The organism is Chryseobacterium edaphi, assembly GCF_025628985.1.
Lineage (GTDB): Bacteria > Bacteroidota > Bacteroidia > Flavobacteriales > Weeksellaceae > Chryseobacterium > Chryseobacterium edaphi.
Genome location: NZ_JAOTEM010000002.1, coordinates 173,015 through 634,387, shown reverse-complemented (window position 1 = coordinate 634,387; position 461,373 = coordinate 173,015). Strand labels below are relative to the sequence as shown.

Below are 461,373 nucleotides of genomic sequence, written 5' to 3'. Positions count from 1 at the left end.
GCTTTAAAATGAAAAAACCCGGTAATTTTACAATCACCAGGTTGTATTCAATTGAATATAAATATTTTAAATCTGAGAAGGGCTTTCAGGTGCCTGAATTTCTGCTTCTTCTACTTTTTCATGTAAAGGAATAGTATTCGTCACCGGTCTCTCCGTTAATTCCGGATCCCAAGCTCTTTTACCGAATATCTCCTCAAGATCTTCACGGAAAATTACTTCTTTTTCTAAAAGTTTATTCGCTAAAGCATTAAGTTTATCTTTGTTTTCACTCAATATTCTAACTGCTCTTTCGTATTGATGCTCAATAATCGTCTTGATTTCTGTATCAATTTTTGATGCAGTAGCTTCAGAATAAGGTTTTCCGAAATTATATTCTGACTGACCTGAACTATCATAGTAAGAAATATTACCAATATTTGGACTCAATCCGTAGATCGTAACCATCGCCTGAGCTCTCTTGGTAACTGTTTCTAAATCTGAAAGTGCCCCCGTAGAAATATTATTAAATATTACCTGTTCTGCTGCTCTACCTCCTAAAGTTGCACACATTTCGTCCAACATTTGCTCAGTTGTTGTCAACTGTCTTTCTTCGGGAAGATACCAAGCTGCACCCAATGAACGTCCTCTTGGAACAATCGTTACTTTAAGTAATGGTGAAGCGTGCTCTACCAACCAAGAAATCGTTGCGTGACCTGCTTCATGGAAAGCTACTCTTTTCTTTTCAGACGGTTTAATCGCCATATTTTTCTTCTCAAGACCACCGATGATTCTGTCTACGGCATCCAAGAAATCTTGCTTATTTACAGATACATGACTATTTCTTGCTGCGATCAAAGCTGCTTCATTACAAACATTCGCAATATCAGCTCCACTGAAACCAGGAGTTTGTTTCGCCAGGAAATCTCTGTCAACCGTATCATCTAATTTGATTTTCTTTAAATGAACATCAAAAATCTCTCTTCTTTCGTGCAATTCCGGAAGATCTACATAAACCGAACGGTCAAATCGACCCGCTCTCATCAATGCTTTATCCAAAATATCTGCTCTGTTGGTTGCAGCCATTACGATTACATTCACGTCGGTTCCAAAACCGTCCATTTCTGTAAGCAACTGGTTTAATGTATTTTCTCTTTCGTCATTTCCTCCAGAGAAATTGTTTTTACCTCTTGCACGACCAATTGCATCAATCTCATCAATGAAGATGATTGCGGGAGATTTTGCTTTTGCCTGAGCAAAAAGATCTCTCACTCTTGACGCTCCTACTCCAACAAACATTTCAACAAAATCCGAACCTGACAGTGAGAAGAAAGGAACTTTAGCCTCACCTGCAACAGCTTTCGCCAATAACGTTTTACCAGTTCCCGGAGGACCAACTAAAAGTACACCTTTAGGAATTTTACCTCCTAATTTTGTATATTTTTCTGAGTTTTTCAAGAAATCTACAACTTCCTGTACTTCCTCTTTTGCTCCTTCTAATCCTGCAACATCTTTAAATGTTGTCTGAATTTTTTCTTTTTCGTCAAATAATTTAGCTTTAGACTTACCGATAGAGAAAATCTGTCCTCCAGGACCACCGCCACTTCCCATTTTTCTGAAAAGGATAAAGTAGAACAAACCTAAAATCGTGATCCAGATAAGAGCCTGAATAAGAGCGCCCATCAAAGCACTCTCTCCTTCTGCATAATCTTTAGAAGTTTTGATTGCAGGATTCTGGTTCTTTATAGATTCGAATTTCTCTAAGAAAAGTTGTAAATCTCCGTACTTCAGACTATAATCAGCCTTTGCAGAAGACATTCCTAAATTTGAAAAAGGATTTGCTTTGTCATCTTTCTTTACGGTAGCTGTTTTGGCAGCTTTAGTTAAAAACACTTCGGCTTTCTGAGCCTGTTTATCAATCAACACATTCTGAACTTTTCCCATCTGCATTTCTCTGAAGAATGCATCTTCGTCAATAGTTTTTGCATTGTTGTCGCCCAAAAAATTTGAGGCAAAAAATAACAAAAGGGCAATTATTGCGATTGGAAAAAACCAGTTAAATCCTTTATTATTCATTTAATACTTTTAAAATTTTTATACTTCACTTTCAATTTTGGTGATTTTTGCATCACCCCAAAGTTCTTCAATATCGTAATACTGCCGAGTTTCTTTCTGGAAGATATGTACGACAACTGTTACGTAATCTACCAAAACCCACATTGAGTTTTCTGTACCTTCAACATGCCATGGTCTGTCCTGAAGCTCGTTTCTTACCTTTTTTTCTACACTTCCTGCTAATGCTGAAACTTGTGTATTTGAATTACCACTACAAATTATAAATGTCTCAGCTACCGAGTTTTCAATTTTTGAAAGGTCGAAAATCATAATGTCTTCACCCTTTACATCCTGGATAGCTTCTACAATTTTATCTATTAGCGCTTGCTTTTCTACTGTTTTGTTCATTAAAATATACTATAATCTGCAAATTTATTGTTTTTCTTTTACTTTAACCTTACTTTTAGGGCTTTAATGTTCTTAAAGTTTTCTTAAATGAGCCAACTGTTCTATCAAAAAGAGTGTTCTTCTACTAATGACGAAATATCTCAGGTTTTACTTTATCCATATTCAGATTTTGTTGGTCTTTATACTTTTAACCAAACAAAAGGAAGAGGACAGTATGGAAATAGCTGGATTTCCAGACCTGAGCAGAATCTCGCTTACACTTTAGCTGTAAAAACACAGAACATTATGCACGGTGATTTCTTATTCAATTATTATACCGCCATCGCAATCAGGGAATTTATTGCCAAAGTGACTGGAAAGGCGGTGAAAATCAAATGGCCAAATGATATTATTCTTACCAACAAAAAAGTTGTTGGGATTTTAATTGAAAAGAAAAAATTTAATGGTGAAAATTATTTTATTATTGGAGCCGGAATCAATATTCTTCAGGAAAAATTCAATGAAATTTCTAATGCAGGATCTATTTTTACCCAAACCGGAGAAAGATTTGATTTAAAAAAATTTACTGAAGATTTACATCATTTTTTAGTTGAAAAATTCAAAAATTTACCGGTTGGAAATGATATTTTAGAAGAATTTAATTTAAATCTGTTCCGAAAAGATGAGATCTCTGTTTTTGAAATTGACGGAAAGCGACAAAATGGCATCATCAGAAAAGCAGATGAGAAAGGCGAAATCCACATAGAATTTGAAGAAGAAATAAGGTCTTTTTACCACAAAGAAATAAAGCTTCTTTACTGATTGGCTCTTCTGATGTACAGAACAAAAGTTAATGGAAAAAAGATGATATTCGGCATCCACATTGCCAAAGCAGGAGCTAAAACTTTATTTTCTGAAACCACTTTTAAAGCTTCGAAAGAGAATACGAAAACGAAAGCCAAGGAAATACCAATTGCTAAATTAATTCCAAGTCCTCCTCTTTTCTTTTGAGAAGAAAGTGAAAGCGCAAGGAAAGTCAATACAATAATCGAAACAGGCATTGAGGTTCTCTGATACAGCTCATTCAAGTGAGTATTTAAGTTGCTGTTTCCTTTTTCTCTTTCTCTGTCAATGAATTTTAACAGTTCGGGAGTTGTTTTATTTTGTCCCAAAAGTTCGTTTGGAAATAATTCTTCAGGAGCTTGTCCGTAGCTTTTTCTTATCTCAAAACCTTGTCCAAGTTTTTCCGAATCGTCTTTATTGATAGTCTTTTCAAGAAAACTATTGAGTACAAACTGTTTTTTAGCAGGATCCCAAAATGCATCATTTGCTTTCAGTTCGTAGATCATTTTTCTGCTTTTGTCAAACTTCTGATAAACGAAACCATATCCTCTGTTTTCACGCTTATTCCACGAGTTGACAAAGATATATTCCGTTTTGCTTAATTGCGCTGAGACGGGAGCAGTTCCTAGAATTTTATCTTTGTTCGTCTGATTATAGGTATAAGCTTCAAGTTCGTTTTTCTTAATATTTGCCCACGGAAGCACGAAATGATTCACTACGAGCGATATCAAAGCAATCAACAAGGAAGTAAGCAGATAAGGTTTTGCAAATCTGTGGAAACTTGCTCCACTACTTATAATTGCAACAATCTCCGTATTGTTTGCCATTCTCGAAGTAAAATAAATCACCGAAATAAAAACAAGAATAGCTAAGAAAGTAACAACAAGATTGATAATCCAGAAAGGATAAAAATGAATCAGGAAATAAGTAAGATCCAGTTTCGGATCAATATCGGTAGCTTTTTCAATTCTCGGAATTTTCTGCTGTACATCGATCACCAAAACTACAATAGACAACAATATCAGCATGAAACTGAAAGTTCCAAGGTATTTTCTAATGATATATCTGTCTATAATCTTAAACATTCTGAAATTTTAAAGTCTTTGTCTTAAAACAGGAACTACAGAATTTTTCCATTCGTAGAAATCTCCTGCTAAAATATGCTCTCTTGCAACTTTCACCAAATCTAAGTAAAATGAAAGATTATGAATTGATGCAATCTGTTTTGCCAAATATTCTTTTGAAACAAATAAATGGCGAACGTATGCTTTAGAGTATTCCTGATCAACAAAATTCGTCCCAAACTCATCCAAAGGCGAAAAATCTTTCTTCCATTTTTCATTTTTCAGATTCATAACACCTTGCCAGGTGAAAAGCATTGCATTTCTGGCATTTCTTGTAGGCATTACACAATCCATCATATCTATTCCTAGTCCGATTGATTCTAAAATATTCCACGGAGTTCCTACTCCCATCAAATATCTTGGTTTATCCTTTGGTAAAATATCCGTTACTTCGTCGGTAATTCTATATAGTTCTTCTTCTGGCTCGCCCACAGAAAGTCCGCCAATAGCATTTCCTTCTGCTCCTGCTTCAGCAATAACTTCTGCTGAAATTTTTCTTAAATCTGAATAGGTAGAACCCTGAACGATCGGAAAAAATCTTTGCTTATAACCGTATAATTCTGGATTTTTTTCGTTCCAGTCGATGCATCTTTTTAACCAGCGATGCGTCATATCCATAGATTTTTTCACCTGATTGTATTCTGCCGGATAAGCGACACATTCGTCAAATGCCATGAAAATATCTGCTCCGATCTGTCTTTGGATTTCCATAGATTTTTCGGGAGTAAATAGATGAACACTTCCGTCGATATGAGATTTGAATTTCACTCCTTCTTCAGACATTTTTCTTGTCCCTGAAAGTGAAAAAACCTGAAAACCACCGGAATCGGTAAGAATCGGAAGATCCCAATTCATAAATTTATGCAAACCTCCTGCTTCCTGCATTACTTCCATTCCCGGACGAAGGTATAAATGATAGGTATTTCCCAAAATAATCTGGGCTTTAATATCATCTCTTAATTCTCTTTGATGTACCGTTTTTACACTTGCAACAGTTCCTACCGGCATAAAAATCGGAGTTTGCACTACACCGTGATCGGTCACTAATTCTCCTGCTCTGGCTTTTCCCTGCGAAGTTTTTTCTATCTTAAAAAATTGCTGCATATTTTATCTTTCTAATTTGGGAAGATCTGTTTTGGGAGTCGTTTTACTCTTCACAAAATCTTTCGCTTTCGGATCCTTCGTCAAAAGAATCTCTTGCGCATCTTCCACAATCTTATTCATTTTTCCTTTTGCCACATAATATTTATAGCTTTCAACAAAATCGTCAGCTTTTACATTATGATTTTTAAGGATATATCTTGTTCCGCTTTCCAAATTTTTGCCTTGAAATGTATTGCTCACCTGATCGTTAATTGACAGATCTGCCATAATTTCGGACATCGTTTTTGTATCAAGAAGGTTTTTTGGCTGATCAATGTATTCGCTACAAGAAACCAAAAACAGGAACATAAAAAAACAAATCAGTCTTCTCATAATTTATTGATGATTGATTTCCATTTTAAATTTAAAACACCAAAAACAGCTTCATGAATGATTCCGCCATTCATTTTACTTTCACCTAGTTCTCTGTTGGTGAAAATAATGGGAACCTCAACTATTTTAAAACCTTTTTTAAAAGTCCTGAATTTCATTTCGATCTGAAAACCATATCCTTTTAATTTTACATTATCTAAACCGATTTCATCTAAAACTTTTCTCGAAAAGCAAACAAAACCTGCTGTAGTGTCATGAATTGAAAGTCCTAAAATGAATCGAACATATTTCGAAGCAAAATAAGACAGCAAAACTCTTCCCATTGGCCAGTTAACAACATTCACCCCTTTAGAATAACGAGAACCGACTGCCATATCGGCATTAAGGCAAGCTTCAAAAAGTTTAGGTAAATCATTGGGATTGTGAGAAAAATCGGCATCCATCTCAAAAATGTAGTCGTAATTGTTTTGCAACGCCCACTTGAAACCATGAATATAGGCTTTTCCCAATCCATCTTTGATGTGTCTTACTGATAAATGTAACGTGTGAGGATGTTTTTTCTGTAATTCTTTAACGATATCTGCCGTTTTATCGGGCGAAGAATCGTCTACAACCAAAACATGAAACTCTTGTTCCAATGCAAAAACAGCAGAAATTATCTTTTCGATATTCTCCTTTTCGTTGTATGTTGGAATGATGACGAGTTTTTTCATTTCAATTTGCAAAGATAAGTTATTTAAGCTTTTTATTTTATACAAAATAATCTATAATTTTGCAAAAAATTTCCCGTTGCCCATATCACATAGTTTTACCAACCAAATAAGAATACCTGAAAATAATGATTGGGTAGTTTTTATATTGATAGGATGTCTTTTCCTCTATATCTTCATGATGAATGTCATTGAGAGAGAAGCCAATCTCAAAGATTTTCTTCTGCAGAAATATTTTGATTCCAGTAATAATTTGCCAAGCTGGATCATTACTTCGTGTGTAATCACATTAAGTTTGGCGGTTTTAATCTCACAATATGTTCCTGTCGTTCCTGAATATGCTGCAAAATTGCAGATTTTGGGGTATCAGATGAATAAATTTGGTTATTGTCTGACAGCAGTTTCATTATTTTATTTTATCAGAACCGCATTAGGTTTTCTATTTTACCAAAGTATAGGCGACGGAAAAAAATGGAGTATTTTTTATTTTACCTCCACAAAATTCCATTTCGTATTGTCGATTTTAGTGATTATATTGTGTATAACCCACTATTATTTCCCTATTGACAGAAATGAAGCATTCTTATACTACTTCTGGTTTTTCATGTTTGTTTTTATTTTCAAAGTTTTTTTCTACTTATTTCACAGAAACAACATCTTACCTCAAAAATGGTATTATAAATTTTTGTATATTTGCACGCTTCAAATAGCACCTTTATTGATGCTATGGAAGTTATTATTTATTTAATAAAAGTACATGATGAGAATAAAGTCTATATTGGTCTCTCAACCATCACCTAGTGAATCTTCTCCATATTTGGAAATTGCAAAGAAGGAAAAAATAAAGATTGATTTCCGTCCTTTTATCCATGTCGCAGGAGTTGACAACAAAGAGCTAAGAACTCAGAAAATAGATTTGACGCAATATACAGGTATTATTTTTACCAGTAAAAATGCAGTAGATCATTATTTCAGATTAGCAGAAGAACTTAGATTTTCTGTTCCTGATACGATGAGATATATCTGTCAGTCTGAGGCAATTGCCAATTATCTTCAAAAACATATCGTTTACAGAAAGAGAAAGATCAGTTTTGGAGAGAAAAACTTTGCAGATCTTTTGCCGTTGTTTAAAAAATTCCCTTCTGAAAAATATTTACTGCCTTCATCTGATGTTTTGAGTGCAGATATTCCTAAGACGTTGGATTCAGCAAATATTCAGTGGACAAGAGCAATCATGTACAGAACGGTTTGCAGCGACTTGACAGATATCAACATTAACGATTACGATATGTTGATTTTTTTCAGCCCGCAGGGAATCAAATCTTTACAGCAAAATTTCCCGGATTTCAAACAGAACGATACAAAAATCGGAGTTTTTGGCCCTACAACTTCAGCAGCAGCAGAAGAAGCAGGATTAAAAGTAGATTTGATGGCTCCTACAAAGGAAAACCCATCTATGACAATGGCTCTTGAAAAATATATTAAAAGTTTACACAAATAGTTTTTTAAACTATAAATCATACAGCCGTCTTTTCGTTCAAAGGAAAGATGGCTTTTTTTTAATTAAATTTGAACAAAATTAATATTGGATAAATATCATTTAAAAGTGTCCTTTTTGCACTGAATTTTATTCGATTAAAAATTAAAAATTTCTGATGAAAGCTCCACAAGCAAAAAAAATAGAAAATATACTCGAAATTCACGGTGATAAAAGAATTGACAATTATTTCTGGATGAATGATCGTGAAAATCCCGAAGTCATTAAATATCTTGAAGAAGAAAATGCTTACGAAGAGGCGATGATGAAAGAAACGGAAGCTTTTCAGGAAGACCTTTATGAGGAAATGAAAGCCCGTTATAAAAAAGACGATGAATCTCTACCGTATTTTTTCAATGAATATTGGTACATTGTGCGTTATGAAGAGGGAAAAGAATATCCTATTTTCTGCAGAAGATTCCAAAATATGGATAATCCTGAAGAAATCATTTTGGATGTCAACATTTTAGCAGAAGGTCATGAATTTTTTGAAGTAGCGAATGTTGCGGTAAGTCCGAATAACGAATTGGCTTCTTTCTCGGAAGATAATGTAGGTCGAAGAATTTACAGTTTAAATTTTAAAAATTTAAAGACCGGTGAAATTCTTTTAGACAAAATAGAAAACACTACAGGAAAAGCGGTTTGGGCAAATGATAACAAACACATTTTTTACATTAGAAAAGATGAAAGTCTTCGTGCATATAAAGTTTACAGACATGAATTAGGAACAAATCCTTCTGAAGACGTTTTAATTTTCCATGAGGAAGACGAGACTTTTGATGTGAATGTTTTCAAAACAAAATCTTTAGAATATATTTTCCTTGCAAGTTCGAGTACGATTTCTGATGAACATCATTTTATTCCATCAGACAACGTTTTTGCAGATTGGAAAGTGATTCAGCCAAGAATCGATGATCTGGAATATTCTGTAGAACATTATGAGGATGAATTCTACATTATTACAAACGCAGACGACGCTACCAATTTCAAAATTGTAAAAACAAAAATCGAAAACTGCGGAATGGAAAATTGGGTAGATGTTATCCCTCACCGTGCCGAAGTTTTATTGGAAGGCTTTGAGATCTTCAAAGACTATCTCGTTTTGGAGGAAAGAGAAGAAGGACTTTTACAGATAAAAATTATCAACGAGAAAAGCGGAGAAACACATGATTTACCTTTTTCAGATCCGACTTATACGGCATATATTGGTTTAAATTTAGAATTTAATACCGAAATCTTGCGTTACGGTTATACTTCGCTTACAGTTCCGAGTTCTACTTTCGAATATAATATGAAAGATAAAACCACCAAACTTCTGAAACAGCAGGAAGTTTTGGGTGGAAAATTTGTTGCAGAAAATTATATTTCTGAAAGAATCTGGGCTGAATCGAGAGATGGCGAAGTGAAAATTCCTATCTCTTTGGTTTATCATAAAGACACCAAAAAAACTGCAGAAACTCCGGTTCTTTTATATGGATATGGAAGTTACGGACACACAGTTGATGCGAGTTTTTCTAATGTGAGACTTTCTATTCTGGATCGAGGTTTTATCTATGCGATTGCACACATTCGTGGAGGAGAATATCTGGGAAGAGAATGGTACGAAGATGGGAAAATGCTCTTTAAAAAGAATACATTCTTTGATTTCATCGATGCCGGAAAATATTTAATTAAAGAAAATTATACCTCATCAAAACATCTGTATGCAATGGGAGGCAGTGCAGGAGGATTGTTGGTTGGAGCTGTCGTCAATTACGAGCCACAATTATTCAACGGAATTGTTGCGCAAGTTCCTTTTGTAGATGTTGTAACCACGATGTTGGATGAAACGATTCCTTTGACGACCGGAGAATATGATGAATGGGGAAATCCGAACGACGAAGAATACTATCATTATATGAAAGATTATTCGCCCTACGATAATGTTGAAGCGAAAGATTATCCGAATATGCTGATTACAACTGGTTTTCACGATTCTCAGGTACAATATTGGGAGCCAGCAAAATGGGTTGCAAAATTACGTGAATTGAAAACTGACGACAATCTTTTATTATTTAAAACCGATATGAGCTCTGGTCATGGTGGCGCAAGCGGAAGATTTGAATCATTAAAAGAAGACGCACTGGAATATGCGTTTTTGATGAAACTTGAAAATAAAATTTAATTAAAAATCAAATTTGTATGATTTTCGGTACTCAGTTATAATTAAAAATGTTTTTGCGTTCTTTGCTAAGTGAAACGCCTTTGTGAGCTTAAAAAAAGTTAGTAGTTACAAAATCTTTGCGCACTTTGCGTTAAACACAAGCAGTATGACAAGATAACAGATAATCAAATAAATTTTAATTGATTTAAATAAGATAAAGCAAATTCTTAAAATATGACAGAAGCAGAATTATGGGCAAAGGTTGAAGAATTTTTTGAAACCAATTTTGACACAGAAAAACATCCGCAGATTGACACCGTTTTATTTTTAATCGGTGTACAGGAATTGGGAAGCGGACAACAAAAATATACGAAAGATGACAAATTGAACATTCTTCATATTGCAGTTTGCCGACTTCTTGAGCCTTTTGGATATTTCAAATTTACTCATTACGATAAAGACGGATATCCGCATTTTGAGGAAGTAGAAAAACTTCCGGAACTGAAACCAAATGAACAGCAGCTTTTGATGAAAAAAGCAATTATTCATTATTTTCAGGAAGAGGAATTGATTTAAAATAAAAAGGAAAGCAACAATGCTTTCCTTTTTTAAATTCTTATTTTAAAAGTTCTTCGAGTTGATTCAAACCCATTTTAAAACCTTCTTCAAAACCCATTTCCAATTGTTTTTTCATATCTTCTTCAGTTTGAAAATGCATATTTACGGATAGCTTGGTGCCTTCTTCAACTCCTGTAAAACCTAAGAGCCATTTTGTTTGTGGGAAGTTTTCGTCAATTTTCCCTGATTCATCACAAAATGCGTCAATTCCGTCAAAACTTCGGTGATCATTGATCTCACCATATCTTACCTTCGAATACATTTTCTCTCCTTCCGGACCGTTCATTGAATACAGCCAAACTCCACCTTCCTCAAAATTGAGATTTTCGGTTTCGCATTTCCAGGGTTTTGGAGCCCACCACTGATCTAGCAATTCGGGCTTGGTAAAATAATCCCAAACCTTGAGAACTTCGGCATCATATACTTTCATTACGTAGATACTTTTTGCATCGTAATCTTTATTAAAAACAATTTCTGAACTCATTGGATATATTTTTATCTAAAATTAAAAATTTAAACTTAAAAAAATCAATTATCAACCTATAAAAACAAAAGAATTCCCAAAAAAATGTTAAAAAACACGATTTTAAGAAATTGAACACAATTTTTTGGCGCATTTTTTGTTTATATGGTCATAAAATAATTAATTTTAACATTTGTAATTACAAATTATTATTCAATGAATAACAAGTTCATCCCGATAATCTCAGTTTTCATGACAATTTCCTTAATTGTCTTTGTGACACTGCAGTTTTATTGGCTAAAAGGATATTATGGAGCACTGGAACAAGAGTTTTCCAACAAAGTGTACACTGCTCTCGAAAATACCACTAAAACCGTTTCTGAATTGGAGGTCGATAAAATATTAAATGAAAACTATCCAAACTTCAGAGACAATATTAAGGCAAATAGCAAACAACCATCGTTAACAACGATTCAGCAAACGATAGATTCCGGAGCTCAAAGATCAATCGTTTATTCTAAAAATCTTATTGAACAAAAACAACTGCCTCTCAACAAAACAGGAGATTCTTTACGTCTAACAACTTTATATACAGACGAAGCTGCTTATAAAATTAAAAAAGATACCAACCGACGAGAACAGTTAACTTCAGACATTAATCAGGACATACAAACCGGTGACTGGAGCATGAAAGAGTATGTAAAAGTGAACGGAAACAGCCTGCCTATCGCAAAGCGTGTTGAAGCCAAAGTTTTAGATTCAATCCTGCGAAAAGAGCTTAACATGAAAGGTATTACCGCAACTTTCGGATACGGAGTCAGCGATAAAAATAATAAACTCACCAATGTTGTCAACAAGGTTTTTAAAGAGAAAAAAGAAGCGAACACGTATTCTTACCCTTTGTTTACAGATACGAAAGACAGAACATTATATACTTTAGCTTTAGTTTTTCCGAAAAAGGAATATTCTTTGGCAATGAACAATTGGCCGATGCTTTTAGGAACTTTCCTTTCTCTCTTGACGATTCTTGGAATTTATATTATTTCCATCAATTATATGATGAAGCAGAAGAAAATCGCTGAGATCAAGACTGACTTTATCAACAATATGTCTCATGAGTTTAAAACTCCGTTGGCTACAATTTCTGTGGCAACAGATTCTTTGGCTAATGATAAAATTGCAACAAATCCTGAAAAAGTAAGATACTATTCCAGCTTAATTAAACAGGAAAATCTGAGGATGAAAAAGCAGGTTGAGAATGTTCTTAATATGTCAAAATTGGAAAGGAATGAGGTGAGATTATTTCTGAAAGAAACCAACGTGCGAGAGCTGATCAAAAAAACTACAGAATCATTCGGATTGATTGTTACGCAGAGAAACGGAACATTGAGGCAGGAATTTAATGCTGAAAAATACAATTTTAAAATTGATGAATTCCATATCTCAAATATGCTGGTAAATCTTTTGGACAATGCCAATAAATATTCTCCCGAAACACCAGAAATCAGCGTCAAAACAAGAAACGAAGGCAACTGGTATGTAATTGAAATTTCCGATAAAGGAATGGGAATGGAAACAGAAAACAGAACCAAGATATTTGAAAAATTCTTCAGAGAAGAAACAGGAAATATCCACAACGTAAAAGGACAGGGACTTGGACTTTCATATGTAAAAAAAATCATCGAACTTCATAAAGGTCAGGTGATTGTAGATTCAGAAAAAGACAGAGGAAGTACATTTATTATTAAACTTCCGATGGTTTAGATATAAATGAAATTATTTAGCAAACAAATTTTAATTAAACAAATAAACAAAATATGAGCAACAGAATATTATTAGTAGAAGACGATCAAAGTTTCGGGGCGGTATTGAAAGATTACCTTTCCATCAACAATTTTGAAGTAACTCTAGCGGTAGACGGTGAGCAAGGTTTGAAAGAATTTACAGAAAACGAATTCGACATCTGTATCTTCGATGTAATGATGCCAAAAAAGGACGGATTTTCTTTAGCTGAAGACGTAAAAAAAATCGATAAAAATACACCGATCATATTCCTTACTGCAAGAAATATGAGAGAAGATATATTAAAAGGATATCAATTGGGAGCAGATGATTATATCACGAAACCATTTGATACTGAATTACTTTTATACAAAATCAAAGCGATTCTTCAGAGAAGTTCTACTTTGGAAAACGAGGAGCAGGAGCAATTCAAGATCAGCAACATTTTCTTTGATTCGATGTTGAGACAGTTGAGAGTTGGTGACAATGAATACAAACTTTCACCTAAAGAAAACGAACTTTTAAAATTACTTTGTCTTCATAGAAATGACTTTATGCCAAGAGATTTAGCATTAAGAAAAATCTGGAAAAAAGAGAATTATTTTACCGCAAGAAGTATGGATGTTTACATTGCGAAACTTCGTAAATTATTGAAAGATGATGACGGTTTGGAAATCATCAACGTTCACGGAGAAGGTTTCAGACTTTTGGTTAAGAACTAGTCGAACGTTAAAATCGTAACATAATATATAAATTAGCAAAGCATTTGGAAATGTTTTGCTAATTTTGTTTTTTACGACAAGTTATTATGAAAAATATATTTTTAGGAATGCTTACGGCAGGAATCTTAGTAATTTCTTGCAAAAAAGACGAAAGACCTACTTACATAAAAGAAGAAGCAGGAGTTCAGCAATCTGGTCCTCAAGTTAATAATACTCCACAACCTTCATTATTAAATCAGGCCGGAATTCCAGCCGCTGCACCAGCTTCTCAATCAGTTGCTACTGCACCGGGAATGAATCCTCCTCACGGACAACCGGGACACAGATGTGATATTGCTGTAGGACAACCTTTAAACAGCAAACCGGCTGCAACACAACCAACTGCAGCGCAAAATGTAGCCGTGAATGGTAATAATACGATCCAGATTGATCCCAATTCAGTAAGCCCAGGAAAAGTGATGATCGATCAAAACGGGAAACAAGTAAAAACAGCTCCCGGAATGAATCCTCCACACGGACAACCTGGTCATAGATGTGACATTCCTGTTGGACAGCCTTTAAACAGTAAACCTGCACCTCAACCGACCGCACAAAACGCTCAGCCGCAAGTAGTTGCCCAACCAGTTCCGGCTCCTCAAGCTGTTGCCAATAATACAGGACCGAAACCGAAATTAAATCCTGCACACGGTGAACCTTGGCATGATTGCGCTAAAAAAGTGGGTGAGGCATTATAGAAATTTTTATGAGTTTCTGGATTTTTAATATCAATCCTTATTTGAATGATCAAATGACTTATATTTACTCGGGAGGTGGAGGTCAAATTATTTTATGGTTGGGCTACAAACTTCTAAAAAAAACTAAAGTTTATATCATCTGTTTTATTTTAGCCGTTTTATTAGCAGTCTTAGGATATTTAAATATTGATAATAAACTACTAATGATGCCAAATGGAAATGCGGCTTTTTGGTCTTTCCTACCACTCTTATTCTTGATTTATTACTCAATTTTGAGAAAATTATTTTTAGTAATCTATGGCAATGAACCTTTAATGAAAGCTTATATGCAATCAAGTTGGGAACAAGGTGAGTATAGACGTTTACATTATGGAGATGCCTTATTTACTGTTTTAACTTTAATCTTACCCTTTCTTACAACTTTATTATTTTAAAATCATCTAAAGAAATTTTTCGTAGATTTGCAGCGTGAAGTACATTCAGATTTTATTAATTATCTTTTGTTTAGGATTTTTTTTGATTCCTAAAGATAATTTTTATGCTCAGGCTTCACAGGAAAATTGCTGCAAAGCAGATTCAAAGAAACACAGCTGTTGCGATAAAGAGCATAGCAACCATGGGAAAAAAGACAGTAAATCATCTTGCAATGACGATTGCTGTTCGTTCTGTGCAACTTGTAGTAATTTCGTTGAAAACCTTGCTGCTAAAACAGTATTTTTCAATCATACTCCATTTAAAACGGATAAAAAATTAGAATTTCAATATTCTGATCCTCACATTTCAGACAGTTTAAAAGATATTTGGCAACCGCCAAAACTAGGTTAATTATCAATCGGATTATTCATTAAAAATTTTAATGAATCGTTTTTTAATTAATTTAAATTTTAAACAAATGAAATCATATACTACCAAGATATTTCTTGGCCTATTCCTGTTATTCACGCAATTTATCTATGCTCAAACTTTAAATAAAAGTCAGTTTCACGTAAAAGGAAACTGCGAGATGTGCAAAGAAAGAATAGAAACCATGGCATTGAAAGCAGGAGCTTCCGCCGCAAGATATTCTGTAGAAAATCAAACACTTACATTAGAAACCACCGGAAATATTTCTACTGATGACATTCTGAAAAAAGTAGCAGAAGCTGGTCATGACAATGAAAAGTTTAAAACTTCTGACGAAACTTATGAAAAACTTCCCAGCTGTTGTCACTATGAAAGAGATACTCAGACAACTGTTTCTGCAACAGAAAATCACGATCATTCTAAAGCCGAAAACGAATTTTTCGTCAAAGGAAATTGTGAATCTTGTAAAGCAAGAATTGAAAAAGCAGCAAAAGATGCAGGAGTAATCTCTGCAGACTGGAATGCTGAAACACAAATAGTTTCTTTAAATTTTGATGCTTCAAAAACTTCGTCAGATAAAATTCTGAAAAAAATCGCTGATGTAGGTCATGATAACGAAAAGTACAAAGCCTCTGATTCTGTCTATAAAAAACTTCCGGGCTGTTGCCTTTACGACAGAGAAATTCCTTTAGGACAAAAGGGAGCTGAAGTACATTCGGATGAGACTCATAACGAAAATCAAAATCATAATGAAGCGACCGGTGCAGAAAATAATACCGCAAAAAACATTGAAGAAGTAAAAGTAACCGCTTCAAAGGCTGCAACATCAATAAGTAAAAAAGATGCAGGTTTAGTTTTTAATATTGATTCAAAAGAATTATTAAAAGCAGCGTGTTGTAATTTATCTGAAAGTTTTGAAACTAATGCGACTGTGGATGTTTCGTTCAACAATGCTGTTACAGGAACAAAGCAACTGAAAATGTTAGGTTTAGACCAAAAATACACGAGTTTAACCAAAGAACTTTTACCTGAGATCAGAGGAATCGCTTCTGCGTATGGTTTAAATCTTATTCCAGGACGTTGGATTGAAAGTATTCAGTTGACAAAAGGCGGAAGTACAGTCACAAACGGCTACGAAAGCATTACTGGACAGATCAATACAGAATTGATAAAAAGTTCTGACAAAGCAAAAACTTCTTTAAATCTATTTTCAGATTTTAACGGAAGAGCCGAAGCAAATATCACACATGTTGCCCCGATCAATGGTCAATGGACGCAAACATTCTTACTCCATGGAAACGGTACTTTCGGGAACACAGATATGAATGATGACGGTTTTCTCGACAGACCAAAAGGTTCTCAGATTAATGCAGCTTATTTATTGAATTTTAACGACTTAGAAAAGTCAGGTTTCGGTTCGCACTTTGGAATTAATTTCGTAAAAGATGAGAGAACTGCAGGACAAACCGCTTTCAATAAGCAGATAGATCAGGAAGATCAAACTGCTTATGGTGTTGGAATCGACATTTCAAGATTTCAGGTCTGGAACAAAACGGGATACGTTTTCAAAGGAAAGCCTTATCAGAGCTTGGGCTGGATGAATCAATATGTTTATCATCAGCAAAACAGCTTTTTCGGCTTGAGAAATTATTCAGGAAAGCAGCACACCTATTATTCTAATTTAATTTTTGAAAGCATCATCGGAAATACCAATCATAAGTATAAAACCGGAGCGAGCTTTATGTACGATTCTTATGATGAGAATTATTTATTAGACAATTTTAAAAGAAACGAAGTCGTTCCCGGAATTTTTGCCGAATATACCTTGACAGGTTTAAAATACACTTTGGTTGCCGGAGCTAGAGCTGATTTTCATAATTTGGCAGGAACTCAGTTTACACCAAGATTAAATTTTAAATATGATTTTACTCCACAAACGATTTTAAGATTGTCGGCTGGAAGAGGTTTTAGAACAGCTTCTGTTTTTGCTGAAAACCAACAATATTTTGCTTCCAACAGAAATATTCAAATCTTGCAGAACGGTGGAAATATTTATGGCTTGAAACCCGAAATTGCGTGGAATTATGGCGCAAGTTTACAACAGGAATTTAAAGTATTCGGAAGAAAATCGACTTTGATGGCAGATTTTTTCAGAACAGATTTTCAGGATCAGGTTTTGGTAGATCTTGACCGATCACCTCAGCAACTGACTTTTTATAATTTAGAAGGAAAATCTTTTGCAAATAGTTTCCAGACACAGTGGGATTTTACCCCTTTCAAAAATTTTGACGTAAGACTGGCTTACAAATATTACGATGTTCAGGCGGATTATCTGGACGGAAGAAGACAAGTCCCTTTTATGGCGAAGCACAGAGGTTTCGTCAACTTAGCTTACTCCACAAACAAAAGTGAAAAAGGAGCTTTCTGGAGTTTTGATACTACTTTAAACGTTGTCGGAAAGCAAAGGCTTCCAAATACTTCAAGCAATCCTGCAGAATTTCAGATTCCGACTTATTCCGAATCTTATACGGTCTTGAATGCCCAGATTTCAAGAAATTTCAATCAGAAAATCAGAGCTTATTTTGGCGGTGAAAACCTGACTTCTTATAATCAGAAAAATGCGATTGTAGATTTCAAAAATCCTTTCGGAAATTATTTTGACGGAGGAATGGTGTATGCTCCGATTATGAAAGCCAATTTCTATATTGGACTGGATGTAAGTTTCTAGTCAGGTAAATAAATTTTCAAATTATCTTATTTAAAAATTTAAGGCATGATTTCAACAATTTAATACTGTTGTCATCATGCTTTTTCGTATTTTTATATTTAAATTTTAAACATAAAATATCAATATGAAACGTAACGCAACAGCCGTTTGGAACGGTACCGTAAAAGAAGGAAAAGGTCATTTGACGACTCAAAGCACAACTTTAAATCAAACTCAATATTCTTTCAGCAGCCGTTTTGAAGACGGTGTAGGAACAAATCCTGAAGAATTATTGGCTGCAGCTCACGCAGGTTGTTTTACTATGAAACTAAGTGCAGAACTTTCTCAGGCCGGTTTTACTCCTGAAGAACTGACTACAAAATCTGTAATCACTTTAGATCCAAGTATCGGAAAAATCACAAAATCTGAATTGACTTTGACTGCAAAAGTTCCCGGAATTTCAGAAGAAGAATTTCAGAAGTATGCAAAAATCGCTGAAGAAGGTTGCCCGGTAAGTGCAGCTTTCAATTTTGAGATTACTTTGAGCGCTACTTTAGCTTAAATAGAAATTAAAAGTCTGAGTTTAAATTATTCTCAGACTTTATTCTGAAATAAAATATACCGATTGGTATATTTTTGTTATATTTGCAGAACATTTTTACTTAAAATGTCTAAAGCAGAAAAGACAAAACAGTTTATCATCGAAAAAACCGCAGCCTTGTTCAACAGCAAAGGCTACACAAGAACATCATTATCCGACATTTCTGAAGCTACCGGTTTGACAAAAGGTAGCATTTATGGAAATTTCGAGAACAGAGATGAATTGGCAATTGCAGTTTATAAATTCAATTCCGGTCTGCTTGGAAAAAATTTATTAAGATCTTTCGGCGACGAATTCCCCACTTTATTAGATAAACTCTACGCATTTGTTGCATTTTACCGGAAAAACTGGCATTTTGTTTTTGCAAACGGAGGTTGCCCCATCATGAATGCAGCCACGGAATCCGACGATACTTTCCCCGATCTTAAAAAACAGGTTGCCATTTCTTTTGAAAATTGGAAGAAAACAGTATCAAAAATAATTATCAAGGGTCAGGAAAACGGGGAATTTAACAGAAAAATCAATGCAGAAGAATTTTCATCGCTCTTCATCATGCTGATCGAAGGCGGCATTCTTTTATCAAAAACCACGGACAACGAAAAATATCTCAATCTGGCTTTAGACAGGGTTTTATCAATCATCGATCGTGAAATCAAAATTCCATCATAAATATTGCTATGGACAAACTCGCAAAACTACAAGCTTTCATCGGGAAAGAATTTACAGAATCTCCTTCTCCTTTTATGCGCTGGCTCAACCCGATTGTGATTTCAGCAGAAGAAGGGCAGATTGAGTTTCGGTATAAAGTAAGAGCAGAATGGCTTAATCCGATGGGAAATCTTCATGGTGGCGTAACTGCAGCAATTATGGACGATATTATTGGTGCAACGATGTTTTCTTTAAATGAGAAATCATTTATCACAACGATCAATAATGCAATTGATTATTTCTCAACTGCAAAGGAAAACGACGACATTATCGCAGAAACAAAAGTAATCAAACGAGGAAGACAGTTTGTAAATGCACAATGCGAAATCTGGAATTCAGATAAAAGTCGCCTGATCGCAAAAGGAACTTCTAATTTATTTAAAATCAATAATTAAACATAAAAATCACCATTTATTTTTGGCATGATTATGTTAAACTTTAATAAAGAATAAAATCTATATATGAAATCGCTTAAACTTATTTTGATTTATAAATATTAATGAACATAAGCGATACCATATAACCATTAAAAAAAGTATAAAATCTATATGAAAAGAGTTGTCATCACAGGAATGGGTGCAGTAACACCTTTGGGAAACAATGTCGAAGATTTTTGGCAAAACAGCATTAACGGAAAAAGCGGAGCAGATCTAATTACCCACTTTGATACTGAAAAATTTAAGGTTCATTTTGCCTGTGAAGTGAAAAACTTTGATCCGAAAGTTCATCTTACCCACAACGAAATCAAAAGAAGTGACCTTTTCACTCAATATGCATTATACTCATCGGCAGAAGCAATTCAGGATTCAGGATTGGAATTTGACAAAATGGATCCTTTTGATACAGGTGTTATCTGGGGAACCGGACAAGGCGGAATGTGGACTTTCGAGCATGAAGTAATGGAATTTGCAAAAGGTGAAGGCAATCCTCGTTTCAACCCTTTTTTCGTTCCTAAATTTATTGCCAACATGGCTTCGGGAATGATTTCTATGAAGTTTGGTCTTCAGGGAATCAATTATACAACTGTTTCTGCATGCGCTACAGGAAATACAGCAATCATGGATGCTTTTAATTATATCCGATTAGGAAAAGCGAAGGTGATTATCAGTGGTGGTTCTGAAGCAGCCATTACTCCGGCTTCGGTTGGCGGATTTTCTGTCATGAAAGCAATGTCTACAAGAAATGATGACTTTGCAACAGCGAGTCGTCCTTATGATGCAGACAGAGATGGTTTCGTCATGGGAGAAGGTGCAGGATCTTTGGTTCTTGAAGAGTACGAACACGCAAAAGCGCGTGGTGCAAAAATATATGCAGAATTAGTGGGTGCTGCAATGACAGCCGATGCTTATCACATGACAGCACCTCATCCGGACGGAGCAGGAGCAATAAAAGCGATGCAACTTGCTTTGGAAGAAGCCGGTGCAAATGCAGAAGACATCAATTACATCAATCCTCACGCAACCTCTACTCCACTTGGAGATTTAATTGAGCTGAATGCCATCAACAAAATATTTAAAGGAAATACCAATCTTGACATCAGTGCTACCAAATCAATGACCGGACATTTGTTGGGAGCAGCAGGAGCAGCTGAAGCGATTATTTCAATAAAAGCAATTCAGACAGGAATTATTCCACCTACGATTAACAATCATCATGTGGATGAGAGGATTCCGAGAGATATCAATATTGTTTTTAATGAAGCTAAAGAAAAGGAAATCAATTTTGCTTTGAGCAATGCTTTCGGTTTTGGTGGACACAATGCGACTTTGATTTTTAAGAAATTTTCTTGATTTTTAGTACTCTCGAAGATGAAAGATTCAAATAAAATCATCTGCTAAATCAGCTCAATCTGCGAGAGAAATTCAAAGCCTTAAAATTTAAGTAAGAAATTCTTATTAGTCAGAATAACACAAAGAATATTTTAATACAATAAAAAGCAGTCAAATTTGACTGCTTTTGTTTTATGCTTTTAACCATTCCGAAGAAGAAAGATAATTTTCGTCGGGATAATAAATAAAAAGACAATTCTTTCCTTTTATCGTATTGATGATTGGCTCTGTCAAAGCTCTTGGAATTGCAGGGCAACCCCAACTTCTTCCTATTCTTTTGTGAGTTGCTGCGAATTCTTCACTTACATAATCTGCTCCATGCATCACAACCGCTCTTTTGTAAGCAGCATCATTAAAACCTTTGTCCATTCCCAACAATTTTAGAGAATATCCGTTATCACCATTATACGTTGATTCTGTAATATAAAATCCCATGCTGCTTTGAAGCGAACTTTCCGTATTTGAAAAATTGGTGGCAAATTCTTCGCCTGTATTTTTTCCGTGCGCAACCAATGAATTGAATAGAACTTTTTTCTCGTTGGTATCAATTACCCAAAGTCTTTTGGTATTCGAAGACATTGAAAAATCGCAGATGGTCAATAAATGTGCTTCCTGATTTAGTTTTCCGGCTTTTTTAAGATTTTCAAATCCTATTAAAGCTTTAGCAAATACGTCAAATTGAAGTTTGTGATCGCTTTCGAATAGTATGGAATTATAAAGTTCTTCTGAGGAACTCACATTGCTTGTGTTTTTTACAGATTTCGTTTCAACTAAAGTTTCTATTTTTTTTGTGCTTTTGATTTCTTTATTATCTGCACTTTTTGGTGAAAGATAAAATGAAGTTGAAATCACATACACAATGCCTAATAAGCTATAAAATCCTTTCATTAAATATTATGTTAAATTAAATTTGCGGGTACAAACTTATAAAAAACATAGCATACTCTCTGTAAAACTACAGAAAGTTTAACTGAATTTAAGAAAGTTTAACTTAATGATTATCTGATAGTAAGCTTTTATTTTTCTGAATCGGCAACAAACTCTAAACTTACAGAATTCATGCAATAACGCGTTCCTGTCGGAGCAGGACCGTCGTTGAAAACATGTCCTAAATGAGAATCACAACGTTTGCAGACAACTTCAATTCTTTCCATCCCGTGAGAAGAATCTCTGTTGTAAGCAGTACCTTGTTTATCAGCTTCGAAGAAACTTGGCCATCCGCAAGTTGATGAAAATTTAGAATCTGATCTGAACAAATGATTACCGCAAACCGCACAGTAATATTCTCCTAATTCATCAAATTCATTGTATTTTCCGGTGAAAGGTCTTTCTGTAGCCGCTTCTCTTGCAATTGCATACAAATCTGGAGAAAGAATTTTCTTCCATTCAGCATTTGAAACATTCAGTTTTGTACGGTCTGTTCTTGAATAATATGGATTGTTTTTTGCTTCTGTATTTTCCATAGGAGTAGTTTTGACAGGTTTTTTTGTCTGCGAGCACATCTGCAGAAAGGTTAATAAAAATATTGAAATCAAAAATTTCATGATTGTTGTAAAAAAGTGAAAAATGGAATGCAAATTTTAATCCGTTATTGATTTTTAAATAACTTTTATTTCGGTTTCCACGACCAAATTTACTAAATTTGAGAATATGAATGATGAACTCAAAAGAAAACAGCTTAATACATACAAGGCTTTCGCCACAGGACTTTTTGTTTTGATGGCAGTTATTTTTGTCGTTACAACAATTCTTCAGAAAACCCATGAATCTCATTGGATAGGCTATGTTCGGGCTTTCTCTGAGGCTGCAATGGTAGGAGCTTTGGCAGATTGGTTTGCCGTAACTGCATTGTTCCGACATCCGCTTGGACTTCCGATTCCGCATACGAATCTGATTGAAAACAGCAAACAGAAATTGGGTGACAACCTGGGAAGTTTTGTGGTTTCAAATTTTCTTTCGCCTGAAACAATCCGTCCTTATATTCAGAAGATTAAGATCTCAAATTTTGTCGGTGAATGGCTTTCAAAAGAAAGAAATCAGGAAGTTTTAATTAAAAATCTTTCAGATATTGTTTTAGACATTCTTAATAAGCTCGATGATTCTGAAGTCAGCCAGTTTATTAGTAAAAAAGTGAGCGAAATGACGGATGACATCCAACTCAATAAAATTTTAGGAAACGGAATTATTTATCTTTTAGACAAAAATGATCACCAAAAAATCGTCACGAATCTTTCTAAACAAATCAAAGAATATCTCATCGAAAATGATAGCATGATTCAGGAAAGGGTAAAAAAAGGAAGCTATTCTTTTATTCCTTCTTTTGTTGACAATAAAATTGCTGAGAAAATCGCAAGCGGACTTTCAGATTTCTTCCGTGAAGTTGAGGAAGATACCAACCACGAAATCAGAACATTAATTACAAAAAAGATTTATGAATTTTCTAATGATCTAAAAGAAGATCCTAAATGGAATGATGAATTTAAGTCTATAAAAAATGATTTTCTGAAAAACGACAAGCTGGATGAATATTCAAACGACATCTGGCTTTCCATTAAAAAAACACTTGGCGAAGAACTTCAGGAAAATGAATCATCATTAAAGAAATACATTTCCAAAAATCTGAATGAGTTTTCTCAAAATCTTAAAACTGACGAAAAACTTCAGAATAAAATCGACAATTGGGTAAGAGTTACCGCCTACAAATACATCCTGAAAAACACGCATCAAGCGGGAAACCTCATCAGTTCAACTGTCGGGAACTGGCAGGGAAAAGAATTGAGCGAGAAGCTCGAATTAGAGGTTGGTAAAGACTTACAATTCATCCGAGTGAACGGAACTTTGGTTGGTGGTTTGGTTGGATTGATTATTTACACAATATCTCATTTTTTTCTTTAAAAATGAAAGGGACATGAAATCAATGAACCTATTTTTAAGTATCTAAAAACTTAAATTGACATGAATGATTTCGACAATAAACTGGTTTCTTGATTTTTTAGATAATTTAAATTTGTTTTAAGTTCCGAAACTAATTATCAACGATATGATTCAATAAAGCTTTAATCTGTATCTTTTATTTTGTCTTTCTATCATTTTCTCTAATACTTCAGGCAATTTTAAACTATCTCTTTTGATCTTTGAAAATAGATGATCCCAGAATCAGTTCCTCCGCCATTCAGCGCCAATCCTAAATTAATGTTAGATATAGCATCCATGTATCGGGCATTTTCAATTCCCTTTAAAACTAAACCGTCAAAACCCATTTCTTCAGCCAAACTTTTGACCACTTCTGCTGCCTCATCATCAGAGGACGCGATGAACACTGTCATTTTTAGTCCCTTATAATTTATTTTATCTCGTTCCATTGTTTCGGCAAATACTGTACTAAAAGCCTTGACGACTCTACTTTTTGGCAATAATCTTGCGGTTTGTTCGCCACTGCTGTCTTCTCCTAAAAAAATTGGACTCCAGTCTTCATTGACAGGATTTGTAACATCTACAATAATCTTTCCTTGCAACAGATTCTTTTCATTTTCTAAAAATTCTTCAACTGCCAGATACGGAATGGCTAAAAAAACAATTTCTCCAAATCCTGTAGCCTCGATAATAGACACCTTATTTTCTACTGGATTTCTTACTCCATATTTCACAGTGTGTCCGGCACTCTCCAGTAATTCTCCCAATTTTGATGCAACTTTACCTGCACCTATAAAACCTATGTTCATGTCTTAAATTTTGTTTATTCATAAAAATATAGCGGCTCAATCTTTTTTACGAGATTTAATTCGAACCGCTATTAATTTGATTGCTAAGTTCTATTCAAAACTGAGTAACACTTTTTCACCTTTTTCTGTATGTGCTACTGCTTTAGCAATTTGATCTAACCGGTAAATTGAAGCAATTGGAACGTTAAGACTACCATCTGCAATTAATTTTGCTGCTTCTTCTTTTGCTTTGTGCAATTTCGGAAGATATTGTGGCAGAAACATCCAAAATCCGTGCAGTGTAATGCGTTTAAAAATAATGTCAACAGCACTGATTACCATCGGCTGAAGACTCAGAACTGCATAAGTTACAAGATGGCTGTCAAGACCCAAAATTTGGGCAAGTGTTCCGGAAGCTTCTCCACTAACCGCATCTAGGCCTAGACGAATATTTGCATTATCAGTAGCAATTTTTGCTTCTTCCACAACCGTTTCAGATTCTACCAAAACGATATCTGCACCTGCTTTTAAAGCTGTATGAACTGCATCAGTACGTCTGACAATGCCCAATGTTTTTATTCCACGCGATTTAGCAACTGTAATAATCGTATTTGCAACACTAGAATTGGCTGCATTAATGACTATCCAATCTCCTGCTGAAAGTTGTACAAATTCATCCAGTAGTAAAACAGCAGTTGGTGGATTGATGGCAATCATTGCTGCTTGCTGTACATTAAGTTCTTCCGGAATAACAAATAATTCTGAAGCTTTAGCTTTTACTTTTTCTGACCAGGCATAAGTTCCGAATGGCAAACTTACACGATCACCTATTTTTACATTCGTAACTTCAGTGCCAAGTTCTTCCACAATACCAATTCCTTGTCCGCCAATTACGGCTGGTAATTCCGGGCGTATTGCATAAATCCCTTTGGCAAGTAATAAATCACTGGGATCGATCGGGCTGTATTCCATTCGGATAATAACTTCTCCCAGCTCAGGTTTGGAGGGTTCAGGTATGTCTAAAAGTTGTAAATTTTTTAATGGATCGCCATAGGCTGTTAAATGAATTGCTTTCATTTTGATTTTAATTTTTGATTGATGTTACTAATTTTCTTTTTCCTTGGGATTTCTAGACTAAACCAAGAAATCTTATCAACTGATACCCTGCAATATTTTAGCACTGTAGAAATAACTAAAATACTTCAATCTAAAATCTATATTATTATAAAGCGCTTTAAAATAAATATTTCCTAAATTTGTAGTATCAATTTAATACTGCAAATGTAAATAAAAAAGTAGTATTAAATTAATATTACTTAAAATATTTTTTTATGAAAGCGATTGGAAAGCGATCAACGTGTGCGATAAGCTATTCTTTAGATTTATTTGGTGACAAATGGACTTTATTAATACTGAGAGATATGATCTTTAGCAAAAAAAATTCCTGGCTGGAATGGAAAAATGGGTATGAAGGCATTGCGCCAAGCGTATTGACTGACAGAGTAAATCTTCTGACCAACGAAGGGGTGATCATGAAAAAAGTTTCAGAAAAAAATGCGTCAAAGTTTTTGTATTACCTTACAAATAAAGGATTAGATCTCATACCACTGATGGTTGATTTGATGGAATTCGGATCAACTTATCACCTCGAAGGCGGTTCAAAATATTGGCTGGAAAAAATAAAAAAAAATAAAAATAAAACCATTGAAGATCTTCGTGCAGAAATGATTACTGCGAGGAATGAAGCATTTCCAGAAATGATTTAATTTTCTTAATTAAATTAATTCAGACACTGCAAAAAGTTTCCAATTATTGTACAATAAACGGAAAGACTGTGAATCTAAGTCTTTTTCTGTTAAGATTGCCAACAAAAAGCAGTTAGTATATTTATCGACCAAAAAAACTATATGGTGAGAAAATGGACGAAATACTATTCGATTATTTATAAAAAAGGATTAATTTCTAGTGTATATTTTCTAAAATTAGAGATAAATAGTGATTAAAAATGAATAGACTATCAATGAAGAGAACTTCTTCAGATTCAAAATATAAAAAGGAAATTTCAGTACAGCCTTTAGGTTTCTAAAAAAGCAAAACCTTATCAGTTTTGCTTTCCATATTTTTGTAAAAATTTCAATTTACCGCGAAATTCTACTCGCTCTCGTCAGAATTTCCTGATTAATATCGTTAATCAACTGTGGACCTTCATAAATAAATCCCGTATACAACTGAACCAAACTTGCTCCTGCATTCAGCTTTTCAATCGCATCTTTTGCAGAATGAATTCCGCCAACGCCGATGATTGGGAACGCTCTGTTGCTTTTGTCTGAAAGATATTTGATCATTTTTGTGCTTCTTTCACGAATCGGTTTTCCGCTTAAGCCACCATTTCCGATTTGTGTTAAAGTCTCTGCAGAAGTTTTTAAGCCTTCTCTGTTGACTGAGGTATTTGAAACTACAATTCCGTCGATTTTTGTATCTGCAATCAGCTCAATAATTTCGTCTAGTTGCTGATTATTCAAATCCGGAGCAATCTTTAGCAAAATTGGTTTCTGTGTTGTTTTGGTCTGATTGATTTTCTTTACTTCGGTAATCAGTTCTCTCAGATATTCTACATCTTCCAGCTTTGCATGGCTTCCGACGTTGGGACAACTCACATTCAAAACAAAATAATCAACATATGGATGCAGACCTTCGAAACAGTCTAGATAATCTTGGGTGTAATTTTCGGGAGTTGTATTGGTGTTTTTTCCGATGTTGCCACCGATGATGATTTTTCCTTTGTTGCCTTTCAGTTTTTCAATCGCAGCTTCCATACCATCGTTATTGAATCCCATTCTGTTGATGATTCCCCCATCTTCAATTAAACGGAAAAGTCTTTTCTTCGGATTCCCGGCTTGTGCTTTTGGCGTTACTGTTCCAATTTCTACAAACCCAAATCCTAAATCGCCTAGTTCGTTGAACAAAACCGCATTTTTATCGAAACCTGCTGCTAAACCAACCGGATTTTTAAATTTCAGTCCGAAAATTTCTCTTTCAAGACGTTTGTCTTCAATTGGTTTTGGGAGAAATAATTTAGTAAGAAATCCAAAATTTTTCAGCATCGAAAAAGTAAAGTGGTGAACTTCCTCGGGATCAAATTTGAAAAGAATGGGACGGATGAGCGATTTGTACATTGAAAAAAAGTTTTACAAAAATAATCATTTTAAAATTAATGAAATCTTGATGTGTGATAACTTATTTAAATGAGGACGATTGTTCTTTTAATTTAAATTAAACAAAGAAAAAAATTTAAAATCTGCTTAATCACCGAAATTTGCGAGATATATATTTTTACGCAAAGTTTTATATCCCAAATATATCGTTTAAGAAGCAAAGAGTAATCGACAAGTCGATTTGATGAAGCTAATGTTCAAGCTTTGCGAAGCAAATTTATTTGCCTTCGCTTTTCTAAAAATTAAATCTTTGAATAATTAGATCTTTGCGTTAAAATTAATTATCCTTTAATTATCAAGAATACAAACTCAAATCAAATTTCAAAATATCTCCTACCCTTTTGAACTCATCATCAATAGTAGCGTTTACCGTAATTGTTTCGCTAGAAATAGGATGATTAAAAATCAATTGATGAGCATGAAGCGTCATTTTAGTAATACCAAATGTTTGAAGCAATAATTTATTTTGTTTGTTGCAACCATGTTTGCGACAGCCTAAAATCGGATGTAAAATATGTTTAAAATGTTTTCTCAACTGATGAAAACGTCCTGTTTCAGGAATCGCTTCTACCAAACAATATCTCGAAGTTTGATGCTTTAAAAATGGCAAATCAATTTCCGAAGTCTGCAGACGATGATAATAAGTGACTGCATTTTGTTTCACTTCATTTTCATTCATCAAATCATAATCAATTGTTTCTTCTTCCTTTGTCCAGCCGCGAAGGATGGCAATGTATTTCTTTTCTACTTCACGAGAGGCAAATTGATTACTCATTGTTTTCAGAGTTTCTTTATCTAACGTAAACAACAAAACGCCGGAAGTCTTTCTATCTAAACGATGTACAGGAAAAACTTTTTGCCCGATTTGCTTTCTCAGTTCCTGAATCGCATAAGTATCTGCTTCTCCGGAATAAAAAGATTTATGAACTAATAATCCGCTCGGTTTATTGATGGCAATAAGATGTTCGTCCTGATAAAGAATTTCTAACATGGGACAAAAGTAGAGGTTTTCTGATTATTCCTCAAACTTTAGATGTTCATTAAAAAATGGCAACATTTGATTTTCAATTCTTCCGTTTTCCTTGCTGACTTCACTTCCATGAGTTCCGATGTATACTTCCGCTTCATGTTTTATCTTCAACATTTCCAAAGTTTTACTGAAACTCAAGCAACTTGGCGGAATATGTTTTAGTTCGTCATTCCTTCCCCAATCGAATTTGATAGCTTTTAATTTTTTAAGATTTTCATAATGTGAAAATGGTAATTCTGAAGTAGAATTTTTCTTAAGCTCTTCCACAACAGAAGCATTTACAATCAATTGATTATCTTTAAAAGAAAATGGAAAATATGCGTAAAAAGGTGGCTTATTTTCATTTCCATTATAAGCTCTTGCGATGGCAAAAATAATATTTGTTCTTGCATTTTCGGGTTTTGCTAAGTCTTTGACATCTTTTATTTTATCTAAATCTTTATACAAATCGATTTCATTCAGAGCAAAATATTGAGCATCTAAAATTCCTGGTGACAAAGCATAAACTGAAGAAAAAACTTCGGGATGAAGAATTGCATTTCTCAAAGCTCCGTTTCCACCCATTGAATGACCAGAAATTCCTCGACTGTCTTTGTTAGCAATGGTTCTGTAATTTTTGTCAATAAAATTGACGAGTTCAACAGAAGTAAAATCTGACCAGTTTCCGGATGATTTTGAATTGGCATAAAAGCTTCCTTTGAAAACCGTACTTTGATCTGCCATCACAACAATTACAGGTTTTATCTTTTTTAAATAAATCGCACGATCTAAAATATGATTGATTTTATCGCTGCTCACCAACAAACTGTCACTCCAGAAAAAACCATGCAGATAATAAATAACCGGATATTTTTTAGATGATTTTTCATAATCCGGCGGAAGATAAACTGTAACTCTTCTTTTAGGATTTTCTAAGGTTTTATTCTCTAAGGTTTTTGCGGTAATATAAGTTGTGACAACTTTTCCTTCAGGAATATTTTGAGCCAACAAAAATTGACTGAATAAAATAAAAACTAAAATTAGAAAACCTGATTTTTTCATTGTGAAAATTTTAGATATTCAAATTTCGGCAAATTGTCTCAAAATAAGACAATAATGAAAGAATTATTTTAATATAAACTATTGGGCATTTTTCTGCTTCTAAACATTTAACATTTTCATACTCCCAGAGAGGGGAAAATTTCGGAGATTTTCTTTATTTTCGCCTGCAAATTTAAAACATGACAAAATTCTTTTTGACTTTATTTCTATCAGCTTTTTCATTATTAGCTTTTGCTCAAAATTCCGATTCACTTACTTTGGGAAAAAGTAATCGTGAATTTTTTATTAAAGGAGACCAGAAGTACAAATTTTCTGAATTCAAAAAAGTTTTCACCAATCCTGAAGCACTTTCTTACATGAAAAAATCCAATACAAATGGTACTGTTGCTCAGATATTCGGAGCGGTGGGAGGAGCTTTTGTAGGTTACGGATTGGTAAAAGAGATTACAAGAAACAAAACAGTTTATTACAACGGCGTTGCCATCAAGAAAAAAGAAAAAGGAGGATGGGGATTGATCGGAATTGGTTTGGGAGCAGTGGGAATCGGAATTCCTTTCGCTATAAGCAGTGGAAAAAATCTTAAAAAAGCAATGAAAACTCAGAATGAAGTCGATTCTAATGAAACTAAAAAAACAGCTTCATACAGATTAGACATCGGTGGAAGCGGTATTGGGTTGAGTTATAATTTCTAAAAATATATTGAAAAGCAGTTTTTTAACTGCTTTTTTTATGGATTTTCATGGATTTGGAATTCAAATTCATATTTTTGCAGTTCAGACGTAAAAAAAATTATGGCAAAGCAAGAAGATGTTTTCAAGAAAGTGATTTCTCACGCTAAAGAATATGGTTTTATTTTCCCTTCCAGTGAGATCTATGACGGTTTATCCGCTGTTTATGATTATGGACAGAATGGTGCAGAACTGAAAAACAATATCAAACAGTATTGGTGGAAAGCGATGGTACAGCTTAACGAAAATATTGTCGGTATCGATTCAGCAATTCTGATGCACCCTACAACTTGGAAAGCTTCGGGCCACGTTGATGCATTCAACGATCCTTTGATTGACAATAAAGATTCTAAAAAACGTTTCAGAGCAGATGTTTTGGTGGAAGATTATTGCTTAAAAATTGAGGAGAAAGAAAACAAAGAAATCGAAAAAGCAGCGAAAAGATTCGGTGAGTCTTTCGATAAAGATCAATTTGTTGCAACGAATCCGAAAATTTTAGAATACAGAACAAAAAGAGAAACAATACTTTCAAGATTAGCAAAATCTTTGGAAAATGAAGATTTGGCTGATGTAAAAGCTTTAATTGAAGAACTGGAAATTGCTGATCCTGACACCGGTTCAAGAAATTGGACGGAAGTAAGACAATTCAACTTGATGTTCGGAACGAAATTAGGTGCTTCTGCAGATTCTGCGATGGATCTTTATTTAAGACCTGAAACCGCTCAAGGTATCTTCGTGAATTTCTTAAACGTACAGAAAACTTCTCGTCACAAACTTCCATTTGGTATTGCACAAATTGGTAAAGCATTTAGAAATGAGATCGTTGCAAGACAATTCATCTTCAGAATGCGTGAATTTGAACAGATGGAAATGCAGTTTTTCGTAGCTCCGGGAACTGAACTTGAATTCTACGAACAGTGGAAACAAAAACGTCTGAACTGGCATTTGGCTCTTGGTTTAGGAAACGAAAATTACAGATTCCATGATCACGAAAAATTGGCGCATTATGCAAATGCTGCAGCTGATATTGAATTTAATTTTCCTTTTGGATTTAAAGAACTGGAAGGTATTCATTCAAGAACCGATTTCGATTTGAAGGCGCATGAGAAATTCTCAGGAAGAAAATTACAGTTCTTCGATCCTGAAAGAAATGAAAACTATGTTCCTTATGTTGTAGAAACTTCGGTTGGTTTAGACAGATTATTCCTTTCTTTATTCTCTCATTGCTTAAGAGATGAAGTTTTGGAAGACGGTTCGGAAAGAACGATTTTATCTTTACCTCCGGCTTTAGCTCCGATTAAAGCAGCAATTTTACCATTAATGAAGAGAGATGGTTTAGCTGAGTATGCTGAAAATATATTTAATGATTTGAAATATGATTTCAACTTATTTTACGAAGAAAAAGATGCGATCGGGAAACGTTACAGAAGACAGGATGCAATCGGAACGCCATATTGTATCACAGTAGATCACGATTCTCTTACAGATCACACCGTTACGATCAGAGATAGAGACACGATGAAGCAGGAAAGAGTTCCGGTTTCTGAATTGAGACGAATCATCGATGAAAAAACGAACTTCAGAAATTTACTTTCTAAAATATAAATTGAAAGCCTTGAGAAATCAGGGCTTTTTTATTGTTTAAAATTATCCTGTTGTTTTTTCTTGAAACAAAAGAACCAAAAGTTCAAGACTTGAAAACTCAAGCTAAAATTTCAAATAATTTCCTAAAATTTCCAAAACTCTGGCGGAAAGGTTAGTTAGTTTGTGTAACTACGATTTTAGCCGCCACTCAAACAGTGGAAATTTTTTCACGGAAATTCTTTGAAATTTCTTTACGCTCTCGATTTCTATGTCATTAGGATTAATTTTAAACAAAGCGGATTAAACTCGATCTAATTGAATAAATTTCATCAAAATCAATAATTAAAAATATTTTCATCAATATATTTGAAATATCCTTGAATTCACTATTTTTGGTTTTAAATAATAACTATGAAGAAAATATATATATTGCTTTTTGGGTTGACCCAAACTTTTGCTTATTCCCAAACTCAGGATCTGGCTTCTCTGGCTTCCGGTCAGAATATCGGCATGAACGCCCTCTTTGACACCAAAGAAAACCTTTACGGATACGTTTCTATGTACTCTTTGGGCAAAACAGACAAGAAAACTCAGAAATTCGAATACGTTATTTTAGATAAAAACCTCAACCCTGTTGCGAACAAAGAATTTGAAGCCGGGCTTTTGGTTTCCAACTATTTCGGGTATGTAGATTTTAAAGGACAAATTATTCTGCAGCCTTCAGATTTCAATTACCTGCAGGCTTTTTCAAAAGATGCTGCTTTGCCAGTGTCGATGATTATCAATCCTAGAACCAATACCGTCGCTCCAAAAGTGTATTATGATTATCTTGAAAACGGAACTTTTGTAGAAATCAATCAGCCGAAGAGCTTTAAAGAAGAAAGAAAAGAAAACCGCGCGGAAAAAAGAGATAAAGGATATAATTACGTTTCTTCTGTTGCTGAAATTAAAGAAGGTGGATTTATTGCTGTAGAATACAATGATTACGGAAGATACGTCAACAAAAACAGTCTGATCAAATTTGACGACAACAAAAAAGAAATCTGGAGATACAGCTACAATACGAATGGCGATAAAAAAGTTTTTTCTGATCTTACTATCTTAGACAAAGATGAAAAAAGCATCTACGGAATTTTAAGAAAAGTAAATGATGACGATAAAACATTTTCTCTCTTGGTTATTGATATGAAAACCGGCAAAGAACTTTCTAACAAACCTATTACAGGCCTTTCACCGGAAACAATCTACAATATCGACAATCTGTATTCCAGCGGAAGAAGAATGTCAAACGACAAATCTTTTGATGACAGAGTTTTATTGTTAGGCAGAAATTATGTTTCTAAAAAAGACAGAGGTTTTGCAAGATTTATGTTGGATAAAAACAGTTATAATATTGATCTTAAAGAATTAAATTACAAACCGGATCTTTCCAACCAGATTCCAAAACTGGATGCAGATGGCGGAGTAGAAAACGGATATTTTCTTCAGACAAAAGACGTGTATTTCTTAAGTGATGGAAGTGTGGGAATTTTATCTGAGAAATTTAAACCAGAAGGAAACTACAGCGCTCCAAAAACAACAGATTTGGTGTACATCAATACCGACAAAGATTTTAAAGTGAAAGACGTTCAGGTTTTTGAAAAAGAAAAAACAAGATGGGCAAATAACGATTATCTGTTTTCACAATATTTAAATAACGGAAAAGACGTCGTTTTTTTCTATCGTGATTACCAAAAAGATCAGGTGACAAAGGAAAAAAAATGGAATCTTTTCATCAACACCGTGATCAACGGAAAATTCAAACAGGAAATGATTCCTATTTCTGAAAAAGATAATTTTACGGTAACGCCTTATGTTGGGAAAGAGGGTTACATTTTGCTTCGTGAACTCAATGAAAAAGAGAAATATAATAAAATACGTTTAGAGAGACTTAATTACTGATAAAAACTAAAAGAATCCTGATTTGATCAGGATTCTTTGTTTTGGTAATAATCGGCAATGGTTTTGATTTCATCTAAGCTCAGATTCCACATAAAATTAAGGAACTGCTGATAACTTTCGCTCTGATTTTTCGGATCTACCCGATCTAAATATCGGTTTAAATTATAGTTTTTCCGGGCTTCATAAATTTTGACGAAACATTTTCCCAGCCAGCTTTTATAATATTGTTCCTCTTCCCCATCCTGTAAAAACTGCAGACTTGTATAAATTCCCAAACCATACTCTTCAGAATGATAGAAATTTGGAAGTGTTTCCATTCTTGCTATTTTCTCAAGAACTGCATAAGATTCAGATGCTTTTTCATCTGCCACTTCAATTTTTAATTCAGGAAATATCTTTTTTAAATTATTGATTCTCCTCGTCACTTCAGGATGTGATTTTAAGGAATCTTTGTTTAATTTTTCATTAAAATGATCATAATTGTACAAAGAGAAATCTTCTTTTGCGAGCCATTTATCTTTAAATTCCTGTTTTGGGAGATTAAAAAACTTCTTATACGTTTCCACTTTTAATTGTCGTGGCGAAATCGTGTCAAAATCCTCAAGCCTTTTCAGCGCATTGATGAATTCTGTCTTTTTAAAATCGCTGTTTTTAAACACGACATATCCCAACGAATCAGCTTCCATTTCCTGTTTTCGGTTTTTGGCACCTTTCTGGTAAATTCTGTTTTTCAAAACATCAAAAGCTCTTTGATTGCGGTTAATTTTAGTTGATTTAATATCCTGAACCACCAACTTATCCATCTGATCCTGATTGATCATACTCAGGAAAGCTTTCAGCGTGTGTTGTGTGATTTTATGTCCTAATTCGTGTGAAATTACTGAAGCCAATTGATCGTCATTATTCAACCAATTAAAAAGTCCCATATTGATCACAAAAGTTCCGTCTGCAAAACAGTATGCATTCGGAGTATTGTTTTTAGCAATAAGAATTTTCAAATTTTGCGGAATCTGAGGATTGTTTTTGCGCAATCGCTCGATCAGAATTTTCACCTTTACATCAAATATAGAATTGAATGTGAAGTCCTTATTTTTCACCTGATTTTCAAAATCTTTTCCTAATTCTTTATAGATTTTAGACAATTCGCTCCCTGCTTTTCCGGAATATTTTGTTTTTAAATCTTTAATTAAAACTTCATTGTTGGCTGAATAATTTTTTGCAAATTCTTTTCTTTGAGCATAATCTGCAGTATCGAGCGGTTTATACATCTGCGCAAGACAGATCGCAGAAGACATCAACAGCAAAAAGACAGTAAATTTTCTGATCATATATTGTATCACTTAACACAAAAATAATTCATTTCGAAGTACATTTATTACTTTCTCTTCAAAATTATTTTAAATTTGTTACAGATCGTTTATTATGACAGTTTTATTTTATTTCATTGCTTTTATTGTTGCTTTTGCAGCTTTGGTATATATTTTCGGCTATTCTTATCTGTTCAGTGGAATTTCAAAAACCTATCTCAAAGGTAAAATGAGCGCCAATATTGATGACGGAAAGTTTTTTCGGAGTAATGTCATTCATACGACTTCTCCAAAACTTTGGGAAGAACATCCTGATTTTAATCAAAAGGAATTGTCTAAAGAAATATCTGATGACTTATTACATTCTAACACCGCATCATTTTTAGTCATAAAAAACGGACAACTTCTCCACGAACAATATTTTAACGGCTATACTCCGCTCTCAAAGACCAACTCATTTTCTATGGCAAAAGCGGTCACCGTGATGCTTTTGGGGAAAGCCATTGAAGAAGGAAAAATAAAAAGTGCCGATGAAAAATTTTCTGATCTCTTTGATGAATTTAAAACTAAACCTTTCGGCAAAGATTTAACTTTAAAAAATTTAGCTCAAATGGAATCGGGTTTAGATTGGGCTGAAAACTATAAAAATCCTTTTCTACCGAATGCAAGAGCGTATTACGGGAAAAGTCTTGTGAAAGCATCTTTTTCAAGAAGATTCAAAGAGCAACCGGGAGAAAGATTTGAATATCAAAGTGGCTCAACGCAATTGTTAGGTTTTGCTTTAAAGAAATCGCTCAATCAAACTTTGTCAAGTTATTTATCTGAAAAATTCTGGATTCCTTTGGGAATGGAACAAAATGCAGAATGGAGCGTTGACGAAAGCGGAATGGAAAAAACATATTGCTGCATTCATTCTAACTCAAGAGATTTTGCGAAACTCGGACAGTTATTTCTAGATGACGGAAAAGTGGGTGAAGAGCAGATTTTAAATTTAGATTTCATTGAAAAAATGAAAACTCCGACCAAAAAATCAGATGAAATCTACGGAATGGGCTTTTGGATCAATAATGATAATCCTATTAAACATTATTACTTCCTTGGACTTCAAGGTCAATACATTATCATGATTCCAGAGCACAAAATGGTGATTGTGAGAACCGGAAGTTATAATAATTTACCTAAAACAGATCGTGGAAGACCGGATCAGGTGAAATTCTTAGTGAATGAAACAGTTAAGCATTTTGCTTAAAGATTGAGGTTGAAACATTTTTGAATCATTAAGTATCATTAAATGGTTAAGATATTTTGTAAGCGCAGAGCTAAATTCAGATTTATCTGAACCTTAAAAATATTAAAAACTAAAAGATCTTAATGTTACATTTTTAAATTGAGTTATGGAAAAATACAACCCTAAAGTTGATGAATATATTGAGAAATCTCAGGATTTTGCAAAGCCAATTTTAAATTACATCCGAGAAATCGTTCATGAATTTTGTCCCGAAACAGAAGAAGCCATTAAATGGAAGTTTCCGACGTTTATGTACAAAGGGAAAATTCTTTGTTCAATGGTTTCATTTAAACAGTACTGCAGCATGGGATTTTGGTTGCATGATGAAATGAAGACGCTGAAAAATCTTGAAACAGATGTTGAAAAAACCAATATGTTCAGTTTAGGAAAGATTACAAAACTGGAAGATCTTCCTTCAAAACCTCAGCTTAAAAAAATCATTCTTGAAGCGATGGAACTGACGGACATGGGCGTAAAACTCAAAAAAGCAGCTCCTACAAAGACGGAAATTGAAGTTCCTGATTACTTTCAAAATGCTTTAAATCAAAATAAAAAAGCCGCTGAAGTTTTTCAAAAAGCCTCACCATCTTTCAGGAAAGAATATATCAAGTGGACTATTGATGCCAAAACTGAAGTTACCCGAAATAAAAGAATCGAACAGGCTTTGGAATGGATTTCTGAGGGAAAAGGCAGAAACTGGAAGTATGAAAAAAAGTAATGGAGCTGGAAGTTGGGTGATGGAAGAAGGATGTTTACCGGCTTGAAAATGTTTTTTTAACTAAAATTTCTGTCTTGGCAAACCAATCTCATGCGCTTGCGGATAAGGTTTTCTTGAAGTCATGCTTACATCTTCCCGAACCAAACGGAGTGCATCATATTTTTTCTGCTCGTCATAAGCATATCGCGGATCCGGAATCATCGCCATTTTTGCCATTTTATGAATCGTAATCGTCGGAAAATGGTAATCAACTTCCACCGTTCCGAGCAAAAGATAACATCCGCCACCCTGAAAATCATATTCTTTCAAACTGTCCGGAAAGTGGGCTGTATCGAAATAATCTCCGTTGACATCGATCCATGTCCCAAAAAACATCGCTCCTTTTTTGGTAGGAACATGTTTTCTTGAAATCAAATACGCCAACATTTTCACCTGTTTTTTGTGAAATTTCAACAAATCTTTTACGAAAACAGAACCTCTGTACTTAGTCTCCAACAAATCAAACGGGCTGTATGTAGTAGGAAATCCGATGATTTCAAGCTCATCAAAAGCATCCTCGAATTTTTCTCTTTTGAGCTCAGGAAGTTTGTAATCCTGCACAGGTTCTTCTATGAGCATTAAATTTCTATTTTCAGGTTTAAAATTAATCAGCAAAAGTCTGGCTTCTATCAGTAATTCATTTTTCTGTTTTCCGGTAAATCTGAAAGCACCAATGAAAATAAGGATCTGAATGGTTTCAATGCCGATCGGAATACGTCTGATAAAGTCTTCTAAAGATTTATAGTCGCCATTGTTATCACGTTCTTCAGAGATCAATTGAGCAATTTTAGTTTCGAGGGACTGCAAAACCATAAAGCCCAGATAAATTTCTTTTTCTTTTAAAATTGTTTGAAATTCACTCGTATTAACGCAAGGATTCTGCACAATTGCTCCCGACATTCTCGCTTCGTGAATATAAACTTCCGTGCGGTAAAAACCACCCTGATTATTGATCACCGAGACCATAAATTCAAGAGGATAATATACTTTTAAATATAAACTCTGATAACTTTCCACTGCATAAGAAGCCGAGTGCGCTTTACAAAAAGAGTATCCTGCAAAAGATTCAATTTGTCTGAAAGCTTCTGCGGTCATCTGATCCGAATGTCCCTGTTTTTTACAAGATTCGAAAAAATTGGCTTTCACTTCATTCAGCTTTTGAATAGACCTTTCTTTTCCACTCATGGCTCGCCTCAGAATATCACCATCGGCATGAGTAAGTCCGCCAAAATATTGTGCAATCTTGATGACATCCTCCTGATACACCATGATTCCGTATGTTTCTTTCAGGTTTTTCTCAAATACGGGATGAAAATATTCAAACTGATTGGGATGATTGTGACGGAAAATATATTCACGCATCATTCCGCTTTGGGCAACACCGGGTCTGATAATGGAAGAAGCAGCCACCAAAATTCTATAGTTATCACATTTCAGCCTTCTCAACAAACCACGCATAGCGGGAGATTCAATATAAAAACATCCGATTGTTTTTCCTACGGCTAAATATTCATTACATAAAGCTTCATTTTTAGAAATAGAAGTGTTGCGAATATCGACCTCAATTCCTCTATTTTTTTTGATGAGTTGTACAGTGTCATTAATTGTTCCCAGACCACGCTGAGAAAGAATATCAAACTTTTCCAGTCCGATATCTTCAGCGACATTCATATCAAACTGGGCAATCGGAAATCCTTTTGGCGGCATTTCCAATGCAGTGTAGGTTGTAATAGGCTCTTCAGAAATCAAAATTCCACAAGCATGCATACTCCGTTGATTGGGAAATTTTTCCAGGAGTTTGCCGTACTCATAAACCTGCTTTACAATTTTATCTGAATGATGTTCACCAACTGATTTTGTAGCAAGAATATCCAATTCTTCTTTTGGTAAACCAAAAGCTTTTCCTACCTCACGAAATATCGACCGGTATTTAAATTGTACATTGGTTCCGCAGAAAGCCACGTATTCTTTTCCGTATTTATCAAAAATATATTCTAAAATGGCGTCCCTGTTTTGCCAGCTCCAATCCAGATCGAAATCGGGTGGCGAAGTTCGGTTGAGATTCAGGAATCGTTCAAAATAAAGATCCAGCTCTATCGGACAGATATCTGTAATTCCCAAACAGTAACTTACAATAGAATTGGCTCCGCTTCCACGTCCAACATGCATAAAACCCATTCTATTACTGTACTGAACGATATCCCAAGTAATAAGAAAGTATGCCGAAAATTTTAGTTCACCAATAACTTTAAGCTCTTTTTTAACTCTTTTTCTGGCAACCTCATCATGTGAACTATATCGTTTTTCTAACCCCTCATAAGCAAGCTTAGTCAAAAGTTCTATATCTTCTTCCTGAGATCCTAAGTAATATTTCTTGTTTTTATTTTCAGTGCTTCCGCGTTCTTTGTATGTAAATTCAAAACTGCATTCAGAGAGAATTTTTTTTGTGTTTTTAATGATTTCAGGATAATGCTCAAAGGATTTTATTAAATTTATTTCAGATCTTAAATATTCTGATTTTCTGCAAATATCCTCGTCAGAAAGTTTAGAAAGCAATGTATTTTGTTCGATGGCTCTCAAAATCCGGTGAAGATTATATTCTTTTTTGGTGCTGAAAGTTACGGGCTGCAGAATGACCATTTTATGGATCTTATCTTTAAATTCCGGGCGAATCAACAGATTTAATTCTTCTTCACGAATTCCTATAAACTCATTTTGTTTTAATGTTTCCGGAATATTTTCTATCGGATAAATGACAAACACATTTTTAAATTCCGATGCGATTTCAGAAAGCTCGGCTCCGTCACAATTATAAGCTGTGAGAATTTTATTGACTTCGCCTATTCCACTGAATTCTTTAGCAACAGCAATGTATAAAAGTTTATTTTCTTTCCTTACTTCAATACCTGCAATGGGTTTGATTCCTGCATCTTCGCATTCTTTTTTAAAATCATAAATAGCCGTTACTGTATTGATATCTGTGAGTACCAATTCTTTAATTCCCAATTCCTCAGCTTGCCTTACCAGTTCTTTGACTGATAAAGTTCCGTACCGAAGACTGTGAAAAGAATGACAATTAAGAAACATTTCATTAAAATTTAAAAATTATTTACCGAAATCAAATCCTGAAGCTCTGCCGACTGCATCTGCACCAAAACGGTTTTTTAAATAATCCATCGTCTGATAGAGATTCATCTGCTCTTCGGTATCTTCAAATAGATTCATCTGATGATTTCCGTGTACCAGATCGGTAAATCTTAACCCAATCAGACGGATTCGCATTCTTCGGGTATATAATTTATTAAAAAGCTCAAGCGCAACTCTGGATAAAGTGTGATCTGCAGAAGTATAAGCTACCCGGATCTGCTTTGTTTCTGTATCGAAATTGGCATAACGTATCTTTACCACAACGGTTGAAGTAATCCACTTTTCCTGCCTCAACTGATAAGCCAGTTTTTCTGCCATCCCTGTCAGAATTCTTTTCAAATCATGAATATCGATAGTATCTTTAGCAAAAGTTTTTTCTGTAGAAATCGATTTTCTTTCGGAATAAGGAACTACAGGATTCTCGTCAATCCCATTTGCCTTTTTCCAGAGTTCTTTTCCATTTAATCCGATCATTTGCTGAAGTACCAACACGGGCACTTCAGATAAAGTATGAATCGTACGGATGCCTATTCTTGAAAGAAGCTGAAACGTTTTGTCACCCACCATCGGTATTTTTTTTACCGATAACGGATTTAAAAATGGTTGAATCTCCAATTCTTTAATTTCCATTTTCCCTACTGGTTTCGATTCTCCTGTTCCAATTTTTGAAACCGTTTTGTTGGTAGATAACGCAAAGCTTATCGGAAGATGTGTTTCTTTGTAGATTGCGGAAACGATTTCTTGTGTCCATTGATAACAGCCAAAAAACTTATCCATTCCTGATAAATCGAGATAAAATTCGTCAATACTCGCTTTTTCCATGATCGGAACTTTTTCCTGGATGATTTCAGTTACGATGTGAGATAAATTAGAATAAAGTTCATAATCACCTTTAATAATTTTCGCTTCCGGGCAAAGTCTTAAAGCCATTCTGATCGGCATTGCAGAACGGACACCAAATTTTCGTGCTTCGTAGGAACATGAGGCAACAACTCCGCGGTCTCCCCCACCAATAATAAGAGGAATTCCGTTGAGTTCTTTGTTTTGTCGCCTTTCGCACGATACAAAAAAAGTATCCATATCCATATGAACAATTGCACGTTTCATTTTACAAAATTAGATACTATTTGTCCCAAAATGATTATATTTGTTGATACAATTTGTCCCAATGTCAATTTTTTCAGATAACATCAGGTTTTTAAGGGTTAAGAAAGATTTATCCCAACAAGGTTTTGCCGATAAGCTTAACCTAAGTCGTGATCGGTATTCAAAATATGAAAATGGTCGCTCTGAGCCTTCATATGATGTATTGATTAATATATCTAAACACTTTCATATCAGTATTGATCTGCTTTTAACCATAGACATCCGAAAATATCCTTTAGACGAAATTCTTCAGCTTCCGGATAACAGAATTGTACTTCCCATCGTCGTCGATCAATCGGGAAATAACAGCATTGAAATTATTCCCCAGAAAGCATCGATGGGATATTTATCGGGTTACACTGATCCGGAATACATAGAAAATTTACAACGGATATCATTACCTTTTCTGACTCATGGAAAATATCGGGCTTTTCCGGCGCAGGGAGATTCCATGCCTCCATTTAAGGATGGTTCTTATATCATTGGAAAGTATGTTGAGAATATTGAGGATTTAAAACCAAACAAAAGCTATATTTTCATCACACTGGATGATGGTATTACTTACAAAAGATTTAAGGCTAAAAAAGAAAATTTGATCACAGTAAGTGCCGACAATGAATTTTATGAGCCTTATGATATTGATTTAAAAAACATTGTTGAAATCTGGCAGTATGCATCCGGAATTTTTCCTGAAGAATTTGAAGCGGATCATCCTCAGAATTATAATGTGAAAGATCTTTTTTTGGAATTGAGAAAAGACATTAAAGATCTAAATCATAAAATTTTTGGAAATCAATAATATAATTCATTCTTATCATTATCTAATGGGTTAATCATTACATCCGGTGTGATATAATACCGAGTAATTTTTTAACTAAACTTATAGTTTAATTTTAGAAAATAATCGGATTCTCTTATAAAAAATTAATCTACTCTAGTAATCATAATTTTTTTCTGCTTTTAAAAAGATACGTCAGCTTTTGTCGTTATCAGTATTGATATTTGTATTCCTAAAATAAAAATTTAATTATGGATAAAATAACATTACAAAGAATCGAAAAACTGCATCCTTCTGTAAGAGACGAATTGAAAAAAATCATCAAAGAATGTGACGAAGCACTTACGGGAAAAGCAAAAGTAAGAATCACACAGGGGTTGCGGAGTTTTGAAGAACAGGAAAAACTGTACGCCATCGGGAGAATCACAAGCGGAAAGAAAGTCACCAATGCCAAAGCCGGGCAAAGCATTCACAATTATGGTCTTGCTGTAGATATTTGTATGATGATCGACGGAAAAACAGCGAGTTGGGACACGGTAAAAGACTGGGACAATGATCAGGTTGCTGATTGGTACGAATGTGTGAAAATTTTCGCAAAACACGGTTGGGACTGGGGCGGAAACTGGAAAACTTTCAAAGATCTCCCCCACTTTGAAAAGAAAAACATTTTAACGAAAAAAGGTTTAGTTAAGACAAGCTGGAGAACGCTTTTAAAGATGGAAAGAGATAAGGATGGTTATGTTGTCTTTTAAATATTATGTTAAATCAAATTTAAACACGTCAAGTTCTGTCGCACTCCGTTCCTACTTTTGCTTTACCAAAATAAAGTAGAAAAATGAAAAAAACAACCATTTTATCTTTGGACGGTGGCGGAATAAGAGGCATTATTACCTGCATTATTTTACGCTATATAGAAGAGCAATTGCAATATTATGATAAGCCAAATGCAAAGCTTGGAGATTATTTTGATCTGGTTGCCGGAAGCAGCACCGGAGCCTTGATTGCTTCTATTATCCTTTGTCCTGATGAACACCGAAAAGCAAAATATTCGATCCAGAAAGGATTGGAATTGTATGCTGAAAGAGGTGGTGACATATTCCAGGTTTCTTTTTGGGAGAGACTTGTCAATCCTTTCGGATTATTAAATGAAAAAATTTCTCAGGAAGCTCTTGAGAAAAACCTAAACGATTTCTTCGGAAAACTTGAATTAAAAGAATTAATAAAACCATGTCTAATAACAAGTTATGACATTGAAAATAGAAGAGCTAAACTTTTCAATTCCTGGAAAGCCAATTTGAGCACTGATAATTTTTATGTAAAAGACGTTTGTAGAGCGACTTCTGCAGCTCCGACATATTTTAGTCCGGTGCAGATTAAATCGATGTACGGACAGATTTTCAGTTTGATTGATGGCGGAATGTTTGCCAATAATCCCGGACTTTGTGCGTATGCTGAAGCAAGAAAAATTCCATTTGCAGAGGTTCTGAAAAATCATCAGAAGGCCAATCACCCAACAGTAAATGATATGATCGTCATTTCAATCGGAACAGGTATTGAATCAAAAAGTTATTCTTTCAGAAAAATGGAAAAAGCCGGAAAAATTGGCTGGGTCACTCCAATTATCGATATTTTGATGTCTGCAAATGCAGAAACGGTAGATTATCAGCTTTGTCAGATGTTTCAGACTTTAGGTTTAAGAAATCAAAAAAATTATTACCGATTAAACCCATCTTTAAAGAACGCATCTCCGGCAATGGATAATGTTTCAAGAAATAATATCGAAAATCTGATTCAGGCAGGATTGAGCTATATTGATGACAACAGGGAAGTTTTAAATCAGATTGTCCAGAAATTAATTAGGAATAAAATATAAGCGATTTCGCTTATAATCAGCCAACATAAGCTAATTACATTATATTTTAAATTATTAATTAAATATAAAACACGTCAAGTTTTGACGCTTATGAGAATTACTTTTGTCTTATCAATAAGAAAGCTAAAAACACAAAATTTTCAAAAAATAAAATAAAGGAATATTATATTACGACAAGTTTTGTCGCCTACCAAAACTATCTTTGGTAATAACAAAAAAACATCAAAGAACACAAAATTTTCCAAAAATAAAAATGAAAAAAATTTATATTACGACGAGTTTTGTCGCCTACCAAAACTATCTTTGGAGTAACAAAATAATCAAGAAAACATTAGTTAAATAAGCTTTCTTCATCTTTAAAATATCCAAACTAATTTAATTAATCATTAAAAATTTCAGTTAATAAAAAACTGAAACAGGATATCTCTTACCCAATTTTGAATATTAGTCTGCTAGCACTAACTATATATTATTAACCAATTAATTAACCTTAAAATTTTAAATTATGCCAAATTTAGTACAAGAACTAAACAGTTTAGATTTCAGCGTTTACATCGGAGGTCCGTTGCAGGCTGCTGTAAAAGCACAACACGATGCTTCAATTTCTCAAGTTAACTTTATCAAAGAAGTAGGTTTCACACCAGCGGTTGCAGCTTCGGGATCGGGCTCTACAGCGGTTGCTGCTTCTCCGGCTCAATTGAGATACGTGGATTTTAATTATCAAAAATCAATTCCAAATCCTTCATATGATCCGGCTGTAACGGGCTCAAAACCTTTCAATGAATCAAGTGTGAATCTGAAAGTTCCTTTTCTTACGATGCTTACAATTCCTGCTATCAGAATTGATGAAGTAACGATTGATTTTAATGCCAAATTAAATTCAGTAGAAACTCAGAACATTTCAAGTGAATTTGCAGGAAGCGCATCATTAAGCGCAAAGTTTTGGAAAGTTAAACTTAATGCAACTGCTTCATATAAAAAGACTACTTCAAGTACATCTACAACAGAAAAAACTTACACTTTGGGTGTACATGTGAAAGCTGTAAATGATGAATTACCTGCAGGTCTTTCCAGAATTTTAGATATGTTGGAAGACAGTATTGCTGCGATTTAATTTTATCTATTTATCGGATGGTTGTTTCGGCAGCCATCCTTTTCAAATATTTTTTACTAATACTTAAAAACACTTTATTATGCCAAAATTGAATGAATATTTGGGAGGTCTTGTTTCCGAGATCGCTTCTGCCAGAAAAATGGCAGATTTGCAAACCGTACAAATAGCACAAGAATATGCACAAGATGATCTACTAAAGCATTTTTCAATTCCCAGAATGAAAGTCAGCAGCGTAGATCTTACCGTTCCTTTCGCTCATTCAGGACTTGTTCCAAACATGAGTTTTAAAGAATTTGTTTATGATGAAATTACATCTGTCTCAAAAACAGATTATGATCCTTCAGATACAAAAAGTGATCAAAGTTTAAGAGATTTCTTATCCGCTTTAGAAATGGATTATAACAAAACCATATTGAGAAGCAAAATCACTGCAGCAGAAAACAGAGAAAAAGCAGAAGAATTGGGGATAAAGAGATCAGAAATGCAGGCAGCAGCTTATGACTACCCTATCAAAAAAGGAATTTTTGATGATTTTTCAAAAAGGATTATTTCTTTTTATGAATCGTTAGACAATGCAAGTTGGAATCAAACAGATTTTGAACTACTTTCTCTGAGTGTCCAAAACAGAATGATAAAAGAATATCAAAATACCATTAAAGAAGTTGCTACTCAGACAAGTCAAGTAGTTGTAGAAGCCAGCCAGCTAATGAAAATAGATCCTAAATATCTGATCTATGCTAAAATGAACATCACAGAGTCAGGAATGGAATGGTCGAGATATGAAGACATTAACGGAAAACCGGTAGAAACTCTAATCCCTGAATAATATGAAAAAATCACAATTTATTTTAGTAAGCCAATTAAAAGAAAAACTTCAAGAATTTCCGGATATCGTTTCATCTTTAGAAACCAAAGATCCTTATTTTATTGAAAAAACATTTTCCTGGTTAAAATCTGTAGAAGATGTTTTTTCTACAAATAATATCAGTGAAGTATCAGAAATGGCAGGTTTCAGAAGTAAAGTTCTGACTGCAAAATTCAGTGATGAAAGAGGAACAAATATTAAGAAAAATCAGATAAAAATTGCCGCCGGAAGTCTTTATAACATACAAAATACCGTACTGAATGTTTTGATGCCTTATGAACAAAGAATGAATGATTGCAGGGAGATGATCAAGCAACTATTAGTTTTAGCAGCACAAACAAAAAAACTGGAGTATAACAAAGAAATGAATTTTGATGATTTCATAAAAAGAGTATGGCAATATATCCTTTATGATGACAATCTGAGAGCCGGAGCCGTAAGATTGAAATCTGTACTTTCAGACATGGATATCACAATGCTTCTCGCTGATGAAATTGATCTTGAAGATTTTTCTTAAACCTCAAAAAATAACTCAAAAAACTTGAGTTATTTTTTTTTGCGTCAAGTTTTGTCGCTTCTCAATATTACCTTTGAAATATAAACAAAGACACAAAAAAAAATCATTAAAATCTTTTAAAGCTTTTGAATTCATCATTTGCAAATGCTGGACAGCCAAAATTATGTTCAAAATTCACTAAAACCTCAAAACAAAAAAACAATATGGAATCACCAGATCACAACACAGACCTCATCTTAGATAAAGATATCTACACCATCAATTGGAGCGATATTGAAAACATTGAAATCGACTACGATAATTATCTGAATGAAATTGAAAATTTCTTCCGGGAAGATTTTGAAAACGACATTCTTGAGGAAGATATTTTTTAAATAAAACTTTAAAACACGTCAAGTTTTGTCGCTCCTCCCCATTACTTTTGGAATATAAATAAAAACACAAAAAGTCATCACTTAAACTTTCACAAAAGCCTTTGAATTCACCATTCGCAAAATGCTGAACAGCCAGAAATATGTTCAAAAACCAACAACTAAAACCTTAAAATGACTTCTTTAATTAAAAATCATGGTGGATATCCTTTGCCGGAAACCACCTTAAAAAATAAGGCTGAAACTGAAATGATTCTAATAAAAAGAAACTTCGAATTTTAATCTTAAAAAATATATACAAATGAAATCAAAAGAAGAATTAAAAAAATATTTTGAAAATGGCGACAAGCCAACTCAAGAACAGTTTTGGGAATGGCAGGATTCCTATTGGCATAAAGATGAAAAATTAGAAAATACTATCCCATTATCGGGAACGGAGGCAGATAAGCCAGTAATAGGTGATATTGTTATTTTACCTGATTCAAGAAATGATATTTCAATCGGTTCAGAAAAAGGTAAAATAACTTTCAACACTTCAGGATTTATTAATTTAAGGAGTGAAGATAATGGCACAGTAGGTCAGATGCTGATTGCTTCAAGTGCTGCTTATCTTCAATATAACCCTGCTGTCGGTAGTGAAAAATCTATCGTTTTAAATGATGATGGTATTGCTATGAGAGGTTTGCAACAAGCAGGAGAAGGAAATCATAAACAACTAGTAATTGACCCAACAACTTCAACACTCGCTTTTAAAGATTTAGGTTCTATATATAAGGTAAAAGGCTCTGTAGCTGATATGGATACTCTTAATACTTTTACCGGAATGGTTGAAGGTGATGTCTATAATATAATTTCTACAGGAGAAAATTATGTTTATGTGAATAACGTAGAAGCTACAGGAAATGCAGGATGGGATAAATTATCTGGCATACATGATTTATCATCCTATGCAACTCAATTATATGTTGATGAGAAATTGGGTGCAGATGAAGGCGGAGTTTGGATTTTCCCAGTATAAAACACAAAATAATAGATTATGAAATTTAGAGAAATTATAGTAAAAAGTATAAATATCGAAGCTGATAATTATATAAACGTAAATGATGAAGTTAAATCATTTGAACCACTAGATATTTATTTAGTTCCTAAGCAAAACGGCTCTCATGACCGATATGTTACAGATGAAGAAGGTATTGTTTCAAAACAAGATGGTGGCAGTCTCTCAACTGATAACTTAAATGATGTAGTTGTAAGAGGAAACAGCACTACTAAAAACGAAATCATACTTGCATCCAATAAAGGTAGAGCCGCGGCAATTGGATTCAATGAAACCACATATGGTTATCATTTTGGCGATATGAATACCGCTCATACAGGTAGTAATAATGTGGGAATTGGCTACAACACATTAAACAATATCACTTCAGGTGCTAGTAATACAACAGTAGGAAATTTCACTTTATCATCTCTTACAGAAGGCAGTAATAATACTACATTAGGATATGCAGCTGGATATCAATTAACTAAAGCATCTGCAAATGTATTTTTAGGTCATTATAGCGGTTTCAATTTGAAAACTGAAATAAGCGAGTCTGATTTAGCGACTTTCTCTCCGGCAGCTGCAGCTTATATGAAAGAACAACCAGGTCTTTCAGGATATAACGGAACTACATTTAATACCTCATTAAATACATATGTCGGCGGAGCTATTAATGGTAATACCAGTGGACCTACAAGAGCAGCTATGTCTACCATCATAGGAGCTTCTACTTTGAATAATGTAATGTACAGAAACTTTAACAATATCGTTATTGGAGCCGGAAATTATATGAAAACTGCCAACTCAATAATGTATAATTCAATCATTATTGGAAACAGTATCAATTTGCCTAATCAAATTGACGCTCTTGCAATTGGTTTAAACAGATCAAGAAGAATTAATGCCCAAGAAGCAATCATCTACGGAGAATTACCAAACAATAGATTATTAATCAATGCTCCACTTACCATTCCCGCACAATATATGCCTAATGCACAAGGTGACGCTGCATTCACAAAAAATCTTGTTGCAAAACCCGACGGAACTTTTGGCTGGGAAGAAAAGTCTAATTCTGAAGGAATTCCTTTAACCGGAACTCAAATTGGAAAACCCGTTTCTGGTAAAATTGAATTTTCTACGACCGCGTCCATAGAAAGTGGTACAGCAGTAATGAGAGTCGATAATGGATATATTTCATTTAAATCAGGATCAAGCAATAACATTACAGTAAACCCAAATCAAGTTTTCATCAGACAAGGAACAGAAAAATACATCAATATGTCTAATGAACTTGATAAAATAATTATTGGTTCCACAGGTTCAGGTGTAGATGGAGCAAACTATTATGGAGATAGTTACGAAGAAAATTCATTTGTTCAAAAAAAATACATTGACCAAAAATCCTCTTATTCTCATAGTGAAGAAACCACCGGAGGTCAGTGGATTGACGGCAAACCTATTTATAAAAAAACAGTCAAATTCGATACAATTCCTACTAATGGCGAAATTGATCTTACGCCTCATTTTCACGATGTAGAAACAATTGTTTCAAATCAAATGTTTACAGAATGGTATCATATGGATGTAGCATTTGCCGGTAATCAATATAGAAGTAAAGCATTTATCACTTTACAACCAGAAATGGCTAAAATTGAATATGTTCCAAACATCGATTACGATTACTCTTTGATTAATTCGTTTACGCTAACCCTTGAGTACACTAAAAAAACTCTTTAATAAATTTAAAATAAATAAAATGGCAACAGAAAATAAAAAAAACAATACAGAGCAAACTCTTTTCAGATTTGTAAGTTTAAGAAATCCTCAATTAACAGAAACTAAAGCTAAAAACCTTGGATTTATCCACAGACAAGTTGAAGCTAAAGGATTTTTTGACGATAAATTAACTAATATCACAGATCAGTCAGCAAATGCTAAGTTTAGTGAGTTAGAAAAATACGTAGGTGAATTTGTAGAAACATCAAATGTCTTTACCAATGAAAGCGAACTTGAAACTGATTTTCCGAACTTATTAAAAGCTGGGAGAAAAATTTCTAAAAGAGAAGTACTTAATGATGATGATATTCTTGAAATATCTTTAAGGTACAATCTGTTATTTACTAATAATACAGACGGTTATGAGTCATTAAAAATGTTGTGGGACAATTTGATTTATCAGATTCTAACTCAAAAAGATTTCTATATAAAAGAGTCCATTATTCATATTCTCAAAGCTCTTCATTATGGATACGCAAAAACACTATCTGCAACTGAAGAAATGGTGAAAATCAATGGGGATGATCTTCTAAGAAAATCTTTAGAAGGTAAAGTTGTTCTGCCTGTTTCGCTTTTTGGTGACGGAAGCGGTACTGAAAGCTCAACATCAACTACAGCTGGTAATCCTTTTCAGGTAAATGTATCCAACATTGGTGAAGGAATAATTAACGGAACTCAATTATCTGTAGCAACTCAGCAACAATTAAAAGTTGAAGGAGAAAAAATTTCTGAATTATCATTTCTTGAATTAGAAAAAAATGAGTTTGTACAACTTAAATCAGAATTAGAAAAAATTCAGAAAGCATTTTACAAACTAAGAGCAAAACAATATGATGCGGCATACAAAGATTACCAAGATCTTTATCAAGCAACTTTGGACGAATATAATATTGCTCTTGAACGAATTGACGCTCAAATTCATGAGGGCATGAGTCAGGAAGAAATTGATGCTTTATATGCTGAATTAGGCGAACTCAATGTTCCTCCATTCAAATTTGATTATAAAAACGAATTAAATTTTGAAGATCTCAAATCTAAACTTTCACAAGAACTATTTACTCTATTTATTGAAAATTTCACCATTGTAAATAATGGCAGTCCTGTAGAAAAAGACTTAGATTATTCACAAATTGAAATTGTATCGGATAAAGAACTTCTTATAAATGAAATTTCTGTTTCAATTACTGAGGACTATGATACATTTCCAGAAGTATTTGAGAAACTAGATGATGAAATTAAATTTAAAACCCAAAAATTATTTGCAAAATCACCCGCTACAGGACAGGAATTTGCAAAAATTGGAAACGTTCTTGTTCCAGTAAATAAAACTACCTATACAGAAATTTCCGGTACATATTATTTAAAGGTAATTACTAAAAGGGTTCTTATCCTTCCTAACAACTATCTGACATTTTTTTATAACACTGATAATTCTTCCTTAGGATTGCTTTCAGCCTCTTTAGAAATGACAGGAAATGGTCAAGGTATTTATAAAAACATTCCTTCAATCGATGTTGTAGATGGTAAGGTAATCTTCCCTTTAATTATAGGCTATTTAAAAAGTGTTTCTAAAGTAAAAATTACATTATACTTTAAAAATGGTGAATACACTACAATTGAACAAGATAACGTAGTCTCAGATCAAACATATACCGGAAGATTTGCTTTTAGAACAAAAGTTGATGATGATATTGACGAAACCCCCGGTGGTGGAACCGAAAATCCTGGTGAAGGTGGCGGAAGTGGGAATCCCGGAGGAACAACAAATCCACAAACAGGAAGCTTTACTCGTAAAAACTTTGGTATAAAAAGATTGGGTGTTGCAGATTATATGAAAGTGGTGCAAAGTACTCATGCATACGTTCCGGGAGAAGTTACTCATATTGAGAACATCATGGCAAAAGAATTTAAGCAAAAATCTTCCCGAAAACTCAGAAGAAGTGAAATACAAACAACAACTTCAAAATCTACAGAAAGAGAAAACCTAAACGATACTACTTCAACCACAAGAAATGATATGCAATCTGAAGTAGCAAATATTATCCAGCAAGATATTAGTGCTGAAGCACATTTCAGATACGGTGGCGGTAAAACAGTACCCTATGAAATTGGAGGAAGCTTTGCAACAAATAATTCAAAAGAAAACAGTACCCGTCAAGCTATTGCAAAATCTCAGGAAATTACTGAAAAAGCAACAGAAAGACTCCTTACAAAAGTTGCGGAGGAGAGAATTGAAAAAATTATTGAAGAGTTTGAGGAGAATAACGCACATGGCTATGATAACCGAGAAGGAGATAAACATGTTGTAGGAGTTTACAGATGGGTTGACAAAAAAATGAAAAATCAGATTTACAATTATGGTATCCGTACCATGTTTGAGTTTATGATTCCTGAACCGGCAAAGCTTCACCGTTTAGCAACCTTTGCCACAAGAGAAACAATTAAAGAACCTGTAGATCCTAGAAAAGCATCATCTCCTAATACTATGCCAGATGCAAAATCTGCTAATGAAATATTATTAAAATATTGGGCAGATTATTATGGAGTTACCCTAACTCCACTTCCTCAGGCTTCGAAAATGATTGTAGAAAATAAAACAGAAGGAGGAATTGGTAATGGTACCCGAACAGCAAGTTTTGTTATTCCTCAAGATTATTCATGTGAAAGAATTGAAGGACCAGTACATTGTGAAAGCGGAAAGAAATTGCTTAAAAACACAAAGATTTGGATATATCACCCCATAAATGGAGGCGAGATTCACTATTCTAAAAACAAAGACAGTGATTTAAGTCCTGTCACAGGTTTAAATATTACAAATACATTAAATCTAAATATAAAAGGTAATGATTTGGCTAGTGTTACAATTCAACTTAGGATGTACTTGAAACTTTCTAACGATTTTATCAATGCTTGGAAGCAAGAGAATTTCGAAGCCATTATTAAAGCCTATGAAACTGCTTACCAAGATTTCTTAGCAAAACAAAAAGAAGCAGATGAAAAAGCGAAAGAAGAGGAAGCGGAAAATAAAGAAAAAATGTCCAATTTCTATCGTGATATGGAACGTGTAATCATCAAACACAACTGTATTGCCTACTTACTTCAAGATTATCTGAACAATAAAACTCTTGGTAACACTGAACTTACAAATAAGGCTCAAGCTATGAAGGATTTCAGTATCATTCTTGACGAAAACCTTGATCAATACACCGCTTTAGCTAAGTTTCTGGAGCAAGCATTTGAATGGACAATTATGGATTATACATTCTATCCATACTATTGGGCAAGCCGTGACGAATGGCAGAACATGTATTTATCAGAAAGCACAGATCCTTTATTCAGAAGCTTTTTACAGGCAGGGATGGCAAGAGTTGTTGTAACTGTAAATCCGGGATTTGAAGATGCTGTACAATTCTTCATGGCAACCGGAAAAGTTTGGAATGGTGGTGAAATTCCTGTAATCGGAGATCCAATGTATATGAGTATTGTTGATGAAATGCGTGAGCCTTTAGGTAAAAAACAGGGTAAAGCTTGGATTACAACCTTACCAACATCTCTCAATATTTTGCAGAAAGATTCTGTAGGATTAATAACAACTACAGCCTTACCATTTTCTGAAGAAAACCCCGAAGAATTTGAAGTTCCTTCAGATGTCGTAACTGATGATTCAGATTTTCAACCCAACAACAATCTTTTAGGAGTAAAATCTGATGACACTTCTGAAAAAATCATTTCTGGAGATTGGGATTAAATCATTTAACTTAAAAAAACAACAAACATGTCCAATATAGGAAAAATCATAAGGGTAAATGCATTGCCTTCCGTAGGAGAAAGAGAAAACAATGTTATTTATCAAGTAGCTGCACCTGGTGCAGCTACTTACACAGACTATGCTATTGATGAGAATGGTGATATTAAAACTCATTCTGGAAATTTTAATCCACAGGATTTGGTTGACAGTGCTGTAAATATTTCAAATCAGGAATTATTAGATGAAGGAATTAGCACACAAAAAGATTTTAATGCAGCTACGAGAGAAAGGTTAATCCACAAATTAGACAAACCATATATGGATGGTAATCCTCTGGAATATCCGAAAGTTTTAGGTTTAGATAATAATGGAAATACAGCAACATTACCAGTAGGAGATTTAGGTAAAAATATTGCAAACTCTTCATTGACATCAGTTGCAGGGTCAGGATTAACTTTAGGATCTGACTGGGGCGTAGAAACTGCAGGACACCCATACTCAATTTCTGGATTAAGCGATGTCTCAACGAATCCCGCATTTCATACATTTTTGTCACAAGATGATTCCGGAAAGCTGGGAAGAACTAGTGGAGTTCAGCCATTCTTAAGTTTACCTTCCACACTTTCCGAATCAGAAAAAGCAGCCTGGAAAACTGCAATGAATGGAGGATGGACTACAAATACGATGAGTGTAGCAATGGTGAGTCCTTTAGTAATCGACAGAACAAGCAATATTAACACTTGGGTTTCTCTAAAAGGAGCTAACTTAAATTTAAATCCAGCTTCATTTTCAGTTGAAATTATGAACGAGGATGGAGATACTGCAGTAGATCAGATACTTTCTTCACAAGTTCAATTGTATCAAAATGGTATTGATTTAGTTTTTTATTACAATTTTTCAAATTTACCTGTAGGAAAATATAGAATAAGGGTATGGAATGGAGTAGCATATTATATTACAAATTCTAATTTGTCTATTAATTCTGTAAATTCTGTTTCAAATATTGATACTTCAACTTTGACTTGGGAAGTTAGATCCGTTCCTGAGAATAATAATACATATACTGTGGGAAATGGGAATATTGCAAAAATAATGGACGAAACATCTCAATCATCTGGCAGCAATTATCCAGTAGTAAGCATTAAATCTAGCCCATTTCATGATATTACAGATAATTTTTACATCGAAATGAATGTAAATTATACAATAGGAACGCTTGTAGGCAACACTTTATTTGAGCTATTACCCGCAAGAATTGGTTTAACATATTCGGATTTTAATATTAATTCCGATGTATTTAATACTGTTGCATACCTTGCATATAAACCATTCTCAGGTAGAGGAGAAGCAAATATAAATACAATTTCTCCTCCTTTTGTTGCTATAGCCTCATCTGATGGCGTCAGTTCATATTCACAAAAATTAACTTTCATTAAAAATGGAAATATCCTATACTTAATTTGGAGTTTTAATAATCAAATTTATCAGATTGATATAGACAACACTCGAGCATTATCTATTATTATGCAATTACCAAATTGGCAGTATGGTTTAAGTAATATGGCTGATTTAACGATCTCGAAAGCTTATAAATTTTAATATCATAAACAATATGGCAGAGCCTAAAAAACTCTGCCTTTTATTAATCTTAAAAAATATTGAAATGAATTTTAAAGAATATTTAAATGAAATTGATGATTTTGAAAAAATAAGCAGAGGAATTTGGGCAGAAATGAAAGGTGAAGAAATTATTTCTAATTCTATAGAGCCATTCTTCACAAATTTATGGGTTGATGAAGAGAAGCTTTTCAGATCATTAACATCATCTCAGGATTTCAACAATTACATTTTTGATGCACAAAAAAACTTTATCAATTCTTCACAGGAAAAGGAAGAGATAAATCTAAAAGAAATTCCTCCTCCAAAAATTGATAATGTTAGGGTAAAGAAAAAGATGATTGAAAAATTAATCATACAAGAGCCCGATTTAGAAGATCTAAAATTTCAAAATACGTTTTTCGACCGTCTTGATAAAAAAGTATGGGTAAATACAAGTATAGGTTACATTGATCCTCAAAAGTATACTCATAATACATACTTGGGAGTTAAGGAAAAGAAAATTGAATTAACAATCAATATTCCTTATCGTAATTACAACAGAGAACCAACTAAAACAATAATAAATGAGGTTGAAGCAACTATTAATTCTTCCAACATCGCTGATGCAATAAAAATAAAACTAAGTGATGCTGATGATTTTATTGAGGCTATTTCATATCTGTTTCCACATCATAAGGATATGGCACAACTAGCTCTGGTTTCTCATTTTGAAGATGCAGGAAAGGGACTAACCTCGATTGATGATTTAATGTTTTTTTATAACCAGCTCCCTAATTTTGCATTAACAGGTGTAGACTACAAAGGAAAAACAAAAAAACTTTCTGATGAATTATTATGGGATCATTTTATACAGTTTTTAAATTTCGATTCTCAATTACTTCGTGATGTAAATACAGTCGGTAAAATTGCTGCATTAGCTGTAGAACCATTCAGAGATAAGAGCAGATATGCTATTCGCATTCTTACAGCAATCTCAGGCGAATTTGTATATAATAAGGTTAAAAATGATCCCAAGTTAATCCTTCATATTTATCATTCTTTAGATAGCCAGAGTGTTTATATGGGGAAAGGTATTATTTCTGAAACCAATCAGGTAGGTCATGGGCAAATGATCGAAAACAGAGAACTTTTTGTGATATATGTGACTGCCTTTATGCAGACTCAACATGCAATGGATGACGCTCATCAACCAGAACAAAAAGGATGTCTTTTTGCTTTCGGAACCAGTAGAGATTCTGACACTATTGAAAGACATTGCGAACTCACAGGAGATTTTATGGATGGAAATCCTAGAAATATGGTTAAACTGATTAATAAAGTGAAAACCTGGAATTTAAAAACAAAAGAATTTGAACATGAAAGCGAAATAGAGAATGGAGAATTCAGACCTTTAGATATGCTCCATCTCAAAGTTTATGCAAGAGTAAAAAATAGAAATGAATTTGAGAATTTGGAAATTGACACTGAGGTTCCAGCTTTATTTTTATATCATATCGCACAACAAAAAGCAGCAGAAGATGCTTTGCGTATGTTGCGTATTACAGCAGATATAATTATAGTCCTTGCAAGTCTTTCTACAATAGTATCTGGAGTATCAGGACTACCTTTATACGCTGCTTTTGCTGACCTTACATTTGCGATTTCAGACGCTTATATAGAAAAGGGATTGAGAGACAAGTTAAAAATGACTTCGGAAGGCAGGGATATTCTTGATGCATGGGATAAAATCTATATTGTTCAAGGTGCAACAAGTTTTACAGCAACCGCAATGGCAGGCATGCTTCCCAAAGCACAAAGAGCGCTTGATGTAACTGTAGAAGTATTGTACAAATCCCGATTTCCATCTCAAGAGAAAAGTATTACGAAATTAATTGAAAATACATTATATTCGTTTCCTTTAAGGGATTATTCCAAAGTAGGCGTAAAAGTTCTTTTAAAAGAGGGTATCAAAAATGTTACAAAACATTCTTCTGATTTTGAGAAACTGAATGTCCTCTTTGTAGAGAATGCACAGAAAGAAATAGCTGTACTTTATAAAGGTAAAAAATTCTTTCATGCCAATTCTGCCGGAAGAACAGGTAAATTTTTAGATTATTTACATAGAAGAGCTGGAGGCAATACTACAAAGCTAGAAGAAGAGATGAGCCGTCTTGTTGGGATGGCGGAAAACATAATAGTTTCTGATCAGATTATATCAATAGAAAAATTTGAAGAAGGATTAATAGCTCTTCAAGAAACTAAAATTACTGCTGAAAATGCAATAGATTTTATTGATGACGCGCGAATTTATTTTAATCATAAAATAATGCTAAACGATCAGGGGAAAAAATATATTGTTAAAATTGCTGATCATAACTGTGTAGAGGTAGTGAAAGTTATAGATATATTTTTTAAAACAGGAAAAATTAACACTGCTGCTGTTTCAGAAGGTCAAGATATGTGGATAGGTCTTAGTTTATGGTTTCAAAACCAATATGGCATTTCAAGAGGTCTCGAATATTTAGCAAATGTTGGGCTTCTACATTCAAGAATGGCTGATAATGAAAAAGGCATTCTTGTATGTATAGCAAAAAAAGGTGGGGAAAACCACGTAATATATGTTATAAAAAGGCCAGGCAGCAAAACTGTAGATTTTATTGAAGGACAAACTATTAGTGGCTTTATAAACTTACGATTAGAGAATGGTCCCTATAAAGAATTTAAATATATGAAAACTAATTAAAATTAATTAAAATTATGCTAACAGAACAAGAAGTTATACAGATTGCAGAAAACTATGTTATAGAAAGAAGCCAGAAAAGCGGGTTAAATCTCATTATTTTAGAAGACAGATGTATTAAAAAACCCTATGGGATGATATTTCGCTATAATACAAAAAAGTATAATGAAACAAGAAATGATGATGATAATACATTATTAGGAAATGCTCCTTTTATAGTTGAAAATAGTAATGGTAAAATTATTTTATTTGGAACAGGAAGAGAAATTGAATATTATATCAAGGAATATGAAGCAGGAAGATGGCCAGATATGCCAAGACTTAGCGATTTTCAATAATTTATAACCACCTTCGGGTGGTTTATTGCTGTTAACGAAAGCTATTTTTTAAACTTTATATTTCCGCTGAGAATGCTTGAGATTATAAACATTTTGAATATCTAAAAGTAAAATAATATGTTAAATGATAATGAAATGCTAGAAATAGCTAATAAGTACATAAAGCAAATACAACAGAAAATAAATGTTGAACTTGAAATTCCTAATGAATTTATTAAGAAAAGCTATGGAAATATTTACGATTATATTGCGAAAGATTATAAACATCGATTAGCAGGAAACTGACCTTTTCTTGTTAGAAATGATACAGGTATTGTTATTCCATTTGGCACTGTTATGGATGTTGATTACTATATTGAAGGATATGAGGATGGCACTTGGAAACCTGCGTCATATGGTGTTTGGGATCCTAATTAATAGAACTCTTAATAGTTAACAGTAAACTTCAAAGCACAGATTTTCACTCCTTACCGAACATTCTTCGGATTTTGAGAAACTGAATGTGCTTTTTGTAGAGAATGTACAGAAAGAAATCGGTTTAATTTACAAAGGAAAAATGTTTTTTTCTGCGACTGAGGTAGCAACTCGAAATTTTATTAATCGTCTTTTCACAAAGGTGAAAAACGAAAAACAACTTGAAAGATATTTAGATGAAATTATTCGATTAGAAAAATTTGGGAAAAATCTGAATGCTATTTGACTAACTGAGTTAGAACTTCAAGAATGGATACAAGTTGTTCGTAGATTAGGTGCAGAAGTAAAATATTATACTGAAAGTAAAAAATGGTCCGGTATTTCAAGTCAAGACCCCATGCTGCCGCACGATTGTATCGTGTGGCTTTTTCTATTACAAGCTTTCTATTTTTTTCTATCTTTAATTAAAACATAAAGATGAGTAGAAATTACAAATTCCACAATCCCGAAGGATTATATTTCATAAGTTTTGCTGTAGTAGGATGGCTAGATGTATTTATCCGAAATGAATACAAAGAAATTCTTTTAGAAAGCTTGAGATTTTGCCAAAAGAATAATGGTATGGAAATTCACGCATAGTGTATCATGTCAAGCCATGTACATTTAGTTTTCAGAAGTATCGCTGAGCAGAAACCAGAACTTTTGATCGGTGATTTCAAAAGATTTACAAGCAAGGCAATTGTTCAGGCTATTAAAGAAAATCTTAGAGAAAGCAGAAAAGAGTTCTTGCTGAATTTCTTTCTTCAGGAAGGTTCAAAAACTTCCAATGTGAAACAATATCAATTTTGGAGACATGATAATAAACCTATTGAGTTATGGAGCAATCATGTAATCAATCAAAAAATTAATTATGTACATCAAAATCCAGTTGAGGCAGGTTTGGTTTTCCGTGCGGAAGATTATAGATACAGCAGCGCAGTAGATTATTCTGATGAGAAAGGTTTATTGGAAGACATTGTAGTTTTTAAAATGCTTGGTTTGTAAGAAGAACCACACGAAAGGATTCGTGCGGCAGCGGGTGGAACAGCTATGTTATGGAGAATTTTGTACATTTATCTGCAAATTTCAATGCTCCTTTAGCTGATGCATTAGATCATTATAATTTTGCTTATGCCAATATACCCCACTTTACCGATGAAAAAGAATTTAAAAATCCTCCTTACAAAAGAAAATACTGCACGCCTGTTTTGGCTGCTTATGATAAGTCTTAGTTTTTTACAGTCTTGTAATAAAAAAAAGTACAGATGGGAGCCAGGTATTTCGGCTCCCAAATATTATCCTGTTGGAGATATAAGAGTTAGTTTCGGTAATGCAGGAAATGGAAGTACTATCAACATTGATCCAGGTTGGGGGGAAACCTATGGAAGTGTGGTTGGGGAGAAATGGAAAAATGTTCCACGGGAAGTACTTATTCATTATGCTAGTTGTGCAGAGAATTATACTTATGAAGGAAAGGTCTTGCTTCCCCAAGAAAAGATTAGAGATTTGTTTAATGAATATAATCTGGATGACGAAGATAATTTGGGACATTTGGTGGTCGGTATGGCATCTGGAGGCTGGATACGGGTTTGGTTTCAAGCTTTAGATCAAAAAGCAAATGAATATGTAAATATAGAAGTAGTAAAGGCAAAGTTAAATGGAAGCTATGATAATACTGCTAATGAACGTTATAAAGTAAAGAATTTTGAGAATTGGGGTAAATATTACACCTACTGGCAAAACCATGGTATTCCTTACGAAGCATGGGCAAATAATGAAAAGGTGTATGATATGTATTTTGATTTTAATAAACCAAATAAAAGAGAAATAGAATTTAGTTATACTACACAAGACGGTACTTTTGAACAAGGAATAGGAATATGGAAAAAGTTTCATAAAAAATTGCCCGTAGAAATGGAACTGGGATGGCGGGGAAAATCTAAAGAAATATTTTATTGTTCTAAAGTTATCATCCCAAAAGGATTTAAAAACCTTGTGAAACAGAAATCTTTAGAAACAATTATTTTCAGATTAGAAATAGAAAATGATGATGTGCATGCTAATTTATACTTAGTATCCAAAGGTATAAAAGAAAAAATACTAAGATTTAGAAATGTACAACCAACAGAGAAAGAAAAAAAAGATAATGAATATGCTTATGCCACAGAAGTAGAGTACTTCATTCCTTAATTTTATAAACGGGCTGTTATTTTTAACAGCCCGTTTTATTCTAATTTGTCATTTATCTGCGAATTTAGAGTCATCTTTAGCAGAAATGCTGAGACATTATAACTTAGCTTATGCAAACGTGTCACATTTTACCGATGCAAAAGAATACACCCCCCCTATCAAAGAGAGACTAATGCCCTGAAGGTGGCTGCCTATGATGTTTCTTAGTTTGTTATTATCCTCCTGTCAAAAAAAACAAATATCAATGGCAACCCGGGTCTGCTCGCCTCGCTGCAGCATGATTACATCGTGTGGCTTTTTCGTTTTAAAACTTCATTCTCTCAGATTGTATAATTTTTTATCTTTATAAAACATATAATGATGGGTCGCATTACAAATCCAGCTACACAAAGATTCTAACAGGGGGTTAGGTAAGGGGGTATAACTCCTTCCAAAGTGGCTGGAGACCGTTAATGAAGATATACATCCTCTTAATGAAGTGGTTAAAGACACTTATTATAGTATTCGTAGACAGTTACGAAGTACCTTCAGACACTTACATAACCTATTAAAGACACTTCCATAAGTGGTTGCAGACAGTTATGATAATGATTAGAGGCACTTTGCAAAGCAATTTCATATACTTATACAACCTGATAAAGATATTTTTGCAAGTGACTACAGGTGGTTGGAGAATGGGTAGATGAATATAAACAAATTGATCGCTTAAGCTAAGATAGTTTTCACTACACTCTGCTACTAGAATTAACGGAGTTTTAAAAGTTTGTTTTTGGTAGTATGAATGTCTATTAATTTTAAAATATATTCCCAAAAACTTATCCACAAAAATAAAACACGACACCTTTTGTCGCATTAACCGTATATATTTGTAATACAAAATTCAAACATGAAAAAAGATTTTTACCTTACAAGATATGCCCTGATCATCAAAAAATTAGAAAGCGCTCCTGCTAACTATTCACAACTTGAAGAGTATCTGCTCAACTCTTTCGAATTTCAGGATGCAGGAATTAAGAGCTATTCGATCCGTACTTTGCAAAGGGATATCCGTGAGATTTCAAATCTTTTCAATCTTTCCATTCACAACAAAAAGAAAGGTGACAACCGATATTATATCGAAAGCCGACCAATGATGGAAGTCGATGAGTACAACCAAAAACTTCTCGAATCTTTTCAGGTAAGCAACGCATTAAATGTACATCCCGATTTTGCCGATTTCATCTTTTTTGAAAGCAGAAAACCAACCGGAGTTGAGCATTTTTATGATCTTTTCTTTGCGATTCGCAATAAGAGAGTCGTGACTTTTGAGCATTACAATTACAAAAACAAACTGATGACTTCCCGTAAAGTTCATCCTCTGGCTTTGAAAGAATCAAAAGACAGATGGTATCTGATTGCCATTGACACGAAAGATAAAGCCTTAAAGTCATTCGGTTTAGACAGAATTAATTATCTGGATGTCACAAAAAATAAATTCAGAGAAAAATATAAATTCAATTTCAGAGAACATTTCAAAAATGCTTTTGGCGTTATGAATCTTACGGAACAAAACCCTCAAAGAATTGTTTTGAAATGTAGCCGACATCAGGGAGAATACATCAGAAGTTTTGCATTGCACCAATCACAGAAAGAAACCAGAGAAACTCCGGAAGAAATCTATTTTGAGTTCTTCCTCCATCCTACTTACGACTTCATGCAGGAAATTCTCTCGTATGGAAAAGAGGTAACCGTTTTAGAACCTAAAACTTTAGTTGATGAAATTCGTACTCATTTACAAGCTTCTTTAGGCAACTATTCAGAAGAATTGTAAGTCTGTATATTCATTTTTTGACTACATTTACATAAATATACAGGTTTGAAATCACTGTTTCTTTATTTTTTCTTATTCATTTCAGCTTTTTGCTTTTCTCAGCAGACAGAAGAATTCAGGCAGGTAAAAAACTATTATAATCAGCACAGAAGTATGCTGAACACTGAGTTTAAGAAGAAATTTGACGCAGAACCAAACAACATTATCAAGGCTTCCATCAAACAGGATTTCTTATTCTTCATGAAAAAAATGGACAGTATTGAAAACACAGCACTTGTTGGAGCTTTGCTGAAAGTAAGAAATACTGAGGATTTATCTAATTTAAATTTAGAAAAAAAATTAAACTCTTCAACAGATCAAAGTGAAATTTTCCCTTTTACAGATAAAACTGCAGATTATCCCGGTGGAATCAATGCCTTGAGACAGGAAGTTGCCAATCTTTTTTATAGTGATGCCGTATTTTCCGAAACCAATCCTGTAAAAACCAATGTCGCTTTTGTTGTTGAAAAAAACGGCAAAATCAGCAATGTAAAAGCTGAAGGTGATAATTTTACGTTCAACCGACAGGCAGAGATCGCTTTATATTCTCTTTCAGGGAAATTTTCTCCGGCTGTCATTAATGGAGATCCTGTGAGATACCGCTTCAAACTTCCTTTAACATTAAATATTGAGTAGATTTCTAAAATTTCTTTGCTGTTTCGTTTAAATGAGTATTTTTGCCCAAAATACTTATATGAAACAATTTTTATTGGCAATCGCCCTGATTCTAGGAACATTAAGCATTCATGCACAGGAAACCGACAAACAAAGAAAAAACGATATTCTCGCAGATCCGATCTTACTGATCGCAGTTCCAATGGCCAATGTATCTTACGAAAGATTGATTAAAAAAGATATGGGTATCGGGATCAATGCCATGATTACTTTAAGCAGTGAAGTAGATGACTTTAAGCAATTCTCACCTTATTTCAGGTACTATATGGGAAAGAAATATGCTTCAGGTTTTTTCTTTGAAGGTTTTATTCCGGTAACATTTCAAAATGATGCTTATTACAGTTATCGGTACGATGATATCACAAATAGCTATTTCTATATCAATGATGCGAAGAAAAATTCTACAACTGTAGGAATTGGTTTTGGTGTCGGAGGAAAATGGGTAATCAAAAACCGACTGGTAATAGAAGCAAGTGGAGGTATTGCGAGAAGATTTGGTAATTTTGACAAATATGACATCGGAGAACTTACAGGAAAAGTTATGGGCGGTATAGGTTATCGATTCTAATTATTTAAAATATATTTTAATGAAAAGCTTAGTTTTGTACTAAGCTTTTATTTTTATGTTTACCGATGAATATTTTATGAAAATGGCTCTTAACGAGGCCGAAACCGCATTTGAAAAAGATGAGGTTCCAATTGGTTGCGTTATCGTTTCCAACAACCGGGTGATTGCAAGATCGCATAATCTTACAGAAACTTTAAACGACGTCACCGCTCATGCCGAAATGCAGGCCATTACTTCTGCCGCTAATTTTCTGGGTGGAAAATATCTGATCAACTGTACTTTATATGTGACTTTGGAACCTTGTGTAATGTGTTCCGGAGCGCTTTCGTGGTCGCAGATTTCAAAAGTAGTGATTGGTGCAAGAGACGAACAGCGTGGATTTATTAATAAAAATTTAACGCTTCATCCAAAAACAGAGATCGTCACCGGAGTTATGGAAAACGAGTGCTCTTCTATTGTGAAAGAGTTTTTTAAATCGAAAAGGTAGATTGAGGTTGAGGTTAGTTTAAGGCTAAGAATTAACCAGAATTTAAATCTGACCTTCTATATTTTTTTTTAGTTACTACTAGATTGAAGTGATAAATACGCAATTGCAAAGCTATAATACTGCTTTTTATAAATTTCAAATGTTAATTTTTAAAGTTTAATCATTTTGTGTTGAATTAATTTATATATTTGATTACAACAAAATATTTACAACTATGAGAAAATTAACAAGAAAAGAAACTGCAAAAATTAATGGAGGAATTCGTCCTGATCAATGTTTCTACATCGATCAAAACGGAGTAAGAAAAATAGGATGCAGAAATCTGCCTTTCCAGGATGAAAATGGAACATGGGTTTATCCGTTAGTAGAATGTGATGCTTGCGGTGGTCTTTAAAAACAAAAAACAGCCTTTCGAGGCTGTTTTCTTTTATATATCTTTCCCTAAGAAATAAAGTCCTTTTAAGGTATGCAGTCGGTCTGCAATATGTATTTTATCGGTCAATGGTTTGTACACATGAGAAACACCTCCTGTTGCGATGACAAAACAATCATCATTTACCTCATCGTTAATACGGTCGATGAAACCTTCTACCATTCCGAGGAAACCATAAACCATCCCACTCTGCATACAACTGATAGTATCTAAACCTAAAACAGATTTCGGTTTTACCAGTTCAATCTCAGGAAGCTGAGCGGTCTGACTGATCAGAGAATTTAAAGAAGTCACGATTCCCGGGGCAATAATCACCCCCAAAGTTTCACCGTTTTCAGCAACACAACTTGCGGTAAGTGCTGTACCAAAATCAAGCACGATTTTTTTTCTATCGGGATACAGATTATGTGCTGCAACAAGATTAGCATAAATATCTGTTCCCATCTGTTTAGATTTTGCGACCACTTCTGACGGCGTCGTACGATCTACCATAATGGGAACGATCCCGTGAATTTTTCTTATTGCCGAATTGATTTCCCTCGTCAGTTGCGGAACCACGGAACCAATGATTATTTTTTCAATCTTTTTAGGATCTATTTTATAGGTTTGATATAAAATCAACATCTGACCATGAAGTTCATCTGCAGTTCTGTACGGTTTCGTATTGATTACCCAAGAGATATCACAATTGTCATCATCAAAAAGACCAAATCTGATATTGCTGTTTCCAACATTGATTACGATAGAATTCATTGAATAGCTTTTCGATGGTAAATTTAACAATTTTAATAAAGAGAGCCTTTTATTATCTGTAAAAATGGTCTATCATTGTAAAAAGATTTTAATGAGTGCTTTAAAATCGTTCTCAAAACTTTTTTTAACCATTAAGAATTATAAGCATTTGAGAATTATTAAGGATCAATAATATTGATTTAAGCACTATGTTTAATCATTTACTTTAGTAAATCTTAAAAAATCTGATTGCTTTTAGCTTAAAAACTAAATACTCTTAATGATTTAAAAACTAAAATTTCAAACAAAGCTTTAAAAAATGAAAAAACTTTTCATTGTCATATTAATCAGTCAATTCACAATTCTATTCTCTCAGAAAAACGTAAAGATGTACAACGAGAGAAAAGGAGATTCTATTACATTCTACGTAGACAATCAGGAGATTTATCCTGTTTCGTTAGTCTTCAATAGCCAACCTGAAACAGAAAATTTAAAGAAACCTGAATTGTTTAAAACCACTCAGGTCATTCCTGCAAAAACGACAAAACAGAGAGTTACCTATTTTGTAGTCAATGATAAAAAGAAGGGATGGGCAATTAAAAAAATGCCGGGTTATATGATGTACATTGGAGATATAACGATTAAAAATTACGACAACACTTACCAATATGACCTGCCTTTTCGAAAAGGAAAAGCTTTTCTAATGTATCAAGGTTACAACGGAACATTTTCTCATCAGAACGAAAATTCTTTAGATTTCGTGATGCCTGAAGGAACAGAAATCTTGGCTGCGAGAGAAGGCTTGGTAATAGATGTTCTTCAAAGTAATAATAGAAGTTGCCCAACCAGAAGTTGCGCTCCTTTTGGAAATTATGTTTCGATTCTGCATTCTGATGGAACGATTGCGCAATACTTTCATATTCAACAGAACGGTGCAAAAGTCAATATCGGAGATAAAGTTACAAAAGGTCAACTTATCGCATTGAGCGGAAATACAGGCTGGAGCAACGGACCACATCTGCATTTTGTCACATTTCTTCCAAGTTCAACGGGTGACAAGAACAGAATTACAATTAAAACTCTTTTCAGAACCGGAGATGGAAAAAAAGCAGAGTTTTTGGAGGAGAAGAAATCGTATTCGAGGGCGTATTAGATTTAGATCAAATATTATGAAAAAACTTTTTGCTTTAATTTGTATTGTTATCTTTCAGATTGGGTATTCTTGTAGTTGCGAGAGTTCTACAAACATATTTAATGAATATTCCTCATCAGATTTGGTCGCAGATATCACCGTTACAAATGTGAGATTTAGTCCAGAAAAGGAATTACAACAAGCTTATTACGTAATTGATGTAAAGTACAACAAACTATACAAAGGAAAACAAATTGGCAGCTTTCACGTTTATGGCAAAACAATAATTAACGGAAAGCAAAATGGCATTGGTACAAGTTGTTCTTTAAGTCTTTCAAAAGGAGATCGTATGATTTTATTTTATAAAAATGATGAAATAAATAGCATCCACTTTTGTACTCCAAAAATTCGTGAAAAGATTACATCTCGTTTTACTGAATCTAAAAAGATTTTAGAAAAGATTTCAAAAACTTCAATTAAAACAAATTATAAAAACTTTATCATTGACACAAAATATGATTCTGAAACCGGCAAAAACACACTCAGCCACTTTGATGGCATAAATGCTAAAAATTCATTCGCATTGTTTGAAGTAACCATGAATACAAATGGCACGTTTAAAACTGTAGATTATTTGCAAAAATTTAATTCGCAATTTGACGAGGAAATTTTAGAATACTTGCAAAAATCTAATCTTTTGAAAGAGGAAAACTTTGAGATCTCCCAAGATGAAAAGTTTATCTTAGCAATGCATTATTACAAATCAGAGAAGAAGAATAAATCTTTTATATCATTTTATTTTTTATAGATTCTTGATCTTGCGAAATCCATATAATTTAAAACTCATGAAATACAAAAAAATTTTGATTGCATTGTTAGTTGTTATTGCATTCTACTATATTTTGAGTATCATCATTTTTCGTGGAAGTTTTATTACAAATCATTATTATTCTTACAATTCTTTATTGGAGTCCAAGATACAAGGAACTTTGGTTTCAGATAATCTGCACCTCAAAATTGAAGGAGATTCATTAAAAGGCATCAAAAATCTCAATGAAAAATTTTTCTCTACACGGTATACCTACCAAAAATTCTATGGTTTTTTGATTTCACTGCATAAAGAAGATGAAAACTACAGAAGAATTATTTGGGATGAACCCACTCCACTTTCTGCAGGACGAAATTGGATCATCACTGATGATGATAATCATTATTTAGGAGAAGCTTTCTCCGTCGGACATTTTGATGCAAAAGTTTCTGAAAACGTGGTCCTAAACGTTAAAAATCCCAAAACAGATTACAAGATTGGTACAATACAATTTCTGGTTGAATGAATTCGATCTCACGGATTAAAAATCCACAACATTTATAAAATTTTAATTTTCTTTAATTAAAAACAAAATCCCCAAAGAATAACTCTTCGGGGATTATTTATCTTATTTAATCTAATTATTTCACTTCAACAAAATTGTTCTCAGGATTTACATCCGCCATTCTCTGACTGAAATCTATTCCTAACAATGACAGTTGAGATTTTGTATAAGGAATCGTCAATGTATATTCTTTCTGCGTCCAAGGCCAATATTTTTCTGTTGTAAAGTCACCATAACCGTCTTTCTGTTTCCAAGTGTGTGTCATATTCATCGGGATTTGATAAGTAATAATTTTCTTATCGGTTGTCATTACACTGAAATCAATCGGCATCGGAACCTGACCGTTATTCAACAATGTGATTGTTGTCGATTTTTTATCATACTGCACATTTTTAATTCCGTAATCGATGGTTTTTGTCGTGTTGATCCAGTAATGATGAAACCATTTCAGATCCATCCCCGAAACTTTCTGTGCAATATGAAGGAAATCTCTGTCGGTAGGATGTTTCATGTTCCATTGGTTAAAATATTCAGTCATGATTTTTTCTAAATTCTGCTCGCCAACGATGTAACCTAACTGAACTAAATACAACTCTCCTTTCACATAACTTGCAAAACTGTACGCTGTTCCGTTGTCATGATGATCACCGAGCCAAACTGCAGGTTCTTCGATTCCTTTTTGTACAATTCCTCGATAAGCGTTTATTTTATCCACAAAAGGATTTGGTCTTTCATCAGTTGGCGGAAAAAGCTGATGCATGACAATGATTTCGGCATAACTTGTAAAGCCTTCGTCCATCCACGGTCTCAGAGGTTCGTTGGTTGCCAACATTTGCTGATACCAAGAGTGAGAGCCTTCATGAATCATCAGTCCCATTAAATCTTCAAGCTTTTTTGATTCACCCAAAATCATGGTACACATTCCGTATTCCATACCGCCGTCACCACCCTGAATGAAAGAGTAAGAAGGATAGGCATATTTCCCGAAACGGGAATTCATAATCTGGTAATATTTTGTCACATAAGGTTGTGCTTCACCCCAAAATTTAGTCTTATCGTTTTTCTGATAAACGAAAAACACTTTCGGACCTTGCGGAACATCAAAACTTTCTACCGAATAATCTCTGTCTGCAGCCCATGCAAAATCGAGCATATTTTTGGCAGTCCATCTCCATGTTGCTTTGTTTTTAGTTGCTTTAATAGTTGCAGCTGCATCATAACCTTTCACTTCTGTAGGATTCAAAAGCGTTCCTCCCGCACCTATTACATAATCTTTGTCGATTTTAATCGTTACATCAAAATCTGCAAAAGGTGCATGAAATTCTCTTCCCACATAATCGAAGGTTGCCCAACCATCATAATCGTATTCAGCGATTTTCGGATACCATTGTGTCATGGTCATATCGACTCCTTCACGGTTGTTTCTTCCGCTACGTCTGATCTGCTGAGGTATTACCGCGTCCCACTCCATGGTGAAAGTGGTTTTAGAATTGGGTTTGATTGATTCATTTAAATAAACCTTCATCACCGTTTCCTGAATTTCAAACTTCAGATTCTTTCCGTTCTGTTTGATCCAGTGAATATTTTGTGCGCCTTCTTGATCTTTCGGAATCAATGCCAATCTTGAAATTCCGTCTTTTTGTAATCTCGAATCCCCGTTTTTCCCTTGTCCGGCAACTCTTTGATCCATCATTGAATTGGGTTTAAAGGCATTCCAATACAAATGAAAGTATACGACATTCAGTTCGTCCGGCGAATTATTAGAATAATTTAGTGTCTGAGTTCCTTCATAGGTAAATTTTTCTGCATTGACGTCAATATCCATTTTGTATTGGGCAGCCTGCTGATAATAAGCGTTCTGCTGCGCCTGAAATTGTGAAAGGATCAAAGCAAAGAGTATTGCAAACGATTTTTTCATTGAAGATTTATTTTTTTTAAAGGTAAGTAATTTTTGAAAGAGGCTCAAATGGGAGTTAACCGCAAAAGTATCAAAAGAAATTAATTGAAAATAAAATTACAAAAGTCTACAAAAATATTTGCCCGCGGATTTCACGGATTTTCACAGATTATTGCGCGTAATAATGTTTCAAAGCAACAGCATATCTTATGAGTCTAATGAATCTTTTTTGCTCTGTGGTAAAAGTCGGAAAATTTCTTAAAATTCATCAAAATTACACCCTTTAGGGACGGGGACATTAATTTTGATGAATTTTTTGACTAAACTTTCAAACACAAATAATTAATGTTATTAGTAAAAACATTAGTGCTATTCATTTTTAGACAAAATCAATTTTTTAATCAAAGTAATCTGCCCTAGATGATAATAAGCATGTTCTATCATTCCATCAATATTCCTTAAATAAGTTCCGTATTTCTCATCGACAAAAACTTCATTCATTTTAGAATCAGGAAATTGTTCTAATAAAGTTGCAAACTTTTCAGAATCTTTCCAAAGTTTATTTAATAATTCTTCCCATTGTTCCTGAGATTCAATTGCAGGAAGGTCGAAACTGTATTTATCTTTAATTTCAAGTTCGCCACCTTCAAAAACATTGAGAATTCCTGCGATGTAATAATCAATATGAAAGGTGAGCATTGCGATGGTATTTAAATTTGCAATTTTCGTGTTTGCCTGTTCCCAAGTAACATCTTTCAACTGATCTTTAAAATTGGTATTGGCGATCCAAAGTCCGTCAAGCATTACCTCTCCGAATCTTTTTGCCAATTGTGAAACTGAACTCATTTGTTTTAGTTTTAATTATTTTAAAGATAATAATTTTTGCTCTCGATTTTATTTAAACCCAAACAACACTAATGAATTCACAATTTTAAACACAAATGAATTAGTGTCATAGTGAAAAAAATTAGTGCTATTCGTGTTTAGTCAACAAAAAACCTCAACTGCAAAAACACTTGAGGTCAATTATATAATTTAATCTAAATTATTTCTTCTCAGCAACTTTTGCAGCACTGTCAAAAATCTTTTCTAAAATTTTCAAAGTAATCAGATAAGTTGGTTTTACTCCTGTCAGTCCCAAACCTCCGGAAGAAAGTGTACTTCCTGTTTCCAAAGGATTATCTGAAGCATAATAGGCGTAGCAAACAAAAAGATCAGGTGTGATATGATGTCTGATTTTTGAAGCCACCTGAATTGCTTTCTGATAATGCGCTCCTTCCATTTCAAGACCGATTGCCTTCCAAGAAGTGTTCATAAAATAGGACAGAATATCTCTGTTTTGAAGTGAAGTTCCCAAAACGGTAATCATTGTTCCTTCGAAAGCTTTTAATTCATCATCATTAAAATCTTCAAGCTTCAAAGCATTTTCAAAAGGATAATTATCTGCCGTTCCTTCAAAAATATGAGAAGTCGGGATCATGATGTCGCCTTTTCCACCATTCAAAATACCTGCTTTACCCATAATGGAAACAGATTTTACTTTCATCATATAGACTTCACCTTTCTGCTCGAATGGTCTTAATAATTCATCCATTACTTCAAAAGCCTGCTCGCCAAATGCGTAATCAAAGACTAAAACGACATCATCTCCTTTGAACTTTGCATCGCTGAAAGGCGTATTTTTAAGATCAATTTTACCTAAATCGATGATCTGAACGTCGATATTACTTCCGCTTTTATCATCAATATAAATCAAACCTTCATCCAAAGCGTATTTTAAAACTTTGTCACGAAGATCTTTTTTATTTGAAATTTCCTGGTAAAGTTTATAATCTACATCTTTCGTCTGTTTTTTCTTTAATGCATCGTTTGCGTACAACATATTTTTCACAGAATGCATATTTGCAGAAATAATGTGCAGGGGACGCATATGAAGATCATTTGCAAATAAAACTTCTTTCACTTTGTTGGCCCATTTTTCACCAAAATAATGATGCCCTACTCTTTCCTTTAAAATAGCACTGAAATGTATTTCTCTTTCTCTGCTTTGTTTAGCATCTTCAAGACTTGCTTTTCCGAGATTGTAAATGATTTTGAATAAACGATCCGGATTATCATCGTCTCCGAAAGAATTGTATGCATTTAATGTTTCGTCAAAAGTTCTTCCTATTAAAGAAGACAAATGAATCAAGGCAACTTCTTTTTCTCTTCTGCTGTATTTCTTCTCGCCTTTCACTACTTCTTCGATGATTTTAAAGGCGCGTGTCGGCTTCCAGTTCTCATCCTGAATGAAAGCAAGATTTCTGATTTTATCTGCTTCTATAAATAAAAAGGTCAAGTGGGTAAGAATATCATAGATTTCCGAACGCCCCAAAAGAACTTCGATGTTCATCTGGTGTTCGTCGATTCTATAACAGTTTCTTCTTCTTTTCTTGGGAACAATAGGCTCGAAACTTCCTTTATCAAAACCCTCATCCGAAGTAAGATGAATAAAAGCACATTCTTCAATACCTTCAGGAAGCCTGTCTAAAACATACATTAAACCATCAAGCTCCAATTTGCTTGGAACATTCATGGTACCGTAAATTTCGGGATTAATGATTTTTAACAAACTTCTAATGCTTTCTCCAGAAACTCCACCCGGCTTGAAAAAACCTCTATAAAACAGATGTCTCATAGATATGTATAGTCTTTCAATTGCCTCGGTAGTCTCTCTTGCTCTAGAATTTGTCATATATTAAATTTTTTATAAAAAGTCTACTAAGTTACGGAAAATAAATCAAATGCTTTAAAGCATTCAAAACCAACAAATTACAATTTTTAAACTTTAAGACGGTTAGTTTTTCAATTTTGATTTTAAAATTAATATATTCGATAAAAACACAGAAGAATCATAGAATAAGTTTTCGTCATATTAGAAGAAATTTATTATCCTTATATATAATAGCTTTTTTTAAATTAAATCCAAACCATAATTGTCCATTGAAATTCATTCACTCTATTATAATGCTTAATTTTATTTAAAAAAATGATCAAAATAAAAATAACCCCTAAAATTTTAGGGTAAAAATAATTTCAATCTATTTTTTTTGTAAATTTGCCCCATAAAATTCAACACTATATGTCAACTTTAAGATTTAAAGCTTTAGAAACTTTACCATTCAAGGACTTTAGAAAAGATAATTCAGTGGAAATTCCTGCTAAATTATCAGAATTATTTTGTGAAAATGTATTCTCTGAGAACACAATGAGAGAATACTTGACAAAAGAAGCATTCCAATCTATAATGGATGCTATTAAAAAAGGCACAAAAATCCAGAGACTGATTGCAGATCAGGTAGCAGTAGCTATGAAAGATTGGGCAATGAGCAAAGGTGTCACTCATTACACTCACTGGTTTCAGCCACTGACAGGAAGCACTGCAGAAAAACACGATTCGTTCTTCACTCCAATCGAAGGAGGTAGAGCAATCGAAAGATTCAGCGGAAACCTATTGATTCAGCAAGAGCCGGATGCATCATCTTTCCCGAACGGTGGAATCAGAAACACGTTTGAAGCAAGAGGTTATACAGCATGGGATCCTACTTCTCCAGCATTTATTATGGGAACAACTTTATGTATCCCTTCAATCTTTATCTCTTACACAGGAGAAACTTTAGATTACAAAGCACCTTTATTGAGAGCTTTGCATGCTGTAGACGAAGCTGCGACCAACGTAATGCAGTATTTCGACAAAAATGTAACGAAAGTAACTCCTACTTTAGGTTGGGAGCAAGAATATTTCCTGGTTGATTCAGCATTGTATCAATCCCGTCCGGATCTGGTTTTAACAGGTAAAACTTTATTAGGACACTCTCCTGCAAAAGGACAGCAGTTGGATGACCATTATTTTGGCTCGATTCCTACAAGAGTCATGAACTTCATGAAAGAACTGGAAGTTGAATGTATGAAATTGGGTATTCCGGTTACTACAAGACACAACGAAGTGGCTCCAAACCAATTTGAGCTGGCTCCAATGTTTGAAGAAGTAAACGTTGCAGTTGACCACAACTCTTTATTGATGGATGTTATGGCAAGAATTGCTCACAGACACCATTTTCACATTTTATTCCACGAAAAACCTTTCGCAGGTGTAAACGGAAGTGGGAAACACAACAACTGGTCTTTGGCAACTGATACTGGTGAAAACCTTTTGAGCCCGGGAAAAAACCCTAAGAAAAACTTACAATTCTTAACATTCTTCGTGAACACCATCAAAGCTGTTCATGAATATGCAGATCTTTTAAGAGCAAGCATCGCTTCTGCAAGCAATGACCACAGACTGGGTGCAAACGAAGCTCCACCAGCAATTATTTCTGTATTTATCGGAAGTCAACTGTTCAGAGTTTTGGAAGAGCTTGAAAAAGTAACAGAAGGGAAACTTTCACCAGACGAAAAAACAGATTTAAAACTAAATGTTGTTGGAAAAATACCTGAGATTTTGTTGGATAATACTGACAGAAACAGAACTTCTCCATTTGCATTTACAGGAAATAAATTTGAAATCAGAGCAGTAGGTTCTTCTGCAAACTGTGCAGAATCTATGACCGTAATGAACACGATTGCTGCAAAACAATTGGGTGACTTCAAAAAAGAAGTGGATGCCTTAATTGAAACAGGTCTTAAGAAAGATGAAGCGATCTTCAATGTATTGAGAGAATACATCAAGCAGTGTAAAAACATCATGTTTGAAGGAGACGGATATTCTGATGACTGGGCTGTAGAAGCTGAAAAAAGAGGTCTAAACAACTTAAAAACTACTCCTGAAGCATTGAAGCAGGAAATGGATGAGAAATTCGTGAATCTTTACGAAGAGATGGGAATTTTCACTCACAGAGAAGTTGAAGCAAGAAACGAAATCAAACTAGAAAAATATTCAACAGTTATTGATATTGAAGCAAGAGTATTAAGTGATATCGCAAGAAACCACATTATACCTTCAGCTTTAAATTATCAGAACAGATTGATTGAAAACGTAAGAGGTCTTAAAGAAATTTTTGATGATAAAGAATTCAAAACTCTTGCTAAAGAGCAGATGAGTTTAATCACTCAGATTTCCGGGAACATCTCAAAAATCAAGTTGGGTGTTGAAGATCTTATGAAAGCGAGAGAAGATGCGAAAGCAACGTCTGAAAGCCAAGAGCAGGCAGAATTATACTGCACAAACGTAATTCCATTATTTGATCCGATCAGAGAAGCTTCTGACGATCTTGAAATGATGGTAGATGATGAGCTTTGGCCAATGACGAAATATAGAGAAATGTTATTTACAAGATAACATCTGTAAAGTTCCATATTAGTGAAGGTTCCCTGTTTTTCAGGGAACTTTTTTTATGCTTTTTTAACAGCTAATCTTTAGAATTTCAGTTTTAAAGAACATTGATTGATAAAGGAAAACAGATATATTATGTTAAAAAATCTTAATAAAAAAAACCGCATGATCACCAAAATAGGGACGTAGCGGCTTATTTTTCTTTAACATACTTGAGCAGGATGTTAAAATGTGTTAAAACGACAACATGATAATAATCATACCGAGGCTGTCTTATCTGGAATATCTACTTTTGTATTGCTTTAGAGAAATAAATATTCCTTTTTAACACGGATAATAAAAAATATATGAAGAAAAGAGTTTTGTTTTATTTGGTTGCTTTCGTTTCTACAATATCACTACAATCATGCGTTACTAATTACGTAGTTTCAAAACCGGCAACTTACACTAAAGAATACAAAACAGATGCCAAACTTGCTGCAATAGATACCAAGATGGAGAATGATAAAAAGTTGTTAATCAACTCTTTCATCTCTGAAAAAACAGTGGCAATCGCAAACGCAAAAAATTCTTTAAAAAATTCTGAAATCGCAAAAGCGATTAAACATAATAAGACTATTGATAATATTTTAACAGAAGCTCAGACTTACTTGGGAACTCCTTACAGATACGGAGGAACTACAAGAAACGGGATCGACTGTTCAGCATTTGTATTATCAGTATTCGGAGCAGCAGCAGGACTTACATTACCAAGAGTTGCAGCATCTCAATCTCAGGAAGGAGAATCAATCGACAAAGAAAACCTTCAGAAAGGAGACTTAATTTTCTTCTCTCACGGAAAAAGAATTTCTCACGTAGGAATTGTAGAAGATGTAACTGAAGAAGGAGAAGTAAAATTCATTCACGCAGCCACTTCAAAAGGAGTAATGATCTCTTCACTGAATGATTCTTATTGGGGACCAAAATTCAGGTTTGCCAAAAGAGTGATCAATGAGAACGGAGAAAGCTACAACAATTTAGCCTCTACTAGTTTTTAGTTTTAAATAATTGATTTATATAAATGAAGCCATCAAAATTTGATGGCTTTTGTTTTTTGCTTTAATTCAAATACGATTCTAAAAATTACATATCCTCTTTGTCATTTCGTAGGAATCTCAACATCAATTTGCAATTCGACTTTAGATTCCTGCGGAATGACAAACTGAGAGTGAAAAATTTTGAAAGATAACTTTCCAGAAGTTCATTAAAATCAGCTATTCTTATCAATTTCTATATCAAATCTACGAAGTAGTCCATGAATTTCTGAAAGGGAAAATTTGGTCTTCTTTAACCTGTTAGAATCAGGATTGATGGTGTAATTGAAAGATGTTCTCAAATCTGCTTTTTCCAAATTGGTTCTTTCGAATGTAGCACCGCTGAAATCACAGTTTGAAAATATTGAATTCGACAAATCACATTCAGCAAAATCTACTTCAATTAATTTACAATTTTTAAATACAGTTCTTTTGATTGTCGTTTTATAAAAAACAGAATTATTTAAAGCACATCCTTCAAATCTGAAAGACATTCCAAACTCATTACAGTCGTCGAAATGCATCCCGAACATTTTGCAGTCCTTAAAAATTACATCCCGAAAAGCTGTTCCTATCAATTTGGTCATGCTTAAATTACAGTCAACAAACTCGCAATCTGTAAATTTAAACTGGGAAAGATCAGCGTATTCAAAATTGCAGTTCTGAAATGTACAATTTTCGTATTCACCAATCTGCAAATGTGATTCAACAAAATTTAATTGAGTATAATTTTGATCTGAGACGTAAGCTTCACTCATAAAATTTTACGATTGTATTTAGATAAAAATATTAGAAATTTTTCTCTCGCTGATTTGGCAGATTGCGCAGATATTTGCTTAAAAGAATTTAGGAAATTGATAGAATTTAGATGAAAATACTGTAAACTTCCATCACCCAACTTCTAACTTTCAGCTCTTCTACACCAAACTGTTTTTATCAGCATAATTAAGCTTAAAGAAAATAAAAGTCATCATAGAAAAGGCGAGCAATGAACTTCCTCCATAACTGAAATATGGTAACGGAATACCAACGGTCGGAAATAACCCCATAACCATCCCTAAATTGATAGAAAAGTGCATCAAAAGGATAGAAGCAAACGAGTACCCAAAAACCCTGTTAAAAGCTGACTTTTGCTGCTCTGCAAGATAATATATTCTCCCAATGAAAACCATGTAGCACAATACTAAAACTGTACTTCCCACAAAGCCCCATTCTTCACCAACAGTACAGAAAATATAATCGGTCTCCTGCTCAGGAACGAATTTCCCTTGAGTCACTGATCCTTCACGATACCCTTTCCCCCACATTCCTCCTGAACCAATGGCGGTTTTGGAGTAGAGTAAATTATAACCGGAAGTATCTCTAAAAGCTTTTTCACCTTTATATAAAACCTCGATTCTTTCTCTCTGGTGTTTTGGCATTTTTTCAAGAATATAGGGTGTTCCAAAAGAAATCAACGAAAGAAATAAAATTACGGATACCACAGAAACAATTGAAATAATATCTATGGAATCTTTAAAAGCTTTAATTATCAGGAAAATTCCACCCATAATTACAATCCCCATTAAGATAAATGGATTAAAAATCAAGGCAAAATAACTAATTACAAGAACTACAATAATGCCTAAAATAATAAGTAAATCTAACGAAAGTCTAAGCATTGAAATGGCAATTGCAATCTCTGCAATCAATATCATAAATAATATTACATACAAAGGTGGCAAAGCAATTGACGTTAGGAAAACAGCCGCCAATGTAAATCCAATACCAAACAACCATCCGCTTAAACCTTCACGGTATAATGCAATAAAAAATGCCGTAAAAACCAGCAACGATCCCACATCGGGAATTGCCAAAACCACAACGGCAGGAATGCCGACAATTGCAAGAGTTGTTAAAAGTGATTTCCTGTTTTTTAAATTATATTCGGGTCCTGAAACGTAATTGGCAAGCATTAATGCAACACCTATTTTTGCAAACTCTACAGGCTGCATCGTAAAACTTCCAAATTTATACCAGTTTTTTTGTCCTAAAATCTCCTTTCCGAAGGGAAACAGTCCGATTAATAATAAAACCCCACCGATATAAATTATTCCGGACATATTTTCGAAAAACTTACTACGGCTGAAAAAAATAATCAACCCAACAAATATAGAAATCCCGAAAAAGATTAATTGCTTTTTACCTAAACCTTCATCAACACTGTAAATATTGGCAATAGCAAAAATGCAAAGCAAGAAATACAATCCTAAACCTAATTTATCTATTCCTTCTGTCCACTTCATTGCTTCACAGGTTTTTTAGGTTCAACTTTCTTCTTGGCTTCTAATTTTTCTTTTGCTTTTTTAATAAGATTTAAGCTATCCTGTATTCTTTTAAGTTTAATAGAATCTGGTTTTGGCTCTTTATATAATCCTTTTCTTTTCAGATCGGCAACCCACTGTCTTTTATATTCAGGCATAAAACTCGAAGTAATCATCTTTTTATAAAGATGTTCCCTTTTAAGATCTCCCGTAATATATTTTTCGGCAATTACAGTACAGGCAGGACCTGCCCAAGTTGCACCAAATCCGGCATGTTCCATTACAGCAACGACTACAATTTTCGGTTTATCAGCAGGAGCAATTAAAACAAAAATAGAGTTATCTTTTCCTTGAGGAACCTGCGCAGTTCCTGTCTTTGCCAATTGAGTGAAATCTTTAGACATTAATCCTCTTGCTGTTCCTCTCAAAACCACAGCTTCCATTCCCTTTAGAACTGGTCCAAAGTGTTTTGCGTCGACTAAAGTTTGATGTTTGACCTTAAATCTAGGATCAGGATTTGGTTTTCCGTCAATCGACTTTACGATATGTGGTGTGTAATACCACCCTCTGTTGGCAATTGCGCTTACATAATTTGCTAACTGAATTGGTGTTACCAAAACATCACCCTGTCCCATTCCGTTGTAGATGGCTCCGGTTGACATTTCGTCCCAGCTTTTATAATTGTCTTTCTTAGAACCGTTTGCCTTAATAATTGCTTTAAATCTCTTTTCGTAAAAATCACCGGAAGGAATTCTGCCTTTTGCACCAACTGCAAAATCATTATTTAAGAATTCACCAACTCCGAAGCTGCTCATGATTTTTTTCCATTCGTCAACACCTTTCGATGGATTTCCGGGATATTTTTTAATAATAGCAATAAATGCATACGTGAAAAAACAGTTACTAGAAACCTGAATAGAAGGAATCAACGGATCTGCTCCACCATGACCTTTTATTCTTTTTCCTTTGTAATAAAAACCGCCGCCACAAGGGAAAATCGTATTTTCATCCATTACTCCCATTTGCATAGCAGCTAAAGCGGTCAGCAATTTGAAAGTCGAACCAGGAGGATAACCTGCCTGTAAAGACCGGTCAAACGTAGGTTTGTTTTCGTAAATTGTATCTTTTGAAAGTGCATATAAATTTTTAGACTTATTAGGTCCCGTGAAAAGATTGGGATCGATATCCGGTCCGGTTGCAGCAACTAAAACTTCTCCGTTATTCGGATCAATAGCAACAATAGCACCGTGCTTATCGATCATCATTTCTTCGGCCATTCTCTGCAGATCGTAATCAATCGTTAAAGTAATATCTTTTCCTGTAATCACATCACGATCTAAAGTTCCGTTTTTATAAGGACCTACATTTCGGAGTTTAATATCTTTCTGAATATATTTGATTCCTTTTACACCCCGCAGTTCTTTTTCGTAAGACTTTTCAATTCCTGTTTTTCCGATGAGGTCTCCCGGAAGATAATAGGTAGAATCTTTTTTGATCTCTCTGTCGTTGACTTCACTTGTGTAGCCCAAAAGGTTTCCTGATGTGGAAACTTCATACTGCCTCTGCGGACGCTGAACAATACTGAAAGCGGGATATTTAAATATAATTTCCTGAACTCGTGCAATTTCCTCTCTGCTCAAATCTTTGATGAAAGTCATAGGAGTCAGCTTTGAATAGTATTTTTCGCTTTTAATAAGTTTAATTCTTTTAATGAAATCATTTTTTTCAATTTTCATTAAATTACAGAAAGCAACAGTGTCAAAATCAGGTTTCATTAAAGCCTGTGTAAAAGAAATTTCATAGGCAGGCTGGTTTCCCACCATGATTTTTCCGTTGCGGTCAAAAATAACTCCACGTTGCGGAATGACATATTCGGTTTTTATCGAAGTATTGGCTGCATTCAATGCATATCTATCTGTAAATAATTGTAAATAAGAAAGTCTTGCCACAAAAATGATAGCAAGAATGATAAGAACAGATAAGATTTTTATATGGCGTGTGTTCAAACTTTCTGTTTGATTTTAAATATTAATGCGTAAACTATGATAAATATAAAAGAAATTACACTAGTTACCAACACATTAAGTAAGATTTCGAAGATTCTGCTGAATTTGAAAAACTCGATATACTGTACCAAAAGCTGATGTAAAAATATGCTTGAGAATAGGAACAGCAAAAACTGAGTCCACTGCAGTGATTGAAATGAAAAGAAATCTGTAGATGTATCTGTAGATGTTCTGAAGATCAGTGTTCTGAAATAAGCGATTACTGTAGTTGCTAAAGCGTTTATTCCCCAAGAATACAAAAATGCATCAATGGACAAACCTATTAAAAAACTTAAAGCTAAAAACTGAAATTTATTTCTAAAGAATGGATAAAACATGACAAACACCGGATATAAAACCGGAGTATACTTTCCGAAAAGCGTAATTCTGTTCAAAACAAATATCTGTAATGCAACCAGAAAAATCATGATCAAAAGATCTGTAAATAACGTCCTGCTAATCATTTTCTTTTTTTATTACAGCTTGCATCGTATCGCTAATTTTCTGAACCTCAGCTTTTTTAAGATTTTTAACTACAAAAACCTTATTTAGAGCGCCCATTTTTTCGCTTAATTCAACAGAAATATCCCAGAAACCGGTTTGGTTGTCTACAGTGTAACCTGCTACAGTACCGATCATCACACCTTTAGGAAAAATTGCTGACTTCCCGTCTGTTATGATTGTATCACCAATTTTCAAAGAAACATATTTCGGAACATCTGCCAAGTGCATCACTCTGGAATTATCTCCTCTCCAAGTCAGTGTACCAAAGTATCCTGAATTTTTTAATGCAGCATTAATTCTGATTTTATTGACACTAAGAACAGATTGTACCAATGCATAGCTATCTGTCGAGTTGATAACAATTCCGGCAATTCCTCTCGGAGCCATTACACCCATTTGAGGAAGAACACCATCGCGTTTTCCGCGGTTAATGGTAAAGTAATTATTTCTTCGGTTGATGCTGTTAAAGACAATTTCACCGTCTACGAATGTATAGATTTGTCCGCCTCCCAAAGTATCATGCACTTTTCTGAAAACCGGATTTTTAGCGCCTTGCTTACCGTACAATTCAACCATCAAGGCTTTATTCTGGGCAACAAGACCTTCGTTGGTTTGCTTTAATTTTAAATAAGAAACCCCCTCATCAATATATCCTGAAACCCAGGAGTTGAATGCCGCAGTTTGCCCCGCAAGCCAGGACTGTTGCATTGCGTTTTTAGAGAATATCAGAACAAGAGCAATAATTTGCAGGAAAATAAAGAATACAAAAAGCGCATTCTTCGAAAATAATCTCAGCAAAAATCCCATTCAGATAAAGTCGTAAAAAGTTAAAATTATTTAATTAAGAAATTGAATTTATCCATATTCTTAAGTGCGATCCCCGTTCCTCTTACAACAGCTCTCAATGGATCTTCTGCCACGAATACAGGAAGACCTGTTTTCTTGTGCAGTCTGTCTGCAAGACCTCTTAGCAAAGCACCACCACCCGCAAGATAAATACCCGTTTTATAAATATCGGCTGCCAACTCAGGAGGAGTAAGAGAAAGAGTTTCCATTACGGAATCTTCAATTCTGATAATAGATTTATCTAAAGCACGAGCGATCTCTTTATAACCAACCATAATTTCTTTTGGTTTACCGGTAATAAGATCTCTTCCCTGTACCGGAATATCATCGATATCTACATCAAGATCTTCAACCGCAGAACCAACTTCTATTTTCACTCTTTCTGCAGTTCTTTCACCAATGTAAAGATTATGATGCGTTCTTAAAAAATAAGCAATATCATTTGTAAATACATCACCTGCAATTTTCACAGATTTGTCACAAACAATACCTCCCAAAGCAACAACAGCGATCTCAGTAGTTCCACCACCTATGTCGATAATCATGTTACCTTCCGGCTTTTGAACGTCAATACCTACTCCAATTGCAGCAGCCATCGGTTCATAAATCAATCGTACTTCTTTTGCATTCACTTTTTGTGCAGAATCTCTAACCGCTCTTTTTTCAACCTCTGTAATTCCGGAAGGAATACAGATTACAATTCTTAAAGCCGGCTGAATAAACCTTCCTTTGATCCCCGGAATTTTCTTGATAAATTCTTTGATCATATGCTCAGAAGCATGGAAATCTGCGATAACTCCGTCTTTCAAAGGACGGATGGTTTTGATGTCTTCATGGGTTTTACCCTGCATATGTTTTGCTTGTTCCCCTACAGCAATCGGTCTTCCCGTAGAACGCTCAATTGCAACAATTGAAGGCTGATCTATAACAATTTTATTATTATGGATGATAAGCGTGTTGGCGGTTCCAAGGTCTATCGCAATCTCTTGCGTAAACATATCGAATAAACTCATAATTTTCTCCTTGATTTAAGTTTACAAAGATATAAATTTAAGACTACTAATGAATACTATAGTAAATATAATTTGGTTAAAATTTTATTAAATTTTGAAATTTCACTTAACCTTTTGTTTGTGATTTTTCAAGAAATTAACGACAGTAATTTATAGCTTTTCACGATAATTATCATATACAATATCTGAGGATGCTTTATTAAAAAAATTGTAATTTTGCGACTGCTTATGATACAGTATTCCAACATACATCAGACATCAAATTTCGCTGTACTTTCTGTAAGCTTTGAAAAGGCTGATGTAGAAACAAGAGGGAAATTTGCATTCTTTGATGACAATATTAAAAACTTTGTCACCCGAATTCACGATGAAGATTTAGGAGATGCTTTTGTGGTTTCCACGTGTAACAGAACCGAAATTTACACAACCTCAAACAATTACCTTTTGGTGGCGGAAGAATACTGCAAAACGATCGGAGTCAATCTCACGGATTTTTTACCGTTTGCCAATATTTTAACAAAAGAAGAAGCATTAAATCATTTATTCAGAGTTGCAGCAGGATTGGAAAGCCAGATCATCGGTGACTTTGAAATTATCGGGCAAATTAAAAAAGCCTACGCAAGATTCAAAAGAGAAAGACAGAACTCAAATCCTTATCTGGAAAGATCTATCAATTCTGCGATTCAGATTTCAAAAAGAATAAAAAATGAGACCGGAATTTCAAACGGAGCGGCTTCGGTTTCTTATGCGGCAGTTCACTATATTTTAAACAATCAGAAAAGATTGACTGAGAAAAATATTTTGCTTTTGGGAGTTGGTGAAATTGGACAGAATACTGTTGAAAATTTAGTAAAACACATTTATCAGCCTCAGATAAAAATCGCCAATCGAACCCAGGAAACTGCAGCAAAAATTTCGGAAAAATATAAAATTCCACATATTGAGTATTCCGATTTTGAAAAAGAACTGGAGCAAACAGATATTCTCATTGTAGCAACCGGAGCAAAAAATCCGATTGTCGACAAGTCTCATTTTCACAACGGAAGAGAAACTTTGGTGATTGATCTTTCGATTCCGCATAATGTTGACAAAAACGTTTCTGAACTCAGTCATGTGAATCTAATTGACGTTGATGCGCTTTCAAAACAGATCCAGGAAACCATTCAGCAAAGAGAAAAAGAAATTCCAAAAGCCGAAAAAATCATTAAGGAAATGACCAAAGACTTCCTTGAATGGGAAAAAAAGAGAAAGCTCGCGCCGAATATTCACCATTTCAAGGCGGTTCTGAAGAATATGGAACGGAACGAAATGCACAATTTTTACAGAAAAAATAAATACATAAACATCACAGACATGGAGCTTTCTGAGAAAATGATTCAGAAAATCACCAACCGTTTTGCAAAATATATCATCGATAATCCTCTAAAAGCCGAAGAAATTAGTAAATTAATGCACGAAATATTAGTTGAACAACCCAATAATGAATTCAATGAAAAGCATTAGAATAGGAACCAGGAACTCGGCACTCGCACTTTGGCAGGCAAGAGAAGTTGCAAGGCATTTACAGAATAATAATTATCTCACAGAGATTACTCCAATCGTTTCTTCAGGCGACAAAAATCTCAATCAACCACTTTATTCTTTAGGAATTACCGGTGTTTTTACAAGAGATTTGGATGTAGCTCTATTAAATGACGAAATTGATATTGCCGTACATTCGTTGAAAGATGTACCCACTCAACTACCTCACAATATCGAAATAATTGCCCATCTTGAAAGAGATTTTCCGCAAGATGTTCTTATAAGAAGAGAATCTGCGAGAGACAAAGAATTTCACGAATTAAAATTGGCAACAAGCAGTTTGAGAAGACGAGCTTTTTGGTTAAAACATTATCCAGACACTCAGTTTTTCGACATTCGTGGAAATATTCAGACGAGATTACAGAAGCTTGAAGAACAAGACTTCGATGCAACCATCCTATCTTTAGCAGGGATTAAAAGAATGAAAATGGATATCAATTACGAAATGCTTCCCGTAATGATTCCCGCTGCTTCGCAAGGTGTGATTGCTATTGCCGGACATTCTGAAAAGCCGGAAATCAACGAGATCTTACAATCAATCAACCATAAGCAAACCCAAATCTGTGTAGAAATGGAAAGGAATTTCCTAAGTACGCTTGAGGGAGGATGTACCGCTCCAATTGGTGCTTTTGCAGAAAAAATCGGAAACCAAATCCGTTTCAAAGGAGCTCTTTGTTCTCTTGACGGGAAAAACTATATCGCAATCGACGAAAGTTTTGAATATAACGAAGAAGAAAATTTCGGAGAAAAATTTGCAAACATTGTACTAGAAAACGGCGGAAGAGAATTGATGGCAGAGATTAAAACTCAGCTTTAATAATTTGAAGTTTAACGTTGATTTTTTTGAACCATTAAGATCTATTAAGGGTCTAAGTTTGGTTAAGGTAATTTCTAAAGAAATTTTTAGCAAACTTCTTAGTTTGGATTATCTAAATCTTAACATTTCTTTATATCTAAAGATTCTTAATGTTTAAATTAAATTTTTGAACTTTACAAAGCTGTTTTTAATACAAAATTTTCGAGCCGATGAAAAAACTCTTTTCCATAATCTTATTCCTACTTTTTGTTTTTACGACTAATGCACAAGCTCAGTTTGCTCAGAAGCTTTCTGATGCTGCTTTGAGTTTAACCAAAGACAAAGTGACTTACGATCCTGCTTATTACTCAATCAAATATCCCGACGGTGATGTAGCGGCAAATAAAGGTGTCTGCACAGATGTCATTATCAGAGCGTACAGAAAACTCGGAATCGATTTACAAAAAGAAGTGCATAAAGATATGAAGAAGAATTTTTCTAAATATCCTAAAAAGTTTGGCTTGAAAAAACCAGACACGAATATTGATCACAGAAGAGTTCCAAACCTGATGGTTTTCTTTGCCAAATTCGGGAAGTCAAAATCTATTGAGACCAATCCTGCACTTTATTTTCCTGGAGACATTGTTACTTGGCTACTTCCAGGAAATTTAACGCACATCGGGATTGTTGTCAATAAAAAATCTGCTGATGGAAAGAGATATCTGATTGTTCATAACATTGGTGGCGGACAAGTTATCGAAGATTGCTTGTTTAAATTTACTATTACCGGACATTATCAATATCCGAAATAATTACTCATGAAGAATCTTATCTGCATTCTATTTTTATTGATTTTAAATTTTTCTCCTGCGCAGAAAAGTGATTTTAAGATAATAAATAAACCGATCAATTATTCCGAGGAAAGAATTCGTCTCAGTTTAGAATATCTAAAAGACCATCATGGTCTGACTCAAAAAACACCTACAATTATTCCTAAAATGATTGTTCTGCATTATACAGCAGGAGGAACTGTGGAAAGTAATTTTAAATACTTCAATAAAACTTATTTAGAGAGTGCCAGAAACACTTTAAAAAAACAAAGCACACTCAACGTTTCTTCACAATACATCGTCGATCGAGACGGAACAATTTATCAACTGATGGAACCCAATCTATTTGCAAGACACACTATCGGACTCAATTATTGCGCCATCGGAATTGAAAATATCGGAAGTAAAAACCAACCGCTCACAGAAAAACAAGTTGCCGCAAACGCTCAGTTAGTGAGATCTTTAACTCAAAAATATAGAATTGAGTATCTCATCGGACATTCAGAATACGGAGTTTTCAGAAATTCAAAACTCTGGAAAGAATCCGACCCAAAATATTTCACAGGAAAAGAAGATCCAGGAAAAGATTTTATGAATAAAGTAAGATTACAGGTCGCAGATTTAAAATTAAAAGAAAAACCAAGTAATTAATAGGATAAAAACTTTGTGTGCTTTGCTGAGTAGAACGACTTCGCGAACTTAAAAACAGTTAGTAGTAAAAAAAATCTTAGCGTCCTTTGCGTTTAAAAATTTTATTCTTATTTAAAGAAAAATGAAAATTTTATTTACCAAAAACATAGATTCCGAAATACTTTCCAAAGAATTGGGAAATGATATTTCAACCGAATGTGTTGAGGTGATTAAAATAGAAAATATAAAAATTGAAGCATTTGACTTAAAAAACTACTCCTTGATTTTTACAAGCTTAAATGGCGTGAAATCTTTTTTTGAGAATCAATTTAAACCAAACGAAGATTTCGCTGCAAAAAACTACAACAAAATCTACTGCGTAGGAGAAAAAACAAAGAGAGAACTCCGAAAAAATGGTTTTGGAACTTTTAAAGTTTTAAAAAACGCTGCCACGCTTTCAAAATTTATTATTGAAAATTGTTCAGAGGAAAAATTCATCCATTTCTGCGGAAATCTAGCAATCGATGTTTTAGATAAAAAACTTCCTCTTCAAAATATTAGCTACAAAAAAGTCACTGTTTACAATACGGAAGAACTTAATCCTGTGATACATGAAAAATATCATGCAATAGTTTTTTTTAGCCCAAGTGGAGTTCGTAGTTTTGCGAAAAATAATTCTTTGGAAAATACGGTTCTATTTTCGATTGGAGAAACCACTTCGAAAGAGTTAAGAAAATATACAAAAGCAGAGATTTTTACAAGTAAAAAAAATACTTTATCAAACCTGTTGCTGGTTATCAAAGATAATTTAAAGAATATTTAATTTAAATCAATCAACTGAAAACCAACAACTACCAACTAAAAGATATGATTAAAAACGACCTATATTTAAAAGCACTTCGTGGCGAAACCGTAGAAAGACCACCGGTTTGGATGATGAGACAGGCGGGAAGATATTTACCTGAATTCATCGCGTTGCGTGACAAATACGACTTTTTCACAAGATGTCAGACTCCTGAATTAGCTTCTGAAATTACTGTTCAGCCGATCAGAAGATATCCTTTGGATGCTGCGATTTTATTTTCAGACATTTTGGTCGTTCCTCAGGCGATGGGAATTGACTTTAAAATGAAAGAAAATGTAGGTCCGTGGCTGGATAATCCGATCAGAACGATGGAAGACGTACAAAATGTGGTTGTTCCTGATGTTAATGATACTTTAGGCTACGTTTTTGATGCAATAGAACTGACTTTAATTAAATTAGACAACGAAATTCCTTTGATTGGTTTTGCGGGCTCACCTTGGACGCTTCTTTGTTACTGCGTAGAAGGAAAAGGAAGTAAAGCGTTTGATGTTGCAAAATCTTTCTGTTTCCAGCAGCCGGAAGCTGCGCATTTATTGCTTCAGAAAATCACAGATACGACAATTGCCTACTTAAAAAGAAAAGTTGAAAAAGGTGTTTCTGCGGTTCAGGTTTTCGATTCTTGGGGCGGAATGCTTTCTCCACAGGATTATCAGGAATTTTCCTGGCAATACATCAGTCAGATTGTTGAAGCTTTAGCTCCGTTGACTCATGTTATTGTTTTCGGTAAAGGATGCTGGTTTGCATTGGAAGATATGACGATGTCGCCGGTTTCTGCTTTGGGTGTTGACTGGACGATTAAACCGGAATTGGCAAGAACATTGACGAATCATACAATGACTTTGCAGGGAAATTTTGATCCTGCAAGATTGCATTCAACTCCTGAAACCATTAAGAAAATGGTGAACGAAATGATCAATCGTTTCGGTAAAGACCGATATATTGCGAATCTTGGTCATGGAATTTTACCGAATATTCCTTTGGAAAATGCGGAAGCGTTTATCAGAGCGGTGGTAGATTGGAAGCCGAATAATTAATATGTATTCCAATATTGATTTAAGTGATTTCTTTAAAAATTTAGCCTTTAAATATTTTGAAACTTATTCATTGCAGCGTGGAACTGCCTATGAAAAAATATTTAAGGATAAAGAAATTCGTTTTAATCATTTATTAAAAAAATCTACAAAGGAAATTTTAACTATTGTTGATAGTAAAGAATTAGATTTTTTGGATTCTCAACTAAACAGAGTACAGTTTTTAATTAATAAAAATAAAGAAAAACACTATTCTGCTGAAAGAATTAAAAAAAGCAATTCAACAGCTGAAATAATAGAATTACATAAAATATTAAGCATTAAAACTCAAAAAACTCCATCTTGGATGTGCACTCCCATTTATCGTGACGCAATTGTTTTTTATAACGATAAAAGTGAGGTGGTTGATATTTTAAATATTTGTTTTTCTTGTGAATTTATGCAAAATTTAAATCAAGAATTCATTGATGCTGATGAAAGTGTTTACGAAAGCTTGAAAATTCTCTTAATGAAATTTGGACACAAGATAAATTCCGATAAATAACAAAATCCCTTTCAACAAAATTGAAAGGGATTTTTTATTTAAATTAAATTTTCTAAAAATTAAGCCAACATTCTCTGTGCTTTTTTCACACCTTCCACCAACAAATCAATTTCCTGAAAAGTATTATAGACCGCGAAACTGGCTCTTACGGTTCCTGCAATATCAAAGAAATCCATAATTGGTTGGGTACAGTGATGTCCGGTTCTTACGGCAACACCCATTTTATCGAGAATCATTCCGACATCTGAGGAAATTCCCATTCCAATCAGATTAAAAGAAACAACTCCGGTTCTGTTGGCTTTTTCACCATACACTTTTAAACCTTCAATTTCCAAAAGATGTTTTTGAGCATATTCAAGCAATGCGTTTTCGTGTTGTTGAATATTTTCGTGACCTACTTTATTAATGAAATCGATCGCTGCACCTAAAGCAATATTTCCACCTACATTTGGAGTTCCTGCTTCATATTTAAAAGGTAAACCTGCGTAAGTAGTCTGATCAAATGAGCAAACCGCAATCATTTCTCCTCCTCCGTGAAATGGTGGCAAATCTTCTAAAATCGCTTGCTTTCCGTATAAAACACCAGTTCCCATCGGAGCGTACATCTTATGACCAGAAAACACAAAGAAATCACAATCTAAAGCCTGAACATCAATTTTGAAATGCGGTGCAGACTGAGCACCATCAATAACGATATAAGCATCAGAATTGGCCCTTGTCTTTGCAATGATTTCTTCAATCGGATTAACGATTCCCAAAGCATTGGAAACCTGATTTACAGAAACTATTTTTGTTTTCTCACTTAAAAATTCATCTAAATAATCTAGTTGAAGAATTCCTTCCTGATCGATTGGGATTACACGAAGTTTTGCTCCGGTTCTTTCACACAACAATTGCCACGGAACGATATTCGAGTGATGCTCCAGGTAAGAAATGATAATCTCGTCGTCTTTATTAAGCTTTTGAGTTAAAATATAGGCGATCAGGTTGATTCCTTCGGTAGTTCCTTTGGTGAAAATGACCTCAAAATCATGTTCAGCATTAATGAACTTCTGAATTTTTCTTCTGGAAAGTTCCATTTCCTCAGTTGCCAGCTGGCTCAATGTATGAATACCTCTATGGACGTTAGCGTTAAGCTCTGTATAGTATTGATTCCAAACTTCAAGAACTGAATTTGGTTTCTGCGATGTTGCTGCATTATCTAGGTACACCAATGGTTTACCGTTCACCTGCTGGTTTAATATAGAAAACTGACTTCTTATTTCCTGAATGTCAAACATTTATTATATTTTTATTATTAAACGTTCTAATTTAGAACAGGTCAAATTTACGACTTTTATTCAGAAGTCTGCCGGATTAATAGAGTGATAGATTTCATCTAAAAGCAAAAAAACCTGCCAAAATAAATTGACAGGTTTTGTATTGTGATTAAGAAATTTCTTATTCAGCTGCTGCTTCTTCAGTTGCAGGAGTAGCTCCTTCACCTTCAGTTGCAACTTCTTCTTCATCGTCATCATCTGCCATTGCACCACCTTTAGCTGCATTTCTAGACATCTTAACAGCTACTACAACTGCATTGTCTGGATGAACGAAAGAATAACCTTCAGCTTTGATACTTCCTACATAAAGTTTGTTACCAATCTTCAATGAAGTAATATCAACAACGATCTCGTCTGGCAAGTTTGCAGGAATAGCTTTTACTTTCAATTTTCTGAAAGACTGACGTAAAACTCCACCAGCTACAACACCTTTTGAACGACCAGTGATTCTTACAGGAACTTCCATGATAACCGGCTTGTCGTCAGATAATCTGTAGAAGTCTGCGTGAATAATCTTGTCTGTAATCGGGTGGAACTGAATATCCTGAAGAACTGCAGGAATTACCTGTCCGTCAACTTCAATAGATACCGTGTGTGCTTCAGGAGTATACACTAAACCTTTGAATGCTTTCTCTAATGCAGAGAAGTTCAATGGCTCGCCACCTCCGTAAACAACACAAGGAACTAATTCAGCATCACGTAAAGCTTTTGTCGACTTTTTGCCCACGCTTTCTCTTTTTGTACCTTGAATTGTAATAGATTTCATTTATAAAAATTTAAAAAATTGTTTTGATTTTAATTTGCAAACAGCTAATTATCAATTAAATAACAAACTTACTGCTAATCGATTGATGCTCGTGCACCATCTTCATAACATCAGCAAATAATGGGGCGCAAGATAGCACTTTTATTTTAGATGACAAATTAGTTTTGACAGGAATTGAGTCAGTTACAATAACTTCCAGTAATTGTGAGTTCTCAATATTCTCATAAGCCTTACCTGAAAGCACTCCGTGAGTTGCCATTGCTCTTACAGATTTTGCTCCTTTTTCCATCAAAATACCTGCAGCTTTACAAAGCGTTCCAGCAGTATCGATCATATCATCGATAAGGATAACGTTTTTACCTTCCACATCTCCGATAAGGAACATTTCTTCAATTACGTTTGCTTTTTTTCTTTCTTTGTAAGCGATTACAACATCTGCACCTAAGTGACCTGCATAGTTTTTCGCTCTTTTTGCACCACCCATATCCGGAGAAGCAATCGTAAGATTGTCCAGCTTCATATCTCGGATGTAATCTACAAATATCGTAGAAGCATACAGATGATCAACAGGAATTTCAAAGAATCCTTGAATCTGGTCTGCATGCAGATCCATCGTCATGATTCTTGTTGCTCCGGCAGCAGTTAAAAGATTGGCCACCAATTTTGCTCCGATAGGTGCTCTTGGCTTATCTTTTCTGTCTTGTCTTGCCAATCCGAAATATGGAAGCACCACGGTAATACTTTTCGCAGAAGCTCTTTTCGAAGCATCAATCATTAGAAGCAGTTCTAAAAGATTGTCAGCTGGTGGAAATGTAGAAGCAATTAGGAAAACACGTCCTCCTCTTACAGATTCATCTAGCACAGGCTCAAATTCGCCATCGCTGAACTCCTGAATAATGATTTTCCCCAATTCTTTCCCATAGTGATGGGCAATTTTTTCTGCTAGCTCCTTACTAGTTCTTGTCGAAAATAGATAACTTTGTTGCTCGGCCATTTTTACTTTTTAAAAGATTTTGCAAATTTAAAAAAAAACCACAAGAATAAGTCTTGTGGTTTCCTTTTTTTATTTTCTTCCTTTTTATGGGAATGTAACTCCTGAATATTTATTTACATCAACCTGTGGTAATGTAGATTTGTATTTCATATTAATTGCCTTGATAAATTCATTGGCAACAATAGCATAACCTCTACCTGTAAGGTGAACTCCGTCTAATGAGAATGTACCACCAGTTACAAACTTAGCCGTATACTTCACTCCGTCAAATGAAATTCCTGATTGACCGTTTAGTTCAACCATTTTTTTATTTGCATCCACAAAAGCCAATCCGTAAGTATCTGCTAATGTTTTAATCGAGGTATTGTAAGCATCAACTGCAGTTTTTACTGTCGCAGCTTCTGTTTTAGTCAGTACATGCTGATTCTGTAAAGGATATGAAATTCCGTATACATTGATTGAAGCCGGAGCTCCCGGAGCCGTAGTTCCGATAACGCCTCTTGTTGTAAGAAGGATATAATCTTCAGCTGTTGTTTGTCTTGCCTGTCCATAGATCTGACCGAAAGCCGTAGCCGTAGCAAGTCCTAAAGATGGCGTTAATGCAGCAGTTAGTTGCGCACTAAGATCAGTTAGAGAGGCATCTTTAATCAAAACAGGGTTTGAAGTACTAGCCGAAAGTAAATTAATTCTGGTTCCTGCTCCAAAAGCCGTTAAAGCTTGTTTAAGCGGTCCGTATAAACTTGTATTTAAAGTTGTAATATTTGTTCCTAAAGCTGCCGGTGTAAGCGGATTGTAAGGCACAGTTGTAAAATAAGGAATAGAAGTAACATAAGGAATATTTGCAATAACTCCTTTTGTAGTTCCACCAGCTTTCAACTTATCAAGACCAGCTTTGATTGCCGCTGCAACCACATTTGGGTCAGAGATATCATTAGATCCGTAAGTCGCAGGATTTATATTTCCAGTTTGGTTTACACCTACTCCACCGCTTGTCGCATAACTCAAAACATCGTTATTACCAATCCAATAAGAAAAGAACGTCGGTTTTTTTAGTACAGCATCATCAACAACACTTGAGGTCGTGCTTGTAGAAAATCTTACATAATAAGGATTTGCAGTTCCCGTTAAAACTCCTGCAATATTTCCGTAACCTGGTGCCACCAAATGAAATGATTTTGCTCCCGGAACACCAAAGTTATTCAAAGCTCCTGTTATTTTATTGGCGATATTAGTCGTTGGTGCTCCTGCAACATTTGTGATGTTTGGTGAACCATTTACAAAAGACTGAATATACAATTTTGTAGCCTGAATTGGAGTTGTACCCAATAACAATCCCCCTCTGTTATCGGCCATTAAGGGCTGTACGAAATTTCCTCCTCCGGCTAATTTCATTTGTCCAGCAATAATATTCGGGTAAGATTCGTTTTGTCCGTCTATATATAATGCATTATCTCTATATCCTGAAGTCAGTGAATTTCCTAAAGAAACATAGTTAGAAAAATCTGCTTCACCTTTAGTGACAGCAATGTCTTGTACGTCTGTATCAAAATCTGTTTCGCAGCTTGTCGTAAAAAACAATGCAGAAACAGCAAGTGTAGATATTATTATTTTTTTCATATTCTTTTAATTAAAAAGCGTTATAGGATAAACCTAGTCCAACATAGAATGCCTGTGCTTTTGCCTGACCATAGAAACCTAAATATTTATTATTCACATCTCTGCTTTGTGGCATTACATATCCTCCTGCAACGTCAACTCCGAATTGCTTGAATTTAAATCCTAAACCTCCGGTAACTACAAAAGAATCAAAAGAAGGTGTCTCAGGAATGAAATTTTCGTCAGTATATGGAGACTCATCATAGTAAGCTCCCAAACGTCCGAAAATCATATTACTAAACATATATTGAGTTCCTAATCTGAATGTTTTAGAATTTCTAAAGTTTTTTGGAGCAACAAGAATAGTAGGATCTGCCTGATTTCCGATCGGAGCATTGGCAAAATCTAAAGTCAATCTGCTGTATCTTTCCCAACCGTGATAATTAAAATCTGCTGAAATCAACCATTTCGGTGTAACCTTGTACGTCATACCAATCGTATATTCTTCAACTAATGGCAGAGTTGCAGTAAAACCGTCTTGTCCGGCACTGTTTAATCCCAACAATCCGTTAACAGTACTCTGTGCAGGAACCGTAAATGTAGCAGTTCCTTTTTTAGCTTTCATATCAACCGGTGAACGATAAGCGATACTCATATCAAATTTAGGATCTGGTCTGAAGTAAAAACCAAAACCATAACCGTGACCGCTTGCTTTTTCGTCATTAATATTTACAGTACCGCCAAACTGAGTAACTGCTTTATCCCAGTTTACCTGTCCTTTAGCATAAATATAACTAGCCCCGAAAGACAACCAATCAGCCATTTTCACAGAAACCATCGGTTGGAAATAGAAACTTTTTAATTCAAGTTTTTGCACCATTTCTCTACCTTCCCAATCATAAGGATACTGAATTGTACTTCCGAAAGGAGTTGTAAAACTGAAACCGATCGATAATTTATCGATTGGCTTGTACGCAATCGCAGCATAAATTGGTGTACCGATAGGATTATCTGTTTCTGTACTCTGCAAAGTATTTAAATTTTGAAAAGTAACTTTATTACTCGCTCCAAAACCTCCTGCAACAATACTTAATTTAGAAGGTATGAATGACATACCTGCAGGATTAAAGAATGCAACACTCGCATCTTCAGCATGAGCACTGGTATGCGCCATCGCCAATTGTTTTACCCCCTGCAAAGAAACTCTGAAGCCTCCCGCATAAGATAGAACCCCAGCCAACAAAGCAGTTGATACTAATATTTTTTTCATAAACATTTATTATATAATCCAAATATAAAATTATTTTGATTACGACTGTTAATAAATCTTAATATTTTAAACATAACTATAAAAGAAAATTATGTTTAAAATAACACTTTAAATAATTCAATCACTAAAGAGCTATTAATAAACACTTTATCGAACAAATAATCTATTTGAAAAATTATCGTTTAAGATTAAACATTTAACAAATCAAAGATTTATTATTTTTGGAATTGTGTAAAGATAAAAATCAATAAATTTGCAAGATTAAATAAATTATAATATATGAGTTGTGGATGCAAAACATCCGGCGATTCTGCACATTCTTGCGGAACGAAATCCGCGAATGGCTGTGAAAGTGTAAATACCTGTGGTAATAGTTATAAATTAAGTGTTTTCGATTGGTTATCTAACGTACAAAACCCTGCATCTAACCGATGTGATTTTGTGGAAGTTAGGTTTAAAAATGATAGAAAATCGTTTTATAAAAATGTAAACAATATTCCTTTACATATAGGTAGCGTAGTAACAGTAGAATCTAGCCCCGGACACGATGTAGGAGTGGTAAGTCTCTCAGGAGAATTGGTAAAAATTCAGATGAAAAAGAAAAGATTTTCAACTGAAGACCCACTTAAAATATACAGACTGGCTAACCAAAAAGACATCGAAGTCTGGCAGGAAGCAAGAAAAAAAGAAGAAACCGTAAAGGTTGATGCCCGAAAAATATCTCACAGATTAGGTCTTGAAATGAAGATCACTGATGTAGAATATCAAGGCGACGGATCAAAAGTCACTTTCTATTATACGGCAGACAACCGTGTTGATTTTAGAATGCTGATTAAAGAGTTCGCAGGAACTTTCAGAACCAAAATTGATATGAAACAGATCGGTTTCAGACAGGAAGCTGCAAAAATTGGTGGAATTGGTTCTTGTGGAAGAGAATTGTGCTGTTCTACATGGTTGACAGATTTCAGATCGGTAAATACCAATGTAGCAAGATATCAGCAATTAAGCATCAATCCTCAAAAATTGGCAGGACAGTGCGGAAAACTGAAATGTTGTTTAAATTATGAATTAGACAGTTATCTGGATGCATTGAGTCATTTTCCATCGTCTTCAACAATGTTGGATACTGAAAAAGGAAGAGCTTTTTGTATTAAAATCGACGTTTTCAAGAAGAAAATGTGGTTTGCTTATGTTGACAGTTCAATGGCTTGGTATGATTTCGATATCGATTTAGTTAAAAAATTGATTGCTCAAAACAAAAAAGGTGAAAGAATACTTCCGCTTGAAGAGTTGAAAGTTCCGGATATTGCTTTGCCAAGTGTAGATCTTATTCAGGAAAACAGCGTCGACCGATTTGAGAAGAAAAACAGAGGAGGTTTCAATAAAAACAGAAATCAGAATCAAGGTCAAAACCCAAATCAGAACAGACCGAATAACAATCAGGGATCAAGAAAAGACCGTCCGGAAAGGAATGACAGAAATGACAGACCTCAAAAAAACGAGCGACCTGCAACTGAAAGACCAGCAAATTCTGACAGAGCTGAAAGACCAAGAAATACGAATCCTAACGCAAAACCTAATCCGAACCAGAACCCAAATCAAAGACAGCAAAAGCCTCAACAGCCGCAGCAGCCAAAGGTTCAGTTAGAAAAAGAAGAGGCCAATGTAAATGCTGAGCAGAAACCACAACAACCTCCAAAAAAGAAGTTTAAAAAGAAATTTCCGCCCAAAAAAGATGACAATGCATAGAGTTTTAGGGATATTATCGCTTATTATTCTGATAGGATGCGGCACTTCAAATGAAGATGTTATCATGAATCCTATCAACAATAAATGGGGGAAGAAAGCTGAACAAAAATTTAAATTAGAAATTTCAGATCCGCAAAATCCTAAAAATATTATATTTGTTGTAAGGAATAATAATGAATATCCTTATAGCAATATTAGATTTATAGTTAATTTTAAAAACCTAAAAAGCAAAATCGCTCAGGTTGACACTTTAAATTATATCTTGGCAAAACCAAACGGCGAATGGCTGGGAACAGGATTTGGAGAAACGAAAGAAACTTTATTTCAGTACAAAACAAATTATAAATTTCCGGAAAAGGGAACTTATGAAGTAGGCGTGATGCAGGCAATGCGAAATGACAACCTTCCGGGAATTGAAGATTTAGGTATAAAAGTAGAAACGGCTAAACCGTAATTACACATGGAAGACAACAGACAAAATACAGGAAACAAAGGAAAAACATTCCCGCTTCCTCCTAAAAAGAACAGCAGAAATACTACATGGAAAAAATGGGTCAAATTTATTTGGATCGGCTTTTTCGCAGTAGTTTTAGGGATTTCAGGAATTTTCTTTGCCGTATCACAAGGTTTTCTTGGAGATATGCCCGATGTGAAAGAACTTGAAAATCCTGATATTTATGTAGCATCAGAAATTATCTCTTCTGATGGCGTGCTTTTAGGTAAATTTGAAAAAGAAAAAACACAACCAATTGCTTATCAAGACCTTCCTCCTTATATTATTTATGCCTTACAGGCTAAAGAAGATGAGCGTTTCAAGGAACATTCAGGTATTGATTTACAGTCTGTTGTAAGAGCTGTTGTTTTTCGAGGCGGACGTGGTGGTGGATCTACAATCACTCAACAGCTTGCCAAATTATTATTTACCGGAAAAAGATCCGACAATAAAATTAAAGCGGTTATACAGAAGCTTAAAGAATGGGTCGTAGCGGTTAGTCTTGAAAAAAGATATACAAAAGAAGAAATTATCACTCAGTACTTCAATAAATTTGACTTCTTATACAACGCCAACGGTGTTGAAATGGCAGCTAAAATTTATTTTAATAAAACAACTAAAGAACTTACTCTGCCGGAAGCTGCGATGTTTGTAGCAATGTTGGAAAACCCTGTCAAAAATAACCCGATGAGGAATATTGAAAGGGCAAAAACCAGAAGAGATGTAGTTTTGGATCAAATGTTAAAAACAGGATATATTGATCAGGCAACCTTTGATAAAGCGGTATCTACACCAATTGCTTTAGATTATCACCCTATCAAAAACATTAATGACAATCATTCTGCTTACTATAAGTTTTATTTAAAGAAAGAGATTGACAAATATCTTGAGGATTACGAGAAAGAAAAAGGCAAAGAATTAAACCTTTATAAAGACGGATTAAAAATCTATGTAACTCTTGATTCTAAAATGCAAAAATATGCTGAAGAATCCATTAAAGAACATTTAACAGATCTTCAGAAAAGATTCGATGCAGAGCAGAGAGGAAGAAAAAACAGACCTTTTTATTTCTTAAACGATCAACAGGCAAACAGCGTGATGATGCAGGCTGTAAAAAGAACCGGACGTTATAAACAACTTAGCGCAGCCGGAGTTTCTGAGGATTCTATTATGATGGAATTCCGTAAACCAATCAAAACTTCACGTTTTACCTGGGCTGGAGAAGAAGAAGTAGAAATGTCACCATGGGATTCTATCAGATATCACAAACAGATCGCACAGGCGGGATTGATGTCTGTCGTTCCGGGAACCGGCGAAATCAAAGCTTGGGTCGGAGGAATCGACTGGCAACATTTCCAATATGATCACATCAAACAGGGAAAAAGACAGGTAGGATCTACATTTAAGCCTTTTGTATACGCTACTGCTATTATGAAATTAGGCTTAACACCGTGTTCTACTATCTCTAATGCAAGCTTTAACAAAGGAACTTATCATGTTCCGGGAAGAGGCGGAATGCTTACACTTAGAGATGCTTTAGCTCATTCTCAAAACCCTGTAGCATTAAGACTTGCTGAGATGACGGGAACACAAAGTGTAATACAAACGGCAAGAGATTTGGGTGTAACCGAAGAAATTTCTACCAGTTTACCAATGGCTTTAGGTTCTTCAGATATTACGATTTACGAAATGGTAGGAGCATACAGTACTTTCGCCAATTATGGAAACTATAATAAACCCGAAATGATTTGGAGAATTGAAGATGCAAACGGTAGAGTTATAAAAGAAGTAAATGCAGAACCAAAAGAAGTCATGAATCCTAATTACGCTTACACCATGATCGAATTGATGAAAGGTGTCGCACAATTTGGTACAGCTTCTGGTGAGCTTGGAAGAAAAGGAATATCTAAAGACGTAGAAATTGCAGGTAAAACCGGTACAACACAGAATAACTCCGATGGTTGGTTTATGGGAATCACTCCAAAATTAGCGACAGGAGCTTGGGTTGGATGGGAAGACAGAGCAACTCACTTCTACGGAACTGGAGAAGGACAGGGTGCTAAAATGGCATTACCAATCTGGGCAATCTACATGAAAAAAGTGTGGGCAGATAAATCTCTTAACATTTCTATGGAAGACAAGTTTGTAAAACCTGGTGACTGGAAAGACGGCTGCACAAATCTTCAAGGTCTTGGCGGAGGTTATGGCGATGATGGCGGTCTACAAACTATCGATCAGATCAAAAATCCAAAACCGGCAGATCCTACACCGAAAAACAATTCAGGTAAAAAAGATGAAAATGCCAACGACAATCTGAATACCGGAGAAGATATTGATTTTAATAAATAAATTTTTTAATAATTATCATAAGACCTTTCAATCATTGGAAGGTCTTTTTTTGTCTTCGTTTTAATATATTTGAAGCATGAATCTTAAGAACATCAAACAGACTTTCATTGAAACTTTTCCGGGAGATTTTTCTAAAAATCCCATTCAGAGAAACACACCGAAAGTTTTGTTCTCAACTATTGATCCTGTAGGATTTGATCAACCCGAGTTGATAATTTTTAACGAAAAACTTTCCGAAGAGATCGGTTTAGGGAAATTTGAAAATAATGATCTTGATTTTCTTGTGGGAAACAGTTTGCCAGAAAACTTAAAAACTTACGCAACAGCTTACGCCGGTCATCAATTCGGAAACTGGGCAGAACAATTAGGTGACGGAAGAGCTATTATTGCAGGAGAAATCATTAATGAATTGGGGGAGAAAAATGAATTACAATGGAAAGGTGCAGGAGCAACACCGTATTCCAGACATGCAGATGGACGTGCTGTTTTAAGATCATCAGTTAGAGAATATCTAATGAGTGAAGCAATGCATCATCTGGGAATTCCTACAACGAGAGCTTTAAGTTTAAGCTTTACCGGAGAAAATGTAGTACGCGACATGATGTATAGCGGAAATCCACAGGAAGAAAAAGGAGCAGTCGTTGTAAGAACAGCAGAAAGTTTTTTACGTTTCGGACATTTTGAACTGATGTCTGCGCAAAAAGAAATTGACACATTACAAAAGCTTACAGACTTTACTATTAAAAATTATTTCCCTGAAATTACTTCCGAAGGAGAACAAAAATATAAAGACTTTTTTCAGTCAGTTTGCACAAAAACAGCAGATTTAATGGTGGACTGGTTCAGAGTTGGTTTTGTACACGGAGTGATGAATACTGATAATATGTCAATTTTAGGATTGACAATTGACTACGGCCCATTTTCTATGATGGATGAATATGATTTAAATTTCACTCCAAACACAACTGATCTTCCCGGAAGAAGATATGCTTTTGGTAAACAAGGTCAAATTTCCCAATGGAATTTGTGGCAGCTTGCCAACGCGCTGTTTGCTTTAATTAAAGATGAAAAATTTCTGGAAGACACTTTAAATTCTTACGGAACGTATTTTTGGGAAGCGCATGACAAAATGCTTTGCAGAAAATTTGGATTTAATGAACTAAAAGATACTGATGAAGAATTTTTCAGTAATTGGCAAGGCTTAATGCAGGAACTACAATTAGACTATACTTTATTTTTTAATTTATTAGAAAAAATTAATGATATTTCTAATGCAAAAACAGAGTTTCAAAAAATTTCTTATACATTTTTAGATGAGGTTAAATTAAAAAAACTTGAGAATTTTCTTCAGATATATAAGGATCGATTAGAAAAAAATACAATTTCTAAAAACGAATCTTTAGATTTAATGAAAAAGACAAACCCTAAATTTCTTCTAAGAAATTATCTTCTTTTTGAATGTATTGAAGAAATCAACAAAGGAAAAACTGAAATGCTTGAAAAATTAACTAAAGCATTAGAAAATCCTTATGAAGAGATTTTTCCGGAATTTTCGGCAAAAAGACCTACAAATTATGATGATATAAGTGGGTGCTCGATGCTTTCTTGCAGTTCGTAAAATAATAGAAAATAAAGGAATTAAATTCAAACTCACCCTCATCGGTGAGTTTTTTATTTTATTTTTGCAAAAATTTAAATCTGTGTCTATTAAATCAAAATTTATTAATTTTTTCAAGATTCTTTTTCCTGCGTCATTTGCAGAGTTAGGAATTCTCGTCTTTTTTCTTACGGTTTACGGAATTTTAGGATCTTATATCGCTCTCAATTACAGAATTATTTTTGACAGCAGAATTCCTTGGGATGCATATTTCAGTTTTGATAACAAAGCCATTGTAATGACGGGAGGAAGCTTTGAAAGACATCCACTTTCCTACTATTTTTTTAATTGGATTCGTGAAGCCGTCTTGTTTTTCACCAATGGAAAAATGGATGTGAATTTCAGATTGATTTTATCTTGGTTAAGCAATTTCATTATTAGTTTAAGCCTGGTTCAGGTTTATAAATATTTAAAAAACATTATCAGGCTTCCGTTACTTTTAAACCTTCTGATTGTTTTCTTTTTCAGTTTATTTTCAACAAATATTCTTCTTTCATTCACACCGGAAACATATACCTACACTTTGTTTTTATTGGTTTTATTCAATTATTACACAGCGATAAAATTTCAAAAAGATGGTAAAATAGCAGGTTCTGCATTGGTACTTGCCGGGATAACTGTTGGCGGATTGACTGTAACAAATATTGTGAAAATTTTCATTCCGGTTGCTTTCGAAAAAAATCTATTTAAAAGTTGGAAAAAATTTGGAAATGCCGTTTTCAGAGTGATCCTTTCGGTTGGGGTTTTTGTTCTATTATATCTGAACCGAATCGATTTTAAATACCAAAACATTCTCTCAAAATCGGGTGAACAGTATGAAAAGTTCTCAAATGTAAAGTCAACTCCAATTTGGGATATGGTTTATTCTTACTTTTTTGGAGGAAACATTCTTTTTCCGAGCTTTTTCATCCGAGAAAAACACAATATGAAGGGTTTTTATTTTAAAGCCATCTTCATGGAAACCTACTCTACCGCTTTTGCATATATTTTTATCGGAGTGATTTTAGGAATTGTTTTGTGGAGTTATTTTAAGAATTTCAAAAACAAATTGGTTCAGATTCTTATGCTTTCGTTTTTGGTAGATATTGCCATTCACTGCGTCTTCAGATTTGGATTACATACATCTTACATCTACGGTGGGCATTACGTTTTTATATATCCATTACTTTTAGGTTGGCTATTTTTCGCTTACAGCAATTCACCGAAAATAATATCTTTTCTTACTTCGATAACAGGTATTATGACAGTTTATTTATTGCTCAACAATTACCACAGAATGATCGATTTTTTTGAATTTTTAAATCTTTATTACAGATAAAAAAAAGGCTGAGAAAAAAATTCTCAGCCCTTTTTTTATCTTATTTTTCTTAAAATCTATTTTGCCTCTGCACAGAAAATTCTGTATTGCACAGCGATGGCAGATTTGAAATATTCTCTCACTTTAGAAAGGTCAGATGCAGCACTTTGTTTTGTAAAATAACTTCCCGCCAAAATCTTGTAATTTGGTCTCAAAGAAGCGTCTGTCTCTACTTTCAGATTAGGAAATCTCTTTCTGAAATAAGCCTTGATTTCATTAGCTTCATCATTACTTTTCACTGTTGTGATCTGAATTTTATACCCTAAAATTCTCGGGTTTTTTCTACAAACTTCAGCATTGGTAAGTTCTCTGTTGGGTACAAAAATTTTTGTCGGTCTTGTCGGCGCATCATCATTATCGATGGAACTACTTACCGCTACTCTCGCACATTTTTCTTCCAGACTTGTCATTGCATCGTTCACACGGGAATCCATTGTCATTACCAATTCTGTTCCGGACAATGTATCCCTCTTTACAACCTGTTGGGCTTCAACGGTATAAAAACCAAAGAAAGAAAGGATCGAAAATATTTTAATGAAATTTCTCATTTAAACTTGTTTCTGCAAATTTAGAATAATTTAAAAATACAGCAACCATAGTTATTTAGAATAATTACAAATTAAACGTTAATGACATTTTCCCCTTTGCATATACCGTTAAATTCCTGTTAAAAATATTATTTTTGCGGGATTGATTACAGTTTCAATATTTACTAACATAAGATAATTTAAATGATTAGTTGGAGAAAGCATTATAAAAAAGGGCTGATTGCGATAGGTTTATTGCTATCAACAAGTGCTTCAATTTACGGGCAAGACGGCGATCCTAAAAATGGCGAGAAACTTTTTAAGGCAAATTGTACAGCATGTCACGCTTTAGACAAACAAGTTGTAGGACCGGCATTGAAAGGTGTGGTAGAAAGACTTAAGTCTGAGCAGGGACTGGATACAGCTTGGCTTCACAAGTGGATTAAAAACAACAAGGAACTAAGAGCTTCTGGTGACAAATACGCCAATGAAGTATTTGAAAAATTCAACAAGACTGAAATGCAGCTCTTTCCTAATCTTGCAGATAAGGATATTGACGATATTTTAGCTTTTACATCTAATCCTCCGGCTCCAGAACCGGAAAAAACTGCAGAAGCAGCACCCGGTACAGAAACGACAGCCGCACCTGCAAACAACACAACTTCAAGTATTGTAATCATCTCACTTTTGGCAATTGCCGGTTTATTGGTTTGGATCTTAATCAAACTAAGACAGCTTGTAAAAATGGGTCAATCTGAGGATTTGGCTGGGCTTAACGAAAGCAGAGTAAAATCTTTCAGTGAAATCTATGAGAAATACCACTATATCGGTAAAGGTCTTTTGGCCGTTTTGGCTATATTAGCGACTTATGGTGTTTGGAACTGGGTGATGTGGATCGGTGTTTACAAAGGGTACAAGCCTGAACAACCTATCTATTTCTCTCACAAAATTCACGCTGGCGAAAACAAAATCGACTGTCAATTGTGTCACTCAAGTGCTAAGTACGGTAAGGTTTCTGAAATCCCTTCTATGAACGTTTGTATGAACTGTCACAGAACAATTTCTGAATATAACGGTAAATATATTGAGCCAGGAAAAGACAAAGCATTCTATGACGGCGAAATCAAAAAGATTTATGAGCATACTGGTTGGGATTCTGAAAAACAACAGTACACAGGTAAAACATCTCCCGTAGAATGGACAAGAATTCACAACATGCCGGATTTCGTTTACTTCAACCACTCACAACACGTTGTAGCAGGTGAACAGGCGATCATCAATTCTTTCAATAAAAAGAATCCTGACAACAAAATTGATGTTGTATGTAAGGCATGTCACGGAAAAATTGATACAATGAATGTGGTACAAATGGCAAACGACTTCACCATGGGATGGTGTATCGAATGTCACAGAACAACTGAAATTGATATGAACAACGGTTATAATAAAGAATACTTCAAAAATCTACACGAAAAGCTTAAAAAGCAATACCCTCAAGACGGTGGTAAGATTACTGTAGATGCAATTGGAGGTCTTGAGTGTGGTAAATGTCATTATTAATAACTAAAAAATCAGAAGTATAAATGGCTTCAAACAAAATACAATTTAGAAGTATTCACGAACTTAAAGACCCTTCCCTAAACGGTAAGCTGGCTCTTAAAGAGTTCCAAGAAGAAATTCCGGTAGAAGATTTCTTAGGTGATGCTGAAAAAAGCGACGCTAGTACAACAAGAAGAGATTTCTTGAAGTTATTAGGTTTCTCTACTGCAGCAGTTACTTTAGCAGCTTGTGAGGCACCGGTAATCAAAACAATTCCTTATGTGGTAAAGCCGCATGATATTATTCCGGGAGTTCCTAACTATTACGCTTCAACATATTTTGACGGTTTCGATTTCGCAAGCGTTTTAGTGAAAACCAGAGAAGGAAGACCAATCAAAATTGATCCGAACCCGGCAGCAGGTGATTTAGGTAAAACTAACGCAAGAGCTCAGGCAAGTGTACTTTCTCTGTATGATAACGATAAAGTAAAGCAGCCTAAGTTTGAAGGTAAAGACGAAACTTTCGATAAAGTAGATGATTATGTAATCAAAGGTTTAGAAGAAGCTAAAGCTTCAGGTAAAAGAATTGTTTTATTATCTCACTCTTTTGCTTCGCCTACATTCAAAAAATTATTTGCTGAATTTAAAGCTAAATATCCTACCGCTGAACTGGTAACTTATGATGCAATTCCTTACGCTGCTTCTTTGGATGCTGCACAGGAAGTATTCGGACAGAGAGCTTTACCTGTTTATGATCTTACAACTTCTGAGTTGGTGGTTGCTTTTCAGGCAGATTTCTTAGGAGAATACAATGCAGCAAGTTTAGAAACCTCTTACGCTGCAGCAAGAAAGCCGGGAGCAAACATGTTGAGACACATCCAAGTGGAATCAAACATGTCTTTAACTGGTGCTAATGCAGATTCAAGATACAGATTAAAGCCAAGTGCTGTAAACAAAACTTTGGTTGAAGTTTATAACGCAATTGTTGGAGGTGGCTCTTCAGATAAATTAGCTAATGAGCTGGCTAAAGAATTGGCAGCAAAAGGCAGCAAAGCTGTTGTTTTCGCTGACGGTTCTAAAGGTGCTCAGGTTTTAGCTCACTTAATCAACCAAAAATTAGGTTCAATAGCTTTCACTGGTAAAGCAAACTTCCTAAAAGAATTTGACAAAGCAAGATTCCAGGAATTTTTAGGATGGGTGAATGGTGGACAGGTTGGTGTTTTAATCACAAACAATGTTGACCCAATTTATTCTCACCACAAAGGACAGGATTTCAAAAAATCTTTGACTAAAGTTCCTTACGTTATTGCTGTTGCAGACAAGAAAAACGAAATGTATAAGGCAGCGAAAGCTGTAATTCCGGTAGCTAACTGGCTAGAATCTTGGGGCGATATTGAGCCTCAGTCTGGAGTTTATTCATTGATGCAGCCAACGATCCAGAAAATTTACAAATCAAGACAGATCGAAGAATCTCTATTGGTTTGGAAAAACGGAAAGAACAACGCAGCAAACAACTATTACGATTATTTAAAAGCGAATTCAGCTTCTGTTTTAGGTGGAACTTCATTCAACAAAGCTTTATATAACGGTATTGTAGCTTCTGCTAATGCAACTACTTTATCTTACGCTGGCGGAAACGCTGCACAGGCTGTTGCTGAATTAGGAAACTTTAAAGCATCAGATTTAGAATTAGTTTTATATACGAAGACTTCAATAGGTGACGGAACTCAGGCAAACAACCCTTGGTTGCAGGAATTACCAGATCCGTTGACAAGAATGTCTTGGGATAACTACTTGACAATTTCTCCGAAAGATGCTCAAAGATTAGAAATAGAAAACGACCTGAATGCAAGAATGCAGTTAGACGGATCTATTGTTAATCTTACTGTAAACGGAGTAACTATAGAAAACGTTCCTGTATTTATTCAGCCGGGACAGGCAGACGGATCAGTAGGTCTTGCGCTTGGTTACGGTAAAAAGGATTCAGGAGCAACTGCAGATACTGGGGTAAATGCTTATCCTTTATTTGATGGTTCTAATCTTGTAATTTCTAATGTTAAAATAGATAAAACTGGAGAAAGCCACGAATTTGCAGGTATCCAGCTTCAAAACACTCTAATGGGTCGTTATGATATTGCTAAAGAAGTTCCTTTGAAGGAATATTTAAATGTAGCATTTGATGACGAACACCACGGATGGAACAAGCCATTGGAGTATCATACGATCAGCGGTGCGTTACCAGCAGGTAAAATTGACCTTTGGGATGCATTTGATGATACAGACGGTCCTCACTTTAACTTATCTGTTGACTTGAACTCTTGTACTGGTTGTGGAGCATGTATTATTGCTTGTCAGGCAGAAAACAACGTTCCAGTTGTTGGTAAAGAAGAGATCAGAATGTCTAGAGATATGTATTGGTTGAGAATCGACCGTTACTATTCTGCAAAAGAAAAAATCGAGACTAAAGAAGGTGTTGAAAGAGGCTTAAATGTTCCTCAGTTATATGACATTTTAATTGAACCGAATGAAAGTCCAGATGTGATCTTCCAGCCGGTAATGTGTCAGCACTGTAACCACGCTCCTTGTGAAACAGTATGTCCGGTAGCGGCTACTTCTCATGGTAAGCAGGGTCAGAACCACATGGCTTACAACAGATGTATCGGTACGAGATATTGTGCAAACAACTGTCCATACAAAGTAAGACGTTTCAATTGGTTTACATATAACTTAAATGACCGTTTTGATTTTAATCAAAATAACGATTTAGGAAGAATGGTATTGAACCCGGATGTTGTTGTAAGAACAAGAGGGGTGATGGAGAAATGTTCAATGTGTATCCAACAGACTCAGGCTACCATCTTAAATGCTAAGAAGGAAAACAGAAAAGTAACGGATAATGAATTTAAAAATTCAGTAGCTTGTGCTTCGGCTTGTTCAACAGGATCACTGATGTTTGGAGACATGAATGACAAAGAATCTGAAGTAAGAGAATTGTATTCTAGCAACAGAAGATATCATTTACTTGAAGAGATAGGAACAAAACCAAACGTGTTCTATCATGCTAAAGTAAGAAACAGAGTAGAAAATTAAAGTTTAAATAATAAATAGGTATAAAATGTCAGGACATTACGAAGCTCCGATAAGGGAACCTCTGATTATTGGTCACAAAACTTATCACGATATCACAGAAGATATTGCACGACCTATCGAAGAAAGAGCAGGAAAATTATGGTGGGTATCACTATATGCAGCCTTAGTTCTATTCATCTACGGATTCGGCTGTATCGCCTACACTATCGGGACAGGTATTGGAGCATGGGGGCTTAACAGAACTATTAACTGGGGTTGGGATATTACCAACTTCGTCTGGTGGGTAGGTATCGGTCACGCCGGAACTCTTATCTCCGCAGTATTATTATTATTTAGACAACGTTGGAGAATGTCTGTAAACCGTTCTGCGGAAGCGATGACAATCTTCGCAGTTGTACAGGCAGCAATCTTCCCGGTTATCCACATGGGTAGAGTTTGGGTAGGATATTGGGTATTCCCTCTTCCTAACCAGTTTGGTTCTCTTTGGGGGAACTTTAACTCTCCTCTACTTTGGGACGTATTTGCAATCTCTACGTATTTCTCAGTATCAACTGTATTCTGGTTTATGGGATTGATTCCTGACTTTGCAATGATCAGAGACAGAGCAAAAACTCCTTGGACAAGAAAAATTTATACATTCTTAGCCTTCGGTTGGGGAGGTAAAGCAAAACACTGGCAGAGATTCGAAGAATTATCTCTGGTTCTTGCAGGTTTGGCTACTCCACTTGTATTCTCGGTACACACGACGGTATCTTTTGACTTTGCTACGTCAGTAATTAAAGGATGGCACTCTACGATCTATCCTCCTTACTTTGTTGCAGGAGCAATCTTCTCAGGATTTGCAATGGTACAAACACTATTGTTGATCGCTAGAAAAGTTTGTCACTTAGAAGATTACATCACAATGTATCATATCGAAATTATGAACATCGTAATCATCTTAACTGGTGGTATGGTAACAGTAGCTTATGCAACTGAATATTTCATAGGATGGTACTCTGGTTCAAGATATGAAGACTTTACTTATCTTTCTCCAGGTGCTGCTACAGGACCTTACTGGTGGGCTTTCTGGTCATTGATTATCTGTAACCTTGTAATTCCTGCTTCATTCTGGTTCAAGAGACTTAGAACGAATATTATCTGGACGTTCATCGTTGCACTAATCATCAACATCGGTATGTGGTTTGAGCGTTTTGACATTATCGTTATCAACCTTTCAAGAGATTACTTGCCTGGTTCTTGGACGATGTTTAAGCCAACCATTATCGACGTAGGTGTATATTTAGGTACAATCGGATTCTTCTCTGTATTATTCTTATTATACGCAAGAACATTCCCTGTAATTGCACAGGCCGAATTAAAATCGATTTTGAAAATCTCAGGTGAAACTTATAAAGCAAAAGAAGGAGATGAGCACCACTAAAATTGTATACGGACTTTATGCTGATGACGACGATCTAATGAACGGAGTTAAAGCATTCAACGATAAAGGAATCGCAATAAACGAAGTTTATACTCCATTCCCGGTTCACGGGCTAGATAAAGCTTTAGGTTTAAAGAAAACAAGAATTTCTGATGCTGCATTTATCTACGCTTTATATGGTGTGAGTATTGGCGCAACAGTTACTTGGTACGTAATGAATCATGACTGGCCTCAGAATATTGGTGGTAAACCAGCTTTTGACTGGGCTCACAATATGCCTGCATTCGTAGTTCCAATGTTTGAATTAATGGTATTCTGTGCAGCACACATGATGTCTTTAACTTTCTTGGTTAGAAACAAAATGTATCCTGGTGCTCCGGCTCAGAACCCAGACCCAAGAACTACAGATGATAAATTCATGATGGAATTTATTACTGAAGATGTAGAATCTATTAAGCAGCTGCTTGTTGACACGGGAGTTGAAGAAATAACTGTTAAAGATGCTTAAAATGAAAAAGAATGTACTAAAAATTACAGCAGTTTTAGGTTTAGCGTCAGTTTTACTTAATTCTTGCGGACCGAAAGAAAATACACCATTGGTATATTTCCCGGATATGTACTTTCCGGTAGCTTACGATCCTTTGATGAAAGCTGAAATAGCTTATTCAGATCACGAAAATGAGATTCCTGCATTTGCTAATAATAGCTATGCAACAGGTCTTGCTCCCGTAGAAGGTTCTGTAGCTCAAAATAAAGACGGTGTTTTTGAAGAAAGTAAACTTCCAAAAAATCCGGATGAATATAACGCAGGTTATGATGCTTCAAAATCATTAACTTCTTCTCCATTAAATCCAGCTAATGCTGCGAAAGATATCGAAAGAGGTAAAATGTTATTTGACCGTACTTGTTCAGCGTGCCACGGAACTGGTGGTGACGGACAAGGTCCTATCGTTCAAAGCGGCGCATACTCAGGTGTACCAAATTATGCAGACAGAGAAATCACTGTAGGTTCTGTACATTATGTATTAACAAACGGTAGAAATGCAATGGGTTCTTATGCAGGACAATTGAACGCTGGAGACAGATGGAGAGTTGCAATGTATGTGATCAACGCTTTTAAAAAAGGCGCACCAGCAGCAGCCTCAGCTACAGCAGCAGCAAAAACAGATTCTACCGCAACTAAAAAATAAGAAAAGAAATGTATAGTTTTTCACCAAAATTAAAATCAACTTCTATCATACTTCTTGTTGTAGGTTTAGTTCTATTTGGAATCGGTTATTTCCTTAATCACGGATTAACTGCAGAAAAAATAGAGCATATGATGGAGGCAGTTCATTCTTCAGGTCACGACGCACCTACTCACTCTAGTGAGATGATTGGACCTCAGGATCATGCTTCACATCTTGAACATGCTACAATGCAGGTTCACAACCAACCTTTAGCAGCAATTCATTTTGTAGCAGTATTCTTTTTCGGAGTAAGTTGTGCGGTATTGTTTTTCTACTGTATTCAGCACGCAGCTCACGCAGGATGGCCAATTATTATTACAAGAGTAATGGAAGCTATTGCTTCTTATATTCCTTACGGTGGAGCAATTTTAGTAATATTAATGTTATTAAATATCTTTCACCAAGGTCACCTATTCCACTGGATGGATCCGGATTTGACAGATCCAAATTCTGCTCATTTCGATGTGATCTTATTTGAAAAGAAAAGATTCTTAAATATTCCTTTCTATGCAATCAGAACTTTGATCTATGTAATCGGAGCATCTTTCTTCGCTTGGAAATTGAAAGCTCAATCTAAAAAAGTAGATGATACAAAATCTTTGGTTGAGTATCAGTTCCTTTACAGATGGGCAGTAGGATATATTGCATTCTTCGGGTTTGCATCTGCAGCTTGGGCATGGGATTGGTTGATGTCTATTGACCCTCACTGGTATTCTACAATGTACATCTGGTATTCAATGGTTAGTTGTCTTTCAAGTGGTATCGCTGTAATTATTTTACTTAGTGTTTATCTTAAGAAAAACGGATTCTTGCCGCAGTTCAATGACAACCACTTGCATGATTTAGGAGTTTTCCTTTTCGCTACAAGTATGCTTTGGACGTACACATGGTTTGCTCAGTTTATGTTATATTGGTATGCAAACGTACCGGAAGAGGTAAATTACTTCTTCGGAAGATTCCAACACTACGGAGTTACATTCTTACCAATGTTGATCATCAACTTCTTATTACCTTTATTGGTTTTGGTAAGTTCAAGTATCAAGAGAAATTACAAAGTGGTTACTACTATGGCAATTGTTGTAATCTTAGGTCACCTTTTAGATTACTTCAATATGGTAATGCCGGGAACAGTTGGTCCATTCTGGAATACTCCTGAAGTACTTTTATTAGTATTAGGTGCTGTATTATTTGTAGTAGGATTATTTATCTTCACAGTAATGTCTGCATTAGCTAAATTGAAACTAATTCCGACAGGAAACCCTTTCCTTCACGAATCTGAAATTTATGAGTATCCTTTCTAAGGGCTTGTAACAAAATAAAACTTTAAAAGACTGATTTATTATAAATCAGTCTTTTTTTTGTCTTTTAAGGCAACCTTTTCAAAATTAAGTTGTCTTTATAAATAGATTAGACTTTTAACTTAAATTATAAACCATGAAAAAAACTCAATTGCTCTCGCTTTTCTTTGTACTGTTACTAAACTTTTTCAATGCACAATCCACAACTTTTCTTTCTGAAAAAACAAATCAGCCTCTTCCAAAAGTTTCAGTGTTTGGAAAAGATGGGAGCATCGTTGCGTATTCCGATATCGATGGAAAAATAGAAAGAAAAACTTTGACTCCTTCCCAAGAAAAATTTCAACTGGTATATGAAAATTTATCACTCGGAACATTTTCTTATGCAGAATTAGATAAAGATGTTGTTAAATTAAACGACAGAGTAAAAGACATTGAGGCTGTTGTCATCAAAAACAATAAACCGGCAAAATACGCCTTGATAAAAGGAAACTTTAATGCTTACGTAACGGTAAATGGTAAACTAAATTGTTACGTTGACGGCATAGCTACTTATGTTTTCGATAATAAAACTAAAAAGGTAAAAAGTGCAAACATAGAGCAATATAGAATCTTCAGACTTGAAAACCCTTCTACCAACAGAAAACAGACAGGATCTTTAGATTATAATACGTTTTTAGATCTGCCACCTTTGAAAGACGTCGGAAATATCGATGAGTTTAAAAGTAGAAAAGCAACCATAAAAGAGCTTAAAGGAAATACAAAAGACGAAATAGAAATCAGCGGAAGCGCTTTACAGGAAAAAGAAATGGCAATATTTGGTTACAGACTGTATGATATAAAAGCTTTAATTAACCACTCTTATGAAAAAGGCTCAAAAAAAACTTTGAGAGATTTCCTAGAATCAAACGAGATTGGTTACGTTAAATTTAAACATAAGAGCGAACCGGATTATAATCAAATTATCTCTTACAAAAATTTTTATCCTACAGAATTAGATTTCAGTGACGACAATGATGTGGAAGGAAAAGTTAAATTAAACAAAGACATTAGCAACTACAAAACCAACTATTGGCAAGACTCTGCTTTCCCGAATATGCAGACCATTTTCAGTTCGTTCTTCAAAGAAGATTTAAAGGAAAAAGAAAACAAAAAATAAAAAATCAGTATTAATAAAGGTTTTACTAAATTTGCATCAAACCATAAACAAATGAAAAAGCTAAGTTTTCTACTTATTTTTAGTTTACTTCTTTTTACAGCTTGTAAGAAAGATCATGTTGATGCTACAAGTACCCAGACTTTGCAGACGAGCATCAATGATATGGCCTCAAGTCTTACAACTATTGAGCAGATCAAATTTAATGAAGCGTTATATATTTTAAAAACTTTTGGTGTAGAAGCCGAAGGTGACGTCAATGAACTGAAAGCTCTCGGACAGTTAATCAACGGAAAAAAAGTTCCGGAAATTTTATCATTGGCAGATCAGGTTGCACAGAAAAATGGTATTGAATGGGCAAGTACTGCTCCACCATCTTTAGGAGAAATGAATATCTTCGGTGATGAAACTGCAAAAGAAAGCGATCCCAACGATGTACGCGCAAGCTCTTTAAGCATAGCAACACAGTTAACCGGAGATGCAGGATATGGCGCAACTTCGATGCAGATCATTCCGAGATTGGTTGACAATGCAGGAAAACCAATTGCTTTTACGGGTGCAGGTTTAGAAACAACTTTAGAGGTTTTCAGTAATGGTGTAAAACTTTCAACCGCGAAAAATTTGATGCAGGATAATAATTTCAGAGGATTTAACCTTAAATTTTCTTCTTTATTAGCATCAAAAATTGTTGACAACAAAATTGACATCACAGTTTCTGTAAAAACTACAGCAAAAACTTTCAAAATGTCTAAAATTGGTTTGGATGTAAATCCTTCCGCTTTGAAAGTACCTGAAGTTCCTAAAACAGATTCTACAATGGTGGTTCAGGATCCGAATGCGGTAATTGATCCAAATAATCCTACAGGGACAACTACGGGAACTGTCACAGATCCGAATGCTACAACAACTCCGACTCAACCAAAGCAGCCAACGGCTGATCCTAAAAGTACAGTAAGCAAATTTTTAAATAACGTTAGCTCACAAAATTTAAAGGCTGCATTTGATTCTTCTAGCAATCCAAGTTGGGGAAGTTATGAGTCATTTTCAAACCCGACTTCTGGTTTTGGAGCTGTCAAAAATGTAAGTGTTAAAAACATTACGACCAATGCTACAAATCCAAATGCTGCAAGCGTAAATGCAACATACGACGTGACGGATAAGAACGGAAGGACAACTTCTCTAAAAGCGACTTTCGGACTGAAAAGTGTCAACGGTGAATGGAAAATTTCAAGCTATAAGATAAATCCATAATCGATGGCTTCACAGGAACTGATCAGAAAACTCAACGAAACCATAGAAAATATAGCTGACTTTCCGATTCCCGGAATTCAGTTTAAAGATATTTCTCCGATTTTTTTAGATCCAAAACTGTATGTAGAAGTTATTGAAGATCTGGTAAAATTCAGCAAAGGAAAAGTAGATGCGGTTTGTGGAATTGAAAGCCGTGGTTATCTTTTCGGAATTGCTATCGCTGTTGCTTTGGATGTTCCATTTATTTTAATCAGAAAAAAAGGAAAACTTCCACCACCTGTCATTTCAGAAAAATACGATTTGGAATATGGAAGCGCAGAAATTGAAACCCGTGAAGGTCAAATTAAAAAAGGTCAGAAAATCTTAATACATGATGATCTTTTAGCAACAGGCGGAACTACAGAAGCTGCAGCAAAATTGGTTGAAAAACAAGGAGCAGAAATTGTTCAGTTTAGTTTTTTGATTGGTTTAAAAGATTTAAATGGCAAAGAAAAGCTCAAGAAATTTGATGCGGAAATTTATCATACTTTAGAATACTAAGATTTAAAATCATTAATTCTTTTATTTAAATCATAAAAAAATTGATGGAAAAATAAAGAATTTACAATTCATTTAATAATACCTGCAAAGTATTTTGTAAATCACTCAGAAACAATTAAATTTGCAGTTCAATTTTTTAAGAATTTATGGCAAAATTGGGTAAGAATGCTCCAAATGAGCAAGAAGGTAAAGAAACAGTGGAATTTTTTAAAGATCTTGACAGAGAGGCTTTAAACACAGAAAGATTCCTGGAAAAATATCAAAAACCATTAAGCATCGCTTTTGGAGTTTTAGTTTTGGGAGTTTTAGGCTTTTTCGGATACCAGCAATTTGTGGTAGCTCCAAAGAATGCTGAAGCTGTAAAAACATATTTAGCTGCACAAAAAAACCTTACCGAAGGAAAAGATAAAGAAGCTTTAGGTGGAAAATCGGCTGCTAATCCGGGTTACTTAGGAACTTACAACGAATATTCTTCAACTAAAATCGGTAAACTTTCTGCTTACAATGCAGGTTTATTGAAATTTAAAGAAGGAAAATTCCAGGAAGCTTACGATCTTTTAGATAAATTTTCTTCAGACAACAAAACATTGATGGCTATGAAATATGGCGCAATGGCTGATGCAAAATCTGGACTTAACAAAAATGATGAAGCTTTATCGTTATTAGACAAAGCAGCTTCAGCTTCAGACGATCCTTACACGACTTACTATTTCACTAGAAAAGCAGGAATCGTAGCTTTAGGAATGAAGAAAAATGCAGAAGCTAAAAAATATTTTGCAGCAATTGACGAAAAATATCAGGACTACGACAACGGAATGTCTGATTCTTATATTGAAATGACTAAATATTACTAAACACATGGCAACAGTTAATCTTTCAGATTACAAGCCACTTCATATAAATAATGCCGAGGATTTTTCTATCGGCATTGTTTTTTCTGAGTGGAATGACTTTGTAACTTATAATCTACGTGATGCAGCTCTAGAAATTCTTGAAAAAGAAGGCGTAAAATCTGAAAACATCAGATTATTTTCCGTTCCGGGAGCTTTTGAATTGAATTATGCAAGTATGCAGCTTTGCAAAGAGCGTAAATTTGATGCAGTAATCGCAATCGGATGCGTCATCAGAGGCGAAACTCCGCATTTTGATTTTGTGTGTGATGCTGTCGCACAAGGAATTAAGGACTGTAACATATTAACCGACACTCCAACTATTTTCTGTGTTCTGACAGACGATTCTAAAGAGCAATCTATCGCAAGAAGCGGTGGTGATTTAGGAAATAAAGGTGTAGAAGCGGCTGTAACAGCATTAAGCATGATTAATTTCAAAAGAAGCCTTTCTGACAAAAAAGAAAGTATTGGCTTTGGAAATTCTCAAGTCTAATTGATTTCTATATAAAGAATATTTTTAACTTTACCTGTAAAATTATTTATTATGAAATGGACAGACGATAGAAGCGGTAACGTGGATGACAGAAGAGGATCCGGTGGTGGCGGAGCAATTGTAGGTGGTGGATTAGGAACAATTATTATTGCTGCCATTGTATTTTTCCTTGGTGGAGATCCCTCTGCAATTCTTTCTTCAGGCGGAAGTTCTGCACCTCAGACTGAACAAAGAGAGTTAAGTCAAAACGAGCAGCAAGTCGGAGAATTTATTAAAATGATCACCGCTGAAAACGAAGAAACCTGGACAAAAATTTTTGCTGATAACGGTATGAGATTTCAACCTGCAAAAGTTGTGTTATTTACAACCCAAACTCAATCTGGTTGCGGAACTGCACAATCTGCAATGGGGCCTTTTTATTGTCCTGCAGATCAAACTGTTTATATGGATATGAGTTTCTTTGATGAACTTCAAGAGAGATTTGGAGCTAAAGTGACAGAGTTTACAATTGCTTACGTTTTGGCTCACGAAATGGGACATCATGTACAGAATCTTTTAGGAACTTTAGATAAAACTGATCAATTGAGAAGAAGTGGAAGATACTCCGAGGAAGAAATGAACAAAGTATCTGTAGCAACTGAACTTCAGGCTGATTTTTATGCAGGACTTTGGGCAAGATATTCTAATGAAAGAGAGAAATTCCTTGAACCAGGTGATTTAGAGTCTGCGGTTGAAGCAGCAGAAGCTGTGGGAGATGATAACATTCAGAAAAGATCACAAGGCTATGTGAATCAGGAAAGTTTTACACACGGTTCATCGGCACAACGTAAAGAATGGTTTATGAAAGGTTATAACTCCGGAGATATCAAGCAAGGAGATACTTTCAATCAACTTTTAAAATAAATTAAAAAGACCTGAAGAAATTTCTTCAGGTCTTTTTAATTTATTTCAGCTCAATAGGATTGCTGTTTTTCTTTGTCTCTTCTTTTACTCTTTCTTCCATTCGTTTTCTCATGTCTCCGGAATTTTGATTTCCGCCACCGCCACCTCCGATTCTCATTGGAGCAGAAATTCCACCGCCACGCTGACTATTCATAAATGACATAGGATCTGTTTTAAATTTCTCTTGTTGTTTAACGTAATCGGTTCTTTTAACTTTAATGATGTTACCGAATGTCGTCATCTCAGGAAAGTCAGAGATTTTATAATTTTTCATTAAATCAAAAGAATAATCTCCACTACTATCTTCCGCTTTTACAACCAATCCAGGAAGTCCGCTAAATTTATAAGGCCCGTCTTGATAAGGTAAATCTGTTGTAAACCAGGCTGTCCATTTTCTTCCACCAAAATCAGTTTCAGCCTTCTGAACTTTATATTCACCAATCTTAGTAGTTTCAGGTAAAATTTTCCAATCTAATGGACGGTCTTCTTCATAAGAATATTGATCTCTTCCTAAACGATCTTTATAAAGTGTTTTTTGATTTTTTTTATCTTTCTCAATAGAATAGTTGATATTCGTTCTCAAACTTTCCATCTGATCTCTATTAAAACCTCTCGCTCCACCACTTTGGCGATTAGCCTGCATTACAGAATCTCTTTTAATTCTGTTTTCAGAATAGAACATAGATTTCTCTGGTGAAATGTCTAAATAAGCATTCTCAGTTTTAATATCTGATTTATTAGAAGCATCAGGTTTCATTGTCACCTGATAAACAAATCTGTTGGTTTGTGCGAAAGTAACCTGCGCCAAAAGCGCAACAGCTAAAATGCCTAGTTTTTTCATTTTTTAATGGATTTATAGTTTTGATTTTAAATTACCTTCAAAGTTAAACCATCGATGATAAAAATTGATAAAATAAAAACGACGATTTTTATATACTGATTATTGTTCGTATTTTTGCACCATTAAATCATTCTAAATAAATACAATGATAAAAGTTTCAGATCATGCTAAGGAAAAAGCCATTCAACTGATGACAGAAGATGGTTTTAATCCGGCAGAAGATTATATAAGAGTTGGGGTAAAGAGCGGAGGTTGTTCTGGTTTGGAATATGTTTTGGGTTTTGACAACAAAAAAACAGAAACAGATCAGGTTTTTGAAGACAACAACATCAAAATTGTTGTAGAAAAAAAATCTATTCTTTATTTAGCAGGTACCATCCTCGAATACTCAGGTGGATTGAATGGAAAAGGATTTGTTTTTAACAATCCTAATGCAGCCAGAACGTGTGGTTGTGGTGAGAGTTTTAGCTTATAATTAGACATTGGAAGTATTGATTTAGAACAATCTAAATCTTAAATCTAATTTCTAAAATCTATTAAAATGAGTAAATATACTGAAGACGACTTAAGAGTCGATTTAGAAAATAAAAAATACGAATTCGGCTGGGAAACGATACTCGATTACGAAGATTTCCCGACAGGCTTAAACGAAGACATCGTCCGTGCTATTTCTGCTAAAAAAGAAGAGCCGGAATGGATGACAGAATGGCGTTTGGAATCTTTCAGAATCTGGCTGAAAATGACAGAGCCTGAATGGGCAAACATCAAATATCAAAAACCGGATTTTCAGGCAATTAAATATTACGCTGCACCGAAAGCTAAACCGGAACTGGCAAGCTTAGATGAAGTGGATCCTGAATTACTGGCAACTTTTGCCAAATTAGGAATCAACATTGAAGAACAGAAGAGGCTTTCAAATGTTGCTGTTGATATTGTTATCGATTCGATTTCTGTAAAAACAACTTTTCAGGACACTTTAGCAGAAAAAGGAATTATTTTCTGTTCAATTTCCGAAGCGATTAAGAATCATCCGGATTTGGTAAAAAAATATCTTGGAAAAGTGGTTCCAAGAGGAGACAACTTCTATGCAGCATTAAACTCCGCAGTATTTTCTGACGGAAGTTTCTGCTATATTCCAAAAGGCGTAAGATGTCCGATGGAATTATCAACTTATTTCCGAATCAATCAGTCTGGAACAGGTCAGTTTGAAAGAACACTTGTAATTGCAGATGAAGGAAGTTATGTTTCTTATCTTGAAGGCTGTACCGCTCCGTCAAGAGACGAAAACCAGCTTCACGCAGCGGTTGTTGAATTGATTGCTTTGGATAATGCTGAAATTAAATATTCAACTGTTCAGAACTGGTATCCTGGAAATGAAGAAGGTAAAGGTGGAGTTTTCAACTTTGTAACCAAAAGAGGATTGTGCGAAACCAAAGCAAAAATTTCATGGACGCAGGTTGAAACAGGTTCTGCAGTAACATGGAAATATCCTTCTTGCATCTTAAAAGGTGACGGTTCTATCGGTGAGTTTTACTCTATCGCAGTAACCAATAATCATCAATATGCCGATACAGGTACAAAGATGATCCACATCGGAAAGAATACAAAATCAACGATTATCTCTAAAGGAATTTCTGCAGGAAAATCTCAAAACTCATACAGAGGATTGGTAAAAGTAATGCCATCCGCAAAAGGAGCGAGAAACTTCTCACAGTGTGACTCATTATTGATGGGTAACGAATGTGGAGCGCACACTTTCCCTTATATCGAAATTAAAGATCCTTCGGCGCAGCTGGAGCACGAAGCTACCACTTCAAAAATCGGTGAAGATCAGATTTTCTACTGTAACCAGAGAGGTATCGATACCGAAAGAGCAATTGCTTTAATCGTGAATGGCTTTAGTAAAGAAGTTTTAAATAAATTACCAATGGAGTTTGCCATTGAAGCTCAGAAATTACTGGAGATTTCTTTGGAAGGTTCTGTAGGATAGAATTTTGTAATTTTAAATAAAATTTAAATTATGGAAGTTGTTCTGAAAAATTTGAAGAAAAAAGATTTTGAAGTGATTAAATCACTTGCTAAAGCATTAGGTTTTGAAATTGAGCAGAAAGAAGAAAATCCATACAATCCTGAGTTTGTAAAAGAAATTTTAGAAGCTGAAAAGAGTATTAAAGAAGGTAAAGGCGTTAAGATAAAAACAGAGGATTTGTGGAAATAATTTATTCTGAAAAGGCACAGAGAGATATTGCTTTTTGGAAGAAATCCGGCAACAAGTCCATTATGAAAAAAATCACTTCTCTGATTGAGGATATCCTAATTCATCCATATGAAGGTCTAGGAAAACCAGAAGCATTGAAATTTGATCTTACGGGGTTTTGGTCAAGAAGAATTGATAAAGAGCACAGAATTATTTATCAGATTACCGAAGAGAATACAATAGAAATATTAAATATTTTGTCTTTAAAAGGACACTACGAATAAAAAAGTATGTTAAACATTAAAAACTTACATGCCAGAATTGAAGATGGCGCACAAATATTAAAGGGTATCAATCTTGAAATTAAGCCGGGCGAAGTTCATGCGATTATGGGACCCAACGGAGCGGGAAAATCTACGCTTTCTTCTGTAATTGCAGGAAAAGAAGATTACGAAGTGACGGAAGGCGAAATCATTTTTCAAGGTGAAAACATTATTGAAGATGCTCCTGAAGAGAGAGCGCACAAAGGAATTTTCCTTTCTTTTCAATATCCGGTAGAAATTCCGGGAGTTTCTGTGACGAATTTCATTAAAGCTGCTTTGAACGAAAACAGAAAAGCCAACGGATTTGAAGATATGCCTGCAAAAGAAATGCTTGCTATGATTCGTGAAAAATCTGAAAAGCTTGGAATTAAAAAAGATTTCCTTTCAAGATCATTAAACGAAGGTTTTTCTGGAGGTGAAAAGAAAAGAAACGAAATTTTCCAAATGATGATGTTGAATCCTAAATTGGCCATTCTTGACGAAACCGATTCTGGATTAGATATTGATGCATTAAGAATCGTTGCAGACGGTGTAAACCAGTTTAAAAACGAAGGAAATGCAGTGCTTTTAATTACGCATTACCAGAGATTGCTGAATTATATTGAGCCTGATTATGTACACGTTTTAGCAAACGGAAAAATCATTAAAACAGGTGATAAATCTTTAGCTTTAGAATTGGAAAGCAAGGGATACGACTGGTTGCTTAACTAATAAAATATTTTTGGTTAAGTTTTTTATCAATCCTTAGTCAAAAATGCAGTGAGAAACTGCGGTATTGATACAAATTAAATTTATAATAAAGGTGTGATGGCCGAAATATCAGTAATGGCTTTATACGATCAAACAATAGAAAATCACAGTGAATTTTTGGAGAGTCTGCGTCACAGATTTTTAGATGACGACAGAAAAATTGCGCTTCAGAAATTTGCAATCAAAGGTTTTCCTACAAAGAAAGACGAAGAATACAAGTATACCAACATCAAAGAAATCACGGAGAAAGATTATAATTTTTTCCCGAAAGAAAGTCACAACATCACCAAAGAACAGCTTGATGAGCTTCATTTGGGAGAAGAAAATTTTGACTGGATTGTTTTTGTAAACGGTCAGCTTCACAAAGAGCTTTCAAACATTTCTATCGAAAATGCAGAATTTCTGTCTTTCAACTACGCTTTGAATGATGAGAATCACAAAGATGTTTTCGATAAATATTTTAACACAATTGCCGCAAAAGATTTAGCTTTTACAAACTTAAATCAGGCATATTGCAAATACGGATTCTTTTTAAAAGTTCCGAAAAATGTGATCATCGAAAAACCGATTCACGTTTTTTACCTTTCTCAAAATCAGGAAGAAAACACATTCTACAACACTAGAAATTTACTGATTGTAGAAGAAGGAGCGAAAGTTGAAATCATTGAAAGTCACCATAATTTTGATGAAAGTTTTGTGTTTACCAATTCCGTAACTGAAATTTTCACTTATCAGAATGCAAAAGCAGACTGGCACAAAATTCAGAATGACAGCGACACTTCTTATCTGGTAGATCATACGTTTGCAAAACAGGAAAGAGACAGCTTAACGACGGTAAATACATTTACTTTCGGAGGGAAAATCATCAGAAACAATCTTGATTTTATTCATAACGGAGAGAATATCAACTCTTTCATGAATGGAATTACGATTATCGGGAAAGATCAGTTGGTAGATCACCACACGGCAGTTCACCACAATACGCCAAACTGTCAGAGTTACCAGAACTACAAAGGTATTTTCAAAGATAAATCTCACGGGGTTTTCAACGGAAAAGTATTTGTAAATAAAATCGCTCAGAAAACCAACGCTTACCAGCAAAATAACAACGTTTTACTGAGCGAAGGTGCTAAGATTGACACCAAGCCTCAGCTGGAGATTTTCGCAGACGATGTGAAGTGTTCTCACGGTTGTACGGTTGGTCAGTTGAATAAAGATGCTTTATTTTATTTGAGAGCAAGAGGAATTTCTAAAAAAGAAGCTCAGGCATTACTGCTTTACGCTTTTGCCAATGATGCAATGCAGAACATCGACATTGAGCCGTTAAAAGTAAAAATCGAGCAGCTTTTAGCTGAAAAACTTGAAGTTACTATGGAGTTTTAAACTTCCATTAAACATAAATAAAGAAAGCACTTCACTCGAAGTGCTTTTCCCGTTTTATAATGATTTTAAATTTATTTCTTTAACCACCACTGACTGTCTTTTCGGTCAGAACGCTTTACGCCATTATCAATATTGTAGGCAAAGCCAATTCCTAACGTCTGTTTCAACTGGGTTTTCTGAATCTGATTATGATCGTACATCAAATCTAAGGTCACGATTGAAGAAACAAACCTGTTGATTTTCATGTTTAAAAGCATATTGTATGATAATACCATGTGATCAGGATTTTCAAGATAATTGGAGAATATCGAACCTGTGTTGGTCATTTCAATATTTTCCATCAGTTTTACTTTATAAATGGCAGAACCCAAAAAACCGATCTGCATTAGGAAAAAATCTCCATCTGCTTTTAAGCCGTAATTTCCGGCCAACTGCAATTCTTTATCCAAAACAAAAGTAAATCTTCCGTTGGCGGGTCTCAAAGTTACCGTAAGATTATCGTTCGGTCTGTAAGTGATACCCAAACCAGCATTCACATAACCCGGAGCCATAAAGTTCGAAATTTTCTTGGCTTCAGGATTATTTCCATCTTCAAAACCACCTGAGAATTGTGAAAGTACACTCGCTCCTGTGGAAACATACCAGCTTTTTGAAAACTGACGTCCGTAATTTGTTGAAACGTTTAGAACATCCTGAGTTTTTCTCGTTCCCACTCCTTTTGTGGTATTTTGTCCGTAATTCAGGATAATTATATTTTCCCAAAGATGGCGTCCTTTTTCATACACCAAATTATAATTTGCACTTGCCAACCAACCAACATTATTAGCTCCACCGCCGACCCAATTTGAAAACGCGGCCTGATTAAACATCACACTGTTTTTAGCAATTATAGACCAATGTCTTGGCTTTTTTATCGTATCAACTGCAGCAGAATCGCTGATCACCACCTGTGCAAATGAATAAACACTTAAATACATAAAAAGTAAAACGAAAATCTTTCTCATAATCTCAATTTTTCCAGATGCAAAAATAGGGATATAATGTTAAATGGCATTTCTCACATTTTCAAAGGTTTGTAATAAATTCATTTTACGTCATTATTTGAAATACAAAACCTTAAAAAAACTTACCTTTTGTCTTATATATTTTTTAAAAATTAAAATCATCGACAAATTTTCCGAAATTTATTGTTGGCTTTTGATTTGACACATTCCAGGTATGTTTAAAAATGTAATTTACAAAAGTGCTATCATCAATCCCCTACTTATGTTGGGAGCAATGTGGTTGGGATACTTTTTACAGATGCAGGGCTTTTTTGCAAGTTGCTTTGGCGCAATTATTCCTTTGCTGCCGGAAGGTTTGTTAGGAATTATCACGTCACCTCTACTTCACGGAAGTATTGATCATATTATCGGAAATTCTATTCCTATCGTTGTCTTAATGGGACTTTTGTATCAGTTCTATCCATTGGTTGCCAACAAAGTTTTTATTTTGGGTTGGCTTGCAACGGGACTTTTACTATGGATGCTTCCGCCAATCGACATTCTGACAGGCGAATACATGTACACCTGTACCATCGGAGCAAGTGGAATTGTTTATGTACTCGCATTTTTCCTATTTTTCAGCGGAGTTTTCAAATGGAATATGACCTTGCTGACCATTTCACTTTTAGTCGTTTTATACTACGGAAGTCTGATTTGGGGAATGTTTCCTGAAGAACTGTTTTACAATATGCAGGAACCAAGTAAAATTTCGTGGCAGGCTCATTTGTCCGGCGCAGTTGTGGGAAGTATTTTAGCTTTTGTTTTTAAAAATATTGGTGACAAAAAGAAAAGATTTATCTGGGAATTTCCTAATTATTACAGCGAAAAAGATGACAAATTGTGGCAGGAATATAAAGAAAACCATCCTGAAGATTTCCTCGAATTACCTTACAAAAAAAATGAAGATCTTTGGGATCATTTAGAAGAGATAAGAAAAAAATAATTCACAATTTTTATTACATTTGGAGAAAATAAAACACAAATGTATTCTGAAGAACATCTCTATTCCATCGCTTTGCGTGAATGTAATTTTATAGGTGATATCAATTTTTTTAAACTCGTCCGCAGTTTCGGAAGTGCAAAAAACGTTTGGGAAACTTCGAAAAAAGAGCTTAGTAAAACCGACGGAATAGGCACCAAAACAGTTTCTGACATTGGAAATCCTGAACATCTGAAATTTGCTGAAAAAGAGCTTTTATTTTGTGAAAAAAATTCCATAAAAATCAATTTAAGGCATCAAAACGAATTGCCTTTTTTACTGAAAGAATGCGATGACGCCCCTGCAATTCTATATCAAAAGGGAAATTTCGACAAAAAATTAAAACCTATAAGTTTAGTCGGAACGAGAAACATTACAGCTTATGGCAAAAAATTTATTGAAGATTTTTTTGAAGAATCGAAATCACATCAATTCATTTCTGTAAGCGGCTTAGCTTTAGGTGTTGATAAGGAAGTTCATGAATATTCTTTAAAACATCAAATCCCTACCCTCGGAGTTTTGGCTCACGGTTTTCATACGTTATATCCTTCAAAAAACAAAAAACTTTCTGAAAAAATCATTGAAGAAAACGGAGCTTTGTTTACGGAATTTAATTCATCCCGAAAGCCGGACAGAGAAAATTTTATTCAGAGAAACAGAATTGTTGCAGGAATTTCTCCGGCAACGATTGTGGTAGAAACTGCGTTTGGAGGTGGCTCTATAAGCACTGCAACGTTTGCAAATACTTACAATAGAGATGTTTTTGCTTTACCCGGAAAAATTACCGATAAATATAGTCAGGGTTGCAATCATCTAATTTTTCAAAATAAAGCAACGGCAATTTCGACTATAAAAGATTTACTGGATTTGACAGGATTTAATGATGCTAAAGAAAAGATTGCAGAACTTTTTCCACGAAGTGAGATCACAATTCAATTATCTGAAAATCAAGAATTAATATATACAAAAATCGTAGAAAATCCTCACCTTACATTAGATGATTTGGCAGAGAAAATTTCTGTAGCTTCACACAAAATTCTGCCTGTCATTTTAGAATTAGAGCTTTTAGGTAAAGTAAAATCATTTTCCGGGAGACAATTTATAGCTATTTGAGAATTAACGATTTCTTAATATTTCATTATTTCACATATAACATTTAATTTTTAACAAAATTTAATTCATAATTATCAATTTAATAATATTCCTCGACATTATTATTGAATTATCAGCAAATATTAAATAAGCTATTGTGAATCTTGAAAAAAAAATTAAATTTGTTGACATAATATTCAACCCTACCTAATATGGAACAATATAATATTGACCAGAAAATCCAGGAATTTATCGCTAAAATTGAGGCGAAAAACCCTAACGAACCGGAATTCTTACAGGCAGTTAAAGAAGTTGCTGTAACTGTAATTCCGTTTATTTTAACCAGAAAAGAATATACCGGCATGAAGCTTCTTGAGAGAATGGCTGAAGCTGAAAGAATTATTATTTTCAGAGTTCCATGGGTTGATGACAAAGGAGAGATTCAGGTAAACAGAGGTTTCAGAATTCAGATGAACTCTGCAATCGGACCTTACAAAGGAGGAATTCGTTTCCATCCTACGGTGAACCTTTCTGTACTTAAATTCTTAGCTTTTGAGCAGGTATTTAAAAACTCATTGACTACGCTTCCTATGGGAGGAGGAAAAGGAGGTTCAGATTTTGACCCGCAAGGAAAAACGGATATGGAAGTAATGCGTTTTTGCCAGGCTTTCATGACAGAATTGTGTAAGCACATTGGTCCGGAAACTGACGTTCCTGCAGGAGATATCGGTGTTGGAGCAAGAGAAATCGGATATTTATTCGGACAATATAAGAAAATCAGAAACGAATTTACCGGAGTTCTTACAGGAAAAGGTCTTGCTTACGGTGGTTCATTAATCCGTCCTGAAGCTACAGGTTATGGTGTTGTTTACTTCGCTGAGCAAATGCTGAAAACTATCGGACAAACATTTAAAGATAAAACAGTAACAGTTTCAGGTTTCGGTAACGTAGCATGGGGAGTTATCAAAAAAATATCAGAACTTGGCGGAAAAGTGGTTACTCTTTCTGGTCCGGACGGTTATGTTTACGATAAAGACGGTATCGACGGAGAAAAAATCGATTATTTATTAGAATTAAGATCTTCTGGTAATAACAGAGCTGAAGATTATGCTAAAAAATATCCTTCTGCAATATTCTACGCAGGAAAACGTCCTTGGGAAGTGAAGTGTGATGTCGCAATTCCTTCTGCAACTCAAAACGAATTAGACCTAGAAGATGCTAAATTATTGGTAGAAAACGGTTGCCTTTGTGTAACAGAAGCCGCAAATATGCCTTCTACATTAGATGCTATCAATTATTTCCTTGACAACAAAGTATTGTTCTCTCCGGGGAAAGCTTCTAACGCAGGTGGTGTTGCTACTTCAGGTTTGGAAATGACTCAAAACTCAATCAGACTAAACTGGACTTCTGAAGAAGTTGATGCAAGATTGAAAGAGATCATGATCGGAATCCACAAAGCTTGTAGAGACTATGGAAAAGAGGAAGATGGCTATGTGAACTACGTAAAAGGCGCAAACATCGCCGGATTCGTAAAGGTAGCAGAAGCAATGCTTGCTCAAGGTGTAGTATAAAATATAAAGGTCGGGAAGTTTTCCCGGCCTTTTTTCTTACAACCTGTCCCGGGATTATAAATGGGAAAAATAGTAATAGTGAAAGAGGAAAGCGTTGAATTTATTCAGCGCTTTTTTTATCTTTATGAAAAGGATTTAAAATGAAAAACATATTTAAAAATATTGAAGAATATTATCTGCTATTTCCGGAAGATATTCAGGAGAAATTTGAAATTATAAGAAAAATTATTCATTTACAAGATCCCGAAATTGAAGAATACATTGGTTACCAAATGCCTGCTTTCAGGTATAAAAAAAAGCCTTTAATCTATTTTGCGGGATACAAAAAACATATTGGTTTTTATCCTGGAGCTGAAGGAATTAAAGAGTTTCAGAATGATTTTAATGAAAGAAAATATAAGTTTTCCAAAGGTGCAGTTCAATTTCCTCTGACTGAAAATCTGCCTTTAGATTTAATCGAAAAAATAACACAGTTCAGAATGATGGAAATCGATCAGAAAAAATCCTGAAACATTAAATTTCAGGATTCCATTTTACTTATATAAAAAACTACTTCTATGATAAAACCAATTGGGGATTGATTTATTTATAAAACGATCCCTTTTGAAATAAATTATTTGTAAAGAAGGTTTTAACGAAACTTTATAAGATTTTGCAAATATTTAAGATTCAGAATTATTTATTTAGATTCTTCATCATGCTCTCCACAAACTCAAAAGCAGCGGGGCAAATGACCGTATTTTTTATCATCAAATCATTAATTTGATAGATTTTCTTTCGGTCTGTATGAGGATATTCTCTGCACGCTTTCGGACGAACATCATAGATCGAACACGTATTATCCTCATTCAGAAAAAAGCAAGGTAAATTCTGCAGAACTTTATCATTATCTTCATCAACACGCAAAAATTTTGCTTCAAAATCAGCCTGTTTCATACGAAGGTGCTTGGAAATTCGCTCTATATCTTTCTCTGTATACAATGGTCCTGTAGTTCTACAACAGTTTGCGCATTGAAGACAATCAATTTTTTCAAAAACCTCTTCATGAGTTTCCTGAACAATATAATCAAGGTTTTTAGGAGGCTTCTTTTTTAAACCTTCCAGAAATTTTTTATGATCTTTTTGCCTTTGTAAAGCCTGTTTTTTGTATAATTCTAAATCCATTATGATCTTTCCGTTTCAAAAACAGGAAGTTCTGCTTTTTCGTATTCATTAATTTTATCAAGATCCAACACGGTGGAATCTTTCTCCTGATCAGGATAATACATCGGGATAAATTTTGCTCCGTAAATGATTTCCTTCGACACATAAGATGCTCTCTGAACAACTGTATTTGAAAATACTTCGTCAAATGCTCGTACGTGAACAATGATTTCAATATTTGTATTTTTAAAATCATCTGCAGAAAATCCTGAAAATGGAGAATTTTCATCAATTTTATGAACAACCGTCCAGTTTAGAGATAAAGTATTGATTTTACTTAATTGTGTTTCCAATCGGTAAAAATTGCTTTTCGTAGTTCCTTCTTCATTGATTTCAATGGCAGTTGAAAGAGTAACATCAGCATCCGTTAAAGCATTATTTTTATACGGAGCCAATCTGAACATTAAAGCTGTAACACCTTGAAAAGGAGCAATCACCGCAATATCTGAAAACCTGAGATAAGCTCTAGGCCTTGAAAATCTTCCGTAAAACAAACCCGTTGCAATTGCAAAGGTAAGCAATCCCAAAAATGCCTCAAAAGTAGCAACCAAACTTGCCAAAAATCCTACAGGAGCAATTCTACCATAACCAACCGTTGTAAAAGTCTGTGAACTGAAGAAAAATACATCGATAAATTCATCCAACGGATTGCTTTTATCGATTCCCGTAAGATGTTCTACTCCAATCAGATAGTAGATGCACGCAAAAATCAGATTAATGAAAATATACATTAACACCAGATAAGCGATGAATCGAAATGACGACAAATTCAGCATCGTGTGATACCAACTTAATCTGTTGAAAACATTGACACCTCTTCTTCTTACGTTCGGAAGCCCGTCTTTATTGATGAATCTTCCCGAAGCACGACTTCCGAAACCACTGTTTTCGGAGTTTTCCTGACTGATCCTTTTTCTGAAACCTTTTGCCATATTTTCTAAATCACTTGCGATATTCTTTTAAAAAAGATAAAATAATTTACAAAGATAAAATATTGTTTCCATGAAATTTATCAATTTGAAGATTGAATTTTACATTTAATTTTAAGCTAAATTTGACATATGAAATCGCCATGATTTGCAAACATAGACACAAGTCAAGATACAGCGACTGCAATATTTCTCCCGACTATTTGGGATCTTTAAAAACAATAAATATCTACACATGAAAAAGCTGGAATCAAGAGAAGATATCGAACTTCTTGTCAATAGTTTTTATGCGAAAGTAGTTAAAGATGAAACCATTGGTTTTTTCTTTAACGACATTATGAAAGTAGATTGGGATCAACATTTACCGAAAATGTATTCTTTCTGGGAGACAATTCTTTTTGGACAGATGAGCTATAAAGGAAATCCGATGGCAAAACATTTTCCTATCAACCATTTGGAAGCCATGGAGAAACATCATTTTGCCAAATGGTTGGAACTCTGGAAACAGACCATCGAAGAAAATTTCACAGGTGTAAATGCTTCAATGGCAATTACAAAGTCTGAAAACATCGCCAATTTAATGGCTTATAAAATGGAAATGGCAAGAAAACTTTAATTGTTTAAATTTATTTAAAGTTTACGGAACGATAACCGTGAAAATATAAGCAGCTAAATTCACCAACAGAACGGTTCCGTACAGAACATTCGTCTTTCCGCGGCTTAATGACAGCATGACGATGAAAACCGATAAAGTGAGAAGAATAATATCTTTTTTATCCAACCCTAAAACCAACGGAATATCATACATAATACTTACTGCAGAAATCGCCGGAATACTCAGACCAATACTCGCTAAAGCCGATCCTAAAGCTAAATTTAAACTCGACTGTATCTGATTATTTCTCGCTGCACGAATCGCAGCAACTCCTTCTGGAAGCAGCACAACAGCTGCAATAATAACTCCAACCAAAGATTTTGGTGCTCCCATACTTTGTACCATATCTTCAATGGTTTTTGAAAGACCTTTCGCCATTAAAACCACGATAACCAAACACACCACCAAAAATAAAAAGCTCACAATCGCCTGCGTTCTGTTTGGAATAAAATGCTCTTCAGCATTTCCATCTGCCGGTACAAAATAACTTCTGTGTCTTACCGTCTGCACCATCAGAAAAACTCCATAAATCACTAAACAGGCAATCGAAACAAAGATCAATTGTGCATTGTTATAATAAGGTCCGTTGACGCTTGAAGTAAAATTCGGGAGTACCAAAGTAATCACAAGAATGGAAACAATACTTACCAAATAAGTTGTTGCTGAAGTACGGGCAAAAAACTGCTCAAAATATTTGACTCCGCCCACTAAAATACAAATACCAATAATTCCATTTAAAATAATCATTACCGCTGCAAAAACGGTATCTCTCGCTAAAGTAAGAGCCTGCTCACCACCTGCGACCATCAGAGAAACGATGAGTGCAACTTCAATGATTGTGATACAGAGCGCCAAAATGATCGTTCCATATGGTTCACCGACTTTATGCGCGACAACTTCTGCGTGATGAACCGCAGAAAGTACACTTCCAGTCAGTAAAATTCCGGCAATGACATCAAATATAACTCCTGTTCCCATCAAACCCGTGAAGTAATAAATTACTGCAAGGACGGGGAAAATATAAGTGTAGTTTAAAAATTCTTTTGGTTTCATAAGTGTTCCTAAAATACAAAAAATCTATGGGTTTTCAATTATCAAAAGAAAATATTAATCTTATTTTAATGATGCCACAACACAAAATCAAGATAATCTGTCAACATATGAAAGAGCAGACCAATACCGATTACTCTTAAATTTCCTTTGAAAAATAACAGCAAAAAATACACCGCAATGGCATAATAAGAATGTAAGAAATGAAAACCAACACTCATTCTATTGGGATCAAAAATGGGATCGGCGAAGAGATGATCAAGATCTACAAGCATTGTTGCCAAGAGAATCAAATACACTTTCTTCCAGCTATTTCTGTAAAATACCAATGCTATAAGCACCGGAAAAACCAGATGTAAAAAATAATGAGTGAATGTTTTTAGCAATGACAGAACTGAAGAATCCATTTTTTAAATTAAATTTTTAGAGCTACTCAATTTACCATCTCAAAAGTAAGGGAAGCTTATTTTTGGTTAGTTTTATTTTAAATAAATAATCCTGCGATTTATTTCCGTAAAAAATATAATAGATGTTTGAAAGCAACTTTTTCCGGTTAGATTTTAACTGCAGAAAAGATGAAGACAACAACTTGCTATTCTTAATAAAAATATAGTTTTCTTTTTGTTTCTGAGATAGTTGTAACGGATTTCTTGTTGTCTGAACTATAATTTCTTTTTCTTTTTTTACAATACGATTTGGCTGAATCGGAATTGCTGTAAATTGATTCTGACTGTTAATCCATTTTTTATTTTGAAAGAATTTCCATGTCTGCTCAGGATCTGAATTTTGAAGAGAAATGATAAAGTTGGGCTGAATAATTTTCTGATAACTTACCTTTTCAATTTCATTAAAATTATCATCGTAACCGTAACTGATGATGGTGTCATTCACTTCTTCAAGTTCTGCATTGGTTTTAAAATAGCTGATGTGAAGAGAATCTTTTAAATCTTTATTAAAAAACTGAAGACCGCTTTTCACATTTTTTTCATCCAATTCCGCATTCAAAAACTGATTTTCTCGATCAAGTTTCGAGATTAATGATTTAAAATTATCTCTAGCTTCAGAACTTTTCACTTCAATATCATCTGAATTTATGTTGATCAAAAAATTAGTAATTTTTGATTCTGAAATGTAAGAAATGCTTCCAGCAGAATTTTTGATGAATTGATCTGCATTCAGAATATTGGTTTCCTGTTTTGATAAAAACGTATTTCTGATGTTTTCAAAAGCAGCATTTGAAGTTCCGACAATACAGGTTTTATCTTCAACATTGATAAAAATTCCATCTTTATGAAAAAGCTTTTCTCCGTTTTTAATAAATTTATTTTGCTTTAAAAATTGTACAAATTTGGTTTTATCTTCAAGTTCCAAAATCGAGTACCAATCTCCAAACTGCGTATTTTTCAGGTGAAAAATCTGAATAAAATCCGGAATTTTCATCCCGGATTTATGTATAGAAATTCTTTCTTTATTTTTCTCACCACTTTTAAACCATTCTGAAGGATGAGTTATCAAAGCGAAAATATATTGTCTCGTGACTTTTTTCACATCAACTAAAACTACGACATCTGCATTATTCGGGATAAATTTTAGTGCTTTATCCTTGTGAAATAACAAAGCATAAATCGTTGCCGCAATCAGAAAAACGATGACCAGAAAGATATATTTCTTTTTCATTAATTTATCTAAGTTATTTAATATTAAACTTTTCAAAATAAGTTTTGGCTAAAGCCAAATGAAAATTATTTATTTGAAAACGGGCTAAAGCCCGTTCCTATTGATCCTGAGATATTAAGCATATTTGTTTAAAAAGTTTTTTCCTTTTTCGCAGATTCTTTATTTTTAAACATTTCATCAAACAGATCAAAGAAATACATCAAACTGTTTTCAGAATCAGGATTGGTGTTGTAGTTCATTTCGGTTTGAATGCTTCCGCTTTTTGCTTCTGTTTTAAAGTACATTTCGCCAACATTTTTCTTCAGCATCTCCAAAGTTTTTCTTTCAGAAGGTGATTTGAATTCCTGTTCAAGACCAACCAAAAGTTTTTTGACATCCAATCTTCCGGACAAAGGATATTTTGCAGAATCTTTCATCCATTTTTCAGATTCTGAAGATTGATATTTAGTATTTAAATTGTCAACTGAGGTCGTCAAATAAACAATTCCGTCTTTTACGGTGAAAAATAATTGATCAACGTAACTGTTTTTGCCATCTTTAAAAGAGTAAAAATCTCCGTTTTTGGTAAACTTCTTTGCAAATTCTTTGTTAGTAGACAATACATCAAAAATACGTTTCCAATAGCCTTCATTTTCGGTTGCAAAAGCAAAAGTGAAATTGGGAACCATCACATCTTTGGTCTTTTTGATTTCTTTTTCGTTGTAATCTGCGTCGTAATCAAAGTCTGTGTATTCTACTTTTTTAGATTTCAGTTCGTTTAAAACAAAAATTCCGTTTCCGGGTGCGATTTTGGCGATTGCTTCTTCATCAAGAACGATTTTCATGGTTTCCATTACCAACTGGATTTCTTTCTGGTATTCTTCGTCTCCTGAGTCCTGAAGAAAACTGTACATCATATCAAAATACTTCAATCCGTTTACGTTCATTGCGTAATAACCGATGCTTCTGTCATTGATCAAAGCAGTCAGTTTTTTGTTTTTCTTTCCTTTATAAACAGCCGAAATGCTTTTTTGCGTTTCCGGATCTTTATGCTGATAATTGTTGACAAGCCTTACTTTATCTTTATCAAAATACAGATTGTAAGCCGAGTTTGAATTGTAAAGTTTACCTAAAAACTGTGTGAAATCGTAACGGCGGTACATATTTTTGTAAAGTCCTTCATTCAGAATTTTACCGTAATCTGCATACACGAAAACATCAGAATTGGTATCACGGAAATTCAGCATTTCTGCGGGAACTTCAATTTCTAAATTGGAATTGAAATATTTATCGAAATTACTTTCTGCAATTCCTTTGACGATTTTGAATTTTTCAGCATTCAGAGAATCCATTTCTTTCTGATATTGAGAATCTAAAGGATAAGCTTCAGTTTCAACATAATCGTCCTGAGAAATCGGTGGCGGCATCGCTTCAACAGCATCTTCGGAATATGCAGAATCAACCACAGCTTCAGGTTCTTTCTTTACTTCCGGATATTTGTGATGTTTTTCAAGATATTTGATGTCCTTTTGATATTTGGCAATGTCTGCATTGTATGACTTGATATCTGATTTAAGATATTTGATTTCTTCTTTCAGATATTTAATTTCATCTTTATAATTAAATGGCTTTACTTCTTCTGCGTAAGCAGTAGCAGTACTGTCAGCTTCAACATACACACTGTCGACAGTTGCATTAGCAGTACTGTCAATTGCATAAATTGCATCATCCCAACTATCTTTCGAACGTTTGTGATAGTCAATCAATGTGATCATGGCGTGTTGATCGTTCCAGGCAACGAAGAGATCTTCGTCAAGATCAACGTAAGAATAATTATTTTTCTTAGAAACTTCCAGTCCTTTTTTCTTGCTTGAATTGATGAATTGTTGAAATTTTTCTTTGTTATCTAAAACAAAATGAGCCGTGTAAGACTTTACAGAATCGGAAATTCTTGCATAATGCTTTTGAGTTGCATCGTATTTTATTCCGGTTTTTGAATAGTCGTTCCAGGAAGGTTTACCTTTTTCTTTTTTGTCGATCTGCTGTAAAAATGGGTTAAATTTTTCCCAGTTGATTTTTTTATCCAGCAGTTTTCCGTTGATTTCCATGTAGAAAACCGCATCGGAAGGAACTTTCATGCTGTTTTGTGCAAAAGCAAGTGCAAAACCCAAAAGCAGAAAAGCAATTGTTTGTGTTTTTAGTAGAATAGATTTCATATATAAATTGGTGATTTACTGGAATAGAATGGTGTTTTGAGTCTGTTTTTTCTGAAGAATAAAGTCAAGAATATTTCCTTCAAGCTTCATTGCTTTTTTGTTGGGCGAAAGCTGATAAGCGTTATTTGACTGAGATTTCACAACGTTTTCAAATTGCAAAACAGAAACATATTTAGCATTAGTAAAAACTTCTTTATCTGCCGTACTCAGTTTGTCGTAATCACTTTTGAAAGTGTTGATTTTATTTCTTGTAAAAGTTTTTTTAGAAGGATTGTTATTGTAAATCTGTGTCGGAATCATTTTTCCGAGAATATTTTTTGCTTTTAATTGCTCCAATCCGGTGTTGATATTTTCTATTTTTGAGAAATTACAGCTCAGTTTGATGATGTAATTATCAAAATCCATTGAAGTTTTTACATTTGAAATTCCGGGAACGCTTTTGAAAATTCTTGTAGCTTCGTTGATTTTAGCTTCAATCTCAGCTTTTTTCGGAACTTTTTTACCGTTAATTGTTTCCATTTTTGAGATGGAAGCCAATCTTGTTTTGCTTTTGCTGGCATTGAGAATCAGCGAATATTCTCCGCTTCCGTCAGCTTTTACATTGACTTTATCTAAAATATCAAAACAACTTGTGAGAAATAGTAAGGGAAGCACCACCAAAAGGCGCTTGATGAACATTTTCATGATTTAGGTTTAGACTGCTAATTTACTGAAATTTAGTTGTAATAATCACATTGTAAAGATATTCCTCAACTAAATTCTACCTTTAAGATAATCTTGTCTTAACTCTTCATCTAACTTCTCAATGGCATAACGAAGACATGTTCTCGGCATTTTTTGGTAATGTTGATTGAGATAATCGATCAATTCAGCTTCGTTTTTGTTTCCCATTTCTCGCAAAAGCCAGCCGTTTGCTTTGTGCATGAGATCATGTGGATGAAGTAAATTTTGAGTCACAAATTCTTTAGTAAGCTCAAACGAACCTTTTTTTATAAAATGCATCGTTCCAACAACGGCAATTCTTTTGTGCCACATCTGATCAGAACCCGCAAGTTTCTTCAACAGGCTTTCTTCCTGATTTTCAAAAGCATACCGACCCAAAATCTTGTAACAGCTTGTATCAACCAAATCCCAATTGTTGACGTACTGAAGATGATTTAAATAAAATTCTACAATCTCATCTTTTACACTCTGCTCTTTTGCTTTTTCAAATTTTGAAATGAGCATAAACAAAGCAGTTAAATGATGTTCGTGGATTGGTGACGAAAGCAATTTGCTCAATTCTTCCAAAGAAATTTTTGAGAAATATTCTTTTGCTACTTTTCTTTGATCAGGAACTATAACTCCGATAAATTGGTCGCCTTCACCGTATTCTCCTTTTCCTGTTTTGAAAAATCTTGGAAAAAAAGCTGCCTTTTCCGGAATGGATAAAATAGCTAATGATTCTTTAATTTCTTTTATTAAATTATTCATCTATAACCACCAACCAATTTTACATAAATCTGCTTTTTCCCCATTTCGTATTTTGTCAACATACTTCCATCGGGCAAAGTTTTTATATCTTGTTTAAAATCTCTTGCCATTCCGTAACCTCGCAAATTATCAATTTGACTAATGACATCTCCTGCACGAATGACACAAATCGGAGAATCTTCCGAGTTTCCGCTTCCGCTTTTTGTAATGGTTTCCTCAATTAATTTATACTGAGAAATACAAATATCACTTTTTGCAGTTTCTCCAATCGCATCATATATATTTGCCATTGAACTCAATATCTCCATATTCAATGGGGCTTTATTATATGCATTTTCTGCTTTACTAAGAATTTTTTGAGCTTTGCTTTTAGCAATTCTTTTTGACGCAAGTTTCCAAACTTCATCATAATCTTTATTGTACGCAGATAAACTGTAACCCGTATCAACAAACCGACTTCCATAATACAGTTGGTTCATTTCTTCCTGGGACAACTTTGACGGATCTTTTTTAAAAATTTCCAAATAATCAAAGAAATATTTTTGAGGATTTTCGGTGACATTTTTTTTGATTTCCTCAACATTGATTTGGCCGAAACATATTCCAAAAATTATTAAAAGGAAAAAAGACAATATTTTTTTCATCTCTGATATTTTAAAAACTTGAATTACAAACTATTAATGACTCTCTTCTAAAGCTATACTTTCCAGCTTTTTTTCTTCATCAGCAATTTTCTTAGGATTGGCAACTTTAGCAATGGTAAGTCCCTGAACAATAATTGAAAACACAACTACACAATAAGTAATACTTAAAATGGCATTGCTGTACTCATTTTTCGGAATTGACATAGCCAAAGCGATGGAAACTCCACCACGAATTCCGCCCCAAAAAAGAACCTTTATAGTTTGCGGACTAAATCTCGTTCTGAAAGACATAAATTTTGTAGGTCCCCAAATGGAAATAAATCTCGCCACTAAAACCACAACAATCGCCAAAAGTCCAGGAATAAAGTAATGGTTTAAGTCTTTAATCATCAATAATTCAAACCCAATGAAAAGGAATAAAACGGCATTCAGAATTTCATCGATGAGTTCCCAGAATTTAATTAAATAATCCTGAGTGATTGATTTCATTTTAAATTTAACATTGAAGTTACCCATAAATAATCCTGCCGCAACCATCGTCAACGGTCCGGAAACGTGCATCTGTCTTGCAACGAGATAACCACCCATCACAACGGCAAGTGTCACCAAAACGGAGATAATATAATCATCAACTTCACGCATTAATCTTGAAGTAACCCAACCTAAAAGAACTCCTAAAAGCAATCCTCCACCTGCTTCTTTCATTAATAAAATCATAATATTTTCCACACCCAAATCAACTTCCCTCCCAATTGCAAGTTGCAATACAACTGTAAAAACCACAACCGCCATACCATCGTTGAATAATGATTCTCCGGCAATTTTCGTTTCTAATGATTTTGAGATACTAGCTTGTTTTAAAACACTTAAAACCGCAACCGGATCTGTTGGAGAAATCAATGCTCCAAAAACAAGACAATAAATAAACGGAATCTGTAAGCCAACAAAAGGTAAAAGATAAAACATTCCAAATCCTACAATAAATGTCGAAATAATCACACCTGCAGTTGAGAATATGAGAACAGGACGAAACTGTTCTTTCAGATCATTAATATTAATATGAATTCCTCCCGCAAAAAGAAGGAAATTAAGCATAGCTCCCATCAGAACTTCTGTAAAGTCGATACTGTTCATCAAACTACTCAAATGTCCGAATGTTTTTGGAAAAGAATTTTCACCAAATAAAACCAAAATGATAGAGATCACAATGGCAATGACCATAATTCCGATGGTGCTCGGAAGTTTTAAAAATCTGTAGTTGATATATGCAAAAATGGATGCTAATACGATAAGCGCTGAAAATGAATAATATAATTCCAATGAATTGTTTTTTTTAAAAAATTAAGTCTAAATAAAGTACTTTGATATAAATTTTGTCGTCACCTTTCGCCCAAACGTCGATCACGCCGTCCTTCAGAGGCCTTGAACCTCTTGTGTAATCCTGTCCGATATTCATTACATTCAGAAAAATGTATTCGTCTCCAACGTTATTTACCTTAAAAGCAGTTTTTTCAGATTTCCCGTCACCTGAATTTTTGATGGCATCTGTGAGAAGTCTCAACTGGGAGATGTGATGCGAAAAATTGCTGACGTCTTTGGTCTGATCGTAAGCACGAAGCAGAATAAGAATAACATCAAGATTGGTAGGATCTTTATTGTAAAGAATCTTTCCGAGTCTGATGCAGTCTGCAAAATTATTATTTTTGAAAGCTTCAGCCAGACTTTTGAACTCTTCGCCAGTCTGGGAAACTTTATCTTTTATGAAATTTCTGCCATAGTATAAATGCTGTGCTTCTATACTGTCGAGAGATTTTGGTAAACCTTTAAATTTAAAAATAAGCTTTCCATAATTGTATGGCGAGCCCGAATTGCTGAGATTTTTCTCAATACTTTTCAGGTCTAATTTAGTCTTTTGGCTAAGTGCAAAAAACGGAATAAGAAGCAGAAAAATCAATAATCTGTAATTCATTAATCTTCTTTTTCTGATGCATCGTCTTCGTCGTTATCAAAATATTCGAAAAGAAAATCATTGTACGGGAATCTTGAGATATGAATTTTCATCACCTCATCGTAGATCAGCCTTTTCATTTCAGGGAAATTTTCTTTCTTTAAAGCTGAAATGAAAACTGCGGGATGTTTAGATTTATTCATCCACGTTCTTTTCCATTCTTCAAGAGAAACATTTTTGTTTGAGCCTGGTGTAAGATCGTCTTCGTCTTTTTTCTCATAACTGAAATCATCAATTTTGTTGAAAACCATGATCATTGGTTTCTGATGAGCATTGATTTCCATTAAAATCTGATTCACAGATTCGATATGATCTTCAAAACTTTCATGAGAAATATCAACCACATGAATCAAAAGATCCGCTTCTCTTACCTCATCCAAAGTAGATTTGAAAGACTCTACCAACTGAGTTGGCAATTTTCTGATAAAACCAACCGTATCTGTTAAAAGGAAAGGTAAATTTCCGATCACTACTTTTCTTACAGTTGTATCAAGCGTTGCAAAAAGTTTATTTTCGGCAAAAACGTCAGATTTAGAGATCGCATTCATCAATGTAGACTTTCCTACGTTGGTATAGCCTACCAAAGCCACACGAACAACTTTTCCGCGGTTGTTTCGCTGAGTCGCCATTTGTTTGTCAATGACTTTCAGTTTATCTTTTAATAATGAAATTCTGTCACGGATGATCCTTCTGTCGGTTTCAATCTCCGTTTCACCCGGACCACGCATTCCGATTCCCCCCTTCTGTTTATCTAAGTGAGACCACATTTTGCTCAGTCTGGGTAACAAATATTGGTATTGCGCTAATTCTACCTGAGTTCTTGCGTAAGAAGTCTGTGCTCTTTGTGCGAAAATATCAAGGATAAGATTGGTTCTGTCGAGAATTTTTACTTCAATTTCTTTTTCAAGATTTTTTAATTGCGAAGGAGACAATTCATCATCAAAAATGATTGTTCCTATCTCGTTCTCCTTCACATATTCTTTTATTTCCTGAGCTTTTCCGCTTCCTACAAAAGTCTTGGAATCCGGCTGAGTTAAATTCTGAGTAAAACGTCTGTCTATTGTAGCACCCGCCGTTAAAGCCAAAAACTCTAACTCGTCCATATATTCCTGTAACTTATCAGCATCTTGATTTTGGGTAACAACGCCCACCAAAACTGCCTTTTCGTAACTATGTTGTTTCTTTTCTAACATTAAATTCTGTATAATTTATAAGATTTACAAGATAACATTTTTAATTTATAAATGCAACCCCGCTCTTAAAACAGGTGTTTTCCCCTTTTTAATCTAGTTCTTTTCCTCTGGTTTACCTCCTCTGTCTGCAGTTACCTTTACACCGTAAAAATCTCAATAACAGATCATAACATAAAAACATTTATTAACCAGAAATTATCTTAATATGAAAAGAATTTTTATCTACAGTTTCTTTTTGATTTTCTCCTCGCTGTCTGAAGTCAATGCTCAAAAAGCACTTCTTGCAACAGGATCAAACGCAACAGGAGGCAACGGCTCTGTTTCTTATAGTGTAGGACAGATTGATTTTACCAGCAAAGGTACCAACAATCAAATCATGGAAGGCGTACAACAAGCCTACGAAATCATGACTCTCTCCACCACAGAAACTGCAGGCACAGACAAGAAAGACATTTTATTGTATCCGAATCCATTCAAAGATTTTTTGTTTGTGGATTTTACTACAAACGACTACCGAAATTCTGAATTTCAACTCTTCGATTCTTCCGGAAAACTTTTAAAACAAGACAAGATAAAAGAATCAAAATCAGAATTTAATTTTTCAGAGCTTCCATCTGCGATGTACATCTTCAGAATCAATCAGAACGGAAAAAACATTAAAACATTTAAAATCATTAAAAAATAATCATCATGAAAAAAATTTTACTCACCGTAGGAATGTTGCTTGGCTTTCACTTAGTTTCAGCCCAAGCTCCGGAAAAAATGAGTTATCAGGCTGTAATGAGAAATACATCCGGACAATTGCTTGCCAATCAGAATATCGGAGTGAAAGTAAGTGTACTTCAAGGTTCACCTGCCGGAACAGTTGTTTATTCTGAAAGACTAACGGGAATAACTAATGTAAACGGACTCATTAGTCTGGAAATCGGAACCGGAACCGTGCTTTCAGGAACATATGCTACAATCAACTGGCCTTCAGGAAACTTTTATTTGAAAACAGAAACAGATCCTACAGGTGGAACTTCTTATACCATTACAGGAACAAGTCAGTTATTAAGTGTGCCTTATGCAATGTATGCCAAAACTTCGGGCAGTTCGGGAGGCGGATTTACTTTACCTTATACTGCGACAGTAAATAATGCCAATAATCTTTTTTCGATAACAAACGACGGAGACGGAACTTCTCTTGATGGAACCAACAATACCACAACCTCAAGTGTTGCAGCGGTAAGAGGAACAGTATCGAATGTTGCTCCAGGTGGATTTTCGTCTGCCGTTCGCGGAATTAATAACGGAACAGGAGGATTAGGAATAGGAATGTGGGGATCTCAAGCCGGAAGCGGATGGGGAGTTTATGGTGTAACACCTAGTGGATTGGGAGTTTACGGTAATTCATCAGGATCAGGATATGGAGTTTATGCAAACAGTAATACAGGAACAGGATTAAATGCAACAAGTACAAATGGTTCTGCTGCGAACATTTCAATTTCAAATAATGCAAATAACAGTACTGTTCTTACCGCAAACACTTTAGGAAATGGGACGGTGGTAAACGTTTCGAGTACAGGATCGGGAGCAGGTGTGGTAAGTTCTACAGGAGCCGGATTTGCCGTACAAGGAACTACAAACCAACAGACTTCTGCGGGAATTTACGGTGAAAATACAGGAAGCGGAGAAGCTGTAGTCGGAATTGCCAACAGCGGTATTGCCGGAGCCGTTGTAGGAAGAAATAATGGTGCAGGTTATGGCGTAAGAGGTTTTGTTTCGGGAAATACTACAGGAACAAGCATTGGAGTATTCGGTCAGGTGGGTCTTAACTCAGGTAAAGGAAGAGCCGGAAGATTTGAAAATACAAATACTGCAAACGACAAAAATACTTTTGAAGTTGAGTCAAACGGTACAGGAAACATTCCTGATAATACTTTAGGAAATGTTGCATCATTTCTTTCTAATAATACAAACAGCGTAAGTGCAGCAGTGCGAGGTGAAGTGAAAACTATCTTCGGAAACTTCGGAGCAGCCGGGATTTTTGGAGTCTCTTCAGGAACTGGCGGTTCTGGCGGATTATTTTATTCTTCAAACCCAACAGGAAATGGTAATGCATTAGTTGCATTAACAGACGGAAATGGTGATGCAGTCAGAGCCAATGCAGGAAAAGACGGCGACGCAATTGAGGCAAACGTTGACGGAGCAGGACGTGCAATCTATGGTTGGGTTCCCACATTCAGTACAGGAAAAGCAGCAGAATTTAAAAATTTCAACACTGCAAATACATCGACAGCTCTTTCTGCAACGACCTTAGGAAATGGTATTGCAGGAGAATTCTTCGTAGATAATACGAATGGAACTTCACCAGCAGTGAAAGGAAAAGTAAATTCTCAGTTTGCCAACTTCGGCACTGCAGGAGTCTATGGTGAATCTGCCGGAACAGGTGGTTTCGCAGGTTTATTTTATGCAAGTAACGCTACAGGAAACGGACCCGCATTAATGGCTTTAGCTAATGGAAACGGGAACGGGATCACAGCCAATGCAAAAAATTCCGGTGACGGTGTAGAAGCAACGGTTGACGGAACAGGAAGTGCAATCTACGGTTGGGTTCCTAATTTCGGAACGGGTCGTGCAGCTTATTTCAGAAACTTTAATACAGCAAATTCTCAGGCGGTAGTATCTGTAACCAATGTAGGAACAGGAACAGGAATTTTTGTCAATCACACCGGAGCTTCAGGAAATCTTGCAGTTTTTCAAAGCGGATCAACCAATGTTGCCAGAATCAATAAGACAGGAACAGGATTTTTTAATGGAGGAACTCAAAACAGCGGTGCCGATTTAGCAGAAGCATTTGATGTCGAAGGAAATATTTCTGAATACGAAATGGGTGATGTTTTGGTAATTTCCACTTCAAGTGACAGAGCGGTAGAAAAATCATCACAACCATATTCTACTTTAGTTTCCGGAGTTTACGCTACAAAACCCGGAGTTTTATTGACTGAAGAAAATGTAGATGCCGATTTATCAGGAAAAGTTCCGATGGGTGTCATTGGAGTGATCCCTACCAAAGTTTGCCTTGAAGGAGGAAAAATCAAAAGAGGTGATCTTTTGGTAACTTCATCAAAACCCGGAGTTGCCATGAAAGCCAATCCTAAAAAAGTAAAAATCGGACAGGTTCTCGGAAAAGCTCTTCAGGATTACGACCAAAACTCAATTGGAAAAATACAAGTATTTGTTAACATTAAATAAAATTACCATGAAAACATTATATATCATCCCTTTATTACTACTAAGTGTAACTTTTTATGCACAGGAAAAAAAATCTGCAGAACTTCAGGATCAGGAACAGATTCTAAAAGATGCGAAGAAATTTGAAAAGGAAATTCAAAAGCAGACCGAAGCAAAATCGCCTAAAAAAGAAAATGTTTTAGCCTCTGAACAGGGACAAGAAATAAAAAAGGAAGCTCAAACAGTGCAGAAGGAAAATAGTCAGGGAAAATTATTGCCCAATACGGCGAGTTTTGAAGAAGTTTTAGCTTCAATTCCCAACAGAAAAAATTCTCGTAAAGCAATTGTTTCATCGAGTAGCACTAAAGTTCAGGGTTTACCCAATACCGCAACTTTAGAAGAAATAAAAAAAACGATTCCTAAAAATTAAACTGATAACCATTTTTAAAGAAGTCCGCAAATAGTTTTTGCGGACTTCTTGGTTTTATTTTTAAATTTAATCCCAATCGGCTGCGATAAATTTCATTTGATTTCCATTGTCGTCAGAAAGCGTCAAACGATGACCTTCAATCAAATATTTTTTCATATTGCTAAATTTTTTGATGAAAACATTTTCGAGTTCCATGTTTTGGCAAGCCATTTTTGTACTTCCAATTTCTGAAATTTTAACCTTCCCGTTATTTCTTAATTCAGCTAAAAAGAAAATCCGGTTACACCCCATTGTCGCAGAACCTTTTATCCGATTACCTGTTTTTTCTCCAGTCAAATTGATTTTCGCATTATTTTCGATCAGATGTTGTTTAGAAAATTGATCAAACGAAATCATCATCCATTCTCTCTGATAATGTTGGTTATTGACTTTAGTTGCTGAACAATTTAAAACCATTGTTAAAATGAAAACAGAAAAAAGAGCTAAAAAAATGTTTTTCATACCACTCAGTCACCCATTTTCATACCAATTACGGATGGATTATCGTAAAAATTAGTAAATTAGCCCCACAATAATTATTTTAAAAATGAAAAGAATATTTTTACTATTCACTTTCTTGTTAGGTTTTGCTCAAATGAGAGCAGACGAAGGGATGTGGCTCTTGATGCTCATCAAAAGACTTAACGGTGTTGATATGCAGAAAGAAGGTCTGCACCTTACTCCCGAAGAGATCTATTCTGTAAACAACTCAAGTCTGAAAGATGCTATCGTAAGCTTCGGAGGATTTTGTACAGGAGAAATCGTTTCAGACAAAGGGTTGATCTTCACCAATCACCATTGTGGTTACGGTGCTGTTGCAGCAGCTTCTACACCGTCAAAAGATTACCTGAAAAACGGTTTCTGGGCAGCCAAAGAAAAAGATGAGTTTAATGCAAAAGATCTTTATGTAAGATTTTTGGTAAGAATGGATGATGCTACGCAGAGAATCAATTCTAAATTAAACAACAATATGACTGCAGCTGAAAGAAAAGCTGTGATCGATGCCGAGACAAAAGCAATTCAGACAGAAAATTCTGAAAACGGAAAATATACTGTTGTTGTAAGAGATTTCTTCAACGGAAACGAATTTTATTTCTTCGTTTATCAGGATTATAAAGATATCAGATTAGTAGGTGCACCACCATCAGCTTTAGGAAAATACGGTGGAGATACAGACAACTGGGAATGGCCAAGACATACTGCAGACTTTACGGTTTTCAGAGTATATGCAGATGCAGCGGGAAATCCTGCAGAATTTAAGCCAACCAACGTTCCTTTGAAGCCTAAACATTTTTTACCGGTTTCTCTTAAAGGAATTAAGCCTGGAGATTTCTCAATGATCTTAGGTTACCCGGGAAGAACAAACCGTTACCTTACTTCTTATGGAATCAATCAAATGGTTTCTAAAGATTATCCGGCTTGGGTAGAAACGTCTAAAATGGCAATGGATGTGATGAAGAAGTACATGGATAAAGACAAAACTACTCAGTTAAGTTATGCCTCTCAATATGCTTCTGTAGCCAACTATTGGAAAAACAGACAAGGAACAATTGACGCTGTTGAGAAAAACGGAACAATTGCTGACAAACAAAATATCGAAAGAACTTTCAGAACATGGGCTTCACAGCCTGGTAACGAAATGTACGATGGTGTTCTTGAGCAGATCTCCACCTATTACAAGCAGGTTACTGACAGAAATGTAGAAAGAAATTACGCTTCTTTACTGACAAGAAATGCTAAATATATTGCTTTAGCTTATCAATTGGCTCCAACTCTTGATGCTTACGCAAAACAGGATATGGCAGGAAGACTGGCTATGAAACCTAAAGTAGAAGCAGCTATCAAAGATGCTTACGACAACATCAATCCTGAATTAGAAGGTGAAATGCTGAATTCTTTGGTAAACCTTTACAAAACAAGAGTAAAAGCTGATGTTGCTTCACCAACGATTATGGCTTTGGATGCTAACAATTTATCTACGGTTGCATTCTCTTCATTATTTGCAAACAAAACATCTGTAACCAATTATGTTTTAAACCCAGACCGTTTGAAATTAGATGCAGATCCATTATTGAAAATCGCAAAAGGTATTGCAGAAGATCAGAGAGTTTCTGGTGAAAGATTTGTAAAAATCGATGATAATTTTGCTAAAAACAACCGTCTTTTCTTAGCCGGTTTGATGAAAGCTATGCCTGAGAAAAAATTCTATCCGGATGCAAACTCTACAATGAGACTTACTTACGGACAAATCGATACTTTGCCAATTAGAGAAGACAGAAACTATTTCGGTGTTACAGATAACTACTACACAACAATGGAAGGTTTAGTAGGGAAATATAAAGCGGGAGATGAAGAATTTGATCTTCCTCAAAGAGTAATTGCTCTTCAGAATGCGAAAGATTACGGTCAATATGCTGATAAAGCTGGTTACTTGCCTGTAAACTTTCTTTCAAACAACGATATTACAGGTGGAAACTCTGGTTCTCCGGTAATCGATGGTGATGGTAACCTTATCGGTATCGCATTCGACGGAAACAGTGAAGCTCTTAGTGGTGACATCGTTTTCGAAGACAAATGGCAGAAAACAATCAGTGTAGATATTCGTTTCGTTCTTTGGACGATTGATAAATATGCCGGTGCAAGAAGATTGGTAGATGAATTGAAATTAGTAAGAGACGAAAATACTCCGGCTGATACAGGTGCATCAAAAATCAAAACCGCAGCTCCTGCAAAAAAGAAAAAGAAATAATTTTTTCTAAATCATATTTTAAAAACCGTGGAATTTATTTCACGGTTTTTTTATTTTTGATGATTCAATTTTAATTAAAATGAAAACACAAAAGATTAAATTTAAAGCTATCATCCAACAAAACGGAACGATGAATGCTGCCTTTGTAGAATTTCCATTTTCTGTAGAAAAACTTTATGGGAAAAAAGGTCAGGTGAAAATAAAAGCTTTATTCGACGATCAAATTGAATATCGTGGAAGTTTGACTAAAATGAAATCCGATTGTCACATTTTAGGATTAACTCAGGAAATCCGAACCAAGCTTGGGAAAACTTTTGGTGATGAGGTTTTTGTTTCGCTCATAGAAGATAAAGAAGAAAGAACTGTGGAAATTTCAGATGATATTCTTGAAGTTTTTAATGAAAATAAATCGGCCAAAGAGATATTCGACAAAATGAGTTATACGCACAAAAAAGAATATATCCGATGGTTTGAGAAAGCCAAAAAATCTGAAACAAGAGAAAACAGAAAAATAAAAATGATCCAGATGATTCTGGATGTTAAAAAAGGTATTTAAATATTCTATAAACACCTCTGAATTAGATTGTTTCAGAGGTTTTCATTATTAAACATTCCAAAACTCCCGATCTAAACTTCTATACTGTATCGCTTCAGAAATATGGTTTGAAAGAATATTTTCAGATTCTTCAAGATCAGCAATTGTTCTGGCTACTTTTAAAATCCTGTCATAAGCTCTGGCTGAAAGATTTAGTTTTTCCATTGCCATTTTGATGAGGTTAAAAGATGCATCATCTAATTCACAAAACTGTTCCAACTCACGAGAACCAATTTGAGCGTTGTAACTGATTGACAAATCTTTATATCGTTCATTCTGAATTTCACGCGCAATCAAAACACGCTTTCTGATGTCTTCACTTTTCTCGCCTTTTCTTTTTTCAGCCAATTGCTCAAACTCTACTTTTTGTACTTCAACATGAATATCAATCCTGTCTAAAAGCGGTCCCGAAAGTTTATTCATGTATCGTTGCATCTCAAAAACAGAAGAAGTATTATTCGGGTCGTCCGGAAAATATCCGCTCGGACTTGGATTCATTGAAGCAACCAACATAAAGCTCGAAGGATAATTGACGGTAAACCTCGCTCTGGAAATCGTTACTTCACGATCTTCCAAAGGTTGACGCATCACTTCCAGAACCGTTCTTTTAAACTCAGGCATTTCATCCAAAAATAAAACTCCGTTGTGAGCGAGAGAAATTTCTCCCGGTTGAGGATAACTTCCGCCACCGACGAGTGCAACATCAGAAATCGTGTGATGAGGTGAACGAAAAGGACGAACAGTCATCAAAGAAGTTTCCGTTCCCATTTTCCCGGCAACAGAATGTATTTTTGTGGTTTCTAAAGCTTCCTTTAAAGTAAGCGGCGGCAAAATACTGGGAACTCTTTTTGCCAGCATCGTTTTTCCGCTTCCGGGAGGTCCGATGAGAATAATATTATGTCCTCCTGCAGCGGCAACTTCCATTGCTCTTTTTGCCGTTTCCTGACCTTTCACTTCAGAAAAATCAAACGGGAAATTATTTATTTTTTCCTGAAATTCTTTTCGGGTGTCTAAAACTACTTTCTCAAGAGGTTTTCCTTCATTAAAAAAATCAATGACTTCTTTGATGTTTTCAACACCGTATACATCAAGATTATTGACAATAGCCGCTTCTCTTGTATTTTGTTTTGGTAAAATAATTCCTTTAAAACCTTCTTCACGAGCCTGAATTGCAATCGGTAAAACTCCACGGATCGGCTGCAGACTTCCATCTAGGGAAAGTTCTCCCATGATAATATAATCTTTAACGTCTTCTGCAATAATCTGATCCGAAGCGACCAAAATTCCGATAGCAATGCTCAGATCATAAGCGGCTCCTTCTTTACGCAAATCGGCAGGAGCCATATTGATCGTAATTTTCTTTCCGGGGATTTTGTAGCCAACATTTTTGAGCGCGGCAGAAATTCTATAACTGCTTTCTTTAATGGCGTTATCGGGAAGACCAACAAGATGATATCCTACTCCGCCTGTGTCTATATTGACTTCAATAGTAATTGTTTGGGCTGAAACGCCATGAATAGCGCTACCGTAAATTTTTATCAGCATCAGTTGTGTTTTGAGTAAAATTAAAAAAAATTCAGAATTTACTAACCATTTTTGCAGGAATTTTATTTTAAAATTTTAATACTTTTGTTTAAAGCTATTAATTTCTTAAATCAAATCCGTTTTTAATGAATATCAAACCTGAAATATCCTGGGCAGATTTTGAAAAAATTGACATCCGATGCGGGACAATCATTTCCGTAAATGATTTTGAAAAAGCTAGAAACCCATCTTATCAACTCCAAATTGATTTCGGAGATTTAGGAATCAAAAAATCTTCTGCACAAATCACTACACTCTATAAAAAAGAAGAATTAGTCGGCAAACAAATTTTAGCAGTTGTCAATTTTCCTAAAAAGCAAATTGCCAATTTTTTCAGCGAATGTCTTGTTTTGGGAGTTTATGGTGAAAATGAAAAAGACGTAACGCTTTTATCAACATCTTTTCCAACAAAAAACGGTTTACAGGTTGGATAATATTTAATGTCAAGATAATGACTTTCAATTTAAATTAATTAAAAACAAAAATGATACAAAATATTTCTTTAGATAAAGTTTTATTCATTGATATTGAAACAGTTCCTAATTCCGGTTCTTGGGAAGAGTTATCTGAAACCGAACAAAAACTTTGGGATAAAAAAACGAGATTTCAACGAAAAGACGAAATTTCGGCAGAAGATTTTTATGATCGGGCAGGAATCATGGCAGAATTCGGAAAAATCATCTGCATCACCATCGGAATGCTAGAAAAAAATGAAACTTTAAGAATAAAAAGCTATGCCGGTCACGACGAGAAAAAATTGTTGTTGGAATTTGGTGAACTTTTTAACAGTCCGAGATTAAGAGATGTCATCTTATGTGCTCACAACGGAAAAGAATTTGATTTTCCATGGATTGCGAGACGATTCCTCATCAACGGACTGCAGCCTCCTACTTCATTTCAGATGTTTGGGAAAAAACCCTGGGAAATTCCGCATATTGATACCATGGAACTTTGGAAATTCGGAGATTACAAAAGCTATGTTTCACTAGAATTATTGGCTCACGTTTTTGGAATTCCAACCCCGAAAGACGACATCGACGGCTCAATGGTTTCATCAATTTACTACATAGAAAAAGACTTGCAGCGAATTGTTGACTATTGTGAAAAAGATGTCTTAACTTTGGCAAACATTTTCCGACGTATGCGTCAGGAAGATTTATTGCAGAGAAATATCAATTTAGATTAACAAATGAACTTTACAGACGATCAGATTGCCGACATCGGTGAAGAAATTATAAGAGTACTGAAAACCGTTTATGACCCGGAAATCCCGGTAGATATTTACGAATTGGGATTGATTTATGACGTTCAGATTTCGGAAGAAGCCGACGTGAAAATAATCATGACCTTAACAAGTCCAAACTGTCCTGTTGCAGAAAGCCTTCCACAAGAGGTGAAGGACAAAGTAAAAGAAGTAGAAAATGTGAACGAAGTTGAGTTAGAACTTACTTTTGAACCAACTTGGAACAAAGATATGATGAGTGAAGAGGCAAAATTTGAGCTGGGAATGCTTTAAATTTTGATAAAAATAAATGAGGCTGTCAATTTTTTGGCAGCCTTTTTTAATAAATTAATTTTGAACTATTAAGGTAATTAAATTGATAAGAAATATTAAGTTTGATTTTATCCTAAGATTATCGTATGACATTTATTCAGAACTCTTTGGCAATTTCTTTTCCTTCTCTTCTGCTCCAGTCACTCCATGAGCCGACGTATAAATTCGGGATTTCAAAACCTGCAAAGTGAGGAGCTAAAATCGTATGACATGCGGTAACTCCGGAACCGCAGTGAATGATTAGTTTTTCAGGTTTACTTTCTAGTAATTTTGAATACTTCTCTCTTAAAATTTCAGGTTTCAGGAAAAATCCATTTTCATCTAAATTTTCAGAAAAAGGAATGTTGATTGCTCCGGGAATATGCCCCGCAACTAAATCAATTGGTTCAGACTCTCCATTATAACGATAAGAATCTCGCACATCAATCACCGTCGCAGAATTGTTTGTTAATTCATTTTCAACATCTTCTAAATCTGAAACAGGATGAAGCCATTGATGTTTTTTAATTAAATTTTTCTTTTCAAAAAATTCTTCACCCGTAGCAAATTCCAATCCAGCTTTTTCAGCCGCCTGAATTCCTCCATCCAACACTTGTACATATTCCAATCCAGAAGATTTCAACATCCACCAAGCTCTCGCCGCAGCATTTGATCCGTTTTTATCATCGTAAATAATGACATTAGAATCATCTGAAATTCCTAACCGAAAAATTGTTTCAATAAATTTTCTTATTATTGGAAGCGGATGTCTTCCTCCAAATGCAGCATTTTCACCAATTTCAGCTAAATCTTTATCTAAATCAATGAATCGTGCACCTTTGATATGACTTTCGAGATAATTTTGATGAGCATCTTTTCCTGCTCTTGCATCAAGAATGATGAGATTTTCAGAGGTGAGATTTTTTAATTGGTATGATGATATGATGGAAAGCATATTTAAAATAATTTTTTGCAGCAGATGATTCTAATTTACTTAAATCTCTCAAATCCGAAAAATCATTGTAAGGTAAAAATAAAACCGCAGAAATTTCTGCGGTCTGATTTATTGATAAATAAATATCATGGTCTGTACCAATTCCGGATGAAGGCTTCTGGCTACCGGACAGTTATGAGCGGTCTCTTCGATGAACGCTTTTTCTTTATCCGAATAAGTATCAGAAAAAACAAAATTACAAACGATTTCCCCGATCCTTCTTGGCTCCGTTTTCATAATTTTCTGAAGGGTACAATACGCTCCGTCGATATTGATCCCTTTGTCTTTTCCTAAAATGGCAATGGTTGTCAAAGCACATTCTGCTAAAGAAGTCGCACAAAGATCAGTTGGTGAAAACTTTTCTCCTTTTCCGTGGTTGTCGGTTGGTGCATCACTTTCGATAATGGTTCCTGATTGTAAATGTTCTGCTGAACATCTTAGTCCGCCGATGTATGTTACTTTTGATGTCATAATTTTTAAATTAAACTAAAAGAGACGATGTCTCAGAAATGAAAAATATCCTTTGCTCTGTTATAAGAACTTTCGAAATTTAGTAAATTCAATTTGTGTTCCGCTTTTTCTACGCTCATAAAGTTGATGACCTGTTCGGTCGGCATATTTCCCACCAAATCATCTTTTGCCATCGGGCAGCCACCAATTCCTTTGATGGCAGAATCAAATCTTCTACATCCTTTATCATAAGCAGACTTTAATTTAGAATAAGAATCTTCGTAACGGTTATGAAAATGCGCTCCGAAATCAATATTCGGATATTTTGAAGGAATTTTATCTAACAAAATAGAGATCGTTTCCGCTGTTGCAACTCCCGTAGTATCAGACAATAAGATATTTTTAATTCCAATTTCAGAAAAACGGTTTGCCCAAAAATCTACATCTTCCCATTTCCACATTTCGCCGTAAGGATTTCCAAATGCCATCGAGAAATAAAGATTGAATTCTTTGCTTTCACTTTTCGTCAATTCAAGCATTTTAACTACATCATTGAAAGCTTCTTCCTGATTTTTGTTGGTATTTCTGTGCTGAAAAGTCTCAGAAATAGAAAAAGGAAAACCTAAAATATCTACCGACGGATGCGCCAATGCTTTCTCAGCTCCACGATAATTTCCAATGATTGCTGAAACTTTTGTATTAGATAAAGACTTATCAATATTTTCGGCAACCTCAGCAGAATCAGCCATTTGCGGAATTGCTTTTGGAGAAACAAAACTCAGACAATCTAAAACATCAAACCCCACTTCCATCAGTGAGTTGATATAATCGATTTTTTTTGCAGTCGGAATAAATTCTCCCCAACCCTGCATGGCATCTCTAGGACATTCTGTAAGAAACATTTTCACTTTTGATTTTCTCAAATATAATAAAACTAAACTATTTAGCTCTGATTTCAAACAAAGCTAATATTAAATTGATTATCAATAATTTATTTTCGATTTAAAATTTCGATACGATACATTAAGCAACAAATAACCTATTCTAACTTTTAATTTCTCTATTTTCGATTATAAATATTTGAGATAAATCAGTTGTAAATTAGAATTCTATTTTTTTTCAATTAATTTTTCAAGAACCACAACCAACTTATTTAGTTTTTCCGACACTTCAAGTAATATCTCTGTTGCTTCAGTTCCTTTAACTAAATCTGTATTATTTATTTTATCTGCTGAAATCAAATCATTAATATCAATATTATAAAGTTTAGCGATTTTAGATAAGTTTTCAAATTTAGAAAAATGTTTTATCACTTTCCCAATCACAGTAAGTACTTTGTGAAATTTCCAAGAGTTCTGCAATCTTTTGTTGAGAAAAATTATCTTGATAACGATATTCCAGTAATTTTTTACCAATTTTTATTTTCATATTTGTGATTTATTTAAGCAAATTTATAAAAATATCGTAAATCCGATTGATTTCATCGGCAGAATATTATCTCTAAATATAAAATTCTTATCATTTTTATTTTTGTAATTAAAATTAAAATACAATGAAAAAGATTTTTTTAGTAGCTTTATTGGCTACAGCAGGTATTGCAAGCGCAAATGATTTAAAGATGGAAAAAAAATCAGAGACAAAGAAAGAAACTCAAGAAAAAGCAGAAAAAGCTAAAGCACAAAGGTGTACTCAGTATGGGATGGTTGCATGGTGCAAACCCAACGACATGGTTTTAGATACAGTATGTTGGGATGACTCAGTTTCTGGAAGTTACGAACAGTCAAGAGCATGTATTAGAGAAAACGGTCAACTATATAATATTTTCATGTGTGGAAGTAGTGATTACGCAGGTCTTACACAAAGTATTTACTAAAAACCAATTTTTTTAATTTTTATTTTTATTTGAAATGAAATTTCTTTATTTATTATTGCTCTGTTGTTCAGGTTTACTTTCTGCACAAAAAGTAGATAGTTCATTTATTGAATGTAAGTATTTAACTACATTTTTAATTGATACAGCAAATATTAACACGCTTAAAAAAGAGTTAGTCTCTCTTAAGATAGGTAAAAACTATTCTTTATTTCGTAGCGATATTAAAGAAAAAGCTGATTCACTTGCTAATGCAGAAATTGATAAAAGCATTTCTAACCCGACTAATGGAATTGCAGTCATTAATACAGGCAATTTAGTACACGCAAAATATATTCCTGAAGTTTATTATATGAGTGGTATGGCAATTATATATGACAAAATTCTTAATGTTACATACAATTATGAAGCCCAAGAAAAAGCCAAATGGGATTTTGTAAATGAGACCAAAATTATTCAAGGTTATACCTGCAAAAAAGCGGTTGGAAAATATCATCACAAAACCATTATTGCCTGGTACACCAAAGAAATCCCTATTTCTGAAGGACCTTATACTTTTAAAAATTTGCCGGGATTGGTTTTAGAGGCTTATGATTCAAAAGAACATTTTCATTTTACATTAGAAAGTCTGAAAAGAGTTTCAAAACCTATTCTTCCTTTAGAGAGAACTGTAAATACTGACTACGAAAAGTTTGCGAAGAAAAGAGCACAGATTTTTAATGATCCTATAGGAGCCTTTATAGGAATATTTGGCAAAACGCCTTCTAAAGCACACCAGGAAACAATGATTAAAAATATAAGAAGTATTAATAATTATCTGGATTAAAATTAACTTATAAAACCTTCAAATCGAAGGTTTTTTCTTTATTAGGATATAGCATTGTATATTTGTAAAAATATAAAATCAAAAATGAGTACAATCGAATTCAACGAAATGTGGAGAGAAAAACTACTGAACCGTTTTCTCAGCTATGTAAAAATATTTTCAACAAGTGACGCAGAAAGCGAGACGACACCCTCTACAGAAAGACAATGGGATATCGCCAATTACATCGTAGAAGAACTTAAAACAATCGGTTTGGAAGACGTTTCTATTGACGAGCATGGCTACATTATGGCTTATGTTCCTTCAAATTTGGACAATGACAGTCAGCCAACAATCGGATTTATCTCTCATTATGATACTTCACCGGATTTTAGCGGTGAAAATGTAAAACCACAGGTTTGGAAAAATTATCAGGGAGAAGATTTAATACTAAATAAAGAAAGTAATTTCACTTTATCTCCTTCAAAATTTGAAAGTTTAAAAAAGCATATCGGCCAGACTTTAATTACAACAGACGGAAATACGCTTCTCGGAGCTGATGATAAAGCCGGTTGTGCAGAAATTGTAACCGCAGCAGAATACTTAATCGCTCATCCAGAAATCAAACACGGGAGAATGGCGCTCGGTTTCACTCCAGATGAGGAAATCGGACGAGGAGCGCACAAATTTGACGTTGCTAAATTCGGGGCTGAATTTGCTTACACAATGGATGGAAGTGAAGTTGGAGAATTGGAATATGAAAACTTCAACGCAGCAGGAGCTGTCGTAAAAATCCACGGCTTGAGTGTACACCCAGGTTACGCATTCGGAAAAATGATGAATGCAAGTCTTTTGGCAGCAGAATTTATTCAGTCTTTACCTTCGAATGAAACTCCTTCAACCACAAAAGGTTTTGACGGTTTTTATCATTTGATGGATGTAACTTCTGATGTTTCAGAATGTAAACTTCAATACATCATTCGTGATCATGACGAAGAGAAATTTGAGGCTAGAAAAAAATTCTTGCAAGAAAAAGTGGCAGAATTTAATCAGAAACATGGCGAAAAAACCGCTGAAGTTGAGATTAAAGAGCAGTATCGTAACATGAAACAGCAGTTTGAAGGCAAAATGCATATCGTTGATCTTGCAGCAAAAGCGATGAAAGAAGCGAATATTGAACCAAAAATCAAAGCCATAAGAGGTGGAACAGATGGAGCGCAGTTATCGTATATGGGACTACCTTGTCCGAATATTTTTGCAGGCGGAATGAATTTCCACGGACCTTATGAGTATGTTGCTTTGGAAAGCATGGAGAAAGCGCTTGAGGTGATTGTGAATATTGTGAAAGCTTAATAATTTTTCATATAAAATTGAAATCCTGTTCGAAAATTGAGCAGGATTTTTTTATTGAAATTCAGTTTTCTTCTTTACAAATTTTATATTGTCAAAGTCTTCGATTACATATAGCTCAGAAACAAACTTTTTATGATTTTTTGTTTCTTTAAATTCAATTTCATGAGATTTTGAATTCACGCTTATAGTATCATTATAATCAAGACCATCTGATATTGTAGTGTATATCTCTGCAATATCGCCATTAATTCTGTATGGATAAATACCTGTTGTAAGACTATCATTAAATGTATCTACAGAACTCTCTGTTAATTTTAATCTGATAAGCCCAAAAGCATGATTGTTTGAAGTTCTAAAATCAACTACGCAACCTTTAAATTGGACATCATTATTTAAAACGCTGTCTCTTTTTTCAGCATTTTCTGCTTCAATTTTATTGCTATAAATAATCATTACAATAAATAAACAAATTAAAATAGGAAATTTGATCCAATTTTTCATATTCGTTTTTGCTTATTTTTAAAAATTTTCTTTTCTAAATTTAGTTTCAGGATTTTTTACAACATCTTTAATAAATTGTCTTTCACAGGCTCCAAATTTCGAGAAATTTTCTCGTCCTTTTCTTAATGTCATCCGATTTGGATTACTTATTACATCTAAATCAGTTTCTCCATCTTCTTCCCAAAAACAAACAAGACAAATTTCAGCAACTCCCATTTCTTCAAGAGAAAAAAATCCACAACAAACGCATTGGAACTTTTTATCATTATTATTTTCATCCATTAATTTAAAATTAACTAAAAAACCACTACAAAAAATGCAGTGGCTTCACAATATTTAAAATTAAATTTTAGTCATTCTGTTTATTTCCTAAGAAAGCATCCCAACCTTGCGCCGTCAACGTAACCAATTGGTTAGAACCTCTTGCCACCATAAAATTACCTTCTTCTTTTTCAACCGCATGACCGATAATCGTAAAATCCGGATGATTTCTCATTTTTTCAAAATCATTCGGCGAAATCGTGAACAGTAATTCGTAATCTTCACCACCGCTTAAAGCCGTCATGACAGGATTTAAATTCAAATCATCAGCCGTAGTAATCGTCAGATTATCCATCGGGATTTTCTCTTCATACAATCTGAAACCTACTTTTGATTGGTCAGAAAGATGCAGAATTTCCGAAGCCAAACCGTCTGAAATATCAATCATAGACGTTGGTTTGATATCCAACTGCTCTAAAATTCCTTTGACATCAGTTCTTGCTTCCGGTTTCAATTGTCTTTCCAAAATATAGTCAAAACCTTCCATTTCAGGCTGCATATTTGGATCCGCTAAGAAAACGGCATGTTCTCTTTCCAAAATCTGAAGTCCCATATAAGCGCCACCTAAATCTCCTGAAACAACAAGCAAATCGTTTGGCCTTGCGCCGCTTCTTTTGACAATATTTTCTTCGTCTTCAATTCCGACTGCTGTAATACTCATCACCAAACCTGCGTTTGAACTTGTGGTATCTCCGCCAATCAAATCCACTTTATATCTTCCACAAGCTGCCTGAATTCCTGAATATAGTTCCTCCAAAGCTTCTACCGGAAAACGGTTCGAAACCGCCAGCGAAACCAAAATTTGCGTAGGTGTTGCATTCATCGCAGCTATATCACTAAGGTTCACAACAACCGCTTTGTAACCTAAATGCTTCAACGGAACATATCCCAAATTGAAATGAACTCCTTCCGCCAAAACATCAGTCGTTAAAACAACTCTTTTATTTCCTGGATTAATGACCGCGGCATCGTCTCCTACTCCAACCTCCGAAGATTCGTTGGACAGAGGGAAAAATTCCGTTAAGTGTTTTATCAGTCCAAATTCTCCCAATTTAGAGATGGGTGTTAATTCTGGTTCTTTATCTTCAAACATATCTATTTTATAAGTGATGATTGATAAATGATAAATGATGCTGAATTTTAAATCTATCAATCATCTTTTATCTCTTATCATTTATTTATTAAAAATTGCCGGATCAATATTTTCAGGGCGGAAAGGAAGTTTTTTGAAATCTTCTCTTGTCATTAAAATGGTTTCAGCAGTTTTGTATTTATTCATCGCTTCAACAACATCATCCGGCGGTGAAGTCATTTTTCTTAACATCGTATCAATCCAAACACCTGTCGCTTCTGAAGTCGCACAGTGCGAACCGTCAGGAAGATAAAACTTATGCACAAAACGGTAAATCGCTGCATCATCTGCACATCCGTCAATTTCAAGACTTACGATGACTTTTTGGTCAGCAAAAATTTCTTTAAAAAACGAAAATCTCTCATGCATAATCACCGGACCAATTCCCCATCGGCTCATTTGGGTAACTCCCATTTTTTCTTTTTTCATAAAAGCCATTCTCGTTTGCGCGCAATACTGCACGTATGATGAGTTAGCGAGATGTTTATTGGCGTCTAGATCGCTCCAACGCACTTCAAATGTATGATAGAATGTCATTTAATAATAGTTTTAAAATTGAACTTTTGTTTACCACAAAAGTCACAAAAGAAATATCTCAGTTTTTTAAAAGTCTAAATAAATTTAAAGTCCACATAAGCAAAAATCAAAGATTTTTAAAAACTAATGTGTTCTTCTATAAATTGTTGAAAGGCAACTTAAATAACTAATGTGTTTCAAAAGCTTTTGTGACTTTTGTGGTTATAATATTAGGCTAAAAGTTCAAAAATTACAATCCTCAAAATTACTCAAATAAGATGGTTTATAAAAATTGTAGTTTTGTAAAAATAATCTTCAGCATAAGATTACATAGTTATGAAGCAAATTATCATTATCGGAGGAGGCGCAGCAGGATTTTTCTGCGCGGCAAATCTTGACGAAAAGAAATATAAAATCACCATTCTTGAGCAGAATTCAGACGTTCTTCAGAAAGTAAAAATTTCGGGAGGCGGAAGATGCAATGTTTCGCATGCATGTTTTGACCCAAAAGAATTGGTTCAGTTTTATCCTCGTGGAAATAAGGAATTGCTTAGTGTTTTCACCAAATTTCAACCGGGTGACACCATGGATTGGTTTGAAAAACGAAAAGTTTCGTTGAAGATAGAAAATGACAACAGAATTTTCCCGGAAAGCAATTCTTCGCAGACGATTATCAATTCTTTTCAGAACGAAATTCAGCAGAAAAATGTTGAAGTAAAAACAAAATGTTCGGTAAAAGAAATTGAAAAGCTTGATGAAAGTTATATTGTAAAAACAAGTTTGGGAGATTTTGAAGCCGATTTTGTGATTTACACGACAGGAAGTTCTCCGAAATCATTGAAACTGATTGAGAGTTTAGGTCATAAAATCATTGATTTGGTTCCTTCGCTTTTCACATTTAATATAAAAGATGACTTGCTGAAAGATCTTTTGGGAACAAGTTTTGAAATGGCAGAAACATCAATTCCAAAATTAAAAACTGAGGAAAGCGGACCTTTATTGATTACGCATTGGGGACTTTCCGGGCCTGCAATTTTGAAAATTTCGGCTTGGGAAGCGATTAATCTGGCAAAAGTAAAATACAATTTTGAAGTTCAGGTGAATTTTATTTCTAAAGATATGGACGAGGCAGAAGAATTATTTCAGAATTTTAAAATTTCAAATCCGAAAAAATCAATTGGTTCATCAAAGATTTTTGATGTGACCAATCGTTTTTGGCAGAGAATTTTGGAAGTTTCAAAAATTGATTTGAATAAACAGATCGCCAATGTTTCAGGAAAAGAAATGCAGACGATTTTGGAGAATTTATGCAAAAAGAAATTTCAGGTAACCGGAAAATCGACGTATAAAGATGAATTTGTTACCGCGGGAGGTATAGATTTAAAAGAAATTAATTTTAAAAATATGTCTTCGAAAATTTTGCCTAACTTTTACGTGGCTGGAGAAGTTTTAAATATTGATGCAGTGACCGGAGGATTTAATTTCCAAGCTTGCTGGAGTGAGGCTTGGCTGATTGCGCAAGATTTGAATAATTTAAACTAAAACATAAAATGAAAAAGTTATTACTTATTATCTTACTCATTAATTCTATTAACATTTTCTCACAAGTGATTCTTCCAGAAGGAAAAACAATGATTTCTGAGGAAGAACTTAAAGAAAGAGGATTTATAATGGCAATCTATCCTGGAGGAATAGATGCTTTTAGACAAAAATTTACTCAAACTTTTAATTCTAGTAATATAAATTCTAAAGGAGTAATAAAATCTGAAGCTCAGTTTGTTATTTCTGAAGAAGGAACCGTAAGTGATATTATAATTAGTGGTGATAACAAATCAATGAATAAGGCAATGGAGCGTGCCATAAAAACATTATCAAAAGCAAAATGGAAACCCGCTGAACTTGATGGAAAACCTATCAAATTTAGATTTAGACTTCCCATTACAATGGAGTTTCATTAAATATGCTTATATCCAAAAGAAATATTCTGAAAACCTTAAGAACCATTTTACTTATCGGGTTCGGGTATTTCTTTTGGTTAATGCTGAATATCACTTTAGAATACATTCCTTTAAATACCAATGTCAGTTTTTTAATGATTAAACAAACCGAAGTTGTCGAAAGACCAGAATATCTTTGGTTTTTCTACTCTCATGTATACACGAGTATTGTCGTTTTGCTTGCAGGATTTTTAGCCATTCTGAGAAAAGATTTTGGCATTAAAAACTTTCACAAAAATGCAGGGAAAATTTACATCTTTCTTATTCTATTTCTCGCAGCACCATCAGGAATTTACATGGGAATTTTTGCGAATGGCGGTTTTTTATCTAAAATTTCTTTCGTTATTTTAGGCTGCCTTTGGTGGTTTTCAACCTTTAAAGCCTATCAATTAGCGCGGCAAAAGAAATTCAAAGAACACAAACATTGGATGTGGCGAAGTTTTGCATTCACACTTTCTGCCATCACTTTGAGAATGTGGAAAGTTTTTATTGTATATTTATTCCACCCGAATCCGATGGATGTTTATCAGATTATTGCCTGGCTCGGTTGGATTCCGAACATCATTTTAATTGAATATTTAATCACCAAAAAACACTTATAAATATGAAATTTTTAAAATTTACTTTCACTTCTTTGCTGATTATTTCGCTTTCAGCTTGTAAAAAAGATGGAAAAATCACCCAAACATCAAAAGATTCTTTAACTACCAAAAATGATTCTGTGGTTGCCCCAGAAGTTCACAAAGAATTTTATGGAATTTATATGGGAGATTTTGCAGGAAAAGGAATGATCACTTCTGAAGACGGCGAAGAATATGAAGGTAATATTTACAAAAGAATCGCTCTGAAAATCAACAGAATTACAAAAGACAGCGTGTACGGACAAAGCATTGTTGACGGAAACCAAAGGCCTTTTCGCGGAATTTTTAATGAAGCAGGAAAATCATTTATCCTTGATGAACCCGGAAATGATAAAACTGATGGAAGATTTGAGGTTAAATTAAATAGCGACAGTCTTACCGGAAACTGGAATGCATTCAACAAATCAGCAGTAAAAGCTCCTAATAAGACTTTAAAACTGATCAAAAAAGAGTTTGTTTACAACCCGAACTTTATGCTAAATGAAAATAACGATCTGATCGACTGGGAAAATCCTAAAGATTTTGTTGAAAAATACACCGATGAAGAAACCGGAAAAACAGAAACTTATACCACTTCTAAAAACAGAGTTGCTTCTGATGCCGTTTTCAAAATCAATGCATCTAAACAGAAATTAACAGAAAAAGATCTGAAAAACCTTCGAAAACTGGATATGGAAATCATTAAAAATTCGGTTTTTGCAAGACACGGATATTCTTTCAAAAAAGCTACTTACAGACATTTCTTTGAGCAGACCGATTGGTATATTCCTGTTTCCAATAATGTTGATAGTGAGCTTTCTCCAATGGAAAAAGAAAATGTTGCTTTACTCAATCGTTTTATCAAATATGCGGAGGATAAATATGATCAGTTTGGAAGATAATTTGCTGAAATGCTGCTATTTTTGCTTTAGCAACAGCATTTTATAATCTTTGTTTTGAACCTTTATATTTTGTTGTAATTTTCCTTTTTCATAAGAGAAAATTTGTACAGGATTGCAAATTTTTCCTCTTTTGTATTTTTCTAAATGGTTAAAACTATCAATAATAAATCTTTTCTTCTCACAATATAATTCTAATTGATCATTAACAATTTTCCACTTTCCTGATTCTTTTTGAGCACAAGTTGAATATTCATAAGTATAATCCTCTCTTAAATTGAGCTTGAGCTTAATAAAAAAATTCCCATGCTTTAACTTATTCAAATAACTAACTTCAGGAGACGTATAAACGCCAAATATTTGCTCAGTTTTTTCTGGTGAGCAAGATAAAAGCAGAATAAAAATCATAAATAACGACTTCATAAAATGCTATTTTTTAATTTTTACAAAAATATATAATAAGAAACATCCAACTCCATAACACAGAATATCGATCCACGAGAAAGAATTTCCGATTACAATGTACATCAGACTTCCCGGCTTGAAGCCTAATTTTTCTGCAATATTAAAAAACTGTGCAAACTCTATCAAACATGAAAAAGCAAAAATTCCAAGAATAAGTTTTGTGTCATTCATGATCAAAAAGCTTTTCACAAAAGTATACAACAGCATCACAACAATGACGTCTCCGAGATAGGCTCTTACGAAAAATTGATCCTTTAAAACAGTGGCGATTAAAACTTCAATAAGGAAAATAAATATCGTTAAGAGAAGATATTTCAGGCTAAATTTAAATTTCATCTTACTAATTTGGAAAACATCTTTATTTGTGTTAAAAAAAAGGACAAAAATCCGCTTAATTGAGTATTCGAATATATAGAATTTTTACTATTTTTTTACTTTAATTGTACATCCTATTGCTACAGTTTTTGTGGTTTCTATTGGTTCTCCTTTGATTAAAGAATTTACGGCATCTTTTACATAATGCTCAGTTGCTTCAGCAGCATTTTCGTAGTTATTATCGATAGCTCCAATGTATTTTACAATATTTTTATCGCCTTCTTTTTGTAACACAAAAACATGAGGCGTTTTTGTCGCTCCGTATTGAGGATAGATTTTCTGCCCTTCATCAAATAAATAAGGAAATGTAAAGCCTTTCTCTCCAGCTCTTTCAATCATTTCTTTAAAACCATCTTGAGGCTGAATTTTGGGATCATTCGGATTAATCGCGATTACAGGATAACCCTGACTTTTAAAAATCTTATCTAATTCTACAATTCTATCTTCGTAACTTTTTGCGTAAGGACAATGATTGCAGGTAAAAACAACAATAAAACCCTTTGCATCGCCAAAATCTTTCAGCGAAACTATTTTACCGTCAATATTTTTGAGCCGGAAATCCGTTGCAGCATCTCCAACTTTATAACCTTTAGATTCAGCCGAACTTTTTACAGATTCTTGTTGAGATGTATTTTGAGCATTTAAATTAAATATACTGAATCCGATAAGAAGTGCAGTAAATATTGCTTTTAATTTTTTCATATTATAAATTTTTGTTGATTGTATTTTCGAGTTCATCTTTACTCATTTCGCCTTCATTGAAATGTATTTTTTTACCACTTTTATAGAAAATCGTGACCGGAATATTCCCTTCCCAACTTTCATCAAATCTGGGAATCCATGTGTTCATTCTTTTAATATCATCCAGCAACACCACTTCGGCGGTCAGTTTTTTCTTTTTAATAAACTGAATTACCTTTTCTTTATCCTTTGCACGATCCAACGAAACCAGAAGCATTTTATATTTCGGATTATTTTTAAATTTTTCGTTGATTTTCATAAAATCCGGAAGCTCTTTTACACAAGGCGCACAAGTTGTCGACCAGAAATTTACTACTAAAATTTTATCCTTATCATTTTGAATTTGCCTTTCAAGCTCTTCATAATTCACCAGTTTCACTTCTTTTTGTACTTGCCCTTGATACATAGACGATGCAAATATTAAAGCCAAAAATCCTAAAAAATTCTTCATTCTCAAATTTAGCAAAAGCATTGACAACTTAATGAGAAACAATTTGTTAAACTTTGTTAATCATCAATAAGTTTACTTTTTGTTTAAATTAAAACAGTGTTTACCAATATTAATTTGTGGTATCTTATTTGATGATTTTTTATATCAACTATACATCTGAAATCATTTTCAGAATCAGTATTAAAATTAAATTTAATGAAAAAAGCAGTTTTTTTGATTGGTCTGTTTTTCATAACGCTCCTTTCTGCTCAGGATTCAGGAACAAAACCTATGGTTCAAAAACAGGCAACTACCTATCCTGATTATTCAGTTTTGACTACGAAAATGAGTTTAAAAGATGTCGTTACCAACGCAGATACGGTTCCAGAATTTCCCGGCGGACTTAAGGTTTTTAAAAGAAAATACTTTGAAAGCATAGAAACTTTAGATGTAAAAATCATAGAAAAAGTAGATACACGCCTTTATTTTATTGTCGAAAAAAGCGGTTATGTAAGAAATATAACAGCGATCGGAACCAATAAAAAACACGCGGAAGCTGCTGAATTAGGACTAAGAAGAATTTTTGCACGATGGAAACCTGCGACAATCAATGGCGAACCAGTACGTTATCTGATGTATTTTCCTTTGACGAGTAAAGAATTTTGATTATTTCCCGATCATCTTTTTAATTGAATTCAGCTTCATCAAAGCTTCAATCGGTGTCAAAGTATTAATGTCTATTTTCGTCAGTTCTTCTCTTATATTTTCTAAAACAGGATCATCTAATTGGAAAAAAGATAACTGCATATTTTCTTCGGTCACCCTTTTTACGCCTTCTGACGAACCACCTTGAGAACGGCTGGCTTCCAGAGTTTTCAGAATTTCATTAGCTCTGTTCACTACTTTTGAAGGCATTCCCGCCAGTTTTGCCACATGAATACCGAAACTATGCTCACTTCCCCCCGGAATTAATTTTCTTAAGAAAATAATATTTCCTTTGTTCTCCTGAATGGAAACGTGAAAGTTTTTCACCCGCTCAAAATTCACCGTCATTTCATTCAACTCGTGATAATGGGTTGCAAATAAAGTTTTTGCCTGCGAAGGATGCTGATGAAGATATTCCGCAATGGCCCATGCAATGGAAACTCCGTCATAAGTGGAAGTTCCACGACCGATTTCGTCTAATAAAATCAAACTTCGGTCTGAGATATTGTTCAAAATATAAGCTGCCTCATTCATCTCCACCATGAAAGTTGATTCACCGGCAGAAATATTATCTGAAGCTCCAACTCTTGTAAAAATCTTATCTAAAACTCCAATTTCAGCGTGTTTTGCAGGAACAAAACTTCCGATTTGTGCCATCAGACAAACGATTGCCGTCTGACGTAGAATCGCAGATTTACCCGCCATGTTGGGACCGGTCACCATAATGATCTGTTGTGAATCTTTATCTAAAAAAATATCATTCGGAATGTATTTTTCGCCTAATGGAAGTGCGTTTTCAATGATTGGATGTCTCGCTTCCTTTAAATCAATTTTAAAACCGTCATTCAAAACAGGTTTGGTATAACTTTCAGAAACCGCGAGTTCAGACAGACCAACTGCAACATCAAGCTGCGCAATAATATTTGAATTTTCCTGAATTCTGTCCATGTAAATCATCGTATCCGAACATACTTTTCGGTACAGTTGATTTTCCAGAACACTGATCTTTTCTTCAGCGCCCAGAATCTGACTTTCGTATTCTTTCAGTTCTTCTGTGATGTATCTTTCTGCATTTACAAGCGTCTGTTTTCTGATCCAATCACTAGGAACTTTATCTTTGTGGGTGTTTCTTACTTCAATAAAATACCCGAAAACATTATTAAAATCGATTTTCAGACTGGTAATTCCGGTGCGTTCCACTTCACGCTGACACATTTCGTCCAGAAAACCTCTTCCTTTATTTTGCAGACCTCTCAGATGATCGAGTTCTTCGGAAATATTCTGTTTGATCACATTTCCTTTCGCTAAATTGACAGGAAGTTCTTCATTCAAATGATTTTCCAGCAGTTGAATCAAATCATCTAATGAATTTAAAGGCTCCAACCAGGCTAAGACATCGGCGTGAGGATGAAGCAAGCCTTTAATTTTCTGAATATTGATCAGACTCTGACGGAGATAACCTAATTCTTTAGGTGAAATTTTTTCCGCGGCAAGTTTTCCCATCAATCGGTCTAGATCTGAGATCGCTCTCAGTAATTGTGAAATTTCATATTTTAAATGATCATTTTCGTTTAAAAAGTCAATTAACGAAAGCCGTCTTGCAATTTCTTCGACAGATTTTAATGGTAGAATAATTCTTCTTCTCAATAATCTTCCGCCCATTGGTGTAGACGTTTTATCGATAATATCCAACAAAGATTTTCCTTTCGGATGGCTTGGATAAACGATTTCGAGATTTCTCAGCGTAAAATGATCCATCATCAGATAATCTTCCTGCGGAATAATCTGAATTTTGGTGATGTGCGCCAGTAATTTGTGATGCGTATCTTCAACCAGATAAGCGAAGATGGCTCCTGCCGCTGTAATTGCCAAAGGTAAACCTTCGACTCCATAACCTTTTAACGAATTGGTTTTAAACTGATTCGTCAGTTTTTCGTAGGCAAAGTTATATTGATATGCCCAGTCTTCCAGTTTGAAAACGTTTCTGTTTTTCAACTGATCGGGAATCTGTACACTTCGTTGGTAAATAATTTCACTTGGGTCAAACGTGTTGATGATGTGTAAAATTTTATCTAAATTTCCTTCGCTCACCAAAAATTCTCCGGTAGAAACATCCACCATCGCAATTCCGTATTTTTCTTTTTCTTTATGAAGAGAAAGCAGGAAATTGTTCTTTTTGGAAGTTAAAACCTGATCGTTGAAAGTAACTCCGGGCGTAACCAGTTCTGTCACACCACGTTTTACAATTCCTTTGACGGTTTTTGGATCCTCCAGCTGATCGCAAATTGCAACACGAATTCCGGCTCTGACCAATTTAGGCAAATAGGAATCTACCGAATGATGCGGAAATCCCGCCAGTTCGATATGACCGTCACCGTTCGCTCTTTTCGTCAGAACAATCCCCAAAATCTGAGAAGTTCTAACAGCATCCTGACCGAAAGTTTCATAAAAATCGCCCACTCTGAAAAGCAAAAGCGCATCAGGATATTTCGCCTTGATGGTATTGTACTGCGTCATTAACGGGGTTTCTTTCTTCGTCGCCTTTGCCATATAAAAATTAAAGCCCAAATTTATGTATTAAATTTAGGGTTTCAAAGTTTTGAGGAATCTCTTAAAGTTTTATTTCTAAAAGTTGACCGTCTTCCTTGATTTCCACAAACTTACTTTCTCTGTTTGCAGAATCATAGTTGTAGAAAAATGTACTGTAAACTGGTGTAGAATAAATTGCTTGTCCGTAAACGTTATAGCCTGTTTCTGTAGCTGTTTGCTGTCGATAAGAAGAGGTTGCCGTAAAATCAACAATTGCTTCTAAATAATATTTTCCCGGTTTCATTTTTTCAAATTTAAATCTTCCGTAAGCATCGGTTGTTGCTTCTATTCTGTATTTAAAAGCATCTTCAGACATCAAAATCTGTGTTTTTTTATTCTCCTTTTTACTTCTCAGTTTATACCATTCATTAAAATAATCTGTACAGGGGAAAAGCATAACAACAGTACCTTCTTTAGCATATTGTTTTTTAGCTAAAGGTGCCTTAAAACCATATGCGTTTTTTTGTTTGGTGGAAGCTACGCCTTCGATTGTAGATTTTCCGTAAGAAATCATTTCCTGTGCTTGTTTTTTGTCGAAAAAAGCCTGCGGATAAAAAGTATCTTTCTGTGCAAAAGAAAAAATTCCTGTAAATAGCGAAATAATTAAAAAAAGTTGTGTTTTCATCTTGATTAAATTTGTGATTGTAACAAAAATAATACATTTGTCAGTAAAATATAAATTGTGATGAAAAAAATATTATTCTTTCTTCTGTTTTCAAACGTTTTTCTACAGGCACAGAAACAATGTGGCTTTGTGAATGGTCTTCAGGAAGGAAATTGCATTTTCTTTTATGATAATGGTCAGAAAAAATGGGACCAGAATTGGAAAAAGGGAAAGTTGGAAGGAAATTATATTGCTTATTTCGAAAATGGAAAAGAAAAAGCAAAAGGCTTTTATAAAAAAGACAAAAAAGTTGGTGAATGGGTCTATTATGATGAAAGCGGATCAAAAACCGGCATAGAAAAATACAAAGGCTGGAAAGGTGATGTTTATTATGACGAATCTGAAAATACTTATTTTAAAAATGAAAAAATAACTAGCCAAGGAAAATTTGTAAACGGAAAAGAAGAAGGCAAATGGAAATTTTTCTACGAAAACGGAAAACTAAAGTATGAATCTAATTTCGTAAACGGAATCAGAGAAGGAGAACAGTTTTCATATAAAGAAAACGGGAGCTTAGAAGAAACAAATTTATATAAAAATGGAAAACTGATTTCTACAAAATAGCTGATAAGTGAAACAGAAAAATTGCAAATTCAATTATTTTATTGTTTCACTCTTATTTTTTATATGTTTTTCTAAAGCTTCATTTGCTTTCTCATACGCCCATTTCTGCTTGTAATCAACCCATTCAGCTTTAAATAATTTGCGTAAAATCTTATCGGTATAGCGCATAATAAAAACATGATACAGCATATTGGCAAAAACTTTCGGTTTATTCGGTAAAGCTCTAAGCGACATTGAAAAGCCCGGTTCCAAGTATCTGTTGAAATGCCAGAATGCTCCGGGAATAAAAAGTGCATCGCCATGATCCATAAAGATTTCAATGCCTTTGGCGTATTTCAACGCCGGAAATTTCTCGTAATCCGGGTTTTCGTAATCGATTTCGTAAACCGTGTGAACTGAAAGCGGAACTTTATATAAAAATTTCGACTGTTTCTGGTCAAAGAGCAAAATTCTTTTCTTCCCTTCAAAATGAAAATGCATAAAATCTCCCAAATCAACGTCATAATGCATCAGAACATGCGAATCACTTCCTCCAAAAAATAAAGTTGGAAGCCGCTTGAAAAATTTAATTCCCAAATCAGGATACGTAAAGTTTTTCAACAGTTCAGGAAGCCTGTCGGTGATGATGTAAAAGAAAATACGCAGATCAGAAGGTTTAGATTTTATCGTGTCGATATAATCTTTCATTTTCATTTTTGCAACGGGCGCACCTGAACTTTTTTTGGAATCTGCAGGCTTGTTGTCATACAGCGGAACTTCCTGTTCGCCCGCTTTTTCTTTAATGAAATCAAAATTCCATTTATCGAAAGCTTCCCAACGGCTTGCGTAGTTTTTGATCAGAAGAGGCTTCTTTTTTTTGAAATAATTTTCCTGAAAATCTTCTTTGGTTATGTCATTTACAACATCTACGTTTTCGAGAATCATGAGTTTGTAATTTAATGCGAAATAAAAATAGTGTTTTTTTGAAATTTATAAAAATTTATCTTTGCAATACAGACATCAATCATGAGAGTTTACAACACGAAAAATTTCCTGAAGATATTGGTCAGCTTACACAAAAGCGACACCATGAAAATCCTCTTTCCTACGATGGTTTTGATGGCGATTTATTCTTACGGAATTCAATATTTGGAAATTGAATACTTGCATTTAACCGCTAGATCAAAAATCAGCAATGTCGGATTGATACATTCTCTATTAGGTTTTGTTTTGTCTTTGCTTTTGGTTTTCAGAACGAATACAGCTTACGACAGATGGTGGGAAGGAAGAAAACTTTGGGGAAAACTTGTGAATGATACGAGAAATTTCGCAGTAAAAATCAATATTATTCTTAAAGACGACAGAAAATCAGCTGATCAGATTGCAAGATATCTAAAATATTTCCCGCATTTCTTAGCCAAACATCTTTCGCAGGAATCTACAAGATTGGCTTTGGATGAAGATTATTCAGAAATTGAAAAATCTCTGAAGCATCACGGACCAACAGATTTGGTTGTTCTTTTGACACACAAATTATATCAGTTAAAAAAAGAAGGAAAAATTTCTGACGTTGAAATGTTGTACCTCGATACACAGTTAACAGGTTTTCTGGATGTCTGCGGTGGTTGTGAGAGAATCAAAAACACCCCGATTCCTTATTCATACTCCTCATTTATAAAGAAATTCATTATTCTGTATGTTGTAGCACTTCCGATTGCTTACGTTATCAATCTCGGATTATTTATGATCCCGCTGACGGTTTTCGTATATTACGTACTGATGAGTCTGGAATTGATCGCTGAAGAAATCGAAGATCCATTTAATAATGATGAAAACGATATTCCGATGGAGACGATTGCTCAGAATATTGAGAAAAATGTGCATCAGATAATGGGTGCGAAAAATTAATTAGATTTTGTTTGGATTTTAAACAGTAAGAAAATTAAGCTTTTAAGTGAATTGTTGTTCAAAATTAATTTCCTCAGAGTGATAAGGAATAAACAAGTTTATTTTGGTTAAGAAAATTAAGGTGAGAAATAATAAAGTTAAGAATCCATTCGTAAAGAAGAATTCGTAAATTGTAATAAGAAATAAAATTATTTTGGTAAATAAATTAAAACTAGAAGAACTCAACAGAATTGATGTAGAAACTTTTAAAAAGGTTGAGAAAATTCCATTAGTAGTTGTTTTAGATAATATAAGAAGTATGCACAATGTGGGTGCGACATTCAGAACGGCGGATGCGTTTTTGGTTCAGCAAATTATTTTGTGTGGAATCACGCCGCAACCGCCACACCGTGAAATTCACAAAGCAGCGTTAGGAGCAACTGAAAGCGTGGATTGGTCGCATGAAGCAGATATTAATGTCACGATTAATGACTTAAAAAGTCAGGGATTTGAAGTTGTGGGAATTGAGCAGACAACCAACAGCATGATGATTACTGACTTTACCATTGACAAAACAAAAAAATACGCGATGATTTTAGGTAATGAAGTGGAAGGAATCAGCGATGAAGCGCTTCAGAATATCGATTCTTTTATTGAAATTCCGCAACTGGGAACAAAGCATTCTTTAAATGTAAGCGTTTGCGGCGGAATCGTGATGTGGGAATTTGCGAAAGCTTTAGGAATTAAATAATAATTGTTTAAATTAATTTTTTGAAGTCTTCGCTGAGTAGAACGCCTTCGTATATCTTAAAAGCATGGGGAAGTTCAAAAAAATCTTAGCGGACTTTGCGTTTAAATAAAAACAGCAAAATTCAGTTTTCGAAAATCAGAATATGCCCTAAAATAAAAAAACTGCGTCTGTCAAAAGACAGTGCAGTTTGAAATAAATCTAATAAAAAGTAAAAATGAAAGGCGACAAAGATACTTCAAATTTCTTTACGGGCAAATTTTTATTTCACTTTTTTTATTTTTATGAAAAAAAACTGCAATAAAGCAGGAAGGTTTCGTTTTTAATTTTATAAATTAGCACAATGTTTATCAAGGACTATATCTCAAAAGATTTTCCGTGTTTTCATCTGACTGACTCCATCGAATCGGCTAGGGAAACCCTAGAAGCATTTGGATATACGCATATTTTCATCAAAAAATCACACCACTTTTACGGAGCCATCGCCAAAGACTTTCTTTATGAAGAAGAAGGAACTTTGAAGAACCTCGAACATCAGATCGAGCGCTTCGCCATTTTGGAGGATAATAATATCATGGACAGCATCCGTCTTTTTTATACATTCAATGCCAACGTGATTCCTGTGATCAATAAAAACGAAAAATATCTGGGCTACATCTGCTGTGATGATGTTTTCCAGACCTTTTCAAAATACCCTCTGTTTTCGGAAACCGGTGCTACCTTAACGATAGAAACTCCGGCAAGAAAATATTCTATGACAGAAATTGCCAACATCGTTGAGAGCAACAATTCTAAGTTCTACGGCGGATTTATCAGCTTCATGTCAGACGAATTTATTCACATCACCATCAAGATCAGCAACGAAAATTTAGCTTCCATCGACGCTACTTTCGACCGTTATGATTACAGAATTGTTGAAAAATATTATTCTGATGAGAAAACAGATCTTTTCAAAGACCGTTTAGGTTTTTTACAAAAATTTATCGAAATATAATATGAAGGCAGCCATATATTCTCAGAAAAAAGATCTTGATACTTTTTTATATTTAAGCAAATTTATTTCTGAACTGGAAAGCAGAGGCGTAAAATCTGTTTTGTTTGACGAAATGGCTGAAGCGCTTCAATTTTCAAAAATATTTGAGACTTTTGGCAACAAACAGGATCTCATCGACAAAAAAGTTGATCTGTTCTTCACATTTGGTGGCGACGGAACAATTGTAAATTCATTAACTTTCATCGAAGATCTCGAAATTCCTGTTGTGGGTGTAAACACCGGAAGACTTGGATTTTTGGCAAGTTTTACCAAAGAAGAGGCCTTCAAAGAACTGGATTCAATTTTAAAAGGTGATGTGAAAACCAGCCGAAGATCAGTAATCGAAGTAGTTTCGCCAAAATCTGACGAATTTTTTCCGTATGCTTTAAATGATGTGACGATTTCCAGAAAAGAAACCACATCAATGGTCACGGTAGATTCTTATATCAATAACGAATTTCTTAATGTTTTCTGGGGCGACGGAGTTATTGTTTCTACGCCGACTGGTTCTACCGCTTATTCTTTAAGTTGCGGCGGACCGATTATTTCTCCGAACAACGAAAACTTTGTCATTACTCCAATTGCTCCGCATAACTTGAATGTAAGACCTTTGGTTGTCAATGATAAAGTTGAAATTAAATTTAAAGTTGAAAGCCGTGTTCCACAATATTCTCTTTCTTTAGATTCAAGATTAATTCATATTGAAACCGATAAGGAAATTGTGATCAGAAAGGCGAGTTTCCAGCTGTTACTGGTACAGCCGAATAATTTAAGTTTCTATGAAACCATCCGCCAGAAGCTACTTTGGGGACGGGATAAAAGAAATTAATCATTTCTTAAAAATTATTACCTTTACAAGAATTTTTCAAACATACCCTAATTTTATATAAAAAGTAAACATGAGCAGAATTTTTCCGGCAGGAGTTGCCACAGGTCAGTTAGTTACAGATATTTTTCAGTATGCTAAAGAAAACAAATTTGCATTGCCTGCAGTGAACGTAATCGGTTCGAGCAACGTGAACGCAGTAATGGAAACTGCAGCAAAATTAAACTCACCTGTTATCATTCAGTTTTCTAACGGTGGAGCATCTTTCAACGCTGGAAAAGGATTGAGCAATGACGCTCAGAAATCAGCTATTTTAGGTGGTGTCGCTGGAGCAAAACATATTCACACTTTAGCTGAAGCTTACGGAGCAACAGTAATTTTACATACCGATCACGCTGCAAAGAAATTATTGCCTTGGATCGACGGTTTGATGGAAGCTAACGAAGAATTCTTCAAGCAGACTGGAAAATCGCTTTACTCTTCTCACATGCTTGATCTTTCTGAAGAATCTTTGGAAGAAAACCTTGAGATCTCTGCTGAATATTTCGAAAGAATGGCAAAAATGCAGATGACTTTGGAAGTTGAAATCGGTGTAACAGGAGGTGAAGAAGATGGCGTAGACAATTCTGATATCGACAATTCAAAATTATATACGCAGCCTGAAGACGTAGCTTACACTTACGAAAAACTGAAAGCAATTTCTGATAACTTCACGATTGCAGCAGCTTTCGGAAATGTACACGGTGTTTACAAATCAGGAAATGTAGTTTTGACTCCGAAAATCTTAGACAATTCTCAGAAATTCGTTCAGGAGAAATTCGGAACTGCTGAGAAGCCGATTAATTTCGTATTCCACGGTGGTTCAGGTTCTACTTTAGAAGAAATCAGAGAAGCGATTGATTACGGGGTGATTAAGATGAATATTGATACCGATCTTCAGTTCGCTTATACAGAGGGAATCAGAGATTACATGGTAGATAATGTAGAATATCTGAAAACTCAAATTGGTAATCCTGACGGAGACGATAAGCCGAACAAAAAATTCTATGACCCAAGAGTTTGGATCAGAAAAGGCGAAGAAACGTTCTCTAAAAGATTGGTAAGAGCATTTGAAGATTTAAATAACGTAAATACTTTAAAATAAATTAATTTGAGATTTGAGGTTTAAAATTTGAGATTGTCTGAGATGAAAATTTTTATCGGCAAACCTGAATTTCAAACTTCAAATCAATAATTTCAAATCAATAATATGGCATTCGACTGGTTTAAAAGAAAAGCACAAAATATTACCACTTCTACCGACGAGAAAAAAGATGTACCGAAAGGTCTTTGGCATCAGACTCCGTCAGGAAAAGTAGTGGAACACGACGAGTTAAAGAAAAACAATTATGTTTCTCCTGAAGACGGATTTCACGTAAGAATAGGAAGTGCCGAGTTTTTCAGCATTCTTTTTGACGAAGGAAAATTCACTGAGCTGGATGCAAATGTTGAAAGTATTGACATCCTCAGCTTTAAAGATACAAAATCATACACCGATCGTCTGAAAGAAGTAAAAGCGAAAACCAAGCTTACCGACTCTATCAGAAATGGCGTAGGAACCGTAAATGGAACTGAAATGGTAGTTTCATGTATGGATTTCGCGTTCATCGGAGGATCTTTAGGTTCTGTGATGGGTGAAAAAATCAGAAGAGCGATTGATTATTGTATCGAAAAAAGACTTCCGTACATGATTATCTGTCAGTCTGGTGGCGCGAGAATGCAGGAAGCAACGTATTCACTAATGCAGTTGGCGAAGGTTCAGGCGAAACTGGCTCAGCTTTCAGAAGCCGGACTTTTATACATCGCTTACCTTTGTGACCCTACTTTCGGTGGAATTACCGCATCTTTTGCAATGACTGCAGACATCATCATGGCTGAACCAAAAGCATTGATCGGATTTGCCGGACCAAGAGTGATCCGTGAAACCATTGGTAGAGACTTACCGGAAGGTTTCCAGACTTCAGAATTTTTGCAGGAAAAAGGTTTCGTAGATTTCATTGTAAAAAGAACAGAAATCAAAGAAGTAGTTTCAAAAACAGTAAATTTATTAGCGGTAAAAGCTTAATATTTAAACTGAAAATCATACAATCTCTCTCTATTCGGGAGAGATTTTTGTTTAGATAAATAGGATTATTTTAAAATAAATACGGCTTGATTCATAGCCATAAGCAATTAGCCATTTGCCAAAAGCGAACTTATGAGGACTTTCAAAGTAATTTTCAACACGATAAAAAGCATGAGTTTTAAGAAAATTCTTAAGCTCTTGTCTGCCGTTCTACCTCATCCCCTATTTTCTATTTTGAGTTTTTATGCAACGGTAAAAGCTTTTTCTATTGCACAAAAATTATATCCTAAAACGGCATCTAAAAACGGAGAAGGAAATGCTTTCAGACATTCGCTTTGGTGTTGTCTTATCATGATGTATTGCAGCAAAGTTTCTTCGCCCGAAAAAGCATTGGATTTTTGCAAGAAAATTACATATCTTCACGAAGAATTATTTCCCAATAAACCTTTGGAAACAAAAATGGATCTCCACAACAACAAAATCGGCATGGATTATTTCATGGAGCTTTTGCCAGGAATTCACCGTCAGTTTTTTGAGAAAAATTTCTTTATTGAAGAATTAAAAAAGAAAACAGCCAATGCAAAAGTTTTGAAAAATCTGGATGACGATTTTGCGGGAGAGTTGGTTTATTTGGATGATAAATAATTTTATTTTAAACCATTAAGAAGAATGAAGTTATTAAGTTTCATTATGATAAATCATTCTGATTTTTAAGTTCTGTCTTAAAATTTTTAACGCCTTATCCAAACTTAATGGTCTAAAATTAAAAGTTACAGTTTTATCTTATTAATTTTATTATCTTTTCTAAAAATTAAATTTCACATAAATGGTTCTCAGCAGAATTTGGTCGGCCTTCATTATTATTGCCATCGCCATTGCAAGTATAAAATACATTTCGTCAAGCCACTACAAAACTATTTTTAATGATATGGTTGTTGGAAAAGGTGGTGACAGCGTACAAATTGCAACTCAGAAAATGATCACGCTTTCTCCCGTAATAAAAGACAGCCTGATGAAGAAAAATGATTTTGAAGATGGTAGAATTCATTATAAAACCGATTCTTTAAAACAAAATGTAAAAATTTATCGAGTTCAGGAAGCAGATGGAGTGATCAATACTTCTAAAACCGCGGTGGATATTTGCATTGGTTTAGTTGGAATTATGACACTCTTCATGGGATTCATGAGCATTGCCGAAAAAGCTGGCGGAATTAATTTATTGAGTAGATTAATTCAACCTTTTTTCTCAAAATTATTCCCTGAAATTCCCAAAAACCATCCAGCTTTCGGACATATGCTAATGAATTTCAGCGCTAATCTTTTAGGTTTAGATAATGCAGCAACTCCTTTCGGTTTAAAAGCAATGGAAAGTTTGCAGACTTTAAATCCAAATAAAGATACTGCAAGTAATTCTCAGATTATGTTTCTTTGCCTTCATGCAGGTGGAATGACTTTGATCCCCGTTTCTATCATTGCAATAAGAGCTTCGATGAAGTCTGTAACTCCTACGGATATTTTTCTTCCTTGTATGATTGCAACTTTTGCGGCAACTTTAGCAGCTATGATTGTTGTTTCTTTATATCAAAAAATTAATTTACTGAAACCTGTCGTTATAGCGTACGTTGGTGGAATTTCAGCAGTGATTGCGCTTTTAGTTATCTACTTGGTTCAATTAAGCAAAGATGAATTAGATATTTTCAGCAAAGTTTTAAGTAACGGATTGATCTTATTTATTTTCATTGCAATAGTTTTAGGTGCTGTTTATAAAAAAATCAATGTTTTTGATGCCTTTATTGAAGGTGCTAAAGAAGGTTTCTGGACTTGCGTGAAAATCATTCCTTATTTAGTCGGAATGCTGATTGCAATTTCTCTTTTAAGAACTTCTGGAGTTTTTGACGTCATTATTGACGGAATGAAATGGGTTGCTTATTCGGCAAATTTAGACGCAAGATTTGTTGACGGACTTCCAACGGCATTAATTAAACCTTTATCCGGATCCGGAGCTCGCGGAATGATGGTTGACACGATGGCGACTTTTGGAGCAGATAGTTTCCAAGGGAAGTTGGCGGCTGTTCTTCAGGGAAGTTCAGATACGACGTTTTATGTCATTGCTGTGTATTTTGGAGCGGTTGCGGTAAAGAATACAAGATATACGGTAATTGCCATGCTTTTGGCTGATTTAGTAGGGGTGATCACTGCAATTGGATTAGCATATTTGTTTTTTGCTTAAATTTAAAAAATAAAAGAATATGATACACGATAAAGACTACATTCTTCGCATTGTAAAGCAATTTTCTGAATTTCTTACTAAAAGAATCTTAGGTGAAAATGAAGAGACAATTTCCGATCAACAAAGAATTTTTGACACCAATATGAATGACACTTTTAAGATGAGTTTTGATGAACTTTCTTCTAAATCTGCAGAAGAAATTACTCAATCAATTCATGAAAAAGAAAGCAATCATCATGTTCCGTATTTTGAACTTTTAGGTCATCTTTTTTATGCGAAAGCAAAGGAAACTGACAACAAAGATTTTTCAGAAAAAGCAATCGTCTTTTACCAAATATATCTTCAAACCAGCGGAATATTCTCCCTTCCCATTATCAATAGAATCAATGAAATCGCCAAAAAATAACGTTCGAACAAAACCAATAAAGATTAGGCGATTATGTATGGCAAATAAAAAGAATAAATATTTACATATAAAATAAAAAAAGCACTTGAATAAAGTGCTTTTGTATTTTTAGAATGAAATTTTATAACTTCCGGTGGAAGAAACAGTGGCTTTCTCAGCTTTCACGTATTTTTTAACCCAAGAAACCGAAGTTGAAACCACACAAGGATCCGAAACTCCTCCTGACCGTCTTGCAGAAACCACATTTCCGGCTTTATCAACCGTATAAGAAATCGTAATTGATCCCCCTGCAGAACAACTGTGACTTGGTTGCGCTCCACCTCTACCCATCGTTCCTGGAATGTAGCCAACCAATCGTCTGTCGATTCCCACTTTGCTGTCACCGTTTCCGTCTCCACCTAAAGGATCACCGTCATTTCCGATTCCGTCACCCGTTCCCTGACTTCCTGCTTTTGTTCCACGACCTTTAATTAAGTTTCCGATTGCTGCAGTTCCTTTTCCGTCACCATTTCCTGTTTTTGAATTGGCTGTTGTGGCAGAACTTTTAGCTTTAGTTTTTGTAGTCGAACTTGCCGTTGATTTTTTATTTGTTTTTGAATCTTCCGTCTTAGGAGCGGTAACTTTAGAATTAGTTCCAGTTATAATTTTATCTTTTACCTCAGTTTTTTTAGTTTCGGGTTTTGGTTCCGGAGTAATGACTGTTTTCGGTTCAGAAACCACATTTTCTACAGGCTCAGGTACATTTTCTTCAGCTTTTGCGGCCAAACTTCCTTCCTGATTGGCGGGTTCTTCTATTCCTGCTCCGTTTCTGTTATCTCCAAAATTTACGAGCATTGTTGTTACAACCTCTGCTTCTTTCGGGCGCTCTGAAGGTTTCATTTTATAAATGAAAACGAATAATAAGATAGCAGACCAAATCAAGATAGAAAGCACCGCACTTTTTACCTTATCTTTATTTTCTTCGCCTCTATTTATCGTGTAACCTCTCATTTTTTTTATTCTTTTACCGTTGCAATCGCAATATTCAGTTTATGCTTTTCTGCAATTTCCATTAAGAAAACCACGTCTTTGTGCATAGTATTTTCGTCTGCTCTTATCGTAAATGACTTTGCAGATTTACTTGTAAGATCACTCACAATTGTCTGTTCTACTAATTCTCTCGCTATAGGTTTATCGTCTACATAGTACGAGCCGTCCGGTTTTACGCTTACCGTCATCGGATTCGGAATATTATCTTCTACATTTCCCGTTTGAGGAAGTTTTACATCAATCGCACTTTGATTTGCTGCTGAAGAGGTAATCATAAAAAAGATCAACATCAACAAAATAACGTCGGTCATCGCCGCTAAGCTAAATTCCGGATGCGCTTTATTTCTTCTTTGAATTTTCATAATCGAATATTACAAAGGTTTATTAATTAAATCTAAAAATTCTCCTGAAACATTTTGTGTTCTCAAAACGAACTTATCAATTCTTGTTAGCAAAATATTGTAGAAAAAGTTTGCCGGAATTGCCACTGCCAAACCGACAGCTGTTTGTCCCAATGCTGTATAAATACCTTCAGATAATGTTTTCGGAGAAAAAGCTCCTTCAGCATGTGATAAATCAAAGAAAGCAATGATCATCCCGATAACGGTTCCCAAAAGTCCGAGCATCGGTGCAATACTTGGTACAACCGCCAAAAGATTCAGGTTTTTTTCCATATTAGCAACTTCAATCTGAGCCTGAGATTCCATCGCGCTTACAATATCTGAAACCGGTCTTCCCAATCTTGAAATTCCTTTTTCTAAAATTCTTGATTCCGGAGAGTTTTGAGTTTTGCAATAATCTGCTGCTGCCTCTATTTTACCGTCTCTGATGAAGTCTTCGATATTATTCATAAAGTTTGAATCTGTCTTTGTTGTCATTCTTCTGATGTAGAAAAATCTTTCAAAGAAAAGATATATTGATAACACACCAAGAGTCAAAACGATTGCCATTACTATTTTAGCAAAGGCACCACCATGAAAAAGGATGTCCCAAAATGAAAATTCAAGTTTTTCAACAGGCACAGTCGGTACAGCGACCTGTGCAAATAAAATCTGAGTAAGTTCCGTTAGCAGCATTAATTTGTTTATTTATAATGGTTTGAACGACAAAAATAATGGAATATTATCAATACTTATCTTAAAATAAGCTTAAAATATGTGTTTCAGATAAATATTCCGCCTAAAAACAGCAAATTTCTTTCCAAAATATATTTGAAAAGAAATTTACGGTTAATATCTGAACGAAAATTAGTCTTCGTCTACAATAATTTCGTCTGGCGTAAATTCGCACTTCAATCTGAAAGGAAGCGGATTGTCTGATCCTGTGTAGAAGTCGTCGATGTTTCCTTTCCAGATTACCTGAAGTTCGTCGTCTTCATTTTTGTCAAAACAAAGTTCATTGTCATACAGGAAAGCATCTTCATCATCGTACAAATTTACTTCTGTATATATTTCATCATCAGAATCATTAATTTCAAAAGTTTTTCCCTCAATCTCGGAAGATTCTATAGGAAACTCAATGATCTCCAGCGAAAGCTGAGGAAAATTGTATTGCAGTGAATCGTCATCCACATGATCTAAACCGTCATCCGTAATGATTTCTACTTCTAGAAAATGCTTTTGATTACTATAAACAGCCTTGCAGTAAGTGCTTTTTATATTGTACTTCAATGTTTCGTCCGGATGGTAAATTTTTAAAATCCCTTTCATTATCTCTTAAAAAAGAACTGTAATACTATGATTGTTAAACGCTTTAGGCAAAGATAAAAAATTGTGCGAATGTTTAAAATATTTTCAAAATTATTTTTTTATAAATAGCGATTCTTCAAATCTATCATGTAGTAATATTCTCTATTTTTGTGTTTTAAAGATTTCAAAATGAAAAACATCATATCGAAAACCTTATTGGGATTAGGTTTAGTAATAAGTTTGGCTTCATGCCGAAAAACAGATTCACCTTTGACCAAAATTACTCCTACCAATCTGGATTCTATTGCTGCAAATTACTACGAGCAATATTTAAAACTCTACCCTTTGGAAGCCACATCACAGGGAGATTTAAGGTATAACGATCAATTGCCTATCAATATTGATAAAGATTTTATTTCCGGTGAAGTAGCATTTTATCATTCAGTTCAGGATCAGCTGGGTAACGTAGATTACAAAAGTCTTTCCGATGAAGACAAAGTAGTTTATGATGTTTTGGATTATACTTTAAAAGATAAAATCGAAGCTTACGGATATCATCCTGAATATATTCCGTTCACACAATTTGGCGGATTGCCATTGAATTTTCCATTGTATGGAAGTGGAGAAGGAAGTCAGCCCTTCAATACTGAAAAAGATTATGAAGACTGGTTAAAAAGAATGGAGAAATTCCCGGAATGGATGAATGCTGCAACTGAAAATTTCCGTGAGGGAATAACGAATAAGATGGTTCTTCCGAGAAAATTAGTTTTAAAAATGATTCCGCAGATGAAAGCTGAAGAAATTATCACTTCAGATTTTGAAAAGAATATATTCTCAGGTCCTGTAAAGAAATTTCCGAAAAATTTCACCCCCGAACAAAAAGAGAAATACATTAAACTATATCAGGACGCGGTTGCTAAAAATATCATTCCGGCTTATACAAAAATGGGCGATTTTTTAGAGAAAGAATATTTGCCTAAATCAAGAGAAACAGACGGTTACAGCAGCCTTCCTAAAGGAGACAAAATATATAAATTCTACACAAAAAGCTGGACAACCACCAACAAAACTCCAGAAGAAATCAACAAAATCGGTCTGCAGCAAGTTGCAATGCTTCGTGCAGAGATGGAAAAAGTAAAACAGCAGGTTGGTTTTACCGGAACGCTTGAAGAATTTATCACTTCTGTAACAACAGATCAAAAAGCGATGCCCTATAAGACTTCCAAAGAAGTTTTGGATGGTTTTAACGGAATTTTAGCGAAGATTACTCCGAAGCTAAAAACGATGTTTAGTGTAACACCAAAAACGAAATTTGAAATCAGACAGACCGAAAAATTCAGAGAAGCAAGCGCGAGTGCAGAGTATATTCAGGGAACTCCTGACGGAAAAAGACCGGGAATTTTCTATATGCCACTTCCCGACCCTTCGAAATTCAACGTCACTTCAGGAATGGAATCTCTTTTCTTACATGAGGCAATTCCCGGACATCATTATCAGGTTTCTCTGCAGCAGGAAAATGAAAAGCTTCCAAAGTTTATGAGATTTGGCTGGTTCGGAGCTTATGGTGAAGGTTGGGCACATTATTGTGAGACTTTAGGTCCGGAATTCGGTTTATATACTGATCCTTATCAAAAAATGGGATATCTGAGCGATCAAATGTTGCGAGCCGTTCGTCTGGTTGTTGATACAGGAATTCACACCGGTCAAATGAGCAGAGAAGAAGCTATCACTTATTTCCTTAGCAATATCGCTTATGACGAAGCCGGAGCAACTGCCGAAGTTGAAAGATATATGGCAATGCCGGGACAGGCTTTGGGCTACAAAATCGGTTCTTTAAGAATCCGTGAACTGAGGGAGCAGTATCAGAAACAATTGGGTAAGAAATTCAGTTTGGCGAAATTTCATGATGAGCTTTTAAGTCAGGGTTGTCTTCCATTGGATGTTTTGAACAGGAAGATGGAACTTTGGGCGAAGAAGCAGAAATAAATTTCTAGAGTGATTAAAAAATCTTTACTTTTAGCGAAGCAGTTTAATAATTGCTTCGTTTTTTTTATTTTTATAAATATGAAAAAAGTTTTTTCTTTACTCATCGTCTGTTTTCAGCTTTCTTTATTCTACAGCCAGGATAAAAAGGTTTTCAATAAAATCGATTCTCTAAACACAGCAAAAGAGGTTCAGGAATTTCTTGATAACGATAAAAATAAAATAAATTACTACCTAAACGTTGAAGATAGAATAGATTACGATCGTTATTGTACACTGATTGCTGACAGCCTAAATTTAAATCAAAAGTGGCAAAAAGCAGATTTTGACAGTAACGGTTTAACCGATCTTTTGGTTACAGGAAAGACTTCAGACGCAGCGAAAACAATATATATTTTAGATAAAGGAGATCATTTTGAATCTAAAAATCTTAGTAAAGGACAACTTTTTGAGCAATGTTCATTTTCCATCGTGAAAGATCATACAATAGAATACCACAGTGTTAAAATACTTAACCGTTACGGATTTACAAAAAGATTAACTGAAAACCTTGTTTACAGGTTTGGTGAATTTATTGAAGAAAATAAAATTCCTGAAAGACACAATATTTTAGAAATACAATTTGAAACATCAGGCTCACACTGGAATAAGTCCGTTTTAAAAATGGAAATAGTTTCCAACAGAGACGTGACATGGATTAGCCGAAATGATGGATTTTTAACAACTGGAGTTTACACAACAAAACTTTCGAAGGAAAAATTTAAAGAAATTGTAGATCTACTAAATTATATCAATTTTGAAAATTTAGCAGATGAATATGAAGTCGGTTATTCTGACGCCGCAACTATATATTTAAAAGTAACTTATGACAATTTTAAAGTTAAAAACATAAGAGATACTGGCGGAATGGGAACTCGAGGTCTACGAAAGCTTTATGATATTTTAGATGATTTGAAAGGAAATCAACAATGGACAAAATTATAAAAAATGATAACAGAATCTTTAAAATCACTATACACAAGAGATTTAAATAAATTAAAAATAGAAATTGAATCTTACCAAAACGAAGAAGCACTGTGGAAAATTGATAAAGACATTTTAAATTCCGGAGGAAATCTTTGTCTTCATTTAGTGGGAAATCTTAAACATTTCTTCGGAACAATTCTTGGGAATTCGGGATATGTTAGAAATCGTGAAGAGGAATTTTCATTAAAAAACATTCCAAAATCCGAATTGATTCAACAAGTTGAAGAAACTTTAAATGTTGTTATTTCAATACTTGATCAACTTGCTGAAGAAGATTTGGCAAAAGAATATCCTATTGAGCCATTAGGTTACAAAATGACGACAGAATATTTTCTGATTCATTTGTTTGGGCATTTGAGTTATCATTTGGGACAGATTAATTATCATAGAAGATTGTTGGATATTCTCTAACCACCCCGGCAAAAATTCTTTGAATTTTTGCCCACCCCTTCAAAGGAGGGGAATTTTGCGGCTTTTTTATTTCTCAAACAACATTTTCGTTAAAAAATCTTTCTCACCTTTTCCTCTTGCGGGAGAATATTCTCTTCCGTAGAAAATAATCTGAAGGTGAAGTTTGTTCCAAACGCTTTCTTTCCAAATATTTTTTGCGTCTCTTTCTGTTTCTACGACGTTTTTTCCTGATGTAAGCTTCCATTGCGTCATCAGTCTGTGAATGTGCGTATCGACCGGAAAAGCTGGAAAACCGAAACCTTGACTCATCACTACAGAGGCTGTTTTATGACCAACTCCTGGCAAAGCTTCCAGTTCTTCATAGGTTTGAGGGACAATTCCGTTGTGTCTTTCCAAAAGAAGTTCTGCCATTCTTTTCAGATTTTTGGCTTTCGTATTTGAAAGTCCGATTTCTTTAATGAGTTCTTTGATCTGAAACTCTTCAAGTTTTGCCATTCTTTGCGGTGTTCCTGCAACAGCGAAAAGTTCTGGTGTCACCTGATTCACCTTTTTATCTGTAGTCTGTGCTGAAAGCGCAACTGCAACCATTAAAGTAAATGCATCTGTATGTTCCAAAGGAATTGGAACGGTAGGGTATAATTTTTCCAATTCTTCCTGAATAAGCGCTGCTCTTTGCTTTTTTGTCATGTAACCATTAAATTTGAACAAAAATAAATCATTATGCTGAAAGTAGGAGACAAATTACCCGGTTTTGAAGGAATCAATCAAGATGGGGAAACCGTAAATTCGGAAAAATTAATTGGAAAGAAATTGGTTATTTTCTTTTATCCACAAGCAAACACACCGACTTGCACTGTTGAAGCGTGTAATCTAAGCGATAATTATTCGCAGCTGGAAAAAGCGGGATTTCAACTTTTGGGAATCAGCGGAGATTCTGTAAAAAAGCAGAAAAATTTTCACAATAAATTTGCCTTCCCTTACGATCTGATTGCTGATGAAAATCGTGATATTATCGAGAAATTCGGGGTTTGGCAAGAGAAAAAAACGTTCGGAAAAACCTACATGGGAATTGTAAGAACCACTTTTATTTTTGATGAAAAAGGAATCTGCATTCGAGTAATTGAAAAAGTAACTTCGAAAACTGCAGCTGAACAGATTTTGGAAAGTTAATTTAAAATAGAAAAAATTACATACAGCGTGTTCAGATTCCTGCGGAATAAACTAAGCTTATCTGTTTGCCATTCCAGAGGAATCTAAACAAAGAATTTTACATTAAGATATTGGTTAAAATACTAAGTTGAGATGCTTTCAGCATGACAAACTTAATGTTTAAAAGAATTAGAATATATAAAGACAGCCTAAAAATCATTCAGTTTCATAATACATCAATTCCTCAGTTTCATTGGGAAGCGTGACATACTTTTGGAATTTCAATCCTAATCTTTCGATTAATTTCTGAGAAGAAAAATTGTCTTTTACGGTAATCGCTGAAATTTTATTTAAACCAAAATCATTCATTCCGATTGATTTCACTTTCTGTGCAGCTTCAAACATCAAACCTTTTCCTTCAAACCTTTCCAGAACAGAAAAACCGATATCGACAATATCCAAGCCTTCTCTTTCAAAGATTCCAACTCCGCCGATTTTTTGGTTGCCTTCCTTTAAAACAATCAGATAATTTCCGAAACCTGATTTTTCAAACTGTGGAAGAAATTTAGCCTTAATATAATTTTCAGCATCAGAAAGAGATTTTATATTACGATCGCCTATAAACTTAATAAATTTAGGCATATTGTAAAGCTCCAGAATAAGATCCGCATCATCCAGAGACATCGGACGAATGATCAGTCTTTCGGTTTCGTAGCTTTTATTTTCGTTTTTTGACAGGCTTTTTCTTTGGCTCATCTTTCGGTTCTTCTTTCTTTTCGATTTTTAAAAGACGTGGATTGTTCGGACATTTCTTAGTATACAATTCAATGTAAGTTCCGTTTTCTTTCACATTTGAAATCTGCGATGTACCTTTATTTACAGTAAGTGTAAAGTGCTTTTTCTCGTAAGGACATTCTTTTGAAGTGACTTTTCCTAAATCTAAATAGTAGTTGATTTTATCTTCATAGTAATTCCCTGCAACGTTTACAAACTGTTCGTCAATAAGATAGCCATCCAAAACCGCAGAAAGCGCGGCTTCTTCAGCATTGTCAATTTTTCCTATGAAATCCTTAAGTCCTGCAATTTCAGTGATGTAGTTAATCTTTCCACCTTTGGAATAAACAATATAATAAAAGCTGTCTTCTGTTGGAGTAATGTTGAAACCTGAAAACTGAGGAACATAATCTTTTTTTGTACCTGAAATTTTCAGCTCTTCATTTTTACCGTAATTGTTTTGAATGAGTGCCCAAAAATCAATTTTATCGTTAGGAATAATTCTTGTCAGAACATTTTGGGTATTGAAAAACCTCTTTTTTTCCTGTGAAAAAGCAAAAACTCCGATTAAAAAGAATAAAATAAAGCTGATCTTTCCTGTACTTTTTATCATAACCCAAAATGCGGCAGAAATTATGCCAAGATTTTACATGAATTTATCTCCTTTTTTTAAACTTTTCAGGTCCAAAACATATTCCTTGATCAGCTGATCATGCTCTCTTGGACAAATCAGCAGTACCTTTTCGGTATCTACCACGATATAATCTTTTAACCCATCGATAACGATCGCTTTGCTATTATTCTTCACATGAATAATATTCCCCTCAGAATCATAAGTAAGAGCGCTTTTTATATTGATCGAATTATTGTTTTCGTCTTTTTCGCTGTTTTCAAAAACTGACGTCCATGTTCCAAGATCGCTCCAGCCCAAATCTGCAGGAATCACGTAAACATTTTTAGCTTTTTCTAAAATTCCGTTATCAATGGAAATCTTCTGAACTTTAGGATAAATAAGCTCGATACAGCTTTTTTCACTCTCCGCATTGTATTCACACGCTGTGAAGTGCTGCGTCATCTCGGGAAGGTGCATTTCAAATGCATTGTGAATAGATTTGACGCTCCAGATAAAAATTCCGGCATTCCAAAGAAAATCTCCGCTTTCAAGGAAACTTTTTGCCAGTTCAAGGATCGGTTTTTCGGTAAATGTTTTAACTTTAAAATAGTCTGAATCTTTTTTGTCAACAAACTGAATATAACCGTAACCGGTATCGGGGCGAGTTGGCGTAATTCCCAAAGTCACCAGATAATCATGAGTTGAAGCCTGCTGAAATGCTAATTCTAATTTTTCTAAAAAGACATCTTCTTTCAAAATCAAATGATCAGCCGGCAAAACCACCATTGTTGCGTCTGGATTGATCTCAGCAATTTTGTTGGCCATATAAAGATTACATGCGGCCGTATTTTTCATTAAAGGTTCTCCCACAACATTATCTTCAGGGATTTCCGGTAATTGTTGGTGAGAAAGGCTTACGTATTCTGTGTTGGTGATTACAAATATATTTTCATCAGGAATCATTTTACTTATTCTGTCATAAGTCTGCTGAATCATCGTTCTGCCTGTTCCTAATATATCCTGAAACTGTTTTGGGAATTTCTGTGTGCTTAAAGGCCAGAATCTGCTACCGATTCCTCCCGCCATAATCACACAGTATTTATCTGATTTTGACATATTTAACTGCATTTTTTCACTCTAGCCAAAGGTTTAAAAGAGTACTTCCTTCCTGTGACCAGATTAAGACAAAGATAGTTTTTTTTAATAAGACCTTCCAATAAATACTTATCGTTTCTGTAGATGAAATGATCACCTTTGGTGAGGGTCTCAATATAAACTTCGCCATCTTCGTGATTTTCAATATGAAAATACTTCACCAAATCAGGAGACGCCATAAAATTGGCTTTGGGTGATTTTGAAAATTTAATGATAATCGATTTTAAATCATCTTCGTAAACTTCGATACTTTCTAAAAGCATATTTCTGAAAGTTTCTTTCCACTCGTTTCCGTGAGGTGAAATTCTGCGACCGAATTTTTCGAAAGCAATCAGATGAGCCAATTCATGTGTCAATACAAAGAAAAAAAGTTGTGGCTGTAGTGTTGAATTAATCGTTATTTCATGCGAAAGATCCCGAAGTTTTCTGTAATCTCCAAGCTTAGAATTTCTATTTCTTGTAATTTTTATATGAATAGAATGATCCGAGAACCAATTTCTTAAATGATCTAAAGTATTTTTGGGTAAATATTTTTCTAAAGACTGAATAGACATTTTACAAACTTAATGGAATTCCTGCATAGAAATTCAATAATTTCAGACTGAAAAGGTAATTATATTTTGCCTGTTCTACAGAACCTTGCGCGTTTGCGTAATTGTTTCGTGCAATATTCAGATCATATATTGTTCCTCTTCCTGCAGAATAGCTTTTATCTGCAAATTCCATTGCCAGTTTTGTGCTTTTTTCAGCTTGTACAGCGGAAAGATAGATTTCATAATTCGCATCTACATCAAATTGGGCTTTCTGAACATTTTGTCTTACAGCCTGTTTTTGTTGATCTAATGTATTTTTAGCAATGCTTTCATTGATTTTTGACTGCTCCACCTGAAGTTTTGTAATTCCTTTATTGAAAATCGGAATATTTACTGAAACCCCACCTTGCTGACCAAAATTATCTTTATACTGACGGAAAAAATTAGGCTCATTTGTGGCATTTCCAAACTGATCATATCCTGAAAAGCTGGTATTCAATAAATTGTTATAAAAACTTCCGATCCCTACACTTGCTGTGACCGTTGGCCAAAATGCGGTGCGTGTAACTTCCGTTTGTGCTACAGCAGATTTTATTCTGCTTTCCGCTGCTTTTATTTGTGGCTGACTTTCATAAGCAGTATTTAAAACCTCATCAACAGAAATCAATTGCGGACTCAGTTGCTCACCAATTTCTACATTTTCAACATCAAAATCTTTGTAATCCTGTAATTGTAATAGTTGTGCTAATGCAAAAAGACTTCTTCCAACATTGATCTCGGCAGTTTTCAGGTTTTGTTTTTCTCTCGCCCATGCCGCTTCTGCTTCTGCAACGATGGTTTGAGCTGTTGTACCTACTTCTGTGGTGATTTTAGCTCGATCAAACTGTTTTTTGGCATTTTCGGTTGCACTCTGAGAAATTTTTACAATTTCTTTGTTTAGTAAAGTTGTCAGATATTGCTGAGCGATCTGAAGAGAAATATCATTTTTTATGGTTTCAATATCATACTGACTTGCTTCGACATCAAATTGAGTTTTTCTGATCGTTTTTTCGAGCCGCCCATTATTATAAATTAAAATATCTGCTGATAAATTCGCATTATTGCTAAATCTGTCATTTCTGATACTTCCGGTTCCTAAAGAAGCCTGTCCGAAACTTACATTATTCCCCACATTTGCGGAAACAGACGGAAGATAATTATTCTGAGCAATTTTCAGATTAATATCCTGAATTTGTTTTGAATACTGATTTTGAATCACCTGAAGATTGTGCTCAACCGCATAGTCTACGCATTCGCGCAAAGACCACTTTTTCTGGGCACTTAGACCAAGACCAGACAATCCTAAAATAATCATCAAAACTTTTTTCATACGTAGATATTTGTTTGCTTTTTACCATTAGACGAAGAGAAAGTAAAAAAGTTACAATTTTGAAAAATTATTGTTTCATTTTAATGAAAGTTTTGGGAATTTTGCATCATGACAAACCACGAATATCAGGAAGCTGTTGATTGGCTTTTCGTACAGGCTCCGAATTATCAGATTGATGGCGAGAAAGCTTACAAACCTGGTCTTGAAAATATCACAAGACTTTGTGATTTTTTTGGAAATCCACAGGAAAAGATAAAATGTATCCATATTGGCGGAACCAACGGAAAAGGTTCTACTAGCAATATGTTGGCTTCTGTTCTTCAGGAAGCTGGTTATAAAACTGGTTTGTACAACTCACCTCATTTAATTGATTTTACTGAAAGAATTAAAATTAATGGTGAAAATTGTGATAAAGAATTTGTTTTTCAGTTTATTAAAAAGCTCAAAACACTTCCGGAAGATATTTTACCTTCTTTTTTTGAATTTACAACCATTATGGCATTTGAATATTTTTATCAGAAAAAAGTAGACTTTGCCATTATAGAAGTCGGTTTGGGTGGAAGATTAGACTCTACAAATATTATTAAACCATTAATTTCTGCAATTACAAATGTTCAACTTGATCATCAGAATATTTTAGGAAATACCATTGAGGAAATTGCTTTTGAAAAAGCAGGAATTATTAAAAATAACGTTCCTATTATTTCTGGCGATGAGAATGAAGTTGTAAAAAATATTATTAAACTTAAAGCTGAAAAAGAAAATACTGCTTTCATTGACGCTACTCAAATACAATCAGATTTAAAATCAGATTTAAAAGGAAACTATCAGGCAAAGAATATTCGTGTTGTCGTAGCTTTAGTTGAAGAGTTAAAAAAATTAAATTTAAAGATTTCTGATGAAAATTTAGAACAAGGATTATTAAGCGTCCATAAAAATACCGGTTTCATCGGTCGGTGGTTTGAATTTTCACAAAATCCGCTGACAATTTGTGATACAGCCCATAATCAGGCAGGATTAGAACATGTTTTTTCTCAGTTAAATTCAATTCCGAAACATAAGCATATTGTTTTGGGGTTCGTAAATGACAAGAAGATTGATGACGTAATGGCTTTACTTCCTGAAAATTCTAAGTTCTATTTTGCAAAACCATCCATAAATAGAGGTCGTAATCCTGAAGAATATGAAGATTTATTATTAAAAGAAAAAATAATTTATAAAATTTTCGATTCTGTACAAGAAGCCTATGTTTCTGCAAAACAACAAGCTACAGACGAAGATTTGATTTTTATTGGCGGAAGTAACTTTGTAGTGGGAGAATTTTTAGAAAAAAACTTGACTGATAAGGAATAAGTATGTATATTTGCACCACTCAAAACGAGAAATCGTCTAGGGCTCTTAGCTCAGTTGGTTCAGAGCATCTGGTTTACACCCAGAGGGTCGGGGGTTCGAATCCCTCAGGGCCCACAAAGGTTTACTGAAACCTTTCAAAAAAATTCAGGGCTCTTAGCTCAGTTGGTTCAGAGCATCTGGTTTACACCCAGAGGGTCGGGGGTTCGAATCCCTCAGGGCCCACAAAAACTCTCAGATTATTCTGAGAGTTTTTTATTTTATGCCTATTCATGGGAGTTTGTAGAGGTTTTAAATTTTGTGCTAATTCTTGAAAAGAGTGTTTCTTTCAATGATTTTAGGATTTTGAGGCATACTTTTAGGCAATCACAATTTCATTTCATCTTTTTAAGTAGTAAACCTAGTTTGTATAAATCAAGATTTCTCAGATTAGGATGTTCTGAAAGAAGATTTTGCTTTACCCTTTTCTCAAGAAATTTAAAGAGATAAAGAAATAGAGATTCTAAATGTATTTTTTTTAGAAAATTGTAGGCTTTCACTAATTTGATCTCAGAAATTTTGAGCCTTAAAGAATTCGTTTTAAGCATTTTGACCAAGCTTTCGACAGACTCCTCCACTTTGGCTAAATAAACCTCATTGCTTTCCAAATCATTATTGAAAATGGGATTATTTACATGATTGATTCCAATCTGTTCAGATTTCAAATCCATTGCAAAAAGTAAATCTTCATAACCGTAATTTTCAAATTCCTGATTGAATTTTATCTTGCTGAGAATCTCTTTTCTAATGAGGAAATTATTCGTCTGAAATGAAAGATAAGGCTTTTCATTACGCAGCAAAACAGACAGATTTTCTCGTTCTACAGCAAATTTCCATCTCAAGATGTACTTTTTGTCAGAAAGTATTTCTAAGACGGTTCTTCCACCATATAAAACATTACATTTTGTGTTTTGATGAAGAAATTCAATATAAATTTTAAGAAAATTTGGATCAGTTATTTTTCCGTCGCAATCAAGAAAAAGCAAATATTCACCTTCTGCGTATTGCAAAAACAAGTTTCTGATCTTAGATCTACCAATATTTTTTTCGAGAAAAATAAAATTACTTACTTCTTTTTGAAGTTCCTCATTTATTGTTTTAAAATGATCATTCGAACCGTCATCAATCAAAATAAGTTCTGCATATATATTATTCTTCTCTATTTCTTTTTTGAGATCGTAAACAAGTTCCCGAACGTCAAAATTAAAAATGGGAATACATACAGAAAGCTTCATTCATTTATATTTTATCGATGATTTGCTGTACATTGATTTCTTCCAGACAAGCCCAATCACCACGGTAGCACTCTTTGTCCCCAAAAACTGAACAGGGTCTGCAGGTAAGATCATTGATCTGAACAACATCATTTTCACTTTGTCCGAATCCTAAAAATCCGGCATAAGGATGAGTTGAACCCCAAATGGAAACACATCGGGTTCCTACAATACTTGCTAAATGCATATTAGCCGAATCCATCGAAATCATTACTTCAAGCTGCGCAATTCTGTTGAGTTCCTCTGAAAGATTAAGTTTTCCGGCTAAACTTTTAGTATTTGGAATTTGTTTTTCCCAATTTTCAAGAGTTTCAGTCTCATTTTTTCCTCCCCCGAAAAAATAGATAGTGTGTTTTTTTGCTAAAATTTTTACAAGCTCAAACGATTTTTCCAAAGGAAGCATTTTTCCTTTGTGCTGTGCAAATGGCGCAAAACCTATTCCTGACTTTTCATTGCAAATTGGTCTTAATTTGTGTGAAAGATCAACTTTAAAACCCATTTCCCGAAAAACATCTGCGTAGCGTTCTACCGTTTTCTTAAGCTGAACTTTTTCTAAATTCCAGACATCGGTAAGTTCTTCTTTTTCTTCTTTGCCTTTATTAATTTTAAAAACCCTGTACCCTTTTCGTACATAAATTTTATCCAAAATTTTTGTACGTATAACATCATGAAGATCAGCAATATAAGTTGGATAAAATTCATCAAGAAGTTCTTTTGCCAATTTTCTTAATCCTAAAAAACCTTTATAATCATCAAGGTCGATCCCTTTAAATATAACTCTCGGAAGATCAGCAAATAAGTCCTCAAAATTATTACGGGTAACCATTATAATTTCAACATTGGGATTTTGTTCCAAAAACTCACGAAAAACAGGCATTGTCATAGCGACATCACCAAAAGCGGAAAAACGATATGCTAAAATCCTGATCACGCTTACGATTTCAGTTGATACGCAACAGCATAAAATTTGATTTGTTTGGTCATTGCCATCAATCCGTTGGCTCTGGAAGGTGACAGAAATTCCTGCAATCCTATTTCTGAGATAAATTCAAAATCAGAATCCAGAATTTCCTGAGTAGAATGGCCACTATAAATGCTTACCAATAAAGAAACGATTCCTTTTGGAAGAATTCCGTCAGAATCTGCATTGAAAAACAGTTTTCCATCTTTGAATTCAGCATCAATCCAAACTTTACTTTGACAGCCTTTGATCAGATTGTCATCAGTTTTCTTTTCCTCCGGAAGACCTTTAAGATCTTTACCCAAATCTATGATATACTCATATTTTTGTTCCCAGTCTTCAAGAAACGCAAATTCGTCGATTATTTCCTGCTGATTTTCTTTAATGGTCATTTCTATATTTTCTTTTGGCAAAGATAACCAATTTAAAAAAGATAATTTAAAACAGATTTAATATGAAAATCTTTTTTTAAATGATTAAATTTTTATTTTTTAACGCAAGGTTAGATAAAGATTTTTTGAAAGGTTTTGAAATATTTTTAAGATAAACAATGCCGCTTCGCTTATTTTCGAAATACAAGTTGAATTCTTCAAGCAAAGCTATTCTTAACAATTCTTGTACTTTTAATTCTCTTAACGGTTTATTTTGAAGCATTTTCAAAAATCTCCAACAATTTTATTTCTTCGTTTTCCCAACAAAGGATTTTTGATGCTTTTTCCAATTCAAATTGATAGTTTTTTCTTCCTTTATTTAAAAGTAAATTTACAGCTTTAGCGATATTTTCAGGTTGATGATTTTCGATAATTTCTCCAACATCAAATTGATTTTTAATATTTATCATTTCTGGAAGTGGAGATAAAATAAGTGGAACTCTTGCCTGAATACAGTCCAGAACTTTATTCGGAAGTGAAAATTCATAACTTTCACCACCATTTTCCTCAATGCTCATTCCCACATCTGCCGTCAAAGTGATTTTTCTTAAATCGTCTGGAAGTAATTTGCCTAAAAACTGAACTTTATCCTGAAGATTTTCTTGTAAAACTAAATTTTCATACTCCCTTTTTCTCGGTCCGTCTCCGGCAATTTTAAAAATAACATTTTCAAGGTGATGCATTGCCAAAATGGCCTTATCAATTCCACGAAAAGGATTGATTGCGCCTTGATATAAAAGTATTTTCGGATTGTTTTCTGGAATTTCTAATGAAAAATTAATTTTTCTTGGTGCATTTTGAACTACGACAGGTTTGATTCCATATTTATTCTGAAACCATTTTGCATAACTTCCGCTTGCGGTAATCATAAATTTCAGATTCGGAACGATTTTATTTTGCAGATAACGCCACAATTTCTGAGACATTTTTCCCTGGACTGCGGGCATTTCCGAAAAAATTTCGTGACTGTCGAATACAAGAGGAATATTTAATTTTTTAGATATTAGATAATTTGGCAGTAAAGCATCCAGATCATTCGCGTGAAGAATGGTATTTTCGTCAGCTTTTTTCTTTAGCTCATGATACAATTTCCAGTTAAATTCAAAATAAGCAGTTTTTAAAGTTTTAGAAACTATATTTATTCTTGAAAATTGATAAGGACGCTGCATTTGTTCTTCGCCACCCCAATTGTTGCCAATCAATTCGATTTCGTAGCCGTTTTCATGTAAAGTTCTGCAGACTTTTTCAATTCTCTGATCGGTATAAAGGTTGCTGAATGCGGAAGTAAGAACTTTTTTTCGCTTCATTACTTTTTCTTTGCAGTCAGTAAATGATAAATCTGTACAAAACAGATGATTGCGTTCGGAATGATAACCGGCCAAAGCATACCGCTGAAAATTCCATAGATAACAAAACAGATACATCCTACCAAATTGACAATCCTGATTTTGGTTAAATCTTTAAGTATGAAACTCAAAACGATGAATACTGAAGCGGCATAACCGATGTAATTTGTAATTTCGGAACTCATTAGGAAAATTTGAGGATAACAAACTTAGTCATTTTCAGTAAGATAAAAAACTTTTTTCTGCCATAAAGTCATTAATTGGTTTTTGGTAAAATATTTGTAATTTAGATAAAGAATAAACGGTAAATGTTACCGTTATTCCAATTTGAGATACAATATTATGGATTATAAGTTTTCACAAGGTTTGAGCCAAGTGTTCAAACAAAGCAAAAATGAAGCTAAGCGGCTGAAAAGTGAATTTCTTAATACAGAACATCTACTTTTAGGTATTATAAAAACAGAAAACTCTGCAAAAGAAATCCTTCAAGGGCTGAATGCCGATTTAACACAAATCAGAAGAAAAATTGAAACTTTAAATACAGCAAGTCTAAATCCTATTTCTGAGGAGGTTACCAATATTTCTTTCACCAAAATGGCAGATCATTCCATTAAACGTGCGGAGCTGGAATGCAGACAATATAAGAGCAACGAGATCAATACCGTTCACTTGCTTTTGGGCATTTTATATAAATATGAGGATCCTACTTCAAGTATTTTAGGAGCTTACGACATTGATTATGAAGGAGTTTCAAGAGAATATCAGACAATGCTTAAAAATTCTGGTCAAACGCCTCAAAACTCGGCTTACGATGATGATGATGACAGAGAAGAATTTGAGCAGATGAGAAAGCCTACAGGAAATTTAGGTTCTGCAAAAAGTAAAACTCCGACTTTGGATAACTTTGGTAGAGACTTGACTTCTTTGGCAAGAGACGGGAAATTAGATCCAGTGATTGGTCGTGAGAAAGAAATTGAGAGAGTTTCTCAAATTTTATCGAGAAGAAAGAAAAACAATCCGTTGTTGATTGGTGAGCCAGGAGTTGGTAAATCTGCCATCGCTGAAGGTTTGGCTTTAAGAATTCAACAGAAGAAAGTTTCGAGAGTTCTTTTTGGTAAAAGAGTCATCACTCTTGATTTGGCGAGTTTAGTTGCCGGAACGAAATACCGTGGTCAATTTGAAGAAAGAATGAAAGCAATCATGACGGAACTTGAAAAGAACCGTGATGTGATTTTATTCATCGACGAGTTGCACACAATTGTTGGAGCAGGAAGTTCTACAGGAAGTTTAGATGCTTCAAATATGTTCAAACCAGCTTTGGCAAGAGGTGAAATTCAATGTATTGGTGCTACAACTCTTGATGAGTATCGTCAATACATCGAAAAAGATGGTGCTTTAGAAAGAAGATTCCAGAAAGTAATGGTAGAGCCTACCAATATTGAGGAAACGATTCAAATCTTGAATCAAATTAAAGATAAATATGAAGAGCATCACAATGTAGTGTATACAGAGGAAGCAATTCTTGCTTGTGTCAATTTGACATCAAGATATATTACCGACCGATTTTTACCGGACAAAGCGATTGATGCAATGGACGAAGCGGGATCTCGTGTTTATATTAAAAACATGAAAGTTCCTACTGAAATCATTGATTTTGAAAAGAAAATCGAAGACATCAAAGAATTGAAGCAAAAAGCTGTGAAAGCTCAGGATTATCTGGAAGCAAGAAAGCTGAAGGATGAAGAAGAGCGTTTACAGATGGAATTAAATTCTGCTCAGGATCAGTGGGATAAAGATGTCAAAGAGAAAAAAGAAACTGTTTCAGAAGAAAGTGTAGCTGAAGTAGTATCGATGATGAGTGGAGTTCCTGTAACGAAAGTCGGTAAAAATGAGCTGGATAAACTTGCCGGAATGGATAATAATCTAAACGGAAAGGTAATTGGTCAAGAAGACGCTGTAAAAAAGGTTGTAAAAGCTATCCAAAGAAACAGAGCCGGATTGAAAGATCCGAACAGACCGATTGGAACATTCATTTTCTTAGGAACAACGGGTGTTGGTAAAACTGAGCTGGCAAAAGTAATGGCGAGAGAACTCTTCGATTCTGACGAAGCTTTGATCAGAATTGACATGAGTGAATATATGGAAAAATTCGCTGTTTCAAGATTGGTTGGTGCGCCTCCAGGATACGTTGGATACGAAGAAGGTGGACAATTAACTGAAGCAGTTAGAAGAAAACCTTACGCAGTTGTTCTTTTGGATGAAATTGAAAAAGCGCATCCAGATGTGTTCAACATTCTGTTGCAGATCTTAGATGAAGGTCACGTTACCGACAGCTTGGGAAGAAAAATTGATTTTAGAAATACAATTATCATCCTTACTTCAAACATCGGAACCAGAGATATCAAAGACTTTGGAGATGGTGTAGGATTTGGAACTAATGCGAAGAAAACTAACACAGATTCCAGAACAAGAAGTACGATTGAAAACGCTCTTAAAAAAGCATTTGCTCCGGAATTCTTGAACAGAATTGATGATATTGTGATCTTCAACTCTCTTGAAAGAAACGACATTTCAAGAATTATCGATATCGAACTAGGTAAACTGTATTCAAGACTAGAAAAATTAGGATACAAAGTAGAATTAACTACTGAAGCCAAAGATTTCATTTCTGAAAAAGGTTGGGATAAAGATTTCGGTGCAAGACCATTGAAGAGAGCAATCCAGAAGTATATTGAAGATTTATTGGCAGAAATGTTGGTCAACAAACAATTAACTGAAGGCGAAACTGTAGTTTTGGATTTGAATGAAGCTAAAGACGGTTTGGAAGGAAAAACTCAGAAGACGAAAAAGTCGGCTGTTGAGAAATCTTAAGAATAATCAATTTAAAATAAATAACAAAAGCATCGGGAAATTCTCGATGCTTTTTGCTTATATTGCTCCCACAGATAACACGGATTTTCACCGATAATATTTCTAAAATTCTGCGTAATCAGCAAAATCTGCGAGAAGAAAATATTTTTAAGAATAAGCCAATTTTTTTAATTAAATCGTCAACAAATTTCATTCTCAATCATCTGTGAAAATCTGTGTTATCTGTGGGATTAAAAAATTAAAGACCAACAACAAAACCTACGCTCGGAATCAATCCACCCGAAAAAACACTGCTGTTTTCTTTATACAAAACATTGTACATCAAACCGATTTGCATAAAAGAATTATTCCCAATTTGCTGCATATAACCTCCTCCTAAATACAAAGCGGTCTCCTGCTGATTGTTTTTAAAATCATAAAATTTATCTTCATAATTCACAAAATAATGTTGCAAATTTCCACTTACATAGAAAGATCTTGCAAAGTAATAATTGACAAACGGCCCAAAACCAAACATCGTTGACTTATAAAAATCAGAAGTCTGCCAAGAAACACTTCCCATCAAACCGGCTTCCAAATCATTTGTCAGTCGATAACCTACCCTCGGTGAAACCTGAAGATTAAAATAAGAATTGCTTCCGAAACCCACTCCCAGTCCACCTCCGAAAGTCCATTTATTTGTATCAGAAGCTGGAGTTGCTACAGAAAACTGAGAGAATGACAGTCCAGAAATCAGGATGAGTAAAGAAATAAATAGTTTTTTCATATTAAATGTTTTTTGTTTGTTTCTAAGAATGACTCTAATTTATCGTTTTTATCAATGTCTAAAATTATCATTTTTTTTGTGAATAGGATTATTGTATTTTTGCCGCTCAACTAAGAACTCCCGTTAAGAGTTTCGTAAAATTGAATAAATGAAAGTAGTAGTTGGTCTCTCCGGAGGCGTAGATTCGAGTGTTACAGCGTATTTGCTGCAACAACAAGGTCACGAAGTGGTGGCTTTATTTATGAGAAACTGGAATGATGCTTCCGTAACTTTAGAGGACGAGTGTCCCTGGATTGAGGATAGTAATGATGCCTTAATGGTTGCCCAGAAATTGGGAATTCCGTTTCAGGTGATCGATATGAGCGACTTGTATAAGGAACGAATTGTCGATTATATGTTTGATGAATATCAGAAAGGAAGAACTCCGAATCCCGATGTTTTGTGCAACAGAGAGGTAAAATTTGACGTTTTTATGAAGACCGCAATGTCTTTAGGCGCAGATAAAGTGGCTACAGGACATTACGCAAGAGTAGATTCTACTTTTGATGAAAACGGAAAGGAAATCTTCCATCTACTTGCAGGAAAAGATAACAATAAAGATCAATCCTATTTTCTTTGTCAATTAAATCAGGATCAGCTTTCAAAAGCTCTATTTCCGATTGGCGAACTGAAAAAACCACAGGTAAGAGAAATTGCAAAAGAAATCGGTTTGGTAACAGCTGATAAAAAAGATTCTCAGGGATTATGTTTTATCGGAAAAGTAAGTTTGCCTCAGTTTTTGCAACAGCAATTGGTCGCAAAAGAAGGTGAAATTGTAGAAATTTTCAAAGATTCGCCTTTGTTTTCTCAGGAAACACCAATTTTTTCATCCAAAGAAGAAGAATTAGAATATTTAGCCCAAAAAATAGATTATAAAAAGTCTGACGGAAAAGTGATTGGAAAGCACCAAGGCGCTCAATTTTTCACGATCGGTCAAAGTAAAGGTTTAGGAATCGGTGGTCACAAAGAAAGTTGTTTTATTGTCTCAAGAGACATGGAAAACAATATTATTTTCGTTGGGGAAAGTCACAGTTTTCCTGGATTGCACAAGAAAGCTCTGAAAATCGACAATTCTGAACTTCACTGGGTTCGTGAAGATTTAAGACTCAAAAATGGTGAATCGATGGAAGTAATGGCGAGATTCCGTTACAGACAGGATTTGCAGAAAGCGACAATTTATCAGTTTGAAAATTGTTTTTTTGTGGAATTTGAAGAGCCTCAGTCTGCGATTGCTGAAGGGCAGTTTGCAGCTTGGTATATTGATGATGAACTTTTAGGAAGCGGAGTTATTTCGTGATATTATATAGAAAAAGACCTTTTTGAAAGGTCTTTTTTCTTATTAATTCCCATTAAATTATCTCTGCTGTTACAGTTTCAAATTCAGCATTAATGTGTGTTTCAGAAGAATCCCCAATAATTTCTTTTCTATGTTTGATTCCCCAATCTGTCAGATTATTGATGATTGTTTGGAGAGATTTTCCGTGCTTTGTAAGTTCGTACTGAACCGTTATTGGCTGAGTTTCCAAAACCGTTCTTTTAATCAGTTTATTGATTTCCAATTCTTTTAATTCTTTACTCAACATTTTGTTGGAAATTCCGACGACGTCATTTAGAATATCTGAAAATCTTCTTTTATTGTAGTAACAAATCGATGAAATAATCGCTATTTTCCATTTCCCGCTCAACACATCCATTGAGTCCTGAACGGCCATCATTTCTTTTCTATGTTCTTCTTTTTTAAGGGGTTTGCAATTCATATAGGTTACTTTTTGGTTACCGTGTTACTTCGTGGTTACGGTTACTTTTCGTTACAAAGTTACCAAAATAAATTTTAATGTAATAATTTTGTTGCTCAGTTTTAAATAAACAAAACAATGAGTAAATTAAAAAATAAAGTTGCCGTCATTACAGGCGCTTCAAAAGGGATAGGAGCATCAATCGCAAAATATTTTGCAGCAGAAGGTGCTAAAGTTGTGGTTAATTATGCATCAAGTAAAGCAGATGCAGATAAAGTAGTAAAAATTATTACGGATAATGGAGGAACAGCAATCGCTGTACAGGGCGATGTCTCTAAACAGGAAGATGTAATCAGACTGTTTGATGAAACCAAAAATGCTTTCGGAACATTGGATATTTTGGTCAACAATGCAGGAATTTACAACTACGAACCTATCGAACAGGTATCGGCAGAAACATTTCATCAGCAATTCAACATCAATGTTTTAGGATCAATTTTTTCGATTCAGTCGGCATTAAAATTATTTGGTGAAAAAGGCGGAAATATTATCAACGTCAGTTCAGGAGCAAGCAGATCTCCGTTGCCAACAGGTTCTGTATATTCTGCCTCGAAAGCCGCATTAGACGCAATTACCATAGCTCTGTCTAAAGAGTTTTCTGGTAGAAATATTCGTATCAATTCAATTTTACCGGGCGTTGTAGAAACTGAGGGTTCTCATGCTGCAGGATTTATCGGTAGTGAGTTTGAAGCAAAATTAATTTCAACCACACCCCTTGGAAGAACCGGACAACCGGAAGATATTGCAAAAGCAGCTGTATTTCTTGCCTCAGATGATGCAGCTTGGGTTAATGGTGAGCAAATTGCCGTTTCCGGAGGAATTTATGGATTTTAAAAATTAAAAAATGAGCAAGTTAAAAAATAAAGTGGCCGTCATCACAGGCGGAAACAGCGGTATCGGATTTGGTATTGCAGAAGCGTTTAAAAATGAGGGTGCAGTTGGTACCATTACAGGAAGAAACGAAACAACCCTGAACAATTCTTTGAACGAATTGGGAAACGATTTTATTGCCGTCAAAGGTGATGTCACCAATCTTGATGATCTGGAAAACATCTTTAAGAAAACGGCTGACAAATTTGGAAAGATTGATGTATTGGTCGTGAATGCAGGTGGCGTTGTTGATGGCGTTGCGATGGGAACAGTAGATAATACAACGGAAGAAAGCTATGACAAATACATGGATCTTAATCTGAAAAGCGCTTATTTTTCGGTACAAAAATCGCTTCCGTATCTAAACGATGGAGCTTCAATCATCCTTATCGGATCGAGTGCTGCGCATCGTGCTGCACCGGGAATGGCAATTTATGGAGCTGCAAAAGCAGCAATTATTTCGTTGGCAAAAGGTTTGTCGTTGGATTTATTGTCAAGAAAAATAAGAGTCAACGCGCTTTCGCCGGGATCTATTGACACGCCGGTTTTTGGGAAACTTGTGCCACAAGAACAACTGGATCAGGTAAAACAAATGTGGATAGATATCACACCAGTCGGAAGACAGGGACTTCCTTCTGATATTGGTAACGCAGCTGTATTTTTGGCATCCGATGAATCTTCTTTTATCGTAGGTACAGAAATTCTATCTGATGGCGGTCTTACAAATATCAGTTTGATGAATTAATTTTCTAAATATTTAAAATTCAAAGTCTGGAAATATATTTTTCCGGGCTTTTTGTTTTCATGTAACATATTTTGGTTTGTCATACTTACTTTATAAATAACAATAAAATTATTAATTATGAAAACTACCTTAAAAAATCAGTACGTGTACACAAATACCTTTTGATTTCAATCGTTTCCGCAGTGTTCGGATATAATCTTTATCAGGCAATTGTACATTCTGAAAAATCTCACCTTTTTCTGAGTTTTATTTTAATGGCAATTACAATCTATACCTGTAAAAAATATGGTTATAAAACGAAACGTGAAAAAGAAGAAAACAATTAATCAAAAATAATCCCGAAGCATCTTTGTTTCGGGTTTTTGTTTTGTTAAAGACTAAATGATTTAATTAAACTTTTTATTGAATTGAAATGATTTAACAATGATAATTGCAGCAATTTCTATAATTAAAATCATTATTAAATATCCGATAGGTTTTCCTAAATACAGACCTCTGATCAATTTGATTAAACCTAAAATAAATATTGAAATGAGAAAGTAAAAAGTTGTTTTAGAAACAGACTCTTTGAAGAATTTCAGGATAAAAACTGAGAGATAAATTCCCGTTAAAAGAATCAGATAAAATCTTAAAAAATCAGGTCCTTTCAATAAGATCGGGTTGTAAGTTTGGTGTTCTGTCAAAAGCCAAATTAAGCTTATGAAAAACGGAACTGAATGAATGATTATCTTTTTCATAACAATCTTTTTTAGCTTCCGCCACATCCACCACAACCTCCGCCGCATCCACCTCCTCCGCAACTTCCACCACTGCAGCTACTTCCGCCACCACCACAACTTCCACCGTCTGAGCTACCATCACTTTTATTTTTCTTATCCAGATTTGTAGAATCTCCAAACAATGCTCCGGCAATTCCAAATACAAAAAATATAATTACTGCAACTATTCCGAAGGTAATCATCGCAGAACCGGTTTCGTTTGAACACGAATTAAGTAAAGAAAAAGCCAGAATTAAGAGAAAAAATTTAAACCCGAAGTTCCAAAATCTCGATCCGGAGGATTTTTTATTCTGATATTTCCAAATTTCATCAGGAGCTTCTTTCTGGAAAATTTCTTTATAGTTTTCCAAAGTTTCCGAAAACCAGTTTTGATGTTTGCTTTTTTCTTCAAAACCTCCCTTTGAAGGATGATGATGCAAATTCATTTTTAAAACATTCGGGCAAAAATCTTCCCAATAATTCTGAGTGTAGATCAAATGCATATGCCAAACTTTATCTACAATTTCGCTTGGTGAAGCTCCGTTTGGAGAGATACAGCAGAGATAAACGAATTTTTTATATTCTTCAATCGCCTTTTTTGTAAAATCTGCTGTCCAGTTTTCTTCCTGTTCTAATTTTTTTGAGAAAGGAAATGACGCATTTTGAGCATCTAAAGAAAATCCCTGTATTCTTTGCCAAAGATTTTCGTTTCTTAATACAATTTCTGTTTTCATTTTGTTTTGTCTTTTTAATTTTTCTACTCAAATTTCAATTGATTAGAAAATATAAAAGTCCTGTGAAAATCTTTTTTAGAATTAAAAAAATCTTAAATTAGTCTTACAAATCGAAGGAATGAAAAAGGAAGACATTGTACATCTCGAAAAATTAATGAATTTTCTTAGTCTTCATTTTTTGAAGAAAAATAATTGGGAAAATGTTTCAAAAACAGAATGGTCTTATATCGTTGATGAACTCAATGACTTGATTATTAATGATAATGAAGAAAAAAACATTAAGAAAAAAGCAGATATCTTAGGTTCAAATTATCTTTATGAACATTTGATTATCAACAAACTAAAGAAGTTTTACCAAAACGAAAATTCGATTCTGAGCAAACCCAATCTCGCCAAATTGAGTCTCATCGTAAAAGTTTTGGGTTACTCAAATTATATAGATTTTATTAATTCAAATACTGAAACATTCAATTTCAATGATTTGAGAATTGATATGAACAATACGAAGCAAAACACTTTGCTTCTGGATCGGTTAGTCGGTTGTTGGTATTCTTACAACAGAAATTTGCCGGACAATCCGCTTCAGGCAAAAGACGACCGAATCTGGCGTTCTGCCATGGAAATTTATAAATCTGAAACTTCAGGAGAATATTTTATCGAGAGAAGCGGCGGAGATCATCATAAATATTTCGGTAAAGTTACTGCCTATTCAGATTATGTTTTTATCATTATGAATAGTAACACGTTTATCCGCCAGAGACATTTTATCTCAAGAATAAAAGATATCAAGGAGAAGATCAAAAATCCAGAATATAAGCTCTATGAATTGCATTTTATAAGTACTTGTATTAGTTTTAATCAGGAGCCGATTGCTCTTTTCGAAATATTTCAAAAGGTAAGTGACAGAAGAACTTTTGTTCCGGATTCAATCAGTTTTCCCATTGACAGCGACGAAATTCCTTCCTCAATCATTAAACAACTTGAAGATACGGAAGCCAACAGAATTGCTTATAAATAAATAAAAACCTGTTGGTCTATACAATTTAATATTTGGTATATACAATTCTTCCATTCGTCGATAACAGCCTTTTCATCGTACTTTGAGGCATATCTATTGATTCTTTTAAAGCAAGAACAACAATAATTAACCTTAAAATTTGCATTATGAAAAAGTTATTTTTAGTAGCCGGTTTAGTGATCGCATTTACCGCAAACGCACAACAAAGAAGAAACGATGTAAGAAATGATAAAACAGAATTTCGTCAAAACAACAATGATTTCGGTGGCTTAAGACTAAGTCCTGATCAGCAGAGAAAAATTAACGCGCTGTCAAGAGAAAGATTAAGCCAGAGAGAATATGAAATGAGAATCAGAAGAATACTTTCTAAAGATCAATATGCAAAATACACAAGATCTCAGCATAATGATTTTAAAAAAGACAAGAAAGTAGCTTACAATGGCGGTTTCAGAAGATAGAAAATTGATGAACCTTATCATTTAAAAACCTCGTAAATTATTTTCGGGGTTTTTAGTTTCCGACCAGCCAGTCTTTAAAATCTTTTACACGGTCACGACTCACTGTGATTTCTTCAGCAGGCTGAAAATTGAGCTCTACCTTATAATTGGGCGAAGTATGAATGTTTTTTATGTAATCTGAATTGATAATAAACTGTCGGTTGACCCTGAAGAATTTTTTTTCATCTAAAACTTCTTCTAACTCATCTAAAGTAAAATCTGACGGATAACTGCGTTCTGAAGTCTGAAGATAAACGATTTTGTTTTCACTGAAAAAACAGCTGACTTCATGTGTTTGAACGATTTTTAAATTGTATCCAATTTTCACCAGAATTCTTGAAAGTGTCGTTTTATCTTTCTTGATCAACTGCTTAATTTCCTGTACATTACCCGAATTGTCATCCGGCAAAAAAGATTTGAATTTTTCAATAGCTCCGGAGAGATCTTCATCCAAAATCGGTTTTAAAAGATAATCGATGCTGTTCAATTTAAATGCCTTCAAAGTATACTGATCAAAAGCCGTTGTGTAAATAATAAAAGCCTTTGTTGCAATTTTTTCAAAAATATCAAACGACAAACCGTCTCCCAAAACAATATCCGAAAAAATAAGTTGTGGATGATCATTATTTGTAAACCATTCTACGCCTTCTTCCACAGATTCTATCTTTGCAACAAGCTCAATTTCAGGAAATAAACTCAACATTCTTTCAAGTTTTCTTGCTGCTGGTTTTTCGTCTTCGATAATAAGCGTCCTGATCATTGCTTCTTTAGTTTAAATCTGAAATAAAAATAAATAAATCTTTCCGGTTTTAAAAATTAATCGGCTTTTTAGTTTTTTTCAATTCATCTTCATAGATTCTGTTTTCCCACTCGTCATTCAGCACAAATAATTTCACTGCTCTTACGGTAAGAATGATTCCCCAAATTGTCAGAATAACTGATCCGCTGAAAACAGATCTTTCAAAATCTCCTGTTCTGTAATAATTTCTGATTGCAATGATTGCCGCTACAATTCCGAACCATAGAAGGTTTTTGTAGAATTTTTTTAGTTGCTGTACTCTTTCGTATGCCTGATTGTATTTCATGATAAATAGTTTTAAGTGAATAATTTAAATTAAAGTGTCTTTGTATTTTTTCTTTCCTGATCCATCAATTGTTGGATTTTTTTCTCTTCCCAATCTTTTCCGATTCCGAAAACGTTTACAGCATGAGCCGCAATTCCGATTCCCCATCCTAACATTGGCCAATAAAACCATAATTCTCTAGGAGATGTCAAAAGATTGATAACCAATAAAAATGGGATGACAAGGCAGTAAGAAGTTAGATTTCCATAGAATCCTTTAAGATCTTTTACTCTTTTTGCTGCTTTTTCGTACGCTAAATTTTCTTTGTTAAATGATAAATTTTCCATGATATTTAATTTTAAAATTTGATTTTGTTTGTTTTTCTTGAGTCAAATTTATGTCAGAAAGCACATCTGAATCAACTTTATATAACCGAACCGTCAGTTTTGCCGACTGAATAGCAAAAATCCCGACTCAATAGAATCGGGATCATACAATAATTTAATTTTTTCCGCTAAAACACAAATGGAATCAGTCTTTTCGTATTCCTTTTGTATTCCAGATATTCAGTTCCAAATTTCTGGATCAAGGCTTCTTCTTCAATTTTGATGCGATATAAAAACCCTAAAAAAGTCGGTAAAAAAGCTAAAAACAACGAAATCCAATTATTTAAAAATAATCCCAATCCCAGAAAAGTGATAAGTGCAAAAGAATAAGAAGGATGTCTTACAAACCGATAAAAACCACCTTTTTTGATTTGATGATCTTCTTTAATGGAAATGTCTACCGTGAAAAATTTTCCGAGAGATTTGATGATGATCCAGCGGAAGAAAATGCCGGTTAAAATTAAAATTTCACCTAAATACAAAATCCAATATTCATTTCTGATATGAAAAGTGGTAGATCTTGAAATTGCCACCGCCAAAAAAACAGAAGGAAGAATAATTACCCATAAAATATTGAGTGTTGATCGATCTTTCTTCTGGTCTTTCTCTCCCGACTTAAACTTTTGCTTGTAGTAAATTTCACTTAAAAACCATGCAGCAATAGATATATAAAACAAAAGATAAAGTGCATTCATTTTACCTGTTTTTATCCATTAATTCTTTGATTTTCTTCTCCTCCCAATCTTTGCCAAGAATAAAAGTTGGCAGAAAAACACTCAATCCGTGCGCCGCCAAACCAATTCCCCAAAAGAAAGGAAGGCTGATCAAATCCCAGTCCCAGAAAACTTCTCCCGGATCAGGATCAATCGCTTGTGATGCAATGATGAAGATATTTACAAAAAAATATACAATCGCATGAATATAAAATCCTTTAATTTTTTTCATTCGTTTCTCCGCTTCTCTGTAACGGATATCTTGTTCTCTCTTATTTTCCATAGTTATTTTTTTCTAAAATTTCTCTGATTTTCTTTTCTTCCCAACCTTTCCCGATCGTAAAAACACTTACACCATGCGCTACAACACTCATTCCCCAACCCAACATTGGCCAGTAAAACCAATAGTTTCTCGGATTTGTAATTAAATTTAAAATCACCAGAAACGGAATGACAATACAGTAAGAAATCAAATTTCCGTAGAAACCTTTAATTTCTTTTACTCGTTTCTGAGCTCTTTCGTAAGCTTTGTCTTCTGTCTCTACAACGGTATTGACGATATTTGGTTTTTCTGATAAAATGGGCAATTTTACTTTAAAATAATCTTCAGACTTTTCAATAAAAACATTCTTTTTTGTCAGCAGAGAATACCGCTGAACGATATTTGCCAAACCAATTCCTGCACTCTCTTTCATCTGCTCGCGAACCTGTAGATTGTTTTCGATGCAAAGTATATCATTTTCAGAAAAAACTTTTATTAATAATGGTTTTGAGGATGTTGCAAAATTATGTTTGATGCAGTTTTCCAAAAGCAATTGGAGCGAAAGCGGAACTACAAATCTTCGCATGTCTTCTTTTTTCACATTAAATTCAAAATCTACACTGTCTTCAAATCGCGTTTTCAACAATTGACAGTAGGTTTTGGCAAATTCAATCTCATCTTCCACAGTTACCAATTCTTTATCCTTTTGCTCAAGAACGTATCTGTAAATCTTTGACATTGAGGCAGTAAATTTCTGAGCCTGATTGGGATTTTCGTCAATCAACGAACTTAAAACATTTAACGAATTAAAAAGAAAATGCGGATCAAGTTGATTTTTAAGACTTTCAAACTGTGCATTGGCAGATTTCGCAATCAATTTCTGCTCTACGACTTCTTTTCTGGAAGTTTTTTTGAGTTCTTCCATAAAACCTTTTGCATGCAGGAAAGTTGAGATCAGCAACGCAATATTGATTGTAAACCAATTGATGAAATTATATCTTCCTGAAAAATACTCTTCTGTAGAAACCTCTTTCTGAAAAACTACTATATTCATGTAATTACAGAAATATACCAAGATAATATTGGCAATAAGTATAGTAACAATGCTGATTACCGCTCTTTTGGTGGTTGCTTCAGACCAGGGAAATCTTTTGTTGAGAAAATCATTAATTGCACCATTACCAGCGCCAATCAAAAACGAATACATCAAAGAAACAATCAAGCTTAATCCAAAATTCTTCATACTTTTTTCATCTGTAAAAAAAATAAAGAAGAACAAAGCCGTTCCCAAAGAAATCCATAGCAGGATGATAAAACTTTTGCGTTTCATGATTAAGATTTAATGATTCAAAAGTAAATGAAATTATTTTTAGCGAAAATTATTTGTGGTCGAAAGGTCCTTTTTCAAAGCTCAGTCGTTTAAAAAAACCTTCCGAAGAAGGTTGATCAAATAATTTTATTTTGGAGCCTGATTTACAAAATACTCTGCTTCAGATTTCCCCCAATTCGGATCAAAATCAGTTTTGGGTTTATAAGAATTATATTTGTCCAAAGCCATTTTGAAAAGCTCAATCCCTTTAGTCTGGCTACCTCCATATTGTGCAGGTGTGAAATATACATCTTCAGCTTTGATCAAGGCGATTCTTGGGTTATTCGGATCTAGTTTTTCTGCCGCCGCAAATTGCTCAGTAGCTTTTGTTCCAAATGTCATGTATCTTTCCATGGGATTGACCATCATTTTCAGAGAATAAATCATTTTCTGCAACAGTTGAATTTCTGCATTTTTATCCACGCTTTGAGCTTCATCCAGATATTTCTGAGCCTGATCAGCAATCTCGTCCAATCCCTGTACTTTGTTTTCTCTCATCAGAATTCTTCCTTTCTGAATGTAAGAAAATGCTGCATAATAACTCGGCTGCCATTTTCCTTTTTCTTTTTCGGCAATTCTCTGAAAATCGTTGGCTAAAATCTGAAAATCTTCCGGTGTTTTAGACGTCTCGATTTTGGCGATTTTTTCTTTCATTACTTTTTCGTAAGCGCTCTGAGCAAAAGACAGTAAACTGAACAGAACTAAAGTAAAACTTAAAATTTGTTTTCTCATTGTTTTAATATTAAAGGTTTATATTTTTTGAATAAATTTAAAGATTATTATTGATTGCATCCTGAGTTTTATCGACCCCAAAACTGATAAACATTCCTACAAAAACAAAAGTATTGACCGGCGGAACGATGGCTGAACTATTTCCGTTCTGTGAAAAATTATAGCCGTAAATGTTTTTTGTTCCTAAAACATTTGATACACTCAAAACAAATATTGTGAAAGCTTTTGCATCTTTCTTACCTAAATTTGGGAGATAGTTGAAGCTTAAATTCAATGCATTATAATCTTTTAATCTTCCCTGATTTCTAGGATAATTTACCATTTCACCGTTTACTTCTTTGGTAATAATATCGTAATAAGGTCGTCCTTTTGCGTAAGTGTAAGAAAGATTAACTCCGGTTTTCCATTTAGGGATAAATCTTTTGGCAACCACAGAAAGTGTATGTTCGGAAGCAAAATTCGGTTTTAAGCTGAAAGGATAATTCAGGAAATCTCTTTTGGAATCCAGAAATGAATAGCTGATCCAGTAATCAATATTTTCGAATGTTTTTTTGTCTCTCCAGAATAATTCCAGTCCTTTTGCGAAACCATTTCCGTTATTATTAAAGGCTGTTTGTACCTGTTGATTCTGATCTGCGTTTGGAATAATATTTTGAGTTTTTATCAGTTCATCATATTTTTTATAAAATGCTTCAAACCTCAAACTTCTACCTTCTGTTGATCTTTGAACTTGAAAAATAAAGTGCTGCGATTCCTGAAAATCTAATTTTGCAGAAGAGTTAATGTATTTACTTTCAGCATTTTGAAAGAACAATCCGTAGGCGAAAGATGTTGTCCAGTCTTTTGCCAAACGATAAGCCAATGCAAAACGCGGAGCGATGTTGGTTTTATTTAAATAAGAAGAATTTTCTGCTCTCACTCCAATTTTTGCTGACAAATGATTGCTGAAACCCAAATCTGTTTCCATAAAAGCGGAAGAAATTAGATCACGGTAGTTTTTATTAATTTCACCGAAATTCAGTTTTTCATTTGCATTATTTAATTCAAAACCACCACGTAGAGCACTAATTTTATTGATCTTTCTGTCGACAACTGCTTTGAAATTGATATAATTTCCGTCATTCAAAACTTGTGATTCACCACTTTCTGCATTATTTGTTTCTGTTGAAAATTTTAAATCCGATTGATTGTAAGAATAAGAAGTTCCCACATTCAGAAGATATTTTCCGAATTTTTGTTTGAAAGAAAGATTGTGATAGGTATTTTTTCCTTTTAATTTGACCAAAGAGAAATCATAATTGGGTTCTAAACTTTCCGTTTTTACGCCCATTGTATTGGTGTCAAACATTCCGTAATATTTTAAAAAACCACCCGATTTTGTTTTTAATCTAAAATTCATATCTCCGTTAAAACCTTGCGGTGCATCGATAAAATCAGTGTTAAAATTAAAAATTTTCTGCATCAGATTCAGGTTAGAATATCCTGCTGTAGCTCCGTAAGAATAGTTTTTGTTGTCACTCAATTTTTGAAAACCCGCGTTTAAAAATATCGGAGAAACTCCAAAATCGTATGAACTCTGATCAGGGAGATCTACACTTTCAAGCATTAAAGCACCCGACAAAGCCTGGCCGTACAAAGCAGAATATCCTCCACTCGAAAAAATATTTCCTTTAAAAAGTGAAGTATTGAAACGATCCCGTCCCGCAATTCCGGGAACTGAACTGGAGAAATAATTATTGATCAAACTTCCATCCATGAAAATTTTAGACTCGGTTCCGGTTCCGCCACGTACAAACAGACCTTCCGCTTCACCCACTTTCTGTACGCCGGGAAGATAATTTAAGGCAGAAGAAATTTGTCCGTCTGCTCCTGCGGTTGTGTAAATATCGATCGGTGTCAACAAAGCTGTAGCTCTTTTTTTGTCACTTGCTTCAATTGATCCTGCGGAAACTACAACAGCATCGATTTCGTTGATCTGTTCTTTTAATTCTGCATTGATTGTTTGATTTTGGTCATCAATTGTGATTGGTTTTTCAATTTCGTAATATTTTACATGGGTAAATGTTAGCTTTTGAGCACCTTTTTCTGAAGTTTCAAATGAGAAATTACCGCTTGCATCGGTTGTTGCGCCGTCGTAAGTATCTTTTAAAGTCACATTAACCTCAGCAATTCCTTTGTTTTTGAAAGTCACTTTCCCTGAAATTTTTACCTGAGCAAAATTCAGAATAATTGAAAAAAAGAATAAGATGAATATGATTTTATGAATATTCGATTTCATGTCTGTAAGTTTTAAGCAAAATTATACAGGATATTTGAGATCTCTGAATCTTTATTACCGAATGGTCATATTTTTGCTCTGAATGGAATATTATCACTAAAATATGATCATATGAAATTTCAGACATTAACTTTATTGGCAAGTTGTGCTTTATTTGCGGCATCTTGCAGCACAAGCAAGACTTATAACATTATAGCTAAAAGCGGAACACAAACTGGTGGAACGGCTAAATTTACACAGGAAGGAAATGACGTTGTTATGGATCTTGACGTAACCAATCTGACTCCCGGAACTCACGCCGTTCACATTCATGAAAAAGGTGACTGTTCTTCCCCCGATGGCGAATCTGCAGGAGGACACTGGAATCCGGGGAAACACGACCATGGAAAATGGGGAACCGGAAGTTTTCACATGGGAGATATCGGAAATCTTGAAGCCGATAAAGATGGAAAGGCTAAACTGACTTTTAAAACCGATAAATGGTGCTTAGACTGCGTAGAAGAATCGAAAAACATTATGGGCAAAGGAATTATCATTCACGCAGGTAAAGATGATTTTATGACACAGCCGACCGGAAATGCAGGAGGAAGAGTTGGATGTATAGAAATTAAATAACTTTCTTCTTATAAAAACAAAAAGCGGCGCTAATCGAAATTAGCACCGCTTTTATTATATTGAATTTATCCTTTAGCTTTCATTTCTGCGATAATATTCATCGCTTCCTGAAGGTAAGTATCTTTCTTTAGATTTTTGATCCACATTTCAGATTTTTTCTTGAATGCTTCATCTTTTTTCTCTCTTTCGATTTCTGCAGGATACATTGAGAATTTCAGCCCGTTTTCAAATTTCGTTAAAGCCTTGAATTTCTCGATCTGAGCTTTTCTCTGCTTCATCAGATCATTGAATTTATTGATATTCAAAGTGATTGTTTCTTCTTTATCCAACTGCTCTCTCCATTTTGCAGACTCCAGTAATAGCTGATAATTTTTGTTGTTAGCCATTCTGTCGTTGCTAGATTTCTCTAAAGCTTTCACATCAAAATAACTTAGTTTCTGATAATTTGAACTAGGAATTTTATCCCAAGCTAAAGCAAATTCGTCATATCTCTCACCAACTTCTGCATAAGTAAAGAAATCTTCCATTCTGATATCTGAAACAATTCCTTTTCTTTGGTTTGACTCACCACTGATTCTGTAGAATTTCTGAATTGTCAGTTTTAATGATCCGAAATCGTCCTCAGTATTTAAAAATCTGTTCAGATCAACAAAAGTCTGTACGGTACCTTTTCCGAAAGATTGTGGCGAACCAACAATAATTCCTCTTCCGTAATCCTGCATTGCACCGGCTAAAATCTCAGATGCTGAAGCTGAAAGTTCATTTTGCATTATTACCAAAGGTCCTGTCCAAACCGGTGTTTCCTGCTTATTTTTCAAAGTCTGGATTTTTCCGTTTCCGTCTTTTACCTGAACATAAGGTCCTGCATTCATGAATAGTCCCATAATGTCACCAACTTCCGTCAATGAACCACCACCGTTATTTCTAAGGTCTAAAACAATTCCTTCAATTCCCTGAGCTTTCAGTTTTACGATTTCGTTTTTGATGTCATCAGAAGCATTTCTTCCTTTTTCATCTTCAAAATCTGCGTTGAAACTTGGTAAATTAATGAATCCGTATTTTTTTCCGTTTGGAGAATTTACAATAATACTTCTTGCGAAAGTATCTTCAATTGCTACTTCTTCACGAAGCATTGTCACCTCAACAATCGTTTTATCTTTTTTCTGAACCGTCAAAGTTACCGGAGTTCCCTTTTCACCTCTGATCAGTCTTACCGCTTCATCAGAAAGCATTCCAACAACGTTTACAGCATCTTCATTAGGTTTAGATCTTACCTTAAGAATTTTATCTCCTTCTGAAAGCTTTTTCGATTTCCAAGCCGGTGCACCAATCGTCAATGCTCCAAGGAAGAGATTCCCTTTTTTCTCCTGAATGATTGCCCCGATTCCGATCACTTTTCCTTTAAATTGAGTATCGAAATCTTCTTTATCTTTTGGTGAATAGTAATTGGTGTGCGGATCAAAAACTTCTGTATAAGCATTCATATAGACTGTAAACCAGTCCATTTTTTTTCTTTTCTTGAATCTGGTAAAGGTTTCTTTCACCAAATCTTTAACTTCATCCGTTGCTTTTGTCATTTTTTGCTGAGGAGAAAGCATTTCAAGTTTGATCGTGTCTTTCAGCTTAAATTTCTGCACAGAATCTTTCTTTTCTTTCTGAGCTTCTTCTTTGCTGTTCATCGATTCAATCTCCTGAAGGATATTGTATTTGATGAATTTTTTCCACTCATTATACTGCTCCTCTTTGTCTTTAGGAACATTTTTAAGCTTAGCTTCTAAAGTCAAAGTTTCATCTTCTTCTAAATTGATCGGTTTGCTGAAAATCTCCTGCGTGATTTTATCAATTTCATCAACTCTCTGATACAATCTGTCAACGGTAAGTTTGTAGAAAGAAAGATCTCCCACGTTCAGATAATCATCAAGCTTGGTTTCATGCTTTGCAAATTCTGCCATGTCCGACTGCACGAAATATCTTTTTCCGGGATCGATCATCTCAAAATAATGCTTGTAAACATCTTTTGAATACGCATCATTGATAGGTTTTGGGCTGTAATGTAAATATGAAAGAGTGTTTTTAACGCTCACCATTATCGTCTGCATTTTCTCATCGTCATTTTTCGGCGAGTTGAAACAAAACATAAGACTTGTTAATGGAATAAGGAGTAGAAATTTATTTAGTTTAAAATTTTTCCACATAAATCTGTATTGTATATTTTATTAAGTTTAAAAAAATCATTCAATAAGTAGCATTTCTTAAATGACTGTTACAAACTATCAAATTTAATACCTTATTTATAATTATCAATTAGTTTTAAGTATTTTTGTTAAAATTTAAATTTTTTATGGAAAAGCCACTTATTCTGGTAACCAATGATGATGGAATTACTGCTCCCGGTATCAGAAATCTTGTAGAATTTATGAACGAAATCGGTGACGTTATCGTGGTCGCTCCCAACTCGCCTCAAAGCGGAAAAGGTCATGCAATTACCATCAACTCTACTCTAAGTTTTGAAGAAGTACACTTGGAAGGTCCACAAAAAGATTTTTCGTGTAGCGGAACTCCGGTGGATTGTGTCAAAATGGCTTTAGATAAAATTCTTCCGAGAAGACCGGATATTGTGGTTTCTGGGATTAATCATGGTGCGAATTCTTCTATTAATGTAATTTATTCAGGAACGATGTCTGCAGCTGTAGAAGGCGGTGTAGAAGGTCTTCCTTCAATTGGTTTTTCTCTTTTAGATTTCAGTTGGGAAGCAGATTTTACACAGGCAAAAGAATATATTCAGAATATTGTAAGAAAAACTCTGGAAAACCCGATGCCTAAAGGTGTTGTTTTAAATGTGAATATCCCGAAACTTACGAAAGAAGAGATTAAAGGCGTGAAAATCTGTAAGCAGGCCAACGCAAAATGGGAAGAAAGTTTTGACGAAAGAATCAATCCGCACGGTAAAAAATATTACTGGTTAACAGGTTATTTCAACAATATGGATGAGTCTGAAGATGCTGACGAAACCGCTTTGGCTAACGGATATATCTCGATTGTCCCCGTTAAATTTGATATGACGGCTTATGAATATATGAATACGCTCAATGAGGTGATGAAGTTTGATTAAATTGTCTCTCACAGATTTCACAGATCTTCACAGATGATTAAGCGTAAAATCTGTGCAAATCCGTGAAGTCTGTGGGAAATTATTTTTAAAACAATACTTTATCCTCTTTCCTCAGTTCCTCCAGATATTTAATTTTATCATCGCGGTAAAATAAATTCATCGTCTCAAACGGAATCATTTTTAAATCTTTATTCACAATGTGAACGCATGATTTTTTTACCGCTCGAACATCAAAGTCATGAGCATCCATAAAATTCATAATGATGATTCTAAAAAGATTATCATAATCTAGATTCGGAGCCGAAACTTCAGGGAGACAACATAATAATTGATTCACTTTAGGCTGTACTTGATCTACCGAAATTCCTGTACTGAAAATGTCTAAAAGCTGCATTTGCAAACCTTCATCCTGTTCGTAAACTATCGTATTTTTTGTTTCATTATTCAGCAAATCAGCAGGATTGATATATCGTGTTAAAGGAATGGTTTCACCTTCGAGCTTTAAAATATATCCCATCGCCAAAGAATCCGGATTACATGGAACGGGAATAATATCGTCGCCATTCAAAAGAGGGAACTGGTTTAATATTTCCTGACGAACTTCTGTCAGCGTAATTTTTTCGTGCGCTGAATCTTCCCGGTTTCTTCCGGCAACCTCAACGGGCTGAAAAGTGATTCCGCGGATACATTTTTGTTTTAAAGCAAAATCAATAAGTTTTCCGATCTCATCAATATTTTTGCCTTTCTGAAGAACAATAACAAGCGTTGTAGAAAGATTTAATTCATTTAATTTCTCCAAAGCTTTCATACGGATATTCGTGAGATCTTTTCCTCGGAAATCTTCTAAAACTTCAGGTTTAAAAGAATCAAACTGAAGATAAATTTCGAATTCCGGAGCATAAGTCGCCAGTTTTTCAGCAAAACCGGGATCATTCGCAATACGAATTCCATTCGTATTGAGCATTAAATGTTTAATCGGCTTTGTCTTGGCGATATCCATAATTTTGAAAAACTCAGGATGAATGGTTGGTTCACCACCACTGATTTGAACAACATCAGGTTCACCCTCATTTTTTACAATCGTATCAAACATGGCTTCAATCTGTTCCAAACTTCGGTGACTTCCGTAATGTGGTGAAGACATCGCATAGCAAGTCGGACATGTCAGATTGCATCGATCCGTAACTTCTACTATCGATAGACAACTGTGCTGCTCATGATCTACACACAATCCGCAGTCGTAAGGACAGCCATATTCCACGTCCGTTCCGAAATGAACGGGCATTTCTGAGGCTTTATTATAGTTTCTGATATTCTTATAATAATCAACATCCGAAGCGATCATCGTTTTAAAAAAACCGTGATCGGGACATCTTTTGGTCATGAAAACCGCTTCATCTTCAATGATGATCTTCGCTCCTACCCTTTTCAGACATTCCGGACAAAGACTGATGGTATAATCGTAATAAGTATAATTTCTTACTGGCATAATTTCAATTTTTTACATTCCACCACATACAACTCCGCTTATCAATCCGCAGATCAACATTGAAATAAGCATCGTCATCCAAAACTGCTTTCTTGAAAACTTTCGCCCGTCTTTACTTTCGTAAATCAGTTTTACAAAAACGGTAACGACTAATGATACAATGAACGCTACAACTAGAATAATCAGAATGATCATTGCAACTAATCCTTCTAAACCACCAACTTCCAAAAGTGTCAGCATTTTCATAATATAATTGTGTTTTTAGGTTTGATTAAATTTCTTTCGGTTTTTAATACATAAATATAATAAATAATCATTGAAAGACTGACTAATTGAATAGTTCCCAAATTCCCGATAATGTCAATTTTAGGTTTAATAAAATCTAAAAGAAATCTGAATGAAAAATAACTCAGCATGAAAAGTTTAAACAGAAATCCGGAAACATATTTGTTTTTTCTACCAATCATTTTCAATTCGAACCACATGAAGAGTAAAAATGCAATTTCGTACAGTGCGACAGGATGTCTGAGATATTCATCACCTAGATGCATTCCGAAGATCGAGGTTGTCGGCAAGCCATATGTTTCTTCGTGAACTCCCGTTAGAAAACAACCGATTCTACCGATAATCATGGCTAAAATTAAAGGATAAACAATCAAGTCTCCCGTACTTTCTTTATGACCGACGATCTTTTTTGCTAATTCCACTCCAATTAAACCAAACGCTAAACCACCAACGATGGTATTATTTGTCCAGAATCTTTTAAAGTTGAAATCATTAAATAAAATTTGGGGATTTTCAAGATTTCCGATGAGTTTTGAACCGATTAATGCTCCAGCTGTTGCGCCAATCAGAACTGCAGCAGAAGTGTTGAATGATAGTTTCTCAGAAGATTTTCTTTTTAAATAAAAATAATAACGCATAGCTATAAATATCCCCAATGTTTCAAACACTGGATGCGCAAGAATCGTTTTACCGAAAATCTGAAAAGTAACAGGAAAATCCATGATTTCAAATGTAGTATATTTAGGATAAATTATTAATTTTAATTTGTAAATACTAAATCAATAGACAAAATGCGTATAGAAAATGATATTAAGCTGGGTTTTAAAGACGTAATGTTCAGACCAAAACGTTCTACTTTAAAATCACGTTCGGAAGTAGATTTAAATAGAGAATTTACATTTCTTCATACTCAGAAAAAGTGGAAAGGAACGCCAATTATTGCTGCAAATATGGACACGGTAGGAACTTTTGAAATGGCTGTAGAATTGGCAAAAGATAAAATCATCACCGCAGTTCACAAACATTACACCGTTGAAGAATGGAAAGAATTCCTTGCCAATCAGGAAGAAAGCATTCATCAATATATTGCTTTAAGTACAGGAACTGGAAAATCCGATGAAGAAAAAATAAAAACCATTCTTGATCAACATTCCAAAATAGAGTTTCTCTGCATTGATGTTGCAAACGGCTATTCTGAACATTTCGTGCAGTTTGTAAAGAAAGCAAGACAGGATTTTCCCGATAAAATCATCATTGCAGGCAATGTGGTGACGGGAGAAATGGTAGAAGAACTGCTTTTGGTAGGTGCAGACATCATCAAAGTAGGAATCGGTCCCGGTTCTGTTTGTACAACAAGAGTAAAAACAGGAGTCGGATATCCACAGCTTTCTGCCATTATTGAATGTGCCGATGCTGCGCACGGTTTGAAAGGCCATATTATTGCAGATGGAGGTTGTAAAGTTCCGGGAGATGTTGCTAAAGCTTTTGGTGGCGGTGCAGATTTTGTAATGCTCGGTGGAATGTTTGCCGGTCACGACGAAAGCGGAGGCGAAATGCTTGAAGAAAATGGCAAGAAATTTAAACTTTTCTACGGAATGAGTTCAAAGACTGCAATGGATAAACATTCAGGAGGTGTTGCAGAATACAGAGCTTCCGAAGGCAAAACGGTTAAGATAAAATATAAAGGTTCAGTATCGGAAACGGTAAGAGATATTTTGGGTGGCGTAAGATCAACCTGCACTTATGTAGGAGCTCCAACTTTGAAAGAATTGTCAAAAAGAACAACTTTTATTAGAGTTCAGGAGCAGGAAAATCAGGTTTTTAATGATTGATAATCAATGCTTCAAAATTAATCAATAATTTATATCAACTATCACAAACCCTTTATTTATAAGGGTTTTTTAATATAGAGGGTTTGTTGAGGGTCACAATTTTTGCTTATTTTTTTTATTTTCTTTCTATTTGCAACTTCAAAACAAACACAAAAATACGAATGACGGAAGAAGTCATCTCCGAATATTTTCTCCTCTTGGAAAAAGTATTCGGAGTTTTTTTTAAAAGACCTTTTTTTACAATAAAATAATCTTATCGCTAATCATTTATAGGACAATTTGTATGTGAAATTTTGATCACATTTTGTAATTTGTTGAATATTATCTAAGTTTAAACTAAAAAATGAAGAAAACATTCGCAATATCGATCCTTATCCTACTGGTCAATCTTACCAGCGGCCAAATAGCATTAGGTAAAGATTCTGTTTTTGGAAACAGTACTCTATTAGATTTCAACAATGTTTCCGGCAACACAAAAGGAATTATTTTGCCTGCAGTCAACAACGTAAATGATGCTTTGGCTTCTATTCCGTCAAATAATCATGGAACTTTTGTTTTTGATAAATCGGAAAACAAAGTAAAAATGTACGAAAATGGTACTTGGAAAGATCTGAGTAATGCAGGAAGTTCTTCACAAATTATTACAAACTCTTCATCAGAGATTTCTTCGTTGCAGGGAACAATTATTGGCTCAAACACGAGCAATGCAAAAGGTATTTTAGTTTTGGAAAGTACAAATAAAGCAGTAACTCTTCCCCAAATTGCCAATCCACATTTGAATGTGATAAATCCCTATCCCGGAATGATGTGCTATGATACCACAAGTAAAAGTCTTGCTGTGTATGACGGCTCAACATGGAATTATTGGAAGTAACCTATTCATTACAAACAATTTAATTAAAAAATAAATTACCAGAATATTTTTAATTAAATCTAAATTTTATAATAAACTCAATATCCCATATTTATGATTTTTTAAGTTTGCAGAAAAATGAGGGATTTTATAAAATTTAAACTAAATTTAGTCGATAATAAAAGAATCAAAACACAAAAGCCAACACAAATTGATATAAAAATAGATGAGATCAACGAAAGATTATCAAACAGCACTCAATTGATAATAAATGTAAATGAATATTTTTAACCTCCTTTTTCCTTTACAATGGATTTGATAAAGTCCTCTAAAATACATTTTATTAATTTCTTTTTCTGGAGCCTAATCAAACTTGGGCAGAAAACTTTTGTAAAAATGGATGACAAAAACTCCATTTGTAGATTTTTTTTGTTTCTTTTTTTGTTGGGGAATATTTCATTATCAGCACAAAATTCTAATTCTCAGGAATATAGTATCGACCAGCTTATCCGTCATACCAACCGATTGTATATGGATGGAAAGACTGACGAGGTGCTGTCTTCGGCAAAAAAAATAATCAGCTTATCTGAACATTCAAAATATGACAAAGGCCTTTCTTACGGGTATTACTATCTTGCTTCCTATTTTTATGACAATGCAAAATTCCGGGAAAGTGTACAAAATGTAAAGAAAGCCCAGCAATACACAAAATATTTAGCCGGCGATAAAACCCAGTCTGCAAGAATTTCGGCTTTATTGGGAGGAAATTATCTGTTGCTTGAGCTTTATACATTGTCCTCAAAAAACTACAGAGAAACGATCGATATTCTGCAAAGTAAATCTCCGAAAAACACCACAGATTCCTTGACAGAGAGTGCTACGTATTCTAATATGAGTTATCTTTTTCAGAATATCAATATGCCGGATTCGATGTATTATTATCTTAAGAAAGAGAAATCAATCCTAAAAAAAATTAAATTTAAAGATGCTTATGTTGAAAAAGGCTGCTCCTGTCTAGGTTTTGGGAATTATCACCTTAATGAAAATAAAATAGATTCTGCACAATATTATTACAACAGGTCATTAGAATTTTTTAATGACAAAAAACATCCCTGTAAAATTGAATCGCTGATCGGTTTGGGAAATCTTTACACCCACGAAAAAGACTATCAAAAAGCTCATGAATATTACAATTTTGCGCTGAATAGTTTTGAGGAGAATAACTTTCCCGATATTCAGGGAGAGCTGTTTAAAAAAATCTCTGAGCTTTACATTTCGCAAGGCAATGCTTCGGAAGCAAAGAAATATCAGGATCTGTATTTAAAATTACATACGGAGTTAGACGGTCGCAAGAAAAAAGAGCGTGATTTTGTACTGAATGAAGTCATGAAAGAGGAGAAAGCACAACATGATAAGGAAGTAAGAGAAAGTCAGAAATTAACGCTTCTTATCGCCTCATTATTGATTTTAATTACTGCTTTCATTATTTATCTTTTGAAAAAGTCTAAATCTAAAAACCAAAAAGCATTAGAAATTACCAAACAGTTGCAAACTGAAAAAGCTGTACAGGAAAAAGAAAAAGTGATCTTAAAACTTCAGGTCAATGAAGCATTTGAGGATGTACGAAAACTTGCAAAGGAAAACAACTCAGACTTTTTTACAAGATTTCAGGAAGTTTATCCTCACTTTACTTTAAAAATGCTAAACATTAATCCAAAATTCAAAGTTTCTGAACTTACATTTGCGGCTTATATTTATTTAGGATTTAATACCAAAGAAATTGCAGAATACACATTTAAAGCTGTAAAAACCATAGAAAACAATCGTTATAATCTCAGAAAAAAGCTTGAGATTTCGCCTGAAAAAGATCTCCAGATCTGGTTGAGAAATTATATTGATTCCGAATAATAAAAATCCCTTACATTATAAAAATGAAAGGGATTATATTTTGATTTAATTTGATCTTACGTAAGCATTCCTCCGTCAACGTTAAGAACCTGCCCGGAAATGTAAGAAGACATTTCGCTACCGAAGAAAACACATGCATTTGCCACGTCTTCCGGCTGTCCTCCTCTCTTCAAAGGAATTCCGTCTCTCCAGTTCTGAACGGTTTTTTCGTCTAAAGCAGCAGTCATTTCAGTTTCAATAAATCCTGGTGCAATCGCGTTGCAACGGATGTTTCTTGATCCTAATTCAAGTGCTACTGATTTTGTGAATCCAATAACTCCGGCCTTTGAAGCTGCATAGTTTGCCTGTCCTGCGTTACCTTTCACTCCAACAACTGAAGTCATATTGATGATAGAACCTGATTTCGCCTTCATCATCGGCTTAATAACCGCTTTAGTAAGGTTGAATACGGAATCTAAATTAACCTTGATAATAGTATCCCAATCGTCTTTTGACATTCTCATCAATAGATTATCTTTTGTAATTCCGGCGTTATTGACCAAAATATCGATTTTGCCAAACTCTGCCAATACCTCTTCTACCAATTTTTGAGCTGCATCGTAATCTGACGCATCAGATTGATAACCTTTGATCTGAGTTACAGAACTTAAAGCAGTTTCCAATTCTTTCGCTTTTTCAACAGAACCTGCATAAGTAAAAGCCACTTTTGCTCCCTGTTGAGCAAATATTTCGGCAATTCCTCTTCCGATTCCTCTTGTAGCTCCGGTAATGAGTGCTACTTTTCCTTCTAATAGTTTCATATAGATGATAATTATTTTATCTAAAATAGTTTAGTTTGAATGTGCAAAGATATTATTTATCTTAAAATAATTTTCTTCTTAATATTCCAATCAACGATTACTTGCCTGAATTATTTACAATCAGCACAATCTCGCCTTTTAAAGTTTTGCTTTTAGAGAATTCAATTAATTCATTGATTGTTCCTCTTTTAGTTTCTTCGAATTTTTTTGAAATTTCACGACTTAGACTTGCTTTTGTTTCTTCACCAAAGAATTCTTTGATCTGTTCTAAGGTCGTATTGATCTTATGCGGACTTTCATAAAAAACAATTGTTTTTTTCTCCTCAGCAAGCTGTTTCAGCTTCGTTTGTCTTCCTTTTTTCGGTGGAAGAAATCCTGCAAATAAAAACTCGTTATTTGGTAACCCTGAAACGACCAATGCCGGAATTAAAGCTGTTGCTCCCGGAAGACAGATCATTTCAATATTATTATCAGAACCGGCTTTTGCCAATAAATAACCCGGATCTGAAATTCCCGGAGTTCCTGCATCCGTAATAATTGCGATATTTTGTCCGCTTTGTAAATCAGAAATCACTTTTTCTGTTGCAGTATGTTCGTTATGTAAATGATACGATTTTAAAGGTTTTGAAATTTCATAATGCTTTAAAAGCACTCCTGAAGTTCTTGTGTCTTCACACAAAATATAATCGACCTCTTTCAGCACTTTTATCGCTCTGAAAGTCATGTCTTCTAAGTTCCCGACGGGTGTAGGAACAAAATATAGGATTCCACTCAAAATTATAAGAATTTATTTTCTACCAATATCCAAAGTCTCTGTGCATATTCGTCAACTTTATTCCATTTTCTGTCGTAGTATAGCTCGCTCAGATATTCTTTTGCTTCTTCCAGATTTCTGCATCTGTTGAGCTCAGCAACGGCTTGGTTAAGGTCTGTCTGACTTCCTCCGAATAGTAGTTTTGTGAAAGCCATTCTGTCGTTCAGATCTAATCTGAATTCAGGTTTTTGCTTTTCAGCTTCCATATATTCTGTCGGAATATTGGTTTTCAAGATACTTCCTGTATCTTCTTTTACAACCGGGGCAGGTTTTTCCTGAGGAATTTCTCTCGCTAGAGGATCATCATCAAACAATGTCTGAATCGTTTTTAAACCTTTAATATTCGCCAATCTTATTTTTTTCTCCTGTTGATAAGCTTCCAGATTTTCAAAGCTTTCGTCGGATGCAGGTTTTTCTTTTTCGATTTCTGATGAAGGTCTGTCAATATCAACAATCTTTCTTCGGTCAGAATCTTCAGTAATTGTCGAATTTTTGTTAACTTCAGTTTCTGGTTCAGAATCTTTTTTAATTTCTGTCAGAATACTTTCTACATTAGAGTTTTCTGTAATGATTTCATCTTCATCGTATTTAAAATCATCAGAAACAGATTCATCTTCAGTATCTTCAATCAAAATCTCGTTATGAGATTTTTCTAAATCAAACATACTCTCAATTTTCTCCATAGAACCTTCGTTTACTTTTTCAGATTCAAAATTATCCTGAATTTGCTCTTCTTCATCAAATTCGTTCGAAGCACTTTCCTCAGAAATCTCATTTTCAAACTCGTCAATTTCATTTAACTGATTGTTGAAAATAGCTTCTTCTTCCGTTACCTGCTGATCAAAAATCTCTTCATCCATATCGTCCTCTTCTTCAGGAACCGAATTTTCCAAAATTCTTTCTTCATCAACAAAGCTTAAAACGTCATCAGTTTTTTCAGAAACTTGTCCTTCAACTTCATCCAATTGATCATTAAAAACTGATTCTTCCTCAGTAATTCCTGTAATTAAGTTTTCCTGAGGTGTATTTTCTTCTACTAAATCTTCACCGTTTTCATTATTTTGTTCTTCTTCGGCAAGATTAATTAGATTTTCATGGAATTCATTTTCCTCAATTTCATTAAGCTGATTATTAAAGATTGCCTCTTCTTCCATCATATTGTTTGGAAGATGAGTTTCCGATTCACCGATTTCGTTTAGTTCATTATTAAAAATGGCTTCTTCTTCCATAATCTCATGAGAAAAATCCTGAGATTCAGAGATAAATTCGTTTAAAGAATTATTTGAAAAAGGTTGTGAAACCTGTAAATCATCTTTACGGTAATACTCCACTTTTGATTTCAACAGTTTCAAAAAAGAAATTCTTTCGGCTAATTGATCAATAAGATCCTGCTTAGAAAGTAGTTCGTCAACATCGTTTATTTTATCCAGAATACCGATGATATTCTTGGATTCAAAAAAAATCTTTTCCTGTAAATCTTGGATGTTCTGCATAGAAGAATCTTATTAAAATTGCTTACTTTTGGTCTTAAAATATTACGGCTAAAATAACAAATGTTTTTAGAAAATACAATTAATCATTCCAAACAAAGCGGTTGGATGGAAGTTATTTGTGGCTCAATGTTTTCCGGAAAAACCGAAGAGTTGATCAGAAGACTGAGAAGAGCAGAAATGGCGGGGCAAAATGTAGAAATTTTCAAACCCAAAACAGATACAAGATATTCTGATGAAGACGTCGTTTCTCACAATAAAAATAAAATCCGAAGCACCGCAGTTCAAAATCCTGACGAAATTATTCTTCTGGGATCAAACTGTGATGTGGTAGGAATTGATGAAGCACAGTTCTTCGACGAGAGTATCGTTGATGTAGCTAATCAATTGGCAAACAATGGAATAAGAGTAGTAATTGCAGGTTTGGATATGGATTTTCTTGGACGACCTTTCGGACCGATGCCCAATTTGATGGCAACTGCAGAATATGTGACGAAAGTACACGCAATCTGCAAAAGAACAGGAAATCTTGCCAATTATTCAATGAGGATCTCTCAGGGAAATAATCTTGTGGAATTGGGCGAAACAGAAAGTTACGAAGCAGTAAGCCGTCGTGTTTTTATTGATGAAGTTTTAAGCAAAAAGAAGGTTTAATATCAAATTTATTTTTAATTTTGTTTAAATTTTAATAGTAAAAACTATCAAAAAATGATATTAGAAATAAAAAACTATATAAAAATCAGCAATTCTATAGATGAAATTTTGAAAAATTCTCCTTTTAAGATTAAATATATCATTGAAAAAACAGGAATTTCTGAACCTACTTTTTTCCGAAAAATGAAAGAAAAGAAATTTTTACCGGAAGAATTGCTAAAGATTGCAGAGGTGATTGAGCCAGAAACAAACTCAAAAGAAGATATTTTAAAAGCTATTCAGGAAGGATTAGAAGACGTTAAAAACGGTAGAATTCATGAACACAATCAAGTGATGAGTGAAGCAAAAGAAAGAATTGCAAAAAAGAAAAATGAATATTTTTTGGACAAATAGAGCCAAACTAGATTTGGAAATTTTGGAAGACTTTCTTATTGATAATTGGGGCTTCGAAGTTTTAGAAAATTTTTATGAAATTCTAGAAAGAAAAGTTTCACTGCTTGAAAACGGCTATTTGGTACATCAAAAATATGAAGATACTAATTTTCATAAAGTCTTGATTACTAAACATAATTCTATTATTTATGAGATTTCACACAATCAAATAAATCTTTTAAACATGATTAACAATTTCCGAAATCCTGACTCTAATTATAATTTAATTACAGATAAGTAGTTTATGAACTACACTATAAATCAAATTGCAGAAATCACCAATTCAAATATTGTTGGAGATAAAGAATTAATTATCAAAAATATAGCTTTTGACAGCAGGATAATCTATGCAACAAAGAATACTGCTTTTATTGCCATCAATACCAAAAAAAATTCGGGAGAGAAGTTTATAGAATCTGCTGTTGACAGAGGAATAAAAGTCATTATTTCCAAACATCAATATCCACAATTTGAAAATGTTACGTGGATTATTGTAAAAAACTCTGTAGATTTTCTTCAGAAATTAGCAAAATATCATTTTGAACATTCACATTTAAAATCAATTGGAATTACTGGAAGCAATGGTAAAACTATTCTTAAAGAATGGCTGTATCAATGTTTGTGGAATGAATCGCCGACCGTAAAAAGTCCGAAAAGTTTTAATTCTCAGATTGGTCTTCCTCTTTCTTTACTTCAAATTAACCAAAATCACCAATTAGGGATATTTGAAGTTGGGATTTCTATGCCGAATGAAATGCAGGTTCTGGAAAATATTTTTCATCCTCAAATCGGTTTATTAACTCATATAGGAACTGCTCATGCAGCAAATTTTGAGTCTGAAGAAAATTTAATTGATGAGAAAATCAAACTTTTCAAATATTCTGAGGTTGTCATTTATAATGCGGATAATGAACTGGTTGATAATAAAATAAAAGAAATCTACTCAAGCAAAAAATTAATTACATACGGATTTCAAGAAAAGAATGATGTCTTTATTAAAACCAATATCAAAGATGAAAATATCGTTGTCAAATATTTTGGTGAAGAAATATGTTTTCCGGTTCATCAACGGGACGAAGCAACTTTAACGAATGCTTTAGCCTTGATTACGGTTTTAAAAGAGCTCAACATCAGTAATGAGAAGATCATTGAAAAAATCAACGCTCTGAAAGCTGTTGAAATGCGTCTCGAAGCTATTGAAGGAATTAAAAACAATATTATCATTAATGATTCGTTTAATCTCGATCTTGATTCTCTCAAAACAGCTTTGCAATTTTTAAATGAATATAAAAAGTCGAGAAAATCATTGGTTTTAACGGATATTATCGGTGTAAATGCAAATTCTGAGGAATTGTATGAAGAAGTTTCAGAATTGGTGAATGAGCAGAAATTTGATTCTGTTTTCTTAATTGGTGAAGAAATCTCTCAATTCAGGACACTTTTTAAATCTAATACTTTTACTTTTATTAATACTCAGGAATTAATTGACAGTAAACATCTTACAGAAATTGAAAATCAAATTATTCTTCTGAAAGGTGCAAGAAAATTTGAGATTGAAAAACTTAAAGATCTTCTTGAATTAAGAAAACACGATACTGTTCTTGAAATCAATCTTAATGCAATTTTACATAACATCAATTATCATAAGTCTTTACTAAAGCCAACAACCAAAATGATGGCGATGGTAAAAGCAAACGCTTACGGATTAGGAAGTTATGAGATTTCAGAGTTCCTGCAACATCATCATATTGATTATTTAGGAGTTGCTTTTGCTGATGAAGGTGTAGAACTTCGAAAAACGGGAATTACCACACCAATTGTTGTGATGAATCCAGAACAGCACAGTTATGATGCAATCATTCAATACAATCTTGAGCCGGAAATTTACAGTTTCAGGGTTTTAGAATTGTTTTATGAAACGGTTCAAAAATCCGGATATGATAAAGAATATCCAATCCATCTTAAACTTGAGACAGGAATGCATCGTCTTGGTTTTAAGGAACATGAATTGGATCAGTTAATTCAGAGCTTGCAGCATAAAAACCTAAAAGTTCAGAGTATTTTCAGCCATTTATCATCTTCTGATGTTCCTGAAGAAAGAGAATTTACCTTAAAACAATTGAAGACTTTTGATAAAAATTCCAATTATTTAATTGAAAATATTGGCTACAAACCTTTAAGACATATTTTAAACTCATCAGGAATTACAAATTATACTGAATATCAATACGATATGGTGAGAATCGGAATCGGAATGCTTGGAGAATCTCCAAATCCCGAAATTCAGAAACAACTACAATCAAGTGTAAGTTTTAAAACGGTAATCTCACAAATTTCTATGGTAGAAAATGGAGAATCGGTAGGCTATAGCAGAAAATTTAAGACCAATCATTTGACTAAAATTGCTACAATTCCCGTCGGTTATGCAGATGGAATTCCAAGATTGATCGGGAATCAGATCGGAAATGTAGGAATCAATAAAACTTTAGCCCCGATTATCGGAAACATCTGTATGGATATGATGATGATCAATGTAGATGAAGTTCATAATGTAAAAGAAGGCGATAAAGTAACTATTTTTAACGCCAAACCAAGTCTCAAAGAATTTGCAGGATACTGTAAAACCATCACTTATGAAGTTTTAACTTCCATATCTCCTCGTGTGAAACGGATTTATGTAAAAGATTAATTATGAAAAAACTCCTCTTTCTTTTATTCGCATTTCAGTTGATTTTTATCCATTCGCAGGTAAAAGAGGGATTGGTCATACCTAAAAATCCCAAAATCGGGCTTTCTCTTGCAGGAGGTGGTGCAAAAGGTTTCGCCCATGTAGGAGTTTTAAAAGTACTGGATTCTCTAGGAGTTAAGATCGATTATATCTCCGGAACAAGTATGGGAGCTATAATCGGAGGTCTTTACGCTTCAGGATACACAGGAAAAGATATTGAAAAAATCGTAACTGATACCGATTTTTATTCATTGATCCGAGATCCGAAATCCCGTACAGAAAGCACTTTTTTTAATAAATCTGTAGACAAATATCTTTTATCTATTCCTCTAAAAAATGGAAAGATAAATCTTCCCTCCTCCATCAGTTCTGGACAGAAGAATGTTTATCTTTTAAAAGAATTGTTTAAAAATGTCTCCACAATAGAGGATTTTTCAAAATTGCCAATTCCTTTTATGTGTGTTGCTACCAATTTAGAAAGTGGGAATATGCAGATCTTTGAAAAAGGAGATTTGGTACAGTCAATTATGGCGAGTTCGGCTTTCCCTTCTCTCATGGATCCCGTGAAAATTGGAGACAGTATTTACATTGATGGAGCTATGACGGTAAATTATCCTTCAAAACCATTAAAAGATAAAGGAATTGATATTGTAATTGGTGTAGATTTAAATCAGGATCTTTCGAAGAGAGAAGATTTAAATAATATTATTTCGATTTTGAATCAGGTTATTGATTTTGGAATCCAAAAAGATACAAAACGTCAGTATAAATTTACCGACATCAATATAAAACCTAATTTAAAAGGGATGACTGCTACAAGCTACGATGATAAGAAGAAAATTCTTGATAGCGGGTTTGTTGAAGGTTTAAAATATACTGATATCTTGGATGAGCTTCCAAAACGTTCTTTTGACCGTCTCAGACAGCCCGTAAATCCTATTTATTCTAATGTATATAAGATTGACAGTATCGCTTTGATTGGGGGCAGAATTTACGGCAAAAACTACGTTCTCGGGAAAATGGGACTTCGTCTTCCTTCGATGCAAACGTATGGAAGCGTAAACAGAGGCATTGATAAGTTGGTTGCGACAAATAACTACAGCTTTATTAATTATGATATCGTTACAGAAAATAATATCAATTATCTGAAATTATATGTGACAGAGGATGACGCAAGACATTTTCTAAAATTCGGATTGCATTATGATGAGATTTTCAAAACAGGATTGCTTCTGAATTATTCTGCGAAAAGATTACTTTTTAAAAATTCCAATTTATCATTAGATTTTGTTGTTGGTGATAAGCCTAGATATTACCTGAATTATTTTATTGATAACGGATATATTCCTGGTTTTGGAATTTATTCTTCAGGAATGAGTTTTGATCTTAAAGGAAATAATAATGTTAATATTGAAAATTGGAAATGGCTCAGAAATGAAGCATACATACAATCTATCTGGAGAGATAAATTTGCTTTAGGAGCAGGACTGAGTCATGATTATTTTGAGGCGGAAATGAACGGTACGAATGAGAGATCCAGTCGCTTTCTTAATCCTTATGTATTCCTGAAAAGTGATACACAGAATGACAGAGATTTTCCACGCAGAGGTTTTTACTTAAACGCTGAAGGAAAAGTAATTGATCTCTTAAAATCTGAGGTTGAAAAAAGAGTCGTTCAGGTAAAAGCAGATATCAGAGTAAATATTCCACTTTCCAAACAATTCAGTTATCATTTAAATTTATATGGAGGAATTACAATTGGTGATAATCTTCCACAATATTATCAATACAGATTGGGTGGAATATTCGAGCAGAATGTTGTAAATTTTAAAACGTTCAACGGTTTCTATTTTGCTCAATTAAACAGCAATAATGTAGCATTAATTTCAAATGATATTCAGTTTAAATTTTATAAAAACTTTTTTCTGAGCGGGAATTTTTCTTTTGCTAATCTTTCCGACGATATTAGTTTCGAAGATGCGGTAAAAGTTAATTACAGTTCTTTGGGAATTATGGCGGGTTACAAATCTCCATTTGGACAGATTAAATTCAACTTCAGCCATTCACTTAAAAATAATCAAAAAGGTATATTCAGTGTTATTTTAGGACACTGGTTTTAAAAAAAATGATACAGTTCTTTTATGAAAATTTACCGGAAACGGTAAACAACAACTATACAAGCTGGCTGGAAGAAATCATTCTTTCGGAGGGAAAAAAATTGGGTGAAATCAATTATATTTTCTGCGACGATGAATATTTATTGAAAATCAATCAGGATTATCTGCAGCATGATTATTATACAGATATCATCACTTTTGATTCTGTAAAAGGCAAAACAATAAGCGGTGAGATTTTCGTATCTTTGCAGCGCATTTCCGATAACGCTTCTACCCTATCCAGAAATTACGAAGAAGAATTGAGAAGAGTATTAGCTCATGGCATTCTTCATTTATGTGGTTATAAGGATAAATCTGACGAAGAAGAACAGGAAATGCGAAACAAAGAAGATTTTTATATTGAAAAATATAATTAAAAGCTATCCTCGTTATTCGCAATCACTTTTTATCTTATAATAAAAAAGTCAAAAATTGCAATTAACAGAAGCTAAAAACATCGAATTTGAAGCGGTTTTACGCCCGTTTTCGGCACAATGTTTCACGTGAAACATTTATATAAATTTTTAAATTTAAGGCTTAAATAAGCAATTAAAATGATTTCAGAAATATATGATGTAATTGTAGTAGGTGCAGGTCACGCTGGTTGTGAAGCTGCTGCTGCTGCTGCCAATTTAGGATCAAAAACCTTATTGGTTACAATGAATATGCAGACCATCGGACAGATGAGCTGCAACCCCGCAATGGGTGGAATTGCAAAAGGACAGATCGTAAGAGAAATAGACGCAATGGGAGGTTACTCCGGAATTATTGCCGATAAATCTGCTATCCAGTTTAAAATGCTGAACCTTTCAAAAGGTCCTGCAATGTGGTCCCCTAGAACGCAAAATGACAGAATGCTGTTTGCAGAAGAATGGCGTTATGCGTTAGAAAACACTCCAAATCTTGATTTCTTTCAGGACATGGTGAAGAGTTTAATTATAGAAAATAATCAGGCTGTAGGTGTTGTAACTTCTTTAGGAATTGAGATCAGATCAAAATCTGTAGTTCTTACAAACGGAACATTCCTGAATGGTTTGATCCATGTTGGAGACAAACAACTGGGCGGTGGTAGAATGGGTGAACCAAGAGCTTTCGGAATTACAGAACAGTTAGTTTCTTTAGGTTTTGAAGCGGGAAGAATGAAGACCGGTACTCCACCAAGAGTTGACGGAAGAAGTCTTGATTACTCTAGAATGGATGAGCAAAAAGGAGATGAAAATCCTCAGAAATTCAGCTATACTGACACTCCGAAATTGACAAAACAATTGAGCTGTCATATCGTTTATACAAATGAAACAGTCCATGATATTTTACGTGAAGGTTTTGACAGAAGTCCCATGTTCAATGGTACAATTCAAAGTTTGGGACCAAGATATTGCCCAAGTATTGAAGATAAGATCAACCGTTTTGCAGAGCGTACAAGACATCAGCTTTTCGTAGAACCGGAAGGTTGGAAAACTGTGGAAATCTATGTAAACGGATTCAGTTCTTCTCTACCGGAAGATGTTCAGATAAAAGCAATGAAACATATTCCCGGATTTGAAAACGTGAAAGTGTTCCGTCCAGGCTATGCGATTGAATATGATTACTTCCCTCCTACTCAATTAAAGCATACTTTAGAAACGAAATTAGTTGATAATTTATATTTTGCCGGCCAGATTAATGGTACTACAGGTTATGAAGAAGCAGCCGGACAAGGCTTAATGGCGGGTATAAATGCTCATAATAAAGTACGCGAGAAGGATGAATTCATTCTAAACAGAGATGAAGCATATATCGGTGTTTTAATCGACGATTTAATTACAAAAGGTACTGAAGAACCTTATAGAATGTTTACTTCACGAGCTGAATACAGACTTCTTCTAAGACAGGATAATGCAGATATCAGACTAACTGAAAAAGCGCATCAACTAGGTCTAGCAAAGGACGATCGCTTACAAAAAGTAGAAGATAAAATAGCTAAAAGTCAGGAACTTGAGTCTTTCCTTCGAGAAACTTCTTTAAAACCCAGTTTAATTAATCCAATTTTAGAAGGTATTGAAAGTAACCCTGTAGATCAGGCTTATAGAGCATCACAATTTCTTACAAGACCTAATATTACTTTAGATAAATTAGATCAAATTGAGTCAATTAGAGAATTTACTTCAAAATACAATGATGAAGTACGTGAACAAGCTGAAGTTAATATTAAATATAAAGGATACATCGAAAAAGAAAAAGAGAACGTATCTAAATTGAACAGATTGGAAAACGTAAAGATTCCGGAAGATTTTGACTACATAAAATTATCAAGTCTCTCTGCAGAAGCCAAGCAAAAAATGAACAAAGTAAGACCAAAAACATTGGCTCAGGCTGGAAGAATAAGTGGCGTTTCACCAGCAGATATCAACGTTTTAATGGTCTATTTAGGACGTTAAATTAATGATGTTTCACGTGAAACATTTATCTCATCTGAATTAAAATATATGAAATTTGAAGCTGTAATGGTTTCAAATTTCATTTTTTAAAATATCATACATCTTATGAAAATTAAAGATCATTTTCTTTCGCAAGAAATATTTGAAATAAAAGAAACCGATACAAAGGGAGTTTTTAAGACCTCCCCTATTCCTTCAAATATTTCCAAATATTATGAAAGTGAAGACTATATTTCGCATCATCAGGATTCCGGAAGTTTAAAAGAAAAATTGTATAAATTTTTACAATCTTTCAATCTCCAATATAAAAAAACTATCCTTATAGACAGAATAAAAAAGGATTCAAAAGTATTAGATTACGGTTGCGGAGCCGGAGAATTTGTGAAATTTATTGAAAATGATTTTGAAACTTTAGGTTTCGAACCAGATTCTGACGCGAGAAATGTTGCTCAAAGTAAAATAAACAAAGCTAAAATAATTGATAATTTAAATGCTGTAGAGAACGGATCTATTGATGCAATCACATTATGGCACGTCTTTGAGCATATTGAAAATCAGGATGAGATGTTAGAAATTTTCAATTCAAAATTAAAAGAAAAAGGATTACTAATTATCGCTGTTCCCAACCCTACATCTTATGATGCGAAACATTATAAAGAATTCTGGGCGGCATATGACGTACCAAGACATATCTATCATTTTTCAAAATCCGGAATGGAAAATTTGATTTCTAAGAAGCCAAACTGGAAAATGAGAAAGATCAAACCTTTGGTTTTGGATTCGTATTACATCTCAATGTTGAGCGAAAAATATAAAAAATCACCGCTATTTTGGCTAAAAGCAGTCCTCCACGGAACGATTTCTAACGTAAAAGCATTGTTTTCTAACGAATTTTCAAGTTTGATATACATTATCGAAAAAAAATAGAAAATCGATTTTTAAGCCATTTCTTAAAGCCAAATTTCAGCTAATTTGACAAAATTCTATAAAAACTCAGAAAATATTCTGAGTTTTTTATTTTCTAAGAATTTTAGTATTTGAGTCTGTAATAAATTTTCATTCACAAGAGAAGAAAATCAAATATTAAATTAATTTCACAAGTCTAAATTTTAATTTTAATTGAAAAAATGTTTTGACTTTAGTGTCGCAAAAAAAAATCTTTACTGACTAGAATTTAATAGGAAATAAATTTAGATTTTCGATAATGGAACTTAGATAAAACCAAAAACTTAATTTCAAAAAAGTAAATTCTTACAAAAACATAAATTTGAAGTCGCAATTTTAAAATTACCTATCAGAAGCCAAGCAAATAAAGATTTTAATTTTTGAGATAGTTCTTAAAGCAAACTTTTAACAGTTTTTTGAAAAATCAATTTTAAAGTTTAAAATAAAAAAAGTCTGCCGAAAAATTCAACAGACTTAAAATTTATATTTAAAAAAATTATTTATTGATTGCAGCAATTCCTGGAAGTTCTAATCCTTCCAAACTTTCCAACATTGCTCCACCTCCTGTAGAAACATAACTTACTTTGTCAGCGTAACCGAATTGTTTTACAAAAGCGACACTGTCTCCTCCACCAACTAACGAAAAAGCTCCCATTTTAGTTGCTTCAGCAATACTCTCTCCTAAAGCTTCAGTTCCTGCAGAGAAGTTCGACATTTCAAAAACTCCAATTGGTCCGTTCCATAAAATTGTTCTTGAATTTAATAAAACGTCATTGAATTGTTCACGGGATTTTGGTCCAGCATCCATTCCCATCCAACCTTCAGGAATTTCATAAATATTAGCTTCTTTTCTTTCTGCATCATTACTGAAACTTTCAGCAATAATTGTATCAGAAGGGAGATAAACTTTCACTTTATGTTCTTTTGCTTTTCCTAGAATTTCAAGAGCTAATGACAATTTATCTTCCTCCAATAATGAGTTTCCGATCTTGCCTCCAAGAGCTTTAATAAATGTGAAAGCCATACCGCCACCGATAATTAAATTATCAACTGCAGGTAGAATATTTTCTATAATGGTAATTTTAGTTGAAACTTTAGAACCTCCCAGAATAGCTGTAACAGGCTTTTCACCGCTTTTTAGAACTTTATCAATCGCCTTTAATTCATTTGCCATCAATAAACCGAAAAATTTAGTTGATTCAAAATAATTGGCAATTACAGCTGTAGAAGCGTGTGCTCTGTGTGCAGTTCCGAATGCATCATTTACATAAGCATCACCTAATTTTGAAAGCTGTTCTGCAAATGCCTCGTCTCCCTTTTCTTCTTCTTTGTGAAAACGTAGATTCTCAAGTAACAAGATTTCTCCCGGTTTTAGATCAGAAGCAGCTTTTTCAGCCTTCTCTCCTATTGATTCCTCTACAAACTTTACTTCATGTCCGAGAACTTCAGAAACTTCATTAACGATATGCTTTAAGGAAAACTCATCTTTAGCCTCACCTTTTGGCCTTCCAAGATGCGTCATTAAAATTACAGATCCTCCATCTTTTAGAATTTTTTCTACTGTCGGTTTTACAGCAGAGATTCTCGTGTTATCAGTGATTTTCAGCTGGTCATCCTGTGGAACATTGAAGTCTACTCTTACCAAAGCTTTTTTATCCTTAAAATTGAAATCGTTGATTGTTTTCATATACAGATTTATCTTTTTTGATCAGATGAAATTGAAGTGTTTAATAAATAATTTTCTTAAACCGTTCCCATTTCATCAAATTAGTTTGATTTTTTGTTTCACAAATGTAAGATTTTAAACTTTTGGAAAAGATCCAAAGAGATAAAAGTTTTCAAAAAAATTCCCACAAAACCCTTCACTCATTAATCAACATTAATTTCTTTATATATAAAAAAAAAGAATGATAGCTGTTGTTGAGTGTTGTGAGTTTCGGGGATAACTTTTCCGATAAAACTTCATAACATTCAGTTTGAATTCAATTCATATTTAATTCACAATGTAATTTGTTGAAAGCGTGAATAATTTAAGACTTATTAACAAATATGGATAACTTTTAAACATTATCAATTATTAGTTTCTCGCTTATGGAGAAAGTACAGATTTCTCACAGGAAAGATTTTGAAAGTTTTGGTGATAATTTTTGGAGGCAACTTTCGATAATGTTTTATTTGGATTAGAAAATATTTAGTTCAGAAAAGTTTTCCACAGTTATTCACAGTGCTTTTCACATTTTATGAGCGAGTAAATCACATTTTGTGAATAAAAGTCTATTTTTGTTTTTAAATATTTAAAGTATAATGAAAATCAGCGTCTTGTGTTTTTTATTGATTGTTATTAACTGTTTTGGACAGGAAAATTATACCGTCACGACTTCAAAAATAAATGAAGCAAAAATCTATTTTAGTGGAGGTATTCTCAAAAAGTCATTCTCAGCAGATGTTTTACCGGGAAAGAATTTTATCATCATCAAAGAATTTGGGAGAAATTCGGGAATTGACATTTCAACTTTTAAAACTGATAAAAAAGTCAACGTTCTTCGTGTAGAATCGTATTCTGAAAACTCATATTTGTATGCTGATAAAATTGAAAAAGATTTTGATCGAAATATTATTACTGACAGCATCGATTATTATAAGAAAGTGGGTAAAAAGTTTGATCAGGAGTTAGCGTTGGTCAAAAACTCTATTGGAATTATTCAGAAAAATCAGACTTTGGGTAATCCTTCTTCAACGGAAATTCTGAAGATGATAGAATTTAATCAGACTACCCTGAGAAATCTTTATAATGAAGAAAGTTTACTAACTAATAAAATATCAATTAATTATAATAAGGTTTCGGTTTGGGAAAACAAAAAAAACAGAACGTCGGGAAGCGAAGAAACTTCAAAAATCATTATTCTTCATGTAAGAAGCGATAAAAAACAAAGAGTAAATTTTGAGATCAATCAATATTTGCAGGAAGCAAACTGGAGACCGTATTATATTATTCGATCTAATGGTATCAAATCGCCTCTTAAGATTTCATATAAAGCTAAGATTCAGCAAAATTCCGGAAATGAATTAAAAAATATTCCGATAAAATTAATTAACGGAAGCTTTAGTGCTGAAGACAAACCTTATGAACTTGACCGTTGGTTTTTGAGAACAGATAAAGATGGTAATGTATCCAATCAGGCTTTTAGAAGTCCTTACGAACGAAGTAACAGCAACGTTGCAGAATATGCAGTAATGGAAAGACCAAAAGTTTCACAGAAAGCGATTAAAACTGAGATTTCTTTAGATAAAAGTACCGTAATTCCGTCAAATGTTGAAATTACTGAAGACATAGATCAGTTTGAAGTAATGACCACTTACAAATATTTTACAACTCCGAAACTGGAAAACAAAACCTATCTTCTGGCTTACATTAAAGATTATTCAAAATACAATCTCTTGCCAGGAAATGCAGATATTGTCATCGAAGATACTCAGGTCGGAACTGTAACTATCGATCCCAATCAACTGACATCAGAGATGCTGATCAGTCTGGGAAGTGATCCGAATGTTCTTACAAAAAGAGAATTGGTAAAAAAGGAAACTAAAAATATAGGTAACAAACAAAAGCAGGAAAGTTATTTTTACGAAATCACCATTAAAAATAATAAAGATTCTGCGATTAATCTTGAATTAAAGGATCAAATTCCTCTTGCATCCGACGAAAAAGTAAAAATCGAGCTCGTAAACTCTGATCAGGCAAAGTATGAAGCTTCAACAGGATTTCTGGTTTGGAATATTGATATAAAAGCTAACGAAACAAGAACAATTAAATTCGGATTTAACGTAACTTTGCCAGAAGATTTAATAACAATAGATATAAAGTAAAAATGAAAAGAAAAATTGCTATTGCCGCAGACCATGCCGGTTTTGAGTATAAAGAAATTCTTAAAAAATATCTTGAAGAAAATTTTGAAGTTCAGGATTTCGGAACATTTTCTACCGACAGCGTAGATTATCCGGATTTTGTACATCCTGCCGCGACTTCTGTTGAAAACGGTGACAACGAATTGGGAATTCTTCTATGCGGAAGCGGAAACGGAGTACAGATTACAGCAAACAAACACCAGAAAATCCGTTGTGCATTATGTTGGATGCCGGAAATTGCAGTATTGGCGAGACAGCATAATGATGCAAATATGATTTCTATTCCTGCAAGATTTATTTCAAAAGAAGTAGCGATAGAAATTGCCAATAAGTTTTTGTCTACCGATTTTGAAGGCGGAAGACATCAGACAAGAGTTGATAAAATAGCATTCTGCTAAAACATAAAGGCTTGCAATTCAGTTTGCAAGCCTTATTTATTTTTAATTTCCTATATTTGCATTACCAAACAGAAATTACCAATCTGTTTATTCCCATTAACCTAGAAATATTCGAAAGATATTTATTAACAGGTTTTTCTCTCCTCTTCTCCTTTTTTGTATTAAATTTATACAAAACTAAAAATTCAAATTGCTAAAAGCTAAAAGAGATTTGTAATAGTTCAATTCAAAATATTAATTAAAAAAACTAAAGTTATCAGTATTAATGCTAGAAAATTCTCAAATAACATTCATTTCTGAAATTAAAAATAAAGTTAGAAATGCACAATACGAAGCGATGAAGGCGGTGAATATTGCCTTAATTAATCTGTATTGGGAAATTGGGAAATCTATATCTGAAAGCCAAGCAGAGAATTGGGGAAAGTCGATTGTTGCTACACTTTCAAAAGAATTACAAACAGAGTTTCCTGGAGTTGGTGGGTTTTCTACCACAAATCTTTGGCTAATGATGCAGTTTTATTCTGAATATCAATCAGATGTAAATCTCCAGCCATTGGTTGGAGAAATAAGTTGGAGCAAACACATCATAATATTAGGAAGATGTAAGAATCCAAGAGAAAGAGAGTTTTACATCCTTTCTACCAAGAAATTTGGGTGGACGAAAAATATACTCATTCATCAGATTGAAAATAAAACGTTTGAAAAGTATTTGATAAACCAAACCAATTTTGATGAAACTCTACCTGAGAAAATAAAAAATCAAGCAGTTTTAGCTGTGAAAGACGAGTATATTTTTGATTTCCTTGGAATAGAAGAAGAGCATTCTGAAAAAGAATTGGAGATCAAATTAGTCCAAAATATCCGAGGCTTTTTGCTCGAGTTGGGTAGTGATTTTTCTTTTATTGGAAACCAATATAAAGTAGCCATTTCTGAGAAAGAATATTTTATTGATTTATTGCTGTTTCATCGACGATTACAAAGTCTTGTAGCGGTAGAGTTGAAAGTAGGAGAATTTTTGCCAGAGTATAAAGGGAAAATGGAATTTTATCTCAATCTTCTGAACGACAAAGTAAAGTTACCTCACGAAAACGAAGCTATCGGAATTATTATCTGTAAAAGTAAAGACCGAACAATTGTAGAATATTCACTGAAATCAAGTAATCTGCCGATAGGAGTTGCCACTTACTCAACCTCAGAAAAATTGCCCAAAAACTATCAAAAATTATTACCAAATAATAAAGAATTATCAGAAAAATTTGATAATTATATTAAAAATTTAAAAGAATAAAATGCCAAAAAAAAATAAATATATAAGTCAGAAAAATGACTCAAAACTTTTGGAAATAGGAAGAATGATTCTCCGTTTTATGAATCAGAATCAAACCAAAATATACAATTACAAACAGATTTCAGACGGAATCGATTACAAAAATCCCAGACAACGTGAGTTGGTGATTCAGGCTTTGCACAAACTTTTGTCAAACCAGAGAATTAAAGAAAATGAGAAAGGAAAGTACAGCATCAATCTTAATATCGAAGGTACTTTAACTGGAATTATTGATTTCAACCAAAGCGGAAATGCTTATGTAGCTGTTGAGAATCTGAAAGATGACGTTTTCGTTCACGCAAAAAATGTGAAAGATGCTTTACAGGGCGATAAAGTTTTGATTGTTACCTACAATTTTAAAGGGAAAAAAGTGGAAGGCTCTGTGCTGGAAGTTTTAGAACGAAACCGTACAGAATTTGTCGGCACTTTCCAGCTTGTTCCACATAAAGAATTCGGATTTGTAGTTTGCGATAAAAAGACAATTAACACAGATATTTTTATACCAAAAGGTAAAATCAATGGTGCAGAAAACGGCGATAAAGTCGTTGTAAAAATGCTGGAATGGAAAGCCGGCGATAAAAATCCTGATGGTGAAATTATAAAAGTTCTTGGAGCTCCGGGAGAGCACGAAACAGAGATTCACTCCATTTTAGCTGAATATGGTTTGCCTTACAGCTTTCCGGAAGAAGTTGAACAGGATGCCGACAAAATTGACAGAAGAATTACCGATGAAGAAGTTGCAAAACGTAGAGATATGCGTAAGATCTGCACTTTCACCATTGACCCGAAAGATGCAAAAGACTTTGATGATGCTTTATCCATCCAAAAACTAGACAACGGAAACTGGGAAATCGGTGTTCATATTGCCGACGTTTCTCATTATGTAGTTCCGGGAACAATGTTGGATGATGAAGCTTACGAAAGAGCAACTTCTGTATATTTGGTTGACCGAGTTGTACCGATGTTGCCGGAAGTTTTAAGTAATGACGTCTGTTCGCTTCGTCCGAATGAAGACAAATTCACATTTTCAGCGGTTTTTGAGATGAATGACAAAGCTGAAGTCGTGAATGAATGGTTTGGAAGAACTGTGATTCACTCAGACAGAAGATTTACATACGAAGAAGCTCAGGAAAGAATTGAAACTCAGGAAGGCGATTTGACAGAAGAAATTCTGACACTCGACAGACTCGCAAAAATCATGCGTGACCAGAGAATTAAAAACGGTGCCATTACCTTTGACAGAAGCGAAGTTCGATTTAATTTAAATGAAAAAAGCGAACCGATTGGCGTTTATTTTAAAGTCAGCAAAGATTCAAACCATTTGATTGAAGAATTTATGCTTTTGGCCAACAGAAAAGTTTCTGAATTTGTTTCACTTAAAAAAGGAAGACCAAACGGGAATACGTTTATTTATAGGGTTCACGACGATCCGGATCCTGCAAAATTGGAAGCTTTAAGAGATTTCGTTTCTACTTTCGGATATAAAATGGATTTGGCAAATACCAAGAAAGTTGCCGAATCTTTAAATAATTTACTTCATGAAGTTAAAGGAAAGGGCGAAGAAAATATGATTGAAACTTTAGCCATGAGAAGTATGAGCAAAGCGGTCTATTCTACCGAACCAATCGGTCACTACGGACTTGGATTTGACTATTATTCGCACTTCACCTCTCCTATTCGTCGTTATCCGGATTTATTGGCGCATAGATTACTTCAGCATTATCTGGACGGAGGAAAATCTCCAGACAGAAATGAATTGGAAGAAAAATCGAAGCATTGTAGTGCAAGAGAAAGACTAGCTGCAGATGCAGAGAGAGATTCTATCAAATTTATGCAGGTGAAGTTTATGGAAAAGCATTTGGGAGAAACTTTCACCGGTGTTATTTCCGGTGTGGCTGAATTTGGTTTCTGGGTACAAATTCCTGAAAACGGAGCTGAAGGTTTGATCAAATTACGTGATTTGATGGATGATTCTTATACTTATGATAAGTCTACACACGCTGTTTACGGTTCAAGAACAGGTAGAAAGTTTCAGTTGGGTGAAGAAGTTCAGATCAAAGTGGTAAAAGCTAATTTAATTCAGAAGCAATTGGATTTTAAGATTGTTGATTAAATTTTAAAATAAATAATGAAGACTGTCCGAAGTGGCAGTCTTTTTTAGTTTAAAAAAGTTTATATAATACAATTTTCTGGTTAAAAAAATCATTTTTACAGTCAAATAGAAATATAATTTTTAAATTTGGGATAGAAACAAATTTGAATGTTTGAACTTGTATTGTCGGCCGTTGGTCTGGGTTTCATGTTGAGCCTGGTTTTCATAGGTCCTATTTTTTTTCTCTTGATAGAAACCAGTTTTACAAGAGGTCCAAGACATGCTTTAGCACTGGATTTTGGTGTTATTACAGCAGATTTATTATGTATCATTGCGGCTTATTATGCAAGTGCAGATATTGTGAATCTTATTGATAAACATCCCGGTTTTTATAGAATTACCTCTATTTTGATTCTTTCGTATGGTATTGTTATGTTGGTCACCAAAACCAAAATGCATTTGCCGGGAGAAGAAAAAATCATCAGTCAAAATTACTTCAGAACCTTTTTAAATGGTTTTCTATTAAATCTTTTGAATGTAGGAGTTGTCCTTTTTTGGCTGGTAACGGTGATAGGTGTCCGAAACCAATATCCCGATACAGGAAGTATGGTTCTTTACTTAGGTTTAGTGATTTCGACTTATCTGATGATTGATTTTCTTAAAATTTTTCTTGCTAAGCAATTTCATGACAGACTCACTCAAAAGCTGGCCAATAATATCAGAAAAGGAGTTGGTGCGGTTCTCATTTTGTTTAGTTTTTTTATTTTCCTTCAGAGTTTCAAAAAATTTAATCAGTTTGATAAAAAACTGGAAGAGGCAGAAAAGAAAGAAATTATTTACAAAAAGAATCAATAATAATTTGATTTAAATAAAACATCAACTGACTAATGAAAAAAATATTTCCGATATCGCTGAAAAAGGCTGATAAAATTGCCGTTATTTCTCCTGCAGGAGCTGTAGATCCCGCTCAGCTAGAAAAAGGTTTACAATTAATTAAGAGTAAAGGTTTTGAACCTGTTTTAGGTGAAAATCTTTATACTAAATTTTCAAACGGTTACAATTACGCAGGAACTGAAGAGCAAAGAACAAAAGACATCAATTGGGCATTAAACGATCCTGAAATTTCTGCGATATGGGCTTCGAGAGGTGGTTACGGTTGTCAGCATTTAGTTGAAAATTTAAATTTAAAAGGTTTTGCTAAAAATCCAAAATGGTATATTGGTTATTCAGATAATACGGTGATACAGAGTTATTTATTAAAAAAAGGTTTCGCTTCGATTCATGGACAAACCATTAAAACTTCAAGTTTCGGCGTGACGGATGAAAGTTATGATCTTACTTTTGATATTTTACAGGGAAAATCTCTTAAATACAACTTAAATTCAAATCAATTTAATAAAACAGGAAATTGTGAAGGAGAATTGGTTGGAGGGAATTTAGCTCTGATTTATGCGCTTTTAGGAACGAAATATTCTTTTAACTTTAAAGATAAAATTCTATTCATTGAAGATATTGGAGAAAACTTTTATGCTTTGGACAGAATGATTATGAGCTTGGAGTTGGCTGGAGTTTTTAATAAAATAAAAGGTCTCATTGTTGGTGGAATGACCAATATGGGTGACGAAAAAGACAATAAGCAATACGAAGAAAGTTTTGATGAATTTGCTTATAAACTGATCTCAGACAGAATTTCAAAATACGATTTTCCGACAGTTTTTGGTTTTCCGAACGGGCATATTCATGACAACAGACCATTAATAATTGGTTCGGAAGTTTCTCTCAAAGTTGGAAAAACAGTTTCATTAAACTTTAAAAAGTAAATGTTTTACTCAAAATTTGTGCTCGCATTTTTCCTGATCGCAGCAGGGATTTCACATTTTGTAAGACCCTATTTTTTCATGAAAATCATGCCCGACTATATTCCGTTTCATCTCAAAATGGTTTATCTGAGCGGATTGGTAGAAATTTTGTGTGGAATTCTTCTTTTGTTTCCGGAAACTCAAAAACTGGGAGCTTATCTTTGCATTGCTTTACTTATCGCAGTTTTTCCGGCAAATATTGAAATGGCAAGAAAGTTTTATCTGATTCACCATAAATATTTTTGGCTGACTGTTTTGAGACTTCCGTTGCAGTTAGTTTTGATTTGGTGGGCTTATCAATTTAGAAAGTAAAATGAAGAAACAAAACTCTACCACATTCCAACCCTCCAACTCTCTCACCCAGTAATGGCAGATCACAACGACTTAGGAAAGAAAGCAGAAGGTTTAGCAGCCGAATTTTTAATCAAAAACGGCTACAAAATTCTGATCAGAAACTATCGTTTTCAGAAAGCTGAAATTGATATCATTGCCGAAAAAGATAATTTAATTATCATTACAGAAGTGAAAGCACGTTCAACTGATGCTTTCATGTTGCCGCAAGAAGCTGTGAATAAAAGAAAAATATCATTAATTGTTTCTGCAGCCAATCATTATCTGGAAGAATTTAATAAAAATCAGGAAGTAAGATTTGATATTATTTCAGTTCTTCCCGACGAAAAAGGAAAATTAATTATCGAACATATCATAGATGCATTCGAAGCTTTCGATGCCAACTAATTTAATGTAACAATTTACCACATAACAATGTAATAATATTGGTATACTGATATACTGATACATTGTTAGATTAAAATTGAAAATTTTTATGAAAACAATACTCATCACCGGAGCCACATCCGGAATCGGAAAATCAACCGCAGAACTTTTCGCAAAACAGGGAAACAGAATTATAATCTGTGGCAGAAGATCTGAAGTTTTAAAAGCTATAGAAACGGAATTATCAGCTTTCACGGAAGTTTTTAGTTTACAATTTGATGTCAGAAATCTTGAAGAGGTTGAAAACGCTATTAGTTCTCTACCAGAAGAATGGAAAAATATTGATGTTCTCATCAACAATGCAGGAAATGCACATGGTTTGGAGCCGCTTTCAGCAGGAAATACCAGCGATTGGGATTCTATGATCGATGGAAACGTGAAAGGACTTTTATATGTATCTAAAACGCTTATTCCGATGATGAAGGAAAGAAACTCTGGTCACATTATCAATATCAGTTCGGTTGCTGCGAGACAGACCTACGCAAACGGAGTCGTTTACTGCGCAACAAAAAAAGCAGTTGACGTTATTTCGGAAGGAATGCGAATTGAACTTACAGAATTTGGAATCAGAGTTACCAATATTCAGCCTGGAGCAGTAGAAACAGATTTTTCTTTAGTTAGATTCAAAGGAGATCAGGAAAGAGCAGCAACTGTTTACGCAGGTTACGAGGCTTTGAAAGCTGAAGATATTGCGGATGCCATTGCTTATTGTGTGAATGCTCCGAAACACATTACTGTTTCAGATATGACGATTTATCCGAGTGCTCAAAGCGAACCGAGAACGATTTATAGAAAAGGATAATTAAAATGAAATATTTAGTTTTCATTTTTCTGTTCTTCTTTATTTACGGTTTTTCTCAGAATCATTCCAAGCAAGAAAAAGCAGTTTTGTTACAAGCTAAAAAGCTTGATTCTCTGATGCAGAATAACAATGAGAAAATTATCAATATTTTCTGTGCAGATGTTTCCTTTGGACATTCCAACGGATGGATTCAGAATTTGAATGATTTTAAAAAAGATTTCTTATCAAAAAAAGTTAATTATAAAGAAATCAGACAAACTGAAATTTCGGAATTAAAGCAAAATAAAAATGCGGTAAGCATTAGAAGAACTGTAAATGTTTCCGGATCTTATAAAAACAATGATTTTAAAATGAAACTAGCTTTATTGGAAATCTGGATTAAAAACAAGTCTGTCTGGAAATTGTGGAGCCGACAAAGTGTGGAAATAAAGCAATAAATTTGCATAGAATATCAACACAATGAACGAAGAGATTCAAAAATTTTTAATTTATAACACACCTAATGAAAAAGTTAGGGTTGATGTTTTTTTACAGAACGAAACACTTTGGCTTACTCAAAAAGCGATAGCGACTTTGTTTGATGTTGCTAAATCAACAATAAGTGAGCATCTTACCAATATTTTCAAAACAGAAGAATTAAGTAGAGATACAACTGTTCGGGAATTCCGAACAGTTCAAATTGAGGGAGAAAGAAATGTTACCAGAAATCTTGAATATTACAATCTCGATGCAATCATTTCAGTCGGTTATCGTGTAAATTCATCAAAAGCAACTCAATTTAGAATTTGGGCAACACAAACTTTGAAGGAATTTATCATCAAAGGTTTTGTGATGGATGATGAAAGATTAAAGCAAGGTCAGAATGTATTTGGTAAAGATTATTTTAAAGAACTGCTTCAAAGAATCCGCTCTATTCGGGCAAGTGAAAGAAGAGTTTATCAGCAAATCACCGATATTTTTGCTGAATGCAGTATTGATTATGATAGAAATTCAGAGATCACAAAGAATTTTTATGCAATAGTTCAGAATAAATTTCACTTCGCTATAACGGGTAAAACTGCTGCCGAAATTATTTATCTGAAAGCCGATAGTAAAGAAGAAAATATGGGCTTAACGAATTGGAAACATTCACCAGACGGAAGAATTTTAAAATCGGATGTAATTGTTGCCAAGAACTATTTATCTGAGAAAGAAATCCAGCAATTGGAACGTACTGTTGTTGGTTATTTTGATTACATCGAAGGTTTAATTGAGAGAGAAAATACTTTTACAATGGAATCATTAGCAAAAAGTGTCAATAGATTTTTAGATTTTAACGAATATAAAATCTTAGAAGGACAAGGAAATATTGCGAAAATTGTAGCAGATAAAAAAGCCGTTTCTGAATATGAAACTTTCAATAAAACACAAAAAATAATTTCTGATTTTGATAAAGAAATCAAGAAATTAGGAAAAAATCTTTGAGCTTGTAAAAACTTTATATTTTTAAATCGGCAAAAAGAAGGATTAGAGTTTTGCATTTTGTAAACTTTGTAAAACTTTCATTCAATCATTTCTTTTGATATTTTTGTGGTTGAAAAGAATTCTATTCATTATTAAATTTATTTAAATGAAAATCCTATACCTCGAAACCTCTTCCAAAAACTGCTCAGTCGCAATTTCTGATGGCGAAAAATTGCTTTGCGTTACAGAAGAAGTATCAGAAAATTATAAACAGTCGGAAAGTCTTCATTCATTTGTAGAATGGGCTTTGGAAGGAGCTGAACTGTCGATGAAAGATATCGAAGCCATTTCTTTAGGAAAAGGTCCTGGTTCTTATACCGGATTGAGAATCGGTTCTGCTTCTGCAAAAGGCTTCTGTTACGGATTAAAAATTCCTTTGATTGCCGTTAATTCTTTAGAAAGCATGATAGAGCCTTTTTTAAGTCAAAACTACGACTTTATCATACCTTTGATAGATGCAAGAAGAATGGAGGTTTATACTGCCGTTTACGACGGAAATACAGGAATAGAAATTGCTCCAACTGAAGCTAAAGTTTTAGACGAAACTTCTTTTGAAGAATTTAAGGATAAAAAAATCTTATTTGTAGGTGACGGAGCAAAAAAAGCAAGAGAAATTCTACAACTTCCCAATGCTGAATTTAATGAAGATATCTACCCTTCTGCACAATATCTAGTAAAGAAAACTTTAGAGAAAATTAAGAATAAAGATTTTGAAGATATAGCCTACTTCGAACCTTTTTATTTAAAAGAATTTCACGGAGTTAAAAAGAAAAAAAGCGAAGAATAATCTTCGCTTTTTTTTTCTTACTGCTTTTGAGCGGGTACCGTCCCTGGTTTTACAGGTTGACTATTGCTATCTTTATTAAATTCTGTAGGCTTCTTTGGAATGCCACTTTGGATGGCATTATTCATAGGTTGCGAACTGTTCTGTAACGGATTGTTCTGATTTCCGGGAGCCGTTATATTCTGAGACTGTGGAATATTAAGATTCTGCCCAGGTTGACCATAACCGGAAGGATTTTGAGGTTGGTTATTCGAAACCTGAGAAACAGTATTTCCTTTATTATCAGTTGCCTGAAATGCGACATCACTTTTTAGATAATTCAACATTTCTTTAGCCTTTTCACCTTCAGGAGTTTTACCGTAATTCAGAACGATTTGTTCCAATTGCAAAATCATGACCTCTTTCCCACTCGATTTTCCTGCATTGAAGGCGTTAAGAAGAGAAAGTTTAGGAACAAGGGCATCTTTAGGATACTTCTGTATAGACTGATCGATGATATTTTGACTTTCTGCAAATTTCTCAGATTCATATAATGCAAATGCCATTTTATAATCATTTTCAGTTTCCGGTGATGATTTTACAAACGTATTGTTTTTTGGATTTCTTGCAAATTCTGCATAAGAACTGTAAGGATAATCTGTAAGCAAGATCTGTTTTGCTCTTGCAGAAGCTTGCGGATTTTTCTCATAATTCATCGCAAAAATCTCATATAAAGCCTGTAGCATTACCTTTTCTTCGGGTTTCACATCTACTAGATCGTATAACGTTTTCGTAGCTAAAGGTGTATTGGTAAAGTAATTCTGATACATAATTCCCAAACCTAAAGAGGCTGTATCTCGGTCTTTTTTCAGTTGAGATAATTTTGATTCATCATTTGGAATCTGCTCAATATAGTAAGCCGGTTCAAAACGTCTTGGGTTGGGCGCTGTATTTACACCTAAAGCTTCATTTTTCATATCTTCAATGGAAGCCATTTTTTTGGAATAACGCCAGTTGTCAACCAAAGCTCTGTCTCCCCAAACTTGCTTAAAGGTTGAGGTTCCTTTACTCACAGTTCCGGTATTTCCGTAATAAAAACCTTTTGCAGCTGTTCCGAAATCTTCAAAAGAATTTGAACTGTTGGCAAAAAGTGAATTTGCATTGTAATCTCCCGTATCAAAGCCTTTATTTCTCTCTGCACGCAATCTTTCTAATTCATCTTTCGCTTCTTTGGCTTTCAGTTTTTCGATATGTTTGGCAAAATATTCAGTTTTTTGAGCTTCAGGCATTCTGGCAATAGCCAAAATACTGTCATTTTTTCTGATCAGATAATAGTTTTTAGATATTTTCTTAATATTTTCTGACTGATCTTTTAAAAGTATTCTTGAAGGCTCATACGTCATCGTTGCTAATGCAGAATCATAATAAGCACCGGCTCCGATGTAGTCATTTTTATCTAAATATCTTCTTCCGATTTCATAATAAGCCAACCCACGAACCTGTGGATCTGAAACTTTTTCTAAAAGAGATTTTTTGAAATATTCCTGTCCTTCATCAGGTTTTCCGGCCTTGTTTGCCATCAAACCTAAAGCATAGTAAAATTCGTTTTTTCTTGATCCGTAAGTTCCCTTTTTACTGATGTCTTCAAGATATTTTTTAGCACCGTTGTAATCTCCTTTTCCGTTAAAAGTTTTTGCTATTTCGATTTGAGATTTAACTTCAAATTCAAAATCATTGGCATATTTGTAAGCAGCCATAAAGCTTTCACGAGCGGGTTCGTTTCTTCCCAGTTCCGTTAAAACCTGACCTCTTAAAAATGCAATTCTGCTTTTTAGTTTTCTGTTTCCGTTTAGTTCAAAAGCACGGTCCAATTCTTTTACAGCTTCTTCTTTTTTACCGGCATCCAAAAGAGATTCAGAATAATAAATGCTTAGAAGTTTGTCATGGTCTTTACTGATTCCATCGCTTTTCAGTTTAGCAAAAATCTGATCAGATTTGTAATAATCTTTAAGCTGGGCATATGCTAAACCTTCGTAAACTCTGGCTAAAGGAAGTCTTTTATCTTCCTTCATATGAGTGAAAACATAGTTCAAAGCGTCTAGAGCCTGTCTGGATTTGCCTTGATAAATACGGGATTGTGCAAGAATGATGTAAGCATCAAAAATAGTTTTGTTTTGCTCCTCTCCTTTTCTGATAACAGAATATTTTCCGATTGCTTTTAAAGCTTTTGCTTCTGCAATTTCTAGAACTGTTGCGCCTTTCGCCTGTTGATTATTGGGATCTTGAGGCATTCCCGGAACTCCACCTCCCGGATTTGGAGGCATTCCCGGAGCAGTTCTGTTGTTATTAGACGGTGAGGGACGGTTTACTTCTGCCATTTTCATAGAGTTTTCGGCAAATGCAGATGATTGTCCAAGATCACTGCCAATCGGCTGTTCTTCGTAAGTGAGAATGGGAATGTGCGGCGCATAAAAGTTGTCTTTATGAGCTTTGTCTCTGCTTGTAAATTCACTGTTCAATGCGTCTTTTGCATTAAAAAGTGTATTGTAATATGTGTTAAAACCTTTTAGGAATTTAGATCTTGCTTCCGGCTTTTTTACCTTGGTACCACAGGAAACAACGATAATCGCTGCTAAAAGGAATATAATATTCTTTTTCATTATTCAATATAACTCTCTAATCTGCTTTTTATTATCTGATCAGATTGATGATTCTGTAAAAATAATAAAATTTTGTGGGGAATTTATTTATATTTCATTTAAAATTTTGTAAACCAAATGGGTAGGAAGTCCCATAATGGTATAAAAGCTCCCGTTCATTTTCTTGATTTTTGCCATTCCGAGCCATTCCTGAATGCCATAACTTCCTGCTTTATCGAAAGGTTTGTAATTTTTTAAATAAAATTCAATCTCTTCATCGGAAATTTCGTCAAATTCTACATCAGCAACATCAGTTTCTGTAATGGTTTTATCTAAAGTTTTTATAGAAATCCCTGTAAAAACCTGATGTGTTTTTCCCGAAAGTTTCTGCAGCATATTTTTTGCATCTGCTTCATCTTTTGGTTTTCCAAGGATTTGATTATCAATGGCAACAACTGTATCGGCGGTGATCAAAACTTCATCAACATTAAGTTTCCTGAATGCGTCGGCTTTCAATTCGGATAAATAAGCTGCGGCTTTTTCTATCTCAATATTTTCAGGTAAAATTTCTTCGCAATCGATTTTTACGACTTCAAAATCAAATCCTAAGCTTGAAAGCAATTCTTTTCTTCTCGGAGATTGCGATGCTAAAAGTATTTTCATATTTAATTTAAACTGATTGAGTATTGTCATCATGCCATTTTCCCTGAACTTTCATTACCTGCTCGATCACATCACGGACTGCTCCACTTCCACCCTGCTTTTGTGAGATGTAATCTGCAATATTTTTAATTTCTGGAACTGCATTTTCCGGACAGGTTGAAATAGCCGAATTCTGCATCATGTGAATATCAGGAAGATCATCTCCCATCGTAAGAATTTCTTCGTTTTTTAAATTATATTTATTTTTAAAATCTGCATAATCTACCATTTTGTTATGCGATTTTGCGTAATAATCTTCAATTCCGAGATAATTAATTCGGTGTCTTACCATTTCATCATTTCCTCCGGTAATTACTCCGATTAAATAATTGTTTTTCAATGCTTTAACAACTGCATAGCCGTCTAAAACATTCATCACTCTGCTCATATTTCCTCCCGGCATCAGATAAACGCTTCCGTCGGTGAAAACGCCGTCTACATCAAATACAAAGGCTTTTATATCTTTTAATTTTTCTTTATAGCTCATACATTTTTTTAATAGAATGATTCATTGTTTTATAAATTTCAAGGCTTTCATCTTTCAATAGTTGTTCGTGTAATTCCAAAACGCGTGTGTCGTTTCTCACAGCGGGTCCGGTTTGGGCTGATTTTGGTTCAATTTCGTGAATTTTTTTGACGGTCTCATCAATCAATGGTAGAAAATAATCAAAAGGAATTTCCTGAGCATCCGAAATTTCTTTAGCCCGTGAAAAAAGATGATTTACAAAATTACATGCAAAAACCGCCGTCATGTGAATATATTTTCTTTTTTCATGATCACTTTTCATTACATTTTCTGAAATTTTTGAAGCTAAATCGGTCAGAGTTTTCTGATCCTCATCGTTTTCAGTTTCAATAAAAAGAGGAATTTTTGAGTAATGTAAATCTTTAGATTTTGAAAAAGTCTGCAATGGGTAAAAGCTTGATTTTCTGTACTCTCCTATTAGAATTTCTTTAGGTAATGAGCCTGAAGTGTGTGCGACGAGACAATCTTTTTTAGTGATTAATTTTGAAACGGTTTCTACAGATTGATCGCTTACACAAATAATATACAGATCTGCATCTGTGAGATCTTTTGTAGAATAAGGAATATCTAATTCTTCGGAAATCTTTTTTAGCTCTTCTTCATTTCGTCCGAAGATCTGAATCAAAGGAATATTATTCTGCGTGAAAGCTTTTGCAAGGTGATACGCAACATTTCCGGAACCGATAATTACAGTTTGCATCTAACAAAGATAAGATTTTATGATATTTGGACTAAAAATTGAATAAGTAATTTAACTTTTAAATACTTTTGTAATCCAAAACAATGAAAGCATCTTATGAAGATTAAAGACGCGGAGATTATTACGCTGATGCAAGAACCACGAACTCGCGAAAAAGGAGTTCGGGCATTGATGGATGCTTATCAGAGTAGATTATATTGGCACATCAGAAGAATTATTGTAGACGGAGATCTTGCTCAGGACACTTTGCAGGAAACTTTTATAAAAGCATATCAAAATTTTCATCAGTTTAAAAATGACAGTCAGTTGTACACCTGGCTGTACAGAATCGCAACCAATGAAGCGTTGCAACAGATCAATAAACTGAAGAAAATGCAAAAAACGGATGAAGATCCGGAATATTATATGCAGAATCTGGTTGCCGATAATACACACAGCGATGCTGAAGAGATACAGATCTTTTTGCAGAAAGCCATACAAAGCCTGCCCGAAAAGCAGAAACTGGTATTTATGATGCGGTATTATGATGATTTGCCCTACGAAGAAATATCTAAAATTGTAGATATGTCAGTAGGAACTTTGAAAACAAATTATCATTACGCCAAGCAGAAAATAGAAGAATATATTAAAGAAAATTACGAAAGATAATTTTTAGAAACGACGACATGAAAGATTTTGATCTGGAGAAATTAGAACGCAAGAACATTTACGAAGTTCCTGAGAATATGTTTGAAAATATTCAGGGTAGAGTATTGGGTAAGGTGAGTGATTTTGATCTGGATAATTTAGAAAGGAAAAACATTTACAAAATTCCTGAGAATATGTTTGAAGAAATTCAGATGAAAGTTGTGGGTACTGTCACTGATTTTGATCTTGAAAAACTAGAACGTAAAAACATTTATAAAGTATCTGATCATTTGTTTGAAAGTATTCAGGAAAATGTGATGAAGGAATTGAATTCAGACAGAAAAGCTCCGATTTTTAAATTAAACTGGGGGTATGCAGCAGCAGCTTCTTTGGCATTGATTTTTGGGTCTACTTTTTTGTATAATTCTTATTCGGATTCAAATGGAAATCAGACATCTACACAAAGTTTTGCTTCAGATGATACTCCGAAAAAGGAAAGCGAAATTGCTTATGAGACTTTAAAATCTGATTTAACTTCTGTTGAAAATAATAATCAAACAATTGACAATCAGCAGACGAATCAACAAATAAAAACGGTAGCCTATGTTCCTGAAAAAACAGAAGCAAAACCACAAACTGTGAAGCCGGTTTCAAAGAAAACAGAAGCTCAGATGACAGAATATTTGGATTCATTTTCAAATTCTGAGATCGCAGAATTAGCCAATAATTCCACACAGGATGTTTATTTGGATTTATACAATTAAAAGAGAGATGAAAAAAATATTATTTGCACTTCTTGTTATTTATGGTTTTGGGTTAAATGCCCAAAAGACAGACTATGACTGGAAAAAAATGGATCCTAAGCAGAGAAAAGAAGTGATCAATAACCTTTCTCCGGAAGAAAGAAAAACGCTTCTTACACAGTTTAGAAACAATATGGTGCTTGATAATCTTGATATAGACCCGAAAGATAAATCTGAATTTACAGCAATGTATAACGAATATCTGGATAATCAGAAGAAGATAAAAAGTCAGTTTGATTCCAATTTTAATCCGGAAACTTTATCAGAAGAAGAAGCAAAAGTAAAACTGCAGCAGAGTTTTGATGTAGGACAAAAATTATTAGACAATAGAAAAAAATATGCGGAAAAGATGCAGACCGTCATTCCGTGTCAGAAAGTTTTGAAGTTGTTTCAGTCGGAAGGTATGATGAGAGATAAGATGAACGAAAGAAAACCTCACAACGGGAACAATAAGGGCTCAAAACCCAGACAAAACCCATAATAGTTTATTTTTTTAATGTTGGACGACCCTTGCAATTTATTGTGAGGGTCGTTTAATTTTAAACTAATTCTTATTTTTGTGAAAAATTAAATATGAGGAAGTTTCTGCTGTTTATGGTTTTGTCAATTTCGTTATCTGCTCAGAAAACGGAATTGATTGTACTTAAAAATAGTATTAAAGATAGAAAGAGCCTTGCAAAATCATTGACTTTTATCGATAATCGTACTGACAAAGAAATAGGAAATCTGGCTCCTAAAGGAGAAACTTTTGAAGTTAAATTTGCAGATAAAGACCTTAAATTTCGAGTTGAAAAATGGTTTTCTGATGATAATAAGGTTAAAGGGAACAATGATATTGTGTTGATGCTGGAAGAACTTAAAGTATATTCCGAAAAGAATGGTGATGGAAAAGCCTCCTTTGATAAGGCTAAAGTAAAAATTTCGAGTTTTATAAAGCGGAATAATCGTTATTATTTCATCAACCGTTTTGACAATGTGATCTTATCTGATCCGAAAAGAAATTTGAGTGCCCCAAGATATTTGGCTTCACAGATCTCTGAAATTATTACAGAATTTATCAATATTTCTTACGTTTATCCGGTTTCAGGAAATCCCATTCCTGAAACAGACATTACCAATTATGATTCTTATCTTAAGATAAATTATAAAGCATTTAATTCTGAACTAAAAGATGGAGTCTACAAAAGTTTTAAAAATTTTTACAATCAATTGCCTGAATCTGAATATTTTGTTGAAAAAAATAAGAAAGGTGAAATTGCAAGAGTGAAAAACAAAAACGGACAATCTGCTGCACTATCTGAAATTTACTGCATTGTGGACAATGGAAAGGCATACAGAATCACCTCTGCAAAATTTGAAGAGATGCATAAAGATGATAAAGGATTTTACATTATTTCATCACGAAAAAAACTTCTCAGCAACAGCAATGGTTCAGACGGAATTGTAATCGGAGCACTTGCAGCAGGCGGAATTGGTGCTCTGATTGGAGGGTTGATTGAGCATGAAGTAAATAAAGGCTCAGTTAACGGCTTTGGATATCGTTCCGAAACTGAAATGAATGTTTACATTGATTCTTTAACAGGAGCTTATGTTTTTGAAAAATAAATCCATACTGCAAAATTAAGAGAGAGGAATTGTCTCTCTTTTTTTTATCTTTGCAAATTACATAGTTCTTAAATGAAAAACATACGAAATTTTTGCATAATCGCACATATCGACCACGGTAAATCTACTTTGGCAGACCGTCTTTTGGAGTACACTAACACGGTGACTCAGAGAGAATTACAATCTCAGACGCTTGATGATATGGATTTGGAAAAAGAACGTGGGATCACGATAAAATCTCACGCCATCCAGATGGATTATGAGCTTAATGGCGAAAAATATATTTTAAACCTTATCGATACACCTGGACACGTAGATTTTTCTTACGAAGTTTCCCGTTCGATTGCGGCTTGTGAAGGTGCGCTTCTAATTGTAGATGCTGCACAAAGTATTCAGGCACAGACGATTAGTAATTTGTATTTGGCTTTAGAAAATGACCTGGAAATTATTCCGATTCTTAATAAAATTGATCTTCCGTCTGCAAACCCTGAAGAAGTTACTGACGAAATTATGGGATTGATCGGCTGTAAATATGAAGATGTTCTTCGTGTTTCGGGTAAAACCGGTGAAGGGGTTCACGAATTGTTGGAACAGATCGTTGCAAGAATTCCTGCTCCTGTGGGAGATCCGAAAGCGCCGCTTCAGGCACTGATTTTTGACTCAGTTTACAATCCGTTCAGAGGAATTGAAGCATATTTTAAAGTCGTGAACGGAAGTATTTCTAAAAACGAGAAAATTAAATTTTTCGCTACAGGAAAAGAATATGGTGCTGATGAGGTAGGAACCCTTAAACTGAAACAGGTTCCGAAGAAAACAATTGAATGTGGCGATGTAGGATATATTATTTCCGGAATTAAAGATGCCCGTGAGGTAAAAGTGGGAGATACGATCACTTCTTTTGTGAATCCTGCTGAAGCTCCGATTGACGGTTTTGAGGAAGTAAAACCAATGGTTTTTGCTGGAATTTATCCGATTGAATCTGAAGATTTCGAGGAGTTGAGATTTTCACTGGAAAAATTAAGACTGAATGATGCTTCTTTGGTTTTTGAACCTGAAAGTTCTGCAGCACTTGGTTTTGGTTTCCGTTGCGGATTCTTAGGAATGCTTCACATGGAAATCGTTCAGGAAAGGCTGGAGAGAGAGTTTGATATGAACGTGATCACGACGGTTCCCAACGTGTCGTACCACGGATATTCAAAGAAAGATCCTGAAACAACCATTTTAATTAACAACCCGTCTGAAATGATTGATCCCAATCTTTTAGACAGAGTGGAAGAGCCATATATTAAAGCATCAATCATTACAAAATCTGATTTTGTAGGACCTGTAATGACGCTTTGCATCGAGAAAAGAGGAGAGATCGTTAACCAAAGTTATCTGACGGCAGACCGAGTGGAACTGACTTTCAATATGCCTTTGGCTGAGGTTGTTTTCGACTTTTATGACCGTCTGAAATCTATTTCTAAAGGATATGCATCATTCGATTATTCACCAATCGGAATGCGTTCTTCTAAGTTAGTAAAAATGGATATTCTGATCAACGGAGATATGGTAGATGCGTTATCTTCATTGATTCATGACTCGAATGCTTACTACATCGGGAAAAAAATGTGTGAGAAACTGCGCGAACTAATTCCTAGACAGCAGTTTGATATCGCTGTTCAGGCCGCTTTGGGAGCGAAAGTTATCGCAAGGGAAACCATTAAAGCTTTGAGAAAAGACGTTACCGCAAAATGTTACGGTGGTGATATTTCAAGAAAGAGAAAATTATTAGAAAAGCAGAAAGAAGGGAAGAAGAAAATGAAGCAGATTGGTAGAGTAGAAGTGCCACAGTCAGCGTTTATGGCTGTTTTGAAGCTGAATGATTAACCATCATTGATGGTTTTAAATATATAAATCCGCAGATTTTTCTGCGGATTTTTTATTAAAAAACAGTTTCAGCTGAAACTGTTTTTACTATTTATTTTTTAACGAATTTAATTTCCATTGTTTTGAATTCTTTTCCTGTTTTAGAATCCGGACCATACATTTCCATTTTTTGAGTATTATCATCAATAAATGTGAAAACTTCTCTTACATTGCAATCTTTTCCAGGTCTTGAAGGATCTGTCATTTTTCCTTTAAATTCAATTGATTTTGTTGAAGGATTCCAGTCGCCTTCCATATTCATAATTCCCGTTCCCATATTGTCGATCCAGGTGCTTATAAATTTCTTTTTTGAATTGTCGTATGCTAAAATACTCATTCCCTCAAAAGGCATGCCCATCATATTTCCTTTGTGATTACTGATTTGATAACGACCGTCATACATCATTTTGTTGGTAGTTTCTGATTTACTTGTCATAGGTTTTCCGCCATTTTCCATCCACATTGTCGTTTCTCCAGACCAGTTTCCGTCAGATTTTGCCAGCATTTTTTGCATATCTCCAGGAGTTGCGTAATCCATCCATGCTTTCGTTGCAGTGGCAGAATCTACAGGTTTCCATTCTTCGGTGGCTGTAGAATCTGTTTTGTCTGAACCTGTTTTTACATCCATTTTTACTTTATCACAAGCTACAAAAAGAATAGCAACAGATGCTGCGAATAACAATTTTTTCATAATAGTTTAGTTTTAAGTTGATTATAAATTTAGTAAAAAATAGTATTCGAAGAATAATTATTTTTCTTTTGACTTTACAAAGTATTAGTTGTAATTTTGTGTATTGGTAACGCAAATTAAATTATGAGTTCTCCTAAAAAATTACAGGATATAAAAGTTGCAGTGGATGCAGTTGTTTTCGGATATTTTGATAAAAAAGATCTTCAGATTCTTTTAATTAAAAGAAAAATTGATCCGTTCAAAGGAGGTTGGGCACTTCCTGGCGGACTTGTTCTGGATGATGAAAATCTTGATGATGCAGTAAAAAGAGAATTACACGAAGAAGCAGGCATAAAACCCGATTTTCTGGAACAACTTTATACTTTTGGTAATGTGGGGCGAGATCCTAGGAACAGAGTGGTTTCTGTGGCTTATTTGGGGCTTGTTAATCCTTCTTATCACGAAATTTTTGCAGATTCTGATGCGGAAGACGCACAATGGTTTAGCGTGAATAAACTTCCCAAACTTGCTTTTGACCATGATAAAATTATAGATATTGCTTTAAAAAGACTTCGCACAAAGATTCAATATCAGCCGATCGGCTTTAATCTTCTTAATGAAGAATTTCCATTTTCAGATCTTGAAAATCTATACAAAACCATTGTCGGACAAGAAATCGACCGAAGAAATTTCCGTAAGAAAATCATGAGTTACGGACTTTTAAACGAAACCAATAACGTAAAAAAGGAAGGTAGCGGAAGACCCGGAAAATTATTTACTTTCAATGAAGAGAAATATAAAGAACTAGAAGAGCAGGGATTTTATTTCGAGATTAAATGATTCTATTTAATTGATTTTTACAAATAGAACGAAGTTCCAATATTAAAATAATTAGAACTTTTTGATTGATAGGAAAGGACTTTTGTCCGTTTTTTCATTTATTATCTAATTGATTTACCCAAAATTTAGCCGCAAAAGTTTAAAGTTGTAAAATTTGTATTTAAATAAAAATAAATTTTTATAGCTGAAAATCAATTATTTAAATTTATTAGTGTAAAATAAACGCAAATAAATTTGGTTAATAAAATCATAATCTTTTAAATTTGTGTAATAATAACGCAATTATGAGATACACACTAGAAAATATTATTGAAAAGTTTCAAAATAAAGAAAAATTAGAATTCCTGTTTTTCTGGGGACACACCGTGAAAGAAGAAGTTACAAAAGCATGTTTTAGCCAATGGTTTCCTGCTGAATTTGAAGAAGAGGGAAGAATTTACAAAACGGCAGAACATTATATGATGGCCGGAAAAGCTAAATTATTTAATGATCATGAAACTTTAGAAGAGGTTTTAAAATCAGAAACTCCCAGTCAGGCAAAAAGTTTAGGAAGAAAAGTCAAAAACTTTAATCCAAAAATTTGGGATGAGCATAAATATGAAATCGTAAAAGAGGGAAATTGTTTAAAGTTTTCACAAAATGATAAATTAAAAGAGTTCTTATTGTCAACAAATACTAAAACTTTAGTTGAAGCCAGTCCTTACGATACAATTTGGGGAATCGGAATGCTGGAAACCTACCCGAAAGCTGTAAATCCGTCTCTTTGGAATGGTGAGAATTTATTAGGATTTGCTTTAATGGAAGTGAGAGATTTATTAAAAGAATAAAAGTTCAAAAAATTTACTGCAAAACTATGTAGTTTCAAATTAGCGTAAATACAACACAAATCAACTTTAAAATATTAATTTAAAAAAATTAGTTATGGGAAGTACAAGATACGACATGGACGCTCGTTTCGACAGAGCAAGAAGAGCAGGATATGGGTCAAAATCAGCAAGTGAAATTTTCACGCAGAATGCAAAAAGAATGGCTCATGAATCTATGAATCCTAAAGGAGTCCTTTTCAGAGAATCGCGTGATTCTGAGGTTCATCCGAATACGGTTCCGATTATTTTGGGATTAGACGTTACAGGAAGTATGGGACATATTCCTCATGATCTGATTAAAGAAGGTCTACCGAAATTGATGGGCGGAATTATTCAGGGCGGAGTTCCCGATCCTGCGCTTTTATTCTTGGGAATCGGGGATCATGAATGTGATAGTTATCCTTTGCAGGTGGGTCAGTTTGAATCTGGAGATGAAGAGCTTGATATGTGGTTAACAAGAACTTATATTGAATCCGGAGGTGGAGGAAATGCAGGGGAAAGTTATCTTTTAGCTTGGTATTTTGCAGCTTTTCATACGAGAACCGATGCTTTTGAAAAAAGAAATCAAAAAGGATTACTATTCACAGTTGGTGACGAGCCATGTCTGAAAACACTTCCTGCCTCTTCGATTAGAGAAATTATGGGAACAGGACAGCAAACTTTCACACACAGAGAATTATTAGAAGAAGCAAAAAAAAGATATGAAGTATTTCACATCAATGTTTTACATTCCGGACAGGCAATGAATGCAGACCAAGGATGGAAAGATTTATTAAGACAAAACTGTCTGTCGATTACAGATTACAGAGATGTTCCTTATGTCATAAAAGATGTGGTTTGCAACAGGTTTAAAGATGATACTTCAAGGTCAATAGATTTCCGAGGATTTGATAATATTCAAAGGTTTTAAAAATGAAAACTGCACAAATAGTTATAGGCTTAGGTTTTGGTGATGAAGGAAAAGGAATCACTACAGATTTTCTGGCTCAGCAAAATCCTGAGTCTGTGGTTATTCGTTTTTCCGGCGGACAACAAGCAGCGCATACGGTGATGATTGACGAAAAAAAGCATATTCATTCAAGTTTTGCGAGTGGAGCTTTGCGTGGTTTGCCGTCTTATTTTACAGAGCATTGCACAATTCATCCGACTTTTTTATATAATGAAAGAGAAGAATTAATTAAGAAAAGCGGAAATGTTGAACTGCATATTCATCCATTGGCAAAAGTGACAACCCCTTTTGATGTTTTATCTAACAGAAAAAATATCAAAAATTTGGAACATGGAACCTGTGGAAAAGGAGTAGGAGCAACAATGAAGCGAAATGAAAGTCCGTTTAAATTATTTGCCGTTGATTTAATTGCTCCAAGAACAATGCTGATTGAAAAATTTAAAGGAATTGCCAATTATTACGGTTTTGTTGAAGGAGAAGAAATTGAAAATGCTTTGAACGACTTTTTAGAAGCTATCGATAAAATTGATTGGAAAATAGAAGGTTATGAATATTTAAGAACATTCAACAATCTTATTTTTGAAGGAAGTCAGGGAATTTTATTGGATATGGATCACGGCGTTTTTCCGAATGTAACTTTTGCCAACACTACTTCAAAAAATGCTTACGAAGTTTGTAAATTGTTGCAAATTGAAGATATAGAAATGTTTTATGTGACACGAAGCTACTCAACCCGTCACGGAAGTGGATGGATGAGCAATGAAAAAAATTTATCGCTCAAAAACAATGAAGAAGAAACCTGTATTTTTAATGAATATCAAAAGGATCTTAGATTTGGCGATTTAGATTACAACTTATTAAATTATGCATTGAAATTGGATGAAGCTTATGTTTTTGCGAACAAGAAAAATCTGGTGGTAACTTGTCTGGATCAGTTGGATGAAGAATTTAAAATAGAAAATCTTGAGGTGAAATTTGATGCGGTTTTTGGTTCTTATTCTCCATATTCTAAGGATTTTAAAGAATTAATTAATATTAGAAAACACAACGATGAAAAAAATTAAAATCAAATGATCATGAAAACTATAATATATTTAAAAGGAGACGCTACAAATCCACAAACTCAAGGTAACAAAATCATTACTCATATCTGCAATGATACTGGAGGTTGGGGAAGAGGTTTTGTAATGGCAATTTCTAAAAGATGGAAGAAACCAGAAAATGAATATAGGAATTGGTTTCAGAGCGGAGAAAATTTTAATCTTGGAGAAATTCAAACAGTTCAGGTTGAAGAAGATATTTGGATCTGTAATATGATTGGTCAGCATAAAACAATCTCAAATTCAAAAGGAATTGCTCCAATCAGATACGAAGCAGTCGAAAAATGTATTGGAAAACTAGTTGATGAAGCCTTAAAATTAAATGCAAGTGTACATATGCCAAGAATTGGTTGTGGTTTGGCGGGAGGAAAATGGGAAGAAATTGAACCAATTATTGAAAGAACATTGTTGAAAAATAATGTGGAAGTATATGTTTATGATTTTGAATAAATAAAATACTAATTAAAATGACAAATAAAGGAATGGCAAAAGATACATTAGACATCTTAGCCAAAAAATATTATATAAACGAACACAACGAAAAGGTAGATATAGAAAACGAACTGGAAATCTGTAAAAAAGAAACAGGTTTGTTTTCACCGGAAGAACTTTCGGAAATGACAACAAAAGAACTTCCCAAAACAAATTTCGAAACTCAATTTGAGGTTTGGAGATGCAGTTCTTTAAAAGCAATTTTACAATTAGCTGAAGAAGAAAATCAGGAGAAATTGATGTGTCTGAATTTCGCATCAGCCAAAAATCCCGGTGGAGGTTTTATCAACGGAGCTGAAGCTCAGGAAGAAAGTCTTGCAAGAACATCGGGATTGTATGAGAGTTTACTTCAAGGTTGGGAATATTACGAAACACATCGTGCTATGAAATCTTGTTTTTATACAGATACGATGATTTACAGTCCAAAAGTTCCGGTTTTCAGAAAAGATAAAGGTGAATTGCTGCCAAAACCAGTTTTGTGTAATTTCATCACGTCTCCAGCTGTAAATGCAGGTGTTGTAAAACAACAGGAGCCGGAAAGAACTCATGAAATCTTCGGAGCAATTGATCTGAGAATGGATAAAATGTTAGCATTGGCTTTCAATCAAGGAAATGAAACCTTGATTTTAGGAGCTTGGGGATGCGGAGTTTTTAAAAATGATCCGAAAGAAATTGCAGAGCTATTTAAAAAGCATCTTCACGGAAAGTATAAAAATAAATTTAAAAGAGTGGTGTTCGCAGTTTTGACGAAGAAAGAAGAAATGATAAAGCCGTTTGAGGAAATTGTAAATTAGTATAAAGATTCAAAATAATCTTATGAAAGCGTACAAATATAGATCAATAGAAGATGATGTTTTTAAAAGAGATTTTAAAACATTAAGTGAAAACTGTTTTTTTACTCCTAATTATAGTAATTTGAATGATCCATTTGATATCTATTTTAATGAAGAAATATCTCAATTTATAAGTCTTTTGAAAACTTTATTTCCGTATCAAGAATTGGATAATTTCGAAAATCAATTTAGAGAAGTTTTAGATTTCAAAGAAGCAATCGGAGTTTATTGTTTAAGCAAGGATTTTTTAAATGAACAATTATGGGCTTATTATGCAACTTCTTATTCAGGATATTGCATCGAATATGATTTAGAAAAATTGATTGATAAAGGTCAGAACTTTGATTTTCAATATAAATTTGAAATTGACTATAAAGACAATATTCCAACTTTAGGGATTGATGATCTTACAAATTTACAAGATGGCTTTATTAAAAAAATGTTTGCTACTAAAAAATCGACATGGAAGCATGAAGAAGAAATAAGGTTAATTTTTGATAAGTATGGAATAAAAAAATTTCACCCTTCTTCCATTACAGGAATTTATTTTGGAATTAAAACACCAGAAATAATTAAGGAATCTTTTTATGGACTTTATAAAGATATGGATGTGAAATTTTATGAAGTATTTCCATCAAATTTTAAATTGGATTTTAAACTTATTAATGAAACAAAAAGAAAATTGAAATATGATTTAAACAAATTTAATTATAAGATACTCAAAAATAGTAATAATACAATCCATGAATCTTTTCATATCTTCTACAATAGCTCAACAGAAGAGTTACAGCTTCAAGAATTTATTAAAGCGTTTAGAGAGAAATTTTGTATCAAAGAGAACACTTTATATATCTATAATAATAAAGAAGTTAAAGATATTTTAGATATTTATCCAAAAAATGATGAGGAGCACATAAAACTTTGTGAATCTTTAATTACTGATGTTTATAGTGATGATGAAAAAATTATTTATTACCCTTTGAAGGATTCTAAATATGATGAAATATTAAAAAACAAATGAAAAAACTAACCATATTAACGGGCGCAGGAATCAGCGCCGAAAGCGGAATAAAAACATTCAGAGACGGAGATGGTCTTTGGGAAAATCATAATATAAAGGATGTGGCAAGTCCTGAAGGATGGAGAAAAGACAGAGCTTTGGTTTTAGAATTTTACAATCAGAGACGTCGCCAACTTCATGAAGTTGAACCAAATGACGCTCATAAATTAATTGCCGAACTGGAAAAACACTTTGATGTTCAGATTATCACTCAGAACATTGATGATCTTCACGAAAGAGCAGGTTCTACCAATATCATTCATCTTCATGGAGAATTATTCAAATCTTGTTCATGTAACAATAAAAGTTTGATCTATGAACAGAAAGATGATATCAATATCGGTGATAAAGCAGAAGATGGAGCACAATTAAGACCTTTTATTGTTTGGTTCGGAGAAAATGTTCCTTTGATGAAAGAAGCGACGGAAAAAACAAAAGAAGCGGATATTTTCTTAGTAATCGGAACTTCTTTACAGGTTTATCCGGCTGCAGGATTGCTTCATGATATTAAAGATGATTGTTTGTTAATTGTAATCAATCCCAACGAAACAGGTTTCGGATACGGACAAAGAGCAGTGGTCATGAAAGAGACTGCAACAAAAGGAATGAAATTATTGTTTGATAAGCTTGTAAATTTAGCGTAATGGAAAATATTGTTAAAGCTGGAATTTTCGGAGTTTGTATTGGTGATGCTTTGGGTGTTCCAGTGGAATTTAGAAGCCGTGAACAATTGAAACGTTCTCCTGTTACAAAAATGAGAGCCTTGGGAACACATCATCAACCTGTAGGAACGTGGAGTGATGATGGTTCTTTAACATTATGTCTTGCAGATAGTCTTTGCACTGGATATAATCTGGAAGATATAGCTCTAAAATTCTTACAATGGTATAATGCAGAAATTTGGACACCTCATGGAAGAGTTTTCGATATTGGAATAGCAACTTCGCAAGCCATTCATAGAATTGGCAAAGGCGTTTCTCCAACTTTATGTGGCGGTACAAGTGAGTTTGATAACGGAAACGGTTCTTTAATGAGAATTTTACCGTTATTATTTTATATTAAAGATTTCCCAATTGAAAAGCGTTTTGAAATAACGAAAGATGTTTCCAGTATTACACACGGACATATTCGCTCTGCCTTGGCTTGTTTTATTTATTTGGAATTTTTGTTAGAAATTTTGAAAGGAAAAGATAAATGGGAAGTCTATAAAGCAATGCAGAATACAGTTCGGAATTTTTTAGATCAGAATCCTATTTGTTCTCAAAATGAAATAGATAAATTCCATCGAATTTTAGAATTAAAAGTAGGTGAATATGATGTTGCTCCGCTGCATACATTACAAGAAGAGGAAATAAGTTCTTCCGGCTACGTTCTTCATAGTTTGGAAGCTTCATTATGGTGTTTCCTAAACTCCGAAAGTTATTCTGAAGCTGTGTTGAAAGCAGTCAATTTAGGAGAAGATACTGATACAACGGGAGCTATCACGGGTGGAATTGCAGGAATTTATTATGGTTTTGAAAATATTCCTGAAGAATGGATTGCGGAGTTGGTGAGAAAGGATGATATCGAAAACTTATGTATTAAATTAGAAAACAAATTAATGAAATAAAAACACAAACCATGAACGAACAACAAAAGAAAAAAACAAGCAAATTTCTGAGCTATGTTCTCAGGCATCATCCAGAACTCATCAATTTGAATTTGGATGAAAACGGATGGGCAAATGTTGACGAATTGATTACAAAATCAACAAACGATTCTCCGGGTTTTACCTTTGAAGAGTTGGATGAAATTGTACAAACCAATGATAAAAAACGTTTTATTTTTAATGAAGATAAAACCAGAATCAGAGCAAATCAAGGGCATTCGATTTATATCAATCTGGCTTTGATTCCACAGCAACCACCAAAATTTCTCTATCATGGAACAGCTCAAAGTAATATTGAATCCATCTTAAAAAAAGGAATTGAAAAAAGAAACCGACAACACGTTCATTTAAGTCAGGATAAAGACACCGCAACCAAAGTCGGAATGCGTCACGGAAAGCCAGTTATTTTAATTATTGATACAGAAAAAATGTCCGCAGACGGGATTGAATTTTATCTTTCCGAGAATGATGTTTGGCTGACGGATTTTGTGGATGTAAAGTATATTTCTCAAGTTTGATTTAAGCTTTAATCAGTTAAAATTTAAAATATTATAATCAAAATAAATCCAGCCTTTTTCCTTTCCGAATTAAGGTGTTTTTCCTTTAAGTTTTATGTTTTTATAAAGCGAAATTTGTTCTGTTAAACCATTAAAACCAAAAATCATGGCAACTAAAAAACATTTTTTCGTTTCATTAGAAGGAGTAGATCTTAGCGATGAACAATTAAAAAACATCGACAAAGGAATTCAGAATGTAGTACTTTCTGAGCTGTCAAAAGTTGATAACACGCAGTCTTTCGCTGCTCAGAGAGATTTCAGAGCAATTACAAAACCTCTCCGTATCAAAGACTGGTTTCCTTGGGGAATCATCATCTTCAAACCGCAGATTGATATTCAGTCTCAATTGAAAGACATTCAGTCTCAAATCAAAGCTTATGGAGGCTAAAAGCAGCTCATCAAAAAAGATGTGTCCCAGTTACTTAGGGAAAACCGGGGCACAGCTTTTTGGAGTATTGGGAAAAGACGGGAAGGTGAATTTCATAACGCCGCTTACCGTCACAGAAGAGTTTATAGAGCTCAATAAAGGAAAAGACAATCTCGAACAGAGATTCCGTTTTACAGGAAAATGTGTAGAAAAAGGTTGTTCACAATGGAATAACGAAGAATCAAAATGTTCGCTCTCAAAAAGAGTTCAGAATCGTGAAACAAAAAAAGTGCAGGAATTATCATTTTGCCCGATTCGTTCGCATTGCAGATGGTTTTTCCAGGATGGTGAAAATGCCTGTTATTCATGTAACGAAGTAACCCGGAATATGGAAGAGATGCTTTTGAATATTTAGTAACTTCGGTTTTAAGACGACTTAAAAATAAAAAAATACGCTCCAATTCGAAGCGTATTTTTTTATTTTTTAGGCAAACCTTTTTTCAAGGCATGGTTTGCTCTTTCAACTGCTTTTTTCTCTTTCCAGTCCATGTATCTTTTTTTGTATCGTCCTTTCATGAAATTATCAAAATTTCTCTGAACCGTCAGATTCCAAAGCGAATTGGCTTTTACTGCCCAGGATTTGTCCCATGCACGAAGAGAAAGTGAAAAACTTCCGTCCAGATATTTCATCCAGTGCCACCATCCGGTTGGCATAAATAAAGTATCACCATGCTCCAAGAAACATTCTATTCCTTCGATGCCGTCAAGCGCAGGAAACTTTTCAAAATCAGGATTGGAAATATCAAAATCTTCTAAAGAATACGTAGCATAAGGAAGTTTGTACAATCTGTCTCTCCATTTTTGTTCAAAAAGAAGAACATGTTTTCTTCCATTAAAGTGGGTATGGAAAATATGGGCTAAATCGATATCGTAATGTAAAAATGTAACCGAACTTTTTCCGCCAAAAAACATGGATGGATATTTATCTAAAAACCCGCCCATTAATTCTGAAGGAGAAATATAATCTTCAAGTAATTTGTTGGCGCGTTTGATGGGATCAAAAAAGAAAATTCTTAGATCAGTCGGCTCTCTTTGAATGAGATCGATGTAATCTGCAAACTTCATTTCTGTAGTCGGAGTATTAATAGGAGCTGCAGGATCAGCTTTTTTACTATCATAAAGAGGAACGGTGACATCGCCTACAACTTCCTTTACATAATCCATCGTCCATTTTTGGTAAGCCGGCCATTTTCTAGCCATATTTTTGATCACCACCGGTCTTCTTGGTTTCAGATATTTCTCGCGGAATTCTTCCTGAGTAATATCATCAACAATATCTATAGGTTTTAAGATAACCCCCATTATTATAAATTTTATGTTACAAAATTATTAAATAAATAGATAACGCCATCAGTTTAATATTTTTTTAATCTATGAACTTCATCATTTTTTTATTTAAATTGAATAAAAATTTGTTTTTTCAATGCTGTGAAATTTATATTTATAATAAATTATTTAAAAAGATGAAGAGCAAATAAGTGTTTACAGAGTATTTGTTTTAAAAAAAGTAATTTATTTTCGAGAATATAAGATTACTACGAAAAAAAATTATTTTTTTTGCACTCATTTTTCCCTTAGATTTGACATATGGTAGTGAGAAATTCGCGCAACATTTTATATCAGTCTGTGTAGAATGTGTTTCTCTAAAACCTAAATGATGCATCATTTAAATTAAAAATTAATTTAAAAAAGTTTTCTATACATATGAAAACTATCATTAACATTTAAAACAAAACTATTATGAAAAAAGCTATTTTAGGCTTAGCAATGTTTGCTACAACTTTTGCATTTGCAAGAACTTGGACGATAACTACATCTTGTGGGACTACTGTTACAAAGAATATCTCAGATAATGCAACAATTAGTCAAATTAAAGATGCAGTATCTCAAGTTAATCTAAATGAATGTGGTGTAAGACCAACTTCAATTACTCTTACAATCTAATTGTTTAGCAAAGATATCTAAACGGAGACTGTTGTAAAACAGTCTCTATTTTTATTATTAGAAAAATATTATTTTTAATTAACCTTTCAATGATGACCAAATTATTTAAAATATTAATACTATTAATTTATGGTACTTTTTTTTCCCAATCCATCACATCCGATTATCTTGCTACATATGATATAAAATATCCTTTTTATGGCAAACCAAATAATGAGCAATTTATTTTATTTATCAACACCAAAGAAAATGTCAGCCTTTACAAAAGTACTAATCAATACGTATTGGATTCACTTATAAAAACTAAAAAAGTTGGTCAAAATGATGTCAATGCTCAACTAAAATATAATACAGCAATTCCTGAAATTGTTGTAAGAAGAAAATCTAAATTCCAAGTTTACGAGCAGGTTATTGATACCAAAATAAGATATGAAGAACCTGAAGACATAAAATGGACGATCCTCAATGAGAGAAAAACGTATGCAGGATATAAAACAAGAAAAGCATACACTACTAAGTACGGCAGAAAATGGATAGCTTGGTTTGCTGAAGATTTACCTTTAAATTTCGGACCGTACAAATTTTCAGGATTACCGGGTTTAATTATTCGTATGTACGACGAAAAAGGTGAATACTATTTTACTCTATCCCAATTTAAGAAAAAGAGGAGAGAAATAATTTTACCACAAGATAAAAACTACAAAGCTTTTACAAAAAAAGCTTTTAAAAATGCAAAGTATAATATTCAGACAGATCTTAGTAATTCGGCAATCATTTTTAATGACAGCAAGGAGAGAAAAGAGTGGCTTGATGGCATTATTAAAAGAATTAAAAATAGCCCCAATTTAGATATTGAATAATATTTAAAATTAAAACACAAAAATCATAAAAAAAACCTTGAAACTTCAAGGTTTTATTATGAGAAAAGGTGAAATTTCAAATTTTTATCACTATATTTGTAGTTATAAAACAAATTTAACCTTTGCCTGAAAATTACATCTCTATAGAGTGTAACAAAAAAGCAATACTAATAACTAATTACTCAAATAATAAATACTGAAATCGCCGTGATTGGTAAAATACCATCATGAATCAAGGTGCTGCGATTTCATATGGCCTTTTAAAAAAATAAATATAAACATATGAAAAGAAAAATCTCCTTATTTCTCATGGTGTTTTTTTCCGTTATTGCTTTTGCACAAAAAACAGTTTCAGGGAAAATTACAGATGAAGACGGTGTGGCAATCCCAAGCGCAAGTGTAACGGTGGAAGAACTAGGAAAAGATGCAATTCTTGCCTACGGAATTACCAATTCTAAAGGGGAATATAAGGTAACATTCACTTCTGCAGAATCAAATGTTGATCTGAAAGTGAAAGCCTTCAACCAAAAACCTTTAACCAAACAAATCAGCAACAGCGATCAGACATTGACCTTCAAAATGCAGTCTGAAGCTACGGAAATCAAAGAAGTTCAGCTGAAAACCAAAATGATTACTTCAAGAGGTGACACTATTGCGTATGATCTGAAAGCTTTCGACAGCAAAAACGACCGTACTTTGGCCGACGTGATGAAGAAAATCCCGGGAATTGAAGTCAATGCAGACGGGTCTATTCTTTACCAAGGAAATGCAATCAATAAATTCTACGTCAATGGAAAAGATTTGATGGAAGGCGGTTATGGAACGATCAACAACTCGCTTCCAAAAGACGCTGTACAAAAAGTTGAGGTTCTCGAAAATCACCAACCCGTAAAAATGCTTCAGGGGAAAATTCCTTCTGATGCGGCAGCAATTAATATTAAGCTTAAAAATTCGGTAACGATGACAGGTCGTGGCGAAGTAGGAACCGGTTTTGGAGATCCGTGGCTTTGGAATGTAAAATTAACACCGATGTTTTTTGGTCAGAAAAGCCAGTGGGTGGTCAATTATAAAACAAATAATGTTGGTGAACAGGTCGAAAACGAAGGGAACATCTTAGCATTCGGAAACAGATTTGAAGGAAGAAGAATAAACGCCTCACAAAATGACTGGCTGAATGTAGAAAATGCAAGCACACCTAATCTTCCTGTAAGAAGATATTTAATGAATAATGTACATTATCTATCGGCAAATTATCTGACCAATATTGATAAGAAAAAAGAATGGGAGCTTAAAGCAAATGCAAACTATACCAATAATGCAGTCGAAAGAGAGTCGTATTCCCAAACAGATTATTTTGCGACATCAAAAACTCCTGCATTCAGTATCAAGCAGAATATATTAAATAATTTTTACACAGATAAGGCAAAAGGAGAATTGATTTTTACAAAAAATGCCAAGAAAGGATTTTTCAAAAATTCAACAAGCTTCTCACAATTTTGGAATGCCGACAGAGCATTTGTTGACAGAACAGACGCGACAAGCAACAGAACCGGAAATCAGGCAATACAATCACCAACTTCATCATTTCAAAACTCATTGAGTACAATTATACCTTGGAAAGAGAAGATGGTTAATATACAGTCTTTCATCAACTATCAAAATGATGTTCAAAAATTAGATATTTCGCCGGCTTCTTACCTTAATATTCCTGGGTTTTTTCCCGGAGTTGCTACAGAATCTGTAAGACAGAACTTACAGCTGAAAACGTTTGAGGCTAATCACTCTGCAAATATTGGTTTTTCAGCAAAAGGTTGGACTTTTACTCCTGAGATCGGATTAAATTATAAATCAACCGATTTGAGATCAGCACTAAATAAAAATATCAATGGAGAAGCGTATGGTTACGGAATTGATTTTGATAATGATCTGAAATATACAACTGCAACACCTTACGGAAGCGTGGGGATTAATTATAAAGATGATTCATGGATGCTTTACGCAAATGTTCCGGTAAATTCAAATAACATCAAAGCGGAAGATCCTCTGAGAAATGTTTCTAAGTCAGTAAATAAAGTGACCTTTGAACCAAACCTATTTGCTCAGTATAATTTTGCTTCATTTTTTAAAGCATCATTAAATGGAAATATCAGCAATAATTTTGGTGAGGTAAATACAGCGTATTCAGGACTTCTGATGACATCACCAAGTGGATTAAACGCTATGGCTGCCGAAAATCCTATTCCTGAAAACAATAATAAATCTGCAGGTGCACGATTAGAGTACAGAAATCCGCTGAATAATTTGTTTTTCAATGTGAACTATAGATTATCTGACGCAAAAAGAAATTTAATTTCAAATCCTACAATCAACCAATCAGGATATACTGTAGTAGAATATATTGTGCAAGACAATAATGTGGTCAATAGCGGATACAGCGCAGAAATCGGAAAATATTTTCCAAAATTCAAAACCAATGCTTCTCTTAGCTACAGCAATAATACTTCAAAATCTGATGCGTTTTTAAATGATGCTGCATTTACAAACAAAAACAACAGCCAATCTTTTGGGATTAAATTTAATAATACTTATTTCAGCTGGATGAGCATAGATTATAATGCAAGTATTTCCAAAACAAAACAAACCAGTGTAGGATCTACTGATTCCGGAGCTTCAAGAACAGGATTTACACATAATCTTGGTGCTTTCTTCTATCCAATCGAAAATCACACCATTGGTTTTAACTGGGATCAGGTAAATACAAGTGCTGCCAATCAGGAATACCATAATGGGTTTTACGATCTTTCATACCAATTTACATGGTCAAAAAAGAAAATTGATTTTGAAGTGAAGTGGATGAATATTGCAAATAAAAAAGTTTTCGAAACATATGATATTAATACAACGAATATCAGTTACACAAGAATATTGCTTCGTCCAAGCCAAGTCATGTTCACAGTAAAATTCAATTTTAAATAACAAAACAAACCCAATCTTAGCAAGATTGGGTTTGTTATTTTTAACTTAATTAAAAACTTATTTGCATATAAAATCATTGCAAAATTGATTAAAGGCTTAAAAAGGAAAAAAAATATTTATTTTTGGAAAAAATTTCAATTGAATGAGAAAAAATTTATACAATAAAATTAAAAGCTTTTTGCCATATTTCAATGAGTATGGGATCAAAGAAGGATATAAGCTTTATAAAGAGATTTCATCTTCAGACTTAAAGAATATACACGTCTATGGGATGAAGCATCCTATACAACTTAGAAAAAATGAAAAATCTGATTTGGAAGTTTTTAAACAGATTTTTATTGAAAAGCAATACAACCCGGGCTATTACAAAAACCCCAAAATCATTATAGATGCAGGAGGCAATGTCGGACTTTTTTCAGTTCTAATGAAGAATAAATTTCCTGAAGCAAAAATTATTACAATAGAACCGGATTCTGATAATTTTCTGATAGCAAAAAAGAACCTTGAAAAATATCCTTATATACAAGTATTAAACAAAGGACTTTGGAGTAATGATGTTAAATTAAAAATCATTGATGAAGATGTTGCAAAGTGGGGAATTCAAGTAGTAGAAGATAATCAAAATGGTAAAATTGAGGCTATCTCCGTCAATACAATTATCAAAGAAAACAATTTTGACAAAATTGATTTATTAAAAATGGATATTGAGGGTAGCGAAAAAGAAGTGTTTTCCAAAAATTATGAAGAATGGTTGCCAAAAGTAAAAATGCTAATCATTGAACTTCATGATTCTATGCAAAAAGATTCATCTAGAGTGTTTTTTGAAGCCTTGAATAAGACCTGGTCTCATTATCATCTTTTTGTAAGCGGCGAGAACTTGGTAGTAGAGAATCTTTCTTTGTAAAGATCATTTTTTAAGATAAAAATTTCAAGAACCAATCTTCTGAAGATTGGTTCTTTTATTAAATCACAAATTTAAAAACTTTCCAGATCAGCAGTCGGACCATAACTTCCGGGAAGCTGAATATCATTTAATCTGTAATACACTCCCAATTGTGCACGATGGTGGGTAATTTGACTTAAGCTGTGACGAATTGCGCCATACTTCGTCCAGGAAGATAAAGTGTGACCATCATTTTTTAAAGACCAGATTGGATTAAGATCTTCTTCGGTTGCCTTTTCCAGAGCTTCTTTGCTGGCTTTGTAGTTGTCTTCAAATACTTTGAGCAAATCTTCTTTTGTGGTCAATAGTTTTGGCTTTAAATCGCTCTTTGCAAAATCAAGCTCTGAACTGTTAAGCATAAACCCAGCCCAGCCAAAAATTTCTGCTATATGAGTGACCAAATGTGCCATTTTCATGCTTTTCGGATGCGGAGCATAATCGTTTTTATCTTCGGGATAAATTTCAAAAAACTTCTTTGTCGTTTGATACTCGGCTTCGAGCTCGTCTCTGAATTGTTTTAAAGTGTTCATAAAATTTTGTTTTTAGGTTATTTAAATTTAAAAATTTTAGAGAAAACAAAAGCTAAAGAAATTTTAATTAAAAAAAATCTGTAACAAAATTGCACAACTGCTAACTAATTATTTAAACGTTATTAAAATGAAAAATTTATTTTCAATAGTATTGATTGCAGCTTTTGCAATTGCTAATGCACAGGAAACGGCAAACAGATTCTTTTATGAATTGACTTACAGGCCAAAACAGGATTCTGCCAAAATGGAGAAAGTTATTACCGTTTTGGATATTACAGATAAAAACAGATCTGTATATCAGGATTACACAATAATTGCTCAGGATTCTATTATGAAAGTTGAAATTGAAGCCATGCAAAAAGCAGGAATCATGAAAGATCTTTCAAAATCTCTTAAACAACCCAAAATTTCTGCTAGAGTTTACAAGACTTATCCAAGCATGAAAATTCAGTTTGTTGAGAAGATAGCAAGCGGATTTACTCCTGCAAATATCGGTTATAGTGAAGATGCAAAATTCAACTGGAAAATCTTAAATGATAAGCAGAAAATCGGTGAATACAATACACAAAAAGCGACTACAGAATTCGGTGGAAGAAAATGGACGGCTTGGTTCAGTTCAGATATCCCTTTTCAGGATGGACCGTACAAATTTTCAGGACTTCCTGGTTTGATTGTAAAAATTGAAGATGATGCTAAGAACTATTCTTGGGTGCTTCAGGGGAATAAAAAAGTAAAAGATTATACGGAATTCTCTTATATAGAAAACTTAATGCAGGCAAAAGGAGGGAAAGTGAACGAATTACCAAGAGATAAATTTGAGAAAAAATTCGGCGAGTTCAAAAAAGATCCGTTTGCTACAATCAGACCTATGATGACTCAGGAAATGATGTCAAAATCAATCCCGGGAATGGAAGGAACAATCGGTGATATGATGAAAAAACAGGAAAAGCAGTATAAAGATTTCTTTAATGCCACTGACAACACAATAGAACCTGCTTACGGAAAAGTGATTGTTGGTGAAGTTGAGAAAGTCGGTAAAGAAAATGATAAAAAATAATATTCATATTTAACTCAACTATATTGAAATAAACCCAAATGCAGAAATGTATTTGGGTTTATTGTTTATGATAGTTTTTGTGAATCTTTAAAATCAGTCTTATTTAGATTAAATTTAAATAGAGTATATTTGCAATGTCTAAAAACATAGGTATTGAAAGATAACTATTTACAGAAACTAAGCAGCTTTCCTAAGAACAAACTTGGGAAAATTTTGGGCTATGATAATGATCATCTGAAAATGCCCAACAAAATCATAGAAATGGGGCTTTTGCCTGAAACTGTTTTCAGAATTCTGTATCAGGCTCCTTTCAATGGTCCTCTTTATGTGGAGTTTGGCGAAGAAAAAAGCCGCATTGCACTGCGTAAAGAAGAAGGTGAGTATATCATGGTAGAAGATTGGAATTGATGCAGCAACAAAACAAAAAACAGATACTTTTAGTCGGAAATCCAAACGTAGGAAAATCAACGGTTTTTAATGCACTTTGCAACAAAAAACAGAAGACCGGAAACTACGCAGGTGTTACTGTTTCAAGTCATTCCGGAACTTACGCTTATAAAAATGAAGAAGTTGAGGTAGTAGATCTTCCCGGATCATACAGTATTTATCCGAGTTCTGAAGACGAAGCTATTTTTTCTAAATTTCTTCTGGAAGCGCAGAAAGATTTTACAGGAGTTGTTTATATTTTGGAGGCTTTAAGTTTAAAAAGAGGCTTGCTTTTGTTTCAGCAGATTCAGGATTTAGGAGTTCCGATGATTTTGGTGGTAAACCAGATGGATCAGGCAGAAAGAAGAGGTATCAATATCGATATCGAAAAGTTTTCCGAAGCTTTGAATATCAAAATTATTCAGACCAATGCGAAGGAACAATTAGGAATTGAAGCTATTCAGGAAGCTGTTTTGAATAATGATTTTGCTAAAACAGAAAAACCATCATTTGAAATTCCTGCTGAGCATAAAGATTTTTTAAGCAAGGTTTCTGCACATAATAAGTTTGAAAACGATTATAAAGCTTGGATGAGTCTCTCAATCGGCGCAGATTTAAATAAATTGGCTTCAGCAACAGAGTTAATTAATGATCCAGAATCTAAAAGTCTGGTTCCGAAAAGATTGCAGGTGCAGGAAGTGGTTAGGAGATACCAAAGTATTGATAAAATTTTATCAAATGTTATTTCTAAAAAACCTCAGTTTAAAGAATTATTGACCGAGAAATTAGATAAAGTTCTTGTTCATCCGATCTTAGGTTATGTTGTTTTTATTGGAATATTACTGATTATTTTTAATAGTGTTTTCTTTCTTGCAGAATATCCGATGAATTGGATTGACGAGTTTTTTGCTTGGCTTTCAGCATTTACTAAAGAGAATTTACCGGAAGGTCCAATCAATTCATTAATTTCCGACGGAATTGTTCCCGGATTAGGGGGAATCATCATTTTCGCACCCCAAATCGGGATTTTATTATATTTCCTTTATCTTTTGGAAGATTCAGGATATATGGCAAGAGTTATTTTCCTGATGGATAGGTTTTTAAGACCATTTGGATTAAATGGTAAAAGTATCGTTCCATTGGTTTCAGGGACAGCTTGTGCAATTCCTGCAGTGATTTCGACAAGAAATATCGAAAATTTCAGAGAAAGATTGCTGACGATTTTGGTGACACCGTTTATGACCTGCTCGGCTAGACTTCCGGTATACAGTATTATTATTGGGTTGATTATTTCGGATAAAACGATTTTTGGAATTCAATATAGAGCTTTGGTGCTTTTAGGAATGTATCTTTTAGGATTTTTTGTTGCGTTACTTTCAGCAGCTATTTTGAAAGGTTTCATTAAAAATAAAGGAAAGACTTATCTGGTTATGGATTTACCTACTTATAAAAAACCGCTTTTTGGATACGATTTGAAAATGGTTTTAGGGAAAGTCTGGGACTTTATAACAGGAGCGGGAAAAATTATATTTATTGTAAGTATTATCATTTGGTGTTTGAGTTATTTCGGACCGAAACAAAATCCGGATCAGATTGTTGCTACAGATGTACATTTGGATCACTCGTATTTAGCTAAAATGGGAAAAGCAATAGAACCCGCAATTGCTCCTCTTGGATACGATTGGAAAATGGGAGTTGGAATTCTGACGAGCTTTGTAGCAAGAGAGGTTTTCGTGGGAACGATGTCTACTTTGTATAGTTTGGATGACGACGCTCCTGAAGGAAAAGTAATCGATAAAATGCGAATGGATGTAAAACCAAATGGCGAAAAAGTCTTCAGTTTTGCAACCGGTATTTCAGTTTTATTGTTTTACGCGTTTGCGATGCAGTGTGTTTCTACCATTGCGGTAGTTTACAGAGAAACCAAAAGCTGGAAATGGACTGGCTTTCAGGTGGTAATGATGACGGGTTTGGCATATTTTGTGTCATTAATAGCTTATCAAATCTTAAAATAATGGAGTCTTCCTTAATTTTTCAATACATTATTATCGCTCTTGTGGTGCTTTTTGCCTGCTATTCTTTATTCAGATTTATTAGGAAAAATTTTGCGCCGAAGAAATTTCATTCTAAAAGATCAGGCTGCGATAAGGACTGCGGGTGTTCTTAGAAGCCTTCTGCGAGTGATCATCATTAACAAAGTTTAAACTCTTTTTTTTGAAAGGAACAACTTACTAACGTTAAGCACAATTCATCAATCGATCTTTCTTTTATTCGTATTTTTGCAAAAACATTTTTAAAAGTATGTCATTAATAAAAAGTATCTCCGGAATCAGAGGAACGATTGGTGGAAAAGTAAATGATAACTTGACGCCGCTTGATGTCGTAAAATTTGCTTCGGCATTCGGAACCTGGCTTCAGAATAATAAAAATAAAAAGGATTTAACCTTAGTGATCGGTCGTGATGCCAGAATCTCAGGTTCAATGGTGAATTCTTTGGTAACTGCAACTTTGCAGGGATTGGGAATCAATGTAGTAGATCTTGGACTTTCTACAACTCCTACAGTAGAAATTATGGTTCCTGAATTAAATGCTGACGGTGGAATTATTTTAACCGCTTCCCACAATCCAAAACAGTGGAATGCTTTGAAATTGCTCAACGAAAAAGGAGAATTCATCAACGGTGAAAATGGTGCTGAAGTTTTAGCGTTGGCAGAAAATGAAGATTTCAATTATGCTGAAGTTGATGATTTAGGAAAATATGAAACCAGAGATGATGCTTTTGATATTCATATTCAGCAGATTCTTGATTTGCCGATGGTAGATGTCGAAGCCATTAAAGCTAAAAAATATAAAATCGTTTTAGACGCCGTAAATTCTACAGGCGGAATTGCAATTCCGATGCTTTTAGATAAATTAGGCTGCGAAACGGTAAAATTATACTGTGAGCCCAACGGACAATTCCCACACAATCCTGAACCGTTGAAAGAACATTTGGGAGATATTTGTGAATTGGTGATCAAAGAAAAAGCTGATTTTGGTGTTGTCGTAGATCCGGATGTTGACAGACTGGCTTTGGTAGATGAAAACGGAGAAATGTTTGGCGAAGAATATACCTTGGTTGCCGTTGCAGATTATCTGTTGAAAAACAAAAACGGAGTTGCCATTTCAAATCTTTCTTCAAGCCGCGCATTAAGAGATGTGGCAAAAACGCACAACTCAGAATATTTTGCAAGTGCTGTAGGAGAAGTGAATGTGGTGAATTTGATGAAAGAAAAAAATGCCGTGATCGGTGGTGAAGGAAACGGTGGAATTATCTATCCTGAACTTCATTACGGAAGAGATTCTTTGGTAGGAGTTGCTTTGTTTTTAACGCATTTGGCAAAAGAAAACAAAACAGTTTCTGAACTGAGAGCTGGCTACCCAAGTTACTTCATGGGAAAAAAGAAAATCGAATTAACTCCGGAAATAAATGTTGATGATCTTTTAACTAAAATGGAAAAAGAATATCAAAATGAAGAGGTTTCTACGGTAGACGGTGTGAAAATAGATTTTGAAAACAATTGGGTTCACTTGAGAAAATCGAATACAGAACCAATTATCAGAATTTATACAGAGGCTTTCTCACAGGAAGAAGCCGACAAATTAGGCGATGACATGATTGCAAAAATCAGAAGTTTGATTTAATTCAGAATTTTTGTATATTTAGTATAGAATAACAGCACAATGACAATTACCATTAATCCTAAAAACAAAAAAGAACTTGCCAAAATAAAAGCGATTTTAAAGGCGGTTGAAATTGATTTTGTAGAAGAAATTCATGATGATGATTGGTGGGATAAAATTTCTGATGCAGAAAAGGAATTAATAAGATCAGGAATAAAGGATTTTGAAGAAGGAAATGTTGTTTCGCATGAAGATTTTTTAAAATCATATGGAAGATGATAAAAATAATCTGGTCAATTCGTGCAAGAAAACAATTTGACAAGGTTTATCAATATTGGACAAATCATAACGAATCAAATATTTATTCAGAAAAAATTCTTGATGAAACTTTACGAATGATTAATCTACTGAGAGATCAAAATAAAATTGGACTAAAAAGTAGTATGAAAGAATTACGAAGAGTTTTAATTTTGGAAAATTTCTCATTAAGTTATCGGCTTTCAAAAAAAGAAATTAAAATATTTTCATTTTTTGATAACAGACAAAATCCGAAGAAAAATAAATTTAATTAAAAAAAGTTTTTTCGAAGTTTATAAAATAATTTTGAACTTTGAAAATAACGCTGAGATACTATATTGGAAGAATATTTTGGAAATGAACTTGTAAAAAAGTTCGAGGAAATGATGGAAAATAATGATGAATTCTACTTCGACACAGAAGAATTAGATGACATTATTGTTTATTATCTGGAGTTGGGAGATTTTAATTACGCTGATATGGCAGTTAATTACGGTCTCAAACTTCATCCCAATTCTTTGGATATCAAGATCAAAAAACTTGAAGTGCTCTTAGAATGGGAAGATTATAATACGGCGAAGGAAATGATCGATGAGTTAAAAGGTTCTTCTATGGAGAATACAGACTTTTTGGTATGCTACGCAAAGTATTATTCGAATTTAGGAAATCCTAGAAAATCTATTGAAATCTGCAAAAAAGCTTTAGAATTAAACGAAGAAGAAAACTTCCTGAATAATTTTATTGCAGATGAATATGTGAATTTGGGAGATCCTTTTAACGCTCTTAAACATTATCAGCAGGCATTGAAAGAAGATCCTACGGATGAATATTCGTTGGAAAATGCAATGATCTGCTTTAGTGATCTGAATAAGAGTGAGGAAGCTATTGCTTTCCTGAATGATTACCTTGACAATTTTGCTTACTCAGAAGTAGCCTGGAGCGAGTACGGACAATATTATTTCAACAGAAAAAACTACGAAGAGGCCATCAAAGGTTTCGACTATATGTTGGCAATTAATTCCAGTGCTGTTGGAGTTTATGCAAGTAAAGCGGCTTGCTATGAAGCTTTAAATCAATACAAAAAAGCAGTAGAAGTTTATGAAGAAATGCTGGAGCTGGAATACACAAAGGCGTTTACATTTTATAAAATCGGACTGTGTTATAAAGCTTTAAAGCAACCGACGGTAGCTTTGAATTATTTCCAAAAATCATTGAGAGAAGATCCGCAGTTTTATATGGCAATGATGGAGCAGTCTTATCTTTACGAAGAAATGGGCGGAATGCCGGAAGCTTTGCACTTTGCAAGAGAAGCTACATTGCTGAACGATGGAAATCTTGATTACCAGAAAAGATTGGCATTTCTATTTATCGATTCAGGAAAGTTTGAAGAAAGTCTTTCCTGCCTTAAGAAATTGGTAGATGCTGAACCTTCAAGATTTTACAACTGGTATGCATATACTGAAGTTCTAATGTTAGTCGGTGAATATGAAGAGGCAGTTACTGTATTGATTGCAGCTTTACAGCATCACAATCGTGCAGAACTTTATTATCAGCTGAGTAATTGTTATTTTAATCTAAAAAATACAACTAAAGGTGCAGAAGCTTTAGAAAAAGCATTAGAACTTGATCCTTCTTTGATTACTGATATGCAGAAAAAATATCCATATATCAAAGATGAGGTGAAAAAGGTGAAAGCTAAAGTGAAGAAGAAGAATTGATTAGCCAGGTGTTAGAAGCTGGAAGATGGATGTTTTGCTTTGCCTTACAAACAGATTTAATCTTTTCACTAATAAGTTTTAAAAAAATTAATTTAAATAAATAATCCTGCAGCAATGCGGGATTTATTTTTGGACAACGGTCATCAATCTAGCTAATGTAATCAAGAAACTTTGGGGTCTCTGCTAAGTGAAACGCCTTTGCGAACTTATAAACAGTTAATAGTTAAAAAAATCTTAGCGGACTTTGCGTTTAAATTTAAAAACATTTCAATAATTTAAATAAAACAACATGGATTTATTTTTGAACAACAGTTTTAGCCCTTAAAAAGATCAATCCGGCAATAATTACACTTGCCCCAGCAAACTGCAAAATCGTCAGTTTTTCACCGTCTAAAATCCCCCAAATAATAGCAACAATCGGCATCAATAAGGTAACAGTCGAGGCAAACAGCGGAGTCGAAACTTTCAGCAAACGATAATTCATCATCATTGCCAATCCGGTACCGAAAACGGAAAGTAAACTCACAAACATCAATCCCATCATATTTTCTTTAGAAAAAGTAAATGTTGAAACAAAACCTGTTGATATTAAAGCAATCAACGAAGGCAAAAATAAAACGAATGAGAATACAAATGCAGACAAAACCGTCGAAGAAACTTCGATCAGTTTAGATTTTACAGTCGTTGTGCTAATTGCGTAGCATAACGTTGCCAAAAGCAAAAGAAGAATGGGAAAGATTTTAAATTTAGAATCATCCCCGCCCCCAAATGCAAGCAGACAAACTCCGGTAAAGCTTATAAAAATTCCCGTCATCTGTCTTTTGGTAGTTTCAAATTTCCAGAATATAGTTCCGACGATAATAACAAAAATAGGCATCATCGAATTGATAATTCCTGCAATACTGCTGCTGATTTCCGTTTCGGCAATAGGAAATAGGAACATCGGGATGAAATTCCCTGTAAAAGCTGCTAAAATCAGCCATTTCAAATGTTTCTTCGGGAAAAGTTTGTATTTTGATATTGCGATCGACATTAGGATAATTCCGGCAATCAAAACTCTCAACGCTCCGACTTGATAAGGAGTAAAATGGTCTAAAGATTTTTTAATTAAAATAAATGAGGATCCCCAAATAATGCTGAGGATAATTAGAAGAATCCATTTTTCTTTATCTGCGTTCATTATTTTTATGTAAAGTTTTAAGAAATTCTTTTTTGGAAATCATTCTTGCGCCTAAACTTTCAAGATGCTCGGTGTGAGATTGACAGTCGATTAATTTGAGTTCGTTTTTATGAGCTTCCACGAAATGTATAAATCCTGCTTTTGATGCGTTGCTTACTTTAGCGAACATACTTTCTCCGCAAAAGACTTTTCCGATTTGTAAACCGTAAAATCCGCCAACTAACTCATGGTTTTGCCAAACTTCGATACTTTTTGCAAAGCCAAACTCGTGAAGTGTAATAAAAGATTCCATTAATTCATCTGAAAGCCAGGTTCCGTCCTGTCCTTTTCGGCTGATTTCCCGACAGTTTTTAATGACTTCTTTAAAGTTTTTATTTTCGGTGAATGTGAAAACGTTGTTTTTCAAAATTTTCTTCATCGATTTTGAAATTTTCAACTCTTCTGGAAAAAGAACAAATCTAGGATCGGGACACCACCATAAAATTTCTTCATCGGGATTAAACCAAGGAAAAATACCGTTTTGATACGCAAACCAGATTCTTTCCACAGATAAATCTCCGCCAAAAGCGATCATGCCTTCATGTCCGTCGTAATGCAGCGGATTGGGAAATGAAATTTCGTTGGAGTCCAGTCGAATCATAAGGTGAAAAAAATCCCACTTAAAAAGCGGGATTATGTTTGATTGTATGCTTTAATTAAAAAGGTAAATCGTCATCGTCGTCTCCGGCAAAAGGATTTTCGTTAGAAACTGGTGATGCAGATTGCTGAGAAGAAGCCTGAGTTGGCTCAGAACCTGTAGCGCCATCCATCACTTTTTCTACTCTCCATCCTGTAATAGAGTTGAAATATTTAGTTTCTCCCTGTGGCGAAACCCATTCTCTACCTCTGATGTTGATTCCCACCTTCACATTTTCTCCTTCTTTCAAAGCATCCAATAAATTTATTTTATCTTGTAAAAACTCAATGTTTATTGGCTGTGGATATTGTTCTTGTGTAAGAATAACCATTTCTCTCTTTTGGAAACCACTCGCAAATGTTTGAACATCAGTGATTTTCTTTACCGTTCCTTGTAATTCCATATCGTAAATATTAACTTTGTAAAAGTAGTAAATTGAAATGTAATAAAACAACACGGAAAGAAACTTTGTAAAAAAAATAAAATTTTTTGTGAAAACTCTTGCAAATAAAAATTATTGCCCTATATTTGCACTCACAAAAACGAAAGAAGATCTTTAAAATAACTCAATAATAATGCGGATGTGGTGTAATTGGTAGCCACGCCAGACTTAGGATCTGGTGCCGTGAGGCGTGGGGGTTCGAGTCCCTTCATCCGCACTACATATTGCGAAAATAGCTCAGCTGGTAGAGCACAACCTTGCCAAGGTTGGGGTCGCGGGTTCGAGTCCCGTTTTTCGCTCTCATCACGCCCTGGTGGTGGAATTGGTAGACACGCAGGACTTAAAATCCTGTATCCGCAAGGATGTACGGGTTCAAGTCCCGTCTGGGGTACACAAAAAGACTGTTAATCATTGATTAGCAGTCTTTTTTGTTTTATATGCAGATTGATAATTATCTAAACAAATTTTTAAATTAAATAATTCAACAATCTTGTACTAGTAAAGATTTACTTGATTCCTTATTACATACATTTTTTAATTTCGATTAAATTTTTCCTACAAATTTCAAAAACAGTGTTTTTCCTCTTTTTTATATATCAAGAGTTAAGTACTTTTGTTATATAACCTTATAAAATTTTTGTACATGAAAACTCCTTTTTTATTTAAGAATGTTAATGCGTTTTTTCGCGTATTTATTTTAGGTGTATTTGTAATCAACCTTGTTGGTTGTACACCACCGCCGGAAACACCTGTAGATGACAGTTATAAAAAGAAACTTATAACGCATGAAGATGCGCAGGTTCTTTTTGATGAGTATACGAACACCAATAATAGAATTCTCACGGAGTCCAGAAACGGACAGCCTGATTCAAGATGGTATTCATTCACCATTGAGGAGATGGAAGGATACATAAAGTATGTAAAAGAAAATGCTGAAAAACAAAATCTTAAAAACGTTGGAATCAAGATTTATATGGGAAAATATCCTGCAAATCATCCTGTCAACAAAATGGCAAAACCGGAATATGCAGGTTACCAGACAATTTTCTTAATGCCGACAACAATCAAAGAATCCTCTGATGTCAATATGAAAAGTCGCAGTCGCGGAGAAACGGATGAAAGCGTAAAAATTGAGTCTATTCAGCCTATGAACATGACGAATCTGTCGCCACCACCAAATCATTTATCAGCAAATACTTTGAATTAAAATTTGTAAGTAATGGCTTGGAATGTAGAATTGGGAAAACAGATATCGATGGTCATTTTGGTCATCATGATGATATTGATTGCTGCGAAGTATAAAAAAATAGAAAAGGTAAATTTGTTTTTTTTCGCAGGATATATTTTATTATCATTAAACGATTTCTTTTTCTATTTTTTTACCAAGTTTACCAATTTGCTCACCGAGAAATATTACAGTGTCTGTATTGCAATCGTGTTTTTGATGTATCTGATTTACTATTACAAATTGATGTACATCCCTTTACTCAAAAAAATACAGCGGATAATTTTGGTTCTTTTTTTTGTGAATATTTTCGGAATGTCGATTTTAGAACACAGTTTTTTCCAGGGTTTATCTTTTAATATTTTTTATATCAATATTCTTCTGTTAATATTTTCGATCATTTTATTTTTGTATCAGACATTCAATTCAGATAAAATATTTGAGATAAAAAACTATCTGCCTTTTTGGATTTCGGTGGGTTCGCTTATATTTTATATAGGAATTATTCCGCTTTTTTTCTTTAGAGTTAAAGTTTCAACGGATATTTTTGCTATTGTAATATTTTTATTAAATCTGATCAATAATGGATTGATTGTTTTCGGAATATTCTGGAACAAACCTGATGAAGTAAAACAAACCTGACTGTAAAGCATGGAAGAAGATAGATTTGTCATAATTTTCACAGTTACTTTGTTGATAATCGTATTAACGATGATTTTCGTTTACGTTATATTCATTAGAAAAAAAACGACGCTGTTGATTGAGCAGAAGGAAAAAGATATGCATTTTGAAAAGGAATTGGCAACTTCACAGATAGAAATGAAAGAACAGACGCTCAATTACATCGGGCAGGAACTTCATGACGATTTGGGACAAAAACTTTCTGTTGTTCGTTTGAGACAAAACCAACTTATTTCCAAGCTTAGTAATGGCGAAAAAGAAGAATTAAACGAATTAAATGAATTGTTGGGAGAATGCATTCAGGATGTCAGAAATTTATCTAAAACCCTAATTACCGAGCAGATTATCCATTTCGGATTGGTAGAATCTATCGAAAGAGAAATTCAGAGAATAAAAAAATTGCGTCTGCTGAAAATTGAGTTTATCACTCAAAAGCATGACATTGATATTGCGCCAAAACACGGATTGATTTTATTCCGGATCATACAGGAAAGCATCAATAATATTTTAAAACATTCCAGAGCAAAAAATGTATCAATAGAGTTGGAAGATGATCATGAAAGACTGAAAATTACCATTTCAGATAACGGAAAAGGTTTTAATACGAAAATCCTAAGAGACGGTTCCGGATTGAAAAATATGGCATTAAGAGCAAAATTGATTCAGGCAGAATTTTCTATCCAGTCCAAGTTGGAAGAAGGAACAAAAACATCCATCATATACCATAAAAATTTATCATGAAAACAATTCCGATTGCTATTGTAGACGATCATACTTTAATGTCGAAAGCATTAGAAAACATGATTACAGAAAATCCAAAATACAAAGTGGTGATGAATCAGCCTAATGGAGAGGATTTCATTAATGCTTTGGAAAAAACTTCCGAACTTCCCGCTGTGGTGTTGATGGATATTAATATGCCTTACAAAAACGGGATAGAAACCACAGAATGGCTTACGGAGCATCATCCCGATATCAAAGTAATTGCTCTCACGATGGAAGATGATGAGAAAGTTTTAATTAAAATGTTAAAAGCTGGAGCAAAAGGATATCTATTGAAAGATATGCAGCCATCAATACTTTTTCAGGCAGTTGATACTGTTTTTGAAAAAGGAAGTTTCTACACTGATTTTGTAGCTCAGAAACTCCTGAAAGTACAAAGCGAAGATGCGAAAAATGCTTCATTACTTTCCGATTTGAAAGAAAGAGAAAAAGAATTTATCAAATTGGCGTGCAGCGAACTGACCTACAAAGAAATCGCCGACAAAATGTGTTTAAGTCCGAAAACTATCGATGGTTACAGAGATTCTGTTTTCGTTAAATTAGAAATAAAAAACAGAGTCGGACTTGTACTTTTTGCTTTGAAACATAATTTGTGTTGATTAATCTTTTTTTTAAACTTAAACATAGCATTATTCACAGTAATTTGCTGCTCCCTCGGAGCAATATCTGCGTAGAAAATTATTTGTCTTCATAATGGAGCGTTCCGTAGGAACGCTATCTTGAGCCTTCTAACAAATCTTAAATCTAAAATTATCCTTGCCATTTTTGGTAAGGATATTTTTGTTTTAAAATATCAATAAAGGTGATTTTCCTCTAACAAATCAGGTTTTATCCTCTGTTTTTGTTTCCTCAAAAGTTAGAATTTTGTCAAGTAAAATTAAAGTTACAGGCAGAACCCGAAAAGCCAAAACAGAGTAGGGAAACTTAAAAAACTAAAACAATGAAAAAAGCATTAATTGTAGGAGTCAATGACTACGCACCAATCGGTTTAGGAGGGCCAGATTTAAATGGATGTATCAACGATGCACGTGATATGGCAAACACATTGGTGATTTGTGGTTTCGCACCAGCACAAATCAGAATTTTAACCAACCAAAATGCTACAAGACCCAATATTTTAAATTATTTAAAAACTCTGGTTAGCAATAGCGTAAAAGGAGATTCAATTGTATTTTACTATTCCGGACACGGAACAAGGGTTGCCAACATTGGAGCAGATCTGGAAATTGACGGTATGGATGAGGCAATTTGTCCGCACGATTATTCAACTGCAGGAGTTATCCGGGATGATGATTTTAAAGCAATATTCAGCAAGCTAAAAGCAGGTGTAAATCTGGAAGTTATTTTCGACTGTTGCCATTCTGGGACAGTTACCAGAGCCTTAGATTTGGGTTTAAACTTAGATATGTCTTTTGAAAAGGCCCGATTTATTCCGCCTATGTTAGAAGATGAGTTTTACATGACTTATGCCAGTGAAATTTCAGCATCTAAAAATTCTAAAAAACAATCAATGACGAGAGCTTTAGTGCCTGTTGCGGATCTGAACCACACATTGTGGGCTGCATCAAAAGACAGTCAGGTTTCGATGGAAGGAAGTATGAGCGGACAAATCAGAGGTTATTTCACATACCATTTCTGTAAAATACTTAGGGCTACAAACGGAGATATTGTCAGAAAAACACTCGATAAACAGGTTTCTATGGCGTTATCGGCGATGGGAGCCGCGCAAATCAATCAGACGGAAAGCCTTACAGCAGAATTTTCACAAAAAATATTTTTATAAAAAACATTGGCGGAATCCGAAAAGCCATCCAAAGAGTAGGAAAAAATTGATTAAAAACACCAAATAATCATGTCTAATATCGAAAACAACAATCCGATGACAGTAGAAGAAGTTGCGAGACTTAAAACTGTTAAAGCAAAATCAGCTGAAAAATCAGCCAATTTAAAATTATCCGACAAAGAGCCTGAAATGGAAATGATCGACGGAAGAGCTTATCCGAAAGGAATGAAATCTGTCGGAATTACAATGAAAGAAAAATCTGTTGATGATGAAATGATGGAAACCGATCATTTTTACCCGACTCACGCAGATTTTGAATATCAGCCAAAATTGGAATCTAAAAAAGACAGAAAACCAAAATTTATTGAAAAAGAAACTTTTCTTACAGTAAATGGGGCAAGAACTATTTTCGGACCCGATCAGAGAAAAGTGTTTAATTCAACAGCATATCCGTGGCGTTGCGTAGGAAGGGTAGAAAGTCCTTTAGGAATCGCAAGTGGCGTCATGATTGGACCTAGACACGTTCTAACTTGTTCACACATTATAGATTGGAAACCAAACAATCAAACTGGCTGGTTCAAATTTACACCAATGTATTACAATGGAAGCGCGCCTTACGGAACTGCATTTGGAATTCAGACTTATTACAAACATAAGGTTGCAGGACCTACGATTGATGGCACAGAAGTGCAGTTCGATTATGTAGTCGTGGTTTTAGACCGACCAATTGGTAACAGTATTGGATGGCTCGGTTCAAAATCATATTCAGATTCTTGGGACGGACAAGCTTCGTTTACTCATGCAGGTTATCCCGCAGATCTTACAGGAACTCAGAGACCAACGTATCAGACAGGAATTGCTCTTGATGGAGATTTCTGGAGTCCGGATGATAATGAAAGCATTAATCACCAAGCAGATATTTGGCCTGGACAAAGTGGCGGTCCGTTTTGGGGATATTGGAATGGAGCGCCTTTCGCAGTCGCTACTCAAAGTGCTCATAATCCAAGTATTAACTTTGCAAGTGGCGGATCAGATCTTGTAGGTCTCGTTACGAGAGCAAGAAATGAATATCCTTAAACATTATTTTGTTTTATAAATGGAGAGTCTGGTTTTTTGAAAATCAGGCTCTTTTTAATTTTTATAAGCTTGCGGTGTAGTCTTATTTTTAGTATTTCAAAAATAAGTGAAACGGCTTTGTTTAGCTTAATTTTAATAATGACTTTTTAATATTCTTTGTATACCCTTGCGTTTTTTAATCGCAAAGTAAGACAAAGGTTTTTTTACAATAAAAATGTTTTTACTTAAGATATACAAAGGCATTTCATTTAACAAGGAAATACAATAGTAAAGGTTTCGAGTGTTTGAAAATGCAAACCGTTTTTCTAATTAAAAAAAACAGCACGTTTAGAAAAGTGCTGTTCTGAATTTAAATAAAATTATTTTCTAAACATTTCCGTATGTGGAATATTGTCTTCCAGATATTTTTTTCCGGTATCTTCAAAACCAAATCCTGAATAAAATCTCAACAGATAATCCTGCGCAGAAATTCTCACTTCAGTTGTATGGAAACGGTTTTCAATGGTTTCAACAGCGTATTGTATCAATTGTTTGCCTAAACTTTTTCCTCTCGCTTTTTCTGTGGTTAAAACTCTTCCGATGGAAGTTTCGGGATATTTTATTCCTTTATCGAATACCCTGCAATAAGCTAATACACTTTTATCTTGCTCTGCCCAAAGGTGAATCGCTTTTTGGTCATATCCATCCAAATCCGGATATGGACAATCTTGTTCAACCACAAAAACATCCACTCTCGCTTTAATAATTTCATAAAGTTCGGAAGTTGTAATTTCTTCAAAACTTTTTATTTTCCAAATCAAATTACTCATTAAAAGTCACACTATTGTTTGCTAAAAACTCATTTGTTTTTTGAATGAAGCTTAAAATTTCATCAGTTCCTGTTTTCTTTTCTGCGGAAGTCACATAAATTTCCGGTAAATCTTCCCAGGTTTTGTGAAGTTCAGCTTTATAATCTTCAACGTTTTTAATGACAATATTGGGTTTCAGTTTATCAGCTTTTGTAAAAACAATTGAAAAAGGAACACCGCTTTCTCCGCACCACTGGATGAATTCCAAATCGATATTCTGAGGAGTATGACGGGAATCAATCAAAACAAAAAGATTAACCAGATTATTTCTGTTCAAAATATAATTGTTGATAAGCTTTTCAAAATCTCGTCTCATCACTTTAGAAACCTTTGCATATCCATAACCAGGTAAATCGGTAAGATACCAGCTTTCATTAATGATAAAATGATTAATCAACTGAGTTTTTCCCGGAGTTCCTGAAGTTTTTGCTAAATCTTTCCTGTTGAGCATTCCGTTGATCAATGAAGATTTTCCTACATTTGAGCGTCCGATAAAAGCGTATTCAGGGATGGTTCCTTCCGGGCATTCCTGCCATTTTCCGCTGCTTTTTACAAACTCTGCTGTTTTTATAACCATTTTGTCTTGATTTTATTTAGAAAAATAAACCATTAAGAAAGTCTTAATGGTTTAGTCTTAATTTTACACTTTATCTTTTACCCAATTGTACAGAATTTCGTTGAATTCATCGGGTTTTTCCATCATTGCAGCGTGTCCGCATTTATCAATCCAGAAAAGATCTGAATTTGGAATAAATTTGTGCATGTCAATAGCTACTTCAGGAGGTGTTACATTATCCTGTTTACCCCAGATTAAACACGTTGGACGTAAAATCTTCGGAAGATCATTCAACATATTGTGTTTGATAGCGCTTCTTGCGAGCATTACCGTTTTGATCCCTTTCATTCTGTCATTTACAACACTAAAAACTTCGTCTACCAAAGCTTCGGTCGCAACTGCAGGATCATAGAAAACCTCTTCTGCTTTCTTTCTTATATATGAACGGTCGTTTTTTCTTGGAAAACTATCACCAAAAGCTCTTTCGTATAATCCAGAACTTCCTGTAAGAACTAGGTTTTGTACCAAATCGGGTCTTGCTAAAGTCAAAATAAGTCCTACATGACCACCCATCGAGTTTCCTACTATCGTTACAGGTTTGCCAATTTCGCTTTCAATAAATTTGATCACATATTTGGCAATTGTGGTAAGGTTGGTATTAAGTACCGGCAAATCGTAGATCGGAAGTTGAGGTACATAAACCTTAAACCCTTTCTCTGAAAAAAAATTCACCATCTTGTCAAAATTACTCAACCCACCCATCAAACCGTGCAAAAGCACCAATGGATGTCCTTCCCCAGCTTCAATGAAGGTATATTTCTTATCTTTTTTTGTACTAAATATCATAAAGTCGCTTTAATAAAGCATTGCAAAAATACAAATTATACACCAAAAATTTTTTGATATCCCTAATTTAAAATAAAAATAATATAATAAAGGAAATACATCTATATTTTTTAATAATCTTTTTATTATTCACCGAATAACAAGGTCTGTAACTGTTTTTATATCAAATATTTAAATACTATTTGTGAACACTTAAGTAAAACTTATTAACATTGAGTCAAAAAGTGGGAAAAAGTGGGAGCTTTTGGAAAAATTTGTATAATTTTGTCCCAAATGAGAAATTTCATTGGAACATATGAGTGCAAAATAGACGACAAGGGTCGCCTGAAAGTACCTTCTTCGCTGATCAAGCAGATGGAGGACTTTGAGGATAAGACCTTTGTGGTAAAGCGTTCTGTGTTTCAACCGTGTCTCGAAGTTTATCCTATGAAAGCATGGGATAAGCTTATGGAAAAGATAAATAAACTAAACAGATTCATTAAAAAGAATGCTGACTTCATCAGAATGTTTACTGCGGGTGTAAAAACCGTTGAGTTGGATAGCGCCGGAAGATTGCAGATTTCAAAAGATCTTACGCATTTTGCTGATCTTACGAAAGATATTGTAATAACAAGTGCGGGTGAGCTTTTCGAAATTTGGGATAAAGATGCTTACGAAAAGGTAATTGCAACCAATGAAGAAGATTTTGCAAGTCTGGCAGAAGATGTAATGGGAACTTTTGGTGAAGAATAAATAAAGTATACACAAATGAGCATATATCACAACCCCGTTTTATTGAAGCAAAGTGTGGATGATTTGGTGACGAATCCGGACGGAATATATGTGGACTGCACATTTGGAGGAGGAGGTCATTCACAGGAAATTTTAGAAAGGCTTTCTGAAAAAGGAAAATTATATGCATTCGATCAGGATTTGGATGCGCTTAAAAATACATTGGATGATCCAAAATTCACCTTGATCAACCAAAATTTCAGATTTTTAGAGAATTCTCTTCTGATGTATGGAGTTTCAAAAGTTGACGGTGTTTTAGCTGATCTTGGCGTTTCTTCCCATCAGTTTGATGAAGCTGAAAGAGGGTTTTCAACGAGGAACAATGCACCTCTTGATATGAGAATGAATGTGATGCAGAGCCTCGATGCTAAAAAAGTTATTAATGAATATGAAGAAGAAGCTTTAGCAGATATTTTTTATTACTACGGAGAATTGAGGGAAGCAAGAAAACTGGCAAGAGACATCGTTCATCATAGAAAAATAAAAAGCATCAACACAACGGAAGATTTGAAGAAATTGTTCAGCTTTCTTCCGCCGCATAAAGTAAATAAATTTTATGCGCAGCTATTTCAGGCAATAAGAATTGAAGTCAATCAGGAACTTGAAGTTTTAAAGGAAATGTTGGTTCAGGCTTACAATGTTTTGAAACCGGGAGGAAGATTGGTAGTGATTTCTTACCATTCTTTGGAAGACCGTTTGGTAAAAAGATTCCTGAAAAACGGAATGTTTGAAGGTGAACCACAACGAGACATCTATGGAAATTATGCAAAAGCATTTGAATTGGTAAAAAGCAAAGCAATCATTCCTGATGAAAAGGAAATTGAAGAAAACTCAAGAGCCAGAAGTGCTAAAATGCGAACAGGAATAAAATTGTAAAAGTGAATAGTGAATTGTCAATGGTGAATTTAAAATTGACTATTGACAAAATGAACTGAATTGACTTCAAGAAAATTGACAATAATTTAAATAAAAATAAAATCAGACAAAGTCTGTGGCAAAAAAACCAACATATCGTCCTCAAAAAAGACTCACTTTTATAGATATTATAAAAGGGAATTTTCTGAATCGTGATGAGTTGAAAGATCATTATAAATTTTTTCTGTTGATTTTTGTTTTGATGATGGGAATGATTTATTCAAACCATTTGGTGAATAAAAAAATAAAAATTGTAAATGCTTTAAAAGAAGAAACAGAAGAATACAAATCGAGAAATGCTTATGCGCAAAGTAAGCTGATCAAAGTGAAAATGGAATCTGAATTGGGGAAACAGGTCGCAGCAGACTCGTTAATGACTCTAGAAAGTCACCCTCATAAACTCTTAATAAAATTAGACAGTACAGATGCAAAAGCAAAATGAATACGATAACAAACGTAAAAAAACGTTACGATGGGGCTACCTCTTTGCAGTGGGAGCTTTGTGTGTTTTTGTGCTGTTTATCGGAAGAATTATTCTTCTGCAGAATACGAATGTTCAGGAAATCAAAGATGATTACATCAACAACAATTACCGTACAGCAACTTTAAAAGCAGCTCGTGGAAATCTCTATGCTTCAGACGGATCGATCCTTGCAACAACGGTAATGCGTTATGATGTCTTTCTTGATTTTAAGACAATAAAAGATACCGTTTACTACAATAATATTGGTGCGCTTACAGATTCTTTGAGTAAAATGTTTGGGAAACCGAGAGCTGAATTCAGAAAGAAATTTGATGAGCAGAAAAAAAAGAAAAATCAGTATTATACTCTTGTTAGAGGTTTAGACTTTGATCAATACGACAGAATTAGAAAGTTTCCGATTTTTAAAAGAGGTAAAAATAAAGGAGGTTTCATTATCGACAGAAACTTCAAAAGAGAATTAGCCACTTCAGAAATTGGAGCAGGAACTATTGGAATCGACAATGGAGTCGCAAAGGCAGGTCTTGAAGGTGCTTTTTCAAAATATTTAACCGGAACAGATGGTCAACGACTTGAACAAAGAGTCAATTCTTCACAATGGAAACCTATTGATTTTTGGAAGGTTAAAGAACCTACTGACGGACAAGATGTTTATACAACTTTAGATCTTAGAATTCAGGATATTGCGCATTCAGCTTTAGAAAAGCAACTGATCAATTTTGAAGCAAAACACGGAACGGTAATCGTAATGGAAGTTGCAACAGGAAAAGTTCGTGCAATGGTCAATTTAAGAGAAACTGAACCCGGAGTTTATGAAGACGCTTACAATTATGGTTTAAAAGATAATATTGAACCGGGATCTACTTTCAAAACGATTTCGCTTTTGGCTGCAATGGACGACGGATTTATTGATGAAAATACAACGGTAAACGTAGGAAATGGAGTTTGGGTTTATGCAAAACAAAGAATTTCTGATGGTCATGGTGGTGGAACTTATGACATCAGTGATGTTCTGGCAAAATCGAGTAACGTTGGAACGGCAAAACTGATCACAAAATATTATGCAGACAAGCCGGAAATTTTTCTTGATCATTTAAGAAGATGGAAATTATTCGACAAAATGGATATTGAACTTCCAGGAATTACAAAACCGAGAATTTTAACGCCAAAAAGCAAATCATGGAACGCAGCAACTCTAGCCTCAATAGGTTATGGTTATGCAACGAATATAAACTTGTTACAATTAGCAACATTCTATAATGGTGTAGCCAATAAGGGTAAAATGCTGAAACCAATTTTCATTGATAAAATAATGAAAGACGGAAAAACTATTTTTGAAGCTAAGGAAGAAGTAATGGTTAAAAAAATGGCATCAGATAAAGCGATTCAGATGATGACAAGTGCTTTGACGAAAGCTGTTGAAAAAGGAACAGGAAAAAGTATTTTCACTCCAAATTTAAGAATGGCAGGAAAAACAGGAACGGCAAGATTTGAATATTGGTTGCCTGGACCGATGAAGTACAGAGCATCATTTGCAGGATTTTATCCGGCAGACAATCCAAAATACACTTGCTATGTAATGATTAGCGAACCAAATGTCTCAAAAGGGTTTTATGGAGGAACAGTTTCCGCACCGGTTTTTAAGGAAATTGCAGGTAAAACTTTCTTGAAAACACCTCAAAATGTTGAAAAGGAAATGCTTGTCGACAGAAAAGTCAACCTCAATAAAATGGTTGAACCGAATGTGAAAATAGCAGTCAATAATAAGCAAATGCCAAGTGTGGTAGGATTGATAGGTAAAAATGCGATCCCGCAATTGGAAAATCTAGGATATCGTGTGGACTTCAAAGGGGTTGGAAGAATTAAAGAACAATTTCCGCTTGAAGGTACAACAATCAGTAAAAATCAGAGAATTTATTTGACTCTGCAAAATTAGAAATAAGTCCTGAAAGGACGACCTAACAATGAATAGGATGAAATCCTATTAAAATAAAGGTCATTAAAAATAAAATAAACCGCATCAAAAAAATGCAATTAGTTGAATTATTAAATAGAATCCCAGTTCTCGAAACTAAAGGAAGGCTTGCACTGAGCGAAGTCGAAGTGTCCGAGTTGGTTTTCGACAGCAGAAAAGTTTCCGAAAACTCTTTGTATATCGCATTGAGAGGAACGGTTGTGGATGGACATTCATTTATTGCATCTTCTATCGAAAAAGGTGCGAAAACTATTGTTTGCGAAGAACTTCCTGAAAATTTAGATGAAAATATTACTTATATTAAAGTAAAAGATGCTTCTAAAACTTTAGGACATTTATCTTCCAATTTTTACGGAAATCCTTCAGAAAAATTAAAACTAATTGGCGTTACAGGAACAAACGGGAAAACTTCTGTTTCGACTTTGCTGTTTGATGTGTTTAAAAATTTAGGCTACGATTCAGCTTTATTATCAACAGTAGAAATCAGAATTGGCGAAAAAATAATTCCGGCGACTCATACGACTCCGGATGTGATTACCATCAATAAAATTTTGGCTCAGGCTGTCGAAGAAGGCTGCGAATTTGCCTTTATGGAAGTAAGCTCTCACGGAATTGCCCAAAACAGAATTGAAGGGTTGACTTTCACAATCGCAGGCTTTACCAATTTGACGCACGACCATTTAGATTATCATAAAACATTTGATGAATATTTAAAAATCAAGAAAAGATTCTTTGATGAATTAAACGAAAATGCGATTGCCATCACCAACGTTGATGATAAAAACGGAAACGTGATGCTTCAAAACACGAAGGCTGCGAAAAAGTCTTATGCTTTGAAAACGATGGCAGATTATCACGGAAGAACTTTGGAAGTTGATTTCAATGGAATGCTTTTGAATTTTAACGGAAAAGAATTCTGGACGACCTTAACAGGGAAATTCAATGTTTACAATTTGCTTTTGGTTTTCGGAATTGCTTCTGAATTAGGTTTTGAACAAGATGAAATTCTTCAGGCAATCAGCATTTTAAAAAGAGTTTCCGGAAGATTTGAAACCTTCAAATCGGAGGGAGGAATTTTCTTCATCGTCGATTATGCACACACTCCAGATGCATTGGAAAATGTTTTAGACAGTATCAACGACATCAGAACAAAAAACGAAAGACTGATCACAGTTTTCGGTTGCGGCGGCGACAGAGATCATACGAAAAGACCTGAAATGGGAAATATTGCATCAAAGAAATCGACTTTGGCAATTATCACTTCAGACAACCCGAGAACGGAAGATCCTAGTCAGATTATAAAAGAAATTGAAGCAGGCGTTGAACCTCAAAACTTCAGCAAATACACTTCAATTCCAGACAGAAGAGAAGCCATCAAAATGGCTATTAAGTTCTCTGAACCGAAGGATATTATTCTCGTAGCCGGAAAAGGTCACGAGAATTATCAGGAAATTAATGGTGTGAAACATCATTTTGATGATAAGGAAGTGATTAATGAGCTTTGGAAATTGATGTCGAAGTAACTACAAGATTTAAATTATGAAAACATCTAAAATGGTATTAATAATCTCACTAATTTTTGGTTTAGGAATATTGATAGTTTTTCTTTTAAAAGATAATTCAAAAAAGGAAATTAAGATTTTAGATTGTAAAGTATCTTACACAGTAAAAGAGTTACAGCCGGGGTTTATAGATTTTTCGGAGTCAAATGCGAAAAAGGAAATAGGGATCTGTTTGTGTGAAAAATATTTAAGCAATAGAGAACAAAAATATAAAGTAGAGATTTTAAAACTATATAATAATGTTGGAATGATATATCCAAGTTTTGAAAAAGGAAACAAATTAGATTCAGTTTGTAATAATAGAACATATGTCTTTTTCAAACAGTTTAATCTTTAAAACTAAAATTAATAAAACATGTTATACTACCTATACGAATATCTAACAAACCACGGCATCCACATTCCGGGAATGAATTTGCTGAGGTACATTTCATTCCGTGCGGGAATGGCAGTTTTGTTGTCTCTGACGATCGCTCTTATCTACGGAAAAAGCATCATCAATTACCTGAGAGGAAAACAGATGGGCGAGTTGGTTCGTGATTTAGGATTAGACGGGCAGAAACAAAAAGAAGGAACTCCTACAATGGGAGGATTCATCATCATTATTGCGACTTTGATTCCTGTTTTGCTGTTTACAAGAATCACCAATATTTATATTGTTCTTTTGATTGTGACGGTAGTTTGGATGGGAGCAATCGGGTTTTTAGACGATTATTTAAAGAAAATCAAAAAAAATAAAGACGGATTAAGCGGAAAATTCAAGATTGTCGGACAAGTTGGTTTAGGGCTAATCATCGGAGTTACAATGTATTTCCATCCTGATATTACGGTTAAAAGAAAATATGCAGATGCAAAAGTAGTCAACCGAAACAATGTTGAGCAGAATTTTATGCCAACAGAAAAAATCACTGTTTCTACAGTTCCTTTTGCTAAAAATAATGAATTTGATTATAGCGGAATTTTATTTTGGATGAGCAGTGAAGATGCTCACGAATGGGCATGGATTGTTTTTATCCCAATCGTAATTTTCATTGTAACTGCAGTTTCGAATGGAGCCAATATCACCGACGGAATTGATGGTCTTGCAGCCGGAACGAGCACGGTTATATTACTTGCCTTAGCTTTTTTCACTTACGTTTCTGGGAACATCATTTTTGCAGATTATCTCAATATCATGTTCCTCCCAAATATGGGTGAAACCACGATTTTTGTCGTTGCAATGGTGGGAGCCGTTATCGGATTTTTCTGGTACAATACTTATCCGGCGCAGGTTTTTATGGGTGACACCGGAAGTTTGATGTTGGGTGGTGTGATCGCTGTTTTAGCGGTTATTTTAAGAAAAGAATTAATGATTCCTGTGCTTTGCGGAATTTTCTTAATTGAAAATGTTTCGGTAATGCTTCAGGTAGTTGTTTTTAAATACAGAAAAAGAAAATTTGGGTTAGAATATGCCCAGAACAATAGATTGTTTAAAATGTCTCCTTTGCATCATCATTATCAGAAAGATGGTTTTCACGAAAGTAAAATCGTCAACAGAATGATTATCATCGGAGTTATGTTAGCAATTGTATGTCTTATTACATTGAAAATGAGATAGAATTAGCAGTAAGCGATAAGCTTTAAGCTTAAAGCCCAATGCATAAAGCAAATTATATGAAAATAGTTGTTTTAGGAGGTGGAGAAAGCGGTTGTGGTGCTGCTTATTTGGCTAAAAAGAAAGGTTTGGAAGTATTTCTTTCAGACAAGGGAGCCATTAAGGATAACTACAAGCAGTTTCTGACAGAAAATGAAATTGAATTTGAAGAAGGAAACCATGATGAAGCAAGAATCTTAAGCGCAGATTGGATCGTAAAAAGCCCGGGAATTCCAAAAAAGGCAGATATGATTCACAAAATTCACATGAAGGGAATCAGAATTTCTTCGGAAATAGAATTTGCTTCAGAATTTACCAACGCCAAGATTATCGCCATCACCGGAAGCAACGGAAAAACGACGACAACCTCTTTGATCTACTACATTCTGAAAAATGACGGGATGAATGTAGGTTTAGGCGGAAACATCGGTTACAGTTTTGCAAAACAGGTTGCCGATGAGAATCATGAATATTATGTTTTGGAGGTGAGTTCTTTCCAGTTGGATGATATTCAGAACTTCAGACCATATATTTCTTTATTATTGAATTTGTCTCAAGATCATTTGGATCAGTACAATTACAACTATGAAGAATATGCTCTGGCTAAATTCAGAATTGCTGAAAATCAGGAAAATGATAATTTTTTCATCTACAATAAAGATGATGAAATGAGCAAAAATATTCTTGAAAAGTTTGAAATCAAAGCGAAGATGATTCCTTTCTCAACCAAAGAGAAACTGAATGAAGGAGGTTTTATCGATGAGGAAGAATTAATTGTAAAACTGAAAGATAAATTCTCAATGAAAATTGACGAATTGTCTTTAATGGGAACCCACAATGTTGCCAACAGTTTAGCTGCTTCGATCGCAGGTAAAATACTGGAAATCAATAATGAAAGTATAAGAAATTCATTGATGACCTTTCAGGCAGTTGAGCACAGATTAGAATTGGTAACTGAAATTGATGGAGTAAAATTTATCAACGACAGCAAAGCAACCAACGTCAATGCAACATATTACGCTTTAGAAAGCATGAAAACCCCAACCGTTTGGATTGTTGGCGGACAAGATAAAGGAAATGACTACTCAGAAATTGAGAATTTAGTCAAAAGAAAAGTTAAAGCAATCGTTTGCTTAGGAATTGACAATCAAAAAATTATAGACTTTTTTAAAGATAAAAAAGATTTTATTTATGATACTTCAAGCATGGAAGAAGCGGTGAAAATTTCAAAATCATTAGCCAAGAATGGCGACACGGTTTTATTGTCACCATGTTGTGCAAGCTTCGATTTGTTTAAAAATTATGAAGACCGCGGCAATCAGTTTAAGGAACAGGTTTTAAAAGCAATGGCTAATAGCAACAGCTAAAAGCAGAGAATATGAACGAACAGTACACAGAAGAAAGCAAATTTGAATATCTGAAGGGCGATAAAGTACTTTGGATGGTCATTATTGTGATCTCTATTTTCTCTATTTTCCCCGTGTATTCTGCAAGTTCTAATCTGGAATACATTGTCAATAACGGAACCACAACAGGTCACGTGATGAAGCACATGTTTTTTGTGGTTTTAGGGCTAGTCATCATGAGATTCGTTGGTGTAGTCAAGTATGAATACATCGGTAAACTTAGCAGCATTTTGTTGGGTTTAATGATTCTCTTATTGGTGGTAACAATGTTTACCGGACAAACAATCGACGGAGCGAGTGCCTCAAGATGGTTAAAAATTCCGGGAACACCGATTTCATTTCAGCCATCGTCGTTTGCTTTCCTGATGTTGATTATTTATCTGTGCAGATATTTGACCAAAAAAATAACAAGAGAGCGTACAATTGGGGAAAATATAGGCTTTATTTTCGGGCCAATTTTATTGGTTTTTGTCCTTGTTGCGAAAGATAACGGTTCTACAGCTTTGATGATTTTAATGGTTTCAGTGATTGTTTTAATTATAGGACAGCTTCACTGGAAATACATTGCAGGGTTCATCTCATCATCATTTGTAGCGATAGTCTTGTTTTTATTGGTTGCTTTAAATACCAATCTGATTGGTGGAAACCGTGTGCATACATGGATGAGCCGTATCGAAACATTCACATCAAGCAAAGCAAAAACTGCCGATGTAGATGACGAAAGTGTAAAGGCAAAAAATTATCAGGTCATGCAGGCGAAAGCTGCCATCGTTCACGGTGGAATTACCGGAATGGGACCAGGGAAATCTGCTTTAAAACAAATGCTTCCACAATCTGCTTCAGACTTTATCTTCGCAGTAATTGTTGAAGAATATGGTGCAATAGGAGCAGTTTTCCTGATCAGTATGTATCTTATTATGATTATCAGAATTGTGATGATTGCGAGTAAGATGCCTGCGTTTTTCGGATCGTTGCTTGTGCTCAGTCTCGGGGTAATGATTTTTGTACAGCTGGCGGTAAATATTGCCGTTGCAGTCAATCTGATTCCGGTTACAGGACAGCCGTTGCCATTAATAAGTTATGGGGGAACATCAATGTTGGTAACCTATTTACAGTTAGGAATTATTTTAAACATCAGCTCAAGAATTCAGATCTATGATGAAGAAGGAATGGGCAAAAAACAAAGTATCGTCGAGATCAATGATATTGCTTAAAAAAATTTAAAATGGAAATAAGAAAAATTACCTTTACCGACAGCAAAAACATAGAGAATACTGTGGTGATTGATACCAACGAGAATATCAGCAGTTTTCTTGAAACTTTCAGATTGGAAGTCAACGAAGTTATCGAGCTCAACGATTCGATGTATACCGTAAAGTCCATTTCTGAGAAAGAAATTGATGCTGAGAAAGAAATTTTGGTCGATGTAGAATTTATTGATTTAATTGAAAATCAACCTACAGCTTAAAATCAACATGATGGACAAAAAACTGAAAGTATTATTAAGCGGTGGCGGAACAGGAGGACATATCTTCCCGGCAATCGCTATTGCAGACGAGATCAAGAAAAGATTTCCTGATGCAGAATTTTTGTTCATTGGAGCCAATGGAAAAATGGAAATGGAAAAAGTTCCGCAGGCTGGCTACAAAATCGAAGGAATTGATATTGCCGGAATCGACAGAGGAAATATGTTATCCAATTTAGGTTTGCCTTTTAAAATTTTGAAAAGTTTATCTAAATCTAAAAGAATAATTAAAAATTTCGCTCCGGATTTTGCAGTTGGAACCGGCGGTTTCGCAAGCGGCCCCGCTTTATATGAAGCAAGCAAAATGGGGATTCCGATTTTTATTCAGGAACAAAATGCGCATGCAGGAGTGACGAATAAAATATTAAGTAAAAAAGCAAAAGCCGTTTTTACAGCCTATCCAAAAGTGGAAGGTTTTCCGGCTGAAAAAATAAAGTTCTTGGGAAATCCAATTCGTTCAACTATTATTTCAGGAATGCAGGAGACTTCCGAGGCGAAAGAGAAAATGGGTTTAGATCAAAAAAAACTTACCATTCTTTCAGTTGGAGGTTCTTTAGGATCAAGAACATTAAACAACGGCTGGAAAGACAATTTAGATCAATTAAAACAAAAAGGGTATCAGTTAATCTGGCAAACCGGAAAACTGGATTATAAAGAGATCGTTGATAGTTGTCAGTTGTCAGTTGACGGAAATTCCAACAACCAACAACCAGGAACTAACAACCAAATCCAAATAAAAGAATTTATCAAAGACATGGAAACTGCCTATTCTGCAGCTGATGTCATAGTTTCAAGAGCGGGTGCGATTGCCATTTCAGAGTTGGCTGTTGCTCAGAAACCTGTTTTATTGGTGCCGTTCCCATTTGCGGCGGAAGATCATCAAACCAAAAATGCGATGACTTTAGTTGAAAAAAATGCAGCTAAAATGGTCAAAGACTCTGAAATGAAGGAGGGATTTTGGAGTACATTATCAGAGATCTGCGAAAACGAAAGTGTAAGAAAAGAAATGTCAAAAAATCTGCTCTATTTTGCCAAACCCAATGCGGCGAAGGAGATTGTGGATGAGATATTTAATCAACTGTAAAAAGTATAATTGTAAAATGTATTAAAGAAAATCGTAAATACTTTGTACATATTACATCAATACAAGAAAAAAGAATGAACAATTTAGAAACATATCAGAATTTTTACTTCGTCGGAATCGGAGGTATCGGGATGAGTGCTTTGGCGCGCTACTTCCATGCTTCGGGCAAGAATGTTTTGGGCTATGATAAAACCAATACAAAACTGACTCAACTTTTAATGAGCGAAGGAATTGATATTGTTTTTGAAGATGTTATTGATGAGAAAATTACTTCTCTTGAGAAAGAAAATACATTGATTATCTACACTCCTGCAATCAAGAAATTGGGGATTTTAGATTATTTTAATGAAAATCAGTTTGAAGTTTTAAAGCGTGCAAAAGTTTTAGGCTTAATTACAGAAAACACAGATTGCATCGCAGTTGCAGGAACGCACGGAAAAACGACAACGTCAACTTTGGTTTCGCATTTGTGTAAAGAAGCAGATTTGCCATTTTCGTGTTTTTTAGGTGGGATTTCTGAAAATTTCAAATCGAATTTCCTGTTTAACGGAACAGAGTATTCGGTGGTGGAAGCTGATGAATACGACAGAAGCTTCCTCAACCTTTCTCCGGATTGGGCGGTAATTACTTCGACAGATGCAGATCATTTGGATATTTATGGCGATAAAAATACAATTGAAGAAGGTTTCAGACAATTTGCAGCTTTGGTTCCTGAAGATAAACAGTTGTTTGTAAGAAAAGGCATTGAAATCGGGAGAGCCCACAAAACCTATGCCGTAAACGAAGTTGCTGATTATTACTCAGATAACCTTCGCATGGATTATGATAAAATCTACTTCGATTTTCATACTCCAACGGAAACTGTAAAAGATTTTGTCTGGGATGTTCCCGGAATTCACAATGTAGAAAATGCGACGGTTGCGTTGGCAATTTTAAACAATCTTGGAGTTGATTTTGAGACGTTGAAGAAAGCAATTGCCAATTTTAAAGGTATAAAAAGAAGATATACAAAACATATTTATCCGAGTGGTAAAATTTATATTGATGATTACGCCCATCATCCGACAGAAATTAATGCGGTAGTTGGTTCAATCAAAACTTTTTATCCTGATAAAAAATTATTGGTAGTTTTTCAGCCGCATTTATTCAGCAGAACGAGAGATTTTGTAGATGGATTTGCTGAAAGTTTAAGCAATTCCGAAGAGTTGATTTTGTTGGATATTTATCCTGCGAGAGAACTTCAGGAAAATTTTGAAGGGATTACTTCTGATTGGTTGTTGGAAAAAGTGGCTTTAGATAAAAAAGAAATTTCAGGTTTGTCCGAAGCTTTTGATAAAATTAAAGAGAAGGAATTTGACATTTTGCTTACGGTGGGTGCAGGAAATATTGATACGCTGTACGATCCGATTTGCGAGTGGTTAGGAAAAAATTGAAAATAATAAAATTTTAAAACAATTTTAAATGTCTGAAATCTGACATCTAAAATCATCTTAGAAACAATGAAAAACAAATACAGAATTTTAAAAATTGCCATCACAGTGATTCTACTTGGTTTCCTGCTGAGTTTCTCTTTGAAGAAATTTAGCGGTCAGAAGATTACGGATGAGAAAATTTCTGTAAAAATGAATGAGAAAACTCCGGTTTATTTTATTGATGAGAAAGATATTAAACAGATCGTTATCAAAGAAAATCCGTCAGGGAAAGTAGGAGATTTGAATATTCCTGAATTGGAAAAGAAGATCAATGCACTTCCAGCCGTTGACAGCGCGAATGTGTATTTAAATTTAAATGGAAAGTTAAATTTGGAGATCAAACAGAGAGTTCCGGTTTTCAGGTTGAATTATAATGAAAAGGATTTTTATGTAGACGAAAAAGGAACTGAGTTTCCAATTTCCAGAACCTATTCTCATCCATGTATGTTGGTAACGGGAGATGTGAAAAAGGACGAATATGAAAAGCTGGCTGAACTGGTCGATAAAATTGACAAAGATGATTTTAGTAAAAAATATTTCATCGGAATTTCAAAATATAAAGACAGCTACAATCTCCTTACAAGTGAAGGAAACTATAAAGTGGAGATCGGAGATTTAGATAATATTGAATTAAAGGTAAAAGGTTTCAAAACTTTTGTTGAGAAATATCTGGTTTATCAGGATCCTCAAAAATATAATATGGTTTCTGTAAAATATCAGAATCAAATTGTAACGACATTGAATCCTTATTTTAAAGACAACGACAGTATTTTGAAAGCAGGACATAAAGATTTGGCTAAAACTCCGGTTGCTGCGGCTCCTGTTAAAAAAGCAGAAGTCAATTTGAAACCAACAGTGAAAAAGGCGAGTTCAGTTTCATCAAAACCCAAAGTATCGACTAAGCCAAAAGCTGTTGTCAAACCGAAGGAGAAAAAGAAAACTCCTGAAAAGAAACCGGCTGCAAAGCCTAAGACAAAAGCAAAGGTTAAAATAGAATAAAAAGTAGGTAGACCTATTAAATTAAATAAGTAATTAAATCAAATCGATATATAACAATGGAAAATCAAGAGTATTCAGTAGGTCTTGACATCGGGACAACCAAGATTGTCGCCATTGTCGGAAGGAGGAATGCACACGGGAAAATAGAAATTCTCGGTGTTGGTAAAGCCAAAAGTCTTGGAGTTCATAAGGGAATTGTGAATAATATTTCACAAACCATCAACTCCATCAAAGCAGCTGTTGCAGAAGCACAGTCTAGCGCGGGTGTACCTATTCATAAGGTCACCGTGGGAATTGCAGGTAAACACATTCGTTCACTGCAGCATTCAGATTACATTATGCGTGAGAATCCGGACAGATTTATCACAGATGATGACATCGAAGCGTTGAAAGATCAGGTGAAAAAACTGGTCATGTTGCCGGGTGAAGAAATTATTCATGTTTTGCCGCAGGAATATAAGGTTGATTCTGAAGGCGAAATTCAGGAGCCTGTCGGAATGCACGGAAAACGTTTGGAAGCCAATTTTCACGTTGTTGTAGGACAAATGGGAAGCATCAGAAACATCGCAAGATGCGTAAGAGAAGCAGGTTTGGAGATGGAGGCATTGACTTTGGAGCCTTTAGCATCTTCTGAAGCTGTTTTAACTAAAGAAGAAAAAGAAGCTGGAGTAGCAATCGTAGACATCGGGGGTGGTACTACAGATATTGCTATTTTTAAAGATAATATCATTCGTCATACTTGCGTCATTCCTTACGGTGGCGGAATTATTACGGAAGACATCAAAGAAGGTTGTTCAATTATAGAAAAGCACGCCGAGCAATTAAAGGTTAAGTTCGGTTCTGCGGTTCCAGAGTTGGAAAAAGACAGCACTTTTGTAACGATTCCGGGACTTCACGGAAGACCCGATAAAGAAATTTCTCTTAAAACTTTAGCACAGATTATCAATGCAAGAGTGGAGGAAATTTTGGAAATGGTCAATACAGAATTAAAGGCTTACGGAGCATTTGAACAGAAGAAAAAACTAATTGCAGGAATTGTTCTGACAGGTGGTGGTTCAAATCTGAAACATCTTCGTCAACTGGCAAATTATACTACAGGATTCGATAGTAGAATTGGTTTCGCAAATGAATATATTGCAAACGATAAGAATCAATATCTTAAAGGACCGGAATTTGCAACGTCTATCGGTTTGCTGATGGAAAGTTTGAAGATCAGAGATAAAAAAACGGTTGCTGTAGAAGAAGTTGAAATTGAGATCGAAACAAAAGCTGAACACACTGAACAGCAAACAGTTTCTAATATTGAATCTCAGTCTCAAACTCAAATATCTCAACAGCCTGTGCAGGAATATGAAACTCCGGCTCAGCAGCAACAGAGAAAAGTAAGATTGACTTTCGGACAGTCTCTGATGGAAAAAGTAAAAAAATTCTTTGAAGAAGTAGAATAATTAAATAGAAGTGATGAATGATAAGCGATGAATGATTTTTCTCATCAACTATCATAATCGTTTATCAAACATAAAAAAATATAAGTATGGAAAATATAGGTACACAAGGATTTTCATTTGATTTACCAAAGGGAAATTCCTCGATCATCAAAGTAATCGGTGTTGGTGGCGGTGGAAACAACGCACTAAAGCACATGTACGAAAAAGGGATTCACGGGGTAGATTTCGTGATTTGCAATACCGATGCACAGACTTTGGATAACAATCCTGTTTCAAACAAAGTTCAGTTGGGAGTTACCATTACTGAAGGACTTGGAGCGGGTGCAGATCCTGAAGTTGGAGAAAAAGCAGCTATCGAAAGCATTGAAGACATAAAAGCTTCAATGGGACAAAACACCAAAATGGTTTTTATTACCGCAGGAATGGGTGGTGGAACAGGAACTGGTGCAGCTCCCGTTATTGCTAAAGTTGCCAAAGATATGGGAATTCTTACGGTAGGTATCGTTACGGTTCCTTTCAGTTTTGAAGGAAAAAGAAGATTGGAACAGGCAGAATTGGGTCTTGAAAAATTAAGAAATAATGTTGATTCATTAATTGTAATCAATAACGATAAATTGAGACAGCAATTTGGAAATTTAGGTTTCAAACAAGGATTCTCAAAAGCCGATGAAGTTTTAACCAATGCTGCAAAAGGAATGGCAGAAGTTATTACGGGTTACTTTGATGTAAATATTGACTTTAGAGATGCTAAATCTGTACTTCAGAATTCAGGTACGGCTTTGATGTCTACAGGAATGGCTTCAGGTGAAAACAAGGCTGAAGAAGCAGTAAGAAAAGCATTGGATTCTCCATTATTGAACGATAATAAAATTACAGGCGCAAGAAATGTATTGTTATTGATCAGGAGTGGTGTAGAAGAAGCTACAATGGATGAGATCGGAATCATTATGGATTATATCCAGAAAGAAGCGGGTCATACAGCAGATATTATTTTTGGAGTTGGTGCAGATGAAGAATTGGGCGATGCAGTAAGCGTTTTGGTGATTGCTACCGGTTTTTCAAATGATAATCAAAAGTTTGCAGGACCTACTGAGAAAATCAGAATTGGTTTGAATGATGCTTTGGAAACTCCAAAAGCTTCACCTTTTAAAACAAGAGACGAAAGAGAAGTTGCTCCTGAACAGGGATATGATTTTGGAGGAAAAAATCTTTTCAGATTAGATGATGAAGATCAGGACGCGCCAAAATTTAAAATGTCGTCTTCTGAAAAAAAAATGATTATTGAGGATGAAGATGTAAAAACTGAAATAAAATTCTCTGATAGAGAGGAAGATACATTAGAAAGCCCAATTCAGAGCTGGAGAAACGAAGATTTAGGTCAGGAGGAAAATGTTAATTTGTTTTCTTTCGATGATGATCCGAATGATCTGGAAATTCAGTCTTTCTCTTTTGATTTCGAAAATAAAAAAGAAGAGCCAAAAGAAAGTTCTTTCAGAAATAATTATTCGGACGAAAAAGCTGTTGAATTTAATTTCACAGTTAACGAACCGATTGTTGAGCCTAAATATGATTTCGAACAGCCAAAAAATGAGGTTGAAACTTCTTCAGTGATTGAGATGAAGATAGAAGAAACGACTCACAAGGTTGAAACGTTCTATCAATCTCCTGAGCAACCGAAAGTAGAGGAAAAACCTGTTGTTGAAAGAAGAGTAGAAGTAGAAACTACAAGACACTCAGAATCCGAATTTACTTTCGTCAACAAACCTGCAGATCAGGAAAGAGCAACAGAAAGAAGAAACAAGCTGAAAGAATTCAATTCACGTTATCAGAATTTTGATCACGTGAATGAGTTTGAATCTGTACCTGCATTCAAGAGAAAAAATATCTCTATCGACGGTTCCAATGCTTCAGACCAAAATATCAACACCTATTTGTCTGATAACAACGGAAACATGCAGATCAGAGAAAACAGATTTTTAAATAAAGATGTAGATTAATAATAATGTAACAATGGATCAATCTAACAATGTAACAATTTGATGCATTAAAAGTATTGGTACATTGATACACTTTTACATTGTTAAATTGAATTAATATGAGTTTAGAACTTACCATAAGCGAAGCAATAAAAACAGCGATGAGAGCAAAAGACAGAGTGGCTTTAGATTCTCTTCGTGCTGTAAAATCTCAGATATTATTGCTAAAAACAGAAGCTCTTGGAGCTGAAGTTTCTTCTGAACAGGAAATTGCAATTTTGCAAAGAATGATCAAACAGCGAAAAGATTCTTACGAGCAGTTTACAGCTCAGGGAAGAAACGATTTGGCAGAAGTAGAAGATGCCCAGATGAAAGTCATTGAGAAATTTTTACCTGCACAATTGTCTCCTGAAGAACTTGAAGTAGAAATTAAGCAGATTATTTCCGAAACTGGCGCTGAATCTATTAAAGATTTAGGAAAAGTAATGGGATTAGCTTCAAAAAACTTAGCCGGAAAATCTGATGGAAAAAGTATTTCCGAGATGGCTAAGAAATTACTTTCATAATTGATTGTTGAAGGTTTTTAGTTGATAATTAATATGATCAACTGACAACCAAAAGCATCAATTGTTTTATAACGGATATTCAACCTTTGCATATCGATTTGATTAACGAAGCCCGGAACTTTATTTTCCGGGCTTCATTTTTATTCAAAAAGCCTTTTAAAATTACCATCTAAAGTATTCTAAAAACTCACGCATTTGATGATTATTAAAAGGATAAGGTGGGAACTAAATTCACATCGCATTTAATTGGATATGTCCTAGAAATTTTACTAATAAAGTTTTTTTCATGGAAGATTGTTTTTAGAATTATTTCAAATTTAATAAAAAATTGTTATTTATTAACTAATTTATCTCATTAATATCTAAAATTTAATGTGAAATATACACGTATTGCGTCGCTTTCCATTTTGTTTCCCGAATTCAGCAATAGTTTTTATTAATTGAGATAAATTTATAAATGTTGTAAATTTGTCTACAATTAAAAATTACAAGAAATGTATCCATCAGATTTAGTAATGCCAATGAAGGCTGAACTTACAGATAAAGGTTTTCAGGATTTAGAAACTCCTTCACAAGTAGAAGATGCTTTGAAGCAATCCGGAACCACTCTTTTAGTTATCAACTCTGTTTGCGGATGTGCGGCAGGAGCAGCAAGACCGGGAGTTGTTTATTCTTTGACGGGAGATAAAAAACCAGATCATTTGACAACTGTTTTTGCAGGTTTTGATAAAGACGCAGTAGATGCAGCAAGAAAACATTTAGCGCCATTTCCTCCAAGCTCACCATGTGTAGCTCTTTTCAAAGACGGAGAATTGGTTCACATGTTAGAAAGACATCACATTGAAGGAAATCCTGCAGGAGCAATCGCTGCAAACCTTCAGGCTGCCTATGACGAATATTGCTAATATTAAGCATTTAAAAACTTCAAATAGAAACCGTTACAAATTTTGTGACGGTTTTTTTATTTAAATCATTCCTTGGAAATTCAAATATGATTATATTTGTTGAAATGGCAACGAAAGCACTTTTCAATACGGTAGTCAATTGGTTTATCCGCCAAAGGATAGATCAGATACAGAATTTTATGGATCATCCTATTGAAACGCAGAACGGAATTCTGTTTTCACAGTTGTTTCATGCAGAAGATACGGAATATGGTAAGAGATATGGTTTTAATACCATTTCAAGCTATCAGGATTTTAAAAATAAAGTTCCGGTAGTTACGTACGAAGACTTTGAACCTTATATTGAAAGAGCAAGACAAGGTCATAAAGACGTAAGCTGGCCTGGTTACATCAAACATTTTGCTAAATCTTCCGGAACTACGAATGCCAAAAGTAAATTTATTCCGATTTCAGCAGAAAGTCTTGAGTATTGTCACATGAAAGCCGGAAAGGATATGGTTTCCATTTATGCCAATAATCATCCTGAAAATCAGCTTTTTACCAATAAAAATTTACGTTTAGGAGGTAGTTCAGAATTATATGCAGATTTTAATACCAAATTTGGAGATCTTTCTGCAATTCTGATTGATAATCTTCCATTTTGGGTTGAAATTACCACCACTCCTAGCAAGAAAGTTTCTCTGATGGGAGAGTGGGAAAGCAAGTTAAAGGCGATCACTTCTGAAGTCAAAAACGAAGATGTAGGAAGTATTTTGGGTGTTCCAAGTTGGATGATGGTGCTTTTACAGAGAGTTTTAAAGGAAACTGATGTCAAAAGTATTTCTGAATTGTGGCCAAACCTGGAAGTGTTTTTCCACGGTGGAATAAGCTTTAAACCCTATAAAGATCAGTACAAACAGATCATCGGGAAAAATATCAACTATTACGAAATTTACAATGCTTCCGAAGGCTTCTTTGGAATTCAGGACAGACCGAATAGCGACGAAATGCTTCTGATGCTCGATTATGGTATTTTTTATGAATTTATCCCAATGGATCAGTTTCATTGTTCAAATCCAAAAGTCATAAGTTTAGAAGATGTGGAAGTCGGCAGAAATTATGCGATGGTTATCACAACCAATGGTGGTTTGTGGAGATATTTAATTGGTGATACTGTCATTTTTACGTCAACCAATCCTTTCAGAATAAAAATTACAGGACGAACAAAACATTATATCAATGCTTTTGGTGAAGAATTGATGATTACCAATGTAGAATCTGCGCTGACGAAAGCCTGTGAAGCCACAAAATCTGCAGTGACTGATTTTACCGGAGCTCCGATTTTTATGAAAGAAAACGAAAGCGGTGCTCACGAATGGATATTTGAATTTAGCGAAAAACCTCATAGCTTAGAAGAATTCACGGAGATTTTTGATCAGCATCTTAAAGCCATTAATTCCGATTATGAAGCAAAACGTTATAACAACATTACCCTAAAGAAACCTGTAATACACATCGCAAAGCCCAATTTGTTCTATTGCTGGCTGGAATCTAAAGGGAAGCTTGGCGGACAAAATAAAGTTCCGCGTTTGAGTAATGATAGAGAATACATCGATCCTCTTCTGGAAATGAATCAATCATAAAAAAAACCGCAGAGATTATTCTGCGGTTTTTGTTTTAATTACTAAAGATTTTAATTATTAAGATCTTCTTTCAGTTTTTTTGCAGCATCTTCTACTTTTTGAGCGCCTTTTGCTGCAGTATTTTTAACGTCTTTACCAACTTCCTGAGCTCCGGATTTGATGTCTTTACCTACTTTATTGGCTTCAGCTTTAATATCTTTTCCGGCTTCGTTGATCTTTTCGCCTGTTTTATTAACTGTAGTTTTTACATCCGATTTTGCTTTTTCAACCTTTGCCGTATCCACAAAACCTGTGCGACTTTCTGTTACAGTTGTTGTAACTGAGGATCCATCCTGATTTTCTACCGTTTCTGTTTTAGAAGTAGATTGTGTACAGCTTACTATAAATGCTGAAACCGCAAATGCTGCGATAATTTGTTTTTTCATTTTGTATGTTTTGATTTTATAATTAATCTGTTTTTGGTGTAGAGGCAACATCGTTTTCCTTGGCTTTCAGCTTTTTTTCTTCTTCTGTCTTTTTCTTGTTTTCTTTTTCCAATTCTGCCTCGATTCGTTTTTCTTCCTGCTCAAGTTTTATAGCTTCTTTTACAGAATCCTGATATTTTTGAGAAGACATTCTTATTTTACGGACAATATCAACAGTGGTTGCACCCGCTGAAAAAGAGTCAATTGCAGTAGTGTCATAATGAGGTTGTAAAGCCTGAGTCTGATCAAGATTTGCAGGTTCTTTCCTTGAACATGCAATCAAAAACCCCAAACTTATACATCCTGCTGCCAATACTTTTTTCATGGAACTAATTTAATAGAAATTCTGCAATTACAGGATAATGATCTGATAATTTTACAGAATAGTCAACCTTGTAGCTTAATGCTTTAATGCCTCTGGATGTAAAAATATAATCGATTCTTAACGGAAATTTATAATCGTGAAAACTTGTAGAGCTTCCGTTTCCTGATTCTACAAATGCATCATCAAGATTTTTGCCTAAATTATAATATTCCCAAGAGTTCGGAACAGAATTGAAATCTCCGGCCAAGATCACAGGATATGGCGACCTGTCAACTGCTTTTCTTATTTTTCTAACCTGATCTTCATGAGTTTTAAATGTCGGAAGTAATCTTGAAAAAAGCGCGGCAATTTTGTTTTTTTCTTCTTTCTTACAATTTTTGTCTTCTATTCCGAGCATATTTTTATTTAGCCTGAAAGGTTCGAGATATACATTGATGACGCGTACAATTTTTCCGTTGATTTCTACATCAGCATAAAACGAATTTCCTTTGGAATGATCATCAAATAGATCTTTCTGGCGTAAAATTTTATGTTTTGTTTTCAGAATTACGGAAGGATATTTCACCAGATCTTTTCTGAGTTCTCTTGCTGTATCTTTTTCCTGAACAAGAATAATATCTGCATTTTGATCTGTAATATATTTTTTTACCGTAGGCCAACCTGCACTTCCGTATTTCACGTTATAAGTTAAAACTTTAATATCATTTTGATTAGATTGTGAAATTTGTTGTGGAGTAAAATTAACCCATCGTCTCACAGGGTTATAAAAAATGAATGTTGAACACACAAAAACAATGGCGATTTTTTTTCTTTTTAAAATCCAGATTAATGTAAAAATAAGGTGAAGCAGAAGCAGATAAGGAAAACCCAAGGAAAGTAAATTGAGTTCGCTGAAATGGTGCGGAGTAATCCAAGCGTTGGCAAATGTGCTTAACAGTAATACAAATAATATGATATGAAAAATTAAAAATACATACGCACGCTTCATAGAACTCTGATCTGCGTTTTTCGCAACAAAAATTCTGCCAAGAACGTGAGTCAAATCATAAACTTATTATAAAAGTCAATCAAGTTTGAAGGTTGAGATCACAGGAAAGTGATCAGAAAGTTTGACCGAACGGTCAACCTTATAAGTTACAGGTTTTATTGATGGTGAAGTAAAGATAAAATCAATCCTCAAAGGATATTTGTAATCATGAAAACTGGTTCCGCTGCCTTTTCCGACTTCAAAAAAAGCATCATTCAAGCCTTTTCCTAAATGATAGTATTCATAAGAATTCGGAACTGAATTAAAATCACCAGCTAAAATTACAGGATAAGGTGATTCATCAATGCTTTTTCGGATGATCGCTACCTGCTCTTGATGCATTTTAAATGTGGGAATCAATTTTTTAACAATATCTTTTACCTTTTGCTCGTCTTCTTTGCTTTCTCCATTTAATTTTACCGTACTTTTAACAAATCCAAAAGAACCTAAATGAGCATTGATAACACGGTAAATTTTACCTTTAATCTCAAGGTCAACTACTTCGCATTGCGCTGTTACATCTTCATCATTAAGATTTTCAAAAAGATTTTTCCGGTTCCGAATTTTATATTTTGAGTAAAAAGCAATAACAGGAAGATTATTGTCTCCAGATAGATTTTTAAACTGAAAGTTGTGATATGAATTTTCCTGAAGAAAAACCAAATCTGGATTTTGCTGATCTATGTATTCTTTTATTTTATCATATCCTAGTTTGCCACCCATCATATTAAATGTGATAACCTTTAAATTAGCAGTTTCTTTTTTATCAACAGAATAATTAACCCATCGCTTTACAGGATTCAGAAAAAATAATCCCAGAAACATGAATGCAAAAGCTCTTTTTTTCCAGGAAAAAATCCAAAAAAAGGTAAGTAAAATATATCCGATAATTAATACAGGAAATCCTAAAGACAACAAATTAAACCAGGGGAATATCTTCGGCGGAACATATGCATTCAGCAAAACTCCGATTAAGAGAAATAGCAATACTAAATGGGCGATAAAGAGAATAAGGCGAAAAATTTTCACGAGTTAAATTTGATTAAATCTGTTGATATGATTTTTCCATACTCTTGCAAGTAAAAAACCTACTAATGCGCCTCCAACGTGAGCAAGATGTGCTGTTCCTCCATCGCTACCTCTATCACTATATCCCAGAAAAATTGAAATTACAATAGTAAATATTAATAAATGTTTAGCTTTAACAGGAAAAGGAATGAATAAAATCATCAATTTAGCATTAGGAAAAATTGTTGCAAATGCAGCCAGAACACCAAAAATTGCACCTGAAGCTCCCACTAAAGGAGTTGATATGATCTTGATAATATTGGATATTAAATTGTTTTGAGAAGCTATTTCTTCTGCACTTCCTTTCAGTGCTTGATTTTCACCTGAAAAATAATCATAAATATTAAATCCAAGACTTTCCAGTTGTCTTGCGAACATTTCCACCTGAACAAACTCCCACGCATTAAACAATACATAAGCCCCTATTCCGCTCAAAAAATAAAGAAGAAGATATCTTTTACCTCCTAAAATATTTTCCATGAAAGAAAAATTATAAAGCATAAACATATTGAAGAATATGTGCATTAAGCCAGAACCATCACCAATAGGAGCATGCATAAACATTGAGGTTATAATCTGCCAAGATTTAAAGAAAGGAGAGAATGGATAATATGAAGCTAATGAATAATAAAATTCTATATTATTAAAAGCGTAAAGAATGAAGTTGGTCACAATATAAACAACAACATTTATAATGATAATATTCTTCGTTAACGGCGGTATATTATTAAACATCAGCTTTAAAATTTATTCTTAAGATCATTAAACGGAACTTCATAAAAACATCTTTTCCCGGTAGGTAAAAACTCTGGGAATCCTAATGCAGTAAAGTCTTTGATCACTTGTTCTGCATCGGCTTTGTAAATAAAATCAAATCTCGATTTCGACTGCATTTTTGCCCATTGATTGTGATAAAACTGCATAAATTCCTCTTCAGTTTTGTACTCCAGTATATCAAAAAGATTCTCCAGAAATTTCATCACCTGCGTTTCTTTTAATCCTTCAGGAACGGTATCAATTCTTAGCACGTTCTCATGTGCAATTTTCATGTCAAACCCGAGTTCCGGCAGAAATTTTTTGATGGATCGGTATTTATTTTTCTCAATTTCGTTCATGTGATACTCTAAAGAGAATAACAAAGCATGACTTACATTGCCTTTTTTTACGTTTTTATTATTTTCTGCAACCAGCAATCGGTGCATTCTGCCAAGATCAAGCATCAATGTTCGATCACCTTTGTTGAACAGCCAATATCCGTTTGGGAGCCGCATCAGATCTTCATCAAAATCTTCATCTTCAAACAGATTGATCTTTGAAGGTTCAGCAGAAATATTCTGATGATACATTTCCGTGAGATTATGAATTTCCGTTTTGGTTACTTCTCTTTCTTCTAAAAAAGGATTGTAATCACGGTCTACAATGATCTCCGGCATTTTCAGGTTTCCGGCATTATTACTTTTGCTCGGGAAACTTTTCTGCATCATCTCGTCCAGTTGCGGATCTCTTTCAAAATCTAAGCTTGGAGCAATATTGTAAATTCCCAATGACCTTTTAATCGTAGAACGAATTAAAGCAAAAATCAAATGCTCGTCTTCAAATTTCACTTCCGTTTTTTGTGGATGAATATTGACATCAATTTTCTCAGGATCTAATTCCAGGAAAAGAAAAAACGTCGGAATATATCCCGGTAAAAGCAGCCCATCAAAAGCCTCCTGAACAGCTTTGTTGAAATATGGACTTTTAAAAAATCTTCCGTTGACGAAAAGAAACTGTTCGCCTCGGGTTTTCTTCGCACCTTCAGGTTTAGCAACAAATCCGTGAAGTTTGCACCAAAGAATATCTTCTTTTATAGGAATCAGTTGCGGATGTAATTTTCTTCCGAAAACATCCACAATTCTCTGCATCTGAGTTCCTTTTCTCAATCTGAAAATGGGTTCGTCATCATGAAACATCGAAAATTCTAAATTCTCATGAGCCAAAGCGACACGCTGAAATTCATCAATGACATGTCTGAATTCTATATTATTGTTTTTCAGAAATTTTCTTCTTGCCGGAACGTTGTAGAAAAGATTTTTTACTAAAAAATTAGATCCCTCCGCAGTCTGTACAGGCTCCTGAAACTGAAAAGTTCCGCCTTCGATATATATATTGGTTCCTAACGGAGATTCTGCCTGTTTGGTTTTCAGTTCTACCTGAGAAACAGCTGCAATGGAAGCCAAAGCTTCACCACGAAAACCTTTTGTAGAAATTTTAAAAATATCGTCTGTCGCTCTTATTTTTGAGGTGGCGTGTCTTTCAAAAGCCATTCTCGCGTCGGTTTCAGACATTCCTTTTCCGTCATCTACAACCTGAATCAGATTCTTTCCGGCATCTCTTATGATCAGTTCAATTTTTGAAGCTCCTGCGTCAATGGCATTTTCCAAAAGTTCTTTCACGATCGAAGCTGGCCGCTGCACCACTTCACCTGCTGCGATTTGGTTGGCTACATGATCCGGTAAAAGCTGAATGATATCTGACATAAAATGATAAATGAACTTACAAAAATAGTCAAAGGAAATAAGAATTAAAATAATTAGGTGATGAATTAAAAATTAACTATTAAATATATACAGATCACCGGAAGGAATTGAGATGAAAAAATGAAGATCAGTCTGTCGGGACTCCCGACGCTCTGCCTCTGTATTGGTTCTCTTCGTCGGAAGTTCCGACAGCAAGAACCGGTTGTGGTTTGCCTCGTCGGAAGTTCCGATTGTTTCCCCCTGTTTAGATTCTCTTCTTCGGAAGTTCCGACAACGAGAACCAAAACTGTTTCTGCCCGTCGGGAGTTCCGACAGCTATTCAAAAATGAAGACTCGATTAAAAAAGCCCCTGATTGCAAAACAAACAGAGGCTACAAAACTAAGTATATACGATTTGTGCTGTCAATCGGCTATTTTTTTTAAGTCTCTTCCAAGACCAGTTTAGATTTTTCTTTTCTTGTTTCTTTTACCATCACTTCTCCGCTACCGTGAATTTTATCATACATAAATGCCATAAAGTTCGGCTTGTTGTAGATTTTTGCGTATCGGTAATTGGTTCTGAAATGTCTGATATTAATTTTATAAAAATCATACCCGATTACAACCAATAAACATAAACTGATGATGTAAAACACGCTGAATTCCAATGAATAATAAACCAATCCCGAGAAAATAGCTCCTAAAACATATGCAGACATAATGCTTGATAAAAGCTTTGCTCTTGCAATCAGTTCAGGATTTTTCCTGTATTTTTTATGGGTAAACATTGACATTAAAATACCTAAATCAGTAGTTGTACCGGTAAGGTGGGTTGTTTTCACCAGAAAGTTTGAGATACTCGCTGTCAAACCGTTTTGTAAACCTGTTGCAAAAAGCATTAAGGCTACCAAAACTTCGGCCTCTTCCAAAGTTTTTCGGTAATAAAACTGTCCGTAAAAGCCAACTCCGACGAGACATAGAATCTCTAAGATAAGCGGCATTGCGTGAGCAAAATATTTACTTTTCTTATTAAAATTAATCACAAAAAAGTTTGCCGTGAAACTTCCGAAGAAGAAAAGGAAAATCCATGCACCTACAACGGCAACCTGCGACCAGTTTCCTTTGCTGATCTCTGCTGCAAATACAGCGTAATGTCCTGTTACGTTTGAGGTAAAGGAAAGAAATATCAATAGAGATGCAATATTTATAGTTCCTGCCGTAAAAGCAGTCAGCGTCCCCAGTCTTATATTGTCTCCCAATGTCCTGCTGTTACTATAATTTCTTAACATTTTTTTTAAATTTTAAATAGTTATTATTTAATTTTAAACTTCAACAAAGACTTCAGCGAGCTTTCCTCTTTCAGGCATGAATTTCGGCACGTCAAGCGCGATTTCTCTTGACTGGATATCCTTTGCTTTTTTGATGTAAGGAGCGAGATCAAATCTTCCTTTGGTGTTTTTATCTTTCAAGGATGATGTGTAGTAAGCTTCTTCAATATTTTCTGCTTTCAAATAATTATTAAAAGCTCTTTGGAAACTTCCCGTGAAAATATCACAGACAATTTTATTGACTAAATGCGGATATTTATTTTTAATAATGCTGTAAGCATCGCAAAATTCTTTTGATCTGATTTTGTTGAAAACCGTTCCTTTGGTATTGAATAAAAGATCTCTGATAGAATCTCCCATATCATAACCCGATACAAGCAGAATGTTGTATTGTGTGTCTTCTTCTGTAGAATTTTTCTCTTTTAAGACTTTTTTTAATATGTTTAAAGATTCAAGAGAAAAGTCTGTTGCGATTAAAATGGTCTTGATCATATCTTTTAGATTTAGTGATTACCTATTTTGATAATACAAAACTATATCTGTAAGATTAGAAGACGTTTGGAATAAAATTAAAATGTAATTAAAGAGATTAAAATGAGATTAGAATTTCATTTTAGAAAAATGCTTCGTTTTAAAGCTAAGATTGCTTTTCCTCCTGTTGAGTGCCAAAAATAGTAGGAAAACGCAGCTGTACAGTCGTCCCCTGATTTTCGTGTGAGCTTACGATCAGTTCGCCATTGTGCATTCTTACAATATTTCGGGCAAGTGGAAGACCGATGCCATATCCTTCGTAATTTTTGGTATTGGAAGCTCTGAAAAAAGGATCGTAGATTTTGTCCATTTCAGACTCGGGAATACCGATTCCGTTGTCTTTTACGATGATATAAACATCTGTATCTGTGGCTCCCAGCGAAACTTTCACCTGCTGGAAATCAGAATATTTGCATCCGTTATTGATAATGTTGGCTACGGCGAGATGAAGCAGTTGCTCATTTCCCTGAACTTTCAGTTTTTTAGGATTGTCGGGAAGCATACTGATATCAAGATAGATGTTGTTTTTAGAATTGATTTTTCGCAGGGTTTCAATAACGTCCCACAAAAGCTGATCAATCCTTACCCTGTCAATTTTCTGAATTTTACCGTCAAAACCGGTTTGTGCAATCAGTAGAAGGGCTTTTATTTTTTTATCTAATTTTTCAGCTTCGTCAAGAATGATTTCCAGGGTTTCTTTGTATTCTTCCGCGGTTCTGTTAATAGATAGGGCAACATCGGCTTCTCCCATAATTGACGTAAGTGGCGTTCTCAATTCGTGAGAAACATTTCCGATCAAATGATTTTGCGTTTCAAATGAAGTCTCGATTCTTGTCAGCATCGTGTTGAAGGTGTCGATCAATTCATTCAATTCTTTATTATCTGGTTGAGGTTCCAATCTTAAATGAAGATTTTCAGAACTGATCTGCTTTACTTTTCCTGTAATTTTAAGAATAGGTTTAAATAACGTTTTAGACAAATAAAAAGAAAAAATCATACTGAAGAAAATCGACAGAACCATACAGGTAATAATTGTTCTTTTCAGAAATCCGAGATAATAAACCACATAATGATTCTTTGCAGAGGCAATTGCGATGTAGTCTTTTTGATTAAATCTAAAAGACTGACCGATATAATAAAACTCTTTATCATTATAATTGGCTTCCCCTTTTCGGATAATATTTTTAAAAAAAGTATCTGGAATATGAACTTCTTTGGAAATGTTTTTAAAGTTTGAATCCGTAGGAACTGCAAAAACATAATCACGTTCCATCGGAAGTTCTTCGTCATTTAAGCCGTTTAGAATATGATTTTCCGGAAGATCAAGACTTGCTTTGCTTTTCTCAATCTGCACAATCGTTGTGGTACGAATTTTTAGTAATTCATAAAACCTCTGATGCGAAAAATTAACAATCGAAAAATAAACCAAGCCGCCAAACAGCGAAATAACGGTTATAAAAACAACCATCAAAAGCACCATCGTTTTGGTCTGATTTGTCATTACTTTGTTAGGCATTTTCTATGGTTTCTTTAAAACATAACCCATTCCTATTACGGTATGAATCAATTTTTTGTCATCCTGATTATCGATTTTCTTTCTTAAATAATTGACGTAAACATCCACAACGTTGGTTCCTAATTCATAATTAACTCCCCAAACTGCATCCAGAATTTCTGCTCTTGAGATTACTTTTTCAGGATTATTGAGGAAGTACATTAATAATTTATATTCTGTAGTGGTCAGAGAAATTTCTTCTCCTGCGCGCGTTACCTTTTTGGTATAATCATTCACTTTAAGATCTGAAAACTGAAAAAGATATTCGTTAAATGTTTCATCCTCTGTGATTTCGGGAGTTGAAATAGGAACGCTTCTTCGTAATAATGATTTAATTCTGGCAACCAATTCGATAAACTTAAAAGGTTTTACCAAATAATCATCACCACCGCTTTCCAAGCCGAGAACAATATTTTCGGAACTTCCCAATGCCGTTAAAAAGAGAATAGGAACGTGTTTGTTGGTTTTTCTGATCTCTTTGCAGACATCCAATCCGTTCATTTCGGGAAGCATGATGTCTAAAATGACCAGATCGAAATCATTTTCCTGCACAAGACTGACTCCGGTGCGACCGTCAAAAGCCACCGAAACTTCATATCCCTTTTCCTGAAGCCCTTTTTTAATAAAAGAAACTACGCTGGTTTCATCTTCGATCAGAACAATTTTTTTCATAATGCAACGAGTTTCACAAAAATAGGGAAAAGATAATAAACGAAAAAGACGAAGAAAACTTCGTCTTTGGAATGAATGATATGCTTAAAAGTGTTTTATTTACCCGAAATTGCTTTTAAAATAATCGGTTCTAAATTAGAAGGTAAATCAGCAGATTTTATCTGATAGTTTTTGATTTTCATCTCTTTAAACCAGTTTTCCCAGTATTCTTTGATGACATCGGCTTCGAAAGGATTTCCTTTTGCGGGATTGATCCCTAAAACGATTACTTCAAGATTATCAAGATCATCATTTGCTTTTATAAAGCCTAAACCTTTTTCCTGAATTTTATTTTTGAATTCCGAAGAATTTAGTTTTAAAGATTTCACAAGTTCCGGAGTGAGATAAGAGGTTTTTTGTCCTTCAGAAAATTTGGAATCTTTGTGATAAATATAACCGTCAGTTAAAATGAAAAGTACATTTCTATGATCATCTTTGATGCAGTAATCTTTCGCTTTATTCTTGAAAAAATCCCAAATATCTGAACCGACATATTTTTTATCTTTTATAGCCGACTCATAAATCTGCATTGGCAACGAAGAATATTTATTTTCAACCAATTTGATGTTTTCTTTCGTGGTGTTTTTATCAAAAGAAACTTTCAACTCTTTTGTCAGTTGGTTCATTTTAGGATCAGAAGGTTCAGGATTAAAGAATACCTGCATTTGATCGTTGAGCTGAATGACTTTTTTGCTTTTAATGTGATCTAAAAATCCTTTCTCGATGGCTTTGATGTATTCCGTGTCTCTTTGGAAATATTCCATTGTCGGATTTGGATTTTTTTCAGGATCGATTCTGTCTGAAAGATCGATTAATACACTCACATTTAAATTTTTAGAATTTGAAGTGTCTTTAATCTGAATCGGATCTTCGGAATCATTTTTTGGTGTCTTTCCACATTGAATGAAAAAAGCGGACACAATGATAAAGTAAAATATTTTTTTCATAATTAATTTTTATAAAACTGACATATAAACAGAATTCTGACTGTCGGAATTTGCACCTACTTTATTGAGATTGTAGTTGTATTGTTTCTTGCATTCTTCTATCATTTCCTGTTTTACTGATTGAGAAACGGCTAATTTTTCACTCATAAAAGTGATCCAACCCTGCATATATTCCGAAGCGTAGAGTTTATAATCTTTTGTAGGAATAATCACTCCATCGATAATGTTCTGAAGTTCTTCGATTCTGCCTTTTGCTTTGGCAATTAGTTCTTTGATACTTCCAATACTATTTCTGACTTCTTCTTTCTCTTTTTCAAAATCAAGAATTCTTTCCTGATGAATCAAAATATCTTTTTGTCTTCTGATTTGCTCGTTTTTGATCTTATCTTTTTCTTTATGCTCTTTCATCACAAAGTCGAAAACCAGTCCCCAAATAATGTAGACAATAAACCCGGCGAAAATAATTCCCCAAAACTGATTTTTTGTAAATGCTATTTTGAGATCGAATGGGAGAGATTCAAAAGTTTTGTTGAGTTCGTACAATTTAGATTCAATTTCATAGGCTAAAATGGCATCGAACACAAATGTGATAATGAATAATAGTGCGATTTTAGCATAATTGCCAAAACTTTTATTTTCGCCAAACATGTGGATCAAATATCCCAAACCTAAAAACACAAACGGAATCAGCGTCACAAAAGCTCCTTCAAGCGGACCTTCATCCCAAGCTTTGTTGAAAGCTTGCGCATCCAAAACACTCTGAATAATATTTCCGTTCGCATCAAAACTTTTGAAAAACGCAGAATACGAAGTCGAAATATAAAAAGTGAAAAGATACAGACTGATCGGAATCAGAAGAATCAAACCGATCCAGAATTTTGTGGAAGCACCTTTTGTTGCGTTTACGCTGTACGCTTCGGGATTTCTTGGAAGATCGTTGATTTCAAATTTCAGACCTTCAATTTTATCCTGAACATTTTTGATGTCTTCACCAATGTTGTTAAGCTTTTCTTCTTTGTTATCTAAAGAAACTGTCAGTCCTTTGATCTCTGTTTCCTTGTTTTTTTGTTCATTGAGATAAGGTTCCTTTAGTTTACTCTGTTTTTCAACGAGTTGTTTTTCTTCGTTCTGAAATTTAGAATAAATTGCATCAAGGCAAATTGATAAGGCAGTATGATTTCCGCTGTTTCTTGTTCCGTCTCTGTAGCCGGATTCGTGATACGTTCTTTTTCGGCTTTCTTCTGTTTCTTCGATGTTTACCGTTTCAGTTGTCGGAAGCTGATTTTGATTTTCATCAACCGGAACAGTTTTTAATCTGAAAAGATTTTTAATATTTGAGGTCATGGCATTCATAGTGATCAGTTTTTTAAGTCATTAAGAATATCGGTTTTGGTTTTTCCATTCTTTACTCCTTCGATGAAATAATCGGCAATATCTTGTACGTTTTCTTCTAAGAAGCCGAACATTCCGACATATTTTTTGAGAGCAGAATATTCATTTTCCGTGACAATTCCGTCTGCCCAAATCATTACCGTGAGATCGTAGAGATATTCTACTTTTTCTTCGATAGTTTCAGGAATCAGAGATTTTGAATTAATTGGATTTAAAAGAATTTCATCTAAGTTTTTTGACGAAATGCCTCTTTCTTCAGCAGATTTGTAAAGCATTTTCAATTCGAGCGGACTAAAATCATCGTCGCAAATTGCCATTTGATATAATCTTAAAAAATGAGCTTTAAGATTTTCGGGTATTTGTAGTGTTTCCATAGTTTTTTATTTAATTATTCGGTCTCTTGTTCGTGGGATTTCCTGATGCTGAATGTCAATTGTTTCCGGTTCTTTTATCTTTTTCTTCGGAACTAAACTGTAGAAATAGTAGAGCAATAAAAGTCCGACAATGCAATCAATGAAAATCCAAAATGGATTTAAATAAAGGTAAATCGGAACAATCGGATTGAAAAGAATGAAGATCAAAACGAAAGCGATGAACCAAAATCTTCTGGTTTTAAACTCATTCACAATAATCACGAATGACATGAACGAAACGATGATCCGAAGAAAAGTATAATAGCCAATTGGTAGATCAATAATGCCGATGAAACAGCATAGTGATGCTATAATGATGAGGTATTTCATATAATTAGTTTTAAAATTTGCCGGACTTTTATTGTGAATTAGTTACAGCCTGAACAATAAGATCTGTCTACATATTCTTTGCTGCTTCCCGCCATATAATAACATCCACCTCTTTTTCCAACGTACAAGGTGTGACCATTGAAAGTACAACCTCGGCTTTTTGATGAAGTTGATTTTCGAGTTCTGCTCTTCTTGCTTTTCTTTTTCTTTCCTTTTGAAAAAGACATTTCGGTGGTAGAAGTTGTGTTGTTTGTTGATGCAAAAATGGTTGCAGGTAATAATAAGCCTAAACCTAAAAGGCTTGTAAATAGTAGTTTTTTCATGGTTTTAATGTTAATTATTTATATAAAAATTTCATTCATAGATTTTTCTCTCATCGCTTGTGCTTTTACATGATCATTGGCATTTCTATGCTGCCTGATACAGCTGGTTAATCCTAGTGAAAGTATTTCGGCTTCATTATAATTTAAGCGTAATAAGTAGCTTTTGTTTTGAACAACAAACTCGAAACTTCCTCCCCGTATATCATGAGAAATCAACTTATAAAAGGGAATTTGAAAGCTTTTTCCTCCAGCATTGAAAACTATTCTAGAATTTGTCAGAAATAAAGTTCCGGGATGTATCTGTGTCACGTTTTCTTTTATAGGACGGGATCTTCCGCCGCCAACTCTTGCACCTACTCCTTTCGTAACTCTAAAAGAAACGCTAGAACTTGTACTCGAATAGCCTTTATGAACCAATTTATTTTCAATGAGATTGGCATTAATACTCAGATAGCATTGCTCATCTCTGCTTAAAACTATTGGAGGATTGTAGACGAGCGGAAAAATACCATGATCTAAATTCCATAATAGTTTAGCGTGTTGTAAACTTTTAATTTTTCTTTCAGAGATAAAATTTTTAATATTCTGGTGATCAATTTTCAAGTTTCTTGTTGTCTGCTTCAATTCCGTTTCTTTCATAGGAGAAAGACGTCTATCAGATATCTTTTCTTCAAGAATTTTATTAAATAATGAAAAGGCAATTTTGTTTTTGATTGCTTCAGTTTTGTCTGGTGGAAATTGAAGAAAGTTAGACACGCTTGTTATTTGTTGATTTTCAGAATCGGTCAATACCTGATCTGAGTAACATTTCTGAATTAAATTTTTCACAGTTTTTTCTGAAATTCTATTTTTTTCAAGAAATATTTGCTGATCGGATAAATTGAAATATACTTTGATCTCATTTAGCTTAATTATCTCATTCGGAGTAAGATTAAAATCTGAAACTGCATAGCATAAAGTATTATAGTAAATCTTTTTCCCGACTTTTATTTTTAGCTTGTTACTTAATGGTTTTTTACGATTTAATACATTTTGATTGTAGATTGGCAAAATAGTATTGAGATCAGAATAGTTTATTGTTTGTAAGATTTTATTGGTTCCATCAAGGTTCATTATTTTATTTATAATGAAATCGCCTGATAATGGAAGTAGAAATATTGTAAATATTAAAGTTACTACAGAAGCGATAAAGCTTTGTTCCAATAGTAAACCCAATGACAAAAGAAAAAATAAAGCTCCGAAAAACCAACGTAAAATTTTCAGTATCAATAAAAAAGTTTTCATGGTTATAAGTTTTATGAATAGTTTTCTAATGTTTTGTGAAGTTCATTCCTGAAATTATAAATTTCATCAAGACTATTCAGCAAAACTTTTTCTCCTGCGTCTTTACCATGATGAAAAGTTTCCAAATATTTATTTGCAGTATTAAAATGGAATCTGCAAAGTGGTTTTCTGTTGTTATCATCAAGCAGAACTCCGAAATATGATAAAGTGTCTCTATGAGCAATTCGTTCAGAAGGAATTTTTTCTCTCAAAATGGCTTTTACAATTTGAAAAGCTTCTAGTTCTTCTTCGGTTGTAACGATTTTAGAATCATTATTTTCATCAATAGGAGTTGAAGTTGTAACTTTTTCTTCCTGTTTTTCGATTTGCTCGTTGATGCTTAATGCAGATTTTAGTCTAAAACTAATTGACTCGTTGATTGATGTGGTCAGTGCTTTTTTGGTATATTCTTTAAAAGCGATCATTCGGTTTGCAATGAGCGGCCTATTAAAAAATCGACTGACCAACATTTTGACCAATTCATCCGAAGGAGTTTCGATTTCTTTCTCAAATTCATTTCTGATAGCTCTGATGTATTTCAAAGCTTCCGCAGAGTCTAAGATACTTTCGAGATTGTAATCTTTTTTGGTAAAGCTCTCCAATATTTTTATCGAACTATCTTTAATGTCTTCAATATTAATGGTGAAAAAAGGTTTTTCATCCATAATATTTGGCTTTTCAAGATCTGTGTAAAAATTATAGATGATTCCATTGGTAAGAACTCCAAATCTTGATTTTGAAACATGATAATAACGATGAAGCTGAGAGTTGTGAGCATCTGCGCTTTCTTTCCAGTGTTTGCACTCTATGATAAGAATGGGTTCATCATTTTTTCTGATAACATAATCTATCTTTTCTCCTTTCTTTGTTCCGATATCACAGATGTGTTCCGGAATTACTTCTGTAGGATTGAAAATATCGTAACCTAAAATCTGAATAAAAGGCATTACAAAAGCGTTTTTTGTAGCTTCTTCTGTTCCGATCTGATCTTTTAGTCCTACAACTTTCTGATGTAATTGTTCAAGTTTAATTTTAAGATCCATGGTTTTGATTTTTAAATCGTTTCATCAACAGTTTCTGCTGTCGGAGCATTGGTTTTAACAGAAGAAATGCCAACTTCCATAGAAGCTTTTGAACTGTAATATTGGCTTTTACCTATAATTTCTCCATTCCCGGCTTTCAAGACAAAATAATCTTTGCTGTTAACTGTAACTCGTCTGTCATATCTCGCATCGTTTTGTGAATTAATTTTCACAGAATCAATTCCTTTTTGACAAGATGATTTCTGAACGTATCCTTCACTCATTAAAATGATTTCTCCGTTGTTGGCTTTCAAGTTAAATTGATATTCTTTGTTAACTCTCTGAGTGATTTCAAATTTTCCCATGATTTTAGTTTTTACAGCCGTTTTTATCACATGTTATTTTTTCACTTGTATTTGTCCAATGAGTAGAATGAATAGTCGTGTCAGTTCCGCAACCAGTCGTTCCTCCTTTTTGTCCTTTGTGAACGATTGCTGTTGGTGTGTGTTTTACATTCATAGTAAATATTTTTTTAATTGTTTTAACACTCCAAAAGTATAACCCTTTAAAAACCAATCCTTACGGGAAACCGTAAAACGAAAAAAACCTTTCAAAAAATGAAAAGTTTTATAAATTTTATAAAGAATATCATTAAATAATTCCCCAATCTTTGCAAAGAGCAATCAGTTGTTCGTTATTGCCGACTCCTAAAGATTCTTTCATATTATTGAGACACTTTTCAACACTGCTCAAGCTCGATGGTTTGATGTTGTTTTCTTTTAAATAATCAGGAATATTTTTTTGCATCATACCTTCTGAAAGTAATTTCACCAAAATAATCTCAAATCTTGTAAAATCGTAAGAATTTTTTGTCTTTATCGAATTTTTTATATTGGTTGAAATATATTTTTGATCATTAAAGACAGCTTTTACAGCTTGTTTCAATTCTTTAAGGTCACCTCGACCTTTAGATACAAAACCATTAATTTTATGCGTTTTGAAAAGATCATCAATGACTTCAGCCCTATCTTCTATTGAGAAAGCAATGATTTTAGTAGTAGGAGATTCACTTTTAATGATACTAATTAAATCCCGACCATTCGTTAGATGCTGTTCTCTATGATCGCTTACAAAAGAAAGATCGGTAATAAGTAAATCATAAGGGGCGTGTTCACGATTGCTCTTTTTGATCTTTATAAATGCATCGTCACAATACTGAACATTGTCAACAGTTTCAATTTTTAATTCTTCAAGGGCATTTTGAATAGATGAGTAATAACTCTCGAAATCTTCGGCTATCAGTGCTTTTTTAAACATAGTTATTAATTTTTTGCTGGAAATGAAAGGGTTATTATCAAACCATTTTCTGTTTTCGTGTCAAAATTAATTGTTCCACCAATAGAATTTATACGGGATTCCGTATTTTGCAAACCATTTTTGGGAGAAAATTCCGAAATTCCTATTCCGTTATCAGAATATACAATATTGATCAGGTCATTTTCGAGTAAAAAATCAAGAAGAACTTTATTTGCTTTGCTGTGTTTTTTCATATTGGTCATGAGTTCCTGTAAGATATAAAAAACTTCAACCTTTGAATGATCTGCAACTTCCTCCCACAAAGATTCTTCGTTACCGATAATAGGAACTTTGATAATTTCTGAGGAGTAAGATTTTAGCATTTGAGATAAATGCTGTGAGAAATTATGCTCAAGAGCGACATCATTTTTCTCATAGGATATGTCTCGCGAAATCTGATAAATCCCATCAAGTTTGTAAAGCAAAACTTCTTTGTTCATGTTCTCAGTATTCTCTACTTCAGACATGACATGATAAACTTTGTTGGCTACTTTGTCATGTACTTTTTTGGAATATCTGAGTTCTGTGTTTTTTACTTCGAGTTCTTTTTCTTTTTTTAATCTTATCTGGCGTTTGCGAAACCAAACACTTATTATAATAATTACTAAAGCTAAAAAAACAAGAAGAAAATATTGCTTTTGAACTTTGTTTTCGCTGTTTAAAGCATTAATTCTGTTTTGTTCTGTATCATAAATTACTGAAGTGAATTGGCTTTTTGAATTGTTGATTTCCTTTTGAATACTGTCATTTAAGCCTTGATATTTATTAAAAAGGGGTTTAATATTCTCACTTTCTTCAGTACTAATCATCTTTTTTAAAGCTTCTAATTCATCATCAGAACTGCCTGTCTTTTTAGAGTTTTCATACATCGCTTTTGCGTAATATAAACTCTTAGATTGATTTTTGTTTTTAAAAAAATCGGCAAGATGAGATAAACTGGCATTTATTCCAGATAAATCTTTTCTTCCTAACTTATTTGATAAAATAGATTTTAATTCTTTTTCTGCATTATAATTTTTGTTTGATAAAAATTTTGAATAAGCATAATTATCGAAAATTTTATTTCCTAGGTCGATACTGTCTTTAATTAATTTGTTTTTTGTTGCATTGGAGAAAATTTTAACAGCTTCAGGATAATTTTTAATTTTTAAATTAATAATTCCAATATTATTCTGTAAAACTAATTTCGCATGCTCATTATCACTAAATGGAATAGCTTTGTTGTAAAAATATATTGCTTCTTTGTAATTTTTTAATTCCTCATGATTTCTACCAAATTGATTATATATAGAGGAAAAATTTTCATCATTTTTGTCTAAAAGCTTTGCAGCCTTTGTGGCATTATCATTACTGCCTAAATAATCTCCCTTCTCAGTTTGTATCATGGAAGAAAATATTAATGATACTGCAGCGTCTTTATTTTGTTTATTGTTTAAATATTGTTGGTAGGATTTATAAAATTTCACAAATGCACTATCAAATTTTTTCTTATAATATAATTCAGTACCTTGTTCATAAAGCTTATCGGCTTCAATTTTATCTTTTTCTTTACCACATGCAATAAAAGTTAAAATAAACAATAATAAAAAAAGGGAATGATTTTTTTTCATTCCCCTAAGTTAAAAAATAATATTATTTCTTTGGTGGTATTGGATGCGTTTCCCCACCTGTATCTCCACCCGGATCAATTCCGGTTCCTGGATCTAAACCTGTTCCTCCGGAATCCTGAGTTGTCACTGTTCCTCCGTTATTGTCATTGCATGTTGCATTTCCGTTATTATTTCCGAATGCTAAACCAAGTAGCACTAAAAGTAATTGAATCATTTTGTCAAAAAATTTATTGTTAAAGCATTCGTGTTCTTCCCTGCGAAACAGATCACAGATAGTGTTACACGATTAAAAAAATGAAGCGCTTCTAAAATTTTTTGGGAAGTGAACCTTCAAAAACGGAAGAGAAACATCTGCTTCCCAACCCGGAGTTTTCTTCCGTTTTATCAGGTGATTTTGAAATCAGTTTTGTAAATTTGTTTTTGTAATTGTTTGTTTCTCACTGATTTCTTGAGCAAATTTGCGACAAATGGAGAAGCCGGTGTTAGACAAAACATAGACATCGATGGACAATAAATGGACAGGATTTGATTACGGAAAACCGTAATGAAGTATGGTTGGAAATCACCTATTTTGTAATACTCTTAAAAACTAATTATGTCCAAAAGAAAACTATTAATCGATGAGGTATTTAAGCGAGGAGAAAGAGAATCGGGAAAAAATGCAAAAAGCGGAATAGCTGCTTATTTATGGTCTTATTTTGACGATCATTTTTCACCAAGTATTTCAGATAAGACTTTTATCAGATATTACGATGCATTTATAAGGGATGATAAGGAAATCAATATTGATTCTGATACTTTAAATAAATTAAGTCAATATGTCGGCTACAAAGATTTCTCAGACTTTGCCAGAACTTTTGTAAAAAAAGAAGATGATGCAAACAAAACAACAATAAAAATAAGTGTAGATGAGAATGAAGAATCTTTAACGGAAAAGCTTTCGAATATCATCATTAATATTACCAACGAACAATATTTCAAAATGCCGGAATTTATGAAACAGAATGGTTTCGGAATGGTAGAAGTTGCTTTCGTATTATTACTTCTTACAGGGAATTATACTTTTTCTAAACAACAAAATAAAGAAAACCCTTCTGTGCTTTCTTTATTAGGCGAATCTACGAAAGAAAAGAAATGTATGTACTGGGATAAATTTGAATATAAAATCACAGATTGTGAAGACGATCGACCTAATCTTGATTTAACACCAGCGGATGAATATTTAGTTAAATATTTTAAAAAAATCACAAGAAAAGATACCTTGACTGTTGAGAATGCAATAGGAAACACTTGGTATTCAAAGTATAATGGAGTGGTAGAGTTTTTCACTTTGGATGGTGTAGATCCGGATAATGGACGAGAATTGCGAAGTTCAACGGCTTACATTATTGAAAAGTACGCTGGAATTCAGGAAGAGTAAAAAACAAAAAAAGCGAAGAGAAATCTTCGCTTTTTCTTTATTCTGAATCTGTTAACATTCCAAGTTCTCCGAAATGTTTTTTAAATTTTTGAATTTTTGGACCCACTACTGCGCTGCAGTAAGGCTGATTAGGATTCACATTGTAATATCCTTGATGATATTGTTCTGCTGCCCAGAATTTTTCAAATGGTGCCAATTCTGTCACATATTTTCCTGACCATTTTCCTGACGCTTCAGATTCTTTGATGGCATTTTCCGCTCTTTCTTTTTCCGCATCATCTTTGTAGAAAATGACAGAACGATATTGAGTTCCGATATCATTTCCCTGTCCGTTAAGCTGAGTAGGATCGTGGAGGAAGAAAAATACATCCATCAGTTGATCATAAGAAATAATTGCAGGATCATAAGTGATTTGTACAACTTCTGCATGACCTGTTTGTCCGGTACAGATTTCTTCATAAGTCGGATTATCTGTGTGACCACCCGAATATCCGGAAATTGCAGATTCTACACCTTTCAGCATATTAAAACAGCTTTCTACACACCAGAAACATCCGCCTCCGAAAGTAATTTGCTGTAAATTATTTTTATCCATTTTAAAATTGATTTTAAATTTAATAGTTTCTCACACCTTTTTTAGGTAGTTTAAAAACGTATCAAAAATAAGAAAAAATTGAGCCAAAATTGTTTCAAGCAAAGGTTTAAACACAAATCGCACTCATAGATTTCACAAATAATCTTAAATTATTTTCAGCAAAAATATTAAACAAAAAAAGCATCCTCAAAAGAGAATGCTTACTATTTTTATTTGCCTGAATTTATTTTTCCCAAACCAATGCGCTTGCTCCCAAAATAGCAGCGTCTGCTTCATCCAGTTCACTGAAAACCAATCTTACTTTGTTTCTGAAAATTGGTAAAAGGTTTCTTTCCATGTGAAGTTTGGCTGGTTTTAAAATAAAATCTCCCGCTTTAATTACTCCTCCGAATAATAAAATAGCTTCCGGTGAAGAGAACATCACGAAATTTGCTAATGCTTCACCCAATTTCTGACCGGTATATCTGAAAACTTCAATGGCTACAGGATCTCCTTTTAAAGCGCATTCGTGTACGGTTTTAGAATTGATGGTATCTTCAGGATATTGATTCAGCATAGAATCCGGGAATTCTGCTCTCATTTTTTTTGCGGTGATGGCAATTCCTGTAGCAGATGCATAAGATTCAAGGCTTCCTTCAGAACCTGTGCTCCAATGTTTTCTTCCGCCTGGTTTTACGATGGTATGACCGAGTTCTCCTGCAAAACCGTCATGACCATAGATCAAATGTCCGCTGGAAACAATTCCACTTCCAACACCAGTTCCCAAAGTAATCATGATAAAATCTTTCATGCCTCTTGCAGCGCCGTACATCATTTCACCAAGAGCTGCAGCATTTGCATCATTGGTCATTTTACAAGGCTGTCCGAATTTTTCAGTCATCAAATCCGCAAATTGAATCACACCTTTCCATGGAAGATTGGGGGCCTGTTCGATAGTTCCTCTGTAATAGTTTGCGTTGGGCGCGCCTACACCGATTCCTTCCATCATTTTATCTACACCATGCTCATCGATCAACGGCTGAATTTCTTTGTGCAGTGCATCAATAAATTCTTCCGGAGTACCGTATTGATCGGTTGGGATTGAACCTTTTGCTAAAATCTGGCCTCTGTGATTCACTAAACCAAATTTAGTATTGGTCCCACCGATATCGATACCTAATGCAACCTGTTTTGACAAATCTATTACTGACATTTTCTTATTGTATAATTTCGAGGCAATAAATTTATAAAAAAGATTGTATTAATAAAGCTTAATGTAGAATATTATTAAAAATTTATGAGATTGCTTTTTTGGTTTTTTTTCTTCTTCCCCACCAAACTAAAAATCCTGTTACGGGTAAAGATGCACAGATCAAACTTACAATGAAAGCAATAATTTTGGTTGGCAATCCTAAAATCGATCCAACGTGAATGTCGTAATTCGCTCCTACTGTTTTCTCACCAAAATTTTTATCTTTCATATCATGCGTATGAAGTAATTCTCCGGAGTTTTCATCGAAAATCAGACTGCTGCTTTTATGGTAAGAATAGGAGAGGTGTTTTACAAAAACTTCAAAATTTGGATGCTCATGATCATCCATGTGAGGATGCCCTAAATCGATTGCGAAACCGAAAGAATCAGGATATTTTTCTTTTACGGTATTGCTGATTTTATCTAAAGTGCCCTCAGTTCTCAACTCTGTAGGAGCTTTTGTTTTAATAGATGAGAAATCAGGATAGACTGTACTTCCTCCAGAAAAGATAAAATAAAACGCCGCCTGAACAACAAAAAATGCGTAGAACAAACCGGTAAGAGAAAATATTAAAGCAAATATTGATGCATAAAATCCTAGGACGTTATGAAGGTCGTAATTTTTTCTTTTCCAGCTTTTTACATTTTGCCATTTGAATGAGAAACGTTGTTTTCTGGCAGCTTTATTTTTTGGCCACCACAAAATAATCCCTGAAATAAGCATGATCACAAAGATAATCACCGGAATGCCGACAACATAAGTTCCCCATTCCTGCTTCAGTAAATAACTCCAGTGGATCATTTTTACAATCTGAAAAAAACCATTTTTCTCGTCATAAGTTTCTAGAACTTTTCCGTTGTATGGATTGACGTAAGCAACTTTGTAGATAGGAAATTCTTCAAAATAATTCCATGCTTTAGGATTGTGCTCATACCAATAGAACTGGTACGACATTTTTTTATCAATCGGGATGTTAACCCAATGTACAGGATATTTTTCTTTGACCTGTGCAACAACCGATTTTTCTAGGACCCTGATTGGAAGTATTTCTTTTTGATCGATATTTTGCTCATTGTGATTGATAACATCTTTGCGGGTGAAGTTTTCCACTTCATCTTTAAATACATAGAGAGCACCGGTAATTGAGATAATGAATATCAAAAATCCGATTCCCAATCCGAACCATAAGTGCAGTTTCCCAGTCCATTTTTTGAATGGGCTCGGTTTCCTTTTAGGGTGATGTTTTTTCTTCATGAATTTCTAAAGTTGTGCAAATATAAGATTTTCCGTTTTTATTTAGATTAATTACAATTAACGAATCGGATTGTTTTTAATCAAAAAAAATCTGCCAAACTACTCTTGCAGTTTGGCAGATGGTTTTTATTTGTATTCTTGTTAGAATTTATAAGCAATTGTTCCTAAGAAGTTTGCTAATTTTTGCGGATTGGCTGTGGAATATCCTGTCCAATAATGTTCATTCGTGAAGTTATCAACTTTTACTCCGATTCTGAATTTCTTGGCATCGTAAAATGCATTGGCATTCAAAACGAAATATTTTGGTAAAATGAAATCACCTGTTACATTATTATCACTTGCATAATTTCCTCCAAATCCGAATCCAAGACCTTTTACTTTTCCATCAATAAATTGATAAGCAAGATTGAAATTAGCGTTCCAGAAAGAACCCGCTGTTGTTGGTCTTAAATCTGTTGATTCATCCACTGTATCGTTGTAAGCTAAACCTCCGACCAACGAGAAACCTTTAACAAGATAAGCGTTAACTTCTAACTCAAAACCTTTACTAAGTGTAGAAGCGGTTTGTTGTTGCACTGAAGAAAAATTTGCAGTGTATTCACCGGTATATAGCAATTGATTTTTCACTTTAATGTTGTAGTAAGAAACTGTTGCGTTGAATCTATTTTTGAATAAACTCGCTTTGAAACCACCTTCAAACTGATTTCCTCTCTCAGGATCTGATAAAGTTGTATTTCCTGCTACATCAGAGGTATAGTATCCGTTAGACTTGAAAGAGTTTTGATAATTTCCGAAAACTGAGAATTTATCTTTCACGATTTCGTAAACAAGTCCGGCTTTTGGTGAAAATGCAGATTGGTTGAATGCTTTCTCTGTATTTGGTCCAGACATTCCGCCTAGATAATCGTTGTTTTCATAACGAAGTCCTGCCATAATGTGCAAGTTTGCAATCGGAGTAAATAAGTTGGAAATATATCCTGAATAAGTATTCAAATCTCTCAAATAATCCCAAGTTGAAAAATTTGCAGAACTTGCGTAAAGTGCAGATAATGCATTAGCATTCATTCCAGAATAATCTGCACCTGAAGCTGCTACAGTATCAAAATTAGAGTTCAAATACTTGTATTTCAATCTTTCTGTTGTTCTCATATAATCAAAACCAACAACCGTTTTGTTTTTCATTCCATTGGAGAAATCATAATTGAAGTTGAAGTTTTGTTGAACTTGGAACCAAGATTTTTTACTGTCGTTTGTAGATTGGTCTGCTCTTGTAACTAAATATGAAGAAGATGCATTATCATAACCAATCGAAAAATAAGGGTTGTAACCGTCAGAATAAGAATCTGAATTATTAATGTAAGTATTTGACGTGATATTATTGTTGATTTTCCACTTCACGTTTCCGAAAATATTGGAATTTCTTGCCGTCATATACAAATCATTTCCTGTGTAAGATTCTTTATAATCTAAACCAGCAGCTTTTTCCAAATCTTTCATATTGGTAATTTGGTTCAAAGATTTCGGAGAAAGATAGAAGAAATAAGGATTTGCTGTTACTCGGTTGCTGAATAATTCATAATCAACATTCAGCTGAACTTTGTCGGAAACATTCCAAGTCAAACTCGGAGCGAATGTTGTATACTGGTTTTTCGCATCTGGTTTCGTGAAATTTCCTTCATTTGTATAAGCTGTATTTATACGGAAAAGTAAGTCTTTTGTAATTGGTGCGTTAACATCCGCAGTTGCTCTGTAAGTATTGTAACTTCCGGCAGAAGCTGAGACTGCACCAAAGAAATTTTGTTGAGGTTTTTTAGTCACTCTGTTAATAAGACCACCATAAGAAGCTACTGTACTTCCGTAAAGTGTTCCTACAGGACCTTTTAAGAATTCCAGAGTTTCTACATTTATCGCATCAATTGTAGAAGTAACGGGAGCAACCATACCATTTCTTGTAGAAGCTTGAGAAGGGAAGCCTCTCAAGACAAAAAATGAACCACCATCTCCGGCTCTTCCGGTTGGATTCCACATTTTCTGTAAGCCTGTTACATTTCGGTAAGCATCATCCACAGTGAAAATATTCTGATTTTCCAAGATTCCTCTATCTATAGAAGAATAAACTTGTGGATTTTCGATAAAGCTTATCGGCATTTTGTTGGAGGATTCGGTATCGAGTTTTTTCACCATCTTATTGATGATTACTTCTTCTATATTTTTTGAGTTGGCAGAATCTTTTTCTTGTGCAAAAGCAAAAGTGGTTGACAACAATGAAGCGCAAATAATTAGCTTATTCATGTAGAGTAATTTTTTGCAAATATATTGTTTTTAATTATTCTAAATAAAATGCTAAAATTGACATTTGTCATGTTATTGCCAAAGTACTATTTAATGAATAACAAAAAAACCGCTTCAAAAGAAGCGGTTTTTATCATATCTGTAATATTTCTTATGCAGGAATTTCTCCTCTGTATAAAAATGAAATAATTTCTTTATTCATTTTGTCTACCATTTCGCTAAACAAGTGGAAAGATTCCTGCTTGTAGATTACCAATGGATCTTTCTGTTCGTAAACAGCTCCTTGAGAAGATTTTCTTAAATCATCCATTTCACGAAGGTGAAGCTTCCAGTTCTCATCAATGATTGATAATGTGATATTCTTCTCGAAATCATTGATCAAACTGTCACAGTTGGTGTCGTGAGCTTCTTTCAGATCAGTAACGATTGTTAAAGTCTTCACTCCGTCTGTGAAAGGAACCTGAATCATTTTAAACATTGAACCTTGGTTCTGATAAACATTCTCAATAATAGGGAATGATTTTTCTTTAAGAAGATTCAGCTTCATATCATAGTCAGCCTGCGCTGCTTTGAAAAGAAGATCTGTAAGTTCAGGAATTTGTTTAGATTTAAAATCATTTTCAGAAACCGGAGATTCCATGGTGAAGTTTTTAATGACTTCAAATTCAAAATCTTTAAAGTTTCCATTAGCTTTACCTTTTGTTACGATAGAGTTGGCAACATCAAAAATCATGTTAGTAATATCGTACTTCAAGTGATCTCCGAACAATGCGTTCTTTCTTCTCTTGTAGATTACGTCACGCTGTTTATTCATTACATCATCGTACTCAAGAAGTCTCTTTCTTGTTCCGAAGTTATTTTCTTCCACTTTTTTCTGAGCTCTTTCGATCGATTTAGAAATCATAGAATGCTGAATCACTTCACCATCTTTATGACCCATTCTGTCCATCATTTTAGCAATTCTTTCAGAACCGAATAAACGCATCAAATTGTCTTCCAAAGAAACATAGAACTGCGAACTTCCAGGATCTCCCTGTCTTCCTGCTCTACCTCTCAACTGTCTGTCAACACGTCTTGAATCGTGTCTTTCTGTTCCGATGATTGCTAAACCACCAGATTCTTTCACTTCTTTTGAAAGTTTAATATCGGTACCACGACCCGCCATGTTGGTTGCAATGGTTACAACTCCTGGTTGACCTGCCCCAGCAACGATTTCTGCTTCTTTCTTGTGAAGCTTAGCATTCAATACTTGGTGCTGAATTTTTCGTAACTGAAGTGCTTTTGAAAGCAATTGTGAAATCTCAACAGAAGTCGTACCCACCAATACAGGTCTTCCGGCAGATGTTAAATTTTCAATTTCTTCAATTACAGCGTTATATTTTTCTCTGTTGGTTTTGAAAACCAAATCCTGTCTGTCATGTCTCTGAATCGGACGGTTGGTAGGAATTACCACAACGTCTAATTTGTAAATCTGCCAAAGTTCTCCAGCCTCAGTTTCTGCAGTACCCGTCATCCCCGCAAGTTTGTTGTACATACGGAAGTAGTTCTGAAGAGTAACGGTAGCAAAAGTCTGTGTAGCTGCTTCGATTTTTACGCTTTCTTTAGCTTCAATTGCCTGATGAAGACCGTCTGAGTAACGTCTTCCTTCCATGATACGACCTGTCTGTTCATCAACGATTTTTACTTCGCCATCAATGACAACATATTCATCATCTTTTTCGAATAATGTGTATGCTTTCAATAGTTGACTCATTGTATGAACACGCTCAGATTTTTCAGCAAAGTCAGAGAACAGTTTTTCTTTAGCTTCAAATTCTTCTTCTTTAGATAAATTTTTAGCCTCTACTTCAGCAATTTCAGTCCCGATATCAGGAAGTACGAAGAAATTGTTGTCTGAATTTCCTTGAGACATATATTCAACACCCTTATCCGTCAAATCAACCTGATTGTTTTTCTCTTCGATAACGAAATATAAATCTTTATCAACGATTGGCATATCACGATTGTTATCCTGCATATACTGAGCTTCTACTTTCTGTAACAATGCTCTGTTTCCGCTTTCAGATAAGAACTTGATTAACTGTCTGTTTTTTGGTAAACCTCTGTAAGCCTGAAGTAATTTAAATCCGCCTTCTTTAGTATTTCCGGCAGCGATTAATTTTTTAGCTTCATTAAAGATTCCAGAAACTGTTTTTTTCTGAACTTCAACAATTCTGTCGATAGAAGGTTTTAGAACATCAAATTCCTGTCTGTCTCCCTGAGGAACCGGACCTGAAATAATCAATGGCGTTCTTGCATCATCCACCAATACAGAGTCAACCTCATCCACAATGGCAAAGTTTAATTCTCTTTGTACCAATTCTGTAGGTGAAGCCACCATGTTATCTCTCAAATAATCGAAACCAAATTCATTATTGGTTCCGTATGTAATGTCTGAGTTGTATGCTTTTCTTCTTCCGTCTGAATTCGGTTGGTGATTATCAATACAGTCGATAGACATTCCGTGGAATTGGTACAATGGTCCCATCCACGCCGAGTCACGTTTTGCCAAATAATCGTTCACCGTTACTACGTGTACCCCTCTTTCAGGAAGTGCGTTCAGGTAAATTGGAAGTGTACCTACCAAAGTTTTACCTTCACCGGTTGCCATTTCGGCAATCTTACCGCTGTGTAGAATGACACCACCAATAAACTGAGTGTCGTAATGCACCATGTCCCATAAAATAGGAGTTCCGGCTGCATTCCATGAGTTTTTCCAAACTGCTTCATTACCCTGGATTTCAACGAAATCTTTAGTTGCAGCAAGTTCTCTGTCCCAGTCTGTAGCCGTTACACGGATTTCTCCGTTTTGAGCCCATCTTTTTGACGTTTCTTTGATCAACGCAAAAGCTTCCGGAAGAACCTGTAACAGAACTTTTTCTTCAATCTCGTAAGAATCTTTTTTCAAAGCTTCTATCTTAGAGAACAGAGCTTCTTTCTCATCAACATTTTTTGAGTTTTTGATCTGCTCTTTGATTTGTTCTATCTGAGTTGTAATAGCATTGGTCGCTTCTTTAATTTTAGATTTAAATTCAGCGGTCTTTTCTCTCAAACCGTCATCAGATAATTCTCCGATGTTTGGTTCAACAGCTTTGATTTTGGTTACAACTTTTTTTACTTCCTTAAGGTCCTGCGCTTTCTTGTCTCCCAAAAACCCTTTAAGAACTTTATTTAAAAAACTCATAGAATTTGTTTTAAGCTCAAAACCTCAGGTTTCAAGCATATTAAAATTACACTCGATGGTGTATGTTATTATTGAAAAAGCTTTAAGCGTGTTGCCTAAAGCCTAATGCTTTTATTAGTATTCGTCCTCGTTCCAAAGATAATCTTCGTCGGTAGGATAGTCGCTCCAGATTTCATCAATAGCGTCATATACTTCACCTTCGTCTTCAATAGCCTGAAGGTTTTCTACAACTTCCATTGGTGCACCAGTTCTGATTGCGTAGTCGATCAATTCTGCTTTTGTCATCGGCCAAGGTGCGTCGCTTAAGTATGAAGCTAATTCTAATGTCCAGTACATAATTTATTATTTTTTGCAAAAGTATAAAAATAGGTTATATTATAAACTTTTTTTATGACTTGATTTTCAATTCTTTTATTAAATTTCGTCTATGATTACTGCAAATGCTTTTGTAAGCGTGATTGCGGTAGATTGATGTCATTTTCTCAAAAACCATTCCACAAATTTTTTTGTGCCATTTTGGAAGTTTGTAGTTGGTTTGTAACCGATTAAATTTCGGGCTTTTGTAATGTCTGCATTGGTTTTCTGCACGTCTCCCTGCTGTAGTGGCAGTATTTTTTTTGTGGCAATTTTGTCAAGATTTTTTTCAATAACTGACAACATTTCAGAAAGATTAATGACTTCGCTTTCGCCGAGATTTATAATTTCATAAATCTTTGAATTATTTTCTAAATAGTGAATTGATTTTAAAATTCCATCAATGATGTCGTCGATATAGGTATAGTCTCTTGCGGTCTTTCCGTCACCGTAGAAAGGAATTTCTTTGTTTTCTGAAATAAGCTTTGTGAATTTATGTATTGCTAAATCAGGTCTTTGTCTCGGTCCGTAAACAGTAAAGAATCTCAACTGAATCATGTCAATATCATAAAGGCTATGATACACATGACCTAAAATTTCGCCACACTTTTTTGTCGCTGCATAAGGTGAAATTGGCTGATCGACATTATCTGATTCTGAAAAAGGAATTTTTTCGTTATTTCCATAAACACTTGATGACGATGCGCAAACGAATTTTTTAATTCCAAACTGATTACAGAGTTCCCAAAGGTTCATCGTTCCGCGTACATTTACTTCTTCATATTCTAAAGGTCTTTCGATTGATGGTCGTACTCCGGCAAGTGCTGCTAAATGAATAATTAGATCAATCTGATGACTTTTAAATATTTTTTCTAAACCTTCTTTATCTCTTATATCCTGATAATATAAAATGTAACGTCCTGATTTTGAGAGAGAAATCAAATTTTTGATATCGTTTTGCTTATCGGAAAATTTAAAGTCAATATTTTTTTCAATTGATTCTAAAGTATTTTTAATTTTCACCTGATAATCGTAGAAATCATCAAAATTGTCAATGTTTATGACAGAATGTCCTTCTTTTAATAATTTTTCAACTAGGTGAGAACCAATAAATCCGCTTCCTCCGGTTACAAGATATGTCATCAATGTTTTTTTAGTAATGCAAAAGTATTAATTTATGTTTTGAAATCGCTATGAATCACAATTACAACAGCGATTAAAATTTTTCTCGCAGCATTATGTGTTAAAACCAAAAGTTGATTATCAGATGAAAATATTATTTGATTACATTTACTTCACAAAAGTAATACAATCATAACATGCAGTTTCAGGGACAAATTTTAAAAATGACAAGTTTTAATGATCAGCCGATACAATATTATCTGAATCTTTCGGGAGATTTAATTCATATGAACGAATTGTTGGGTAAGGAATTAAGCATTAAACATACAGGTTTTCAATGTGTAAATTGTGGATTAGATAAAACAATTTACAGAATGGGTTTCTGCAAAAGCTGTTTTTTTGAGAGTCCGTATGCAAGTGATACGATTATCCGTCCGGAGCTTTCTACCGCTCATTTGGGAGTTGGTGAAAGAGATTTAGAAGTAGAAAAACAAATCCAATTGCAGCCGCATACCGTATATCTAGCTTATACCGGAGATGTAAAAGTGGGAGTGACGAGAAATACGCAAATTCCCACGCGATGGATTGATCAGGGCGCAACATTTGCTTTACCGATTGCACGAACTGAAAATCGCTATGAAGCCGGGATGATAGAAGTTGCCCTAAAAGAACATCTTGCCGACAAAACCAACTGGAGAAAAATGCTGCAGGATGATTTTGAAGATGAGGTAGATTTGGCAGATTTCCAGCAGAAAATAAAGGAATATTTCCCTGAAGATTTCCAGAAATTTTATTCTGAAGGCGAAAATATGTGGAAGTTTGATTATCCTTTTTCAAAACCGGAAAAAGTAACTTCTTTTACGCTCGACAAAAAACCTGAATTTACAGGAAAACTTGTTGGAATTAAAGGACAATATTTGGGATTTGATGGTGGAAATTTTATGAATGTAAGAGGACATGAAGGATACGTAATTGAGATGAATGTAAAGAACTAATTCAAATATAATTTATGAAAAAAGCCTGGGTGAAAAAGCTCTTAATAGGTCTTGGAATTTTTTTCGGACTTATTCTGATTGCGAACTTTGCGATCAATATCTGGCTCAAAACCCAGCTTCCTGATTATATTAAAAAAAATACCGATTATCAGGTTTCCTACAAATCTTTGGGTGTAGATTTGGGAACCGGAAATATTTTTGCGACAGGAATTACCGTCAATAATAAAAATCCGCAGAACGTCAATATAATGGGTTTTCAGGGAACGATTGACACCTTAAAGGTAAGTCGTTTTGGAATTTACGATGCTATTTTTAATAAGACAATCAGTTCAAGTGATTTGCTTTTGGTGAAACCTAATCTCAATATTGTTTTAGCAAAACCTAAAGATAAAAAAACGGATAAGAAGACAAATCCGATCAGTTTTGAAAATATCAGAATCAGTAACGGAACCATTCAGGTTTTTAAATATACCAAACAAAAATTATTAAGTGTAAATGATTTAGATCTGATTGTAGAAAATCTTCAGTTGAACGAAGAAACTGTGGAAAACAAACTTCCTGTGACATTTGATCAATACAGCATTAAAGGAAAAGATATTTTCTTTCAGCCGGATGATATTTATAATTTAAAAATTGCAAAAATCACTACTGCAAACGGACAGGTTTCAATCGATCAATTTCAGCTTGCTCCGATTATTGAGTTTGAAGATTTTAAAAAATCATACCCAAAGAAAAAGCAACTGATTTCGGCATCTATTCAGAAAATTGATTTTACAGATGTTGTTTTAAAGGATAATAAAGTTTCTTTGAGTAATGCAACTTTTCAGAATCCCAATATTTTAATTTATACTACCAATGCAATTCCTGATGCAGTAAAAAAGCCGGTCAATTTTGAATTAAATTTAGATGATTTTAGATTAAATAATGCTGTTATTCAGGTCAACAAAGCAAATGGAAATAAAATGCTTTTTGCTAAAGATGTTAATTTAAATATTAAAAATATTGAATTCAGCAAAGAGATTTCTGCAGAAATGATTCCTTTGAGATATAAGGATTTCAATTTTTCAGGGAAAGATATTCAGTTTTCCAATCATCAGGACATGAAGTTTGGAAGTGTTGTTTTGAGTCCGAAAAAAGGTGATATTAGAAATATTTCAGTTATTCCGAATCATTCAGGTTCTGGAAAAACGACAATGAATCTTAAGGCCAGTCAAATAGCTTTTAACATTAATAAATGGGAAATCGTTGACAAAAAACTCAATCTTGATGTAAAAGACGTTTTGGTAAATCAGGTTGACGGAACAATTACAGCAGGAACCATTAAATCTAATAAAAAGTCAGATTTCAACGGAATTCAGTTTCCAATTTTAGTAAGAAACGTTACTTTAAAGAATTCAAATTTAACTTATGATTCAAAAAATCAGCCGTTACAATTCAAAGATCTTAATGCAACAATAAAAGATATTGAACTGACAGAGAAACCAAAGAGCGGAGGTTTGGCTGTAAAAGTGAAAGATTATAATCTGACAGCCAAGAATTTTGCCTACAAAACAAAGTTTTACAACATGACAGTGGGAGCTTTAGCATTTGATAAAAATAAAATAAAACTTGAAAAGTTTGACATGAAACCTCTTGTTTCAAGAGCTCAGTTTATCAGAATGATTCCTGTTGAAAGCGATTTGTATGACCTGAAAGCAAATCAGGTAACTGCAGTTGGAAATTGGGACTTGTTTTCAGAGAATAAATTTTTACACGCAACTAATATGACAATTTCGTCTGCCAATGCCAATATTTTCAGAAGTAAAATTCCGGCAGATGATCCGAAGGAAAAGTTATTGTATTCCAGATTATTGAGAACGATCAAAATTCCGATGTTTATTGATTTGCTTCAGCTGAAAAACTCGGTTTTAGAATATGAAGAAGATACACCAAAAAGCAGCGGACCGGGAAAACTGACGTTTACCAATTTTAATATGAATGTAAAAAACCTGAATTCTGCAAAGATGAAGGGAAGACCAACGCAGGTTGATATAAAAATCGATTGTACTTTCATGAAAACGTCTCTTCTGTCTGTCAATTGGGGATTTAATACGGCAGATCAAAGCGACCGTTTTTCGATTGCAGGAAAACTCAACAATATTCCGGCAGTAGCTTTGAATGCTTTTGTGGTTCCGTATATGAGTGTTACAGCGACGGGAACAATTCAGGAAATGTTATTTGATTTTAAAGGAAATCCAAAAGGAATTGGCGGAACTTTTAAAATAAAACATAAAGATCTTAAAGTCTCAATTTTAGATAAAGAAAGCAAAGAAAAGAAAGGAGTTTTGAGTGCTGTAGTTAATATTTTCGTTAAATCTGATTCAGGGAAATTTCCGGAGTCTGTTGTAGTGGAAGATGTTGAAAGAGATCCTACAAAATCATTCTTTAATCTTTTCTGGAAAGGAATTGAAGACGGTCTGAAGAAAACGCTGATCGGAATCAATGTCGATAAAGCTAAAAAGACTGTCGAAAAAACCAAGGAATCGGTAAAAGAAGTAAAAAGTACAGTAAAGGAGGTGAAATCTTCTGTAAAAGAAGCTGAAAAAGATATTTCAAAGGCCGTTTCAACTCCAAAAAAGGAAACCGAAAAGCCAAAAGAAAAGAAAGGTTTACTTAAGAAAATTTTTTATAAAAAAGAAAAAACCGAAACTCAGTAGTTTCGGTTTTTATATTGTTGCGAAGGCTTAATTTAAAAATTATATTCGTCGCTTTCATTTACAGGAATATCTCTAAGGAAAGTATCAAATTCATGACCGGGATAGTTGCTGTCTGCTCCGTAAGAATCGATGATGATACCTTTGTTTCCTGAGTTGTCTTCCAATACATAAAGAACAGCGCTGTCGTCCGGATTGCTGTCTCCTTCAAATCGGTATGTTTTTAAAATTGTCAGTTCATCAGGTTTGTAATTTTTGTCAGAATCTTCATACTTCATTTCACAAGCTTCGTTCATTCTGAATTCTCTGTGAATACCTCTTTCTCTCAGCCTTTCCATTACCTGGCTCAAAGTGGTCATTCTGTCAATGTTATTCGGATTTTCCATAATATTATTTTTTTGATTTGTTTCGTACAGAATTACTACAATTTTCAAACCACAATTTATCTTGACAAAGATATTTAGAGGCGGAAAATGAAGCTGACATTAACAAAATTTATCATTATACGAATAAAAAAAGGTACACTATTTGCTTAATCTATTTACAAAATTGTACTAAATTATGAAAAAAGAAGTAGGAGTTTTACTGGCAGGAGGAGTAGGTCTTTTGGCAGTGCTTAGCTTTTTAAGCGTAAAAAAAATATTAAGTAAAAAACATAAAAAGTATAGCGATTATTATTCTGATCATCACAGACATTTTGATAAAAAATATGACGACGATGATCATGGGATAGAATATTATGCTTTCAAATAATAAGAAGTAGCAAGAGAAATAAATTTTAAAAAAGACCGACATCATATATTTGATGCCGGATTTTTTTTTGTGGAAAACTTTAGTGTTAAAACTCATTATTTTCAAAACAAAGCGTTATAATTTTACAAAAGAAATGCAGAACGAAAATATCATAAAAGGTCAGGGAGCTCAGCGAAATGTCATCAACCGTTTCGACAGATTCACCTTTGAGCCTGAAGATGAAGATTTTGAAACTGTAAAAACCACTTTCACAGAAGTTTTCCCGAAAACCATTGTCAATCAGGTAAAAAGTGAAGATTTGCCGATGGAATATTCCATGAATCCTTATCAGGGTTGTGAGCACGGATGTTCTTATTGTTTCGCAAGACCCACCCACGAATATTGGGGATACAGTGCGGGAATTGACTTTGAAAGAAAAATCATGGTCAAGAAAAATGCTCCGGAATTACTGGAGAAATTCTTCAGAAAAAGAGGTTACAAGCCTCAACCGATTTTACTCTCTGGCAACACCGACTGTTATCAACCTGCCGAAAGGCAATTTGAAATTACAAGAAAGTTGTTACAAGTCTGTCTCGATTACAGACATCCTGTCAATGTTCTGACAAAAAATGCGATGGTGTTGAGAGATCTGGATATTTTAAAACCAATGGCAGAGCAGAATTTAGTTTCTGTCTCATTAAGTATTCCTACAATCAATAAAGACTTACGCAGAAAAATGGAACCAAGAACAAGCTCGTCAAAAAATAAATTGAAAGCAGTAGAAATTCTTTCTGAAAATGGAATACCCGTAAATGTTATGGTTGCCCCGATTATTCCCGGATTGAACAGCGATGAACCTTTAAGTATTTTAAAAGCTATTTTCTGAAGTCGGAGCTCAGAGTTTTGGATATACTTTGGTTAGGTTAAACGATACTGTTGAACCGGTTTTTGTAAAATGGATTGAGTCAAATTTCCCGGACAGAGCACAGAAAGTTTTAAATTTAATCAAATCAATGCGCGGCGGAAAGTTGGGTGAAAAAAGATATTTTGAAAGACAGAAAGGCGAAGGGAATATTGCAGAAATGATTCATAATACATTTAAAATCGGTAGAAAGAAATATTTTGACGGAAAAGAATTTCCTAAACTTTCTAAAGATGGCTTTACGGGAGCCAGAGAACAGCAGTTGAGATTGTTTTGAAATAAAAAAAACCGTTCCCCAAAAGAAACGGTTTCTGATCATTGCTGATTATTTTTTAAATAGAATCATCCGGACATTTAAAATCTTTACTGCAAGTTGCACAAATGACAACACCGTTACAGTAATACATGCAAAAGTCAGGTTCTGGAGATCCTTTGATTCCACCTGCTCCTGAGATTGATTTTAATTGGTCTTTGCTCAATTTTTTTAGATTTTTCATAACGTTTTGTTTTAAAATTTGATGGTCTTGTAAAGATAATTAAAATTTGGTTATGTTTTATTTTTGTTGAAAAAAATAATAAACAGGTTTTTGCTAAATATCAATGATCCCTAAACTAATTGATTTTTTCACCAATCCAGCAATATTATTTACCTGTAGTTTGTTAAAAATGTTTTTTCGGTGCGTCTCTACCGTATGTTTACTGATGAAGAGTTTTTCGGATATTTCATCGGTTGTACAACCTTTACATATAAAATTGATGATCTCTTTTTCTCTTTTGCTTACGATACTTTTATTAAATTCATATTTTTTATCTGTCTTAAAATCTTTATGAAAAACTTTCTCGTTATTCAATACAATTTTTTTGATGCTTTCAATCAGTATTTCAGAGTTTGTATCTTTTAGCAAATAACCATCGACATCGGAAGCAGATATCATATTAGAATAAGAACTCATCACCATGATTTTTATAGTTGGGTAAATTTGCCTTACCATTTTGGAGAGCTCAATACCATTGATTTCCGGCATTGAAATATCGGTTATCAATAAGTCGGGTTTTTGAAGCTTTAAGCTCTTTAATAAATCGGAATAGTTGCTGAAGGCATATATTACTTCAAACTCATCATCCTGTTCCAAAAGCATCGTAAGACCTTTCAAAAAAATAAGATGATCGTCTATGATAGCAATCTTTATTGTGTTCTTCATAATTTTAGCTCAATAACTATTGATGTGCCTTTATTTAAATCTGACTGAATATTGATCTCGCCCGATATTGTCTGCAATCTTTCCTGAATATTATTTAGGCCAACTCCTTTTTTGTCAATGCTGAATCCTATTCCGTTATCGGTGATGATGATATTAATCTCATTCAGGTGTCTGTTGATGGATAATTCTACTTCAGTTGCTTTTGCGTGTTTAGAAATATTACTCAGCAATTCCTGTAAAATTCTGTAGATGTTGATTTTGTTTATTTCGCTTAAATCATCAACTGCATCTTCGGGATAAATATGAACCTCAAAATTGAATTCATTCCTTTTTTGGTAATTTAATTCCAAATCTAATAAAAGATCTTTAAGGTTTTTGTCTTTAAGATTATTGAGACTCAGATTATGCGAAATTTGCCTTATTTCCTGAAATACATCAGAAAGATTATCCTGAATTTTTTCCAGATTTTTATTATTAAGATCCAAATTTTCTTTAGCTAATAAAAGTTTTATTCCTGCCAAATCTCCGGCAACACCATCGTGAAGGTCCTTTGCAATTCTGTTTCTCTCAAAATCCTGACCTTTTATTACTGCACTCATTTCATTGAGCTTTTGGTTCTGTATTAATTTTTCTTTTTCCTGATGATAATTTATGTTTTCCTGATGCCTCAGTCTTTTCTGAAACTGTGACTTTTTATAAACAAAATACAAAAATCCAATTAAAATTAAAATGAATAAAAGAGAACTGATCAACACTAATTTGCTTTTTTTCTCCTGAAATTCTTTCTGCTGATTGAGTAATTTTATTTGACTGTTTTTTTTATCAACTTCATATTTGGTAATGATTTCGTTGATGTTTTTGGCTTTTTCTACACTGAAAATACTGTCATTGAGCTTGTGATAAATTTTCTGGTATTGATAAGCTTTTTTATAATCACCGTTGTTTTCGAGCGCTGAATGAAGATCATCCATCAAAGAAATTTTATAATCTAAAGGAATAGAAGAATTTTGGACAATTTTTTCAGCTTTGAAATAATAATCTACAGCATTAGAATATTGACCTTTTTTGTAATAATAACCGCCAAAGTTATAGTAGTATAAAAAATATAAATTTGAATCCCCAATTTCGTCAATCAGTTTTTTCGCATTTTTCAGGTGAATTATAGTTTTGTTATAGTCTTTATATTCATTAGCACTCATATAAAGCACTGATAAATTTATATGAACATCATACTGCCATCTTTTATTATCAAGTTTTTTCGCGGTAGAAAGAGCGGTATTAAAATATTGCAATGCTAAACCGGGATTTTTCTTTCGCAAAATTAATCCCAGATTATTACAGCTTCCGAATTGTTCGGGAATTAATTTCTTTTCTTTTGTAAAAAGGTAATCTTCTTCAAAATACTTTATCGCTTGAGTGGTGTCGTTTTGAGATAAAAAAAGATTTCCTAAATTTTTTAAAGCAAAACTCTTCTCATTAAGTTCATTTTTCTCTGATATTTTTAATGATTTTAAGAATAATTGTATTGCAACTGGATAATTACTCTCGTTATTTTTAATCAGCCCCAATTGATTGTAAGCTAAAGCGAGTGTTTGAAAGTTTTTAGATTTGACAGCAATTGGGATAGACGTGGAAATATATTTTTGAGCTTTTTGTATATCTCCTTTTTTATAATAACAGTAACCTAATCCATAAAATCCTTTTGACAGGTAAAAATTATCGCCTTTATGTTCACTTATAATTTTGATTTTGTTTATATAATAGAAAGAAGAATCTAAATTCTCGCTTAAATTACTTCTGTACTTTGTCAGCATTTTTTCAATCTCAGGATCTTTCTTCTGACCCATGAAAAAAATACTGCTAAACACGCAGAACAATATAAAATATTTCATCATAGAAGTAAATATACCATATTTATGGTATAGCGTGCAATATGTATTTACAATACTTTTGTTAAGTAAAACAATATAATTATGCTAAAAACTTTAATATTTTTTTTATTTGGATGCTCATTATATTTTGCGCAGACTAGTGGAGTGTCAACATTAGAGGGTGACGGTACCAAAGTCAAAAGTTCTAGTGGAGAAGGAAGTGGGTCGGGGAATAATTTGCCAAACTTACTTGTAGTACGAGATGGAAATAATTTGAGAATCTCTCTTACACGCTCAGACGCGAGATTTAACAGTTATTCGTTGTATAGCGGATCTGGTGTGACTATTTGTGAAGATCAGCAAATTCGTCCGACAAATTCTTACTTGATTGATATCTCAAATCTGAGACCAGGGATTCATTATATTTCTGTAGATGTTATTACGCCAACCAATATAAATATATCAGAATCATTTATTAAACCATAACAAATAATAATTATTATTAAAAAGCAGTTGGGCATAATTTCTCGTCTTATTGCTAAAGAAAAAAACACAAATGTTTCTATATTGATTTATCAAAGTAAAGATTTACATCCCAATAAATTTTAACTTCAAAATCATCAAAGCGTAATCCGAAAAGCTTTAAAAAGAGTAGGAAAAATCAAAACAAACTATTTTATGAAAAATCTAAAAAAAATCTCAAAAGAAAATTTGAAATCTATCAGTGGTGGATGGTATGACTGTAGTGGTCCTTATCCTCCGACAGCATGTAAATGCAAAAGAGGAGAGCAGTTTTGTGATGGAAAATGCATACCGAACAATCAAATGTGCTAATGTCAAATAAAATAATTATGACAAATCTAAAGAAAATTTCAAAAGAAGAGCAAAAAGCTATTTTTGGAGGTATGGTACCTTCTTGTTGTATAACTTGGAATCCTAGAACTAGAGTTTGCAGCTCTTGGGATTACAGTTGCTTAGGTCAATAAGTAACTATATGCACTAAAATTACTTTAGTGCATATTTTTAAAAATAATTATTAATTAAAATTTAAAAAAATCACTATGAAAAATTTAAAAAAATTATCAAGAGAAGATTTAAAGTCATTTAATGGAGGAATGATGCAATGCTCATCAAGAGGTTGTTGTAGTTATGTCAGAAATCCACACCTTGCTCCACCGTGTTGCAATAGAATAATTCCTCTTTGCCCTGTAACTAATCCAGTTTAATCAAATGTTATTAGATTGATTTAGCGGTAGCGGTGTTCTTATGATTTAAGTCCAGTCTAAAGTGAGAAAAAGATACACTTGGGCTTGGTATTTTAATTGTTTATAAGCTTTTAAAGTAGATTTTTTTTTTGTTTAGAAGATTTAAATTGTTTTTAAAATCTTAATCAAACAATTCTAAAACTAATGTATTAAAAAACCCTTCCAGCGTTTTAAATGCTGGAAGGGTTGCAATTATTACAAATTAAATTTATTTCTCAGCTTTCAAAGCTGTATTCTCTTCTTTTAAATTTTCAATTTCCTTCTTAAGAATTGAAATATAATCCTGAAGGTTTTCTACAATAGAATTTGGAATGTTATAATTATGAATATAGCTTCCAGACCGATCATGTAAAGTCGAATTATCATTGTGAACAATACCTGAATGTTTTTCTTCTTTTATTTCTTCAACAGGAACATCTAAAGCATTAGCAATTTTTTGCCATTCTTCATCATGAATTCTTGTTTCACCCCGTTCTTTGCGAGAGTAATTATAAATATTTGTTTTTTGTAAGTGTACAGTATAAGAAATAAATATTTTATCGCTGATCAGCAAAAATCCAATGTCAGGGATTGTATGCAAAAGAATATTTACTAAATTTAAATTAACAAAATGAAAAATTTAAAAAAAATTTCAAGAAGAGAACTAAAAAACTTAGTTGGTGGGAAAAAAAATCTGGGTATTGAAGAAGGCTTGGGTGATGGGGAAGCAGTTGAAAAAACTTATCAATGTTGTCTTACTCTGTATAATTGCGGATCATGTAGTATTGGAAGCAATTGTCCATCAGGTTATTTTTTACGAAGCTGTTTTTAAAATCAACTAAAATAATTTAGGCTGTTGAATAATTATTTAACAGCTTTTGTTTTAAATAAAAAAATATAATGAATACTTTTAAAATCATCATTCTTATTTTCACATCAATTAATATTTTTGGTCAAAACAAACAGTTTCTCTACGAATACAAATTTATTCCTGATTCTACAAACGTGAAAAATATAGAGAAAGAAATAATGGTTTTGAATATTAATAAAGATAAATCAGAATTTTATAGTTTTGAAAAATACAAATCGGACTCAACCTTGAATGCAGATTTTGAAAAAGGAGTTTTTTCCATGCCCCCTAACATAAAAATGAATAGGGATAGAGTCGTTAGAAATATTAATACTCAAAAAGTTGAATATATTACAATTGTTCCAGATTATAGATATTCGGTTAGTCAGAGTATAGATTTAAAATGGAATGTACTTGCGGAGTTTGATAATATTTTGGGGTACAATGTGCAAAAAGCAACCACAGAGTTTGGAGGCAGAAGGTGGATTGCGTGGTTTGCAAAAGAGATCCCGATAAAAAGTGGTCCGTATAAATTTTTTGGACTTCCGGGATTGATTCTTAAAATAGAAGACACTCACAAAAACCACATTTTTGAACTTAAAGGAATAAAAGCCACAAAAGGAGATTTTATTTATCCTTATGTGAATAATTTTAAAGATATGAAAATAACGTATCCAAAATATGTGAAAATTTATAAGAATTTTCGAAAAGATCCGATGGCAGGTTCGGTTGGGGCTTTTCCAGACCAAACGGATGCGAATGGTGTTTTTCATTCGGGAGAAGAAGTTTTTCGTCTATTTGAAAAACAAGCACTTGAAGAGTTGAAAAAAGATAATAATATTATCGAACTTGAATTACTTAAAAATTAATTATTATCTTCATAATAATTAATAAACACCAAATCAACATATGAATTTCGATCAACTCATAAACTATACGTACAATAATAATTTATTTTAGTGCAATTTTAGTTCAATTGTTTTCTTGTGAAAACTTCACTTTATTAATTTTAAGTACGATTCAACAAAATAACATGATCATGTTATTTTGTTTCCTTTTCACAATCAATAAATTTGTTTTCTTTAAAAAATAGCAAAATTTAAAATAATTAGTAAATTTCAGCTCAAATAATAACACCTATCACTACATGAATTTCGACAAACTCATAGACCATTTTAAGCTCGACAAACAGGAATTTTATTTTCAGTTCAATTCTCATCCCAATTACCCTTCAGCATTGGCTTTCAGCGATACTCTCAATTTTTTGGGATTAAAAAATGATGCCTACGAATTAGACAAAGAATATTGGGACGAATTGCCGGAAGAATACATGGCTTTGGTTGATAATTCGTTTTCTTTAGTCAAAAAGAAAGGAAACGATTTTACAATTTATTCAGATAAAATAAAAACGCTGAATAAGGAAGAGCTTTACAAAAATTCCGGAGATTTCGTACTTCTTTTTGAAAAAACTGAAAATGTAAAAACAAAATCTTTTTTCAACTTTAGACCCATAATTTACTTAGTTTTTGCGATTATTATTCTTTATTCGTTTCTCCAGTTTACCTGGTACGAAAGTGTTTTCAACTTATTGTCATTGGTTGGAGTTTACATATCGTTAGAGCTTTTTAATCAGAAATTTGGTCAGGAATCTGCTGTTGTTAGTAATATTTGCGGTGGTGCTGCCAATAGTTCTTCTCAAAGTTCATGTTCAAAGATTTTTTCTTCCGATAAAACAGATGTTTTAGGACTGAAACTTTCAGATTTTAGCTTAATTTATTTCTTGGGAATTACGTTTGTCGGGCTTGTTCTTCCGCAGTCACAGGTTATTTTGCGTATTACTTCAATGATTTCGGTTCTGGTGATTCTTTACTCATTTTATGTTCAGGCTTTTGTAGAAAAATCGTTATGTAGAGTATGTCTGGTGATTATTTTTGTTTTGCTGGGTCAGATCGCATTAAGTTCTTTCTATTTTAGTTGGGAAATAAATATGCCTGTTATCTTTACGAGTGTCATATTATTTATTTCTCTATTTTTTACGGTTGCTTTTTTAAACAATCTGATGAATCAAAAGGAAGAACTCAAAAAATCTAACTCAAAAAATTTAAGATTTAAAAGAAATTATGATCTGTTCAAAAGAGAACTTACCGATAATGAAAAAATTGAGTTTTCTGATCAACAGACATTTTTCGTAGGAAACATAGATGCAAAACTTCATATTTCTGTTGTTTCTAATCCCTACTGTGGATTTTGTAAGGACGCTCATAAGATTGTAGAAGATTTATTATTGCAATATCCTGATGAAATTTCTGCACAGATGAGGTTCAACTATTCAAATGAAAGAGCTGATGAAAAATATACTCGGCTTATTTCAGATTTTTTGAGCATTTATAACAACAAATCACAAAAAGAATTTTTAAATTCTGTAGATATTTGGTTTAAAAATAAAGATGAGAGTGAAATTAGGAGAAAATCGGGAACAGAAAATCCGCAAGATCTTGCCAATATTATTCAGATGACTGCAGAAAATAGTTCAGCCGGACTTAATTTTACACCGGTCTTTATCATCAATGGTTATCAGTTTCCGGATAAATATGACCGTGAAGATATTAACTATTTTATCAGCGAATTAATTGAGGATGAAGATTTTCCTGCGTAATAATTTTCATTTAATTAAATTTTATTAATTTTAAATTGATTAAAAGCGAATTCCGAAAAGCTTAAAAAAGAGTAGGAAATTACCAAATTCAATTTTTATGAAAAATTTAAAAAAAATCAACCGACAGGAAATGAAAACGATTCAGGGAGGTCTTACCTGCAAAGGTGGACAACTTTGCCTGATCGACGGAAAATGGAAATGCATGCCTTACGACGGATGCGGTGGTGGAAACCAGCCATAATAATCATCAAACAAACTAAATTACAGTATTATGAAAAATTTAAAAAAAGTATCAAGAAGTCAAATGAAAGACATTAATGGTGGAGCTGCAGGTTGCTCTCAAGCATGTTGCCCACCTCCGGGAATAAAAAGATGTCCTAATGTTATTTGTATTATTGCATGTCCCGTAGAATCTTAAAAAATTAATCTTATGAAAAATTTGAAAAAATTAGCAAGAAACGAAATGAAAGACATCTTGGGATCAGGACCGATAATCGGCTGCTCAACTGCTTGCTGTCCTACTGACGGCAGACCAAGATGTCCGAAAATCTACTGTCCGGCAGTTGTTTGTCCGCAGTATGTATAGAAGATTTTAGTAATGATTCATTGTAAAATCTAAACTACTAAAAAAAGAAAGAGACTGAATACAGTCTCTTTCTTAATAATAATATGCTAAATTTTTGTTCTAAAATTTTAATTTTACTCTTTCAATAGTTGTAACTCTTCTTTTAAGTTAATTGTATTTTGTTCAATGTGTTCTTCATAAATTTCTTCAATTTCAACATCCAAAAGTTTTGTAATTCTTTGCCATTCCAGGTCAGTTATTTTTATCATGTCATTTTCCTTTTTGATATTAGATTTTGCTTATTTTGATAAATCATCTCTATTCATTAATTGAGATGTTTAATTATCAAGCTTTTTCATGGAGGTTGTAAAATGCTAATGATTTATAATACCTTACTAGATAATCATAAATAATCATCTCAAACAATCTTTGATTAGAAACAAAAAGTCTATTGATGTTCATATGGAATATACTTTGAAAAAAACTTTGTAAAGCAACTTCCAGAGATTGCTTTTGAGAACGCTGAAGAACCTGTTTTAATACAGTGTCACATTCTTCGATATGAAGAATAATGGCATTTCTTTCATCCGAAAACTCATCCGAATACATGAAGTTCATCAACTTCGGTTTAAACGCTCTATATTTTTTATCTAACTGACTGTTGAGATTTTTATTGGCATTAAATTCTTCTTTAAAACAATCATTAAAATTTTTAATCCAGACGAGCTTTTCCTGAATATCAAGATTAAGATTATTCAATATTTCATTAATATAAAAAATACTGAATATCAACTTATCTTCATCATCGTATGGCAAACACAGCAAGGTAAATTCGCTATTTTTATGAAATAACGTTTCGGCGTCTTCTATGGTGCTTTGCCCGTAACGCTCAATTTCTTTGCTATAAGTTTCAGCTAAAATATTTGAAATTTCTCCATTATTTGTAAACTCTTGAAGCTCGTTTGTAATTTTATTTAGAACTGTTAAATAATCTTTAGATTGATTTAAAAAAAATCTTATTCTCAAATGCGGTTTTGGATCATGATAGCGAATGAAAAACCATTTGGAGATATAGTTATTTTCCTGAAAATATTCTGCTAAGGATTGTATAGCTTCTTCCAAAATAATATCTGCAGTTGTAATTCCTGCATAAACTTTCAGATAAAGCCATTCATCTCCTGGTATAAATTTTCTTTTGTTCGTCATTTATCTTTATTCTTTTGTACTTTTATCTGAGCCGGGACTACTAATCTTAGAGCTTTTCTCTGTACATCGGGAATATAAATTCTCGCATGAAATCGTCATTTTCATTATACAAAAATTCTTCAATAGTGATTGATTTTTCACTTTTTATGGTATGTACAAAGAGTTGAGCCATATCGTAATTTGCCAAATTCATCGGTAACGTAATATCAGATTTTACCCACTGAATCCATTTAGGAATTTGTCTTTTGCTTCGCCATATTTTCATTAGTGAAAGGAATTCATTTTTATTTTCCAGCAATGACTCTATTGCAGCAATTTCTTTTTCTGTGATATTCCATTGAGCTTTTGATAAAATGATGTTTCCATATTCGACTCTTGGCAGAAATTTATAAATCTGAGAAAGACCTCCCCAATTGAAGTATAAACCTGTCCGAGTATTTTGTGAATTCAGATCTGACAAGAAGTGATAAACAGGTAAGGTATTGGTATAATAATTATGAGCGTTTGTTAGATGAGGCATAATTTCTTTATCGAATTTTTTAGAACGTAATATGATTCGATCGTTTTTCAAAGAAATATACAGATCATCAACCACTATTTGATTTTCTTTTGACAAAACGGATTGTGCCAAATACGGAATTTCGTATTTCCTTAGTGTTGGTCTTCTGATTACATTTCCGATTCTGGCTTCGGGAAGGTGGATAATTTCTGCTAAAATACAGTCTGGGTTTAGCTCTTCTTCTTTTTGTGTAATTGTTTTAGTTAGGTTCTGTACTTGTGATTTTTCAGAGCAGAATCTTCCTAAAAGATTTGCAGCACTGCTACCTCCTGTACTTCCGATGCATAACTTCTCTTGATTGTTTTCAGAAATGATTTCTACCATTACAGATAAAGTATCGGGCAAATCATACCATTTTTCTTCAAAGTCTTTAATATCATCATCTTTTAATGAGATTGTAAATTGTTTTTCTAATAAAGCTTCCTGTAATTTTTCATTAAGTATCATCTGAAATGGAGTTAGCTTAATATGGAAATTTTGTTTCTTTTGAGAATTATTAAGTTTTAAATCATCTATGTAAGGATGAATTCCTTTAACACTTTTGTTTTGAAGGTAGCCTATACCTATTTCTGTATCCAATACATATGATAAAGGTACTTCCTGAGTTTCAAATCTTTCGTAAAAGGCTTTTTTAAAATGTTCAATAGGTGTGTCTTTGCTTAGTAAAGTAATCTTATTGAGAAAACTCAAGCCTTTTTTAATTTCTTTTTTCCAATGAGTTGAAATTGTAATTTTATCTTTAAAGTATACGTCCGTTTGGAAGAGATATTTTTGCTCATAATCTGTTTTGAAAGATTTAATCAGATCTTCAATTTCTGAGTATAAAGAAACTTGGTTTCCGATCTTTAAGTCCAATTCGGCTAGTTTATTTTTTATCGAAATTAAAATGGCGGTCTTATTTTTAGCTTCAATTCGGCTTAGAACAGAAATTAGAGTGTCTAAAAAATCGCATCCTGAAACATTGGGCTCCAGTTCGCTTATCAAAACCTGATTGTCAATTAATTCTTCTATGAATTCATTAGCTTCTTCATAGCTTATTTCATCACTTATAAGAATTTCTGCAATCTGCGAGATTGTTTTTCCTTGTTTTGAGAAATCTAATATCTGAAATAACTCTTCAGAAAGTGGAGCAGACGAAATAATGTAATCTCTTTTTCCATCTTTATATTCGTACTCTACGTAACGAATTTTCTTCCCTATTTTATAAATACTATTATTTTGGGAATAAAGAAGTTGATTTCTGATGTTTGGATTTTTCTCTAAAGTCTTCGCGAGAGTATCCAGCAAATGCATATCTAATTTTGTATCCCTTACTGATTGTAATTTGATGTTGTCAGAAAGTTTGTCATTTTCTCTTTGATTATTAAATTTCCCCAAGCCAACTCCTGAAAATAATCCGAATGGGGTACATCTTGTACTCATTCTCGTGTAGTATTTTAAGATGGTGTTTTTAAGTTTTTGGTGTTGACTTGTGGATAATTCTTTTTTTGAATCTAACCAGTTTTTTAATTCTTTATATAAATTGGGAGACGCGAGATAAATTGCCTCCTGAAAAACCGAATTACTGCAAATTTCTTTTAATTCTCCATCCGAAAATGTTTCTTTGTATGCTTTTCCCTGAAAATTTCTGCGTGAAAATATGGGAGTACGTACGATATACTCTTCAAAAAAATGATAAGGGAATTGGGGCATTTTTATTCTTTTAGAATTGGAATTTCAATATAACTGTCGTTATACCATTTTATTTCCAAAGGTTCTCTTGCATCAGCTATTGTTTCTTCGCTTACGTCTTTTCCTGTGCCGTAGTTAATTTGATAGTAAGGACTCTTATTAATACCGACTGTCAGAACTAATTTGCTTCCTGCCTCTATTTTTTTACTTACAAATTCATTATTGTATATCGAGACCGTTTCTTTTTTATTTGGTGTAAGCAAATTTCTTTTTTTACTATTTTTTGCATAGCTTGCTCTTCCTAAATATGTTGATAATAAAAAATATTTTCCATTAGGCATAAGCTCATATAAGCACATCAAAACATCACAGTCTTTTTTATTCATTGAAAATTTTAAATTACCTGAAAAATTACCAGATAATTCAAATGGTTTTTCAAATGCATCCGTAGAGAAAATCAAATTGTTTTTATTATAAATAGTATCTTCAATTACATCATATTCCAGTTTGAGCAATTCATCAGCATCGGATCTGTTTTTATAATCAACTTTAAGGGATGAAAAACTTTTATTACTTAGTTTTGATTTTGATAAGATGTAGTTATTATCTTTATTTTCCAAATAAAATTTCATTTTATTATTATCAAAATCATGTATGGAATTTGTACTTTTCCATTGATTAGTACCCATAACTTGATAATTTATTTTATTTTTTAGAAATTCAGGTTTCTTTTTATTCTTTAATACATAGTCAAACCATTCAATACAAATTTTATCTAAATCAATATTGGCCACTTGATCCACATTATAGCCTTTCAAATCACTTTTTATATTTCCTTGAGCTCCGGAATGATCATATGGTCCAATAATTAAATAATGATTAGCGTTTTTATTATATTTATAATGTTCTCTAAAATAATACAATGCTCCTAACTGGTCTGTGTCATAATAACCAGTTGTTGTAAGAATAGGAATACTGATTTTAGAAAATTCTTTTTTATATGGAACCATTTTTTGCCAGTAGTTGTCATGGCTGGGATGAGAAAGCCATCGTTGGAAAATAGTATTTGGTTTTCCGCTAATAGAATCTAGCTTGTTGAAAGGTTTTCCACTTTCATACCATTTTTTATATATAGAATTCCACTTTTCTAAATTAGAAAAATCATCATAATCTGTCATTTTTGTATTCATTACGTAATTTAGCCAGCGCAAAAAATAAGATGAATATATATTGTTATTCATAGGAAAATCCATACTGCCAATTCCTACAGATGCTTGAGGTATTATTGTTTTCAATGCAGGATGCAATTGCTTTGTTGCGGCCCATTGGCTAAAACCTAAATAGCTTCCGCCGATCATTCCTACTTTTCCATTACTCCACGGCTGTTTTATAATCCAATCAATAACTTCATTGATATCTTCTGACTCATGTTCAAAAGGTTCAATTGCATTTGGGCTTAAATATTTACCACGCGTATTTACTATCGCTGCTGCATAGCCATTGATTGCATATTGTTTTGCTTCAGCTATATTATCTGTATCTGAATAGATAGTATTTATAAGGATAGTATTTTGAGCAGTTTTATTCTTGTTACTTAATATGATGCTGAGTGTAAGTATCTCATTGTTTTTTGTAATAACTTTTATGCTATCATAAATTATAAAATCTTCCTTTTCAAGTTTTTTAATTAACTTAGTTCCTAGATCAAATGTTTTTCCACCTATATTATAAGTATTATATTTTCTACATAATTGTACAGCATCTTTGATCTCAATACTTCCCTCTTTGATATTTTTTATTATTATTTCTTCAATGTCTTTTTTCGTTTGTATTTTATTATAAATAAAATACTGTGGAAAAGTAATTTGTGATTTTAAAGATAGATTTTTATATTTTTTTCTAAATTCTTCTTCATATATTTTATCAAAATCTTTGTTGTAATTTAATCTTTTTATAGTATTAATGTAAATTTCAAATTGGCTTCCCATTTCCTTAGACAGAGCGGGATTTCTTTTTGTATAAATGTCCCTAACAAGATTAAGGTGATAAAGTGCTAAATCATATTTTTCATTTACCAGATTTATTCTAAAAAGATTATCATAATACGCAGCAGAATCTTTTTCTTTGTATTTAACCTCGACTTCTTTCGCTAAATATTTAGCAATATTTTTAAAATTTGAAGAATCAGTTTTAATAAATTCTTGTAAACTTATTTTTTGACAAAAAACAAATTGTGAGAAAAAGATAAAATATATGAAGAAAATTTTTTTCATTAAAGTAATTGATTAGTTTTCAATACCACCATTTTTGTTTTTACTTTTTGTGAAAGTTTCATCCAAAACGGTATCATTACCAACACCATTATCTCCTCCTCTAATAGAATTCAATCTACTTGTGATTTTAGTCATCTGTAATTTTTTTAATGACAATTTTTTTTCTACTTGTTTCTGTTTTTTCATTTTGATTAAAATTTTAAATTAAGCTGCAAATAAACTCTAATTCATAAGTCGACCAAAAATATTGATCTCGAAATTTATCAATACCGTGTGTTTTTATTTGTAAGTTGTTGATTTTCAATTTATAATATGTTCGTTTCTTGATTGAGTAATTTTATGTAAAAAGAAGGAAGAGTGCCGGTTATCTTCTTAAAAGCATTAGAAAATGATTCCGAATTATTGTATCCTATTTCACTTGCAATAGCAGAAATTGTATATTTCCTCAGTTTTTCATTACTTTTTAATTCTTTCACGACATAATTGATCCGTAACTCATTCAAATATTGTGAGAAATTTTGCTCTTTAATTTCATTTACCGATTTTGAAAGATAGTCGCGATTTGTTCCAAATTCTTTTGCTAATCCGTCTATAGTTATGTTTTTATGAAGGAATTCTTTTTTTGTTTCAAATAACTCAAGTTGCAACTTCAATTCTGTTAGTATATTATGTGGAACTGTATTTTTTGGTTTTTCTTGAGGGGGATAATTTTTGTTGATCCAATCATCTGAATTAGTCGTTACTTCATGTACGAATTCGAATTCTTTTGTTGATTTTGATAATAAAATTTCTGCTTGTTTTTTATATTCTTTTACTCTCTTCTTATTTTTAATGAACATGAAAAGTAATATTGAAATAGTAAAAAACCCAATACCGAGAAACCAGTATAAGATAGAATTTTTGTTATTTAAATCAGAAATTAACTTTTCTTTCTCTTCCAATAAGATGGGTGTATCATATTTTTTATAAATTTCCTTTGAAAGATATTGCTTACTATTATTTATAATACTGTCTGCATGAAATAATTTATTAATATATTTAAGTTGGTTTTCTTTGTCTCCTTTGTTCTTATAATAATCTATCAGTATTTCATATCCGTCTCTAGTTACTGGCAAAAATTCATTCGAAACAAAAGAAAGCGAATCTGATTTTATGAAATAGTTGACGGCTTTTTTTTCATTTTTAGTTTCGGTATTAATTTTAGCTAAAAAATAATAAACAATTGCTAAATTAGGATGATCTTCATTCTTTAGAAGTTTTTTTTCAACAACTAAGAGATTTTCTGTGGCAATATTGTAATTTTTTAAATAATAATCGGCAATACCTTCCGACATTAGAAAATAAGCATAATGTGAATAATCATTGTGCTTTTTACATTCTGAAATTCCGATTTTATTATATTGTTTACTTTTTTGATAATTCTTTGTTTTGCTGTAAGCATTTGATACTGAAAATACAGAACCTATGTAGCTTTTAATATCTTTCTTTTCGGTGTTTACTTTTTGCTTTTGGTAATTATAATACTCCAAAAAAAGAGGAAGTGCCTCTTCATTTTCATCAGTAGCAGTTTTTAAAATTCCTATTAGTTTCTTGATATAATAAAACTGATCAGGATTTTTATTCTTAGAGGATTTTTGCGCTTCAATGTATTGATCTAAAGCTTTATTGTATTTCCAATCATAATTGTATAGAATGCCTTTTATAATATGTGCTTTTGCTGGATAGTCTTTAGTATCTACATTTTGTGTTATAGATAATAATGTATCTGCATATGGATGACCATTTTCAGATTTCAATCCTTTTATATGTGCAATTTTGTAATAGCCATCATAAATAAGATCTCTATTTTTCTCCTTTTTCCCTTTGCTTAAAATTGTATTGGCAAATATCTCTGCCTTATTATTATCTATTCTGAATACTTTATCATAAGCATTTTGTAGTTGCTCATAATTTTTGTTTTTAAGAGAATCAGGGATGTGGAAGTGTTTTATACTTTGTGAGAAGAATAAATTTTGACAGATTAAAAAAATTAAGAATAAAGAAAATCGGAACATTTGTGTTTTTATAGTGCAAAATTACATTTTTTTTAGAATTAATTAGATTTTCAATATTGTAAATTAAGTATTTGATTTTTAGTTAATTATTGTTTTTAGTATTTGTTTTTTTACCAATTTCGACTATTCCAAATCCAAAATATACCAATTTCGATATATGTTGTTTGTCTTTTTTAATTATCTCATGCATCTTTGCTTCAACAAAAACACGAATGTTTATTTTTTGTATGTGTACAGTACAAAATTATAAATATGAAACGCTGATCAGCAAAAGCCCCATGTCAGGGATTGTATGACAAAACTTAATCAAAAAAACAATTAAAAATTAAATTTATGAAAAAGCAATTTTTTTTATTCTTAGCATTATTAGCTTTCAGTTTTCACTATTGTAACGATAATAATCTCTTTTATAAAAATGACCTAAAAGAAGTTAAAATGAACACTGTTATAATAAAAAAAAGACTTAATAATAAAATCTATGATTTGAAGGTTTCTGTCGGCGAAAGCTTTTTAGGTAAAGTATCATCTTTGTCTATTGAGGTTTTAGGCAACGACAACACCTTAGAAAAAGTATTATTAGCAGATAAAGATAAAATAAACAAAAACATCGCAAATATTGTATCTATTTCAAACTCTGCAAGAGGTGGCGCAGTTGGACCAGTATTAACAATAGGAAGTTGTTTTTCTACGTGTAGTAGTACATGGCATTGTTCTGATAAACCAACGGAGACAGGCGTATTATTATGTTCTTTAGATTGTGTATTAGAGTGTGCCGGCGCATAAGATGAGAAATAAAATCACACTTTTTCTGTTTTTCGTTTGTCTCTCATTTTCCGTAGCAGCACAGTCATTTGTTGTGCAATACAATTATTCAAAACATATTATGAGAGACAGCACGACAATAATTTCACAGAATACTTTTTTAAATATTGAAAAAGATCGTTCTACATTTTTTAGTGAAGCGCAATATTTATCCGATTCTATTATCGCATCGGATCAAAAATTAGGAAAGAAGATTAATTTTAAGGGATTACCCAGCGATTTACTCGGTTGCTTTATTCAAAAAAAATATTCATCTAAAGAAGTGACCTATTATTCCGATGAGTTTGGTGAGCATGAATACAAGTATAATGAGAAACCAAAATTTGTATGGAAAATAAGCAAAGAAAGCAAAGAACTATTGGGTTATAAGGCTTATTTGGCTACGACTAGTTATGCAGGAAGAAATTACAAGGCATATTTCACTCCACAAATTCCTGTTCAAGACGGACCGTATAAGTTTTTTGGATTACCTGGTTTAATTCTTGAGATATTTGATGAAAAAAGGGATCATCATTTTTTGGCGACAGGTATTTCAAAAGAAAAGAAAATTTCTATCGACAGTCGTATTGCAACTACAAAGTATATTGCAACTACAAAACCAAAATTTGTCGAAATGAGAAAAAATCATATTGAAACACCTCTGCGAAGAATGTTTGAATTGATGGATAACACTCAAGTTTATGAAAAAAAAGATGCAAACGGCAACATCATTGATATGAGAAAAATCTTTAGTGAAACACAGAGAAAAATGATTGAAGAATATAAAAAAGAAAACAAAATTGAACTTTAAAAACAAAACGAAATGAAAAACAACTTTTTAATAGCATTAGCATTTTTATTATTTGGCTTCGCTACATTGAAAGCGAACAGCAAGTACACAGATAGAAACGATAAAGAATATTTTAGTTCTTTCAAAAAAAATGAAGCACCAAAGAATAAGAAATTCAATATTCTTAATAAAAAATCTGAGGTTGCTGGTGAAAATTTTTATGTGATTTACAAAGAAAACTCATTAGGTCAAGGTTTTTATTTTAAAATAGTATTGGATAAAAACGAAAAGCCTATTGCAACTTATTATGCAAATGAAGGTGATCAGCAGATTTCAGATTCAACAGTTGAAAATCTTAAGAGGGTTATTTTTGGACCAGAAAAATCTGTAGAATCTATTAGTGAAACTCCTACTCAATGTGTAACAAAATGTCATCGAACGAATAAATGTTATGATAAAGAAACATCAACAGGAGTTTTATTATGTTCTGCTGAATGCGGAATTGCATGTGCCTAAGTAAAAAATTTTCAATCAGTAAAATGATTTAGAATTTCATTACTGTACCGTCCTAAAAATCCGATACAGTAAATCAAAAATAAGTAATTAAACCAAAGCAAAAAAGTTTTGCTTTGGTTTTTGTTTTCAATTCAGAATGGTTGTGCATTTGGTTTGGAGTTAGATAATGTTTTGAAAAGTGAGTACGCAAACCTATATATTCGTAATTATCCTTCAATGCCTCAAAGCTTCGGCAATATTAAAGACACAACTTTGGAAGATGAATTATGTCACAAAGATTTCAAAAAATATTGGAATCTTACGAAGGATAAAATAGAAGTTTGTAAAGATTGTGAGTTTCGTTATATTTGTAAAGATTGCAGAGCTTATACTGAAAGAACCCATGAAGATAATGAAGGATTAGATATTTCAAAGCCTTTAAAATGTGGGTATGATCCTTACACCGGAGAATGGGAAGAATGGAGTACCAATCCTCTTAAAGAGAAAGCGATAAAGTATTATGGGATGCAAGAATTAGTTAAGAAAAATTAAATCACAATTAATTGGCAAAAAAATTCCCCAACTATATTCAGCCCGATTCCAAAGACTGCGGTCCCACATGTCTCAGAATAGTCAGCAAACATTACGGAAAAAGCATTTCGTTGCAGCAAATCCGTAACCTCTCAGAAACCACAAGAGAAGGAAGCAGTTTGTTGGGTTTAAGTGATGCTGCAGAAGATTTGGGTTTCCGTTCTTTGGGAGTACAGATCGATTTTAATACTTTGGCTGAAGAAGTTCCTTTTCCTTGTATTGTACATTGGAACAAAAATCATTTTGTCGTTGTTTATAAAATCGATAAAAAAAATCTCGTTTATGTTTCTGACCCTAGTTATGGTTTGATTACCTATACACGAGAAGAATTTATCAAACGATGGATTGGCGAAAATGCGAACGAAAACACGGAGGAAGGAATCGTCTTGATTCTTGAGACGACTCCCGCATTTTTTCAAACCGAATTTGACGATCAGGAAAGTAAAGCCAGTTTTTCTTTTCTTTCAAAATATTTACTGAAATACAAATCGTTGATCGTTCAATTGGCGATTGGTTTATTGGCGGGAAGTTTATTGTCACTTATCCTTCCTTTTCTTACCCAAAGTATTGTGGATGTGGGGATTCAGAATCAGGATCTGAATTTCATTTATCTGGTTTTACTGGCTCAAGTGATGCTGTTTTTAGGACGTATGGGAATTGAAGTCATCCGAAGCTGGATTTTGCTTCATCTTTCTACAAGAATTAATATTTCGATCATCTCAGATTTCTTTATTAAATTAATGAAACTTCCCATCAGTTTCTTTGATACAAGAATGACGGGAGATATTATGCAGAGAATCAACGATCATCACAGAATTGAGCAGCTTCTGACAAATTCTTCGCTCAATACTTTGTTTTCGTTGGTTAACTTAATCATTTTCAGTATTGTTTTGCTGTTTTATGATTACAGATTGTTTGTTGTTTATTTGGTCGGAGCGATTTTATATATTGGATGGATAACTTTTTTTCTCGGAAAAAGAAAAGAACTTGATTACAAAAGATTTTCACAGGTTTCTCAGGAACAAAGCAAAGTTATTGAGCTTATCAACGGAATGCAGGAAATCAAAATGCATAATGCCGAAAAGCAAAAACGTTGGGATTGGGAGTTTTTACAGGTTAAATTATTCAAACTTAGAATAAAATCACTTTCGTTAGAACAATGGCAGTCTGTCGGTGGAAATTTCATCAATCAGATGAAAGATATTTTGGTAAGTTTTCTTTCTGCCAAATTGGTTTTGGAAGGAAATCTTACTTTGGGGATGATGCTTTCCGTTCAGTACATTATCGGTCAATTAAACAGTCCATTATTACAATTGATTGACTTTATCAAACAAACTCAGGATGCCAAAATTTCTCTGGAAAGATTAGGCGAAATTCATGATAAGGAAGATGAGGAAAACAAAGACGAACAATATGCCACCGAAGTTCCGGAAAAAGATATCGAAATCAGCAATATGTCATTCAGATACATTGGTTCGGATGTTCCTGTTTTTGAAAATTTAAGTTTAAATATTCCTTTTCAAAAAACAACGGCAATCGTCGGAGCCAGCGGAAGTGGTAAAACGACGCTTTTAAAATTATTAATGAAATTTTACGAACCCAATGAGGGCGAAATAAAAATTGGGAATACCCAGATGAAAAACATTTCACCAAGATTCTGGAGAGATCAGTGCGGTGTTGTGATGCAGGAAGGTTATGTTTTTAATGATACGATTGCCAATAATATCGCAGTAGGTGAAGATTATGTAGATAAAACAAAACTTAGAAAAGCCGTCGAAATTGCCAACATCAAAGAGTTCATTGAAGGATTGCCGTTAAGTTACAACACGAAAATCGGAAATGAAGGACTTGGTGTAAGTGGCGGACAAAAACAAAGATTGTTCATAGCAAGAGCGGTTTACAAATCTCCGGAATATATTTTCTTTGACGAAGCGACAAGTGCTTTAGATGCGAATAATGAGAAGGTAATCATGGAAAATCTGGAACAGTTTTTCGAAGGCAAAACAGCCATTGTGATTGCTCACAGATTGTCAACCGTAAAACATGCCGATAAAATTATCGTTTTAGATAAAGGGAAAGTGGTGGAAGAAGGAAATCATATTGAATTGGTTGCTTTAAAAGGTGAATATTACAGGCTTGTTAAAAATCAGTTAGAACTTGGAAACTAAAAAAGATTTACTAGATAATATTGAGTTGCGCTCAGAAAGCGTACAGGATATTCTTACGGAACCGCCACATTGGATGTTCCGATGGGGAAATACAATTATATTAATCATATTGCTGCTTGTTTTAGTAATGAGCTACATCATTAAATATCCGGAATTTGTTCCGGCTCCGATTATTGTGACTTCGCAAAATCCGCCTGAGAAAATTGAAGCAAGAAGCAGTTCAAAAATCGAAAAAATATTTATTAAAGATCACACGAAAGTAAAAAAAAGAGATGTTCTAATTGTTTTGCAGTCAACGGCGAATTATCAGGATGTTTTAAAACTTAAAAAACTGGTCGATTCTCTTTCGTCTAATCAATTAACGGCATTTCCAGTTAATGAAGCTTCTCATTTTAAATTGGGCGAGCTTCAGGCAGATTACAACAGTTTCGCTAAAGCTTTTCAGGATGAAAGTCTGTTCACAAGATTACAACCTTATGCGCCGGAAAATATTGCTGCGAATCAAAGCATTTCAGAATCCAGAAGCAGAATTGCCAATTTAAGACAGCAAAAAAATCTGGAAGCTGCAAAAGCCGAACTTACGCGCAAAAGTTATCAGCGTTCGCAGGAATTATACAATCAGGGCGTAATTGCTGCCGTAGAACTTGAAGGTGAAAAAATTAAATATCTTCAGGCGCAACAAAATTTAGAAAACATCAATATTTCTTTGTCTCAGATGCAGGAAAGTATTTCCAATTTAAATAAAACAAAAAGCGGAACGGCAATTAATACCGAGAAAGATAAAATCAATTATTCTTCACAAACTTTGCAGTTATTTGAACAGCTAAGAAAGTCGCTAAAACAGTGGGAGCAAACATATCTCATCATTTCTTCTACAGACGGAATGGCGAGTTTTCAGCAATTTTTTGGTGAAAACCAGTTTGTAAAAGCTGGAGATCCGATCATCTCAATTTTACCGGATCATACAGAACAATTGGTAGGAAGAATGTCTGTGCCGACAGCAAATTCAGGGAAAATTATTCCAGGAGAAAAGGTTTTAATTAAATTAGACAACTACCGTTTTCAAGAATATGGAATTATCGAAGGAAAAGTGCAGAATATTTCTCTGATTCCCGATGATAAAGGAAACTATTATGTTGATGTTGTGTTGCCTAAAGGTTTAAAAACTTCTTATAACAAGACTTTAAAATTTGATAAAGAATTAAGAGGAAATGCAGAAATCGTGACCCAGGATTTAAGATTGATTGAAAGATTCTTTTATCAGATGAGGAAATTGCTTGGATATCAGTCATAATTTCATTTCTATTTTAATACTATTATTTTCAATTAGATATATATATAAGTTATACTTATTATTGAAATATAAAATCAACACACTGTTTGTCATTCTGTAAGAATCTCACCTGCTAAATGATAAAACATCTTTTAGATTCCTACAGAATGACAAACAGAGTGTTAAGATCATATTCTTATTTAATCATCTGTAAAATAATATTATATTTGGCTAAAACGGTTTTATGAAATATTTAATTATAATTTTCAGTCTTCTAATTGTTTCAGGTTGCGGCAATTGCGATCATTGTGATGATCAACCTGTGATCTATGATTATACCTTCTTAAATAATTCAGGATTTACTCTGGAAATAGTTCCGTTTGATAATGGTTTGCCGAATTACAGTAAAAAAGTAACGGTTCCGAATAATGCTAAAATTCAAAAACAATATAAAGACGGCGCTCCTTATGACGGATATAATATGGGAGTTTTGCTGTTTGAGGCTAATGTGTACGAATTGGATATTGTGTTTAATAATCAGAAAAAAGTTCATTATAAAAGTTGTAGCGATACCAATGATTGCAACGCAGATCCCCGAAATATTTTTAACAATCTGAATAACGGTGTGGGAACGAAAATTTATACCGTAACGCCGGATGATTATCAAAATGCCGGAAGTTGCAGCGGAAATTGTTATTAAAACAAAAAACCGCCTTAAAAAAGCGGTTTTATTTATATTAGATAATTCAAAAATATCTTAGAAATTATATCTAATTACTTTTTAATTAATCCTAATTCAATCAGTCTTTCATGTAAAAATTCTCCTGCTGTTGTATCTTCATATAACTTCGGATTCTTTTCATCAACACAATTTTCAAGTGCATTCAGCGACATTTCACTTACGGGATGCATAAAGAAAGGAATTGAATATCTTGAAGTTCCCCACAATTCTCTTGGCGGATTAACCACTCTGTGAATCGTAGATTTCAGTTTATTGTTGGTATGTCTTGAAAGCATATCTCCAACGTTGATCATCAATTCGTCTGGTTCTGCAATCGCATCAATCCATTCTCCTTTGTGGTTTTGAACCTGAAGTCCTTTTCCCTGAGAACCCATCAAAAGAGTAATCAGATTGATGTCTCCATGAGCAGCAGCTCTTACCGCATCATCCGGTTCCTGAGTGATTGGCGGATAGTGGATTGGTCTTAAAATAGAATTACCTTCAGCAATTTTATCATCAAAATAAAATTCGTCAATACCAAGATACAATGCCAAAGCTCTCAAAACATATTTTCCTGTTTTTTCAAGCATTTGGTAAGTTTCCTTACCTACTGCGTTGAATTTTGGAAGTTCGTCTACGATCACATTGTCAGGATATTGGCTTTTGTATTTTGAATCATCCGAAACATATTGTCCGAAATGCCAAAACTCTTTCAAATCACCTTTTTTAAATCCTTTTGCAGTTTCTTTTCCGAAACCTACATAGCCTCTTTGTCCTCCAATTCCGGGGATCTCGTACTTTTGTTTGGTTTCTGTGGGAAGGTCAAAGAAGTTTTTCACTTCTCCATAAAGATCACTTACAAGTTTGTCATCAAGGAAATGTCCTTTTAAGGCAACAAAACCAATTTCTTCGTAAGCTTTTCCGATTTCATTTACAAATTTCTGTTTGCGTTCCGGGTCACCCGAAAGGAAATCACGCAGGTCTACACTAGGTATTTTATCCATTTTATAGAAATTTTACGTGGGGCTAATTTACAGTTTTTAGATTATTTATTTATGAATTTATTTGTTGAATGCAAAAAGAAAGATTAAGATGTCAGGTAATATGACAAATGGTATAGGTTGCCAATAGACTTTTATTATATTTGAATATACTTAAATCATTTTGTATGAAAAAAGGATTTCTTGGTGTCATTATTTTTTGCCTGTATAGTTGTGCTCCTTATTCAATAACTGAATATAATAATCAAAGTGTAGTTATGGACGAATATTATTTTTCTGTAGGATATTTTTTTAATCATACATCGCGAATGAATAATTTACCAAAAGCAGGTTTGGTATTTCATGTTCAGGATAAGTCTGAAAAACAAAGAAAAATTAATATCCTAAGTGTTGAGTCTAAAGTTTATGGAAAGTTAGAATCCATTACAAGCAAGAGCTTTTCAAATGGGAATTTATTTTTTAAAGATATGACTTGGGAAGAAGGAAAAAAGACACATCAAAAAATTAAAACAGACACGATAAAAGTTGTAATTGAGGATCAGAAGGGGAGTTCAAAAGTAATATCCTTTTATAACTAATTTGATTTTTCTTTTTAAAAAATTGCTTTGAAAACATAGATTAAAACGGCCTAAATAAAATTTAATATCAATTAAACATTATGTAAATCATTTTAAAATTAAGCATTTATCCCTAAATTTGCCACATGAAAAAATATTCCTCCAAGAGAAGTATTCAGGTACTTGCCAATCTTTTTCAGCAATACGGAATTTTAGACGTTGTTATATCTCCGGGATCACGAAATGCTCCTCTGGCAATTCATTTTTCGGAATTGGATGACTTCAATTGTTTCAGTATCGTTGATGAAAGAAGTGCAGCCTTTGTAGCTCTTGGAATGGCAATAAGTGAAAAAAAACCGGTTGCAATCACCTGCACAAGCGGTTCTGCAGCAGCAAATTATTATCCTGCTGTTACGGAAGCTTTTTATTCAAATATTCCGCTTTTGATCTTAACAGCGGACCGACCAACAGATTACGTTGATCTTTTTGACGGACAAACGATCCGACAAAAGAATATTTTTCATCAGCATTCTTACGGCGATTTTGAACTGTTGGAAGACAGCAAAGACAATGCGGAAGATATTAATTCAGACATTATTAAAAAAGCAATTGAACTTTGTTTTGAAAAACAAGGTCCTGTTCATATCAATATTCCATTGGAAGAACCATTGTACGACTTGGTTTCGGAATTACCTAAATTTCCGGTTGTCGAAAAGACGATTAAAAAGAAAGAATACGAAATTCCGTCAAACTTAGTTGCCGACTGGAATACTTCACAACGTATTATGCTTTTGGTCGGGACAAAAGATTACAGTCCTGAACTGGAAAATCAGTTAACACAACTCGTAAAAAATCATACCGTTGTTGTTTTAAGTGAAGTCAACTCAAATCTGCATCACGATAAGTTTTTTAGACATATCGACCGTTATGTAACCCATTTTTCAGAAGAAGATTACAAAACCTATGCTCCAGATTTATTGATCACTGTTGGACAGAATGTTGTTTCTAAAAGGGTAAAGCAGTTTTTAAGAAAAGCACATCCAAAACAACATTGGCATTTGGATGAGGTTTGGCAACCCGATACTTATTTTGCTTTGACTCAAAAAGTTGAGGTAAAACCTGAAATTTTCTTCTCTAAACTTTTGCATTTTATCAATCTGGAACCAAAACCATATTACAATCTTTGGGATGTTTTGAGGGATAAAAAAGACAAAAAGCATTCTGAGTTTCTGAATCTGATTGAGTTTTCAGATTTTTATTTCTTCAATAAAGCTTCTAACAGCATTCCTGAGAATTACAATATCCATTTCAGTAACAGTTCGGCAATTCGATATGCGCAATTGTTTGATTTTGGTAAAAGAAAAATATATTGCAACCGAGGAACCAGCGGAATTGATGGTTCAACTTCCACAGCGATGGGTTTTGCGATTAAAAATGCAAAACCAACATTATTGATTACGGGTGATTTAAGTTTCTTTTACGATATCAACGGACTTTGGAATCAATACATTCCGCCATTTACAAGAATTATGATCTTCAATAATGGGGAAGGAAATATCTTCAAAATTATTCCGGGACCTGGAAATGCAAATCCTAATACTTTAGATGAATTTATCGCCACAAAACATCATAAAAATGCAGAGTTTTTAGCTAAACATTTTGGTTTCACTTATACAAAAGTGGAAGATGATGGAACGCTTGACCGTGTTTTAGATAATTTTTATAAACCTGATGTTCAGCCAAAAATCATTGAAGTTTTTACACAAGGAAAAAACAATGCAGATGTTTTGAAGGCTTATTTTAATTTTTTAAAATAAAATTAGAAGGATTTAAAATTTCATCAAAATTAATTTTCCCGTCCCTAAAGTTGTAATTGTGATGAAATTTTAATATAATTTTCCTCCTTTTAGGGTTGGGGAAAAGAAAATTATTTTAAAACTACTATTCAGAATAAATTCTAAAGATCTAAATAATCATTATTTCCGGGAAGATTGGTGATTTTAGAAATTGGATAGATAAACATATCATCAAAATCATTCAAGGCATTAATCAATTGAAAATGTGAAAATTCCTTGATGTTTTGCAAAGTGATTTCTGCTTCTTTGATTTTCTTTTTCTTTAAAAGATTTTGTCTCTGAACACCATTTAAAAGATAAGTTGATGGCGTAAACCATTCTTTCCCTTTTTGAAATAAAAGATTGGAAAACGATGTATCGGTAATGTGATTATTTTTGACAATAATAATTTCTTCAGCTTTAGATTTAGCCTTCATTTTTTCCAGTTCCTTACGGTCTTCAAACTTGAAAGAATAATCATAAATATTGTTCTCAACCAACTGAAAGTCGTGGATCTCCGGAATCGCATACGGAATCATCATGGTTCTGAATTTTTTATCCAGATCGTAAGTCAGCCTTAGTTTGTACAAGCCGTCCTCGTCATGATTCAGGTTTTTAAAAATTTTATCCAGATCGATAGAACCTTCTTTCCCGAAATGGGAAAAAGTATCGTTGACACGTTTTTGGTGATATTCCAGCAGGAACATTTCCTGATCTTCTACTTTAATGCTTTCAATGAATTGGGACATAAATTTTATTTTTCATTTCTTGATACTCGTCTTCTAATGTGCTCATGTGGGTAATTCCGCCACCGCTTTTGAAATAGAGTGTATCATTTTCTTTTTCAATAAAACGGATCATCACACAACTGTCGAGGTTCTCTCCGTCAAACCAGCCACAAACTCCCGTATAGAAACCTCTGTCAAATCCTTCTGCTTCGAGCGTGATTTCTAAAGTTTTCGGTTTTGGCGCTCCTAAAATTGATCCTGCAGGCAAAAGTTTTCGCATGATGCTGCCAATTTTCCCCTGAAATTCGGGCTTTAAATTCCCGGAAATTTCTGAACTCATAGCAAACAGATCTTTTTGCTGTGTTTTGAGGAAATCAATATGTTGGAATTTATCAACCTTCACATCATCTGCAACCATACTAAGATCATTTCGCAACAAATCGACTACGGTATAATGCTCTGCTTTTTCCTTTTTATCATTCTTCAAAATTTCCTCTGCATTGGGTAAAGATGCATCAATAGTTCCTTTCATGGGATAAGTGAGGATTTTGTTGTCACTGATCTTCACAAAAGTTTCAGGAGAAAAAAATACGAAAAAATCTTTATATAAAACCTTATATTTTGCCCTAGAATGATAGAAAATTTCTTCTAAAGTCAGGTTGGTTTCAATTTTTGTTTTCCGGGTATAATTAACGAGGTAAGAATTTCCTAATCTGATGTTTTTCTGAACTTTATCAAATCCTTTTTTAAAGCTTTCTATAGTTTCTGGAAAAGATTTCCATTCTGTTTTTTTATGTAGTTCTTCTGTTGGTTTTGTATTTTTAAAATTTTGAAAATCAATCAATAAACCCTTTTTTTCTAATTGTTCTTCAGTGTAAATTTCGATTTGATCCACAAGAAAATCTGTGATAAAGAAAAAGGGAACTTTCTGAAGCGAAAGTTCGTCCATTTCAATAAATTTTTGATGATTTGCCGAAAACATTCCGCAAAAGTAGTTATTGATGTTTACTTTTGCACAAATTATTTTCAATGCAGGAGAAATATCCACAAAAACCGGGACTCGATTTTATTTTAAAACAGGCTTTTTATTATTGGAACAGAACATTGCTTTATCAGCTGATGTTTTCAATCATTTATCTCGCGATATTTTTGACCGTGATGTTTTATTTTTCTGACAAATATGGAATTATGGATCAGTTCTTAGGTGCAGCTTCGGATTACATGAAAGCGGGACCGGCTGGAATGGACGAATATAAAAATAACATTGCAGCAATCATGGGAACCGAAGGTTTTCAGAATTTTTATTTAGGAATTGTTGCAGTTCAGATTTTTCTATATCCTTTAAATCTGGGATTTTTTCAAATTTTCAGAAAAATTGATTTAAAAGAAACAGTAGTTATCGGAGACCTATTTGCAGGATATAATGGGCTTAATTTTTTCCGATATGTAAGCTACTTTATTTTTTGGTTTTTCTTTTATACATTGATTGCTCAAACAATCATACTTCCCGTTGTTTGGGTATTGGTAACATTATTTGTAGCACCTTTGATGTTTTTCCAAAACAAAACAATTTTTGAAGGAATTGCCCTAAATTGGAAAGTTTTAAAGCTTTATTTTATTGAAATTTTCGTTTGCGTAATAGTTGCGATTTTATTTAAATATATTGGTTTTGCATTATTTTTAGTTGGCGGATTATTGACGTTGCCTTTCTGGAATGCAATGATTTATTCACTTTACAAAACCATTTTCGACGAAAAAAGTTAAATTTAAAAATGGTGACAGTTTTCTTCTCAAAAAAAATTAAATTTGAGAAACATTAAAAAATAACACCATGTCCGACTTTAACGAATTTGACCAACAAGGTTTTGCCCCAGATCGAAATACAGGATCGATCATCTCTCATGCTTTTGAAATGTATAAAGGAGTGATTCTCTACGGAGTTGTCGCTATGATTATCTATCTGCTTGCAGATTTTTTACTACAGTCGATTACAGGATTTAATTCCTGGAGCGGATTTGGTGACTACAGAGATTTTGACGGTGATTATTCCGAATATTACAGAGGTTATTGGAATAAACCGGGATTGTCACTTTATTATTCTTTTTCCAGCGTTGTAGGAATTTTACTTTCACCATTATATGTTGGTTTAATCTACATTGCGAATAAATTTAACACAAAAGTTCCGGTTGAGTTTTCTGATCTTTTCATAGGTTACCGTCAGAATCTAGGGAATATTCTTCTTTATAGTTTGATCACCAATATCATTCTGTGGATTTCTTTTATAATGTGTGTTATACCTGTTTTCTTTGTTTATCCATTGTTTTTGATAGGATATCCTATTTTATTATTCGAAAATTTATCTGCGGTTGAAGCACTGAGCAAAACCTTCAATATTGCTAAAGAAAACTACGGTGTATTTTTAGGAGTTGCCATTTTAGGAGGACTTATTAGTATTGCAGGAATCTTTTTGTGTTGTATTGGTATAATTTTTAGTGCACCCTTTATTATGATAGTAATGTATTCTACTTACTGTGCCTATTTAGGTAAACCAAGACAAATAACTTATAAATAATGTCACATCACGAAAAACAAATTAGCAGTGTTGTTATCAAGCAGGTTGCGTTGCTTGCAATTATTCTGATTTTAGCAGTGTTAATCTGTTTTAATCTAGCTTTATTTATCCCTTCGGTACTTGGAGCAATTACAATCTATGTAGTTTGTAGGAAATACAATTTTTATCTTCAGGAAGAAAAAAAATGGAAACCTTGGGCTTCATCTTTATTTTTGATGTTTGCCAGTCTTGTAATTATCATTTTACCATTGTATTTCATTGGCGATCTTCTTATTGAAAAATTAGGGAATGCTAAAGTCTATATGGAAAAATTTAATGTGTTTATCGAAAAAATTCACACATTTGTTTATGACAAGACAAAATTTGATCTTCTGAGTAAAGAAAATATGACGAAGCTTAAAAACTTCGCTGGTCAATTTTCTACAACTGCTTTGAGTGGTACATTTAACACATTAACTGTCGTAATGTCGATGTATTTCATTCTTTATTTTATGTTTGAAAAGCCTCGTCTTTTTGAAAGAATACTTGCATCTGCCGCTCCTTTGAAAAGGTCAAATGTTTCTATGATCGGAGAAAAGATGCGCAAACTTATCATGGCCAACGCTATTGGTATTCCGGTTGTTGCTTTGGGGCAGGGTATTGTTGCTCTTATAGGATATTTCATTTTTGGTGCACCAAGCCCGATTTTACTATTCGCTTTGACTGCAGTAGCATCGATGATACCGATTGTGGGCGCTGCAATTATTTATGCTCCTATTTGTATATTTATGATTGCTGAGGGACAAACAGGACCAGGTATTGGTTTGGGTATCTACTGCCTTATTGTGGTAGGACTTACAGATAATTTACTTCGATTTACTTTACTGAAAAAACTTGAAGATATTCACCCTTTAAATACCGTTTTTGGAATTATAATGGGAATGAATCTATTCGGATTTATGGGATTGGTTTTTGGACCGATTTTCATATCTCTTACCCTTCTTTTGATTCAGGTATATAGAAATGAATTTTCAGAAGACGATATACCTGAACTTGAGCTTTCCACTAAAGATAAAAATGAGGAATTGGAAAATAAAATTGATCTAATAGTTTAAAAAATGGAGCAGGGAATAAATCCGGAAATACTGAAGGAGATCTGTGTAGAAAAAATGCCTTTCGGAAAATATCAGAACACGATTTTGGCTGATTTACCCATAAGTTATCTCGAATGGTTTCACAGACAGGGAATGCCAAAAGGGAAACTGGGAATGCAGCTTTCAACAGTTTACGAAATAAAACTAAATGGTCTCATGGATTTACTGACTCCGCTTCGTGGAGGAAAGGTTGATTATCAGAAACCTAAAACAAAAGTTTATAAATTTTAAATCTTTAATTGAAATAATTTCGGCGGCACCTTTGGTGCCGCCGAAATTTTGATATTTATCAAATTATCCTTTCAAAGCAGCAATCTCATCTCTTAATTGCGCAGCTTTTATAAAATCTAAATTTTTCGCTGCACCTTCCATTTCCTTTTGCTTTTGCGAAATAAGTTTTTCAACGTCTTCCGTAGCATAGGTTGCTTTTACATCAGCAACTTTTTGCAAAATTTGTTTCTGTGTATATTTTTCGTCCGGGAAATCTTTACTTCTTCCCACAAGATTTTCAGAAATCTTCTTATTTAACGCCATTGGAACTTTACCATGTTCTGTATTATATGCAATTTGTTTTTCACGACGATATTCAGTTTCATCAAGCGTTGCCTGCATGGATTTTGTGATTTTATCGGCGTATAAAATTGCTCTTCCGTTAAGGTTTCTTGCAGCACGACCGACTGTCTGAATCATTGATCTTCTGCTTCTTAGCATTCCTTCTTTGTCGGCGTCGAGAATTGCTACCAAAGAAACTTCAGGTAAATCTAAACCTTCTCTTAGCAAATTGACACCGATTAATACATCAAAAATTCCGAGACGAAGATCCTGCATAATCTGAATTCGTTCTAAAGTTTCAACATCAGAATGAATGTATCTTGTTCTGATCCCAAATTTTGTGAAATATTTGGTCAGTTCTTCTGCCATTTTCTTGGTTAAAGTTGTTACCAAAACTCTTTCGTCGATTTCAGCACGTTTTCGGATTTCTTCCATCAAATCATCGATTTGATTTAAAGAAGGACGAATTTCTATAATCGGATCTAAAAGTCCGGTCGGACGGATGATTTGCTCGATATATTCTCCGCCTGTTTTTTCCAATTCATAATCTGCCGGAGTTGCAGAAACATAAATTACCTGATTCTGGATGGCTTCAAACTCTTCAAATTTTAAAGGTCGGTTATCCATTGCAGCTGGAAGCCGGAATCCGTATTCCACCAAAGCTTCTTTACGGCTTCGGTCACCACCGTACATGGCATGAACCTGTGGAACGGTAACGTGACTTTCATCAATCACCATCAGATAATCTTTCGGGAAATAATCTAAAAGGCAGAAAGGCCGTGATCCAGGCAATCTACCATCGAGATAACGCGAATAGTTTTCAATTCCTGAGCAATACCCTAATTCTTTGATCATTTCAAGATCGAGCTCTGTTCTTTCCTGAAGTCTTTTTGATTCTAAAGGTTTGCCGATTTCAGAGAAAAAGTCAACCTGTTTGACCATGTCATCCTGAATATTTCTGATGGCTCCATTCAAAGTTTCTTTTGAAGTCACAAAAAGATTAGCAGGATAAATTTGAATCTGATCAAAATTTCCTGTAGTATTTCCGGAAACGGGATCAAAGCTCTGAATTTTTTCAATTTCATCTCCAAAAAACTGAATTCTCACTCCATTATCAGCATAAGCAGGAAAAATATCTACAACATCACCCTTTACACGAAATGTACCTCTCGAGAAGTCTGCCAATGTTCTAGAATATAATGCGTTAACTAAAGAATGTAAAAGTGAAGTTCTCGTTGTTTTCTCACCAATTTGCAATGAAATTAAAGACTTATGAAACTCAGCGGGGTTTCCTACACCATAAATACATGATACTGAGGCTACAATAAGTACATCTCTTCGTCCTGAAAGTAAACTTGCAATAGCTGAAAGACGAAGTTTTTCTACTTCTTCGTTGATGCTCAGATCTTTTTCAATATAAGTTCCTGAACTTGCGATGTAAGCTTCCGGTTGATAGTAGTCGTAATAACTTACAAAATATTCGACGGCATTTTCGGGGAAGAATTCTTTAAACTCCATGAAAAGCTGAGCCGCCAAAGTTTTATTGTGCGCTAAAACTAAAGTTGGTTTCTGTGTATTGTGAACAACATTGGCCACGGTAAACGTTTTCCCGGAACCTGTTACTCCCAGTAAAGTCTGATATTTTTCACCGATTTCCAAACCTTCAGTTAATCTTTCGATGGCTGTAGGTTGGTCTCCGGTTGGTTTATATTCTGATTGAAGCGTAAATTTCATACATCAAATTTATGAAATAAAAAAGTGCTGAGAAGAGGAGTGGAATCATAAATGTTATTTTCATTTATAAAATAATATTTTATTCTTTTAAAGATTTAGTTTTTAAAAATAAAAACCGCAAAGCAGTAAACTTTGCGGTCAGATTTTGCATCGCTAAGCGATTTTTTATAATTTATTGTGTTTTTTTTGCGGATTCAAATGTCATTGTTAGGGGTAAACTGAATGTTGTTTTTACAGGTTTTCCGTTGTCTGTTGCAGGTTTCCATTTTGTATTGGCAACTACTGATTTTACTGCACGTTCCGATTCGTTATTAAATATTTTGCTATCTCCTGTTGCTATAACTTTATCAATGTTTCCATTTACATCAATTACAATGTATACTGCTGACTTTACAGTTCCTTCGTCACCTTTGAAAACAGAGCCGTTAAAATTTTGGGCTACTTTGCTTCTCAATACATTCATACCTTCTGGAAATGATGCTTGTACAAAATTTGCTGATGGAGGATGTGGAGCCGGAATAGAAAGATCCTTATCCTTAGTAGAGTTCCGTTTTAATACTTTTGCATTGTTAGTTTTTCTTGGTGTGATTGTATCGTTAATTAGTGATTTTCTACTAATTGGAGGAGTTATATCAGAACTTATGAAAGCCATGACCGGATTTTTTTCTTCAACGTATTTTTTAAAATAAGAATTGGTCATTAAAGTTACATTGAACGGCTTATCGCTGCTACTGTTGACAGAAGAATATGAAAAATCTGAACTTTTAAATTTTTTAAGTTCTGAATTATTGACAATTTTACCATCAATTACTACGAGATAATCTTGAAGATTTGAAAAATCGTTAATCTGTTTTTCTGTAGGAACAACTTTTTTGTAGTCGGATAAGTTTAGAAACAATATAGGTTGCTCGTTCTGTTGTTGATCAGTCAGTTTTCCATAAAGATCAGCAAGTTTCAGTCTTTCTTCATCAGAAATCCTCTTTTCGAATTCAGCATATTGTTTCTTTGCAAGTAATTCTGAATATTTAGATAAGATCTTTTTAAATTCAGTATACGGATCATCGGAAATAGTATTGCTTTTTATCAAATTTTCTGTGCTTTCATTTGCGTAAACTCTCTCTGCAAAAAGCACCGCCAAAACCGCAAATATGGGAATTGCCAGATATTTTTTTGCCTCCGCAAATTTCGAATTTCTTTTAGTCATCATAATAAATCTTTTTTTAGTGTTATTGAAATTAAATCGGTGTGTTAATGGTAAATTCTGTTGTTTCAGAACTTCATTGAGAATGAGCTCCTGATAATTTTTAATATTTTCTTTTTGACTAATTACTTCTTCATCAGCCAAAAATTCGTGATTGGTAATCATTGCATTTTTATAGAAATAAATGAATGGATTAAACCACGAAAAAGCCTTTACAACTTCGATAAGTAATACATCGAATGAATGTTTTTGTTTTACATGAATTTCCTCATGAAGAAATATTCTTTCGTCAATTTTTTGATCCTTAAAATACTTTTCAGAAAGATAAATGGTACTCAAAAAACTAAAAGGTGCAATCTCTTTTTTAAGCAAAATGACATTTCGGTTCTGATAAATGATTTTCTTACCTTTCAATCTTTTAATTTTTATAATGGAATAAAGCACTTTCAAAATCAGTATTCCCGAAATGATAAAATAAGCAATCCATAAAAACTGAATGTAATCAAAAGTTTCTGACTGAGTGACAGTCGGATTCTGTAAAACCTGCTGCGGAATATCCTGCTCAATAATAATTGTTGACTTTTTATCTTCAATCTGTCTCGTTTCAATCGTTGCAAAAGGGATTGAATATGAGAAAACTAACCCTAATAAAAGATAAAACCGATTAAAGATAAATGTCTTCTCTTTTGCCAGAAATAAATAGTAGAGACCAAGTATAATTCCTGAGCAAAGAATTATTTTTAAAATGATCGTTTCCATGATTATTCTTTTATTTCTTTGTCGATAATTTCACGAAGTTCTTTCAACTGCTTTTGACTCAATTTAGTATTTGATGTAAAAAATGATGCAAATTGAGTTACTGAACTGTTGAAAAAACGGTCAATCATTGAAGTCATTTCCTCTTTAAAATATTCGCTTTTCGCAACTTTAGGAAAATATTCTCGTGAATTTCCATACAATGTATAACCTACCAAATCTTTATTCTGCATTCTCTTCAACAGAGTTGCAACAGTTGTAGATGCAGGTTTTGGTTCCGGGTAAGATTCCAGAATTTCTTTCATGAAAAGTTTCTCTTTTTCCCAAAGCATTTCCATAATCACTTCTTCAGAATCTGTAAGTTTTATTTCTTTCATGTTCTACGTGTTTATATTGTGTTCTACAAATGTAGAATAAAAATTTAATTTAGCAATTTTTTTGTGGCATTATTTTTACATCTATCTCGTAACCACTTAAATATTAGTTATGAATAAATTACTCTTACCCATTTTATTAGTCTCGACGACAATGATAGTGTCTTGTCAGGGAAAAGGAAAACCCAGCGAGCCATCTGCAACACAAGAAAAAGCAAACACTAACTACAAACCGGCTTTTGAAGGACAAACCCGAATCAAAGCGGTAAAAACAACTACACCTTACAACGTTGAAGTTTTAAATAAAGACTTAGGAAAACCTTGGGGAATCATCAATTTACCGGACGGAAAATTTTTGATCACGGAAAAATCAGGTTTCATTAATTTGGTTTCTGCGGACGGAAAACAGATTTCTAAAATTGAAGGATTTCCAAAAGTTGATGATAAAGGACAGGGAGGAATGCTCGATGTAGCTTTAGATCCTGATTTTAAAACGAATCAAATGATTTATTTTAGTTTTTCCGAACCATTCGGTGACGGAAATCTTACTTCAGTTGGTAAAGGAAAACTGTCTGCCGATATGAAAAAGATCGAAAATGTACAGGTGATTTTCCGTGCGACACCTTCTTACGATGGTGACAAACATTATGGAAGTCGTCTTGCTTTTGATAAGGACGGAAGTTTGTTTGTAAGTACGGGTGAAAGATCAGATAAACAGACCAGAGTTTATGCCCAGAAAACGGATAATTATTTAGGTAAAATTTTAAAAATTACCAAAGACGGAAAACCTGCTTCCGGAAATCCATTCATTGGAAAAGAGGGTTACAAACCTGAAATTTATGCTTTCGGAATCAGAAGTCCTCAAGGTTTGGCTTTAGATCAGAAAGGACAGCTTTGGGATATCGAAATGGGACCAAGAGGCGGAGACGAAATTAATCTCATTCAACCCGGAAAAAATTATGGATGGGGTGATGTGACTTATGGAATTGAATATTCCGGAGAAAAAATCAACAACGGAACGACACAGAAAGAAGGAACTGAACAACCTGTTTATTATTGGGATCCTGTAGTTTCACCAAGTGGAGTCACTTTTTATACCGGAAATATTGAAGAATGGAAAAACAATTTGTTCATTGCCTGTCTAAGCGGACAACACATTAACAGAATCGTGATGAAAGATAATAAAGTAGTCGGCGAAGAACGATTGCTTTTAGACCAAAAAGAAAGATTCAGAGATGTTCTGAACGGTTCGGACGGAAATCTATACGGAATTACCGACAGTGGAAAACTATACAAGATTTCAAAGAAATAAAAAACAAAAATGCCTGAAAATCTTCAGGCATTTTATTTTAAAAACTTTTAATAATTCTATTTAAACCCTCTTCCAAAATTTCTCTGGAAGTAGAAAAGCAGATTCTGATGTGACCTTCTGCTCCTTTTCCAAACCAACGTTCAGAACCGGGAACAATGGCCACTTTTCCTTGCTGTAAAACGTGTTGAGCAAACTGGTCGCTCGACATTCCGTTTTCAATTTTAGGGAAAATAACAAATGTCGCCTCCGGAAGATTTGGCGTTAAAATTCCTGAATTGCTCAAGATGCTGTGAGCCAAATCTCTGTTGTGCTGCAAATGTGTTAGAAAATCATTAAACCAAGGTTTTGCCCTGTCGATTGCCACGCTTCCTGCAATTTGTGACAAAGTAGAAACGCCCTCAATGGTAGAATTGAAGTGCGATTTTTCTGTGAAATCATCCAGCAATTCCTGATCGTTGCACAGAACCGCGCCTATTCGTAAACCTGCAATTCCAAATGATTTTGAAAATCCGAATACGGTAAAACTTTTCTTTTTCGCTTCTTCTGAAACAGATGAATAGGTATTGAATTCTCTTTTATCGTAAACAATATCGCTCCATATTTCATCACTCATCACCCAAAGATCATGAGCTGCTGCAATCTCAGAAATTTTCTTTAAAATTTCTTTCGAGTAAACTCTTCCAACCGGATTATGAGGGTTGCAAATGCTGATCAGTTTAGTTTTAGGACCGATCAGTGAAACCAACATGTCAAAATCAATATCTCCGGTTTGAGAATCGACTGGACATAGTTTCAAAACTCCGCCAACTGCATCGACAGTTTTTTTAAATAAAAAGTCAACCGGATCAAAGATGATCGCTTCGTCGCCGGGATTTAGAACGTATTTGGCAACCATAAACATTCCCATCGCGGCACTGTTTACTGCCAATACATTTTCGGGAGTGAAATTTCCGTTTTTCCCTGTATTGAAATGTTCTGAAACGCTTTTTTTAAACTCAGGCAAGCCGGAAAATGGTCCGTAACTCAAATATCCGTCTTTAATATATTCAATAATGCCTTGCTCGATCTCGGTAGACATTCTGAAATCCGGATCAGCAGCAGTTAGAGGAATGATTCCGTTTTCTAAAGTTGCCCATCTTCCGTTGTAGGCCTTTTTTTTGAGAGCCTCAAAATTTATATCAGTATTATTAAACATATTATTTGTAAGAAATTGGTAAAGAGTCTTTTGGTTGTTCGCTAACAGGCAATAAAAACTGCTCAAGCAGTATTCTGCCGTTTTTGATGTGTATTTCTATTTCAGGTTTTCTTTCCTGCTCGTATTTTTCAAAGGTTTCCTGCAAGTCATTATTTTCCAGCAACAACTGTGTCAAAATATAAGAATCTTTCAAAGCTGAAGTTACACCCTGACTTGTAAAAGGAATCAGAGGATGTGCTGCGTCACCTAAAAATGCTATATTTTCGTGATGAAAAGGGTTTAGTTTTTCCAATTCGTATACTCGCCAAATATGCGCATTTTCATAGCTTGATTCTTTTACAATCGATGTAACCAGAGGATTCCAGTTTCCGAAATTATTCAGCATAAATTGCTTGATTTCTTCCGGCGTATCGTTTTCGTTGATGGTGTATTTGAAAGTATCAAACTGGCAATACCACAAAATCTTGGTTGGAGACAATTTTAAAACTCCGAAAGTCAATCCGCCGTCTTCATGGTGAAATTTATGAAAATTACCTTCAATCTGACTTGCAATTTCTTCGTTTTCAATGATGTTGACGACTTCATTTTCTCTCACTGCTTTCATCACTTCATCCTGAAAAATCGCTCTTCTGATTCTGCTTCGTGAACCATCTGATGCAATCACAACATCAGCTTGCAGTTTTGTATTGTCTTCAAATTCAAGTTCGGCTTTACCATCTGAAAAACCTGTCAGATTAAGCGTATTTCTGTAAGAAATTTTATCTGCAGGAATATTTTTGCTTAAAACTTCAATCAAAGTGCTTCTTGAAATCACAAAAACATTATCCAGATCTTTTTCTGAAAGAATATTCCCGTTGTGACAGTAATGAATGTATTTTTTCAGGAAGCTTCCTTTGGTATAGAGATCATCGATGTCAATAATTTCCGAAAGGTATTCAATTCCTTCTTTGGGCAGGATAAATCCGTGACCCTTCAAGTCGTCTTTAGTACGCCTTTCGTAAAGATGATAATCGATATTATTTTTTTCTAAATAATTGGCCATGCTCAATCCTGAAACGCCGGCTCCTACAATTGCAACTTTGCTCATTTTAATTAGAATTTGAATTTAAAATCCAAAGATCACCATTTTTGATTTCTTTTCGCTCTAATTTCTTTTCGGTGTTTAGATTTAATAAAAACTCCTGAGATTTTTCGAAAGAGATATTAGAAAGCACGGCAAATTCCTGAGTGGTAAGTGTTGGATAAACCGCAAACAAATTTTGCCAATCAGTAGAATATTCGTTCTTCTTGGTTTCACGGTCAATCTTTTTAACTCTTTTCTCAAACTCTTCGTAAGGTTTAAAACCATAAAGAACATCCAGCATTTCGTCATCTTTCACAAAAATCAAAGTAGGAAATCCTCTTACGCCCAGTTGTTTCCCTAAATCAAGATCTTTTTTGAACTCAATCTGCGCTTTAGATTCGTAATCATCTTTCCATTGTGCAACATCTAATTTTGCTAAAGCTGCAGCTTTCTCCAGATGTTCATCTTTTGTGATATTTAATTTATCCAAGAAAACCATTTCACGAAGAATTCTTAGAAATACATTTGCTTTCTTTTGATTCTGCATCTGTGCAGCTTTGAACGCTATTGATGGTGGATATGATGAGTTCAATGGATCTTCAAGCCAGACTCCGCCGTCGATTGGCATTTTATAATGAGGACTTACTTCTTCCCAATGTCCTGCAACATCGCTCGGTTTGCTGATTCCGCCTGAATTGTAGATATCCCACGAAGGCAAAAGTCCGCCCATTCTGTAGTCGATTTCTACGGCTTCACCATATTCTAATTTAAATTTTCTGAGTTGAGCTTCAATTCCCCAACAAGATGAGCAGATTGGATCTGTATAATAAATGATTTTTATTTTATCAGATTTTGCTGTCGTAAATTCAGCAGCAGAAGATTCGTCAGCGGGTGTTTCCAGAATTTCGCACACACCTTTTTCGTAGTCACAATTGAGAAGAGGATTATTATTCATAGTATTAAAATGATTAGCATTAAAAAAATTGAGAAGTATAGACAGAACTGTCATGAGAGCTGTATCCATCGTAAAATATATTTTGATTTAACATAATATTAATGAGAGAAATGATAGGAAATCAAATCTACTGATATTAAATCAAATCTACTCCGGAGCTTTAAATACGTTGTCGTCTGAGTGGAAACCTGCCACACCGCCACTTACCGCAAATTTCATTGCCGTGGCTGCTGTCATTCCGACTACAGGTTTGATGTTTTTTTCTGCGGTTACAATGACCCAACCCGAAATTGCGTAAGAATGCGGAAGATAAACCGCAACAAAATCATGCTTGTGCACATCTGACATGTCTTTTTGTGTCAAGAACCCAATCCTCCAGATTTCAGGGTTTTCATTGGTTTTAACCCAAACCGGATCACTGAATTTTTTCTTGTCACCCACGAATGAAGACATCACATCTTTTGTAGGCGAATAGATATGTTTGATACCGGGAGTTCGTTCTAAAATCCGGTCTATGGCATCGACAAAAAATCGACCGACCACAAATTTGTTTCCCAAATATCCTAATAATGCGGTAACGAGAATCGTAGAAACAAAAACCAATCCCGGAATTTGTTTGGCGACAGAAGGAATGATATTGTCAACAGATGAAATCACATACCAAATCACAAAAATCGTCAACCCGATCGGCCCAATGATTAATAATCCCTGAAAGAAGTTTTTCAGGAAAAAATTTGTGATATTTTCAAAAGTAAGTTTTTTCAAGAGGATTTTTTAGCCGTGTATAGTTTCTTTGTTACCGTAAGATTTGATGATTTTGGCTTCATATTCCAGCCATTCTTCCCATCGTTTGTTCACTTGATCAGGGTCACCCAATTCTCTTGCGAAGCCGATGAATGTTGTGTAATGATTGGCTTCGGAAATCATCAGTTCCTTATAGAATACTTTTAGTTCCTCGTCCTTTATATTTTCTGTTAAAACTTTAAATCTTTCACAGCTTCTTGCTTCAATCATCGCTGCAAAAAGCATTTTGTCAACAATCATTGTATCTCTGTGACCGCCTTTCTGAATGAAATTGACTAATTCGTTGACGTAGTCGTCTTTTCTTGTTCGTCCAAAAGTATAACCGCGTTTCTTAATGATTTCCAGAACCTGCCCAAAATGTTCAAGCTCTTCCTGAGCAATTGCCAAAAGTTCCGTCACAATGTCCGGACGTTCCGGAAGCATGGTGATCAATCCGATCGCGTTTGTTGCAGCTTTTTGTTCGCACCACGCATGATCGGTTAAAATTTCCTGAATGTTATCCTCTGCAATATTTGCCCACCTTGGATCGGTGGGAAGTTTCAACTTAAACATGATTTTTATTTTTTATCTAAAAGACTTTTTAATAAAGCGATTTGTTCGTCTTTTTCCTTGATTCTGATTTCGTATTGCTCTATAACTTTTTCTGAAAGATATTGATTCACGATATAACCTGCATTGTTAGAATACTCGCCATTATTATTGTTTATTACAGTCATTCCTTCAGGTAACAAATCATTTAATGTTTTATCATAAATTTTAGCAATCTTGTCTAAAATGAAAATGTCTGGAAAACTTTTATCATTTTCGAACCTTCTGTAAGTTGATTCCGAAATTTCTAATTTTTCGGCAACCTCTATGGTAGAAAACCCTTTTTCTATTCTCATTCCTTTTAATTTTTGACCTATTTTCATCTTGCTATATGTTTTAACAAAGGTATTTAAAATTTTATTAAACTCATCAAAACTACGATTTTCAAAAATGACTAAAAATTTTCAAATTTTGATTAATCTTTTGTCAGTTTTGATTGGTAAAAAAGTAAATCACTATTCTATTTTTGTAAAATGTTATCGCGAAAACATAAAAGTGTAAAAAAAATTAATTAAAAAACATTTAACAATTAAAAAATTATGAAAAATTTATTTAAATTCGTATGTATTATTGCATTCTTGACAGGAGGTTTGTATTTTGGACAAACCCAGAGTGAGAAAAAACCTGTAATAAAAGTAAAATATTGTAAAAAATTTCATGTTTCGGTAGGGATTGGGATTGTGACTGTTGATACAGATGTAGTTGGCTGCTTAGTTACAGTCGATGGATTTCCTATTATGTTGTGGGGTAGAAATGCTAACAATGATAATCAAAACGAAGAGAAAGTAGAATATTTATATGTTGAAGAAGGAGAGTTGATGAAAGAACTAAATGTTAAAGATCCTAAAGATCTAGAAAACATGAGGATCATTAAAAGTGGAATTTGGGATTATGAAGGTGAAAAATATGTACTTGATACAAATTCTAAGAGTGAAGTTTTGGAATTCGAAGGGGTTAAATACTATGCTTTTCACTTACAAAAAGTGGAGTAAAATCTTTTTAAAAATTTGACAAGCTATATCATGAAAAAATTAATTTATCTGTTATTACTTATTATTTCAATTGTTTTAATTGGAGTTGCAGTATTCAAGTTAAAAATAGCAAAAAATACTACGATCACATTTAATAATGAAAACTTAAAAATAGAAGATTCACCCTTTTACAAGAAATATTATAATTCTAGAAATATTGTAGTGGTTAATATTTGGGCAACTTGGTGTGAACCATGTATTGACGAAATTCCTGAGTTGAATAAAGTGAAAAAAGAATATAATAGAGATGGATTAGATTTTATTTCTTTTTCGATTGATAATACAAGTGATATTGAAAAAGTAAAACAATTTGTAGCCTCTAAAAAATTCGAATGGAACGATATAACAATTCAGAATCTTAAATATAAAAAGCATTTGGAAAATATGTTTTATAACAAATCTTCAAATTCTAATATTATTCAGGTCACATCGTTTGAAATTCCACGAACTTTAATTTTTAGAGATAAAAAATTAATCAAAGAATATAATGGGTTAATTAACTATCATGATATTTGTGATTTTTTAAATAGAGAATTACAAAAGAATTAGGATTTTTTACTAAAAATGAGAATCAAAACTTTTATTCTATTTCTTATTTTATTATTCAACTTAAATTTAAAATCTCAAACCACAATGTCAGGTTTAGACAGAGGTTTAGCAATTGGTAATATTCTGGTACAAGGTTATATGGCTTTCAAAGGAAACGGAACAAAATCCGTTGATCCCAATGCAAAAACTGTTGAGAGCTTTTGTTTCGAAAACAAAATGGACGAAAAAATTACCATAAAGCTAAACGGGAAAATAGAAGATGAAGAAGTAAAAAAAGAATTCGTCATCCAAAAAGACGAAAAAGAGTGTACGTATAATTTACCTAAAGGAATCTACACTTACGAAGTTTTACTTTCAAGTAAAGATGTATATCAAAAAGGTGAATACAAAGTTTTAGAAGAAACTTTAATGACGATAAATCATTAATAGACTGAACCGTTTTACTCCTGTAAAGCGGTTTTTTATTTGTAAAGTATAGCTAATTATAAATTATTTTCATTTTATAAAAATCTGTGGCACAAAGTTGGATTACTATATAGCAACATTAAAATCTTAAATCATGAATACATTAATTACAAAAAATTTACAGAAGTTTGCATTTACAATTCTTTCCTTATTTTTCAGTGTGATTGCATTTGCTCAAGACACAGCGTCTAATTCAAATGTAAGTACATCTACAACAACCACAACAACAGAAGAGTGGTACATGAACCCAACTTATCTTATTATCGGAGGAGTCGTTCTGGTTATAGTAATCGCATTGCTTGTGCGAGGTGGAGGAAGAGGAACGAGAGATTAAATTTAAAGTTAAAATATTGCCGCTCAGTAAATTACTGAGCGGTTTTTTTACGCAAAAATTCCAGAATTTTCCATCCGAAAGCATCAAACTTCTTTAAACCCGAAGCAATGATGAATGCTAAAAGCACATTGATGATATAAATAATAACCATTAAAATCCACCAAGGCATTAATTCTTTCATAGGAACGACCAGAAAATAAACTAAAGACGAACTGATTCCCTGTCCGAAATAAAAGAATATGGCATTCTTCCCGATGTAGGTAACAAAACTTTCTTTGGTGATTTTTAATCTGTTGTAAAAAACGAATAATGTTGTCAGAGAAAATAATGACCAAATAATATAAGGTGTTTGTGGCGGGAATTTTTGTTTATTGATTTTAGAAAATATTTCGTTTCCATAATACCAGAACATCCACGCTAAAGCAGCTGCAACCAATCCGTAAAGAACAGGAATGATTTTTGTCGGGATTTTTTTGCCACGCATTCTGTTTCCAATAAGGAAAACAGTCATATAAAATGCGACATATCCTACTTGTCCGCTTGGATACATTTCAGGGAAAATATTGAATATCAAAGTTAACGCAACACAAATTCCGATAAACCAATTGACATGTTTTGGGAAAAATCTTAAAAGTAATACACCAAAAACGGTTAGAATAAAATAAACTTTCAGATACCAAAAACTCCCCATCACAACCGGAAACGTGTCTGCATTTGAATATTCATGAAGATACCAATTACCTAAGTTTTGCCATTGTGGTGCTGTTGAAATGCTTGTTGCCGCATATTTTGATCCGAAAGTAGAGTAGAAGCTTTGCAGCCATTCTAAAGAGAAAAAAGTAAGCCCGAAAATCTTAAAGAAATAATCTAAGAAGAACAACAGTGTTACAAAAATCATATACGTGATCTGAAGTTTCAGTAATCTGTATAGCGTTTTTTCGATATTCGATCCTGAAGTAATTCCGCTTAAAGCATAAAACAAAGCGACATCAAAAACCAGAGAGAAAACTCTGATTTCAGGAATAATGTAAAACTGTCCCGACCAAAATGCGGTATGAATAAAAATAATGGAAAGTGTAGCTAAGCCTTTCGCAAAATCGATGTAGAGATCTCTGTTCATGCTATTGAGGTAATTCGCTTGTAACTTTTTCTAATTTGTCATAATTGAAGAAATACAAACTTCCTTCCCAGTCAGGTTTTGATTTTCTTTCAATTCCTCTAAGTTCGTTTGCGAAAAGCCTGTGATATCTTATAGAGTACCAAGAGTTATAAGAATCATTGTCTATTGAATATAATGGCTCTTGGAAAACTTCTGAACGTTGCTCGGTTGTCTTATCAAGCTTTGCATAACCTTCCATAACAAGAAAAAGTTTATAATTATTTTCTTTGGCAAACTTTTCATAATTTGACATCGGAAGGCAGTATTGTGAGGTGCAGCCATTTGTGAAAATGTAAACTAAAGACTTGGGATGTTTTGCGAGTTCAGTTTTGAGTTGTTGTCCGTTGATTTTATAAATCTTAGTGTTGTCAACAGTTGAAAAATCTTTTAAAGGAACGATTTTATTTTTTTCTTCGCCAGAAAGTTTTTTATAATCATTGGTTACACCATATACCGTGCATGAAGTCAACAAAATAAGACTTACAAAAAGGAATAAATATCTCATGAGTATTTTTTTCAAAAGTACAATTTATAAACAATAATATTTTCCCTAATAATACTTTTGGAACTGTTTTTTGTAAAATCGCATAAAATTTAGAATATGTGTTTCTTAATTAAAATATAATCAGTACATTTGCACCTCGAATTAACTAAAAATTTATAGACAATGTTTGCAATTGTAGAAATAGCAGGGCTTCAATATAAAGTTGAGCAAGACCAGAAGTTGTTTGTGAACCGTTTGAAAGGAGATAAAGGAGGAAAAGTATCTTTCGATAAAATTCTTCTTACTGTAAACGGAGCAATCACTGTAGGCGCCCCAGCTGTAAGCGGTATCACTGTAGAGGCAGAGATCCTTGACCACGTAAAGGCTGATAAAGTAATCGTCTTCAAAAAGAAAAGAAGAAAAGGTTATGAAGTAAAGAACGGTCACAGACAATCTTTAACTCAAATTCAAATTACTGGTATTACAGGATTTGAAGGTAAAAAAGCAGAGAAGCCTGCTAAAAAAACAACTAAAAAAGCTGACGCTGAAAGCGCAGAATAATTGTTAAACCAAAAAACCTTAAAATAAAATGGCACACAAGAAAGGAGTTGGTAGTTCCAAAAACGGTAGAGAATCTCATTCTAAAAGATTAGGTGTGAAGATTTTCGGTGGACAAGACGCTATTGCTGGTAACATCATTATCAGACAAAGAGGTACTCAACATCACCCAGGTGAAAATGTTGGTATGGGTAAAGATCACACTTTGCACGCACTTGTTGACGGTAAAGTAGTTTTCAGAAAGAAAGCAAACAACAGATCTTACGTATCTATTGAGCCAAACGCATAATTAAAAGCGTTTTATAAAATAAAAATCCTCAGCATTTTGTTGAGGATTTTTTGTGATATTTAATTAATTATTTTGTAGTTAATTTTTATGAAGAAAGCAGGAAGTAATTATTATCCAAATAAATCAACAGAGTCTTTGTCATTCCGTAGGAATCCAGATTATTATTTCCTAGAGTTGAGGCTGAGATTCCTACTGAATAACGAACATTATTCTATAAATTTGTAAACGTCTCAGTGAAATTTTAAATCAGGTTATTATAATTAATAGCTAATAACTTTAATCTATAAAATTAAAAATTAAACTGGAAACCAGCCTTAATGCCAAACTTAGAAACATCTGGTCTATCAAGATAATTTCCTCTCCAGTTGAAGTCTACACGTAAAATTCTGATGTTTCCGAAACCGATATTTTCTATACCAAATCCGTATTCGTAGTAAACCTGCTGATCCGGCGCAGAATATTTTAGATTCTCAACATTGATATTTTTTGATGCGTCACTCAAAGATCCGTAAGCACCTCTGATGAAAGCAACTTCTCTTAGTTTCAGTTTCTTGATTAAAGGAATAAAAGAAAGAATTTTACCGTTAAAATGATGCTCTATATGAAGGGTAGAATAAGTATCTGCTACAAATTCATAATAATTTAACTGCGCAAATGTATTCGGAACCAATCCATAAGATTGATTTCCCGGAATAACATTCTGTAACGCCAATGGAACGGTGTCAAAGTTTTTCCCGGCTTCAAAATTCAGCAATGTTTTCCCCCAACTTCCCAAAAGAATCGGTTTGTAAAACATAAACTGCAGCTTATTATAATTAAAATCAGCATTAAATAAACCTTCAATACCTCTCGTATATTTCAAAACAATGGTAGGTGCTAAAGTTCCGTGTTCGTATCGGTCAACCCCTGTCTGGGAAAACTTAGCTCCGGGTCTTGCAATCAAACTGATCGTAACGTGAGAATCATTTGTTGTTTTTCTCAAGTCTCCATTTCTGTAATACATTAAGCTAAAACCTGATGGATTGGCGGATTTAATACTTTGCATCGTCCCGTCAACTCGCACCTGAAAGTTTTTCCAAGGCTCGATTGATGTAAAAATGCTGGTTTGGTTTACTGAGCTTAAAGAAGCATTTTCTCCTCTCGCAAAAACTGTTGAAGAAGCAAACGAACGGGACATAATGCCATCTTCTGTAGTCAATTGCACACCAAGTTGGGTTATATCTCTTTTCGTTCCGGCTCCAACCATAAAACGGTTGACTCTGTTGAACATATATCGACCTTCAACACCATATTTGAATTGATGATCTTTAAAACCATAAGCATTGTAAAACTGAATTCTCCAAGGATCATTCTGTCCGAAATATGTTCTAGCTCCCAATCTTATTCTGTCACCTTCCACATCATTCTTTCCGTAAATTGAGAAAATAGGACCGATATCAATACCTTTTGTAATGTTGTAATGTTGTGAAGCAAGTGTTTCGTAAAGCTTCACAATACGGTTAAATTTTGGAGTTTGCTGAAGCTTATCAAGCATTTCATAAACTCCCTGTTCTGATCTTGAAAGCGAATCGGGTCTTGCTTTTACCCAATACGCATCATCTTTATCGACAAATTTTGCATCATATTCTTCCTCTTTTCTTGTGAAAACAGAGTCGTCGAGAGGTTTGTTAAAATCGTATTCGGAATAATCGACAGTTCGTTTTGCGACGAGGCCTTTTGCGGTTTTCTTTTTAGAAAACGGTGTCATTTCGATTTCTGTGATGAATTTTTTAGGCAAAAATGTTTCGTCATCCGGATTATCATATTCCAGTTCGGTTGAAATAGAATTGATGAAATTGACATTAATCTTATTTGTTGATTTTAAAGTAGCTCCTAAAACAGCATACGAATCGGTGTCGATATAAAGGTATCCCTGAAATGCCAAAACCTCAGTTCTTCTTGGTTGATAACGTATTTTATAAGCCTGTTCGCCACGAACCGCAATCGTATCAACTAAGTTATAATCATACGTACTAAAGCCATCAGTTCCGACAGGACTTGGAAATCCGATGTCGAAATAATTTAAAGTATTATCGTAAATATTAATATCACGGTAAAGATTTTTTGCTGTAATAGCAATCACCTGATTATCCTGAAATCCTGATGTTTTTTGTGCGATTAAAAGCTTTTTTGTTTTCTTTCCGGGTTTATTTTCTCCGAAATTGGTATATATAGATTCATTTAAGAAAATAGGAAGCGCCATCTTTCCTCTTGCGGTAGAATCTGCGTAATCAAAGATAAAGTCTAATTTATTGAAGATTTTCCTGTTCATGAACGCGCTGTCCAGATTATTGGCGTCAAATTGAATTTTCTCGTATTCTTTGTAAGTGTAAGTATCAAATTTATCAAGACCGTTATTTCTTTTGCGTTTCCAGACTTCCTGCATGATTCTGTAAGCTGGATTTTCTTTCTTGTTCTTGAATTTAGTTTTTTCGTTATGAATAACAACTTCTTCGATACTGCTAACTTTTTCTGAGGATAATTTAACAATAAGATTACTGCTTTTATCTGCGGTGATTTCTACACTTTCCAAAGCATAGTTTTTTTTCTGAAATTTAAGCTTGTAAATAATGCTGTCTGATTTTACAGTAAAGCTTCCAGATGTTGTAGTAAGAATTGGCGTATTGCTGTCGTTGATAAAAATATCAACAGCATTGATTTCTTTGTTGTTTTTGGCATCTACGATTCTTCCGTTTGCCGTGTTTTGAGCATGAAAAAAACTGGTTATTAAAAGGGAAATATAAAGGAAACTATATTTAAATTGATTAGTTGACATCATTCGTATCTTCAAGCATTTAGCTAAACAAAAACTGTGCTGTTTATGATTAAAATTTAAAAGTTTTTTAAAGACTTTTCTGTTTATCTGTTAAAATGCAAATGTAACGAAAAAATGCCTACGAATATTGCGTTAAAATATCGTGAGAATAGGAAATTCGTGAAAATATTTGATGTTTTTAAATATTTTTTAGTAGAAATAATTTCAACGAAAGTTTTAAGAATAAATTTGACGAAATATTTAATATAAAACTCATAAAATCATAAAAATGTTTTTAATCATTTGCAGATGAATTTTACGATGTAAATTTGTTAAAAAAACTAATCCTATGAAAATATCTGAAATTCTTACAAAGATTGCAGATGATATCAATAGTAAACTCCAGAGTCAATCTGCTGTTGTAATTGCAAATCTCGCAGCAATAAGCAAAGATGAAGAGTTTTTACAATTGTCATCGCCCATTATTTTATCACTGGTCAATATTGAAGAAGTCAGAAACTTAAAAAATAAAACTTCACCCAGCTATTCTTCAGGAATAACACAAAATTTTTCAAACTTAGTTTTCTCGGTTTTATTCGCCTCTCCTATGATAAAATCCGCTGATTATCTTGAAGGAATTGATGCTCTTGAAGAAATCATTCAATATTTTAAAGATAAGCCAATATTTCAAGTTCAAGATTCTGATTTGCTGATAAATGAGTTGAATTTTAATCAAAAAATTGCAATCGAAATGATAAGTTTATCTACTGAAGAACTTCATCATATGTGGTCTTATTTAGGATGTTATTATATGCCATCGGTTCTTTACAAAGTAAGAATGTTACCAAATGAAAGTGTGAATTTGTGAAGCTATCATGTTGAATTTCAAACAATCGATATGAATGAACTTTTTAAAAATGCCGACTCCACTTCAAAATTTTTTCCATTCGAAATTGAAAATGCTGGATTAATTATTTTAAATCCATTCTTTTCCAGACTTTTTCACGAGTTGAATCTATGTGACGAAAATATTTGGAAAAATGATTTGAGCCATCAAAGAGCAGTTCTTATAACTGAATATTTGGTTGCTGGAAAGACAGATTTCTACGATGAAAAACTTTTTTTAAACAAAATTCTTTGTGGATTTCCTTTGGATATTAAAGTGAATTTTGAAATTAAAATTACTCTTGAAGAAAAAGAAATCTGTGATGATCTGCTTCGCGCTGTTATCGAACATTGGTCAGTGTTGAAAAACACAAGTCCGGATGGTTTGAGAAATTCATTTTTACAGAGATTCGGACAATTGCTTATCACATCAGATGATCGTTTGGAGCTTTTTGTAGAAAACAGGGGTATTGGTATTTTACTAAATGCTCTACCTTGGGGAATCGGTTTTGTGAAAACACCATGGATGAACGGTTTTTTATATGTCAATTGGACTTCAAATTAATTTTTTCTAAAAAATTTAATTACAAATAGCTATAAATCAGGGTAATATTGTATTTTTATATGGTTGATTTTTAAGATCATTTGGTTTTCACTCGAGACCGATGATTTTATTATCTACGGATAAAGCTTGACAAATAGGATATATTCTTTTGAGAAATAGTGCTGTAGAATATTAAATACGGGTGTTTTTCCTGTTTTATAATGCGGTCTGTATTCTTAATTTTGATAGTACTTTACCATTTATAAAACTAAAAAACGATACCATGGAAACAAAATTGAAGTACAAATTCCCTGTAAAGGAGATTTTGCGAAATCCCGACATCAAACTTCCCGATTTAGAAAAAACGTATATCATCGGCTCCGAAAACCGGGCGATAAGTGAATATGGCGAGATAGATCTCAGTGAAAAAGAAAAATATTATGAGTTCATCTACGATGATGGTACTTCCTGGTATTCTGATGCAGAAACCATTACAGAGCTTTTTCCGACTGCCGAAAAAAGCGATCGTGACGGAAATGATAACAAAATCATATATCTTCCGCTCTCTCTCAACGGAAACAATCAGGATCGAAATTTTGTAACTAAAATTGTCTTAAAAATCATTCATGTCTTTACAAAACCAGCTGAAGACAAACTGGTGAAAGAAACCGCCGAAAAATTAGAAAACGGCCATCTAAACGGTTATGAAGGCTTGAATACTTTAAATGAAAATTTTGAATTAAAGGCATTTGACGAATCACAAAAAGTTTCGGACAAAGCGTATCTTCTTTTCATTCACGGTACAAATTCTGATACTTTAGGTGCCTTCAGCGCATTAAAGAAAAATGAAACATTCACAAAAATTAGGGATATTTACGGAGATTCTGTTTTAGCTTTTCAGCACAGAACGCTTACAGAAAGTCCATTAAAAAATGCAGTTGATCTTGCAAAAAAATTACCTGATAATGGTGAATTTCATATCATCAGTCATTCCAGAGGCGGATTGGTTGGAGATGTTTTATGTAAATATTCTGAAAATACAGGTTTTTCCAAAGATCATATTGAGCTTTTAAAAAAGGAAAAAAGAGAAGAAGATATTGCCAATATTCAGGAACTTGATGAAATTTTTAAAACCAAAAAAATCAGAATCACAAAATTTATCCGTGTTGCATCACCTTCCGCAGGAACAATTCTGGCTTCGGAAAGAATAGATCATATTCTGAATGTCTTTTTTAATTTGATTGTGGAAAAAGCAAGTATGATAGCAACTTTGACCCATGACTTAATCGCTACAGTTCTTAAGCATAAAAGTAATATCAACACACTTCCAGGTCTGGAAGCAATGAACCCGCAGTCGGATTTTATTAAAATTTTAAATCATAAAGGAACAGAGAATGGAATAGAAGGGAATTCTCTGATGGTGATTTCGGGCAACGGAAAATTGAGCATCAATTTCCATGGGTTATTGGTCATATTAGGGAAATTATTTTATACTCAGCGAAATGATTTGGTTGTCAATACAGATTCTATGTATTTGGGTGTAAGAAGATTAGGTGATATTCAGTATTTTTTTGATGAAGGAACTTCTGTAGATCACATTCATTATTTTGACAACAAAAAAACACAGGATGCCATTCTCAATGCTTTGAAAACTCAAACAGGAGAACTGATTCCGGGGTACAGTAAAATTCCACAATTTGAAATTCCTTCCAGCGACAGAGGAGCTTTGGGATTAGATAACGGAGAGTTATTTCCAAGTAATATTCCACCTTCAGGAAAAAAACCGATTGTGGTTTTGTTACCGGGAATTATGGGTTCAAACATCTACAATGTTGAAGAAAAAAACAGAATCTGGCTCAATTACTGGAACATTGTAAGAGGCGGTCTGGAACAAATGCATGATGTTACAAGTGTAAGTAACAGAGCTCAGTCTATTATAAAAAGTTCATATGGTAAATTAAGTACTCAATTGTCATTTAATTATGATGTAGTTGTCTTCCCATTTGACTGGAGAAAAAAAATGAAAGATTCTGCGAAAGAATTGGATGATAAAATTAATTATTTACTGACTTTTAATCAACCTATAAAAGTTATTGGTCATTCTATGGGCGGGGTTTTGATGAGAGATTTTATCGCTTACCATCCGGAAACCTGGACAAAATTGAATAATTCCAAAGATTTCAAGCTTCTGTTTTTGGGTTCTCCGTTGAAAGGCTCTCACCGTATTCTTTCGGTACTATTCGGGAAAGACGGCATCATCAATAAGTTGAGCTTTTTGGATATGAAACATTCGAAAAAAGAGTTGATACAAATATTTTCAAAGCTTCCCGGAATTCTCTCATTATTGCCATTTACAAACGATAAAAATGACAATTATGCAGATGTTAAAACCTGGGAACTAATGAGAAATGGATTTGAAGATGCATCGTGGCCAATTCCGAATGAATCTGATTTAAATGATTTTAAAGAATACAGGGACAAAATAAATGCTCTCGTTTCAGAAAATAAAATAGATTTTACGAACGCTTCTTACATCGCCGGTCAGGATAAAGCAACACCTTGCGGACACAAATTTGAAAATGGAAAATTAATTTTTGAAGCTACAAGAGAAGGCGATCAAAGTGTGACCTGGAAATCAGGGATTCCACAAACGCTTATTGATAAAAAGAAAGTGTATTATTCCAACGTTACGCATGGAGAATTAGCCAATGACACATCACTTTTTACGGCAATTGAAGAAATAATTTCTAAAGGAGCGACCGATAAAATTTCGCAGAACAAACCGGTTTTCAGAGGAGAATCTACCACTTTCAGATATGTTGAAGATTATGATTTTGATTTCTCTCAAAATGGATTGGAAAATTCGATTTTCGGAATTAAAAATGAAAAAGAAGTTAGTGTAAATGATATTCCGATTACCGTATCAATAAGTCATGGTGATTTGTCTTATGCTTCTTTTCCTGTAATTGCGGGACATTTTAAAAATGACGGTATTTTGTATGCAGAGAAAGCGATAGATTATAATGTGAATTACATGCTTTCGCAGAAAAACCAGTTAGGAGTGTATCCCGGCGAAATCGGGACTTGTGAAATAATAGAAAGACAAAATTATTTTGAAGGCACCATCATCATCGGACTTGGTGAGACGGGAAAATTAACCTCTTATTTGTTGTCGCAATCGGTAGAATTGTCGCTGACCAATTATCTTTTAAATAAATCAAATTTAAACGAAAATATAGAGACAGTAGGGATTTCTGCACTTTTTATAGCAAGTAATTTCGGAGGATTGACAATAGAAAGCTCCATGAAAGCCATCATTGAAGGAATCAACAACGCCAATAAAAATAGTGTAAACCTAAACAGTCAAAAGTACTGCGTCATTAATCATCTGGAATTTATAGAACTCTACGAATCTAACGCGGTAATGGGATTGTATGCACTCAAAAAAATAGTAGAAAGTGAAAATGATGTTTACAATATTTATGTAGAAAACTACAGAATTAAAAAATTGTTTGGTTCTAAAGAGAAGCTTCCTCTCGAAAACGGTGAAGACTGGTGGAACAGAATTAGTGTAAAAACGAAAAATGAAAGTCTTGTTTTTAGCTTAAATACGAGAGATGCCCGTCAGGAAGAAAATGAAGTATATTCCAGCACGAGTCTTGTGAGCGAATTTGTAAAAGAAATTTCTGTTGAAAACAGATGGACAGACAGTATTTCGAGAACATTGTTTGAGATGCTGATTCCAAATGACTTTAAAGAAAAGCTGATGCGAAAAGGAAATATTGTTTGGTTGGTAGACAAAGAGAGCGCAAGTTATCCTTGGGAAATTTTGCAGGATAATTCTAAAAAAGCAAAACCTTTGTGTATAGATTCAGGAATGATTCGTCAGTTGGCAACATCAGATTACCGACCAAAAATTGATCGTGTATTGGAAGATAAAGTTTTGATCGTGGCAGATCCGGATTTGCAGGGGTTTGTGAATCAATTAAACGGTGCCGTACGAGAAGGTAATGCTATCAATGAAGTAATGACCAATAAAGGGTTTGAAACTATGTTTTTAGTTAATGCTTCAGCGTCTAAAATTATTGAAAGTGTTTTCTCTCAATCTCATAAGGTAATGCATCTTTGCGGACACGGACTTTATGATCCCGAAAATCCTCAAAACTCAGGAATGGTAATCGGGAATAATATTTTCTTTACTCCTTTTCATATCAAACAAATGTCTACGGTTCCGGAACTTGTTTTCGTGAATTGCTGTCATTTGGGAAACATCGATGGTGTTGATGAACGTTTTTATCAGAACAGATTCAAATTAGCAGCCAATATAGGAACGCAGCTTATAGACAATGGTGTAAAAGCAGTTGTCGTTGCAGGATGGCAGGTAAATGATGATGATGCAGAAACTTTTTCAACAGAATTTTACAGAAAAATGCTGGAAGGAGAAACTTTTGGTAAAGCCGTAAAATATGCTCGTGAAAAAATTTATGAAAACAGCAGAGACAACAATAACACTTGGGGAGCATATCAATGCTACGGAGATCCTTTTTATAAGTTGACCAGTCGCAGCAAATCAAAACTTGAAAAGAAAAATTATATTCTTGAAGAAGAAGTCTTAATAGATTTAAAAAATCTGCTGAATAAACTGGACGTAAGAAAGATAAAAAGCGAAGATATTTTACCGCAGATTGATCTGATCAGACAAGGAAGTTTGGAAGCTGCAATTTCCAGTCCGAGTATTTCAGAAGCCGAAGCTTATATTTATTATGAACTTGGAATGTACAAAGAAGCTCTCCAAATATTAAACGAACTGAGAACAAACAAAAATACAGTCTTTACTGTTTCTGCGCTGGAAAAATACTGTAATACAACTTGTTATTTGTGTTATGAAGATTTTGTAGGGGGAAAAATGACTTCAGGAACAGCAACTGCCGAAATTCAGAATATAATAAGATTTTTGAAAGATCTTATCAATATCAAACAAACGGCTGAGCGATTGGGTCTTCTTGCAAGCTCATATAAAAGGTTTGCTTTTGTAAGTACAGGAGTGCAGAAAAGAAAAAACTTAGAGTTTACCTGCAAAAATTATCTGGATGCTTATGGTATAAGCAAAAAAATGTATCCGCTGAATAATTATCTTACGTATCAAAGCATTTTAGATTTTGATCAGGTAAAAAAGGAAATTACTCCTAAAAAGAAAAATACATATCTGGATTTACTGGAAGATCATAAAAAAGCGCTTAAAAACACCAGTTTAAATATGGATTATTGGGATAGTTCAGATTATGCATTCAGTGATTTATCTATCTTGTTTTTGGATCACGAACTGGCTAAAAAAGACAGCAATTGGCAAAATCTCTATGTCAATTACAAACAGACAAGAGAAAGATATGGATCGATAGGAAAGAAAAAAGCAGAATTGTTCAACTTAGAATTGATTATTGATGCTTTTGATGTGCTTACAAAAGATGCATCAGGGAAAATCAAAAACAGAGACGCTGCTTTATTGAAAACTAAGACTGAAGAACTGTTGCGTAAGCTAAGAAGATAATTTTTTAACCAAAAACTAATCGACCATGATATCATCAAATAAATTTTCTGCAGGACAGAGAATTGAAACAGCGATTTTTGAAAAAGAAAAATTCTTAAGTCTTAGCAATTGCGATTTAAGTGACGATTCTCCGGAACTAAGTTTATTAAAAGAGTGTTCGTTTCTGGAAAGTTTAGATCTCAGTAATGATGGGGAAATAAATAGAAATTCTTTTACAGCAATTCCTAAAAATTTACCGGCTTCGCTGAAAAGCCTTACCATGCGCAATTGTGGCATCAGGAAAATTGAAAATTTAAATCATTTGAAAAATCTTCAGTTTCTGAATGTAAGTGATAATGAAATTTTAGAGATTGAAAATCTTGATAAATTACTTGATCTCACCTGTCTGTATTTACACAATAATTTAATTGAAAGAATAGAAAATCTTGATCACTTAGAAAAACTCGTTGATATATCTTTATACGGAAATAGATTGAAAGATATTGATCCCGAATATCTGAAAGGAAACAGCATTGAATTTTTGAGAGAATATCTAATCATTCAGAAATACAGTTGGAAAATAAAAATAGATATAGAAAATCAGGATAAAACGGGCATTCTTGATTTGTCAAACTGTAATCTTGAAGCAATTCCAGTGGAAATTTCAGAAATGATATGGCTTACAGAATTGTATTTGTTTGACAACAATATTTCAAAAATTGAACACCTAGAAAAACTGACGAATCTCAAAGTTTTGAAACTTGCTACCAATAAAATCAGCAAGATCGAAAATCTAGACAGTTTAATTAATTTGACTTATCTGTCTCTCCGTTACAATGCTATTCAGGAGATTACAGGTTTAGAAAAACTTACAAAACTTACTCGTTTGAATTTGTCTCATAACGATATTCGCTCCATTCAGAAATTATTACCGTTCATTAAGAAGAAAAAACCATTGAGAATTTCTTTAGAAGCAAGTTATGACTCTAATGAAAAAGGAATTATTCTCTTTAATAATCCTATTGCAGAACCTCCGAAAGAAAAAATTCTGGAAGGAAATCCGAGTATTATTCAGTTTTTTAACGAATCCAGAAGATACGGAAGGCAAACTTTGGATATTCTGAAAATAATTTTGGTGGGAAATAGCAATGTTGGAAAATCAGATTTAAGCAGATTTTTGAGGAAAAAGAATATTTCTGAAAAACATAATTCTACACAAGTTCTAGATATTCAGCCATGGAATGTAGATCTCAATGTGAATGGTGAAAAGAGAAAAGTGAATATTTATATTTACGATTTTGGCGGACAGGATTATTACCACGACGCACACAGAATGTATTTTAGTGAAGATACTGCTTACATCGTTTTATGGGATGTAGAGAGCAACCAGTTTTCTGAAAAAACAGAAAATTTTGAAGAATTTGATGTTGATTCCGACATCAAAACAAATTCATATATTATCTATGACGATTATCCGTTGTCGTATTGGCTGGAATCTATAAAATTCAATTTAGAAGGCATAAAAAATGAAACTGAAAAAATAAATACAGAAGCAGAGAAAGATATTGCCAAATCTTTAGTGCCCGTTTTTGTGCTTCAGAACAAAATAGATCTTGGTAAAGGCTGCATCAATCAGGAAAAACTAAGCGATCAGTTCAAAAATATTTGGGGATTTTATGGCATTTCTTTATTGGAAAAAAAGCGAACTAAAATTTTAGAAGAAGTGATCGTAGATTTTATAGAATCTCATAAAATCGTCGGTCGCGAACTGATAAAATATGAGTATTCGGTATTTGAATATTTTATGAAAAACAACGAACCGCTGAAAATCATGAATCTGCCGGAATTTATGGCAAAATGTATAGAAATTATTGATGATAACACGATTCCTTTTGATGTGGATAAAGCCAGAACTATTGCCAAAATGCTCAACAATACGGGTCTGATTTATTTTGATAAACATAGCGACACCATTTATTCAAATGTTCTGGAATTTAATAAACTCATAAAAGATGTAATGTTTGCCGCCAAAAAAGGAAATGATAAAGGATTGTTTAAACTGAATGATCTGAAGAAGCAAAGTCAAATAAAATTTTCTGAACAGATCATTGATCTTTTGTGCAGGAACAATTCTATTATTGAATTGGATGCTGATGAATTTGTGGCTCCTCAATTTTTACCAACACAACCGGATCAGAATATTTCATTCTTTTTAAATGCTTTCAAAAATAATAATGTACGTTATTTGTATCCGGCATATTTTCACAAATCAATTTTGCTGAATTTGTTCGCTAAATATATTTCTAAAAATGACGAAAGCAATTCTGCAAACAAGTTGAAATATTTTCCTTTTTGGCGAAACGGAATTATCATTCGAAAAACTATTGATGAGGTAGAGCAAACCGTTCTAGTTGAATTTAAGAAAACTCCGGACGAAGGTGTCATTAATATTAAAACCATTAATCCTTTTTCGAAAAACAGTTTGGAGCACGAGATTGAAGGAGTAATTGATGAATTAAATAAAGGCTGGACGGTAGAAAAAGAAATTTCTGTGGACAGCGAAAATTTCTTTAATCTGAATCAGTTAAAAGAAGACGCAGCGAATGGTGTTTATCAGTTTGCCAATAATAAAAAGAAATTCAGCATCAATGATTTTAAACATTTAGCGGATTTTGATGACCTTCCGGCGAGAATTTTTATTTCTTACTCATCTAAAAATACAGATTTTATTCATCGTTTTATTACTCATCTGGAAGTTTTAAAATCAAATAATTTTATTGATTATTGGTATGATAGAAAAATAGAACCGGGAACGCGATGGGACGATACCATTAAGGATGAAATGTCCAAAGCAGATATTTTTATTTTTATGTTGAGTCCTGATTTTTTAGCCAACAAATATATTTTTGATTTTGAATTGCCTCAAGCAATCAAACAGTTTGATAATGGAATTTCAAGTTTATTTTTTGTTGAGTTACAGCCTTGCGGTTGGCAACGTACAGAAATCAGAAATTATCAGCAAACGGTAAATAAAGACGGCTCAAATAAGGATGTAGAAATTATTCTTGATCCTAAAAATGATGCCGTTTGGAATAAAATTATCAATCAGTTAGAAGATACCATCCAAAATATGAAAAGGAAGAAAGAAGTGGAAATTGTTGAAAATATATGAAATACTAAAATCAAAAAAGACTTACAGAAATGTAAGTCTTTTTTGCTCCTCCTCTTGGGCTCGAACCAAGGACCCTCTGATTAACAGTCAGATGCTCTAACCAACTGAGCTAAGGAGGAAAGTTCCTCTTTTAAGGTGGTGCAAAGATAATATGAAAAGTAATATCAAGCAAATATTTTTTAATCAAAATTACCTGAAAACTGCTATCAGATTATTTTTCAGGAATTTAAATTTTAAAATAATTTGAAATAGGAAAGTATTAAAATCAAAAAAGACCTACATTGCTGTAAGTCTTTTTTGCTCCTCCTCTTGGGCTCGAACCAAGGACCCTCTGATTAACAGTCAGATGCTCTAACCAACTGAGCTAAGGAGGAATGTCCCTATTTTTAGGTGGTGCAAATATAGGACTGATATTTAAACCACGCAAGTTTTTTAATTATTTTTTTAATAAAAATTAAAATTTATCTGTCACTATTTTAAAAATATCGCTACCGAAAATTAGTAACATTAAGCCTAACAGGAAGATAACTCCTACCATCTGTGCATTTTCTAAAACCTTTTGTGGCACTGGTTTTCCAACGATCATTTCATATAAAGTGAAAATTACGTGTCCTCCATCCAATCCAGGAATCGGAATTAAATTTAAGAATGCCAACCAAACAGAAAACATTGCCGTAAAACTCCAGAAAGCTGTCCAGTCTATAGAAACGCTTCCGTCTTTCGCTTTGTCAAAAGGCATATTTTTAATGATTGCCAGTGGACCGCCAACTTTTTTATAACCCTGAACTTTTTTGTTGAAGATTAATTTAAATTGTTTTACCTGATACGTTAAGCTTTCGATACTTCTTGTAAATCCTCTCCCGATCGATTCTCCGAAAGAAAAATGTTTAGTTTCATAAAATTTTTGAAGTTGTTTATAAGAAGCCAATCCTAAAGTCCCTTCTTTAGACACCGATAAAACGAGTGGCTGAACTGATCCGCCTCTCATTACATCTACCTTAAGATTTTTTCCCGGACTGTTTCTTACGGTTTCCTGAAATTCGTCATAATAAGAAATTTTCTTTCCATCTACGGAAACAACTTGGTCGCCAACTTTCAGCCCGGCTTGTGCTGTTTTAGGATTGTAGATAGAGTCAATAACTGCAGGAAATCTTGGAGTAAGAAATGCTTTAGGATTTTCATCTCTGAAAGCCATTGCTTTACCATCATCATTGGTTGGGAAAGTAACTTCTTTTCCATTTCTTAAAACTGTAATTTTGTCACTTAATAGAACATCTAGAGCCAATTTATCAAGATTATTCTGAGATTTTCCGTCTACTTTTAAAATTTTATCTCCGTCTTGGAAACCCATTCCTTTGGCAACGCTGGTATAATTCAAAGGAGCATTTACTTTAGCAGTATCAAAAGTAGTTTCACCATTGAAAAAAGAAAGACATCCGTAAATAATCCAGGCAAGGAAAAAGTTTACTGTAACCCCACCCATCATGATGATCAGTCTCTGCCAAGCTGGTTTTGCTCTGAATTCCCAAGGCTGTGCAGGCTGCTTCAGTTGCTCGGTATCCATGCTTTCGTCTACCATTCCGGCAATTTTCACATAACCACCGAAAGGAAGCCATCCGATTCCGTATTCTGTTTCACCGATTTTTTTCTTTGCTAAAGAAAACCACGGATCGAAAAACAGATAAAATTTTTCTACTTTGGTTTTGAACCATTTTGCGGGTAAGAAATGCCCAAGCTCATGAAGAATTACTAAGATAGATATGCTTAATATGAATTGAAAGATCTTAATTGCTAATTCCATTAATTGTTTTTAGATTTTAATTTGCAAAGGTAACAATTATCAAAAGGATGCCAAATAAAAAAAGCCCCTCAAAATGAGAAGCTTTGTCATATATTCTGCCAATGTTTTAGAAGTTGAAAGAAACCCCAAGACTTCCGTTGTTCCCGACTTCTGCAAAAACACCAACTTTCTCTGTGAAGAAATATCTTGCACCGATGTGAGCACCAATTCCAAAGTCTCTTCCGAGAACTCCCAAGTCAACTCCGGGATAAATGTCCAACTGCTCTGGTAATTGTAAAGCCTCTTTTAAATGAAAATTAACTCTCCCAAAAATAAAAACTCTGTTGTCTTTATTATTGTCTTTGTAACCGTCAAAATATGCGTTGGCTCCGGCTCCAACAGACAAAAGTTGATTCAAACCATAATCATAAGTAGCGGCAATCCCCGTTCCGTAACCCCATGCATTAAGCCCCAAATTAACTTTCTGATCTCCTTTTCCCGTCCAGGCTTGTGCGCTGATCGCAGTTCCTGTAAGAACAAACATCAGCATAAAAACCAATTTCTTCATAGATTTTATTTTAAATTATTACTAATGACAATTTGCAGCAAATATAAAACCGAAACCAATTAAAATCTGTAATTTTATAGAAGTTTTGAAATGGAAATATGAAATTGCCATGTTTGTTTTTAAATCATAAATGTAATTTTAAAAGGGCAATTCCATATGGCAATTAAAAAAAATAGAAATCTGCGTATGAAAATTATCGCATTAAATCAGGATATTGTCTGGAAAAATAAAGATGATAACTTTAAATTAATTGAAGATCAGCTTCAAAATCAAAGTGCAGATTTATTTCTTCTGCCCGAAATGTTTTCAACTGGTTTCTGTATGGATGCAGCCGAGGTTTCAGATAAAAATGAAGAATCTCTGGAGTTTTTAAATAAAATTTCGAAAGAAAAAAATACGGCTTTTTCAGGAAGTGCTTCCGTGGAAGTAGAAGGTAAGTTTTATAATAGGATGTATTTCGTAAAGCCAGAAGGAGAAGTTACTTTTTATGATAAAAGACATTTGTTTTCGTTCTCGGGAGAAGACAAAATTTATACACCAGGAAAAGAAAGAGTCATTGTAGAATATCTTGGAATTCGCTTTCTGTTGCAGGTTTGCTATGATTTGAGATTTCCTGTTTTTGCAAGAAATAATGATGATTATGATGCAATATTATACGTTGCGAATTGGCCGGAAAAAAGAGTCGGAGCTTGGGAGCATTTACTAAAAGCCAGAGCAATTGAAAATTTATCGTATGTTTTTGGCTTAAACCGAATCGGAACAGACGGAAATGATCTTTATTATCAGGAAAGTTCGCATTGCTTTTTTGCCGACGGAAAAGAGATAGCTAAAAAAAATAAAAATTTGGTTTCTGCAGAGTTGAATTTAGAGGAACTGAAAGATTTCAGAAATCATTTTCAGTTTTTGAATGATAGAGATGATTTTGAAATTATAGGATTAGATCAAAGCCTGAGATAAATAATTCTCCCTCAGATCTCACAGATTTTCACGGATGATGTTGTAAATAAAGATCTGTGAAAATCTGTGAAATCTGTGGGAATAAATTTTAAGTTCAATCTGAATATGAACCTAAATCTAAATATATTGTTTCAAAAGTTGCGTCAGTCGATTCACATCATGCACTCCGCTTTCTTTATATAAAAGTTCTCCTTTTTTGAAAACTGCTAAAGTCGGAACGCCACGAACGCTGTATTGAGAAGCGATTGAAGGATATTGATCAACATCAATTTTCACAATTCTTGCACCTTCACCAACATTTTCTTTTACTGTCGTTAATACCGATGACTGTACTTTGCAAGGTTGGCACCATGTTGCGAAAAAGTCAATTAAAACCGGTCTCTCTGATTCTATAAGTTCCTGAAATTTTTGTGACATAACTAAGGTTTTTAATCAAATTCCTGCAAGAATAATTCCAAATAATTGTTTAGATTACAATGTTTTTGATTGACAGACAAAATCTGTTGTTGCAAGTTTATCTGTTTTCTTTATTCCATTAAAGCCACCTTCGATTTCAGTGAAGTTCCTGATTCCGTGTGAGTTGAGAATGCTTGCTGCGATCATGCTTCTATATCCTCCTGCGCAATGAAGGAAGAAATGTTCAGAATCATCAATCGTCGAAACCCAATGACTTATTTCATCTAAAGGTCTATTATATGCATTGTCAATGTGTTCTGCAGAATATTCTGTCAGTTTTCTCACATCGATTATTTTTGAGTTTTCATCAAATTGTTCTACGAATTCTTCAGGAGAAATCCTTTTTACTTCGTCAATCTCTTTAGAAGAGTTTTCCCATGATTGAAAGCCGCCTTTCAGATAACCTAAAACATTATCAAAGCCAACTCTGCTTAGTCTTGTAATCACTTCTTCTTCACTTCCTTCGTCTGAAACCAATAATAAAGGATGTTTTACATCAACAATCAAACTTCCCACCCATGGAGCGAAATCTCCTTTCAAACCAATGTTGATTGAATTTGGAATAAATCCTTTGTGAAAATCACCAGGACTTCTTGTGTCTAATATCAATGCTCCTGTATCTTCTGCGAAACTTTCGAAATCTTCTACTGAAACAGGATTTAAACCTTTTGTCATCACATCATCAAGACTTTCGTAACCTCCTTTGTTCATTGCTACATTCATCCCGAAATATTTTGGTGGAGCTGTCAAACCATCCAAAACTTCCTTAATAAATGATTCTTTATCCGGTTGATTCAGTGCGTAATTGGTTTTCCTTTGATTGCCAAGAATATCTACTGTTTCTTTCTGCATATTTTTTCCACAAGCCGAACCTGCGCCATGAGCCGGATAAACTGTGATGCTGTCATCAAGAGGTAAAATTTTGCTGTGTAAGCTCTCGTATAAAATTCCTGCAAGATCTTCCTGAGTCATCGTTCCTGCTTTTTGAGCAAGATCAGGACGTCCAACATCACCTAAAAACAATGTGTCACCTGTAAAAATTGCGGTTTCTATACCATTTTCGTCGATCAAAAGGTAAGTTGTGCTTTCCATCGTGTGACCTGGAGTGTGAAGTGCTTTTATTTTTACATTACCGATTTCAAAAATCTGGTTGTCTTCTGCGATAATCGCTTCGAAGTCCGGTTCTGCGGTTGGTCCGTAAACAATGGGAGCCCCAGTTTTTTTACTTAAATCTAAATGTCCCGAAACAAAATCTGCGTGAAAATGGGTTTCAAATATATATTTTAAAGTAACATTGTCTTTTTCAAGGCGTTCAAGATAAGGTTTTACTTCTCTTAGCGGATCTATGATTACGGCTTCATTTTCTGATACGATATAATATGCACCTTGTGCCAAACAGCCTGTATATATTTGTTCAATTTTCATTGAGTCTTATTTAATATTATGAATATACAAAGTAATGAATTAATTATAAAGAAATGATAAGTCTGATTGATAGTTTCTTTCAATATTATAATTTTCATATTTTCAATCTATATGAAAGTGATTAAATATCAGATAGAAACAATAATTGAGAAGTGGATAAAATTGGTAGACTGTTTTATATCATATTCAATTATATTCATTTTAAATTTAGATTATTTAGAAATTCACAAAATTGAAACCCGAGATTTTGTAAAAATAATTACCTTTAAGAGTTAAAAATATCAAATGGCAGACAAAGTAAAATTTATTGACGAACTTTCAAAAAAATACACTCCAAAAGGAGAACATATTATTTTAGGAAAAGGTATGTTAGACGGTGATGTAGTCACAGAAGTGAATGTTACAATTCCCTTAAAAACCATTAACCGTCACGGTCTGATTGCAGGAGCTACAGGAACCGGAAAAACTAAAACACTTCAGGTTTTTGCAGAGCAGCTTTCTCACGCAGGAATTCCGTCTTTGGTTTTAGATATTAAAGGTGATTTTTCAGGAATTGCCGAAGCCGGACAAATGAATCCGATTATTGAGGAACGTTACGGAAAAACACAGCTTCCTTACAATCCACAAGCTTTTCCGGTTGAATTGATGAGTATTTCGGGCGGTAAAGGTGTTAAATTGAGAGCGACGGTTACAGAATTTGGTCCTGTTTTATTAAGTAAAATTTTAGAACTGAATGATACGCAGCAAAGTATTATGTCGATTGTTTTCAAATATTGCGATGACAAAGGTTTGCCTTTAATCGATTTAAACGATTTAAAAAAAGTCCTGCAATATGTAACTGATAATCCGCAAGGTAAAGCGGAGTTGTCTGCGAATTACGGATCGATTGCTTCGGCATCTTTGGGAACAATTCTAAGATCAATTGTTGCTTTGGAACAGCAAGGCGCGGCAGATTTCTTTGGAGAACTGAGTTTTGATGTTCACGATTTACTTGAAACAAGGGACGGAAAAGGTGTTGTCAATATTTTGAGAGTTGCTGATATTCAAAATAAACCGCAATTGTTTTCAACGTTTATGCTTTCTCTTTTTGCTGAAATTTACATGACGTTTCCGGAAGAAGGAGACAGCGGAAAACCAAAATTGGTACTCTTCATTGATGAAGCGCATTTAATCTTTGATGAAGCTTCAAAAGCTCTGGCTTCTCAGATTGAAACGATGGTGAAATTGATTCGTTCGAAAGGAGTAGGAATTTATTTTATTACTCAAATTCCGGGAGATGTTCCTGAGAATGTGCTTTCTCAATTAGGTTTAAAAATCCAGCACGCTTTGAGAGGATTTACGGCAAAGGATAAAAAAGAAATTTCTAAAGCCGTTGAAAATTATCCGACAACAGAGTTTTACAACGCTTCTGAACTGATACAAAATTTGGGAATTGGCGAGGCTTTCATTACTGCTTTAGATGAAAAAGGAATTCCAACTCCGCTTGTTCACACATATTTAATTTCCCCTGAATCAAGAATGGATGTTCTGAATGACGCTGAAGTTTCTGAATTAACATCAAGATCTGTTCTGGTTTCAAAATACGAAAAACCGGTCGATAGAGAATCTGCCTATGAGATTTTAGTAAAAAGAATGGAGCAGGCGGTTGAAAATTCTGCTCCCACACAAAAAACTAAGACTGTAAAAGAAGAACCGGGAATGTTTGAGCAGGTTTTAAAAAGTCGGGCGGGACGAACTTTTGCCAATACCTTAATGAGAGAAGGGGCAAAAGCCATTTTGGGGATGTTTGGTTTGGGTGGAAGAAAGAGATAAGGTCTTTTTATTTTGTATTTTTAAACGTATTTTCATTATTTTAGCAGAATTGCCTTTTTATTAAATAGCATTATCAAAAATTTTAATTTTTTGGTATAAAGCTTAAATAAGATTAAAATGTATTCAATTATAGATATAGAAAGTAATGGTGCAGGTTTCAGGAAGGAATGCATTATAGATATTGCCATCTACAGATACGATGGTCATAAAATTGTCGACCAGTTTATTTCCCTTGTCAATCCTGAAAGCGACATCACGCCTTTTGTTCAAAAACTGACCAATATTACACCGAATATGGTGAAAACCGCCCCAAAATTTCACGAATTGGCCAAAAGAGTCATTGAGATTACAGAAGGCACTACATTGGTCGGTCACAATATCGATTTTGATTACAGAATGCTTCGTCAGTCTTTTCAAAGGCTTGGTTATGATTATAAAATCAATACTTTAGATACGATTCCGTTAGCCAAAAAACTGATTCCGGATGAAGTAAGTTATTCTTTGGGAAAACTCGTGCGATCGTTGGGAATTCCGTTGGTCAATGCGCATCGTGCAGAAGGTGATGCAAGAGCGACATTAGAATTGTTTAAACTGTTGGTATCAAAAGACACCGAAAACGAAATCATTCAGAAGCAACATGATGAAACAAATGCTAAAACTTACATCAACAAAATCAAGCTTTTGACACAGGATTTGCCTGGAGAAAAAGGGTTTGTTTATTTTCAAAATGAGTCCGGGAAAATTATTTTTTCAGACTATGTTCAGGATATTAACAGGTTTTCTAAAAAACTTTTTAATTCGAAATCAAAAAAGTTTATTGAAATCCAAAAAGAAGTCGAACAGATCAATTTTGAACTCACAGGAACTGATATTATCGCAAAGCTGATTTTAAATTCTAAAAATATTAAGAAGAGAGATACGCTGCCTTTCGGATTGTATTTTAGAAATCATAAATATATTGTTGAAAAAAACAGACTCAACAAACAGGAAAAAGCAATTCTTAAATTCCGATCATTTACTCAAGGTTCAAAGGCTGTTCAGTTTATCGGAAAGATAGAAGAGTTTGCTGACGTTGAAGCTTTTAAAGAGAAAATTAATTTCAAAAAAAGAAATGAACTTTGGTTGGGAGCGGGAAGAAAATTAGGTGAAAAATTATTCATGATCATAGAAAACGGTAAAGTTGTTTCGTATGGTTTTTATGATTTGTTTACCCAGATACAGACTTTAAGTAAAATCTCCAAGTTGAAATTAGATTTGCCTCTTTCGACTGCCGATTTGATTAATGATCTTCAATTAGCTTTACTTAAAGGCGATTTCGAGACTTTGCCGTTGCCAAAATAAAACAACATTTTACAATCGAATGCATTTTTATTAAGAAGAAAATGCTTTTCAAATTCAATTTCCCAAAATAAATAGTATTTTTGCAAAAGAATTAAAAAAAGCAATGCAAAATTTTAAACAAAAACAAACAGGAAAAAAGGGAGCTGTAAAGTTTTCAAAGGTTTGGAATACCTAAAAGAGTTGTGTTGCATAAAAAAATAATTATTGTGGCAGACTCTTTTCGAAGAATCTGCCTTTTTTTATGTAAAATTTAGAATATGAACCCAAAAGAATTATTAAAGATTGCCCAGGAATTTGGCACACCGGTGTATGTTTATGACGCTGAATCAATTAAAACTCAATACGAGAAACTTACATCTTCTTTTTTAAAACACACCAAGTTTTTTTATGCTGCAAAGGCATTAACGAACATCAATATTTTAAAATACATAAAGAATCTGGGCGCTTCTTTGGATTGCGTTTCTATTAGTGAAGTAAAATTAGGTTTAAAAGCCGGTTTTCCTAAAGAAAAAATACTATTTACTCCCAATTGTGTTGATCTTGCTGAAATTGAAGAAGCAATGCAGCATGGAGTTCATATCAATATTGATAATATCTCGATTCTTGAGCAGTTTGGGAACAAATACGGAAATACGTATCCTATTTTTGTGAGAATCAATCCGCATATTTATGCTGGTGGAAATCACAAAATTTCTACAGGACATATTGATTCAAAATTCGGAATTTCAATTCACCAGATGCGTCACATTGAGCGTGTAATGAAAAGTACCAACCTAAATGTTGAAGGTCTTCACATGCACACCGGAAGCGAAATAAAAGATCCGGAAGTTTTTTTACAGGCTCTTGAAATCATGCTTGAATTATCTGAGCATTTCCCGAATCTGAAATATCTGGATATGGGAAGCGGATTCAAAATTCCTTATCAGGAAAGCGATATGGAGACTGATGTGAAATCTTTAGGAAAAAAGGTAGAGAAAGCAATTTCTGATTTTTCTAAAGAAACCGGAAAGAAATTTGAGCTTTGGTTTGAACCGGGAAAATTCCTTGTTGGTAAATGCGGTTATTTGTTGGTGAAAGCCAACGTTATTAAACAAACTACAGCAACGGTTTTTGTTGGAGTCAACTCAGGATTTAATCATTTGATTCGTCCTATGTTCTACGATTCTTACCATACAATTGAAAATTTATCAAATCCAAAAGGAGCGGAAAGAATTTATACCGTAGTTGGAAATATTTGTGAAACTGATACTTTTGCTTGGGACAGAAAACTGAATGAAGTAAGAGAAGGTGATGTTTTGGCTTTCCACACGGCAGGAGCTTATGGTTTTGAAATGAGTACAAATTTTAACTCAAGACTAAAACCGGCTGAAGTTCTTTTCTTAGACGGGAAAGCACATTTGATCAGAAAAAGAGACGAGTTTGAAGATCTTTTGAGAAACCAGATTGAAGTTTTGTAAATTTCACCAAAAAGTGTATCTTTAGTAGACCAAAAAATAATACAATGAAAAAATTACTTTCAGTTTTGTCTATTGCAGTTTTTACATTTTCTTTTTCTCAGACCAATGTAAGCGTAAAGTCTGATAAGCAACAATTGGAAAAAGTTTATAACGGAGGTCAGGTAAAATTCAATAAAGATTTGCAAAATAATTTAGGTCATACTGCAAATGTTTTTCAGGCGCTTGGAGATTTTAAATTAAATTTTAGTGTTGATGAAGATGGAAAAATTTCTAACATTAAACTTTTACCCGAACTTTTTGACAAATCTTTTGAAAGAGAAGTAAAAAGAGATGTACAGCGAATGAAAAAACATTTTGCCAATAATACCAATCAGAAAATTTCTGTTGCTTTAAATTTTTCACGAGAATATAGAGATTCTGAAAATACTGGTGCTTTACTGACCAATGATAATTACGCATCGAGTCAACAAAGTTTTTGCTCTACAAAATAATTTTCAAATAAATAAAAAATCATACTCCTCAAGAAATTGCGGAGTATTTTTTGCTTTATAGTGCACAGGGTTTGAATAAATTTAATTCAATGCTTCTTTTTGAATCTTTTATTGGCTAAATTTGATAATTCATTAATCTTTCGAAAAATTATAATCGTTTAATGATTTCAAATTCTATGTTCTAAGTAGAAATTAATCTAAAAAAAATAGTAATTATGGCTAAAAATATTGCAGAGCAAATTGTTGAAATGCTCGAAAATGCCAATGTCAAAAGAATATATGCCGTAACTGGCGACAGTCTTAATCATTTAAATATTGCTGTGAAGAAAAGCAGCATCGAATGGATTCACGTAAGGCACGAAGAAGTCGGAGCTTACGCTGCAGCTGCAGAAGCGGAATTGGATGGTTTTGCCGTTTGCGCAGGAAGTTGCGGTCCAGGTCATGTTCATTTGATCAATGGAGTTTACGAAGCGCACAGATCACATGTTCCAATGTTGGTGATTGCATCAACGATTCCAAGCAATGAGATGGGAATGGATTATTTTCAGGAAACGAATACCATAAAATTATTTGACGACTGTAGCTATTATAATCAAATGATTACAAGACCTGAACAGGTGCAGAGAACTTTGCAGACTGCAATTCAACATGCGATTTCCAAAAAAGGAGTTGCAGTGATCGGACTTCCGGGTGATGTTTCTGAACTTGATGCCGAAGACGCGACTACTTCCAATCAGATTTTCAAAACAAATCCGGTGATTCGTCCTTCAGATGAGGAATTAAATCACTTGGCAAATTTGATTAATGAAAGCAAAAAAGTAACAATTTACTGTGGTATCGGTGCCGAAAAATCAAATGTTGAGGTCGTAGAATTAGCAAAATTTTTAAAAGCTCCTGTTGGATATTCTTTCAGAGGTAAAATGGCCATTCAGCCAAATAATCCGAATGAAGTAGGATTGACCGGACTTTTGGGTCTGCCTTCTGCATATCACGCAATGCACGAAGCAGATCTTGTTTTACTCTTGGGAACAGATTTCCCTTACGAGAAATTTATGCCTGTAAAAAATAAAATCGTTCAGATTGATGAAAGTCCGGAAAGATTAGGCAGAAGAGCAAAGTTGGAATTAGGTCTTACGGGTGATGTGAAAGAAACCATCAAAGCTTTATTACCTTTATTAAAAGAAAAAACAGATGTCAACTTCCTCAATCAGCAATTGGAATTTTACGAAAAAGTAAAAGAGCATCAATTAACTTATGTGAAAGAATTCGGAACAGAAGATAATATTCAGCCTGAATATGTCGCTCATACTTTGGATCAGTTGGCAAAAAATGATGCCATTTTCACTGTAGATACCGGAATGTGCTGTGTTTGGGGAGCAAGATTTATTACAGGTACAGGAGAACGAAAAATGTTGGGTTCATTCAACCACGGATCGATGGCGAATGCAATGCCAATGGCAATCGGTGCATCGCTGGCTTATCCCGGAAGACAGGTGATTGCGATGTGTGGCGATGGTGGTTTGTCTATGCTTTTGGGTGATATGGCAACCATTTTTCAATATAAACTGCCAGTTAAATTAATTGTTTTCAACAACCGAAGTCTCGGTATGGTAAAACTGGAAATGGAAGTTGGCGGAATGCCCGATAATGAAACCGATATGATCAATCCTGATTTTGCTATGATTGCTCAGGCAATGGGTTATCCGGGGAAAAATGTTCGCAAACCGGAAGAAGTTGCAGGTGCTATCACCGAATGTTTAAATCACGATGGACCTTATCTTCTCAATATTTTTACGAATCCAAATGCTTTAGCCTTACCTCCAAAAATTGAATTTGAGCAGGTGATTGGCATGACTAAATCTATGGCGCAACTCATGTTAGGCGGAAAAATGGAAGAAGCTTTAGACACTGTAAAAAGTAATTATAAACATATCAAGGAATTGTTATAATGAGTAGTTCTTTGAAAAAATTCTATGTCATTGCATGGGTATTCGGTCTTATATTTTATTTTTTAGATTACGTGATCAGAGCGGCTCCGGCTGTTATGATTCCTGAATTGGTCAGTAATTTTAAAACTACTGAATTGAAGCTGATCAGTATGGTCGGAACATATTATTACACTTATTCCACTTGTAGTTTGATTGCCGGAATTGCTTTAGATAAATTTGGAGGAAAAAAATCTCTATTTGCGGGATGTTTAATTTTAGGGATAGGATGTTTATTATTTTTAATTTCAAGCCAGACTGCCGGAATTACAGGAAGATTGCTTCAGGGAGCAGGGTGCGCTTTTGCTTTTCCTGGCTGTGTTTATTTGGCAAGTAAAGGCTTTTCGTCAAAATCTTTGGCAACAGCCATCGGAGCAACACAATGCATCGGTATGTTGGGTGGAACTGCCGGACAATTCTTAGTGGGACCATTAGTAGAAAATGGTATTGATATCAACAGTTTCTGGCTTTGGTCTGGAGTTTTCACAATTATAACTGCTGTTTTGCTCTACTTTTTTATTCCGAAAGATGATCAGTCAGACGAACCGGAAGAAAAACCGCATCATTCTGTTGGTTATTTAGAAACATATAAAGTGGTTTTCAAAAATCCACAATCCTGGCTTTGCGGAATTATTTCAGGGCTCCTTTTTGCACCGACAACGATTTTCGCCATGACTTGGGCAGTTGCTTTTTTCGAAAAAGACAGACAGTTTCTTTTCCGTGAGGCTACAATTACCAGTGCGATGGTCGCTTTTGGTTGGGCTTTCGGTTGTCCGTTATTAGGATTTATTACCGATAAGATAGGTCGAAGAAAACCAGTCTTGGTTGGTGGAGCGTTATTAATGATTTTAAGTTTTCTTCAAATGATTTATTTACCAGATTTATATACTGCGAAAATCAGTATGTTCATTTTCGGAGTTGGTTCCGGATCGGCGATGATTCCGTATTCTGTGATAAAAGAAACCAATCCTGATTATGTAAAAGGTAGCGCAACGGGAGCAATCAATTTTATCACTTTCGGCGTGACAACTTTACTGAGCCCGGTTTTCAGCAGATGGTTTGGTAAAAGCTTAGATTCTGATTCAGGAAATCTACATTTTGAACATTCGGTTTTATTTTGGATTGTCGGGATTATTTTGGCAATTTTAATTTCATTTTTGTTGAAAGAAACAGGAAGCAAGGTCAAAAGCAGAACGATAGTTGCTTAATTAGTTTAATCTATATATTAATAAAACTTCGCACTGATGTGTGAAGTTTTTCTTTTATGCCAATCATGTAATTTTTATCTTTGTTTAAGAAAATTTAAACATTAAAAATTATGAAAACTTTAGCTTTGTTTTTAAGTCTTTTTGTAGGAAATTTTGTTTTTGCACAATATGATATTGAAGATCAGGAGGAAACGATGCTTCTTGAAAATAATAAAACAATTCTGAAAATTAAAATAGAAGAGCCTTTTTTGCAGGTTGCTTTGAAAAACTGTGATGATTTTAAAGCTGCTTCTTATCCGGATGGAATCAATAATTATAAGGAAACATTGAGAAGGTATATGTACAATTATCTCAATTCAGATTTTTATGTTCTTAATGGCGATTTCGTTTTCACACTTAGCGTTGATCAATCGGGAAAGGTGACCAATATTGAAGGCTCACCCAAAGTAAATAATAGTCAGGTTTTCTTCGATGATATGAAATATGTAGTTCGCAGAATCAAAAAAAATTGGATACCCGCAAATTGTAATGGAAACCCCATTGCTTCAGAGGTTAAAATAAAAATGAATTTCTCATCGATTGCAACAGATTTATAATGAAAAAATATTTAGTAGTATTATTGTTATTATTTTTAGGTTTTAAAGGATTTTCCCAAGAAACAAAAGCAGAATATGAAGGCGGAAATGCTGTCTTTGCAAATAAATTTATGGAAATGTTATATGCTTATGTTGACGTGCAAAGTTATGCCATTGAAGGAACTGTCACATACATTATCAACATCGATAAAACCGGAAAAGCAAGTCATTTAGATATAATTCCAAAGATCAAAAATGGAGATATGTTTGTGGATGATTCTCAATATGCTTTAAAGAAAGTAAAAGGTAAATGGAAACCAGCGACAAAAGATGGTATCGCAGTAAGCTCAAAGTATATTATGAAAGTGAATTTTAAATCAAATACATATGACCATGACTAATAAAATATTATTTTTATTAAGTTTTATAATTTCTGTTTTTCAGGTAAAAGCACAAGTTTTATATAATTATCCAAAAGGGCAGGACTTTTATGAAGGTGGGCGAGATGGTCTCTTTAAAGAAATTCAGGATGTGGTTGTGAAAAATAATGTAAAGCCGTGCGAAAAAACAGAAGCGTTATTTATGAGATTTATTGTCTATCCCGATAGCAAAGTGAAATTTGTCGCAGATGAAGATACAAATGCTGTTGAAAGTAATAAGTGTTTAAAAAATAAAGTGCTAGAAATAGTAAAAAAGACCAATAACTGGAAGCCTGCTGAAATAGATGGAAAAAAAACACCAGCAATGTTTAGTACGCTTTTTTCTGATGATTTATTATTTAATAAGCTAGAAGAAGGTGATTTTATACGGCCTGTTTACATGCACAAAGATAAAGAAAGCGATATTATGAAATTCAGAGAGAATTTTGCGAAATGTTTTGATGCTAATGGTTACCGATCAAATACAGATTACTCTTTCGTGTTAAACTTTGATGTTGATACTAGTGGAGCTGCTGGTTTCTTCTATATCGAGAATCAATCAAACTTAGATAAGTTTAATGAAATGGTTGTAAAATGTGCATCGAATACAAAAAAATCATATTGGAAACCAGGTTACTATAAAGGAGTACCAATAAAACAGGTTTTTAGAATGCCGATCAAATTCACTGCTAATTAATTTAAATTTCCTTCAATCGTTCATTTAAACTGTAATTGCTTTTCTGACATTCTGTCACAATATTTTGTATCTTTGCAAATTCAACGAGTTTAAAATTTGTGAATTTAAATTCTTTTAAATCTTAAAAATTTTAAACCTAAAATAGACTTACCGTGCAGGAAAAATATATAGACGAGACAAAACAAGGCGAAGCTTTTGCCATTGCAGAGAAAACCGGAAATTCTAAAAAACTGTTTTTAGAGAGTTACGGCTGTCAGATGAATTTCTCTGATTCTGAAATTGTTGCCTCTATTCTTAATGATCAGGGTTATAATACTACACTAAAAGTTGAGGAGGCAGATCTGATTTTATTAAATACATGTTCTATCCGCGAAAAAGCTGAGCAGACCGTGAGAATGCGTCTTGCACAGTTTAAAAATTTAAAAAAAGAAAGACCCAATATGACGGTTGGTGTTTTAGGTTGCATGGCTGAAAGGCTTAAAACTAAATTTTTAGAGGAAGAACAATTGGTTGATTTGGTTGTAGGTCCAGATGCTTACAGAGATTTACCCAATCTTTTAAAAGAAACCGAAGATGGAAGAGATGCCATCAATGTAATTCTTTCAAAAGAAGAAACTTATGCAGATATTAATCCCGTTCGTTTAGGCGGAAATGGTGTGACGGCTTTTGTGACCATCACAAGAGGCTGCGATAATATGTGTACATTTTGTGTTGTTCCTTTTACAAGAGGTAGAGAAAGAAGCCGTGATCCGCACTCAATTTTAGAAGAATGTAAAAGTCTTTGGGAAAGTGGGTACAAAGAAATTACCCTTCTCGGACAAAACGTTGATTCTTACCTTTGGTACGGTGGCGGTCCCAAAAAAGATTTTGCCAAAGCTTCAGAAATGCAGAAAGCTACGGCTGTTGACTTTTCAAAACTTTTAGATTCTGTTGCGAAAGCTGTTCCTCAAATGAGAATCAGATTCTCAACTTCCAATCCTCAGGATATGAGTCTTGATGTATTCAGAACGATGGCAAAACATGATAACATTTGTAATTATTGTCATCTACCGGTTCAAAGCGGAAGCAACAAAATGCTGGAAGCCATGAACAGACAACATACCCGTGAAGAATACTTAGAATTAGTAAAAAAAGCGAAAGAAATCGTTCCGGATATTTCGTTTTCTCAGGATATGATTATTGGTTTCTGCAACGAAACTGAAGAAGATCACCAAGATACTTTAAGTTTGATGAGAGAAGTAGAATATGATTACGGTTATATGTTCTCTTATTCTGAAAGACCAGGAACTCCTGCTCATAAAAAAATGGAGGATAATATTCCTGCTGATGTCAAGCAAAGACGTTTGGCTGAAGTGATTGCTTTACAAGGCGAATTGTCAAGAAAGAGAATGGAAGGGTACGTAGGCAGAGTTCACAGTGTTTTGATCGAAGGAATTTCCAAGAAAAATAAAAACCAATGGAAAGGCAGAAACTCGCAGAATGCAGTTTGCGTTTTTGATATGTTGGAAGGTCAGAAATTGGGTGACATTGTGGATGTTTTTGTGTTTAATAATACGCAGGGCACACTTTTAGGGGAAACAGTGAAATAATTTAAAGTTTAGTTTTAAATTTATTTTAAATAGTTAATGAGCAATCTGCAATCGAAAGAGCTTCTTCAGAATATTTCTGCATTATTAGAAAATGCCAGAAAGAAAGTCGCCGTTGCTGTAAATCAGACAATGGTTCTTACTTATTTTGAGATTGGCAGAATGATCGTGGAAGATGAGCAGAATGGTGAAAAACGTGCGGAGTATGGGAAGGCCGTGCTCAAAGATTTGTCGTCTCATTTAACCGTGAGATTTGGAAAAGGATTTTCGGTAGAGAACTTAGATAGAATGAGATTTTTTTATAAAACATATTCTGAAAAAATCTCGTCAACAGCGTTGACGAATTCTCAAAACCAAATTTCGTCAACACCTTCTACGAATTTAGAAATAGAACAAAAACTGTCCGAACTCTTAAAAATCAGTCAGATACCATCTCTTAATTTCAATCTCTCATGGTCGCATTATTTAAAATTGATGCGAATAAAAGACATTAATGAAAGAAGATTTTATGAGATTGAAAGCTTTAAAAATAACTGGAGCTTAAGAGAATTACAACGACAATACGATTCAGCATTATATACAAGGTTATCTTTAAGCAAAAATAAAGAAGAAATCATTCAGCTTTCAGAAAAAGGACAAATTTTTGAAAAGCCAAAAGATCTTATCAAAGATCCATATATTCTGGAATTCCTTGGCCTACCAGAACGATCAAGCTATTCTGAAAATGATTTGGAAAGTGGTTTGATTGATAAATTAGAACATTTTCTTTTAGAATTAGGTACAGGTTTTACATTTGTCGCAAGGCAAAATCGCATTACTTTTGATGAAAAACATTTTAAAATTGATTTGGTTTTTTACAACCGAATCTTAAAATGTTTTGTTTTAATTGATTTGAAAATCGGCGAATTGAAACATCAGGACATTGGTCAAATGCAGATGTATGTCAATTTTTATGATAGAGAAGTAAAACTAAACGACGAAAATAAAACCATAGGAATTATTCTTTGTCAGGATAAAAGTGAAGCTTTGGTGCGATATACTTTGCCAGAAGATAATGAGCAGATTTTTGCAAGTAAATATCTTACAGTTTTACCGAGCAAGGAAGACTTTATTAATATTTTAAACTCAGACAATGGAAAAATTTCATAAATATTGCCTGAGTGTATTACTGGTCATCGTTTGCAGTAATATTTCGGCACATACAAACAACGAATCTATAAGAAATCTTGATTGTAAGCAGTTTCAAGAAATCTACAGTCAGTTTTTGAATTACGAGTTTGAAGTTTCAAAAGAATTCTGTTTAAAAGAGAAATCAACACGCAATTTTGCCATAAATAATAAGCAGAATGCGGTCGATCTTATTGGAAATTCCATTTTAGAAAAACAGCAAAACAATTCTTATTATAAAAAGTTAGGAGCCGATTTTTCTATAAAAGAAAAACATCACAAAATCCTGGAAAATTTCGAAAAACAAAGTAAACAGATCGATTTTGCTGAAAATATTTATTTCAAAAGTAAAGTTGCTAAAATTAGAAATAAGGATGATTTAGATTTAAAAAATAAGACTTAGGAAACATTACGATGAGGAATCTAGAAACGATACGCTCATCAATTTCAAAAATCTTTAATTTTTTTAAATTTAAATCAAGAAAATGGCAGACTTACAATCTATAAAAGCACGTTTTGGTATCATCGGAAATTTTCCGGCTTTGAACCGTGCACTCGAAAAATCTATACAAGTTGCACCTACTGATATTTCCGTTTTAGTGATCGGAGAAAGTGGTGTCGGTAAAGAATTTATCCCGAAAATTATTCATTCAGAATCAAAAAGAAAACATCAACCATATATTGTAGTGAATTGTGGTGCAATTCCTGAAGGAACCATCGATTCCGAGCTTTTCGGACATGAGAAAGGGTCTTTCACAGGAGCAACAGCAACCAGAAAAGGGTATTTTGAAGTCGCAGATGGTGGAACAATTTTCTTGGATGAGGTGGGTGAATTGCCTTTGCAGACACAGGTTCGTTTGTTGAGAGTTTTAGAAAGTGGCGAATTTATGAAAGTAGGTTCTTCGCAGGTTCAGAAAACGAATGTAAGAATTGTTGCGGCAACCAATGTGAATATGATGAAGGCGATTCAGGATAACAGATTCCGTGAGGATTTGTTTTACCGTCTAAATACCGTGCAAATTGATATGCCTGCTTTGAGAGAAAGAAAAGGCGATATTCATTTGCTTTTCAGAAAATTTGCGATTGATTTTGCTGAAAAATACAGAATGCCGGAGTTGCAACTTGAAGCTAGTGCTGTACATTATATCGAAAATTATACTTTTCCGGGAAACGTGCGACAACTGAGAAATTTGGTAGAGCAAATGACGGTTGTAGAAACAGATAGGAGCGTAACTGTAGCAAAATTGACAGAATATATTCCTATGGATTCTCATTTGCCGATGGTCGTGAATCATCCTGGTGCGCAAAAACAGACCGATTTTGGAAACGAAAGGGAAATCATGTACAAAATTCTCTTTGACATGAGGAATGATATTAATGATTTAAAATCCTTAACTTCGGAATTGATAAAAAACAGAGGAACTGCAGACCTAAGCAATCAGGAAAAGAATCTAATTAATAGAATTTATACTCCTGAACCACAGCAGAATGCAAGTCCGAATTCTTTGTTGTTTTTTGAAAATAATAATAGTCAGAATGTTCAGAACCCTACGATAATTTCAAATTCTGAAGATCATTACGAAGATTTTGAAGACATTGAAGTGGAAGAGAACAGACCTGAATCTTTATCACTTCAAAACAATGAGAAAGATTTAATTATCAAAGCATTAGAAAAGCATAACGGAAGAAGAAACAGAGCCGCAGATGAGCTCGGAATTTCGCAAAGAACTTTATACAGAAAAATAAAACAATATAACTTAGAAGACTAAACTAAAATGAATTTTGACAAAATAATAAACCAGGGATACAATTTTAATATAGGAAAATATATTTCTGAAGGATTTGAACTTTTCAGAAAAGATATTGGAGGATTTATTGTGGCGACTCTACTTGCGATTGTAATGAGTTTTATTCCGTTTTGTAGTCTTTTGGCCATTGGGAATTTTTATAAAATTTGTAAGAAGGTTGACGAAGGACAGTCTGTACAAGTAGGAGATATTTTTGATTTTACAGATTTTTGGATGTATTTCAAATTGTTTTTTCTGATTCTATTTGCAGTTATTATTTTAATGATTCCGATACAGTTTACAATGATTCCGATTATTGTTGCAGCTAAAGATGCAGGTGAAAATGTAAATGTGGCAATGATAATAGGGGGAATGGGAATCTGGTTTTTACTATTTATATTATTCTTATTTGCATTCACGGTGTCACTTTATTTTGTACAGCCGATAATATCTCTCCATAAAATTCAAAGTGTAAGACAAGCATATTCACTTTCCTGGAAAATTGCAAAAAAGAACTTTTTTATGATTCTTATTTTCAGTATCATAGTTGGATTGATTTCGCAATTAGGTATTATCGTTTGTGGAATTGGAATATTATTTACAATACCTGTAGGAATTTGTATTAAATATATCAGTTACAAAGATGTACTCACTACTCAAAATCAAAAAGCAGCAATACATGAGTAAAATAAAAATTATTTTTGGGTTGATTATTCTTACATTGTTTCACCAATGTTACTCATTTACAGGTTCATCATTAACCGATGAAAAAACTGTGCAGATCAACGAATTTCCGAATAACTCAGCATTGGTAAATCCTACTTTATCACAGCAGTTTTCGACAGATATTCAAAACAGATTTGTACAACGTACAACCCTGAAAGGAACAAAGCAAAATCCTGATATTCTGATTGAGGGCGAAATTACGGATTACTCAATCACTCCAACTACGATCAGTTCGACTACTCAGGCTACTGCGGGTGGAGGTGTGATTCAGGATTCTCAGAATAAACTGACGATTACAGTAAAAGTACACTATGAAAACAAATTGCATCCTGATGTAAGTTTCGACAGAACTTACTCTGATGAGGCAGTTTTCAACAGTAATTTATCTCAAAGTGCAATTGAAACTTCTCAGGTGAAAATTGCGACAGACAGGATTATCAACAAAATATTTAATGACATCGTAGCGAATTGGTAAGATGATAAATAATAGAGTTTTAGAATTATTAAAAAATCCGAAAAATATTCAGTCAGAAGATTTGCATCTTTTGAAGGAGGAAATTAATTCTTTCCCCTATATTCAAAACATCAGAGCACTTCATCTTTATGGGGTGCATCTTTACGATAAAGAAAATTATCAGAAAACGCTTTCCTCTACTGCGGCATATACTACAGATAAGAAGATTCTTTACCAGCTCATTAATGGTAAAATTCAGCAGGTAAAGCCTCAGATCAGTGAGCCAGTTCAGGAAATTATTCCAGAAAAGATAATTGAAACTCCGACTGAAGATAAACAAACTGTTTCGGAAAGTGAAAGTCTGACAGAAGAAAATGTGGTGAGAACTACTCCTAAAAGTTTTTCTGATCATGATTACGAAGCAGCTTCCGAAGGATTAATTGCTGATAAACCGGAAATCAAACATATTGTTGTTGACGGTGAAAGAAATAGGATTTTATTTGATGGTGAAGAAAATTTCTTAGAGGAAGATAATAATGAAACCATTGATCTTGAATCTACTCTGGAATCGGGTGTGATTGTTACTCAAAAACCAGTATCAAATCAAAATAGTCTTACTCAAACAGATAAAGAAGAAGCAATTGTTGCTGAAGAATTAGCAGGAACGTCCTCAGAAACAGAAAATAGTGAAACTTCTGCTTTAGCGGAAACTCAGGTTGAAGAAATCACGGATAATGCAGAACTCAATTTAGAAGAAGAAATACAGTCTGAAGAAATTTTAGCTCAAACTACTGGTGATTCTGAATCAGATTTTAATAAAACTGAGCAATTAGAAACTCCAAAGTCTGAAGTTATTATTAATGAAAATAAAACTGATTCAGAAAAAATTGAAGAAACAGTTTATGATGAAGCTGAAATAAGCTTTCAAAAAGTTGAATCTTTTTCTGCTGAAACAGAAAATAAAGTTGAAGAAACCACTGATTCAGATTTAAATAAAACAGAAGAAATTTCTGAAATTCCAAAATCGGAAATTATCATTAATGAAGATAAAATAGATTCAGAAAAAGTTGAAGCGAAAGTAAATAATGAAACTGAAATAAGTTTTCAAAAAGTCGAATCTTTCTCGACTGAAACAGCAATTCCAAATGATGAAAATATTCAATCTGATTTAAATGATACAGAGGGAATTACTGAAGTTTTAAATCCTGAATTAATTGTTGAAGAAGAAAAGATTGAGTCAGAACAGGTTTCTGAGAAAATTAATGATGATTCTGAATTAAGTTTCCATGCAACAGATTCTTTTCTTCCCGAAGTTAAAATCGAATCCAATAAAACTCCGGATAATCTACCATCTGAAGCTCCAAAACCAAGCATCAACAAGCATGAAGACGAAATGCGTCGCTTGATAGAAGAAGTGGAGAAAAGGATGAAAGCAAACAAGGAAAATGCTCCTGAAAAAACAGAGGCTAAAGATGAGGAGGTAAATCACGATATCAGTTTTGCAGAAACTCAGGCATTTCACGTAGGGGAAGAGCAAAAAACGGCAGAAGAAGTTGTTGTAAAAGAAGCTGAATTGATTGTTGAGGAGAAACTTGAAGAAGAAAAATCTGTGGAAAATACAAATGCTAAAGATCTTTCAGAACCGGAAATACCTGCAAATCCTTCATGGAAACCGATGAGTTTTGAAACTAGCCGTCCTGATTCTTTATTAAGCAAGCCCATTGAAGTTCCTCAACCAAAAGAAGAAATTCAGAAAGCTGAAGAAGCTCCAAAACCTGAACCAATAGTTGAAGAGATTCTAAAAGATAATCAAGTTAAAAACACCATTGAAGTTGTTGATAATTTGGGTGATTATGATGAGCTGAAAGAAACTGAAAAAGAAACTCCTGAAAAACAAAATGGAGAAGCGCCTGTGATGAATGTTTCGTTTTTCGGATCTGATATAGCAAGTTTAGGTTTATCCTACAAATCTGATCAAAAAGAAAAAGCTGATGCCAAAGAAGAGGCAAAAATTGCTCAGCAGAAGATCGATGACAGCAACGTTCCAGGATTTATCAATACATGGCAAAGCTGGTTGAAAATCGATCGTGAAGAAGCTCCTGTTGATAAAACTGAGATTAAAAATAAAGTGATCGAATCATTTATTGAAAATAATCCCAAGATCAGTCAGCTAAAAGATGAGGTTAATTTTGTGGTAAAGGAAAAGACAGACGATATTTCACATTTGATGACAGAGACTTTAGCCAATTTGTATATCGAACAAAAACTTTATTCAAAAGCAGTAAATGCCTTTTTGATTTTAGCTAATAAATTCCCTGACCGAAAAGAATATTTCGAAGCAAAAATTCAGGAAATCAAAGATAGCAGAAACAAAAATTAAAATATTTTTAAACTAAAAGAAAACGGCAGAAACCAATTCTGCCGTTTTTATTTTTATTAATGAGTAGCATTTATTTGCTTTCTTTTTTTCAGTTTTCGCCATGCTTTTCGTCCAAAAACAATAACGAGAATCAGTGTGATAATTGCAAAGATAGCCGCTATGAAAGGAGCTGCCATTGCTAAAATTGACATAATTCCTGCTCCTGCAGTTTCCGTTGTTCCGACAACAGAATTTCCCAATCCACCAGTTGTCGCTGTCGAAGCTGCCCGAATTCCCGCAAACCCGGAACTGATCGTTGCTGCTGTTCCGCCACCCGCAATCAATGCCAAAGCCCATTGTGGAAATGTACCCAATTCGGTAAACTGACTTGCAAATAATATAGATCCGGCAACTGTCGCCATCGGTATCGAAATCGTATCAAGAAAATGATCTACAAAAGGAATATAATATGCTAAAATTTCAGCAATCATCGCAATTCCTGTAGTAATTAATGCCGGTAAACTTGAAAGCCAGTCAAAACTTTCACTCATGGGAATCCATTGAAAATAGGAAGCTAAGCTTACAGCAAACATCGGTAAAAAGACTCTGAAACCGGATGCTGCAGCCAAACCGATGCCGATGAATGCACTCAAAATATAAGGGAGATAAGGAATTTGATCTAACATTTTATTTCTTCAATTGTTTGCTTAAAGCTACAAAAAAATATAAAATGTCAATTGGAATTTATTTTTGTAAATGTTCAGCGAAATAGAATAAATAAATCTCTCGCAGATTAAGGAAATGACACAAATTATTAATGAAAAAAAATCTGCTTAATCCGCTCAATCAGCGAGATAAAAATAAAATAGTTTCAGTTTTAGGACAAAAAATCTGTGAAATCCGTGGGAAATTAAAACTTAAGCCTTTTTTTGCGACTGACACAATTTAATAAACTGCGCCTCAACATTCTGAAACTTTTCCGGCAATTCAGGAGAAACCCAAAACAACATTGCTGTAGTTTTTTCTCCAAAATATTCTTTAAATAATTCCTTATTCAGACGATAACACTCTCTCAAAAGTCTTTTGATGCGGTTTCTGTGAACCGCTTTTTTAAAATATCTTTTCGAAACGGAAACTCCCAGTTTAACATTCTCGGTCAACGGATCGGGATGATTTTTCAGAATGATGATTCTCAGATTTCCACTGTTTTTCCATTTGCCTTTCTCGAAAAGCAAAGTGATTTCATCCTTTTTCTTGAGTTTTTCCGCTTTAGGATATTTAAAGTTCTGCATCAGTCTTTTTCACTAATTGATTGATGACTTCTGCAGCAGCATACAATCCGAAAATTGCAGGAATAAAGCTTATTGTTCCGTAAAAAGATCGTTTGTAGTTGCTCCCATCGGTCATTTTCAAGCTGCTTTCATCCTGAATTTCAGTTGAAAAAACACATCGGATTCCTTTGTCGATTTTTTCTTTCTTCAATCTTTTCCTTACCTGTTTTGCGAGATGGCATTCTGCAGTTTTGTGGATATCTCTCACCATCACTTTTGAAGGATCAGATTTTCCACCGGCACCCATCGAGCTTACAATTTTGATTTTTCTTCGCTTTGCAGCAATGATTAAGCTCACTTTTGGCGTGATGCTGTCAATACAATCTAAAATATAATCAAATTTTCCATCATCCAGAACTTCAGCCATCCTTTCCGGATTTAGAAACTCGTTGATTTTAATTAAATCCAATTTCGGATTAATGTCCATCAATCTTTCAGCAACTACTTCCACTTTATGCTTTCCTACCGTTGAGTGAAGTGCAGGAAGTTGTCTGTTAATATTGGTAATATCTACGGTATCGCCGTCTACAATGGTCATTTTTCCAATTCCGGCTCTTGCCAGAAACTCGGCAGCAAAAGATCCAACGCCGCCTAAACCTACTACGAGAACATTTGCATTGTTCAGTTTTTCAATGCCCTCTTCTTTGATCAGAAGTTCCGTTCTTTCCAGCCAAAACTTATCCATTTTTTATCGTTTCTAAATTTTCTACAATCTGTTGTTGAAGTCGTTCTATTGATATTTCTTTGATTTCTGAAACTTTCTGATACAATTCTTCGATGTTAAAATCATCATTATCAGTTTCTAGAAAAAGTTTATCTAAAGGAACTGTTTTCAAAGTATCCTGCAAAGATAGATGATACAAAACAGCTTTCCCAAAACTCAGATAAAAATTATTCTTCAGAAGATCATCCGCAATGCTTTGTTTTTTATTGAAGCCGTGAATGATCATCGCCTGTTCAGATTTTTTTCTGAATGAAATGACTTCATAAAATTTTCTTACACAATGAATGATCAAAGGTTTTTTAAGTTCATTCGCCAATTGAATCTGTCTTAAAAAAACATCCTTCTGAATCTTCATATCAACAGAAACGATGCTATCCAAACCGCATTCTCCAATTGCAAAACAATTTTCATTAATGACGGATTGTAACCAATTGAATTGACTATCAATATTTTCCGGTTGAATGTTTTGTGGGTGAATTCCTGCAGAAAAATAAAAATCAGGCGGAGTTTTTTCAATATCTAAATTGTAAATTCCATATCTTATATTTTTCTTGTGATGATGAAAATCAAAAAAATCCATATTCAAAAATACAATAAATAAAAGTTCGCTAAAAATTATTAAACGTTCGTTTATCAATATGTTAAAAATTTCTTAACTTTACTAAAACAACGCACACGTGGGGAAGAAATTTACAGATAAACAGATCCATATTTTAGATATAGCCGAAGAATTGATCGCCAGAAAGGGCTATGAAGGTACTTCCGTAAGAGATATATGTTCAAAAGCCAACATTAATGTGGCAATGATTTCCTATTATTTCGGATCAAAAGAAAAAATGATGTCATATCTCTATCAGTACCGCGTATTGAAAACCAGAGAGAATTTTTCTGAATTTGCAGACACTATAAAAGACGGGAAACCCGAAATGCAGATGAAAGAAATGATCAAATATATTGTTGCACAGTTATTTAAATATAATTATTTCCACGGTTTTGTTACTCAGGAATTGCGTCATACAGAAAATCTTAAGGATGAACTTTTAGATTTTTATCAGTTATTTGTCAAGAAATTGGATGAAGTCATCAAAAAAGGAGTGACTTCAGGTGTTTTTACATTTACCCCAAAACCGGAAGATATTTTGACAACTATCATTGGATCTACACTTTTTGTGATTCGCAATAAAAATTTTTACGAATTATATGTTCCTCATAAAGATGACGAATCTTACACCAAAGAAGCCGAAAGAAAAGTAAGAATGAATCTTTTAATGAATGTTTTTGCAGTTTTGGGATACGCAGCCGACTAATTTTGCGTTAAATAATCATAAAAAAAAATCTTTTAGCAAAAAAGTTATATTTTTGCAAATTAATAGGTCGGTAAAACCGAAAACTGTTGAATTTTATATGAAGAAATATATTTTAGGTATTTTTGCCATAGCTGTCATTTCGGCGTGCACAAGTCAGCAAGATAAAGCGATGAAAAGCGCGGATAAAACTTTTATCCTGAAAGCTGCCAATGAAAATTTCGCTAAAAAGAAATGGAAAAATGCTTTGGCTCTTTACGACAGACTTCCGAATCTAGTTGCAGGTACAGATGATGCGCCAAACGTTGTTTTCAATTCTGCGTATGCCAATTATTACGATAAAAACTACAAACTTGCAGGTCACCAGTTCAAAAACTTTGCAGTAAGTTTTCCTCAGGATAACAGAAAAGAAGAAGCATCATATATGTCGGCTTTATGTTACTATAATGGGTCTATGGATTATAACTTGGACCAGACAAGTACAGAATTGGCAATCAATGAGCTTCAGGATTTCTTAACCAATTATCCAAATTCTGAAAGATCAAAAAACATCAATACTCTAATTGATGAGCTGTCTTATAAATTAGAATTCAAAGCCTATGAAAATGCAAAACAGTATTTCAAAATGGCTGATTATAAATCAACAAGTGCAGCTTTTGAAAATGTTTTAGAAGATTTCCCAAGTACAAAGCTTCGTCCGAAGATTTATGATTATATGATGAAGTCTCGTTATTTGTTGGCGCAGAATTCTGTTTATGATCTAAAAGATGAGCGTATTGAAAGCGCATTATCTTTCACAAAACAAGTTGAAAAAGAACTTCCAAATACAGAATATTCTAAAACAGCTTTAGATCTAAGACAGAAACTTGAAAAGGAGAAAAAGGATTTTGTAGTTGTAAAAAAACAGACTGAAGAAAGAATTGCAGTTTTAACAGCAAGACAAAAAAAGATGGCTGATAAGTTGGCAGAGCAATCAAAAACTGAGCAGCAGATCAAAGATCAGGTGTCAAATGAAAAACAGGCAATGCAGATTCAGAGAGATAGTGCAGCGTTACAAACTCCTCCTCCAGCGGCGACTTTCAGAATCCAAAGATAATTCGTAAATTTGCCACCTTATAAATAAATAATTTTCTGAAAATGAGTGTAAAAGATACCAAAGCAGAAGTAAATACTATTACTTACGATAAAGACAAGATTGAAGAGAAAGTAGGTTCAATCTATGAAGCTATTGTTATCATGGGGAAGAGAGCTGAGCAGATCAATGCAGAAATTCGTACTGAATTACACAATAAATTAGACGAATTTGCAGTTCACAATTCAACATTGGAAGAAGTTTTCGAAAACAGAGAGCAAATTGAAATCTCTAAACATTACGAGAAACTTCCAAAACCGACTTCTATCGCAATCCAGGAATGGCTTGACGGTGAAGTGTACTTTAGAAAGACTGAAGAGAGAAACTAATCATTTAGGTGATTTTTTATAAATGAAGGTCATAAAGAAATAATTTTCTTTATGACCTTTGCTGTTTCTACAAGTTTCCATTCTTAGAAAAAAGAAGTATTTTAGTGCTTTAAAAATAATCTACATGAATATTTCCGGGAAAAAGATTCTCATTGCCGTTTCTGGAGGAATTGCTGCCTATAAAATACATTTTCTCATCAGAGATTTCGTGAAAAAAGGTGCAGAAGTTCAGGTGATCATGTCTCCTGATGCAGAAAAGTTTGTCACAAAACTGAGTCTTTCAACTTTATCTAAAAATCCGGTTTATACAGATTTTTACGGCGACAATGGAACCTGGAACAGTCATGTAGAATTGGCACTTTGGGCAGATGTAATTATTATGGCTCCATGTACGGCAAATACTTTGGCCAAAATGGTTCATGGTATTTGTGATAATTTAATGATTGCAACCTATATGTCTGCGAAATGTCCGGTTTTCATCGCACCTGCAATGGATCTGGATATGTATCAACATCCATCCACAAGACAGAATTTAGAATTGGCAGAGGATTACGGACATATCATAATTCCTGCTGAAAGCGGAGAATTGGCAAGCGGATTAATCGGGCAGGGAAGAATGGCAGAACCGGAAACTATTTCAAAAGCGGTAGGAGAGTTTTTTAATTTAAATGAAAAAAAATCACTTCAGGGCAAAACGGTTTTAATTACGGCGGGACCAACCTATGAAGCAATAGATCCTGTAAGATTTATAGGGAATCACTCTTCGGGAAAAATGGGTTTTTCTTTAGCTGAAGAGGCTGCAAAACGTGGTGCAAAAGTAATTTTGATTTCCGGACCAAGTTCTTTGAATTCAAAACATGAAAATATTCAGCTTTACAGAGTTACTTCAGCAAAACAAATGCTTGAAAAAGTGTTTGAATTTTATGGCGGAATTGATATTGGAATTGCCAGCGCAGCCGTTGCAGATTATGCTCCAAAGGAAGTGGCTTCAGAAAAAATCAAGAAAAATGAAGATACTTTCACGATCGAATTGATTAAAAATCCGGATATTCTGAAAACGATGGGTGAGAAAAAAACAAATCAGTTTTTAGTTGGTTTTGCTCTCGAAACTCAAAACGAAGAAGAAAATGCAAAAGGAAAACTTGAAAAGAAAAATCTGGATATGATTGTTTTGAATTCACTTCGTGACGAAGGTGCAGGCTTTAAGCAAGATACCAACAAAATAAAAATATTTACTAAAACCGAAAAATTAGAATATGATCTTAAATCAAAAGAAAATGTGGCAAAAGACATTCTCGATTGTATTGAAGCCCAGATTTTAAAATAAATTTTATAAATTTCCGTTCTCAACATTTACAGACCAATGAAAAAATATATAGCACTTTTATTTTTACTTCTTTTCAATTTTAGTTTCTGTCAGGAGCTTTTGGCTACAGTTCAGGTAAATTCGCAGCAAATTCAGGGGAGTAATCAGCAGGCTTTTAAGGCTTTAGAAAAAAGTCTTAGAGATTTTGTCAACAACACAAGCTGGACTGGCAAAAAGCTTCAGAATTTCGAAAAAATAAAGTCAAATTTCGCAATCGTTCTTAGTGAAAGAGATGGCAACAAATATAAGGGAAGTATCGTCATTCAGGCTGTTCGTCCTGTCTTCAGTTCCTCTTATGAATCTCCGCTGATCAATCTTCAGGATACAAAATTCGGCTTTGAATATGTTGAAAATGAGAATCTTATCTTTAACGAAAGACAGTTTTCAGGAAAAAACCTTATTGATGTAATCAGTTTCTACGTTTATCTTATTTTAGGTTACGATGCAGACAGTTTTCAGGCTTCAGGCGGGACGCAATGGTTCAGCAAAGCACAACAAATTGCCCAAAATTCTCAAAACAGAGGGTATGAAGGATGGGGACAGATCAATGATCCGAGAAGCCGTGCGATTTTGATTGGTGAAATTCTAAATCCAAATATGGCTCAGCTTCGTCAGACGATGTATACCTATCACAGAGCCGGTTTAGACGGGATGTTTAATCAGGATCAGACTCAGTCAAAGAAAATCATTTTTGATGCGTTGATGCAGCTGAAAACATATGAAAACTCATTTCAGCAGAATTATTTCTTCAATACATTCATCACTACCAAAAACGACGAGATTTTCAATATTTTCGATTCGGGGAATAATGGAGGAATTGTTTTGAATGACTTAAAACAACTCATGATTATTTTTGCACCGAAGTTTACAGATACCAAATGGAATAAGTGGAAGTAAGACATCTAGTTCTTTAATTCTGAATTCTAAATTTTATATTTGCAGTAATTAAGTAATCTGCTACTGATCATGCTTTCGAGAATTTACATTAAAAATTTTGCCCTTATTGATGCATTGGATGTATCCTTAAAAAATGGTTTACAGGTCATTACCGGAGAAACGGGAGCCGGAAAATCAATTATTTTGGGTGCACTGCGATTGATATTGGGTGAAAGGGCAGACTTAAAATCGATCTCAAAAACCGAAGAAAAAAGTATTGTCGAAACAGAATTTGATCTGAATAATCAGTTTAAAAAATTCTTTATTGAAAATGATCTCGATTACGAGCATCAAACGATTATTCGAAGAGAAATTTTACCATCAGGAAAATCCAGAGCGTTTATTAATGATGTTCCGGTGACTTTGGATGTGTTAAGAGAATTGACTTCACAATTGATTGACATTCATTCTCAATTTGAAACTTCCAATCTTTTTACAGCAGATTATCAGTTTAAAATCATCGATGGACTTTCGGAAAATAAAAAATTGATTGAAGAGTATCAACAGGATTTTTTAGAATTTCAAAGTTTAAAAACTCAGCTTAGAAAATTCCAAGTACAACTTTCAGAAAATACTAAAGAAAGCGATTACAAACAGTTTCTTTTGAATGAACTGGAAGATTTAAAACTCGATGATGTAGATTATGACGAGTTGCAGAATCAGCTCTCTGTGCAGGAAAATGCAGGAATGATTTCTGAAAATATAGCGCAGATTCTCTCAAGATTTCATCAGGAAGAAATCGGAATTCTTTCTTTCTTTAACGAAGCTAAAAATAAACTTTCGAAAATTGCCGAGGTTTCTCATTCTTTTTCTGAATTGGATGAAAGGCTGGAAGGTTCTTTTGTTGAAATGAAAGATATTCTTTCAGAGCTCGAAGATGAAGCTGACAAAATTGAGATCAATCCTGAAAATTTAGCGATACTTTCAGAGCTGAACAACAAAATCAATGCTTTATTCCTTAAACATAATGCTTCTGATCTTAATGAATTAAAAGAAATCAGAGACCAATTATCAGGTGAACAGAAAGGAACAGCGGAAATTGAGGCTTATATTGCTGAAATTGAAATCAATATTGCTAAAAAAGAAAAGTCACTGCAGTCTTCAGCCGAAAAACTTTCAAAAAACAGAAAGAAAACTGTTCCTGTTTTTATTAAAAAAGCAGAAGATTTACTAAAAAAATTAGGTCTCGAAAAAGCAAAAGTAGACATTGAATTAACCGATGTTTCTGAATTTAATCAATTTGGAAAAGAAAATATTCAGCTTTTGTTTCAGGCAAATTCTGGTTTTCCTTTAAAACCAATTCAGACTGCCATTTCCGGTGGTGAACGATCGCGTGTGATGTTGGCGGTAAAGAAAATCATTGCCGAAAGTGACATGCTTCCTACGCTTATTTTAGACGAAATCGACACCGGTGTTTCCGGAAAAGTTGCCGAAGAAATCGGAAATCTGATGCGTGAGATGTCTCAGGATATGCAGTTGATCGTTATTTCCCATTTAGCACAGGTTGCCGCAAAAGGAAATGATAATTACAAAGTGGTAAAAGAAGATATCAATGGTAAAACGCAATCTACGATTGTCACTTTAAGTGAAGAAGAAAAGTTGAACGAGATTGCACAGTTGCTTTCCGGAAGCAAGATTACGGATGCGGCAATGGCTCAGGCGAGAGAGTTGATTGGGTAATCAGATATTACTTAGATATGAAAATACTATTTACAATTCTTATGTCTTTGTTGGGCAATGTTATTTTTGCTCAAGAACATTTCGAAAAAGATCTTCAAAAATTATTTGTTGGATTGAATGTGGATCGTAAACCCGAAGAAATAATTTCAGGAAGTAACCTGAAATTTGAAAAATTTTCTAGAAAACAGGAAGTTACAGGAGAACCGATCACAATTTACCATTCAAATTATGACAACAATGTAATGATCAAATCAAAGATATTAGAAGCAGAGGTTTGGGTAGAGCAAAGAGATTACGAAAAGGAGCTTGGTCGGCACACCATATCTCAAAAAATAGCACTTCCAAATTATAAAGCTGTAATTGTTGAGTATAATAATATTTACAATAAATTTGAAACTTATGCTTCAAATATTATGATCGAATCTCCTGAAAATGAGAACGAAAGTGAAGGAAGAGAGATTAACGCCACATTAACCATAAAAGATGATGTTGCTGTAAGGTATTTTAATTTGTCCTATCTTATTCCCAAAAAGGAAGATCAGAATAAAGTACAATATTTATTTATTAGCTATCGTTACAGAAGATATTAGTTATCTATTCTTTTGTCAATTCTTTAAAAACTGTAACAAAAACTACATTATATTTACTAATGTAAAAAAGTAAACTATGTTTGTACAGTTCCTGAAGTTAGAAATCAAAAGTTTTTTTCGTGGCACTTCTGTCGGAATCAATCTGGCAATGAAGATTTTCCGGTTTATCGGAATTCTTTCTTTTATAGCATATTGCATCGGAGCAGCTTTTCTGGCTTTTTTCTACGTCAATAAAGAGATGGAAGAAGATGCAATGAAGATTGTGTCGAGATTTATGATTGTTTTGTGGGCAGCAGATCTGATTCTGAAATATCTCTTGCAGCAAATGTCTACGCAGAATATCAAACCTTTTCTCACGCTCAATATTCCTAAGAAAACATTGGTCAATTACATGCTGATCAAAACGTTTCTCTCGCCGTTCAGCTGGATGAATTCTTTCTTCCTGATTACTTTTGCAGTAATTTGCATGTTCAACGGTTTTGGGATTCTGGGAAGTTTAAGCTGGCTGATTGCACTTTCAATGTTGTTTTATCTAAATAATTTTATCAATATTCTTTTCAACAATAAAGAAAATATTGCCATTGCAGTAGGAATTTTGTTTGCGGTAATCGGTGGTTTGACGTATTATAATATCGTTCCGCTTTTTGATTATTCAGAAAAACTTTTTTATGCTTTTTATGATCAGCCTTATTTTACGATCCTTGCTATCGGATTATTTGCAGGATTATGGTGGATCTGTTTTAATCACGTAAAAAAAGAATTCTATCTCGATCAGGGATTGGAAGATAAAAAAACAATCGGGAAAACGGAAAACATTGCTTTCCTCAATAAATACGGTGCAATCGGAAGTTTCATCAACAATGATATCAAAATGATGAGACGGAATAAAGTCACCAAAGGAATCATCATCGGAAGTTTCATGTTTATATTTTACGGATTGCTGATGTTTTCGTCAGATGTCTACAAAACACCATACATGATGATGTTTATGGGATTGTTTGTGACGGGTGGTTTTCAATTTTTGTTCGGGCAGAGAGTGCCTTCTTTCGACAGTTCGTACTATCCTTTAATGATGACTTTGAATGTTCCGTACAAAGAATATTTAAAAGCAAAATGGTGGCTGATGAATATTGTGACAGCTGTTTCTATCGTTGTAGCTTTGTTTTACGCAATAGTTAGCTGGGAAATGTACTTTACATTTTTCGCTGCAGGTCTGTATAATATTGGTGTCAATTCTCAGTTCACTTTATGGTCGGGAGCATTCAACAAAACACAGATTGATCTGAATTCCAAAGAAAAAGTAATGGGACAAAAGAATAGTTTCAACTTGAAAAGTCTCTTACTATTAATTCCTAAAATGATTTTACCGATGGCGGTTTTTGGTATTACTAAATATTTCTTCGGAATGACAACGGCAGTGATCAGCATTGCAATTTTGGGAATGATAGGATTTTTATTCAGAGAAAAAATATTTGATACGATTGTAAAACAGTACAGGAGCGAAAAATATAGCACATTAGAAGCATTTAAATCTAAAAATTAATACAATGATTACTATAAATAATTTATCTAAAACTTACGGAAATGCAACCGTTCTCAATATCGAAAATCTTGAAATTCCAAAAGGTGAAACTTTCGGTTTAGTAGGAAACAACGGAGCCGGAAAAACCACACTTTTCAGTTTAATGTTGGATTTAATTCAGCCGACAACAGGTTTTGTGAGCATCGACGGCATCAAAGTCAACGAATCTGAAGCCTGGAAATCAAAAGTTGCCGCTTTCGTAGATGATACTTTTTTGATCGGATATTTAACGCCGGAAGAATATTTTTATTTCATCGGAGAATTGAGAGGACAGAACAAAGCCTCGGTTGATGAATTTCTAAAGCAGTTTCACGATCTTTTTAATGGTGAAATCGTTAATTCGGGGAAATACGTGAGAGATCTTTCCAAAGGAAATCAGAAAAAAGTCGGAATTGTAGGTGCGATTATCGGAAATCCTGAAATCGTTATTTTGGACGAACCTTTTGCAAACCTTGATCCTTCTACGCAAATCAAGCTTAAAAATTTAATTAAAGAATTATCTAAACAAAGTGGAGTTACATTTCTGATCTCAAGTCATGATTTGGCGCATACAACCGAAGTTTGCAACCGAATTGTTGTGGTCAATAAAGGAATTCAGGTAAAAGATATTCAGACCAATCCTGAAACATTGAGAGATCTGGAGCAATATTTTGCCGATCAGGTGAATATTCCCGTTTAAATAAAATCAAAAATCCATTTTCTAAATCAGGAAGTGGATTTTTTTTAAAGATAAATTCAAATTTTTAATATTCATTTTCAGGCAGTTATCAATTTATTTATTGAAAAGTAAAATTTTTTGTCACCTTTTCAACCTTTTATTGTCTTTATAGTAGAAACAGAATAACCATGAAGCTTTTGTTTAAAAATAAAAAAGAAGATTTGCTGAGCCGTTTGAAAAAACAGGATCCGGCTGCGCAGAAAATCTTTTATGATCAGAGTGTAAAGAAATTCCTGAGTGTGGCGAAAAGCTACATCAGCGACATTTATCAGGCGGAAGATTGCGTGATCAAAGCATTTTGTAAGATTTTTAAACATATAGAAAGCTTTCGCGGAGAAGGAAATTTTGAAGGTTGGGCGAGAAAAATTGTGGTGAACGAATGCCTCAATTTTATTAAAAGCCACAAAACGGTTTTTTATCTCGACGATGTTCACGCTTCTGTTCTCGAAGAAATTCATGACGAACAAATTGCTTTTGATTTTAATGCGCAGGAACTTTTAGATCAGCTTCCGGATGCTTACAGAATGGTTTTTAACCTATATGTGATTGAAGAATATTCGCATCAGGAAATTGCAGATACTTTGAATATTTCCACCGCAGTAAGCAAAACACAACTCTTCAGAGCAAAAGAAAAACTGAGAAAGATCTACTTTCAACAACAAAAGAAACTGAAAAATGAACACATCTAAAAATAATATCGAACATCAGATCAAAAAACAGATCGACGAAAGAGAAATTGCTCCTTCAAGAGATCTTTGGTCAGAGATTGAAACTCAGACTCAGGCTGTCAACGATGCTCAGACAAAAAAAGTTAATTGGTTTTTGGTTGCGGCTTGTTTGGTTTTGACTTTAAGTTTGGGAGCGGTTCTGTTTTTTGATCAGAATTCTAAGCCGAATGTACAGGTTGCAGAAACCAGAAGTACTGAAGTTCTGGAAGAAAATCCAGTAAAAACAGAAAAAATAAGTTCTCCTGAAATCATTCAGCAAAATCAGGAAAAATATGTTGAAATAAAAAGCGTTCCGTCTCATTTAAATTCTGAAACTGAAGCTTCGGAAATCATTTCAGAGAAGAAAGAACTTCCGATCATCAAAGAAAATTCTAAGGAAATTGCGGCTCAGTTCAGTCAGATTCCGACAGAGAAGATTTTAGCGAAAGCAGATTCTTCAAAAGTTCAGGTGAAAAAGAAAAGATATGTTGATCCTTCGACTTTACTTTTCTCTGTAGAACATAAAGACGTCATCGAAAAAACAAAAGGTGGAAGCAACGTGGCAACTATCGATCTGAATACCAAATAAAATCAATTTAAACTAAAAAAATAATAATACTATGATTAAGAAATTTATCATCGCAGGAATGTTGTGCCTTGTTGCAACCTCTGTAAACGCACAAAAAAGACTAAAACTCAACCTTCAGTCAAAAGAAAATACCGAAGTAAGCCCGATCGTAAAAGAAAAAGTGGATGAATATGCAAAGAAGATTGATGCCATCATTCAGGAAGAGAAAAAGCTGATGGAAGCTGAGCTTCTGATTCTCCAGTCTAAAAATTTAGAGAAAACAGAATTCGACAAACAAAAAGCGGAAGTTGCCAACCGTTATTCAGAGAAGATCGATCAGAGAATTGAAGCTTTAGGTTTTGATCTTGATACGGTAATTCAGAAGCAGGTAAAATACTCGCTTTTGAATTCTGATGTGACTTCAAATGAAGAATTGAAAGCGAAGTTGCTCAAGAAATTTCGTGCGACAAAAGATTTTACTGGGTATTTCACTTATGGAATCATGACTTTGACGAATGATAAAGCAGACAATGATTTAGATAAAAACTTAGGTTATGCCAATAATCTTGAATTTGGTTTAAAATTCAATTATCAGTTTAACAGAACAAGTCCGTGGGGTTTGATTTCCGGAATCGGATTTTCTTGGAGAACAGTGCGTTTGGATAACAATATGATTTTTGCCAAAGATTCTAATGCAGATGTTTATGTAGCAAATTATCAGGGAAATACGGATAAAAGTAAACTGAGAACTGGTTATATTATAGTTCCTCTGGGATTACAGTATAATTTTTCTAAACTAAAAAATGCAGGAATGGACATTCAGTACAGACCTTATTCTGATGGATTCAGAATTGCTGCAAATATGTACGGTGGAGTAAAAATGTCTACTAACAACATTGTAAGTGGTGATCGTGAAGATTTCAGAGACAGAGGAAACTACAAAGTAAATCCTTTTGTCTATGGTGCTCAGTTCACCGTTTCTTATGACAATATCAGTCTTTTCGTGAAGAAAGATTTCAGCAATTTCTATAAAGACTCTTATTTCCAAAACGATAAAGCTTTGGTTTTCGGAATCGGAATCGGATTATAACTTTCATAGAATTTCATATTAACAGCAAACAATTGATTTTATTTAAAGTCAATTGTTTTTGTTTATAAACGGTCGTACTTAGATCAATGTAAACTGCATTTTGTCACAAAACGATTGTTTTCAAACAAAACTAAAGTGCGTTTGGTTACAAAATGGTTATTTTTAAACGAAAGTGAATTTCATTTAGTCACAAACAGATTGTTTTTAAACAGAACTACTTTGTGTTTGGTTACAAAACGATTGTTTTTAAACAAAAGTAAATTGCATTTATTTCCAAACAGCTTGTTTTAGCCTTCGCAGAATTTCCAAACTATAAAATGCCTTGTAATGATTTTTGCATTTTTAAAGTATAAAAAAACTCCGTAGAATTTATTTCCACGGAGTTTTCATCAATTATTTAAATTTTAATTTCCCACAGATTTCACGGATTTTCACAGATGTGTTCAATGAAAAATGTGTTAACATATAAAAACTTTGACGCTTTCATGACACGCAGATTATGCAAATTGAGCAGATCTAAATCTGTGAAAATCTGTGCGATCTGTGGGCAATAATTCCTTCGTCAGCCAAGTCAGCTGGATATTTCAAAATTTTATTTCAAACTTCCCACCATATCTTCAGGCTTCACCCATTCGTCAAATTGTTCAGATGTTACAAAACCAAGATTGATAGCTTCTTCTTTTAAAGTCGTTCCGTTTTTGTGGGCAGTTTTTGCAATCTTAGCAGCATTTTCATAACCGATATGAGTGTTCAACGCGGTTACCAACATCAAAGATTTGTCTACCAATTCTTTGATTCTCTCGTGATTAGGTTCAATTCCAACTGCGCAATGATCATTAAATGAAATACATGCGTCAGCAATCAATTGAGCCGACTGTAAGAAATTGTAAGCCATTACCGGTTTGAAAACATTCAGTTCATAATTTCCCTGAGTTCCCGCAAAAGAAATCGTCGTATCATTTCCTAAAACCTGAGCGCAAACCATTGTTAAGGCTTCATTTTGCGTAGGATTCACTTTTCCCGGCATGATTGAAGATCCCGGCTCATTTTCAGGAATGTGAATTTCACCGATTCCTGAACGGGGTCCTGAAGCCAGCAATCTCACATCCTGAGCAATTTTATATAAAGAAACAGCCAATTGTTTTAAAGCTCCGTGAGATTCAACTATAGCATCATGAGCAGCCAAAGCTTCAAATTTATTTTCTGCCGTCACAAAAGGAAGGTTGGTAAATTGTGCAATATATTCCGCAACTTTTACATCGTATCCTTGAGGAGTATTTAAACCTGTTCCAACTGCTGTTCCGCCCAAAGCAAGTTCGGAAAGATGGGGTAAAGTGTTTTTTAAAGCTTTAATTCCATAATTTAATTGAGCAACATATCCTGAAAACTCTTGTCCTAAAGTCAAAGGAGTGGCATCCATCAAATGTGTTCTTCCGATTTTTACAATATTTTTAAACGCTTCTGTTTTTTCAGCTAAAGTATCTTTCAGTTTTTCAATCGCAGGAATTGTGGTTTCAACAACCTTTTTATACGCTGCGATATGCATTGCTGTTGGATAAGTGTCGTTTGAAGACTGAGATTTGTTGACGTCATCATTCGGGTGAACTTCCGTTTTGTCCCCTAGATTTCCTCCTGCATTGACGTGCGAACGATTGGCAATCACCTCATTTACATTCATATTCGACTGTGTTCCGGAACCGGTTTGCCAGATCACCAAAGGAAACTGGTCGTTCAGTTTTCCTTCAAGAATTTCTTCGCAAACTTTCGCGATCATATCTCTTTTTTCGGCAGGAAGAACTCCTAAATCTGTGTTGGTGAATGCTGCTGCTTTTTTCAAATAAGCAAAAGCTTCGATGATTTCGTGAGGCATTGAACCTTCCGGACCGATCTTAAAATTGTTTCTTGAACGTTCTGTCTGTGCGCCCCAAAACTTGTCTGCAGGAACCTGCACCTCACCCATGGTGTCTTTTTCTATTCTGTAATTCATTGTGATTGAAATGTTTAGTTTAACCACAAAAGGCACAAAAGATTAATGCTTTAATTTAAAGATGTAATGATGAATTTTTTAAGTTCACAAAATAAAATCTGAGATTTTAAAACTGTTGTGATCTTTATAACACATTTTATTAAACTCAAATAATCAGCATTAAAAACTTTTGTGACTTTTGTGGTTTAAAAGTTTTTATAAAGTTAAACATTGCGTAAAAACCTCGCAATTTATAATCATTATAAATACAATGTAAAGTTGTTGATTTTGGTCATGTTTTTTTTCACGATGTTTTATTTTTGCACGGAAAATAGAAAGCAATGGATTTTAAATATCAGGATCCGTATCCAATTTTGAAAGATGATACGGTTTATAAAAAATTGACTTCAGACTATGTGAAAGTTGAGCAACATGGCGAAAGAGAAATTTTAACGATCGACCCAAAAGGTTTGGAATTATTGGCTGAAGAAGCAATGGCAGATGTTTCTTTTATGCTTCGTTCTTCGCACTTAGCTAGTCTGAAAAGAATTATTGATGATCCTGAAGCAACCGATAACGACAGATTTGTTGCTTATAATTTATTACAAAATGCTGCTGTAGCGGTTGAGGGAGCTTTGCCTTCTTGCCAAGATACAGGAACGGCGATTGTGATGGGTAAAAAAGGAGAAAATGTTTACACAGGAGTTGAAGACGGGGAATATTTAAGCAAAGGAATCTACAATACTTACCAAAAAAGAAATTTAAGATATTCTCAGGTCGTTCCTTTAACGATGTTTGATGAGAAAAATTCTGGTTCAAATCTTCCTGCGCAAATTGATATTTATGCTAAAAAAGGAAATTATTACGAATTTTTATTCTTGACGAAAGGTGGAGGTTCTGCCAATAAAACTTTCCTTTATCAGAAAACGAAGTCTTTACTGAACGAAAAATCTTTGGAGGCTTTTGTTAAGGAGAGAATTTCAGACTTGGGAACAGCGGCCTGTCCGCCTTATCACTTAGCTTTGGTCATCGGTGGAACTTCTGCTGAAGCGAATTTAGCTGCTGTGAAAAAAGCTTCTGCAAAATATTATGACAATCTTCCGACAGAAGGAAATGAAGCTGGACAGGCTTTCAGAGATCTGGAATGGGAAGCAAAAGTTCAGAAAATCTGCCAGGAAAGTGCGATTGGTGCTCAGTTTGGCGGAAAATATTTGACTCACGATGTTCGAGTAATCAGACTTCCACGTCACGCAGCTTCTTGTCCGGTTGGAATGGGAGTTTCTTGTTCAGCTGACAGAAATATTAAAGGGAAAATCACGAAAGACGGAATTTTTCTGGAGCAATTGGAACAAGATCCGAAAAGATTTTTACCTGCAACGCCACCACATTTGGAAGAGGCGGTTGAGATTGATTTAAATAAACCAATGCCGGAAATTTTGGCTGAACTTTCAAAATATCCAATCAAAACAAGATTAAAATTAAACGGAACTTTAATCGTTGCAAGAGATATCGCTCACGCAAAAATTAAAGAATTATTAGATTCCGGACAGCCAATGCCTGAATATTTCAAGAATCACCCGATTTATTACGCAGGACCTGCAAAAACTCCGGAAGGAATGGCTTCAGGAAGTTTCGGACCTACAACTGCAGGAAGAATGGATGTTTATGTAGATGAATTCCAAAGTCACGGCGGAAGTATGGTAATGTTGGCAAAAGGAAACAGAACAGCTGATGTTACCAACGCTTGTAACAAATACGGTGGTTTCTACATCGGTTCGATCGGTGGACCGGCTGCAATTTTAGCAAAAGACAATATTTTATCTGTTGAGGTGGTAGATTTCCCGGAATTAGGAATGGAAGCAGTAAGAAAGATTGAGGTCAAAGATTTCCCTGCATTCATCATTACAGATGATAAAGGAAATGATTTCTTTGCGAATCTTGCTCATTAAGGTTAAGGATATTTCATTAAAATTTAGCGTTACAATTGTAAATCTAGGATCTAAAATCTAATATCTAACGTCTGTATGTAGTTTAAAATAAAAACAAATTGCAAAATTTAGGTTCTATATCTTTTGATGAAAAAGAAAAAAGTCCTATTTTTGCCTAAAATCTATAAGAAAGATGATGTTATCAGCATTTTGGCCATTTTATCAGTTCCTTTGGACAATCTATTTTGTTACAATGTTCCTAGTAGGATTCTGGTGTATTTTTATGTTTTTCGGTTTCGTTATCCCATTGTGGTTAACAGAAGGTTTGAAGGAGTATTTCGGTAAGGTAAAACCTTTCGATCCTGAAGACATCAGAAGAAAACTAATTACCGAGCAGGAAGGTGTTGAAGTAATCTTCAACCAGCCTAAAGGTCACGGTCCTTTCTTACATGATAGCCACGGAAACGACCACGGACATCATTAATTGAATGTCATCGCTTTCTCACATGAATTCCGAGAAAGTGATATCATAGCAAAACAACATATATAAAACCACTGATTTATCGGTGGTTTTTCTGTTTTTAAAATGAGCTCGTTCTAAGCTTTTCAGGGGAAACTCCAAATTTTTTCTTGAATGCTCTCGTGAAATTTTGTACATATTCGTAACCACAGTCAATTGCAATTTCTTTGATCATTAAATCTTTATTGATAATCAGTTTTTTAGCTTTCAGCATTCGTAATTCTGAAATGTAATCCATAATTGTCTTTTGATAATGAATTTTAAATTCTTTACGGATTTTTGTTTCGTTAATTCCTAAGATTTTACTGATTTCTTCAATCTTTAAATTCCGGTGAAAATTTTCATCAACAAATTTTTTGATAATTAATGGTATTTTTGATAAATCTTCTGCAGTATTTTTTTCATTAAATTGTTCGAAGATCAAAATCAATAATTTGATTATCTTGGCTTCCATAAATAGTTTCTGCATCACTCCTTTTCTGTAATAGCTTACTATTTCCGTTAAGATCATATGCATTTCAACCGTCATCTCAGGTGGAGTTTTTTTATAAAGGAAAATAAATTGATTGTCAACCATTTGCTTCAGGATTTCTTCACTTTCTCTGTTAGATTCAGGATCTATTAAATTAAAAATATACTGATATTTTATTTGAATCTGAAGATATTTTAAAGTTTCTTGATTTGTCCACAATTCAGCCTGACTTTCCTCTGAAGTGTAATGTAAAATGTACTGATTTTTCTGAAATTTAAACTGCCTTCCGCAATCGTTTACATTCAGATGAATGTCCGGACTTAGCAGAAAAAGTAAGTTGAAACTCGATTTTCCTTCTAAAAAAGTCGCCTTTCCAAAATCCCTCATATCTGCGCTGTCATACATTACAATTTCGATATCATCAGATGTAAATATCACTCCTTTTGTAGATTCCTTCTTCATAAATATTTGTTTTTACTTCTGTCTTACATCGACAAACAGGATAGGATAACATTTAGTTTGAAAATGATAAGTCTGCCCTGATTACGGGATGTATATTTGCGCAAAATTAAATTAAATTTAGAATAATTAAAAATAAGATTGATCATGTTTAGAAATTTATATTGTAAAATAGCAAAAATCAGTTTAGGGATAATTACTCTTACCGGAAGTATGTTTTATGCTCAGCAATGGCAAGATGTGGGTGCAGCAACAATTTCCGCTGGCGCAAGCAGTTTTAATAATCTGGTAATCGATGCACAGGGAAATTATTATGTTTCTTATTATGATCTTTCTGTCTCTAAAGGATCGGTTCAAAAATTCAATGGAAGTTCTTGGTCGCATCTGGGTGGAAGCGCAGGTATCACAAGTAGTTTTGCTACTTTTAATTCTTTATCAATATCACCATCAGGAAATAATATTTATTACACAAATCAAGGAACAGGTCTTGAAGTAAGACAATTTAACGGAACTTCGTGGACTCAATTGACAAGTCCTACAACTTCTACAATAAATTATCAGGCATCTGCGGTTTCTCCAGCAAATACCTTATTTACATATTCCACACACAACTCAGGTACTGTTCAGCGTTATGTAAACGGCACCTGGGAACAAGTAGGAAATACAGGATTTTCCACCGGAGCAATGTTTGCAGAAATGGTTATTGGCTCAAACAATAAAATTTACACATGTAATGTTTCAAGTGGTGTAAGAGTTTATGAAAATAGTACAACTGCGACAAGTACCGATAACTGGACTTTGGTTGGAGGAAGCATTATAGATGCAGCGTCATCTTCTGAACAATATACTTCTGATATTGCGATTGATGCGAATAACAATTTGTATGTTGCTTATGTTTCAAACACGGCAGGCGGACAGAAATTAAACGTGAAAAAATTCAACGGAACTTCCTGGTTTCAAATCGGAGCTGCTAATTTTTCTACAGGAAGAGTGCAGCATGTTGCCATTGCAGTTACGCCTTCCGGTGATCCATATGTAGTTGCAAGTCGTTGGGAAAATGATGATATGCTGAAAAATACGGCATATAAGTTTGATACCACTACTCAAGCTTGGGTAACTTTCGGAGGAACTTTTATTTCTGATGGACAAGCTACTTACAATGATGTAGCGATTGATAAGGTTAATAATTATCTGGTACTTTCTTATTCTCAAAGCGGAGTTAAAGTAAAGCGTATTTCAATTCCGGCAACCACAACAACGCCAACTTGTAACAATACTGATCCCGGAACTACTCCCGGAGATACAGGTTGTGTAACATTTAATTATAAAGGTCAGTCTGTTGTTTATACTACAGTTCGTGGTGCAGATGGTAAAATATGGCTTCAGCAGAATTTGGGAAGTTCTCAGGTGGCAACTTCAATGGCAGATTCAGATTCTTATGGAGATCTTTTCCAGTGGGGTAGATGGGATGATGGTCATCAAGTGAGAAATTCCCCGACAACTACAGTTCCATCTGCTAATAATCCTGCAGGATTAAATGGAATCACATCATTTATCTTGGGAACAGGTCCGTCATGGTGGTCGACAAATGCATCAAGCGATTCATGGAACGGAGCCAATTCCGCGGCAGTTACATCAGCAGTAGGAATTGATCCTTGTAAAGCAATCGGAGCAGGCTGGAAATTACCTTCTCAGGCAGACTGGGTTACGGCGGTGAATGCTGAAGGAATGGGAAGTGCAGCAACAGCTTATTCAAGTAAGTTGAAATTACCGGCGGCGGGTTACAGAAGTCAAAGTTCAGGTGGTTTTACCTATGTTGGAGAAAGAGGTTATTACTGGAGTGGTGATATTGCAGTTTCAGGAGGTAAATATTTGTATAACTCGACAGCTTTAGCCAATCCGAATTCCGGAGGTCCGAGAGCACAAGGACAATCCGTGAGATGTATTAAGGATATAACAGGATTGAGTACAACTGATATCAGAAAAGCTAGTTTAGGAGTTTACCCGAATCCTACAAACAGAATTTTAAATATTAAAACAGATTCAAATGTCGAAAATATTAACGTGACCAATATTGTAGGACAAAAAATCAATGTTCAGTTTAAAAATAATCAAATTAATATGAACGGACTCCCAAACGGAATTTACATTGTAGAATTACAGTTAGAAGACGGTCAGAAAATCTCAAAAAAGATTATTAAAAACTAAAAATCTAACACCAAATCACAAGTATTTTAAATTTTTAATTTTATTTTTTACATTGAAGCTCATGCATTTTGTATGGGCTTTTTTCTAGAATTGTATTTGCTGAATAATAAAGTTTAAAAAATCTCTATTTAATTAAGGATTTTATTCTATTTTTATTCAAATTAAACTAAAATGAAAAAACTATATCTCTTATTTTATCTGTTGATTACGAGTTTTGTATTTGCGCAGATAACTTATACGATTACTCCGAATCCATTTAACGAAACCGATCAGATTACTTTGTCTGTTCCCGGAAATCAAATTGACGAGACAGCTTGGGGCGTTGCAAATAATGCTATCTACATCTGGACTTGGTCTTTAGATCAGAACTATGCCAACAGTCAGGATTGTCCTACAAACGGAAGCTGGACAAATTCGAATGAATTAAATAAGCTGGCTTATAATGCAGGAACAGATACTTATTCTTTAACTTTTACTCCAACGACATTTTACGGACGTACAGGGATTGGAAGATTTGGTTTTTTACTGAAAACTAAAACCGGAAATCACCAGACTTCACCAGACATTTTTGTAAATGTCGGAACATTAAATTTAAATTTAACCAATCCTGCTGCTAATAGTTTGACTTCAGTTCCTACGGGAAATGCTATTAATATCACTGCAACAACCAATATTAATGCGACTTTTCAATTAAAAGCGAACGGAACAGTTGTCAATTCAACTTCAACACCTTCAACTTCATACAACTATAGTTATACAGTTGCAGCAGATGCAAATATGGAGTTGATTGCGACGGCAAATTCAACTGTGAAAAGCTCAACTTTTATCTTACAAGTTCCGCGAAATGTAGTTTCACAGGCAATACCAAGCTGGATCAGACAGGGAATCAATTATAATCCTACAGATAACACAAAAGTTGGTTTGGCTTTGTATGCTCCGTTTAAAAATTTCGTTCATGTAATCGGAAGTTTCAACAACTGGGCGGTGAATGATACCTATTTAATGAAAAGAGACACTACAAATCCAGATTTATACTGGATTGAATTGAGTGGATTGACTCCTCAGCAACTATACACATTCCAATACAGAACCAACGATTTGAGAAAAGTTGCAGATCCTTATTCACCTCAGATTTTGTCTTCTTATGACGACCCTACGATTTCGGCAACTACTTATCCGGCATTACCTCCTTTTCCTGCAGGACAGGGTTTTGAAGTTTCTATGTTTAAAACAGGTCAGACACCTTACAATTGGCAGGTAAACAATTTCGCAAGACCGAATAAGGAAAATTTAATTATTTATGAATTGCTTTTAAGAGATTTCACACAGGAAAAAAACTGGCAGTCTCTCATCAATAAAATCAATTATTTAAAAGATTTAAAAGTCAATGCAGTTGAATTGATGCCAATCATGGAATTCGAAGGAAATCTTTCTTGGGGTTACAATACATCATTCCATTATGCTTTAGACAAAGCTTACGGAACACCTGAAAAATTCAAAGAATTTGTTGATCTGTGTCACCAAAACGGAATTGCAGTAATTTTGGATGTTGCTTTCAATCACGCTACAGGAAGATCACCTTTGGTGAGACTTTGGAATGTGGATCCGGATGGTGACGGTTACGGTGATGTTGCGGCAAATAATCCATATTTCAATACGGTTCCGAAGCATTCTTATAATGTGTTTAATGACTTCAACCATACAAGTTTAGCAACAAAATATTATGTTGAAAGAACTTTACAGCAATGGTTAACTGAATATAAAGTTGACGGTTTCCGTTGGGATTTAACGAAAGGATTTACTCAAAACTGTACTGCGACGGATGAAACTTGTACCAATGCGTATCAGCAGGACAGAGTTGATATCTTGAAAGGTTATGCAGATAAACAATGGGCTCTTGATCCTACTTCTTACATGATTTTCGAACATTTAGGAACTGATGCAGAAGAGCAGCAATGGGCGAACTATAGAGTGGCAGAAGGAAAAGGAGTTATGCTTTGGAATAACCAAACTGGTCCTTACAATCAAAACACGATGGGTTATACTCAAAACAGCAATTTTGACAGAATGGATCATGAACTTCATGGTTTTACCAATATGCACGGAGTTGGCTATGGCGAAAGTCATGATGAAGAAAGATTAATGTTCAAAAATCTTGCGTATGGAGCTGTGAATGGTACATACAATGTGACCAATCTTAATACAGCTTTAGAAAGAATGAAAACTTTCGGAGCTACATTCTTTACGATTCCTGGTCCGAAAATGATTTGGCAGTTTGGTGAATTGGGTTACGAATTCAGCATCAACAGATGTCCGGACGGAACGATCAATAACAATTGCCGTACAGACGAAAAACCGGTTGCTTTCACTTTAGGATATGATACCAATACCAACAGAAAAGCAATTTACAACACTTGGGCACAGATTATCAATATCAGAAATGCGCATCCTGTTTTCAAATCAAAAACGTATACTGTAGAATCTAATAATCTTACGAATGATCCGAATGGTTTGATCACAAGAATTTATATCACTGATCCTTTACTGACAGCAGGAGTTAAAAATGTTGTTGTATTGGCAAACTATGATACTTCGGCTAAAAATGTAGTTCCTTATTTTCCTTTTGCGGGGCAATGGCAGAATTTAATGGATAATACAGCCTTTAACGTAACTTCTACAACAGCTCCGATTACACTTCAGCCGGGAGAATTCAGAATCTACGGAAATCCGTTTACGACTTTGTCTACATCTGAAGAAAATTTAGATAAAAGATTATCGCTTCAGATTGCAGATAATCCTGTGAAAAATGGTTTGGCTAAATTAATTTATCACAAAGCCAAAAACGGAGAGATCGCTATCTACGACATGAGCGGAAAGAAAATGGATTCATTTAAACTAAAAAATGAAGACGGAACTTACGAGTTAAATGCAAAATATCCTGCAGGAACTTATCTTGTTCATCTGAAAACTGATAATGGAATTGCAATTCAGAAAATGATTGTTCAGTAAGATCTGAATTATTTTAAAATTGCATCAATATTTTACAAAAGCTCATGAAAATGAGCTTTTTTTATTAATCATCAAATCCGTATCTTTGCATACTAAATTTTTAATATGTCTAAGTCATTAATTCCAAAATTAGAAGCTATCAAACAAAGATATAATGAGGTTGCAGATCTTATTATACAGCCAGACGTAATTTCGGATCAGAAAAAATATTCTTCACTCAATAAAGAATACAGCGATTTAGGGAAAATTGTACACGTTTACAATCAATATAAAGGTGCTTTAGACAACATTGCAGAATCTGACGAAATCATTGCAGATGGTTCAGACAGAGACTTGGTCGATATGGCTAAAGAAGAAAAAGTAGAAGCTCAACAAAAACTTCCCGGTCTGGAGGAAGAATTAAAAGTTCTTTTGATTCCTAAAGATCCTACTGATGATAAAAACGTAATTGTAGAACTTCGTGCCGGAACAGGTGGTGATGAAGCAGCTATTTTCGTGGAAGATGTCTACAGAGCTTATGCCATGTTTTTCAAGACAAAAGGCTGGAAACACGAAATAACAGATTCCAGCGAAGCTGCAAAGGGTTATAAAGAACTAATTCTAAAAATTGAAGGAGACGGTGTTTATGGAATTATGAAATTCGAATCCGGCGTTCACCGTGTACAGCGTGTTCCTGAAACTGAATCTCAAGGTAGGGTTCACACTTCGGCAATTACCGTTGCTGTTTTACCCGAAGCTGAAGAAATTGATTTTGAACTAAATCCTGCAGATATCGAAATGCAGACTTCACGTTCTGGTGGAGCGGGTGGACAAAACGTAAACAAGGTTGAAACCAAAGTACAGTTGACGCACAAACCTTCAGGAATGGTAGTCGTTTGTCAGCAGGCGCGTTCACAGTTGGCAAACAGAGAATTGGCAATGGAAATGCTTCGTACCAAATTATACGATATCGAAGTTCAGAAATCTGTGGGAGATATTGCTGCACAGCGTAAATCGATGGTTTCTACCGGTGACCGTTCTGCAAAAATCAAAACGTATAATTATCCACAAGGTAGAGTTACCGATCACAGAATCAACAAATCAATGTACAACCTTGATGCATATATGAATGGTGACATCGGAGAAATGATCGATGCTGTAATCATGGCAGAAAATGCCGAGAAAATGAAAGGCGAAGAAGAGAATTATTAATTTTTTCTTTTTAAAATATGAAAGCTTCTGAGAAATCGGAAGCTTTTTTCATGGACTTTTACTAAAAGAACATATTGGAAAAATTTTAGTTAGATAAAGTAAAGTAATTACCAAATTTTGGTAACTTTGAAATGTAATTTAATATTTAATTCAATGGGACGTAATACATCAGTCTCTTTAGGAGATTATTTTGAGGATTTTGTAGACAACAAAGTTTCGCAGGGAAGATATAAAAATGCTAGTGAAGTTATTCGGGCAGGATTAAGATTATTAGAAGAGGAGGAAAGTAAAGTACAAATTCTTAAAGATGCCATTAATGAAGGTTTAAATAGCGGAATTTCAAACACTTTTGATCCTAAACAACATTTGGAATTTTTAAAAGAATCTATGAAAAATAATGGCTGAGTATTACTTAACCAATAAGGCAATTTTAGATTTGGATGATATCTATAAATATACATATAGGAATTGGTCTGAAAAGCAGGCAGACAAGTATTATTTCGAAATGATTGGTTATTTTGAGTTACTGTCGGAAAATCCAAAAATTGGAAAGTGCTATGAAGACATCAATGTAGATATTTTAGGTTTTGTAGTCAATCTACATATTATTTTCTATCGAATAATAAGTTCTGTTGAAATTCAAATTGTAAGAATTTTGGGCGCTGAAATGGATTTGAAAAGTAGAATCGGTGAATAAAATGTCATTAATTTTGTTAAAATATTATAGTCTACAAAAGACTTTGTGATTTTAAGTCTATCTATATGGGCGATTTCTCTATTCCCCCAACTTTCCGTATTTTTGGTAAAATCCGTCACAATGAATTTCAAACCAATCTTATTAACAGCTGGAGTATTGTTTTCAGCTACATTTTATTCTCAAAAAATGAATTATCCTAAAGCAGTAAAAGGAAATCAAACCGATACATACTTCGGAACTGCTGTTGCAGATCCTTACAGAGATTTAGAAAACGACTCTGAACCAACTAGAAAATGGGTAGACGAAGAAGTGGCTTACAGTCAGAATTACTTGTCAAAAATTCCTTTTAGAGAGCAAATCAAAAAACAGTTAACTGATATTTGGAATTACGAAAAGATTGGCGCGCCTTTCAAAGAAGGAAATTATACTTATTATTACAAAAACAACGGACTTCAGGCGCAGTCAGTTTTATACAGAACCGATAACAAAAGCAAAACAACAGAAGTTTTTTTAGATCCAAATAAATTTTCAGAAAAAGGAACGACTTCATTATCCAGTTTGTCTTTCAATAAAAAAGGAAATTTGGCTGCATATGCCATTTCAGAAGGAGGAAGCGACTGGAATAAAATCATCATTATTGATGCAATCACCAAAAAGCAAATTGATGAAACCATTGTTGATGTTAAATTCAGCGGAATTTCTTGGCTAGGCGATGAAGGATTTTATTATTCAAGCTACGACAAACCAAAAGAAGGTACAGTTTTGTCGGGGATGACAGATAAACATAAAGTTTTCTATCACAAATTAGGAACAAAGCAATCTGCAGACCAACTGATTTTTGGAGGTGATAAGACTCCGAGAAGATATTTAGGAGCAGGAGTTTCCGAAGATCAGAGATATTTAATTATTTCCGCTGCGAATGCTACTAATGGAAATGAAATTTACATTAAAGATTTAAAAAACGGTGGTAACTTCGTTCAGATCAACAAAGGTTTTGACATCAATGTCAATATTGTAGATACTCAAGACGATGATCTTTTTATATTTACCGACAAAGATGCTCCGAATATGCGTTTGGTAAAGACAAGTATTAAAAATCCTTCGCCTGAAAATTGGAAAGATGTAATTCCACAGACAGAAAACGTATTGGGAATTTCATCAGGGGGCGGTTATTTTTTTGCAACATATATGGTTGATGCAATCGATCAGGTAAAACAATTTGATAAGACTGGAAAATTGATCAGAGAAATTTCTCTTCCCGGAAAAGGAAATGTGGGAGGTTTTGGCGGTAAAAAAGAAGAGAAAGAAATGTACTATTCTTTCAGCAATTATATTACACCGGGAACGACTTATAAATTTAATGCAGATACCGGAAAATCTGAGGTTTATCAGAAGCCGAAAGTAAAATTTAATCCCGAAGATTATATTTCAGAACAGGTTTTCTACACGTCAAAAGACGGGACAAAAGTTCCAATGATGATCAATTACAAAAAAGGGATCAAACTTGACGGTAAAAATCCAACGATACTGTATTCTTATGGAGGTTTCAATATCAGTTTGCAACCATCTTTTTCAGTAGTCAATGCAATCTGGATGGAAAATGGTGGGATTTACGCAGTTCCAAACATTCGTGGAGGCGGCGAGTATGGGAAAAAATGGCACGATGCAGGAACGAAAATGCAGAAAAAAAATGTCTTTGACGATTTCATCGCAGCTGGAGAATATCTTCAAAGCAAAGGTTACACTTCAAAAGAATATATGGCGCTTTCAGGAAGATCCAATGGCGGACTTTTAGTTGGAGCAACAATGACGATGCGTCCGGATTTGGCTAAGGTTGCATTCCCTGGAGTTGGTGTTTTAGATATGTTGAGATACAACAAATTCACTGCTGGAGCAGGTTGGTCTTACGATTATGGAACTGCAGAAGACAACAAAGAAATGTTTGATTACCTCAAATCATATTCTCCGGTTCATAATGTAAAAGCAGGAACTTGCTACCCGTCAACAATGATTATCACAAGTGATCATGATGATAGAGTGGTTCCGGCTCACTCATTTAAGTTTGGTGCAGAACTGCAGGAAAAACAGAAATGTACCAATCCTATTTTGGTAAGAATCGAGAAAAATGCAGGTCATGGAGCAGGAAGAGCAACCGATCAGGTGATCAGCGAAAACGCAGATTTGATTTCTTTTGCTTTATTTGAAATGGGAATAAAAAAGCTTGGGAAATAGTTAGTGGAAAAATTTCCAAATTCAATAAGAGTTTGTTCAGATTTATCAAAATGATTTTTCCTAATCTAAAGGATGTAATTTTGATCAAATTTTCGGAGCTTTTTCCTCCCTGTAGGGTAAGGGGCAAAGAAAAAGTTCCGAAATATCTATTTTTAATCAGTTTTCTAAATCTATATTATAAATAATCATTTACACACAGTACACCTCTCAAATTTAAACACAATAATGATAAAAAAAATTTTAAATGTTCTTTACATCGTTTTACCTTTTTTGGTTTTTTCACAGGAAAGAATTTCAAAAGATGAGTCTGGCAAAGTAATTAATGAAGCTCAATTTCATACAAAGTGGGGGAATGAAAATCTTAATTTGTACCGTTGGGATTACATGGAAGATAAAAAAAGAATCTGTACATTAAAAAAAGGACAAATTTCAAATCCGGAACTAGATTATGGAGCTACTTTAAAGATTTTAGAGAAAAAGCTTGATACTGTTTTTACAGAGAATGCGATTATAGTTCTAGACTTTTGGTACTATAATGATATTTGCAGTATTTCAAGAGATGACAACTGGCCATCCACTGAACTTCGCTCAGTTAAAGAATTTAATGAAAGTAAATTAGGTAAAATTCGAGAATTACTTCATAAACATAAACAGGAGTTATATGTTTTTTATATTTTCGAAAAAAATAGCAAGGTGAAAAAAGGGAAAAAAGACTACTTTAAATCTTTTGTAGAAGATTCGGATAATTTTTTTAGAGAAAACTATTTTAAAGAACAAGCAATGTGTGGCTCAAATTTGATTATAACTCCATCGGGAACATTGCTTTATAATGGTGAATCAAGCATAGATTACCTTTTAAATAATTTTATTAATTAGTAGTATAAACTTCTGAATTCCTTGAGTCTATCATTTGTACTTAAATGTAAACATTCAGATATTCAATTGTTTAAATACTCAATTTTATTCTTCCAAAAATGCTTATTTTTAAAATCTTAAACCAACAGTCATGAGAAGGGAAATTCAAAATAAAAATCCCCAATTTACCATATCAGAAAAACATTTAGAAGTCTATCAGTTCGAGAAAGACGGTCTTGAATTAAAATCAAAATACACTTCTGAGGACATTAAAGATCAGTCCATTAGCGATTCTTCTCCCGGAATTGCACCTTTTCTTCGTGGTCCTTACTCAACAATGTACGTTCAAAAACCATGGACCGTTCGTCAGTACGCAGGTTTTTCTACCGCTGAAGAATCCAATGCGTTTTATAGAAGAAACTTGGCTGCAGGACAAAAAGGACTTTCAGTAGCGTTTGATTTGGCGACACACAGAGGCTATGATTCCGATCATGCAAGAGTAGTGGGAGACGTTGGAAAAGCGGGAGTTGCCATTGATTCTGTTGAGGATATGAAAGTTTTATTTAATGAAATTCCTTTAGATGAAATCTCAGTTTCGATGACGATGAATGGTGCAGTTTTACCAATTTTATCTTTCTACATTGTGGCTGCAGAAGAACAGGGCGTTTCTCAGGATAAGCTTTCGGGAACAATTCAGAATGATATTTTGAAAGAATTTATGGTGCGTAATACATACATTTATCCGCCCACACCTTCGATGAAAATCATTGCTGATATTTTTGAATATACTTCTAAAAATATTCCGAAATTCAATTCAATTTCAATTTCTGGATACCACATGCAGGAAGCAGGAGCCACGCCGGTTTTGGAAATGGCTTACACTTTAGCAGACGGATTGGAATATGTAAGAACAGGAATAAAAGCAGGAATGAATGTCGATGATTTCGCGCCAAGATTATCATTTTTCTGGGCAATTGGGATGAATCATTTCATGGAAATTGCTAAAATGCGTGCTGCAAGATATATCTGGGCGACACTGTTGAAGCAATTTAATCCTCAAAATCCAAAATCTCTGGCATTAAGAACACATTCTCAGACTTCCGGCTGGTCCTTAACGGAACAAGAACCATTTAACAATATTACAAGAACCGCCATTGAAGCTTTATCTTCAGCTTTGGGAGGAACTCAGTCTTTGCATACCAATGCATTAGATGAAGCAATTGCACTTCCGACTGACTATTCGGCAAAAATTGCCAGAAATACTCAGATTATTCTTCAGCAGGAAAGCGGAATCTGTGATGTTGTAGATCCGATGGGAGGAAGTAATTTAGTTGAAAGCATGACTCAGCAAATGATCGAAGAAGCCATGAAATTCATCGATGAAGTTGAAAAAGAAGGCGGAATGACAAAAGCCATTGAAGCAGGAATCCCGAAAATGAGAATTGAGGAAGCTTCAGCAATAAAGCAGGCGAAAATCGATAGCGGAGAAGAATTTATCATAGGTGTAAATTCTTTCAGATCAAGTTTAAAGCAAATGCAATTGGAGATTTTAGACATTGATAATTCCGAGGTTCGAAGAAAACAGATTGAACGTTTAGATTCAATTAAATCAAACAGAAATTCTGGAGCTGTTAAAGAAATCTTAAATGAAATCCGGGAATCCGCAAAAACAGGAAACGGAAATCTTTTAGCATTGTGTATCGAAGCTGCTCGCAGAAGAGTTACTTTGGGCGAAATGAGTGATGCGATGGAAGAAACTTTCGGACGTTACAAAGCCAACATCAGAACAATACAGGGAGTTTACGCTATGAATGCAGGTAAAAATGAATACTTTGGTCAGGCTCTTCAACTAACTCAAAAGTTTGAGGAGGAAGAAGGTCGCCGTCCGAGAATAATGGTTGCCAAAATGGGACAGGACGGTCATGACAGAGGCGCAAAAGTGGTTGCAACGGCTTTTGCAGATATGGGATTTGACGTAGATGTTGCTCCGCTTTTCCAG

456 protein-coding genes, 7 tRNA genes and 1 pseudogene (1 of these 464 running past the window's edge) are annotated in these 461,373 nt (G+C 34.0%); 283 read left to right on the top strand and 181 right to left on the bottom strand.

Features of this window, described 5'->3' with window-relative positions; all coding sequences use genetic code 11:
* Nucleotides 1–66: 66 nt before the first annotated feature.
* Together ftsH and rsfS are read right to left on the bottom strand one after the other, a co-directional pair.
* Nucleotides 67–2,052 carry an ATP-dependent zinc metalloprotease FtsH gene (ftsH, locus tag NZ698_RS11215; RefSeq protein WP_263003195.1) on the bottom strand — a complete coding sequence of 662 codons (1,986 nt, stop codon included), beginning with the start codon at nucleotides 2,050–2,052 and terminating at the stop codon, nucleotides 67–69.
* Between the two features lie 18 nt (nucleotides 2,053–2,070).
* Complete coding sequence (rsfS, locus tag NZ698_RS11210; protein WP_263003194.1) at nucleotides 2,071–2,439, bottom strand: ribosome silencing factor; 369 nt, start codon at nucleotides 2,437–2,439, stop codon at nucleotides 2,071–2,073.
* 87 nt (nucleotides 2,440–2,526) lie between these two features.
* Between rsfS and NZ698_RS11205 the strand changes: the two genes are divergently transcribed.
* A complete protein-coding gene (locus tag NZ698_RS11205; protein WP_263003193.1) occupies nucleotides 2,527–3,240 on the top strand; it encodes a biotin--[acetyl-CoA-carboxylase] ligase in 714 nt (237 codons plus the stop codon).
* On the opposite strand, the gene NZ698_RS11200 is transcribed toward NZ698_RS11205, so the two are convergent.
* The 4 genes from NZ698_RS11200 to NZ698_RS11185 are packed head-to-tail and all read right to left on the bottom strand — an operon-like array spanning nucleotide 3,234 to nucleotide 6,574.
* A complete protein-coding gene (locus NZ698_RS11200; RefSeq protein ID WP_263003192.1) occupies nucleotides 3,234–4,346 on the bottom strand; it encodes an LptF/LptG family permease in 1,113 nt (370 codons plus the stop codon). The genes NZ698_RS11205 and NZ698_RS11200 overlap by 7 nt on opposite strands.
* A 9-nt stretch (nucleotides 4,347–4,355) precedes the next feature.
* Nucleotides 4,356–5,489, bottom strand: a complete 1,134-nt coding sequence (tgt, locus tag NZ698_RS11195) for a tRNA guanosine(34) transglycosylase Tgt (protein ID WP_263003191.1) — start codon at nucleotides 5,487–5,489, stop codon at nucleotides 4,356–4,358.
* A 3-nt stretch (nucleotides 5,490–5,492) separates the two neighbouring features.
* Nucleotides 5,493–5,861, bottom strand: a complete 369-nt coding sequence (locus tag NZ698_RS11190) for a DUF4296 domain-containing protein (RefSeq protein WP_263003190.1) — start codon at nucleotides 5,859–5,861, stop codon at nucleotides 5,493–5,495.
* Nucleotides 5,858–6,574, bottom strand: coding sequence for a polyprenol monophosphomannose synthase (locus NZ698_RS11185; protein ID WP_263003189.1), 717 nt, complete (start codon nucleotides 6,572–6,574; stop codon nucleotides 5,858–5,860). Before NZ698_RS11185 ends, NZ698_RS11190 begins: the two co-directional genes overlap by 4 nt.
* A gap of 76 nt (nucleotides 6,575–6,650) precedes the next feature.
* Here NZ698_RS11185 and NZ698_RS11180 point away from each other — a divergent pair, with 76 nt between their 5' ends.
* The 4 genes from NZ698_RS11180 (at nucleotide 6,651) to NZ698_RS11165 (ending at nucleotide 10,827) form a co-directional block, all read left to right on the top strand.
* A complete protein-coding gene (locus tag NZ698_RS11180; RefSeq protein WP_263003188.1) occupies nucleotides 6,651–7,319 on the top strand; it encodes a DUF4271 domain-containing protein in 669 nt (222 codons plus the stop codon).
* Between the two features lie 12 nt (nucleotides 7,320–7,331).
* Nucleotides 7,332–8,072 (top strand): uroporphyrinogen-III synthase, encoded by a 741-nt coding sequence (locus tag NZ698_RS11175; protein ID WP_263003414.1) that lies wholly within the window; start codon nucleotides 7,332–7,334, stop codon nucleotides 8,070–8,072.
* Nucleotides 8,073–8,226: 154 nt separating this feature from the next.
* Nucleotides 8,227–10,272: a S9 family peptidase gene (locus NZ698_RS11170; RefSeq protein WP_263003187.1), complete on the top strand. Its 2,046-nt coding sequence runs from the start codon at nucleotides 8,227–8,229 to the stop codon at nucleotides 10,270–10,272.
* A 213-nt stretch (nucleotides 10,273–10,485) separates the two neighbouring features.
* Nucleotides 10,486–10,827, top strand: coding sequence for a hypothetical protein (locus tag NZ698_RS11165; RefSeq protein WP_263003186.1), 342 nt, complete (start codon nucleotides 10,486–10,488; stop codon nucleotides 10,825–10,827).
* Nucleotides 10,828–10,867: 40 nt separating this feature from the next.
* On the opposite strand, the gene NZ698_RS11160 is transcribed toward NZ698_RS11165, so the two are convergent.
* The gene (locus tag NZ698_RS11160; protein WP_263003185.1) at nucleotides 10,868–11,353 is read right to left on the bottom strand and encodes an SRPBCC family protein; all 486 of its coding nucleotides are present in this window, start codon (nucleotides 11,351–11,353) and stop codon (nucleotides 10,868–10,870) included.
* Nucleotides 11,354–11,548: 195 nt separating this feature from the next.
* On the opposite strand from NZ698_RS11160, the gene NZ698_RS11155 reads away from it, so the two are divergent.
* The 10 genes from NZ698_RS11155 (at nucleotide 11,549) to fabF (ending at nucleotide 21,219) form a co-directional block, all read left to right on the top strand.
* Nucleotides 11,549–13,096, top strand: a complete 1,548-nt coding sequence (locus NZ698_RS11155) for a sensor histidine kinase (protein ID WP_263003184.1) — start codon at nucleotides 11,549–11,551, stop codon at nucleotides 13,094–13,096.
* A 53-nt stretch (nucleotides 13,097–13,149) separates the two neighbouring features.
* Nucleotides 13,150–13,836, top strand: a complete 687-nt coding sequence (locus NZ698_RS11150) for a response regulator transcription factor (protein ID WP_047443171.1) — start codon at nucleotides 13,150–13,152, stop codon at nucleotides 13,834–13,836.
* A gap of 86 nt (nucleotides 13,837–13,922) precedes the next feature.
* Nucleotides 13,923–14,570, top strand: a complete 648-nt coding sequence (locus tag NZ698_RS11145) for a hypothetical protein (RefSeq protein ID WP_263003183.1) — start codon at nucleotides 13,923–13,925, stop codon at nucleotides 14,568–14,570.
* A gap of 8 nt (nucleotides 14,571–14,578) precedes the next feature.
* Nucleotides 14,579–15,004, top strand: a complete 426-nt coding sequence (locus tag NZ698_RS11140) for a hypothetical protein (protein WP_263003182.1) — start codon at nucleotides 14,579–14,581, stop codon at nucleotides 15,002–15,004.
* A 34-nt stretch (nucleotides 15,005–15,038) separates the two neighbouring features.
* Nucleotides 15,039–15,395, top strand: coding sequence for a hypothetical protein (locus NZ698_RS11135; RefSeq protein ID WP_263003181.1), 357 nt, complete (start codon nucleotides 15,039–15,041; stop codon nucleotides 15,393–15,395).
* Between the two features lie 67 nt (nucleotides 15,396–15,462).
* Nucleotides 15,463–18,141 (top strand): TonB-dependent receptor domain-containing protein, encoded by a 2,679-nt coding sequence (locus NZ698_RS11130; protein WP_263003180.1) that lies wholly within the window; start codon nucleotides 15,463–15,465, stop codon nucleotides 18,139–18,141.
* 124 nt (nucleotides 18,142–18,265) lie between these two features.
* Nucleotides 18,266–18,682: an OsmC family protein gene (locus NZ698_RS11125; RefSeq protein WP_263003179.1), complete on the top strand. Its 417-nt coding sequence runs from the start codon at nucleotides 18,266–18,268 to the stop codon at nucleotides 18,680–18,682.
* 105 nt (nucleotides 18,683–18,787) lie between these two features.
* Nucleotides 18,788–19,390, top strand: coding sequence for a TetR/AcrR family transcriptional regulator (locus tag NZ698_RS11120; RefSeq protein WP_263003178.1), 603 nt, complete (start codon nucleotides 18,788–18,790; stop codon nucleotides 19,388–19,390).
* Between the two features lie 8 nt (nucleotides 19,391–19,398).
* Nucleotides 19,399–19,824 carry a PaaI family thioesterase gene (locus NZ698_RS11115; RefSeq protein ID WP_263003177.1) on the top strand — a complete coding sequence of 142 codons (426 nt, stop codon included), beginning with the start codon at nucleotides 19,399–19,401 and terminating at the stop codon, nucleotides 19,822–19,824.
* A gap of 153 nt (nucleotides 19,825–19,977) precedes the next feature.
* Nucleotides 19,978–21,219, top strand: coding sequence for a beta-ketoacyl-ACP synthase II (gene fabF, locus NZ698_RS11110; protein WP_263003176.1), 1,242 nt, complete (start codon nucleotides 19,978–19,980; stop codon nucleotides 21,217–21,219).
* A gap of 171 nt (nucleotides 21,220–21,390) precedes the next feature.
* Here the strand turns inward: fabF and NZ698_RS11105 are convergent, their stop codons facing one another.
* Together NZ698_RS11105 and msrB are read right to left on the bottom strand one after the other, a co-directional pair.
* Nucleotides 21,391–22,146: a murein L,D-transpeptidase catalytic domain family protein gene (locus NZ698_RS11105; RefSeq protein ID WP_263003175.1), complete on the bottom strand. Its 756-nt coding sequence runs from the start codon at nucleotides 22,144–22,146 to the stop codon at nucleotides 21,391–21,393.
* Between the two features lie 128 nt (nucleotides 22,147–22,274).
* Nucleotides 22,275–22,760: a peptide-methionine (R)-S-oxide reductase MsrB gene (gene msrB / locus NZ698_RS11100; protein ID WP_438265568.1), complete on the bottom strand. Its 486-nt coding sequence runs from the start codon at nucleotides 22,758–22,760 to the stop codon at nucleotides 22,275–22,277.
* Nucleotides 22,761–22,908: 148 nt separating this feature from the next.
* On the opposite strand from msrB, the gene NZ698_RS11095 reads away from it, so the two are divergent.
* Complete coding sequence (locus NZ698_RS11095; protein ID WP_263003173.1) at nucleotides 22,909–24,153, top strand: DUF445 domain-containing protein; 1,245 nt, start codon at nucleotides 22,909–22,911, stop codon at nucleotides 24,151–24,153.
* 218 nt (nucleotides 24,154–24,371) lie between these two features.
* On the opposite strand, the gene NZ698_RS11090 is transcribed toward NZ698_RS11095, so the two are convergent.
* Both NZ698_RS11090 and NZ698_RS11085 read right to left on the bottom strand, forming a co-directional pair.
* Nucleotides 24,372–24,980 carry an NADPH-dependent F420 reductase gene (locus tag NZ698_RS11090; protein ID WP_263003172.1) on the bottom strand — a complete coding sequence of 203 codons (609 nt, stop codon included), beginning with the start codon at nucleotides 24,978–24,980 and terminating at the stop codon, nucleotides 24,372–24,374.
* Between the two features lie 90 nt (nucleotides 24,981–25,070).
* Nucleotides 25,071–26,036: a zinc-dependent alcohol dehydrogenase family protein gene (locus tag NZ698_RS11085; protein WP_263003171.1), complete on the bottom strand. Its 966-nt coding sequence runs from the start codon at nucleotides 26,034–26,036 to the stop codon at nucleotides 25,071–25,073.
* A 254-nt stretch (nucleotides 26,037–26,290) separates the two neighbouring features.
* Between NZ698_RS11085 and NZ698_RS11080 the strand changes: the two genes are divergently transcribed.
* Entirely contained in the window at nucleotides 26,291–26,725 is a 435-nt protein-coding gene (locus tag NZ698_RS11080) for a winged helix-turn-helix transcriptional regulator (RefSeq protein ID WP_263003170.1), read from the top strand.
* Nucleotides 26,726–27,097: 372 nt separating this feature from the next.
* On the opposite strand, the gene NZ698_RS11075 is transcribed toward NZ698_RS11080, so the two are convergent.
* The 3 genes from NZ698_RS11075 to NZ698_RS11065 form a co-directional block, all read right to left on the bottom strand.
* Complete coding sequence (locus NZ698_RS11075) at nucleotides 27,098–28,135, bottom strand: quinone-dependent dihydroorotate dehydrogenase (RefSeq protein WP_263003169.1); 1,038 nt, start codon at nucleotides 28,133–28,135, stop codon at nucleotides 27,098–27,100.
* A gap of 334 nt (nucleotides 28,136–28,469) precedes the next feature.
* The gene (locus NZ698_RS11070) at nucleotides 28,470–29,165 is read right to left on the bottom strand and encodes a pseudouridine synthase (RefSeq protein ID WP_263003168.1); all 696 of its coding nucleotides are present in this window, start codon (nucleotides 29,163–29,165) and stop codon (nucleotides 28,470–28,472) included.
* A gap of 24 nt (nucleotides 29,166–29,189) precedes the next feature.
* Nucleotides 29,190–30,245, bottom strand: coding sequence for an alpha/beta hydrolase (locus NZ698_RS11065; protein ID WP_263003167.1), 1,056 nt, complete (start codon nucleotides 30,243–30,245; stop codon nucleotides 29,190–29,192).
* Nucleotides 30,246–30,424: 179 nt separating this feature from the next.
* On the opposite strand from NZ698_RS11065, the gene NZ698_RS11060 reads away from it, so the two are divergent.
* From NZ698_RS11060 to NZ698_RS11050, 3 genes are all read left to right on the top strand, one after another.
* Complete coding sequence (locus tag NZ698_RS11060) at nucleotides 30,425–30,937, top strand: hypothetical protein (protein ID WP_263003166.1); 513 nt, start codon at nucleotides 30,425–30,427, stop codon at nucleotides 30,935–30,937.
* A gap of 99 nt (nucleotides 30,938–31,036) precedes the next feature.
* The gene (locus NZ698_RS11055) at nucleotides 31,037–32,578 is read left to right on the top strand and encodes a glycine--tRNA ligase (RefSeq protein ID WP_263003165.1); all 1,542 of its coding nucleotides are present in this window, start codon (nucleotides 31,037–31,039) and stop codon (nucleotides 32,576–32,578) included.
* Between the two features lie 390 nt (nucleotides 32,579–32,968).
* Complete coding sequence (locus NZ698_RS11050; RefSeq protein ID WP_263003164.1) at nucleotides 32,969–34,498, top strand: hypothetical protein; 1,530 nt, start codon at nucleotides 32,969–32,971, stop codon at nucleotides 34,496–34,498.
* A 26-nt stretch (nucleotides 34,499–34,524) separates the two neighbouring features.
* Here the strand turns inward: NZ698_RS11050 and NZ698_RS11045 are convergent, their stop codons facing one another.
* Nucleotides 34,525–35,826 carry a M48 family metalloprotease gene (locus NZ698_RS11045; RefSeq protein WP_263003163.1) on the bottom strand — a complete coding sequence of 434 codons (1,302 nt, stop codon included), beginning with the start codon at nucleotides 35,824–35,826 and terminating at the stop codon, nucleotides 34,525–34,527.
* A gap of 94 nt (nucleotides 35,827–35,920) precedes the next feature.
* On the opposite strand from NZ698_RS11045, the gene NZ698_RS11040 reads away from it, so the two are divergent.
* Together NZ698_RS11040 and NZ698_RS11035 are read left to right on the top strand one after the other, a co-directional pair.
* Complete coding sequence (locus NZ698_RS11040) at nucleotides 35,921–37,054, top strand: serine hydrolase domain-containing protein (protein ID WP_263003162.1); 1,134 nt, start codon at nucleotides 35,921–35,923, stop codon at nucleotides 37,052–37,054.
* Nucleotides 37,055–37,199: 145 nt separating this feature from the next.
* A complete protein-coding gene (locus NZ698_RS11035) occupies nucleotides 37,200–37,811 on the top strand; it encodes a YdeI/OmpD-associated family protein (RefSeq protein WP_263003161.1) in 612 nt (203 codons plus the stop codon).
* 60 nt (nucleotides 37,812–37,871) lie between these two features.
* Here the strand turns inward: NZ698_RS11035 and NZ698_RS11030 are convergent, their stop codons facing one another.
* Complete coding sequence (locus NZ698_RS11030) at nucleotides 37,872–40,937, bottom strand: DNA polymerase III subunit alpha (protein ID WP_263003160.1); 3,066 nt, start codon at nucleotides 40,935–40,937, stop codon at nucleotides 37,872–37,874.
* An 18-nt stretch (nucleotides 40,938–40,955) separates the two neighbouring features.
* On the bottom strand, nucleotides 40,956–42,104 hold the full coding sequence (dinB, locus tag NZ698_RS11025) for a DNA polymerase IV (RefSeq protein WP_263003159.1): 1,149 nt from the start codon (nucleotides 42,102–42,104) through the stop codon (nucleotides 40,956–40,958).
* 61 nt (nucleotides 42,105–42,165) lie between these two features.
* Between dinB and NZ698_RS11020 the strand changes: the two genes are divergently transcribed.
* The 23 genes from NZ698_RS11020 (at nucleotide 42,166) to NZ698_RS10915 (ending at nucleotide 65,517) form a co-directional block, all read left to right on the top strand.
* A complete protein-coding gene (locus NZ698_RS11020) occupies nucleotides 42,166–42,942 on the top strand; it encodes an XRE family transcriptional regulator (RefSeq protein WP_263003158.1) in 777 nt (258 codons plus the stop codon).
* A 230-nt stretch (nucleotides 42,943–43,172) separates the two neighbouring features.
* Nucleotides 43,173–43,673, top strand: a complete 501-nt coding sequence (locus NZ698_RS11015; protein ID WP_263003157.1) for a M15 family metallopeptidase — start codon at nucleotides 43,173–43,175, stop codon at nucleotides 43,671–43,673.
* 83 nt (nucleotides 43,674–43,756) lie between these two features.
* Nucleotides 43,757–44,794, top strand: a complete 1,038-nt coding sequence (locus NZ698_RS11010) for a patatin-like phospholipase family protein (protein ID WP_263003156.1) — start codon at nucleotides 43,757–43,759, stop codon at nucleotides 44,792–44,794.
* A gap of 505 nt (nucleotides 44,795–45,299) precedes the next feature.
* A complete protein-coding gene (locus NZ698_RS11005; protein WP_263003155.1) occupies nucleotides 45,300–45,908 on the top strand; it encodes a DUF2589 domain-containing protein in 609 nt (202 codons plus the stop codon).
* Between the two features lie 79 nt (nucleotides 45,909–45,987).
* A complete protein-coding gene (locus NZ698_RS11000; protein WP_263003154.1) occupies nucleotides 45,988–46,734 on the top strand; it encodes a hypothetical protein in 747 nt (248 codons plus the stop codon).
* Nucleotide 46,735: 1 nt separating this feature from the next.
* Nucleotides 46,736–47,290, top strand: a complete 555-nt coding sequence (locus tag NZ698_RS10995) for a hypothetical protein (RefSeq protein ID WP_263003153.1) — start codon at nucleotides 46,736–46,738, stop codon at nucleotides 47,288–47,290.
* A 203-nt stretch (nucleotides 47,291–47,493) separates the two neighbouring features.
* Nucleotides 47,494–47,664, top strand: coding sequence for a hypothetical protein (locus NZ698_RS10990; protein ID WP_263003152.1), 171 nt, complete (start codon nucleotides 47,494–47,496; stop codon nucleotides 47,662–47,664).
* Nucleotides 47,665–47,962: 298 nt separating this feature from the next.
* On the top strand, nucleotides 47,963–48,679 hold the full coding sequence (locus NZ698_RS10985) for a hypothetical protein (RefSeq protein ID WP_263003151.1): 717 nt from the start codon (nucleotides 47,963–47,965) through the stop codon (nucleotides 48,677–48,679).
* A gap of 18 nt (nucleotides 48,680–48,697) precedes the next feature.
* Nucleotides 48,698–50,437 carry a hypothetical protein gene (locus NZ698_RS10980; protein WP_263003150.1) on the top strand — a complete coding sequence of 580 codons (1,740 nt, stop codon included), beginning with the start codon at nucleotides 48,698–48,700 and terminating at the stop codon, nucleotides 50,435–50,437.
* Nucleotides 50,438–50,456: 19 nt separating this feature from the next.
* Entirely contained in the window at nucleotides 50,457–54,224 is a 3,768-nt protein-coding gene (locus tag NZ698_RS10975) for a hypothetical protein (protein ID WP_263003149.1), read from the top strand.
* A 27-nt stretch (nucleotides 54,225–54,251) separates the two neighbouring features.
* Nucleotides 54,252–55,823 carry a hypothetical protein gene (locus NZ698_RS10970; protein WP_263003148.1) on the top strand — a complete coding sequence of 524 codons (1,572 nt, stop codon included), beginning with the start codon at nucleotides 54,252–54,254 and terminating at the stop codon, nucleotides 55,821–55,823.
* 13 nt (nucleotides 55,824–55,836) lie between these two features.
* The gene (locus tag NZ698_RS10965; protein ID WP_263003147.1) at nucleotides 55,837–58,566 is read left to right on the top strand and encodes a hypothetical protein; all 2,730 of its coding nucleotides are present in this window, start codon (nucleotides 55,837–55,839) and stop codon (nucleotides 58,564–58,566) included.
* Nucleotides 58,567–58,580: 14 nt separating this feature from the next.
* Nucleotides 58,581–58,901 carry a hypothetical protein gene (locus NZ698_RS10960; protein WP_263003146.1) on the top strand — a complete coding sequence of 107 codons (321 nt, stop codon included), beginning with the start codon at nucleotides 58,581–58,583 and terminating at the stop codon, nucleotides 58,899–58,901.
* A gap of 135 nt (nucleotides 58,902–59,036) precedes the next feature.
* Complete coding sequence (locus NZ698_RS10955; RefSeq protein ID WP_263003145.1) at nucleotides 59,037–59,186, top strand: hypothetical protein; 150 nt, start codon at nucleotides 59,037–59,039, stop codon at nucleotides 59,184–59,186.
* A gap of 606 nt (nucleotides 59,187–59,792) precedes the next feature.
* Complete coding sequence (locus tag NZ698_RS19525; RefSeq protein WP_368407656.1) at nucleotides 59,793–59,954, top strand: hypothetical protein; 162 nt, start codon at nucleotides 59,793–59,795, stop codon at nucleotides 59,952–59,954.
* A 6-nt stretch (nucleotides 59,955–59,960) separates the two neighbouring features.
* Complete coding sequence (locus NZ698_RS10950) at nucleotides 59,961–60,359, top strand: transposase (protein WP_368407655.1); 399 nt, start codon at nucleotides 59,961–59,963, stop codon at nucleotides 60,357–60,359.
* 50 nt (nucleotides 60,360–60,409) lie between these two features.
* Complete coding sequence (locus NZ698_RS10945) at nucleotides 60,410–60,586, top strand: hypothetical protein (RefSeq protein WP_263003144.1); 177 nt, start codon at nucleotides 60,410–60,412, stop codon at nucleotides 60,584–60,586.
* A complete protein-coding gene (locus NZ698_RS10940; protein WP_263003143.1) occupies nucleotides 60,510–61,544 on the top strand; it encodes a DUF2931 family protein in 1,035 nt (344 codons plus the stop codon). The genes NZ698_RS10945 and NZ698_RS10940 overlap by 77 nt, the downstream gene beginning before the upstream one ends.
* Before the next feature lie 886 nt (nucleotides 61,545–62,430).
* Nucleotides 62,431–63,354, top strand: coding sequence for a helix-turn-helix transcriptional regulator (locus NZ698_RS10935; RefSeq protein ID WP_263003142.1), 924 nt, complete (start codon nucleotides 62,431–62,433; stop codon nucleotides 63,352–63,354).
* 45 nt (nucleotides 63,355–63,399) lie between these two features.
* A complete protein-coding gene (locus NZ698_RS10930) occupies nucleotides 63,400–64,029 on the top strand; it encodes an energy transducer TonB (protein WP_263003141.1) in 630 nt (209 codons plus the stop codon).
* A 58-nt stretch (nucleotides 64,030–64,087) separates the two neighbouring features.
* Nucleotides 64,088–64,636 (top strand): DUF3575 domain-containing protein, encoded by a 549-nt coding sequence (locus NZ698_RS10925; RefSeq protein WP_263003140.1) that lies wholly within the window; start codon nucleotides 64,088–64,090, stop codon nucleotides 64,634–64,636.
* Nucleotides 64,637–64,691: 55 nt separating this feature from the next.
* The gene (locus NZ698_RS10920) at nucleotides 64,692–65,123 is read left to right on the top strand and encodes a nucleoside deaminase (RefSeq protein ID WP_263003139.1); all 432 of its coding nucleotides are present in this window, start codon (nucleotides 64,692–64,694) and stop codon (nucleotides 65,121–65,123) included.
* A 214-nt stretch (nucleotides 65,124–65,337) separates the two neighbouring features.
* On the top strand, nucleotides 65,338–65,517 hold the full coding sequence (locus NZ698_RS10915) for a hypothetical protein (RefSeq protein WP_263003138.1): 180 nt from the start codon (nucleotides 65,338–65,340) through the stop codon (nucleotides 65,515–65,517).
* A 33-nt stretch (nucleotides 65,518–65,550) separates the two neighbouring features.
* Here the strand turns inward: NZ698_RS10915 and NZ698_RS10910 are convergent, their stop codons facing one another.
* Nucleotides 65,551–66,309 carry a type III pantothenate kinase gene (locus tag NZ698_RS10910; RefSeq protein WP_263003137.1) on the bottom strand — a complete coding sequence of 253 codons (759 nt, stop codon included), beginning with the start codon at nucleotides 66,307–66,309 and terminating at the stop codon, nucleotides 65,551–65,553.
* A 298-nt stretch (nucleotides 66,310–66,607) separates the two neighbouring features.
* On the opposite strand from NZ698_RS10910, the gene NZ698_RS19460 reads away from it, so the two are divergent.
* The 3 genes from NZ698_RS19460 to NZ698_RS10895 are packed head-to-tail and all read left to right on the top strand — an operon-like array spanning nucleotide 66,608 to nucleotide 68,754.
* Nucleotides 66,608–67,441, top strand: coding sequence for a M23 family metallopeptidase (locus tag NZ698_RS19460; RefSeq protein WP_303649242.1), 834 nt, complete (start codon nucleotides 66,608–66,610; stop codon nucleotides 67,439–67,441).
* Between the two features lie 16 nt (nucleotides 67,442–67,457).
* Nucleotides 67,458–68,228 carry a hypothetical protein gene (locus tag NZ698_RS10900; RefSeq protein ID WP_263003136.1) on the top strand — a complete coding sequence of 257 codons (771 nt, stop codon included), beginning with the start codon at nucleotides 67,458–67,460 and terminating at the stop codon, nucleotides 68,226–68,228.
* 37 nt (nucleotides 68,229–68,265) lie between these two features.
* Entirely contained in the window at nucleotides 68,266–68,754 is a 489-nt protein-coding gene (locus NZ698_RS10895) for a hypothetical protein (protein ID WP_263003135.1), read from the top strand.
* 115 nt (nucleotides 68,755–68,869) lie between these two features.
* On the opposite strand, the gene NZ698_RS10890 is transcribed toward NZ698_RS10895, so the two are convergent.
* The 3 genes from NZ698_RS10890 to NZ698_RS10880 form a co-directional block, all read right to left on the bottom strand.
* A complete protein-coding gene (locus NZ698_RS10890; RefSeq protein WP_263003134.1) occupies nucleotides 68,870–70,711 on the bottom strand; it encodes a M1 family metallopeptidase in 1,842 nt (613 codons plus the stop codon).
* Nucleotides 70,712–71,059: 348 nt separating this feature from the next.
* The gene (locus NZ698_RS10885; RefSeq protein ID WP_263003133.1) at nucleotides 71,060–71,536 is read right to left on the bottom strand and encodes a DinB family protein; all 477 of its coding nucleotides are present in this window, start codon (nucleotides 71,534–71,536) and stop codon (nucleotides 71,060–71,062) included.
* 199 nt (nucleotides 71,537–71,735) lie between these two features.
* The gene (locus NZ698_RS10880) at nucleotides 71,736–73,424 is read right to left on the bottom strand and encodes a DUF6909 family protein (protein ID WP_263003132.1); all 1,689 of its coding nucleotides are present in this window, start codon (nucleotides 73,422–73,424) and stop codon (nucleotides 71,736–71,738) included.
* Nucleotides 73,425–73,811: 387 nt separating this feature from the next.
* Here NZ698_RS10880 and NZ698_RS10875 point away from each other — a divergent pair, with 387 nt between their 5' ends.
* Entirely contained in the window at nucleotides 73,812–76,007 is a 2,196-nt protein-coding gene (locus NZ698_RS10875; RefSeq protein ID WP_263003131.1) for a glutamine synthetase III family protein, read from the top strand.
* A 341-nt stretch (nucleotides 76,008–76,348) separates the two neighbouring features.
* Entirely contained in the window at nucleotides 76,349–77,038 is a 690-nt protein-coding gene (locus NZ698_RS10870; protein WP_263003130.1) for a C40 family peptidase, read from the top strand.
* A gap of 212 nt (nucleotides 77,039–77,250) precedes the next feature.
* Here NZ698_RS10870 and NZ698_RS10865 read toward each other — a convergent pair whose 3' ends face one another.
* The 6 genes from NZ698_RS10865 to NZ698_RS10840 form a co-directional block, all read right to left on the bottom strand.
* Nucleotides 77,251–77,832, bottom strand: a complete 582-nt coding sequence (locus NZ698_RS10865) for a pentapeptide repeat-containing protein (RefSeq protein WP_263003129.1) — start codon at nucleotides 77,830–77,832, stop codon at nucleotides 77,251–77,253.
* A gap of 159 nt (nucleotides 77,833–77,991) precedes the next feature.
* Nucleotides 77,992–79,359 carry a rod shape-determining protein RodA gene (gene rodA / locus NZ698_RS10860; protein ID WP_263003128.1) on the bottom strand — a complete coding sequence of 456 codons (1,368 nt, stop codon included), beginning with the start codon at nucleotides 79,357–79,359 and terminating at the stop codon, nucleotides 77,992–77,994.
* A complete protein-coding gene (locus NZ698_RS10855) occupies nucleotides 79,356–81,383 on the bottom strand; it encodes a penicillin-binding transpeptidase domain-containing protein (protein WP_263003127.1) in 2,028 nt (675 codons plus the stop codon). The genes rodA and NZ698_RS10855 overlap by 4 nt, the downstream gene beginning before the upstream one ends.
* Entirely contained in the window at nucleotides 81,380–81,886 is a 507-nt protein-coding gene (locus tag NZ698_RS10850) for a rod shape-determining protein MreD (protein ID WP_263003126.1), read from the bottom strand. The genes NZ698_RS10855 and NZ698_RS10850 overlap by 4 nt, the downstream gene beginning before the upstream one ends.
* On the bottom strand, nucleotides 81,879–82,733 hold the full coding sequence (gene mreC / locus NZ698_RS10845; protein WP_263003125.1) for a rod shape-determining protein MreC: 855 nt from the start codon (nucleotides 82,731–82,733) through the stop codon (nucleotides 81,879–81,881). Before mreC ends, NZ698_RS10850 begins: the two co-directional genes overlap by 8 nt.
* A gap of 26 nt (nucleotides 82,734–82,759) precedes the next feature.
* Nucleotides 82,760–83,785 (bottom strand): rod shape-determining protein, encoded by a 1,026-nt coding sequence (locus tag NZ698_RS10840; RefSeq protein ID WP_050378070.1) that lies wholly within the window; start codon nucleotides 83,783–83,785, stop codon nucleotides 82,760–82,762.
* Between the two features lie 228 nt (nucleotides 83,786–84,013).
* Between NZ698_RS10840 and hemA the strand changes: the two genes are divergently transcribed.
* From hemA to NZ698_RS10805, 7 genes are all read left to right on the top strand, one after another.
* Complete coding sequence (gene hemA, locus NZ698_RS10835) at nucleotides 84,014–85,288, top strand: glutamyl-tRNA reductase (protein WP_263003124.1); 1,275 nt, start codon at nucleotides 84,014–84,016, stop codon at nucleotides 85,286–85,288.
* Nucleotides 85,275–86,183 carry a hydroxymethylbilane synthase gene (gene hemC, locus NZ698_RS10830; RefSeq protein WP_263003123.1) on the top strand — a complete coding sequence of 303 codons (909 nt, stop codon included), beginning with the start codon at nucleotides 85,275–85,277 and terminating at the stop codon, nucleotides 86,181–86,183. Before hemA ends, hemC begins: the two co-directional genes overlap by 14 nt.
* 209 nt (nucleotides 86,184–86,392) lie before the next feature.
* Nucleotides 86,393–86,974, top strand: a complete 582-nt coding sequence (locus NZ698_RS10825) for a DUF1287 domain-containing protein (RefSeq protein WP_263003122.1) — start codon at nucleotides 86,393–86,395, stop codon at nucleotides 86,972–86,974.
* Between the two features lie 6 nt (nucleotides 86,975–86,980).
* Nucleotides 86,981–87,643 (top strand): N-acetylmuramoyl-L-alanine amidase, encoded by a 663-nt coding sequence (locus NZ698_RS10820; protein ID WP_263003121.1) that lies wholly within the window; start codon nucleotides 86,981–86,983, stop codon nucleotides 87,641–87,643.
* A gap of 121 nt (nucleotides 87,644–87,764) precedes the next feature.
* A complete protein-coding gene (locus NZ698_RS10815; protein WP_263003120.1) occupies nucleotides 87,765–88,445 on the top strand; it encodes a uroporphyrinogen-III synthase in 681 nt (226 codons plus the stop codon).
* 44 nt (nucleotides 88,446–88,489) lie between these two features.
* Entirely contained in the window at nucleotides 88,490–89,521 is a 1,032-nt protein-coding gene (gene hemE / locus NZ698_RS10810; protein ID WP_263003119.1) for a uroporphyrinogen decarboxylase, read from the top strand.
* A 1-nt stretch (nucleotide 89,522) separates the two neighbouring features.
* A complete protein-coding gene (locus NZ698_RS10805) occupies nucleotides 89,523–90,062 on the top strand; it encodes a hypothetical protein (protein WP_263003118.1) in 540 nt (179 codons plus the stop codon).
* Nucleotides 90,063–90,121: 59 nt separating this feature from the next.
* Here the strand turns inward: NZ698_RS10805 and NZ698_RS10800 are convergent, their stop codons facing one another.
* From NZ698_RS10800 to NZ698_RS10780, 5 genes are all read right to left on the bottom strand, one after another.
* The gene (locus tag NZ698_RS10800) at nucleotides 90,122–91,342 is read right to left on the bottom strand and encodes an aminotransferase class V-fold PLP-dependent enzyme (protein WP_263003117.1); all 1,221 of its coding nucleotides are present in this window, start codon (nucleotides 91,340–91,342) and stop codon (nucleotides 90,122–90,124) included.
* A gap of 160 nt (nucleotides 91,343–91,502) precedes the next feature.
* A complete protein-coding gene (locus NZ698_RS10795) occupies nucleotides 91,503–92,147 on the bottom strand; it encodes a 50S ribosomal protein L25/general stress protein Ctc (protein WP_263003116.1) in 645 nt (214 codons plus the stop codon).
* 55 nt (nucleotides 92,148–92,202) lie between these two features.
* Nucleotides 92,203–93,141, bottom strand: coding sequence for a ribose-phosphate pyrophosphokinase (locus NZ698_RS10790; protein WP_263003115.1), 939 nt, complete (start codon nucleotides 93,139–93,141; stop codon nucleotides 92,203–92,205).
* 84 nt (nucleotides 93,142–93,225) lie between these two features.
* Entirely contained in the window at nucleotides 93,226–94,758 is a 1,533-nt protein-coding gene (locus tag NZ698_RS10785; protein WP_263003114.1) for an SGNH/GDSL hydrolase family protein, read from the bottom strand.
* Nucleotides 94,759–94,768: 10 nt separating this feature from the next.
* A complete protein-coding gene (locus tag NZ698_RS10780; protein ID WP_263003113.1) occupies nucleotides 94,769–96,007 on the bottom strand; it encodes an OmpP1/FadL family transporter in 1,239 nt (412 codons plus the stop codon).
* A gap of 279 nt (nucleotides 96,008–96,286) precedes the next feature.
* On the opposite strand from NZ698_RS10780, the gene NZ698_RS10775 reads away from it, so the two are divergent.
* The 5 genes from NZ698_RS10775 (at nucleotide 96,287) to NZ698_RS10755 (ending at nucleotide 103,573) form a co-directional block, all read left to right on the top strand.
* The gene (locus tag NZ698_RS10775) at nucleotides 96,287–97,756 is read left to right on the top strand and encodes a PSP1 domain-containing protein (RefSeq protein WP_263003112.1); all 1,470 of its coding nucleotides are present in this window, start codon (nucleotides 96,287–96,289) and stop codon (nucleotides 97,754–97,756) included.
* Complete coding sequence (locus NZ698_RS10770) at nucleotides 97,749–98,210, top strand: gliding motility lipoprotein GldH (protein WP_263003111.1); 462 nt, start codon at nucleotides 97,749–97,751, stop codon at nucleotides 98,208–98,210. Before NZ698_RS10775 ends, NZ698_RS10770 begins: the two co-directional genes overlap by 8 nt.
* A 6-nt stretch (nucleotides 98,211–98,216) precedes the next feature.
* Nucleotides 98,217–100,598, top strand: coding sequence for a transglycosylase domain-containing protein (locus NZ698_RS10765; RefSeq protein ID WP_263003110.1), 2,382 nt, complete (start codon nucleotides 98,217–98,219; stop codon nucleotides 100,596–100,598).
* A 76-nt stretch (nucleotides 100,599–100,674) separates the two neighbouring features.
* Nucleotides 100,675–102,216 (top strand): protein adenylyltransferase SelO, encoded by a 1,542-nt coding sequence (locus NZ698_RS10760; RefSeq protein ID WP_263003109.1) that lies wholly within the window; start codon nucleotides 100,675–100,677, stop codon nucleotides 102,214–102,216.
* Nucleotides 102,217–102,298: 82 nt separating this feature from the next.
* Nucleotides 102,299–103,573, top strand: coding sequence for a DUF6080 domain-containing protein (locus NZ698_RS10755; protein ID WP_263003108.1), 1,275 nt, complete (start codon nucleotides 102,299–102,301; stop codon nucleotides 103,571–103,573).
* Nucleotides 103,574–103,629: 56 nt separating this feature from the next.
* Here the strand turns inward: NZ698_RS10755 and NZ698_RS10750 are convergent, their stop codons facing one another.
* Nucleotides 103,630–104,160: an SPOR domain-containing protein gene (locus tag NZ698_RS10750; protein ID WP_263003107.1), complete on the bottom strand. Its 531-nt coding sequence runs from the start codon at nucleotides 104,158–104,160 to the stop codon at nucleotides 103,630–103,632.
* 183 nt (nucleotides 104,161–104,343) lie between these two features.
* Here NZ698_RS10750 and NZ698_RS10745 point away from each other — a divergent pair, with 183 nt between their 5' ends.
* The 12 genes from NZ698_RS10745 to ypfJ all read left to right on the top strand — a co-directional run bounded on the left by NZ698_RS10745 (nucleotide 104,344) and on the right by ypfJ (nucleotide 117,947).
* Nucleotides 104,344–105,699 carry a c-type cytochrome gene (locus tag NZ698_RS10745; protein WP_263003106.1) on the top strand — a complete coding sequence of 452 codons (1,356 nt, stop codon included), beginning with the start codon at nucleotides 104,344–104,346 and terminating at the stop codon, nucleotides 105,697–105,699.
* 23 nt (nucleotides 105,700–105,722) lie between these two features.
* Nucleotides 105,723–108,767: a TAT-variant-translocated molybdopterin oxidoreductase gene (locus NZ698_RS10740; RefSeq protein WP_263003105.1), complete on the top strand. Its 3,045-nt coding sequence runs from the start codon at nucleotides 105,723–105,725 to the stop codon at nucleotides 108,765–108,767.
* A 25-nt stretch (nucleotides 108,768–108,792) separates the two neighbouring features.
* Nucleotides 108,793–110,190 carry an NrfD/PsrC family molybdoenzyme membrane anchor subunit gene (gene nrfD / locus NZ698_RS10735; RefSeq protein WP_263003104.1) on the top strand — a complete coding sequence of 466 codons (1,398 nt, stop codon included), beginning with the start codon at nucleotides 108,793–108,795 and terminating at the stop codon, nucleotides 110,188–110,190.
* On the top strand, nucleotides 110,177–110,698 hold the full coding sequence (locus tag NZ698_RS10730) for a DUF3341 domain-containing protein (RefSeq protein ID WP_047443227.1): 522 nt from the start codon (nucleotides 110,177–110,179) through the stop codon (nucleotides 110,696–110,698). The genes nrfD and NZ698_RS10730 overlap by 14 nt, the downstream gene beginning before the upstream one ends.
* On the top strand, nucleotides 110,691–111,380 hold the full coding sequence (locus NZ698_RS10725; RefSeq protein ID WP_263003103.1) for a c-type cytochrome: 690 nt from the start codon (nucleotides 110,691–110,693) through the stop codon (nucleotides 111,378–111,380). Before NZ698_RS10730 ends, NZ698_RS10725 begins: the two co-directional genes overlap by 8 nt.
* Before the next feature lie 8 nt (nucleotides 111,381–111,388).
* A complete protein-coding gene (locus NZ698_RS10720) occupies nucleotides 111,389–112,720 on the top strand; it encodes a quinol:cytochrome C oxidoreductase (RefSeq protein ID WP_263003102.1) in 1,332 nt (443 codons plus the stop codon).
* 133 nt (nucleotides 112,721–112,853) lie between these two features.
* Complete coding sequence (locus tag NZ698_RS10715) at nucleotides 112,854–113,873, top strand: hypothetical protein (RefSeq protein ID WP_263003101.1); 1,020 nt, start codon at nucleotides 112,854–112,856, stop codon at nucleotides 113,871–113,873.
* Nucleotides 113,874–113,924: 51 nt separating this feature from the next.
* Nucleotides 113,925–115,121 carry a hypothetical protein gene (locus tag NZ698_RS10710; protein WP_263003100.1) on the top strand — a complete coding sequence of 399 codons (1,197 nt, stop codon included), beginning with the start codon at nucleotides 113,925–113,927 and terminating at the stop codon, nucleotides 115,119–115,121.
* 3 nt (nucleotides 115,122–115,124) lie between these two features.
* Nucleotides 115,125–115,661, top strand: a complete 537-nt coding sequence (locus NZ698_RS10705) for an adenine phosphoribosyltransferase (protein WP_263003099.1) — start codon at nucleotides 115,125–115,127, stop codon at nucleotides 115,659–115,661.
* Nucleotides 115,662–115,807: 146 nt separating this feature from the next.
* On the top strand, nucleotides 115,808–116,515 hold the full coding sequence (locus tag NZ698_RS10700; RefSeq protein WP_263003098.1) for a YfgM family protein: 708 nt from the start codon (nucleotides 115,808–115,810) through the stop codon (nucleotides 116,513–116,515).
* A gap of 4 nt (nucleotides 116,516–116,519) precedes the next feature.
* Complete coding sequence (gene ribH, locus NZ698_RS10695; RefSeq protein ID WP_263003097.1) at nucleotides 116,520–117,044, top strand: 6,7-dimethyl-8-ribityllumazine synthase; 525 nt, start codon at nucleotides 116,520–116,522, stop codon at nucleotides 117,042–117,044.
* A 51-nt stretch (nucleotides 117,045–117,095) separates the two neighbouring features.
* Nucleotides 117,096–117,947: a KPN_02809 family neutral zinc metallopeptidase gene (gene ypfJ, locus NZ698_RS10690; RefSeq protein ID WP_263003096.1), complete on the top strand. Its 852-nt coding sequence runs from the start codon at nucleotides 117,096–117,098 to the stop codon at nucleotides 117,945–117,947.
* Nucleotides 117,948–117,987: 40 nt separating this feature from the next.
* Here ypfJ and NZ698_RS10685 read toward each other — a convergent pair whose 3' ends face one another.
* Nucleotides 117,988–118,827, bottom strand: coding sequence for a GLPGLI family protein (locus NZ698_RS10685; RefSeq protein WP_263003095.1), 840 nt, complete (start codon nucleotides 118,825–118,827; stop codon nucleotides 117,988–117,990).
* A 145-nt stretch (nucleotides 118,828–118,972) separates the two neighbouring features.
* On the opposite strand from NZ698_RS10685, the gene NZ698_RS10680 reads away from it, so the two are divergent.
* The 6 genes from NZ698_RS10680 (at nucleotide 118,973) to sufD (ending at nucleotide 123,480) form a co-directional block, all read left to right on the top strand.
* Nucleotides 118,973–119,302, top strand: a complete 330-nt coding sequence (locus NZ698_RS10680) for a HesB/IscA family protein (RefSeq protein WP_263003094.1) — start codon at nucleotides 118,973–118,975, stop codon at nucleotides 119,300–119,302.
* 66 nt (nucleotides 119,303–119,368) lie between these two features.
* Entirely contained in the window at nucleotides 119,369–120,817 is a 1,449-nt protein-coding gene (gene sufB / locus NZ698_RS10675; RefSeq protein WP_263003093.1) for a Fe-S cluster assembly protein SufB, read from the top strand.
* Between the two features lie 51 nt (nucleotides 120,818–120,868).
* Nucleotides 120,869–121,045 (top strand): DUF2683 family protein, encoded by a 177-nt coding sequence (locus NZ698_RS10670; protein ID WP_263003092.1) that lies wholly within the window; start codon nucleotides 120,869–120,871, stop codon nucleotides 121,043–121,045.
* Entirely contained in the window at nucleotides 121,036–121,308 is a 273-nt protein-coding gene (locus tag NZ698_RS10665) for a Txe/YoeB family addiction module toxin (protein WP_263003091.1), read from the top strand. Before NZ698_RS10670 ends, NZ698_RS10665 begins: the two co-directional genes overlap by 10 nt.
* A gap of 6 nt (nucleotides 121,309–121,314) precedes the next feature.
* On the top strand, nucleotides 121,315–122,058 hold the full coding sequence (gene sufC / locus NZ698_RS10660) for a Fe-S cluster assembly ATPase SufC (RefSeq protein ID WP_056083605.1): 744 nt from the start codon (nucleotides 121,315–121,317) through the stop codon (nucleotides 122,056–122,058).
* Between the two features lie 114 nt (nucleotides 122,059–122,172).
* On the top strand, nucleotides 122,173–123,480 hold the full coding sequence (sufD, locus tag NZ698_RS10655; RefSeq protein ID WP_263003411.1) for a Fe-S cluster assembly protein SufD: 1,308 nt from the start codon (nucleotides 122,173–122,175) through the stop codon (nucleotides 123,478–123,480).
* A gap of 71 nt (nucleotides 123,481–123,551) precedes the next feature.
* Here sufD and NZ698_RS10650 read toward each other — a convergent pair whose 3' ends face one another.
* Nucleotides 123,552–124,484, bottom strand: a complete 933-nt coding sequence (locus NZ698_RS10650) for a DUF3078 domain-containing protein (protein ID WP_263003090.1) — start codon at nucleotides 124,482–124,484, stop codon at nucleotides 123,552–123,554.
* 214 nt (nucleotides 124,485–124,698) lie between these two features.
* Here NZ698_RS10650 and NZ698_RS10645 point away from each other — a divergent pair, with 214 nt between their 5' ends.
* The 4 genes from NZ698_RS10645 to NZ698_RS10630 all read left to right on the top strand — a co-directional run bounded on the left by NZ698_RS10645 (nucleotide 124,699) and on the right by NZ698_RS10630 (nucleotide 128,674).
* Complete coding sequence (locus NZ698_RS10645) at nucleotides 124,699–125,466, top strand: rhomboid family intramembrane serine protease (RefSeq protein WP_263003089.1); 768 nt, start codon at nucleotides 124,699–124,701, stop codon at nucleotides 125,464–125,466.
* 39 nt (nucleotides 125,467–125,505) lie between these two features.
* Nucleotides 125,506–126,615, top strand: a complete 1,110-nt coding sequence (dprA, locus tag NZ698_RS10640; RefSeq protein WP_263003088.1) for a DNA-processing protein DprA — start codon at nucleotides 125,506–125,508, stop codon at nucleotides 126,613–126,615.
* A gap of 191 nt (nucleotides 126,616–126,806) precedes the next feature.
* A complete protein-coding gene (gene gdhA / locus NZ698_RS10635) occupies nucleotides 126,807–128,165 on the top strand; it encodes an NADP-specific glutamate dehydrogenase (protein WP_263003087.1) in 1,359 nt (452 codons plus the stop codon).
* A 140-nt stretch (nucleotides 128,166–128,305) separates the two neighbouring features.
* Nucleotides 128,306–128,674 carry an iron chaperone gene (locus NZ698_RS10630; RefSeq protein ID WP_263003086.1) on the top strand — a complete coding sequence of 123 codons (369 nt, stop codon included), beginning with the start codon at nucleotides 128,306–128,308 and terminating at the stop codon, nucleotides 128,672–128,674.
* A 166-nt stretch (nucleotides 128,675–128,840) separates the two neighbouring features.
* Here NZ698_RS10630 and NZ698_RS10625 read toward each other — a convergent pair whose 3' ends face one another.
* Nucleotides 128,841–129,329, bottom strand: a complete 489-nt coding sequence (locus NZ698_RS10625) for a YkgJ family cysteine cluster protein (RefSeq protein WP_263003085.1) — start codon at nucleotides 129,327–129,329, stop codon at nucleotides 128,841–128,843.
* Nucleotides 129,329–130,300 carry an ion channel gene (locus tag NZ698_RS10620; protein ID WP_263003084.1) on the bottom strand — a complete coding sequence of 324 codons (972 nt, stop codon included), beginning with the start codon at nucleotides 130,298–130,300 and terminating at the stop codon, nucleotides 129,329–129,331. The genes NZ698_RS10625 and NZ698_RS10620 overlap by 1 nt, the downstream gene beginning before the upstream one ends.
* A 232-nt stretch (nucleotides 130,301–130,532) precedes the next feature.
* Between NZ698_RS10620 and NZ698_RS10615 the strand changes: the two genes are divergently transcribed.
* On the top strand, nucleotides 130,533–130,913 hold the full coding sequence (locus tag NZ698_RS10615) for a group III truncated hemoglobin (RefSeq protein ID WP_263003083.1): 381 nt from the start codon (nucleotides 130,533–130,535) through the stop codon (nucleotides 130,911–130,913).
* A gap of 21 nt (nucleotides 130,914–130,934) precedes the next feature.
* On the opposite strand, the gene NZ698_RS10610 is transcribed toward NZ698_RS10615, so the two are convergent.
* From NZ698_RS10610 to hflX, 10 genes are all read right to left on the bottom strand, one after another.
* A complete protein-coding gene (locus tag NZ698_RS10610; RefSeq protein ID WP_263003082.1) occupies nucleotides 130,935–132,005 on the bottom strand; it encodes a calcium:cation antiporter in 1,071 nt (356 codons plus the stop codon).
* Between the two features lie 65 nt (nucleotides 132,006–132,070).
* A complete protein-coding gene (locus NZ698_RS10605; RefSeq protein ID WP_263003081.1) occupies nucleotides 132,071–132,409 on the bottom strand; it encodes a DUF6122 family protein in 339 nt (112 codons plus the stop codon).
* A gap of 31 nt (nucleotides 132,410–132,440) precedes the next feature.
* Complete coding sequence (locus tag NZ698_RS10600; protein ID WP_263003080.1) at nucleotides 132,441–133,679, bottom strand: hypothetical protein; 1,239 nt, start codon at nucleotides 133,677–133,679, stop codon at nucleotides 132,441–132,443.
* 128 nt (nucleotides 133,680–133,807) lie between these two features.
* Entirely contained in the window at nucleotides 133,808–135,874 is a 2,067-nt protein-coding gene (locus NZ698_RS10595) for a hypothetical protein (RefSeq protein WP_263003079.1), read from the bottom strand.
* Nucleotides 135,875–135,889: 15 nt separating this feature from the next.
* Nucleotides 135,890–136,558, bottom strand: a complete 669-nt coding sequence (locus tag NZ698_RS10590; RefSeq protein WP_263003078.1) for a hypothetical protein — start codon at nucleotides 136,556–136,558, stop codon at nucleotides 135,890–135,892.
* Nucleotides 136,559–136,627: 69 nt separating this feature from the next.
* Nucleotides 136,628–137,347 (bottom strand): DNA alkylation repair protein, encoded by a 720-nt coding sequence (locus NZ698_RS10585; protein ID WP_263003077.1) that lies wholly within the window; start codon nucleotides 137,345–137,347, stop codon nucleotides 136,628–136,630.
* Entirely contained in the window at nucleotides 137,344–137,991 is a 648-nt protein-coding gene (locus tag NZ698_RS10580; protein ID WP_263003076.1) for a DUF4919 domain-containing protein, read from the bottom strand. The genes NZ698_RS10585 and NZ698_RS10580 overlap by 4 nt, the downstream gene beginning before the upstream one ends.
* A 33-nt stretch (nucleotides 137,992–138,024) precedes the next feature.
* Entirely contained in the window at nucleotides 138,025–139,311 is a 1,287-nt protein-coding gene (locus NZ698_RS10575) for a cation:proton antiporter (protein WP_263003075.1), read from the bottom strand.
* 13 nt (nucleotides 139,312–139,324) lie between these two features.
* A complete protein-coding gene (locus NZ698_RS10570) occupies nucleotides 139,325–139,960 on the bottom strand; it encodes a DUF4919 domain-containing protein (RefSeq protein WP_263003074.1) in 636 nt (211 codons plus the stop codon).
* A complete protein-coding gene (hflX, locus tag NZ698_RS10565) occupies nucleotides 139,960–141,192 on the bottom strand; it encodes a GTPase HflX (protein WP_263003073.1) in 1,233 nt (410 codons plus the stop codon). The genes NZ698_RS10570 and hflX overlap by 1 nt, the downstream gene beginning before the upstream one ends.
* A 205-nt stretch (nucleotides 141,193–141,397) precedes the next feature.
* On the opposite strand from hflX, the gene NZ698_RS10560 reads away from it, so the two are divergent.
* Genes NZ698_RS10560 through NZ698_RS10550 form a run of 3 tightly spaced genes read left to right on the top strand, consistent with a single transcriptional unit; the run spans nucleotide 141,398 to nucleotide 144,838 of the window.
* Nucleotides 141,398–141,877 (top strand): T9SS type A sorting domain-containing protein, encoded by a 480-nt coding sequence (locus NZ698_RS10560; protein ID WP_263003072.1) that lies wholly within the window; start codon nucleotides 141,398–141,400, stop codon nucleotides 141,875–141,877.
* A gap of 5 nt (nucleotides 141,878–141,882) precedes the next feature.
* Nucleotides 141,883–144,429: a beta strand repeat-containing protein gene (locus NZ698_RS10555; RefSeq protein ID WP_263003071.1), complete on the top strand. Its 2,547-nt coding sequence runs from the start codon at nucleotides 141,883–141,885 to the stop codon at nucleotides 144,427–144,429.
* Between the two features lie 7 nt (nucleotides 144,430–144,436).
* Nucleotides 144,437–144,838, top strand: coding sequence for a hypothetical protein (locus NZ698_RS10550; protein ID WP_263003070.1), 402 nt, complete (start codon nucleotides 144,437–144,439; stop codon nucleotides 144,836–144,838).
* Between the two features lie 66 nt (nucleotides 144,839–144,904).
* On the opposite strand, the gene NZ698_RS10545 is transcribed toward NZ698_RS10550, so the two are convergent.
* Complete coding sequence (locus NZ698_RS10545; protein WP_263003069.1) at nucleotides 144,905–145,339, bottom strand: META domain-containing protein; 435 nt, start codon at nucleotides 145,337–145,339, stop codon at nucleotides 144,905–144,907.
* A gap of 85 nt (nucleotides 145,340–145,424) precedes the next feature.
* Here NZ698_RS10545 and NZ698_RS10540 point away from each other — a divergent pair, with 85 nt between their 5' ends.
* Together NZ698_RS10540 and NZ698_RS10535 are read left to right on the top strand one after the other, a co-directional pair.
* Nucleotides 145,425–147,626 (top strand): S46 family peptidase, encoded by a 2,202-nt coding sequence (locus NZ698_RS10540; RefSeq protein WP_263003068.1) that lies wholly within the window; start codon nucleotides 145,425–145,427, stop codon nucleotides 147,624–147,626.
* A 79-nt stretch (nucleotides 147,627–147,705) separates the two neighbouring features.
* The gene (locus tag NZ698_RS10535) at nucleotides 147,706–148,182 is read left to right on the top strand and encodes a YdeI/OmpD-associated family protein (RefSeq protein ID WP_263003067.1); all 477 of its coding nucleotides are present in this window, start codon (nucleotides 147,706–147,708) and stop codon (nucleotides 148,180–148,182) included.
* A gap of 48 nt (nucleotides 148,183–148,230) precedes the next feature.
* Here NZ698_RS10535 and NZ698_RS10530 read toward each other — a convergent pair whose 3' ends face one another.
* Nucleotides 148,231–149,766 (bottom strand): YifB family Mg chelatase-like AAA ATPase, encoded by a 1,536-nt coding sequence (locus tag NZ698_RS10530; protein WP_263003066.1) that lies wholly within the window; start codon nucleotides 149,764–149,766, stop codon nucleotides 148,231–148,233.
* 125 nt (nucleotides 149,767–149,891) lie between these two features.
* Here NZ698_RS10530 and NZ698_RS10525 point away from each other — a divergent pair, with 125 nt between their 5' ends.
* Genes NZ698_RS10525 through NZ698_RS10515 form a run of 3 tightly spaced genes read left to right on the top strand, consistent with a single transcriptional unit; the run spans nucleotide 149,892 to nucleotide 151,321 of the window.
* Complete coding sequence (locus NZ698_RS10525) at nucleotides 149,892–150,239, top strand: tRNA-binding protein (protein ID WP_263003065.1); 348 nt, start codon at nucleotides 149,892–149,894, stop codon at nucleotides 150,237–150,239.
* A gap of 50 nt (nucleotides 150,240–150,289) precedes the next feature.
* On the top strand, nucleotides 150,290–150,991 hold the full coding sequence (locus NZ698_RS10520) for a 3'-5' exonuclease (protein ID WP_263003064.1): 702 nt from the start codon (nucleotides 150,290–150,292) through the stop codon (nucleotides 150,989–150,991).
* Nucleotides 150,992–150,994: 3 nt separating this feature from the next.
* Nucleotides 150,995–151,321, top strand: a complete 327-nt coding sequence (locus NZ698_RS10515; protein ID WP_047443270.1) for an SUF system Fe-S cluster assembly protein — start codon at nucleotides 150,995–150,997, stop codon at nucleotides 151,319–151,321.
* A gap of 136 nt (nucleotides 151,322–151,457) precedes the next feature.
* Here the strand turns inward: NZ698_RS10515 and NZ698_RS10510 are convergent, their stop codons facing one another.
* The 5 genes from NZ698_RS10510 to NZ698_RS19565 all read right to left on the bottom strand — a co-directional run bounded on the left by NZ698_RS10510 (nucleotide 151,458) and on the right by NZ698_RS19565 (nucleotide 154,211).
* On the bottom strand, nucleotides 151,458–152,294 hold the full coding sequence (locus tag NZ698_RS10510; RefSeq protein WP_263003063.1) for a sulfurtransferase: 837 nt from the start codon (nucleotides 152,292–152,294) through the stop codon (nucleotides 151,458–151,460).
* Nucleotides 152,295–152,402: 108 nt separating this feature from the next.
* Entirely contained in the window at nucleotides 152,403–152,804 is a 402-nt protein-coding gene (locus NZ698_RS10505; RefSeq protein WP_263003062.1) for an OsmC family protein, read from the bottom strand.
* Nucleotides 152,805–152,836: 32 nt separating this feature from the next.
* Complete coding sequence (locus NZ698_RS10500; RefSeq protein ID WP_263003061.1) at nucleotides 152,837–153,685, bottom strand: hydroxymethylglutaryl-CoA lyase; 849 nt, start codon at nucleotides 153,683–153,685, stop codon at nucleotides 152,837–152,839.
* A 207-nt stretch (nucleotides 153,686–153,892) separates the two neighbouring features.
* Nucleotides 153,893–154,108, bottom strand: coding sequence for a cytidylate kinase family protein (locus NZ698_RS10495; RefSeq protein WP_438265565.1), 216 nt, complete (start codon nucleotides 154,106–154,108; stop codon nucleotides 153,893–153,895).
* Entirely contained in the window at nucleotides 154,077–154,211 is a 135-nt protein-coding gene (locus tag NZ698_RS19565; protein WP_438265564.1) for a helix-turn-helix transcriptional regulator, read from the bottom strand. The genes NZ698_RS10495 and NZ698_RS19565 overlap by 32 nt, the downstream gene beginning before the upstream one ends.
* Before the next feature lie 124 nt (nucleotides 154,212–154,335).
* Between NZ698_RS19565 and NZ698_RS10490 the strand changes: the two genes are divergently transcribed.
* From NZ698_RS10490 to pepT, 3 genes are all read left to right on the top strand, one after another.
* Nucleotides 154,336–154,656, top strand: coding sequence for a hypothetical protein (locus NZ698_RS10490; RefSeq protein WP_263003059.1), 321 nt, complete (start codon nucleotides 154,336–154,338; stop codon nucleotides 154,654–154,656).
* Nucleotides 154,657–154,690: 34 nt separating this feature from the next.
* Entirely contained in the window at nucleotides 154,691–155,479 is a 789-nt protein-coding gene (locus NZ698_RS10485) for a GLPGLI family protein (RefSeq protein ID WP_263003058.1), read from the top strand.
* Between the two features lie 84 nt (nucleotides 155,480–155,563).
* On the top strand, nucleotides 155,564–156,811 hold the full coding sequence (pepT, locus tag NZ698_RS10480; protein ID WP_263003057.1) for a peptidase T: 1,248 nt from the start codon (nucleotides 155,564–155,566) through the stop codon (nucleotides 156,809–156,811).
* 51 nt (nucleotides 156,812–156,862) lie between these two features.
* Here pepT and NZ698_RS10475 read toward each other — a convergent pair whose 3' ends face one another.
* From NZ698_RS10475 to NZ698_RS10460, 4 genes are all read right to left on the bottom strand, one after another.
* Nucleotides 156,863–157,312, bottom strand: a complete 450-nt coding sequence (locus NZ698_RS10475; protein ID WP_263003056.1) for a hypothetical protein — start codon at nucleotides 157,310–157,312, stop codon at nucleotides 156,863–156,865.
* 18 nt (nucleotides 157,313–157,330) lie between these two features.
* The gene (locus tag NZ698_RS10470) at nucleotides 157,331–157,594 is read right to left on the bottom strand and encodes a CPCC family cysteine-rich protein (RefSeq protein WP_263003055.1); all 264 of its coding nucleotides are present in this window, start codon (nucleotides 157,592–157,594) and stop codon (nucleotides 157,331–157,333) included.
* A 67-nt stretch (nucleotides 157,595–157,661) separates the two neighbouring features.
* Complete coding sequence (gene thiL / locus NZ698_RS10465; protein ID WP_263003410.1) at nucleotides 157,662–158,726, bottom strand: thiamine-phosphate kinase; 1,065 nt, start codon at nucleotides 158,724–158,726, stop codon at nucleotides 157,662–157,664.
* An 81-nt stretch (nucleotides 158,727–158,807) separates the two neighbouring features.
* Nucleotides 158,808–159,302, bottom strand: a complete 495-nt coding sequence (locus NZ698_RS10460) for an acyl-CoA thioesterase (RefSeq protein ID WP_263003054.1) — start codon at nucleotides 159,300–159,302, stop codon at nucleotides 158,808–158,810.
* Between the two features lie 315 nt (nucleotides 159,303–159,617).
* Here NZ698_RS10460 and NZ698_RS10455 point away from each other — a divergent pair, with 315 nt between their 5' ends.
* Genes NZ698_RS10455 through NZ698_RS10440 form a run of 4 tightly spaced genes read left to right on the top strand, consistent with a single transcriptional unit; the run spans nucleotide 159,618 to nucleotide 162,800 of the window.
* A complete protein-coding gene (locus NZ698_RS10455; protein WP_263003053.1) occupies nucleotides 159,618–160,823 on the top strand; it encodes a BaiN/RdsA family NAD(P)/FAD-dependent oxidoreductase in 1,206 nt (401 codons plus the stop codon).
* A gap of 8 nt (nucleotides 160,824–160,831) precedes the next feature.
* Nucleotides 160,832–161,239, top strand: a complete 408-nt coding sequence (locus NZ698_RS10450) for an energy transducer TonB (RefSeq protein ID WP_263003052.1) — start codon at nucleotides 160,832–160,834, stop codon at nucleotides 161,237–161,239.
* Between the two features lie 2 nt (nucleotides 161,240–161,241).
* Nucleotides 161,242–161,880, top strand: a complete 639-nt coding sequence (locus NZ698_RS10445) for a DUF2306 domain-containing protein (protein ID WP_263003051.1) — start codon at nucleotides 161,242–161,244, stop codon at nucleotides 161,878–161,880.
* Between the two features lie 2 nt (nucleotides 161,881–161,882).
* Complete coding sequence (locus NZ698_RS10440; protein ID WP_263003050.1) at nucleotides 161,883–162,800, top strand: YARHG domain-containing protein; 918 nt, start codon at nucleotides 161,883–161,885, stop codon at nucleotides 162,798–162,800.
* A 15-nt stretch (nucleotides 162,801–162,815) separates the two neighbouring features.
* Here the strand turns inward: NZ698_RS10440 and NZ698_RS10435 are convergent, their stop codons facing one another.
* The 4 genes from NZ698_RS10435 to NZ698_RS10420 form a co-directional block, all read right to left on the bottom strand.
* Nucleotides 162,816–163,220: a hypothetical protein gene (locus NZ698_RS10435; protein ID WP_263003049.1), complete on the bottom strand. Its 405-nt coding sequence runs from the start codon at nucleotides 163,218–163,220 to the stop codon at nucleotides 162,816–162,818.
* A 6-nt stretch (nucleotides 163,221–163,226) separates the two neighbouring features.
* A complete protein-coding gene (locus NZ698_RS10430) occupies nucleotides 163,227–163,598 on the bottom strand; it encodes a ribosomal maturation YjgA family protein (RefSeq protein ID WP_263003048.1) in 372 nt (123 codons plus the stop codon).
* Between the two features lie 87 nt (nucleotides 163,599–163,685).
* Nucleotides 163,686–164,339 carry a thioredoxin family protein gene (locus NZ698_RS10425; RefSeq protein WP_263003047.1) on the bottom strand — a complete coding sequence of 218 codons (654 nt, stop codon included), beginning with the start codon at nucleotides 164,337–164,339 and terminating at the stop codon, nucleotides 163,686–163,688.
* Nucleotide 164,340: 1 nt separating this feature from the next.
* Entirely contained in the window at nucleotides 164,341–164,829 is a 489-nt protein-coding gene (locus tag NZ698_RS10420) for a TlpA family protein disulfide reductase (protein WP_263003046.1), read from the bottom strand.
* 195 nt (nucleotides 164,830–165,024) lie between these two features.
* Between NZ698_RS10420 and NZ698_RS10415 the strand changes: the two genes are divergently transcribed.
* Nucleotides 165,025–165,474, top strand: a complete 450-nt coding sequence (locus tag NZ698_RS10415) for an energy transducer TonB (protein ID WP_263003045.1) — start codon at nucleotides 165,025–165,027, stop codon at nucleotides 165,472–165,474.
* Here NZ698_RS10415 and mutS read toward each other — a convergent pair whose 3' ends face one another.
* On the bottom strand, nucleotides 165,475–168,063 hold the full coding sequence (gene mutS / locus NZ698_RS10410) for a DNA mismatch repair protein MutS (protein ID WP_263003044.1): 2,589 nt from the start codon (nucleotides 168,061–168,063) through the stop codon (nucleotides 165,475–165,477).
* 61 nt (nucleotides 168,064–168,124) lie between these two features.
* Nucleotides 168,125–168,727, bottom strand: a complete 603-nt coding sequence (locus NZ698_RS10405; protein ID WP_263003043.1) for a hypothetical protein — start codon at nucleotides 168,725–168,727, stop codon at nucleotides 168,125–168,127.
* A gap of 60 nt (nucleotides 168,728–168,787) precedes the next feature.
* On the opposite strand from NZ698_RS10405, the gene NZ698_RS10400 reads away from it, so the two are divergent.
* Nucleotides 168,788–169,330 (top strand): toxin-antitoxin system YwqK family antitoxin, encoded by a 543-nt coding sequence (locus NZ698_RS10400; protein WP_263003042.1) that lies wholly within the window; start codon nucleotides 168,788–168,790, stop codon nucleotides 169,328–169,330.
* A gap of 33 nt (nucleotides 169,331–169,363) precedes the next feature.
* On the opposite strand, the gene NZ698_RS10395 is transcribed toward NZ698_RS10400, so the two are convergent.
* Nucleotides 169,364–170,254 (bottom strand): cupin-like domain-containing protein, encoded by an 891-nt coding sequence (locus NZ698_RS10395; protein ID WP_263003041.1) that lies wholly within the window; start codon nucleotides 170,252–170,254, stop codon nucleotides 169,364–169,366.
* 81 nt (nucleotides 170,255–170,335) lie between these two features.
* Between NZ698_RS10395 and NZ698_RS10390 the strand changes: the two genes are divergently transcribed.
* From NZ698_RS10390 to NZ698_RS10350, 9 genes are all read left to right on the top strand, one after another.
* Entirely contained in the window at nucleotides 170,336–171,217 is an 882-nt protein-coding gene (locus NZ698_RS10390; RefSeq protein ID WP_263003040.1) for a bestrophin family protein, read from the top strand.
* A gap of 193 nt (nucleotides 171,218–171,410) precedes the next feature.
* Complete coding sequence (locus NZ698_RS10385) at nucleotides 171,411–171,947, top strand: RNA methyltransferase (RefSeq protein WP_263003039.1); 537 nt, start codon at nucleotides 171,411–171,413, stop codon at nucleotides 171,945–171,947.
* A gap of 340 nt (nucleotides 171,948–172,287) precedes the next feature.
* A complete protein-coding gene (locus NZ698_RS10380; protein WP_056083255.1) occupies nucleotides 172,288–172,938 on the top strand; it encodes a CBS domain-containing protein in 651 nt (216 codons plus the stop codon).
* Between the two features lies 1 nt (nucleotide 172,939).
* Nucleotides 172,940–173,806 (top strand): NAD kinase, encoded by an 867-nt coding sequence (locus tag NZ698_RS10375; protein WP_263003038.1) that lies wholly within the window; start codon nucleotides 172,940–172,942, stop codon nucleotides 173,804–173,806.
* A 70-nt stretch (nucleotides 173,807–173,876) separates the two neighbouring features.
* Nucleotides 173,877–174,947 (top strand): class II fructose-bisphosphate aldolase, encoded by a 1,071-nt coding sequence (gene fbaA, locus NZ698_RS10370; RefSeq protein ID WP_263003037.1) that lies wholly within the window; start codon nucleotides 173,877–173,879, stop codon nucleotides 174,945–174,947.
* Nucleotides 174,948–175,052: 105 nt separating this feature from the next.
* Entirely contained in the window at nucleotides 175,053–175,907 is an 855-nt protein-coding gene (gene accD / locus NZ698_RS10365) for an acetyl-CoA carboxylase, carboxyltransferase subunit beta (RefSeq protein ID WP_056083262.1), read from the top strand.
* A 132-nt stretch (nucleotides 175,908–176,039) separates the two neighbouring features.
* A complete protein-coding gene (locus NZ698_RS10360) occupies nucleotides 176,040–176,552 on the top strand; it encodes a DUF6973 domain-containing protein (RefSeq protein ID WP_263003036.1) in 513 nt (170 codons plus the stop codon).
* Between the two features lie 181 nt (nucleotides 176,553–176,733).
* Nucleotides 176,734–178,137 carry a nucleoside recognition domain-containing protein gene (locus NZ698_RS10355; protein ID WP_263003035.1) on the top strand — a complete coding sequence of 468 codons (1,404 nt, stop codon included), beginning with the start codon at nucleotides 176,734–176,736 and terminating at the stop codon, nucleotides 178,135–178,137.
* A gap of 19 nt (nucleotides 178,138–178,156) precedes the next feature.
* A complete protein-coding gene (locus tag NZ698_RS10350; protein WP_263003034.1) occupies nucleotides 178,157–178,543 on the top strand; it encodes a hypothetical protein in 387 nt (128 codons plus the stop codon).
* Between the two features lie 108 nt (nucleotides 178,544–178,651).
* Here NZ698_RS10350 and NZ698_RS10345 read toward each other — a convergent pair whose 3' ends face one another.
* From NZ698_RS10345 to NZ698_RS10330, 4 genes are all read right to left on the bottom strand, one after another.
* Nucleotides 178,652–179,533: a ferric siderophore ABC transporter substrate-binding protein gene (locus NZ698_RS10345; RefSeq protein WP_263003033.1), complete on the bottom strand. Its 882-nt coding sequence runs from the start codon at nucleotides 179,531–179,533 to the stop codon at nucleotides 178,652–178,654.
* 5 nt (nucleotides 179,534–179,538) lie between these two features.
* The gene (locus NZ698_RS10340) at nucleotides 179,539–179,934 is read right to left on the bottom strand and encodes an ExbD/TolR family protein (protein ID WP_263003032.1); all 396 of its coding nucleotides are present in this window, start codon (nucleotides 179,932–179,934) and stop codon (nucleotides 179,539–179,541) included.
* Nucleotides 179,935–179,943: 9 nt separating this feature from the next.
* Nucleotides 179,944–180,648 (bottom strand): MotA/TolQ/ExbB proton channel family protein, encoded by a 705-nt coding sequence (locus NZ698_RS10335; protein ID WP_263003031.1) that lies wholly within the window; start codon nucleotides 180,646–180,648, stop codon nucleotides 179,944–179,946.
* Between the two features lie 171 nt (nucleotides 180,649–180,819).
* A complete protein-coding gene (locus NZ698_RS10330) occupies nucleotides 180,820–181,281 on the bottom strand; it encodes a hypothetical protein (RefSeq protein WP_263003030.1) in 462 nt (153 codons plus the stop codon).
* A 168-nt stretch (nucleotides 181,282–181,449) separates the two neighbouring features.
* On the opposite strand from NZ698_RS10330, the gene NZ698_RS10325 reads away from it, so the two are divergent.
* From NZ698_RS10325 to NZ698_RS10315, 3 genes are all read left to right on the top strand, one after another.
* Nucleotides 181,450–183,246, top strand: a complete 1,797-nt coding sequence (locus NZ698_RS10325) for a DUF885 domain-containing protein (RefSeq protein WP_263003029.1) — start codon at nucleotides 181,450–181,452, stop codon at nucleotides 183,244–183,246.
* Between the two features lie 78 nt (nucleotides 183,247–183,324).
* Nucleotides 183,325–184,227: a DUF6438 domain-containing protein gene (locus NZ698_RS10320; protein ID WP_263003028.1), complete on the top strand. Its 903-nt coding sequence runs from the start codon at nucleotides 183,325–183,327 to the stop codon at nucleotides 184,225–184,227.
* 3 nt (nucleotides 184,228–184,230) lie between these two features.
* Complete coding sequence (locus NZ698_RS10315; RefSeq protein WP_263003027.1) at nucleotides 184,231–184,680, top strand: DinB family protein; 450 nt, start codon at nucleotides 184,231–184,233, stop codon at nucleotides 184,678–184,680.
* A 66-nt stretch (nucleotides 184,681–184,746) separates the two neighbouring features.
* On the opposite strand, the gene NZ698_RS10310 is transcribed toward NZ698_RS10315, so the two are convergent.
* The gene (locus NZ698_RS10310) at nucleotides 184,747–185,367 is read right to left on the bottom strand and encodes an endonuclease III domain-containing protein (RefSeq protein WP_263003026.1); all 621 of its coding nucleotides are present in this window, start codon (nucleotides 185,365–185,367) and stop codon (nucleotides 184,747–184,749) included.
* Nucleotides 185,368–185,400: 33 nt separating this feature from the next.
* Between NZ698_RS10310 and bcp the strand changes: the two genes are divergently transcribed.
* A complete protein-coding gene (bcp, locus tag NZ698_RS10305; protein ID WP_263003025.1) occupies nucleotides 185,401–185,850 on the top strand; it encodes a thioredoxin-dependent thiol peroxidase in 450 nt (149 codons plus the stop codon).
* A 195-nt stretch (nucleotides 185,851–186,045) separates the two neighbouring features.
* On the opposite strand, the gene NZ698_RS10300 is transcribed toward bcp, so the two are convergent.
* Genes NZ698_RS10300 through NZ698_RS10280 form a run of 5 tightly spaced genes read right to left on the bottom strand, consistent with a single transcriptional unit; the run spans nucleotide 186,046 to nucleotide 190,273 of the window.
* Nucleotides 186,046–186,585 (bottom strand): GNAT family N-acetyltransferase, encoded by a 540-nt coding sequence (locus NZ698_RS10300; RefSeq protein ID WP_263003024.1) that lies wholly within the window; start codon nucleotides 186,583–186,585, stop codon nucleotides 186,046–186,048.
* Nucleotides 186,548–187,216 carry a hypothetical protein gene (locus NZ698_RS10295; protein ID WP_263003023.1) on the bottom strand — a complete coding sequence of 223 codons (669 nt, stop codon included), beginning with the start codon at nucleotides 187,214–187,216 and terminating at the stop codon, nucleotides 186,548–186,550. Before NZ698_RS10295 ends, NZ698_RS10300 begins: the two co-directional genes overlap by 38 nt.
* A gap of 33 nt (nucleotides 187,217–187,249) precedes the next feature.
* Entirely contained in the window at nucleotides 187,250–188,332 is a 1,083-nt protein-coding gene (locus tag NZ698_RS10290; RefSeq protein ID WP_263003022.1) for a mannose-1-phosphate guanylyltransferase, read from the bottom strand.
* A gap of 2 nt (nucleotides 188,333–188,334) precedes the next feature.
* Nucleotides 188,335–188,925 carry a SprT-like domain-containing protein gene (locus NZ698_RS10285; protein ID WP_263003021.1) on the bottom strand — a complete coding sequence of 197 codons (591 nt, stop codon included), beginning with the start codon at nucleotides 188,923–188,925 and terminating at the stop codon, nucleotides 188,335–188,337.
* Nucleotide 188,926: 1 nt separating this feature from the next.
* Nucleotides 188,927–190,273, bottom strand: a complete 1,347-nt coding sequence (locus NZ698_RS10280) for a TolC family protein (protein ID WP_263003020.1) — start codon at nucleotides 190,271–190,273, stop codon at nucleotides 188,927–188,929.
* A gap of 108 nt (nucleotides 190,274–190,381) precedes the next feature.
* Here NZ698_RS10280 and NZ698_RS10275 point away from each other — a divergent pair, with 108 nt between their 5' ends.
* The 3 genes from NZ698_RS10275 to NZ698_RS10265 all read left to right on the top strand — a co-directional run bounded on the left by NZ698_RS10275 (nucleotide 190,382) and on the right by NZ698_RS10265 (nucleotide 191,848).
* A complete protein-coding gene (locus NZ698_RS10275; protein ID WP_263003019.1) occupies nucleotides 190,382–191,626 on the top strand; it encodes a bifunctional folylpolyglutamate synthase/dihydrofolate synthase in 1,245 nt (414 codons plus the stop codon).
* A gap of 39 nt (nucleotides 191,627–191,665) precedes the next feature.
* Nucleotides 191,666–191,740: transfer RNA gene (locus NZ698_RS10270), tRNA-Val, on the top strand.
* Nucleotides 191,741–191,773: 33 nt separating this feature from the next.
* A tRNA-Val gene (locus NZ698_RS10265) sits at nucleotides 191,774–191,848 on the top strand.
* Nucleotides 191,849–191,997: 149 nt separating this feature from the next.
* Here NZ698_RS10265 and NZ698_RS10260 read toward each other — a convergent pair.
* The 6 genes from NZ698_RS10260 to NZ698_RS10235 form a co-directional block, all read right to left on the bottom strand.
* A complete protein-coding gene (locus tag NZ698_RS10260; RefSeq protein ID WP_263003018.1) occupies nucleotides 191,998–192,897 on the bottom strand; it encodes a glycosyltransferase family 2 protein in 900 nt (299 codons plus the stop codon).
* Between the two features lie 4 nt (nucleotides 192,898–192,901).
* Complete coding sequence (locus tag NZ698_RS10255) at nucleotides 192,902–193,864, bottom strand: glycosyltransferase family 9 protein (protein ID WP_263003409.1); 963 nt, start codon at nucleotides 193,862–193,864, stop codon at nucleotides 192,902–192,904.
* A gap of 5 nt (nucleotides 193,865–193,869) precedes the next feature.
* A complete protein-coding gene (locus tag NZ698_RS10250) occupies nucleotides 193,870–194,289 on the bottom strand; it encodes a SufE family protein (RefSeq protein WP_263003408.1) in 420 nt (139 codons plus the stop codon).
* Between the two features lie 76 nt (nucleotides 194,290–194,365).
* Nucleotides 194,366–194,551, bottom strand: a complete 186-nt coding sequence (locus tag NZ698_RS10245) for a hypothetical protein (RefSeq protein WP_263003017.1) — start codon at nucleotides 194,549–194,551, stop codon at nucleotides 194,366–194,368.
* A complete protein-coding gene (locus tag NZ698_RS10240; protein WP_263003016.1) occupies nucleotides 194,538–195,635 on the bottom strand; it encodes a glycosyltransferase family 4 protein in 1,098 nt (365 codons plus the stop codon). The genes NZ698_RS10245 and NZ698_RS10240 overlap by 14 nt, the downstream gene beginning before the upstream one ends.
* Nucleotides 195,635–195,859 (bottom strand): uroporphyrinogen decarboxylase, encoded by a 225-nt coding sequence (locus NZ698_RS10235; RefSeq protein WP_263003015.1) that lies wholly within the window; start codon nucleotides 195,857–195,859, stop codon nucleotides 195,635–195,637. Before NZ698_RS10235 ends, NZ698_RS10240 begins: the two co-directional genes overlap by 1 nt.
* A 157-nt stretch (nucleotides 195,860–196,016) precedes the next feature.
* Here NZ698_RS10235 and NZ698_RS10230 point away from each other — a divergent pair, with 157 nt between their 5' ends.
* A complete protein-coding gene (locus tag NZ698_RS10230) occupies nucleotides 196,017–198,545 on the top strand; it encodes an ATP-dependent Clp protease ATP-binding subunit (RefSeq protein WP_263003014.1) in 2,529 nt (842 codons plus the stop codon).
* 238 nt (nucleotides 198,546–198,783) lie between these two features.
* Here the strand turns inward: NZ698_RS10230 and NZ698_RS10225 are convergent, their stop codons facing one another.
* Entirely contained in the window at nucleotides 198,784–199,311 is a 528-nt protein-coding gene (locus NZ698_RS10225; protein ID WP_263003013.1) for a hypothetical protein, read from the bottom strand.
* 148 nt (nucleotides 199,312–199,459) lie between these two features.
* On the opposite strand from NZ698_RS10225, the gene mnmA reads away from it, so the two are divergent.
* A complete protein-coding gene (gene mnmA / locus NZ698_RS10220) occupies nucleotides 199,460–200,647 on the top strand; it encodes a tRNA 2-thiouridine(34) synthase MnmA (RefSeq protein ID WP_263003012.1) in 1,188 nt (395 codons plus the stop codon).
* Between the two features lie 52 nt (nucleotides 200,648–200,699).
* Here mnmA and NZ698_RS10215 read toward each other — a convergent pair whose 3' ends face one another.
* Nucleotides 200,700–201,107, bottom strand: coding sequence for a winged helix-turn-helix transcriptional regulator (locus NZ698_RS10215; RefSeq protein ID WP_263003011.1), 408 nt, complete (start codon nucleotides 201,105–201,107; stop codon nucleotides 200,700–200,702).
* 117 nt (nucleotides 201,108–201,224) lie between these two features.
* Here NZ698_RS10215 and NZ698_RS10210 point away from each other — a divergent pair, with 117 nt between their 5' ends.
* From NZ698_RS10210 to NZ698_RS10200, 3 genes are all read left to right on the top strand, one after another.
* Nucleotides 201,225–201,980 (top strand): SDR family NAD(P)-dependent oxidoreductase, encoded by a 756-nt coding sequence (locus NZ698_RS10210; RefSeq protein WP_263003010.1) that lies wholly within the window; start codon nucleotides 201,225–201,227, stop codon nucleotides 201,978–201,980.
* A gap of 10 nt (nucleotides 201,981–201,990) precedes the next feature.
* On the top strand, nucleotides 201,991–202,761 hold the full coding sequence (locus tag NZ698_RS10205; RefSeq protein WP_263003009.1) for an SDR family oxidoreductase: 771 nt from the start codon (nucleotides 201,991–201,993) through the stop codon (nucleotides 202,759–202,761).
* A 161-nt stretch (nucleotides 202,762–202,922) separates the two neighbouring features.
* Nucleotides 202,923–203,087, top strand: a complete 165-nt coding sequence (locus tag NZ698_RS10200; protein ID WP_263003008.1) for a hypothetical protein — start codon at nucleotides 202,923–202,925, stop codon at nucleotides 203,085–203,087.
* A 60-nt stretch (nucleotides 203,088–203,147) separates the two neighbouring features.
* On the opposite strand, the gene NZ698_RS10195 is transcribed toward NZ698_RS10200, so the two are convergent.
* Together NZ698_RS10195 and NZ698_RS10190 are read right to left on the bottom strand one after the other, a co-directional pair.
* On the bottom strand, nucleotides 203,148–203,498 hold the full coding sequence (locus tag NZ698_RS10195; protein ID WP_263003007.1) for a hypothetical protein: 351 nt from the start codon (nucleotides 203,496–203,498) through the stop codon (nucleotides 203,148–203,150).
* A gap of 11 nt (nucleotides 203,499–203,509) precedes the next feature.
* Nucleotides 203,510–204,253 carry a glycine-rich domain-containing protein gene (locus tag NZ698_RS10190; protein ID WP_263003006.1) on the bottom strand — a complete coding sequence of 248 codons (744 nt, stop codon included), beginning with the start codon at nucleotides 204,251–204,253 and terminating at the stop codon, nucleotides 203,510–203,512.
* Nucleotides 204,254–204,371: 118 nt separating this feature from the next.
* Here NZ698_RS10190 and NZ698_RS10185 point away from each other — a divergent pair, with 118 nt between their 5' ends.
* Together NZ698_RS10185 and NZ698_RS10180 are read left to right on the top strand one after the other, a co-directional pair.
* The gene (locus NZ698_RS10185) at nucleotides 204,372–205,271 is read left to right on the top strand and encodes a hypothetical protein (protein WP_263003005.1); all 900 of its coding nucleotides are present in this window, start codon (nucleotides 204,372–204,374) and stop codon (nucleotides 205,269–205,271) included.
* Nucleotides 205,272–205,417: 146 nt separating this feature from the next.
* Nucleotides 205,418–205,729 (top strand): hypothetical protein, encoded by a 312-nt coding sequence (locus tag NZ698_RS10180; RefSeq protein ID WP_263003004.1) that lies wholly within the window; start codon nucleotides 205,418–205,420, stop codon nucleotides 205,727–205,729.
* Between the two features lie 52 nt (nucleotides 205,730–205,781).
* Here NZ698_RS10180 and NZ698_RS10175 read toward each other — a convergent pair whose 3' ends face one another.
* The 8 genes from NZ698_RS10175 to NZ698_RS10140 all read right to left on the bottom strand — a co-directional run bounded on the left by NZ698_RS10175 (nucleotide 205,782) and on the right by NZ698_RS10140 (nucleotide 212,572).
* Complete coding sequence (locus tag NZ698_RS10175) at nucleotides 205,782–206,528, bottom strand: LytR/AlgR family response regulator transcription factor (RefSeq protein ID WP_263003003.1); 747 nt, start codon at nucleotides 206,526–206,528, stop codon at nucleotides 205,782–205,784.
* A 49-nt stretch (nucleotides 206,529–206,577) separates the two neighbouring features.
* Entirely contained in the window at nucleotides 206,578–206,853 is a 276-nt protein-coding gene (locus tag NZ698_RS10170; RefSeq protein WP_263003002.1) for a 2TM domain-containing protein, read from the bottom strand.
* A gap of 29 nt (nucleotides 206,854–206,882) precedes the next feature.
* On the bottom strand, nucleotides 206,883–207,179 hold the full coding sequence (locus NZ698_RS10165) for a 2TM domain-containing protein (RefSeq protein ID WP_263003001.1): 297 nt from the start codon (nucleotides 207,177–207,179) through the stop codon (nucleotides 206,883–206,885).
* A gap of 167 nt (nucleotides 207,180–207,346) precedes the next feature.
* Nucleotides 207,347–207,913, bottom strand: coding sequence for a methyltransferase family protein (locus tag NZ698_RS10160; protein ID WP_263003000.1), 567 nt, complete (start codon nucleotides 207,911–207,913; stop codon nucleotides 207,347–207,349).
* A gap of 1 nt (nucleotide 207,914) precedes the next feature.
* Entirely contained in the window at nucleotides 207,915–208,214 is a 300-nt protein-coding gene (locus NZ698_RS10155) for a 2TM domain-containing protein (protein ID WP_263002999.1), read from the bottom strand.
* Nucleotides 208,204–209,523 (bottom strand): 2TM domain-containing protein, encoded by a 1,320-nt coding sequence (locus NZ698_RS10150; RefSeq protein WP_263002998.1) that lies wholly within the window; start codon nucleotides 209,521–209,523, stop codon nucleotides 208,204–208,206. The genes NZ698_RS10155 and NZ698_RS10150 overlap by 11 nt, the downstream gene beginning before the upstream one ends.
* A 126-nt stretch (nucleotides 209,524–209,649) precedes the next feature.
* A complete protein-coding gene (locus NZ698_RS10145) occupies nucleotides 209,650–210,294 on the bottom strand; it encodes a hypothetical protein (RefSeq protein WP_263002997.1) in 645 nt (214 codons plus the stop codon).
* A 37-nt stretch (nucleotides 210,295–210,331) separates the two neighbouring features.
* Nucleotides 210,332–212,572, bottom strand: coding sequence for a TonB-dependent receptor (locus tag NZ698_RS10140; protein WP_263002996.1), 2,241 nt, complete (start codon nucleotides 212,570–212,572; stop codon nucleotides 210,332–210,334).
* A 111-nt stretch (nucleotides 212,573–212,683) separates the two neighbouring features.
* On the opposite strand from NZ698_RS10140, the gene NZ698_RS10135 reads away from it, so the two are divergent.
* Complete coding sequence (locus tag NZ698_RS10135) at nucleotides 212,684–213,187, top strand: superoxide dismutase family protein (protein WP_263002995.1); 504 nt, start codon at nucleotides 212,684–212,686, stop codon at nucleotides 213,185–213,187.
* Nucleotides 213,188–213,252: 65 nt separating this feature from the next.
* Here the strand turns inward: NZ698_RS10135 and NZ698_RS10130 are convergent, their stop codons facing one another.
* Nucleotides 213,253–215,382 carry a carboxy terminal-processing peptidase gene (locus tag NZ698_RS10130; protein ID WP_263002994.1) on the bottom strand — a complete coding sequence of 710 codons (2,130 nt, stop codon included), beginning with the start codon at nucleotides 215,380–215,382 and terminating at the stop codon, nucleotides 213,253–213,255.
* Between the two features lie 146 nt (nucleotides 215,383–215,528).
* Between NZ698_RS10130 and surE the strand changes: the two genes are divergently transcribed.
* Nucleotides 215,529–216,299: a 5'/3'-nucleotidase SurE gene (gene surE / locus NZ698_RS10125; RefSeq protein ID WP_263002993.1), complete on the top strand. Its 771-nt coding sequence runs from the start codon at nucleotides 215,529–215,531 to the stop codon at nucleotides 216,297–216,299.
* 85 nt (nucleotides 216,300–216,384) lie between these two features.
* On the opposite strand, the gene NZ698_RS10120 is transcribed toward surE, so the two are convergent.
* From NZ698_RS10120 to NZ698_RS10110, 3 genes are read right to left on the bottom strand one after another with little or no spacing between them, the layout of a single operon-like run.
* The gene (locus tag NZ698_RS10120; RefSeq protein ID WP_263002992.1) at nucleotides 216,385–217,788 is read right to left on the bottom strand and encodes a radical SAM protein; all 1,404 of its coding nucleotides are present in this window, start codon (nucleotides 217,786–217,788) and stop codon (nucleotides 216,385–216,387) included.
* A gap of 12 nt (nucleotides 217,789–217,800) precedes the next feature.
* The gene (locus tag NZ698_RS10115) at nucleotides 217,801–218,034 is read right to left on the bottom strand and encodes a hypothetical protein (RefSeq protein WP_263002991.1); all 234 of its coding nucleotides are present in this window, start codon (nucleotides 218,032–218,034) and stop codon (nucleotides 217,801–217,803) included.
* A complete protein-coding gene (locus NZ698_RS10110; protein ID WP_263002990.1) occupies nucleotides 218,031–218,795 on the bottom strand; it encodes a prolipoprotein diacylglyceryl transferase in 765 nt (254 codons plus the stop codon). Before NZ698_RS10110 ends, NZ698_RS10115 begins: the two co-directional genes overlap by 4 nt.
* A gap of 69 nt (nucleotides 218,796–218,864) precedes the next feature.
* Here NZ698_RS10110 and NZ698_RS10105 point away from each other — a divergent pair, with 69 nt between their 5' ends.
* The 3 genes from NZ698_RS10105 (at nucleotide 218,865) to NZ698_RS10095 (ending at nucleotide 222,666) form a co-directional block, all read left to right on the top strand.
* Complete coding sequence (locus NZ698_RS10105; RefSeq protein ID WP_263002989.1) at nucleotides 218,865–219,905, top strand: GMP reductase; 1,041 nt, start codon at nucleotides 218,865–218,867, stop codon at nucleotides 219,903–219,905.
* Nucleotides 219,906–220,248: 343 nt separating this feature from the next.
* Entirely contained in the window at nucleotides 220,249–220,779 is a 531-nt protein-coding gene (locus NZ698_RS10100) for a phage tail-like protein (RefSeq protein ID WP_263002988.1), read from the top strand.
* A 375-nt stretch (nucleotides 220,780–221,154) separates the two neighbouring features.
* Nucleotides 221,155–222,666 carry a tetratricopeptide repeat protein gene (locus tag NZ698_RS10095; protein ID WP_263002987.1) on the top strand — a complete coding sequence of 504 codons (1,512 nt, stop codon included), beginning with the start codon at nucleotides 221,155–221,157 and terminating at the stop codon, nucleotides 222,664–222,666.
* A 56-nt stretch (nucleotides 222,667–222,722) separates the two neighbouring features.
* Here the strand turns inward: NZ698_RS10095 and fabG are convergent, their stop codons facing one another.
* From fabG to NZ698_RS10080, 3 genes are all read right to left on the bottom strand, one after another.
* Nucleotides 222,723–223,466 carry a 3-oxoacyl-[acyl-carrier-protein] reductase gene (gene fabG, locus NZ698_RS10090; RefSeq protein WP_263002986.1) on the bottom strand — a complete coding sequence of 248 codons (744 nt, stop codon included), beginning with the start codon at nucleotides 223,464–223,466 and terminating at the stop codon, nucleotides 222,723–222,725.
* A 97-nt stretch (nucleotides 223,467–223,563) separates the two neighbouring features.
* A complete protein-coding gene (gene rsmI / locus NZ698_RS10085) occupies nucleotides 223,564–224,241 on the bottom strand; it encodes a 16S rRNA (cytidine(1402)-2'-O)-methyltransferase (protein ID WP_263002985.1) in 678 nt (225 codons plus the stop codon).
* Nucleotides 224,242–224,243: 2 nt separating this feature from the next.
* Nucleotides 224,244–225,773, bottom strand: coding sequence for a DUF8457 domain-containing protein (locus tag NZ698_RS10080; protein ID WP_263002984.1), 1,530 nt, complete (start codon nucleotides 225,771–225,773; stop codon nucleotides 224,244–224,246).
* A 60-nt stretch (nucleotides 225,774–225,833) separates the two neighbouring features.
* Here NZ698_RS10080 and NZ698_RS10075 point away from each other — a divergent pair, with 60 nt between their 5' ends.
* From NZ698_RS10075 to NZ698_RS10040, 8 genes are all read left to right on the top strand, one after another.
* Nucleotides 225,834–226,424, top strand: coding sequence for a thymidine kinase (locus NZ698_RS10075; protein WP_263002983.1), 591 nt, complete (start codon nucleotides 225,834–225,836; stop codon nucleotides 226,422–226,424).
* Between the two features lie 54 nt (nucleotides 226,425–226,478).
* A complete protein-coding gene (locus NZ698_RS10070) occupies nucleotides 226,479–226,817 on the top strand; it encodes a hypothetical protein (protein ID WP_263002982.1) in 339 nt (112 codons plus the stop codon).
* On the top strand, nucleotides 226,795–227,097 hold the full coding sequence (locus tag NZ698_RS10065) for a type II toxin-antitoxin system RelE/ParE family toxin (RefSeq protein WP_263002981.1): 303 nt from the start codon (nucleotides 226,795–226,797) through the stop codon (nucleotides 227,095–227,097). The genes NZ698_RS10070 and NZ698_RS10065 overlap by 23 nt, the downstream gene beginning before the upstream one ends.
* 3 nt (nucleotides 227,098–227,100) lie before the next feature.
* Nucleotides 227,101–229,545, top strand: a complete 2,445-nt coding sequence (locus NZ698_RS10060; RefSeq protein WP_263002980.1) for a bifunctional UDP-N-acetylmuramoyl-tripeptide:D-alanyl-D-alanine ligase/alanine racemase — start codon at nucleotides 227,101–227,103, stop codon at nucleotides 229,543–229,545.
* Nucleotides 229,546–229,547: 2 nt separating this feature from the next.
* Nucleotides 229,548–231,704, top strand: coding sequence for a patatin-like phospholipase family protein (locus tag NZ698_RS10055; RefSeq protein ID WP_263002979.1), 2,157 nt, complete (start codon nucleotides 229,548–229,550; stop codon nucleotides 231,702–231,704).
* 5 nt (nucleotides 231,705–231,709) lie between these two features.
* The gene (gene ybeY / locus NZ698_RS10050) at nucleotides 231,710–232,117 is read left to right on the top strand and encodes an rRNA maturation RNase YbeY (RefSeq protein WP_263002978.1); all 408 of its coding nucleotides are present in this window, start codon (nucleotides 231,710–231,712) and stop codon (nucleotides 232,115–232,117) included.
* Nucleotides 232,118–232,294: 177 nt separating this feature from the next.
* Nucleotides 232,295–234,157, top strand: a complete 1,863-nt coding sequence (mnmG, locus tag NZ698_RS10045; RefSeq protein WP_263002977.1) for a tRNA uridine-5-carboxymethylaminomethyl(34) synthesis enzyme MnmG — start codon at nucleotides 232,295–232,297, stop codon at nucleotides 234,155–234,157.
* Nucleotides 234,158–234,262: 105 nt separating this feature from the next.
* A complete protein-coding gene (locus NZ698_RS10040; protein ID WP_263002976.1) occupies nucleotides 234,263–235,084 on the top strand; it encodes a class I SAM-dependent methyltransferase in 822 nt (273 codons plus the stop codon).
* Between the two features lie 514 nt (nucleotides 235,085–235,598).
* Here NZ698_RS10040 and NZ698_RS10035 read toward each other — a convergent pair.
* Entirely contained in the window at nucleotides 235,599–236,789 is a 1,191-nt protein-coding gene (locus NZ698_RS10035; protein WP_263002975.1) for a phosphoglycerate kinase, read from the bottom strand.
* Nucleotides 236,790–237,406: 617 nt separating this feature from the next.
* Between NZ698_RS10035 and NZ698_RS10030 the strand changes: the two genes are divergently transcribed.
* From NZ698_RS10030 to tsaB, 12 genes are all read left to right on the top strand, one after another.
* Nucleotides 237,407–238,969 carry a DUF4139 domain-containing protein gene (locus NZ698_RS10030; protein ID WP_263002974.1) on the top strand — a complete coding sequence of 521 codons (1,563 nt, stop codon included), beginning with the start codon at nucleotides 237,407–237,409 and terminating at the stop codon, nucleotides 238,967–238,969.
* Nucleotides 238,970–238,971: 2 nt separating this feature from the next.
* Nucleotides 238,972–239,406, top strand: coding sequence for a ribose 5-phosphate isomerase B (gene rpiB / locus NZ698_RS10025; protein WP_263002973.1), 435 nt, complete (start codon nucleotides 238,972–238,974; stop codon nucleotides 239,404–239,406).
* 265 nt (nucleotides 239,407–239,671) lie between these two features.
* The gene (locus NZ698_RS10020; RefSeq protein WP_263002972.1) at nucleotides 239,672–240,694 is read left to right on the top strand and encodes a PDDEXK nuclease domain-containing protein; all 1,023 of its coding nucleotides are present in this window, start codon (nucleotides 239,672–239,674) and stop codon (nucleotides 240,692–240,694) included.
* A 1-nt stretch (nucleotide 240,695) separates the two neighbouring features.
* Entirely contained in the window at nucleotides 240,696–242,846 is a 2,151-nt protein-coding gene (rnr, locus tag NZ698_RS10015; RefSeq protein WP_263002971.1) for a ribonuclease R, read from the top strand.
* Nucleotides 242,847–242,993: 147 nt separating this feature from the next.
* A complete protein-coding gene (locus tag NZ698_RS10010; protein ID WP_263002970.1) occupies nucleotides 242,994–243,680 on the top strand; it encodes a LysE family translocator in 687 nt (228 codons plus the stop codon).
* A 32-nt stretch (nucleotides 243,681–243,712) separates the two neighbouring features.
* The gene (locus NZ698_RS10005) at nucleotides 243,713–244,645 is read left to right on the top strand and encodes a S66 peptidase family protein (protein ID WP_263002969.1); all 933 of its coding nucleotides are present in this window, start codon (nucleotides 243,713–243,715) and stop codon (nucleotides 244,643–244,645) included.
* Nucleotides 244,646–244,996 (top strand): DoxX family protein, encoded by a 351-nt coding sequence (locus tag NZ698_RS10000; protein ID WP_263002968.1) that lies wholly within the window; start codon nucleotides 244,646–244,648, stop codon nucleotides 244,994–244,996.
* A 54-nt stretch (nucleotides 244,997–245,050) separates the two neighbouring features.
* The gene (locus NZ698_RS09995; RefSeq protein ID WP_263002967.1) at nucleotides 245,051–245,422 is read left to right on the top strand and encodes a YraN family protein; all 372 of its coding nucleotides are present in this window, start codon (nucleotides 245,051–245,053) and stop codon (nucleotides 245,420–245,422) included.
* Nucleotides 245,423–245,510: 88 nt separating this feature from the next.
* Nucleotides 245,511–246,263: an SDR family NAD(P)-dependent oxidoreductase gene (locus NZ698_RS09990; RefSeq protein ID WP_263002966.1), complete on the top strand. Its 753-nt coding sequence runs from the start codon at nucleotides 245,511–245,513 to the stop codon at nucleotides 246,261–246,263.
* A gap of 5 nt (nucleotides 246,264–246,268) precedes the next feature.
* On the top strand, nucleotides 246,269–246,700 hold the full coding sequence (locus tag NZ698_RS09985) for a hypothetical protein (protein WP_263002965.1): 432 nt from the start codon (nucleotides 246,269–246,271) through the stop codon (nucleotides 246,698–246,700).
* Between the two features lie 22 nt (nucleotides 246,701–246,722).
* Nucleotides 246,723–247,727 carry a virulence RhuM family protein gene (locus NZ698_RS09980; protein WP_263002964.1) on the top strand — a complete coding sequence of 335 codons (1,005 nt, stop codon included), beginning with the start codon at nucleotides 246,723–246,725 and terminating at the stop codon, nucleotides 247,725–247,727.
* A gap of 145 nt (nucleotides 247,728–247,872) precedes the next feature.
* Entirely contained in the window at nucleotides 247,873–248,553 is a 681-nt protein-coding gene (gene tsaB / locus NZ698_RS09975; RefSeq protein WP_263002963.1) for a tRNA (adenosine(37)-N6)-threonylcarbamoyltransferase complex dimerization subunit type 1 TsaB, read from the top strand.
* A 17-nt stretch (nucleotides 248,554–248,570) separates the two neighbouring features.
* Here the strand turns inward: tsaB and porW are convergent, their stop codons facing one another.
* The 4 genes from porW to NZ698_RS09955 form a co-directional block, all read right to left on the bottom strand.
* Nucleotides 248,571–251,189: a type IX secretion system periplasmic lipoprotein PorW/SprE gene (porW, locus tag NZ698_RS09970; protein ID WP_263002962.1), complete on the bottom strand. Its 2,619-nt coding sequence runs from the start codon at nucleotides 251,187–251,189 to the stop codon at nucleotides 248,571–248,573.
* A gap of 87 nt (nucleotides 251,190–251,276) precedes the next feature.
* Nucleotides 251,277–251,831, bottom strand: a complete 555-nt coding sequence (locus NZ698_RS09965; RefSeq protein ID WP_263002961.1) for a Maf family protein — start codon at nucleotides 251,829–251,831, stop codon at nucleotides 251,277–251,279.
* Nucleotides 251,832–251,838: 7 nt separating this feature from the next.
* Nucleotides 251,839–252,357: a KdsC family phosphatase gene (locus NZ698_RS09960; RefSeq protein WP_263002960.1), complete on the bottom strand. Its 519-nt coding sequence runs from the start codon at nucleotides 252,355–252,357 to the stop codon at nucleotides 251,839–251,841.
* Nucleotides 252,347–253,096 carry a Rossmann-like and DUF2520 domain-containing protein gene (locus tag NZ698_RS09955; RefSeq protein WP_263002959.1) on the bottom strand — a complete coding sequence of 250 codons (750 nt, stop codon included), beginning with the start codon at nucleotides 253,094–253,096 and terminating at the stop codon, nucleotides 252,347–252,349. Before NZ698_RS09955 ends, NZ698_RS09960 begins: the two co-directional genes overlap by 11 nt.
* Before the next feature lie 96 nt (nucleotides 253,097–253,192).
* Between NZ698_RS09955 and NZ698_RS09950 the strand changes: the two genes are divergently transcribed.
* The 5 genes from NZ698_RS09950 (at nucleotide 253,193) to lepA (ending at nucleotide 258,000) form a co-directional block, all read left to right on the top strand.
* The gene (locus NZ698_RS09950; RefSeq protein ID WP_263002958.1) at nucleotides 253,193–253,744 is read left to right on the top strand and encodes an RNA polymerase sigma factor; all 552 of its coding nucleotides are present in this window, start codon (nucleotides 253,193–253,195) and stop codon (nucleotides 253,742–253,744) included.
* Between the two features lie 17 nt (nucleotides 253,745–253,761).
* Nucleotides 253,762–254,487, top strand: a complete 726-nt coding sequence (locus NZ698_RS09945; protein ID WP_263002957.1) for a hypothetical protein — start codon at nucleotides 253,762–253,764, stop codon at nucleotides 254,485–254,487.
* A gap of 7 nt (nucleotides 254,488–254,494) precedes the next feature.
* Nucleotides 254,495–255,007 carry a hypothetical protein gene (locus tag NZ698_RS09940; RefSeq protein ID WP_263002956.1) on the top strand — a complete coding sequence of 171 codons (513 nt, stop codon included), beginning with the start codon at nucleotides 254,495–254,497 and terminating at the stop codon, nucleotides 255,005–255,007.
* A 92-nt stretch (nucleotides 255,008–255,099) separates the two neighbouring features.
* Complete coding sequence (locus tag NZ698_RS09935; RefSeq protein WP_263002955.1) at nucleotides 255,100–256,131, top strand: hypothetical protein; 1,032 nt, start codon at nucleotides 255,100–255,102, stop codon at nucleotides 256,129–256,131.
* A 72-nt stretch (nucleotides 256,132–256,203) separates the two neighbouring features.
* Nucleotides 256,204–258,000 carry a translation elongation factor 4 gene (gene lepA, locus NZ698_RS09930; RefSeq protein WP_056083030.1) on the top strand — a complete coding sequence of 599 codons (1,797 nt, stop codon included), beginning with the start codon at nucleotides 256,204–256,206 and terminating at the stop codon, nucleotides 257,998–258,000.
* Nucleotides 258,001–258,091: 91 nt separating this feature from the next.
* On the opposite strand, the gene NZ698_RS09925 is transcribed toward lepA, so the two are convergent.
* Nucleotides 258,092–258,730, bottom strand: coding sequence for a DUF1579 domain-containing protein (locus NZ698_RS09925; RefSeq protein ID WP_263002954.1), 639 nt, complete (start codon nucleotides 258,728–258,730; stop codon nucleotides 258,092–258,094).
* A gap of 123 nt (nucleotides 258,731–258,853) precedes the next feature.
* Between NZ698_RS09925 and NZ698_RS09920 the strand changes: the two genes are divergently transcribed.
* The 12 genes from NZ698_RS09920 (at nucleotide 258,854) to NZ698_RS09865 (ending at nucleotide 267,836) form a co-directional block, all read left to right on the top strand.
* The gene (locus NZ698_RS09920; protein WP_263002953.1) at nucleotides 258,854–259,549 is read left to right on the top strand and encodes an NUDIX hydrolase; all 696 of its coding nucleotides are present in this window, start codon (nucleotides 258,854–258,856) and stop codon (nucleotides 259,547–259,549) included.
* Between the two features lie 284 nt (nucleotides 259,550–259,833).
* Entirely contained in the window at nucleotides 259,834–260,376 is a 543-nt protein-coding gene (gene ybiA / locus NZ698_RS09915; protein WP_263002952.1) for a riboflavin biosynthesis intermediates N-glycosidase, read from the top strand.
* Nucleotides 260,377–260,470: 94 nt separating this feature from the next.
* Nucleotides 260,471–261,325: a hypothetical protein gene (locus NZ698_RS09910; protein ID WP_263002951.1), complete on the top strand. Its 855-nt coding sequence runs from the start codon at nucleotides 260,471–260,473 to the stop codon at nucleotides 261,323–261,325.
* Nucleotides 261,326–261,327: 2 nt separating this feature from the next.
* Nucleotides 261,328–262,428: an adenylosuccinate synthetase gene (locus NZ698_RS09905; RefSeq protein ID WP_263002950.1), complete on the top strand. Its 1,101-nt coding sequence runs from the start codon at nucleotides 261,328–261,330 to the stop codon at nucleotides 262,426–262,428.
* Nucleotides 262,429–262,440: 12 nt separating this feature from the next.
* Entirely contained in the window at nucleotides 262,441–262,914 is a 474-nt protein-coding gene (locus tag NZ698_RS09900; protein WP_263002949.1) for a macro domain-containing protein, read from the top strand.
* Nucleotides 262,915–262,931: 17 nt separating this feature from the next.
* Nucleotides 262,932–263,750: a TIGR02452 family protein gene (locus NZ698_RS09895; protein WP_263002948.1), complete on the top strand. Its 819-nt coding sequence runs from the start codon at nucleotides 262,932–262,934 to the stop codon at nucleotides 263,748–263,750.
* A gap of 22 nt (nucleotides 263,751–263,772) precedes the next feature.
* Complete coding sequence (locus tag NZ698_RS09890; RefSeq protein ID WP_263002947.1) at nucleotides 263,773–264,810, top strand: DUF2971 domain-containing protein; 1,038 nt, start codon at nucleotides 263,773–263,775, stop codon at nucleotides 264,808–264,810.
* Nucleotides 264,807–265,493 (top strand): SIR2 family NAD-dependent protein deacylase, encoded by a 687-nt coding sequence (locus NZ698_RS09885; protein ID WP_263002946.1) that lies wholly within the window; start codon nucleotides 264,807–264,809, stop codon nucleotides 265,491–265,493. Before NZ698_RS09890 ends, NZ698_RS09885 begins: the two co-directional genes overlap by 4 nt.
* Nucleotides 265,493–266,458, top strand: a complete 966-nt coding sequence (locus NZ698_RS09880) for an ADP-ribosylglycohydrolase family protein (RefSeq protein WP_263002945.1) — start codon at nucleotides 265,493–265,495, stop codon at nucleotides 266,456–266,458. The genes NZ698_RS09885 and NZ698_RS09880 overlap by 1 nt, the downstream gene beginning before the upstream one ends.
* An 11-nt stretch (nucleotides 266,459–266,469) precedes the next feature.
* Nucleotides 266,470–267,015 (top strand): RNA 2'-phosphotransferase, encoded by a 546-nt coding sequence (locus tag NZ698_RS09875; RefSeq protein ID WP_263002944.1) that lies wholly within the window; start codon nucleotides 266,470–266,472, stop codon nucleotides 267,013–267,015.
* Between the two features lie 145 nt (nucleotides 267,016–267,160).
* Nucleotides 267,161–267,442, top strand: a complete 282-nt coding sequence (locus NZ698_RS09870; protein ID WP_263002943.1) for a hypothetical protein — start codon at nucleotides 267,161–267,163, stop codon at nucleotides 267,440–267,442.
* Nucleotides 267,432–267,836 carry a hypothetical protein gene (locus NZ698_RS09865; RefSeq protein WP_263002942.1) on the top strand — a complete coding sequence of 135 codons (405 nt, stop codon included), beginning with the start codon at nucleotides 267,432–267,434 and terminating at the stop codon, nucleotides 267,834–267,836. Before NZ698_RS09870 ends, NZ698_RS09865 begins: the two co-directional genes overlap by 11 nt.
* A gap of 62 nt (nucleotides 267,837–267,898) precedes the next feature.
* On the opposite strand, the gene NZ698_RS09860 is transcribed toward NZ698_RS09865, so the two are convergent.
* Nucleotides 267,899–268,783: a cupin-like domain-containing protein gene (locus NZ698_RS09860; protein WP_263002941.1), complete on the bottom strand. Its 885-nt coding sequence runs from the start codon at nucleotides 268,781–268,783 to the stop codon at nucleotides 267,899–267,901.
* A 438-nt stretch (nucleotides 268,784–269,221) separates the two neighbouring features.
* On the opposite strand from NZ698_RS09860, the gene NZ698_RS09855 reads away from it, so the two are divergent.
* The 4 genes from NZ698_RS09855 (at nucleotide 269,222) to NZ698_RS09840 (ending at nucleotide 274,165) form a co-directional block, all read left to right on the top strand.
* Entirely contained in the window at nucleotides 269,222–269,425 is a 204-nt protein-coding gene (locus tag NZ698_RS09855; RefSeq protein ID WP_263002940.1) for a hypothetical protein, read from the top strand.
* Between the two features lie 89 nt (nucleotides 269,426–269,514).
* The gene (locus NZ698_RS09850; RefSeq protein WP_263002939.1) at nucleotides 269,515–270,285 is read left to right on the top strand and encodes a GLPGLI family protein; all 771 of its coding nucleotides are present in this window, start codon (nucleotides 269,515–269,517) and stop codon (nucleotides 270,283–270,285) included.
* A gap of 282 nt (nucleotides 270,286–270,567) precedes the next feature.
* A complete protein-coding gene (locus NZ698_RS09845) occupies nucleotides 270,568–273,261 on the top strand; it encodes a TonB-dependent receptor (protein WP_263002938.1) in 2,694 nt (897 codons plus the stop codon).
* Nucleotides 273,262–273,403: 142 nt separating this feature from the next.
* A complete protein-coding gene (locus NZ698_RS09840) occupies nucleotides 273,404–274,165 on the top strand; it encodes an FkbM family methyltransferase (RefSeq protein WP_263002937.1) in 762 nt (253 codons plus the stop codon).
* Between the two features lie 71 nt (nucleotides 274,166–274,236).
* On the opposite strand, the gene NZ698_RS09835 is transcribed toward NZ698_RS09840, so the two are convergent.
* Entirely contained in the window at nucleotides 274,237–274,734 is a 498-nt protein-coding gene (locus tag NZ698_RS09835; protein ID WP_263002936.1) for a DinB family protein, read from the bottom strand.
* A gap of 127 nt (nucleotides 274,735–274,861) precedes the next feature.
* Between NZ698_RS09835 and NZ698_RS09830 the strand changes: the two genes are divergently transcribed.
* The 7 genes from NZ698_RS09830 to NZ698_RS09800 all read left to right on the top strand — a co-directional run bounded on the left by NZ698_RS09830 (nucleotide 274,862) and on the right by NZ698_RS09800 (nucleotide 281,895).
* On the top strand, nucleotides 274,862–275,791 hold the full coding sequence (locus tag NZ698_RS09830; protein WP_263002935.1) for a GLPGLI family protein: 930 nt from the start codon (nucleotides 274,862–274,864) through the stop codon (nucleotides 275,789–275,791).
* A 153-nt stretch (nucleotides 275,792–275,944) separates the two neighbouring features.
* On the top strand, nucleotides 275,945–276,199 hold the full coding sequence (locus tag NZ698_RS09825; RefSeq protein ID WP_263002934.1) for a FeoA family protein: 255 nt from the start codon (nucleotides 275,945–275,947) through the stop codon (nucleotides 276,197–276,199).
* Complete coding sequence (gene feoB / locus NZ698_RS09820; RefSeq protein WP_263002933.1) at nucleotides 276,199–278,232, top strand: ferrous iron transport protein B; 2,034 nt, start codon at nucleotides 276,199–276,201, stop codon at nucleotides 278,230–278,232. The genes NZ698_RS09825 and feoB overlap by 1 nt, the downstream gene beginning before the upstream one ends.
* A 286-nt stretch (nucleotides 278,233–278,518) precedes the next feature.
* A complete protein-coding gene (gene glmM, locus NZ698_RS09815) occupies nucleotides 278,519–279,901 on the top strand; it encodes a phosphoglucosamine mutase (RefSeq protein WP_263002932.1) in 1,383 nt (460 codons plus the stop codon).
* Between the two features lie 39 nt (nucleotides 279,902–279,940).
* Nucleotides 279,941–280,159, top strand: coding sequence for a DUF2683 family protein (locus NZ698_RS09810; protein ID WP_263002931.1), 219 nt, complete (start codon nucleotides 279,941–279,943; stop codon nucleotides 280,157–280,159).
* Nucleotides 280,156–280,452, top strand: a complete 297-nt coding sequence (locus NZ698_RS09805; RefSeq protein WP_263002930.1) for a type II toxin-antitoxin system RelE/ParE family toxin — start codon at nucleotides 280,156–280,158, stop codon at nucleotides 280,450–280,452. The genes NZ698_RS09810 and NZ698_RS09805 overlap by 4 nt, the downstream gene beginning before the upstream one ends.
* Nucleotides 280,453–280,515: 63 nt before the next feature.
* Nucleotides 280,516–281,895 (top strand): tetratricopeptide repeat protein, encoded by a 1,380-nt coding sequence (locus NZ698_RS09800; RefSeq protein WP_263002929.1) that lies wholly within the window; start codon nucleotides 280,516–280,518, stop codon nucleotides 281,893–281,895.
* 295 nt (nucleotides 281,896–282,190) lie between these two features.
* On the opposite strand, the gene NZ698_RS09795 is transcribed toward NZ698_RS09800, so the two are convergent.
* The 3 genes from NZ698_RS09795 to NZ698_RS09785 are packed head-to-tail and all read right to left on the bottom strand — an operon-like array spanning nucleotide 282,191 to nucleotide 284,154.
* Nucleotides 282,191–283,075 carry a DMT family transporter gene (locus NZ698_RS09795; RefSeq protein WP_263002928.1) on the bottom strand — a complete coding sequence of 295 codons (885 nt, stop codon included), beginning with the start codon at nucleotides 283,073–283,075 and terminating at the stop codon, nucleotides 282,191–282,193.
* A complete protein-coding gene (gene aat / locus NZ698_RS09790; protein ID WP_263002927.1) occupies nucleotides 283,062–283,715 on the bottom strand; it encodes a leucyl/phenylalanyl-tRNA--protein transferase in 654 nt (217 codons plus the stop codon). Before aat ends, NZ698_RS09795 begins: the two co-directional genes overlap by 14 nt.
* A gap of 55 nt (nucleotides 283,716–283,770) precedes the next feature.
* Nucleotides 283,771–284,154, bottom strand: a complete 384-nt coding sequence (locus tag NZ698_RS09785; protein WP_263002926.1) for a DUF3127 domain-containing protein — start codon at nucleotides 284,152–284,154, stop codon at nucleotides 283,771–283,773.
* A 174-nt stretch (nucleotides 284,155–284,328) separates the two neighbouring features.
* On the opposite strand from NZ698_RS09785, the gene NZ698_RS09780 reads away from it, so the two are divergent.
* The 9 genes from NZ698_RS09780 (at nucleotide 284,329) to NZ698_RS09740 (ending at nucleotide 289,742) form a co-directional block, all read left to right on the top strand.
* A tRNA-Leu gene (locus tag NZ698_RS09780) sits at nucleotides 284,329–284,410 on the top strand.
* A 9-nt stretch (nucleotides 284,411–284,419) separates the two neighbouring features.
* A tRNA-Gly gene (locus tag NZ698_RS09775) sits at nucleotides 284,420–284,492 on the top strand.
* A gap of 8 nt (nucleotides 284,493–284,500) precedes the next feature.
* Nucleotides 284,501–284,584 (top strand) — tRNA-Leu (locus tag NZ698_RS09770).
* Between the two features lie 252 nt (nucleotides 284,585–284,836).
* A complete protein-coding gene (locus tag NZ698_RS09765) occupies nucleotides 284,837–285,400 on the top strand; it encodes a hypothetical protein (RefSeq protein ID WP_263002925.1) in 564 nt (187 codons plus the stop codon).
* Nucleotides 285,401–285,412: 12 nt separating this feature from the next.
* A complete protein-coding gene (locus NZ698_RS09760; protein WP_263002924.1) occupies nucleotides 285,413–286,060 on the top strand; it encodes a hypothetical protein in 648 nt (215 codons plus the stop codon).
* A gap of 9 nt (nucleotides 286,061–286,069) precedes the next feature.
* Complete coding sequence (locus tag NZ698_RS09755) at nucleotides 286,070–286,840, top strand: sensor histidine kinase (protein WP_263002923.1); 771 nt, start codon at nucleotides 286,070–286,072, stop codon at nucleotides 286,838–286,840.
* Nucleotides 286,837–287,481 (top strand): response regulator transcription factor, encoded by a 645-nt coding sequence (locus tag NZ698_RS09750; protein ID WP_263002922.1) that lies wholly within the window; start codon nucleotides 286,837–286,839, stop codon nucleotides 287,479–287,481. Before NZ698_RS09755 ends, NZ698_RS09750 begins: the two co-directional genes overlap by 4 nt.
* A gap of 341 nt (nucleotides 287,482–287,822) precedes the next feature.
* Nucleotides 287,823–288,665, top strand: a complete 843-nt coding sequence (locus NZ698_RS09745; RefSeq protein WP_263002921.1) for a caspase family protein — start codon at nucleotides 287,823–287,825, stop codon at nucleotides 288,663–288,665.
* A gap of 69 nt (nucleotides 288,666–288,734) precedes the next feature.
* Nucleotides 288,735–289,742 (top strand): trypsin-like serine peptidase, encoded by a 1,008-nt coding sequence (locus tag NZ698_RS09740; RefSeq protein WP_263002920.1) that lies wholly within the window; start codon nucleotides 288,735–288,737, stop codon nucleotides 289,740–289,742.
* A 359-nt stretch (nucleotides 289,743–290,101) separates the two neighbouring features.
* On the opposite strand, the gene NZ698_RS09735 is transcribed toward NZ698_RS09740, so the two are convergent.
* The 3 genes from NZ698_RS09735 to NZ698_RS09725 form a co-directional block, all read right to left on the bottom strand.
* The gene (locus tag NZ698_RS09735; protein WP_263002919.1) at nucleotides 290,102–290,551 is read right to left on the bottom strand and encodes a GNAT family N-acetyltransferase; all 450 of its coding nucleotides are present in this window, start codon (nucleotides 290,549–290,551) and stop codon (nucleotides 290,102–290,104) included.
* On the bottom strand, nucleotides 290,544–291,167 hold the full coding sequence (gene yihA, locus NZ698_RS09730) for a ribosome biogenesis GTP-binding protein YihA/YsxC (RefSeq protein ID WP_263002918.1): 624 nt from the start codon (nucleotides 291,165–291,167) through the stop codon (nucleotides 290,544–290,546). The genes NZ698_RS09735 and yihA overlap by 8 nt, the downstream gene beginning before the upstream one ends.
* A 63-nt stretch (nucleotides 291,168–291,230) precedes the next feature.
* Nucleotides 291,231–291,992: an alpha/beta fold hydrolase gene (locus tag NZ698_RS09725; protein WP_263002917.1), complete on the bottom strand. Its 762-nt coding sequence runs from the start codon at nucleotides 291,990–291,992 to the stop codon at nucleotides 291,231–291,233.
* Between the two features lie 273 nt (nucleotides 291,993–292,265).
* On the opposite strand from NZ698_RS09725, the gene mraZ reads away from it, so the two are divergent.
* From mraZ to NZ698_RS09635, 18 genes are all read left to right on the top strand, one after another.
* Nucleotides 292,266–292,724, top strand: a complete 459-nt coding sequence (gene mraZ / locus NZ698_RS09720; RefSeq protein ID WP_263002916.1) for a division/cell wall cluster transcriptional repressor MraZ — start codon at nucleotides 292,266–292,268, stop codon at nucleotides 292,722–292,724.
* A 21-nt stretch (nucleotides 292,725–292,745) separates the two neighbouring features.
* Nucleotides 292,746–293,639, top strand: coding sequence for a 16S rRNA (cytosine(1402)-N(4))-methyltransferase RsmH (rsmH, locus tag NZ698_RS09715; protein WP_263003407.1), 894 nt, complete (start codon nucleotides 292,746–292,748; stop codon nucleotides 293,637–293,639).
* A gap of 115 nt (nucleotides 293,640–293,754) precedes the next feature.
* Entirely contained in the window at nucleotides 293,755–294,120 is a 366-nt protein-coding gene (locus NZ698_RS09710; RefSeq protein ID WP_263002915.1) for an FtsL-like putative cell division protein, read from the top strand.
* The gene (locus NZ698_RS09705) at nucleotides 294,104–296,095 is read left to right on the top strand and encodes a penicillin-binding transpeptidase domain-containing protein (RefSeq protein ID WP_263002914.1); all 1,992 of its coding nucleotides are present in this window, start codon (nucleotides 294,104–294,106) and stop codon (nucleotides 296,093–296,095) included. Before NZ698_RS09710 ends, NZ698_RS09705 begins: the two co-directional genes overlap by 17 nt.
* A 92-nt stretch (nucleotides 296,096–296,187) precedes the next feature.
* A complete protein-coding gene (locus NZ698_RS09700; protein ID WP_263002913.1) occupies nucleotides 296,188–297,657 on the top strand; it encodes a UDP-N-acetylmuramoyl-L-alanyl-D-glutamate--2,6-diaminopimelate ligase in 1,470 nt (489 codons plus the stop codon).
* A gap of 16 nt (nucleotides 297,658–297,673) precedes the next feature.
* On the top strand, nucleotides 297,674–298,033 hold the full coding sequence (locus NZ698_RS09695) for a hypothetical protein (protein WP_263002912.1): 360 nt from the start codon (nucleotides 297,674–297,676) through the stop codon (nucleotides 298,031–298,033).
* Between the two features lie 18 nt (nucleotides 298,034–298,051).
* Nucleotides 298,052–299,293, top strand: a complete 1,242-nt coding sequence (gene mraY / locus NZ698_RS09690) for a phospho-N-acetylmuramoyl-pentapeptide-transferase (protein WP_263002911.1) — start codon at nucleotides 298,052–298,054, stop codon at nucleotides 299,291–299,293.
* 56 nt (nucleotides 299,294–299,349) lie between these two features.
* A complete protein-coding gene (murD, locus tag NZ698_RS09685; protein WP_263002910.1) occupies nucleotides 299,350–300,696 on the top strand; it encodes a UDP-N-acetylmuramoyl-L-alanine--D-glutamate ligase in 1,347 nt (448 codons plus the stop codon).
* A gap of 11 nt (nucleotides 300,697–300,707) precedes the next feature.
* Entirely contained in the window at nucleotides 300,708–301,949 is a 1,242-nt protein-coding gene (locus NZ698_RS09680; protein ID WP_263002909.1) for an FtsW/RodA/SpoVE family cell cycle protein, read from the top strand.
* Between the two features lie 11 nt (nucleotides 301,950–301,960).
* A complete protein-coding gene (locus NZ698_RS09675; RefSeq protein ID WP_263002908.1) occupies nucleotides 301,961–302,203 on the top strand; it encodes a hypothetical protein in 243 nt (80 codons plus the stop codon).
* 10 nt (nucleotides 302,204–302,213) lie between these two features.
* Nucleotides 302,214–303,344, top strand: a complete 1,131-nt coding sequence (gene murG / locus NZ698_RS09670; RefSeq protein ID WP_263002907.1) for an undecaprenyldiphospho-muramoylpentapeptide beta-N-acetylglucosaminyltransferase — start codon at nucleotides 302,214–302,216, stop codon at nucleotides 303,342–303,344.
* Nucleotides 303,345–303,418: 74 nt separating this feature from the next.
* Entirely contained in the window at nucleotides 303,419–304,777 is a 1,359-nt protein-coding gene (gene murC / locus NZ698_RS09665) for a UDP-N-acetylmuramate--L-alanine ligase (protein WP_263002906.1), read from the top strand.
* Between the two features lie 66 nt (nucleotides 304,778–304,843).
* On the top strand, nucleotides 304,844–305,815 hold the full coding sequence (locus NZ698_RS09660; RefSeq protein ID WP_263002905.1) for a cell division protein FtsQ/DivIB: 972 nt from the start codon (nucleotides 304,844–304,846) through the stop codon (nucleotides 305,813–305,815).
* 56 nt (nucleotides 305,816–305,871) lie between these two features.
* Complete coding sequence (gene ftsA, locus NZ698_RS09655) at nucleotides 305,872–307,263, top strand: cell division protein FtsA (protein ID WP_263002904.1); 1,392 nt, start codon at nucleotides 305,872–305,874, stop codon at nucleotides 307,261–307,263.
* Nucleotides 307,264–307,349: 86 nt separating this feature from the next.
* Nucleotides 307,350–309,260 carry a cell division protein FtsZ gene (ftsZ, locus tag NZ698_RS09650; protein WP_263002903.1) on the top strand — a complete coding sequence of 637 codons (1,911 nt, stop codon included), beginning with the start codon at nucleotides 307,350–307,352 and terminating at the stop codon, nucleotides 309,258–309,260.
* A gap of 98 nt (nucleotides 309,261–309,358) precedes the next feature.
* Nucleotides 309,359–309,805 carry a GatB/YqeY domain-containing protein gene (locus NZ698_RS09645; RefSeq protein WP_263002902.1) on the top strand — a complete coding sequence of 149 codons (447 nt, stop codon included), beginning with the start codon at nucleotides 309,359–309,361 and terminating at the stop codon, nucleotides 309,803–309,805.
* Nucleotides 309,806–310,299: 494 nt separating this feature from the next.
* Nucleotides 310,300–310,710, top strand: coding sequence for a BrxA/BrxB family bacilliredoxin (locus NZ698_RS09640; protein WP_263002901.1), 411 nt, complete (start codon nucleotides 310,300–310,302; stop codon nucleotides 310,708–310,710).
* Between the two features lie 104 nt (nucleotides 310,711–310,814).
* On the top strand, nucleotides 310,815–312,332 hold the full coding sequence (locus NZ698_RS09635) for a GH3 auxin-responsive promoter family protein (protein WP_263003406.1): 1,518 nt from the start codon (nucleotides 310,815–310,817) through the stop codon (nucleotides 312,330–312,332).
* Between the two features lie 50 nt (nucleotides 312,333–312,382).
* On the opposite strand, the gene NZ698_RS09630 is transcribed toward NZ698_RS09635, so the two are convergent.
* The 22 genes from NZ698_RS09630 to NZ698_RS09525 form a co-directional block, all read right to left on the bottom strand.
* Nucleotides 312,383–312,757, bottom strand: a complete 375-nt coding sequence (locus NZ698_RS09630) for a hypothetical protein (RefSeq protein WP_263002900.1) — start codon at nucleotides 312,755–312,757, stop codon at nucleotides 312,383–312,385.
* Between the two features lie 22 nt (nucleotides 312,758–312,779).
* Nucleotides 312,780–313,121 (bottom strand): hypothetical protein, encoded by a 342-nt coding sequence (locus NZ698_RS09625; RefSeq protein WP_263002899.1) that lies wholly within the window; start codon nucleotides 313,119–313,121, stop codon nucleotides 312,780–312,782.
* Nucleotides 313,122–313,125: 4 nt separating this feature from the next.
* On the bottom strand, nucleotides 313,126–314,163 hold the full coding sequence (locus tag NZ698_RS09620) for an endonuclease/exonuclease/phosphatase family protein (protein WP_263002898.1): 1,038 nt from the start codon (nucleotides 314,161–314,163) through the stop codon (nucleotides 313,126–313,128).
* 21 nt (nucleotides 314,164–314,184) lie between these two features.
* The gene (locus NZ698_RS09615) at nucleotides 314,185–315,177 is read right to left on the bottom strand and encodes an endonuclease/exonuclease/phosphatase family protein (RefSeq protein WP_263002897.1); all 993 of its coding nucleotides are present in this window, start codon (nucleotides 315,175–315,177) and stop codon (nucleotides 314,185–314,187) included.
* A 3-nt stretch (nucleotides 315,178–315,180) separates the two neighbouring features.
* On the bottom strand, nucleotides 315,181–315,951 hold the full coding sequence (locus tag NZ698_RS09610) for a rhomboid family intramembrane serine protease (RefSeq protein WP_263002896.1): 771 nt from the start codon (nucleotides 315,949–315,951) through the stop codon (nucleotides 315,181–315,183).
* A 5-nt stretch (nucleotides 315,952–315,956) separates the two neighbouring features.
* Entirely contained in the window at nucleotides 315,957–317,735 is a 1,779-nt protein-coding gene (mutL, locus tag NZ698_RS09605; RefSeq protein ID WP_263002894.1) for a DNA mismatch repair endonuclease MutL, read from the bottom strand.
* A 419-nt stretch (nucleotides 317,736–318,154) separates the two neighbouring features.
* On the bottom strand, nucleotides 318,155–319,003 hold the full coding sequence (locus NZ698_RS09600) for a YoaK family protein (RefSeq protein ID WP_263002893.1): 849 nt from the start codon (nucleotides 319,001–319,003) through the stop codon (nucleotides 318,155–318,157).
* A 33-nt stretch (nucleotides 319,004–319,036) separates the two neighbouring features.
* Nucleotides 319,037–319,534 carry a hypothetical protein gene (locus NZ698_RS09595; RefSeq protein WP_263002892.1) on the bottom strand — a complete coding sequence of 166 codons (498 nt, stop codon included), beginning with the start codon at nucleotides 319,532–319,534 and terminating at the stop codon, nucleotides 319,037–319,039.
* A gap of 145 nt (nucleotides 319,535–319,679) precedes the next feature.
* Entirely contained in the window at nucleotides 319,680–321,089 is a 1,410-nt protein-coding gene (locus NZ698_RS09590; RefSeq protein WP_263002891.1) for a sensor histidine kinase, read from the bottom strand.
* Between the two features lie 3 nt (nucleotides 321,090–321,092).
* Nucleotides 321,093–321,800, bottom strand: coding sequence for a response regulator transcription factor (locus tag NZ698_RS09585; RefSeq protein WP_263002890.1), 708 nt, complete (start codon nucleotides 321,798–321,800; stop codon nucleotides 321,093–321,095).
* A gap of 95 nt (nucleotides 321,801–321,895) precedes the next feature.
* Complete coding sequence (locus NZ698_RS09580; protein ID WP_263002889.1) at nucleotides 321,896–322,786, bottom strand: hypothetical protein; 891 nt, start codon at nucleotides 322,784–322,786, stop codon at nucleotides 321,896–321,898.
* 9 nt (nucleotides 322,787–322,795) lie between these two features.
* Entirely contained in the window at nucleotides 322,796–324,139 is a 1,344-nt protein-coding gene (locus NZ698_RS09575) for a beta-carotene 15,15'-monooxygenase (protein WP_263002888.1), read from the bottom strand.
* Between the two features lie 5 nt (nucleotides 324,140–324,144).
* A complete protein-coding gene (locus tag NZ698_RS09570; protein WP_263002887.1) occupies nucleotides 324,145–324,552 on the bottom strand; it encodes a hypothetical protein in 408 nt (135 codons plus the stop codon).
* A gap of 6 nt (nucleotides 324,553–324,558) precedes the next feature.
* Nucleotides 324,559–324,921: a DUF6804 family protein gene (locus NZ698_RS09565; RefSeq protein ID WP_263002886.1), complete on the bottom strand. Its 363-nt coding sequence runs from the start codon at nucleotides 324,919–324,921 to the stop codon at nucleotides 324,559–324,561.
* Between the two features lie 38 nt (nucleotides 324,922–324,959).
* On the bottom strand, nucleotides 324,960–325,244 hold the full coding sequence (locus NZ698_RS09560) for a hypothetical protein (RefSeq protein ID WP_263002885.1): 285 nt from the start codon (nucleotides 325,242–325,244) through the stop codon (nucleotides 324,960–324,962).
* 18 nt (nucleotides 325,245–325,262) lie between these two features.
* Nucleotides 325,263–326,528 (bottom strand): PH domain-containing protein, encoded by a 1,266-nt coding sequence (locus NZ698_RS09555; RefSeq protein WP_263002884.1) that lies wholly within the window; start codon nucleotides 326,526–326,528, stop codon nucleotides 325,263–325,265.
* An 11-nt stretch (nucleotides 326,529–326,539) separates the two neighbouring features.
* A complete protein-coding gene (locus tag NZ698_RS09550; protein WP_263002883.1) occupies nucleotides 326,540–327,610 on the bottom strand; it encodes a type I restriction endonuclease in 1,071 nt (356 codons plus the stop codon).
* A gap of 11 nt (nucleotides 327,611–327,621) precedes the next feature.
* Nucleotides 327,622–327,954: a YegP family protein gene (locus NZ698_RS09545; RefSeq protein WP_263002882.1), complete on the bottom strand. Its 333-nt coding sequence runs from the start codon at nucleotides 327,952–327,954 to the stop codon at nucleotides 327,622–327,624.
* 4 nt (nucleotides 327,955–327,958) lie between these two features.
* On the bottom strand, nucleotides 327,959–328,108 hold the full coding sequence (locus NZ698_RS09540) for a hypothetical protein (protein WP_263002881.1): 150 nt from the start codon (nucleotides 328,106–328,108) through the stop codon (nucleotides 327,959–327,961).
* A gap of 132 nt (nucleotides 328,109–328,240) precedes the next feature.
* Complete coding sequence (locus tag NZ698_RS09535; RefSeq protein WP_263002880.1) at nucleotides 328,241–328,906, bottom strand: response regulator; 666 nt, start codon at nucleotides 328,904–328,906, stop codon at nucleotides 328,241–328,243.
* Between the two features lie 5 nt (nucleotides 328,907–328,911).
* Nucleotides 328,912–330,555, bottom strand: a complete 1,644-nt coding sequence (locus NZ698_RS09530) for a tetratricopeptide repeat-containing sensor histidine kinase (protein WP_263002879.1) — start codon at nucleotides 330,553–330,555, stop codon at nucleotides 328,912–328,914.
* Nucleotides 330,556–330,577: 22 nt separating this feature from the next.
* Entirely contained in the window at nucleotides 330,578–330,769 is a 192-nt protein-coding gene (locus tag NZ698_RS09525) for a hypothetical protein (RefSeq protein ID WP_263002878.1), read from the bottom strand.
* Between the two features lie 381 nt (nucleotides 330,770–331,150).
* Here NZ698_RS09525 and NZ698_RS09520 point away from each other — a divergent pair, with 381 nt between their 5' ends.
* Nucleotides 331,151–331,975 carry a hypothetical protein gene (locus tag NZ698_RS09520; protein WP_263002877.1) on the top strand — a complete coding sequence of 275 codons (825 nt, stop codon included), beginning with the start codon at nucleotides 331,151–331,153 and terminating at the stop codon, nucleotides 331,973–331,975.
* A 37-nt stretch (nucleotides 331,976–332,012) separates the two neighbouring features.
* On the opposite strand, the gene msrA is transcribed toward NZ698_RS09520, so the two are convergent.
* From msrA to NZ698_RS09485, 7 genes are all read right to left on the bottom strand, one after another.
* The gene (gene msrA, locus NZ698_RS09515; RefSeq protein ID WP_263002876.1) at nucleotides 332,013–332,570 is read right to left on the bottom strand and encodes a peptide-methionine (S)-S-oxide reductase MsrA; all 558 of its coding nucleotides are present in this window, start codon (nucleotides 332,568–332,570) and stop codon (nucleotides 332,013–332,015) included.
* 223 nt (nucleotides 332,571–332,793) lie between these two features.
* Nucleotides 332,794–333,762, bottom strand: coding sequence for an ROK family protein (locus NZ698_RS09510; protein WP_263002875.1), 969 nt, complete (start codon nucleotides 333,760–333,762; stop codon nucleotides 332,794–332,796).
* A gap of 82 nt (nucleotides 333,763–333,844) precedes the next feature.
* The gene (locus NZ698_RS09505) at nucleotides 333,845–335,056 is read right to left on the bottom strand and encodes a PepSY-associated TM helix domain-containing protein (protein WP_263002874.1); all 1,212 of its coding nucleotides are present in this window, start codon (nucleotides 335,054–335,056) and stop codon (nucleotides 333,845–333,847) included.
* A gap of 141 nt (nucleotides 335,057–335,197) precedes the next feature.
* A complete protein-coding gene (locus NZ698_RS09500; protein WP_263002873.1) occupies nucleotides 335,198–337,348 on the bottom strand; it encodes a TonB-dependent siderophore receptor in 2,151 nt (716 codons plus the stop codon).
* Nucleotides 337,349–337,499: 151 nt separating this feature from the next.
* Nucleotides 337,500–340,571, bottom strand: coding sequence for a preprotein translocase subunit SecA (secA, locus tag NZ698_RS09495; protein WP_263002872.1), 3,072 nt, complete (start codon nucleotides 340,569–340,571; stop codon nucleotides 337,500–337,502).
* Between the two features lie 114 nt (nucleotides 340,572–340,685).
* Nucleotides 340,686–340,907 carry a DUF2795 domain-containing protein gene (locus tag NZ698_RS09490; protein WP_034709134.1) on the bottom strand — a complete coding sequence of 74 codons (222 nt, stop codon included), beginning with the start codon at nucleotides 340,905–340,907 and terminating at the stop codon, nucleotides 340,686–340,688.
* A 138-nt stretch (nucleotides 340,908–341,045) separates the two neighbouring features.
* The gene (locus NZ698_RS09485) at nucleotides 341,046–342,068 is read right to left on the bottom strand and encodes a GDP-mannose 4,6-dehydratase (RefSeq protein WP_263002871.1); all 1,023 of its coding nucleotides are present in this window, start codon (nucleotides 342,066–342,068) and stop codon (nucleotides 341,046–341,048) included.
* 176 nt (nucleotides 342,069–342,244) lie between these two features.
* On the opposite strand from NZ698_RS09485, the gene NZ698_RS09480 reads away from it, so the two are divergent.
* Both NZ698_RS09480 and NZ698_RS09475 read left to right on the top strand, forming a co-directional pair.
* Nucleotides 342,245–343,042 (top strand): DUF2797 domain-containing protein, encoded by a 798-nt coding sequence (locus tag NZ698_RS09480; protein ID WP_263002870.1) that lies wholly within the window; start codon nucleotides 342,245–342,247, stop codon nucleotides 343,040–343,042.
* 14 nt (nucleotides 343,043–343,056) lie between these two features.
* Nucleotides 343,057–345,738, top strand: coding sequence for an AsmA family protein (locus NZ698_RS09475; protein WP_263002869.1), 2,682 nt, complete (start codon nucleotides 343,057–343,059; stop codon nucleotides 345,736–345,738).
* Nucleotides 345,739–345,770: 32 nt separating this feature from the next.
* Here NZ698_RS09475 and NZ698_RS09470 read toward each other — a convergent pair whose 3' ends face one another.
* Complete coding sequence (locus NZ698_RS09470) at nucleotides 345,771–346,121, bottom strand: hypothetical protein (protein ID WP_263002868.1); 351 nt, start codon at nucleotides 346,119–346,121, stop codon at nucleotides 345,771–345,773.
* Between the two features lie 175 nt (nucleotides 346,122–346,296).
* Here NZ698_RS09470 and NZ698_RS09465 point away from each other — a divergent pair, with 175 nt between their 5' ends.
* Nucleotides 346,297–346,488, top strand: a complete 192-nt coding sequence (locus tag NZ698_RS09465) for a hypothetical protein (RefSeq protein ID WP_263002867.1) — start codon at nucleotides 346,297–346,299, stop codon at nucleotides 346,486–346,488.
* 133 nt (nucleotides 346,489–346,621) lie between these two features.
* Nucleotides 346,622–347,666: pseudogene (locus NZ698_RS09460) on the top strand (PA0069 family radical SAM protein).
* Nucleotides 347,667–347,721: 55 nt separating this feature from the next.
* On the opposite strand, the gene NZ698_RS09455 reads toward NZ698_RS09460, so the two are convergent.
* From NZ698_RS09455 to NZ698_RS09445, 3 genes are all read right to left on the bottom strand, one after another.
* On the bottom strand, nucleotides 347,722–347,886 hold the full coding sequence (locus NZ698_RS09455) for a bacteriocin-like protein (protein WP_263002866.1): 165 nt from the start codon (nucleotides 347,884–347,886) through the stop codon (nucleotides 347,722–347,724).
* 93 nt (nucleotides 347,887–347,979) lie between these two features.
* Nucleotides 347,980–348,591, bottom strand: coding sequence for a response regulator transcription factor (locus tag NZ698_RS09450; RefSeq protein WP_263002865.1), 612 nt, complete (start codon nucleotides 348,589–348,591; stop codon nucleotides 347,980–347,982).
* Nucleotides 348,588–350,438: a tetratricopeptide repeat-containing sensor histidine kinase gene (locus tag NZ698_RS09445; RefSeq protein ID WP_263002864.1), complete on the bottom strand. Its 1,851-nt coding sequence runs from the start codon at nucleotides 350,436–350,438 to the stop codon at nucleotides 348,588–348,590. The genes NZ698_RS09450 and NZ698_RS09445 overlap by 4 nt, the downstream gene beginning before the upstream one ends.
* Before the next feature lie 189 nt (nucleotides 350,439–350,627).
* Between NZ698_RS09445 and NZ698_RS09440 the strand changes: the two genes are divergently transcribed.
* From NZ698_RS09440 to NZ698_RS19550, 4 genes are all read left to right on the top strand, one after another.
* Nucleotides 350,628–350,948, top strand: coding sequence for a hypothetical protein (locus NZ698_RS09440; RefSeq protein WP_263002863.1), 321 nt, complete (start codon nucleotides 350,628–350,630; stop codon nucleotides 350,946–350,948).
* 192 nt (nucleotides 350,949–351,140) lie between these two features.
* Nucleotides 351,141–351,296: a bacteriocin-like protein gene (locus NZ698_RS19560; protein ID WP_438265562.1), complete on the top strand. Its 156-nt coding sequence runs from the start codon at nucleotides 351,141–351,143 to the stop codon at nucleotides 351,294–351,296.
* On the top strand, nucleotides 351,269–351,448 hold the full coding sequence (locus NZ698_RS19555) for a bacteriocin-like protein (RefSeq protein WP_438265561.1): 180 nt from the start codon (nucleotides 351,269–351,271) through the stop codon (nucleotides 351,446–351,448). The genes NZ698_RS19560 and NZ698_RS19555 overlap by 28 nt, the downstream gene beginning before the upstream one ends.
* 75 nt (nucleotides 351,449–351,523) lie before the next feature.
* On the top strand, nucleotides 351,524–351,688 hold the full coding sequence (locus NZ698_RS19550) for a bacteriocin-like protein (RefSeq protein WP_438265560.1): 165 nt from the start codon (nucleotides 351,524–351,526) through the stop codon (nucleotides 351,686–351,688).
* Between the two features lie 247 nt (nucleotides 351,689–351,935).
* Here NZ698_RS19550 and NZ698_RS09435 read toward each other — a convergent pair whose 3' ends face one another.
* Nucleotides 351,936–352,307 (bottom strand): helix-turn-helix domain-containing protein, encoded by a 372-nt coding sequence (locus tag NZ698_RS09435; protein ID WP_263002862.1) that lies wholly within the window; start codon nucleotides 352,305–352,307, stop codon nucleotides 351,936–351,938.
* Between the two features lie 30 nt (nucleotides 352,308–352,337).
* On the opposite strand from NZ698_RS09435, the gene NZ698_RS09430 reads away from it, so the two are divergent.
* The 6 genes from NZ698_RS09430 to NZ698_RS09405 all read left to right on the top strand — a co-directional run bounded on the left by NZ698_RS09430 (nucleotide 352,338) and on the right by NZ698_RS09405 (nucleotide 355,798).
* A complete protein-coding gene (locus NZ698_RS09430) occupies nucleotides 352,338–352,538 on the top strand; it encodes a bacteriocin-like protein (RefSeq protein ID WP_263002861.1) in 201 nt (66 codons plus the stop codon).
* A gap of 68 nt (nucleotides 352,539–352,606) precedes the next feature.
* Complete coding sequence (locus NZ698_RS09425; RefSeq protein WP_263002860.1) at nucleotides 352,607–353,425, top strand: GLPGLI family protein; 819 nt, start codon at nucleotides 352,607–352,609, stop codon at nucleotides 353,423–353,425.
* A 278-nt stretch (nucleotides 353,426–353,703) separates the two neighbouring features.
* The gene (locus tag NZ698_RS09420) at nucleotides 353,704–355,212 is read left to right on the top strand and encodes a vitamin K epoxide reductase family protein (RefSeq protein ID WP_263002859.1); all 1,509 of its coding nucleotides are present in this window, start codon (nucleotides 353,704–353,706) and stop codon (nucleotides 355,210–355,212) included.
* A 97-nt stretch (nucleotides 355,213–355,309) separates the two neighbouring features.
* Complete coding sequence (locus NZ698_RS09415; RefSeq protein ID WP_263002858.1) at nucleotides 355,310–355,453, top strand: bacteriocin-like protein; 144 nt, start codon at nucleotides 355,310–355,312, stop codon at nucleotides 355,451–355,453.
* Between the two features lie 30 nt (nucleotides 355,454–355,483).
* Nucleotides 355,484–355,630 (top strand): bacteriocin-like protein, encoded by a 147-nt coding sequence (locus tag NZ698_RS09410; protein ID WP_263002857.1) that lies wholly within the window; start codon nucleotides 355,484–355,486, stop codon nucleotides 355,628–355,630.
* A gap of 12 nt (nucleotides 355,631–355,642) precedes the next feature.
* The gene (locus tag NZ698_RS09405; protein WP_263002856.1) at nucleotides 355,643–355,798 is read left to right on the top strand and encodes a bacteriocin-like protein; all 156 of its coding nucleotides are present in this window, start codon (nucleotides 355,643–355,645) and stop codon (nucleotides 355,796–355,798) included.
* 113 nt (nucleotides 355,799–355,911) lie between these two features.
* Here NZ698_RS09405 and NZ698_RS09400 read toward each other — a convergent pair whose 3' ends face one another.
* The 6 genes from NZ698_RS09400 to NZ698_RS09375 form a co-directional block, all read right to left on the bottom strand.
* Nucleotides 355,912–356,046, bottom strand: coding sequence for a hypothetical protein (locus NZ698_RS09400; protein ID WP_263002855.1), 135 nt, complete (start codon nucleotides 356,044–356,046; stop codon nucleotides 355,912–355,914).
* 76 nt (nucleotides 356,047–356,122) lie between these two features.
* Nucleotides 356,123–356,983: a thiopeptide-type bacteriocin biosynthesis protein gene (locus NZ698_RS09395; protein ID WP_263002854.1), complete on the bottom strand. Its 861-nt coding sequence runs from the start codon at nucleotides 356,981–356,983 to the stop codon at nucleotides 356,123–356,125.
* Nucleotides 356,984–357,029: 46 nt separating this feature from the next.
* Nucleotides 357,030–359,234, bottom strand: a complete 2,205-nt coding sequence (locus tag NZ698_RS09390) for a lantibiotic dehydratase family protein (protein ID WP_263002853.1) — start codon at nucleotides 359,232–359,234, stop codon at nucleotides 357,030–357,032.
* A gap of 2 nt (nucleotides 359,235–359,236) precedes the next feature.
* Nucleotides 359,237–361,486, bottom strand: a complete 2,250-nt coding sequence (locus NZ698_RS09385) for a CocE/NonD family hydrolase (protein ID WP_263002852.1) — start codon at nucleotides 361,484–361,486, stop codon at nucleotides 359,237–359,239.
* A gap of 12 nt (nucleotides 361,487–361,498) precedes the next feature.
* The gene (locus NZ698_RS09380; RefSeq protein ID WP_263002851.1) at nucleotides 361,499–361,672 is read right to left on the bottom strand and encodes a hypothetical protein; all 174 of its coding nucleotides are present in this window, start codon (nucleotides 361,670–361,672) and stop codon (nucleotides 361,499–361,501) included.
* Between the two features lie 119 nt (nucleotides 361,673–361,791).
* Nucleotides 361,792–363,540 carry a response regulator transcription factor gene (locus tag NZ698_RS09375; RefSeq protein WP_263002850.1) on the bottom strand — a complete coding sequence of 583 codons (1,749 nt, stop codon included), beginning with the start codon at nucleotides 363,538–363,540 and terminating at the stop codon, nucleotides 361,792–361,794.
* Nucleotides 363,541–363,873: 333 nt separating this feature from the next.
* Between NZ698_RS09375 and NZ698_RS09370 the strand changes: the two genes are divergently transcribed.
* From NZ698_RS09370 to NZ698_RS09340, 7 genes are all read left to right on the top strand, one after another.
* Nucleotides 363,874–364,323, top strand: a complete 450-nt coding sequence (locus tag NZ698_RS09370) for a hypothetical protein (RefSeq protein WP_263002849.1) — start codon at nucleotides 363,874–363,876, stop codon at nucleotides 364,321–364,323.
* A gap of 1 nt (nucleotide 364,324) precedes the next feature.
* Nucleotides 364,325–365,152, top strand: coding sequence for a GLPGLI family protein (locus NZ698_RS09365; protein ID WP_263002848.1), 828 nt, complete (start codon nucleotides 364,325–364,327; stop codon nucleotides 365,150–365,152).
* Between the two features lie 12 nt (nucleotides 365,153–365,164).
* Nucleotides 365,165–365,647, top strand: coding sequence for a hypothetical protein (locus tag NZ698_RS09360; protein WP_263002847.1), 483 nt, complete (start codon nucleotides 365,165–365,167; stop codon nucleotides 365,645–365,647).
* Between the two features lie 108 nt (nucleotides 365,648–365,755).
* Complete coding sequence (locus NZ698_RS09355; RefSeq protein WP_263002846.1) at nucleotides 365,756–366,178, top strand: hypothetical protein; 423 nt, start codon at nucleotides 365,756–365,758, stop codon at nucleotides 366,176–366,178.
* Nucleotides 366,179–366,189: 11 nt separating this feature from the next.
* On the top strand, nucleotides 366,190–368,385 hold the full coding sequence (locus NZ698_RS09350) for a peptidase domain-containing ABC transporter (protein WP_263002845.1): 2,196 nt from the start codon (nucleotides 366,190–366,192) through the stop codon (nucleotides 368,383–368,385).
* Nucleotides 368,375–369,679 carry an HlyD family secretion protein gene (locus tag NZ698_RS09345; protein ID WP_263002844.1) on the top strand — a complete coding sequence of 435 codons (1,305 nt, stop codon included), beginning with the start codon at nucleotides 368,375–368,377 and terminating at the stop codon, nucleotides 369,677–369,679. Before NZ698_RS09350 ends, NZ698_RS09345 begins: the two co-directional genes overlap by 11 nt.
* A gap of 223 nt (nucleotides 369,680–369,902) precedes the next feature.
* Nucleotides 369,903–370,358: a hypothetical protein gene (locus NZ698_RS09340; protein WP_263002843.1), complete on the top strand. Its 456-nt coding sequence runs from the start codon at nucleotides 369,903–369,905 to the stop codon at nucleotides 370,356–370,358.
* 74 nt (nucleotides 370,359–370,432) lie between these two features.
* Here NZ698_RS09340 and NZ698_RS09335 read toward each other — a convergent pair whose 3' ends face one another.
* Nucleotides 370,433–371,383 carry an isopenicillin N synthase family dioxygenase gene (locus tag NZ698_RS09335; protein WP_263002842.1) on the bottom strand — a complete coding sequence of 317 codons (951 nt, stop codon included), beginning with the start codon at nucleotides 371,381–371,383 and terminating at the stop codon, nucleotides 370,433–370,435.
* 164 nt (nucleotides 371,384–371,547) lie between these two features.
* On the opposite strand from NZ698_RS09335, the gene NZ698_RS09330 reads away from it, so the two are divergent.
* The gene (locus NZ698_RS09330) at nucleotides 371,548–371,958 is read left to right on the top strand and encodes a hypothetical protein (RefSeq protein ID WP_263002841.1); all 411 of its coding nucleotides are present in this window, start codon (nucleotides 371,548–371,550) and stop codon (nucleotides 371,956–371,958) included.
* 125 nt (nucleotides 371,959–372,083) lie between these two features.
* Entirely contained in the window at nucleotides 372,084–373,754 is a 1,671-nt protein-coding gene (menD, locus tag NZ698_RS09325; protein WP_263002840.1) for a 2-succinyl-5-enolpyruvyl-6-hydroxy-3-cyclohexene-1-carboxylic-acid synthase, read from the top strand.
* A 140-nt stretch (nucleotides 373,755–373,894) separates the two neighbouring features.
* On the opposite strand, the gene NZ698_RS09320 is transcribed toward menD, so the two are convergent.
* Nucleotides 373,895–374,521: an aminotransferase class IV gene (locus NZ698_RS09320; RefSeq protein ID WP_263002839.1), complete on the bottom strand. Its 627-nt coding sequence runs from the start codon at nucleotides 374,519–374,521 to the stop codon at nucleotides 373,895–373,897.
* Nucleotides 374,505–375,482, bottom strand: a complete 978-nt coding sequence (locus NZ698_RS09315) for an aminodeoxychorismate synthase component I (RefSeq protein ID WP_263003405.1) — start codon at nucleotides 375,480–375,482, stop codon at nucleotides 374,505–374,507. The genes NZ698_RS09320 and NZ698_RS09315 overlap by 17 nt, the downstream gene beginning before the upstream one ends.
* 47 nt (nucleotides 375,483–375,529) lie before the next feature.
* Here NZ698_RS09315 and NZ698_RS09310 point away from each other — a divergent pair, with 47 nt between their 5' ends.
* The 4 genes from NZ698_RS09310 (at nucleotide 375,530) to NZ698_RS09295 (ending at nucleotide 378,436) form a co-directional block, all read left to right on the top strand.
* Nucleotides 375,530–376,264, top strand: a complete 735-nt coding sequence (locus NZ698_RS09310; RefSeq protein ID WP_263002838.1) for a hypothetical protein — start codon at nucleotides 375,530–375,532, stop codon at nucleotides 376,262–376,264.
* Between the two features lie 67 nt (nucleotides 376,265–376,331).
* Nucleotides 376,332–377,072, top strand: a complete 741-nt coding sequence (locus NZ698_RS09305; protein ID WP_263002837.1) for a beta-carotene 15,15'-monooxygenase — start codon at nucleotides 376,332–376,334, stop codon at nucleotides 377,070–377,072.
* Nucleotides 377,072–378,166 carry an AI-2E family transporter gene (locus NZ698_RS09300; RefSeq protein WP_263002836.1) on the top strand — a complete coding sequence of 365 codons (1,095 nt, stop codon included), beginning with the start codon at nucleotides 377,072–377,074 and terminating at the stop codon, nucleotides 378,164–378,166. Before NZ698_RS09305 ends, NZ698_RS09300 begins: the two co-directional genes overlap by 1 nt.
* Before the next feature lie 15 nt (nucleotides 378,167–378,181).
* Nucleotides 378,182–378,436 (top strand): DUF3820 family protein, encoded by a 255-nt coding sequence (locus tag NZ698_RS09295; protein ID WP_263003404.1) that lies wholly within the window; start codon nucleotides 378,182–378,184, stop codon nucleotides 378,434–378,436.
* Nucleotides 378,437–378,499: 63 nt separating this feature from the next.
* On the opposite strand, the gene uvrB is transcribed toward NZ698_RS09295, so the two are convergent.
* From uvrB to NZ698_RS09280, 3 genes are all read right to left on the bottom strand, one after another.
* A complete protein-coding gene (uvrB, locus tag NZ698_RS09290) occupies nucleotides 378,500–380,491 on the bottom strand; it encodes an excinuclease ABC subunit UvrB (protein WP_263002835.1) in 1,992 nt (663 codons plus the stop codon).
* A gap of 172 nt (nucleotides 380,492–380,663) precedes the next feature.
* A complete protein-coding gene (locus tag NZ698_RS09285) occupies nucleotides 380,664–382,451 on the bottom strand; it encodes a M56 family metallopeptidase (protein ID WP_263002834.1) in 1,788 nt (595 codons plus the stop codon).
* A 2-nt stretch (nucleotides 382,452–382,453) separates the two neighbouring features.
* Nucleotides 382,454–382,825, bottom strand: a complete 372-nt coding sequence (locus NZ698_RS09280) for a BlaI/MecI/CopY family transcriptional regulator (protein ID WP_263002833.1) — start codon at nucleotides 382,823–382,825, stop codon at nucleotides 382,454–382,456.
* A 109-nt stretch (nucleotides 382,826–382,934) separates the two neighbouring features.
* Between NZ698_RS09280 and NZ698_RS09275 the strand changes: the two genes are divergently transcribed.
* Nucleotides 382,935–384,134 (top strand): PQQ-dependent sugar dehydrogenase, encoded by a 1,200-nt coding sequence (locus NZ698_RS09275; protein ID WP_263002832.1) that lies wholly within the window; start codon nucleotides 382,935–382,937, stop codon nucleotides 384,132–384,134.
* Between the two features lie 37 nt (nucleotides 384,135–384,171).
* On the opposite strand, the gene NZ698_RS09270 is transcribed toward NZ698_RS09275, so the two are convergent.
* From NZ698_RS09270 to NZ698_RS09245, 6 genes are all read right to left on the bottom strand, one after another.
* A complete protein-coding gene (locus tag NZ698_RS09270) occupies nucleotides 384,172–385,329 on the bottom strand; it encodes a pyridoxal phosphate-dependent aminotransferase (RefSeq protein ID WP_263002831.1) in 1,158 nt (385 codons plus the stop codon).
* A 1-nt stretch (nucleotide 385,330) separates the two neighbouring features.
* A complete protein-coding gene (locus NZ698_RS09265) occupies nucleotides 385,331–386,416 on the bottom strand; it encodes an FAD-dependent oxidoreductase (RefSeq protein WP_263002830.1) in 1,086 nt (361 codons plus the stop codon).
* Between the two features lies 1 nt (nucleotide 386,417).
* Nucleotides 386,418–387,416: a DsbA family protein gene (locus tag NZ698_RS09260; RefSeq protein ID WP_263002829.1), complete on the bottom strand. Its 999-nt coding sequence runs from the start codon at nucleotides 387,414–387,416 to the stop codon at nucleotides 386,418–386,420.
* A 78-nt stretch (nucleotides 387,417–387,494) separates the two neighbouring features.
* Entirely contained in the window at nucleotides 387,495–388,112 is a 618-nt protein-coding gene (locus NZ698_RS09255) for a DUF502 domain-containing protein (RefSeq protein WP_263002828.1), read from the bottom strand.
* A gap of 9 nt (nucleotides 388,113–388,121) precedes the next feature.
* On the bottom strand, nucleotides 388,122–388,703 hold the full coding sequence (locus NZ698_RS09250) for a MiaE family protein (RefSeq protein ID WP_129535636.1): 582 nt from the start codon (nucleotides 388,701–388,703) through the stop codon (nucleotides 388,122–388,124).
* Nucleotides 388,704–388,708: 5 nt separating this feature from the next.
* Nucleotides 388,709–389,062 carry a helix-turn-helix domain-containing protein gene (locus NZ698_RS09245; protein ID WP_263002827.1) on the bottom strand — a complete coding sequence of 118 codons (354 nt, stop codon included), beginning with the start codon at nucleotides 389,060–389,062 and terminating at the stop codon, nucleotides 388,709–388,711.
* A gap of 216 nt (nucleotides 389,063–389,278) precedes the next feature.
* Here NZ698_RS09245 and NZ698_RS09240 point away from each other — a divergent pair, with 216 nt between their 5' ends.
* The 4 genes from NZ698_RS09240 to NZ698_RS09225 all read left to right on the top strand — a co-directional run bounded on the left by NZ698_RS09240 (nucleotide 389,279) and on the right by NZ698_RS09225 (nucleotide 391,118).
* On the top strand, nucleotides 389,279–389,731 hold the full coding sequence (locus NZ698_RS09240) for a hypothetical protein (RefSeq protein WP_263002826.1): 453 nt from the start codon (nucleotides 389,279–389,281) through the stop codon (nucleotides 389,729–389,731).
* Nucleotides 389,732–389,761: 30 nt separating this feature from the next.
* Nucleotides 389,762–390,319 carry a TlpA family protein disulfide reductase gene (locus NZ698_RS09235; protein WP_263002825.1) on the top strand — a complete coding sequence of 186 codons (558 nt, stop codon included), beginning with the start codon at nucleotides 389,762–389,764 and terminating at the stop codon, nucleotides 390,317–390,319.
* An 84-nt stretch (nucleotides 390,320–390,403) separates the two neighbouring features.
* Nucleotides 390,404–390,745 carry a hypothetical protein gene (locus NZ698_RS09230; protein WP_263002824.1) on the top strand — a complete coding sequence of 114 codons (342 nt, stop codon included), beginning with the start codon at nucleotides 390,404–390,406 and terminating at the stop codon, nucleotides 390,743–390,745.
* Nucleotides 390,746–390,878: 133 nt separating this feature from the next.
* A complete protein-coding gene (locus NZ698_RS09225) occupies nucleotides 390,879–391,118 on the top strand; it encodes a hypothetical protein (RefSeq protein WP_263002823.1) in 240 nt (79 codons plus the stop codon).
* Between the two features lie 31 nt (nucleotides 391,119–391,149).
* Here the strand turns inward: NZ698_RS09225 and NZ698_RS09220 are convergent, their stop codons facing one another.
* Both NZ698_RS09220 and NZ698_RS09215 read right to left on the bottom strand, forming a co-directional pair.
* Nucleotides 391,150–392,238 (bottom strand): acyltransferase family protein, encoded by a 1,089-nt coding sequence (locus tag NZ698_RS09220; protein WP_263002822.1) that lies wholly within the window; start codon nucleotides 392,236–392,238, stop codon nucleotides 391,150–391,152.
* A gap of 1 nt (nucleotide 392,239) precedes the next feature.
* Complete coding sequence (locus NZ698_RS09215; RefSeq protein ID WP_263002821.1) at nucleotides 392,240–392,782, bottom strand: hypothetical protein; 543 nt, start codon at nucleotides 392,780–392,782, stop codon at nucleotides 392,240–392,242.
* A gap of 162 nt (nucleotides 392,783–392,944) precedes the next feature.
* Here NZ698_RS09215 and rplU point away from each other — a divergent pair, with 162 nt between their 5' ends.
* Together rplU and rpmA are read left to right on the top strand one after the other, a co-directional pair.
* Nucleotides 392,945–393,322, top strand: coding sequence for a 50S ribosomal protein L21 (rplU, locus tag NZ698_RS09210; RefSeq protein WP_263002820.1), 378 nt, complete (start codon nucleotides 392,945–392,947; stop codon nucleotides 393,320–393,322).
* A gap of 28 nt (nucleotides 393,323–393,350) precedes the next feature.
* Entirely contained in the window at nucleotides 393,351–393,608 is a 258-nt protein-coding gene (rpmA, locus tag NZ698_RS09205) for a 50S ribosomal protein L27 (RefSeq protein ID WP_034677604.1), read from the top strand.
* A gap of 289 nt (nucleotides 393,609–393,897) precedes the next feature.
* Here the strand turns inward: rpmA and NZ698_RS09200 are convergent, their stop codons facing one another.
* Nucleotides 393,898–396,423, bottom strand: coding sequence for a DUF5686 family protein (locus NZ698_RS09200; RefSeq protein ID WP_263002819.1), 2,526 nt, complete (start codon nucleotides 396,421–396,423; stop codon nucleotides 393,898–393,900).
* A gap of 328 nt (nucleotides 396,424–396,751) precedes the next feature.
* Here NZ698_RS09200 and NZ698_RS09195 point away from each other — a divergent pair, with 328 nt between their 5' ends.
* The 4 genes from NZ698_RS09195 to NZ698_RS09180 all read left to right on the top strand — a co-directional run bounded on the left by NZ698_RS09195 (nucleotide 396,752) and on the right by NZ698_RS09180 (nucleotide 406,530).
* Complete coding sequence (locus NZ698_RS09195) at nucleotides 396,752–397,270, top strand: Pvc16 family protein (RefSeq protein ID WP_263002818.1); 519 nt, start codon at nucleotides 396,752–396,754, stop codon at nucleotides 397,268–397,270.
* Between the two features lie 30 nt (nucleotides 397,271–397,300).
* Nucleotides 397,301–397,852: a contractile injection system tape measure protein gene (locus NZ698_RS09190; protein ID WP_263002817.1), complete on the top strand. Its 552-nt coding sequence runs from the start codon at nucleotides 397,301–397,303 to the stop codon at nucleotides 397,850–397,852.
* Nucleotides 397,853–398,114: 262 nt separating this feature from the next.
* Entirely contained in the window at nucleotides 398,115–403,379 is a 5,265-nt protein-coding gene (locus NZ698_RS09185; protein ID WP_263002816.1) for a DUF7379 domain-containing protein, read from the top strand.
* A gap of 25 nt (nucleotides 403,380–403,404) precedes the next feature.
* A complete protein-coding gene (locus NZ698_RS09180; protein WP_263002815.1) occupies nucleotides 403,405–406,530 on the top strand; it encodes a leucine-rich repeat domain-containing protein in 3,126 nt (1,041 codons plus the stop codon).
* 45 nt (nucleotides 406,531–406,575) lie between these two features.
* Here the strand turns inward: NZ698_RS09180 and NZ698_RS09175 are convergent.
* From NZ698_RS09175 to NZ698_RS09160, 4 genes are all read right to left on the bottom strand, one after another.
* Nucleotides 406,576–406,649, bottom strand: a tRNA-Asn gene (locus tag NZ698_RS09175).
* A gap of 181 nt (nucleotides 406,650–406,830) precedes the next feature.
* Nucleotides 406,831–406,904 (bottom strand) — tRNA-Asn (locus NZ698_RS09170).
* 80 nt (nucleotides 406,905–406,984) lie between these two features.
* Entirely contained in the window at nucleotides 406,985–408,331 is a 1,347-nt protein-coding gene (gene rseP / locus NZ698_RS09165) for an RIP metalloprotease RseP (protein WP_263002814.1), read from the bottom strand.
* 106 nt (nucleotides 408,332–408,437) lie between these two features.
* Nucleotides 408,438–408,878, bottom strand: coding sequence for a DUF6646 family protein (locus tag NZ698_RS09160; RefSeq protein WP_263002813.1), 441 nt, complete (start codon nucleotides 408,876–408,878; stop codon nucleotides 408,438–408,440).
* A 186-nt stretch (nucleotides 408,879–409,064) separates the two neighbouring features.
* On the opposite strand from NZ698_RS09160, the gene NZ698_RS09155 reads away from it, so the two are divergent.
* On the top strand, nucleotides 409,065–409,835 hold the full coding sequence (locus tag NZ698_RS09155) for an amidohydrolase (protein ID WP_263002812.1): 771 nt from the start codon (nucleotides 409,065–409,067) through the stop codon (nucleotides 409,833–409,835).
* A gap of 117 nt (nucleotides 409,836–409,952) precedes the next feature.
* Here NZ698_RS09155 and NZ698_RS09150 read toward each other — a convergent pair whose 3' ends face one another.
* Both NZ698_RS09150 and NZ698_RS09145 read right to left on the bottom strand, forming a co-directional pair.
* Entirely contained in the window at nucleotides 409,953–410,252 is a 300-nt protein-coding gene (locus NZ698_RS09150) for a thioredoxin family protein (protein WP_263002811.1), read from the bottom strand.
* A gap of 54 nt (nucleotides 410,253–410,306) precedes the next feature.
* Nucleotides 410,307–411,716, bottom strand: coding sequence for an MBL fold metallo-hydrolase (locus NZ698_RS09145; RefSeq protein ID WP_263002810.1), 1,410 nt, complete (start codon nucleotides 411,714–411,716; stop codon nucleotides 410,307–410,309).
* A gap of 285 nt (nucleotides 411,717–412,001) precedes the next feature.
* Between NZ698_RS09145 and NZ698_RS09140 the strand changes: the two genes are divergently transcribed.
* From NZ698_RS09140 to NZ698_RS09065, 16 genes are all read left to right on the top strand, one after another.
* Entirely contained in the window at nucleotides 412,002–413,528 is a 1,527-nt protein-coding gene (locus NZ698_RS09140) for a helicase HerA-like domain-containing protein (RefSeq protein WP_263002809.1), read from the top strand.
* 117 nt (nucleotides 413,529–413,645) lie between these two features.
* A complete protein-coding gene (locus NZ698_RS09135; protein WP_263002808.1) occupies nucleotides 413,646–414,869 on the top strand; it encodes a 3'-5' exonuclease in 1,224 nt (407 codons plus the stop codon).
* A gap of 257 nt (nucleotides 414,870–415,126) precedes the next feature.
* A complete protein-coding gene (gene lysA / locus NZ698_RS09130; RefSeq protein ID WP_263002807.1) occupies nucleotides 415,127–416,326 on the top strand; it encodes a diaminopimelate decarboxylase in 1,200 nt (399 codons plus the stop codon).
* A 44-nt stretch (nucleotides 416,327–416,370) separates the two neighbouring features.
* Nucleotides 416,371–416,817 (top strand): hypothetical protein, encoded by a 447-nt coding sequence (locus tag NZ698_RS09125; protein WP_263002806.1) that lies wholly within the window; start codon nucleotides 416,371–416,373, stop codon nucleotides 416,815–416,817.
* A 215-nt stretch (nucleotides 416,818–417,032) separates the two neighbouring features.
* A complete protein-coding gene (locus NZ698_RS09120) occupies nucleotides 417,033–418,766 on the top strand; it encodes a thiamine pyrophosphate-dependent enzyme (protein WP_263002805.1) in 1,734 nt (577 codons plus the stop codon).
* Nucleotides 418,767–418,777: 11 nt separating this feature from the next.
* A complete protein-coding gene (locus NZ698_RS09115) occupies nucleotides 418,778–420,010 on the top strand; it encodes an MFS transporter (RefSeq protein ID WP_263002804.1) in 1,233 nt (410 codons plus the stop codon).
* A 110-nt stretch (nucleotides 420,011–420,120) separates the two neighbouring features.
* Nucleotides 420,121–420,606 (top strand): hypothetical protein, encoded by a 486-nt coding sequence (locus tag NZ698_RS09110; RefSeq protein ID WP_263002803.1) that lies wholly within the window; start codon nucleotides 420,121–420,123, stop codon nucleotides 420,604–420,606.
* A complete protein-coding gene (locus NZ698_RS09105) occupies nucleotides 420,606–420,986 on the top strand; it encodes an energy transducer TonB (protein ID WP_263002802.1) in 381 nt (126 codons plus the stop codon). Before NZ698_RS09110 ends, NZ698_RS09105 begins: the two co-directional genes overlap by 1 nt.
* Complete coding sequence (locus tag NZ698_RS09100; protein WP_263002801.1) at nucleotides 420,979–421,701, top strand: hypothetical protein; 723 nt, start codon at nucleotides 420,979–420,981, stop codon at nucleotides 421,699–421,701. The genes NZ698_RS09105 and NZ698_RS09100 overlap by 8 nt, the downstream gene beginning before the upstream one ends.
* A 152-nt stretch (nucleotides 421,702–421,853) precedes the next feature.
* Nucleotides 421,854–423,290, top strand: a complete 1,437-nt coding sequence (gene miaB / locus NZ698_RS09095) for a tRNA (N6-isopentenyl adenosine(37)-C2)-methylthiotransferase MiaB (RefSeq protein ID WP_263002800.1) — start codon at nucleotides 421,854–421,856, stop codon at nucleotides 423,288–423,290.
* A gap of 36 nt (nucleotides 423,291–423,326) precedes the next feature.
* Nucleotides 423,327–424,436 carry a PDDEXK nuclease domain-containing protein gene (locus tag NZ698_RS09090; protein WP_263002799.1) on the top strand — a complete coding sequence of 370 codons (1,110 nt, stop codon included), beginning with the start codon at nucleotides 423,327–423,329 and terminating at the stop codon, nucleotides 424,434–424,436.
* Entirely contained in the window at nucleotides 424,420–424,857 is a 438-nt protein-coding gene (locus tag NZ698_RS09085; RefSeq protein WP_263002798.1) for a hypothetical protein, read from the top strand. The genes NZ698_RS09090 and NZ698_RS09085 overlap by 17 nt, the downstream gene beginning before the upstream one ends.
* An 82-nt stretch (nucleotides 424,858–424,939) precedes the next feature.
* Nucleotides 424,940–426,223, top strand: coding sequence for a sigma-54 interaction domain-containing protein (locus NZ698_RS09080; protein ID WP_263002797.1), 1,284 nt, complete (start codon nucleotides 424,940–424,942; stop codon nucleotides 426,221–426,223).
* Nucleotides 426,224–426,229: 6 nt separating this feature from the next.
* Nucleotides 426,230–426,928, top strand: a complete 699-nt coding sequence (locus tag NZ698_RS09075) for a hypothetical protein (protein ID WP_263002796.1) — start codon at nucleotides 426,230–426,232, stop codon at nucleotides 426,926–426,928.
* Nucleotides 426,921–427,442 (top strand): LPS assembly lipoprotein LptE, encoded by a 522-nt coding sequence (lptE, locus tag NZ698_RS09070; RefSeq protein WP_263002795.1) that lies wholly within the window; start codon nucleotides 426,921–426,923, stop codon nucleotides 427,440–427,442. The genes NZ698_RS09075 and lptE overlap by 8 nt, the downstream gene beginning before the upstream one ends.
* A 1-nt stretch (nucleotide 427,443) precedes the next feature.
* A complete protein-coding gene (locus tag NZ698_RS09065; RefSeq protein WP_263002794.1) occupies nucleotides 427,444–429,801 on the top strand; it encodes a DUF8458 domain-containing protein in 2,358 nt (785 codons plus the stop codon).
* A gap of 56 nt (nucleotides 429,802–429,857) precedes the next feature.
* On the opposite strand, the gene NZ698_RS09060 is transcribed toward NZ698_RS09065, so the two are convergent.
* The 4 genes from NZ698_RS09060 to NZ698_RS09045 form a co-directional block, all read right to left on the bottom strand.
* A complete protein-coding gene (locus tag NZ698_RS09060; protein ID WP_263002793.1) occupies nucleotides 429,858–430,466 on the bottom strand; it encodes a DUF4126 domain-containing protein in 609 nt (202 codons plus the stop codon).
* 231 nt (nucleotides 430,467–430,697) lie between these two features.
* Complete coding sequence (rnpA, locus tag NZ698_RS09055) at nucleotides 430,698–431,072, bottom strand: ribonuclease P protein component (RefSeq protein WP_263002792.1); 375 nt, start codon at nucleotides 431,070–431,072, stop codon at nucleotides 430,698–430,700.
* Nucleotides 431,059–431,796: a tRNA threonylcarbamoyladenosine dehydratase gene (locus NZ698_RS09050; RefSeq protein WP_263002791.1), complete on the bottom strand. Its 738-nt coding sequence runs from the start codon at nucleotides 431,794–431,796 to the stop codon at nucleotides 431,059–431,061. The genes rnpA and NZ698_RS09050 overlap by 14 nt, the downstream gene beginning before the upstream one ends.
* The gene (locus NZ698_RS09045; RefSeq protein ID WP_263002790.1) at nucleotides 431,789–432,415 is read right to left on the bottom strand and encodes a TatD family hydrolase; all 627 of its coding nucleotides are present in this window, start codon (nucleotides 432,413–432,415) and stop codon (nucleotides 431,789–431,791) included. Before NZ698_RS09045 ends, NZ698_RS09050 begins: the two co-directional genes overlap by 8 nt.
* 97 nt (nucleotides 432,416–432,512) lie before the next feature.
* On the opposite strand from NZ698_RS09045, the gene NZ698_RS09040 reads away from it, so the two are divergent.
* The 12 genes from NZ698_RS09040 (at nucleotide 432,513) to NZ698_RS08985 (ending at nucleotide 443,837) form a co-directional block, all read left to right on the top strand.
* A complete protein-coding gene (locus NZ698_RS09040) occupies nucleotides 432,513–433,142 on the top strand; it encodes a TetR/AcrR family transcriptional regulator (RefSeq protein WP_263002789.1) in 630 nt (209 codons plus the stop codon).
* A gap of 97 nt (nucleotides 433,143–433,239) precedes the next feature.
* Nucleotides 433,240–434,235 carry an outer membrane protein assembly factor BamD gene (locus NZ698_RS09035; RefSeq protein ID WP_263002788.1) on the top strand — a complete coding sequence of 332 codons (996 nt, stop codon included), beginning with the start codon at nucleotides 433,240–433,242 and terminating at the stop codon, nucleotides 434,233–434,235.
* 41 nt (nucleotides 434,236–434,276) lie between these two features.
* A complete protein-coding gene (locus tag NZ698_RS09030) occupies nucleotides 434,277–434,600 on the top strand; it encodes a DNA-directed RNA polymerase subunit omega (RefSeq protein ID WP_129535667.1) in 324 nt (107 codons plus the stop codon).
* A 124-nt stretch (nucleotides 434,601–434,724) separates the two neighbouring features.
* On the top strand, nucleotides 434,725–435,927 hold the full coding sequence (gene coaBC, locus NZ698_RS09025; RefSeq protein WP_263002787.1) for a bifunctional phosphopantothenoylcysteine decarboxylase/phosphopantothenate--cysteine ligase CoaBC: 1,203 nt from the start codon (nucleotides 434,725–434,727) through the stop codon (nucleotides 435,925–435,927).
* Nucleotides 435,928–435,963: 36 nt separating this feature from the next.
* Entirely contained in the window at nucleotides 435,964–436,863 is a 900-nt protein-coding gene (gene porD, locus NZ698_RS09020; protein ID WP_263002786.1) for a type IX secretion system protein PorD, read from the top strand.
* Nucleotides 436,864–436,932: 69 nt separating this feature from the next.
* Entirely contained in the window at nucleotides 436,933–438,582 is a 1,650-nt protein-coding gene (locus NZ698_RS09015) for a DNA repair protein RecN (RefSeq protein ID WP_263002785.1), read from the top strand.
* A 17-nt stretch (nucleotides 438,583–438,599) separates the two neighbouring features.
* Entirely contained in the window at nucleotides 438,600–439,172 is a 573-nt protein-coding gene (locus NZ698_RS09010) for a hypothetical protein (protein ID WP_263002784.1), read from the top strand.
* Between the two features lie 76 nt (nucleotides 439,173–439,248).
* On the top strand, nucleotides 439,249–440,715 hold the full coding sequence (locus tag NZ698_RS09005; RefSeq protein WP_263002783.1) for a DUF5687 family protein: 1,467 nt from the start codon (nucleotides 439,249–439,251) through the stop codon (nucleotides 440,713–440,715).
* A 4-nt stretch (nucleotides 440,716–440,719) separates the two neighbouring features.
* Entirely contained in the window at nucleotides 440,720–441,433 is a 714-nt protein-coding gene (locus NZ698_RS09000) for an ABC transporter ATP-binding protein (RefSeq protein ID WP_263002782.1), read from the top strand.
* A 167-nt stretch (nucleotides 441,434–441,600) separates the two neighbouring features.
* A complete protein-coding gene (locus NZ698_RS08995; protein ID WP_263002781.1) occupies nucleotides 441,601–442,161 on the top strand; it encodes an RNA polymerase sigma factor in 561 nt (186 codons plus the stop codon).
* Nucleotides 442,148–442,768 (top strand): hypothetical protein, encoded by a 621-nt coding sequence (locus NZ698_RS08990; RefSeq protein ID WP_263002780.1) that lies wholly within the window; start codon nucleotides 442,148–442,150, stop codon nucleotides 442,766–442,768. The genes NZ698_RS08995 and NZ698_RS08990 overlap by 14 nt, the downstream gene beginning before the upstream one ends.
* Before the next feature lie 31 nt (nucleotides 442,769–442,799).
* The gene (locus tag NZ698_RS08985; RefSeq protein ID WP_263002779.1) at nucleotides 442,800–443,837 is read left to right on the top strand and encodes an outer membrane beta-barrel protein; all 1,038 of its coding nucleotides are present in this window, start codon (nucleotides 442,800–442,802) and stop codon (nucleotides 443,835–443,837) included.
* 592 nt (nucleotides 443,838–444,429) lie between these two features.
* Here NZ698_RS08985 and fumC read toward each other — a convergent pair.
* Nucleotides 444,430–445,824 (bottom strand): class II fumarate hydratase, encoded by a 1,395-nt coding sequence (fumC, locus tag NZ698_RS08980; protein WP_263002778.1) that lies wholly within the window; start codon nucleotides 445,822–445,824, stop codon nucleotides 444,430–444,432.
* A gap of 320 nt (nucleotides 445,825–446,144) precedes the next feature.
* Between fumC and NZ698_RS08975 the strand changes: the two genes are divergently transcribed.
* Together NZ698_RS08975 and NZ698_RS08970 are read left to right on the top strand one after the other, a co-directional pair.
* Nucleotides 446,145–447,752: a fumarate hydratase gene (locus NZ698_RS08975; RefSeq protein ID WP_263002777.1), complete on the top strand. Its 1,608-nt coding sequence runs from the start codon at nucleotides 446,145–446,147 to the stop codon at nucleotides 447,750–447,752.
* A 172-nt stretch (nucleotides 447,753–447,924) separates the two neighbouring features.
* On the top strand, nucleotides 447,925–448,215 hold the full coding sequence (locus NZ698_RS08970; protein WP_263002776.1) for a hypothetical protein: 291 nt from the start codon (nucleotides 447,925–447,927) through the stop codon (nucleotides 448,213–448,215).
* Between the two features lie 97 nt (nucleotides 448,216–448,312).
* Here the strand turns inward: NZ698_RS08970 and NZ698_RS08965 are convergent, their stop codons facing one another.
* Nucleotides 448,313–449,185, bottom strand: coding sequence for a helix-turn-helix domain-containing protein (locus tag NZ698_RS08965; protein ID WP_263002775.1), 873 nt, complete (start codon nucleotides 449,183–449,185; stop codon nucleotides 448,313–448,315).
* Nucleotides 449,186–449,329: 144 nt separating this feature from the next.
* Here NZ698_RS08965 and NZ698_RS08960 point away from each other — a divergent pair, with 144 nt between their 5' ends.
* From NZ698_RS08960 to scpA, 8 genes are all read left to right on the top strand, one after another.
* On the top strand, nucleotides 449,330–451,390 hold the full coding sequence (locus NZ698_RS08960; RefSeq protein ID WP_263002774.1) for a T9SS type A sorting domain-containing protein: 2,061 nt from the start codon (nucleotides 449,330–449,332) through the stop codon (nucleotides 451,388–451,390).
* A gap of 171 nt (nucleotides 451,391–451,561) precedes the next feature.
* Nucleotides 451,562–454,399, top strand: coding sequence for an alpha-amylase family glycosyl hydrolase (locus tag NZ698_RS08955; protein ID WP_263002773.1), 2,838 nt, complete (start codon nucleotides 451,562–451,564; stop codon nucleotides 454,397–454,399).
* Nucleotides 454,400–454,504: 105 nt separating this feature from the next.
* Nucleotides 454,505–455,590, top strand: coding sequence for a peptide chain release factor 1 (prfA, locus tag NZ698_RS08950; RefSeq protein ID WP_263002772.1), 1,086 nt, complete (start codon nucleotides 454,505–454,507; stop codon nucleotides 455,588–455,590).
* 153 nt (nucleotides 455,591–455,743) lie between these two features.
* Complete coding sequence (locus NZ698_RS08945; RefSeq protein WP_263002771.1) at nucleotides 455,744–455,995, top strand: type II toxin-antitoxin system ParD family antitoxin; 252 nt, start codon at nucleotides 455,744–455,746, stop codon at nucleotides 455,993–455,995.
* Nucleotides 455,988–456,287 carry a type II toxin-antitoxin system RelE/ParE family toxin gene (locus tag NZ698_RS08940; protein WP_263002770.1) on the top strand — a complete coding sequence of 100 codons (300 nt, stop codon included), beginning with the start codon at nucleotides 455,988–455,990 and terminating at the stop codon, nucleotides 456,285–456,287. The genes NZ698_RS08945 and NZ698_RS08940 overlap by 8 nt, the downstream gene beginning before the upstream one ends.
* Before the next feature lie 120 nt (nucleotides 456,288–456,407).
* Nucleotides 456,408–458,519: a prolyl oligopeptidase family serine peptidase gene (locus tag NZ698_RS08935; RefSeq protein ID WP_263002769.1), complete on the top strand. Its 2,112-nt coding sequence runs from the start codon at nucleotides 456,408–456,410 to the stop codon at nucleotides 458,517–458,519.
* A 225-nt stretch (nucleotides 458,520–458,744) separates the two neighbouring features.
* Nucleotides 458,745–459,395: a hypothetical protein gene (locus NZ698_RS08930; RefSeq protein ID WP_263002768.1), complete on the top strand. Its 651-nt coding sequence runs from the start codon at nucleotides 458,745–458,747 to the stop codon at nucleotides 459,393–459,395.
* 130 nt (nucleotides 459,396–459,525) lie between these two features.
* Nucleotides 459,526–461,373 carry the 5' portion of a methylmalonyl-CoA mutase gene (scpA, locus tag NZ698_RS08925; protein WP_263002767.1) on the top strand. The gene runs 270 nt beyond the window's last position, so the window shows 1,848 of its 2,118 coding nt (coding positions 1–1,848); the start codon lies at nucleotides 459,526–459,528; its stop codon lies beyond the right edge, outside the window.

Coding starts and splice junctions, on each gene's coding strand:
- ftsH (WP_263003195.1), bottom strand. CDS start 2,052: ATGAATAATAAAGGATTTAACTGGTTTTTTCCAATCGCAATAATTGCC.
- rsfS (WP_263003194.1), bottom strand. CDS start 2,439: ATGAACAAAACAGTAGAAAAGCAAGCGCTAATAGATAAAATTGTAGAA.
- NZ698_RS11205 (WP_263003193.1), top strand. CDS start 2,527: ATGAGCCAACTGTTCTATCAAAAAGAGTGTTCTTCTACTAATGACGAA.
- NZ698_RS11200 (WP_263003192.1), bottom strand. CDS start 4,346: ATGTTTAAGATTATAGACAGATATATCATTAGAAAATACCTTGGAACT.
- tgt (WP_263003191.1), bottom strand. CDS start 5,489: ATGCAGCAATTTTTTAAGATAGAAAAAACTTCGCAGGGAAAAGCCAGA.
- NZ698_RS11190 (WP_263003190.1), bottom strand. CDS start 5,861: ATGAGAAGACTGATTTGTTTTTTTATGTTCCTGTTTTTGGTTTCTTGT.
- NZ698_RS11185 (WP_263003189.1), bottom strand. CDS start 6,574: ATGAAAAAACTCGTCATCATTCCAACATACAACGAAAAGGAGAATATC.
- NZ698_RS11175 (WP_263003414.1), top strand. CDS start 7,332: ATGAGAATAAAGTCTATATTGGTCTCTCAACCATCACCTAGTGAATCT.
- NZ698_RS11170 (WP_263003187.1), top strand. CDS start 8,227: ATGAAAGCTCCACAAGCAAAAAAAATAGAAAATATACTCGAAATTCAC.
- NZ698_RS11165 (WP_263003186.1), top strand. CDS start 10,486: ATGACAGAAGCAGAATTATGGGCAAAGGTTGAAGAATTTTTTGAAACC.
- NZ698_RS11160 (WP_263003185.1), bottom strand. CDS start 11,353: ATGAGTTCAGAAATTGTTTTTAATAAAGATTACGATGCAAAAAGTATC.
- NZ698_RS11155 (WP_263003184.1), top strand. CDS start 11,549: ATGAATAACAAGTTCATCCCGATAATCTCAGTTTTCATGACAATTTCC.
- NZ698_RS11150 (WP_047443171.1), top strand. CDS start 13,150: ATGAGCAACAGAATATTATTAGTAGAAGACGATCAAAGTTTCGGGGCG.
- NZ698_RS11145 (WP_263003183.1), top strand. CDS start 13,923: ATGAAAAATATATTTTTAGGAATGCTTACGGCAGGAATCTTAGTAATT.
- NZ698_RS11140 (WP_263003182.1), top strand. CDS start 14,579: ATGAGTTTCTGGATTTTTAATATCAATCCTTATTTGAATGATCAAATG.
- NZ698_RS11130 (WP_263003180.1), top strand. CDS start 15,463: ATGAAATCATATACTACCAAGATATTTCTTGGCCTATTCCTGTTATTC.
- NZ698_RS11125 (WP_263003179.1), top strand. CDS start 18,266: ATGAAACGTAACGCAACAGCCGTTTGGAACGGTACCGTAAAAGAAGGA.
- NZ698_RS11120 (WP_263003178.1), top strand. CDS start 18,788: ATGTCTAAAGCAGAAAAGACAAAACAGTTTATCATCGAAAAAACCGCA.
- NZ698_RS11115 (WP_263003177.1), top strand. CDS start 19,399: ATGGACAAACTCGCAAAACTACAAGCTTTCATCGGGAAAGAATTTACA.
- fabF (WP_263003176.1), top strand. CDS start 19,978: ATGAAAAGAGTTGTCATCACAGGAATGGGTGCAGTAACACCTTTGGGA.
- NZ698_RS11105 (WP_263003175.1), bottom strand. CDS start 22,146: ATGAAAGGATTTTATAGCTTATTAGGCATTGTGTATGTGATTTCAACT.
- msrB (WP_438265568.1), bottom strand. CDS start 22,760: ATGTGCTCGCAGACAAAAAAACCTGTCAAAACTACTCCTATGGAAAAT.
- NZ698_RS11095 (WP_263003173.1), top strand. CDS start 22,909: ATGAATGATGAACTCAAAAGAAAACAGCTTAATACATACAAGGCTTTC.
- NZ698_RS11090 (WP_263003172.1), bottom strand. CDS start 24,980: ATGAACATAGGTTTTATAGGTGCAGGTAAAGTTGCATCAAAATTGGGA.
- NZ698_RS11085 (WP_263003171.1), bottom strand. CDS start 26,036: ATGAAAGCAATTCATTTAACAGCCTATGGCGATCCATTAAAAAATTTA.
- NZ698_RS11080 (WP_263003170.1), top strand. CDS start 26,291: ATGAAAGCGATTGGAAAGCGATCAACGTGTGCGATAAGCTATTCTTTA.
- NZ698_RS11075 (WP_263003169.1), bottom strand. CDS start 28,135: ATGTACAAATCGCTCATCCGTCCCATTCTTTTCAAATTTGATCCCGAG.
- NZ698_RS11070 (WP_263003168.1), bottom strand. CDS start 29,165: ATGTTAGAAATTCTTTATCAGGACGAACATCTTATTGCCATCAATAAA.
- NZ698_RS11065 (WP_263003167.1), bottom strand. CDS start 30,245: ATGAAAAAATCAGGTTTTCTAATTTTAGTTTTTATTTTATTCAGTCAA.
- NZ698_RS11060 (WP_263003166.1), top strand. CDS start 30,425: ATGACAAAATTCTTTTTGACTTTATTTCTATCAGCTTTTTCATTATTA.
- NZ698_RS11055 (WP_263003165.1), top strand. CDS start 31,037: ATGGCAAAGCAAGAAGATGTTTTCAAGAAAGTGATTTCTCACGCTAAA.
- NZ698_RS11050 (WP_263003164.1), top strand. CDS start 32,969: ATGAAGAAAATATATATATTGCTTTTTGGGTTGACCCAAACTTTTGCT.
- NZ698_RS11045 (WP_263003163.1), bottom strand. CDS start 35,826: ATGATCAGAAAATTTACTGTCTTTTTGCTGTTGATGTCTTCTGCGATC.
- NZ698_RS11040 (WP_263003162.1), top strand. CDS start 35,921: ATGACAGTTTTATTTTATTTCATTGCTTTTATTGTTGCTTTTGCAGCT.
- NZ698_RS11035 (WP_263003161.1), top strand. CDS start 37,200: ATGGAAAAATACAACCCTAAAGTTGATGAATATATTGAGAAATCTCAG.
- NZ698_RS11030 (WP_263003160.1), bottom strand. CDS start 40,937: ATGTTTCTTAATTGTCATTCTTTTCACAGTCTTCGGTACGGAACTTTA.
- dinB (WP_263003159.1), bottom strand. CDS start 42,104: ATGAAACGTGCAATTGTTCATATGGATATGGATACTTTTTTTGTATCG.
- NZ698_RS11020 (WP_263003158.1), top strand. CDS start 42,166: ATGTCAATTTTTTCAGATAACATCAGGTTTTTAAGGGTTAAGAAAGAT.
- NZ698_RS11015 (WP_263003157.1), top strand. CDS start 43,173: ATGGATAAAATAACATTACAAAGAATCGAAAAACTGCATCCTTCTGTA.
- NZ698_RS11010 (WP_263003156.1), top strand. CDS start 43,757: ATGAAAAAAACAACCATTTTATCTTTGGACGGTGGCGGAATAAGAGGC.
- NZ698_RS11005 (WP_263003155.1), top strand. CDS start 45,300: ATGCCAAATTTAGTACAAGAACTAAACAGTTTAGATTTCAGCGTTTAC.
- NZ698_RS11000 (WP_263003154.1), top strand. CDS start 45,988: ATGCCAAAATTGAATGAATATTTGGGAGGTCTTGTTTCCGAGATCGCT.
- NZ698_RS10995 (WP_263003153.1), top strand. CDS start 46,736: ATGAAAAAATCACAATTTATTTTAGTAAGCCAATTAAAAGAAAAACTT.
- NZ698_RS10990 (WP_263003152.1), top strand. CDS start 47,494: ATGGAATCACCAGATCACAACACAGACCTCATCTTAGATAAAGATATC.
- NZ698_RS10985 (WP_263003151.1), top strand. CDS start 47,963: ATGAAATCAAAAGAAGAATTAAAAAAATATTTTGAAAATGGCGACAAG.
- NZ698_RS10980 (WP_263003150.1), top strand. CDS start 48,698: ATGAAATTTAGAGAAATTATAGTAAAAAGTATAAATATCGAAGCTGAT.
- NZ698_RS10975 (WP_263003149.1), top strand. CDS start 50,457: ATGGCAACAGAAAATAAAAAAAACAATACAGAGCAAACTCTTTTCAGA.
- NZ698_RS10970 (WP_263003148.1), top strand. CDS start 54,252: ATGTCCAATATAGGAAAAATCATAAGGGTAAATGCATTGCCTTCCGTA.
- NZ698_RS10965 (WP_263003147.1), top strand. CDS start 55,837: ATGGCAGAGCCTAAAAAACTCTGCCTTTTATTAATCTTAAAAAATATT.
- NZ698_RS10960 (WP_263003146.1), top strand. CDS start 58,581: ATGCTAACAGAACAAGAAGTTATACAGATTGCAGAAAACTATGTTATA.
- NZ698_RS10955 (WP_263003145.1), top strand. CDS start 59,037: ATGCTAGAAATAGCTAATAAGTACATAAAGCAAATACAACAGAAAATA.
- NZ698_RS19525 (WP_368407656.1), top strand. CDS start 59,793: ATGAGTAGAAATTACAAATTCCACAATCCCGAAGGATTATATTTCATA.
- NZ698_RS10950 (WP_368407655.1), top strand. CDS start 59,961: ATGTCAAGCCATGTACATTTAGTTTTCAGAAGTATCGCTGAGCAGAAA.
- NZ698_RS10945 (WP_263003144.1), top strand. CDS start 60,410: ATGGAGAATTTTGTACATTTATCTGCAAATTTCAATGCTCCTTTAGCT.
- NZ698_RS10940 (WP_263003143.1), top strand. CDS start 60,510: ATGAAAAAGAATTTAAAAATCCTCCTTACAAAAGAAAATACTGCACGC.
- NZ698_RS10935 (WP_263003142.1), top strand. CDS start 62,431: ATGAAAAAAGATTTTTACCTTACAAGATATGCCCTGATCATCAAAAAA.
- NZ698_RS10925 (WP_263003140.1), top strand. CDS start 64,088: ATGAAACAATTTTTATTGGCAATCGCCCTGATTCTAGGAACATTAAGC.
- NZ698_RS10920 (WP_263003139.1), top strand. CDS start 64,692: ATGTTTACCGATGAATATTTTATGAAAATGGCTCTTAACGAGGCCGAA.
- NZ698_RS10915 (WP_263003138.1), top strand. CDS start 65,338: ATGAGAAAATTAACAAGAAAAGAAACTGCAAAAATTAATGGAGGAATT.
- NZ698_RS10910 (WP_263003137.1), bottom strand. CDS start 66,309: ATGAATTCTATCGTAATCAATGTTGGAAACAGCAATATCAGATTTGGT.
- NZ698_RS19460 (WP_303649242.1), top strand. CDS start 66,608: ATGAAAAAACTTTTCATTGTCATATTAATCAGTCAATTCACAATTCTA.
- NZ698_RS10900 (WP_263003136.1), top strand. CDS start 67,458: ATGAAAAAACTTTTTGCTTTAATTTGTATTGTTATCTTTCAGATTGGG.
- NZ698_RS10895 (WP_263003135.1), top strand. CDS start 68,266: ATGAAATACAAAAAAATTTTGATTGCATTGTTAGTTGTTATTGCATTC.
- NZ698_RS10890 (WP_263003134.1), bottom strand. CDS start 70,711: ATGAAAAAATCGTTTGCAATACTCTTTGCTTTGATCCTTTCACAATTT.
- NZ698_RS10885 (WP_263003133.1), bottom strand. CDS start 71,536: ATGAGTTCAGTTTCACAATTGGCAAAAAGATTCGGAGAGGTAATGCTT.
- NZ698_RS10880 (WP_263003132.1), bottom strand. CDS start 73,424: ATGACAAATTCTAGAGCAAGAGAGACTACCGAGGCAATTGAAAGACTA.
- NZ698_RS10875 (WP_263003131.1), top strand. CDS start 73,812: ATGTCAACTTTAAGATTTAAAGCTTTAGAAACTTTACCATTCAAGGAC.
- NZ698_RS10870 (WP_263003130.1), top strand. CDS start 76,349: ATGAAGAAAAGAGTTTTGTTTTATTTGGTTGCTTTCGTTTCTACAATA.
- NZ698_RS10865 (WP_263003129.1), bottom strand. CDS start 77,832: ATGAGTGAAGCTTACGTCTCAGATCAAAATTATACTCAATTAAATTTT.
- rodA (WP_263003128.1), bottom strand. CDS start 79,359: ATGAAGTGGACAGAAGGAATAGATAAATTAGGTTTAGGATTGTATTTC.
- NZ698_RS10850 (WP_263003126.1), bottom strand. CDS start 81,886: ATGATTAGCAGGACGTTATTTACAGATCTTTTGATCATGATTTTTCTG.
- mreC (WP_263003125.1), bottom strand. CDS start 82,733: ATGGGATTTTTGCTGAGATTATTTTCGAAGAATGCGCTTTTTGTATTC.
- NZ698_RS10840 (WP_050378070.1), bottom strand. CDS start 83,785: ATGAGTTTATTCGATATGTTTACGCAAGAGATTGCGATAGACCTTGGA.
- hemA (WP_263003124.1), top strand. CDS start 84,014: ATGATACAGTATTCCAACATACATCAGACATCAAATTTCGCTGTACTT.
- hemC (WP_263003123.1), top strand. CDS start 85,275: ATGAAAAGCATTAGAATAGGAACCAGGAACTCGGCACTCGCACTTTGG.
- NZ698_RS10825 (WP_263003122.1), top strand. CDS start 86,393: ATGAAAAAACTCTTTTCCATAATCTTATTCCTACTTTTTGTTTTTACG.
- NZ698_RS10820 (WP_263003121.1), top strand. CDS start 86,981: ATGAAGAATCTTATCTGCATTCTATTTTTATTGATTTTAAATTTTTCT.
- NZ698_RS10815 (WP_263003120.1), top strand. CDS start 87,765: ATGAAAATTTTATTTACCAAAAACATAGATTCCGAAATACTTTCCAAA.
- hemE (WP_263003119.1), top strand. CDS start 88,490: ATGATTAAAAACGACCTATATTTAAAAGCACTTCGTGGCGAAACCGTA.
- NZ698_RS10805 (WP_263003118.1), top strand. CDS start 89,523: ATGTATTCCAATATTGATTTAAGTGATTTCTTTAAAAATTTAGCCTTT.
- NZ698_RS10800 (WP_263003117.1), bottom strand. CDS start 91,342: ATGTTTGACATTCAGGAAATAAGAAGTCAGTTTTCTATATTAAACCAG.
- NZ698_RS10795 (WP_263003116.1), bottom strand. CDS start 92,147: ATGAAATCTATTACAATTCAAGGTACAAAAAGAGAAAGCGTGGGCAAA.
- NZ698_RS10790 (WP_263003115.1), bottom strand. CDS start 93,141: ATGGCCGAGCAACAAAGTTATCTATTTTCGACAAGAACTAGTAAGGAG.
- NZ698_RS10785 (WP_263003114.1), bottom strand. CDS start 94,758: ATGAAAAAAATAATAATATCTACACTTGCTGTTTCTGCATTGTTTTTT.
- NZ698_RS10780 (WP_263003113.1), bottom strand. CDS start 96,007: ATGAAAAAAATATTAGTATCAACTGCTTTGTTGGCTGGGGTTCTATCT.
- NZ698_RS10775 (WP_263003112.1), top strand. CDS start 96,287: ATGAGTTGTGGATGCAAAACATCCGGCGATTCTGCACATTCTTGCGGA.
- NZ698_RS10770 (WP_263003111.1), top strand. CDS start 97,749: ATGCATAGAGTTTTAGGGATATTATCGCTTATTATTCTGATAGGATGC.
- NZ698_RS10765 (WP_263003110.1), top strand. CDS start 98,217: ATGGAAGACAACAGACAAAATACAGGAAACAAAGGAAAAACATTCCCG.
- NZ698_RS10760 (WP_263003109.1), top strand. CDS start 100,675: ATGAATCTTAAGAACATCAAACAGACTTTCATTGAAACTTTTCCGGGA.
- NZ698_RS10750 (WP_263003107.1), bottom strand. CDS start 104,160: ATGAGAAATTTCATTAAAATATTTTCGATCCTTTCTTTCTTTGGTTTT.
- NZ698_RS10745 (WP_263003106.1), top strand. CDS start 104,344: ATGATTAGTTGGAGAAAGCATTATAAAAAAGGGCTGATTGCGATAGGT.
- NZ698_RS10740 (WP_263003105.1), top strand. CDS start 105,723: ATGGCTTCAAACAAAATACAATTTAGAAGTATTCACGAACTTAAAGAC.
- nrfD (WP_263003104.1), top strand. CDS start 108,793: ATGTCAGGACATTACGAAGCTCCGATAAGGGAACCTCTGATTATTGGT.
- NZ698_RS10730 (WP_047443227.1), top strand. CDS start 110,177: ATGAGCACCACTAAAATTGTATACGGACTTTATGCTGATGACGACGAT.
- NZ698_RS10725 (WP_263003103.1), top strand. CDS start 110,691: ATGCTTAAAATGAAAAAGAATGTACTAAAAATTACAGCAGTTTTAGGT.
- NZ698_RS10720 (WP_263003102.1), top strand. CDS start 111,389: ATGTATAGTTTTTCACCAAAATTAAAATCAACTTCTATCATACTTCTT.
- NZ698_RS10715 (WP_263003101.1), top strand. CDS start 112,854: ATGAAAAAAACTCAATTGCTCTCGCTTTTCTTTGTACTGTTACTAAAC.
- NZ698_RS10710 (WP_263003100.1), top strand. CDS start 113,925: ATGAAAAAGCTAAGTTTTCTACTTATTTTTAGTTTACTTCTTTTTACA.
- NZ698_RS10705 (WP_263003099.1), top strand. CDS start 115,125: ATGGCTTCACAGGAACTGATCAGAAAACTCAACGAAACCATAGAAAAT.
- NZ698_RS10700 (WP_263003098.1), top strand. CDS start 115,808: ATGGCAAAATTGGGTAAGAATGCTCCAAATGAGCAAGAAGGTAAAGAA.
- ribH (WP_263003097.1), top strand. CDS start 116,520: ATGGCAACAGTTAATCTTTCAGATTACAAGCCACTTCATATAAATAAT.
- ypfJ (WP_263003096.1), top strand. CDS start 117,096: ATGAAATGGACAGACGATAGAAGCGGTAACGTGGATGACAGAAGAGGA.
- NZ698_RS10685 (WP_263003095.1), bottom strand. CDS start 118,827: ATGAAAAAACTAGGCATTTTAGCTGTTGCGCTTTTGGCGCAGGTTACT.
- NZ698_RS10680 (WP_263003094.1), top strand. CDS start 118,973: ATGATAAAAGTTTCAGATCATGCTAAGGAAAAAGCCATTCAACTGATG.
- sufB (WP_263003093.1), top strand. CDS start 119,369: ATGAGTAAATATACTGAAGACGACTTAAGAGTCGATTTAGAAAATAAA.
- sufC (WP_056083605.1), top strand. CDS start 121,315: ATGTTAAACATTAAAAACTTACATGCCAGAATTGAAGATGGCGCACAA.
- sufD (WP_263003411.1), top strand. CDS start 122,173: ATGGCTTTATACGATCAAACAATAGAAAATCACAGTGAATTTTTGGAG.
- NZ698_RS10650 (WP_263003090.1), bottom strand. CDS start 124,484: ATGAGAAAGATTTTCGTTTTACTTTTTATGTATTTAAGTGTTTATTCA.
- NZ698_RS10645 (WP_263003089.1), top strand. CDS start 124,699: ATGTTTAAAAATGTAATTTACAAAAGTGCTATCATCAATCCCCTACTT.
- dprA (WP_263003088.1), top strand. CDS start 125,506: ATGTATTCTGAAGAACATCTCTATTCCATCGCTTTGCGTGAATGTAAT.
- gdhA (WP_263003087.1), top strand. CDS start 126,807: ATGGAACAATATAATATTGACCAGAAAATCCAGGAATTTATCGCTAAA.
- NZ698_RS10630 (WP_263003086.1), top strand. CDS start 128,306: ATGAAAAACATATTTAAAAATATTGAAGAATATTATCTGCTATTTCCG.
- NZ698_RS10625 (WP_263003085.1), bottom strand. CDS start 129,329: ATGGATTTAGAATTATACAAAAAACAGGCTTTACAAAGGCAAAAAGAT.
- NZ698_RS10620 (WP_263003084.1), bottom strand. CDS start 130,300: ATGGCAAAAGGTTTCAGAAAAAGGATCAGTCAGGAAAACTCCGAAAAC.
- NZ698_RS10615 (WP_263003083.1), top strand. CDS start 130,533: ATGAAAAAGCTGGAATCAAGAGAAGATATCGAACTTCTTGTCAATAGT.
- NZ698_RS10610 (WP_263003082.1), bottom strand. CDS start 132,005: ATGAAACCAAAAGAATTTTTAAACTACACTTATATTTTCCCCGTCCTT.
- NZ698_RS10605 (WP_263003081.1), bottom strand. CDS start 132,409: ATGGATTCTTCAGTTCTGTCATTGCTAAAAACATTCACTCATTATTTT.
- NZ698_RS10600 (WP_263003080.1), bottom strand. CDS start 133,679: ATGAAAAAGAAATATATCTTTCTGGTCATCGTTTTTCTGATTGCGGCA.
- NZ698_RS10595 (WP_263003079.1), bottom strand. CDS start 135,874: ATGAAATCTATTCTACTAAAAACACAAACAATTGCTTTTCTGCTTTTG.
- NZ698_RS10590 (WP_263003078.1), bottom strand. CDS start 136,558: ATGAAAATGTTCATCAAGCGCCTTTTGGTGGTGCTTCCCTTACTATTT.
- NZ698_RS10585 (WP_263003077.1), bottom strand. CDS start 137,347: ATGAATAATTTAATAAAAGAAATTAAAGAATCATTAGCTATTTTATCC.
- NZ698_RS10580 (WP_263003076.1), bottom strand. CDS start 137,991: ATGAAAAAAATATTGTCTTTTTTCCTTTTAATAATTTTTGGAATATGT.
- NZ698_RS10570 (WP_263003074.1), bottom strand. CDS start 139,960: ATGAATTACAGATTATTGATTTTTCTGCTTCTTATTCCGTTTTTTGCA.
- hflX (WP_263003073.1), bottom strand. CDS start 141,192: ATGTTAGAAAAGAAACAACATAGTTACGAAAAGGCAGTTTTGGTGGGC.
- NZ698_RS10560 (WP_263003072.1), top strand. CDS start 141,398: ATGAAAAGAATTTTTATCTACAGTTTCTTTTTGATTTTCTCCTCGCTG.
- NZ698_RS10555 (WP_263003071.1), top strand. CDS start 141,883: ATGAAAAAAATTTTACTCACCGTAGGAATGTTGCTTGGCTTTCACTTA.
- NZ698_RS10550 (WP_263003070.1), top strand. CDS start 144,437: ATGAAAACATTATATATCATCCCTTTATTACTACTAAGTGTAACTTTT.
- NZ698_RS10545 (WP_263003069.1), bottom strand. CDS start 145,339: ATGAAAAACATTTTTTTAGCTCTTTTTTCTGTTTTCATTTTAACAATG.
- NZ698_RS10540 (WP_263003068.1), top strand. CDS start 145,425: ATGAAAAGAATATTTTTACTATTCACTTTCTTGTTAGGTTTTGCTCAA.
- NZ698_RS10535 (WP_263003067.1), top strand. CDS start 147,706: ATGAAAACACAAAAGATTAAATTTAAAGCTATCATCCAACAAAACGGA.
- NZ698_RS10530 (WP_263003066.1), bottom strand. CDS start 149,766: ATGCTGATAAAAATTTACGGTAGCGCTATTCATGGCGTTTCAGCCCAA.
- NZ698_RS10525 (WP_263003065.1), top strand. CDS start 149,892: ATGAATATCAAACCTGAAATATCCTGGGCAGATTTTGAAAAAATTGAC.
- NZ698_RS10520 (WP_263003064.1), top strand. CDS start 150,290: ATGATACAAAATATTTCTTTAGATAAAGTTTTATTCATTGATATTGAA.
- NZ698_RS10515 (WP_047443270.1), top strand. CDS start 150,995: ATGAACTTTACAGACGATCAGATTGCCGACATCGGTGAAGAAATTATA.
- NZ698_RS10510 (WP_263003063.1), bottom strand. CDS start 152,294: ATGCTTTCCATCATATCATCATACCAATTAAAAAATCTCACCTCTGAA.
- NZ698_RS10505 (WP_263003062.1), bottom strand. CDS start 152,804: ATGACATCAAAAGTAACATACATCGGCGGACTAAGATGTTCAGCAGAA.
- NZ698_RS10500 (WP_263003061.1), bottom strand. CDS start 153,685: ATGTTTCTTACAGAATGTCCTAGAGATGCCATGCAGGGTTGGGGAGAA.
- NZ698_RS19565 (WP_438265564.1), bottom strand. CDS start 154,211: ATGAAAATAAAAATTGGTAAAAAATTACTGGAATATCGTTATCAAGAT.
- NZ698_RS10490 (WP_263003059.1), top strand. CDS start 154,336: ATGAAAAAGATTTTTTTAGTAGCTTTATTGGCTACAGCAGGTATTGCA.
- NZ698_RS10485 (WP_263003058.1), top strand. CDS start 154,691: ATGAAATTTCTTTATTTATTATTGCTCTGTTGTTCAGGTTTACTTTCT.
- pepT (WP_263003057.1), top strand. CDS start 155,564: ATGAGTACAATCGAATTCAACGAAATGTGGAGAGAAAAACTACTGAAC.
- NZ698_RS10475 (WP_263003056.1), bottom strand. CDS start 157,312: ATGAAAAATTGGATCAAATTTCCTATTTTAATTTGTTTATTTATTGTA.
- NZ698_RS10470 (WP_263003055.1), bottom strand. CDS start 157,594: ATGGATGAAAATAATAATGATAAAAAGTTCCAATGCGTTTGTTGTGGA.
- thiL (WP_263003410.1), bottom strand. CDS start 158,726: ATGTTTGAAGATAAAGAACCAGAATTAACACCCATCTCTAAATTGGGA.
- NZ698_RS10460 (WP_263003054.1), bottom strand. CDS start 159,302: ATGACATTCTATCATACATTTGAAGTGCGTTGGAGCGATCTAGACGCC.
- NZ698_RS10455 (WP_263003053.1), top strand. CDS start 159,618: ATGAAGCAAATTATCATTATCGGAGGAGGCGCAGCAGGATTTTTCTGC.
- NZ698_RS10450 (WP_263003052.1), top strand. CDS start 160,832: ATGAAAAAGTTATTACTTATTATCTTACTCATTAATTCTATTAACATT.
- NZ698_RS10445 (WP_263003051.1), top strand. CDS start 161,242: ATGCTTATATCCAAAAGAAATATTCTGAAAACCTTAAGAACCATTTTA.
- NZ698_RS10440 (WP_263003050.1), top strand. CDS start 161,883: ATGAAATTTTTAAAATTTACTTTCACTTCTTTGCTGATTATTTCGCTT.
- NZ698_RS10435 (WP_263003049.1), bottom strand. CDS start 163,220: ATGAAGTCGTTATTTATGATTTTTATTCTGCTTTTATCTTGCTCACCA.
- NZ698_RS10430 (WP_263003048.1), bottom strand. CDS start 163,598: ATGAAATTTAAATTTAGCCTGAAATATCTTCTCTTAACGATATTTATT.
- NZ698_RS10425 (WP_263003047.1), bottom strand. CDS start 164,339: ATGAAAAAATTAAAAGCAATATTTACTGCACTTCTTATCGGATTCAGT.
- NZ698_RS10420 (WP_263003046.1), bottom strand. CDS start 164,829: ATGAAGAATTTTTTAGGATTTTTGGCTTTAATATTTGCATCGTCTATG.
- NZ698_RS10415 (WP_263003045.1), top strand. CDS start 165,025: ATGAAAAAAGCAGTTTTTTTGATTGGTCTGTTTTTCATAACGCTCCTT.
- mutS (WP_263003044.1), bottom strand. CDS start 168,063: ATGGCAAAGGCGACGAAGAAAGAAACCCCGTTAATGACGCAGTACAAT.
- NZ698_RS10405 (WP_263003043.1), bottom strand. CDS start 168,727: ATGAAAACACAACTTTTTTTAATTATTTCGCTATTTACAGGAATTTTT.
- NZ698_RS10400 (WP_263003042.1), top strand. CDS start 168,788: ATGAAAAAAATATTATTCTTTCTTCTGTTTTCAAACGTTTTTCTACAG.
- NZ698_RS10395 (WP_263003041.1), bottom strand. CDS start 170,254: ATGATTCTCGAAAACGTAGATGTTGTAAATGACATAACCAAAGAAGAT.
- NZ698_RS10390 (WP_263003040.1), top strand. CDS start 170,336: ATGAGAGTTTACAACACGAAAAATTTCCTGAAGATATTGGTCAGCTTA.
- NZ698_RS10380 (WP_056083255.1), top strand. CDS start 172,288: ATGTTTATCAAGGACTATATCTCAAAAGATTTTCCGTGTTTTCATCTG.
- NZ698_RS10375 (WP_263003038.1), top strand. CDS start 172,940: ATGAAGGCAGCCATATATTCTCAGAAAAAAGATCTTGATACTTTTTTA.
- fbaA (WP_263003037.1), top strand. CDS start 173,877: ATGAGCAGAATTTTTCCGGCAGGAGTTGCCACAGGTCAGTTAGTTACA.
- accD (WP_056083262.1), top strand. CDS start 175,053: ATGGCATTCGACTGGTTTAAAAGAAAAGCACAAAATATTACCACTTCT.
- NZ698_RS10360 (WP_263003036.1), top strand. CDS start 176,040: ATGAGGACTTTCAAAGTAATTTTCAACACGATAAAAAGCATGAGTTTT.
- NZ698_RS10355 (WP_263003035.1), top strand. CDS start 176,734: ATGGTTCTCAGCAGAATTTGGTCGGCCTTCATTATTATTGCCATCGCC.
- NZ698_RS10350 (WP_263003034.1), top strand. CDS start 178,157: ATGATACACGATAAAGACTACATTCTTCGCATTGTAAAGCAATTTTCT.
- NZ698_RS10345 (WP_263003033.1), bottom strand. CDS start 179,533: ATGAGAGGTTACACGATAAATAGAGGCGAAGAAAATAAAGATAAGGTA.
- NZ698_RS10340 (WP_263003032.1), bottom strand. CDS start 179,934: ATGAAAATTCAAAGAAGAAATAAAGCGCATCCGGAATTTAGCTTAGCG.
- NZ698_RS10335 (WP_263003031.1), bottom strand. CDS start 180,648: ATGCTGCTAACGGAACTTACTCAGATTTTATTTGCACAGGTCGCTGTA.
- NZ698_RS10330 (WP_263003030.1), bottom strand. CDS start 181,281: ATGAAAGGGATTTTAAAAATTTACCATCCGGACGAAACATTGAAGTAC.
- NZ698_RS10325 (WP_263003029.1), top strand. CDS start 181,450: ATGAAAAACATCATATCGAAAACCTTATTGGGATTAGGTTTAGTAATA.
- NZ698_RS10320 (WP_263003028.1), top strand. CDS start 183,325: ATGAAAAAAGTTTTTTCTTTACTCATCGTCTGTTTTCAGCTTTCTTTA.
- NZ698_RS10315 (WP_263003027.1), top strand. CDS start 184,231: ATGATAACAGAATCTTTAAAATCACTATACACAAGAGATTTAAATAAA.
- NZ698_RS10310 (WP_263003026.1), bottom strand. CDS start 185,367: ATGACAAAAAAGCAAAGAGCAGCGCTTATTCAGGAAGAATTGGAAAAA.
- bcp (WP_263003025.1), top strand. CDS start 185,401: ATGCTGAAAGTAGGAGACAAATTACCCGGTTTTGAAGGAATCAATCAA.
- NZ698_RS10300 (WP_263003024.1), bottom strand. CDS start 186,585: ATGAGCCAAAGAAAAAGCCTGTCAAAAAACGAAAATAAAAGCTACGAA.
- NZ698_RS10295 (WP_263003023.1), bottom strand. CDS start 187,216: ATGATAAAAAGTACAGGAAAGATCAGCTTTATTTTATTCTTTTTAATC.
- NZ698_RS10290 (WP_263003022.1), bottom strand. CDS start 188,332: ATGTCAAAATCAGATAAATACTGTGTGATTATGGCGGGAGGAATCGGT.
- NZ698_RS10285 (WP_263003021.1), bottom strand. CDS start 188,925: ATGTCTATTCAGTCTTTAGAAAAATATTTACCCAAAAATACTTTAGAT.
- NZ698_RS10280 (WP_263003020.1), bottom strand. CDS start 190,273: ATGAAAAAAGTTTTGATGATTATTTTAGGATTGTCTGGTCTTGGTCTA.
- NZ698_RS10275 (WP_263003019.1), top strand. CDS start 190,382: ATGACAAACCACGAATATCAGGAAGCTGTTGATTGGCTTTTCGTACAG.
- NZ698_RS10260 (WP_263003018.1), bottom strand. CDS start 192,897: ATGAAGCTTTCTGTATGTATTCCCATTTTTAATTTTGACGTTCGGGAA.
- NZ698_RS10250 (WP_263003408.1), bottom strand. CDS start 194,289: ATGACCATTAAAGAAAATCAGCAGGAAATAATCGACGAATTTGCGTTT.
- NZ698_RS10245 (WP_263003017.1), bottom strand. CDS start 194,551: ATGCTTCAAAATAAACCGTTAAGAGAATTAAAAGTACAAGAATTGTTA.
- NZ698_RS10240 (WP_263003016.1), bottom strand. CDS start 195,635: ATGAAGCGAAAAAAAGTTCTTACTTCCGCATTCAGCAACCTTTATACC.
- NZ698_RS10235 (WP_263003015.1), bottom strand. CDS start 195,859: ATGAGTTCCGAAATTACAAATTACATCGGTTATGCCGCTTCAGTATTC.
- NZ698_RS10230 (WP_263003014.1), top strand. CDS start 196,017: ATGGATTATAAGTTTTCACAAGGTTTGAGCCAAGTGTTCAAACAAAGC.
- NZ698_RS10225 (WP_263003013.1), bottom strand. CDS start 199,311: ATGAAAAAACTATTTATTTCTTTACTCATCCTGATTTCTGGACTGTCA.
- mnmA (WP_263003012.1), top strand. CDS start 199,460: ATGAAAGTAGTAGTTGGTCTCTCCGGAGGCGTAGATTCGAGTGTTACA.
- NZ698_RS10215 (WP_263003011.1), bottom strand. CDS start 201,107: ATGAATTGCAAACCCCTTAAAAAAGAAGAACATAGAAAAGAAATGATG.
- NZ698_RS10210 (WP_263003010.1), top strand. CDS start 201,225: ATGAGTAAATTAAAAAATAAAGTTGCCGTCATTACAGGCGCTTCAAAA.
- NZ698_RS10205 (WP_263003009.1), top strand. CDS start 201,991: ATGAGCAAGTTAAAAAATAAAGTGGCCGTCATCACAGGCGGAAACAGC.
- NZ698_RS10195 (WP_263003007.1), bottom strand. CDS start 203,498: ATGAAAAAGATAATCATTCATTCAGTTCCGTTTTTCATAAGCTTAATT.
- NZ698_RS10190 (WP_263003006.1), bottom strand. CDS start 204,253: ATGAAAACAGAAATTGTATTAAGAAACGAAAATCTTTGGCAAAGAATA.
- NZ698_RS10185 (WP_263003005.1), top strand. CDS start 204,372: ATGAAAAAGGAAGACATTGTACATCTCGAAAAATTAATGAATTTTCTT.
- NZ698_RS10180 (WP_263003004.1), top strand. CDS start 205,418: ATGAAAAAGTTATTTTTAGTAGCCGGTTTAGTGATCGCATTTACCGCA.
- NZ698_RS10175 (WP_263003003.1), bottom strand. CDS start 206,528: ATGATCAGGACGCTTATTATCGAAGACGAAAAACCAGCAGCAAGAAAA.
- NZ698_RS10170 (WP_263003002.1), bottom strand. CDS start 206,853: ATGAAATACAATCAGGCATACGAAAGAGTACAGCAACTAAAAAAATTC.
- NZ698_RS10165 (WP_263003001.1), bottom strand. CDS start 207,179: ATGGAAAATTTATCATTTAACAAAGAAAATTTAGCGTACGAAAAAGCA.
- NZ698_RS10160 (WP_263003000.1), bottom strand. CDS start 207,913: ATGAATGCACTTTATCTTTTGTTTTATATATCTATTGCTGCATGGTTT.
- NZ698_RS10155 (WP_263002999.1), bottom strand. CDS start 208,214: ATGGAAAATAAGAGAGAACAAGATATCCGTTACAGAGAAGCGGAGAAA.
- NZ698_RS10150 (WP_263002998.1), bottom strand. CDS start 209,523: ATGAAACGCAAAAGTTTTATCATCCTGCTATGGATTTCTTTGGGAACG.
- NZ698_RS10145 (WP_263002997.1), bottom strand. CDS start 210,294: ATGAGAAAACAAATTTTAAGTTTTACTTTAGTTCTGTTCAGTTTACTG.
- NZ698_RS10140 (WP_263002996.1), bottom strand. CDS start 212,572: ATGAAATCGAATATTCATAAAATCATATTCATCTTATTCTTTTTTTCA.
- NZ698_RS10135 (WP_263002995.1), top strand. CDS start 212,684: ATGAAATTTCAGACATTAACTTTATTGGCAAGTTGTGCTTTATTTGCG.
- NZ698_RS10130 (WP_263002994.1), bottom strand. CDS start 215,382: ATGTGGAAAAATTTTAAACTAAATAAATTTCTACTCCTTATTCCATTA.
- surE (WP_263002993.1), top strand. CDS start 215,529: ATGGAAAAGCCACTTATTCTGGTAACCAATGATGATGGAATTACTGCT.
- NZ698_RS10120 (WP_263002992.1), bottom strand. CDS start 217,788: ATGCCAGTAAGAAATTATACTTATTACGATTATACCATCAGTCTTTGT.
- NZ698_RS10115 (WP_263002991.1), bottom strand. CDS start 218,034: ATGAAAATGCTGACACTTTTGGAAGTTGGTGGTTTAGAAGGATTAGTT.
- NZ698_RS10110 (WP_263002990.1), bottom strand. CDS start 218,795: ATGGATTTTCCTGTTACTTTTCAGATTTTCGGTAAAACGATTCTTGCG.
- NZ698_RS10105 (WP_263002989.1), top strand. CDS start 218,865: ATGCGTATAGAAAATGATATTAAGCTGGGTTTTAAAGACGTAATGTTC.
- NZ698_RS10100 (WP_263002988.1), top strand. CDS start 220,249: ATGAAGAAAACATTCGCAATATCGATCCTTATCCTACTGGTCAATCTT.
- NZ698_RS10095 (WP_263002987.1), top strand. CDS start 221,155: ATGGATGACAAAAACTCCATTTGTAGATTTTTTTTGTTTCTTTTTTTG.
- fabG (WP_263002986.1), bottom strand. CDS start 223,466: ATGAAACTATTAGAAGGAAAAGTAGCACTCATTACCGGAGCTACAAGA.
- NZ698_RS10080 (WP_263002984.1), bottom strand. CDS start 225,773: ATGCAGAACATCCAAGATTTACAGGAAAAGATTTTTTTTGAATCCAAG.
- NZ698_RS10075 (WP_263002983.1), top strand. CDS start 225,834: ATGTTTTTAGAAAATACAATTAATCATTCCAAACAAAGCGGTTGGATG.
- NZ698_RS10070 (WP_263002982.1), top strand. CDS start 226,479: ATGATATTAGAAATAAAAAACTATATAAAAATCAGCAATTCTATAGAT.
- NZ698_RS10065 (WP_263002981.1), top strand. CDS start 226,795: ATGAATATTTTTTGGACAAATAGAGCCAAACTAGATTTGGAAATTTTG.
- NZ698_RS10060 (WP_263002980.1), top strand. CDS start 227,101: ATGAACTACACTATAAATCAAATTGCAGAAATCACCAATTCAAATATT.
- NZ698_RS10055 (WP_263002979.1), top strand. CDS start 229,548: ATGAAAAAACTCCTCTTTCTTTTATTCGCATTTCAGTTGATTTTTATC.
- ybeY (WP_263002978.1), top strand. CDS start 231,710: ATGATACAGTTCTTTTATGAAAATTTACCGGAAACGGTAAACAACAAC.
- mnmG (WP_263002977.1), top strand. CDS start 232,295: ATGATTTCAGAAATATATGATGTAATTGTAGTAGGTGCAGGTCACGCT.
- NZ698_RS10040 (WP_263002976.1), top strand. CDS start 234,263: ATGAAAATTAAAGATCATTTTCTTTCGCAAGAAATATTTGAAATAAAA.
- NZ698_RS10035 (WP_263002975.1), bottom strand. CDS start 236,789: ATGAAAACAATCAACGATTTCAATTTTAAGGATAAAAAAGCTTTGGTA.
- NZ698_RS10030 (WP_263002974.1), top strand. CDS start 237,407: ATGAAAATCAGCGTCTTGTGTTTTTTATTGATTGTTATTAACTGTTTT.
- rpiB (WP_263002973.1), top strand. CDS start 238,972: ATGAAAAGAAAAATTGCTATTGCCGCAGACCATGCCGGTTTTGAGTAT.
- NZ698_RS10020 (WP_263002972.1), top strand. CDS start 239,672: ATGCTAGAAAATTCTCAAATAACATTCATTTCTGAAATTAAAAATAAA.
- rnr (WP_263002971.1), top strand. CDS start 240,696: ATGCCAAAAAAAAATAAATATATAAGTCAGAAAAATGACTCAAAACTT.
- NZ698_RS10010 (WP_263002970.1), top strand. CDS start 242,994: ATGTTTGAACTTGTATTGTCGGCCGTTGGTCTGGGTTTCATGTTGAGC.
- NZ698_RS10005 (WP_263002969.1), top strand. CDS start 243,713: ATGAAAAAAATATTTCCGATATCGCTGAAAAAGGCTGATAAAATTGCC.
- NZ698_RS10000 (WP_263002968.1), top strand. CDS start 244,646: ATGTTTTACTCAAAATTTGTGCTCGCATTTTTCCTGATCGCAGCAGGG.
- NZ698_RS09995 (WP_263002967.1), top strand. CDS start 245,051: ATGGCAGATCACAACGACTTAGGAAAGAAAGCAGAAGGTTTAGCAGCC.
- NZ698_RS09990 (WP_263002966.1), top strand. CDS start 245,511: ATGAAAACAATACTCATCACCGGAGCCACATCCGGAATCGGAAAATCA.
- NZ698_RS09985 (WP_263002965.1), top strand. CDS start 246,269: ATGAAATATTTAGTTTTCATTTTTCTGTTCTTCTTTATTTACGGTTTT.
- NZ698_RS09980 (WP_263002964.1), top strand. CDS start 246,723: ATGAACGAAGAGATTCAAAAATTTTTAATTTATAACACACCTAATGAA.
- tsaB (WP_263002963.1), top strand. CDS start 247,873: ATGAAAATCCTATACCTCGAAACCTCTTCCAAAAACTGCTCAGTCGCA.
- porW (WP_263002962.1), bottom strand. CDS start 251,189: ATGAAAAAGAATATTATATTCCTTTTAGCAGCGATTATCGTTGTTTCC.
- NZ698_RS09965 (WP_263002961.1), bottom strand. CDS start 251,831: ATGAAAATACTTTTAGCATCGCAATCTCCGAGAAGAAAAGAATTGCTT.
- NZ698_RS09960 (WP_263002960.1), bottom strand. CDS start 252,357: ATGAGCTATAAAGAAAAATTAAAAGATATAAAAGCCTTTGTATTTGAT.
- NZ698_RS09955 (WP_263002959.1), bottom strand. CDS start 253,096: ATGCAAACTGTAATTATCGGTTCCGGAAATGTTGCGTATCACCTTGCA.
- NZ698_RS09950 (WP_263002958.1), top strand. CDS start 253,193: ATGAAGATTAAAGACGCGGAGATTATTACGCTGATGCAAGAACCACGA.
- NZ698_RS09945 (WP_263002957.1), top strand. CDS start 253,762: ATGAAAGATTTTGATCTGGAGAAATTAGAACGCAAGAACATTTACGAA.
- NZ698_RS09940 (WP_263002956.1), top strand. CDS start 254,495: ATGAAAAAAATATTATTTGCACTTCTTGTTATTTATGGTTTTGGGTTA.
- NZ698_RS09935 (WP_263002955.1), top strand. CDS start 255,100: ATGAGGAAGTTTCTGCTGTTTATGGTTTTGTCAATTTCGTTATCTGCT.
- lepA (WP_056083030.1), top strand. CDS start 256,204: ATGAAAAACATACGAAATTTTTGCATAATCGCACATATCGACCACGGT.
- NZ698_RS09925 (WP_263002954.1), bottom strand. CDS start 258,730: ATGAAAAAATTGTTATTCGCAGCATCTGTTGCTATTCTTTTTGTAGCT.
- NZ698_RS09920 (WP_263002953.1), top strand. CDS start 258,854: ATGAGTTCTCCTAAAAAATTACAGGATATAAAAGTTGCAGTGGATGCA.
- ybiA (WP_263002952.1), top strand. CDS start 259,834: ATGAGATACACACTAGAAAATATTATTGAAAAGTTTCAAAATAAAGAA.
- NZ698_RS09910 (WP_263002951.1), top strand. CDS start 260,471: ATGGGAAGTACAAGATACGACATGGACGCTCGTTTCGACAGAGCAAGA.
- NZ698_RS09905 (WP_263002950.1), top strand. CDS start 261,328: ATGAAAACTGCACAAATAGTTATAGGCTTAGGTTTTGGTGATGAAGGA.
- NZ698_RS09900 (WP_263002949.1), top strand. CDS start 262,441: ATGAAAACTATAATATATTTAAAAGGAGACGCTACAAATCCACAAACT.
- NZ698_RS09895 (WP_263002948.1), top strand. CDS start 262,932: ATGACAAATAAAGGAATGGCAAAAGATACATTAGACATCTTAGCCAAA.
- NZ698_RS09890 (WP_263002947.1), top strand. CDS start 263,773: ATGAAAGCGTACAAATATAGATCAATAGAAGATGATGTTTTTAAAAGA.
- NZ698_RS09885 (WP_263002946.1), top strand. CDS start 264,807: ATGAAAAAACTAACCATATTAACGGGCGCAGGAATCAGCGCCGAAAGC.
- NZ698_RS09880 (WP_263002945.1), top strand. CDS start 265,493: ATGGAAAATATTGTTAAAGCTGGAATTTTCGGAGTTTGTATTGGTGAT.
- NZ698_RS09875 (WP_263002944.1), top strand. CDS start 266,470: ATGAACGAACAACAAAAGAAAAAAACAAGCAAATTTCTGAGCTATGTT.
- NZ698_RS09870 (WP_263002943.1), top strand. CDS start 267,161: ATGGCAACTAAAAAACATTTTTTCGTTTCATTAGAAGGAGTAGATCTT.
- NZ698_RS09865 (WP_263002942.1), top strand. CDS start 267,432: ATGGAGGCTAAAAGCAGCTCATCAAAAAAGATGTGTCCCAGTTACTTA.
- NZ698_RS09860 (WP_263002941.1), bottom strand. CDS start 268,783: ATGGGGGTTATCTTAAAACCTATAGATATTGTTGATGATATTACTCAG.
- NZ698_RS09855 (WP_263002940.1), top strand. CDS start 269,222: ATGAAAAAAGCTATTTTAGGCTTAGCAATGTTTGCTACAACTTTTGCA.
- NZ698_RS09850 (WP_263002939.1), top strand. CDS start 269,515: ATGATGACCAAATTATTTAAAATATTAATACTATTAATTTATGGTACT.
- NZ698_RS09845 (WP_263002938.1), top strand. CDS start 270,568: ATGAAAAGAAAAATCTCCTTATTTCTCATGGTGTTTTTTTCCGTTATT.
- NZ698_RS09840 (WP_263002937.1), top strand. CDS start 273,404: ATGAGAAAAAATTTATACAATAAAATTAAAAGCTTTTTGCCATATTTC.
- NZ698_RS09835 (WP_263002936.1), bottom strand. CDS start 274,734: ATGAACACTTTAAAACAATTCAGAGACGAGCTCGAAGCCGAGTATCAA.
- NZ698_RS09830 (WP_263002935.1), top strand. CDS start 274,862: ATGAAAAATTTATTTTCAATAGTATTGATTGCAGCTTTTGCAATTGCT.
- feoB (WP_263002933.1), top strand. CDS start 276,199: ATGCAGCAACAAAACAAAAAACAGATACTTTTAGTCGGAAATCCAAAC.
- glmM (WP_263002932.1), top strand. CDS start 278,519: ATGTCATTAATAAAAAGTATCTCCGGAATCAGAGGAACGATTGGTGGA.
- NZ698_RS09810 (WP_263002931.1), top strand. CDS start 279,941: ATGACAATTACCATTAATCCTAAAAACAAAAAAGAACTTGCCAAAATA.
- NZ698_RS09805 (WP_263002930.1), top strand. CDS start 280,156: ATGATAAAAATAATCTGGTCAATTCGTGCAAGAAAACAATTTGACAAG.
- NZ698_RS09795 (WP_263002928.1), bottom strand. CDS start 283,075: ATGAACGCAGATAAAGAAAAATGGATTCTTCTAATTATCCTCAGCATT.
- aat (WP_263002927.1), bottom strand. CDS start 283,715: ATGATTCGACTGGACTCCAACGAAATTTCATTTCCCAATCCGCTGCAT.
- NZ698_RS09785 (WP_263002926.1), bottom strand. CDS start 284,154: ATGGAATTACAAGGAACGGTAAAGAAAATCACTGATGTTCAAACATTT.
- NZ698_RS09765 (WP_263002925.1), top strand. CDS start 284,837: ATGAAAACTCCTTTTTTATTTAAGAATGTTAATGCGTTTTTTCGCGTA.
- NZ698_RS09760 (WP_263002924.1), top strand. CDS start 285,413: ATGGCTTGGAATGTAGAATTGGGAAAACAGATATCGATGGTCATTTTG.
- NZ698_RS09755 (WP_263002923.1), top strand. CDS start 286,070: ATGGAAGAAGATAGATTTGTCATAATTTTCACAGTTACTTTGTTGATA.
- NZ698_RS09750 (WP_263002922.1), top strand. CDS start 286,837: ATGAAAACAATTCCGATTGCTATTGTAGACGATCATACTTTAATGTCG.
- NZ698_RS09745 (WP_263002921.1), top strand. CDS start 287,823: ATGAAAAAAGCATTAATTGTAGGAGTCAATGACTACGCACCAATCGGT.
- NZ698_RS09740 (WP_263002920.1), top strand. CDS start 288,735: ATGTCTAATATCGAAAACAACAATCCGATGACAGTAGAAGAAGTTGCG.
- NZ698_RS09735 (WP_263002919.1), bottom strand. CDS start 290,551: ATGAGTAATTTGATTTGGAAAATAAAAAGTTTTGAAGAAATTACAACT.
- yihA (WP_263002918.1), bottom strand. CDS start 291,167: ATGGTTATAAAAACAGCAGAGTTTGTAAAAAGCAGCGGAAAATGGCAG.
- NZ698_RS09725 (WP_263002917.1), bottom strand. CDS start 291,992: ATGATATTTAGTACAAAAAAAGATAAGAAATATACCTTCATTGAAGCT.
- mraZ (WP_263002916.1), top strand. CDS start 292,266: ATGAGAAATTTCATTGGAACATATGAGTGCAAAATAGACGACAAGGGT.
- NZ698_RS09705 (WP_263002914.1), top strand. CDS start 294,104: ATGCAAAAGCAAAATGAATACGATAACAAACGTAAAAAAACGTTACGA.
- NZ698_RS09700 (WP_263002913.1), top strand. CDS start 296,188: ATGCAATTAGTTGAATTATTAAATAGAATCCCAGTTCTCGAAACTAAA.
- NZ698_RS09695 (WP_263002912.1), top strand. CDS start 297,674: ATGAAAACATCTAAAATGGTATTAATAATCTCACTAATTTTTGGTTTA.
- mraY (WP_263002911.1), top strand. CDS start 298,052: ATGTTATACTACCTATACGAATATCTAACAAACCACGGCATCCACATT.
- murD (WP_263002910.1), top strand. CDS start 299,350: ATGAAAATAGTTGTTTTAGGAGGTGGAGAAAGCGGTTGTGGTGCTGCT.
- NZ698_RS09680 (WP_263002909.1), top strand. CDS start 300,708: ATGAACGAACAGTACACAGAAGAAAGCAAATTTGAATATCTGAAGGGC.
- NZ698_RS09675 (WP_263002908.1), top strand. CDS start 301,961: ATGGAAATAAGAAAAATTACCTTTACCGACAGCAAAAACATAGAGAAT.
- murG (WP_263002907.1), top strand. CDS start 302,214: ATGGACAAAAAACTGAAAGTATTATTAAGCGGTGGCGGAACAGGAGGA.
- murC (WP_263002906.1), top strand. CDS start 303,419: ATGAACAATTTAGAAACATATCAGAATTTTTACTTCGTCGGAATCGGA.
- NZ698_RS09660 (WP_263002905.1), top strand. CDS start 304,844: ATGAAAAACAAATACAGAATTTTAAAAATTGCCATCACAGTGATTCTA.
- ftsA (WP_263002904.1), top strand. CDS start 305,872: ATGGAAAATCAAGAGTATTCAGTAGGTCTTGACATCGGGACAACCAAG.
- ftsZ (WP_263002903.1), top strand. CDS start 307,350: ATGGAAAATATAGGTACACAAGGATTTTCATTTGATTTACCAAAGGGA.
- NZ698_RS09645 (WP_263002902.1), top strand. CDS start 309,359: ATGAGTTTAGAACTTACCATAAGCGAAGCAATAAAAACAGCGATGAGA.
- NZ698_RS09640 (WP_263002901.1), top strand. CDS start 310,300: ATGTATCCATCAGATTTAGTAATGCCAATGAAGGCTGAACTTACAGAT.
- NZ698_RS09635 (WP_263003406.1), top strand. CDS start 310,815: ATGGCAACGAAAGCACTTTTCAATACGGTAGTCAATTGGTTTATCCGC.
- NZ698_RS09630 (WP_263002900.1), bottom strand. CDS start 312,757: ATGAAAAAACAAATTATCGCAGCATTTGCGGTTTCAGCATTTATAGTA.
- NZ698_RS09625 (WP_263002899.1), bottom strand. CDS start 313,121: ATGAAAAAAGTATTGGCAGCAGGATGTATAAGTTTGGGGTTTTTGATT.
- NZ698_RS09610 (WP_263002896.1), bottom strand. CDS start 315,951: ATGTTTAATAATATACCGCCGTTAACGAAGAATATTATCATTATAAAT.
- mutL (WP_263002894.1), bottom strand. CDS start 317,735: ATGTCAGATATCATTCAGCTTTTACCGGATCATGTAGCCAACCAAATC.
- NZ698_RS09600 (WP_263002893.1), bottom strand. CDS start 319,003: ATGTTAAGAAATTATAGTAACAGCAGGACATTGGGAGACAATATAAGA.
- NZ698_RS09595 (WP_263002892.1), bottom strand. CDS start 319,534: ATGATCAAGACCATTTTAATCGCAACAGACTTTTCTCTTGAATCTTTA.
- NZ698_RS09590 (WP_263002891.1), bottom strand. CDS start 321,089: ATGCCTAACAAAGTAATGACAAATCAGACCAAAACGATGGTGCTTTTG.
- NZ698_RS09585 (WP_263002890.1), bottom strand. CDS start 321,800: ATGAAAAAAATTGTTCTGATCGAAGATGAAACCAGCGTAGTTTCTTTT.
- NZ698_RS09580 (WP_263002889.1), bottom strand. CDS start 322,786: ATGAAAAAAATATTTTACTTTATCATTGTGTCCGCTTTTTTCATTCAA.
- NZ698_RS09575 (WP_263002888.1), bottom strand. CDS start 324,139: ATGAATGCCATGACCTCAAATATTAAAAATCTTTTCAGATTAAAAACT.
- NZ698_RS09570 (WP_263002887.1), bottom strand. CDS start 324,552: ATGGAAACACTACAAATACCCGAAAATCTTAAAGCTCATTTTTTAAGA.
- NZ698_RS09565 (WP_263002886.1), bottom strand. CDS start 324,921: ATGAAATACCTCATCATTATAGCATCACTATGCTGTTTCATCGGCATT.
- NZ698_RS09560 (WP_263002885.1), bottom strand. CDS start 325,244: ATGAAAAAACTACTATTTACAAGCCTTTTAGGTTTAGGCTTATTATTA.
- NZ698_RS09555 (WP_263002884.1), bottom strand. CDS start 326,528: ATGAAAACTTTTTTATTGATACTGAAAATTTTACGTTGGTTTTTCGGA.
- NZ698_RS09550 (WP_263002883.1), bottom strand. CDS start 327,610: ATGGATCTTAAAATTAAACTTGAACAATTACATCAGAAAGTTGTAGGA.
- NZ698_RS09545 (WP_263002882.1), bottom strand. CDS start 327,954: ATGGGAAAATTTGAAATCACTCAGAGAGTTAACAAAGAATATCAATTT.
- NZ698_RS09540 (WP_263002881.1), bottom strand. CDS start 328,108: ATGAATGTAAAACACACACCAACAGCAATCGTTCACAAAGGACAAAAA.
- NZ698_RS09535 (WP_263002880.1), bottom strand. CDS start 328,906: ATGTTTAAAAAAGCACTGATAGCCGAAGATTTCGAGAGTTATTACTCA.
- NZ698_RS09530 (WP_263002879.1), bottom strand. CDS start 330,555: ATGAAAAAAAATCATTCCCTTTTTTTATTATTGTTTATTTTAACTTTT.
- NZ698_RS09525 (WP_263002878.1), bottom strand. CDS start 330,769: ATGATTCAATTACTTTTAGTGCTACTTGGTTTAGCATTCGGAAATAAT.
- NZ698_RS09520 (WP_263002877.1), top strand. CDS start 331,151: ATGTCCAAAAGAAAACTATTAATCGATGAGGTATTTAAGCGAGGAGAA.
- msrA (WP_263002876.1), bottom strand. CDS start 332,570: ATGGATAAAAATAATTTACAGCAAATTACTTTCGGAGGCGGATGTTTC.
- NZ698_RS09510 (WP_263002875.1), bottom strand. CDS start 333,762: ATGTCAGTAATAGATTTGTCAAAACAGGTTGCATTAGGTATCGATATC.
- NZ698_RS09505 (WP_263002874.1), bottom strand. CDS start 335,056: ATGAAGAAAAAACATCACCCTAAAAGGAAACCGAGCCCATTCAAAAAA.
- NZ698_RS09500 (WP_263002873.1), bottom strand. CDS start 337,348: ATGAATAAGCTAATTATTTGCGCTTCATTGTTGTCAACCACTTTTGCT.
- secA (WP_263002872.1), bottom strand. CDS start 340,571: ATGAGTTTTTTAAATAAAGTTCTTAAAGGGTTTTTGGGAGACAAGAAA.
- NZ698_RS09490 (WP_034709134.1), bottom strand. CDS start 340,907: ATGTACTGGACATTAGAATTAGCTTCATACTTAAGCGACGCACCTTGG.
- NZ698_RS09485 (WP_263002871.1), bottom strand. CDS start 342,068: ATGACATATCTTGTAACCGGAGGAAGCGGATTTATTGGTTCTCACCTA.
- NZ698_RS09480 (WP_263002870.1), top strand. CDS start 342,245: ATGCAGTTTCAGGGACAAATTTTAAAAATGACAAGTTTTAATGATCAG.
- NZ698_RS09475 (WP_263002869.1), top strand. CDS start 343,057: ATGAAAAAAGCCTGGGTGAAAAAGCTCTTAATAGGTCTTGGAATTTTT.
- NZ698_RS09470 (WP_263002868.1), bottom strand. CDS start 346,121: ATGGAAAATCCGAATAACATTGACAGAATGACCACTTTGAGCCAGGTA.
- NZ698_RS09465 (WP_263002867.1), top strand. CDS start 346,297: ATGAAAAAAGAAGTAGGAGTTTTACTGGCAGGAGGAGTAGGTCTTTTG.
- NZ698_RS09455 (WP_263002866.1), bottom strand. CDS start 347,886: ATGAAAAATCTAAAAAAATTGAGCAAAGACCAATTAAAATCAATCTCA.
- NZ698_RS09450 (WP_263002865.1), bottom strand. CDS start 348,591: ATGAAGAACACAATAAAGATTGCTATCATAGACGATCATCTTATTTTT.
- NZ698_RS09445 (WP_263002864.1), bottom strand. CDS start 350,438: ATGGGTCAGAAGAAAGATCCTGAGATTGAAAAAATGCTGACAAAGTAC.
- NZ698_RS19560 (WP_438265562.1), top strand. CDS start 351,141: ATGAAAAATCTAAAAAAAATCTCAAAAGAAAATTTGAAATCTATCAGT.
- NZ698_RS19555 (WP_438265561.1), top strand. CDS start 351,269: ATGCATACCGAACAATCAAATGTGCTAATGTCAAATAAAATAATTATG.
- NZ698_RS19550 (WP_438265560.1), top strand. CDS start 351,524: ATGAAAAATTTAAAAAAATTATCAAGAGAAGATTTAAAGTCATTTAAT.
- NZ698_RS09430 (WP_263002861.1), top strand. CDS start 352,338: ATGAAAAATTTAAAAAAAATTTCAAGAAGAGAACTAAAAAACTTAGTT.
- NZ698_RS09425 (WP_263002860.1), top strand. CDS start 352,607: ATGAATACTTTTAAAATCATCATTCTTATTTTCACATCAATTAATATT.
- NZ698_RS09420 (WP_263002859.1), top strand. CDS start 353,704: ATGAATTTCGACAAACTCATAGACCATTTTAAGCTCGACAAACAGGAA.
- NZ698_RS09415 (WP_263002858.1), top strand. CDS start 355,310: ATGAAAAATTTAAAAAAAATCAACCGACAGGAAATGAAAACGATTCAG.
- NZ698_RS09410 (WP_263002857.1), top strand. CDS start 355,484: ATGAAAAATTTAAAAAAAGTATCAAGAAGTCAAATGAAAGACATTAAT.
- NZ698_RS09405 (WP_263002856.1), top strand. CDS start 355,643: ATGAAAAATTTGAAAAAATTAGCAAGAAACGAAATGAAAGACATCTTG.
- NZ698_RS09400 (WP_263002855.1), bottom strand. CDS start 356,046: ATGATAAAAATAACTGACCTGGAATGGCAAAGAATTACAAAACTTTTG.
- NZ698_RS09395 (WP_263002854.1), bottom strand. CDS start 356,983: ATGACGAACAAAAGAAAATTTATACCAGGAGATGAATGGCTTTATCTG.
- NZ698_RS09390 (WP_263002853.1), bottom strand. CDS start 359,234: ATGCCCCAATTCCCTTATCATTTTTTTGAAGAGTATATCGTACGTACT.
- NZ698_RS09385 (WP_263002852.1), bottom strand. CDS start 361,486: ATGAAAAAAATTTTCTTCATATATTTTATCTTTTTCTCACAATTTGTT.
- NZ698_RS09380 (WP_263002851.1), bottom strand. CDS start 361,672: ATGAAAAAACAGAAACAAGTAGAAAAAAAATTGTCATTAAAAAAATTA.
- NZ698_RS09375 (WP_263002850.1), bottom strand. CDS start 363,540: ATGTTCCGATTTTCTTTATTCTTAATTTTTTTAATCTGTCAAAATTTA.
- NZ698_RS09370 (WP_263002849.1), top strand. CDS start 363,874: ATGAAAAAGCAATTTTTTTTATTCTTAGCATTATTAGCTTTCAGTTTT.
- NZ698_RS09365 (WP_263002848.1), top strand. CDS start 364,325: ATGAGAAATAAAATCACACTTTTTCTGTTTTTCGTTTGTCTCTCATTT.
- NZ698_RS09360 (WP_263002847.1), top strand. CDS start 365,165: ATGAAAAACAACTTTTTAATAGCATTAGCATTTTTATTATTTGGCTTC.
- NZ698_RS09340 (WP_263002843.1), top strand. CDS start 369,903: ATGAAATATTTAATTATAATTTTCAGTCTTCTAATTGTTTCAGGTTGC.
- NZ698_RS09335 (WP_263002842.1), bottom strand. CDS start 371,383: ATGGATAAAATACCTAGTGTAGACCTGCGTGATTTCCTTTCGGGTGAC.
- NZ698_RS09330 (WP_263002841.1), top strand. CDS start 371,548: ATGAAAAAAGGATTTCTTGGTGTCATTATTTTTTGCCTGTATAGTTGT.
- menD (WP_263002840.1), top strand. CDS start 372,084: ATGAAAAAATATTCCTCCAAGAGAAGTATTCAGGTACTTGCCAATCTT.
- NZ698_RS09320 (WP_263002839.1), bottom strand. CDS start 374,521: ATGTCCCAATTCATTGAAAGCATTAAAGTAGAAGATCAGGAAATGTTC.
- NZ698_RS09315 (WP_263003405.1), bottom strand. CDS start 375,482: ATGTTTTCGGCAAATCATCAAAAATTTATTGAAATGGACGAACTTTCG.
- NZ698_RS09310 (WP_263002838.1), top strand. CDS start 375,530: ATGCAGGAGAAATATCCACAAAAACCGGGACTCGATTTTATTTTAAAA.
- NZ698_RS09305 (WP_263002837.1), top strand. CDS start 376,332: ATGTCCGACTTTAACGAATTTGACCAACAAGGTTTTGCCCCAGATCGA.
- NZ698_RS09300 (WP_263002836.1), top strand. CDS start 377,072: ATGTCACATCACGAAAAACAAATTAGCAGTGTTGTTATCAAGCAGGTT.
- uvrB (WP_263002835.1), bottom strand. CDS start 380,491: ATGAAATTTACGCTTCAATCAGAATATAAACCAACCGGAGACCAACCT.
- NZ698_RS09285 (WP_263002834.1), bottom strand. CDS start 382,451: ATGGAAACGATCATTTTAAAAATAATTCTTTGCTCAGGAATTATACTT.
- NZ698_RS09280 (WP_263002833.1), bottom strand. CDS start 382,825: ATGAAAGAAATAAAACTTACAGATTCTGAAGAAGTGATTATGGAAATG.
- NZ698_RS09275 (WP_263002832.1), top strand. CDS start 382,935: ATGAATAAATTACTCTTACCCATTTTATTAGTCTCGACGACAATGATA.
- NZ698_RS09270 (WP_263002831.1), bottom strand. CDS start 385,329: ATGTTTAATAATACTGATATAAATTTTGAGGCTCTCAAAAAAAAGGCC.
- NZ698_RS09265 (WP_263002830.1), bottom strand. CDS start 386,416: ATGAGCAAAGTTGCAATTGTAGGAGCCGGCGTTTCAGGATTGAGCATG.
- NZ698_RS09260 (WP_263002829.1), bottom strand. CDS start 387,416: ATGGATACAGCTCTCATGACAGTTCTGTCTATACTTCTCAATTTTTTT.
- NZ698_RS09250 (WP_129535636.1), bottom strand. CDS start 388,703: ATGTTTAAGTTGAAACTTCCCACCGATCCAAGGTGGGCAAATATTGCA.
- NZ698_RS09245 (WP_263002827.1), bottom strand. CDS start 389,062: ATGAAAATAGGTCAAAAATTAAAAGGAATGAGAATAGAAAAAGGGTTT.
- NZ698_RS09240 (WP_263002826.1), top strand. CDS start 389,279: ATGAAAAATTTATTTAAATTCGTATGTATTATTGCATTCTTGACAGGA.
- NZ698_RS09235 (WP_263002825.1), top strand. CDS start 389,762: ATGAAAAAATTAATTTATCTGTTATTACTTATTATTTCAATTGTTTTA.
- NZ698_RS09230 (WP_263002824.1), top strand. CDS start 390,404: ATGTCAGGTTTAGACAGAGGTTTAGCAATTGGTAATATTCTGGTACAA.
- NZ698_RS09225 (WP_263002823.1), top strand. CDS start 390,879: ATGAATACATTAATTACAAAAAATTTACAGAAGTTTGCATTTACAATT.
- NZ698_RS09220 (WP_263002822.1), bottom strand. CDS start 392,238: ATGAACAGAGATCTCTACATCGATTTTGCGAAAGGCTTAGCTACACTT.
- NZ698_RS09215 (WP_263002821.1), bottom strand. CDS start 392,782: ATGAGATATTTATTCCTTTTTGTAAGTCTTATTTTGTTGACTTCATGC.
- rplU (WP_263002820.1), top strand. CDS start 392,945: ATGTTTGCAATTGTAGAAATAGCAGGGCTTCAATATAAAGTTGAGCAA.
- rpmA (WP_034677604.1), top strand. CDS start 393,351: ATGGCACACAAGAAAGGAGTTGGTAGTTCCAAAAACGGTAGAGAATCT.
- NZ698_RS09200 (WP_263002819.1), bottom strand. CDS start 396,423: ATGTCAACTAATCAATTTAAATATAGTTTCCTTTATATTTCCCTTTTA.
- NZ698_RS09195 (WP_263002818.1), top strand. CDS start 396,752: ATGAAAATATCTGAAATTCTTACAAAGATTGCAGATGATATCAATAGT.
- NZ698_RS09190 (WP_263002817.1), top strand. CDS start 397,301: ATGAATGAACTTTTTAAAAATGCCGACTCCACTTCAAAATTTTTTCCA.
- NZ698_RS09185 (WP_263002816.1), top strand. CDS start 398,115: ATGGAAACAAAATTGAAGTACAAATTCCCTGTAAAGGAGATTTTGCGA.
- NZ698_RS09180 (WP_263002815.1), top strand. CDS start 403,405: ATGATATCATCAAATAAATTTTCTGCAGGACAGAGAATTGAAACAGCG.
- rseP (WP_263002814.1), bottom strand. CDS start 408,331: ATGGAATTAGCAATTAAGATCTTTCAATTCATATTAAGCATATCTATC.
- NZ698_RS09160 (WP_263002813.1), bottom strand. CDS start 408,878: ATGAAGAAATTGGTTTTTATGCTGATGTTTGTTCTTACAGGAACTGCG.
- NZ698_RS09155 (WP_263002812.1), top strand. CDS start 409,065: ATGAAAATTATCGCATTAAATCAGGATATTGTCTGGAAAAATAAAGAT.
- NZ698_RS09150 (WP_263002811.1), bottom strand. CDS start 410,252: ATGTCACAAAAATTTCAGGAACTTATAGAATCAGAGAGACCGGTTTTA.
- NZ698_RS09145 (WP_263002810.1), bottom strand. CDS start 411,716: ATGAAAATTGAACAAATATATACAGGCTGTTTGGCACAAGGTGCATAT.
- NZ698_RS09140 (WP_263002809.1), top strand. CDS start 412,002: ATGGCAGACAAAGTAAAATTTATTGACGAACTTTCAAAAAAATACACT.
- NZ698_RS09135 (WP_263002808.1), top strand. CDS start 413,646: ATGTATTCAATTATAGATATAGAAAGTAATGGTGCAGGTTTCAGGAAG.
- lysA (WP_263002807.1), top strand. CDS start 415,127: ATGAACCCAAAAGAATTATTAAAGATTGCCCAGGAATTTGGCACACCG.
- NZ698_RS09125 (WP_263002806.1), top strand. CDS start 416,371: ATGAAAAAATTACTTTCAGTTTTGTCTATTGCAGTTTTTACATTTTCT.
- NZ698_RS09120 (WP_263002805.1), top strand. CDS start 417,033: ATGGCTAAAAATATTGCAGAGCAAATTGTTGAAATGCTCGAAAATGCC.
- NZ698_RS09110 (WP_263002803.1), top strand. CDS start 420,121: ATGAAAACTTTAGCTTTGTTTTTAAGTCTTTTTGTAGGAAATTTTGTT.
- NZ698_RS09105 (WP_263002802.1), top strand. CDS start 420,606: ATGAAAAAATATTTAGTAGTATTATTGTTATTATTTTTAGGTTTTAAA.
- NZ698_RS09100 (WP_263002801.1), top strand. CDS start 420,979: ATGACTAATAAAATATTATTTTTATTAAGTTTTATAATTTCTGTTTTT.
- NZ698_RS09090 (WP_263002799.1), top strand. CDS start 423,327: ATGAGCAATCTGCAATCGAAAGAGCTTCTTCAGAATATTTCTGCATTA.
- NZ698_RS09085 (WP_263002798.1), top strand. CDS start 424,420: ATGGAAAAATTTCATAAATATTGCCTGAGTGTATTACTGGTCATCGTT.
- NZ698_RS09080 (WP_263002797.1), top strand. CDS start 424,940: ATGGCAGACTTACAATCTATAAAAGCACGTTTTGGTATCATCGGAAAT.
- NZ698_RS09075 (WP_263002796.1), top strand. CDS start 426,230: ATGAATTTTGACAAAATAATAAACCAGGGATACAATTTTAATATAGGA.
- lptE (WP_263002795.1), top strand. CDS start 426,921: ATGAGTAAAATAAAAATTATTTTTGGGTTGATTATTCTTACATTGTTT.
- NZ698_RS09065 (WP_263002794.1), top strand. CDS start 427,444: ATGATAAATAATAGAGTTTTAGAATTATTAAAAAATCCGAAAAATATT.
- NZ698_RS09060 (WP_263002793.1), bottom strand. CDS start 430,466: ATGTTAGATCAAATTCCTTATCTCCCTTATATTTTGAGTGCATTCATC.
- rnpA (WP_263002792.1), bottom strand. CDS start 431,072: ATGCAGAACTTTAAATATCCTAAAGCGGAAAAACTCAAGAAAAAGGAT.
- NZ698_RS09050 (WP_263002791.1), bottom strand. CDS start 431,796: ATGGATAAGTTTTGGCTGGAAAGAACGGAACTTCTGATCAAAGAAGAG.
- NZ698_RS09045 (WP_263002790.1), bottom strand. CDS start 432,415: ATGGATTTTTTTGATTTTCATCATCACAAGAAAAATATAAGATATGGA.
- NZ698_RS09035 (WP_263002788.1), top strand. CDS start 433,240: ATGAAGAAATATATTTTAGGTATTTTTGCCATAGCTGTCATTTCGGCG.
- NZ698_RS09030 (WP_129535667.1), top strand. CDS start 434,277: ATGAGTGTAAAAGATACCAAAGCAGAAGTAAATACTATTACTTACGAT.
- coaBC (WP_263002787.1), top strand. CDS start 434,725: ATGAATATTTCCGGGAAAAAGATTCTCATTGCCGTTTCTGGAGGAATT.
- porD (WP_263002786.1), top strand. CDS start 435,964: ATGAAAAAATATATAGCACTTTTATTTTTACTTCTTTTCAATTTTAGT.
- NZ698_RS09015 (WP_263002785.1), top strand. CDS start 436,933: ATGCTTTCGAGAATTTACATTAAAAATTTTGCCCTTATTGATGCATTG.
- NZ698_RS09010 (WP_263002784.1), top strand. CDS start 438,600: ATGAAAATACTATTTACAATTCTTATGTCTTTGTTGGGCAATGTTATT.
- NZ698_RS09005 (WP_263002783.1), top strand. CDS start 439,249: ATGTTTGTACAGTTCCTGAAGTTAGAAATCAAAAGTTTTTTTCGTGGC.
- NZ698_RS09000 (WP_263002782.1), top strand. CDS start 440,720: ATGATTACTATAAATAATTTATCTAAAACTTACGGAAATGCAACCGTT.
- NZ698_RS08995 (WP_263002781.1), top strand. CDS start 441,601: ATGAAGCTTTTGTTTAAAAATAAAAAAGAAGATTTGCTGAGCCGTTTG.
- NZ698_RS08990 (WP_263002780.1), top strand. CDS start 442,148: ATGAACACATCTAAAAATAATATCGAACATCAGATCAAAAAACAGATC.
- NZ698_RS08985 (WP_263002779.1), top strand. CDS start 442,800: ATGATTAAGAAATTTATCATCGCAGGAATGTTGTGCCTTGTTGCAACC.
- fumC (WP_263002778.1), bottom strand. CDS start 445,824: ATGAATTACAGAATAGAAAAAGACACCATGGGTGAGGTGCAGGTTCCT.
- NZ698_RS08975 (WP_263002777.1), top strand. CDS start 446,145: ATGGATTTTAAATATCAGGATCCGTATCCAATTTTGAAAGATGATACG.
- NZ698_RS08970 (WP_263002776.1), top strand. CDS start 447,925: ATGATGTTATCAGCATTTTGGCCATTTTATCAGTTCCTTTGGACAATC.
- NZ698_RS08965 (WP_263002775.1), bottom strand. CDS start 449,185: ATGAAGAAGGAATCTACAAAAGGAGTGATATTTACATCTGATGATATC.
- NZ698_RS08960 (WP_263002774.1), top strand. CDS start 449,330: ATGTTTAGAAATTTATATTGTAAAATAGCAAAAATCAGTTTAGGGATA.
- NZ698_RS08955 (WP_263002773.1), top strand. CDS start 451,562: ATGAAAAAACTATATCTCTTATTTTATCTGTTGATTACGAGTTTTGTA.
- prfA (WP_263002772.1), top strand. CDS start 454,505: ATGTCTAAGTCATTAATTCCAAAATTAGAAGCTATCAAACAAAGATAT.
- NZ698_RS08945 (WP_263002771.1), top strand. CDS start 455,744: ATGGGACGTAATACATCAGTCTCTTTAGGAGATTATTTTGAGGATTTT.
- NZ698_RS08940 (WP_263002770.1), top strand. CDS start 455,988: ATGGCTGAGTATTACTTAACCAATAAGGCAATTTTAGATTTGGATGAT.
- NZ698_RS08935 (WP_263002769.1), top strand. CDS start 456,408: ATGAATTTCAAACCAATCTTATTAACAGCTGGAGTATTGTTTTCAGCT.
- NZ698_RS08930 (WP_263002768.1), top strand. CDS start 458,745: ATGATAAAAAAAATTTTAAATGTTCTTTACATCGTTTTACCTTTTTTG.